This window comes from Psychrobacter sp. 219-2-C, from assembly GCF_049560815.1.
In the GTDB taxonomy this organism is placed as follows: Bacteria; Pseudomonadota; Gammaproteobacteria; order Pseudomonadales; family Moraxellaceae; genus Psychrobacter; species Psychrobacter faecalis.
In genome coordinates this window covers 2133559-2594931 of the sequence record NZ_CP186933.1, presented here as the reverse complement: position 1 = coordinate 2594931, position 461373 = coordinate 2133559, and the positions used below count along the sequence as shown (strand labels likewise).

At 43.8% G+C, this 461373-nt stretch carries 375 protein-coding genes, 14 tRNA genes, 6 rRNA genes, 3 pseudogenes and 1 riboswitch (2 of these 399 cut by a window edge); of the genes and pseudogenes, 191 read left to right on the top strand and 207 right to left on the bottom strand.

What is annotated here, in order from left to right; translation table 11 throughout:
• The 17 genes from ACPEGP_RS10720 to ACPEGP_RS10640 form a co-directional block, all read right to left on the bottom strand.
• On the bottom strand, nt 1-389 hold the beginning of the coding sequence (locus ACPEGP_RS10720; protein ID WP_423813400.1) for a PilX N-terminal domain-containing pilus assembly protein. The gene continues 418 nt to the left of window position 1, outside the view; 389 of the gene's 807 nt are visible here — the first part of the coding sequence; its start codon is at nt 387-389; the stop codon falls past the left edge of the window.
• Between the two features lie 74 nt (nt 390-463).
• Complete coding sequence (locus ACPEGP_RS10715; RefSeq protein ID WP_423813399.1) at nt 464-1462, bottom strand: prepilin-type N-terminal cleavage/methylation domain-containing protein; 999 nt, start codon at nt 1460-1462, stop codon at nt 464-466.
• Entirely contained in the window at nt 1462-2028 is a 567-nt protein-coding gene (gene pilV / locus ACPEGP_RS10710; protein WP_423813398.1) for a type IV pilus modification protein PilV, read from the bottom strand. Before pilV ends, ACPEGP_RS10715 begins: the two co-directional genes overlap by 1 nt.
• Nucleotides 2028-2552, bottom strand: a complete 525-nt coding sequence (locus tag ACPEGP_RS10705) for a pilus assembly FimT family protein (RefSeq protein WP_423813397.1) — start codon at nt 2550-2552, stop codon at nt 2028-2030. Before ACPEGP_RS10705 ends, pilV begins: the two co-directional genes overlap by 1 nt.
• 483 nt (nt 2553-3035) lie before the next feature.
• Nucleotides 3036-3839, bottom strand: coding sequence for a ComF family protein (locus ACPEGP_RS10700; RefSeq protein ID WP_423813396.1), 804 nt, complete (start codon nt 3837-3839; stop codon nt 3036-3038).
• A 27-nt stretch (nt 3840-3866) separates the two neighbouring features.
• Nucleotides 3867-5303 (bottom strand): phospholipase A, encoded by a 1437-nt coding sequence (locus ACPEGP_RS10695; RefSeq protein WP_423813395.1) that lies wholly within the window; start codon nt 5301-5303, stop codon nt 3867-3869.
• Nucleotides 5304-5697: 394 nt separating this feature from the next.
• Nucleotides 5698-7857, bottom strand: coding sequence for a protein-disulfide reductase DsbD domain-containing protein (locus tag ACPEGP_RS10690; RefSeq protein WP_423813394.1), 2160 nt, complete (start codon nt 7855-7857; stop codon nt 5698-5700).
• A 77-nt stretch (nt 7858-7934) separates the two neighbouring features.
• Nucleotides 7935-8495: a protein-disulfide reductase DsbD domain-containing protein gene (locus ACPEGP_RS10685; RefSeq protein ID WP_068406351.1), complete on the bottom strand. Its 561-nt coding sequence runs from the start codon at nt 8493-8495 to the stop codon at nt 7935-7937.
• Between the two features lie 275 nt (nt 8496-8770).
• The gene (gene gspG, locus ACPEGP_RS10680; protein WP_423814278.1) at nt 8771-9220 is read right to left on the bottom strand and encodes a type II secretion system major pseudopilin GspG; all 450 of its coding nucleotides are present in this window, start codon (nt 9218-9220) and stop codon (nt 8771-8773) included.
• A gap of 494 nt (nt 9221-9714) precedes the next feature.
• On the bottom strand, nt 9715-10917 hold the full coding sequence (gspF, locus tag ACPEGP_RS10675; protein ID WP_423813393.1) for a type II secretion system inner membrane protein GspF: 1203 nt from the start codon (nt 10915-10917) through the stop codon (nt 9715-9717).
• 79 nt (nt 10918-10996) lie between these two features.
• Nucleotides 10997-12052: a hypothetical protein gene (locus ACPEGP_RS10670; RefSeq protein ID WP_423813392.1), complete on the bottom strand. Its 1056-nt coding sequence runs from the start codon at nt 12050-12052 to the stop codon at nt 10997-10999.
• Between the two features lie 355 nt (nt 12053-12407).
• On the bottom strand, nt 12408-13343 hold the full coding sequence (locus ACPEGP_RS10665; protein WP_201590230.1) for an AraC family transcriptional regulator: 936 nt from the start codon (nt 13341-13343) through the stop codon (nt 12408-12410).
• Between the two features lie 466 nt (nt 13344-13809).
• Nucleotides 13810-13885, bottom strand: a tRNA-His gene (locus ACPEGP_RS10660).
• Nucleotides 13886-13924: 39 nt separating this feature from the next.
• Nucleotides 13925-14001, bottom strand: a tRNA-Arg gene (locus ACPEGP_RS10655).
• A 109-nt stretch (nt 14002-14110) separates the two neighbouring features.
• A tRNA-Pro gene (locus tag ACPEGP_RS10650) sits at nt 14111-14187 on the bottom strand.
• A gap of 242 nt (nt 14188-14429) precedes the next feature.
• Nucleotides 14430-16034, bottom strand: a complete 1605-nt coding sequence (locus ACPEGP_RS10645; RefSeq protein ID WP_423813391.1) for an McrC family protein — start codon at nt 16032-16034, stop codon at nt 14430-14432.
• Nucleotides 16035-16052: 18 nt separating this feature from the next.
• Nucleotides 16053-17495, bottom strand: coding sequence for an McrB family protein (locus ACPEGP_RS10640; protein ID WP_423813390.1), 1443 nt, complete (start codon nt 17493-17495; stop codon nt 16053-16055).
• 337 nt (nt 17496-17832) lie between these two features.
• Between ACPEGP_RS10640 and ACPEGP_RS10635 the strand changes: the two genes are divergently transcribed.
• A complete protein-coding gene (locus ACPEGP_RS10635; RefSeq protein ID WP_423813389.1) occupies nt 17833-18588 on the top strand; it encodes a DUF4442 domain-containing protein in 756 nt (251 codons plus the stop codon).
• A 74-nt stretch (nt 18589-18662) separates the two neighbouring features.
• Nucleotides 18663-19157 carry a RidA family protein gene (locus ACPEGP_RS10630; protein WP_286795998.1) on the top strand — a complete coding sequence of 165 codons (495 nt, stop codon included), beginning with the start codon at nt 18663-18665 and terminating at the stop codon, nt 19155-19157.
• Nucleotides 19158-19280: 123 nt separating this feature from the next.
• Here ACPEGP_RS10630 and gspE read toward each other — a convergent pair whose 3' ends face one another.
• The gene (gene gspE / locus ACPEGP_RS10625; RefSeq protein ID WP_423813388.1) at nt 19281-20837 is read right to left on the bottom strand and encodes a type II secretion system ATPase GspE; all 1557 of its coding nucleotides are present in this window, start codon (nt 20835-20837) and stop codon (nt 19281-19283) included.
• Between the two features lie 384 nt (nt 20838-21221).
• Here gspE and ACPEGP_RS10620 point away from each other — a divergent pair, with 384 nt between their 5' ends.
• Together ACPEGP_RS10620 and ACPEGP_RS10615 are read left to right on the top strand one after the other, a co-directional pair.
• Entirely contained in the window at nt 21222-22061 is an 840-nt protein-coding gene (locus ACPEGP_RS10620; RefSeq protein WP_144297981.1) for a thiazole synthase, read from the top strand.
• Nucleotides 22062-22320: 259 nt separating this feature from the next.
• Nucleotides 22321-23760 (top strand): WS/DGAT/MGAT family O-acyltransferase, encoded by a 1440-nt coding sequence (locus ACPEGP_RS10615; RefSeq protein WP_423813387.1) that lies wholly within the window; start codon nt 22321-22323, stop codon nt 23758-23760.
• Nucleotides 23761-23810: 50 nt separating this feature from the next.
• Here the strand turns inward: ACPEGP_RS10615 and ACPEGP_RS10610 are convergent, their stop codons facing one another.
• Together ACPEGP_RS10610 and dxs are read right to left on the bottom strand one after the other, a co-directional pair.
• Nucleotides 23811-24638 carry an inositol monophosphatase family protein gene (locus ACPEGP_RS10610; RefSeq protein ID WP_423813386.1) on the bottom strand — a complete coding sequence of 276 codons (828 nt, stop codon included), beginning with the start codon at nt 24636-24638 and terminating at the stop codon, nt 23811-23813.
• Between the two features lie 264 nt (nt 24639-24902).
• Entirely contained in the window at nt 24903-26951 is a 2049-nt protein-coding gene (gene dxs / locus ACPEGP_RS10605; RefSeq protein WP_423813385.1) for a 1-deoxy-D-xylulose-5-phosphate synthase, read from the bottom strand.
• A gap of 541 nt (nt 26952-27492) precedes the next feature.
• Here dxs and ribA point away from each other — a divergent pair.
• From ribA to ACPEGP_RS10590, 3 genes are all read left to right on the top strand, one after another.
• Nucleotides 27493-28176, top strand: a complete 684-nt coding sequence (gene ribA / locus ACPEGP_RS10600) for a GTP cyclohydrolase II (RefSeq protein ID WP_068406328.1) — start codon at nt 27493-27495, stop codon at nt 28174-28176.
• An 18-nt stretch (nt 28177-28194) separates the two neighbouring features.
• Nucleotides 28195-29202 (top strand): oxygen-dependent coproporphyrinogen oxidase, encoded by a 1008-nt coding sequence (gene hemF, locus ACPEGP_RS10595; protein WP_423813384.1) that lies wholly within the window; start codon nt 28195-28197, stop codon nt 29200-29202.
• Nucleotides 29203-29693: 491 nt separating this feature from the next.
• Nucleotides 29694-30164, top strand: a complete 471-nt coding sequence (locus tag ACPEGP_RS10590) for a c-type cytochrome (RefSeq protein WP_193030056.1) — start codon at nt 29694-29696, stop codon at nt 30162-30164.
• 77 nt (nt 30165-30241) lie between these two features.
• Here the strand turns inward: ACPEGP_RS10590 and gloA are convergent, their stop codons facing one another.
• Together gloA and ACPEGP_RS10580 are read right to left on the bottom strand one after the other, a co-directional pair.
• Nucleotides 30242-30808, bottom strand: coding sequence for a lactoylglutathione lyase (gene gloA / locus ACPEGP_RS10585; RefSeq protein ID WP_423814277.1), 567 nt, complete (start codon nt 30806-30808; stop codon nt 30242-30244).
• A 116-nt stretch (nt 30809-30924) separates the two neighbouring features.
• Nucleotides 30925-31563, bottom strand: coding sequence for a carbonic anhydrase (locus ACPEGP_RS10580; protein WP_068406318.1), 639 nt, complete (start codon nt 31561-31563; stop codon nt 30925-30927).
• Nucleotides 31564-32013: 450 nt separating this feature from the next.
• Here ACPEGP_RS10580 and potA point away from each other — a divergent pair, with 450 nt between their 5' ends.
• The 4 genes from potA to ACPEGP_RS10560 all read left to right on the top strand — a co-directional run bounded on the left by potA (nt 32014) and on the right by ACPEGP_RS10560 (nt 36037).
• On the top strand, nt 32014-33288 hold the full coding sequence (potA, locus tag ACPEGP_RS10575) for a spermidine/putrescine ABC transporter ATP-binding protein PotA (protein WP_423813383.1): 1275 nt from the start codon (nt 32014-32016) through the stop codon (nt 33286-33288).
• A complete protein-coding gene (potB, locus tag ACPEGP_RS10570) occupies nt 33288-34196 on the top strand; it encodes a spermidine/putrescine ABC transporter permease PotB (protein ID WP_423813382.1) in 909 nt (302 codons plus the stop codon). The genes potA and potB overlap by 1 nt, the downstream gene beginning before the upstream one ends.
• Nucleotides 34196-35014: a spermidine/putrescine ABC transporter permease PotC gene (gene potC, locus ACPEGP_RS10565; RefSeq protein ID WP_423813381.1), complete on the top strand. Its 819-nt coding sequence runs from the start codon at nt 34196-34198 to the stop codon at nt 35012-35014. Before potB ends, potC begins: the two co-directional genes overlap by 1 nt.
• Before the next feature lie 132 nt (nt 35015-35146).
• The gene (locus tag ACPEGP_RS10560; protein WP_423813380.1) at nt 35147-36037 is read left to right on the top strand and encodes a LysR family transcriptional regulator; all 891 of its coding nucleotides are present in this window, start codon (nt 35147-35149) and stop codon (nt 36035-36037) included.
• Between the two features lie 83 nt (nt 36038-36120).
• On the opposite strand, the gene crcB is transcribed toward ACPEGP_RS10560, so the two are convergent.
• The 4 genes from crcB to ACPEGP_RS10540 all read right to left on the bottom strand — a co-directional run bounded on the left by crcB (nt 36121) and on the right by ACPEGP_RS10540 (nt 38790).
• Nucleotides 36121-36492 carry a fluoride efflux transporter CrcB gene (gene crcB / locus ACPEGP_RS10555; RefSeq protein ID WP_198328835.1) on the bottom strand — a complete coding sequence of 124 codons (372 nt, stop codon included), beginning with the start codon at nt 36490-36492 and terminating at the stop codon, nt 36121-36123.
• Nucleotides 36493-36557: 65 nt separating this feature from the next.
• Nucleotides 36558-37595: a tRNA (adenosine(37)-N6)-threonylcarbamoyltransferase complex transferase subunit TsaD gene (gene tsaD, locus ACPEGP_RS10550; RefSeq protein ID WP_423813379.1), complete on the bottom strand. Its 1038-nt coding sequence runs from the start codon at nt 37593-37595 to the stop codon at nt 36558-36560.
• 94 nt (nt 37596-37689) lie between these two features.
• Nucleotides 37690-38217: a c-type cytochrome gene (locus tag ACPEGP_RS10545; RefSeq protein WP_423813378.1), complete on the bottom strand. Its 528-nt coding sequence runs from the start codon at nt 38215-38217 to the stop codon at nt 37690-37692.
• Nucleotides 38218-38361: 144 nt separating this feature from the next.
• Nucleotides 38362-38790 carry a hypothetical protein gene (locus ACPEGP_RS10540; RefSeq protein WP_423813377.1) on the bottom strand — a complete coding sequence of 143 codons (429 nt, stop codon included), beginning with the start codon at nt 38788-38790 and terminating at the stop codon, nt 38362-38364.
• Nucleotides 38791-39300: 510 nt separating this feature from the next.
• Here ACPEGP_RS10540 and rpsU point away from each other — a divergent pair.
• Nucleotides 39301-39516 (top strand): 30S ribosomal protein S21, encoded by a 216-nt coding sequence (rpsU, locus tag ACPEGP_RS10535; RefSeq protein WP_010195908.1) that lies wholly within the window; start codon nt 39301-39303, stop codon nt 39514-39516.
• Between the two features lie 174 nt (nt 39517-39690).
• On the top strand, nt 39691-40140 hold the full coding sequence (locus tag ACPEGP_RS10530; RefSeq protein ID WP_423813376.1) for a GatB/YqeY domain-containing protein: 450 nt from the start codon (nt 39691-39693) through the stop codon (nt 40138-40140).
• A 195-nt stretch (nt 40141-40335) separates the two neighbouring features.
• On the opposite strand, the gene ACPEGP_RS10525 is transcribed toward ACPEGP_RS10530, so the two are convergent.
• Nucleotides 40336-41877 (bottom strand): M48 family metalloprotease, encoded by a 1542-nt coding sequence (locus ACPEGP_RS10525; protein ID WP_423813375.1) that lies wholly within the window; start codon nt 41875-41877, stop codon nt 40336-40338.
• A 432-nt stretch (nt 41878-42309) separates the two neighbouring features.
• Between ACPEGP_RS10525 and ACPEGP_RS10520 the strand changes: the two genes are divergently transcribed.
• From ACPEGP_RS10520 to thiS, 4 genes are all read left to right on the top strand, one after another.
• Complete coding sequence (locus ACPEGP_RS10520) at nt 42310-42792, top strand: sulfurtransferase TusA family protein (RefSeq protein WP_423813374.1); 483 nt, start codon at nt 42310-42312, stop codon at nt 42790-42792.
• A gap of 240 nt (nt 42793-43032) precedes the next feature.
• Nucleotides 43033-43896: an RNA polymerase sigma factor RpoH gene (gene rpoH, locus ACPEGP_RS10515; RefSeq protein WP_197488882.1), complete on the top strand. Its 864-nt coding sequence runs from the start codon at nt 43033-43035 to the stop codon at nt 43894-43896.
• A gap of 63 nt (nt 43897-43959) precedes the next feature.
• Complete coding sequence (locus ACPEGP_RS10510) at nt 43960-44331, top strand: DUF423 domain-containing protein (protein WP_068406292.1); 372 nt, start codon at nt 43960-43962, stop codon at nt 44329-44331.
• A 66-nt stretch (nt 44332-44397) separates the two neighbouring features.
• The gene (gene thiS / locus ACPEGP_RS10505; RefSeq protein WP_102077024.1) at nt 44398-44598 is read left to right on the top strand and encodes a sulfur carrier protein ThiS; all 201 of its coding nucleotides are present in this window, start codon (nt 44398-44400) and stop codon (nt 44596-44598) included.
• A 271-nt stretch (nt 44599-44869) separates the two neighbouring features.
• Here thiS and hpf read toward each other — a convergent pair whose 3' ends face one another.
• Together hpf and ACPEGP_RS10495 are read right to left on the bottom strand one after the other, a co-directional pair.
• Entirely contained in the window at nt 44870-45250 is a 381-nt protein-coding gene (gene hpf, locus ACPEGP_RS10500; RefSeq protein ID WP_068406286.1) for a ribosome hibernation-promoting factor, HPF/YfiA family, read from the bottom strand.
• 423 nt (nt 45251-45673) lie between these two features.
• Complete coding sequence (locus tag ACPEGP_RS10495) at nt 45674-47392, bottom strand: RNA polymerase factor sigma-54 (RefSeq protein ID WP_423813372.1); 1719 nt, start codon at nt 47390-47392, stop codon at nt 45674-45676.
• Nucleotides 47393-47690: 298 nt separating this feature from the next.
• On the opposite strand from ACPEGP_RS10495, the gene ACPEGP_RS10490 reads away from it, so the two are divergent.
• On the top strand, nt 47691-48578 hold the full coding sequence (locus ACPEGP_RS10490; RefSeq protein ID WP_306495415.1) for a carbon-nitrogen hydrolase family protein: 888 nt from the start codon (nt 47691-47693) through the stop codon (nt 48576-48578).
• A 34-nt stretch (nt 48579-48612) separates the two neighbouring features.
• On the opposite strand, the gene ACPEGP_RS10485 is transcribed toward ACPEGP_RS10490, so the two are convergent.
• The 4 genes from ACPEGP_RS10485 to lptM form a co-directional block, all read right to left on the bottom strand.
• The gene (locus tag ACPEGP_RS10485) at nt 48613-49653 is read right to left on the bottom strand and encodes a tyrosine recombinase XerC (RefSeq protein ID WP_286795958.1); all 1041 of its coding nucleotides are present in this window, start codon (nt 49651-49653) and stop codon (nt 48613-48615) included.
• Between the two features lie 6 nt (nt 49654-49659).
• Nucleotides 49660-50547 (bottom strand): diaminopimelate epimerase, encoded by an 888-nt coding sequence (dapF, locus tag ACPEGP_RS10480; RefSeq protein ID WP_306495414.1) that lies wholly within the window; start codon nt 50545-50547, stop codon nt 49660-49662.
• 377 nt (nt 50548-50924) lie between these two features.
• The gene (gene lysA / locus ACPEGP_RS10475; RefSeq protein ID WP_423813371.1) at nt 50925-52259 is read right to left on the bottom strand and encodes a diaminopimelate decarboxylase; all 1335 of its coding nucleotides are present in this window, start codon (nt 52257-52259) and stop codon (nt 50925-50927) included.
• 131 nt (nt 52260-52390) lie between these two features.
• Entirely contained in the window at nt 52391-52702 is a 312-nt protein-coding gene (gene lptM, locus ACPEGP_RS10470; protein ID WP_144297848.1) for an LPS translocon maturation chaperone LptM, read from the bottom strand.
• Nucleotides 52703-53237: 535 nt separating this feature from the next.
• Here lptM and ACPEGP_RS10465 point away from each other — a divergent pair.
• The 8 genes from ACPEGP_RS10465 to ACPEGP_RS10430 all read left to right on the top strand — a co-directional run bounded on the left by ACPEGP_RS10465 (nt 53238) and on the right by ACPEGP_RS10430 (nt 60985).
• On the top strand, nt 53238-54467 hold the full coding sequence (locus ACPEGP_RS10465) for an acetate/propionate family kinase (protein ID WP_144297849.1): 1230 nt from the start codon (nt 53238-53240) through the stop codon (nt 54465-54467).
• A gap of 110 nt (nt 54468-54577) precedes the next feature.
• Entirely contained in the window at nt 54578-56734 is a 2157-nt protein-coding gene (pta, locus tag ACPEGP_RS10460; RefSeq protein ID WP_423813370.1) for a phosphate acetyltransferase, read from the top strand.
• Between the two features lie 201 nt (nt 56735-56935).
• Complete coding sequence (locus ACPEGP_RS10455) at nt 56936-57829, top strand: nicotinate-nicotinamide nucleotide adenylyltransferase (RefSeq protein WP_423813369.1); 894 nt, start codon at nt 56936-56938, stop codon at nt 57827-57829.
• A 151-nt stretch (nt 57830-57980) separates the two neighbouring features.
• On the top strand, nt 57981-58394 hold the full coding sequence (gene rsfS / locus ACPEGP_RS10450; RefSeq protein WP_068406254.1) for a ribosome silencing factor: 414 nt from the start codon (nt 57981-57983) through the stop codon (nt 58392-58394).
• A gap of 199 nt (nt 58395-58593) precedes the next feature.
• Nucleotides 58594-59370 (top strand): MOSC domain-containing protein, encoded by a 777-nt coding sequence (locus ACPEGP_RS10445; RefSeq protein WP_423813368.1) that lies wholly within the window; start codon nt 58594-58596, stop codon nt 59368-59370.
• Nucleotides 59371-59463: 93 nt separating this feature from the next.
• Nucleotides 59464-60348: an N-acetylmuramoyl-L-alanine amidase gene (locus ACPEGP_RS10440; RefSeq protein ID WP_423813367.1), complete on the top strand. Its 885-nt coding sequence runs from the start codon at nt 59464-59466 to the stop codon at nt 60346-60348.
• Between the two features lie 29 nt (nt 60349-60377).
• Entirely contained in the window at nt 60378-60581 is a 204-nt protein-coding gene (locus tag ACPEGP_RS10435; RefSeq protein WP_191690133.1) for a hypothetical protein, read from the top strand.
• An 8-nt stretch (nt 60582-60589) separates the two neighbouring features.
• Nucleotides 60590-60985 (top strand): hypothetical protein, encoded by a 396-nt coding sequence (locus tag ACPEGP_RS10430; protein ID WP_286797523.1) that lies wholly within the window; start codon nt 60590-60592, stop codon nt 60983-60985.
• A gap of 311 nt (nt 60986-61296) precedes the next feature.
• Here the strand turns inward: ACPEGP_RS10430 and purL are convergent, their stop codons facing one another.
• Nucleotides 61297-65340, bottom strand: coding sequence for a phosphoribosylformylglycinamidine synthase (gene purL, locus ACPEGP_RS10425; RefSeq protein ID WP_423813366.1), 4044 nt, complete (start codon nt 65338-65340; stop codon nt 61297-61299).
• A gap of 418 nt (nt 65341-65758) precedes the next feature.
• On the opposite strand from purL, the gene ACPEGP_RS10420 reads away from it, so the two are divergent.
• Complete coding sequence (locus ACPEGP_RS10420; RefSeq protein WP_423813364.1) at nt 65759-66253, top strand: pyridoxamine 5'-phosphate oxidase family protein; 495 nt, start codon at nt 65759-65761, stop codon at nt 66251-66253.
• A gap of 342 nt (nt 66254-66595) precedes the next feature.
• Nucleotides 66596-67090 (top strand): pyridoxamine 5'-phosphate oxidase family protein, encoded by a 495-nt coding sequence (locus ACPEGP_RS10415; protein WP_144297860.1) that lies wholly within the window; start codon nt 66596-66598, stop codon nt 67088-67090.
• Between the two features lie 109 nt (nt 67091-67199).
• On the opposite strand, the gene pgsA is transcribed toward ACPEGP_RS10415, so the two are convergent.
• Complete coding sequence (gene pgsA / locus ACPEGP_RS10410; protein ID WP_144297861.1) at nt 67200-67886, bottom strand: CDP-diacylglycerol--glycerol-3-phosphate 3-phosphatidyltransferase; 687 nt, start codon at nt 67884-67886, stop codon at nt 67200-67202.
• Nucleotides 67887-68648: 762 nt separating this feature from the next.
• On the opposite strand from pgsA, the gene ACPEGP_RS10405 reads away from it, so the two are divergent.
• The 3 genes from ACPEGP_RS10405 to ACPEGP_RS10395 are packed head-to-tail and all read left to right on the top strand — an operon-like array spanning nt 68649 to nt 70153.
• On the top strand, nt 68649-69458 hold the full coding sequence (locus ACPEGP_RS10405) for a KilA-N domain-containing protein (protein WP_423813363.1): 810 nt from the start codon (nt 68649-68651) through the stop codon (nt 69456-69458).
• A 24-nt stretch (nt 69459-69482) separates the two neighbouring features.
• A complete protein-coding gene (locus ACPEGP_RS10400) occupies nt 69483-69776 on the top strand; it encodes an excalibur calcium-binding domain-containing protein (RefSeq protein WP_423813362.1) in 294 nt (97 codons plus the stop codon).
• Nucleotides 69761-70153: a hypothetical protein gene (locus ACPEGP_RS10395; protein WP_423813361.1), complete on the top strand. Its 393-nt coding sequence runs from the start codon at nt 69761-69763 to the stop codon at nt 70151-70153. Before ACPEGP_RS10400 ends, ACPEGP_RS10395 begins: the two co-directional genes overlap by 16 nt.
• Nucleotides 70154-71128: 975 nt before the next feature.
• Here ACPEGP_RS10395 and ACPEGP_RS10390 read toward each other — a convergent pair.
• The 13 genes from ACPEGP_RS10390 to acs form a co-directional block, all read right to left on the bottom strand.
• On the bottom strand, nt 71129-71422 hold the full coding sequence (locus tag ACPEGP_RS10390; protein WP_423813360.1) for a hypothetical protein: 294 nt from the start codon (nt 71420-71422) through the stop codon (nt 71129-71131).
• Complete coding sequence (locus tag ACPEGP_RS10385) at nt 71409-71885, bottom strand: hypothetical protein (protein ID WP_423813359.1); 477 nt, start codon at nt 71883-71885, stop codon at nt 71409-71411. Before ACPEGP_RS10385 ends, ACPEGP_RS10390 begins: the two co-directional genes overlap by 14 nt.
• 394 nt (nt 71886-72279) lie before the next feature.
• The gene (locus tag ACPEGP_RS10380) at nt 72280-74382 is read right to left on the bottom strand and encodes a DUF3987 domain-containing protein (RefSeq protein WP_423813358.1); all 2103 of its coding nucleotides are present in this window, start codon (nt 74380-74382) and stop codon (nt 72280-72282) included.
• Between the two features lie 108 nt (nt 74383-74490).
• The gene (locus tag ACPEGP_RS10375; RefSeq protein ID WP_423813357.1) at nt 74491-75078 is read right to left on the bottom strand and encodes a hypothetical protein; all 588 of its coding nucleotides are present in this window, start codon (nt 75076-75078) and stop codon (nt 74491-74493) included.
• Nucleotides 75071-75646, bottom strand: a complete 576-nt coding sequence (locus ACPEGP_RS10370) for a hypothetical protein (protein ID WP_423813356.1) — start codon at nt 75644-75646, stop codon at nt 75071-75073. The genes ACPEGP_RS10375 and ACPEGP_RS10370 overlap by 8 nt, the downstream gene beginning before the upstream one ends.
• Nucleotides 75639-75914, bottom strand: coding sequence for a hypothetical protein (locus tag ACPEGP_RS10365; RefSeq protein WP_423813355.1), 276 nt, complete (start codon nt 75912-75914; stop codon nt 75639-75641). The genes ACPEGP_RS10370 and ACPEGP_RS10365 overlap by 8 nt, the downstream gene beginning before the upstream one ends.
• Entirely contained in the window at nt 75901-76206 is a 306-nt protein-coding gene (locus tag ACPEGP_RS10360) for a helix-turn-helix domain-containing protein (RefSeq protein ID WP_423813354.1), read from the bottom strand. The genes ACPEGP_RS10365 and ACPEGP_RS10360 overlap by 14 nt, the downstream gene beginning before the upstream one ends.
• A gap of 466 nt (nt 76207-76672) precedes the next feature.
• Nucleotides 76673-77710 carry a hypothetical protein gene (locus tag ACPEGP_RS10355; protein ID WP_423813353.1) on the bottom strand — a complete coding sequence of 346 codons (1038 nt, stop codon included), beginning with the start codon at nt 77708-77710 and terminating at the stop codon, nt 76673-76675.
• A gap of 134 nt (nt 77711-77844) precedes the next feature.
• Nucleotides 77845-80028, bottom strand: coding sequence for a hypothetical protein (locus tag ACPEGP_RS10350; RefSeq protein WP_423813352.1), 2184 nt, complete (start codon nt 80026-80028; stop codon nt 77845-77847).
• Nucleotides 80029-80295: 267 nt separating this feature from the next.
• Nucleotides 80296-81537 (bottom strand): hypothetical protein, encoded by a 1242-nt coding sequence (locus tag ACPEGP_RS10345; RefSeq protein ID WP_423813351.1) that lies wholly within the window; start codon nt 81535-81537, stop codon nt 80296-80298.
• A 180-nt stretch (nt 81538-81717) separates the two neighbouring features.
• Nucleotides 81718-83055 carry a tyrosine-type recombinase/integrase gene (locus ACPEGP_RS10340; RefSeq protein WP_423813350.1) on the bottom strand — a complete coding sequence of 446 codons (1338 nt, stop codon included), beginning with the start codon at nt 83053-83055 and terminating at the stop codon, nt 81718-81720.
• 290 nt (nt 83056-83345) lie between these two features.
• On the bottom strand, nt 83346-84551 hold the full coding sequence (locus ACPEGP_RS10335; protein WP_423813349.1) for an NAD(P)/FAD-dependent oxidoreductase: 1206 nt from the start codon (nt 84549-84551) through the stop codon (nt 83346-83348).
• A 181-nt stretch (nt 84552-84732) separates the two neighbouring features.
• On the bottom strand, nt 84733-86694 hold the full coding sequence (gene acs, locus ACPEGP_RS10330) for an acetate--CoA ligase (protein WP_423813348.1): 1962 nt from the start codon (nt 86692-86694) through the stop codon (nt 84733-84735).
• 400 nt (nt 86695-87094) lie between these two features.
• On the opposite strand from acs, the gene ACPEGP_RS10325 reads away from it, so the two are divergent.
• The gene (locus ACPEGP_RS10325; RefSeq protein ID WP_423813347.1) at nt 87095-88396 is read left to right on the top strand and encodes an NAD(P)/FAD-dependent oxidoreductase; all 1302 of its coding nucleotides are present in this window, start codon (nt 87095-87097) and stop codon (nt 88394-88396) included.
• 241 nt (nt 88397-88637) lie between these two features.
• The gene (locus tag ACPEGP_RS10320) at nt 88638-89633 is read left to right on the top strand and encodes a pirin family protein (protein ID WP_423813346.1); all 996 of its coding nucleotides are present in this window, start codon (nt 88638-88640) and stop codon (nt 89631-89633) included.
• A gap of 114 nt (nt 89634-89747) precedes the next feature.
• On the opposite strand, the gene ACPEGP_RS10315 is transcribed toward ACPEGP_RS10320, so the two are convergent.
• Together ACPEGP_RS10315 and ACPEGP_RS10310 are read right to left on the bottom strand one after the other, a co-directional pair.
• Nucleotides 89748-90851 carry an alkene reductase gene (locus ACPEGP_RS10315; RefSeq protein ID WP_423813345.1) on the bottom strand — a complete coding sequence of 368 codons (1104 nt, stop codon included), beginning with the start codon at nt 90849-90851 and terminating at the stop codon, nt 89748-89750.
• A gap of 344 nt (nt 90852-91195) precedes the next feature.
• Nucleotides 91196-91741, bottom strand: coding sequence for a hypothetical protein (locus ACPEGP_RS10310; RefSeq protein ID WP_423813344.1), 546 nt, complete (start codon nt 91739-91741; stop codon nt 91196-91198).
• A gap of 5 nt (nt 91742-91746) precedes the next feature.
• On the opposite strand from ACPEGP_RS10310, the gene ACPEGP_RS10305 reads away from it, so the two are divergent.
• Complete coding sequence (locus tag ACPEGP_RS10305) at nt 91747-91959, top strand: hypothetical protein (protein ID WP_423813343.1); 213 nt, start codon at nt 91747-91749, stop codon at nt 91957-91959.
• Nucleotides 91960-92006: 47 nt separating this feature from the next.
• On the opposite strand, the gene ACPEGP_RS10300 is transcribed toward ACPEGP_RS10305, so the two are convergent.
• A complete protein-coding gene (locus ACPEGP_RS10300; protein WP_423813342.1) occupies nt 92007-92903 on the bottom strand; it encodes a DMT family transporter in 897 nt (298 codons plus the stop codon).
• Nucleotides 92904-92998: 95 nt separating this feature from the next.
• A complete protein-coding gene (locus ACPEGP_RS10295) occupies nt 92999-93169 on the bottom strand; it encodes a hypothetical protein (RefSeq protein WP_423813341.1) in 171 nt (56 codons plus the stop codon).
• Between the two features lie 241 nt (nt 93170-93410).
• On the opposite strand from ACPEGP_RS10295, the gene ACPEGP_RS10290 reads away from it, so the two are divergent.
• Nucleotides 93411-93959: a GMC oxidoreductase gene (locus ACPEGP_RS10290; RefSeq protein WP_423813340.1), complete on the top strand. Its 549-nt coding sequence runs from the start codon at nt 93411-93413 to the stop codon at nt 93957-93959.
• A 176-nt stretch (nt 93960-94135) separates the two neighbouring features.
• Here ACPEGP_RS10290 and ACPEGP_RS10285 read toward each other — a convergent pair whose 3' ends face one another.
• Nucleotides 94136-94765, bottom strand: a complete 630-nt coding sequence (locus tag ACPEGP_RS10285) for a hypothetical protein (RefSeq protein WP_423813339.1) — start codon at nt 94763-94765, stop codon at nt 94136-94138.
• Nucleotides 94762-95751 carry an ImmA/IrrE family metallo-endopeptidase gene (locus ACPEGP_RS10280; RefSeq protein ID WP_423813338.1) on the bottom strand — a complete coding sequence of 330 codons (990 nt, stop codon included), beginning with the start codon at nt 95749-95751 and terminating at the stop codon, nt 94762-94764. Before ACPEGP_RS10280 ends, ACPEGP_RS10285 begins: the two co-directional genes overlap by 4 nt.
• 453 nt (nt 95752-96204) lie before the next feature.
• On the opposite strand from ACPEGP_RS10280, the gene ACPEGP_RS10275 reads away from it, so the two are divergent.
• Both ACPEGP_RS10275 and ACPEGP_RS10270 read left to right on the top strand, forming a co-directional pair.
• Entirely contained in the window at nt 96205-97224 is a 1020-nt protein-coding gene (locus tag ACPEGP_RS10275) for a lipoate--protein ligase (RefSeq protein WP_423813337.1), read from the top strand.
• A gap of 220 nt (nt 97225-97444) precedes the next feature.
• On the top strand, nt 97445-97765 hold the full coding sequence (locus tag ACPEGP_RS10270; protein ID WP_423813336.1) for a PAAR domain-containing protein: 321 nt from the start codon (nt 97445-97447) through the stop codon (nt 97763-97765).
• A 149-nt stretch (nt 97766-97914) separates the two neighbouring features.
• On the opposite strand, the gene ACPEGP_RS10265 is transcribed toward ACPEGP_RS10270, so the two are convergent.
• On the bottom strand, nt 97915-100050 hold the full coding sequence (locus tag ACPEGP_RS10265) for an FAD-dependent oxidoreductase (protein WP_423813335.1): 2136 nt from the start codon (nt 100048-100050) through the stop codon (nt 97915-97917).
• A gap of 365 nt (nt 100051-100415) precedes the next feature.
• Here ACPEGP_RS10265 and ACPEGP_RS10260 point away from each other — a divergent pair, with 365 nt between their 5' ends.
• Nucleotides 100416-102080 (top strand): AMP-binding protein, encoded by a 1665-nt coding sequence (locus tag ACPEGP_RS10260; RefSeq protein WP_423813334.1) that lies wholly within the window; start codon nt 100416-100418, stop codon nt 102078-102080.
• A gap of 258 nt (nt 102081-102338) precedes the next feature.
• Here the strand turns inward: ACPEGP_RS10260 and ACPEGP_RS10255 are convergent, their stop codons facing one another.
• From ACPEGP_RS10255 to hemA, 4 genes are all read right to left on the bottom strand, one after another.
• On the bottom strand, nt 102339-102758 hold the full coding sequence (locus ACPEGP_RS10255; protein ID WP_144296760.1) for a DUF6691 family protein: 420 nt from the start codon (nt 102756-102758) through the stop codon (nt 102339-102341).
• 62 nt (nt 102759-102820) lie between these two features.
• Nucleotides 102821-103258, bottom strand: coding sequence for a YeeE/YedE family protein (locus ACPEGP_RS10250; protein WP_423813333.1), 438 nt, complete (start codon nt 103256-103258; stop codon nt 102821-102823).
• Nucleotides 103259-103404: 146 nt separating this feature from the next.
• Nucleotides 103405-104547, bottom strand: a complete 1143-nt coding sequence (locus ACPEGP_RS10245; RefSeq protein WP_423813332.1) for an aminotransferase class V-fold PLP-dependent enzyme — start codon at nt 104545-104547, stop codon at nt 103405-103407.
• A gap of 588 nt (nt 104548-105135) precedes the next feature.
• On the bottom strand, nt 105136-106518 hold the full coding sequence (gene hemA, locus ACPEGP_RS10240; protein ID WP_423813331.1) for a glutamyl-tRNA reductase: 1383 nt from the start codon (nt 106516-106518) through the stop codon (nt 105136-105138).
• A gap of 579 nt (nt 106519-107097) precedes the next feature.
• Between hemA and ACPEGP_RS10235 the strand changes: the two genes are divergently transcribed.
• The 10 genes from ACPEGP_RS10235 to panD all read left to right on the top strand — a co-directional run bounded on the left by ACPEGP_RS10235 (nt 107098) and on the right by panD (nt 115423).
• Complete coding sequence (locus tag ACPEGP_RS10235) at nt 107098-109020, top strand: tetratricopeptide repeat protein (RefSeq protein ID WP_423813330.1); 1923 nt, start codon at nt 107098-107100, stop codon at nt 109018-109020.
• Nucleotides 109021-109247: 227 nt separating this feature from the next.
• The gene (gene lolB, locus ACPEGP_RS10230) at nt 109248-109883 is read left to right on the top strand and encodes a lipoprotein insertase outer membrane protein LolB (RefSeq protein WP_191690186.1); all 636 of its coding nucleotides are present in this window, start codon (nt 109248-109250) and stop codon (nt 109881-109883) included.
• Between the two features lie 61 nt (nt 109884-109944).
• A complete protein-coding gene (gene ispE, locus ACPEGP_RS10225; protein ID WP_423813329.1) occupies nt 109945-110910 on the top strand; it encodes a 4-(cytidine 5'-diphospho)-2-C-methyl-D-erythritol kinase in 966 nt (321 codons plus the stop codon).
• Between the two features lie 40 nt (nt 110911-110950).
• On the top strand, nt 110951-111478 hold the full coding sequence (locus ACPEGP_RS10220) for a hypothetical protein (protein WP_423813328.1): 528 nt from the start codon (nt 110951-110953) through the stop codon (nt 111476-111478).
• 187 nt (nt 111479-111665) lie between these two features.
• Nucleotides 111666-111741, top strand: a tRNA-Gln gene (locus ACPEGP_RS10215).
• 242 nt (nt 111742-111983) lie between these two features.
• Nucleotides 111984-112059: transfer RNA gene (locus ACPEGP_RS10210), tRNA-Gln, on the top strand.
• A gap of 110 nt (nt 112060-112169) precedes the next feature.
• Entirely contained in the window at nt 112170-113117 is a 948-nt protein-coding gene (locus ACPEGP_RS10205; protein ID WP_068404706.1) for a ribose-phosphate pyrophosphokinase, read from the top strand.
• 299 nt (nt 113118-113416) lie between these two features.
• Complete coding sequence (locus tag ACPEGP_RS10200) at nt 113417-114100, top strand: 50S ribosomal protein L25/general stress protein Ctc (protein ID WP_068404709.1); 684 nt, start codon at nt 113417-113419, stop codon at nt 114098-114100.
• A gap of 207 nt (nt 114101-114307) precedes the next feature.
• Nucleotides 114308-114889, top strand: a complete 582-nt coding sequence (pth, locus tag ACPEGP_RS10195; RefSeq protein ID WP_068404711.1) for an aminoacyl-tRNA hydrolase — start codon at nt 114308-114310, stop codon at nt 114887-114889.
• Nucleotides 114890-115042: 153 nt separating this feature from the next.
• Complete coding sequence (panD, locus tag ACPEGP_RS10190) at nt 115043-115423, top strand: aspartate 1-decarboxylase (RefSeq protein WP_045443274.1); 381 nt, start codon at nt 115043-115045, stop codon at nt 115421-115423.
• Nucleotides 115424-115496: 73 nt separating this feature from the next.
• Here panD and ACPEGP_RS10185 read toward each other — a convergent pair whose 3' ends face one another.
• The 3 genes from ACPEGP_RS10185 to ACPEGP_RS10175 form a co-directional block, all read right to left on the bottom strand.
• Complete coding sequence (locus ACPEGP_RS10185; RefSeq protein ID WP_068405779.1) at nt 115497-116150, bottom strand: RDD family protein; 654 nt, start codon at nt 116148-116150, stop codon at nt 115497-115499.
• A 248-nt stretch (nt 116151-116398) separates the two neighbouring features.
• A tRNA-Arg gene (locus tag ACPEGP_RS10180) sits at nt 116399-116475 on the bottom strand.
• 184 nt (nt 116476-116659) lie between these two features.
• Nucleotides 116660-116749, bottom strand: a tRNA-Ser gene (locus tag ACPEGP_RS10175).
• A gap of 466 nt (nt 116750-117215) precedes the next feature.
• On the opposite strand from ACPEGP_RS10175, the gene ACPEGP_RS10170 reads away from it, so the two are divergent.
• Nucleotides 117216-118010 (top strand): hydroxymethylpyrimidine/phosphomethylpyrimidine kinase, encoded by a 795-nt coding sequence (locus ACPEGP_RS10170; protein ID WP_423813327.1) that lies wholly within the window; start codon nt 117216-117218, stop codon nt 118008-118010.
• 103 nt (nt 118011-118113) lie between these two features.
• Here the strand turns inward: ACPEGP_RS10170 and ACPEGP_RS10165 are convergent, their stop codons facing one another.
• From ACPEGP_RS10165 to ppx, 5 genes are all read right to left on the bottom strand, one after another.
• Nucleotides 118114-118683, bottom strand: coding sequence for a YggT family protein (locus ACPEGP_RS10165; protein WP_200663119.1), 570 nt, complete (start codon nt 118681-118683; stop codon nt 118114-118116).
• A 172-nt stretch (nt 118684-118855) separates the two neighbouring features.
• A complete protein-coding gene (proC, locus tag ACPEGP_RS10160; RefSeq protein WP_423813326.1) occupies nt 118856-119689 on the bottom strand; it encodes a pyrroline-5-carboxylate reductase in 834 nt (277 codons plus the stop codon).
• 167 nt (nt 119690-119856) lie between these two features.
• On the bottom strand, nt 119857-121422 hold the full coding sequence (gene tilS, locus ACPEGP_RS10155) for a tRNA lysidine(34) synthetase TilS (RefSeq protein ID WP_423813325.1): 1566 nt from the start codon (nt 121420-121422) through the stop codon (nt 119857-119859).
• A 175-nt stretch (nt 121423-121597) separates the two neighbouring features.
• Nucleotides 121598-122401, bottom strand: coding sequence for an acetyl-CoA carboxylase carboxyltransferase subunit alpha (locus ACPEGP_RS10150; RefSeq protein ID WP_068405795.1), 804 nt, complete (start codon nt 122399-122401; stop codon nt 121598-121600).
• A 281-nt stretch (nt 122402-122682) separates the two neighbouring features.
• Nucleotides 122683-124224, bottom strand: a complete 1542-nt coding sequence (gene ppx, locus ACPEGP_RS10145; RefSeq protein ID WP_423813324.1) for an exopolyphosphatase — start codon at nt 124222-124224, stop codon at nt 122683-122685.
• A gap of 434 nt (nt 124225-124658) precedes the next feature.
• Between ppx and ACPEGP_RS10140 the strand changes: the two genes are divergently transcribed.
• A complete protein-coding gene (locus ACPEGP_RS10140; protein WP_423813323.1) occupies nt 124659-125084 on the top strand; it encodes an Mpo1-like protein in 426 nt (141 codons plus the stop codon).
• 99 nt (nt 125085-125183) lie between these two features.
• Here ACPEGP_RS10140 and ACPEGP_RS10135 read toward each other — a convergent pair whose 3' ends face one another.
• The 3 genes from ACPEGP_RS10135 to ACPEGP_RS10125 all read right to left on the bottom strand — a co-directional run bounded on the left by ACPEGP_RS10135 (nt 125184) and on the right by ACPEGP_RS10125 (nt 128912).
• Nucleotides 125184-126914, bottom strand: a complete 1731-nt coding sequence (locus ACPEGP_RS10135) for an AMP-binding protein (protein WP_068405801.1) — start codon at nt 126912-126914, stop codon at nt 125184-125186.
• Nucleotides 126915-127180: 266 nt separating this feature from the next.
• A complete protein-coding gene (gene hemL / locus ACPEGP_RS10130) occupies nt 127181-128482 on the bottom strand; it encodes a glutamate-1-semialdehyde 2,1-aminomutase (protein ID WP_423813322.1) in 1302 nt (433 codons plus the stop codon).
• 76 nt (nt 128483-128558) lie between these two features.
• Nucleotides 128559-128912 carry a zinc ribbon domain-containing protein YjdM gene (locus ACPEGP_RS10125; protein WP_068405853.1) on the bottom strand — a complete coding sequence of 118 codons (354 nt, stop codon included), beginning with the start codon at nt 128910-128912 and terminating at the stop codon, nt 128559-128561.
• A 346-nt stretch (nt 128913-129258) separates the two neighbouring features.
• Here ACPEGP_RS10125 and ACPEGP_RS10120 point away from each other — a divergent pair, with 346 nt between their 5' ends.
• Entirely contained in the window at nt 129259-130011 is a 753-nt protein-coding gene (locus tag ACPEGP_RS10120) for a YgfZ/GcvT domain-containing protein (protein ID WP_423813321.1), read from the top strand.
• A 69-nt stretch (nt 130012-130080) separates the two neighbouring features.
• Nucleotides 130081-131406 carry a D-amino acid dehydrogenase gene (locus ACPEGP_RS10115; RefSeq protein ID WP_423813320.1) on the top strand — a complete coding sequence of 442 codons (1326 nt, stop codon included), beginning with the start codon at nt 130081-130083 and terminating at the stop codon, nt 131404-131406.
• A 70-nt stretch (nt 131407-131476) separates the two neighbouring features.
• On the opposite strand, the gene ACPEGP_RS10110 is transcribed toward ACPEGP_RS10115, so the two are convergent.
• On the bottom strand, nt 131477-133687 hold the full coding sequence (locus tag ACPEGP_RS10110) for a molybdopterin oxidoreductase family protein (RefSeq protein ID WP_423813319.1): 2211 nt from the start codon (nt 133685-133687) through the stop codon (nt 131477-131479).
• 116 nt (nt 133688-133803) lie between these two features.
• Nucleotides 133804-134493, bottom strand: coding sequence for a TetR/AcrR family transcriptional regulator (locus ACPEGP_RS10105; protein ID WP_313973292.1), 690 nt, complete (start codon nt 134491-134493; stop codon nt 133804-133806).
• Between the two features lie 491 nt (nt 134494-134984).
• Here ACPEGP_RS10105 and ACPEGP_RS10100 point away from each other — a divergent pair, with 491 nt between their 5' ends.
• From ACPEGP_RS10100 to ACPEGP_RS10085, 4 genes are all read left to right on the top strand, one after another.
• The gene (locus ACPEGP_RS10100) at nt 134985-135188 is read left to right on the top strand and encodes a CsbD family protein (RefSeq protein WP_068405819.1); all 204 of its coding nucleotides are present in this window, start codon (nt 134985-134987) and stop codon (nt 135186-135188) included.
• Nucleotides 135189-136173: 985 nt separating this feature from the next.
• Nucleotides 136174-136851, top strand: coding sequence for a PepSY domain-containing protein (locus ACPEGP_RS10095; protein ID WP_423813318.1), 678 nt, complete (start codon nt 136174-136176; stop codon nt 136849-136851).
• Nucleotides 136852-136996: 145 nt separating this feature from the next.
• Nucleotides 136997-137335 carry a hypothetical protein gene (locus tag ACPEGP_RS10090; RefSeq protein ID WP_191692287.1) on the top strand — a complete coding sequence of 113 codons (339 nt, stop codon included), beginning with the start codon at nt 136997-136999 and terminating at the stop codon, nt 137333-137335.
• A 313-nt stretch (nt 137336-137648) separates the two neighbouring features.
• Nucleotides 137649-138020: a hypothetical protein gene (locus tag ACPEGP_RS10085; protein WP_193030503.1), complete on the top strand. Its 372-nt coding sequence runs from the start codon at nt 137649-137651 to the stop codon at nt 138018-138020.
• A 26-nt stretch (nt 138021-138046) separates the two neighbouring features.
• Here ACPEGP_RS10085 and ACPEGP_RS10080 read toward each other — a convergent pair whose 3' ends face one another.
• Nucleotides 138047-138358 (bottom strand): NGG1p interacting factor NIF3, encoded by a 312-nt coding sequence (locus ACPEGP_RS10080; RefSeq protein WP_423813317.1) that lies wholly within the window; start codon nt 138356-138358, stop codon nt 138047-138049.
• A 50-nt stretch (nt 138359-138408) separates the two neighbouring features.
• Nucleotides 138409-139056, bottom strand: coding sequence for a DNA-3-methyladenine glycosylase (locus ACPEGP_RS10075; protein ID WP_423813316.1), 648 nt, complete (start codon nt 139054-139056; stop codon nt 138409-138411).
• 220 nt (nt 139057-139276) lie between these two features.
• On the opposite strand from ACPEGP_RS10075, the gene ACPEGP_RS10070 reads away from it, so the two are divergent.
• A complete protein-coding gene (locus ACPEGP_RS10070) occupies nt 139277-139876 on the top strand; it encodes a hypothetical protein (protein ID WP_305935625.1) in 600 nt (199 codons plus the stop codon).
• Nucleotides 139877-139973: 97 nt separating this feature from the next.
• On the opposite strand, the gene purC is transcribed toward ACPEGP_RS10070, so the two are convergent.
• From purC to ACPEGP_RS10050, 4 genes are all read right to left on the bottom strand, one after another.
• Nucleotides 139974-140687, bottom strand: coding sequence for a phosphoribosylaminoimidazolesuccinocarboxamide synthase (gene purC / locus ACPEGP_RS10065; RefSeq protein ID WP_423813315.1), 714 nt, complete (start codon nt 140685-140687; stop codon nt 139974-139976).
• A 129-nt stretch (nt 140688-140816) separates the two neighbouring features.
• Nucleotides 140817-141137 (bottom strand): hypothetical protein, encoded by a 321-nt coding sequence (locus tag ACPEGP_RS10060; RefSeq protein WP_423813314.1) that lies wholly within the window; start codon nt 141135-141137, stop codon nt 140817-140819.
• A gap of 146 nt (nt 141138-141283) precedes the next feature.
• Nucleotides 141284-142189 carry a 4-hydroxy-tetrahydrodipicolinate synthase gene (gene dapA, locus ACPEGP_RS10055; RefSeq protein ID WP_068405840.1) on the bottom strand — a complete coding sequence of 302 codons (906 nt, stop codon included), beginning with the start codon at nt 142187-142189 and terminating at the stop codon, nt 141284-141286.
• A 511-nt stretch (nt 142190-142700) separates the two neighbouring features.
• Nucleotides 142701-144155 carry a Do family serine endopeptidase gene (locus tag ACPEGP_RS10050; protein ID WP_198327971.1) on the bottom strand — a complete coding sequence of 485 codons (1455 nt, stop codon included), beginning with the start codon at nt 144153-144155 and terminating at the stop codon, nt 142701-142703.
• An 809-nt stretch (nt 144156-144964) separates the two neighbouring features.
• Between ACPEGP_RS10050 and ACPEGP_RS10045 the strand changes: the two genes are divergently transcribed.
• Entirely contained in the window at nt 144965-147256 is a 2292-nt protein-coding gene (locus ACPEGP_RS10045; protein WP_423813313.1) for a cation:proton antiporter, read from the top strand.
• Between the two features lie 100 nt (nt 147257-147356).
• Here ACPEGP_RS10045 and tmk read toward each other — a convergent pair whose 3' ends face one another.
• Together tmk and mltG are read right to left on the bottom strand one after the other, a co-directional pair.
• Nucleotides 147357-148088: a dTMP kinase gene (tmk, locus tag ACPEGP_RS10040; RefSeq protein ID WP_423813312.1), complete on the bottom strand. Its 732-nt coding sequence runs from the start codon at nt 148086-148088 to the stop codon at nt 147357-147359.
• A 106-nt stretch (nt 148089-148194) separates the two neighbouring features.
• Nucleotides 148195-149481 carry an endolytic transglycosylase MltG gene (gene mltG, locus ACPEGP_RS10035; RefSeq protein WP_423813311.1) on the bottom strand — a complete coding sequence of 429 codons (1287 nt, stop codon included), beginning with the start codon at nt 149479-149481 and terminating at the stop codon, nt 148195-148197.
• Between the two features lie 169 nt (nt 149482-149650).
• Here mltG and ACPEGP_RS10030 point away from each other — a divergent pair, with 169 nt between their 5' ends.
• The gene (locus ACPEGP_RS10030) at nt 149651-150415 is read left to right on the top strand and encodes a DpnI domain-containing protein (protein WP_423813310.1); all 765 of its coding nucleotides are present in this window, start codon (nt 149651-149653) and stop codon (nt 150413-150415) included.
• 122 nt (nt 150416-150537) lie between these two features.
• Complete coding sequence (locus ACPEGP_RS10025) at nt 150538-150729, top strand: DpnD/PcfM family protein (protein ID WP_342343313.1); 192 nt, start codon at nt 150538-150540, stop codon at nt 150727-150729.
• A gap of 6 nt (nt 150730-150735) precedes the next feature.
• Here the strand turns inward: ACPEGP_RS10025 and ACPEGP_RS10020 are convergent, their stop codons facing one another.
• Entirely contained in the window at nt 150736-151689 is a 954-nt protein-coding gene (locus tag ACPEGP_RS10020) for an aminotransferase class IV (RefSeq protein WP_423813309.1), read from the bottom strand.
• Between the two features lie 15 nt (nt 151690-151704).
• Nucleotides 151705-152394 carry a hypothetical protein gene (locus ACPEGP_RS10015; protein WP_323807200.1) on the bottom strand — a complete coding sequence of 230 codons (690 nt, stop codon included), beginning with the start codon at nt 152392-152394 and terminating at the stop codon, nt 151705-151707.
• 512 nt (nt 152395-152906) lie between these two features.
• On the opposite strand from ACPEGP_RS10015, the gene aroE reads away from it, so the two are divergent.
• Nucleotides 152907-153758: a shikimate dehydrogenase gene (gene aroE / locus ACPEGP_RS10010; protein WP_423813308.1), complete on the top strand. Its 852-nt coding sequence runs from the start codon at nt 152907-152909 to the stop codon at nt 153756-153758.
• An 81-nt stretch (nt 153759-153839) separates the two neighbouring features.
• On the opposite strand, the gene ACPEGP_RS10005 is transcribed toward aroE, so the two are convergent.
• Complete coding sequence (locus tag ACPEGP_RS10005) at nt 153840-154991, bottom strand: FUSC family protein (protein WP_423813307.1); 1152 nt, start codon at nt 154989-154991, stop codon at nt 153840-153842.
• Between the two features lie 469 nt (nt 154992-155460).
• Between ACPEGP_RS10005 and ACPEGP_RS10000 the strand changes: the two genes are divergently transcribed.
• Both ACPEGP_RS10000 and ACPEGP_RS09995 read left to right on the top strand, forming a co-directional pair.
• Nucleotides 155461-157281, top strand: coding sequence for an acyl-CoA dehydrogenase C-terminal domain-containing protein (locus ACPEGP_RS10000; protein ID WP_191692273.1), 1821 nt, complete (start codon nt 155461-155463; stop codon nt 157279-157281).
• Between the two features lie 163 nt (nt 157282-157444).
• Nucleotides 157445-157924 (top strand): hypothetical protein, encoded by a 480-nt coding sequence (locus ACPEGP_RS09995; protein ID WP_423813306.1) that lies wholly within the window; start codon nt 157445-157447, stop codon nt 157922-157924.
• Between the two features lie 50 nt (nt 157925-157974).
• Here the strand turns inward: ACPEGP_RS09995 and ACPEGP_RS09990 are convergent, their stop codons facing one another.
• Nucleotides 157975-158346, bottom strand: coding sequence for a 5-carboxymethyl-2-hydroxymuconate Delta-isomerase (locus ACPEGP_RS09990; protein ID WP_068407738.1), 372 nt, complete (start codon nt 158344-158346; stop codon nt 157975-157977).
• A 111-nt stretch (nt 158347-158457) separates the two neighbouring features.
• On the bottom strand, nt 158458-158946 hold the full coding sequence (ybaK, locus tag ACPEGP_RS09985; RefSeq protein WP_423813305.1) for a Cys-tRNA(Pro) deacylase: 489 nt from the start codon (nt 158944-158946) through the stop codon (nt 158458-158460).
• Nucleotides 158947-159239: 293 nt separating this feature from the next.
• On the opposite strand from ybaK, the gene plsB reads away from it, so the two are divergent.
• Complete coding sequence (gene plsB / locus ACPEGP_RS09980) at nt 159240-162059, top strand: glycerol-3-phosphate 1-O-acyltransferase PlsB (RefSeq protein WP_423813304.1); 2820 nt, start codon at nt 159240-159242, stop codon at nt 162057-162059.
• Between the two features lie 101 nt (nt 162060-162160).
• On the opposite strand, the gene ettA is transcribed toward plsB, so the two are convergent.
• Nucleotides 162161-163822: an energy-dependent translational throttle protein EttA gene (gene ettA, locus ACPEGP_RS09975; RefSeq protein ID WP_191692290.1), complete on the bottom strand. Its 1662-nt coding sequence runs from the start codon at nt 163820-163822 to the stop codon at nt 162161-162163.
• A 494-nt stretch (nt 163823-164316) separates the two neighbouring features.
• Here ettA and ACPEGP_RS09970 point away from each other — a divergent pair, with 494 nt between their 5' ends.
• Together ACPEGP_RS09970 and ACPEGP_RS09965 are read left to right on the top strand one after the other, a co-directional pair.
• Entirely contained in the window at nt 164317-164607 is a 291-nt protein-coding gene (locus tag ACPEGP_RS09970) for a GNAT family N-acetyltransferase (protein ID WP_423813303.1), read from the top strand.
• A gap of 295 nt (nt 164608-164902) precedes the next feature.
• Nucleotides 164903-165196 (top strand): 4a-hydroxytetrahydrobiopterin dehydratase, encoded by a 294-nt coding sequence (locus ACPEGP_RS09965; RefSeq protein WP_068407727.1) that lies wholly within the window; start codon nt 164903-164905, stop codon nt 165194-165196.
• A 131-nt stretch (nt 165197-165327) separates the two neighbouring features.
• On the opposite strand, the gene ACPEGP_RS09960 is transcribed toward ACPEGP_RS09965, so the two are convergent.
• Nucleotides 165328-165483 carry a DUF1328 domain-containing protein gene (locus ACPEGP_RS09960; protein ID WP_068407724.1) on the bottom strand — a complete coding sequence of 52 codons (156 nt, stop codon included), beginning with the start codon at nt 165481-165483 and terminating at the stop codon, nt 165328-165330.
• 446 nt (nt 165484-165929) lie between these two features.
• Here ACPEGP_RS09960 and ACPEGP_RS09955 point away from each other — a divergent pair, with 446 nt between their 5' ends.
• The 3 genes from ACPEGP_RS09955 (at nt 165930) to ACPEGP_RS09945 (ending at nt 169389) form a co-directional block, all read left to right on the top strand.
• On the top strand, nt 165930-167243 hold the full coding sequence (locus ACPEGP_RS09955) for a saccharopine dehydrogenase family protein (RefSeq protein ID WP_423813302.1): 1314 nt from the start codon (nt 165930-165932) through the stop codon (nt 167241-167243).
• Nucleotides 167244-167616: 373 nt separating this feature from the next.
• Entirely contained in the window at nt 167617-168462 is an 846-nt protein-coding gene (locus ACPEGP_RS09950) for a hypothetical protein (protein WP_423813301.1), read from the top strand.
• Between the two features lie 444 nt (nt 168463-168906).
• The gene (locus tag ACPEGP_RS09945; protein WP_423813300.1) at nt 168907-169389 is read left to right on the top strand and encodes a hypothetical protein; all 483 of its coding nucleotides are present in this window, start codon (nt 168907-168909) and stop codon (nt 169387-169389) included.
• 103 nt (nt 169390-169492) lie between these two features.
• On the opposite strand, the gene ACPEGP_RS09940 is transcribed toward ACPEGP_RS09945, so the two are convergent.
• A complete protein-coding gene (locus ACPEGP_RS09940; protein WP_423813299.1) occupies nt 169493-172057 on the bottom strand; it encodes a helix-hairpin-helix domain-containing protein in 2565 nt (854 codons plus the stop codon).
• 425 nt (nt 172058-172482) lie between these two features.
• Here ACPEGP_RS09940 and ompR point away from each other — a divergent pair, with 425 nt between their 5' ends.
• Complete coding sequence (ompR, locus tag ACPEGP_RS09935) at nt 172483-173241, top strand: two-component system response regulator OmpR (protein ID WP_068407795.1); 759 nt, start codon at nt 172483-172485, stop codon at nt 173239-173241.
• 113 nt (nt 173242-173354) lie between these two features.
• Here the strand turns inward: ompR and ACPEGP_RS09930 are convergent, their stop codons facing one another.
• From ACPEGP_RS09930 to ubiG, 4 genes are all read right to left on the bottom strand, one after another.
• A complete protein-coding gene (locus ACPEGP_RS09930) occupies nt 173355-173621 on the bottom strand; it encodes a DksA/TraR family C4-type zinc finger protein (RefSeq protein WP_102077773.1) in 267 nt (88 codons plus the stop codon).
• A 162-nt stretch (nt 173622-173783) separates the two neighbouring features.
• Nucleotides 173784-174620: a YciK family oxidoreductase gene (locus ACPEGP_RS09925; RefSeq protein WP_227671168.1), complete on the bottom strand. Its 837-nt coding sequence runs from the start codon at nt 174618-174620 to the stop codon at nt 173784-173786.
• 93 nt (nt 174621-174713) lie between these two features.
• On the bottom strand, nt 174714-175424 hold the full coding sequence (locus ACPEGP_RS09920) for an HAD family hydrolase (protein WP_423813298.1): 711 nt from the start codon (nt 175422-175424) through the stop codon (nt 174714-174716).
• 73 nt (nt 175425-175497) lie between these two features.
• Entirely contained in the window at nt 175498-176358 is an 861-nt protein-coding gene (ubiG, locus tag ACPEGP_RS09915) for a bifunctional 2-polyprenyl-6-hydroxyphenol methylase/3-demethylubiquinol 3-O-methyltransferase UbiG (protein ID WP_201590052.1), read from the bottom strand.
• Between the two features lie 454 nt (nt 176359-176812).
• Between ubiG and ACPEGP_RS09910 the strand changes: the two genes are divergently transcribed.
• A complete protein-coding gene (locus tag ACPEGP_RS09910; protein WP_068407799.1) occupies nt 176813-177433 on the top strand; it encodes a thiol:disulfide interchange protein DsbA/DsbL in 621 nt (206 codons plus the stop codon).
• Between the two features lie 118 nt (nt 177434-177551).
• On the opposite strand, the gene yjgA is transcribed toward ACPEGP_RS09910, so the two are convergent.
• The 8 genes from yjgA to mazG form a co-directional block, all read right to left on the bottom strand.
• Nucleotides 177552-178064, bottom strand: a complete 513-nt coding sequence (gene yjgA, locus ACPEGP_RS09905; protein WP_068407800.1) for a ribosome biogenesis factor YjgA — start codon at nt 178062-178064, stop codon at nt 177552-177554.
• A 118-nt stretch (nt 178065-178182) separates the two neighbouring features.
• Entirely contained in the window at nt 178183-179142 is a 960-nt protein-coding gene (gene rapZ / locus ACPEGP_RS09900) for an RNase adapter RapZ (protein WP_423813297.1), read from the bottom strand.
• Between the two features lie 41 nt (nt 179143-179183).
• On the bottom strand, nt 179184-180086 hold the full coding sequence (gene panC, locus ACPEGP_RS09895; protein WP_423813296.1) for a pantoate--beta-alanine ligase: 903 nt from the start codon (nt 180084-180086) through the stop codon (nt 179184-179186).
• Between the two features lie 96 nt (nt 180087-180182).
• On the bottom strand, nt 180183-180983 hold the full coding sequence (panB, locus tag ACPEGP_RS09890; RefSeq protein WP_423813295.1) for a 3-methyl-2-oxobutanoate hydroxymethyltransferase: 801 nt from the start codon (nt 180981-180983) through the stop codon (nt 180183-180185).
• A 111-nt stretch (nt 180984-181094) separates the two neighbouring features.
• A complete protein-coding gene (gene folK, locus ACPEGP_RS09885) occupies nt 181095-181643 on the bottom strand; it encodes a 2-amino-4-hydroxy-6-hydroxymethyldihydropteridine diphosphokinase (RefSeq protein WP_289048326.1) in 549 nt (182 codons plus the stop codon).
• Between the two features lie 42 nt (nt 181644-181685).
• On the bottom strand, nt 181686-183995 hold the full coding sequence (gene pcnB / locus ACPEGP_RS09880) for a polynucleotide adenylyltransferase PcnB (RefSeq protein ID WP_423813294.1): 2310 nt from the start codon (nt 183993-183995) through the stop codon (nt 181686-181688).
• Nucleotides 183996-184159: 164 nt separating this feature from the next.
• Nucleotides 184160-184561 carry a ComEA family DNA-binding protein gene (locus tag ACPEGP_RS09875; RefSeq protein WP_423813293.1) on the bottom strand — a complete coding sequence of 134 codons (402 nt, stop codon included), beginning with the start codon at nt 184559-184561 and terminating at the stop codon, nt 184160-184162.
• Nucleotides 184548-185438, bottom strand: coding sequence for a nucleoside triphosphate pyrophosphohydrolase (gene mazG, locus ACPEGP_RS09870; RefSeq protein ID WP_423813292.1), 891 nt, complete (start codon nt 185436-185438; stop codon nt 184548-184550). Before mazG ends, ACPEGP_RS09875 begins: the two co-directional genes overlap by 14 nt.
• A gap of 177 nt (nt 185439-185615) precedes the next feature.
• Between mazG and ACPEGP_RS09865 the strand changes: the two genes are divergently transcribed.
• Nucleotides 185616-187097, top strand: a complete 1482-nt coding sequence (locus ACPEGP_RS09865; RefSeq protein ID WP_423813291.1) for a phosphomannomutase CpsG — start codon at nt 185616-185618, stop codon at nt 187095-187097.
• Nucleotides 187098-187246: 149 nt separating this feature from the next.
• On the opposite strand, the gene ACPEGP_RS09860 is transcribed toward ACPEGP_RS09865, so the two are convergent.
• From ACPEGP_RS09860 to sdhC, 13 genes are all read right to left on the bottom strand, one after another.
• Nucleotides 187247-188635 carry a UDP-glucose/GDP-mannose dehydrogenase family protein gene (locus ACPEGP_RS09860; protein ID WP_423813290.1) on the bottom strand — a complete coding sequence of 463 codons (1389 nt, stop codon included), beginning with the start codon at nt 188633-188635 and terminating at the stop codon, nt 187247-187249.
• A gap of 101 nt (nt 188636-188736) precedes the next feature.
• On the bottom strand, nt 188737-190401 hold the full coding sequence (gene pgi / locus ACPEGP_RS09855; protein ID WP_423813289.1) for a glucose-6-phosphate isomerase: 1665 nt from the start codon (nt 190399-190401) through the stop codon (nt 188737-188739).
• A 3-nt stretch (nt 190402-190404) separates the two neighbouring features.
• A complete protein-coding gene (locus tag ACPEGP_RS09850; protein WP_201590024.1) occupies nt 190405-191286 on the bottom strand; it encodes a UTP--glucose-1-phosphate uridylyltransferase in 882 nt (293 codons plus the stop codon).
• Nucleotides 191287-191338: 52 nt separating this feature from the next.
• The gene (gene galE, locus ACPEGP_RS09845; protein WP_423813288.1) at nt 191339-192385 is read right to left on the bottom strand and encodes a UDP-glucose 4-epimerase GalE; all 1047 of its coding nucleotides are present in this window, start codon (nt 192383-192385) and stop codon (nt 191339-191341) included.
• Nucleotides 192386-192506: 121 nt separating this feature from the next.
• Complete coding sequence (gene sucD, locus ACPEGP_RS09840; RefSeq protein WP_068407825.1) at nt 192507-193382, bottom strand: succinate--CoA ligase subunit alpha; 876 nt, start codon at nt 193380-193382, stop codon at nt 192507-192509.
• A gap of 178 nt (nt 193383-193560) precedes the next feature.
• The gene (sucC, locus tag ACPEGP_RS09835; RefSeq protein ID WP_068407827.1) at nt 193561-194727 is read right to left on the bottom strand and encodes an ADP-forming succinate--CoA ligase subunit beta; all 1167 of its coding nucleotides are present in this window, start codon (nt 194725-194727) and stop codon (nt 193561-193563) included.
• Between the two features lie 179 nt (nt 194728-194906).
• Nucleotides 194907-196358, bottom strand: coding sequence for a dihydrolipoyl dehydrogenase (gene lpdA / locus ACPEGP_RS09830; protein WP_201590020.1), 1452 nt, complete (start codon nt 196356-196358; stop codon nt 194907-194909).
• A 219-nt stretch (nt 196359-196577) separates the two neighbouring features.
• Nucleotides 196578-197840, bottom strand: a complete 1263-nt coding sequence (gene odhB, locus ACPEGP_RS09825; protein ID WP_144296828.1) for a 2-oxoglutarate dehydrogenase complex dihydrolipoyllysine-residue succinyltransferase — start codon at nt 197838-197840, stop codon at nt 196578-196580.
• A 155-nt stretch (nt 197841-197995) separates the two neighbouring features.
• A complete protein-coding gene (locus tag ACPEGP_RS09820) occupies nt 197996-200878 on the bottom strand; it encodes a 2-oxoglutarate dehydrogenase E1 component (protein WP_238059969.1) in 2883 nt (960 codons plus the stop codon).
• A gap of 910 nt (nt 200879-201788) precedes the next feature.
• Nucleotides 201789-202499, bottom strand: a complete 711-nt coding sequence (locus ACPEGP_RS09815) for a succinate dehydrogenase iron-sulfur subunit (protein ID WP_289048337.1) — start codon at nt 202497-202499, stop codon at nt 201789-201791.
• A 196-nt stretch (nt 202500-202695) separates the two neighbouring features.
• Nucleotides 202696-204546, bottom strand: coding sequence for a succinate dehydrogenase flavoprotein subunit (gene sdhA, locus ACPEGP_RS09810; protein ID WP_286796445.1), 1851 nt, complete (start codon nt 204544-204546; stop codon nt 202696-202698).
• 458 nt (nt 204547-205004) lie between these two features.
• Nucleotides 205005-205409: a succinate dehydrogenase, hydrophobic membrane anchor protein gene (sdhD, locus tag ACPEGP_RS09805; protein ID WP_102077800.1), complete on the bottom strand. Its 405-nt coding sequence runs from the start codon at nt 205407-205409 to the stop codon at nt 205005-205007.
• Between the two features lie 2 nt (nt 205410-205411).
• A complete protein-coding gene (gene sdhC, locus ACPEGP_RS09800) occupies nt 205412-205798 on the bottom strand; it encodes a succinate dehydrogenase, cytochrome b556 subunit (RefSeq protein WP_082894375.1) in 387 nt (128 codons plus the stop codon).
• Nucleotides 205799-206952: 1154 nt separating this feature from the next.
• On the opposite strand from sdhC, the gene gltA reads away from it, so the two are divergent.
• On the top strand, nt 206953-208233 hold the full coding sequence (gene gltA / locus ACPEGP_RS09795; RefSeq protein ID WP_191691304.1) for a citrate synthase: 1281 nt from the start codon (nt 206953-206955) through the stop codon (nt 208231-208233).
• Nucleotides 208234-208321: 88 nt separating this feature from the next.
• Here gltA and ACPEGP_RS09790 read toward each other — a convergent pair whose 3' ends face one another.
• Entirely contained in the window at nt 208322-209254 is a 933-nt protein-coding gene (locus ACPEGP_RS09790; RefSeq protein ID WP_423813287.1) for a hypothetical protein, read from the bottom strand.
• A 279-nt stretch (nt 209255-209533) separates the two neighbouring features.
• Nucleotides 209534-210046 carry a type IV secretion protein Rhs gene (locus tag ACPEGP_RS09785; RefSeq protein ID WP_423814276.1) on the bottom strand — a complete coding sequence of 171 codons (513 nt, stop codon included), beginning with the start codon at nt 210044-210046 and terminating at the stop codon, nt 209534-209536.
• Between the two features lie 229 nt (nt 210047-210275).
• Between ACPEGP_RS09785 and ACPEGP_RS09780 the strand changes: the two genes are divergently transcribed.
• Together ACPEGP_RS09780 and ribBA are read left to right on the top strand one after the other, a co-directional pair.
• Nucleotides 210276-211565 (top strand): replication-associated recombination protein A, encoded by a 1290-nt coding sequence (locus ACPEGP_RS09780; RefSeq protein ID WP_423813286.1) that lies wholly within the window; start codon nt 210276-210278, stop codon nt 211563-211565.
• A 303-nt stretch (nt 211566-211868) separates the two neighbouring features.
• Nucleotides 211869-212981, top strand: a complete 1113-nt coding sequence (gene ribBA, locus ACPEGP_RS09775) for a bifunctional 3,4-dihydroxy-2-butanone-4-phosphate synthase/GTP cyclohydrolase II (RefSeq protein ID WP_200663061.1) — start codon at nt 211869-211871, stop codon at nt 212979-212981.
• A gap of 138 nt (nt 212982-213119) precedes the next feature.
• Here ribBA and ACPEGP_RS09770 read toward each other — a convergent pair whose 3' ends face one another.
• From ACPEGP_RS09770 to ACPEGP_RS09745, 6 genes are all read right to left on the bottom strand, one after another.
• On the bottom strand, nt 213120-213611 hold the full coding sequence (locus ACPEGP_RS09770; protein ID WP_423813285.1) for an acyl-CoA thioesterase: 492 nt from the start codon (nt 213609-213611) through the stop codon (nt 213120-213122).
• A 44-nt stretch (nt 213612-213655) separates the two neighbouring features.
• Nucleotides 213656-214600, bottom strand: coding sequence for a hypothetical protein (locus ACPEGP_RS09765; protein WP_423813284.1), 945 nt, complete (start codon nt 214598-214600; stop codon nt 213656-213658).
• 71 nt (nt 214601-214671) lie between these two features.
• Complete coding sequence (locus ACPEGP_RS09760) at nt 214672-215640, bottom strand: uroporphyrinogen-III synthase (RefSeq protein WP_423813283.1); 969 nt, start codon at nt 215638-215640, stop codon at nt 214672-214674.
• Nucleotides 215641-215761: 121 nt separating this feature from the next.
• Entirely contained in the window at nt 215762-216799 is a 1038-nt protein-coding gene (hemC, locus tag ACPEGP_RS09755) for a hydroxymethylbilane synthase (protein WP_423813282.1), read from the bottom strand.
• Nucleotides 216800-217084: 285 nt separating this feature from the next.
• Nucleotides 217085-217822, bottom strand: a complete 738-nt coding sequence (locus tag ACPEGP_RS09750; RefSeq protein ID WP_068407854.1) for a LytR/AlgR family response regulator transcription factor — start codon at nt 217820-217822, stop codon at nt 217085-217087.
• A 293-nt stretch (nt 217823-218115) separates the two neighbouring features.
• A complete protein-coding gene (locus tag ACPEGP_RS09745) occupies nt 218116-219162 on the bottom strand; it encodes a histidine kinase (RefSeq protein WP_423813281.1) in 1047 nt (348 codons plus the stop codon).
• Nucleotides 219163-219380: 218 nt separating this feature from the next.
• On the opposite strand from ACPEGP_RS09745, the gene argH reads away from it, so the two are divergent.
• From argH to thiC, 3 genes are all read left to right on the top strand, one after another.
• Nucleotides 219381-220754, top strand: a complete 1374-nt coding sequence (gene argH, locus ACPEGP_RS09740) for an argininosuccinate lyase (protein WP_423814275.1) — start codon at nt 219381-219383, stop codon at nt 220752-220754.
• Nucleotides 220755-221098: 344 nt separating this feature from the next.
• On the top strand, nt 221099-221389 hold the full coding sequence (locus ACPEGP_RS09735; RefSeq protein WP_423813280.1) for an oxidative damage protection protein: 291 nt from the start codon (nt 221099-221101) through the stop codon (nt 221387-221389).
• A gap of 168 nt (nt 221390-221557) precedes the next feature.
• Nucleotides 221558-221682: riboswitch (TPP riboswitch) on the top strand.
• A 261-nt stretch (nt 221683-221943) separates the two neighbouring features.
• Nucleotides 221944-223917 (top strand): phosphomethylpyrimidine synthase ThiC, encoded by a 1974-nt coding sequence (gene thiC / locus ACPEGP_RS09730; protein ID WP_423813279.1) that lies wholly within the window; start codon nt 221944-221946, stop codon nt 223915-223917.
• 86 nt (nt 223918-224003) lie between these two features.
• Here the strand turns inward: thiC and ACPEGP_RS09725 are convergent, their stop codons facing one another.
• The gene (locus ACPEGP_RS09725; RefSeq protein ID WP_200663054.1) at nt 224004-224894 is read right to left on the bottom strand and encodes a fructose bisphosphate aldolase; all 891 of its coding nucleotides are present in this window, start codon (nt 224892-224894) and stop codon (nt 224004-224006) included.
• A 160-nt stretch (nt 224895-225054) separates the two neighbouring features.
• Nucleotides 225055-225903, bottom strand: coding sequence for an EamA/RhaT family transporter (locus ACPEGP_RS09720; protein ID WP_191691286.1), 849 nt, complete (start codon nt 225901-225903; stop codon nt 225055-225057).
• A 328-nt stretch (nt 225904-226231) separates the two neighbouring features.
• Here ACPEGP_RS09720 and ACPEGP_RS09715 point away from each other — a divergent pair, with 328 nt between their 5' ends.
• The 3 genes from ACPEGP_RS09715 (at nt 226232) to ACPEGP_RS09705 (ending at nt 229806) form a co-directional block, all read left to right on the top strand.
• A complete protein-coding gene (locus tag ACPEGP_RS09715) occupies nt 226232-228181 on the top strand; it encodes an ABC transporter ATP-binding protein (protein WP_423813278.1) in 1950 nt (649 codons plus the stop codon).
• Between the two features lie 64 nt (nt 228182-228245).
• Complete coding sequence (locus ACPEGP_RS09710) at nt 228246-229148, top strand: alpha/beta fold hydrolase (protein ID WP_423813277.1); 903 nt, start codon at nt 228246-228248, stop codon at nt 229146-229148.
• A gap of 40 nt (nt 229149-229188) precedes the next feature.
• A complete protein-coding gene (locus ACPEGP_RS09705; protein WP_423813276.1) occupies nt 229189-229806 on the top strand; it encodes an alpha-ketoglutarate-dependent dioxygenase AlkB family protein in 618 nt (205 codons plus the stop codon).
• Nucleotides 229807-229837: 31 nt separating this feature from the next.
• Here the strand turns inward: ACPEGP_RS09705 and ACPEGP_RS09700 are convergent, their stop codons facing one another.
• The 3 genes from ACPEGP_RS09700 to ACPEGP_RS09690 all read right to left on the bottom strand — a co-directional run bounded on the left by ACPEGP_RS09700 (nt 229838) and on the right by ACPEGP_RS09690 (nt 232987).
• Nucleotides 229838-230833 carry an NADP-dependent oxidoreductase gene (locus ACPEGP_RS09700; protein ID WP_423813275.1) on the bottom strand — a complete coding sequence of 332 codons (996 nt, stop codon included), beginning with the start codon at nt 230831-230833 and terminating at the stop codon, nt 229838-229840.
• Between the two features lie 80 nt (nt 230834-230913).
• The gene (locus tag ACPEGP_RS09695; RefSeq protein WP_144296847.1) at nt 230914-231672 is read right to left on the bottom strand and encodes an endonuclease/exonuclease/phosphatase family protein; all 759 of its coding nucleotides are present in this window, start codon (nt 231670-231672) and stop codon (nt 230914-230916) included.
• 202 nt (nt 231673-231874) lie between these two features.
• Complete coding sequence (locus tag ACPEGP_RS09690) at nt 231875-232987, bottom strand: hypothetical protein (RefSeq protein WP_423813274.1); 1113 nt, start codon at nt 232985-232987, stop codon at nt 231875-231877.
• Nucleotides 232988-233450: 463 nt separating this feature from the next.
• On the opposite strand from ACPEGP_RS09690, the gene ACPEGP_RS09685 reads away from it, so the two are divergent.
• The 4 genes from ACPEGP_RS09685 (at nt 233451) to ACPEGP_RS09670 (ending at nt 237150) form a co-directional block, all read left to right on the top strand.
• Nucleotides 233451-235640 (top strand): M3 family metallopeptidase, encoded by a 2190-nt coding sequence (locus ACPEGP_RS09685; RefSeq protein ID WP_423813273.1) that lies wholly within the window; start codon nt 233451-233453, stop codon nt 235638-235640.
• Nucleotides 235641-235898, top strand: a complete 258-nt coding sequence (locus ACPEGP_RS09680) for a YheV family putative metal-binding protein (protein ID WP_423813272.1) — start codon at nt 235641-235643, stop codon at nt 235896-235898. It begins immediately after the preceding gene.
• 121 nt (nt 235899-236019) lie between these two features.
• The gene (locus ACPEGP_RS09675; RefSeq protein ID WP_423813271.1) at nt 236020-236541 is read left to right on the top strand and encodes a hypothetical protein; all 522 of its coding nucleotides are present in this window, start codon (nt 236020-236022) and stop codon (nt 236539-236541) included.
• A 30-nt stretch (nt 236542-236571) separates the two neighbouring features.
• Complete coding sequence (locus ACPEGP_RS09670; protein WP_286796466.1) at nt 236572-237150, top strand: hypothetical protein; 579 nt, start codon at nt 236572-236574, stop codon at nt 237148-237150.
• A gap of 110 nt (nt 237151-237260) precedes the next feature.
• Here the strand turns inward: ACPEGP_RS09670 and pnp are convergent, their stop codons facing one another.
• The 14 genes from pnp to tpiA form a co-directional block, all read right to left on the bottom strand.
• Nucleotides 237261-239363 carry a polyribonucleotide nucleotidyltransferase gene (pnp, locus tag ACPEGP_RS09665; protein ID WP_200663042.1) on the bottom strand — a complete coding sequence of 701 codons (2103 nt, stop codon included), beginning with the start codon at nt 239361-239363 and terminating at the stop codon, nt 237261-237263.
• Between the two features lie 637 nt (nt 239364-240000).
• A complete protein-coding gene (gene rpsO / locus ACPEGP_RS09660) occupies nt 240001-240267 on the bottom strand; it encodes a 30S ribosomal protein S15 (protein ID WP_068407892.1) in 267 nt (88 codons plus the stop codon).
• 299 nt (nt 240268-240566) lie between these two features.
• The gene (locus tag ACPEGP_RS09655; protein WP_423813270.1) at nt 240567-240746 is read right to left on the bottom strand and encodes a hypothetical protein; all 180 of its coding nucleotides are present in this window, start codon (nt 240744-240746) and stop codon (nt 240567-240569) included.
• Nucleotides 240747-240823: 77 nt separating this feature from the next.
• Entirely contained in the window at nt 240824-240985 is a 162-nt protein-coding gene (locus ACPEGP_RS09650; protein ID WP_191691264.1) for a hypothetical protein, read from the bottom strand.
• 129 nt (nt 240986-241114) lie between these two features.
• Nucleotides 241115-241639, bottom strand: coding sequence for a type 1 glutamine amidotransferase domain-containing protein (locus tag ACPEGP_RS09645; protein WP_423813269.1), 525 nt, complete (start codon nt 241637-241639; stop codon nt 241115-241117).
• 369 nt (nt 241640-242008) lie between these two features.
• On the bottom strand, nt 242009-243070 hold the full coding sequence (truB, locus tag ACPEGP_RS09640) for a tRNA pseudouridine(55) synthase TruB (RefSeq protein ID WP_423813268.1): 1062 nt from the start codon (nt 243068-243070) through the stop codon (nt 242009-242011).
• Between the two features lie 8 nt (nt 243071-243078).
• Nucleotides 243079-243483 (bottom strand): ribosome-binding factor A, encoded by a 405-nt coding sequence (locus ACPEGP_RS09635; RefSeq protein WP_068407899.1) that lies wholly within the window; start codon nt 243481-243483, stop codon nt 243079-243081.
• Between the two features lie 179 nt (nt 243484-243662).
• On the bottom strand, nt 243663-246389 hold the full coding sequence (gene infB, locus ACPEGP_RS09630; protein ID WP_191691258.1) for a translation initiation factor IF-2: 2727 nt from the start codon (nt 246387-246389) through the stop codon (nt 243663-243665).
• A 164-nt stretch (nt 246390-246553) separates the two neighbouring features.
• Complete coding sequence (gene nusA, locus ACPEGP_RS09625; protein WP_068407903.1) at nt 246554-248038, bottom strand: transcription termination factor NusA; 1485 nt, start codon at nt 248036-248038, stop codon at nt 246554-246556.
• A gap of 129 nt (nt 248039-248167) precedes the next feature.
• On the bottom strand, nt 248168-248668 hold the full coding sequence (gene rimP, locus ACPEGP_RS09620; RefSeq protein WP_068407904.1) for a ribosome maturation factor RimP: 501 nt from the start codon (nt 248666-248668) through the stop codon (nt 248168-248170).
• A 534-nt stretch (nt 248669-249202) separates the two neighbouring features.
• Nucleotides 249203-249279: transfer RNA gene (locus tag ACPEGP_RS09615), tRNA-Met, on the bottom strand.
• Nucleotides 249280-249431: 152 nt separating this feature from the next.
• Nucleotides 249432-249516, bottom strand: a tRNA-Leu gene (locus ACPEGP_RS09610).
• A 197-nt stretch (nt 249517-249713) separates the two neighbouring features.
• Nucleotides 249714-250022 (bottom strand): preprotein translocase subunit SecG, encoded by a 309-nt coding sequence (secG, locus tag ACPEGP_RS09605; protein WP_025652589.1) that lies wholly within the window; start codon nt 250020-250022, stop codon nt 249714-249716.
• Nucleotides 250023-250288: 266 nt separating this feature from the next.
• The gene (gene tpiA / locus ACPEGP_RS09600) at nt 250289-251089 is read right to left on the bottom strand and encodes a triose-phosphate isomerase (RefSeq protein WP_191691256.1); all 801 of its coding nucleotides are present in this window, start codon (nt 251087-251089) and stop codon (nt 250289-250291) included.
• A 396-nt stretch (nt 251090-251485) separates the two neighbouring features.
• On the opposite strand from tpiA, the gene pilB reads away from it, so the two are divergent.
• The 4 genes from pilB to coaE all read left to right on the top strand — a co-directional run bounded on the left by pilB (nt 251486) and on the right by coaE (nt 256359).
• The gene (pilB, locus tag ACPEGP_RS09595) at nt 251486-253195 is read left to right on the top strand and encodes a type IV-A pilus assembly ATPase PilB (RefSeq protein ID WP_423813267.1); all 1710 of its coding nucleotides are present in this window, start codon (nt 251486-251488) and stop codon (nt 253193-253195) included.
• A gap of 209 nt (nt 253196-253404) precedes the next feature.
• Complete coding sequence (locus ACPEGP_RS09590) at nt 253405-254628, top strand: type II secretion system F family protein (protein ID WP_288726670.1); 1224 nt, start codon at nt 253405-253407, stop codon at nt 254626-254628.
• Between the two features lie 25 nt (nt 254629-254653).
• Nucleotides 254654-255553, top strand: coding sequence for a prepilin peptidase (locus ACPEGP_RS09585; protein WP_200663033.1), 900 nt, complete (start codon nt 254654-254656; stop codon nt 255551-255553).
• Between the two features lie 116 nt (nt 255554-255669).
• Nucleotides 255670-256359, top strand: a complete 690-nt coding sequence (gene coaE / locus ACPEGP_RS09580; RefSeq protein ID WP_423813266.1) for a dephospho-CoA kinase — start codon at nt 255670-255672, stop codon at nt 256357-256359.
• Here the strand turns inward: coaE and rlmB are convergent.
• A complete protein-coding gene (gene rlmB / locus ACPEGP_RS09575; RefSeq protein ID WP_200663031.1) occupies nt 256322-257092 on the bottom strand; it encodes a 23S rRNA (guanosine(2251)-2'-O)-methyltransferase RlmB in 771 nt (256 codons plus the stop codon). The genes coaE and rlmB overlap by 38 nt on opposite strands.
• A 378-nt stretch (nt 257093-257470) precedes the next feature.
• Nucleotides 257471-257806, bottom strand: coding sequence for a pyrimidine/purine nucleoside phosphorylase (locus tag ACPEGP_RS09570; RefSeq protein WP_068407914.1), 336 nt, complete (start codon nt 257804-257806; stop codon nt 257471-257473).
• Nucleotides 257807-258351: 545 nt separating this feature from the next.
• Here ACPEGP_RS09570 and recN point away from each other — a divergent pair.
• From recN to ACPEGP_RS09525, 9 genes are all read left to right on the top strand, one after another.
• Nucleotides 258352-260031, top strand: coding sequence for a DNA repair protein RecN (recN, locus tag ACPEGP_RS09565; RefSeq protein WP_423813265.1), 1680 nt, complete (start codon nt 258352-258354; stop codon nt 260029-260031).
• A gap of 169 nt (nt 260032-260200) precedes the next feature.
• Nucleotides 260201-260764 (top strand): YqgE/AlgH family protein, encoded by a 564-nt coding sequence (locus ACPEGP_RS09560; protein WP_423813264.1) that lies wholly within the window; start codon nt 260201-260203, stop codon nt 260762-260764.
• Between the two features lie 72 nt (nt 260765-260836).
• Nucleotides 260837-261391 (top strand): Holliday junction resolvase RuvX, encoded by a 555-nt coding sequence (ruvX, locus tag ACPEGP_RS09555; RefSeq protein ID WP_423813263.1) that lies wholly within the window; start codon nt 260837-260839, stop codon nt 261389-261391.
• A gap of 72 nt (nt 261392-261463) precedes the next feature.
• The gene (locus ACPEGP_RS09550; protein WP_423813262.1) at nt 261464-261943 is read left to right on the top strand and encodes a hypothetical protein; all 480 of its coding nucleotides are present in this window, start codon (nt 261464-261466) and stop codon (nt 261941-261943) included.
• A gap of 76 nt (nt 261944-262019) precedes the next feature.
• Complete coding sequence (tusA, locus tag ACPEGP_RS09545) at nt 262020-262346, top strand: sulfurtransferase TusA (protein ID WP_423813261.1); 327 nt, start codon at nt 262020-262022, stop codon at nt 262344-262346.
• 86 nt (nt 262347-262432) lie between these two features.
• On the top strand, nt 262433-263665 hold the full coding sequence (locus ACPEGP_RS09540) for a methyltransferase (RefSeq protein WP_423813260.1): 1233 nt from the start codon (nt 262433-262435) through the stop codon (nt 263663-263665).
• A gap of 38 nt (nt 263666-263703) precedes the next feature.
• Complete coding sequence (gene xerD, locus ACPEGP_RS09535) at nt 263704-264642, top strand: site-specific tyrosine recombinase XerD (RefSeq protein WP_423813259.1); 939 nt, start codon at nt 263704-263706, stop codon at nt 264640-264642.
• A 44-nt stretch (nt 264643-264686) separates the two neighbouring features.
• Nucleotides 264687-265025 carry a DUF3817 domain-containing protein gene (locus ACPEGP_RS09530; protein ID WP_191691761.1) on the top strand — a complete coding sequence of 113 codons (339 nt, stop codon included), beginning with the start codon at nt 264687-264689 and terminating at the stop codon, nt 265023-265025.
• A 181-nt stretch (nt 265026-265206) separates the two neighbouring features.
• Nucleotides 265207-265827: a class I SAM-dependent methyltransferase gene (locus ACPEGP_RS09525; RefSeq protein ID WP_423813258.1), complete on the top strand. Its 621-nt coding sequence runs from the start codon at nt 265207-265209 to the stop codon at nt 265825-265827.
• A gap of 115 nt (nt 265828-265942) precedes the next feature.
• Here ACPEGP_RS09525 and lptG read toward each other — a convergent pair whose 3' ends face one another.
• Together lptG and ACPEGP_RS09515 are read right to left on the bottom strand one after the other, a co-directional pair.
• Complete coding sequence (gene lptG / locus ACPEGP_RS09520) at nt 265943-267184, bottom strand: LPS export ABC transporter permease LptG (RefSeq protein ID WP_423813257.1); 1242 nt, start codon at nt 267182-267184, stop codon at nt 265943-265945.
• Nucleotides 267184-268473: an LPS export ABC transporter permease LptF gene (locus tag ACPEGP_RS09515; RefSeq protein ID WP_144297313.1), complete on the bottom strand. Its 1290-nt coding sequence runs from the start codon at nt 268471-268473 to the stop codon at nt 267184-267186. The genes lptG and ACPEGP_RS09515 overlap by 1 nt, the downstream gene beginning before the upstream one ends.
• 611 nt (nt 268474-269084) lie before the next feature.
• Here ACPEGP_RS09515 and ACPEGP_RS09510 point away from each other — a divergent pair.
• The 3 genes from ACPEGP_RS09510 to sstT all read left to right on the top strand — a co-directional run bounded on the left by ACPEGP_RS09510 (nt 269085) and on the right by sstT (nt 272688).
• Nucleotides 269085-270737: a leucyl aminopeptidase gene (locus tag ACPEGP_RS09510; protein ID WP_423813256.1), complete on the top strand. Its 1653-nt coding sequence runs from the start codon at nt 269085-269087 to the stop codon at nt 270735-270737.
• A 64-nt stretch (nt 270738-270801) separates the two neighbouring features.
• A complete protein-coding gene (locus ACPEGP_RS09505; protein WP_423813255.1) occupies nt 270802-271290 on the top strand; it encodes a DNA polymerase III subunit chi in 489 nt (162 codons plus the stop codon).
• Between the two features lie 195 nt (nt 271291-271485).
• Nucleotides 271486-272688 carry a serine/threonine transporter SstT gene (gene sstT, locus ACPEGP_RS09500; RefSeq protein WP_068407337.1) on the top strand — a complete coding sequence of 401 codons (1203 nt, stop codon included), beginning with the start codon at nt 271486-271488 and terminating at the stop codon, nt 272686-272688.
• Between the two features lie 123 nt (nt 272689-272811).
• On the opposite strand, the gene ACPEGP_RS09495 is transcribed toward sstT, so the two are convergent.
• Complete coding sequence (locus tag ACPEGP_RS09495; RefSeq protein WP_068407333.1) at nt 272812-273135, bottom strand: chaperone modulator CbpM; 324 nt, start codon at nt 273133-273135, stop codon at nt 272812-272814.
• Between the two features lie 143 nt (nt 273136-273278).
• Nucleotides 273279-274295, bottom strand: a complete 1017-nt coding sequence (locus tag ACPEGP_RS09490; RefSeq protein ID WP_423813254.1) for a DnaJ C-terminal domain-containing protein — start codon at nt 274293-274295, stop codon at nt 273279-273281.
• Between the two features lie 461 nt (nt 274296-274756).
• Between ACPEGP_RS09490 and ACPEGP_RS09485 the strand changes: the two genes are divergently transcribed.
• Nucleotides 274757-275119: a septal ring lytic transglycosylase RlpA family protein gene (locus ACPEGP_RS09485; protein WP_102076714.1), complete on the top strand. Its 363-nt coding sequence runs from the start codon at nt 274757-274759 to the stop codon at nt 275117-275119.
• 140 nt (nt 275120-275259) lie between these two features.
• Here ACPEGP_RS09485 and ACPEGP_RS09480 read toward each other — a convergent pair whose 3' ends face one another.
• Entirely contained in the window at nt 275260-277326 is a 2067-nt protein-coding gene (locus tag ACPEGP_RS09480) for an ATP-binding cassette domain-containing protein (RefSeq protein ID WP_423813253.1), read from the bottom strand.
• A gap of 573 nt (nt 277327-277899) precedes the next feature.
• Between ACPEGP_RS09480 and erpA the strand changes: the two genes are divergently transcribed.
• The 9 genes from erpA (at nt 277900) to ACPEGP_RS09435 (ending at nt 286926) form a co-directional block, all read left to right on the top strand.
• Nucleotides 277900-278280 (top strand): iron-sulfur cluster insertion protein ErpA, encoded by a 381-nt coding sequence (gene erpA, locus ACPEGP_RS09475; protein WP_068407319.1) that lies wholly within the window; start codon nt 277900-277902, stop codon nt 278278-278280.
• A gap of 354 nt (nt 278281-278634) precedes the next feature.
• Nucleotides 278635-278991 (top strand): roadblock/LC7 domain-containing protein, encoded by a 357-nt coding sequence (locus ACPEGP_RS09470; RefSeq protein WP_201542431.1) that lies wholly within the window; start codon nt 278635-278637, stop codon nt 278989-278991.
• 295 nt (nt 278992-279286) lie between these two features.
• The gene (gshA, locus tag ACPEGP_RS09465; RefSeq protein WP_423813252.1) at nt 279287-280861 is read left to right on the top strand and encodes a glutamate--cysteine ligase; all 1575 of its coding nucleotides are present in this window, start codon (nt 279287-279289) and stop codon (nt 280859-280861) included.
• Between the two features lie 85 nt (nt 280862-280946).
• Complete coding sequence (locus ACPEGP_RS09460) at nt 280947-281459, top strand: disulfide bond formation protein B (RefSeq protein WP_423813251.1); 513 nt, start codon at nt 280947-280949, stop codon at nt 281457-281459.
• Between the two features lie 422 nt (nt 281460-281881).
• On the top strand, nt 281882-282514 hold the full coding sequence (locus ACPEGP_RS09455; protein WP_191691779.1) for a copper resistance protein NlpE N-terminal domain-containing protein: 633 nt from the start codon (nt 281882-281884) through the stop codon (nt 282512-282514).
• A gap of 178 nt (nt 282515-282692) precedes the next feature.
• A complete protein-coding gene (mpl, locus tag ACPEGP_RS09450) occupies nt 282693-284183 on the top strand; it encodes a UDP-N-acetylmuramate:L-alanyl-gamma-D-glutamyl-meso-diaminopimelate ligase (protein ID WP_423813250.1) in 1491 nt (496 codons plus the stop codon).
• A 379-nt stretch (nt 284184-284562) separates the two neighbouring features.
• The gene (locus tag ACPEGP_RS09445; protein ID WP_068408390.1) at nt 284563-284817 is read left to right on the top strand and encodes a GlsB/YeaQ/YmgE family stress response membrane protein; all 255 of its coding nucleotides are present in this window, start codon (nt 284563-284565) and stop codon (nt 284815-284817) included.
• Between the two features lie 219 nt (nt 284818-285036).
• Nucleotides 285037-285591 carry a peptide deformylase gene (gene def / locus ACPEGP_RS09440; protein WP_144297325.1) on the top strand — a complete coding sequence of 185 codons (555 nt, stop codon included), beginning with the start codon at nt 285037-285039 and terminating at the stop codon, nt 285589-285591.
• A gap of 159 nt (nt 285592-285750) precedes the next feature.
• Complete coding sequence (locus ACPEGP_RS09435; protein WP_286796540.1) at nt 285751-286926, top strand: type III PLP-dependent enzyme; 1176 nt, start codon at nt 285751-285753, stop codon at nt 286924-286926.
• Between the two features lie 100 nt (nt 286927-287026).
• On the opposite strand, the gene ACPEGP_RS09430 is transcribed toward ACPEGP_RS09435, so the two are convergent.
• The 3 genes from ACPEGP_RS09430 to dnaJ all read right to left on the bottom strand — a co-directional run bounded on the left by ACPEGP_RS09430 (nt 287027) and on the right by dnaJ (nt 290144).
• Nucleotides 287027-287938 carry a hypothetical protein gene (locus ACPEGP_RS09430; RefSeq protein ID WP_423813249.1) on the bottom strand — a complete coding sequence of 304 codons (912 nt, stop codon included), beginning with the start codon at nt 287936-287938 and terminating at the stop codon, nt 287027-287029.
• Between the two features lie 82 nt (nt 287939-288020).
• The gene (gene dapB, locus ACPEGP_RS09425; RefSeq protein WP_144297327.1) at nt 288021-288851 is read right to left on the bottom strand and encodes a 4-hydroxy-tetrahydrodipicolinate reductase; all 831 of its coding nucleotides are present in this window, start codon (nt 288849-288851) and stop codon (nt 288021-288023) included.
• 165 nt (nt 288852-289016) lie between these two features.
• Nucleotides 289017-290144, bottom strand: coding sequence for a molecular chaperone DnaJ (gene dnaJ / locus ACPEGP_RS09420; protein WP_423813248.1), 1128 nt, complete (start codon nt 290142-290144; stop codon nt 289017-289019).
• A 421-nt stretch (nt 290145-290565) separates the two neighbouring features.
• Here dnaJ and ACPEGP_RS09415 point away from each other — a divergent pair, with 421 nt between their 5' ends.
• Entirely contained in the window at nt 290566-291219 is a 654-nt protein-coding gene (locus ACPEGP_RS09415) for a DUF2939 domain-containing protein (RefSeq protein WP_423813247.1), read from the top strand.
• Between the two features lie 166 nt (nt 291220-291385).
• Here the strand turns inward: ACPEGP_RS09415 and ACPEGP_RS09410 are convergent, their stop codons facing one another.
• Together ACPEGP_RS09410 and ACPEGP_RS09405 are read right to left on the bottom strand one after the other, a co-directional pair.
• A complete protein-coding gene (locus ACPEGP_RS09410) occupies nt 291386-292477 on the bottom strand; it encodes a disulfide isomerase DsbC N-terminal domain-containing protein (protein WP_423813246.1) in 1092 nt (363 codons plus the stop codon).
• Nucleotides 292478-292784: 307 nt separating this feature from the next.
• A complete protein-coding gene (locus tag ACPEGP_RS09405; RefSeq protein ID WP_191691789.1) occupies nt 292785-293489 on the bottom strand; it encodes a pseudouridine synthase in 705 nt (234 codons plus the stop codon).
• Between the two features lie 197 nt (nt 293490-293686).
• On the opposite strand from ACPEGP_RS09405, the gene ACPEGP_RS09400 reads away from it, so the two are divergent.
• The 4 genes from ACPEGP_RS09400 (at nt 293687) to ACPEGP_RS09385 (ending at nt 297528) form a co-directional block, all read left to right on the top strand.
• Nucleotides 293687-294283 carry a YigZ family protein gene (locus tag ACPEGP_RS09400; protein WP_423813245.1) on the top strand — a complete coding sequence of 199 codons (597 nt, stop codon included), beginning with the start codon at nt 293687-293689 and terminating at the stop codon, nt 294281-294283.
• Between the two features lie 199 nt (nt 294284-294482).
• Nucleotides 294483-295544 carry a YheT family hydrolase gene (locus ACPEGP_RS09395; protein ID WP_423813244.1) on the top strand — a complete coding sequence of 354 codons (1062 nt, stop codon included), beginning with the start codon at nt 294483-294485 and terminating at the stop codon, nt 295542-295544.
• A 68-nt stretch (nt 295545-295612) separates the two neighbouring features.
• Complete coding sequence (locus tag ACPEGP_RS09390; RefSeq protein WP_423813243.1) at nt 295613-296155, top strand: acyl-CoA thioesterase; 543 nt, start codon at nt 295613-295615, stop codon at nt 296153-296155.
• Between the two features lie 329 nt (nt 296156-296484).
• Nucleotides 296485-297528: an NAD(P)H-dependent flavin oxidoreductase gene (locus ACPEGP_RS09385; protein WP_423813242.1), complete on the top strand. Its 1044-nt coding sequence runs from the start codon at nt 296485-296487 to the stop codon at nt 297526-297528.
• A 99-nt stretch (nt 297529-297627) separates the two neighbouring features.
• On the opposite strand, the gene ACPEGP_RS09380 is transcribed toward ACPEGP_RS09385, so the two are convergent.
• Nucleotides 297628-298581, bottom strand: a complete 954-nt coding sequence (locus ACPEGP_RS09380; RefSeq protein ID WP_423813241.1) for an alpha/beta hydrolase — start codon at nt 298579-298581, stop codon at nt 297628-297630.
• Between the two features lie 266 nt (nt 298582-298847).
• Here ACPEGP_RS09380 and ACPEGP_RS09375 point away from each other — a divergent pair, with 266 nt between their 5' ends.
• Nucleotides 298848-300428 (top strand): MATE family efflux transporter, encoded by a 1581-nt coding sequence (locus ACPEGP_RS09375; RefSeq protein WP_423813240.1) that lies wholly within the window; start codon nt 298848-298850, stop codon nt 300426-300428.
• Nucleotides 300429-300497: 69 nt separating this feature from the next.
• Here ACPEGP_RS09375 and ACPEGP_RS09370 read toward each other — a convergent pair whose 3' ends face one another.
• Nucleotides 300498-301205 (bottom strand): aspartate/glutamate racemase family protein, encoded by a 708-nt coding sequence (locus ACPEGP_RS09370; RefSeq protein WP_423813239.1) that lies wholly within the window; start codon nt 301203-301205, stop codon nt 300498-300500.
• 282 nt (nt 301206-301487) lie between these two features.
• Between ACPEGP_RS09370 and ACPEGP_RS09365 the strand changes: the two genes are divergently transcribed.
• From ACPEGP_RS09365 to ACPEGP_RS09335, 7 genes are all read left to right on the top strand, one after another.
• Nucleotides 301488-301742 (top strand): DUF2798 domain-containing protein, encoded by a 255-nt coding sequence (locus ACPEGP_RS09365; protein WP_149490298.1) that lies wholly within the window; start codon nt 301488-301490, stop codon nt 301740-301742.
• Between the two features lie 114 nt (nt 301743-301856).
• Entirely contained in the window at nt 301857-302969 is a 1113-nt protein-coding gene (locus tag ACPEGP_RS09360) for a DUF2157 domain-containing protein (RefSeq protein ID WP_423813238.1), read from the top strand.
• Nucleotides 302959-304149: a DUF4401 domain-containing protein gene (locus tag ACPEGP_RS09355; protein WP_423813237.1), complete on the top strand. Its 1191-nt coding sequence runs from the start codon at nt 302959-302961 to the stop codon at nt 304147-304149. Before ACPEGP_RS09360 ends, ACPEGP_RS09355 begins: the two co-directional genes overlap by 11 nt.
• The gene (locus ACPEGP_RS09350; RefSeq protein ID WP_423813236.1) at nt 304146-304772 is read left to right on the top strand and encodes a GDYXXLXY domain-containing protein; all 627 of its coding nucleotides are present in this window, start codon (nt 304146-304148) and stop codon (nt 304770-304772) included. Before ACPEGP_RS09355 ends, ACPEGP_RS09350 begins: the two co-directional genes overlap by 4 nt.
• 158 nt (nt 304773-304930) lie before the next feature.
• Nucleotides 304931-305908: a zinc-binding dehydrogenase gene (locus tag ACPEGP_RS09345; protein ID WP_423813235.1), complete on the top strand. Its 978-nt coding sequence runs from the start codon at nt 304931-304933 to the stop codon at nt 305906-305908.
• A gap of 266 nt (nt 305909-306174) precedes the next feature.
• Nucleotides 306175-307155 carry a zinc-binding dehydrogenase gene (locus ACPEGP_RS09340; protein ID WP_423813234.1) on the top strand — a complete coding sequence of 327 codons (981 nt, stop codon included), beginning with the start codon at nt 306175-306177 and terminating at the stop codon, nt 307153-307155.
• Nucleotides 307156-307208: 53 nt separating this feature from the next.
• The gene (locus ACPEGP_RS09335; protein WP_423813233.1) at nt 307209-308213 is read left to right on the top strand and encodes a YhdH/YhfP family quinone oxidoreductase; all 1005 of its coding nucleotides are present in this window, start codon (nt 307209-307211) and stop codon (nt 308211-308213) included.
• Nucleotides 308214-308293: 80 nt separating this feature from the next.
• Here the strand turns inward: ACPEGP_RS09335 and ACPEGP_RS09330 are convergent, their stop codons facing one another.
• Together ACPEGP_RS09330 and guaA are read right to left on the bottom strand one after the other, a co-directional pair.
• Complete coding sequence (locus ACPEGP_RS09330) at nt 308294-309508, bottom strand: MrcB family domain-containing protein (protein ID WP_423813232.1); 1215 nt, start codon at nt 309506-309508, stop codon at nt 308294-308296.
• Nucleotides 309509-309645: 137 nt separating this feature from the next.
• Nucleotides 309646-311256: a glutamine-hydrolyzing GMP synthase gene (gene guaA, locus ACPEGP_RS09325; RefSeq protein ID WP_423813231.1), complete on the bottom strand. Its 1611-nt coding sequence runs from the start codon at nt 311254-311256 to the stop codon at nt 309646-309648.
• A gap of 402 nt (nt 311257-311658) precedes the next feature.
• On the opposite strand from guaA, the gene ACPEGP_RS09320 reads away from it, so the two are divergent.
• From ACPEGP_RS09320 to ACPEGP_RS09310, 3 genes are all read left to right on the top strand, one after another.
• Nucleotides 311659-313401, top strand: coding sequence for an FAD-binding oxidoreductase (locus ACPEGP_RS09320; RefSeq protein WP_423813230.1), 1743 nt, complete (start codon nt 311659-311661; stop codon nt 313399-313401).
• A 24-nt stretch (nt 313402-313425) separates the two neighbouring features.
• Nucleotides 313426-315108: a glycerol-3-phosphate dehydrogenase/oxidase gene (locus tag ACPEGP_RS09315; protein ID WP_423813229.1), complete on the top strand. Its 1683-nt coding sequence runs from the start codon at nt 313426-313428 to the stop codon at nt 315106-315108.
• A 165-nt stretch (nt 315109-315273) separates the two neighbouring features.
• Entirely contained in the window at nt 315274-316842 is a 1569-nt protein-coding gene (locus ACPEGP_RS09310) for an FGGY-family carbohydrate kinase (RefSeq protein ID WP_423813228.1), read from the top strand.
• A 78-nt stretch (nt 316843-316920) separates the two neighbouring features.
• Here ACPEGP_RS09310 and ACPEGP_RS09305 read toward each other — a convergent pair whose 3' ends face one another.
• The gene (locus tag ACPEGP_RS09305; protein WP_423813227.1) at nt 316921-318084 is read right to left on the bottom strand and encodes a MalY/PatB family protein; all 1164 of its coding nucleotides are present in this window, start codon (nt 318082-318084) and stop codon (nt 316921-316923) included.
• A 33-nt stretch (nt 318085-318117) separates the two neighbouring features.
• Nucleotides 318118-318924, bottom strand: a complete 807-nt coding sequence (locus ACPEGP_RS09300; RefSeq protein WP_423813226.1) for a crotonase/enoyl-CoA hydratase family protein — start codon at nt 318922-318924, stop codon at nt 318118-318120.
• A gap of 241 nt (nt 318925-319165) precedes the next feature.
• Here ACPEGP_RS09300 and rlmF point away from each other — a divergent pair, with 241 nt between their 5' ends.
• On the top strand, nt 319166-320218 hold the full coding sequence (gene rlmF, locus ACPEGP_RS09295) for a 23S rRNA (adenine(1618)-N(6))-methyltransferase RlmF (protein ID WP_423813225.1): 1053 nt from the start codon (nt 319166-319168) through the stop codon (nt 320216-320218).
• A gap of 115 nt (nt 320219-320333) precedes the next feature.
• Here the strand turns inward: rlmF and ACPEGP_RS09290 are convergent, their stop codons facing one another.
• The 6 genes from ACPEGP_RS09290 to dnaA all read right to left on the bottom strand — a co-directional run bounded on the left by ACPEGP_RS09290 (nt 320334) and on the right by dnaA (nt 329968).
• Nucleotides 320334-320942, bottom strand: coding sequence for a manganese efflux pump MntP family protein (locus ACPEGP_RS09290; protein ID WP_423813224.1), 609 nt, complete (start codon nt 320940-320942; stop codon nt 320334-320336).
• Between the two features lie 59 nt (nt 320943-321001).
• Complete coding sequence (locus ACPEGP_RS09285; RefSeq protein ID WP_423813223.1) at nt 321002-322483, bottom strand: DUF6880 family protein; 1482 nt, start codon at nt 322481-322483, stop codon at nt 321002-321004.
• 140 nt (nt 322484-322623) lie between these two features.
• Complete coding sequence (gene gyrB, locus ACPEGP_RS09280) at nt 322624-325158, bottom strand: DNA topoisomerase (ATP-hydrolyzing) subunit B (RefSeq protein ID WP_225211616.1); 2535 nt, start codon at nt 325156-325158, stop codon at nt 322624-322626.
• Between the two features lie 658 nt (nt 325159-325816).
• Nucleotides 325817-327076, bottom strand: a complete 1260-nt coding sequence (gene recF, locus ACPEGP_RS09275; RefSeq protein WP_423813222.1) for a DNA replication/repair protein RecF — start codon at nt 327074-327076, stop codon at nt 325817-325819.
• A gap of 80 nt (nt 327077-327156) precedes the next feature.
• Complete coding sequence (gene dnaN / locus ACPEGP_RS09270; RefSeq protein WP_423813221.1) at nt 327157-328332, bottom strand: DNA polymerase III subunit beta; 1176 nt, start codon at nt 328330-328332, stop codon at nt 327157-327159.
• Nucleotides 328333-328522: 190 nt separating this feature from the next.
• Nucleotides 328523-329968 carry a chromosomal replication initiator protein DnaA gene (gene dnaA / locus ACPEGP_RS09265; RefSeq protein WP_191690856.1) on the bottom strand — a complete coding sequence of 482 codons (1446 nt, stop codon included), beginning with the start codon at nt 329966-329968 and terminating at the stop codon, nt 328523-328525.
• Nucleotides 329969-330615: 647 nt separating this feature from the next.
• Here dnaA and rpmH point away from each other — a divergent pair.
• The 8 genes from rpmH to ACPEGP_RS09225 all read left to right on the top strand — a co-directional run bounded on the left by rpmH (nt 330616) and on the right by ACPEGP_RS09225 (nt 338269).
• Nucleotides 330616-330750, top strand: coding sequence for a 50S ribosomal protein L34 (gene rpmH, locus ACPEGP_RS09260; RefSeq protein ID WP_007394757.1), 135 nt, complete (start codon nt 330616-330618; stop codon nt 330748-330750).
• 205 nt (nt 330751-330955) lie between these two features.
• On the top strand, nt 330956-331327 hold the full coding sequence (rnpA, locus tag ACPEGP_RS09255; protein ID WP_423813220.1) for a ribonuclease P protein component: 372 nt from the start codon (nt 330956-330958) through the stop codon (nt 331325-331327).
• A gap of 1 nt (nt 331328) precedes the next feature.
• Nucleotides 331329-331703 (top strand): membrane protein insertion efficiency factor YidD, encoded by a 375-nt coding sequence (gene yidD / locus ACPEGP_RS09250; RefSeq protein WP_423813219.1) that lies wholly within the window; start codon nt 331329-331331, stop codon nt 331701-331703.
• A 215-nt stretch (nt 331704-331918) separates the two neighbouring features.
• Complete coding sequence (gene yidC / locus ACPEGP_RS09245) at nt 331919-333601, top strand: membrane protein insertase YidC (protein ID WP_423813218.1); 1683 nt, start codon at nt 331919-331921, stop codon at nt 333599-333601.
• A 350-nt stretch (nt 333602-333951) separates the two neighbouring features.
• Entirely contained in the window at nt 333952-335397 is a 1446-nt protein-coding gene (gene mnmE, locus ACPEGP_RS09240; protein WP_423814274.1) for a tRNA uridine-5-carboxymethylaminomethyl(34) synthesis GTPase MnmE, read from the top strand.
• Nucleotides 335398-335505: 108 nt separating this feature from the next.
• Nucleotides 335506-335964 carry a transcriptional regulator NrdR gene (gene nrdR / locus ACPEGP_RS09235; protein WP_068405041.1) on the top strand — a complete coding sequence of 153 codons (459 nt, stop codon included), beginning with the start codon at nt 335506-335508 and terminating at the stop codon, nt 335962-335964.
• Nucleotides 335965-336073: 109 nt separating this feature from the next.
• Nucleotides 336074-337129 (top strand): bifunctional diaminohydroxyphosphoribosylaminopyrimidine deaminase/5-amino-6-(5-phosphoribosylamino)uracil reductase RibD, encoded by a 1056-nt coding sequence (ribD, locus tag ACPEGP_RS09230; protein WP_423813217.1) that lies wholly within the window; start codon nt 336074-336076, stop codon nt 337127-337129.
• 465 nt (nt 337130-337594) lie between these two features.
• On the top strand, nt 337595-338269 hold the full coding sequence (locus tag ACPEGP_RS09225) for a riboflavin synthase (RefSeq protein ID WP_200663709.1): 675 nt from the start codon (nt 337595-337597) through the stop codon (nt 338267-338269).
• 57 nt (nt 338270-338326) lie between these two features.
• Here the strand turns inward: ACPEGP_RS09225 and ACPEGP_RS09220 are convergent, their stop codons facing one another.
• Complete coding sequence (locus tag ACPEGP_RS09220) at nt 338327-341260, bottom strand: response regulator (RefSeq protein ID WP_423813216.1); 2934 nt, start codon at nt 341258-341260, stop codon at nt 338327-338329.
• A 183-nt stretch (nt 341261-341443) separates the two neighbouring features.
• On the opposite strand from ACPEGP_RS09220, the gene fmt reads away from it, so the two are divergent.
• The 9 genes from fmt to ACPEGP_RS09175 all read left to right on the top strand — a co-directional run bounded on the left by fmt (nt 341444) and on the right by ACPEGP_RS09175 (nt 352915).
• Nucleotides 341444-342550 carry a methionyl-tRNA formyltransferase gene (gene fmt / locus ACPEGP_RS09215; protein WP_423813215.1) on the top strand — a complete coding sequence of 369 codons (1107 nt, stop codon included), beginning with the start codon at nt 341444-341446 and terminating at the stop codon, nt 342548-342550.
• An 84-nt stretch (nt 342551-342634) separates the two neighbouring features.
• Complete coding sequence (locus ACPEGP_RS09210) at nt 342635-344221, top strand: transcription antitermination factor NusB (RefSeq protein ID WP_423813214.1); 1587 nt, start codon at nt 342635-342637, stop codon at nt 344219-344221.
• A gap of 58 nt (nt 344222-344279) precedes the next feature.
• Complete coding sequence (thrC, locus tag ACPEGP_RS09205; protein ID WP_201589814.1) at nt 344280-345701, top strand: threonine synthase; 1422 nt, start codon at nt 344280-344282, stop codon at nt 345699-345701.
• Between the two features lie 348 nt (nt 345702-346049).
• Nucleotides 346050-347147: a LysM peptidoglycan-binding domain-containing protein gene (locus tag ACPEGP_RS09200; RefSeq protein WP_423813213.1), complete on the top strand. Its 1098-nt coding sequence runs from the start codon at nt 346050-346052 to the stop codon at nt 347145-347147.
• A 79-nt stretch (nt 347148-347226) separates the two neighbouring features.
• Complete coding sequence (gene dprA / locus ACPEGP_RS09195) at nt 347227-348477, top strand: DNA-processing protein DprA (RefSeq protein WP_423813212.1); 1251 nt, start codon at nt 347227-347229, stop codon at nt 348475-348477.
• 131 nt (nt 348478-348608) lie between these two features.
• Nucleotides 348609-349268, top strand: coding sequence for an L-threonylcarbamoyladenylate synthase (locus ACPEGP_RS09190; RefSeq protein WP_423813211.1), 660 nt, complete (start codon nt 348609-348611; stop codon nt 349266-349268).
• Between the two features lie 159 nt (nt 349269-349427).
• The gene (locus ACPEGP_RS09185) at nt 349428-350390 is read left to right on the top strand and encodes a TIGR01777 family oxidoreductase (protein ID WP_201589807.1); all 963 of its coding nucleotides are present in this window, start codon (nt 349428-349430) and stop codon (nt 350388-350390) included.
• Between the two features lie 195 nt (nt 350391-350585).
• Complete coding sequence (locus ACPEGP_RS09180) at nt 350586-351659, top strand: metallophosphoesterase (protein WP_423813210.1); 1074 nt, start codon at nt 350586-350588, stop codon at nt 351657-351659.
• A 119-nt stretch (nt 351660-351778) separates the two neighbouring features.
• Nucleotides 351779-352915, top strand: a complete 1137-nt coding sequence (locus ACPEGP_RS09175; RefSeq protein WP_423813209.1) for a metallophosphoesterase — start codon at nt 351779-351781, stop codon at nt 352913-352915.
• 107 nt (nt 352916-353022) lie between these two features.
• Here the strand turns inward: ACPEGP_RS09175 and ACPEGP_RS09170 are convergent, their stop codons facing one another.
• The gene (locus tag ACPEGP_RS09170; RefSeq protein WP_423813208.1) at nt 353023-354510 is read right to left on the bottom strand and encodes an alpha/beta hydrolase; all 1488 of its coding nucleotides are present in this window, start codon (nt 354508-354510) and stop codon (nt 353023-353025) included.
• 476 nt (nt 354511-354986) lie between these two features.
• Here ACPEGP_RS09170 and grpE point away from each other — a divergent pair, with 476 nt between their 5' ends.
• From grpE to ACPEGP_RS09140, 6 genes are all read left to right on the top strand, one after another.
• The gene (grpE, locus tag ACPEGP_RS09165; RefSeq protein ID WP_191690819.1) at nt 354987-355601 is read left to right on the top strand and encodes a nucleotide exchange factor GrpE; all 615 of its coding nucleotides are present in this window, start codon (nt 354987-354989) and stop codon (nt 355599-355601) included.
• Between the two features lie 243 nt (nt 355602-355844).
• Nucleotides 355845-357788, top strand: a complete 1944-nt coding sequence (dnaK, locus tag ACPEGP_RS09160; RefSeq protein ID WP_423813207.1) for a molecular chaperone DnaK — start codon at nt 355845-355847, stop codon at nt 357786-357788.
• Between the two features lie 329 nt (nt 357789-358117).
• Entirely contained in the window at nt 358118-358672 is a 555-nt protein-coding gene (locus ACPEGP_RS09155) for a porin family protein (RefSeq protein WP_423813206.1), read from the top strand.
• Between the two features lie 168 nt (nt 358673-358840).
• Complete coding sequence (locus ACPEGP_RS09150) at nt 358841-359329, top strand: NfeD family protein (RefSeq protein WP_227514939.1); 489 nt, start codon at nt 358841-358843, stop codon at nt 359327-359329.
• Between the two features lie 21 nt (nt 359330-359350).
• Nucleotides 359351-360211 (top strand): SPFH domain-containing protein, encoded by an 861-nt coding sequence (locus ACPEGP_RS09145; protein WP_423813205.1) that lies wholly within the window; start codon nt 359351-359353, stop codon nt 360209-360211.
• A 157-nt stretch (nt 360212-360368) separates the two neighbouring features.
• Complete coding sequence (locus ACPEGP_RS09140) at nt 360369-361745, top strand: esterase-like activity of phytase family protein (protein ID WP_423813204.1); 1377 nt, start codon at nt 360369-360371, stop codon at nt 361743-361745.
• Between the two features lie 97 nt (nt 361746-361842).
• On the opposite strand, the gene hemN is transcribed toward ACPEGP_RS09140, so the two are convergent.
• A complete protein-coding gene (gene hemN, locus ACPEGP_RS09135; RefSeq protein ID WP_423813203.1) occupies nt 361843-363387 on the bottom strand; it encodes an oxygen-independent coproporphyrinogen III oxidase in 1545 nt (514 codons plus the stop codon).
• Nucleotides 363388-363576: 189 nt separating this feature from the next.
• The gene (locus ACPEGP_RS09130; RefSeq protein WP_423813202.1) at nt 363577-366075 is read right to left on the bottom strand and encodes a penicillin acylase family protein; all 2499 of its coding nucleotides are present in this window, start codon (nt 366073-366075) and stop codon (nt 363577-363579) included.
• Nucleotides 366076-366453: 378 nt separating this feature from the next.
• Here ACPEGP_RS09130 and ACPEGP_RS09125 point away from each other — a divergent pair, with 378 nt between their 5' ends.
• Nucleotides 366454-368016, top strand: a complete 1563-nt coding sequence (locus ACPEGP_RS09125) for a YifB family Mg chelatase-like AAA ATPase (RefSeq protein ID WP_423813201.1) — start codon at nt 366454-366456, stop codon at nt 368014-368016.
• 8 nt (nt 368017-368024) lie between these two features.
• On the opposite strand, the gene ilvD is transcribed toward ACPEGP_RS09125, so the two are convergent.
• Entirely contained in the window at nt 368025-369707 is a 1683-nt protein-coding gene (gene ilvD / locus ACPEGP_RS09120; RefSeq protein WP_423813200.1) for a dihydroxy-acid dehydratase, read from the bottom strand.
• A 231-nt stretch (nt 369708-369938) separates the two neighbouring features.
• Here ilvD and ACPEGP_RS09115 point away from each other — a divergent pair, with 231 nt between their 5' ends.
• Nucleotides 369939-371096: an NnrS family protein gene (locus ACPEGP_RS09115; protein ID WP_423813199.1), complete on the top strand. Its 1158-nt coding sequence runs from the start codon at nt 369939-369941 to the stop codon at nt 371094-371096.
• Between the two features lie 109 nt (nt 371097-371205).
• On the opposite strand, the gene ACPEGP_RS09110 is transcribed toward ACPEGP_RS09115, so the two are convergent.
• The 4 genes from ACPEGP_RS09110 to ACPEGP_RS09095 all read right to left on the bottom strand — a co-directional run bounded on the left by ACPEGP_RS09110 (nt 371206) and on the right by ACPEGP_RS09095 (nt 373334).
• Nucleotides 371206-371925 (bottom strand): phosphoglycolate phosphatase, encoded by a 720-nt coding sequence (locus ACPEGP_RS09110; RefSeq protein WP_423814273.1) that lies wholly within the window; start codon nt 371923-371925, stop codon nt 371206-371208.
• Between the two features lie 92 nt (nt 371926-372017).
• Complete coding sequence (locus ACPEGP_RS09105) at nt 372018-372518, bottom strand: DUF4385 domain-containing protein (protein WP_286797266.1); 501 nt, start codon at nt 372516-372518, stop codon at nt 372018-372020.
• 195 nt (nt 372519-372713) lie between these two features.
• Nucleotides 372714-372789: transfer RNA gene (locus ACPEGP_RS09100), tRNA-Phe, on the bottom strand.
• A 122-nt stretch (nt 372790-372911) separates the two neighbouring features.
• Nucleotides 372912-373334: a hypothetical protein gene (locus ACPEGP_RS09095; RefSeq protein WP_102076993.1), complete on the bottom strand. Its 423-nt coding sequence runs from the start codon at nt 373332-373334 to the stop codon at nt 372912-372914.
• A 346-nt stretch (nt 373335-373680) separates the two neighbouring features.
• On the opposite strand from ACPEGP_RS09095, the gene hisB reads away from it, so the two are divergent.
• The 4 genes from hisB to ACPEGP_RS09075 all read left to right on the top strand — a co-directional run bounded on the left by hisB (nt 373681) and on the right by ACPEGP_RS09075 (nt 376701).
• Nucleotides 373681-374328: an imidazoleglycerol-phosphate dehydratase HisB gene (gene hisB, locus ACPEGP_RS09090; RefSeq protein WP_068404355.1), complete on the top strand. Its 648-nt coding sequence runs from the start codon at nt 373681-373683 to the stop codon at nt 374326-374328.
• Nucleotides 374329-374973: an imidazole glycerol phosphate synthase subunit HisH gene (gene hisH / locus ACPEGP_RS09085; protein WP_191690796.1), complete on the top strand. Its 645-nt coding sequence runs from the start codon at nt 374329-374331 to the stop codon at nt 374971-374973.
• Between the two features lie 138 nt (nt 374974-375111).
• Nucleotides 375112-375504 carry a hypothetical protein gene (locus ACPEGP_RS09080; RefSeq protein ID WP_288727643.1) on the top strand — a complete coding sequence of 131 codons (393 nt, stop codon included), beginning with the start codon at nt 375112-375114 and terminating at the stop codon, nt 375502-375504.
• Nucleotides 375505-375738: 234 nt separating this feature from the next.
• Nucleotides 375739-376701, top strand: coding sequence for a DJ-1/PfpI family protein (locus tag ACPEGP_RS09075; RefSeq protein WP_423813198.1), 963 nt, complete (start codon nt 375739-375741; stop codon nt 376699-376701).
• A 92-nt stretch (nt 376702-376793) separates the two neighbouring features.
• Here the strand turns inward: ACPEGP_RS09075 and ACPEGP_RS09070 are convergent, their stop codons facing one another.
• Both ACPEGP_RS09070 and ACPEGP_RS09065 read right to left on the bottom strand, forming a co-directional pair.
• Entirely contained in the window at nt 376794-378125 is a 1332-nt protein-coding gene (locus tag ACPEGP_RS09070; protein WP_423813197.1) for a valine--pyruvate transaminase, read from the bottom strand.
• 320 nt (nt 378126-378445) lie between these two features.
• Nucleotides 378446-379148, bottom strand: a protein-coding gene (locus ACPEGP_RS09065; protein ID WP_423813196.1) for an IS1 family transposase whose coding sequence is annotated in 2 segments (ribosomal slippage) — nt 378446-379084 and nt 379086-379148 — 702 coding nt in all. Because the reading frame shifts where the segments join, the coding sequence is not laid out codon by codon here.
• A 64-nt stretch (nt 379149-379212) separates the two neighbouring features.
• On the opposite strand from ACPEGP_RS09065, the pseudogene ACPEGP_RS09060 reads away from it, so the two are divergent.
• Nucleotides 379213-379502: pseudogene (locus ACPEGP_RS09060) on the top strand (IS3 family transposase); the annotation flags it as partial.
• An 89-nt stretch (nt 379503-379591) separates the two neighbouring features.
• Here ACPEGP_RS09060 and ACPEGP_RS09055 read toward each other — a convergent pair.
• From ACPEGP_RS09055 to ACPEGP_RS09035, 5 genes are all read right to left on the bottom strand, one after another.
• Nucleotides 379592-380035 (bottom strand): MgtC/SapB family protein, encoded by a 444-nt coding sequence (locus tag ACPEGP_RS09055; protein ID WP_423813195.1) that lies wholly within the window; start codon nt 380033-380035, stop codon nt 379592-379594.
• Between the two features lie 56 nt (nt 380036-380091).
• A complete protein-coding gene (locus ACPEGP_RS09050; protein WP_423813194.1) occupies nt 380092-381015 on the bottom strand; it encodes a DUF808 domain-containing protein in 924 nt (307 codons plus the stop codon).
• A 59-nt stretch (nt 381016-381074) separates the two neighbouring features.
• On the bottom strand, nt 381075-381599 hold the full coding sequence (locus tag ACPEGP_RS09045; RefSeq protein ID WP_011512374.1) for a TIGR00645 family protein: 525 nt from the start codon (nt 381597-381599) through the stop codon (nt 381075-381077).
• Nucleotides 381600-381762: 163 nt separating this feature from the next.
• Nucleotides 381763-382830 (bottom strand): DUF475 domain-containing protein, encoded by a 1068-nt coding sequence (locus tag ACPEGP_RS09040; protein ID WP_423813193.1) that lies wholly within the window; start codon nt 382828-382830, stop codon nt 381763-381765.
• 452 nt (nt 382831-383282) lie between these two features.
• Entirely contained in the window at nt 383283-385055 is a 1773-nt protein-coding gene (locus ACPEGP_RS09035) for a potassium/proton antiporter (protein ID WP_423813192.1), read from the bottom strand.
• Nucleotides 385056-385227: 172 nt separating this feature from the next.
• Between ACPEGP_RS09035 and ACPEGP_RS09030 the strand changes: the two genes are divergently transcribed.
• Complete coding sequence (locus tag ACPEGP_RS09030; RefSeq protein ID WP_423813191.1) at nt 385228-385587, top strand: hypothetical protein; 360 nt, start codon at nt 385228-385230, stop codon at nt 385585-385587.
• A gap of 391 nt (nt 385588-385978) precedes the next feature.
• On the opposite strand, the gene ACPEGP_RS09025 is transcribed toward ACPEGP_RS09030, so the two are convergent.
• Both ACPEGP_RS09025 and ACPEGP_RS09020 read right to left on the bottom strand, forming a co-directional pair.
• Nucleotides 385979-386281, bottom strand: a complete 303-nt coding sequence (locus ACPEGP_RS09025) for a helix-turn-helix domain-containing protein (protein WP_423813190.1) — start codon at nt 386279-386281, stop codon at nt 385979-385981.
• A 1-nt stretch (nt 386282) separates the two neighbouring features.
• Nucleotides 386283-386630 (bottom strand): annotated as a pseudogene (locus tag ACPEGP_RS09020) (type II toxin-antitoxin system RelE/ParE family toxin).
• Between the two features lie 341 nt (nt 386631-386971).
• Between ACPEGP_RS09020 and ACPEGP_RS09015 the strand changes: the two are divergent.
• From ACPEGP_RS09015 to ACPEGP_RS09005, 3 genes and pseudogenes are all read left to right on the top strand, one after another.
• A complete protein-coding gene (locus ACPEGP_RS09015; protein WP_191690774.1) occupies nt 386972-387175 on the top strand; it encodes a hypothetical protein in 204 nt (67 codons plus the stop codon).
• 550 nt (nt 387176-387725) lie between these two features.
• Nucleotides 387726-388154, top strand: a complete 429-nt coding sequence (locus ACPEGP_RS09010; protein WP_423813189.1) for a PaaI family thioesterase — start codon at nt 387726-387728, stop codon at nt 388152-388154.
• Nucleotides 388155-388505: 351 nt separating this feature from the next.
• Nucleotides 388506-389787: pseudogene (locus ACPEGP_RS09005) on the top strand (IS256 family transposase).
• A 60-nt stretch (nt 389788-389847) separates the two neighbouring features.
• On the opposite strand, the gene ACPEGP_RS09000 reads toward ACPEGP_RS09005, so the two are convergent.
• From ACPEGP_RS09000 to ACPEGP_RS08935, 14 genes are all read right to left on the bottom strand, one after another.
• On the bottom strand, nt 389848-393582 hold the full coding sequence (locus ACPEGP_RS09000) for a hypothetical protein (RefSeq protein ID WP_423813188.1): 3735 nt from the start codon (nt 393580-393582) through the stop codon (nt 389848-389850).
• A gap of 97 nt (nt 393583-393679) precedes the next feature.
• Nucleotides 393680-396301 carry an ABC transporter permease gene (locus ACPEGP_RS08995; protein WP_423813187.1) on the bottom strand — a complete coding sequence of 874 codons (2622 nt, stop codon included), beginning with the start codon at nt 396299-396301 and terminating at the stop codon, nt 393680-393682.
• On the bottom strand, nt 396279-396977 hold the full coding sequence (locus tag ACPEGP_RS08990; RefSeq protein WP_423813186.1) for an ABC transporter ATP-binding protein: 699 nt from the start codon (nt 396975-396977) through the stop codon (nt 396279-396281). Before ACPEGP_RS08990 ends, ACPEGP_RS08995 begins: the two co-directional genes overlap by 23 nt.
• A complete protein-coding gene (locus tag ACPEGP_RS08985) occupies nt 396974-397804 on the bottom strand; it encodes an arylesterase (protein ID WP_423813185.1) in 831 nt (276 codons plus the stop codon). The genes ACPEGP_RS08990 and ACPEGP_RS08985 overlap by 4 nt, the downstream gene beginning before the upstream one ends.
• Before the next feature lie 111 nt (nt 397805-397915).
• Complete coding sequence (locus ACPEGP_RS08980; protein WP_423813184.1) at nt 397916-399193, bottom strand: CynX/NimT family MFS transporter; 1278 nt, start codon at nt 399191-399193, stop codon at nt 397916-397918.
• Between the two features lie 374 nt (nt 399194-399567).
• A complete protein-coding gene (gene nqrM / locus ACPEGP_RS08975) occupies nt 399568-399813 on the bottom strand; it encodes a (Na+)-NQR maturation NqrM (RefSeq protein WP_068404374.1) in 246 nt (81 codons plus the stop codon).
• A 121-nt stretch (nt 399814-399934) separates the two neighbouring features.
• Entirely contained in the window at nt 399935-401065 is a 1131-nt protein-coding gene (locus ACPEGP_RS08970) for an FAD:protein FMN transferase (protein ID WP_423813183.1), read from the bottom strand.
• A 179-nt stretch (nt 401066-401244) separates the two neighbouring features.
• The gene (locus tag ACPEGP_RS08965) at nt 401245-402045 is read right to left on the bottom strand and encodes an SDR family NAD(P)-dependent oxidoreductase (protein ID WP_423813182.1); all 801 of its coding nucleotides are present in this window, start codon (nt 402043-402045) and stop codon (nt 401245-401247) included.
• Nucleotides 402046-402185: 140 nt separating this feature from the next.
• Entirely contained in the window at nt 402186-403421 is a 1236-nt protein-coding gene (gene nqrF / locus ACPEGP_RS08960) for an NADH:ubiquinone reductase (Na(+)-transporting) subunit F (RefSeq protein ID WP_144297945.1), read from the bottom strand.
• 120 nt (nt 403422-403541) lie between these two features.
• On the bottom strand, nt 403542-404150 hold the full coding sequence (gene nqrE / locus ACPEGP_RS08955; RefSeq protein ID WP_068404382.1) for an NADH:ubiquinone reductase (Na(+)-transporting) subunit E: 609 nt from the start codon (nt 404148-404150) through the stop codon (nt 403542-403544).
• Nucleotides 404150-404821 (bottom strand): NADH:ubiquinone reductase (Na(+)-transporting) subunit D, encoded by a 672-nt coding sequence (locus ACPEGP_RS08950; protein ID WP_068404384.1) that lies wholly within the window; start codon nt 404819-404821, stop codon nt 404150-404152. The genes nqrE and ACPEGP_RS08950 overlap by 1 nt, the downstream gene beginning before the upstream one ends.
• A gap of 1 nt (nt 404822) precedes the next feature.
• Nucleotides 404823-405755: a Na(+)-translocating NADH-quinone reductase subunit C gene (locus tag ACPEGP_RS08945; protein WP_423813181.1), complete on the bottom strand. Its 933-nt coding sequence runs from the start codon at nt 405753-405755 to the stop codon at nt 404823-404825.
• On the bottom strand, nt 405736-406971 hold the full coding sequence (locus ACPEGP_RS08940) for an NADH:ubiquinone reductase (Na(+)-transporting) subunit B (RefSeq protein WP_191692430.1): 1236 nt from the start codon (nt 406969-406971) through the stop codon (nt 405736-405738). The genes ACPEGP_RS08945 and ACPEGP_RS08940 overlap by 20 nt, the downstream gene beginning before the upstream one ends.
• A gap of 5 nt (nt 406972-406976) precedes the next feature.
• The gene (locus tag ACPEGP_RS08935; RefSeq protein WP_201589706.1) at nt 406977-408329 is read right to left on the bottom strand and encodes a Na(+)-translocating NADH-quinone reductase subunit A; all 1353 of its coding nucleotides are present in this window, start codon (nt 408327-408329) and stop codon (nt 406977-406979) included.
• Nucleotides 408330-409293: 964 nt separating this feature from the next.
• On the opposite strand from ACPEGP_RS08935, the gene hisA reads away from it, so the two are divergent.
• From hisA to ACPEGP_RS08920, 3 genes are all read left to right on the top strand, one after another.
• Entirely contained in the window at nt 409294-410034 is a 741-nt protein-coding gene (gene hisA / locus ACPEGP_RS08930) for a 1-(5-phosphoribosyl)-5-[(5-phosphoribosylamino)methylideneamino]imidazole-4-carboxamide isomerase (RefSeq protein ID WP_068408306.1), read from the top strand.
• Between the two features lie 202 nt (nt 410035-410236).
• Nucleotides 410237-411874 (top strand): mechanosensitive ion channel domain-containing protein, encoded by a 1638-nt coding sequence (locus tag ACPEGP_RS08925; protein ID WP_193030553.1) that lies wholly within the window; start codon nt 410237-410239, stop codon nt 411872-411874.
• A 119-nt stretch (nt 411875-411993) separates the two neighbouring features.
• Nucleotides 411994-412278: a hypothetical protein gene (locus tag ACPEGP_RS08920; protein WP_193030555.1), complete on the top strand. Its 285-nt coding sequence runs from the start codon at nt 411994-411996 to the stop codon at nt 412276-412278.
• Nucleotides 412279-412432: 154 nt separating this feature from the next.
• On the opposite strand, the gene rnr is transcribed toward ACPEGP_RS08920, so the two are convergent.
• The 4 genes from rnr to thrS all read right to left on the bottom strand — a co-directional run bounded on the left by rnr (nt 412433) and on the right by thrS (nt 419073).
• Complete coding sequence (gene rnr / locus ACPEGP_RS08915) at nt 412433-414742, bottom strand: ribonuclease R (protein WP_193030557.1); 2310 nt, start codon at nt 414740-414742, stop codon at nt 412433-412435.
• Nucleotides 414743-414890: 148 nt separating this feature from the next.
• Complete coding sequence (locus ACPEGP_RS08910; protein ID WP_191692434.1) at nt 414891-416135, bottom strand: toxic anion resistance protein; 1245 nt, start codon at nt 416133-416135, stop codon at nt 414891-414893.
• Between the two features lie 476 nt (nt 416136-416611).
• The gene (gene infC / locus ACPEGP_RS08905) at nt 416612-417115 is read right to left on the bottom strand and encodes a translation initiation factor IF-3 (RefSeq protein ID WP_144297936.1); all 504 of its coding nucleotides are present in this window, start codon (nt 417113-417115) and stop codon (nt 416612-416614) included.
• Between the two features lie 23 nt (nt 417116-417138).
• On the bottom strand, nt 417139-419073 hold the full coding sequence (gene thrS / locus ACPEGP_RS08900; protein ID WP_191692435.1) for a threonine--tRNA ligase: 1935 nt from the start codon (nt 419071-419073) through the stop codon (nt 417139-417141).
• A 1060-nt stretch (nt 419074-420133) separates the two neighbouring features.
• Between thrS and ACPEGP_RS08895 the strand changes: the two genes are divergently transcribed.
• The 11 genes from ACPEGP_RS08895 (at nt 420134) to ACPEGP_RS08845 (ending at nt 433072) form a co-directional block, all read left to right on the top strand.
• Nucleotides 420134-421672, top strand: a 16S ribosomal RNA gene (locus ACPEGP_RS08895).
• Between the two features lie 76 nt (nt 421673-421748).
• A tRNA-Ile gene (locus tag ACPEGP_RS08890) sits at nt 421749-421825 on the top strand.
• Nucleotides 421826-421834: 9 nt separating this feature from the next.
• Nucleotides 421835-421910: transfer RNA gene (locus ACPEGP_RS08885), tRNA-Ala, on the top strand.
• A gap of 354 nt (nt 421911-422264) precedes the next feature.
• A 23S ribosomal RNA gene (locus ACPEGP_RS08880) occupies nt 422265-425126 on the top strand.
• A gap of 118 nt (nt 425127-425244) precedes the next feature.
• Nucleotides 425245-425359 (top strand): 5S ribosomal RNA (gene rrf, locus ACPEGP_RS08875).
• Nucleotides 425360-426267: 908 nt separating this feature from the next.
• Nucleotides 426268-427806 (top strand): 16S ribosomal RNA (locus ACPEGP_RS08870).
• Nucleotides 427807-427882: 76 nt separating this feature from the next.
• Nucleotides 427883-427959 (top strand) — tRNA-Ile (locus ACPEGP_RS08865).
• 9 nt (nt 427960-427968) lie between these two features.
• A tRNA-Ala gene (locus ACPEGP_RS08860) sits at nt 427969-428044 on the top strand.
• A gap of 354 nt (nt 428045-428398) precedes the next feature.
• A 23S ribosomal RNA gene (locus ACPEGP_RS08855) occupies nt 428399-431260 on the top strand.
• A gap of 118 nt (nt 431261-431378) precedes the next feature.
• Nucleotides 431379-431493: ribosomal RNA gene (gene rrf / locus ACPEGP_RS08850) — 5S ribosomal RNA — on the top strand.
• The 16S, 23S and 5S rRNA genes sit together here with 4 tRNA genes alongside, the layout of an rRNA operon.
• Before the next feature lie 199 nt (nt 431494-431692).
• Nucleotides 431693-433072 carry an ATP-binding protein gene (locus ACPEGP_RS08845; RefSeq protein ID WP_423813180.1) on the top strand — a complete coding sequence of 460 codons (1380 nt, stop codon included), beginning with the start codon at nt 431693-431695 and terminating at the stop codon, nt 433070-433072.
• Between the two features lie 269 nt (nt 433073-433341).
• Here the strand turns inward: ACPEGP_RS08845 and ACPEGP_RS08840 are convergent, their stop codons facing one another.
• A complete protein-coding gene (locus ACPEGP_RS08840; protein ID WP_423813179.1) occupies nt 433342-434235 on the bottom strand; it encodes a pirin family protein in 894 nt (297 codons plus the stop codon).
• Between the two features lie 144 nt (nt 434236-434379).
• Entirely contained in the window at nt 434380-434640 is a 261-nt protein-coding gene (locus ACPEGP_RS08835) for a DUF1289 domain-containing protein (RefSeq protein ID WP_286795854.1), read from the bottom strand.
• Between the two features lie 197 nt (nt 434641-434837).
• Here ACPEGP_RS08835 and ACPEGP_RS08830 point away from each other — a divergent pair, with 197 nt between their 5' ends.
• From ACPEGP_RS08830 to ACPEGP_RS08820, 3 genes are all read left to right on the top strand, one after another.
• On the top strand, nt 434838-435503 hold the full coding sequence (locus ACPEGP_RS08830; RefSeq protein ID WP_423813178.1) for a YqiA/YcfP family alpha/beta fold hydrolase: 666 nt from the start codon (nt 434838-434840) through the stop codon (nt 435501-435503).
• Nucleotides 435504-435613: 110 nt separating this feature from the next.
• Nucleotides 435614-437497 carry a DNA topoisomerase IV subunit B gene (gene parE, locus ACPEGP_RS08825; RefSeq protein ID WP_191692318.1) on the top strand — a complete coding sequence of 628 codons (1884 nt, stop codon included), beginning with the start codon at nt 435614-435616 and terminating at the stop codon, nt 437495-437497.
• Between the two features lie 155 nt (nt 437498-437652).
• On the top strand, nt 437653-438348 hold the full coding sequence (locus tag ACPEGP_RS08820) for a lysophospholipid acyltransferase family protein (protein ID WP_423813177.1): 696 nt from the start codon (nt 437653-437655) through the stop codon (nt 438346-438348).
• Between the two features lie 121 nt (nt 438349-438469).
• On the opposite strand, the gene ACPEGP_RS08815 is transcribed toward ACPEGP_RS08820, so the two are convergent.
• Nucleotides 438470-439252: an SDR family NAD(P)-dependent oxidoreductase gene (locus ACPEGP_RS08815; RefSeq protein ID WP_191692316.1), complete on the bottom strand. Its 783-nt coding sequence runs from the start codon at nt 439250-439252 to the stop codon at nt 438470-438472.
• A 246-nt stretch (nt 439253-439498) separates the two neighbouring features.
• On the opposite strand from ACPEGP_RS08815, the gene ACPEGP_RS08810 reads away from it, so the two are divergent.
• Nucleotides 439499-440794: a hypothetical protein gene (locus ACPEGP_RS08810; RefSeq protein WP_423813176.1), complete on the top strand. Its 1296-nt coding sequence runs from the start codon at nt 439499-439501 to the stop codon at nt 440792-440794.
• A gap of 257 nt (nt 440795-441051) precedes the next feature.
• Here ACPEGP_RS08810 and ACPEGP_RS08805 read toward each other — a convergent pair whose 3' ends face one another.
• Nucleotides 441052-442833, bottom strand: coding sequence for a mechanosensitive ion channel (locus tag ACPEGP_RS08805; RefSeq protein WP_191692314.1), 1782 nt, complete (start codon nt 442831-442833; stop codon nt 441052-441054).
• Between the two features lie 417 nt (nt 442834-443250).
• Here ACPEGP_RS08805 and ACPEGP_RS08800 point away from each other — a divergent pair, with 417 nt between their 5' ends.
• Nucleotides 443251-443982 (top strand): FKBP-type peptidyl-prolyl cis-trans isomerase, encoded by a 732-nt coding sequence (locus ACPEGP_RS08800; protein ID WP_068406129.1) that lies wholly within the window; start codon nt 443251-443253, stop codon nt 443980-443982.
• A 139-nt stretch (nt 443983-444121) separates the two neighbouring features.
• On the opposite strand, the gene argA is transcribed toward ACPEGP_RS08800, so the two are convergent.
• Nucleotides 444122-445444, bottom strand: coding sequence for an amino-acid N-acetyltransferase (argA, locus tag ACPEGP_RS08795; RefSeq protein ID WP_200662685.1), 1323 nt, complete (start codon nt 445442-445444; stop codon nt 444122-444124).
• Between the two features lie 329 nt (nt 445445-445773).
• Here argA and ACPEGP_RS08790 point away from each other — a divergent pair, with 329 nt between their 5' ends.
• Nucleotides 445774-446361 (top strand): hypothetical protein, encoded by a 588-nt coding sequence (locus tag ACPEGP_RS08790; protein ID WP_144298015.1) that lies wholly within the window; start codon nt 445774-445776, stop codon nt 446359-446361.
• A gap of 142 nt (nt 446362-446503) precedes the next feature.
• Here ACPEGP_RS08790 and ACPEGP_RS08785 read toward each other — a convergent pair whose 3' ends face one another.
• Nucleotides 446504-447553 (bottom strand): patatin-like phospholipase family protein, encoded by a 1050-nt coding sequence (locus tag ACPEGP_RS08785; protein ID WP_423813175.1) that lies wholly within the window; start codon nt 447551-447553, stop codon nt 446504-446506.
• Between the two features lie 218 nt (nt 447554-447771).
• Here ACPEGP_RS08785 and recG point away from each other — a divergent pair, with 218 nt between their 5' ends.
• The 9 genes from recG to ACPEGP_RS08740 all read left to right on the top strand — a co-directional run bounded on the left by recG (nt 447772) and on the right by ACPEGP_RS08740 (nt 461160).
• The gene (gene recG, locus ACPEGP_RS08780; RefSeq protein ID WP_423813174.1) at nt 447772-450087 is read left to right on the top strand and encodes an ATP-dependent DNA helicase RecG; all 2316 of its coding nucleotides are present in this window, start codon (nt 447772-447774) and stop codon (nt 450085-450087) included.
• Nucleotides 450088-450538: 451 nt separating this feature from the next.
• Entirely contained in the window at nt 450539-451633 is a 1095-nt protein-coding gene (locus tag ACPEGP_RS08775) for an OmpW/AlkL family protein (RefSeq protein WP_068406115.1), read from the top strand.
• A 361-nt stretch (nt 451634-451994) separates the two neighbouring features.
• Entirely contained in the window at nt 451995-453302 is a 1308-nt protein-coding gene (locus tag ACPEGP_RS08770) for an efflux RND transporter periplasmic adaptor subunit (RefSeq protein ID WP_068406112.1), read from the top strand.
• A complete protein-coding gene (locus ACPEGP_RS08765) occupies nt 453299-456397 on the top strand; it encodes an efflux RND transporter permease subunit (protein WP_423813173.1) in 3099 nt (1032 codons plus the stop codon). Before ACPEGP_RS08770 ends, ACPEGP_RS08765 begins: the two co-directional genes overlap by 4 nt.
• A 516-nt stretch (nt 456398-456913) precedes the next feature.
• Nucleotides 456914-457936, top strand: a complete 1023-nt coding sequence (locus ACPEGP_RS08760) for a DUF1852 domain-containing protein (protein WP_423813172.1) — start codon at nt 456914-456916, stop codon at nt 457934-457936.
• An 83-nt stretch (nt 457937-458019) separates the two neighbouring features.
• Nucleotides 458020-459084 carry a methionine synthase gene (locus ACPEGP_RS08755; protein WP_423813171.1) on the top strand — a complete coding sequence of 355 codons (1065 nt, stop codon included), beginning with the start codon at nt 458020-458022 and terminating at the stop codon, nt 459082-459084.
• 103 nt (nt 459085-459187) lie between these two features.
• Complete coding sequence (locus tag ACPEGP_RS08750) at nt 459188-459679, top strand: flavin reductase (protein ID WP_068406101.1); 492 nt, start codon at nt 459188-459190, stop codon at nt 459677-459679.
• A gap of 61 nt (nt 459680-459740) precedes the next feature.
• Nucleotides 459741-460583 carry a sulfite exporter TauE/SafE family protein gene (locus tag ACPEGP_RS08745; protein ID WP_423813170.1) on the top strand — a complete coding sequence of 281 codons (843 nt, stop codon included), beginning with the start codon at nt 459741-459743 and terminating at the stop codon, nt 460581-460583.
• 94 nt (nt 460584-460677) lie between these two features.
• A complete protein-coding gene (locus ACPEGP_RS08740; RefSeq protein ID WP_423813169.1) occupies nt 460678-461160 on the top strand; it encodes a hypothetical protein in 483 nt (160 codons plus the stop codon).
• Nucleotides 461161-461342: 182 nt separating this feature from the next.
• Here the strand turns inward: ACPEGP_RS08740 and glmS are convergent, their stop codons facing one another.
• Nucleotides 461343-461373: the 3' end of a glutamine--fructose-6-phosphate transaminase (isomerizing) gene (glmS, locus tag ACPEGP_RS08735; RefSeq protein ID WP_191690643.1), read on the bottom strand. It continues 1814 nt past the right edge of the window; only the last 31 of its 1845 coding nucleotides appear in the window; its start codon lies beyond the right edge, outside the window; it ends in the stop codon at nt 461343-461345.

Genomic DNA, 461373 nt, shown 5'->3' with positions numbered 1-461373 from the left:
ATACCGTTATTAAGGCTATCTACATACCCACCAGCAGGCGCTCTAACGGTTGCACTATTGGTTAAATATCTTTGGGTGCGTGGATTGAAACAATAGATAAACTCATTCACTTTATTCTCTTCGAATAATATAAAATGACCAAGAGCGCCTGTTGCGCTTGTGACATCTTTATATCCTTCCGATGCTGGACTACCATTTACCATCGTTTCTAGTTTTTGATTGGCGCTATCTGCCGATTGCAACAACACCGTATTGATCTGATCGCTAGTCGCAACTTTCAGATCTGTCGTACTTTGCCTGACTGCGATAGCGCCTGCCAACATAATAAGCACTAAAAACAATAAGACTACTATCAGCGTCGCCCCTTGTTCGGTACTCCGATATGCCAAGCCAATATTGATAGGTCTTTGTGTCGAACTTGATAAATCCGGATGTCGAATCACTTCTAGTCTCCTTCAATAAGCTATAGGCTAGTGTTAATATTTACGACACGAGCGTTACGTAACAATGTAGTGGTCTCATACGTGCTACGGACTTTCTTTTTACTACTGCTATCTGTTTTCAATTTATTATCTGTAGGCGACTGACCTAACAAGGCAAATTCTGACTGCTCAGCACTTCCTATGATAGGCGTGCTACCATGAACAATTAAGCCAATCTTAACAGAGGTAATGACTGGCTTATCAGTCGTTATCGCTAAGTAAGCACTACTCGGGAGATAGATAAGCTGTCCTGCATTAGGGCCAGTGGTGTATTGGGCACCTAATAGTACTTTAAACTGATCAACATTGACGATAAACTCTTGCCCTGCTTGTCCAAAGTTTTTTGAATCTGTTGTTGGCGTGAAAGTAGCTATTCCACCAGCGTTATTGACGCGTCCAGCGTCACATGCCAATACTAAGTCCTTAATAGCGGTAGTGCTGGTATTACTTGTTGCCAGACGTACAAAATAACGCTCGATAACGATATCATTAACAGCAGCAGTGGCACCTTCACAATCTGTCATTGGAGCGCCTGTTATATTGGTATATTGAATTGTCAGCTGATCACTATTGGTATTGGTATTGGATATGCCTGTCCACCCGTTCGTACCGACAGCTGTATCACCTGCTCGTCTGGTCAGATATCCCGTATTAGGATAAGGTGTCGGGGTGTTCGGGACGCCAATGTTCAGACCTGTTAAAACAATACCGCCATTTCGAGTAGTGCTATCAATTCTGGTGGTTGGATTACCAAGATTCGCTAGACGAATACTTTTTTCTAGTTGTTGTAAGCCAAATACACTGGCATCCTGTAATTCACTACCGCTGGCTTGAATACTGCTTGTCTTCACGTTGATCAGATACACTTGAATAACGGCTGCAGAGACGATTAAACCAAGCACTAAAGAAATCATCAGCTCTATTAACGTAAAGCCTGCTTGATGACCATTCATATACTTGCTTTGATAATTATATGACATCAGTAAGCCTCCATAATAAAGCACTCAGCACCATTCTTATAACTACCATTTGCTTTGGCACAGGCTTTAGCTTCAGTATCACTTAATTCAACGGTAGTGTCTCCCCAACTTGCTACAAAACATTGAAGCTCTTGCTTGCCAGAGGTACCAGGACAACCGCCGGGCACCATACCAATATTAATATCGTTAGCGCTTGCATATGACTTTAATAATAATGCATCACGTGTTGCTAACTGATCAATAGTGCAACTAGTCGCTGCTGTAGGAGCGGTATTAGTACTTGTTATACAACTATTTTTAGTTATGGCTTTGCTCTCGACACTGATACTGTCTGAAGAGCCGTTTAACGCTGTTTTAAAAGCCGCAATTCCGCTAGGATTCGTACGCATCGTCTCTGCGCCGCCTCGCATAATAGCTAAAGAACGAGTACGCATCAGACTTTCGTCTGTTGCTTTGATCGCTGACATTTGCATGGCGCTAAACCCTAACACAGCGACAGCTAGTAATAGCAGTGCCACCATTACTTCTATTAGTCCTACGCCTGCCTGTGTAGATTCAATCTTCATTAGCAGCTCCCAGCATTTACAATGTTCACATTAGCAATGTTAGTAAGACTTACCTGCTTGGGTGTTTCATTAGTAGAGCCACTATCACAGATGGTATATAACACAGTAGCGTTATTGGCTATTTTCTTATTGGGTTGAAAAACAATACTGGTTACTGTAGATGGGGTAATCGTTTGGGTAACTGTACTTCTAGCATTAAGGTTATAGGTAGATATATCAGTATCAGAAGCAGGTGGAGTATTAACAGCTTTCAGAGAAATTGTTTTAGGTGTAGTAGTAGCGTCATATATCACTTTTACGTTTTGACGACGAAGTATACTTTCCACTTTTGCTTCTTTTAGCGCATTCGCAATAGTAGAAGTCGTTGACCTTACGCGCTGATTGGCAAGCTGAGTATTGATGCTAGGCGCAGCGATACCAACAATAATAGCAAGCACGGCAATCGTTACCATCAGCTCAATCAGGGTAAACCCTGAGCTGCTCATTCGTAATTTTTGTGCTACTTTATTTGCAGATGCGTTCAAATCGAATCCCTATCTCTCTCTGGAACTGTCTTTAATTGATATTAAGCTTAAAGTACAGTAAATATCTCGTTTTATGAAACCTATGCTCATACTGATTGTTTTTTAGGTATATTCACTAATAGATATGCAATTCTTGTTCCATAAAGGCTATACAATAAAAACGTCGACATTTAACGTATTCATTAAGTATATGTTTCTTAAATTCTGACTTATTTTTATAAAAATATTATTGAACTATAAACATTACGCCAATCTCAACTTATCGTAGGATTTTAATTTTTATGGAATTTAAAATTCTAATTGTTTTAACTGAAATTTTAGAAACTAAGTAAACCAATACCTTAGAAAAATAAGTTTAGAGTGGGGTAAACATTCAAAATATGTAGGTAAAATTGTGCCAATAATATAACGTTAAGACAACACATTAGCAACATAATAGTTATTATAAATTGATATAGGGAGTTTTTCTAATAAAAGCAAACTTTATAGCTCACTACCATGCGCCAACGCATAGGCAGATAATTGATAGGGATTAGAGTTTTGAGAATTAACGCCTGCTAGACTAGAAGATTGATCATATAAGGTACGACCTAATGCTTGTAAGCTAGCACCTGTGGTTGCGACGTCATCAAACAATAGCAAGCGCTTAACGGGCGGCGTTTCGATTAAAGCAAAGGCATTGTCTAAATTGCCTAAACGCTCAGCCCGCGTTAGTCCTTGCTGACTCACAGTATTGTCGATACGCTCTACGCCGTGCCAAAGTGGTATATGCCAATGCTTAGACAGCTGCGCGGCCAAAATACTGACAGGATCAAAGCCACGTTTAACAAGGCGCTGCTCTGTCGTTGGCATCTCGACAATGACGCTATTATCATAATGACAGCCGTGTGGTCTGGGCAACTGGCGCAATACATGTAGTAATAGTGGCAGCTTGGTCATGTCTTCGTGATGTTTAAAGGCGCGGATAGCTTGACGTATCGGATAGTCGTAATAGGTCGCTGCTTGAATGGATAGTGTTTTGCCTACGGCAATATCAACGTCAAAGGATTTAGGCAACCATGCGATACTGTGATGGCAACGGATACAAAGCAATCCGCTGTGAAAACGGTCGTCAAATCGTTGGCGCAGTTTAGTAAAAAAGGAGTGATCATTAGGCGGACTTGCTGAGGAATGGTTTTGTGGCAGTCGGGATTGCGGTGTACTACGATAAATACGGCATAACTGACAGCGTACGTCTCCATACTCTGCCAGCCATAGTCCGCTTTGATAAGGCGCTAAACGGCGCATCTATCGATACCTATCGGCGCGTTTATCCTAAAAACCTTTCCAGTCATTTAGCACGATACCAAAACCAATCGAAGTATTTTCATGGTTATAATCAATAATAGATTCGCCATAACCTTGGAATAATTGAATATAGCCGTTAACGTTTTTGGATAATGGATAGACATAGTCGATTTGGGCAGCACCCTTGTTGGTACTCGGATTATAACGCAAAGTACCGCTTAGGCTTTGCTGCTCTGGCAAGTCATATAAGAACTTGATATCGCCATAGCCCATATAATCTTCGATATCTGGATTGTCCTCACTGCTAGAGCTCTCGTTATTGACGCGCGCCCATAGACGCGGTATGACCGACAATTTGCCCCACTCTGCCCCTGCCATCAGATAAGCACGGTTCCACGAGCGCGATAAGGGATCATCTTGCCCATTAGAGTGGTGAATCGCACCCGCTCCTAACATGCGCAGACGGCCACCAAAAGGCAGATCAGCTGTGACAGGCTGGGTCAAAAATATCTCCGGCTGATAATCGGTAGCACGAAATGGTCGTGAGTTGTCTTCGTTATAAACCTGCCAGTGCGACTCTTGGGTATAACCAAACCATAAATCGGCACTGGTATCAAACAAATCTTCCATCACTTTGGTCTTTAATGACAGCTGAAATTTTAGCTCTGTATTACGGGTGTCGTTAGAGGTAAATTCTTCTTTATCTTGCGACGGCGTACTTGGGTTTAAATTGGGATCAAAGGTATAAAATAACGGTAGCAAATAAGTTGGTCGGTGTGGTCTGACTGTCCAGGTGCCGCGCTCGCTGTTTTTATCCAAATCATAAGCCAAACTTAACGGCGTGTATTTTTCGATATCAGCTTGGGTGACGCCGACGTTTTCTAATACTTCCGCCTCCCTTTGCGTCAATCCAACCGTATCCAAACTTTCGCCATTACCAACTTCGTTATTTGCCGCATTACCTTTTGCAGAAATGGTGGTATTTTCCTCTACTAGGACAACTTGCGGATTACCAGCAAGGGTACTTTGTAGGGTTTTTGCCAAATCAACGGGTTGTTTAGTCGTGGTGTAGCTCGGCGTTTTACCTTGCTCAGCGACTTTATCAAAACAGGCCAAACGCGCACCACTGGTTTGTACTTGCGTACACTCATAAAACAGTCTCGCTTGTTCGGCGACAAACTCCTTACTAATCACCTTATCGCTTTGAGCCGCCGCATTTGGATTGACCACGCGCTTATTGACAACTTTTGCCGCCTCATCATTATCATACTCAAATGCGATACTCTCTACCGGTAGCTCTTCATAGCTTTGAGCACCATTGGCTGCGTTGGCTTGTAAGGTAAAACAAGCAAGCGCTGTCCCAACCGCCATGGCTAAATAGCATTTGGGCCGCTGACTGTTATTATTTTTGCCCGCTATGTTAAGCGCTAAAGAGGGACGCTGCGGCGTAATAGGAGAAAACATAAGTGTCCTTTATCTAACTGGCATGAGCGCCAGCAGAGTCTATGAGATAATTAATATAACCATTAGCATGATTGCTAAAATAGAATAAGAACTAAAGAAAATCAATAAATATGGACGTGCAAGGTAGCCATTACTCGTAGTAATGCGCCTTTCGCAATGTTGCTTTATTGTAATGAAAATAAGGGCACTATACTAGCGTTATTGCGAGTAAATACTGATGTAAATAATAAGGTAAGTAGTTAAATAAATAGTAATAAATAACGTTAAACCAAGGATTAAGCGTCTATATTAAAAAAGCTATTTAGTAAGATTGAAAAAGCCAACGTCCTATTATCAAAGGACGTTGGCTTTTTAATGGGTAGAAATGATGTGGAATTTATCTACATTTAAACGATTAATTTAGCGCGGTTAAGGTTTGCTCAAACGCTGCGCGCCCGATTTCACCCACTTGCTGATTGACCAACTGCCCGTCTTGATAATACAGCAATGCTGGCGGACCAAATAGTTTATAACGCGCTAAGATTGCTTTTGAATCAGCCGTAGTCTCCGTGATATCAAGTCTGACCAATTGCCAATCTTGCATTTGCGCAGGACGATTATGAAATAAGTTTTTATCCATAATCCGGCATTCAATACACCATTCGGCGGTGATATCGACCAGAACTTTAGGATTGGCGGCGACAATGGCATCTAACTCAGCAAGCGTAGTAACAGTTTTATCTGTTGCATTACTCATGGCTGGTTGACCAGCAGTCGTCTGCATCACCGGCGCGGCGCTTAATGACGCGAGCGGCTGCAAGCTGTCGTCATTGCCCAATGCGGCGCCGACGATTAAACAAGTCGCCCAAATACCAGCGATTAAGCCTAGCGCTTGGGTCAGCATCCGACCTTTGCCTAGCCAGCTCCACGCCCACATCGCCACGACCATAAACCACAGCGCCCACACTATCAGCATCACAGGCGAGATAAAGACGCGTTCAATTAATAACAATGCCACGGCAAAAAGCAACAAAGCAAAGCCCTGCTTGACCCAATTCATCCACTCGCCTGCTTTTGGCATGATTTTACCTTGGGTCGCGCCAATTAAGATAAGCGGCGCCGATAAACCAAAACCGAGCATAAATAAAGCGGCAAAGCCAAGGAGCGGACTTCCAATCGTTGATACGGCAAGCAGCGCCCCAAATAAGGGTGCCGAAACGCATGGCGATACCACGAGCGCCGATAAGAATCCCGCAATTAAACTGCCACCCGTACTACCAAGTTTGCTATCCCCCGCTTGGCTTAGACCCTGCATTTTACTACTGATGAATCTTGGCAGACGAATGCTAAATACGCCCAACATATAAAGGGCTAATAAGACAAAAACGATGGCAAACCCAATTAAAATAATCGGATTTTGTAGCCAACCGATAATGCCTAACGATTCGCCAAATACCGCAATGACCGCGCCTAAAATACCATAAGCGATGGCAACACCAATAGCGTAGCTGGTCGTTAAAATAACACCGCGTTTTACCGTTGGATTGTCTTCACGCGCGACGATATTGGCAACAATCGGTAGCATCGGTAACACGCATGGCGTCAATGCCAAGCCCAACCCTGCCAAGAACAATAACACCAATGCCAACCACGGATGCGAAGCTAAGCCAAAAGGGTCACTATTAATGGCGTTATCAACGACAACGGTATTGTTTGTTGCAGTTGTAGCGCTATCGTTTGCTGGCATATTACTTGTGACATTGTCGCCTACAACTTCTTCATCGGCACCAGAGATGGTATTGCTAGTACCAAGCTCTGCATCTAATGCTTCATCATCTAACAAAGCGTAATCAATCACCTCGTCATCTGGCGTAGTTTGCTCTGTAGCAAGACGATCAGTATCAGTCGCCTCTGTAGATGCTTGCGCAGTTTCTGCATTGCTGTTATTGCTCGCAGAAACTGTAGCAGTGCTACTTGAACTATTGGCTGCCGATTGTGACGCAGCAGCAATTTTGACCGTGGTTTTTATTTTCTCCGGTGGATAACAAAGTCCTGCTTTGGCACAGCCTTGCCAACCTATCGTTACAGCGGCATTATTTATCGCCTTGCCATTACTACTCAATATAGTGCTAGCAACCATATTGGCTTGGTCAAATACCAGTACTTTTCCAAAGGTCGGATCATCAATGGAGACAGGCTTTTGGCTAAAGGTAAAAGGCGCGGCGGTCACGCCAGCAGGCAGCGTTAGCTTAATTTGGTCTTTATAAACATAGTGCTCAGGCGTAATGTCAAAGTTAATCGCTAAGCGCGTGCCATTATTGACAGGTTTACTACTGCTACTGACCTGAAACGCTTCATCAACAGGTAAAAATTTCGGTTGGGTCGCGCTTTTATCACTGCTAAATAAATCGCCCAATCCTGCCGCTTGCGATGCCACTGGCACGGCCATCAGCCCAGTCGCTGCTAGCCCTGCCAATAATGAACCAGCGCTTAAAGCGAACGCCAACAAATAAGATTTTTTTGACGGTTTATTTTGCGTTAATGACAGAGACTTTTCTGCGCTCTTAAGGGACATGAAGGGCTACCTATTATTACCAAAATTCGAATTGACCAATTCACTGTCTGTATGGACTTTTCTATTTACATCATTATTTATTTACGAGCTGTGCCAATATTGACCGTGGTTTTAATTTTCTCGGGCGGATAGCATAAACCCGCTTTAGCACAGCCCTGCCAGCCGATGACAACGGGTACATTTTTGGCGCCTTTACCATTATTGGTACTCAGGGTGGTGGTAGCAATTATATTTTTTTGCGTAAAAACAGGCACTTTCCCAAAGGTAGGATCATTAATAGAAATTGGCGACTGGCTAAAGCGAAATGGCGTCGCACTGATGCCCTTTGGAAAGCTTAGCATCAGCTTGTCTTTATAAACGTAATGGCCGGGCGTGATATCAAAGGTAATCGATAACTGCGTGCCTTTAGACGTCGCTTTGGTAATACTATCTACTTTAAAAGCTTTATCGACTGGCAAGAACTTCGATTGTGCTGCATTGTTATTGCCAAACAATTCACCAAGCCCTGCTGCCTGCGCGCTCATTGAAATTGTTGATAAACCTGTCATCAACGAAGTGCTTATAAGCGCCATTGCCAATAGATGAGGTTTTTTAGCAAGGCGTTTATTGATAACTGGGGTGGCTGTTTTGATAAACATAAATAACTACCTTTGATAGCGGGTTTTAAAGGTTACTTTTAACAACTGTTTGTAATGACTTTTAATTAAAAAGGCTAAACGTATATGGTGGCCGTCTGTTTAGCATGGTACTTACTAACATAGTACTTATTTTATGCTTTCATAAAAAATATCAACCAATAAAGCCTTATTGGTTGATATATAGAAATTTTAACGCCGCTTTAATCAGTAAAGTGTTAGAAAATGCTATGTTGCTCAGCGCTAATCACTTTAATCTAATCACCTTAAGGCGCAGCTTATAACTGGGCATAAATATCGGCGTCCTGCCCTTCGCCGCCTTGCTGCCCATCACCCCCTAATGAAAATAAATCATAAGGACGACCTTCGCTACCTGGCGCGACATATTGCAACTCGTTTTCCCAACCATCGGTCGGATAGCCACCTTTGATATAACCGCCATCGGGATAGTTTTTGGCGTCAGCAGGCGGTGTGGTTAGGGCTTCTAAACCTTGCGCCGTCGTCGGATAACGTGAATTATCAACTTTGTACATATCAAGGGCATTGGATACCGTTGCCAGCGCCGTTTCTGTGGTTTTGACGCGCGCTTTATCACTTTGTCCGACCACTTTTGGTACGACTAGACCTGCGAGAATGGCCAAAATTACAATCACCACCATAATCTCAATAAGGGTAAATCCAGACTGGCTATGACGCAATAACGGACGGACTTTAAGCGCAGCAGGCATATCTTTATTCATATTTTCCGCCTGAAACGTATCGTTATTTATAGCGTTTTTTGGCATGGTATCTACTTGCATCGTGTCAATTATAGTCATCGCTTTGGTCATCGCTTTTGGTATCAGGTGATATAAATAATGAATGTGCTGTTCAGAGCGTTTTAATGGGTTGGCTTTAGATTAATGAACCCTAAACCGCTTATCACTATAAACCATGCTTTTATTTTTATCCAGCGCTGCTATAGATTGTTATGAATATCGACTTTTATGGATACGAGCCATGAGAGAGTGGATGACCGTTAACTTTATAAAAATTTTATAAGTAAAGCTTTTGACGAGCGCTTACTATAGCGTGATGATTAATTGCGCTATAGTAAAAACGTGCCGCGGTCAACAATCTACAACAGTAAGCAAGGCTTAAGAAAGTTAGTGGAAGCTTTAGCAAGATAAAGGTAATGGATTTTGAGCCTATTGCAGATAAATTAACAAAGCTTAAGCGTTTACTAACCTGCCAAATCATTCATATTCACTATCGGCAGCATCACTGCCATGACAATAATCATGACCACCACGCCCATCAATACCAACATGAGCGGCTCAAGTAACGACAGCAAGGTGCTGATAAAGTTGGTCGCTTCCGCTTCTTGCATATTGGCGGCGCGGCTAAGCATGTTTTCAAGCTCGCCTGAGTTCTCCCCACTTTTAATCATTTGCACCATCATCGGCGGAAAGTAGCTGGACTTGTCTAATTGACTCGATAAACTTGAACCTTCAGTGACTCTATCGGCTGCGGTGATAATGGTTTTTTGAATATGTAAATTGGTCGTCACCGCCGCGCCTATATGCAGCGCTTCAATCAGCGGCACACCTGAGCGCACCAATATCGCAAGCGTACTGGCAAAACGCGCCGCATTAAGCCCTTTTGATAAGCGCGCCAGTATTGGTAGTCTAAGTACCATACTGTCTATCGCTAATTTGCCTGCTTGGGTTTGCGCAAAGCGATAAAACAAAAACGCCGCGCCTGCCAATACCAGAAGCATCAACCACCACCACTGGGTAATGATATTCGATAAGCTCAGGACGATTTGGGTAATCAGCGGTAGCGCTTGCTCCGATTGCTCAAAGACTTTGACTATTTTGGGCACCACAAAGCTCATCAGCCCCATAATCACCCCGACTGCCATTACCATCAGCACAATCGGATAAACCATCGCCCCTTGGATTTTCTTTTGTAGCGCAAAACGGTTTTCGGTGTAATCTGCCAATTGATTAAGGATTAAATCTAAGTGACCTGACTTTTCCCCTGCCGCAATGGTGGCAATATAAAGCGGCGGAAAACTGGCGGCTTGTTGCAGGGCGCGTGCGAGGCTTAAACCTTCTAGCACATGCGAGCGCACGGCCAGCATTAATGATTTAATATGGGTTTTTGGTGATTGTTTGGCGACGGCAGCCAGCGTTTCCTCTAAAGGAATACCGGCGGCAAGTAAGACCGATAATTGACGAGTCAGTAGGGCTAGTTCATAGGCGGATGGTTTTTTATAGCGGTTTTTACTTTGGCTTTGTCGGTCATTGACGGCGGTGACTTCGACGGGCGTCCACTGTTTATCACGCAGCTGCTGGCGCACTTGCCGCGCAGAATCGCCTTCAAGTAAGCCTTTTTGGACACTGCCATGGTCATCTAACGCTTTATAATGATAAGCGGGCATAGCAGCAAATATCCTAAGGTGAGCAATTTAACATGCTGATAAACAGAAGTTTTACAATAGATTTTAAAGAGTAAAAGTCTTAAAAAAGCGGCGTAGAATCACTGCTATCTGGCATTAAACCTTGTAACAGTAAAACATCTAGATGCTGTTGTTGCAATTTTTTATCAAAATCATTGACTTCAGCAATCAGCATGCGCTCGATACGCTTGTCACTGGCGAAGACGCTAAGGCGCGCGCAAATAACGGCCAATTGATAAATACGTTTTTTGCAATAACCATCCAAGCCTTGTAGCAGTCTTACCATATGTGGCGTCTCTAAACTAGCGTATTCATAGTCGCTCACGACCTGCGGAGCAAGTGCGGTAACCCCATAGCTGATAGACAGATGAGCACAAAAATAGCAGCTAAATAAGTAACCAACCACATGACCAATATAATAAGCGCGGTCATAGGTAAAACTGCTGACCCCAAAATGACCAAGCACATAACTGTTTAAGCTGCCTTGATCTACGATAGGTTTATCGTGTTTGAGCTTACCAACGGTAGGAAAACGCAGTGGATTATGACCATCTTGCGTCGTCAGCTGCCAACCAGCGGGCTGCTGCGCCGGCATATGACGGACGATATCTTCGATAATATCATCGACCACGTGCAACTGTTGCCATAAACGCTCCAGCCCGTCGGTATCCATCAGACCACGTTTATCAAGCTGCTGCGCCAGTAAATATTGCTGATATTCTGCAAACTGGGTTTTTAGCGTTTGCACCAGATACGTAGGACGGGTGGTGGCAGACGCCATATATAGCTGACGTGTACGCTCATGCTGACGACGATAAAGCGCTAACCGCTGCGCGGCGATATTGGTTTCGCTGTTATTCGACTCACTGCTGCTAGTAAAATCTAAGCTTACTTGCTCAGCACCTGATTCAGCATCTGGCAAGGTAAATAACGCGAGCAGCGCCGCTTTATCAAGCGCAGGCGTAATATTGCTTTTTTGTTTGTTTTTTGCCGTACGCGGTTTATTTTTTGCCTTACTTTTCACGTCTTTTTTATCTGCGTCGGCTGTCGGCGTAGCGGACGCAGTAGTACGCTGGCTATTTGAAGTCACGGTCGGCTTAGCGGTCGGTTCAGTCATAAAATACCATTAGCTGCAAAAATAAACTTTGCCCAAGTTATCCTAAATGAATAGTCTATCAGCGTTTAAAACCAACTACTTACCGATAGCGGCCAGCAGACAGTGCCATAAAATGCGCTAAAATCTCGCTATAAAGCTTGGGCAAAACATGACTCTATAGTACCTTAACCTAAGTGCATTGTCAGCTGTCCATCGCCGAAATACTCGGTATCGAAATCAGTGATAAAGGTGATGGTAAGCAATAGTTATGCTAAAAAGCGGGAGTTTTAATTAATAATGAGCATCGAGCAAAAAAGCGCTAAAGCCGATAAATAGCCTGAGCGCTTTTAAAAAAGTTATAGCAATTAACAGCTAATTAAGAGAGCGTTTGTTGTTGATACTGCTGCCGATAAGCTTTAGGTGAGATGCCGTAAACACGCTTAAACGCTTGGCTAAAGGTTGAATCTGAGGCATAACCGACCAAACCGCTAATACGGCTGATACTGTTTTGCTGCAAACGCAAATAACGCGCGGCCAAGCGCAAGCGATAATCCATCAAATAGGTCAACGGCGGTATACCAACGACCTCTTTAAAGCGCTGAGCAAAGCTTGAGCGCGACATGCCTGCTACCTCAGCAAGCTTATTAATCGTCCAATTTTCGCTTGGCATCTCATGCATCGCAACCAGCGCTTTGGTCAAAAACGGATCTTTCATGGCTTTTAGCCAATTTTCAGTGGCTTCAGGCAGACTCTCAATATATACCCGCAAGCATTCAATCATCATAATACTTGCCCAATGATTGATCACCGCGGTTTTACCCATGCGCTCGTGCTCAGCCTCTAGCGTCAGTAGCCTAATCTCGACATCAATCACCTCAAAGCGGCCATCATCTTCATCATTAACTTCTGGCAGAATCGATGGCAGTACGGACAATAAAGGCCGAATCATCGCCTTATCATACTTACACTCGATTAATATCAATGACGCTTCAGAATCTCCGTCACCCTTCAAATCCAGCGTATGCTCTTTACAGCTCATCAATAACTCATCTAACGGCTGCGCCTCATCACTATGATAGTTTAGCGCGTAACTCACATGCTGATGCGCGCTTGGAATCATAATCATGTCACCCGCGCGCGTTTCTCGTGGGCCATTGCCGACGTCGATACAAAAACCACCCGACATCACCAAATAAAATAAAATCGTATCTTGCCTAGTGAGTGAATAAGACCAATTGCCCGTCACATTCAATCGATAATACTTGGTTTCGAATAAATGTACATTTTGTAGCAACACGCTTAGTGCGTCCATCCATCACTTCCTCAATCATTGGTAATTAATATAGCAAAATTTAAAAAATAGAAACAAAGCATTGATGACTGCAAAATTTTTTAAAAAATGCGGCAAAAACTCTAATGTTTATTTAATAAGCGGTTTATTTTAGATAAAGTCAAAGTAAAGAAATAACTAAAAATATCAAGTAAATAATTTAATGTGATAGCTTAATTGAACAAGGCTTAACAAATGATAGAACATTCGCGAGCCTATCTATCATAAGAAAAACAGCGAAAAAAGGCTAGCAGATGCTTAGATAATTAAATGCCTAGGAAGTTTATAACTAATAAGAATTAAAACAGCAGAATAGTTTGCTTAGCGTCATAATTTAGAGAGCATGCATAAATATTAAACAAACAGGCACAAAAAAATGCCCGTAAAGGCAAGCAGTGTTATTTTGATATTTTTGAATTTAATGAGGAAGGAGATGCAGAATAAAATATGGGGCGACTGATGGGACTCGAACCCACGACAACCGAGATCACAACCCGGGGCTCTACCAACTGAGCTACAACCGCCATAACTATTGCCTGATAAGGCAAGATTGACAGGCTAAATGGTGCGCCTGGCAGGATTCGAACCTGCGGCCACCTCCTTAGAAGGGAGATGCTCTATCCAGCTGAGCTACAGGCGCTCTTAGAGGACTTTTATATATTTTGATTGGTTTATCATATCAGAAATATCTAACATAAAAAACTATATCATCATACATAAAAAAAAGCCTGTAAGGCTCTTTAAATAGATGGTCGGAGTGATAGGATTCGAACCTACGACCCTCTGGTCCCAAACCAGATGCGCTACCAAACTGCGCCACACTCCGAAATTCTCTATTATCTCGATAATTTGTTACTTAACTTGTTGTTGGTAATACCGCTAACTTGTTAATGTTCCTCGCTATCGAGGTGCACATATTAAGGGGTAAAGCCGATTGTGTCAACACCTATTTTTGATTATTTTAAAGAATCGTTAAATTCTTTCAAAAATGCGCCATTTTTATAACAATGGCGGCGTCGCAACGTTGGTTTTTTACTGACCTTAATACTACATTGCCAACAGCGCTTATTATACTACATTCAAATCTGGAAGCAAGTCACCGTTTACTTTTCCGGTCAGCACATTAAAGGGTATCAGCCATAATTTGGCATGATTGGACGGCTTTTTGTAGCTTTTATCATTGTCTGCGTCATTATAAGCTTGTTGCTGGAGCAGGATTGGTTGTCTGCTATCGTCCTGTACCGGATAAACCAGCCAGCCCTGCTCGGCGTGATAAGCCTGCGCGTAACTGCTCAACTGATAGGCGTCGCCCGCACTAATCGCCCCTGCATGCGGTAAATGCTTCCATTTAATATCAATCACATGGCTATAATTGCCTGATTGGGGTGAGCAAGCAGAGGTATGCGGTTCTGATTTTACGTCATCCTCACCCAGCGCTTTAATGTTAGGTCCAGTCTGCAAATGAGCACTTTTATAAATCAATAAATCAGGACGAATGGACAAACACGCCTGCCCTTTTACATCATGTAGCCACACTCGCTGTGCTTGAAACAAAGGCTTATAAGCCAAATCAATTTGCTGAAACTGGGCCGCTATGCGCAGGCTTGTCCATTGCTCGAACGCTTGATTCATATCAATCAATAAGCATAGGCGTAGTTGTGCGGCGTTTTGCTTGGCTGATGTTTGCGGCTTAACGCCATTGCCAGTTTGGACAGCAGATTGTCGCAATAACCAATAAGCCAAGTCTAATAAATGCTGCGCCGCTTGTAATTGCTGTCGAGATAAAGGCTGTAGCGCCAATTGCCGCTTTGCTTGCTGATAAAAAGACTCAAGCCGCTGCAACTCATAACGACTTAACCCTGCTACTTGTCGCCACTGCTGTAATGCGGATAGCGTCATTGATGGCGGAGATAACGGAGTAAGTAAGTTGAGCGCGCTTTTAATCAAGCGATTACACGGCATCTCTTGGCTCAGCACACTGCTTTCACAGACAAACTTATGCGGCTGCATGCTGTTATGGCGCAACTGTTCTTTAATCAGCAAGCGACCTTGTAGCGCTGCTTGGTTATGGATTTGCACCTGATAGTGCTTCGTCGGTTGATAATGCACCAAACGCTGTAAAAACTGCGCAAGCAGCCAGTCGAATAATGGCATTGCTTTAGTCGGTAGCGCTGCTAGCTGAGAGCTAACTTGGCCAAAGTTTTTTGTATTAGGAAGCTTATTTTTATTATGACTGCTGGTTAAATCTGCCAGCATATTCTGCACCCATTGCCGCGTTTGATTGATGTCATTGGATTTAGCTAAACCGTATGGCTGTTGCTGATTATGTTTGCTAGACGTTTTTGCTATTAACTTAGGCAATATCTCAAGTGACATCCCACTTGGCAATAAAATAATACCAATATAATGGCCGACTTTTAGCTGCCATTGTCCTTGCTGACGTTTAATGCTAAAAACGGCAAACTCTTGCGCCATTAGCCAATGAAAATCCGCTACGTGCACAAAATCATGGGCTGTTAAACGTTGATGCTCAAACACCGTAATAATATTAGCACTAAGTGCAGCCGCACTGACGTTATTAGCAATACTCGCACTATTACTATTGCCACTATTAACGTTATGATTAATGTGGCTGCCTATCGCTTTGTCATCAGACTGTAATACTCTACTCATCACAAGCTAGCCACCTTGTTAATATAAACGCTGATAAACAAACGGCTTGGCAAACTTAGCCGTATTATTGATTAAATCGGCATTAATTTTATAACTGCCACTACTCATAGACTGGCCGAGCAATGAATGCTGGTCGGCAAACATGGGATTTGAATTATTAGGACTGGCTAAGTTATTGGCATTATCAATCAGCGCTTGGCTATCTTGTATAAACTGCGCATTTAGCGGCTGCTGCTCATCTTGAAAGATATATTGCAAAACAGTGACTTGTCCACCCGCTGCTTGCGCCAATTGCGGAATGATTTGCTCAATCAGTGCCGTTTGCAAGTGCTCAAGACTGTCTACTGACCATAAAAACGCATGACCTAATTGTGCCTCTGCCCCAAGGGTTTGCGTAATACGATGATTTAAACCGGTTAAGATTTTCGCCAAATCTATTGTTTCTTCTGACTTAAACGCTTCTGTATTATCAGCTTTTAAGTCTTGATTGAGATAAATAACAGGTAATAATTCCGACTGCGGCGGACAATCAATAAAGCGAAAACGCCGCCGTAATGCCATATCAAGCGGCGCTAATGAATGGTCTTGGGTGTTCATGGTGGCATAAATATCAACGTTGGCAGGGACGTTAAAGGTTCGCCCTGAATAGGCCAAATTAACCGTCATCGCATTTGCCATGCCAGCGCGTTTATCGGGTTCAATCAAACTTAATAGCTCGCCAAAGACCCGTGATACGTTAGCGCGATTAATTTCATCAATCAGCATCGCATAACGCTGCTCGGGATCATTAGCAGCGCGTTGGCACAATTTCAAAAATGCACCATCTTGCACGTCATAACTCATTTGAGATGAGCTATTTTTTGTATGATCGGATGACGCCATCACCGGACGGATACCTTCGACAAATTCCTCATAACCATAGGCTTGATGAAAGCTGACCATACTAAAGCGCTGCTGACGGAACTCTTTATTTTGGCTATTATTCTCGCGCTGCGCCTGCTGAAATTCCGTTAATTGCTGCGCTAAATCACTTAACAAATCTATACTTTCTGGCAGTAAATACCATGCACCGCTATTATCTTTATCAAAATAGGCTTGGCTGGCGCGGTTTTTATAACTCACCGTTTGTGAGCTCATAGACGTGTGCATTTGCAGCACAGACCAAGCGGTATTGCTTAAGTTTTTCTCGCGCGCATTTTGCGCCGCTTTATTGACAAAAAACTCATGATTGACAATTTCTGGTACCTTGACCAAGTCCTGTTTTTTCGACTTAAAATCCAAAAATATTAAGCAAACCACGTCACGCCAGCTTAACGGCTGCAAAAGTTGTCTCAATAATTCTTTGTCATTTATCTTTGGTAAGTAGTCAGTATATTGCTGGGCGATTTGGAGCAAGCGATAGGTTTTACCTGTACCAGCAACGCCTGTATAGATGATATTGGTTGGTTTGGAAGGAGACATATTTGGCATGACCTTATCTAGCATGGCATTGTCGAACATGAGAAAAAAACGGCAAAATAGTTGAAATGTGCTAAAACCTGACGATCATAACGTGGCTCGCTAAAATTAAACGAGCTAACAAAAATGGCATTATTTCTCATACCTAAGATACCGTTACGTTAGTCATATTTTATACGCGCGGCAGTTCATGTTAATAATGGTAGCGATACGGCACTTAATGTACCATAACTAAAATAGTTGCTAAGATAAAAGAATTCGCTAACTTATCAATCATCTCAATGTTTTTTATCGCACTAGTAAAACACTGTAAATCCCACTTTAAATTGAGGAATGTTGTATGTCAGGATTATTAAAAAAACTCCCTAGCAAACTGAGTAGCAAACTACCAGCCAAAGTTTCTGACAACACCAAAGTGCTAGACGAAAAACCAAATAGCACGCTAAAACCCATCAGCAACCAATTTACCAAACTGCTGTCTGTCACCAAGTTTCTGCCTGCGGCCGCGCGCGCCAGCATTTTATCAAAAGCCTTTGGTAAAGTTGTGCCGTACGTGGGCACAACAGGTATTTATTATGAAAACGTCGATCCCAATCAAGTGGTGGTCAGTTTAAATAATACCAAAGCGGTACAAAATCATATCGGCTCGGTTCATGCGGTTGCTATCACCTTACTTGCGGAAACCGCAACAGGGTTTATTTTGGGTTTAAACCTACCGTCTGACCGCGTATTATTGATTAAATCTTACTCGGTGAATTTTTATCGTCCGATTAAAAAAGGTCAAATTGCCGCGGTGGCATCATTATCTGACGAGCAGCGCTTAGATATCTTAAATACGCCAAAGGGTGAAATGGTCATACCGTGCGTGATTCATGACCGTGAGTCAGATAGTGAACGCGACCCTATCGTCGTTGAGATGACGTGGGCTTGGATACCCAAATCTGAGCTAGAAGCTCGCCGTCAAGGTAAAGCCGCTAAAGCGCTAGAAAACAAGCAAAATGACAATGAAAAAACCAAAGATGAGCAATCTAAGTCTGAGCAAGACGAGAGTGAAGCAAGCAGCAAACACTCAACACAGGAACTCGAGAGCAATTAATTTCAATTTGTTAAAGAAGCAAACAGCTACCAAAAAATGGATTTAGAAAACATTACAATAACAAGGAGACAAGTATGTCTAGATATATCAATAAACTGACGACTCATTTATCTAAAGTAGTGCTGATTAGCGCCTGTTCATTAGGCTTAAGTTTTGCGGTTACGGCCAATGCCGCGCCAACAACTAATAATGCAACCGTCACCAAATCTAGCCCAGTATTTCTCGGTGATGGCGGCAATTATCCATTTTCAGAAGCGGTACGGGTCGGCGATACGTTATATATGTCAGGACAGATTGGTTTTAAAGACGGTAAATTGGTCAAAGGCGGCGTCAAAGCCGAAGCCAAACAAGCACTCGATAATATCAATGAAACCTTGTTAAAGTACGGCTACCAAAAGTCCGACATCGTCAAATGTATGGCGATGCTGACCGATATGGATGACTTTGATGACTTTAATAAAGTCTATAAAGCAGAATTGGCTAAGCCTTATCCTGTACGCTCAGCCTTTGGCGTTTCAGAGCTTGCAGCGGGCGCAAGCGTTGAAGTTGAATGTATCGCCGCGAAATAGCAGTACTATTAAGAATAAGCCAAACTAACTTTTTGATTAGCGGTTATTGAGCCAATTGCGCTGACTTTTGACTCAATAACCGCTTTGCTTGATACAATCGTTTTTCTTTATACCATCGTTTTTTTAAACAAGAATAGCGTCATCAGTTAGGGCGCTTTCTTTAGTTACTCGCAGCACCTCTTCTAACGTCGTCCGACCCTCTATCACTTTGCGTAGCCCATCAGCACGTATCGATGGCGTTTGCTGACGGGCGTATTCTTCTAGCTCGTACTCGGCAGTATTACTATGAATCATCCGGCGCAAGGTATCGTCAATCGGCACCACTTCATAAATTGCCGTCCGCCCTTTAAAGCCTGAATTATTACATTTATCACAGCCCACTGGTTTCGGCAAATTAATAATATTCTCTGTTAATTTTTCAGTAGCCGTATTTGTAGCATTTGCCGCAATACCAATTTCAGTAAATAATTTGGCCTGTTCATTATCGGCAGCCTGCCAGCCATGACAATGTGTGCATAACGTCCGTACCAAACGCTGAGCGACGACACCAATCAGCGATGACGATAATAAAAATGGCTCTACGCCCATGTCCTGCAAACGCGTGACCGCACCGATGGCGGTATTGGTATGCAGTGTCGATAATACCAAATGTCCTGTTAAAGACGCTTGCACGGCGATTTCGGCGGTTTCTAAATCGCGAATCTCACCTACCATCACCACGTCTGGATCTTGTCGCAACATGGCACGCAGGCTCTTAGCAAAGGTCATATCGACTTTATTATTCACCTGCGTTTGCCCAATACCATCGAGCTGAAATTCAATCGGATCTTCGGCGGTCAAAATATTGCGGGTTTGGTCATTTAAATCGGTCAATGCCGAATATAGCGTGGTGGTTTTACCTGAACCCGTCGGTCCAGTCACCAAGATAATGCCATGTGGACGATGGATTAAGCGCTTAAGCTCGCTATAGTCATTATCAGATAGACCAAGATACGTCATATTGAGACGACCCGCTTGCTTGTCTAATAAACGCATGACCACGCGCTCACCAAAGCTTGACGGCAGCGTCGATACCCGTACATCGACCTCACGGCCTGCCAGTCTTAAACTGATGCGACCGTCTTGTGGTACACGCTTTTCGGCGATATCCAGTTTGGCCATCACCTTGATACGCGAGACCAGTAACGGCGCCAATTGGCGTTTTGGCGTGATAATTTCTTTTAGCTCTCCATCGACACGAAAGCGTACCACTAGCCGTTTCTCAAAAGTTTCAATATGAATATCTGAGGCATTTAAACGTATCGCTTCAGACAACAGCGCATTAATCAGACGAATAATCGGCGCATCGTCTTGTTGATCCATCAAATCTTCTGTTTCAGGAACGCTATCGGCCAGGCTATCGAGGTCAGGATGGTCTTCAAGCCCAGCGGCAATATGCTGCGACTCGCCCGTATTACCGGCATAGGCGGCATTCATACGTTTTTCGAAATCTTCAATGCTGATATTTTCATAATTTGGTACACCGCGTACGCCTTGCTGCTGTAAAAAACGCACCGCCTCATTAATGGCGGACAATGGCGTAGTTTTGGTCAACACCAAGGTCGGCGGCAACTCCGGATCAATAGCAAGAATGGCCAAAATTTGATGGCGTTTTGCAAAACTGTACGGCAGCTGCAGCATAAAGACGACCTAGTGAGTGGTTAATTTAAAAAAGAACTTAAAAAACAGCTTATAAAATAACTTTGAAAACAGTCTTGAAAACACAATCTAATACATGCCAAAAAACACTACAATCGTTAAACTGGGTAAAGATTGTCAGTAAGCGCGTATGAGTTTGTTATAATAACATTTTGTTTTAGGCAAGTAGCAAGGCTTTGCTTGGATTTATGACTTTGCTTTTAAAGCAGTTATATTATTAGCATTTAACATCGCAAGCCTTTGGCCACATAACGCCTATTTACGTTTTGCCTCTACTACTATTTAATAAAAACTCTCATTAAACACAGTAACAAACTTAATAACCTCGTTAGTCACTTTTGTCAGCCCGCTATTAGGATTATCCTTATGTCACAAGCCGCAAATACTCCTGCCAATGTTCAATCATTTTCACAAAATGCCTTATCGAATGATACCTTTACGGTTGGTAGTCGTACATTCTCTTCTCGATTGTTGGTCGGTACTGGTAAATATAAAGACATGGCTGAGACGGGTGCGGCGATTGGCGCGTCAGAAGCTGAGATTGTCACCGTTGCTATTCGCCGTACCAATATTGGTCAAAATAGCAATGAGCCAAATTTATTAGATGTGATTTCACCGGATAAATATACCATCTTACCCAATACCGCAGGCTGTTTTGATGCCGAAACCGCGATTCGGACGTGTAAGCTTGCTCGCGAGCTATTAGGCGGGCATAATCTGGTGAAGCTAGAAGTATTAGGCGATGAAAAAACCCTTTATCCAAACGTGATGGAGACTCTAAAAGCCGCCAAGGTGCTAATCGATGATGGTTTTGAAGTCATGGTTTATACCTCTGACGACCCCATCGTCGCTCAAGAATTAGAGAGCATGGGCTGTGTGGCGATCATGCCGCTTGGTAGCTTGATTGGTTCTGGTCTTGGTTTGCTTAATCGCCATACCTTAAGCCTTATTATTGAAAATGCCAATGTACCCGTATTGGTTGATGCTGGCGTCGGTACCGCTTCTGATGCCGCGATTGCGATGGAGCTTGGTTGTGATGGCGTGCTGATGAACTCAGCGATTGCCAATGCACAAAATCCCGTGTTGATGGCGCAGGCCATGAAACATGCTATATGGGCAGGGCGTCAGGCGTTCTTAGCAGGTCGTATGCCGATGCGCAAAATGGCCGCTGCCAGTTCGCCGCAGACCGGCTACTTCTTTCAGTAGTTTTTAGCTTAGATTTTTCAAGTTGAATCCTGCAGGGCAAATTTTCTAGCTTAAACCTTTAAAAGCACGGCTTAACACATAATGAAATAATAAAAATCCCGTGCGCCATGCTTTTTATATTAAGATATTTTTGTGACTACTTTTAGGTTTTTAATCGTTTTTGCTATATTTTTTAGTTTTACTATGCTTTACCTTTGCCTAACTGAATACTTATATAATTTATTGCCGTTTTTTATTCATCGTCATAAAAGGATTTATTATGCGACTTCTCACAGCAGTCGACCAGTTGTTCTTACTTCTTGAGTCGCGTAAACAACCCATGCATGTTGGGGGTCTATTTTTATTCGAATTGCCCGAAAATGCGGACGGCAGTTTTGTTTGTCAATTGGTCAAACAAATGCAGCACTCTGAGGTGCCGCCGACCTTTCCTTTTAACCAAGTGCTTGAGCATTTGATATTTTGGAAAAAAGACAAACACTTTGATGTTGAGCATCACTTGCACCATGTAGCGCTACCACAGCCCGCGCGTGTACGCGAGCTTTTGATGTACGTATCAAGAGAGCATGGTCGCCTGTTAGATCGGGCAATGCCGCTATGGGAATGTCATGTTATTGAAGGAATTGAGCCAGAAAGCGAAGGCGCGCCTGAACGTTTTGCCTTATATTTTAAAATCCATCATTCGCTCGTTGATGGCATCGCTGCCATGCGCTTGGTCAAAAAATCCTTATCACAATCACCAACCGAACCGGTGACGCTACCGATTTGGTCATTAATGGCGCGCCACCGTAACCAAGTCGATGCGATTTTGCCGCAAGAGCGTTCGGCGCGGCGCATTATCAAAGAGCAAATATCGACCATTAAACCGGTATTTACAGAATTGCTCGATAACTTAAAGAATTTCGGCGATGACAGTTATGTCAGTACCTTTGCCGCGCCAATGAGCGTACTTAACAAGCGCATTTCAGCCTCACGGCGCATCGCTGCACAGTCCTATGAGATACAGCGCTTTAATGATATCGCTGAGCGTTTAAATATCAGTAAAAACGATGTGGTGCTTGCCGTTTGTGCTGGCGCTATTCGCCGTTATCTCCTGTCGATAGATGCGCTACCAAGCAAGCCTTTGATTGCTTTTGTACCCATGTCATTACGTACCGATAATAGCGTGGCGGGCAACCAGTTGTCATTTGTTCTTGCCAATTTGGGCACGCATTTAGACGATCCACTCAGCCGCATCGAGCTGATTCATCGCAGTATGAATAACGGCAAACGCCGATTCCGCCGTATGAATCAAGCGCAGGTTATCAATTACAGTGTGATTTCTTATGCGTGGGAAGGTATCAATTTGGCAACTGGGCTGTTTCCGAAAAAACAGGCCTTTAACCTGATTATCTCCAACGTCCCTGGGTCAGAAAAGCCGCTATATTGGAACGGCGCGCGTCTGCAATCTTTGTATCCGGCATCGATTGTATTCAATGGACAAGCGATGAATATCACTCTCGCCAGCTATTTGGATAAGATTGAATTTGGCATTACCGCTTGCAGTAAAGCTTTACCGCATGTACAAGATATGCTCGTCCTCATAGAAGAAGAGTTGCAACTATTAGAGCGCACCAGCAAAGAGCTTGAATTTCAAGGCATTACGGTGACAGATAAAAGTAGGGACAAAGAAAATGGTAAAACAAAAAAGCTGGCGCCATAATGGAACCAGCTTTTTCAATATCAATTTTCTAAATCTTTAATAAGTTAAAACTACAAAATATCGCCCCACATTGGGACAACCACTTGCATTAACGGTTTTAGTAATTTGACGTTACAAGCAAAGATAGAGCCTGAGGTCATTGAGTTGTGCGCGCCTGTATGGTCAACGACCACACCGCGTGCTTCGGTGACGATAAGCTCACCGGCGGCGATATCCCACGGCTTGATAGACATCTCAAAATAACCGTCAAATCGACCAGCGGCGACATAGCACAAATCAAGGGCGGCTGAGCCTAAACGACGAATTTGACCACCCGCTTCAGAGATTTTTTGTAAGCTTTCAAAATGCTGCTTGGCATAAGAGATGACTTCACCATTACGTTTACGCTCAAGCGGATGACCAGTGGTAAATAAGCCGCCGTCGATGGTTTTACGCTCGCTCACTTGCATACGGCGATTGTTCAAGCGTGCGCCTTTACCACGGCTAGCCGAGAACATCTCATCACGTACAGGGTCATAGATGACGCCGTGCTGGGTCACGCCTTTATGTTGCACCGCGATAGAAACACAAAACTGCGGTACGCCATGGACGAAGTTTTTAGTACCATCTAGCGGATCAATAATCCAGCACCAGTCCGCATCTTCGCCGCGACCTTCTTGCATACCAAACTCTTCACCCAAAAACGAGTGATTTGGATAGCTGGCTTTTAGGGTCTCAATCGTCAGCTCTTCACTGAAACGATCAATGCGCGTGACCAAACCATCAAGCCCTTTTGACTCGATATCTAGCTCGATTTTGTGGCGGTTTTGATGCGCATATAAAATCTCTTTACCGACTTTTTCAGCAGCACGCGCTGCGATAACGACCATGGGTTCCATAAATAACCTATTTGCTTGATGAATGAATACTACTTAAAAGATAGGACTGATAAAATGTACGAAAAATAAAAGCCGCTTAAAATCAAATCGGATTAATAACTCATGAAAACCATCGCCGCCTAGCGAACCAAATAAATGATTGCCAGCAGTAGTGCCGCCCAAGTTGTCAAATAATTCACACCTACGGCAAGTAGGCGAGGTTTAAACAAAAATGCTTTATTTTTCAATCCGCTATTTTAGCAATTTTTTTTGAGCGATAGGGTTTTATTTTAGCAATTGCTGCAGCTGGCTGACGACCCCTGCAACATCCAGACCACAATCAGCCATTTGCTCTGCTGGTGAACCATGAGCAATAAAGCGATCAGGAATACCGATATTACAGATTACTGGACGGCTATTTTTAAACGCTATTGATTCGTTTAACAAATATTCATTTACTGCACTGCCCGCGCCGCCCATAATCGTATGCTCTTCTAAAGTGGCGATATGGGTGATGCCTTGCTTGATTAAGCTGTCAAGCAAGTGCGTATCTAAAGGTTTTACCCAGCGCATATTCACCACATGTACTTGGCAGTTTGAGTTTATATTATCGTTAATCAGGCTCTCTGCTGCTTGCTGAGCCGTCGCCACCATGGTACCAAAGGCTAATAAGGCCAACTTATTAGGTGCGTTATCTTGACCTAAAACCGACTCTACCACCGCTTTACCAATAGGATAGACTTGCGCAGGCTGGGTAATCGTCGCGCCAACGCCAACTCCGCGCGGATAGCGCACAGCCGTACAGCCTTGATATTCATAGCAAGTATTGAGCAAGTGATAACATTCGTTTTCATCTTTTGGCGCGGCAATCAGCATATTCGGTACGCAGCGTAAAAAGGCAAAATCAAACACACCGGCATGGGTAGCACCATCTTCACCAACTAGACCAGCGCGATCAATAGCAAACATCACATCAAGATTTTGTAGCGCCACATCATGAATCAGCTGATCGTAGCCACGCTGCAAAAAGGTTGAATAAATGGCGACGATTGGTTTGACGCCTTGGGTCGCCATGCCGCCTGCTAATGTTACCGCGTGTTGTTCAGCAATCGCTACATCAAAAAAGCGCTTAGGAAATTGACGGGCAAACTCAATCATGCCCGAGCCTTCTTCCATGGCTGGGGTAATAGCAAGCAATTTCTCGTCAGTAGCAGCTTTATCACATAAGAACTGGCCAAAGACCTGCGAGTATTTTAATAGCGGTGTACTCGCTGTTAGGCTATCTTTTAATACTTTCTTCTCGCTATCTTCAGCGGGCAATCTACTAATGGCATGATAGCCAACTGGATCTAATTCAGCGGGCGCAAACCCTTTACCTTTGGTGGTATAGATATGCACCAACACTGGGCCTTTTAATTGCTTGGCAAGCGATAGTACGCGCAGTAGCTCAGGGATATTGTGGCCATCAAACGGACCGAAATAAGTAAAACCAATGGCTTTAAATAGATTGTCTTCTAATTGCGGCACATCGCGCAGCTCGTTATGACGTTTACGGCGGTCGTAGGCTTGCATGTCAGGACGCTGGCATAATATCGGCTCGCCAGCATCAGAGATATCAACCTGATAGCCTGACTCCCACAATGTCGCTAAATGCCGTGAAAAACCACCAATCGAGCAAGATATCGACATGTCGTTGTCGTTTAAAATGACTAGCAAATCCGCATCTTGTTGGACGGCGTCATTCATCGCTTCAAACGCCATGCCGCCGGTCATTGCGCCATCACCTATAATACAGGCAACCGTTTGCGCGCGGCCTTGATAGCGTAGCGCCAGGCTCATGCCAAGACCCGCCGAAATAGACGTCGATGAATGCCCAACGCCAAAAGTGTCGTAAACCGACTCGGCGCGTTCTGGAAAAGCGGTCAAACCATCTTTTGCGCGAATAGTACCAAGCTTATCTCGGCGACCCGTCAACACTTTATGGGCATAGGCCTGATGACCGACGTCCCAAACAATCTGATCTTGGGGCGCATCTAACAGATAATGCAGGGCAATGGTCAACTCAATGACGCCTAAATTGGCCCCAAAATGACCGCCACTTTGACCGGCTGAATAGAGCAAAAAAAGCCGTAGCTCATCCGCCAAGGTAATGAGCTGACTTTCGCTAAACGCTTTTAAATCAATCGGGGCGTCTACTGTATCAAGTAGCGGCGTATGCGGACGCTCACGTGGAATGACTGCATAAGTTTTTTGCAGGTGCGATAGCGGTGCAGCAGAATCAATGGCTGACGCAGATGATGACTTAGACTGTGGGGAATGAGGTGACTGCTGCATAAAACGTACGATACCTACCAATCTGCTAACAAGATGCTACCTTAGATACGGGCTATCACTAGCCAGCATCTAAGTGGCGTTAATAATAGTGCGGACATTATAAATCAACAAATGTCATCGACTATAAGTTTATTAATACAGGGCTTAAAATAGCTGTGAATAACGATTCAAAATAAAACAAACTTTCAAAATTTAGAACTTTCAATTTTATAGACATTTTAAAATGAGACTATGTCCTCATATAAAATATTATAGCGCCTGCTAATTTTGCTTTCATATTGAGCGCATATCGGGCGACAGTGACGACATAGTAATGCAAGGGCTAAGACTTGTCACTGTATCCGTCAAAATAGTATGGCATAATAGCATTTATTTTTAATTGTCGCTTTAATCATCGTGCGCCGTCTGTGAACTTTGTGTGTATTTCTACCAAACAGCTTTCGTATGCTATTTTAGTTAGCAGCGCTTATGTCACACCTTTATTATTATAAAACTTTAACCGACCGCTAGCGTCACGATGATCGGCTTATGCAGGACATTAATGTCATATCAATTTATCACCAATGCCAAACTACCGACTCGTCACGGCGAGTTTGATATTCATATCTTTGAAAATGCAGACGGTCAAGAGCATGTGATGCTTACTGTCGGTTTACCTGTGGCCAATCAAACTGAGGTTTTAAATCAGCAGGACACGGCATCAATCGAAGACAGTCAGACGTCAAAAGAAGCGCTCATTCCGCTCATTCGCATTCATTCGGAATGCTTGACGGGTGATGCCTTTAGCTCATTAAAATGTGACTGCGGTCCCCAGCTTAATACCGCGATGCAGGCGATACAAGAAACCGGCTGCGGGGCAATATTATACTTACGTCAAGAAGGACGCGGCATTGGCTTGACCAATAAAATCCGTGCTTATGCCTTGCAAGATCAAGGGCATGATACGTTAGATGCCAATCTTATGTTGGGTTTACCGGCTGATGCGCGCGTTTATGATATGTGCGGGCCGATGCTTGCTCATGTCGGCGTCGATAGCGTGCGCCTGATTACCAATAATCCCGATAAAGTGGCTTACTTAACCGAGCATGGTATTAATGTCGTCGAGCGCGTGCCGTTATTGGTTGGGGTGAACGATATGAATGCTGAGTATCTCGCGACCAAACGCGACCGCATGGGCCATCTGCTCGATAAAGATTTTAATACCGCCTTACACCTTAATAAATAGTAAATAATTAGATATTTTATGACCATACCAAATATAGATAATCATGACAATTTGCCAGAGACGAATTCTGCCGTGACGCCAACCCACAATGACATCACGCGCGTGCGTGAGTTTTTGGTGGATTTGCAAGCGCGTATCTGCCAAGCGTTAGAGTCGCAAGAACGTGACGGCAGCAGCAATGATCAGCCGGCAACCTTTGTACCTGACGATTGGGAACGTCCTGAGGGCGGCGGCGGCCGTTCTTGCGTGCTCGCAGGTGGCGAAGTCATCGAAAAAGCGGGCGTGATGTTTAGCCATATTCATGTGCATAACCTACCCGCTTCTGCAACTGCGCGCCATCCTGATATCGCTGGCCGTAAAGCGCAGGCGATGGGCGTTTCATTGGTCGTGCATCCTAAAAACCCCAATGTGCCAACCAGCCATGCCAACGTGCGTTTATTCGTTGCTGAAGCCGAGCGCGAAGAGCCGATTTGGTGGTTTGGTGGCGGTTTTGATTTAACGCCGTTTTATCCGGTGCTTGCTGACTGCGTACATTGGCATCAGGTTTGTCACGACCTGTGCGCGCCGTTTGGCGACAGCGTCTATCCTGACTTTAAACAATGGTGTGACGAATACTTCCATCTGCGCCATCGTAATGAGCAGCGCGGTATCGGCGGCCTATTTTATGACGACGTCAATACCGAGAGCCGTGGTTGGGATTTTGATACCTGCTTTAAATTTATGCAAGCGGTCGGTAATGGTTATCTTGAAGGTATATTGCCAATTTTTGAGCAGCGTAAAAACACCCCTTATACCGAAGCACAACGTGAATTCCAGCTCTATCGCCGCGGACGCTACGTCGAATACAACCTTGTTTATGACCGTGGCACCCTATTTGGACTACAAAGTAATGGACGCATTGAGTCAATCTTAGTCAGTATGCCGCCGCTTGCCAGCTGGCATTATCGCTTTGAACCTGCCCCCGGGACGCCCGAGTTTGAATTGACCGATTTTTATCTAAAACCGCGTGATTGGTTAACTTTATAGTCTTCATTGGCATAATAAGCCGCAGACAGCGTTTTGGTTCTTGGATAAACAGCCCTATTTGCTCTCTTTAAAATTTCAGAAAAACACTATCAAGGTCAGCGTTACTGCTGACCTTTGTTATTTACCATTTTTATTTGAGAGTAGCTAAACTGTTAAATAGGGCATTTTTACTTTTAGCTTATAAAACGCGCTTTGGCGCAAATTCATAGCTGATTAAAATACCATTACAAAATGACATTACAAAAAGGTACTTTATTATCCTACTTTATTTTAGCCTGTTGAGGTTTAATTAACAGCAGTATGGGTTTAAAGCGTTATAGATTTACAGCTTTTTAGGTTGAAAAGGCTATATGGTAAAAGACCAGAACTTAGCTGTCTTTAACATTTAGAACAACCACATAATATTCAATTCATAGTAGCAATATAACAGGTGGCGAGCATGCAAGTGCTTCGGCACCTTTTTATTAGCCACGTATAAAGGAGCAATACAGATGGCACAGGTTTCCAATAATAAATCATTCAAGTCTATCGTCGGCGTAACGTTGATGGCAGCCGCCTTAGGTCTAACGGCTTGTAGTACGCCAGTTGACCCTGACGTCAAAGCGCGTCAAGACACCATGAAAAGCTGGGGCGATGCGATGGGTATCATGGGTGATATGGCTGAAGCGCCAGATACGTTTGATGCCGAAGTCTTTAAAGAACAAGCGGCATTTTTAGCAAAAGACTCTGCCAATCCTTGGAGCCACTTTGAAAACCAAGAAGCCGCAGGTAATGCTACTGAAGCGGTTTGGAGCAATGTTGACGATTTTCGCGCTGAAGCTGATGACTTCCAAAAAGCCACTGCTAACTTAAATGCAGCGGCACAAAATGCAACCAGTGTCGATCAAGTTTTGCCTGCGCTTGGGCAAGTCGGTGACAGCTGCAAATCATGCCATACCGATTTTAAAGTGAAAAAAGACTAACGAGTATTCGCTTTCAAATATAAGAAAGCCGCTATTTTTAATATAGCGGCTTTTTTATTGGTTAAAGAGTAACTTATTTAACCCATTAAGTCGGCTTGGACGATTTCAATCCAGTAACCGTCAACGTCTTTGATAAAGGCGATATTTTTCATACTGCCGTCTTCTGGACGTTTTTTAAACTCGACGTTGTTTTGATCAAACCAAGCAACCGCTTCGTCAAGACTTGGCACACTAAAGCAGATATGACCAAAGCCTTGTGGTTCACCATTACCATCATGATAACTAAAGTCCGCTTGGGTTTCGGTACCGTAGTTATGAGTCAGCTCTAAAATACCGCGCTGACGGAAGGCGAAAATTTCTAAATCGTCACCCGCTGGCAGATTTTCCCGCTCGCTGTCAGTCAACTTGGCTAAAAAATATAAATCAAAACCCATCGCAGGGAATTTTTTTACCGCCAGTAACGTCATGCCCAAAATACCCGTATAAAAGGCCAATGATTTAGCTGGGTCTTTGACGCGTAGCATGGTGTGGTTAAAAGTATAACCTGCTGTCTGTGCTGAAATCGGCTGCACACCTTCTGCTTTTACGCTGCTCTCAGGCTGAGCAATACTGTCTTTATTAGCCTCTAAATCTGTTGAATCCATCATAATTTTTCCCATATATAAGTGTTTTTAATCTTCAGCTAGCAATCGCGTTAATAGTGGGTACCTTCACAATTCACTTGTAGTCACTATTCCGAGCGTTTAATGATAAATAGCTATTAAGTATCTAAAAAGCGTACTTTTCCAGTCTCTAAATTATACTCAGCGCCAACGACGAGTAGCTGGCCGCTACTGGTTAAGTCTTCTAGGGCGCGCGAACCATGCTTTAATTGGCTGACCGACATGCGTACATTGGCACGAATAGAGCGATCAACCAATTCATCCGCATCGACATCTTGTCCGTTGGCCGTTGCCAGCTCATGTAAGTTATAGACACTTGGGCGAATACGATCGACGATTGATTGTAAATTTGGCGAATAGTTTTGCTCAGGATTGATCAGCGCATCGACGCAAGCGGTCACCGCTCCGCAATGCGAATGCCCAAGCACTACCACCAGTTTGGTGCCAAATTTTTCTGCCGCAAATTCAATCGAACCGATTTGAGATGGCGCAACCACATTACCCGCCACGCGTATGACAAACAAATCGCCCAAACCTTGGTCAAACACAATCTCAACCGGGACGCGGGCGTCCGAGCAACCCAAAATAATCGCTAATGGGTCTTGGTCACTGATCAGCTCAGGACGTTTTTGCATGCAAGGGTCAGTGCTGGTCAGACTTTCTACGTAGCGTACATTACCTTCTTTGAGTAGTGCCAGTGCTTCTTGTCCGGTTTTTGGGCGGTTACTGTTAGGCATAAGGGGTCCTTGTTTATCAAAATGGTTTAAATTATAAATTGCGCTAGCATTCTATTTTTTACTTTAAATATAGCTTTCAGCTATGCTTATTTTTTAAGCTTAGCCGTTTGCTATTGCAAATATCCTTGTATGTGGCATACATAAAATTATTGTAGCGCAAGCAAGGCAAAAAAATGGTAAAAATTCTTTATTGTAAGATGGCAGCATTGCAAGCCAAAGCATTTCAAGACAAGAAATTTGCAGCCAAGCATTTAGCTCATTATTTTTTTAACAACCTAAACCAACCAATAACGAACTTGCACTGACTTATAACAAGGGTTTGTTATAATACTCAGCAACCAGATTGTATATATAGCCAACGCTTATCGCCAGACTTAACAACATGCAAATTGCTGCCAGTATCTACTATTTTAGTGCTGCTGCGCATTTGGTGTTTTAGGAATCAACCTTATGACCGAAACGAATGTAAACCTGCAAACCGCGCCTTTGTCGCCTAATAGTGACAAGGCGCTGCTGCAACTGACTGGTCTCCAAAAAATTTATGATCAAACCGAAGTGTTAAAGGATATTAACCTTGATATTGAACATGGCGAATTTATCACCTTGCTTGGGCCATCAGGCTGCGGTAAGACGACTTTGCTGCGCTTAATTGCGGGTTTTGAGCAGCCAAATGCAGGGGCGATTTATCTTGATGGCATACAAATGGCAGGCTTGCCAGCGGATAAGCGTCCGGTCAATACTGTGTTTCAGCAATATGCGTTATTTCCACATATGACGGTGGCGCAAAACGTCGCTTATGGGCTTAAACTCAAAAAAGTGCCAAAAGATGAGATACAAACGCGGGTACGTGAGATGCTGGCGATGGTACAACTTGAACACCTTGCCAATCGCCGACCGCAAGATTTATCTGGTGGTCAGCAGCAACGCGTGGCGATTGCGCGCGCGGTGATCAATCGTCCTAAGCTATTATTGCTCGACGAGCCCTTATCGGCGCTCGACCATAAATTGCGTTTGCAAATGCAATCTGAGCTTAAACGTCTACAACGTGAGCTTGGCATTACCTTTGTCTTTGTCACCCACGATCAAGAAGAAGCGCTGTCGATGTCGGATCGCATTGCGGTAATGAAAGACGGCAGATTTCAGCAAATTGGTACGCCCATCGAGATTTATGAAACCCCTGCCAATCTCTTTACCGCCAAATTTATCGGTGAAACCAACTTGTTTAAAGCGGAAGTTAAAGGCGTTTATCCTGAACAAGCCGATCGTGATGGGCGCGTGACCAATGGCCGTATTGAGGTCGAGGTCTGCGAAGCGCAAGCGCAGGAAGGCCCGATTACTTTACGTAATTTGCGCCGCCCCAACTTTGCCAATGACGTGCAAGTTGGAGATATCGTTAACTTACTATTGCGCCCTGAAGATTTACGCATCTATGACCCCAATGATAAAGAACATGGCGGCTTACTGGGGCGGGTGATTGAAAGTAATTATAAAGGCAGTACCTTAGACTCGATTATTGAGCTAACCAACGGCCATATTATTAAAGCCTCGGAATTCTTTGATGAAGATGACCCAAGTTTTGATTATAAGCTTAACGAAGGCGTTAAAGTATCGTGGGTCGATGGCTGGGAATGGGTGTTGCCAGAAGAAGATACGCTTGCTAGCGGCATTGATAACGGGATAAACAATAGCCCTAGTAAATTAGCTGCCCAAAAGGATATCAGCTAATGGCGCGTCCTAACGTAGGTAATAAAAAATCAAGTCATAAAAACTTGAGCAATAAAAGCCCTTTTCGTACCGCAACGCTATGGTTAATTTGGGGTTGGCTACTCATTTTTGCGCTATTGCCAAATATATTGGTGATTGCCGTCAGCTTTTTGACCCGTGATAGCACCGCTTTTATTAGTTTACCAGTCACTCTCGACAGCTACGTGCGCATGATTGACCCGCTTTATTTTGACGTCTTTGTGCATTCATTATGGATGGCGGGTATCACCACAGTCATTTGCTTATTACTTGGCTATCCCTTTGCTTGGTTTGTTTCTCGAGTGGATAAACGCTGGCAGCCACTATTGATGCTTATGCTGATATTGCCATTTTGGACCAACTCTTTAGTGCGCACCTATGCGCTAAAACTATTATTTGCCAGCAATGGTTTGATTAATAAATCCTTATTAACACTTGGTATTATCAATGCGCCCATTGATATTCTATATACCCAAGGCGCGGTTATTGCCGGTTTAACCTATTTGTTATTTCCCTTTATGGTGCTGCCACTGTATGCAGTATTCAGTGATTTGCGCGATGATATGCTGCTCGCCTCGCAAGATTTGGGTGCTTCAAAGCGCCAAACCTTTTGGCACGTGGTATTACCCTTAACCACACCGGGGATTATCTCCGGGGTGCTGTTGGTACTACTACCAGCGATGGGGATGTTTTATGTCGCCGATATCTTGGGCGGCTCACGTAACTTACTCGTTGGTAATATTATCAAAAACCAGTTTTTGGATGCGCGTGATTGGCCATTTGGTGCCGCCGCCAGTGTGCTATTAACGCTGGCGATGGCGGTATTATTACTCGCTTATCGTGCCAGTAGCCGCCGTATTGGCAAGACTGATTTTAACGAGGTGGCCTAATGTCTGATAGTTCACTGAATAGTACTCCAATTAAAAATAAACGCTCTATCAAATTAGGTCATATTGCCGCCAAAGGCTATCTCAGTCTGATTTATATTTTATTATACCTGCCCATCATTGTTTTGGTGGTGATGTCATTTAATAAATCGAAAATTGGTTATAACTGGGGCGGCTTTAGTTTAAAGTGGTACGAGTCGCTACTGAATAATCAGGCGATGCTTGATGCCTTTTGGCACTCTATTGTTTTAGGCTTGGTTGCGGCTACGGTTTCGACCGTTATCGGTACATTAACGGCGCTTGCGCTGCATCGCTATGACTTTCGCGGTAAAGGGCTACTCAATGGCCTATTATTTGTGCTGATGATGTCACCTGAAATTGTCCTAGCGATATCGCTATTGGCGCTGTTTTTATTAATCGGCCTGCAGCTCGGTTTTGTCTCGCTATTACTAGCGCATATTACGTTTTGCTTGCCGTTTGTCGTTATCACTGTCTTTGCGCGTTTAAGCAGTTTAGACGAGCGTTTGATGGAAGCGGCGCGAGATTTGGGTGCTAGCGAATCAATGATGGTGCGTACGGTCTTGATTCCAGTGATTTTCCCAGCGGTGATGGCAGGTTGGTTGCTTGCCTTTACCTTATCGCTTGATGATGTGGTGGTATCGACCTTTGTCACCGGCCCTAGCTATGAGATTTTGCCGCTACGTATTTATTCTATGGTACGCGTGGGACTTAAGCCTGAGGTCAATGCTATTGGGACCATTTTACTGGTTGCTTCGTTAATTTTGGTGGTTATCTCGCAATTACTCCTACGTCGGCGCTGATGTTAAATTTTACTTTCATAACAGCTTTAACATCATTAGATAAAAAGCTTTAACCGTTTTTTCAGCCTTTATTTTTAAGCCTTTATAAGTCGCAATTGCTTATTTCTTTAACGTCAGTGGTTAGGTCATTTTATGCTAGAGCTTCGTCATCTTAATACACTAACTGCGCTGCGAGCCCATGGCTCATTGGCCGCTGCTGCCGATGAGCTGCATGTCACCGCCTCTGCGGTCTCCCATCAGTTAAAAGAGCTAGAAAATTACTACGATATCAGTTTGGTCAACCGTCGCACGCGTCCGCTGACTTTTACGCCAGCGGGTAAAACGGTATTGGCACTGGCAGACAGTATCATGCCGCAGGTCACGCGCACCAAAGCAAACTTAAAACGCTTAGCCCATGGTCAAGCGGGCAGATTGCGCTTAGCGTCTGAATGTCATAGCTGCTTTGACTGGTTGATGCCGATACTTAATCATTATCGCCGCGAATGGTCGGATGTCGAATTGGATTTCGCCACCGGTTTTGAGCCTGAGCCGCATCATTTATTGATGGAAGGTGATATCGATTTATTGATTACCACCAGTAATTTACCAATAGAAGGTATCAGCTATCAGCCATTATTTGAGTATGAGAGCCGCTTAGTGCTGTCACCTACCCATGATTTGGCTGAGCAGACATTTATCCACGCCAAAGACTTGGTCGATGAAACTTTGATTGCCTATCCGGTGGAAGCTAAGCGCCTCGATATCATTGCTAATTTTATGACGCCAGCACAGGTCAGCTTTAAAAGCATGCGTACCACCGAGCTGACTGCGATGCTTATTCAGTTGGTTGCTAGTGAACGGGGGGTGGCGGCATTACCTGATTGGGTGGTCGCTGAATATGAGAAAAAAGGTTGGGTGGTTTCGCGGCCATTAGGCAGTGGCGTCTACTGTCAGCTCTATGCGGCAACGCGCACCTCGAGCCAAGAGATTGCCTATATGCAAGGGTTTGCGAGTTTATTAGAAGGGATTGTGAAACCGGTATAGCTAGTGCTTTTTTAAAAAGTCGTTTAAAAAAAGAGCCGTATTAAACATTAATACAGCTCTTTTTTATTGCTGAGTTTTTATTCTTACAAAACCAATTTAAACAAATAAAAGCCAATTGCCGTTGCTAATAACGTCAGCCCCACGTGTAACCCAATCAGTCCTAAACCCGCAAGCAGTTTGCCGTTATGGATAAAGGTAAATACTTCAGCACTAAAGGTACTAAAAGTCGTCAGTCCGCCCAAAAAACCAGTTATGACAAACAACCTGACATTAGGAGATAAGTCGCTACCCATACGCTCAAACCAAACTAATGCTAATCCTATTAAAAGTCCACCTAAGACATTGGCGCCAAGCGTACCGAGCGGTATCCAGCTATGCAGTGGATTAAAACGCGCTAACCAGCCGCGCAGGCAAGCACCAATGGCAGCACCTAGTCCAATTGCAAGCCACTGCATAAGCTATCCTTGAGTAAGATAAAGTTTAATAGGTTAAGTATAAGATAGTTCATAGCTTATAGCATTTATAGCGCAGGCAGCTCGGTCATCGGCCAACGCGGGACGCAGCTAACAGCCAAATCATCTGCCTGACCGGCTTGCAGGCGCTCGTAACCGGCATAAGCAATCATCGCCCCATTATCGGTACATAAGGCTGGCGGCGCATAATGAACGCTAGCATTGATTTTAGCAAGCTCGCGCTCTAATGTCTCACGCAAATGGCTATTGGCACTGACGCCGCCAGCTATCACCAAGCGGCTCATCTCGACTTGTTTCAGTGCCTTGACGCATTTTTTCACCAAGGTATCAACCACGGCATGTTGAAAGCTTGCCGCAATATCGGCGCGCACTTTTGGATCGCTGTCGGAGCCATCAGTGTCCTTGATAAGATTATGCACCGCCGTTTTCATACCGCTGAAGGAAAAATCTAAACCGCGATGTAGCATCGGGCGCGGTAAGTCATAGGCATTTTGTTTGCCATTTTCTGCCAATTTGGCAATATTTGGTCCACCAGGGTATGGCAGACCAAGCATTTTAGCCGCTTTATCAAAACATTCACCCGCCGCGTCATCGATAGACTCACCAAGGATTTCATATTGCCCGATACCATATGCGGCAATTAGCAAAGTATGACCACCAGAAACCAGTAAGGAGACAAATGGAAACGCTGGCGGATTCGCTCCCATCAAAGGCGCTAACAGGTGTCCTTCCATATGGTGAACGCCAATCGCTGGCACATCCAAGCCATAAGCCAAGCTACGTCCAAATAATGCGCCCGTCATCAGCGCCCCTATAAGTCCCGGCCCTTTGGTATAAGCAATCGCATCAATCTCATTTTTAGTGATATCGCACTGCTCTAGCAATTCGTTGAATAACGGTACCAGCTTACGAATATGGTCGCGGCTGGCAAGCTCAGGCACTACTCCGCCATAAAGTGCGTGCAGCTCTATCTGTGAATACAGCACTTGCCCAAGCAAGCCTTTATTATCGCTATCTATCTGCTCGCTATCAAAAATCGCCAGACCTGTTTCATCACAGGAGGTCTCTAAACCCAATACTTTCATCTATGTGCCTTTATATTTGCTTTGTAGCATTAATAAAAAACCGCCACTGTTAGCTTACAATGGCGGTCATTCTATCAAATTTCAATACGTAATATTAGCGAGCGGCAGCAACCATATAATCAACTGCGGCATGAACTTGTGCTTCAGTGACGTCTCCAACCGCTTGCGCAGGCATTTTATTAAAGCCTTTAGCAGAATGCATGTGTAACGTTTCTATGTCTTTGGCAAGGTGCGGTGCCCAAGCTTCTTTATCACCAAATTTCGGTGCGTCAAGCAAACCATTCTCATGGCAAACTTTACACTGCTTTTCGTACAGCTGAGCACCAGCATCGGCCGCCAACACTTCTGGTTCAGCAGCAGCTTCAGGTTCAGTCTCTACGACAGGTACTTCCGTAGGCTCTGTTTCAACCGCAGGCTCAGGGGTGACCACTTCGGTTTCTGTTACAGGCGCTTCAGGTTCTACAGCCACCGTTTCAGTTTCATTGGTAGTAGCTGGCTCTTCAGCTGCGGTATTGTCGCCGCCACTACAAGCGCTCAATGCCAAAAGTGCACTCAAGCTTAGGCTTGTGAGCGCCAATTTAGCAACGGATTTTTTCTTCATTGTATTTTGCTGCATAGTCATAGTTAATCCTTCATCTATAGTTTGTTAATATAAACTTAAATATCGTAGCTGGCATATTAATAGTCATTGCTGGCAATGATGAATCGCTATTATGAAATGAGCATGCGGCTTACTTACTTAATTACTCATAGCTACTAAATACTATTAGTTCGTTGCAGGCTCAGTCGTATCAGTAGTCGTAGCGGCCGCATCGGTATTTGTCGTCGTGGCACTATCAGTAGTAGCCGCTTCTGTATCAGTACTTGTAGTAGCCATATCTCCTGCCGCATCTGTCGCTGCGCCATCTTCTGCTACTGCAGTGTCAGTACCCGTAGCACCCTCTTCTGTCCCTTCTGCCGTGTCAGCAGCAGGCATCGGCGCTGTTTCTGGGAAGTCCATATCTTCTGCTTCAGGTGCGTTTGCACGTGCAAGTTCTGAAGCTTCATCGACTTTATCTTTTGCTAAGACTTCACCTGATTCAGTGCCCGCTTCTTCCTTATCACTGCTACAAGCACTTAGACTGACGCCTATCGTCAGAAACAATGTCGCCCACAATGCAGTACCAATCGTTGTTTTCTTCATGCCATTTTTCATTCAAAGATCCTCAAAATAATAGCTATAAAAGCCTTGTAACGTCTATCTCGGCATATTTTTAAGCGTCTAGTTTCAATAGCTAAATCTTGAAATTTAAAACAGCTTAAATATGAGCGACAGACTGAGTATAGGACAGGATAGGATAGGATACCATAGACTCCATATAAGCCGTTATTGCTAAACAGCTGTTTTGTCCACAATTTATTGATTATTTGTTAAAAGATTATTAAAAATATTAACACTCACGCCTTCGGTTAAATCTTATTATATTTGTACGGTGTAATTAAATTTTATTGTCTATTATTTGACCTCTATTTAAGCCCTTATCTTACATAAATACACTAAAGCCTTTGACTTTACTGCAGTTTTTGATTAAAATAAGCGCCCTTGTGCTAGTGCGCAAGACTATCCTAGTTTGAGCTGATGCCGATAATCTTGAGATATTACGGCTAAATACTAATACACAGCCAAACTAATGCCCTTATATCTCATCCTAATCAAGGAGATTTCATGCCTGCAGTTAAGGTTAAAGAAAACGAACCAGTTGACATCGCTATCCGTCGTTTCAAACGTGCTTGTGAAAAAGCCGGCGTTCTATCAGACGTACGTAAGCGTGAATTTTATGAAAAACCAACGCAAGTACGCAAGCGCAAAAAAGCCGCTGCTGTAAAGCGTTATAAGAAAAAATTACAACGCGAAACCATTCGTACCACTCGTATGTACTAATCACCAATACGATTAGCTACCTACCAGCGCTACACTAACGCCACTGTTATCGATGAATAACAGTGGCGTTTTTTATGCTACAATTTTTGTTATTGCTGCTGATAAATGCCCAGCAGATTTTTATTTAACACTTACCAAAAACTATTTTACCCATACTTATAAGGAATAATAACAATGAGCCAGCTTAAACAAACGTTATCAGATACCATCAAAACCTCGATGAAAGCGCGTGAGCTTGAGCGCGTCAAAGTACTGCGCAACGTCCAATCGGTGGTCAAGCAGATTGAGATTGATCGCCAAACCGAACTTGACGATTCGCAAGTATTAGAAGTGCTACAAAAGCAGCTCAAGCAGCGTCATGAGTCATTGTCTATCTTTACCGAAAACGGCCGCGATGATTTGGCCAGCAAAGAGCAGTTCGAGATTGATATCATCAATGAGTTTATGCCAAAACAAATGGATGATGCCGAGCTTGCCGCTTTGGTGAATGCTGAAATCAAAGAGCAAGGCGCCACCTCAATGCGCGATATGGGCAGCGTGATGGGCGTGTTAAAAAATAAAACCGCAGGCCGTGCTGATCCCGCATTAATCTCTAAATTGGTCAAAGACGCTTTGCAAGGTTAACCAAAGGTAAAAAGTTATCATTAGCTTAAAATGAAATCGATACGTGAGTAGCGACGTGCGACTGATATAAATTTTCCTTGCTTGCTGCTATCACAGAGGCTACAAAAAATTCATCTCAGTCGCACTGAGTCGGTTTTAAAGTCAGACTGCTATATATGCTTAATTCTTATAAAACCCAAGCTAGCAAACAACCGCCTAAGGCTTAAAGTCTTTGGCGGTTTTTACTGCCTTGATTTCGGCATTGATGTTGGCAAGTAACGGTCGGGCACTGCTCGCTTGCGCGGTTTTTTGCATTTGCTCGGTCAATTGCTTGGCTTGCGTTAAGGAAGTCAGCGCACGCTCATAGCGTCCACTCCACAGCTGGTCGTGACTGCGGTAACGTAGCGCATTGATGGTAGCGATTTTTGCCAGTTGCGGCGACTCGGTAGTTTTGGCGATTTTTTCATTGGCCAGTTGCAAGCTTTGCCACGCATAGCGGTCGCTTGGCTGCTGCTCGGTCAGGGGCTTAAGCAGTGCTTGCGCCTTGGCTGGCTGATTGCTATTGGTCAGCGCTTCCGCTAAATAAAGACGCAAGTCACGGCGTTCAGGATATAAGCGTTGCTGACTCTCAAGCAGTTCAGCCGCTTGTTGCCATTTGTTTTGTTCCGTGAGAATTTGACTTTGGGTAATGGACAATAACGGCTCGAGTATTTGCCGCTGCGTTGCAGGTAGCGCTGACAGCTCGGTATATATCTCATTGGCCTCGCCAAAACGCTGCTGCTCGCCATACCAATACATCAGCGCCAATTTTGCGCCAACGCTATTTTTAGCAGCGGTCGTCAACGCGGTTTCAGAGACATGCTCGCCGGTGCTTTGCGTGCGCCAATAGAGCAAATCAAACAACGCTTGATGGCGCTGCTGCTTGGATAAAGGCAGAGCATCATAACGCTGGGCGCGGCTTTGCGATTCGCTTAAACGCTCATTACTCAAAGGATGCGAGCGCACAAAACTGGGCAGGAATTGATTGGCGGTTTGGTTCAATTGGCTTTTTTGATTCATGGTTGCAAAAAAGCGCGGCATGGCGCGTGGATCGTAACCCGCTTGGTTCATGATTTGCATGCCCACACGGTCGGCATCACGCTCATTACTACGGCTAAAAGCCATGCTGCTATTCATGGTAGCGGTTTGGCTGCCCATCATGACTGCCGCCGCCGCATCGCCATCGACCGCTGAGGCTGCAATCGCTGCCAGCATGCCGCCTATTTGCATCAGCAAGGCTTTTTTGCGCTCATCCGCGCCGCTCTCATAATGGTGCTGGCTAATATGAGCCACCTCGTGAGCAACGACGCTGGCAAGCTCATCCATGCTGCTTGCCGCCAGTATCGTTCCAGTATTGAGCCCAATTACCCCGCCGGGCGCTGCAAAAGCATTGATACTAGGGTTATCAATGATAACCAAACCTAGCGGCGCTTGCTGGCGAGCTTGCGCATTAAGCCGCCACGTCATCTCTTTAATGGTTTCATAAATCCAAGGGTCATGCTCCATCTTAGCGCGGCCATTGATATTTCTTAATGACCATTCACCGAGCAGTTTATTTTGGTATTGCTCAGCAAAACTTAGCCCTGGCCCGCGCAAATTGGGTAAATCCAATTCGCCCGCGCCTGACGTCTGCCATGCGTCGTAAGCAAATGGCGCGGCTTGCGTGCCAGCACTATTGGCAGTAGTTGCCAGTGCCAGCAAGGTAGCCGATATACCCACCTTTAGTACAAAAACGCCTGTTAACGTTTTTAGCGTTCTTTTAAACAGCGATTTTTTAAGCAATGCTGGTCTATGAAAATAATACAAGTGCGTATCCTATCCGAGTAATCCTAACGTCTTTTTGACTATACGAGCTTGTTTAGTTAAGGTCAATTGCCGTCTGCATCTGGCTACCAATAACGCTGCCACGCGTCACGCTTGTGCAACATGCTTGTGTAAACTGAAGCGTTATAAAGCGAAGTATTAAATGTAAAGTTTATCCTATCGCCCGGTTGTTATTAGATATACTGATTGACCAATGATTATGATAACTATATTCAACTGCAATTGAGTAGTGGCAATTTGCTATAATAGTAGGTCGTGGTAAGCGCTTGTTATCCATGGACTACAAGTGATACTTTCTCAAACATTGATATTTTAAAGGTTTATTTTATGTCTACTGATAACCAATCTGTCATTGTACGAGACTCATATCCTATTTGTTTTGCCGAAACTGTGTCTGACGCGCAGCAACAATCGATAACGCATCTGCTCGATTTATTGCCAGCAGATACTCTTAACTTAGTAGAAAATTTTAACTCGACGGATAGCGCAGAGCAAAGACAGCCAATCATAATTAAAAATATGGTCGATGGCCGCGGTCTTGCCTGCCCTATGCCGCTATTAAAAACCAAAGTGGCGCTACGAGAAGTAGCGGTTGGTGAATCGCTATATGTCGTTGCCACGGACCCAAACTCACAAGCTGATATCAGAGCTTTTTGTCAGCAGAGCCAGCAAACAGGCACAGCAAATCCCTTATTATTGCTTATCAATCAAGCAACAGCGGCAAGTAGCGACAAAATGCTAGGAACAAAAACCAGTACTGCTGTTGATACAATATATCACTTCATCATTACCAAAACTGATAGCAACTAAGCGGCGCTATCCTTTACAATTATAACTATAAGATTTTTATCTGACTCATTGCTTATCTATTTAACCAAGGTCAAGAATATGGCTAATACTTCTAATAACGCTGCAAATACCCGTAAAAAAGACAGCGCAGCACCTGAAAAAAACGAAGCACGCGATGCGGCCTTGAAAGCCGCTGCGGCGCGTCCGCCTTACGATGCGAGCGCACTTGGCGACACCCGTACCCGTGACTTAGTGCCTGCTATGCCAACACATTTATCGGCGCCTGGCGTAAACTTGGGCGCTTATATTAATACCGTGCATCAAATTCCGATTTTGACACCGACTCAAGAGCAAGAACTTGCTCACCGCTATTATGATGAGGGCGATGTTGAAGCAGCGCGTCTGCTGGTTATGTCGCATTTACGCTTTGTGATTCATATTGCCCGTAGCTACTCAGGCTATGGTCTGCCGCAAGCCGATTTAATCCAAGAAGGCAACTTGGGCTTGATGAAAGCGGTTAAACGCTTTGATCCTAATAAAGGCGTGCGTTTGGTATCCTTTGCCGTGCATTGGATTAAGGCCGAGATTCATGAATTCGTCATTCGTAACTGGCGCATTGTTAAAGTTGCTACTACTAAAGCGCATCGTAAATTATTCTTTAACTTACGCAGCCTGAAAAAGACCAACAACCAGCTAACGCTCGAAGAAGCCGATGCCATTGCCAACGATTTAAATGTAACGCGCAAGCAAGTGCTTGAAATGGAGTCACGCTTGACCTCGTATGATGCGTCGTTTGAAGCGCAATCGAGCGATGATGACGATGGTCGCTACGCGCCGCAGCTGTTTTTAGAAGATGGTATCGACCCTGCAGAGATGGTTGAAGAGGATGACTGGGAAGAGAACAACTCATCGGCTCTACTAGCAGCGATGGATACGCTAGATGATCGTTCACGCGATATCGTTGAGCAGCGCTGGCTTTCTGAGCAAAAATCAACCTTACATGAACTAGCAGCGGTTTACTCTATCTCAGCAGAGCGCGTACGCCAAATCGAAAAAAACGCCATGGATAAAATCCGTGAAGCCATGACCATCGATAGCGTTATTTTGCCCGATGATATCCAATAAGCTTTAGTTTGTTAGTTAAAACTTACCTATGATAACAATCCTATTTATAACACGAGTTTTACCATGCTAAATTGGATAAGTATCGCCGCTATTAATATGGCTATCGCCGTCGCCTTGGGCGCGTTTGGCGCTCATGGGCTTAAAAATTCGGTCAGTATCCAGCAGCTTGAATGGTGGCAGACGGCAACTCTATATTGGTTTGTACACGGGCTTGGATTATTGCTCGTTGGTATTCTTATTCGCCTTAATTATACGACCCAAACCACAGCATGGCTGCTACAAATCGGCGCACTTATTTTTGCGGGCAGTTTATATGCCATGACGCTTGGGGCACCGCGCTGGCTTGGAGCGATTACCCCTATCGGCGGTATGCTGATGATTGCCGGTTGGCTATGGCTTGCTGTCTCGACATTTCGCTTAGGCCATACTGCTTAAGTTGAATAACAAAATGGGTCAATGGATGAGTAACAAAGGATTATTAGCTTTTAGGGAGCACATATTATGAGTAATATTAGTGTTAATGGTAAAAAATTGCAGACCACGCATCAAACCGTCCAAATGGTCGTCAATGAGCTTGGACTTAGTAAAGGCCGCTATGCGGTTGAAATCGATGGTGAACTTATTCCAAAAAGTGAGCTTGATAAAATGCGTATTGTTGAAGGTATGAATATAGAAGTGGTACAAGCAGTTGGTGGTGGTTAAGCGAATATTAGCCCGCTAATTTTTTCATGGATAAAAATTAAGCAATAAAAAAGACCTCTTACGTTGATACGTTGAGGTCTTTTTTATTTGTCGTGCTCTTAACAAATAAAGCAACTTTACGAGCTATCATTCCAATATGATTACTTAGTAAATACGCCAATTATAATAATTATCTTATAGGCTATATTTATCAAACAGTCATAATAATAAAGTCAGCTACTATGTAGATCGGTTGCTGTAGTGAATACTACTTAGAGCAGTGACGAACCCATTACATGACAGGTGCTGCATCATCAACTGTCAGCTCTTCGTAGCGTTCATCGCGCCCTGGACCTTGAGTTTTCTTACGATCCTGACGGGTTTTATATTTACGTACTTGTCTATCAAGCTTGTCTGCCATCTCATTAATGGCTTTATACATATCGTCTTCGCAGGCTTGGACGAACATTTCTTGACCTGCAACTCGCATAATCGCTTCGGCTTTATGGGTCTTTTTCCCACCTTCACTTGAGCCGCTATTATCTAGCGATAATTTTACCTGAATACTTTGAATCTGATCGAAATGACGTTCTACTTTTACAAGCTTTTCGCGAACGGCGTTGTCCATGGCTTCGGTAACACTGATATGGTGACCACTGATAGAAACATTCATATTATCGTCCTTTTATTATTGCTTATATTATTACGTACAATCAGCAGTGAGTTAGCTTTATAGCTTTTGTCATGCTGCCTTACCAATAATTCATCCAGTACCTTTCTTATCATAAAGTTTGGCTTGTCATTTTCTATTCGCTAACTGCTTTATTCTTCTACTCCTTTATTAAAATAAAAATACATTTTTATCATTTGTTAAATTAACTAAATCGGCCAAACCAATACTGGGTTTTCGTTGTTGGTATGACTCTAATTTGTCATGAAAACCAAAGAGTAGCAAGCCATCAAATTGTAAGTAAATGTAATAAAAAATGATGTTTCATAAATGTTTCTATATAATCAAAAAATTTTATTTTTTATTTACGTTTGAATTGGCTTAATTCTGGTGGTATGACATTTATAAGTCGTTGAATGACAACATTTAATATTTTCGTTTGCGCTGAGTGGATGATCCGATATTCATTGCTTCACGATATTTGGCTACCGTTCGTCTGGCGATATCGATGCCTTCTGCGAATAAAAAATCTTTTATACGGCTATCAGATAATGGCTTTTTCGGGTCTTCATCTGCGATAAGCTGTTTAATCATGGCGCTGATGGCGGTTGAGGAGATGTCTCCGTCACTACTGCTGACGTGAGATGAGAAAAAATGCTTAAGGGAAAACAACCCTTGGGGCGTCAAAATGGTTTTGCTCGTAGTGAGGCGCGAAACGGTGGATTCGTGCAAATCAACTTCTTCGGCAATGGCCTTTAAAATCAAAGGCTGCATGGCAGTTGCGCCATGTTGCAAAAACTCTTGCTGGTAGCGCACGATACTGGTTGCTACTTTCAAGAGGTTTTGATTGCGCTCTTCGATACTGCGAATAAATAAGCGCGCATCGGTGAGATTTTCGCGCAGATATTGATTGTCAGGGCTGTCATCGCCGCGTTTGACCAAATTGGCATATTCTTGATTGACCCGCAATTTAGGTAAAGTGTCAGGATTGAGGCGCACTTGCCAGCCATCTACTTGCGCAGTCGTGTCGTTTCCATTTTTGTTATCGGTGATGTTATTGCTATTGTGGCGGCGAATCGGCGTGACCAATACATCAGGAATATCGTAGCTTTCTGACGGCTGCATATAATCGGGCTGACTGCTTTGAAATAATAAACCGGGTGATGGGTTTAACGTACGTAACAGGTTAAGCGCGGGGGTAATCTGTTCAGGCGCGAGGCCGGTGAGTTCAGTCAAGGCTTTGATATTATTGCTGACCAAATGCTCACTGGCTGAGAGAAGCGCTTGGGCTTCTTTAAGATATTTTGTATTCGTATCAAGCTTGGACAATTGCAGCGCTAAGCACTCATTGAGGTTGCGTGCGCCAACGCCAAGCGGGTCGCACGATTGAATCATGCGCAGTACCGCCATGACCTCATCGTGCTCGACGCGCTCGTCCCATTGATAAAAGCTGGCGATGGTATCGAAACTTTGTAGCAACTCATCGATATCAAGGCGTATAAAACCCATCTCATCCATAGAATCCATGAGATATTCGGCGATAAGCGTATCTGTTTCGGAGAGATGTTTAAAATTTAGTTGCCAGCGCACATGATCTTGAATGGTGGCGCTGGTACTGCCCTGATAGCCATCAAAATCTTCATTGCTGCCATTAGCTAAATGAGTTGAAAGACTCCCTGAGCCTGTCGCAGCAGAGGCATAATTACCGCTGTCAAAACCGCTATAATCGTCGCCCTCTACGGTATAGTTGTCGATTGCTTCATCATCAAAACTGGCTTGCTGCAATTTATCTAAGCTATCGCCACTGTATTCATCACTTATATTGGCAGCACTGCTATTGTCTTCATAATCAAAACCATCATCTGAAGAATGGGTAGATTTAGCAAACGAATCAACGCTAGCATTTTGATTCCAACTATCTAATGTTAACGGCTCGCCATTATGACTGTCGTAACTATCACAATTAGCATAGTCATCTTCATCCTCTTCCACACGCTCTAGCAAAGGATTGCTATCAAGCTTCGCCTGTACCTCCTGCGCGAGCTCAAGACTAGAGAGCTGCAGCAATTTGATGGCTTGCTGCATTTGCGGGGTTAGCTTTTGCGAGGTATTTAGCGTGGTCGCCAATCCAAACGACATACTCATGGGTGACTTTTACCTTCCGATCGTGATGATGCTGACTAGGTTATGCTGGTTAAAGCCTGCGCTTATTAACGCTTATCATCATTAAAAAGCGCTTTGGCCTATCAGGTCATGACGATAGCATTTTTTGCTACAATGTTGCTATGATAATTTATATTCTGTTCAGGTAAGCTATTTTTTAGCTTTTGTTCACATTATAAAACTGCAATAGCTTTGCAGGGATGCTGAGCCTTTAAATATAACAGGATAAAAAATAAATAAGGGCAAAACCCTACAAAGCTTAAAAATTGAGAATAATATTATGAATGAGATTACTAAAAATGAACCGCTGACCGTTGCGGCTGTACAAATGAGCAGTCAGCAAGATATCGAAGCCAATTTAGCCGATATAAAAGCCGCCATTAGTGAGGCAAGTAAGCAAGGTGCGCAGCTAGTGGTTTTGCCAGAAAACTGCTGTAGCATGGGTCGACAGTTTGCTACTGCCGAGCGTTTTGATGAGTTATCCGACGCAATGGCCGAGTATGCACGTGCTTTTGGTATTTATCTATTAGCAGGCTCGCTGCCCTGCCCTTATCGCCCTGATGGCGTCATCGTGCCCGATGGTAGATTGCGCCAAGTCAGTCAGCTATTTGCACCCGATGGTACACGAGTAGCGCGCTACGATAAGATTCACCTATTTACCGCGACTGTCGCCGATAAACAAGGCAGCTATAATGAAGCGGCGACTTTTGAGCCCGGCACGCAAACGGTTGTGGTTCCGCTCGAAGCAAATGACACCGTTTATCAGCTTGGTATGATGGTCTGTTTTGATTTACGCTTCCCAGCCTTAGCGCAGCGATTACGGCAGGCGGGCGCAGAGGTGTTAAGTGCGCCATCGGCGTTTACTTATTTAACGGGACAGGCACATTGGTCGCTATTGCTACGCGCGCGGGCATTAGACAGTCAGTGTATGGTGATTGGTGCCGCACAAGGTGGTGAGCATCTTTATAAGAATGACGATAGTCGGCAAACATGGGGACATAGCACGATTACTGCTTATGACGGCACGATTATCAATAGCTATGAGGATAGTGACTTAAAAAACTCTGCTAATAAAAATTATGCCTTGGTATTAGCAAACTTAGATAAAGCAGGACAAGCGCAAGGACGGCAAAAGATGCCAATCTTTGACTGTCACCGTTTGGCATAAATGTAGGATTAAATGCTTAAGAAATAACCAGAACTTAAGTAACATCAACACCATTTTGCGTATGCGACGCACGCGGATGAGCGCGATCATAAACTTGGGTCAATTTAGCAAAATCAACATGAGTATAAATCTGCGTGGTACTAATGTCGCTATGACCGAGCATTTCTTGTACCGCGCGCAAATCGCCACTGCCAGATAGCATATGCGATGCAAAGCAGTGGCGCAATAAATGTGGATACATATTTTGCGCAATCCCAGCCCGCGTAGCCGCAACTTTGAGTCGCTGCTGCACCGCCCGCGTGGATAAACGTGTACCTAACTTTTCACTGATAAACAACGCATTGTCCATCTGCTCTACCCAAAGATTGCGGTGCGGTAGATAACGTTTAATCGCCTCGGCGGCTTTGATGCCTAAAGGTACTAAGCGCGTTTTGTTGCCCTTACCCGTCACGCGCACGCGCAAATCAGCCAAGTCTATATCGGCCATATCGAGCGCCACCAACTCGCCAACACGCAGACCGCTACTATAAAGCAGTTCGAACATTGCCTTATCACGCAACCACAAGCGCGCCTGCTCTGGCGTATCAGGGATTTCTTGGTCAAGCAATTGCGTCAATAAATCCACATCGGCGATAGACGGCAGCGGTCTAGGGCTGCGCTTAAGCTGATAGCCCGTAGTCGGGTTAATACGCGCTAAACCCTCTTCTATCAACCAGCCATAAAAATGACGGATAGCCGATAGCTCTTGCTGAACGCTCGCCAGTGCCAGCTTATCTTCATCTAGGCGTTGGCTGATATGCTGGGCTAACTGCCGCTTATCACAACGCGTCCATGTCAGACGTTTGCCGCGTAAAAACAGCGCCAATTGATTTAGACCTGCAAAATAAGCCACCAATGTGTGCTCGGAGTGATTGCGTACCGACAGCGTATTTAGCCAACGATGCACTGGCGCTAGCAGTTCACGTAGCGTACTATCTGCTTCGATGGTTGTTGCCAATTCTGCCGATAGCCATGTGTTTGATTTAGTGTTTGATGTAATGTTTGACTGAATATTCGAGCTAGGCGTTGTCGTCATTATCTATTAGCCTTCTGGAGTAGGCTTAATGCCTGCTTGCGCCATTAAGCCATCTGGGCTAAACACCCCTTCATAGACAAACGCCGTTGGCCCAGTCATCATCACAGAATAACCCGGCTGCCATTTGATAATCATGCTGCCGCCATAAAGCTGCGCGCGTATGTCTTCGCCTTCATCAAGCCAGCCTTCACGGATACCAACCGCCACCGCTGCACAAGCGCCCGTACCACAAGCTTGGGTTTCGCCAACGCCGCGCTCATAAACACGCAGACGGATATGACGCTGATTCATGACCTGCATGAAGCCGACATTGACGCGCTCTGGAAAGGCCGGATGTGATTCGATGGCTTTACCCAAAGTTTCGACATCAGCTTCAAGGACGTCATCAACCCTGATGACCGCATGCGGATTGCCCATATTGGCGACATACAGCTGCACCGGCGTACCATTGACGTTTAGATGATAGGCGTTTTGGATTTTGGTCGTCGCTCTTGGAGTAAAGGGAATCTCACTTGGCTCAAATTTCGGTTTACCCATATCAACCTCGACCCAGCCATAACGGTCGGTCGTTAAGGAGATGATCCCGCTTGCCGTCTCAACGCGCAGGCGCTGCTTAAATGACAGTTTACGCGCTTGCACAAAACGGGCAAAACAGCGCGCGCCATTACCGCATTGCTCAACCTCTGTGCCATCGGTATTAAAAATGCGATAACTAAAATCAACATCGGGGCGCATCGGCGGCTCAACAACGAGCAATTGATCAAAGCCTATACCTAAATGACGATCGCCCAGCAGCTGTACCAATTCCTTGGTCAATTCTAAGCGCTGGGTCACCAAATCGATGACCATAAAATCATTGCCCAGCCCATGCATTTTTGTAAATTCTATTAGCATATCCTTGTTATCCTATCCTATTTTTATGTATGCCTTATAGTAGCACGCTGTCAGATACAATCATAATTATCACCGCTATCGAGCTTCCTTTTATATAGCCAGCTTTAAATAATAAAAAAGCATTTATAGTGAGTGAAAAGTAATATAGAGTCATCACGCACTGCTGATATCAATTTTTCTTGCTTGCTGTGCCTACGCAGACAGAGGCTACAAAAAATTGATATCAGCAGTACCGTTGCGCTTTTAGAATATTTTGACTATATAGTAAGGCGAGACGACTATCACTGTCTTACTTCGACCATAAAAAAACCCACTGTCTTTATCACAATGGGTCATTTTTAACTAAAAAATTAGTAAGCACTAAACTGGCTAAAAAACTATTTATCCTGCCACAACACTTCATCAGCATATAAAGACTCAAGCGTTTCGCGTTTGCGAATCAGTTGATGCTTATCATCGGCTACCATCACTTCGCTAGCACGACCGCGCGAATTGTAATTGCTACTCATGGTAAAGCCGTACGCACCAGCACCGGTGATGGCTAAAATATCACCTGTTGCTAATGACAATAAGCGGTCTTTTGCTAAAAAGTCACCAGTTTCACAAATCGCGCCAACGATATCCCACGGCTGTGTACCATCGGTATCTAAACCGTCTTTGGGCAATGTCGCAGGAATCACTGCCATTTCAGCTTGGTATAAAGCAGGACGTATCAAATCATTCATTGCCGCATCGACAATAGCAAAGTTCTTGTGCTCGGTTGGTTTTAACACATCAACCTTGGTTAATAATACACCGGCATTGGCCACGATACTGCGACCTGGCTCGAAGAATACCGTTAAACCAAGCTCACCCAGTTTAGGCAGTAATGCTTGCGCAAACGTCTCGATAGACACTGGCGTCTCATCGATATAACGTACGCCAAGGCCGCCGCCCAAGTCGATATGACGCAGCTCAATGCCTTTAGCTCGCAAACTATGTATCAGCTCAATCACTTTATCGAGTGCCGCGACAAATGGCGCAACCTCTGTCAATTGCGAGCCGATATGGCAGTCGATACCGACGATATCAATATGCGACAACTGTGCCGCTTGTTCATAAACCGCAACGGCATTTTCATGGCTGATGCCAAATTTATTGTCTTTTAAACCGGTTGAGATATACGGATGGGTTTTGGCATCGACGTCTGGATTGACCCGCAATGAAATCGGCGCGGTTTTATCAAGCGCTTTTGCCACTTCATTAATCAGCGCCAATTCACTAATTGACTCAACGTTAAAGCAGCCAATACCTTGGTTAAGGGCATATTCGATTTCGCTATAGGTTTTGCCAACGCCTGAAAATACCACGCGCTCAGCTTTCCCGCCCGCTGCCAACACCCGCATCAACTCACCGCGTGAGACAATATCAAATCCTGCCCCTGCTTGCGCCAAGATGCCAAGTACAGCAAGGTTAGAGTTTGCTTTAACCGCATAGCAAATCTGATGCTTTAGGCTGGCAAAACTCGTCGTATAAGCCTGATAAACGTCTAAAACCGCTTGTTTTGAATAGACATAACACGGCGTACCATAGTGCTTGGCCACCTCATCAATACTTACCTGCTCCATATATAACGCGCCATCGCGATAATCGAGCGCAGGCAAATGGTCGGTTAAGGCTTCAGGATGCACATACAATCCTTGCTCAGTTTTGGTCGTGACTGACTGACTCATAAAGTTGTCTCTAATATAATCAATGTATTAAGGGATTAACGGATTAACGGATTAATGGGTTTAGCAGCTTGAATAGGCTAAGAATCGTTTGAATATTTGGCTTTTAATAAACCAATACTAATAGACAAGCATTAATAATCGTTAGGATCCGTACTCGGCGCCGGCAACTGAAAACCTTCGGCGTTTTGCGCGTTATTTGCATTGTCATTGAGCTTAGCAAAGGCGGCATCTTGCGGATGACTGGTGCTCTCAAGCACAGCCGTATTGTCTTTTACCGTTTGGCTACTCGATTCTGCTAAATACAAATCGCCTTTTTGTCCGCAACCTGCCAACGCAGTTGCCCCGATTACCAGCGTCGCTATGGTTACCTGATAAACAGCAGGTTTGACGTCAACGCTTAAATTAGCGCTGTTAAAATTTGAGGTACGGCGTATAGTAAACATAGAATGGCTAACCTTTCATCTTGCAATGGTTTGCAGGCGATAACAATCACTATCAGCGAAAATAAGGCTGCAGTAGAAAAATAGGACAATTTTTTAATCATAGCATTATTCGATAAAGTTGTGCGCCCCCTGCTGCTGATTGGCGCATAAATTTATAAGAATTAACGACTAACGCTAGGCAAAATGGGATTTTATAAACGCTATCAATAGCTACAGACAGAGAACCACAGACAAACTTACTTACAATTTTATAAAAACAGCTTTTATCCTATTATCTCTGGCAGCGGTTGATGGTATTCGGTGTACACTTGTATAAAACGGCATAATTAAAGCCTTATAGTTATCGTGGTATAAACCTCAAAATATGGTACATTATAGTGAACCCTTGCAGCAGCAATGATAAAAAACAGCGATAGGATTGTTGCGTATGGCAGCTGTTTGGCTTACGGCGACAAGAATATGGCTGGTTTTTTTATGTAATCGGTGACTATCGATGTCGAATCACCACCCAAAAAATAACTTCTAAGGATAGAGTATGAGCGCTGGCGTAACCACCAATTTTAATGATAAAGACTCTGAAACATCGAATCTAACCAACCCCACTTTAGTCCTTAATTGCGGCTCCTCTTCAATCAAATACGCCCTCATCAGCGAAGACAATGCTACGCGTATCACAGGTCTGGCAGAAAACTTAGGCCTCGACACTGCGCGCATCAAACACACAACGCTAAATGGTGAAAAGCTAGAAATCGCCATCGCTGGCGGTCGTCATGAACTGGCCTTGAAAAAAATCCTTGAGTTACTTGAGCAATATCACTTTATTGCTGTCGGCCACCGCGTGGTGCATGGCGGCCGCGAGTATTCAGAAGCGGTGCGTGTCGATCAGCATGTGTTAGAAGAAGTCAAACGCTTAAAAGTATTAGCACCGCTCCATAACCCTGCCAATGCGCTCGGTATCGAAGCAGTACAAGCAATTTATCCCGAGATTCCGCAAGTGGTGGTATTTGATACCGCCTTCCACCAAACCATGCCGCCAGTTGCCTTTCGCTATCCGCTACCAAAAGTCCTTTATGATGAATATAAAATCCGTCGTTACGGCTTTCATGGTACCTCGCACGCTTATGTATCAGAACGCGCCAGCGAAATCACCAGTGCTAAAGCGCCACATGGTTGGTTGACCGCGCATCTAGGTAATGGCTGCTCGGCAACGGCTGTCTACAATGGTGAAAGTCTCGATACCAGTATGGGTTTGACGCCGCTTGAAGGGCTGATGATGGGCACGCGCAGCGGCGATGTTGACCCAAGCTTGCATATTCATCTCAAGCGCCAGCTAGGCATGAGCTTAGAAGAAACCGATAAGATGCTCAATAACGAAAGTGGGCTGCTGGGTATTTCAGGCTTATCCAATGATTTACGTACTATCGAGCAAGCAGCAAATGAAGGTCATCAAGATGCTAAGCTTGCGATTGAGATGTTCTGCTACCGCGTCGCTAAGTACCTTGCCAGCTTAAGCTGTGCGCTACCTGACTTTACCGGCATTGTCTTTACCGGCGGGATTGGGGAAAACTCAGTGACCACACGGACGCGTATTTTAGAGATGATGCCGCATTTTGGTATCAAGGTAGATAGCACTAAAAACGCCAGCTTGGTCGGTGGCAAAGAAGGCAGTTTCCATGCCGACGATAGCAGCATTGAGCTGTGGGTGGTACCAACCGATGAAGAATGCCGCATTGCCCAAGAAACGCGCGAAGCCTTAGGTTTGTAAGCATCAGATTGCTAAACAAACCATTACTTGTGCCATAAGAAAACAGGGAGCGTTTGTATGGCACAAGGATAAAACGCGCTTAAAAAATAAAATAAATAGTAGGATACATTATGCAAACTTTTTTACTTGTGCCCATCAGTCGCGGTATCGGTGTGACGTCAGCGGCGTTAGGCTTGATTCGCGCCTTTGACTATAACGGTATCAAAGCTGGCTTTATGAAGCCGTTTTTACAAGACGATACCTTAGATAAGCAAAACAGTTTAGACAGCTCAAGCGCGCTGGCAATGCACGCTTTTGGTCTTAATCCACCCAAATCTATCAGCCGTCAGCGCCTTGAGCGTATGCTTGGCGACGACAATCTTGATGATTTGTTGGAAGAAGTAGTCGTCAATTATCATACCTTAGGCGACGACTACGATGTGGTGATTTGTGAAGGCTTAGTATCGACGACTGAGACCTCTTATGCGTCGCAAATCAACCGCGCCATTGCCCATGCCTTAGATGCTAAAATCATTTTTGTCAGCACCGCCGATACCAGTAAACCTGCCTATCTGGCTGACAAGCTTGACGTCCACGCTCGTGAATTTGGCGGTATCGCCAGTGAGCGCACGCTTGGTTGTATCTTAATGCGGATGCACGATTTACCAAACGCCCAAAGCACCCTCGAAAATCAGATGGTCGCCCCAGGCGAAGCCATCGTCAATTTAGACGAGGGCTTTATGCAAGAAGTGCAGCGCCTGTCACCGCACTTTAATACCGAAGAGTTTCGCTTAATCGGCGTGGTGCCCTTTAGTGATTCGCTCTCTGTACCGCGTACGTGGGATATCGCCGCTGAGCTCGACGCCACTTGGTTAAACGTCGGTGAGGCAAAATCGCGCCGTATCAACCGCATCAGTTTGACCGCGCGCTCGGTCGCTCGCGTTGATGAAGTCTTTAAACGTGGTACGCTTATCGTTGTGCCGGGTGACCGCGACGACTTACTGTTGGCCGCGGGACTTGCTTGTATCAACGGCATCCCTTTAGCAGGACTGGTATTAACGGGCGGTGTGGTACCAAGCGCAACCGTCGCTGAGCTTTGGCAATCGGCGCTCAAAACCGGCATCCCTATCATGAGTGTCGAAAGCGACAGTTATGAGACCGTACAAAGCCTGATGCATTTGAGCTCTGAGATTCCAAGCGATGATACCGAGCGCGCCGAAGAAGTGGCACGTTATGTCGCCGCGCATTTAGACCTCAACTGGATTAAAGAGTACTTTAGCCAAGAGTATGAGATGCGCCTGTCTCCTTCGGCATTTCGTCATCAAGTGGTCAAAAAAGCGCAAAATGCCAAAAAACGTATCGTGCTCCCAGAAGGCTCAGAGCCACGTACGGTCGAAGCGGCGTGCATTTGCCAAAGTCGCGGTATCGCCAACTGCGTGTTGATTGCCAAGCGTAGTGAGGTCGAGCAAGTAGCGAAAAATCGCGATTTGGTGTTGCCTGAGGGCCTTGAGATTATCGACCCCGATAGCCTCGATATGGATAAATATATCAATGCCGTGGTTGAGCGCCGTAAAGGTAAAACCAACGCCGAAGTCGCTGCTGAATACCTAAAAGACACGGTTTATTTGGGTACGACCATGCTCGAGATGGACGAGGTTGACGGTCTCGTTTCTGGGGCGATACACACAACCGCGAATACCGTGCGCCCTGCGTTTCAGCTGATTAAAACCGCGCCGCAGTATTCGCTGGTATCGTCAGTATTCTTTATGCTGCTACCTGAGCAAGTGGTGGTCTATGGTGACTGTGCCATTAATCCTGACCCGAACGCCGAAGAGCTCGCTGAAATCGCCATTCAATCGGCGCAGTCTGCCGCCGCCTTTGGTATCAATCCAAAAGTGGCGATGATTAGCTACTCAACGGGTTCATCTGGTACGGGCGCTGATGTTGAAAAGGTCATTCGTGCAACCGAAATCGTCCGTCAGCGTGCGCCGCACCTCGCCGTCGATGGCCCATTGCAATATGATGCCGCTTCGGTCATGAGCGTCGGTAAACAAAAAGCCCCTGACTCACCGGTTGCCGGACAAGCAAACGTCTTTATCTTCCCTGACCTAAATACCGGTAACACCACCTATAAAGCGGTACAACGTAGCGCCAATGTGGTCAGTGTCGGACCGATGTTGCAAGGCTTGAATAAGCCCGTTAATGACTTATCGCGTGGTGCGTTGGTCGATGATATTATTTATACCATCGCCCTGACCGCCATCCAAGCACATAGCGACGAGATTTAATAGCGGTACCGTTTATAATTTACAGTCATCTTTAATCGCTATACATTTAACCGACTATCATCATGATGGTCGGTTTTTTATGGACTATTTTTGTTAAATCTTTAGGGCTTTAAAACATACGACCCTACTGAGCGCTCTCCAATAATGCTATAGTTCACTTAACGACACTGTCCATTCATAGCGCTTTTTGCTCATTTATTTATGCCTTATTCTAAAGACTATCACCTAACAAAAAACGCCAAACCCGCCATTCGTGCCTATTTGGGCGGCTCATTTGATCCTGTGCATAATGGTCATTTGCAAATGGCGCTGTACGTTTATCAAAGTTTATTACCAATAGCTGAGCAACAACAGCACGAGCTACAGGTGTCATTATTGCCCAATGCGCGGTCGCCTTTTAAAGCAGACAGCACCGACCCTAAGCACCGTCTGGCCATGCTAAAGCTGGCTATAAAAAATACCCCGCTACAAATCAATGAGCTTGAGCTGTGGCAAACGCCGCCGGTCTATACCATTGATAGTGTAAAAACCTTACGCGCGCGCTACCCGCACGATGACCTGATATTTATCATGGGCATGGACAGCGCGCAGAGTTTGGATAAATGGAGAAATGGTCTGGCGCTGACCGATCATGTCAATTTATGGGTATTTAATCGGCTGAGTATTGGCGAAAATGACCCTATTATTAATAATAATGATGAAAATACTATTGCACAAGAAAAGCTTATTAATCAAGACTTAGTAACGTCAAACCTTACTGCACTGCAATCTCAGCTTCCCATAGCATTGCAACACTTCATCACTGACTCGGCTACTGACCTTGTCGCGCCAGCTTTAAAATCTTTAACAGCCAGCAGTAACTTGAAAAACGCCGCTCAAGGACGCATTTATATAGACCCGCGCCCTGTGGCAGCGATATCAAGCACCCAAGTACGTCAACAGCTGCGCAAGCAAGGTTCGCAAAACGCAACTTTACAGCCAATAAATGCTATCATTAACCCGACTGTACCCAATTCGTTCGCTAAATGGCTAAATCCTGCCGTTTATCAATATATTATCGACCATCAGCTATATTCTGCTGCTCAATTCCGTTAAAATCGCCTTATACGTTTAACTTTACCTATTTTATCCATGTTGCCGTAAAAATACCTGCCTATTTACCTATTTTTCAAGGGCGCGTGAGCACAAGCAATGTGATGATTTACTATTTTATTTTTAATATTTATGATTGAAGAGAAGACCATTTATGACCAATACCATGACTGAAGAACGCTTAAAAGAATGCTTAGCGGTAGTCGAAAACACGCTTGACGATATGAAAGCAAAAAATATCACTGTTTTAAACGTAGAAAATCTAACGGACGTGATGGAGCGCATCGTCATCGCTGACGGTACTTCAAAACGCCACGTCCGTGCGATGGCAGACAGCGTCGGCGCTGAAGTTAAGCAAGCGGGTTTTATGCCACTTGGCCGTGAAGGCGGTACCGATTCTGACTGGACGCTGATTGATTTGGGCTCTGTTGTCGTACATATGATGACGCCAGCTGCGCGTGAGTTCTATGACTTAGAAGGCCTATGGTCGTCACCTGATCAATTGGCTGAGCTGGTCGCTGTACCGCGTGAGAAGAAAACCGCAGGTCGCCGTAATAAAAATAAATAATCTTGTTTGTTAACAGCACTGTTTAAAAAAAGACCAGAGTCAACTCTGGTCTTTTTTTGTTTAAAATTTGGTACAGATAAAGGTTAAATCGCTAAAGCCATATAATCACAAGCCTGATTAGGCTAAGATAATAGCCATCTTTAACATCACTAATGAGTTAACCACTCGCCTAATAAATCCCTATCGATTAGGATAATCCATGAGCATAGAGCAAATAGCATCTTTTAGCCAAAAAAATAGTGCTGATTTCAATCAACCCTTACCGCTACATATTGCCAATCTAGTCTGCGTACGTGCTGGCAAAGCCATGCCGTTTGCGCGTGAGCAGATGAGCGCCATTGATAAAGCACCCATCAAGGAATCGGTTGCGGTCAATTTTATGGGTCTGAGCACTGATGAACAAGCCGATAGACGCCATCATGGCGGCCCGCTAAAAGCTGTACATCAGCTAGCGACGTCAACTTATGACAAGATAAATACAGAGTTTGGCTTAAAGGTACGCGTTGGCACACTGGGTGAAAACTTAACGACTGAGGCGGTCAATGGCCTGCCTGCAATGGATGAGTCGACGGTGTGTATCGGTGATGTTTTTCAGTATGGTCAAGATGAAATCATTAATGGGAATGGTGGCGATAGTGTTCAATTACGCATCGTGCAACCGCGCCGTCCCTGCTACAAAATCAATGACCAAATCGGACAGTTTAAACTGAACAAAGTGCCTAATATCGCCTCTTGGGTGACCAAGCAAGGTATCGCTGGCTGGTATTTTCAGGTTGTACGTGATGGTATGATTAACACTGATTTGCCGGTTTATCTCATCGAACGCCCCTATCCTTTTGCGACGCTTGAAAAGCTATGGCAACTGGCCAATTCAAAAGAGAAATTTGATGCTGAGGTTATCGAGCCGTGGCTGGCGATTGAATGTTTGGAAGACAGTTGGAAAACGGTTTTGGCGAAGAAAATCCGCAAGGATTAAAAAGCTTTAAAAATATCTCAATCTTATCTATCTACTATCAATATCAGATAAAGCTAAGCATCATCGCCCACCCTTATTCATACAGAGCATTTCATGGCAAAAAATATCTTTTTAGCATTCGCATGTGCCTTAACGCTGCCCCTCATTGGCTGCGTGACCACTCATAATGTCCAAATAGCGACCAGCGAGCCTTTCGTCATCGATAGCGAAACCTATCAAGCTACGGGCAAAAGCGAGCGTATCAAAACCATTATTTTGCATTATACGGTGAGTAATAATGCCCGCGCTATCAAGCTTTTGACTACTGGTGACGTCAGCGCTCACTATCTGATTTTGGATAATAACGATAATAAAATTTATAACTTAGTGCCCGAGGGCGAACGCGCGTGGCATGCTGGCACGGGCGGTTTTGCTGGTAGAACGATACTCAACGATACCTCTATCGGCATCGAGATTGTCAACCCAGGCATCAAACCTGAATATCGAGACGCCTTAAAAAGCGGTGCGCTCGACTATCATCCTTATGAGCACTATGTCGAATTTAATGAGGTTCAGATTCGAAAAGTAGCGCAGCTGGTACAAGACTTGGCGAAAATATATAATATCTCAGCAAAGAATATCATCGGTCATGCGGATATGGCACCGTCGCGTAAAATCGATCCTGGTGCTAAATTCCCTTGGGAGCGACTGCATAAGGAGTACGGCATTGGGGCTTGGTATGATGAGTTTGATAAGCAATTCTTTATGAATCAAGACGCGTTTGCCGCGGCAACGATACCTGAGATTAAGCAAGCGTTTCGCGATTATGGTTATCAAATCAATGACACAGACGCGTGGGATAAAGCCAGTCGCGATGTCGTGTATGCCTTTCAATTGCATTTCCGTCCGCAGCAGCCAACGGGCGAGCTGGATTTAGAAACTTATGCGATACTACGTGCACTCAATAAGAAGTATGCTGGTCGTGATGACTTTTATTAATGGATAAAAAAATAGTAGGAGACATAACCATGAGCAACTCACAATACAACGAGAAAAATGAGCAAGACGAGCTACAGAAATATCTGGAAGAAAAAGCAAGGCAGGAGCAAGAACAGGAAATAAAAAAAGAACAAGAACATGAGCAGCTGTCGGCTTATGAGGCTTGTGTGTTAAGAGAAAGCGCAAAGATTCATGAGTTGATTGCTGAGGCGCAGAAAGGGAAAGCTGATTAGGAAAAAATATGGATAAAGAAATCATCTTTTATGATCTTCGTATGCTAGTGAAAGCAGAAAATGGAGCTTACACTTTAAGTATTTCTGTTGAAAGTGGTTTCGCAGAATATAACGTGATCATAGATATAAATGCTCAAGACTTCAAAATAATCGAGAACGATAAATATAGAGTGGCATTGCTTCAAGCTGCGCTACATAGACCCTTTCAACTTCAAGAAACTACATTAGACAAGAGTGAACAACGATATTACTTAGATAAGATACTTCATGCGAATGAATCTGAGGTCAATACTTTTCTTACAAAGCTAGACCATGGACAAGCTAACGGTGCAATATCTAACATGGTGCGTAAATCAAGTGACAGAGATATAGAAAATCTTCGTAATGGCGACTGGTTTTATTGAAAAGCTCGTAGTGTGCACCTAGCGCACCGATTAAAATTAAAGTTCAGACTAATTTATCATAAAATGGTCATTCAGAGGCGCGTTTTAGCCCCGACTGCAGCGGTATCCTGCTGGTTTGGGCGAGTTGCGATGGGTAGGTTTTGGGTGGCGACGCGGAGCAAGCGACGACCCAAACCGTAGCCAGCGTCTCGTCCAAACTAGCAGATACAAGCGGAAGGCGGGATTAGCTCCCACATAAAACCAAATTCCAAACACAAAAAAGGTGAGCCTAAGCCCACCTTTTTTTATGTTTAAAATTAACTCAAACTATCTTAACGCAACCAAGCCCGCGCATTACGGAACATACGCATCCACGCGCCGTCTTCATCCCATGCTTCTGGTTTCCAGCTATGATTGTAGGCACGTAGCGTACGCTCAGGGTGCGGCATCATGATGGTGACGCGACCGTCGGTGCTACACAGACCAGTGACACCGCCGACCGAACCGTTTGGATTGAGCGGATAAGTCTCAGTTGGATAACCTTGGCTGTCGACAAAGCGCATGGCGAGCTGACCGTGTTTTTCCATACCGTCGATCTCGGTATTGTCCAGCGTGGCATAGCCTTCACCGTGCGCGACAGCGATTGGTAAAATACTGTCTTGCATACCTTTGAACAGGATAGACTTGGTACGCTCGACTTTGACGTTGACCGTACGCGCTTCAAATCGCGCCGACTTATTGGCGATAAAGCGTGGGAAGTTTTCCGCACCCGGTATGAGGTCTTTTAACTGCGCCATCATCTGACAGCCGTTACAGACACCGAGTGAGAAGGTATCAGGACGGGCAAAGAAGCGTACAAACTGCATGCGCAATTCGTCATGGAACAAGATAGAGTTCGCCCAGCCAGAGCCTGCGCCGAGGACGTCACCATAACTAAAGCCACCACAAGCGACCAGACCGTCGAAGTCGCGTAGGTTAATACGACCTTCAAGTAAATCGCTCATATGGACGTCGACCGCTTCAAAGCCTGCTTGGGTAAAGCCTGCGGCCATTTCGGTCTGACCGTTGACGCCTTGCTCACGCAGGATAGCGACTCTTGGCTTGCTTTCACGGCTAGCTAAATATGGCTCTTCAACTTTTTGATTGAGGTCAAAGTTTGGTGCAGCGATAAGCCCTTGATGGCTGGCATCGCTGATTAAGTCATACTCTTGCTGTACGCACGCTGGATTGTCACGGCGGCGGGCAATTTGATAGCTGACCTGACTCCATTCTTGTTGTAGCTCAGAACGGCTAAAGCGTAAGGTATCATCGCCCATATGTAGCGGCGTTTGAATAATGAGGCTGTCTTCCTCACAGCTTTGACCGACGAGGCTCAGCATATCGCTGATGTTAAATTCTTCTGCCAATTGCATAAGAGCAGCGACGTTTTCTGGTAAGACTTGAATGACCGCGCCCAGCTCTTCACTGAATAATTGACCGAGTAGGTTTTTATCGTCCAATGACAGCTTGATACCTTGACGACTGGTAAATTGCATCTCTGCAATCGTCGCTAGCAATCCACCATCGCCGATATCGTGATAAGCGCTAATGACGCCTTGGGCATTACCCGCTTGGATGAAGTTAAAGAAATCGATTAAATCGCTTGGCTTTTCAAGGTCAGGACATTCATTGCCCAATTGGCTTGCCGTTTGCGCAAGGATTGAACCGCCAAGGCGCAGTTTACCTTTTGACAAATCAATACGATAGAAGGCGCTATCACCATTGATTAGCTCAGGTGTTAAGGTTTTTGCCACATCAATAACAGGCGCAAAAGCCGTAATCACAAGACTCATTGGCGAAACGACTGATTTATCTGTGCTGCCGTCTTTGTTGATATCTGTCCAGTTGGCACGCATCGATAGCGAGTCTTTACCAACAGGAATCGCTATACCGAGTGCTGGGCATAGCTCTTCACCGATCGCATGCACAGCGTCAAAAAGCGCAGCGTCCTCAGTGTCATCGCCGCAGGCTGCCATCCAGTTCGCTGACATAGTGATGTCTGATAACTGGTTAATACGCGCGCCAGCAATATTGGTAATCGCCTCACCGACTGCTAAGCGCGCAGAAGCTTTTGGGCTAATAAGGGCAACAGGCGTACGTTCACCAACGCTCATCGCTTCACCGCTCATCGGCTGACCATCTAGCGCTAATAAACCAGACGCGGTAACGGCGCAATCGGCAACCGGCACTTGATAACGACCGACATATTGATCACGGACTACCATACCCGTGATAGAGCGGTCACCGATGCTAATCAAGAAAGACTTACTGGCAACGGTTGGATGACGTAGCACATCTTTGATAGATTCAGCTAAATTAAAGTCATTGAGCTCAAGCGGTGGCAATTCTTTCTCTTGACGGCTAAAGCTACGCTGCATCTGCGGCGTTCCACCGAGCAGTACTTGCATCGGCATATCGACTGGCTGCTCATCGAGCATCTCATCATCAACGATAAGCTGACGAACTTCCGTCGCTACGCCTAAGATAGCATACGGACAGCGCTCACGGGCACAGATGGCATCAAACTGATCTTTACTCTCTGGGCGAATCGCTAACACATAACGCTCTTGCGCTTCGTTCGACCAGATAGCCATCGGTGACATTCCCGCTTCCAGCGACGGGATTTTACGCAGGTTTAAATGGGCGCCCATATCATGGTCATCGACCAGCTCAGGCATAGCGTTTGACAGACCGCCTGCGCCGACGTCATGAATAGAGACGATGGGGTTACCGTCTTTACTAGCATTGCTGGTATTACTGGCATCAGCGTCATTTCCCGACGCTTCATTTCCAGCTAAGGCCCAGCAGCGATCGATCACTTCCTGACAGCGACGCTCCATCTCGGCGTTATCGCGCTGCACAGAAGCAAAGTCCAAGCCTTCATCTAGCTCGCCGCTATCGACAGACGATGCTGCGCCGCCGCCCAAACCGATTTGCATCGCAGGGCCGCCAAGAACGATCAAGAGATCACCTTGTTGAATGGCATTTTTTTCTATTAGGTTACGTTTGATGTTACCGTAACCACCTGCCAGCATGATGGGCTTATGATAGCCGCGCATTTGGCTGCCATCTTTTGCTGCTGAAGTGTCTAATTGGAAACTACGGAAATAACCACATAAGTTTGGACGACCAAACTCGTTCGAGAAATTGGCTGAGCCGAGTGGCGCTTCGGTCATAATCTCAAGGCTGGTGGCCATACGATCGGGCGTTCCATAGTCCTTTGTGCTTACTTGCCCCGACTGCTCCCATTTTTCCGCAAGCTCTGGAATATGCAGATGTGATACATGGAAACCCGTCAGACCGGCTTTTGGCTTACCGCCACGTCCCGTTGCGCCTTCATCACGAATCTCACCGCCCGCACCTGTCGCTGCACCCGCATAAGGCGCAATCGCCGTTGGATGGTTATGGGTTTCAACTTTCATTAAGATATCGATTTCTTCTTTATGAAAGCCATAAGGATGGGCAGAATTTGCATCCGTGGCATCTGTCGGCACTGGGTAGTAACGCAGCCCCTTAGCACCAGCCATCACCGCGGCGTTGTCTTTATAAGCCGACAAAATACCTTGTGGATTGGCTTTATAAGTATTCTTAATCATCTGAAATAGGGATTTTGGCTGTACTACACCATCGACTGTCCATTCAGCGTTGAAAATCTTATGACGGCAATGCTCTGAGTTGGCCTGTGCAAACATCATCAGCTCAACGTCAGTTGGATTACGCTTTAGCTCATTAACGTAGGCATTCATTAGATAGTCGATATCTTCGCTCGACAAGGCAAAACCAAATTCTTTATTGGCATTCTCTAGTGCTGATTGACCTTGACCGATGACGTCGATGCGATTAAGCGACGCTGGCTGTTCATCATCAAACAGCTTATTTACGTCATTTAAATCATAAACTAGGCTTTGGGTCATACGGTCAAACAATAATTGCTCAGCGGCTTTAGATAACTTGTTATTGGTCGCGCTCAATTCACCGTCTGCTTTTGCGTCAATCGTTAGGGTATAAACGATAACGCGCTCGACGCGTTTAATCTCAATATCACAGTTATTAAAGATATCGGTCGCTTTACTGGCCCACGGCGAAATCGTCCCAAAACGCGGACCGACGATCACTTGTATTTGATTGTCCTCTGGGGCGGCAAGTTGAATATCGGCATGCACCCCAAACAAATCCAGCGCTTTTTTCTGCTCATCACCTACGAGGTCGCGCGATAGCACATAAACCTGCTGAGTATGAATCTGGCTGACATTTAGCTCGGTTTTTTGCTGAAACTGACTGATGAGTTGCTGCGTCTGAAAATCGGTAAGAAACGGTTGTCCGGCGATGGTCATCATAAAGGCATAATCCGTAAGATCAAGGCATCTCTGCCATGCAAAGTAAATGGTCTGCGTATTATAACAAGAAGCCCTGTAATAAGCAGGTCAAAACCGAGATAAAAAGCTTTTCAAAACAGAAATATTGCTCAGCTGGCGTCACAATTTTTACCTAATTCTTGTAAACCTTACAAACACTCACATCGCATTACTGGCGACCTATATAAATAAGAGAGTGATAATCGCTATTCTAGTTGGCAGTTGCGATGAGTTAAGCGCCTTATAACAAGCTAATAAATATAAAGAGCTTTAAAACTATATCTATAACCTGCTCATAAAAATTATTATAAACGGCGCTGGCTTGTCTAAACTGAATGATTAATAAGCAACCTTAAGTTAAACAAAAACCACTTACTATAATGATAAAAGGACAAACCTAATGAGTAACCAAGAGCATATCGCGAAAATTCAAGAAGTCATTAAAGACGTAAAATTTGCCATGATGAGTACTACCAATAAAAAAGGTGACATTCATGCTTGGCCGATGACCACCAATAAAGCCGATGTCGCTGCCAAAGAAATTTGGTTTATCGGTGATAAAACCTCAGACGTCGTCAAAGACATTCAAAACGATGCCAGAATTGGATTAACATACGCTACTCAAGATGAAAAGAATTACGTTTCTATCAGTGGTAACGCTGAATTATCAACCGATAAAGACAAGTTAGATGAGCTATGGTCGCCTGTTTATAACGCCTTTTTTGCTGAAGGTAAAGAAGATGAAAACGTCCAATTGATTAAAGTGGTACCACATGGTGCCGAGTGCTGGATTAGCGGTAGCTCAGTGGTCAATATGTTTAAAATGGCAACTGCAGCGGTGCAAGAAGGTAAAACTGCTGAAGATTTAGGCGAGACTTTCTCCGTCTCTCTATAACCTCGCTTTCTGTAAGTTTTGCTGTCTTAATAATAAAAAAATAAAAAACAAGACATCTATTTGAACGCCAGTAAATTTTTATTTACTGGCGTTTTTTGTTTTTAATTTTGCCAATATGTTTATGACCTTGCTCGTTGTTTTTGGCACATTAAAGCTTACAAAGCGTCACAGCGTATTACAGAGCAGCTATATCGTTTTATTAAGCAACTTTATTATATTAATAACTGATTCCACACATAATGAGTCATCGGCTAAGAGTTATTAATCATTCATCAATTATCTGCCGATAGCTTTTGAACCTAAAACTCAAACTGTCTATTTCAATAGTAAAGGATAACTATTATGAGTAAACAAGCGCAAATGGACACCATCCAAGCGATGGTAAAAGACATTAAATACACCATGATGACCACGCGCAATGGCGAAGACCATTTGCACTCTTGCCCAATGAACACCACCGAAACCAGCATTGGCGCCAAAGAGATTTGGTTTATTGGACACACGCCATCTGAAACTGTCGATAACATTAAGCAAAATGCAGAAGTAAATTTGGCTTATACCTCGAAAGGTGACGATAAGTATTTGTCTATTTCTGGTACCGCTGAATTGGTCGAGGATGCAGAGAAACTCGATGAGCTATGGTCGGTTATGTATAACGCCTATTTTGTGCAAGGCAAAGAAGACCCAAGGGTACAGCTGATTAAAGTGGTGCCGCATGGGGCGGAATACTGGGCGAATGGTAATGCGATTACCAGCGCGGTGAAAATGACGGCGGCGGCAGTTACTGATACAGCGATTGAAAAAAGCTTAGGGGAAAATTTCTCTATCGAGCTTTGATGTTTTCATAATGAAGTAGAAGCAAAGTAATTAGAATAGAAAAACGCCAGTCGCTTAATGCAACTGGCGTTTTTTATACAGACTAAACTGACGGTTAAATCAAAAAGAGCTAACCGCTTTGTTTTAAATACGGCCAAGCCGCTCTTAAGTAAATCATCATCGACCATAAGGTTAAAATTACCGCCGCCACCATCAAGACATACCCTATCATTTCAAGCGATTGCCAATTTAACAATAACACAGTGATGGCGATCATCTGAAAAGTGGTTTTGAGTTTACCAACATAAGAAACGGCGACACTGGTGCGATTGCCAAGCTCCGCCATCCACTCGCGTAGCGCCGAGACGGCAATTTCACGCGAGATAATCACAATCGCGGCAATCGCCATAATGATATTGGGATGCCATTGCACCAAAATAATCAGTGCGGCTGCGACCATGAGCTTATCAGCGACTGGGTCTAAGAAGCGCCCAAAAGCAGAGACCACGTTAAGCTTACGAGCAAAATAACCATCGAGCCAATCGGTCACCGCGGCGATAATAAACACACCGGTCAACAGCAAATGACGCAGCAAACTGTCGCTAAATTCGCTCATACCTACCCGCGCGATGACATTGTCCGAAATCGCTGGCATGCCAATTCCCATGGCGGGTGGCCAATAAGCAATCGCCACAAACAGCGGAATCATTAAAATACGCGCAATCGTAAGATTGTTGGGTAGGTTAAAGATACTTCTGTCGTTTGGCGTTGGTAGCGGTTTTTGTTCTGGTGTGTGCAGCGGTGTACTCTCGGTCATGACAAACCCAGTTTATAGTCAGCGATAAGAATGTGGCTAGCTTAGCATTTTTCAGCCATGTCGTCATGCTTCTGTACAGGTCGGTTTTGGCTTTACTCAATTGCAAGTGTTTTTGAGCAAAAAATCCTTAGCAAAATGTTTGTTATGAATATTTTTAGCCAATAATCGGCGGACAATAAACCAAAACGTAATGACATGTAAGCAAGCTAGGTAAATCGGCTAATTTCAGTTATGATGACTGAGGAATAAATACAGTTGTACACTGGAAATTGTAAGCAGATGTGATAATTTCTTGAAATCATAGATTTTGTCATCATCTTTATATTAACAATAATAAATCTTGATCAATTTACTTGTGGCTCGTTAATCAGTAGTAGCTCGGTCGCATGATAAGTTTTCCTCAGCCCACGACACCTCCTTCGTGGGCTCTTTTTTTGCCCTTAAGATACTGATTTATATAGGTTTTATTTTTCTATATATTGAATTGACCACCAATTTGACCACCATCTGCTCAAAATTTTGCTAAGTTGGTCACTATAAATAATATCGTAATGCCTTCTTACTACCCTACCAAATTTCAAATCAACTCAAGTCTCACATTAAAGACTAGTTAGTAATTCCTACTACTATCTAGCGTTCTCTAATATGAACATAACCTCAGAAATAGAGTATTTCATATAGTTGCCCACAAGTGATTAATCAGTTAAAGTTGACTAATATTTAGCTACTTGCTAACAGCTGTTAACATATGAGGTGTGTAGTATGAGTCAGTACAATTTAGCTTTGATTTCTCGTGAGGTAGATGAACAAATAATCTATCAGCGTGCTGGTGATGGGTATGTCAATGCTACAGCTATGTGTAAAGCAGCGAGTAAAATGTTAGGCCATTATCTTGAGAACCAAGCGACAAAGGCTTATCTGAAAGAGGTTTCAGCCGATATCGGAATTCCGATATCGGAAATAGTACAGGTTATTAAAGGTGGTGATCCACAGCTACAAGGTACTTGGGTTCACCCTGACGTAGCTATTCATCTTGCCCAATGGTGCTCACCTAAATTTGCTGTCCAAGTTAATAAATTTATTAGGGAATGGATGCAAGGCGAAAATCCATTGCAAAAAGCTCTAAACCAATGGCAGTTTTATATTGATCGAGCATCCTTAGTAAATAATTCCGTACCGCAAAATTACTTTAGCGTATTTAAAGAAGCTGCTCCATTAATGGTGACACTTATACAAAGCGGTGTCTTAGTTGACGATAAGACAGTTCCGGATATTTCTATTGGTTCTCACTGGGCAACCTACTGGAAAAAGCAAGAACTAGCTCTTGATCACGGTGAGCCTACTAATTATCTGCATTTTTATCCAGAGAGTTATCCTCAATCTGTTTCAAATCCTCAGAGCGTCAAAGCTTATCCTTTGAGCGCTCTTTCAGATTTTAGAATATGGCTAGAAGGCATTTATTTACCTGAAAAATTTCCAAAATATATGCTCTCTAAACAAAAACAAGGTCACATAGAAGCTGGTACCGCAAACAAATTAATAGATGCTTTTTCACCCAAAAGAATTAACTAGTCAAACCAGAAAAGGACTTCACCCATGAAAAAGCTAATATTAGCCGCGGCACTATCTATCTTTGCCTTATCAAGCAATAGCGCTGTGACCACGATTGATAATCCATTTCAAAGCAATACCACCTTGAAACAGCCTGTCGAGGTCGATCATCCGTTATTTACTAAAGGTAAAGGCGGCGCTCAATGTAAGAATCTACCTAGCACTTGCGGACAGATGGTGAGCTGCGAGCAAGCCAAGCAAGCGCTTAAGTGTGGCAATACTAAGCTAGACCGTGACAAAGATGGCGTACCATGCGAGTCAATATGCCCAGGTGGCTAATTGGCGCTGCTGTATTGTCCTTAGCTGCCTGCACTCCTTCCCAAGATAGAAGTTACGCTAGTAAGTTCGTTTCTGGTAATACTGTGGTACATGAAATGTTTTGGGGAGCCGATCATAAGACGCCCTACCCTTTCACCACGTCAGGCGAGATATTGTGTGTCTATTACCCTGATTTTGGCATTGAAGTGTATTTTGAACCTGCGGGCTACAGTAAAGACTCGTCTATTGGTACGCCGCTTAATAAGGCCGCTGCTAAGGCTTTGAAGCGTGATGGTATGAAGCCGAATGTGCCATATAGTATTAAGAAAGGTGCTGACTTGAGTGAGGCTGTAGAGGTTGGGTTGAAGGCATGTGATGAGGGTGGTAGAGAGGCTTGAGAATAAAAACAGCAATCAAAGGGACCATGCATCTCACTTACAAAATGCAATCCTCGCTAACTTAGAGTTTTTAAATACAAACTTAATCCATCAAGGAATGAAGTTGGCAGAGAGAATGGATATTTTGAAAAAGCAGGCTGAACAGATGCAAAATGTACTCAGTAATAGCCCTACTATTAAAAGACTTGATAAGAAGTAGATCTCACAAACCTACGTATCGCTGACTTGATTAGATTTTAAATTTCAATATGCGCGTTGATGGCCTGTTTGAGGATTCGCGCTTTATCAAGCTCGCCATCATGGCGTGAGTGCTGCAGCCGGTTTCCTGAATTCTACGATACCCATTAGGGCGTTAAGTTGTTTACGCCCTAATACGCTCAATCCTGAGCCCATCTATCTTGTTGTTTGATAGGTCCTGTTATGGACTCAAGAAATTCAATTAGTGCTTAAATAGATGTGAGCAAATTTGCGTGCATCTACCATCTTTATGGACTGACAAAATTAGATAACCCCAAGTTTGAGGACATCTGCCCCACTGGGGATTGTGGTACGAAAACATCTCCTTTTATGAACACGCAAAATTGAATTATTTCCAATGACTCAAATCTCCATCTGATACCCACTGACCAACTTTGAGCGGTGCTACCCTTAACTTACGCACGGTGTGAAAGCTGAATAACACTCAAAATAGATAAGTCCAAGTTTGGACGCATCTGTTCCAAGCGTAAACCACATCTCTACCACTCACCTTGTTGAGCATGATTGCCGTTGGCGGTAATGCTCTGTCTTTTGCATTGATTCTTAAATTCCGTCACTGGCGGGAGTTAAATAGCGCCCAAAATAGATAAATCCAAATTTGGTTCTATCTACTTCTCTCTAAGATGTCCGAAAACCCCTCTCTACGGTGTCCGAAAAGTCTTGATTCATACGCAAAGTAGGATTCCCACAAACTGTGGGTATTGTCCAGTTCAGTTACTAATACTCGTTGCGGGCGTGCTCTATTCTTTTATCAAGTGCAGCCTTTTCCACTTTCTCAGTAATCGCTATGAGCTGCCTTAATTCATCATCATTTAACATTGAGTAGTCTAGTGTTTGCTGTGGCTCAACATCTCTGATTAGTGTTACGTCCTTGATTGGCTTATCGATACCTAGCAGCTTGGCTTGTCCAATAGTTGCCATAATCAAGGCGTTTGGGTTGTTGTCTTCAATTGCCATCTGCTTGGCTAACTGTAAATCTTGTATCAGGTCCTTTAAATCAGGTAGTCGCATAGTGTGCCCCTATAAGCTTTTGCTCTAGTTGTTGATACTCAAGTAAAATTCGATTAAACGTGCGCTGGTGCATTCCTTTAGGTCGTTCACCTATGCCATGAGCAACGCCTGATTGCCAACCTAAACGCTGTCTAATTGCATCAGCACGACTGAATAATCGGTCAATGGGCTGTTGTAGCTGTGAGCCGTAAGGAACGCTCAGGCAATGTCTGCAGACGTAAGTCCCTGCACAATATAAAACGCCCGTACGCTTTGAGCATGATGGACATAAAAACCAGTAACGATAATTGCCATAGTTGCACGAGGTCTTTGCTAGCTCAATGTTGTAGCTGTGATGCTTGCCTTTATGTTTATAGCTCACTGGTAGGCTGTCAGGCTGTGTTATGCGTAACTGTTCAAGATAGCTGCTAATGCTCAGTCTAGGATAGTCATTCAGACTTGAAGTAGTGGCAATGGCTGGCATGATTATCTCTATTCGTTATCTAAATCATTAAGTAACTTTATAACCTTGATTATATCATGGATTAATTTACACCTATAAAGCAATGTCTTAATTACTGCAGACATGAAAAAGGCAGATGTTAATATCTGCTAAAGCTACTTTGTATGCCACTAAAATCCGCTAAAGTTGCTAAAGTTCGTTCTAGCCCTTTGGTTATAGGGCGTTTGGCTTAGCTAGCTACCTGCTAAGGTGCTGCTAGAGTTGCTATAGTTCTGCTAAAGTTCGTTTGAATTACCCAAGTTTAGCGGTAGATTAGCAAGTTTAGCAATGCTTAGCAGATGACCCGCTAAAGTAAAGCCCTTAACTGGTAAGGGCTGTAGGTAAGTCTAGCAAGTTTAGCGGGTTTTTCAGGTCGTTAATCAATAATCAGTCTAGGATTAACATAAACTAAGCGCCTGCGCACATCACTTTCAAGCCTAATATGCCCCATACTTTCCAAGTCATCTAGTAAGAAGTTTAGTTTTTTGCCTCTTAGCGCATTGGGTGCGTTCTGCGTCACATAAGACTTATTCAATACCGCGGGTTTATAAGCTTTTGCCTTACTGACTAACCATATGCTGAGCTTCTCAAGGTCGCTTTGCTCACCGGTTGGCGTTGCATCTTGATAGCGTAAGCGTTCGGCCGTTGAGTATTCCACCAACATAAACGCTCGTTTAATATCGTCTGTGGTGATAGTTTGTCGCTTGTCAAAGAAGGCTATCAATGAGGCTATTCGACTTGCATTCTCTGCCATTCTTGAGGCGTACGCTTTGAGGTACTCCAATGTTTTACCCTTGGCCTGCCTATTCTCTATCACCTGCATGTGCTCATAAAACACTTGTTCTGTTTGTGCGTCATGCCAGCGCATCTTAAAGCGTTTGGGTGCTCCTTTGTCATCTGTAGGCGCGTTGCTAGCCACTGGGTCTAGTAGATCATTGCATCTGTCCCAATAGGCAATTAGGTCAGTATCTCTATACGGGCTTTGCTGTCGGCGGTTGATATCGTCCCACGTCCTATAACCTTGTAAGCTGTCAGGGCAAGCAATTAAAGCTCGAGCTAAGAACCCTTGCTGATTCATCATATCATCGGTTAATGCTGGTTCTAAAATGATACGTTGAGCCATCAACATCAACGTCATGCGTACGTTAAAAGCTTTTGTATGCGGGTTAGCATGCTGTGTTTTCATTGAACGCGTGCGATTCACTTCACCGCCGCTATAAAGGTCTGTAATAGCTGCAAGTGCGTTACCAGCTGTGTCACCTTTCATCGTGTGACCATTGAAGAATTGCGCCGCATCATCAGTTGACCAGGATGCGTCTGTGATTTCACTACTGACAAACTTATCCAGTATCGGCTCAATAGTTGCATCTTTGAATAGCCGCTCAGGGTTATATGGTGCTGGGGTGGTTGCTTGATACTCCTTTAGTTCTGGACCCTTAAGGCTGGCAAGCTGTAATTTATGTTCATTATGCCTGATTATGTATTCTTCATATCTCTTTTGTTCATGCTCTTTTATCTTATAGTGGGTTAAGTCCATAGCTTGCGTTTTACCGCTGCCGCTTTCGCCCTCAGTGATAATAATTAGGCTAGTTGGCATGTGCTTGTAACCAAACGGCGCATCAACATGAGCCTGTCCCATATGCGCCAATCCCCCTAAGAGACATTGACCAACCATAGCCTCGGGTACTTGTGTGTAGTGGGCAATCTTCTTAATAACCCTCTGTAGCAGTCCGCTCCAAGCCTCTATTGGATAAGGTGTTTGCTTGCTTGGGTCTGTGCTCAGTGATTCGGGTTCGGGCCATCCTACGCTCCTGAGCTCAACTATCTTTGTATCATCAAGGGTTAGTATGGCTTTATAACTTAAGTTGCCATAATCCAAGTGCTCTAACACTGTGCGCTCGCTGGTAATGATTGCTCTAACGTTTGCACCGATAAGCGGCTTGGTAACCTCGTCTTTAACGTCCGCTGTTGCCATGATAGTCACGCATGAATCTTGCGCAAAATGCTTAACCATATCATTGAATGACCATTCGTCACGGCTGGCTAGTATCGTCACATTCTCAGCCATCAATAGATAAGCAAGCTCTACTGCATCAGCTATGTTATTAACGGCTATCAGTTCGTGCGTGCTGTCCATCTTACCAATGATGAATGCGCCTGTTTCAAACGGGTCAGTAACGACATAATCCTTGGGTTTACCGTTTGGTGGAACGCATAATAAGCTTACCGGCTCATAGTCTTTATTATGCAAAACAAGCCCAGTCATGCCAGCTGTGGGCAAGATGTCACCTTGATTTACTGACAAATTAACTTTAATATCTAACAAGCTATTAGGCCTTAAAATATCGTATAACTTTTTTAATAAAACATCGCCTTGTAACGTCTGCTCCGTTGCCGGTTGATGGTCGCCTAAGACGCTAACTAAACCCGCCTTGCCGCGGGTTTTTTCATGGGTGGCTGTTTGGGGTGTGGTGGTCATCTTCTCCCCCTTGTTTTTGACTGGTTCGGCTTGCGCTGCTCTCTATACTTCTTGTAGTAGCTTTTGCGCTTGGCGTGCTTACGGCTTTGCTTTGGCGGGTAGCTCTTATTAGTAGGCACAAGCATCTACCTTACCAAAGCCAGTTTGGGCTAAGGGTTCGTTGATAGTGTCCAGTTGGCTATAAAGCAGATTAATCCAAGTATCGGCGGCATCTTGTGACAGACGCGCTAATGATATGGCTGCATGGGGTTCTATTTGACGGGTAGCGATAAGATGGAATAACTGCCCCATGTCATGCAAGGTAGTAGCGGCGGCATTAATATCACATGCAATATCGGATAGCATGATAGACGGCATTAAGATCACTTCGTCATCATCGGCGGCGGTGCAATCTATTATCTTGATTTGGTGTTTGCTGCCATACAGGGCGTTAATGGCTTGGCGGTTTGCTGGCGTGTCATGGAATAATGACGGCAAGGCATCATCAGGGCTGCTACGCCCATCAGTATCAAAGGAATATTCTATATTTGCATGACGGATAACAAGGCGGTTGCCGCGCTTGTCGCTGCTCGATTGCAGCTTATAGGTGTCATTGCTTACGGCTGCCCACAGAACGCTGTCACCTGCCTTGAATGTGGCTGGTGTGCTGTTAGTAGTGGTTTGAGTGTTTGAGGTCGTACGGATTGAATTAGGCATGATAGCCTCCTGAATGATTTGTGTGTGTGGGGTAATTCTTAAAAAAGGGTATAAACGGGACTACAACAACCGCATTCAGGCGGCGGAACTTATTTCCCCAAAGGGGTGTTTTATTAGGTTCACTCATCCCGTCATAACTTACGTCACTGTGTCCAGCGCCATAGGTATAACGATTACTACTGGTAATGATTTTATCTGCGCCCGTGGTAACTGTCTGGGTGTTAATCAGGTCAGTTTTAGACACAAAAATAGCCAAAGGTTGACGACTTGGCTTTGCCGCTGAATGTTTTGTTGTGGTGCTATGATAGCGTTTGTTATCACGACTTGTAAAGCACTGACTTTCACTATTATCAAAATCCGAAAAATGGGTAACCGCCCCTGTTACATCATTTTTTTTACATCTCAGCATAAGCTGATATTTAGTAATTTCCTCTGATTTAGCGCACATATTTGCAATGCTGCTATTAAAACTCGAATTCATGTCATATAGGCTCGAATTCATGTCATTTAGACTCGAATTTGCCCCGTGACGGGGTGTAAGCTTGTTTCTAGTGTAATTGCTACTCATGGCTTGTTGCCTCCGCTTGGTACGGTAATGCGTGTTCACAAAACATCTCGCTAACAATACCTGCCAGCTCGCTATTGGTCAGTAGTGCTGCTTTGACTGCCACAAGCACGCCTTGGCTAACATCGTCTTTTGTATTGATAGCATCTAGCGCGGTAGCTAGGTGGTCGGTATTAATATAAATATCTTGTACGCGGTCATTCATAAGACGTAAGTAAAGGCTATCCACAGTTACTAGGCGCGGCTCTAATACGTCATTAGACTGGTGCATGTGCTGCTCCTTTGATGTCGTTGTTATCGGTGTGCTCAATTTCTAATAAGGCTGCCTCATCGAGCCAGTAGAGGCTAAAGCGCTTGTCATTGTGCGTTACCATTTCGCTTTGAATTACCAGCCCTGACTTTCTAAGCTCATGTATGCGCTGGGCAAGGCAAGTAATGCGGTAAAGCCTGTACGCGTCCCAAGTGGTTATTGATGAGCCTGTCATCAGGTGCGCTCGTATAGTGTCGATTTGGGTCTTGGGTGCTTGCTCGTTATTAACGGGGGCAGTCGCTGAATTAGTCATCACCTATACCTCGTCACTGTTAGTGTTTTGGCTTTCAAGGAACGACAATATGTCAGCGTTTCTGAACAATAGAATGCCGTTGATGTTGATTGGTTTGGGAAACTTTTCAGCCTTCCACCATCTTCTCAGCGTTTGATGATGAACGCCTATTAGGTTGGCGGCTGACTTGATACGTGTTTGGCCGTTTGGGTGTAACTCTGCACTGGTTTGGGGATTATCTGATATATGTAGCATTTTGCTAACTCCTGTGTAATGCCGTTAATTGCCGTTATCAGCATTAGCAATCTTAGAAGTTGTAAGCCATGAAAGGTTCTACTGTAGATAGCAGGTTGTCTACTGTAGACAACCTTTTTATCGATACTAGATAGCTCTATGCATTTAGTTTTTTTGTTGTAGGCATTAAAAAAGCCCTACTAATTAAAGTAAGGCTGTTGCTTGAACGCTGGCAAGACTGTTGCGTATTCTCTCAGTCGACTACTATTATATCTTCCTTCTCAGGCACCAAATCATAACCATCTTCATTTTGCTCAATACTGATTTTTTCCGGCTTTTCAATTTTCACTACAGGAGGATTGCTCTTGCGTTGGCTATAATCAATTGCTGGATTAGTATTTAGGTTGGCTATGGCTTCTCTGGTAGCTTCTGAACGTGCATCATAGTCATCAAGCCTTGATTGCAGTTTGGTCATGCCAGCTGATGGCCCTGTATCATGCGTGTTTAAACCTATGCGATTACCAACACCATATAAGGGGTCTATTGATCCTGTGTCCTCAAGTCGTTCAGCCATAAGCTGTAAGTTAGCTCCAAAATCATTATGAGTAATCAATGCTTCCATAATCTCCGCATCATTCATGCCAGCTTCTCGCAGTCTTTCGATTTCCTGCTTTATTTCGTTCTCAGGTATTGGCTGTATTTTTACTAGCACAAGCCTTTTCTGTCTTTCATATTCATCATCTGTCAGTAATCCTAATGCTTTATCACAATCAATAATCTTTAGAGATATCCTGTCTCTTTCTTTTTGAGTTAGATTATTCCAAGGCGTTGACTTGTTACCCAGCTCTTCAGCTCGATCTGCAATGACGTAGCTTAAATCGAAAGACCCGCTATTGTTATTATCATAGTTTTTTTCCAACTCAATGAGACTTGGGATGCACAATGCCAATTCATCAACATCAGAACTAATATGAAATGTTCTATCCGATAAGTACTTCAGTTCAACTAAGTCATTTGCAGCACTATCTATAAGATTTGAATTAGACTCTAAAAAAATACGCTTAGCCTTATCAGACTTCTCCTGACTATAAAAGTTAACAGCGCTTCCAAAAATCACTACCAAAACAATCAATAATAATAAAATCCAAAAACCACTATAAATGTACCAAAGTGCAGGTACTTTAACTTTCAGGTATTTACCAAATCGCCAAAGCATTCTTGCCAAATAACCCAACAATGCTAAAGCAAGAATACCAGCAAGAATTCCGATACCTAGTAGTAGATATTCCATGTGTGGGCCTTTAAGAATTAGTAGTGCGAGATATTAAACTCAGCACTACCAGTACCATCAATATTATTTCATTACAGAAGCGTTACTATAATGTATGTCTAAGCACTATAACCAAAATAGTAAGGTTCAGCAATTTAGAATGCCGTTAAAGATTCGCTTTCTTTGTCGCTCACCTTTGTACCTGCTACACGTTCGGCAGTTTCACGCCCCTGTTTTGAGCCTGAAGATGACGCCAGCTTGGTAGCAATTTTCATGATGTTATCAAGTGCTACTTGCTGGCTTGGTGGTAGGTTGTCGGCTGCAAGCAATAGGTTCTTACCTGCCTTAGTAGTAAAGAGCGTTCGAGCCAATAACGACACGCTTGCACCCTTAAAGGCTAGTGGTACGCTGGCTAGAGCCGTCCCTATCATTGCAACATCGCCGAGCCTTACACCTGTAGGCGGGTTCTCTTTAAATTGACCGGCTCGCTCAACATGACGCATGAGCTTTATAAACCCGTCCATCTGTTTTTTATCGTCACCTTTAAAAAGACGGGTGTAGGGCTCTGCCAGTTCTTCAAACTTGCCAGCAAACTTGGCAGGACTAAAAGCTTCTTTGTTTTCGTTCCAAGCTTTAGTCATGGCATCATCTACCATTTGATAGCGCAAAGCCGCCCGTCCTTTGTCATCTAGGCTATTAGCAAAGTTCTGCGCCGCATCTCCCTTGCCGGCCTTAATAAACTTATCAAAGACTTCATCAGGTTTATTGCTTTGCATGGCTTTAGTTATGGCGCTATCCTTACTCTTCATAACGCCTGCATAAAACTTATCGGCTTTTTTATAGGCTGTTTTAATCGCTGTGCTGCCTGAATTAGTAGCAAAGTCTGCTATGTCATCGTCAACTGCTTTCTTAACGTCACCAAACACTCTAGCAGCGGCTTTATTTCCATTAATAGGGCTGCCATACTTATCAGCTAAATCGCCTAATTGTGAGCGTAACAAGCGCGTGTTCTTGAATGTCTTGGGTTTAGATGGGTTAGCAAGGTTGTCACTAATCTTGGTCAACTCACGTAACAAAACGCCGTCTGGCGCTAATGATGCGGCTTGTTTATCTAATGCATCAGCAAGAGCTGCTTGTGTCCTATTAGTTGGTACGGTGCCGTTACCTGCTTTGATAACTTCATCATCAACACGGTTATAAAGCTTGGTAGCTATAGCGCTTTGCCTCCACCCTTTAACTTCTGCGCTGGCTTGTAATATTTTGCCTGTATCATCACCTGCATCATTGATGATACCTAGCACACGGCTTGCGTTTCTATCGCCTTGCTGTGCTGCTCGTTGCATAGCGGGTATAGCTTTGTAATCTGTCTCATCCATCAAGTTCTTAAACTTCTTTGATACCCTGGTAGCGGCGGCCAACGACTTATCATGCTGTGTGGTTCTCAACTTGCTAATACCTACGACGGGCACACGCTCTAATTGCGTTTCGATATTCTTACCAATGCCACCGCCCTTAATATCACCCACAGTAGTTGGTATATCGTACTGCTTGCCTAGATCGTTAATAGCCTGTGCCTTTGGATTCAGATTGCCTCGTTTGGCGTTAATCACTCGGGTTGCGCCTCTGCCAACTGCACGTGATACAACTTCGCCACCTGCCTGACCTAGCGCACTACCTGCCGCGCTACCCAACACATTCATGCCGCGCTGGTCTGCATTATCCGCTTGTCTAGCACCGCCAACGACTGCGCCAACTAAACCTTGCTGTGCTGCGCGTATCGGTAGTGTTGAGCCACTAGTGAGCATATAAGCCGGTAATGTCGCTGCAATCTCTGTACCGCCTCGAATCCAGTCACCGCCGCCACGCCCTGCTTGTGATTGTAGTCCTGCTGTGGCTTTATTGGCTTGCTCGTATTCTTTGTTATATCGTCCAAGCGCATTGGTATCAAGTTTGGTGCCAAATACCTTATTTACGCCACTATTCACTTTATCAGCAACATACTTGTTACCCTGCACGATACCACCTGCGGCATCAGCCAAGCCCATACTGGCACTTGCTGCTTGTGATTTAACTATATCTGTGACAGATGGGTTTTTATTCGGCTTACCTGCTACGCGGCTATTTTTATCACGCCCAGCATTAATGCCAAAGAAACGCCCCGCATCTTCTAATGGTGTTTGTGAGCCGTCATCAACATAACTATCAACAAGGGCTTGCATGTTTTTACCAACTTGGTCTTTGCGTTTGAGCAATTTAATCATGATCTGTTGACCGCCCATGCCTTTTTTCTCATAAGCTTTAATCAGATTGACGACCAGTTCTTTTTTAATCGCTGCCATGGTGTAACCTCTCTAAGTATTGCTAGTTCTAAGTTATGACCTTAGACCGGCATTGGAGCAAGTGACTTAGTCACTTTAGCTATCTTATAGATTAAAGGATGGAGGCCTGATAAGGTTCTATAGTAGACAGCAACCTATCTACTGTAGATAACCTTTATTTTCTTATGCAATAGCAGGCTTTTAGACAATAAAAAACCCGCTCAATGGCGGGTCAGAATTAAGAATTCACTCTAAGTTTTATACAGCTATTACCACTAATGAAAAACACTAAATATTAGATTTTAAATCTTCAGTAGCTTTCAGTTTCTCAGGAGTAATTATCGGATTATTTGTAAGGCTTTTTACATTATTAATTCTTGTCAGCCATTTACCTACGGCTTGGTACTCAAGCGTTAAGCCGTCATTTTGCAATATGGTAGTAATACTAGCGTTCAATGATGGGTTATTTTGGCTATATGGTTCTGTATTATCCAATTTAGAAAGTTTAGCCATTGCATACATTATTCTATCTACAGTTCTATATGATTGGTGTGGTACGTCTTTCAGGTCATCGATTGCTTGTAACTGCAAGGTTTTTTCTAGCTGAGCTTTAACCTCTATCAGTTCAGACTGTATCTCATCTTTTTCGATGGTAATTTTATCGATAGTAGCTTGGTCATCCGCTGCTTTTTGGGTAAGTCTTACCAGTTCCTCGTTATTTACATCAAAGGATTGGCATTTATCATGCTTAACATCGATTAAAGGTTTTGCTGGTTGAATTCTAAGCCAGTCATTAAAGCCTTTAAGTACATAACCAATATCAAAAAGATACTTTTGCAAATCATCGGATGTAAAAAAACCTTCCTTGAAACTGACATCGTTATTTTTTATAGCTGCTTCCAGCATTAATTTATAGCTAATATAATCTTTGAATATCTCAGAGAAACGGAGATCGCTTTGGTACTTATCTATCATTTGGTCATCTATGCCGGCAAGTAAGCAGGCCGCAACTTTAATATCAAGTTTTTTTAGTCTAAAATAGTTTAGCTGGTATGCATTAGGATTATGGAAATTATCTACTGTATTTCGATAAATAAGATTAATTTCATTTTCATCATACTGTTTCACTTTATCATTAACTCTGCTCACTTCCAAAAAGTTAAGCTTTAAACCTAATTTCTTAATACAATCTATCGATTCCAATTCTTTACAAGAGTAATAAAAATATCCTTTCAAGGTATCTATTAACTTGTTAGAAACACTCTTACTAAGAATGATTTCTGAATGACACCTATCTAAAAAACAACTAGTATTAGTATCACAGCCATTTTCTTGACTACGTTCGACTTGAGTGACACGCCCATGTTTGTCTATAAGGTAAGATGAAACTTGCTTGTCGAAATTGTTAAGGACAAGGTATGAAGCTATATTGTCTATGTAATCATCCTTATTGTCTGCAATCAAATTAATCAAGCCGATTGCAGGAATATAATCCATCCTTTCAAATACGTATTCATCCAAAATACTCATTTCACACCCCTACACCCTTAGATTGAAATAAGAGCAAGGCGGTGACAGTTTAAGGGTGTAAATATCTGTCGTTCGGGAGCAACCCCTAGCCTTGCAAAGTGGTATAACAGCGATTGAGGCTGTCAAAAGTGGTTAAACAACATACAAAATAGAAGTTTTGTCAGTTATGGCAGTGCCACTCTAACCATGTTTAAGTTTTTCAGCGTTTTTAAAGTCAACGTGAGTGACGTTATCAATCTTGCCAGCTTTAATATCATCTAAATAGTTTGCCCAGTCGTTCATCATGCGTGTTCGTTCAGGTACGGCTTGCATACGGTTGTAAGCCTTACCGTACTTGTTAAGCATTTGGTGCCCTAGCTGTATCTCTGTTAGCAGCTCGTCATAGCCTAGTCGTTCCATCAGCATAGTTTTTGCGCTGGCACGAAAGCCGTGGGGAGTATGTACTTCTTTATAACCTCTACCCTCGTAATTGACGCCAATGCCGCCGCTGTTCATAGATGGGTCGTTCAATACCTTATTTACTAACTGTGGGTCTTGGTAGGGGCCTTTCTTACGTTTGGGATTGTGGAATACATAATCATGGCCACCCGTTAATGACTGCATCTGTTTTATGACTGCTATTGCTTGCGGTGCCAGTGGTACAACTAAGCTTTCCACCATGTCCTCACGCCTCTGTCCTTTCTGAGGCTTAAACGCCCATTGCTTAGCGTTTAGGTCGATGTCCGCCCATCTCATCGCGCATATGTCACCTACGCGCGCAAAGGTAAGCGTTAATAGCTTTAATATTGGCTTGTTATACACATGCTTATCACTTAGCTCGTCAATGTCTCTTAATAAGACAGCGAAGTCTTTAGGGTCTGTTAACGAAGCATGATGTTTGGTTCTAGTAGGCTTCAATGCTTTAGCGCCTGATAACTGCGTTACCGGGTTATATTCAATGAGCCCCTTTAAAACAGCATGCGCAAATATTCGCTGCGCCATGTGCTTAACACGATTCCCTTTATGCACATACTCTCTTTGTATGTCACGACATAAAGCTAAAACTTGCTGAGTAGTAATCTCACTAACCGGCAGCTTCCCAAAGGCATCTGTTAGCGGTCTAAGGTAATTGTGGACGTTTCTTAAAGTGCTAGTTGCTGGCTGGTGGTCAGGGTTGTCAGTCAATTCGCTTAGCCAATCAGCTGCAACCGCTTGAAATGTATTATTGATAGCCGCGGCTTGTTTGGTTCTTTCATTATCCCGCTGGGTAATTGGGTCCAACATATTAGCAAGCATACTCATATTATCGTTATGCATTCGTCTTGCCTGCTCAAGTGATAATGCAGGATATTGTCCTAGCGTCATTTCTTTACGCTTACTTGTCATAGGGTGCGTGTAACGGTGTTGGAATTCAATGCAACCACCCCTCATGCGCAGTCTTAAACCTTGATACCCACCAATGGTGTGATAGACACGCTTCTGCCCTTGCGCCTCTTTGATGGCTCTTTTAATCTGAGTATCAGTTGTTAATGCTGCCATGGCTGCACACTCCCATCACCTATTTGTCACGTTAAGAAACTGACCACCAATTTGACCACCATTTATGTAACTAATTGGTGGTCATCTGCGATAATAAAGGATAACACACGTTAGCATGAGAGTCATATAAATAAAGGGTCCAAGCTAACAAAGGTTAACATGAGATAACATGATAAAGACCCCCTTCGTGGGCTCTTTTTTGCCTATAAGTTAATGATCTATATAAATTCAAATTTATTATGATGTAATACGTCTAAGTTTAATTCCTTAAAGCCTTTATTATCTGTAAATTAAACTATCGCTGCCATCGTCTGCACTGCCATTTGATAGCAGCTTTCTATATTACCTTGCCCGCACCAATCGCCGCTGACAATCCATTGTTGCTTATCATCAACCAATACTCCTAACTGCTCTTTATGAGAAGCGGTTACGGTCGCGGCGTAACGCCAACGGTGACAATCAACTTGGCTTGGCGCGCTCTCTGTATTCCAGTTTAGTGCTTGCTTGGCGGTTGCTAGTAACTGCGCTTTTATGGTATTGATATCGTCATCGACGTGCTGCTCTGACCAGTCGTTGCGCGCATGAATGGTCATGCTGGGTAATAGCGCATGATGCTCAGGCTTATGATGTTCGATAAATATTCTATCAATGATAGAATCCTGTACATAAGCCACATCCCACGCCGTGTCCAAACAGCTTAGCGCCTCAGGTACTGGTTGGTTCTCATTCCAACCAAGCATTAAGGTATAGCACGCCTGCATTGTTGGCTCAGTGATTTTTGCGCATTCACTAAAACCGCTATCTGCCATCAGCTCGACGGCTTGACCATTTGGCGCCGTACAAATTACCCAATCAAAATGACCAAGACTGTTGCCATTTTCATCGAATAGCTCAGTTTTATTACTGGTTTTTTCACTGGTTTTGTCGTTAGTTTTATTATTGATGTTGCTATTTGGCGTTTGCTTATATTGAGATAATGGCGCGACGCGGGTGTTAAACTTAATGGTACTATGCTGCAATTCATCAGCCAATGCTCGTCCCCAACTGGTCATCTTTGGCGTGCTGATATAACGCGCTTGCGTACTCCCCCATTGCTCTTTGAGGTGAATATCGGGTTTCTGATTATTTGCCGACATTGGCGTTAAGCTCACTACTTGCGCGCACCATGGCTGTAGCAAACCTGTCTGCAACCACGGCTCAATAAATTGTTGAAAGCTTGAGGTTTTGGCGGTGAAAAACTGCGCTCCAAACGCCCATTGCCAGTTTTTATTAGTAAGGCTATCGCTGCGGTAACGTGTTGCTAGACGCCCGACGCTGCGTGATTTCTCAAAAATAGTGATTTCTGGTATTGAGGATTTGTCATTAATTTTCTGCTCATTCATTTGGCTAGAAGCGCGCTCTAATAAGGTGGCAGTAAATAGTCCCGTTAAGCCAGCACCGATAATGGCAATTTTTGGCGCTGGTATCGGCGTAGGCTGCAAAGAAGAGTTCAGCATAATGACGGTAAACCTTGTAAATATGGAGAATAACAAAAGTTATTGAAACTTTAAAGCGCGCTAATAGCAATAACCTCTACGTAAAAAAGCCATAATATTTACGATAGTATGGCTTTTAAAGAAGGGAAAAATTAGTTTAGTGCATATTCTTTTAGTATATCCAATTAACGAATCATACTCTTTACTCTCCGCGTTCCGCTTTGACCACGTCAATCAGCTCATTGATGACAGCGCTATCAGCAAGGGTCGATAAATCGCCCAGACCAACATATTGCCCTGCGGCAAGATTTCGCAGGATACGGCGCATGATTTTACCAGAGCGCGTCTTGGGTAAGACATCCACCATATAAATAGCATCCAAGTTGGCAATCGGGCCAATCTCCGCACGCACGTGGCGATTGAGCTCAGATTTTAAAGCATCCGTTGCGGTTTCGCCCGATTTTAGAATGATAAAGGCACAAACCCCCATCCCGCGAATGTCATGCGGCATACCGACAATCGCCGCCTCAGCCGTTGCTGGGTGTGCAACCACCGCGCTTTCAATCTCTGCTGTACCCAAGCGATGCCCGGCAACATTGAGCACATCATCCACGCGTCCGGTAATCCAGTAGTGACCGTCTTCGTCACGCTGCGCGCCATCACCAGTAAAATAATAGCCCGGATATTCTGTAAAATAGGTTTTTAAAAAGCGCTCGTGATCATTATAAATGGTACGCATCTGCCCCGGCCAGCCGCCACTAATCGCAAGATTACCTTCTGCCGCACCTTCTAAGACATGGCCATCAGCATCGACGACGACCGGCTCGATGCCATATAGCGGATTCATCGCCGCACCTGGTTTCATATCGACAGTACCCGGTATTGGCGCCAGCAAGATACCGCCGGTTTCCGTCTGCCACCACGTATCGACAATCGGACATTTACCACCGCCAACGACATTGTAATACCAATCCCACGCTTCTGGATTGATTGGCTCGCCAACGGAGCCAAGCAAGCGCAAACTTGAACGATCCGACTCTCGGACAAAGGTATCGCCCTCTTTCATCATCGCGCGGATGGCGGTCGGTGCTGTATATAAAACCGTGATTTGGTGTTTATCAATAATATGACCGATACGCGCCCAGGTTGGATATTCTGGCACGCCTTCGAACATGACCGTCGTCGTCCCATTAGCAAGCGGTGCATAAGTGGCATAAGTATGACCGGTCACCCAGCCGACATCGGCGGTACACCAGTAGACATCGTCTTCTTTGATATCAAACACATCTCGGAAGGTCGAAAGCGCATAAGTGATATAGCCGCCAGTGGTATGCAGCACGCCTTTTGGCTTGCCGGTAGAGCCTGAGGTATATAATAAAAACAGCGGATCCTCGGCATTCATAACTTCAGGCTCGCAATGCTTTGATTCGCCATCGACCAAACTGTGATACCACACATCGCGGCGACCGCTCATCGGCACAGAGTTACCCGTACGATGGACGACCACGACATTGGTCACGCTATCGGTGCCATCCATGTCTAACGCACGGTCAACATTGGCTTTGAGCGGCGTGCGTTTATTACCGCGAATACCTTCGTCGGCGGTAATGACCAATTTTGATTGGCTGTCGATAATGCGATTGCCCAAACTCTCGGCAGAAAAACCGCCAAATACCACCGAATGTACCGCCCCGATGCGCGTACACGCCAGCATGGCAACCATCGCTTCTGGTATCATTGGCATATATAAAGTGACGCGATCGCCTTTTTTGACCCCAAGTTTGCGCATGGCATTCCCGAGACGACACACCGCTTCGTGCAGCTCTTTAAATGAGATGATTTTGTGCAGCGATGGATGGTCACCTTCCCAAATAATGGCAGGCTTATAAGGGTGATTTTTGACATGGCGATCAAGGCAGTTGACTGAAATATTAAGCTCACCGTCTTCATACCATTTGATATGAAAATCTTCTAAGTCATAACTGACATCGCTGATTTTGGTGGGTTTTTTTATCCAATCAATCAGCTCGGCACGCTTGGCCCAAAAGGCATCGTTCGCCTCAGGTGACGCGATAGATTGTTGGTATTCTTTGGTGTATTGCTCAGCGCTAGTATTGGCAGCGGCGACAAACTCAGCCGCGATAGGAAATGATTTTTGAGTCATCGTAGTCATCCTTTTTTAATTATTCTGACTTGTAGCGGCTGTCGTTGCGACTATCATTAAACGGCTTGCGTTAAATATGAACGGCAAACGGTGGCCTATACAAGTGATAAGAGTCATCTTCCATAATGTCTGACACTTAAGTTAGTTTGACAAATAAGCCGCGTCGTTGCAAGACGTCGAGCGCAAAACACAACAATTTCGCTGCACAGCTGTATACTTAATCAGGGGTAGCGACTTTTATAAGTTGACTGGGCAAAATTATTTAATCCTTGTAACCTGTTATAAAACATGGACAATAGCTACCCTTTATGATTAAGACGCCGCACTCGGCTACTTTTTAGTTTTACAATTTTTTTATTTCTATTTTTTTAAAGCTTAGCGCTTTTTGGAACCTATCATCATGGAAAATCCGCGCAATGCAGCAGCACACAATTACTACGATGTCATCGTCATCGGCGCTGGGGCGTCGGGGTTATATTGTGCGCTGACTGCGGGTCGCCGTGGTCGCCGCGTCTTGGTGCTCGACCATGCCAATAAAGCCGGTAAAAAAATCCTGATGTCAGGTGGCGGGCGCTGCAACTTTACCAATTACTTCGTCGAGCCCGAGCACTTTATCGGTAGTAATGCCCATTTTTGTAAATCCGCGCTCAGCCGTTATCCGAGCTGGGAATTCATTGCTATGGTTGAGCAGCATAAAATTCCTTACCATGAGCGCGAGCACGGGCAGCTATTTTGTGATGATTCGGCGCAAGATATTTTAACCATGCTCCTTGATGAATGCGCTGCTGTGGGCGTGCAAGTCAAGCTCAATACCCACATCGAACAAGTAAAGACTGATGAGAATAATAAGAGATCTCGCTTTGAATTAATTACCAGTAAAATCCTGAGTAAAAAAGAAAAACAAGAGAGAAAAAATAACGGCAATCAAAGTAAGCTGCCGCAAATAAGCTATCGCTGTGAGTCGCTCGTGGTAGCGACGGGCGGCTTATCGATTCCAACGCTAGGCGCGAGCGGTTTTGGTTACGAGCTGGCGCAACAGTTCGGTCATACGTTAGTTGCAACTGATGCCAGCCTTGTGCCCTTTACCTTTACCGATAAAACGGGTGAGCTGATTCGCACGCTTGCCGGTATCAGTCTGCCTGTGATTGCCAGTAATGAGCGCATCTCCTTTAAGCTACCGCTGCTATTTACTCACCGCGGCCTGTCGGGACCAGCTATGCTGCAACTGTCTAACTATTGGCATGTTGGCGAAACCATTACTATCAATTTGCTACCCGAAATAGATATAACGGCGCTTTTGCTAACTCATAAGAAATCGCACCCGCGCCAGCTTATCCGCACGGTCTTGGCAGACAATACCAACAATGCTTTGCCGAAAAAACTGCTGGCAGCGCTACAAACGCATTTGTGGGACGATATCAAAGACACCGAACTTGCCAATATTAAAGATGAGCGCTTGATAGAGCTTGGCACGACGCTGAACGGCTGGCAGCTAAAACCGTCTGGCACTGAAGGCTATCGAACCGCTGAAGTCACACGCGGCGGCATCACAACCGATGAAGTCTCGTCAAAGACCATGCAAAGCAAATATCAAGATAGCCTATATTTTATCGGTGAAGTGCTCGATGTCACCGGCTGGCTTGGCGGCTATAACTTTCAATGGGCGTGGGCCAGTGGTTTTGTTTGCGGCGAAGTGGTTTGATGTTAAGACAGACCCTTAATTTAAACGATAAGCATTTAAACAGTAAGCATTCAAACGCTAGCCTTTCAAACGCCAGCGATGCAAATTTAAAAACACTAAATATTTGACTATTTTGAATTTAACCACCATATAAACCCTTATGGATTTAGAATTACTTAAGAGTAGGCATTTCATTCCTGTTAAAGAATGGCAGTGAAATAAATAAGTATTCTTTAATACAGTTAGGCTGACGAGGTATGCAATGCGCGCCATCAAACATATTCATAACGATAAAGCACCGCATTGGGTCGGTGATGGTTTTTATGTCAAAACTTTGTTTAATCATTTAGATAACGAAGCTGATTTTAATTATCAGCATACCGATCCGTTTTTATTATTGGACTATGGTCAGCCGACCACCTTTGCGCCAAATCCAAACCATGAGAATGAGCCGCACGGTATCGGGCAGCATCCGCATAAGGGTTTTGAGACGGTGACGATTGCCTACGCCGGCGAGATTAGCCATGCCGATTCGGCTGGCGGTTGTGGCATCATCAAAGAAGGCGATGTGCAATGGATGACCGCCGGGCGCGGCATTATGCACGAAGAATTCCACTCACCCGACTTTAGTCGCCGTGGTGGACTTTTTAGCATGGTGCAATTATGGGTCAATTTGCCAAGCGCCCATAAGCTGACTGAGCCCAAATATCAGACGCTAAAAGGCGCTGATTTGCCTATGGTTGATTTAACTGATTTTGAGAATGGACATGCTCTTGGTCAAGCGGCAATTATTGCTGGTGAATGGCAAGACACTAAAGGCGCAGCAAGTACCTTTACGCCAATCAATATGTGGGATATTGCCTTGCATAGCACTGGCTCAACGATGCTGCAAGTGCCAAACAATCATAACATCATGATATTGGTACAAGAAGGCACGCTACTGGTTAATGATAAGTCAGTAAGCGCAGGTAGTCTGATTCAGTTTACAGCGCCGACTGATACTGATATCGCTATTATTGATTCCGCCAATGAACAATCAGCAACGCAGATAAGCGATAGCATTAAGCTAACGTACCCCAAGCTAGCTGATGATAAGCTTTCTGGTGATAAGCCATCGTCAAGCATAGTTAAACTGCTACTATTAAGCGGTGAGCCTATCGGTGAGCCAGTGGTGGGCTATGGTCCGTTTGTCATGAATACCCAAGCGGAATTAAAACAAACGTTTCGTGATTATCAAACGGGTAATTTTGTTAAATAGCTAAACTTCATCTATTAAAAAAGCCACCTTACTATTGTTAGCAAGGTGGCTTTTTATTCATTATCACTTTATTTTAATCGATAAAGCCAATTTAAAATGGCTATCCGATAATATTTAAGCTTGTTTTAAAAAAGGATAATCGGTATATCCTTCTGTACCGCCGCCATAGAAGGTTTGCGGATATTGCTCATTGAGCGGCGCGCCTTCGCGAATACGCTCTGCTAAGTCAGGATTGGCAATATAATCACGACCAAAAGCCACCGCATCGATATAGCCCTCCTTAATATTCTGCTCCGCTTTTTCAGGAGTATAACCACCAGCAGCAATAATCATTTGCCCAAACGCATTACGAACGCGCTGACGGAATTCGGTGCTATAAGGCGTACCACCAGCCCAATCAGGCTCAGATAGATGCAGATACATCAGCCCGCGCTTATTGATTTGCTCAATAAGCCAAATATTTTCGTCTTCATGGTAGCCCGCTTCAACATTATTAAAAGTACCAAGCGGTGAGATGCGAATACCAACATGGTCAGCGTCCCATGCAGCGACACAAGCATCGATAACGTCAAGGGTCAAACGCGCACGGTTTTCGCGGCTACCGCCATATTCATCATCACGTTGGTTGGTTTGCTCAACCCAAAACTGATGCAACAGATAACCATGCGCGCCATGAATTTCTACGCCATCAAATCCTGCTTCTTTAGCGTTTTTAGTCGCAAGCCCAAAGTCAGCGATAACTTGCTTTACTTCCTCAAGCGTGGCTGGACGCGGGGTTGTAGATTCAACGCGTATCGCTTGATTATTACTGTCACGCAATGTCGTGCGCACGCCCACATGAACATCAGACGCCGAAATAGGCGCTTTGCCATCAGGTTGGACGCTTTCGTGTGAAACCAAACCGGTGTGCCATAGCTGGACGACAATCTTGCCGCCTTTGGCATGGACATTATCAACGATGGTTTTCCACGCCGTCGTCTGATCTTTGGTATGAATACCGGGCGCGCCAGCATAGCCTTTTGCCTGAAAAGACACTTGCGTCGCTTCGGTAATGACCAATCCTGCACCACTACGCTGTGTGTAATATTCACTGGCTAGTGCCGTAGGAACATCGCCCGGCTCGACCGCGCGTAAGCGGGTTAAGGGAGCCATAAAGATGCGATTTTTTAGAGTTTGGGTACCCATTTTTACGGGTTCGAATAAAGTATCGTGTGCCATGAGGAGCCTTGTTTGTTGTTATAAAATAGATTTATAAGAGTTATTGAGCTTTGATAAATAGCCATGCTAGTTGTTAAGACAGCCATTTATCAGCCGAGTTCTTTATAAGGGTAGATACCGCGATTCCAAGTAATACTTACAAACAAAAACACCTACGCAAGTGTATTTCCAACCTTTTAAACGCTATTATTTACGTGACCTTATAAGGGTGTTAAGCTAATAGAAACATTAATTTTTGCTAAAATTTAGTAATAAAAAAAGCACCTACTTTTAAGTTAGTGATTTTTTCTATTTTCTATCAGCACTAATATGAGTTATTTTTAACAAACAATCTCAGTCAATTTTTAAAAATGATAACCCAATTTCATGCCAAGTGCGTAGCCAGTTCCATCGTCAATATTGGCTACCCGACCATCAACCTTAGTATCGACTGGACCGCCTTCAAACCACATATATTGACCGCCCGCAGAGACACTAAGCTGCTCGGTCAGTTTGTATTGCGCGCTTAATCCCAAGCTTTTGATAGAGTCATAAGGCCCCAATAGACTGAGCGGTGCGCCAGTACCGTGGTCATAGCCGACACGTACTTCGCCTGAAGCTTTTGGATTAAACTGCTTACCCAATGCCACTTCAACCGCATAACCATCTTTTTTATAGGCGGCTAAAGGCTCTTGTGTAGATAATGTCGCTAAAGGCGGGGCAACATTAAAGTTACTCCAATCTACCCAGCGGGCATTAACCATTCCTAATAGCTGATACTTTTCACTCAGACCGGTTTGGAAATCGAAATTGACCGACTGCGGCATTTTCACTTCGGTCTTGCCCGCTAGCGGTAAGGCAACTTCATCAGTAGCTGGTCCCGGTGTTACCCCTTCCTGTGACAGTGGCACCGGCGGTGAAAAATATCGAGACGCTTACCTATCGCTTGCGCCAACCGACCACGCTGAAGTTTTATCATTATCAACCAGACAAAGCTTTAGCAGAAGAAAAAAGACTGGAAACGCTGATGCCATTTGCCAAAGCGTTTGACATCATTACCATTCCCATTCCCATTCCCATTCCCATTCCCATTCCCATTCAACTTATCATGGCAGAAGGTGCTAAATAAATGGCATTGATTAAAAGGCTATTTATCAATTAGAAAAAAGCAATATCTTAGGATTTAAGCATCTTTTTAAAAGACAGCTCTAACGACAGATAAGTACCAAACAATATCACCATTGAACCGATAATCGCTGGCGTGTCTAAAGCCTCACCAAGCAGTAGATAGCCTAAAATAATGGCAAAAATTGGAATCACTAAGGTAATGCTGGTCGCGCGCATCGGACCGATACTTTTAATGAGTTGATTCATAAAAATCAGCGCGATGGCGGTAGAAAAGACGCCGATACAAATCACTGACGTCCAAGCAGTGAGGCTAATGGTTTTGCCATAGGGAAACTCATACACCGCTATCGGCAGCATAATTATACTGGCAATGATGAGCGAGCCTGCGGTAATCGCCACTGGTGAGACATCGTATAAATAATTTCTGGTGATATTGGCGCCGACTGCATAACCAACACAGGCCAATAATGCATAGCCCATCGGTAATAATGAAGAATCAGAAGCAGCACTTTGGCTACCAAATAAGCTTTCACTCATTAAAATAATCACGCCCACTACGCCAATAATTAAGCCAAGTATCTGCTTTTTTGACAGCCTGTCTTTAAAAAAGGTGCTGGCGATAAAACCGCTCATCATTGGTACGGAGGCATTGAGCACTGCTAACACGCCAGCATTTACTGAGCGCGCCGAAAAAGCAAATAAGATAAAGGGGATAGCCGCAGAAAACATCCCGACTAGGGTCAAAACTTTCCAATTATCACGGATGCCCGCTCGGTTTTTTGGGCTGATTAAGACAAAAACCAGCATCACCAAACCGGCAAATACCACCCGCAAACTGGCAAATGCGAGCGAGCCAAATTCTGGCACGCCGATACGATAAAAAATAAACGACAGCGACCACATAAAGGACAATGTCATAAAAATAATGAGGTCGCGGTTGGACATGGGTGGATCCTATCAAGCGTTAGACTAAAAAAACCACGATGATAACTTTTTACACGCTTGAGAGCTGTTGTTTTTTTATACTTCTTATCAATTTTTTATAGCTTTACTTTATCCAAAATGAAATCGATATCTTTATCACCGCGCCCTGATAAATTGACCAAAATCGTCTCATCTGCTGACATATCTTTGGCGATTTTCATCGCATAGGCAATGGCGTGCGCCGACTCTAAAGCCGGAATGATACCTTCAAGGCGTGATAGCGCCATAAAGACTTGTAAACATTCTGCATCAGTCGCCGACTCATAGAATGAGCGACTCAGATTAGAAGTTCATGTCCTCAATACCACGGGCGGCATCGATAAAGTTGAGCATTACACTTGCGATAAGCTCTTCCTTAATGCTGGCAGTACGGGCACCTCAGAGCTATTATTAAAAAGCCAAGCTGAAGGTAAGCTTAATAAGCTAAACGAGCATATTGGACAGCATTGGGGACCCAACGGCAACATCATGACTGGGCGCAATTTCGTCCACGCCGCGGGCACCACCCAATCGACCATTCTGGTCAAAGGTATCAATATGTGGGACGGCGATAGAGGCGGCTCAAAGTATAAAATCTTTGCTGAACTCGCGCCATTACCGCTAGGGCTTGAGACATGGACGACGCTATATCTCGCCATCACTGATAATCCAGAACGCGGTAACTATTACTATGATAAGGCCACTAAAACCGTCAAACTTAACTGGAAACGCGAGCAAAATGAGTATTCGGTGAACGCTGCTAAAGAGCTGATCGAAAGACTCGCCAAAGTAAATGGTGGCTGTACTTCAAGCTTATTATTTACCAAAGGCTTCGGCGATAACTTCTGCTATCACCCGCTTGGCGGCTGTGTATTAGGCTTGGCGACTGATGAATTTGGACGCGTCAAAGGGCACGAAAATATCTACGTGCAAGATGGCGCATTAATCCCCGGTAGCGCTGGCGTCAATCCGTATGTGTTTATTACGGGGCTTGCTGAGCGTAATATGGCGGCTATTCTGAGGGAAGATTTTGGGTAGGGTGTTGGGAGATTTTGAAAGTTAGAAGTATGAAAAATGCTCTTGAAGGGCGTTTTTTTTGGTTGAAAGCTAACCTTGCTTTGTGCTTGCTTTCAAGATAATTTATATATTATCTACATAGCTCAATTCTTTTAGATGCAATCAATTGCTGAAAACAAACTTTATTTTTAATAGAATCAAGCTACGGATGTTTGTAGAAAGCTTACTGGAAGAAGAAGAGAAGAAAAATTTCCACAATAAGACTTTAAACAGTCGGTCGCATTCTCAATATTACGTTCTTGACCAAAAGCAAGTCTTAATACACCATCCTCAACACAACGATTTATTACCATTTGATTGACCTTTTCAAAGCCTAGATTTTCAATTAATAGCAAAAGGGCGGTTTCTAAACAATAGACGCGACCTTGTAAACTTTTAAAAATCCGATCAATTGGCTCTAAAGACTGATGATCAATAAGAGATTGTAAGCAACGTTTATCACCTGTGGCAAAAAGTAAATCTGGATTCTCATGAGCAGCTACCATTAATAAGCTTTCACCACCGTCCATATCTTTGAAGCCTTGGATTTCGCTTAGTAAATCAGGGTTAACTGGTGATATTCTTCCTACATTTTCGACAAACTGAGTAACAGTGTTCACGGCATCTTCGTTTGTAAGCTTCTTTCTAGCTTGTTTAGGCAATGCGTATCCAGCATTAGTAGCAATCAAAATATCCTTAGAACTCGCTTCTAATATTTCAAAAAACTGGTTTAATAAACTACATCCAGCTAACTTCAAAATTATGTCATTATCCGAAAGTACTATCATTCCGCACCAATAATCCTTCGTATAACTTCATCATCATTAATAATATTAAGATCTACATTATCAATAAAGAACTGTTGAGCAACTTCTTGATCTGTTTGTGTTATTTCTAGTTTCTTAACTAATAGTTGAAGCACTTGTTTTGCAAATGCGAAATTATTATTACTATACCCATAATTTAAAATAATATGTAAAGGATCAATATTATCTTCTTTAGCTTTGTTAAGTGTTGATTCTGCTAAAACCTTCGGTGAAATCTTTCCAGCAGTATATTTTTTATTCGCTTTACCCGTTAAAAGCTCCAAGGCAAACGCATTTGCTTGAATTTCAAGATCATCCTCTTCGTCTTTAACGATTTGTTTATCTATTATCATTCCATTTTCTTTGACATGTCCAAGAATGATATGTCCAAGTTCATGAGCCAAATGAAAGACTAAAACACCGTAGTGATCATTTTTAGTTAATACTATGACAGGGCGATCGTTTTGCAATAGAGCTAATCCGTCCATTTTTGGACTAGGAATTTTTTTGATAAAAATGACTGGAATACCAATACTCCAACAGTATTGTACTAATACTTTGAAGTCTACCCACTGGTTTCCCTCAGATAATAATTTTTCGCGAATACTTTCGGCAGATAAAGACGATAGATCAGCTAAGGGTTTTTCAAAAGTATTTAAAGTAATTTTTGCTGCCAACATAGCGATAGCAACCGCTGGCTTTAATCTATCTTTATCAAGATTCACACTATGTTTAAATTGATGATGTGGTAATCGGTATTGAGGATTTGAATTATCCGAAATACTAAGATTTAAAGTTTTGAAATCAATATGAAAAGTATTTGCAATCAACCAAAGCGATTCTTGAAAACCTACTTCAGTAGTTGCAATAGAGTCTTCCCACCAATCTGGTAGGTAAGTTTTGACAACACGTTCTTTAAGCCCTATTTTTGAGAGCTTTTTATATACGGGCTTCATTGAGTAAGTCATAATATACCTCCTTTTGAGGCTTAAATAGCATTACTATTATAGTATATATTACCCCACTCTCAACTTGTTTTTCTAAGGTATTGGTTTACTTAGTTTTTAAAATTTCAGTTAAAACAATTAGAATTTTAAATTCTATAAAAATCAAAAGCCTACGATAAGTTGAGATTGGCGTTATATATTATAAAGGTATATTCAAACACTTTACTTATAACCACAAAAATGAATTGATTATTATCAATATGGATCTATAACAAACAATTATTTTTCTTCAAAAGTCCAAATCCTTTGTTCCCAAAATCTAATCAAAATGTCCCGCTCTACCTCAATATTCAAATCCCAAAACCATCCTCCCATACCACACACCCATTGAATTCCAACCACGCATCGGCAACAATGACAGTATCTATTGATAACATTCAATCTAGAATAATTATTCAAGAAAAAGGATAAGTAATGAAACTGCGCATCTTAAAATCTGCCGTGACCAACCCTTGGTTTAACCTCGCGACCGAGGATTGGATATTTAATACCCTCAATCCCGACTCGCACACGCTATTTTTATGGCGCAATAGTGAGACCGTGGTCATTGGGCGCTCGCAAAACCCATGGGTAGAATGCAAAATCGATAAGATGGAAGCAGACCATGTATTTTTGGCGCGGCGGCAGAGTGGCGGTGGCGCGGTGTTTCATGATTTGGGCAATACCAACTTTACCTTTTTATCACCCAAAGTTGACTACGATCAAGAAGCGAACTTTACCATCATTATTAATGCACTAAAAAAGTTGGGCATAGACGCGGATTTATCTGGGCGTAACGACATGCAAGTCGGCGATAAAAAAATATCAGGTAGTGCCTTTAAACACGCGGCGGATCGTAGCTTTCATCACGGGACTTTATTAGTTAATGCCAACATGCAAAAGCTGGGCGATTATCTCAATCCGCATCCGCTTAAACTCAAAGCCAAAGGTATCAAGTCGGTGCGTGCGCGCGTCGCCAACCTAATTGAGTTTAACGAAAATATCAATCATGAGATTTTATCTGATGCGATTATCGAGGCGTTTTGTGAATATTATCGTGACACTGAGTATGGCGACACTACGCCAGTAGAAGAATTGGACGAAGCCAGTCTCGCTAAGCAACCTAACCTGAATAAATATTATCAACAAATGGCAGATTGGGATTGGCGTTTTGGTAAGACGCCTGAATTTAGCCATCATATCGAGACGCGATTTGATTGGGGCATTATTGATTTGCACCTTGATGTGAAACAAGCAGTGATACGCGATGTTGTCATTTTCTCTGATGCGCTAAACGTTGAGTTGATTGATTTGTTAAAAGAGACATTGACTGACATTAAATATAATAGACATGAAGTAAAAGCCACGCTTGCTGAATTAAGCAAAGCGCATCCTGATTTGGCAGCGCAAATTGATGATGTCTCTAATTGGTTAATTGGCGAGATGGAAGGTTAGATTTTTGCTTGTTATTTATAGTGAGTAAAGAGTTTCTATTTCTTATTACCGTCAGCATTTTAATCGCCTTTATACTTTGCATGGATTAAGCTTGCTGCCTAAATCACACCCTTAGATAAACTTAAGTTTGATATTTAACGCTCTAGCCATCTATAATGTCAGGCAAATAATAGACTCGAGTTAAGAGTTTACACTTTGGGCATTTAAGCAAGGTAGCACTATGGCAGCCTATATCACCGTCGGCGCAAAGACCTCTCACGGTGGGACGGTCATCTCCGGCTCACCGCGCACCACTCATAACGGCATCCCTGTTGCCCGTAAAGGCGATAAAGTCATCTGTAAAAAGTGTAAAAAGGTCACCACTATTCTTAGTGGTGATGCCTCCTTTATTGTCGATGGTGCGCCTATTGCTCGCGGCGGCGATGTGACAAGCTGCGGCGCTAAACTGATTGCTAATCAGCAGTCATTTGCGGAGTCAGGATTTAATGTGGGCAGTATTGCGCAGGCAGCGCCTTTGGTGTTTCCTAAGGCAATTTTATAAAATAGTTTATTCCCTACAGGTAATTCCTCCTAAGAATAATAAGTCTTTAAGATAGAATTCAATAGCTGAATTAGCAAAAAAGCTCATCATTACCTAACAAAAAAACGGCAGGAGATATTCTCCCTGCCGTTTTTTTAATCTGCCATTTTTTAAATACTCGCCGCAACCTCAGCACCATCACGAATTGCACGTTTAGCATCCAGCTCAGCCGCTAGCTTTGCACCGCCGATTAGATGGTATTGTGCATCTGGTGCATCACCGACATTTGGCATCAGCTCAACCACTGATTCTTGACCGGCACAGACCACGATGCTATCGACACGTAACAGCTGGCTTTGACCTTGATTGTTAGTAATCCAAATACCTTCGTTGGTAATTTTGTCGTACTGCGCACCTGATACTTGGATGACGCCATGCGACTTAACATGAGCACGATGCACCCAGCCCGAGGTTTTATTGAGCCCACTGCCCAAGCGACCTTTAGTACGCTGCATTAAGTACACTTGGCGTACAGGTTTGATGCCTTCAGGTTTAATCAAGCCGCCATCTGCCTGATAGTTAGTATCAGACGTCACGCCCCACTCTTCGCGCCAATCGCTGATTGACTGCGGTTTTGGACGATAGCTTGGGTCTTTTAGCAATTCAGGACCAAGCTCATCTAATGGCTGCCCATGATTGGCGGTTAGATATTCACTAACATCAAAGCCGATACCGCCCGCACCGATGACCGCGACGGTTTCACCAACGGATTTTTCACCAGAGAGCAATTCAGCATAGCTAATGACTTGTGGTAAATCTGCACCTTCTAACCTGCCTTTTAGGCTTCTAGGAACAACGCCAGTTGCGACGATGACATGATGGAACTTGGCCTTCTCGAGCATATCTTTATCGACTTTGGTATTAAGTTTAATCTCAACGCCTAAGTGCTCAAGCTCATTGATATAGTAGCGAATGGTTTCAAAGAACTCTTCTTTACCAGGTATGACTTTGGCATAATTAAACTGCCCGCCCAAGATATCTTTTGCTTCAAATAAAGTGACGTCATGACCACGCAAAGCTGCAACATGAGCGGCTGACATGCCCGCGACACCGCCACCGATGACCGCTACTTTTTTAGGCTTTTTGGTTTTCTTATAAACCAATTCTGTCTCATAGCAGGCTTGTGGGTTGACCAAACAGGTTGAGCGTTTATTTTCAAAAGTATGGTCAAGACAGGCTTGGTTACAGGCGATACAGGTATTGATACGATCGGCTTGACCTTCTTTAGCTTTGTTGACCCAATGCGGATCGGCTAAGAACGGACGCGCCATCTGAATCATATCCGCTTGCCCACTGGCAACGATTTCTTCCGCTGTTTCTGGCATATTGATACGGTTGGCTGCCATCATTGGAATATTAATATGCTTTTTAATTTCAGCAGTGAAATCAACAAACGCCGCGCGTGGTACGCTAGTGACAATGGTCGGTACGCGCGCTTCATGCCAGCCAATTCCAGTATTCATAATGGTCACGCCCGCTTCTTCTAGCGCTTTAGCAACAGTGATGACTTCATCCATAACGTTACCGTCTTTGACTAAATCGATCACTGACAAGCGGAATAGGATAATAAAATCTTCACCCGTTGCTTCGCGAACTGCTTTGACCACATCGACCGCAAACTTCATGCGATTTTGAATATCGCCGCCGTATTCGTCGGTACGTTTATTGACATGACGCGATAAAAACTGATTAAGCAAGTAGCCTTCAGAGCCCATAATTTCAACACCGTCATAACCGGCTTGTTTGGCAAGTTTGGCACAGCGCGCATAATCTTTAACGGTTTGCTCGATGTTTTTGATGCTCATTTTACGTGGTTTAAATGGCGAGATTGGCGATTTAATCGGGCTTGCTGACACCGCAAACGGATGATAACCATAGCGACCACTGTGCAAGATTTGCATGATGATTTTGCTGTCATATTTATGCGCCGCACGGGTGACGCGTTGATGATTGATGACGTCAGCGCGGGTGTTCATGGTGCCGCCAGCAGGGAGCAACCAGCCTTCGCGATTGGGCGATATGCCCCCGGTAATCATCATCGCCACGCCGCCTTTGGCACGTTCGGCAAAATACGCCGCCAGCTTGCCGTAATTATAAAAACGGTCTTCAAGCCCCGTATGCATCGAGCCCATCACCATGCGGTTTTTAAGTGTAGTAAAGCCCAAATCCAGCGGCTCAAATAAATGCGGGTAGTGTTCGTTGGTGCTGGCGGTCTCAATGGTATTGGCAGTGCGGCTGGCGGTCATATCATTTTCCTTATGAATGAATTAACAAACTACGTTCTGAAAACAGAAAAGTCACGGGATTTAGCGTTGCTGCTATCGTAACACACCGCTATTATCATCAGCTATGCGGACAAGCGACTGATGAGTGAGCACTATCTTGATACCAATCCTAGACAGTCAGATGTTTACCTCGACTTTATGGCTTTTATTAAGCAAACCTCATAAAACCCGCCCAATTTTTGGGGCGATTGGCTATAATAGCGTGAGCGTTGTCAATATTTAACGTGTTTTATAACGACCGTTTTTATGACAACGGCTTCTATAATAGCCGCTTCGCTAAATCCCTGCACCATCGAATACCCGCAATACGATAAAGGACTATCCCCATGACAGACTTTCACACCGGTCTTGGCAAAAACGCTGCCAATCACCAACCGCTGACCCCTATCGATTTTATTATCCGCAGCGCGCAGGTTTATCCTGACAAGACTGCAATTATCTACGACGACCTAGAGCACAATGAGCTCACGCAGACATGGCAACAGACTTATGATCGCTGTCGTCAATTGGCTGATGGTCTGCGTAAATTGGGTATCGATAAAAATGACACGGTGGCGGTGATGATGCCGAACACGCCAGCGATGGTCGAATGCGCCTTTGGCGTGCCAATGTCAGGCGGCGTGCTTTGTACCCTTAATACCCGACTTGATATCAATGCCCTAACCTTTTGCCTGCAACACTCAGAGGCCAAAGTATTGATTTTAGATAGCGAGTTTGCTGAGCACGCTGAGATTATTGATGAAGCTTTTCCCAACCTCAACGTGATTCATGCGACCGATAAAGCGCTTGATATCGAGCGTTTTGGCAGTATGAGTTATGAAGAGTTAATCGCCAGCTCAGACAATTTGGATAATTGGGAAAAACCGCTCGATGAATGGGATGCCATTGCGCTCAACTATACCTCTGGCACCACTGGTAAGCCCAAAGGCGTGGTTTACCATCATCGCGGTGCCACGCTCAATGCCGTGTCTAATATTTTAGATTGGGATATGCCCAAGCATCCCATGTATCTATGGACGCTGCCACTATTCCATTGTAATGGTTGGTGTTTCCCATGGACCATCGCTGAGCGCGCGGGCGTCAACGTCTGCTTACGTAAAATTGACGCTGATTTGATTTTGCAGCTGATTGCCAAGTATAAAGTCAGCCATTATTGCTCAGCGCCCGTGGTGCACAATATGATTGCCGGCGGTAAGCCTGAGTATAAAGAAGCCATTAACCATGAAGTCAAAGGCTGGGTCGCTGGTGCGCCGCCGTCTGAAACTATGCTCGCTGCTATGGAAGCCATGGGCTTTCATATCTCACATGTTTATGGCCTCACCGAAGTTTATGGTCCGGTCACTGTTTGTGCTGAGCAAGAAGAATGGGATGCGCTTGATGTCGCTGCTCGTGCGCAGAAAAAATCTCGTCAAGGAGTGACCTCGCATTTGATGACAGGCTTTGAGCTGTTTAAACAAGGGACCACTGAACCCGTTGCTGCTGATGGCGAAGAGATGGGCGAGCTGGCACTGCGCGGTAACATGGTGATGAAAGGCTATCTTAAAAGCCGAAAAGCCACTGAAGAAGCCTTTGCCGATGGTTGGTTCCGTACCGGTGATTTGGGCGTCAAATACCCTGACGGCTATATCAAAATCATGGATAGGCTTAAAGACATCATCATCTCAGGTGGCGAAAATATCTCTAGTATCGAAGTCGAAAACGTCTTATATAAAATGCCGGAAATCCAAAGCTGTGCGGTCGTTGCCGCGCCGCATGATAAATGGGGCGAAGTGCCCGTCGCCTTTATCGAAATTCATGCTGGTAGCACTTTGCAACGCGATCATGTCATGGAGCATTGCAAGCAATATTTGGCTGGATTTAAAGTGCCGAAATATATTATCTTTGCTGAAATTCCGAAAACCAGTACCGGTAAAGTACAGAAGTTTGAGCTACGCCAAGCCGCCAAATCATTGGCGCACGAAACGCCAAAAGTTACGGCTAGCGCTAAATAATAGCTTTTGAAAAACTTGCACTTTGAGCAATTTGCATAAAACAGGGTCAGTCTTATGATTAGGCTGACCCTTTTTTCTTGAACTAAGAACGTAAAACTTATTCTTGTAGACAGTCTGCTATAAAATAAACACAGAGCTACTGGTATTCATTTTGCGCAGCCTCTGTCTGCGTAGGCACAGCAAGCAAGGAAAATGAATACCAGTAGCGCGTTATCATACTTGTACTAATTTTATTTAGGACTGACTATAGCCAAACAACTAATTCAGCTTTGGTTCAAGCCATTGATAAACCAACATACCCATTATCATTGCTGGAATAAAGACATACGCTTGCCATTGTCCTGTCCCAAGTAGCACGATACCCGGTCCTGGGCAGATACCCACAAGTCCCCAACCGATACCAAACATCATCGCGCCGATTAGCAACTTTTTATCAATCACCGTCTTACTTGGCAATAAGATAAAAGTGCCCACCCAGCTGGTCTTTTGCCATTTGGCTAATTGCACACCGATTATCGCTACTATTAAACCGCCGCCCATCACCAGTGCCAAGGAGATATCCCACGCGCCAAAGACGTCCAAAAAGCCTTGTACTTTAGCAGGGTCAGTCATCCCTGATATCAGCAGTCCAAAACCGAATAATAATCCTGCTACTAATCCAATTATATTTTTCAGCATTTTTTCTCACACCTAATGTATTAATCCAAGCAGTTATAAATAACGTGCTGTCTATGCGATTTTTAAATCAAACCCAAAACATGGCGACCGATATAAACGGTTAAGATACCAAACAACATAAAGGTCACTGTCGCCGCCATCGAGCGTGGTGACAGTCGCGCATTACCGCAAATACTATGTCCGCTGGTACAGCCTGAACCGAAACGCGTGCCAAAACCAACGAGCAGCCCTGCCGCAATTAATAACGGTATAGAGGTGCTGATATCTAGCACTGGTAACGGCTTGACCAAACGATATAATAACGGCGAGACGATAAGACCGGCGATAAATAAAACCTGCCACATCTCGACGCGCTTGGGTTTTAAGAGGCTTGAGAAAATACCACTAATCCCCGCAATACGGCCAATACCTAACAGCAAAATGGCAGTCGCCACCCCTAGCATCAGTCCGCCTACTAAGGAGATTGGCGTAAATGCCTGCCAGTCTATTTGTATACTCATAATGTTTACCTAAGCCAATTTTATCAAACACAGTTTTAAATTCGTTTTATATAAATACATTATATAATAAAATATAATAAATAGGTAAAAAAATACTGAGATCCGTTTAACAGAACTCAGTATTGTTACCTAACTTATAGTAAAAATTATGCAGGCTGCTCTGCCAATACTTCATCAAGCGCTTTTTCAAAACGTTGTACCGCTCCGTCAACATCGGTCAATTTATCAAGACCAAATAGACCTAAACGGAAAGTTTTAAAGTTCTCAGGCTCGCCTACTTGTAGCGGGACACCAGCGGCGATTTGCATGCCAGCTTCAGCAAAGGCGCTACCTTTATGCATGTCATCACGGTCAGTATAAGCAACGACAACACCCGGTGCTTCAAAACCTTCTGCCGCCACGCTTTCAATGCCTTTGTCCGCCAATACTTTACGAATACGCTTACCAAGCTCCCACTGCGCCTCGCAAAGTTTATCAAAGCCGACTTCCTTAGCTTCATCAACGGCATCGCGGAACTGGCGTAAGCTATCGGTTGGCATGGTTGCATGATAAGCGTGACCGCCATTTTCATAGGCGCGCATGATATTTAACCACTGTTTTAAATCTAGGCTAAAGCTATCAGATTCAGTGCTCTCTACTTTTTGCACAGCCGCGTCGCTGAGCATCACCAGACCTGCGCCCGGTGTGCTGCTCCAGCCTTTTTGCGGCGCGCTAATCAGCACATCAATGCCCAAATCTTTCATATCAAGCCAGACGCAACCCGAGGCAATACAGTCAATGACCAATAGACCGCCAACGCTATGTACGGCCTCGGCCAATGCTTTGATATAGTCTTCTGACAAAATTATGCCTGATGAGGTTTCAACATGAGGGGCAAAAACGATGGCAGGTTTTGTTTCTTTGATTTTAGCAACCGCTTCATCGATAGCAACTGGAGAAAACGGCTTTGGCGTCTCACCCTCTTCACGATTGGCAGTCAATACTGTAGACGACTTGGCAATTTTGCCCTTGTCTAAAATTTGCGTCCAACGATAGCTAAACCAACCGTTACGGATAATCAGGCAGTCTGCATCATTGGCCAATTGACGCGCCACCGCTTCCATGCCGTAAGTACCAGAACCAGGTACAATCGCCACCGCATCAGCGTTATAGACTGACTTTAGGTTGCTAGACAAGTCATTCATTACTTGCTGAAAGACTTTTGACATGTGGTTTAAGGCGCGGTCAGTATAGACCACCGAGTATTCTAATAAGCCGTTTGGATCAATATCTTGACGTAATGCAGTCATAGGACGCTCCTAGTTTATAGTTAGGCAATATAGGTATTGGCAAATTCTAGTAATAACGAGCCGAATACTACGATAGATAGTATTTATCGGGCCCTCATATCGAGTAATCATCGAGAGTATGACGCAGGGTTGACGATATAGCGCTTTATCCTAGCGCTATTGCCGTTGACGAGTATGTCGTGTGCGCTTTATTTTTATTCTAAACAGTACTACAGACGATAGGCGCGCCATTATCAGACTGTGAATGACAGCCTATTGAAACATCAATACTGAAAATTAATGAAATGAGAAGATATTAAGAAGCAATTGATAGAATTAAGCTTTGAAAAAAAGCCAAAATCAATTAGTTAAAGGTTCATTATAAATAACCGCTGCCACATAACCAAAAATTATCGCCACTTAATACACTCATAACAACTTGATATTAGCACTGATAATGCAGGTTGACAACGCTCAGCTTGCATAAGTCGAAAGCTTAGCCAATTTATGATTTTTAAAGAGAAACCGTTTCAAAAGGAAGAGCTTTAAAAGAAACGGTTTTAAGAGAAATAGTAAGAAAAACAATTAGTGAATTAAAAGGAGTAATGATTACTGACGACGACCACGATGCGCGTCTTGTAATCCCGAGACCACAAAATCTAGCAATTCATTGTCACCTTCGCGTGCCGCTTTACGCATCAACTTCGAGGGCGCATGGGTCAGCGTCTGGGTTAAACGCCGCGATAGCTCAGTGATAATAGCTTCAGGGCTGGCGTTATCTTGTTGCAGCTTAGCAATGGATTCATGCAGCAGCTTATCGACTTGGTCATGGGTGCGCGCGCGATATTGTTGAATCTCTTTACCGACTTGGCGCACCTGAAAGCGCCGATCCATCTCAACCACCAACTGACTGACCAGCAGCTCAGCATCGACCGCTGCTTGCCGGCGCTGCTCAATATTACCAGCAATCACGTGTTGCAAGTCATCAACAGAATACAAATACACATCGTCGATACGGCTAATGGTAGAGTCGATATCGCGCGGCACCGCCAAGTCAATCATCAGCATCGGCTGATAACGCCGGCTTTTAAGCGCGCGCAAGGTCATGGTCTTATCAATCAATATATCCATACTGCCGCTACAACTACTGACGATATCAGCTTCTACCAATACTTGCGGCAACTCTTGCAGCGATTTCACTTCTACTATACGCTCGGGTCGACGCAATTCGGCGGCCAACACTTCGGCGCGCTCAGGATTGCGGTTACAAATAATGACCCGCCCGACCCCAAGCCCAGCGATATGCGTTGCCACCAAACGATTCATCTCGCCTGCCGCAACAACCAATAACGTGCGATTGGGCAAATCGTCAAATATCTGCGTCACCAATTTGGCTGCAGCATAGCTCAGCGATACCGCTTGAGCGCCGACTTTGGTTTCGTTACGCACGCGTTTGGCAGCAGCAAATACTTGGTCAACAATCCAGCCGAGCTGATTGCTGAGCGCTTTTTGGTCTTGCGCCAAATGCACAGAACGTTTGATTTGACCAAGTATCTGCGGCTCACCCAATATCATCGAGTCAAGACCAGCAGCGACTCGCAGCCAATGAGTCAGCGCATGGGTATCACGATGCACATACAAATAAGGGTCAATTTCAGCTAAAGGTAACTGTTTAAAATCCGCCAGCCACGCTTTAATTTTTAAGATATGGGCGCTGATTGCCGCGGCAGAAGGCTGCCCACTAATGGCATTACTACTCGAGACAGCAGTTTGCTGCGCTGCTAAAGCCGCGCCTGATTCTGGCGATGCTGGGACTTGCGGAATCAGCGCATAAATCTCAGTACGGTTGCACGTCGAGACAATCACGCTACCATCGGTGAAGCACTCTAGCTGCTGAAGGGCAATATTCACATCGTCACCGACAAGCGCCAAGCGCTCTCGCAGAGCGACTGGTGCGGTTTTGTGATTGACCCCAATGACCACTAATCTCATTATTGATAGACCATAAATATAACGTTTACCTGCCAGCCAAACGCTTTTAGAATGTGAAAAAACCTATTCAATCAGCAGTGCTAAAAAACAGTTTTTCACAGACAGCGCTTGCTAAACTGGCTGTGAAAAAACGTCTTTAATTAATACTTGCCAATATAAACGTCTAAAAAGCGCCTATTATATCATTATTGCTGGCTTTATTTAACAAGCAGCGTTGGGCGATGGTATTTGTCTGTATCTGGGCATGGCGACGATAAATCAACTGCTCCAAGGCTTTAAAATAAATGCCAGTGTTATTTGTCTAACTTAAAAACGCTGGTTTACTAGCAGATGTTTAAGCTATCAGAGTTTATTGAACGCTACTTAAAGTCATTTATCGTCATTAATTAATCGCCTAAATATTGTTAGTATTTGAGTAACATAGGCGCTATTGTTTATCGCTTTCATCTGCTCTTATAATGGTAATGACGAATACTTATTTAAAATAATGACAATAAAATCCTCCTGTTAGAATGCAAGTGGACTAATGGGGAAATATTGCTCGCTAGATTTTTTGGGTCATCCTTTAGACTGCAACCTATGTATAATGATCAATCTCGCCTCCGCGCCTTATTGCAAGCCACCATAGAGCGCCTATGCCAGCGTTATAAGCTAACCTTGTCGTTGGCCATTTGTCTATGCCTAGGATTACCCGCCCACGCCAAGTATGTCAGCCCGGCGTTGACCGCTCCCATATTAAACACTGATTTGGCCAATTCGCCTACAACTTCACCAGCCAAGAAAAGCGATATCATTGGTCATACTGCTCATGAAATACCTTCTCAACTACCGTCTACTGAGCAGTCTCAGCTAGCAGAAAACGATACTTCTGTAAGCAATCTAGTAGCATTTAGCCAAACCCAATCAGAGCTTGGTGAGCCAAGTTTATACGCGCTGTTGGATGCCGAGTTTGCCGCAGATCGCGATAATAATAAGCGCGCGCTAACTATTTATAAGCAGCAATCTTTTAAACAAGATGCAACTGCGGTATTTGAGCGCGCCCTAAGCTTGTCTTTACGTAATGAAAGCGTTGAGGATTCATTGCGCTTTGCCAAAACTTGGCAAGACCAAAACCCCGACCACGTGCCCGCTTGGTTCTATGTGGCGCATTTGGCCCTGCGCGCGCACGACTATGAACTGGCGGGCGCCACTCTAAATCGCATTTTAAGCTATGACCCGCGAGCCGATCTGAGCGAAATTCTGATTGGCATTTATCCCAATACTGATGAAGACAAACGCGAGTTACTTGCCGCTTTGCAACCTATCGATAGCGAGCAAAACGCTTCGCTTTCGGTATTAAAGGCTGGTTTACTGTATCAATTTGATGAGCCTGAGGTTGCTATTGTCCATATCGATCGTGCCCTTGCGCGCCAGCCAGATTATGTGCCTTTTATCACTTTAAAAGCCGACATCTTACGCAAGACCAAGCCATCAGCAGCCGTGCTTGATTATATTAACCAAGCGCGCCTACGGAACCCTGATAGCAAGAGCTTATACTTATATGAGATTCGTTATTTACTCGATTTGCGGCAAAGCGAGCAGGCTTGGCAGCTATTACTCGATGCACACGGGCGCTTTGCTGATGATGACGAAATCACTTTGCTCGCCGCGCTGGTGAGCTTGGACGTTGAAGAATACGCCAGCGCCGATCAGCTGCTGAATATCTTGGCTAAAAATCCGGCTTATCTTGACCAAGCCTATTACTACCTTGGCATCAGTGCCGAGCGCCAACAGCGCTTTGAGCAAGCAAAATACTATCTCAATGGCGTGATGCAAGAGGACTTGGTGTTAGAAGCGCGGCGAAAAGTGGTGTCGTTTGAGCTGCTAAATGACGACGTCGATGCAGCCATTGCTACTTTAGAGAAGCTGCGTAAAGACTTTAGCATCTTCGCGCCTGACAGCTTTGTCATGCAAGCGGATATCTTATGGCAGCAAAATGAATCCGAGGAAGCGCTACGGTTATTAACGCGCGCCAGCCGCAAATATCCTAATAATGAGATGCTGCTATTTGCCCGCGCCCAGCTGCTTGACGACAAAGACGATTATATCGTCAAACGTACCTTATTAAACCATTTGCAAACGCTCGACCCAACCAACCTTGCTTATCAGCTTAGCTATGCGCAGTTATTGCTCGCCAATGAACGCAGATCCAAGCAAGGTTTGGCGCTAGCAACGGCAATCATTCAAATCCGTTATGATGACCCGCGCTATGACAATGAGCTGCATTTGCAAGCGTTAAACGTACTCGCCGCCAATGCTTTAGCGAACGAAGATTATCAACAAGTCATCGATTATCTACAAACCCCGTACGACGTTTTTCCAACTCTGCGTTCTGGCACGCTACTGCTGCGCGCTTATCAAGGGCTAGGCGATAATGAAAAAGTTGAGGCGTTGCTTGCTGAGTTACAAGAGCGCTTTTCATTTGGGCAGCGCAACGTCAATGACCGTATACAGCTTTATTAAAGTGCTTTTTGCTCAAAGCTTACTAAATACTAATAATCAAATACGATTAAAAATAAAAACGTTTGCGCTAAAAACTACAAGCCAGTTATAAGAAATGAACAGCCATGCATCAGCGCGTAACAAATGATGCTTAAGCTAAGCGTTTATTGTTTTATTTAATCTTTTAAAAAATCTATTACTTTTAAAACTTGTTACTTTTAAAACTTGTCTATTTTTGAGGATATATCATGTCAGTATTAAAAAAAAACCAGCCGAATAAACTGGCGCTATTTAGCGCTTTAACCGCCGCGCTCGTTATGACATCTGGTTGCCAATCATTAAAAACCGCTAATGCTACCAACCAGCCTATCGGCACGGTACAAGGTCAGAAACCTGAACAACCTAAAAAGCTTGAGAACTTTAATATCACGGGCAAAATCGGCGTTACCACGCCGAGTAAGGACAATTCAGGAAACCAAGGCGGCAGTGCGTTTTATGCATGGGGACAACAAAATGACCGTTTTGCTATCGAATTGATTGGTGCGCTTGGCATTGGCAAAACCAATATCGAATATAATGGTCAGTCGGCGACTTTAGTCAGTGAAAAAACCGGTACTTTAACCGCTGCTGACCCTGAAACCTTGCTCAAAAAAGCCACAGGCTGGCAAGCGCCGATTTCACAAATGCCGTATTGGATATCGGGTCGCCCAGCGCCTTCAGACAGCGCGCCACAGCTTGATGACCAAAATCGTTTGATTAGTTCGGTCAATGGTGAATGGCAAGCGAACTTTAGTTATAAAGGCAACGACAAATTGCCAAATAAAATCAGTGCCGTACAGTCACAAGGCAATAAAGTAGTGATGACCATCGACCATCAAAAATAATGGCCTTATGTAGACAGTAGAAAACACTATCTTTACTTACAACTCATAAAGACATTTATTTATGACTGAACGCCCCACCGCAACATCAGTTATCACGCGCTTGTCACCGGCCAAGATTAATTTATTTTTGCATATCACTGGTAAGCGCGCTGATGGCTATCATAATCTGCAAACCGTCTTTCGCCTGCTTGACTGGGGCGATTATCTGCATTTTACGTTTGTAGACGATGCGGCACTTTCTATTATAGATAAAACCTTCGACGCTACTAAGCTTTGTCATCAGCTGCTAACGCTTGCTGGTGCCGACACCATAACCAGTAGTATCGATGACAATCTGATTTTTAAAGCCGCCCAAGCGTTACTAGCATTTGCTCTTCAAGCTGACAGACTACCTAAGCAGCTGCAATCAGTGCAAATCACCTTGGATAAGCACTTACCAATGGGTGCAGGCTTGGGCGGTGGCTCATCCAATGCGGCAACGACATTATTAGTTTTAAATGAGATCTGGCAGCTTAACATTACTAAAAATGAGCTGATAAAAATCGCTGCTACTATCGGCGCCGATGTGCCGATATTTATCTTTGGGCAAGATGCGATTGCCATGGGTATTGGCGAGGAGCTGACAGCGATTGATTTGCCCGAGCAGCAATATTTAGTCTTAACCCCAAACGCCCATGTGAACACGGCTAAGCTGTTCGCCCATCCAAAGCTACAACGAGATATCGCCCCGCTATCGATTGCAACCATTCAAAACCATTCCAATAACTACGTGCAACATTTAAACTCACCCTATCAAAATGTGTTTAGTCATGTCGTCACCAGTATCGCCCCTGCCGTCGATGCAGCGTTACGGTATTTGCAAGGGTTAGAATCACAGGCACTCAGCACAGCTCGTATGACCGGCTCTGGTAGCGCCGTGTTCTTGCCATTGGATGCGAGTATTATTGATGATAAAACGCTGTTGGCAAAGTGGGTTAACAATGCGCCTTGTGCGGCGTACGTAGTGGGGAATCTACAAGTTAAATAGAATTAATAATATGATTTTCTTCGCTTAAAGGTTATTTATCATGAAAGGCAATTCTTTTACGTTATCAATAAGTATTTTGGCCCTTTCAATAGCCATGACAGCCTGCACCAACAATTCTGATACTCAAAACGTCACGTTACCTGCGCCAAAAGTATCTATCGATAACATGGCCAGTGATAGCAGTATTAACGATTTTAAGAATAAGCCCTATGCCCATTTTTTTACTTATCCATATAAACATGGTGCGGAAATAGAACCAGCTATGGGCGGCATTTTGGTTATGAAAGACGGCTGTTTGCTTATCCAAAACGATGATAGGCTTAACGTTCCTGTGTTTCCTCATGGCATAACCACTTGGAATGAGGAGACCCAGACTCTGACCGCCAATGGCGTTGATATACCTTTGAATACTGAGCTATTTACTAACGGACCCTTAAGCGGCGGGAAATACGACCCTAGTTACGATTATAATTTCGAGCAACAAGCCAACCCTAAATGCTTGGAAAATAGGTATATCGTATTTTTGGGTTCACAGTTTATGGACGCTACAGATTTACCAAATAATTAGCCTATACAAGCTAAAACTGAGGCCAAACCCTACTCATAGCGTATAAATAAAATGAGTATAAATACCATATATAAATTTTCATTAACTCAACATCGGTTTTATTTTCGACCTATTTATAATAAAAGCCATAAAAAGGCGCAAATGACTTGCAAAATCTAAATATTTATTTATAATAGGTCGCCTCAATAGGGGTATAGCCAAGTTGGTAAGGCATCAGGTTTTGATCCTGACATCCGTTGGTTCGAGTCCAGCTACCCCTGCCATTTTTAAGTGTAAAGCGTTCGATATGTCGTCATTATAAGCCGTTTTTAAATAAACGCTTATTTTATTGACATTGACAACGTTATCCCAGTTTCGGTATAGTTCGCAATGAACACCGTTAGGGAAAAGTTATATTGTAGACAGTTTATCTGTTTATAATATAACAAACAGGTCGTGACGCTATTCTAAGCGTAATTTAGTATAAATTATACCTAGATATCGACGTACACAGCCTAGACATTACAGGGGTATAGCCAAGTTGGTAAGGCATCAGGTTTTGATCCTGACATCCGTTGGTTCGAGTCCAGCTACCCCTGCCATTTTTTACTGTAATAGTAGTCATCAATAGTTTTCCATACTCTTTTCTAAATTTGAGCAGTTTGATACTGCTTAGCGGTCGCTGCTTGAGTTAATCAATAGGACTTCTGTCATGCCTTATTTGGCGATTTTTACGGGTAATGCCCACCCAGAATTAGCAAAAACCGTAGCCGATCATCTCCATATACCTCTTGGTAAAGCTGACATCACGCGTTTTTCTGATGGCGAAATTGCCGTGGAAATCAAAGAACACGTTCGCGGTAAAGACGTGTTTATCATGCAGCCTACTTGTGCACCGACTAACGACAATTTGATGGAAATCATGATGATGGCCGATGCCTTGCGTCGTTCTAGTGCTGGCCGGATCACTGCTGTCATGCCATACTTCGGTTATGCCCGTCAAGACCGCCGTCCGCGTTCAGCACGTGTACCTATCTCGGCCAAAGTCGTCGCTGACATGCTAAACATCGTTAGTATTGACCGCGTTATGACTGTTGATTTGCACTCAGATCAGATTCAGGGCTTCTTTGATATCCCAGTTGATAACATCTATGGTACGCCTGTCTTATTGAACGATCTTAAAAAACAAGATTATGACAATATCATGGTGGTTTCACCTGACGTCGGCGGTGTGGTACGTGCGCGCGCGATGGCGAAGCAGTTGGGCGATACCGACATGGCGATTATTGATAAACGCCGTGCCCGTGCCAATGAATCACAAGTGATGCACATCATCGGTGATGTCCGTGACCGTGATTGCGTCATCGTTGATGACATGGTTGATACCGCAGGTACGTTATGCAAAGCCGCTGAAGCCTTAAAGCAAAATGGCGCGCGCCGCGTACTTGCTTATATTACTCACCCTGTCCTATCGGGTAATGCGCTAAAGAACATCAGCGAATCGGAATTGGATGAGATTGTGGTAACTGATACCATTCCATTGTCTGACGCGGCTAAAGCCTGTAGCAAAATCCGTCAAGTAAGTATCGCACCGATGCTGGCTGAAAGCTTACGCCGTATCAATAACGAAGAATCTATCAGCGCTATGTTTGATGCCTAGTTAATGCTTAAGATTTTCTTTCGCTAAAAAATATATTACTAAAAACGCTAAGTTTAATGACTTGGCGTTTTTTTATGTAAGACTGGCGTGCGCTATTTTAGCTAGGTCTTTATTATTGTTAAAGAATCACGTATAATGCGCGCCTGTATTCATCATTCGTTAACCCCTATTATTTTTGGGTATTTTATACTTAGCGACATGATTGATACTTTCTAAAGTATTGATTATCCGGTGATAGACTGGTCGCAAGTCTGTTATTGCTGGTAGATACTTCACATACTCTCTATAGGATTATATCCATGGCTATTGATCATTTTGCAATCAACGCAGTTGACCGCTCTGCTGAACAACAAGGTAAAGGTGCGAGCCGCCGCCTACGTAAGCAGAACCTAGTTCCTGCTATCATTTATGGTGGTGGTGAAGAACCAACTGCTATCTCTATCAAAATCAACGAGCTCGTAAAATCGCTTGAATATGAAGCGTTTTTCTCACAAATTTTGACCATCACTACCGATAAAGGTGATGAGCAACAAGTCGTTATCAAAGACTTGCAGCGCCATCCTGCTAAAGGTTTCCCAATGCATGCAGATTTTCAGCGCATTGTGAAAGGTCAAAAAATCAACATGCACGTGCCGCTACATTTTGCAGGCCGTGAAGAAGCGCCAGGTACGAAAGCGGGTGGTATCTTATCTACGCTAGTATCTGATGTTGAAATCGTTTGCCTACCATCACAATTACCTGAATACTTAGAAATCGACGTATCAGGCATGGAAATTGGTGATCTATTCCGTTTATCAGACATCAAATTGCCTGAAGGCGTAATTATCTTTGATCTTGACATGGAAGATGCGCACGACCGTACCGTTGTGAACATGCAGCCACCAACAGTTGAAGAAGTTGACGAAGACGCTGACGAAGTTGATGCAGCTGACGTACCTGCTACTGAGCAAGGTGCTGAGCCTGAAGACAAAGACGCTGAATAATAATCTTTATAACGCTTATATAGCAGCCTTATGGTTGCTCGGTTATAAAAGATTGGTTTAGTCAAAAAATAGCAGGTGATGAATGTCTCCTGCTGTTTTTGTAACTGAGGTTTGAAAAGAAGGTTTAAAAAGTAGGATAAGCACGATCAGTTCATCTTACTTTTCAAACCTTATCTCTTATTTATTAAATTTAAGCAGGGTGTTTTTATGGCCATAAAGCTTATTGTCGGTCTTGGTAATCCTGGTCAGCAGTATATGTTTACGCGTCATAATGCAGGGTTTTGGTTCGTCCATCATTTGGCGCAGCAGTTTAATATTGCCCTCGCCCCTGACAAAAAATTCCACGGGGTGACGGGACGCGGGCAAATTCATGGTCACGATGTGCGCCTGCTTATGCCTCTGACCTTTATGAATAAATCTGGTCAATCGGTGGTGCCGATGGTCAATTTTTATGGTATTAACAATAATGAGCTGCTGATTGCCCATGATGAGCTCGATATTCCCGCTGGCAGTATCAAGCTTAAAACCGACGGTGGACACGGTGGTCATAATGGTCTGCGTGATATCACCCCGCACATTGGCAACGACTTTCATCGCCTGCGTATCGGTATCGGTCATCCGGGTCACAAGTCTAAAGTCAGCGGTCACGTATTATCGAAAGCGGCGCCTGATGAGCAAATGGCTATCGATAGCGCGTTAAGTGCTGCTTTTGACGCCTTACCGTTATTATTAGATGGTGATATTGAAAAAGCACGCTCGCAGATTAATGGCTTTAAATTACCAGAATAATCTGCCGTTGATGGCAAACATTTAAGTCATTTAAATCGCCAAAGCGTAAATTTAGCCGTGACTTTTAGGCAAATAACTTTTATTCTACTTACCCTGTCCCCATTAAGCTTTTGATTTGGTTCATTTATATCAGTTACCCTAAGGAAGCAACCTATGCTACTTAATATGCTCAAGTGCAAATTACATCGCGCCCGTGTTACCCATGCTGAGCTGCATTATGAAGGCTCATGCGGTATCGATGGTGACCTACTAGACCTTGCTGGTCTGCGTGAAAACGAATCTATCGATATCTACAACGTCACCAATGGCAAACGCTTTCGCACCTACGCGATTCGCGCTGAAGCGGGCTCTGGCATCATCTCGTTAAATGGTGCTGCCGCGCATATGGCAGACCTAGGCGATATCGTCATCATCTGCGCTTATGCCCATTTTGATGAAGTAGAAGCCGCTACCTATCAGCCAAAACTGGTGTATTGCAACGAAGACAATACCGTGAAAGACACTGCCAATATCATTCCGGTACAAGTGGCTTAATTATCCATGACTGCTATTTAAGTGATCAATAAAAAAGCTGAATCTAATTAAGATTCAGCTTTTTTTATGCTATTTATTTATCCTGCTTACGGTTTCTAATCACCCGCCATAGCCCTTCATTTTCTGTTTTCGGCATTTTTAAAGTGATGGTATTTGAGAGCATGTCTTGTATTGCCAAACCGCGACGATTAAACAGACAAAAGGCATAGTTGAAAACAAAGCCCAAAAAAGCACTGGTCAATAAGATAGCGCGTGAACCACCGATGACACTACCGATGAGTCCAAATATCAGCGGCATCAGGCTCGCCGCCAAGATACGTTTGAACGACTGCCCCCACGTAAGCAGGTGACCATCATTATTGACCGTTTTTAAGCGCCACGTTTGCATACCTAGTGTTTGCCCACCGCGGCGCCAAAATAGCCCGTAGAAGCCCACCAGCGTCAGGATAAACGAAGGGGTCATAATAAAGTTTTGATACCATGTCGGTAGCGATCTGGCTTGCTGTGACTGCGTGCCCGTCTCCATCGTCAATAGCGTACCAATTACTGTCAGCACCGTACCAACCAAAAACAGTAGTGCCAAAATCAACATACCATCATAAAGGATGGCCGCCATACGCGTGCCTGGCTTGGCAATCACTGCCTCTTCGGCAACGGAGTCTTGATGCGCTGAGTTGTTGCGTGGCGATTTTGCTTTAGTAGCAGCTTTTGGTGATGATTTTGACATGATACCAGCCCATAACAAGCGAAAAATAGAGCGCTCATTGTACCGTAATTCAGGCGCTTAGCGTACCTTATGATAAGACAAGACTTTTGGTACAAGGGCAGGAGAATTTGAGTTTAGGAAAAAACATCAATACCAGATTGTACTGCTATAAAAATGACAGACATAAAAAAATCGCCAAATTGTCATAAGACAGGCGATTAATTTAGTTTAGCTTAATGGTTACATGAACAAATAAGCTAGTATGCAAATGGTGCGCTTGGAGAGATTCGAACTCCCGACCCCTTAGTTCGTAGCCAAGTGCTCTATCCAACTGAGCTACAAGCGCGTACTTTGCACATTATCTACTGAATTATTCAAAAACAATTGCAGTAAATTAGGTTGGTTATTATATAGATAATCTCGCTTGTGTCAACTTATTTTTTAATTAAATTCAAATTATTTTTGAATGTTAATCTAAAATATCATTAACGCTATTTTTGCGTCATTACTCTTTATAACAACTGAATAAATGGCGGTGAAGGAGGGATTCGAACCCTCGATACGCTTACACGTATGGTTCCTTAGCAGGGAACTGGTTTCAGCCACTCACCCACTTCACCGGACGATTTAAGACGCTTATCAAAATATTTTTATAAAAACTATTTCTCTAAACACAGTATCGATGCTAATGATACGTCTTATGCCGTGGGCGAGTATTATAACAAAGCCGAAACGAATTGCAAGCCTTGTCTACAGATTTAATGCCGCTTTTGTCATAATTATTAATTTAAATGGTTTTATCATTCTCTAGTCATAAGGAATATCTTATTTAGCGGTGAATATCCGAGTTTTTAGACTTTATTACTTATAATCAAAATATCCCAAAATCGCTACGGGATTGCTGATATCAATTTTTCGTGGCCTCTGTCTGCGCAGGCACAGCAAGCAAGAAAAATTGGTATCAGCAGATATATTGATATTACTTTTCACTGATTGTATTTACTAAAATCTGCTGGCTATGGCTTTTTGGTCAATGGATGGCTATAGTATTTATGATTGATTTTAGAATAAATAAAAGGAAGGGTTATGCGACCGGTAGTACTGTGTTTTTCAGGATTGGATCCGTCAGGTGGTGCTGGATTACAAGCGGATATCGAGGCAGTCGGTCAAGCAGGTGCCCATGCCGCTATCGCTTGTACGGCAATCACCATTCAAAACTCACAGCAGGTATTTGGTTTTGAGGCTTGTGCTGCTGATTTGGTAGCAGCACAGGCGACCACCGTGCTCGATGATTTGCCTGTGCGCGTGATTAAGTCAGGTATGCTTGGTACCACTGACAATATCGCCATGCTGACGCGCTTATTTGCCGAGCAGGTTATCGCTGCTGAGACGCCATTTGTCCTCGACCCGGTATTGGTTGCCAATAGCGGCGGCAGCTTGGGCGATGAGCAAACCTTGGTAACGGCGTTTAGAAAACTACTGCCCTATGCGACGTTAATCACCCCAAATACGCATGAGCTACGCGCTTTAAGCGACGAGCAAGATTTACATATCGGTGCGCAAAAACTATGCGCCCAAGGCTGTCATGCGGTATTGGTCAAAACTTCACACGACTTTGATAGCGGTGATATCGAGCAATATTTATATATCAAAGGCGAGATGGTGCATAAAAGCGTTTTACCGCGCCTAAAAGGTGAATTTCATGGTTCTGGCTGCTCGTTAGCGAGCTTTATCGCTGGACGCTTGGCGATAGGTGACGCGCTTATCGAGGCAGTAAAGGCGGCGGATCATTGGATTACTCAAACCCTGCGCGCTGCTGATGCGCCGCATCCTAATGATGCTAATGCCCAATTGATACCCAATCGTTTTGTAGAATTTTAGAACAATCTATAGATGGTAAATAAAGAAAGGCGCTCTATAAAATATAGAGCGCCTTTTGTATCTTTTATAGAATCGCTAGTTTTTTAAATTTTATTAAGCCAGCCTAACCCAACATCGGCATAAAGCTAGATGCTAAGCCACCGATAAAGATTTCCAGCAGATAAAAGGCAAAGAAAGCAATCATTGGCGATAAATCAATCATGCCCAAATTTGGCGTAATACGACGAAACGGCGCTAAAATTGGCTCAGCCAACATAATAATAATACCAATAATCGGATGCTGAGACTGGGTAAACACCACAATCCAGCTGACAATGATAGAACCGATGACCAGATAGCGGCACATGCGTAAAAAGTCTAATATCAAGCTGATAGTACCAGTAAAAAATAGCGGCACAGGCGCGATACCTTTATGGGTCAATGCCGCCTTACCAGAGATATCAATCAGACGAATTAAGAACATCAATACAATGGCAGCAATACTAATACGACCTTGGGCGACGGTTGGGAAAATACGCCCGAACACATCGACGATATGGGTGGCTTTATAAGCAGGGGCAACCATAGGATTGCTGGCATCCATTCCAGCAAACTGCAGCATAAAACGGATAAACACCAACATCATGGCGAAGGTAGTGACCAAATCAAAAATTTGCAATAACAGGTTGTTCATGAAGTGCTACTCAATGTGACATTATTAACGGGATTTAGGATGACGAATGTCATTATCAGGCATTTTTATGACTTTAAGTTTTTTATGACTTTAAGTTCTTATAATTATTAATAAGGCATCTCATCAACCGCGACATGCCCTATCAATAGCGTACTAGCTATTTAGTACTATTTTATTTACTCATCTCTTCGCTTAGCGCTTGGCTACGATCGGCGCAAGCTTGCATGGCTTCAACGATTTGACGGCTGATGTCATTGGCCTGCATGGACTCGATAGCTGCTTGGGTGGTACCATTTGGTGAAGTGACTTTACGGCGTAGCTCGCTTGGTGCATCTTCACTACCCAGCGCCATTTTTGCCGCGCCAAGCATGGTTTGCATCGCTAGCGCTGACGCTTGCTCTTTATCCAATCCTAACGCGACTCCGCCATCGACCATTGCTTCGATAAAGTAAAACATATAAGCGGGCGCTGAGCCTGATACGGCGGTGACCGCATGCATGTGCTCTTCATTATCGACCCACATGACCAGACCTGACGCTTCCATCACTGCGGTTGCCAATTGTTTTTGCTCAGCACAAATATCATCCGTACCGTAAAGACCGGTTGCGCCCATTTGAATCATCGCTGGCGTATTTGGCATCGCACGAACGATATTGCCATAGCCGCCGAGCATATTTGATAATAGCGCAGTCGATAATCCTGCTGCCACTGAAATCACCAGCTGCGTGTCTAAAACGTCAGCAAAACCACTGACCACCACTTTCATGACTTGCGGCTTGACTGCCAATACCACGATGTCAGCACCGATAACCGCCGATTTTGCATCGGCCGTTGGATCGACCGTATTCAATCCTTTAGCAGCCAATTGCTCGCGCGCTTCACTGCTCGGATCAGCAACGGTAATCAGACTCGGTTTGACGCCGCAGCTGATAAGTCCACTAATCAAAGCCTGCGCCATATTACCGCCACCGATAAAGCTGATTTTCTTATTATCTAATACTGACATACGTGTCTCCTATTCAAAAAATGCAAAGGCACTCAAACTAACATAATGATAGGTAAAATGACACTCAGTTTACCATACTGCTACTGGCGTCGTTTGATAAATTCAAATGCCCAGCAATTGGCTTACCGTTTAAATAATCACTATATTAGATGCTACATATTTACTATTTAACAGGTTTTATGCAGAGTTAAATGGCTGTTGATAAATGCGACAAGCTGTTTTACATCTACATTAATATTCGCCTGCTCAGCATTCAACGCCCAGCTTTCAAAAGGTGATAATAATAAAATAGGCAGTTCTATCGGGCAATCGTTCTCTAAAGGCTCATTTTTACTACTTTCTTTATTCATAAAAGTAACGCTAACTACTACCAAACTTTCACGCAGCCATGATGGAATAGCCAAGTTTTGATAGAGCTTTTTGCCCGCTTGCGGACGTGATGCCAGTGCGGTTTGTATACGCTGTTGTCTGCCTAATGGCGCAAAGGTTACCTTCACTTTATATTCATAGCTTTTTAATAGCTGAACTACTTCATTTGGCGCAATCTGAGTTTGCCAAATAAATTTTTCATCACTGCGTAAGGTAATTGAAATAGGCTTACTGTCAGCAGCAGTGAGACTGCATAAAACGTGCATCTGCTTAGTAAGCGGCAACTCTAACCACTTGAGCCAATCACTACTTAAACGATAAAGCTGCTGACGATAGCGGCGAACAGTATACGACTGCTTGCGACCTTGCCAAAATAGCGCCGTTTGATGGTCATTATCATCACGTTGGCTTAGACTTAAGACATCATCGACGAGCTGTTTAGCGGGCGGTAATGGCTCATCTTGAGTAAGCCAATGGTGCAATAACTGCCGCTGACGATAAATCGGTAGTTTTTGCAATTTATCTATATCTAGCACGCGCTGGGCAGGTGGCAGCTGTAATGAGGCAACCTCTGTGTGCTGCAAATCCTCGCTTGCTTGGGCATTGATTATTAATTGCGCATCACTTAATAACTGCGCACTACGGGCAATATTATCAATAACGTTGGAGTTATAGTTCGCCAATATCGGCATAATATCTCGACGTAGGCCGCTACGCACATTATCACCAGCATCGTTGGTTGGGTCATCGATATAAGGCAGCTTTAAACGCTGGGCATAGGCGCTGATAGTGGCGCGTTTGATAGTCAGCCACGGTCGCCATAATACTATGCGATGTGTGCCCTGCGTTTGAATGCGCCACGGCTGCATACCAGACAAACCATTCACCCCAGCGCCTTGAATCAGACGCATTAAAACCGTTTCCGCTTGGTCATCGGCATGATGAGCTAATAATAAAACGTCATCTTGATTAAGCTGCCTTCGCATCACATCATAGCGCGCTTGCCGTGCGGCTTGCTCATCTCGACCATTGAGCTGCGCCTGTAAAATTCGACAGGGTATATTTTGCGCCTTCGCCCAATTAGCAACGTGCTGTGCCCAAGCGCCACTAGCCGCTTGCAGATTATGATTCACATGCAGCAATTGTGGTAAAAATGGCAATTCCCCCTGCTGATAGAGCTGTACGCAAAGTGCTGCTAATGCCAACGAATCACGCCCCCCGCTACACGCCAGCCAAACTCGCCGACCATGTAGTTGCTCGCCATATTCAGCTAGAATTTTTAACAATGCCTCTGCTAGAACAGCATCGACAGGCAGTTCTGCGACTGGCTCAATGGCGTGTGGAAGTATTGCGCTACTGGTCATAATCGTTCTTATTTACTGGGTGGTTTTATTTACGTATCAATCAATTAAAACATAAATAAGTCGGCACAAAAAAACGCGCCATAAAATGACACGTTTTTATTTTAACATTAAGCGCAAAGCGATATCGTTAAAAGCTAAGTTTAAGTAACTTAGCAATACAAGTTCATATAAATGCTTAGCAAGGCAACATCACTTCTGAGTTAAAGGACTTCAATTTCTCATAACGCAGCTCGCAGCGCTCATCCGCATCCATATCTTTAAGCTCATCTAATTGCTCAACAATTAATGCTTTTAGCGCCGTCATGACTGGCTGCGGCTGAAGATGAGCACCCTCGCCTTCATCGATAACTGCGTCAATTAGGCCCATTTGATAAAGGTTAATGGCATTCAGTTTTAATGCTTCACTGGCATCTTGGGCTTTTTCCGCAGTTTTCCACAGAATAGACGCACAGCCTTCAGGAGAAATGACTGAATAAATACTGTTTTGGAGCATATTTACTTTGTCGCCAACGCCAATTGCCAATGCGCCACCTGAGCCGCCTTCACCAATAATAGTGACGATAACAGGTACTTTAAGGCTGGAGAATACGGCGATACTTTCAGCAATGGCTTGCGCTTGGCCGCGCTCTTCAGCACCGATTCCGGGGTAGGCACCTTGGGTATCGACAAAGGTCATCACCGGAATATTAAAGCGCTCAGCCATTTTGACCAAACGAATGACTTTGCGATAACCCTCGGGGTTTGCCATGCCAAAATTATGTGCGATACGCTCACGCGTGCTACGACCACGATGCTGACCAATTACCATTACAGGCTGACCATCTAGGCGCGCAAGACCACCAAGAATAGCCTTGTCATCTGCATAAGCACGGTCGCCATGCAACTCATCAAATTCGGTAAACAGCTGATTGACATAGTCCATAAATAATGGACGTTTGGCATGCCGTGCAAGCTGAACGCTATCCCAGACGGTACTCATAGACGCTTCCCTTTCATAATTCTATATAATGTGGTGATGGTTAATAATGGCTGTGTTAGTTAATACTGTTATTATCGACTCTCAAATAATGAAAGTACAGTTGTAAACTCAATAGAAGCTATAGTAGCACATCTTAAATCGCATGGCATTACTGACAACGCCGCTTTTGTTACGTTAATCCGTAGCACCATTATTATAATAGTAACGGCTTCGCATTAAGAATCAGTATTAAGAATCAGTATTAAGAGTCGGCATTAAGAAACAGTATGAGCAATCAGCGCTTATGCCTCAACCATACTTCCATCAACAACACTCAGCTTTACGCCCCATTTAGCAAACTGCTCAATCTCCGTATGCAAGTCTGACAATAAGAAAGTATAGTGCTCACTACTTTCACCAACGGTAATTTGCCAGCGGTTATTGTCAATCACTTTTAAACCCAGTTTTGGTAATTCATGCTCGCTACGGCTATGATGCGCAAGCACCGCCAAACGTAGCAGCAAACACAGATAAACCAGCGAATCGCCACCGATTATACAAGCCTGCTCTAACATATCCGCTTTGAGCTTACGGCGATGATTGAGCATCAGCTGCGCCATGCGTTTTTGATCGACCTGCGAAAACCCTGGAATATCAGAGTATTCAACCAAATAAGCACTGTGTTTATGATAGCCGCTATGCGCAATTGCTAAACCGATTTCATGTAATGACGCTGCTCGTCTAAGTAAATCACCATCTTCTGTACTAAGTCCGAGCTTTTCTTTGACTTGCTCAAATAAACTGCGGCTGGTTTTGACCACTTGTTTGGCTTGTTTTTTATCGCCAGAGTAGCGTTTAATCAGCGCAAGCACACTGCGGTCACGCACATCTTCGCTAGCAAAACGTCCAAGCATATCGTACATAACGCCTTCACGCAGCGCGCCATCTGAATACACCATGGTCTCAATGCCGAGCACTTTCATCACCGCTCGCAATACCGCAACGCCCGCTGGGAAAACCGCTTTACGGTGTTCTTTGACGCCTTCTAATTCAATGTCATCGACGTTGCCAATTTTAAGCAATAATTTTTCTAACTTTTTAACACCTTTATAGGTGATGCGTTCTTGTTCATCTGCCCAGCCTTTTGACACAAGGACGTTGCGCACCGCTTTAATCGTCCCACTTGAGCCAACCACACTACTCCAGCCGGTTTTTTGGTAACGGCCGTTAATCGCCAGCACTTCTTTGCGCGCCGCTGAGATGGCATTATTAAAGGCTTCTTTAGTAATTAAGCCGTCCGCAAAATACTTTTGGGTAAAGGCGACGCAGCCCATTTGTAAGCTTTCGGTCAATAACGGATCGAACTCTTGACCGATGATAAACTCTGTCGAACCGCCCCCAATATCGACGACCAACCGCTTATCGCTACTGGCATTGGTGTGCGAGACGCCCAAATAAATCAAACGTGCCTCTTCACGTCCAGCGATAATCTCAATCGGTTTGGGCAAAATTTTATTGGCCCGAGTAATAAAGTCATTGGCGTTTTTTGCTTGGCGTAGGGCGTTGGTCGCTACCACGCGAATACGCTCGGGCGGCACCGAATCCAAACGCGCCACAAAGCGGCTTAAGCATTCAAGACCGCGCTTTTCAGCCGCCGCACCCAAAATATTATTCTCATCGAGTCCGGCAGCGAGCTGCACCTTTTCAGACATAGACACCACTTTTCGCACTTCACCGTGGTCGAGACGCGCAATCGCCAGATGAAAACTGTTGGAGCCGATATCAATAGCGGCCATCATTTCATCTTCAGCAAGTGGTGGATTTTTTAGGTAGTCTTTGGGCATAAGCGAGATTGTTACCGTATTAGATAAAGTGGTATTTAAAAGCTTTCAAGCTTTTAAAATAAAAAATATGAGCAAGTTTTGCCATTAAAGCATTTATGCCAAACGCTGGCAAGTCAGCGGCTACCATCGCTAAACACAGCTTGCAAAAACATCCAAATATCTAAGAAAACTCAATTAAATACTGGCTAAACAATGATTAAATCAGAACCTTAAAGTCAGTCTCTAACGCTTGTTTTAATGCAATCGGTTTGCTACATTGAAAATGCGTTAGAATCTCATAATTAGCCGGTATATTGTAATAGATAACAAGCACTTACTTATATTATAAACATTGGTTATATAAGCTCATTACATAAAACAGCCCTCAATTTTGCGATTGAGCATTCATAACTCATTGATGATTTAAAATAACTAATTTGCAAGGAAGCAAAGTCATGAATCAAGCCACTACCCAAACCTCTCAAAACAAAGCTGCCCAAACTAAAAATGCCGATACTCATATTGATAAACAAAGTAATGGCAAGCTTACCAATGTAGCAGACCCAGCCAAGCATCAATTTTATGACTTTTATTTAAATGAACATCAAAACATGGCGTGCCGCCGTTTGCATTTCGCGGGTAGTAGTTTTGGACTTTTAGGATTGGTAAAGTCTGTCAAAAACCGCTCAGCCAAACCGCTGCTTAAAGGTATTGCCGCGGGATATGCTTGCGCGTGGGTCGGGCATTTTTTCTTTGAGAAAAACAAACCTGCTACTTTTAAATACCCATTACAAAGTTTTGCTGGTGATATTCGTATGTTCACCGACGTGCTCCGCGGTAATTTGAGCTTAAAAGACCGTAAGTTCGATAAAGCGCGTTAAATTTATTGATAATAAACAGAAAAAACAAAAACTGGGCCAGTTTAAGACGCTAGCCCAGTTTTTTATGTTGTTATCAAAAATCTATTATTTAGCAGCTATTTAGCGTAAAGACTTACGAAGTATTTTACCTACAGCGGTTTTTGGTAACTCATCGATAAAATCGTAAGCTTGCGGACGCTTATAACCGGTCAAACGCTCTTTGGCAAACGCCGCCAATTCCTCAGCCGTTAAGCTGGAATCTCTTTTAACCACAAACGCTTTTGGCACTTCGCCACTGTGCGCATCTTCAATGCCAACGACAGCCACCTCGAGCACTTTAGGATGTTCCGTCAGCGCCGCTTCCACTTCATTTGGATATACATTGAAACCCGAAACCAAAATCATATCCTTTTTACGATCAATCAATGTCAAAAAGCCATTTTCATCTAACATGCCGATGTCACCGGACTTAAAGTACCCATCATCGGTAAAGGTCTCTGTATTATCCAAACCCCAATAACCCTGCATCACTTGTGGCCCTTTAATCCCCACTTCGCCGGGCACGCCAACAGCACAGGCGGCTCCTTGCTCATCAATGATTTTGATATCCATCATGGCTAAAGGTAATCCGACGCTACCATTAAAGCTATCTATGCCCGGTGGATTAAAAGAGATAACCGGCGACGTTTCTGACATGCCATAACCTTCATTAATAATCATGCCTGTAGCGCGCTGCCATCGGTCAGATACCGCTTTGATAATCGCGGTGCCGCCACCGATAGATAATGCCAAGCGACTAAAATCAAGCTCGGTAAACTTTGGATGATGGAGCATGCCGTTAAATAACGTATTGACCGAAGGAATCACATGCGGCTGATGCTGTTCAATGCTATTTACTAAGCCATCGATATCGCGCGGATTGGTGATCAATATATCTTCCCAGCCGCCATAAATACCCAGTAAACCACAAACCGTGAAGGAGAAAATATGATAGAGCGGTAAAGGGTTAAGTATCTTGATTTGCTCGCTGCGACCTGCTTCGACAACGCTGCCAAACATTGCATAACATTGGCAAATATTAGCCATCAAATTATAATGAGTAAGCATCGCGCCTTTTGGCTTACCCGTTGTGCCGCCCGTATACTGGAGTAACGCCAAGTCTTCGCGCGTGATGGTCGGTGGCTGAAACTGATCTGCATGGTACGCTTGCATAATATGAGCAAAGCTCACATAACGTTCTTGATGAGATTTTGCAACTGTAAGCTCATTTTCACCGTCATTTTCGGTTGAACAATGAATACTGTTAAGGATAGCAATATCATTATCGATAAGCTCAGCACTCGGATTGATAGAACAATGTACGACTAAAGACAGTTGCGCTTTAACCTCATCATCCAATTTATCGAAAGCTGCCGACATACCATCGAGAATCACCAATCCACACGCTTGAGAGTCTGTCAGCTGATGGGCCAACTCATACTGGGTATACATCGGATTGACATTTACCAATACTACCCCTGCGCGCAGACAACCAAGCAGCACCACCGCATATTGCAATATATTTGGCAATTGCACCGCAACACGGTCGCCCTTTTGAATGTTTTGTGCTTGTAAAAAAGCAGCAAAGCGGCGACTTGCAACATCTAACTGAGCAAAATTTAAGGTGGCAGCGCCCATGCTAAAAGCAATAGCGCTACTGTGCTGATCAATTTTTGGTTGTAATAAATCAAGCAGGTTGTCCTTACCGTTTAACACATCCAAATTATTTTCCAAGCCATATTGCTCGTAAGCTCGCTGCCATAATGGCGGAACACGGCTACTTGGCGCATTATTTTCAAAGCTATTATCCATCAAATTGCATCCTTGCTAAAACGTGATTGGTGCTCTCAGAATAGCACAACTTAGTCGTTGTATTATAGGTTCTAGAACAAGGATACTTTTAGGTTATAGATTATTTTCAAGCCTAAAAAACTTCCACCATTTATTAAAAATTCGTTTTATTAATACGCAGGCACAAAAAAACCAGCACGATAATCCTGCTGGTTTTTATGTTGCAGATATAAATTCTAAAGAACATTAAACTTTAAATTTTAGACAAGTAATTTTAACCAAATGATTTACGCTTTTGCCATTTCTGCAAAAATCTCATCAGCGGCGTTAATAGACGCTTCAATGTCTGCATCACTATGCTTGATCGACATAAAGCCCGCTTCATAGGCAGATGGCGCAAGATAAATACCGCGCTCTAACATGCCATGAAAAAAGGTATTAAACACCTCCATATCGCACTCGGTGACGTCATCGAAGTTTTGCGGTACGTTTGCCGCCTTGTCTTTAACAAAGAACATCCCAAACATGCCGCCCAGTTTATTGGTGCGCAGATTGATACCATGCTTGTCCGCTGCCGCTTGGATACCATCAATAAGCTGGTCTACTTTCGCAGATAATTGATCATAAAAACCATCAACGGTTAAGTCTTCAAACATCGCGATACCGGCGCGCATAGCCAGCGGGTTACCTGATAACGTACCGGCTTGATAAACGCCGCCAAGTGGCGCGATACAAGACATCACTTCTTTTTTACCACCGAAAGCACCAACGGGTAAGCCAGCACCGATAATTTTACCAAAGCAGGTCAAATCAGGGTCAATGCCAAAATGCGCTTGCGCGCCGCCAAGTCCAACGCGAAAACCGGTCATCACTTCATCAAAAATCAATACCGCACCATTGGCGGTACATTCTGCACGCAAAGTATCATGGAATTCTTGGGTCGGAATGACCATATTCATGTTGCCGGCGATTGGTTCGACAATCACGCAAGCAATCTCACTACCCCATTTTGCAAAGCATTCTTTAATCGCTTGTGGGTCATTATAAGGAATGGTAATCGTATGCTTGGCAAAGTCCGCTGGCACGCCTTTTGAGGTCGGCTCGCCAATATCTAGCATGCCTGAGCCCGCTTTTACCAGTAAGCTGTCGGAATGACCATGGTAGCAGCCTTCAAATTTGACGATTTTGTCACGCTCAGTAAAGCCACGCGCCAAACGAATCGCGCTCATGGTCGCTTCTGTACCTGAGCTTGTCATGCGAATCATCTCAACACTTGGGACGATGTCGCAAATCTTATCGGCCACGGTGGTTTCAAATGGCGTTGGTGTACCAAAGCTCAAACCATCATCAGCGGCTTTTTTAACCGCATCAATGACTTTTGGATGCGCATGACCCAAAATCATCGGCCCCCAAGAGCCGACATAATCGATATAAGCATTGTCTTCGGTGTCATAGATTTTGCTGCCGCTAGCACGGTGCATAAAGATAGGCGTACCACCAACGCCAGCAAAGGCGCGAACCGGTGAGTTTACGCCGCCAGGAATATGTTTGCGGGCTTGTGCAAAGAGTTGTTCATTTTTAGTGCTCATAATTAGTCTCTACTTATTTTTTTGGTGTTATTTTATTAACGATAGCTTAATTAACAATCACTTAATTAACAAAAACTTAGGCTTTTTTAACCACTGACGATTTGAGCTTCATCGGTCCAAAACCATCGAGTTTACAGTCGATATCATGACCATCAGAGGCATCTGGCAACAGACGAATCCCTTTTGCTTTGGTGCCGACTTTGATAATGGTTGATGATCCTTTGACCTTTAAGTCTTTAATCACGGTGACGGTATCGCCATCTTGCAGCTCGTTACCGACCGCATCACGAATGACCGCATCTTGTGCTTCAGCCTGCGCCGCATCGGTTTCAGCCGCGGTCCACTCATGAGCACACATCGGACATACCAGTAACGCACCATCTTCGTACGTATATTCAGCATCGCATTTTGGGCAATTGGGTAAGCTCATAATTTCCTCGTCAGCCGTGATAAATTGGGTGTATTCTAACGCTAACATTGTACCGTAACTCGCCAGCTTTCACCAATCGCTCCGCTTGTAAACACAGAACTGTGACTAATTGATACATTCGCTTATCCCTTAACGCGGACGTTTTTTATCACGTGGTTTTTTGTGGTACTCTGCTGTAACCAAATTTGATTTGATAACCATTTGTCTTTAGGTACTAAAAAGATGGTAAAAACTTAAATAACGACTTTTTCGCATTATTTTAACAGTAAGTTTTATAACGACTTTAATCACTCAGTATTAACCCTAATATCTGAGGCTATAGCGACTCATAAATAGGACAATAATAATGACTCAATCAACATTGCCACAATTTGTTCAACTAACCATTCAAGGTGAAGATGCCGCAAAGTTCTTACAAGGGCAGCTGACCTCTGATGTCACTAAGCTTGGGCTTAGCTATCAAGCAACGGCGCTTAGCAATTTAAAAGGCCGTATCGATTTTGGCCTTTGGATTAAAAAACAAGACGAAAAGCATTTTGATGTAGTCATCAGTGCCGATTGCGCTGAGGCTTTGCAAGCGCATCTTAAAAAGTTTGGCGCCTTTTCAAAGTTTGATACCAGTACACCAACGCCCATTTATCCTTGCGTACTCGATGGAGTGCCAACCTTTAGTCATAAAGACGAGCATAATACTATCGATGACACTCAAGCGTGGATGCAGGCGAGTCTTGCAGCGGGTAATTATTGGATAGTCGCGGACACACGAGGCGAGTTTCAGCCGCAAGAGCTGCGCCTACATCAGCGCGGCGGTATGGACTACGATAAAGGCTGCTACCTCGGTCAAGAAGTCATTGCCCGTATTTACTTTAAAGCCGCGCCAAAAGCGTTTTTACATTATGTCAGCGGCACAGGCGAGGTGCCAGCCGCAGGTGATAAACTAGAGAAAATTCAGGTGGTCAATGCCACTGCTGATGATGATATTAATGCTAATGGCTTTAAGGCATTGGTTGTTGCCCGCCCAGAGCATTTAGCCGATAGTGAGCTTACGATATTAGATTTACCACCAGCACTACAAGCAGATGCCGCCCGTCAAAAATAACGTGAAACGTTTGGTAGTCCATTTGGTATTTTAAAAAGCATTTTTACTAAAAACGTAGCAGAGCAATTTATGACCCATATTGCGGTACTCGGAGCAGGTGTGGTGGGCGTGACCAGCGCTTGGTATCTTCGGCAAGCAGGCTACGATGTGACCGTCATTGAGCGCGAATCTGCTGCCGGTATGCAAACCTCATTTGCCAATGGTGGGCAGATATCCGTCTCGCACGCAACCCCTTGGGCAAATCCGAGCACACCAATGAAAGCGCTTAAATGGTTGTTTCGTGAAGATGCACCGCTGCTCTACCGCTTGCGAGCTGATAAAGCGCAGTTGAAATGGGCAATGCAGTTTTTACAAGAATGCCGCGCAGAACGAGCCGATGCCAATTTGGTACAGATGGTGCGTTTGGGCTTGTACTCACGCGAAGCATTGCAGCAGCTGCGTGCTGATATTGGTATTGATTACGAGCAGCAAACGCGCGGTATCATGCATTTTTATACCAACCAAGTTGAGTTTGATGCTGCCATCGCGCCAACCGAGCGTATGCAAGAGCTCGGCTGTGAGCGTTATGTGATAGATATTAATAATGCTATTAGCCTTGAGCCTGCGCTTTACCCTATCGCGCATAAGCTCAAAGGCGCGACTTATACCAGCCGTGATGAATCGGGTAATGCGCATGTATTTGCCCAGCGTTTGGCGCAGCGCTGCATCGATGCTGGCGTGAAATTTTTATACGATACCGACATTTTGACGTTAAATACTGACGCCCATTCTGCTCGCCCGCACGTGCATAGTATGACCATTCGTCCCAAGGGCAAAAACGCACAGACTTTTAGCGCTGACGATTATGTACTGGCACTTGGCAGCTATAGCGTATTGCTCATGAAACCGCTCAATATCCATCTGCCGATTTTCCCTGCCAAAGGTTATTCAGCCACTTATCAAGTCAATCCGCGTGCGCCACATTTAGCACCTTTCGTCAGCCTTATTGATGATGAGTTTAAATTAGTCACCTCGCGCCTTGGTGACAAATTACGCGTCGCAGGTACGGCGGAATTTAACGGCTATAATATGGATTTAAATAGCACGCGCTGTGCAGCCATTACCTGTCGCGTACAGCAGTTATTTCCCAAAGGTATCATTGCCAATTCTGTGCAATATTGGACAGGACTGCGCCCAATGACGCCATCAAATGTACCATTAATAGGACGCGCGCATCATGGTCAAGTCCGTCATGGTAGTGTCATTACAAACGCCAGCTTTGATAATTTATGGCTAAATACCGGTCATGGCACGCTTGGCTGGACGCATGCTTGTGGTTCGGCAAAGGCGATCAGTTTATTGATACAAGGCGAGACACCGCAAGTAGACTTTGATTTTATTGGTTTAGGAACTTAAAATTAAAAACGTAAAAAAGGCACTTTTTTAAGTGCCTTTTTAAATTAAAGACTTTTATTTTAGAGCTATTTTATGCAGCGCTTCCTGATTTAATATCAGCATTAACCTCAGTATCAACAGTTTCCAAATCAACCACCTCTAGCGCGATTGCTTCTAATTGTACAGGTACGCCATTGACTGCTGCATTACCACTTAGCTGATCGATTAAGGTATCGTCCGTCAAGTCATTAACACTGACACCAGCATGCGCTTGCGCAATCTTTTGCTGCACGCCTTTACGACCATGACCCCAACCATGAGGAATACTGACTACGCCAGGCATTAGCTCATCGGTGACTTCTGCTACGATCGTCACACTACCAACGCGCGAGGTCACTTTTACTTCCTGTCCATCCTTAATACCATATTCTTTCGCTGTTTCAGGATGCAGCATCAGCGTACAGCGTGGCTTGCCTTTGACCAAGCGATAGCTATTATGCAGCCATGAATTGTTACTGCGTACATGACGACGACCGATAAGTAAAATCTGTTTGTCATCATAATCCTGCATCATCGTTTGCACGCGCGCTAAATCGGCTTGATAAAAATCGATATTAAGATGAATTTGCTTATCTTTATGCTTTATTGCCTGCGGTAGCATTCTTTTGAGCGTGCCTAAATCCAGTCCATGCGGTTTTTTCTTGAGTTTATTTAGATTCATGCCAGCATAAGGTCCACGTCTCAAGCCTTGATCAAGCAAAAATTTTGGTCCTAAAGTCTTAACCAATCGACGCTCAATTTTGGTCGTAAGCGGCGCTTTTTTATCGAGGCGTTTTGCCAGCTCTAAGTAGATTTGCCAATCATGTTTGTCACTTTTTTTCTTAGCAAACAACGCTGGAGAGTATTTAGCGACATTATGTACAGCAAAATTATTAAAGGTAACGTCATAATGGTCACGCTCTAGCGGCGAGACGGGTGGCAAGATAATATTGGCATGCCGGCTGGTTTCTGTGACAAAGTAATCAATTGCGACCATAAAGTCCAAATTGGCAAAGGCTTTATCTAACTTTTCACCATTTGGCGTACTGAGGACAGGGTTGCCTGCAACGGTCATAAAGCCTTTTAATTGACCCTCGCCTGTTACCAGCATCTCGTCACCCATCGCTACGACAGGATAATCACCATTGAAATCAGGCAAATTACTCACGCGGCTATGACGTTTGCCTAAATAACCTGGGCCGGAGTTATTGACCACATCAAGCGCAGGATTGGGGAACATGAGGCCGCCTACTTCATCCAAACGTCCGGTGACGATATTAATCACCATAATCAAATACTGGCTTAATAAGCCAAATTCCTGCACCGATACGCCCATGCGCCCATAGCAGACGGCGCTTTCGGCTTCGCAAAACTCTTTAACCAGTCGTTTAATCTCATTTGCAGCAATGCCGGTAATATCAGCAACTAACTCTGCGCTATAGTCTTTGGCAAAATCTGCCAAGCGCGCAATCTCTGGCGCAAGCGCCGCCGCTCTATTATTAGTCTGTGCTTTATCGGCGTAACCTTGGGCATAGATTTCATTGAGCATAGCAAGCAAAAATAAAACATCGGTTGCTGGACGTATAAAATGATGCTCGCTTGCAATGTCAGCAGTTTCGGTACGGCGTGGATCAATCACTACTACTTTGCCATTGCGGGCTTTGATGTCTTTGAGCTTTTGGCGCATATTTGGCGCGGTCATAATACTGCCGTTAGATGCCAGCGGATTGCCACCAATGATGAGCATATATTGGGTGCGATTGACGTCAGGCACGGGGATACGCAGCATATGCCCAAACAGGTGCATGCTGACGATATGGTGCGGTAATTGATCGACCGAGGTTGCAGAAAAACGACTGCGGGTCTTGATACTGCTTAATAGATGCTTAATGGTCAGCATGCCGCCCAAATTATGCACGTTGGGATTGCCTAAATAAACACCAAAAGCATTTTGGCCATGTTTCTTTTGTACTGACTGAATACCCGCAGCTACTTTATCAAGCGCCTCATCCCAGCTGACTGTTTTCCAACCGTTAGCCGTCCTCTCAATTGGATGACGCAAGCGATCTTGGTCTTCATGTAAATCTTGTAAGGCAGTTGCTTTTGGGCAAATATAACCTTTAGAAAATGGGTCATTTTTATCGCCTTTAATCGATAATACTTTTGCTCCATCGTGCTTTACTTCAATACCGCACATCGCTTCGCACAGATTGCAGGTTCTAAAATGTGTTTGCTCATTCGTCTTGGTTTGTTTACTGCTCATGGTCACGCTCCCTGTGATCGTTACTATCGCTTTCGCTAACTAAATTCCGTTTTATGATATGAATAGATTCGTTAGTTTTAAAAATTTTGCGAGCTCAGCATTCATTAATTTGCTCACTAGCTACTTATTACTTGCTCATTATTGATAAAAAATCCACCAAAAAGCCCATCAAAGTTTTTGCACAACATCGCAATTGCTTGCTGCTGTGAATAACGTCCTTGATGACAGCCTAATATCAACTCATGAACTTGCGCGCTCGCACTATCAACGCAGAGATAAACTTCAAACGTCTCAAAAAAACACTCGGCTGACTGTAATTCTTGGATGAATATCTTTGTCCATTCCTCGCGTATGTCGGTAAACAAACTTCCCAAACCTTTATCTTCTACTCGCAAATCAAAGCGCAGACTGTCTTCGAGTAACCGTTGGAATAACCTAATATTTTGAAAGGCAGCTGTAAAAATTAGCGTCAAGCAATGCTGACAGCGCTGATTGAACGCCGCCCTAGACAGCGTTGGATAATCACCAAGCATATCTGCCCACGCCTTACGCATCAGTGATAAATAATTGTCTTTTAATTGCCTACTCAACTCACTTTGTAGCGTTTCTACGCTGTCAAAGTGATTATAAAAACTTGGCTGAGCGATTCCCGCCCCTTTAGCGATTTTGTTCATACTCATGCCGCAAGCGCCTTCCAAGCTATAAAGCTGCAACGCACTTTTTAATAAGGCACGACGGGTTTTGGCTTTTGCCAGCTCACGCTTCGTATCTAATCTTGTCGCGTTTACGGTATTAAGTGGACTCACTGTTATTCTGTCCTAATTGTCTAAGGCTTATGATTTCAGCTATAAGCTTATAGTTATTTAAATAACAAGTCTATAATCAGGGGCGTAAAAGATTAGATTTTCCATTAATAGTTTTAGAAGTAGGATTGATAAAGACATAAAAAAGGACAAAGCACTATATAGGTAGAGATTTGGCTGCTGGTTTTCTTTACGTATCGCTCTGACAAAGTGCCCTGTCTATTACACAACTATGCCCTCCATAACATAGCAAGAGCAATGACCATAATTAAGCAACACTACAAACATTGCTCATACAGACATGGCGGTCTAACATTTATATATTAGTATCACAAGTTGGCCACGGGCTAGCTGTAAAGTACTTAAAACAGTACGAGATAAACAAGAACAATCATAAATAATAACTTGCTCCTAAAGCACTTTACGGTTTATAGCATTAGAATTTTTAAACTATTTACCGTAAAGATTTGATAACTAAAATAAGGATTATAATAATGAACGAACATACGCTAAAAGGTGATTGGAAACAGATGAAGGGTACGGTCAAGCAGAAGTGGGCTGACCTAACTGATGATGATTTACTACATATCGAAGGTAGCCGTGATAAGCTCGTGGGTAAAGTCCAAGAGCGTTATGGTCACAGTAAAGATGACGCTGAGCGCGAAGTAGATGCATGGCGCGTTGAAAACAAATACTAATTTGTCTTATAAGAATTTTCTTACATATAGATTTTTATAAGCTGTTTATTGAGAAAGGTCACATTGATTTAATGTGGCCTTTTTTATCGTCTATGCTTTTTTATTGTCTATAAGTAACTACTCATCATATTGGCTTATAGATTTTAACGATAAAAATATGAGGTCGTTATCATTTGGGATAACGGGTATGATAAAAGTTTTCTAAGGAATACACGTTCTGAGAAAATCTGAATGGAGAATTCTTAACACCCAGACACGATAAAACCGCATAGCAATTAATTGTTATGCGGTTTTATTGTTAACCATCCTTGTTACCCATCACCACTCTAATCGCTGCATCCTTGCAAGATATTGAGTATATTGTGATAGCCGGGCATCCTGCCCATTTGTTCTGACTATTACTGGCATTAGATGCCTGCAGCACGGGTCATGTGTCCTTATTCCAATTGCCTTTATCATCCTGATGCTAGCGATTGAACTATTATCCTTAATACGGTTAACTCAATCCTTGAGTCACATTCCCTTATGCCGTGTGTGTATAGTGTCAAATTATGCATCACGTGTTAAGTCGCGTAAGCGTCATTGCATGTAAGCATATGCTTACGTCGATTTTAAGATAGCCAATATCTCAATCTAAGTTATTGATAAATTTGAAATAATCTTTACGTATATCTTTAATTGTTTCGTACTCCCTATATTAGTCATTAAAAGTGTTAGCGATATTGAACAAATTTAGAAACGCCCTAGTCACCTAAAGTGTCAAATGTTTACGCAACTATTTGCAAAATTTACAACTTATTAACATCAAAGACATGGAAAGATGATTTTTAAGTCTTACTATGTGTATGTAAGAAAATATTTCAATATTAAGAAACAAATATTGGCTTTGCAGGCTTATAAGCTACCAATCACCTATTGTTAAAAGTATCCCTGTTAAATAATCGTTCCTTATTCAGATCATCGGTACTCCAAAGGAGATTTTATTGTGAAAACTCTATCCGCTTTCTCATTTAAGACCGCAATATCTGCTGGTTTAGCGCTGACTTTGTTAGGAACGGTGGCTGGTTGTGCCGTTGTTGATCCAGGTTATGGAAATTACCCAATATATGGTGGTAACAGCAATTACGGCAATGCTGACTATAAACGCGTTAGCCAGACTCTAAGCAATAATCTACGCCGTCAAGGCTATCAAGTCATGGACATCCGCTCTGATAACTATCGTGGCAACCATGCTATTACTGCCATCGCTAGAAAGAACAATCAAACCTACGAGCTTAAATATAGCTATCCAGACTTAAGACTCATCAGCTCAAACAAAAGAGGTTCCTCTAATGTTTGGCAAGATGATAGAAACGATAAAGACCGTTACGACAAAGATGATTATAAAAAAGACAAGTATAAAAATCATGGCAAATATAAAAACAATAAGCGCTATAAAGACGATGATATCGAAAACAGTATCAAACGAGATTCTCGTTACCCAGCGATTAAGCAGCGGGCTGTCAATAAAGTAAAGTCAATGGGCTATAGCGTTAAAGATGTAGAACTCGATGAAAAGAACGGCCGCGGTGTGTTCGAGATTGAAGCCAAACGCGGCTCACAAGAATATGAGATTTTTCTTGACTATCCAAACTTGAATGTGATTAAGATTAAAAAAGACTAATCTTTAAACAGTCCATTTTTATACGTTAGCTTTTCTTATGCAACGTTATTGTGGTAGTGCAACATTAAGATCAGTAATTAAATACGAGTAATCGCCACATTACTGATAAGTAATACGAATTAATAAGATAATAGGAATATTTATTATGAAGATATTAAGCTTCTCAACTTTAAAAACCGCTTTTTCTGCTGGTATTGTGCTTGCTTTATTGGGCACTACCTTTGGTTGTACCGTCACGCCAAGACATGATGGTCAAAGAGTTTATTACCCAAACGGTCCGTATCAGGGTAACGGCAAGTATAACAATAATGGTCGTTATAATAATGGCGGCCATAAAGTCAATCATGCTCACCACGATAGCAAAAAAGGCAAACATAAGAATAAAAACGGTCATCACAAAAATAAAAACGGTAAGCATAAAAAAGATAATAGCCGCTACAACAATAATGGTCGCTATAATAATAACCATTATCGCTACAAGTAACTTAACCTCTCAACAATTTATAGAAATAGCGCATAGCGCCTAATGGCTAGGCGTTTGGGTTTTTGGGTCTGTGCTCTCGTTATTTGACGACGTTTGACAAAATTTAGCTATTTTAGATGAGTACGATTCAATTAAGAACACGCCTTGTACGTACAGATAAGATTTTGGCATCGTTGATGACTTGATGCCCTTGGTCAAATAAGCCAGCCCTTGGTTTAGTTGACCATTTTTTTATTGTGTCGTTTTTAGCATAGAACCTTGCTTATATAGACGAGTTACCAATACCTTTAATAGCATAGCATGAGAGAATATTATGAAAAAATATACGTTATTAAAAACCACGGCGGCGAGCAGTATGATTGCCGCGTTACTGTCCATAACGACTGGCTGCGTCACCGCGCCCGGCTACAATGCTTATGGTGACCTTTATGAAGACATTTACAAAGATACTAAAATCTATAAGAAACACAAGAAAACCATCAAGTCTATTGATAAAGAGCTTTATCAGCCTGCTATCGAGCAGCGCGCGGCCAATCAGGTTAGCAATATGGGTTATCGGGTCAAAGACGTCAGATATAAAAAAGGCGACAGTAAAATAAAAGTAAAGGCTCGCCGCGGCAGTAAAGACTATAAAATTGAGCTTGATTATCCAAGCTACAAGGTGATTAAAATCAAAGAAGACTGATAATTTCTGATAATAAATTTAAGATCTTAAAAGTCCAATACCTCAATCACATCATAAGCAGGCGTTTCATAAGGATGCGTCTGCTTTAATGCTTCAATCACAGGCTTAATATAGGCGTCGGCTACCACCATCTCCACGCGCCACTCTATAACGGTTTCAAGTGTATCCTGCGTGCCAATATGCGGCTGACTGCCTGCTAACGGCATAAACTGCCCTGTTCCTTTAACTTGCCAACAGCACTGCTCATAATCACCAATTTTTCCAGCACCAGCCGTAAATAAGGCAGTCTTTACTTGCTCTAGCGCTTCATTGGGAATAAAAACTGTCAATTTATACATCGCTTACCCCTTTCATGCTCTTTAGAAAATCACTAACAACTCTAGATTGGCTATTTTTTGGACAGTGAAGGATGGTCGGTCCAAACATAGCGCAGTAACCAATCTTTTGCCGCGCCCGCATAATCAATGCCAATACGTGGTCGCAGCGATACTGGCGGCTGACAGCCGTCGTCTTCGACCCAAAGCCCTGACGCAGGCATGATAGGCGCACCATATAACTCGCGGTCAATTTGCAGCCGTTTGGTTAGCTTGCCAGGACCTGCAAATTGCTTGGGATCGGTTAGCTGTTTATCTGCGCTCAGTAATTGCTCGTCGATTAAGCGCGCGCTATCGTCTGTCAAAAACCCTGCGCGTATTAATACCGCTTCTGGCGACTCTGCCGTTCCGCTGACCAAATTGAGCATATGATGGATACCATAAGTCAGATAGACATAGAACACCCCACCCTCGCTATACATAATTTCGGTACGCGGCGTGCGCGTGCCAGCATGGGCATGACAAGCGGCATCACCTTCGCCAATATAGGCTTCGGTCTCTGAGATGCGCATCCGTAGGGTTTTTTTCTTACCATCACTATCGATTAGCTGTCGGCATAAAATCTTGCCAATTAAATCTGCCGCTACCACGCAGGTCGGGCGGACAAACCAGCTAGGTTCTAAAACGGAGGGTTGTATATAAGGTAATTTGTACAATGACATCAAAGATAACCTTTTTTATAGCGGCGTTTATATTGACGATATAAATTTAGCATAAAAACCACTCAAAGCGGCTAAGCGTTAGACCTTATTACCTATTACAACTGTTGCTATACAGACAGTTAACTCATTCTAATAGTAAGCTTAAAACTCGCCAATCAATTTTAAAGTTAAAAAACTAAAAACATCCAACACTAAAAAATACAATCAAAAGGATATAACAATGACTAACTCTAATACTAACAATGATAAGCAGCACAACAACGATAGCAATAAAAATGCTAGCGAAAAAGATACGAATAAAAACGCAGTGATGAAAGATAACAACACTAATAATGGCAATAATGCTTCCAAAGGCAACGCTACTAACGATTCAAAGGACAACGCCTCAAAAGATAGTCAGTCTAAGACAGACGATAACAGTAAGAACGACAAGCAAAATAGTCAGTCACAAAGTAAAAACAGCAAAGACGATAAGTCATCTAATCAAGACAATACTAATGACAAAAAAGATGATAAAACGTCGGACAAGAACGATAGTAAAGATAGCGATAATGATAAATCGTCTGATAAAAACAATAGCGGTGCCAAAAAAGACGATCAATCAGACGCTAAAAACGACAGTAAAAATGGTGACGATTCTGATAAGAAGGATAAAGATAGTAAAGATGATGACTCTAAATCTAGCGAAGATAAAGAATCTTCTTTAAAGGACACCGCTACCACTAAAGCTAAAGAAGTCGTTGGCACATTAGCGGACAAAGCTGCCGATGCGATGGAAATGGCTGCTAAAAAAATTAAAGAAGCGCGTAAAGACAAATAACATAGCATTCTTTAACATAACCGTTTTTAAAATGCTTATCCCCATAAAAAAACTGAGCGCATGGCTCAGTTTTTTATTTTTTAAATATTTTATATTTCTAGTTTAACGGCACACCGATACGTTTTGCTACTTCTTCATAGCCTTCAATCACATCACCCAATGATTGACGGAAACGGTCTTTATCGAGCTTTTTCTTGGTCGCTTTATCCCAGATACGGCAGCCATCAGGCGAGAACTCATCACCTAGAACGATACGATCATGGAATACGCCAAATTCAAGTTTAAAATCTACCAGTATTAAATCGCCAGCATCAAACAGCTCTTTTAGCACTTCGTTTACTTGGTGACTGAGCTCTTTCATTTTCGCCAATTGAGCTTCAGTTGCCCAATCAAGCGAGATAGAGATGGACTCATTGACCATCGGATCGCCAAGCGCATCGTCTTTATAAAACAGCTCATAGGTAGGCGGCGTCAAAGCTTGACCTTCCTCTAAACCTAGGCGACGTACCAAACTGCCCGCGGCAAAATTACGCACCACGCATTCAACCGGAATCATGTCTAAACGCTTGACCAACACTTCATCGTCTGACAACTGCTTTTCAAAATGGGTTTCGATACCAGCGTCAGCCAGTTTTTGCATAATAAAGGCGTTAAAGCGGTTATTCACCACGCCTTTACGAGCCAGCTGTTCGATACGCTTACCATCGAGTGCGGAGGTATCGTCGCGGAAGTGTAAAATCAGCAGATCATGGTCTTCTGTTTCATAAACAGACTTGGCTTTGCCTTTATAGAGCAGTTGTTGCTTTTGCATGAGGGAGTTCCTGTTCGTTCAAGCTTATGTGGTAAAAACGCGCAGTGACCGCCAAGCGCTTTGTATTAAGGTATAAAATGCTTAACCATAATAAAAGACCAGCGGTATAGATAAGGATGAAAAAGGGGTTTATTCTGCTGCTTGGGTCACGGCAACCGTACGCTCAGGTCTTGGCAGCTGATATTGTTTACCTGACTCATTTTCTAGTTTCAAGGTATTAGCACCGGCATTAGGCGTTGGGTATAACGGCACAAATGGCGCTGTTTCTTGCGCCGCTGGCAATTCTAATGGTGCCAGTTTTTTGCTTTGCTGATACTCAAGGCTACCATTATCGCGCTTACCAAACAGACCTTTTGTCGCTTGGCAGCCGCTCAACACTAACGTACTACCCAAAACCACGGTCATTAGCATCGGGAATATTTTTGCAGGGTTTGATGATACTGTCATCATATTATCTCTCTGAGTTAGCAGTTATTGCTTATTTGGTGCGTATGTAGGCAAAGCGTTTATAGTTTTACTATGTCTAAAACTTTTTACTTAATAGTCAAAATCTATAGAGCAACTATAAGCGGTATGTTTATTAAATTTATAAAAACCTAAAGTAAATTTGCACGGATTAGAGCTTCATCAATGGTCGCATGGTGCTTTTCAGCCAACCATACCAACGGCAAACGAATACCGGTATCTATCATGCCCATTTTATGCAGCGCATATTTAACAGGAATAGGGCTTGATTCGATAAATAAGTCACGGTGTAAGTGCTTGACCACGTCATGAACCTTATGAGCAGCATCAAAATCTCCACGCAGGCCAGCGCTAAAAGTCTCACTCATAGCTTTTGGTGCCACGTTAGCCGTCACCGAAATATTGCCTTTACCGCCAAACTGCATCAGCTCAAGAGCTGTACTATCGTCACCAGATAACACCACCATTCTGTCGCCAACGGATCTGATCAGTTGCTCACCGCGGACAGCCGAACCTGTGGCGTCTTTAATAGCAACGATATTGTCGATATCAGCGAGGCGTTCAACGGTTTCTTGGGCGATATCTACAACGGTACGTCCCGGTACGTTATAAAGCATTTGCGGGATTTTTACCGCTTCAGCGATGGCCTTATAATGCTGAAACAAGCCTTCTTGTGGCGGCTTATTATAATAAGGGGCGACCAATAACGCACAATCAGCACCTGCTTCGGCGGCATCTTGGGTTAGTTTAATGGCTTCCATCGTATTGTTTGCACCAGTACCTGCAATGACAGGCACACGACCTTTGACATGCTGGACAAAGTAACGAATCACATCGCTGTGCTCTTGCATTGATAAAGTAGCCGATTCGCCAGTGGTGCCAACAGCAACCAAGCAATGCGTACCTTGCTCAATCTGCCAATCTATGAGGTCTGCCAGACGTTTATAATCGACCGTGCCGTCAGGATGCATGGGCGTTACCAAGGCTACCATTGAGCCTTGTAGTCGGGTTTTAATATCGTCGTATGCTGTGCTCATAACCGTGCCTGTATATCCTAGCTTTTATTAAAGCTATCACATGATAAGTCGTTTGCAAGTGTGCCTATCAGCTCTACGGAGCTGAACGTTTGATAAAATAACGTCAGGGCAAGACCTTGCGTGATGTTTATACTGTGTATTTATTATGCTAACGTGATTGACGCTATTTAGCTGCCGCCACTTGATTGACTGCAAGCCATAAAAACGCCTGCTAGTGTAGCATATTTTGCCTTCATCGCTATCAAACAATTCATGCTTAACACTTCTATAAAGCGAAAAATTAGCAATCTATTATAATGCTAAGCGCGACTCTATTTAGCCTAAAAAATAAGCCTGAAAACTAAATAGTTAGTGTAGTGCAATTGCTTAGTGTAGCGTAACTAGTTAGCAGCGATAAAACCTTTTTAGGTATTTTAACGAATCGTCAACATAGCAATGGTCGGACGATATGTATTACTGTCAATAAAGACAGCCGATTCATAACGCTGCTAATCACGCACGCTATCCTTTGCTATTCAATGCGCAAACCAATGATACCTGGGATGCCCTGACGCACTATCTCAATCGTCACCACGCCTTTTTCGGGCAATGATGCCACGGCGCTAGAAAAATCATTGACCGTTTTAATCGGTTTTTGGTGCAAATTGGTGATAACGTCGCCTGCCAGTATGCCCGAGCGTGCCGCGAGTCCCGTCGGCTCAATAGCGGTGACCAACACGCCGGTCTTATTATCAGCAGCCAGCTCTATTTGCTCCTCCGGCGTTAAATTGCGCAGCGCCAGTCCCAAGCTGATGCCGTTGGCTTGCTGTGCGCCGGTTTGCGATTGCATAGCATTGGAAGCATTACTAAGCTTACCCGTTATGATAGCTTGTTTACCGTCGCGCTGAATCTGAACGCGAAAAATATCGTCAGGGCGCGCCCGATTAATCAGGTTTAATAAATCGGAGGCTTCCATAATTAAGACATCATTGTATTTTAAAATAATATCGCCTGGTTTTAGCCCCGCTTTTTGCGCCGGTGAGTCTGGTGAAACGCGCGTCAATAATGCCCCTTGCGGACGCGCTAAGTTATAAGCTTCGGCTAAATTCCGGTCGATATCCTGCGGAAAAATACCTAAGTAAGCGCGCGCAACTTCACCGTTATCTTTTAACTGTTCATAAATATCCATCGCCGCATCAATCGGGATAGAGAATGACAGACCCATATAGCCGCCCGTGCCACTAAAAATACGCGAGTTGATACCAATCACTTCACCGCGCTGATTAAATAGTGGGCCGCCAGAGTTACCCGGGTTTAATGCCACATCAGTTTGGATAAAGGGTACACTGGTTTCACGGGAAAAATTACGCGACTTGGCGCTGACAATACCCGCTGATGCCGAATAATCAAAACCAAAGGGTGAGCCAATCGCCAATACCGGCTCCCCTACTTTTAGCGCGTTAGAATCGCCGATTGGCAAGGCGGGGAATTGACGCCCCGTCACCTTGAGCACCGCCACGTCTGAGCGCTCATCACTGCCAACCAATTTGGCATCAAGCTCGCTTCTGTCATTGAGCGTCACAGTAATTTTGTCCGCACCTGCCACCACATGATGATTGGTCAGCATATAACCATCACGGGTGACAAAAAATGCAGTGCCATAGGCATGTTCAATCGCGGGCGTCGCTGCTTGGTCAGGAATATGCAAACGATCGCCAAAGAACTTACGCAATAGCTCAGCGGTTTGGGCTTTAGCAAGCTCCGCCTCGCTGACAGTTTTGGTGACGTTTACCCGCGCGACCGCTGGCGTGACTTGCTGTACCAAACCTGAAAAATCTGCGGTGGTAACGGCCGCTTGGGCAGTTGGCACGGTCGCGATGTTGATACCTGCCGCCATAGTAGTGGCTACCGCTATAGCCAACGCGCTCTGCTGTAACCAACGGCTCAAATTGGCTGTATTCGACGTTTTAGACATATTTTTAGGCATGTTACCCTCCATATAATGGGTCTTTATAATTGTTATAAACGGTTTGAATAGGACCGTTATGAATAATAATTTAGGCGTTTTATTTATATATTATGCTGATAATAGCTCAGTTTACTCATTCGCTAACCTCTAAAGTTAACATTTAAAAATTGATTTTTATATTGGTCTTTGCATTGCTGGCTAAGAGATTTTACCGCTTGCTTTTGTTATCTGCGTTCAGCATAAACTTTGGGAAATGCAAACTTGCAAAGAAGAATGCTTGTTAGTTTACCGTCCATTTTCGACTTATGGTATAAAACTTTATCTTTTCTATCATAAAGATAGCCTTATTGCTAACATGCCAGCACTACTCCCTTTAATAAGCGTTATTAGCTGAGAATCAAGTGGCGCAAAGATTGCTCTAGAATACGTCAAATAAAACCATGTTATGATAACAAGCCAAATAATTTATATGGCAAACAAAAGTTAATTTTTGTAGGTCGTTATTTTAGCAAATTGGCGATCATCAGCTTATTTTTCATCTTTTGCTTTTTAGATTCTGCTTAGGGGATCTAAAAAGCTTTTGTCTTTACGGCGATATCGTACTGATAGCCAACCTCACTTGTGCTTTGATTACTTGTACTTTGATTACTTGTGCTTTGTTTATAGTGTGGTTGATGCTTTTATTAACAAGCGCTAGATTTAGCGCTCAGCGGTGACAGATATTGCAACACTATATTTAGACGACTTTTGCTGCAGCTTACGCTAGCAGCGCTGGTAGTGCGCCTGAATAGATATAAAATATGACAAGATTATAAAAGGATTAATTTATGGATACCGCCCTATTGTTATCCGGCGTGGTTGGGCTTGGTATTGCCGCCCAATGGTTGGCTTGGTATTTAAAGCAACCGTCCATTTTGTTTTTATTACTGATTGGTATTATTGTTGGCCCGATATTGGGTGCTTTTGACCCAGACTTGGTGCTCGGCGAGCTGATGTTCCCGTTTATCTCATTGGGGGTGGCGATTATTTTATTTGAAGGCTCGCTGACTTTAGAGTTCGATGAGATTAAGCAGCACGGCTCTGTGGTACAGATGCTGGTGTCAGTCGGTGTCCTTATTACCATTGTCATTGTGGCGCTATCGACTTACCTGTTGTTTGATGTCGACCCTTTGATTGCTTTGCTATTTGGTGCGCTGGTTTGTGTGACTGGCCCTACGGTCATTATGCCGTTACTGCGCAGCGTGCGTCCGAATAAAACCATTTCTAACATTTTGAAATGGGAAGGTATCATCATTGACCCTATCGGCGCGATTGCAGTGGTTTTGGTCTATGAATATATCATTTCAGGCGGCGAAGCCAGTAGTATCTTACTGTTTGCCAAAATTGTAGTATTGGCAGTGGCCATGGGCTTAGCGGGCGCGTGGTTATTGGCGTTTTTAATGCGCCGCCATATGATTCCTGAGTTTTTACGTAATGTCTTTACCTTAGCTTTTGTACTGCTCCTGTTTTCTATCTCCAACCATTTAGAGCACGAGTCCGGCTTATTAACGGTCACCGTCCTTGGCGTGGCGCTGGCTAACTGGCCAAAATTCCCGCGGGAGACGATTTTAGAGTTTAATGAATCGCTGACCATTTTATTGGTATCGGTATTATTTATCATTCTTGCGGCTCGCGTTGAGCTTGCAAGCTTGCTTAGCGTTGGTTTTGCAGGCTTGGTGTTGCTCGCGATTGTGATGTTTGTCGCGCGTCCGTTATCGGTATGGGCTTCGTCTATCGGCTCCAATCTAAAAACCAATGAAAAGCTAATGATTAGCTGGATTGGGCCGCGCGGTATCGTTGCCGCTGCAATCTCATCACTTTTTGCCATTCGCTTGCAAGAGTATGATATTCAAGGCGTTGAGCTGCTCGTACCTTTGGTTTTCCTCGTCATTATCGGCACAGTAATGATTCAAGGTTTGGGCGCCAAAATGGTTGGTAATTTCTTGGGCGTCCGTGAGCCTGAAACCAACGGTATCTTAGTCGTTGGCTCCAACCCTATCGCTTTATTGGTAGCGACGTCTTTAAAAGACCAAGGTTTTGATGTCATCGTCGCGCACAATAACTATACCAATATCGCTAAAGCTCGTATGAGTGGTCTGCGTACTTACTTTGGTAATCCTATCTCTGACCATGCCGACCATCACTTAGACCTTATCGGTATTGGGCGGCTGTTTGCCATGAGTACCGATAGAGAAATGAATACCTTGTCTGAGATTCATTACCGTCATGAGTTTGGCGAGCGTAAAATCTATCGCCTTAAATTCAGTGATGAAAAGGTCAAAAGCGAGCGCGATGACAAGCAAGGCAACTTCCATTCGCAGTGGTTGTTTGGTAAAGATGTGACTTATGCCAAGCTTGCCAGTATGCTGTCGAAAAAAGCGCGTATCAAAATCACTAACATCACCGACAGCTATAGCTTTGAGCAATACAAAGCCGATAATAAGCAATTTGTGCCGCTTTATACCGTCGATAAAGAAGGTAAACTGCACGTGATTACCGATAATTTCGATGGGGTGGTGCCGCGTGATCGTAAGCTGATTTCATTGGTCGTCGATGATGAAGTGCAACCAAAAGCGGTCGATGTAACGGCAAAACAAGAGCAGGCACGCGCGGCGGCAGATGCCAGCTTTGAATCCAGCTCGAAAGCGCCTGAAAAGCGTAAAGAAATAGAGCTTACCGATGATAGTAATGATACCACTACGTCAGAGACTGCATTAACCACTGCTAAAGAAGTCAATGTAGCAGAAGTCTCCGAGTCAGAAAAGGTACAAGACAAACAGGCCGATAGCGTTACTGTTACGCCTAATAAAATTCAGGTATCAAGCACGACGGTTAAGAAAGATAACGTGCAAACAACAGAGTCTGATGCTACTGCTCCTAATGGTTCTACCAATGCTATAAATAAAGGTGTCATGTCGGATAATTCGACCGCAACTTCGAAAACCAAAACTTCTAGCAGTACCAATGGTAATGGCAGCGCACCAAAAACCAAAAAAGGCACGCTTGACCCCAATCGTTTGCCGGACTCTAGCGGTGATAGCCTTGATAACGTTGACAGCATGGATATAGATAAAGACTAGAGTTATCTTTTAATATTTTCCATAAACGGTAAAAGCCCCAACTGCTGAGTTAGGGCTTTTTTTGGATAATATAAAGTAGAAATGACAACGTTAAAAAACCTTAGCTTAGCGCAAATTTTTCCTGCACCGCTTGCCAAATACGCTCGCTAACTTCTTCAGCGCTACCTTGAGCATCAATACGCTGGATACGCTCAGGCTGCTCGCTGGCAAGGACGCTAAAACCTTGATGAACTCGAGTAAAAAACTCCGTCGCTTGCTGCTCAAAACGGTCAGCAGCGCTACGTTTATTGGCGCGCGCCATGCCTTCTAATACTGGCAAATCTAGCCACAAGGTCAGCCCTGGTAACTGTTCAACAAATTGCTCAATCAGCATAGCAATTTTAGCGCGTACCGTACTATCGCCATGCGCGCGTCCAAAACCTTGATAGGCAACGGTCGAATCGGTGAAGCGGTCACATATTACCCACGTTCCGCGTTGCAGTGCAGGTAAAATCACTTGCTGTAGATGGTCGCAGCGCGCCGCAAACATCAGTAGCAGCTCGGTATCATCGTTAATTTTGGTGTCAGGGTCTAACAAAATAGCACGCAGCTGCTCGGCAAACGGACTGCCACCCGGCTCCCGGGTACGCAGATAGTCAATGCCTTTTGCTTGTAGCTGATTGCAAAGCTGCTCAATAGCGGTGGTCTTACCAACGCCTTCGGTCCCTTCAAAGCTGATAAAGCGCCCTTGATTGGACGCTGTACTAAAAGATGCGGTATTAGTAGAATGCTTAGGCGAGTTTATTTGCGCTGATTTTTCTTGCGCTGATTTATCTGGTAGGGATGCTGACATGATATGACCTTATGTCATTGATGAGCGTTATGGCGTTATATAGATAGCTATATGACGCCATAACGCTCAGTACACGATAGGTTTTTAGAAAAGATAAAGGATTAAATTATGGCGGCGGTGTTTGTGCTTTTTTCTGACGCATGACGCTGAGATATTCTTTGACCGCTTGGTTATGCTCATTTAAGCTATTGGTAAATTTGTGCCCGCCGTTACCGGTCGCCACAAAATATAACGCTTCGCTATCGGCAGGATGCAAAGTCGCTTCAATCGAGGCCGCAGATGGCAGCGCGATTGGCGTTGGCGGCAAACCATCGATTTGATAGGTGTTATAAGCGGTCTTTTCATCGATGTCTTTACGGCGAATATTGCCTTGATAACGGTTGCCCATCCCATAAATAATGGTCGGATCGGTTTGCAAGCGCATATTTTTATTCAAACGATTGCTAAATACCGCCGAGACCAAAGGACGCTCTTCTGCCACGCTGGTTTCTTTTTCGATAATCGAAGCCATTACCAGTGCTTCATACGGACTATCATAAGGCAGATCAGGGTCGCGATTTTCCCACGCTTTGGTCAATGCTTGCTGCTGACGCTTATACAAATCAGTCAATACCTGCTTATCCGTGCTGCCTTCGCCATAATAATACGTATCAGGCGCAAACCAGCCTTCAAGATTGTGATTGACGATGGGGTCATTACTATTGACTACCGCCTCTGGCAAAATGCCAACCAAATCCAGCTCCTGCGCGATGCTGGCATTCGTGCTATCCGCCGTCAGTACTTCTTTTTTGATGCCTTTATTATCTCGTAGCGCCTGATATAAATCTTTTGAGGTTTTGCCTTCGATAATCTGTACCTTGACCATCGCCGCTTTTACCCCTTGTCCCAATACTTCTAAGGCTTCAGCAAAGGTAGGGTTTTCTGGTAATTGATAAATACCAGCGTGCAATGGGCCATCGATTTGCGTTTTCATATAAAGCTTGGCAATCGTGGCAGAAAACAGCGGTATTTGCTGCTGCCACTGCGGCAATAGCCCATAATACGTCTGACCCGACTCAATCGTCACCATCTGCTGCGGCTGCTCAATACGGCCAAACAGCGTCTGATACACCATCACCAAAAAGAACGCTGCAATCAGCCCAAGCACCAATAACACCTGATAACCACGCTGCATAAAAAACGAGGGATTATCAGCTTTATAGTGGCGCGGTTTAGTGCCACCGCTAATGAGTGAGATATCCGTCGCCGGTACTTCCTCTGCGCTAACGTCGTCAATGATAGGTTTTTTGTCTGGCGCTGTCGTCTCAACAGGCTGCTCCAGCGCGCTGTCATGTTCATTTTTTGGCGACTCATCAGGGCGTTTAGGGGGTATTTCAGGTGTTGGCTTGCTCATGGCAACTCGCGAGGCAGAAGTTTGCTAGAATTTAGCACTGAACTGGACGATTTTCAATGGTATTTGCTTAGCTTATCGATTAACTTGGTGGTTAGAGTAAATTATATGGCTTAATACTCATATTGCTTATTTATCACTTTGAATTTTTCCTTTAATAAGAAAATCGGCTATGAGCCTTAATTTCAATCAAAGTCTTGCCAAAAACTATACATCTGAATCGCAAAAAATTCGTGTGCTTAGTGAAGATTGGGTTGCTAAGCAAAGTTATTGCCCCAGTTGCAATGCCGAACCCTTAGTTGAATTTGCCAATAACCAACCCGTCGCCGATTTTTATTGCGGACATTGCAGCGAGGAATATGAGCTGAAAAGTAAAAAGGCAAAACTGAGCCACCTTATTAATGATGGTGCTTATGCCACTATGATTGAGCGTATCAATAGCGAGGATAATCCTAGCTTTTTCTTTTTGACCTACTCGCCAGAATATAGGGTGAATAACTTTTTAATCATCCCCAAACAGTTTTTTAAACCGGACATGATTATTAAACGCAAGCCATTATCTGTATCTGCCAAACGCGCTGGCTGGGTCGGCTGCAATATTGATTTGCGTAAAGTACCTGAATCAGGGAAAGTGTTTTTGGTCAAAGACCAGCAAGTCATACCACGCGACAATGTTACCGAGCAATTTCAAAAAACCTTATTTTTGCGTCAGCAATCACAGCAGACCCGTGGTTGGACATTGGATGTTTGGCAGTGCATCGATAGCCTAGATACTAACTTCTTTCTCAATCAAGTTTATGCATTTTCTGACTTATTAAAACTTAAACACCCTGACAACAACCACATTAAAGATAAAATCCGTCAGCAACTACAAGTGTTACGTTATAGAGGCATTATTGAATTTATCGGTCGTGGGCATTATCACAAATTATATTAAGCGCTTTTATTATCTTTTAGCTTTTACATATTTAACAAAAGACGATCACTTCTTTTAGTCACTTTTGCTAACCTAGCGGATATAAATCCTAAAGAAATTTTGACAAGCAAGTATTGAGAGTAGTGATAATAAAAAGTGATAAGACAGTAGAGAAAATCTTTCAGATAGAGATTGTCGAGACGTTAAGTAACATCATAGAGATTAGCGCAGAGAACGAGCAAGAAGCACTATTAAAAGCGCAAGATATGTATAAAAAAGAGGAAGTTATTTTGTACGCAGATGATTGTATTGATACCAAATTTAATATTCTTTAAATACAGTTAAATCGCTTCAAAACTCACCACTTCACCCGACAATAACCTCAGACTACTCATGGGCATAATACCGCGCAGCGCATTACAAAAGAATAGCTGGCTTAAATGGGGTAAATCCTCATCTTGTAACGACCTGATGATAACGGGGTTATTGCTAGTCGATAATGTATCGATAATCACTTGCCGCATCACGCCAGCAACGCCCGATTGCGCCATCGACGGCGTATACCATTGACCTTGGGTTAAATAGTTGCTGTTGCTGTTGTTTTGAGAGTGTGGACGATTGGACGATTTTGCGACTGGCTCTTCTACTAATTGATAAAACACATTACTCATCGTGCCCTCAACCCAATGCCCGCTTATATCGCGTAGCAGACCTTCGGCGATGCTTGGCTTGATAGTGTCTGCCAATGTCTTAGCTTTGATAGCTTGCAGCTCGCCACTTGCCAGCACATTATCGAGGCGATTTAAGCTTTTAAGTCCAGCAAGCGTTGGCGGCAAACAAGCAATTTGAGAGGATAAGCAAATGGCGCTCGCGGTAGGTTGTAGCGGGATAAATTGCCCATCAGCGAGTGGCAGCGATCGTGCGATAGTAATGGCCATTGGTGAGGATTTAAGCCAAATCTCGCACGCACTGCCGCCACCAATATTTGGTGTATAACCATAACCACGGACTTCTTGCTCGGCGCGCGTGATTATAAGTTTTAGCATACCTTGCTGTAATTGCTTGGCATGTATTTTTAACATGGCTAATAGCAACTGGCTGTCCAACTGTAGCTGCAAGGCTGTCGCATGCGAGACAAGGCGCTGCTGATGATAGTCCAACCACAGTATCTGCCCATCGATGACGCCCATAGTGGTAAAAAAACCATCACCGTATGCCAGCCCGCGATTGTCTAACGACAACGTGGTTTGTGTAGCATTTGATGGTTGCAAACATATCCAGCTATTGGGCGACATTCAGGCCAGCCCCGCTTATTTATCAGCAGTTTGAGCAGCAGATTTATTAATCACTAGCATACAGCTATAAAACTCGCATTTTGCCAGCTCTACTTTTTGACCGCCGATGGTTTTATTTTTGGCGATTTGACCGCCGAGCATATCAGCGACCAGCTTGCCGCCTTCATCGCCCATTAATTGACGCGCCAGCTGATAAGCTTTTTTGGCATGGTTTTGACTGATTTCTTTTTCTTTATCAGAGTCGGTTGGATTGGCAAAATACCAGCCAAGCTCGAGGTATTTTTCAGAATCAATCAGGTCCAAATACGGCGCATCATCCTGCATAAAGCGATATTTGGACGCCGGATTACTGGCATAGTCCAAGCTATTTTCGTCGGTGCTGACCACTTTACCAAAGGCTGATTGTATCTTTTTAAGCTCATCGATACTTAAGGAGGTTACTTTGGCAGTGCCCCACGAGGCGATATCGTATTTTACTGGCGTCCCTTGCGCAGCTGTTGCGCCATCAAGATCAGCGTTGGCATTGGGGTTTTCTGCCTTGGAGGTCTCAGCGGCGGTCTGCTCGCTATTATCAGCGCCTGCTTCTTTGGCCGCAGTATCACTCTCTGTATTGCTATTACAGGCGCTCAAAGACACGCCAACTGCCATTATCGTACTGACCATCAAGGTCTGTAGGCTTTTATTCCACATGGGCAATGTACTCACACTTTTAAAGGGATCCAAAAACGGTATTAACGAGCGGGGTTTGCTGCCGCTGATAACGAAAAATGTCTGTTAAACTTTTATAGTTATATAACTTATTGGTTATAGGCTTTGGTAGCAGTCAAATTGTTAAATATTGCCTTTTAATCATCGTAACACAAGGCCGACTGAAATCTTCATGCTCCCTAGTTTACCCAACTGCTTAACACTTGACTAGCTTTTACCTTACACTTACCGCTCCGGCAGAGTACAGATTTGTTAAAGACCTCACGAGATAAAGGCATGATTTATTTGGCTAATGAGCAGCTCCGTTTTTAGCCCTTTTATTGACTTAGCATAATTGGCTTAGCTTAGTTGGTTTAGTATAGGTTTGTGAAAGTTAACGTTATCCCCTATGATAAGTAGGATTTATTAAATGACATTGCATAAGATAATTAAACGGCCACTTTTTTATTGATAACTTCTCACCTGTTGATTTTGCCTATATTTCACCCTTTACAAGCAGCGGACCCTTTATGACCCAGCATTTTATCGTTATAGGCAATCCGATTGCCCACAGCAAATCCCCTGAAATCCATACGCAGTTCGCTGTGCAGACAGGCTTAGAGATTAGCTATCAGCGCCAGTATTGCCCTGATGATGTAGCCAGCTTTACTGCGGTGATTGAGGCATTTTTTCAGGGCGGCGGCGTTGGTGCTAATGTGACTGTGCCCTTTAAGCAAGTAGCTTATCAGTGCTGCGCGGCGCGTGGCGGCTTGTCTGAACACGCTAAGGTTGCAGGCGCTGTTAATACTTTGTTGATCAATAAAACGTTGTTAAAAAATGGCACGCCGATAGCTGAGGCGATATATGGTGATAATACCGACGGCCAAGGTCTGGTCAATCATATAACAAGTTTAGATTGGCCGCTAAAGGGCGCGCGCGTGGCGATTATCGGCGCAGGCGGCGCGGCGCGCGGGGTGATATTGCCATTGATTGAAGCGGGTATCAGCGAGTTTACCCTTGCCAATCGTACATTAAATAAAGCGATAAATTTGGTTACTGAGCTAAGCGCTGCAAGTGAGACGATTGCAAGGCAGCAGATTAAAACCTGTAGCACTGAAACGCTAAGCGGTGAGTTTGATATCATTATCAATGCTACCTCGATTGGCTTATCGGGCGATACGCTGCCGCTTAGCGACCAATTAAACACTCATTATGCTTACGATATGATGTACGGACGTGAGCTGCCATTTTTACAGCATTTTGCCAAGCGCGGCGCACAAACGTCAGACGGTTATGGCATGCTTATTGGGCAGGCGGCGTTAAGTTTTGAGCGTTGGACAGAACATAAAGTCGATGTTGCGCAAGTCATCGACAGTTTATAAGTACATTGAATGAACAGCTTAAACCGCGACTAAAAAAGCCATATGAATAGAAATCATACAGCTTTTTATCTGCTAAAAAATTTAGCTAAAACGCGCCAGCAGCCAATTCTCCATCCGGCGCAGCGGCACGCGTAAATCGGTCGAATGCATCACCACCCCGCCGCTTAGCCCCACCACGCAGCCAATCATGGTATCAAACAAACGCGCTAAAATGACCTCTTGATAAGCTTGCTCAGTAAACGGCAACCCACTACCGTATTCGGCGATGAATATCGTCAGCGGTGTGATAAATATCACTGCCAAGCCATAATGGCGGTCGACCAAGGTTTCAATACACAGCATTAAGCTTAATATCGCCAGCGCCACGCCCCATATCGGCAAACCCCACGCCAGCATCCATCCCGCCAGCCCAACGCCAACCAGGGTGCCAAGCAAACGATGAATTTGCTTAATCCACATGGTACGCAAATGAATACCTTGGATAATCAAAAAACAGCTGACCGCTGCCCAATAGGGATTTGATAAATTTAAGCTCAGCGCGATGACTAAAGATAGACTGACAAAACCGGCGACAATCAGACTCTCTGTTATGGTATCGGGCTCATAGCTATAGGTCGGCGTCGGTGTCGCTGGGCGCGTCGCCAATAAAAACAGCGAATACAGCAGCGCCATCACCAAAGCAAAACCACTACCGAGCATCACCAACCCCGTGGCCGGCATGACGTCTTCTAAAGGCAGCGGGATAAATAGCGCAATCGCCCCCGCCATCATCACAAACAAACCTGCGGGCGGCGGCTGGCGATAATAGCGCCCAAAAATTACAATACCAAACGCCATCAAGGTAAATATCGGCAATTTTAATGGCGGAATTTGCTGCGCTATCAGGCCCAGCGCAAAACACAGCGACATCGCAAACCCCCATGCCATCACCGTCACCAAACGAAACGGCAGCTTACCTGCTAACGGTGTATTTAAAATAACCATCGCCCCTAACGACGCTTTGATACCAGACGGCAGAGCATCAAAGTACGCCCCGACAAATACCGGAAAACTAATGGTAATTGCAGCGATAATCGGCATGTGCCACGGTCGTTTGCTACGGTTGACGGTTAATAAATGGTTAAGCTCACCATCGATGAGTTTTTTTAACCGCCCAACTACTGCCATTAGCCAAAATACTGGCGTCTTTTTCTGCTCTGTTTGGTATGCTAAATTGCGCTTTGGTGCGCTCATAAATTGTGTTCCTTTATTCTGTTTGGGCACGCAACTCATACACTTAACGGTTGTTTTGCGTCTATCCCGCTGTCTATACTAAAACTTACGCTGCAACCTGTACTAAAACTATGGTTGTTTATAAAACTGGACGTATTGATGCCTGTTTATAAATAAATAACCATTTATATTTATAACTTAAATTTTTACGTTTTTTAATATATTATGAATATTAGTTATCGGTTGTATATTTGTGGCTATAGAAGATTTATACTGACCTCAATGCTACGACAGCTGTTTTTTATCAAGGATGCCTTAACGGTTATCAAAATGGACAAGCTGTTCTTAATAAACTTAGATGACGACCTGTGATACTGTCTGCCTTTATCCCAGATAATTAAACTCCCGTTTACATGAACCATAGCTCAATTAATGAGCCGACAGTCTATGCTAACGAACTATGCTAATGAAATAATCAAAGAGAGCGACTATGTTAACTTACAAAGCACCTTTGCGTGATATCAAGTTTTTGATAAATGATGTTTTTGACTATCAAACGCATTATAAAAGCCTAGACAATGGCGAAAACGCCGATCCTGAAACCGTCGATATGATTTTGCAAGGCTTTGCTGACTTTGCTGAAAATGTCTTAGCGCCTTTGTACCAGCCAGCGGATGAAGAAGGCTGTCATTTTGAAAATGGTGTGGTCACTACGCCTAAAGGTTTTAAAGAAGCTTATGACCAGTTCGTCGAAGGCGGCTGGCAAGGTATTTCGTACCCTGAAGAGTACGGCGGTATGAACTTACCGATGTCAATCAACCTTATTAAGTCTGAAATGATGGGTACGGCTAACTGGCCTTGGGCGATGTATCCTGGCCTATCAACTGGTTGTATCAACACCTTACTACAGTACGGTACCGACGAGCAAAAAGCGATTTATTTACCTAAATTGGTTGAAGGTACGTGGTCGGGCACCATGTGTTTGACTGAGCCGCAGTGTGGTACTGACTTGGGTCAGGTTAAATCAAAAGCCATCCCGCAAGATGACGGTACTTATAAAATCAGCGGTACCAAGATTTTTATCTCAAGTGGCGAGCATGACTTAACCGACAATATCGTCCATATCGTTTTAGCTCGTCTACCAAATGCGCCAGAAGGCACACGCGGTATCTCATTGTTCATCGTACCAAAATTCTTGCCAAATGCTGAAGGTGAATCTGGCGAGCGTAATGGCGTGGTTTGTGGCTCTATCGAGCACAAAATGGGTATCAGCTCATCGTCAACTTGTGTTTTAAACTTCGATGACGCAGTTGGTTACTTAATTGGTGAGCCAAATAAAGGCTTGAAAGCGATGTTCACCTTTATGAACACTGCTCGTATCGGTACTGGTATTCAAGGTTTGGCGCACACTGAATTGTCTTTCCAAAACGCCCTACCATACGCTAAAGACCGTCGCTCTATGCGTACGCTATCAGGCACGAAAGACCCTGAAAAAGTGGCTGATGCGATTATTCATCATGCCGACGTACGCCGTATGCTATTGACCCAAAAAGCCTTTGCTGAAGGCGGTCGCTCAATGATTTATCACTCAGCGCGCTATGCCGACAAAATGTCTCAAGGCGTTGCAAACGGTGATGACGCCGAGTTTGAAAAATGGGATGACAAATTGGGCTTTTATACGCCTATCCTAAAGGGCTTTTTAACTGAGCTTGGTATTGAAGCGGCCAAACACGGTCAGCAAATCTACGGTGGTCACGGCTATATCAAAGAATGGGGCATGGAGCTTATCGCTCGTGATGCCCGTATTGCGACGATGTACGAAGGTACCACTGGCGTACAGGCGCTTGACTTACTCGGTCGTAAAGTTATCTTGCAGTCTAAAGGTAAAATTATCCGTGATTACACCTCAAGCATTATGAAATGGTGCGGCGAGTATGCGCTTGATAAAGACATGCGTAAATTCGTTTGGGCACTGACCAAACTATGTGCTGAGTGGAACACTTTGACCGTACGCTTGATGCTGATGGCGCGTAAAGACCGTGAAATCATCTCTGCGGCATCAGATGACTTTTTGATGTACTCAGGCTATGTGATGATGGGTTATCACTGGGCGCGCATGGCGGCGGTCGCTTATGACAAGCTTGAAAAAGGCGGCACTGAGTCACCAGAATTCTACAAAGCTAAGATTCAAACTGCAGAGTTTTACTTTGATAAAATCTTACCGCGTACCTCAGGCCATGCTGAAAGTATGGTTGCTCCAAGCGAGAGCATGACGGCAATGGCAATCGATAACTTTGCTTTCCTAGACTAAGATTGCTTCACAATTGAGCAAATAATTAACAAGAAAAGCGCCTGTTCATTAGGCGCTTTTTTATGCTTAATATAAAGTCAGAGAAGATACTAGAACCATAGTTATCAAGTAATAGACATGCAAATAATAGACAGCTGATAAAATATAATTTAATAAGGAAGTAATGATGTTGTCGATTAATAACAGAACCGCTTTATCAAGTACACGAGCGCTAAAAACGCTATTATTGAGTGCCGTATTAATCAGCGTTGGCGCAAATAGTGCGCTGGCTAAAACCAGCGACACTCCCATTCATTTTGCCAAAGGTGCTATTAGTAGCGTGGTTACGGGTAAATTAAATCCTAAAGAAGAGGAGCGCTGGTATCGTTTTAATGCCGCCGCTGCGCAATATGCCATCATTAATATTGCGCCGCTTACTGGCACGTCTGAGACCGCCAATGTCGGCGTCCTGCATATGCCAAATGGTAAATATGATGGCACCAAAGGCGGGATTATTTATCAAGGCTGCTTACCCGCAACTGGCGAATATCGCTTACGTATGGCCCGCAATTTAATGGCGACTCACGGTGAAACCGCTGGTTATAAAGCTGAGGTCATGGTACTGCCTAAGTTTGCCAGTAAGTCGCTATGTGCAGATAAATAGCCGGTCTGTCATTTTTATAAATCACTCTTATAAACAATTGAGCCTAACGTTTAGCTCAGCATTTTTTTATGATAAATCGCGCTGAGCTCTTCGACCTCAACACAGATTTGGATGTCGGCGCGTCCTGATTGCTGTGCATTCAAGCTTTCTTCTATAGCAGCCGTCAATAATCCAGCGAGTTGATGGCGTATGACTTCGTCACGGCCGCTCATAATTTTTAGATGCGCATAAACAAAGCCGTTGCGCTGCTCGTCATCTTCCACGCCAACCAAAAACGTCTCAATCGGTACGATACGGGCTTTTATATCAGCAGGTTTACCAAAGTGTCCACTGTCCCATAGTGCTTGATTTAATGCTTTTAGAAATGATTCTTCATGAGTAATCGTGACGTTTGGCGTCACTTGAATGGTTAAATGCGGCATGGGTAACATCCTTATTTAAAAATAGCAATTCTACTAATAAGCAGCGCAAACACTATTGAGAGCAAATGACAAAGGCGCAGAATAAACGGCGTGTAAAATTCTTCTTGAATACTAATCATCGATGATATCTACAAAGCGCGCGTTAAGCGTGGTCGCTAATTGCTCAGGTGGCAACTCAATCTCTAGACCTCGGCGACCGCCACTCACATAGATAGTCGCTTGCTGTTGCGCGGCGGCATGGATAAGCGTCGGTAGGCGCTTTTTTTGCCCCAATGGGCTAACGCCACCGAGCACATAACCCGTCGACCGTTCGACCAATTTAGGCTCAGCCATTTGTACTTTTTTACAAGCCAGCATTTTATTGCTCGATAAAGCCTTCGCCATTTTTTTAAAATTTAGCGTTTGATCGACCGGCAAAATCGCTACGGCCAGCGCACCTGCGTCGGTTGTCACCACCAAGGTTTTAAACACCCGCTCGGCAGTAATGCCCAGTTTTTCTACTGCTTCTAGTCCGAAAGAGGCGGCGGTGCTGTCGTGAGTATATTCATGCAACTTATAATCAAGGCTTTGCTGTTTGGCAAGTTTGATAGCAGGGGTCATAATATTTTGGCTTAGAATATTGAAGTTAAAAGATAAAATTCCACATAGATTTGAATGTAAATATTTTGCTTTAGTCCCTTACAGTATTGCGCGAAATCGCAGATTTTTCTACCTCTGACTTTAAATAATTTCGCCTTTTAACGGTTGGCTCGTTAAGTATTCTCGGGCATTTAAACCAGTATTCTATGCCGTTATGCTGTTAATATTGGCAGTATATACAGACACTATATATCGCTTTGATGGCTTTTATGGCATCATAAGCTCACCACATTTGACTAATTTTGATACTGATTATGATACCGAAGTTCTTAAAAAAACGGATTTTTAAAGCGCCCGTCGCAACTGACCATACAGCCTCGACCCCAGAATTCGAGGCTGAGATGTTGCCGGTTGCGTCAACCCTTTATGCCAATGCGCCGATTAACCAGCTTTATCGCAAACTATCGGGACAGCTGCTTGATGTCGCTGTGAAGCCAAAGCTTTTGGGTGAGTTGCCAGAATTCGACGATGACGACAATATCCTCAGGTTTTATGTGCTGCAAGATTATTCGCGCTCCAACAGTATTTTGATTGACCTACAAACACAAGAGCACAATCTGCCACCCGCCTTGGTCGGTGTGCAAGATATTACTCATGATATTAAAGAAAATGCCGCCATTATCTTTTTACATCATCCACATGCCAAAGACAGCCAGTTATCACCTCGCCTATCGCGTCTGGTTGCCGCGGTCTTACAACATCCAGAATTACAAGTGCGCTTGGTACCAGTGTCAATTCTATGGGGACGCGCGCCAGAAAAAGAAGACTCGTTATTTAAACTGTTGACCGCCGATAACTGGGAAGATCCTAGCATCACCAAGCAGTTATTTAATATCGGGGTGATGGGGCGTGATACCTTTGTCCAGTTCCATCCGCCACAAGATTTACGCACCCTTATTCATGACAGCTTAAAAGGCGATGGCGAAGGATTTTCTGTCTTTGATTCAATAGCGACCGAGTCCACCAACAAAGCCGCCCAAAACGCTACGCCAGTTTCTAACGCTGAAATAGCAAATGGTACTGATATAGTAAATGATGCTGATCTGGTAAATGATATAGCGCCTAGCTTTGCCATGGTTGCGTCAGCCGATGGCAATCGCGAGCTGGTGCGCTCATTACAACAGCAGCTTAATATTTATTTGGATAAACAGCGCGCCAGCATGCTCGGCCCCGACTTGTCGGACAGACGTAACTTGGTCGACAAATTGGTTTATTCGCCTGCTATCAAACATGCAATAGAAGCAGAAGCGGCAGCGTCAGGCACCAGTGTGCGGGAAGCGCGGATGTTAGCCAAAGGCTACGCCAATGAAATGGTCAATGATTACTCACACTCTATCGTGCGCGGCTTTTATAAGTTCCTGACGTGGTTGTGGACGCAGCTTTATGATGGCGTAGAAGTGCATCACTTTGAGCGGGTACGTGAGCTGGCCGCTGATTATGAGCTTGTTTATGTGCCTTGTCACCGCAGTCATGTCGACTACTTGCTGCTGTCCTACGTCATTTATATGCGCGGCTTAAGCATTCCTTATGTTGCCGCAGGTGATAATTTGGATGTACCAGTATTAGGGCCATTATTGCGCGGCGCGGTTGCCTTTTACATTCGTCGTAGCTTCCGTGGCAACGCGCTATATACTGCGGTACTGCGTGAATATATGCACACGCTGATTACCCGTAACACCCCGATTGAGTACTTTATCGAAGGCGGACGCTCGCGTTCAGGACGACTGCTGCCACCGAAAATGGGTATGCTAGCGATGACGGTACATAGCCAGTTACGCCGAACCAATAAACCTGTGGTGTTTATACCGACCTATATCGGTTACGAGCGTATCATGGAGGGTGGCACTTATGTGGGCGAGCTAAAAGGCAAGCCAAAAGAGTCAGAATCGCTAATAGGTCTCCTCAAAGTTGGCCGTAAGATTGAGCGTATCTTTGGTAATGTACATTTAAGCTTTGGCACGCCGCTGCATCTTAGCGACTTTATGCAAAAATTCGATGTGCCGGCCAACAGCTTACCTGCCGATCGCACCGACACGCCACTCGATGATAAAACCAGCGCCATGGTGGATAATATCGGCGTCAAAGTCATGCAGCATATCAATAAGGCCGCGGTCATTACTCCAGTGTCGTTATTGTCATTGGTCTTATTATCGGCACCAAAGGCGGCGCTTGATGAAGATATTTGCCGTGAGCAAATCGCCCTTTATCAAGGTCTGGCTCAGCACTTGCCTTACTCTGATGATACGATTATCACCGATATGACGCCGCAGCAAATCATCGATTATGGTATTAAGCTAAAACTTATCGAGCGCATACCGCATATCTTGGGTGATATTATTCAAGTTGCTGGCAAACAGGCGGCGCTACTAAGCTATTTCCGCAATAATATCCTGCATGTCTTTATTTTATTGTCTTTCTTATCCGCTCTAGTAGCACGTAACGGCCGCATTGAGCGCAGCCGTCTCAATAGTATCGCCGAGCAGTTATATCCATTTTTACAAAGCGAGCTGTTCCTCTATTATTCAGCGCATGGTCTTCAAGAGACGCTGAATAAAAAAGTCGATAGCCTACTTGCAAGTGGCCTGATTGTAGAATTAAGCGATGGTATGTTGAGCGTCCCTGAGACCAATAGCAAATGCTATCAGCAGCTACAAGTACTGGCGACGCCAGTTGAACAAAGCCTTGAGCGTTACTTTATGACCCTTGCGCTACTCGCTCAGCAAGGCTCAGGCAATCTGACCGAAAACGAAGTTGTTGACCTCTGTCATTTGCTTGGTCAGCGTTTATCAGTACTGTATGCTGACGACATTCCTGACTTCTTTGACCGTGCGCTATTTACCAGCTTTATCGGTGCCTTGATTCGTCTTGATTATCTGCAAAAAGATGAAGAAACTGGCATCTTAATTTTCGATCAGCGTATCGATAATATTGCCCATCATGCAAAATATGTCCTGAGTCCTGATATGATGCAAATCTTGCAGCAAGTGGCGAGCCTCAATGAAGAAGAAATTGCCCACGCCATTACTGAAATTAGCAATAAAAAGCAGCGTAAGTTTGGCCGTAAGCGTTCATAAAGCAACGTAAAAGCTGAACATAAAAAAGACCTCTAATAGATTAGAGGTCTTTTTTTATATCTAAAATTATTGTCCAAAAATACTTATTATAAATAACTATCCTAGGTAGAAATCTTTTTATACTTCATACGTTTAGGACTGGCGTCATCACCCATGGTCTTTTTGCGATAAGTTTCAAACTCAGAATAGTTACCATCGAACCAAATTGGGCCTTCTTCTTCGAATGCCAAAATATGGGTCGCGATACGGTCAAGGAACCAGCGATCATGCGACACCACCATCACCGTACCTGGGAATACTTGAATAGCATCCTCTAGCGCACGTAAGGTTTCGATATCCAAATCGTTTGATGGTTCATCAAGGAGCAAGACGTTAGCGCCCTGTTTTAGTGTCTTAGCAAGTTGTAAACGGTTACGCTCACCACCTGATAATTGTCCGACGTGCTTTTGTTGGTCTGAACCTTTAAAATTAAAGCGGCCGATATAAGCGCGGCTTGGGGTTTCATAGTCGCCTACTTTGATGATATCGAGGCCGTCAGAGACTTCTTCCCAAACAGTCTTTTTGTCATCTAAGTTATCACGTACCTGTCCGACGTAAGCGACTTTGACACTTTCACCCAAATCGACTGAGCCGGTATCTGGCGTATCACGCTCGGTAATCATGTTAAATAGCGTGGTTTTACCCGCACCGTTTGGACCGATAATGCCAACGATAGCGCCCGCTGGGACGTTAAAGCTTAAGTTTTCATAAAGCAGACGATCACCAAACGATTTAGAGATATCGTTGACTTCGATGACTTTATTACCCAAACGAGGACCCGGTGGAATATAAATCTCAGAGGTCTCATTACGCTGCTGGAACTCTTTTGAGTTCAATTCCTCAAAACGCTGCACGCGTGATTTAGACTTGGCTTGCTGACCTTTTTGGTTTTTACGAATCCACTCAAGCTCTTTTTTCAGCGCTTTCGCAAACGATTCTTCTTGTTTATTTTGCTGCTCTAAACGGGTGTTCTTTTGCTCGAGCCACTCCGTATAGTTGCCTTCGTACGGATAGCCATGGCCACGGTCAAGCTCCAAAATCCACTGAGCAACGTTATCCAAGAAATAACGGTCATGGGTAATGGCGACGATGGTACCGCTATAGTTCTGCAAGAATTGCTCAAGCCAAGCAACCGATTCAGCGTCCAAATGGTTGGTCGGTTCGTCAAGTAACAGCATATCAGGACGTGACAACAGCAGACGACATAGTGCCACACGGCGTTTTTCACCACCTGATAGTTTGCTAACGTCCGCATCCCATGGCGGTAAACGTAGCGCATCAGCAGCTTTTTCTAGCTGGGTATTTAAATTATGCGCATCCCATGCTTGAATGATGTCTTCCATTTTGCCTTGTTCTTCGGCAAGCTTATCAAAGTCGGCATCAGGTTCAGCATATTCTGCATAAATGGCATCGAGGCGTGACAGCGCATCTAAAGCTTCACGCATACCATCTTCGACGTTGCCGCGGACATCTTTACTGTCATCAAGCTGTGGTTCCTGCGGTAGATAACCAACCTTCGTACCTGCTTGCGCGCGCGCTTCGCCGCTAAAGTCTTTATCCACGCCCGCCATGATACGTAGCAAAGTTGATTTACCTGAACCGTTAATACCTAAAACACCGATTTTGGCGCCAGGAAAAAACGACAGATTGATGTTTTTTAAAATCTCGCGCTTAGGTGGAACAAGTTTTGACACGTTGTTCATCGTGTAGATATATTGAGCCATTAACACTCCGATAGACTGCATAGACGAGACGTGCAAACCAGACTTAGCAATCATGCCAAACGGGATGCGCCTCAAAAATCAGGGTTATAAATTGTCTACCATTATCGCATTGTGGCGCAACCCCTGCAAGCTAACGGACTGTTTTACCTGTCTTTATATGCCTTTTAACTTTTTTTGCAGACTTTTTATGGCGAGTTTCCTATTTTATCCGCCTTCTCTGCCAAAAACTTTATACAAAATCCTCCCTTACAAACTCTTGTCGCAATGTTTGAGCTAAAGCAAGGCTATTAACATTCGTCCTATCTAGCCTTACGGGAAATGACTAGAAAAATCATTTAAAAAAGCTCACAATAAGTGCAATAAAAGGTTAAAACCGTGCAGATTATGCATATGATAGCTATTTAATAACTAATGCTTAAATAATCAACACTTAAGAATAGCCAGTTTAACAACCGCTAGGAATAATTATAAATATCAATAATTGGAGAATTTTTATGAGTAATAACGACAAACAGAATCTACATATCGTACACAATGAGCAAGCCAAGCGTTTTGAAACGTCAATCGACGGTCATACTGGTTATATCAGCTATCAAGAGCGCGGCGATCAACTGGTATACGACCATACCATCGTGCCACAAGAATTGGGTGGTCGCGGTATTGGGTCTGCATTGGTTAAGCATGCTTTAAAATACGCGCAGGATAATAATAAAAAAGTGGTGCCACAGTGCTCGTTTGTCGCCTCATATATTGATAAACACCCTGAATATAAAGGGTTGCTTTAAGCTTAACAAAACAAGCCAATGATAGATAAAGCTTTATAGTAGTAACTATATCGTAGTAATTATGCTATAAAAGCTTTATCTTGGTTTAAGCGCTAAAACGTACGACTACCCTCCTATTTATCTGACGATAATTATTATATTTTTGCTTGCAATGATGTAATAAAGACAATCAGAATTAGGTGGGTTTTTTGTCCTATGTGCTTTTTGTCCTGACATTGGGCAAGAGAAGATATGTAAAGTGAAATAGAAACCCGCAAACCGCTAACCCTCCCTAGTAATAATAAAGGATATCACCATGAGTAGTTTATCTAACCAACAAATCGACTTACAATTGGAAGACTTGGCTGGCTGGCGGCGCGACGGCAATAGTATCGTTAAAAGCTATCACTTCAGCGATTTTATTGAAGCGATGAGCTTTATGAATCAAGCCGCTTTTTATGCCGAAGCGCTCGAACATCACCCTGAATGGAGCAATACTTATAACGTTGTTGATGTCCGCCTGACCACGCACGATACGGGTGGTATCACAAGCCTAGATATTCGCCTTGCAAAACGTATGGAACATATTATCCAGCCTAAAACTTTCTAGAACCACATAAGACGTTTGGCACTAAGAGTAATTAAAATAGTCAAATTTTAGCCATAAAAAAAGTCCTCAATCGAGGACTTTTTCTTATTACCAATATGGAAAATTACGACCTAAGCAGTCACTGTTCTCTATTACATACGGCGACTAACAAATGCGACAATGAATAGAATCACAGCAATAGCTAGTAGGATATAAGCAAAGTTTGCCGATAAACCAGCGACACCGCCAAAGCCTAGGAAACTTGCAATCAACGCGATTACCGCAAAAATAATGGCCCAACGAAACATAATATTCTCCTCAAATTATGGTTAGAAATTAGCTATACAGCTAGCAGTTTTGGTTGCTAATAAACTATTTATCAATCAACCGTTTTAGCACTGCACTCTTTTCTTCCTGAAAATCTTCTTTTTGTTTTGATACAACTTATTACTGCGTACGAATATAGATTAGCAATGATTTTCTCTAAAGAACGTTCATTTTGGTAATAATGTCGATAGGTTATGTAAACTTTGTAGCAAATCTTACCATTCTTAAGTTTTTTACTTGGCTTTTCAAGACTTATGTGTAGAGATAGTGAATAGTTACTTAAATTCGCTTATTTTTATGACAAAATCTGCTATAAACCTAAATCTGCTACTTTCTGCAGATTCCATATCTAATGTCAGTTGCATAATGAACAAAAACAGCTATTTAGCAATTTCACAATAATCGCTATTTAATAAGGAAAATAACTATGAATATGGAAACCTCAAACGATACAGCGGCATCAAAACAAACATCAACAAATCAAGAGCCTGCAAACCCTAGTGAGAAGCGTCCTTACGCGGTAGTTTTGTACGGTGCGACCAGTTTTGTAGGTCAGATTACAGCGCATTATCTAACAGAATTTTTATCAAATGCTAAAAATAAAAATGGCGAGAATGTCACGTGGGCGATAGCCGGTCGCGATGAAGAAAAGCTCAATGAGCTACAGTCTAAGCTTGCCAGCAAAGTCGATATTATCATTGCCGATAGTAACGATGCTGCTAGCCTCGATAAGATGACCAAGCAAGCCCAAGTTATTATTTCAACCGTTGGCCCTTACCTAAAATATGGCGAACCTTTGATTAAATCTTGCGCCAATCATGGTACCGATTATGTCGATCTGACTGGCGAAGCGATATTTATCAAAGATATGATGGATAAATATCAGGACGCCGCCAAGCAAAGCGGCGCGCGTATCGTCAATTCATGCGGCTTTGACTCTATTCCGTCGGATTTGGGCGTATATTTTACCCAGCAGCAAGCACAAGAAAAATTGGGTAGCACTTGCGATGTGATTCATATGCGCGTCAAAGCGGCAAAAGGTGGTCTATCTGGCGGCACAATTGCGTCGATGGCGACGATTTTTGAAGAAGTTGGTCAAGATAAATCACGCCGTAAGCAAGTAGCAAACCCTTATTTGCTCAACGATGACAAAGATGCACCAAACGTGCGTCAAGATAATGTCAGCAAGCCAGAATACGATGAAGAGCACAAACGCTGGCTGGCACCCTTTGTTATGGCCAGCATCAATACCCGTATTGTGCATCGTAGTAACCAACTGCTTGGCTATGAATACGGTCGCGACTTTAAGTATGACGAAGCCATGTGGATGAAGGACGGTGTAAAAGGTAAATTATCAAGCTACGCGATGAGCGCAGGCTTAATGGGTTTTGCCACCGCCATGATGATTAAACCAAGCCGCGAGCTGTTATCTAAACATGTGCTACCTAAATCTGGCTCAGGTCCTTCTAAAGAAGAGCAAGAAAACGGCTACTTTGATATTCGCTTGTTTGGTGAAACCGCCAACAACGACGCCATTAATACTAAAGTAACTGGAGATAAAGACCCAGGTTACGGCAGCACCTCGCGTATGTTGGCGCAAGCAGCTTTATGTCTCGCGCAAGATATTAGTAAAGACGATGTCGGTGGTGGTTTTTGGACGCCTGCTTCGGCGATGGGTGACCGCTTGATTGAACGTTTACAAGAACATTCTGGTCTCAGCTTTGAAGTAGTAGAAGATTAATAACAACCATAGTTAAGATTAAAACAAGATTTAGTTAATTTAGTACGACTTTAACTAAGCTAGTAACGACCGTTTCTTGGCAATAAGAGGCGGTTTTTTATTACCTATATTATTTAACTCCTTGCTCATTACATTTTAGACAAATGTTAACGAACGATAAAAGCGTATTTTTTTGGTAAACGATGTTGCCCCTTTGCCTTTTTTCAATACATTAAGCTACACATTTCCAGACTAATGTCACAGCCATATTGCTACAACTCACGTAGGATTAAACAGGTTATGGCACGGATTTTGTAGACCAAGCCTAAGTTCAATGAGCCCAAAGAAACATATTAACAATAACTACATTAATAACAACTAAGAGGGAATGACTATGAAATTAAATCTATTAACAGCCGCAGTTTTGACATCCGGTGTCGCCATGTTTGCCAGTACCGCCAACGCCGGTATGACGACTGATAACCATGGTAACGTTGGTTATGACAGCTACGATGAATGTGTCATGGCGGTCAAAGATGGTTCGGCGAAATTTTATACGCCTTATACTTACCAAAAACCAAAGATGCAGGCAGGCGAAGCATCGATTAAAAAGATGCGTTTGTCTGAGGTTATGATTCCTCAAGCCGTGGTCAATAGTAATAATTTACAAGCCAGTGATTATTCAGCCGGTGCTTGTGATTTGGGCGTTGGACAGTCAAATGGTCGCTATGGTGTCTCAGGTCCTTTAGTAGGCAAATACGTGCCTATCGCTGCTGATATGCTCGTCAACGTTTATATGGACAAAGCCGGTAATCCGGTACGACTCAGCATGCAGCAGTGCGACAATCACTTTGGTGCTAAATTCCCTACCCCTGTTGTCAGCGACCCTAAAGAAACTGAAGCGCCAGCGCCAGAACCTCAAGTTGCGATCACTGAAGAGCGCAGTATGGAGCCAGTCGTTGTCGAAACTACCCGCGTTATCCGCCCTGCTAAGTACCGTGTAAAAGAAGTCATCATTGCGCCGGAAGACCAAATTAAACGCGTTAATACCGCAAGTGGTACAGCAATTGCGGTAGAAGATGGAGCTAATCGCGCCGTCATCGTTGGTGAAGAAGCAGATAGCAGCGTCCTTGAAGATACAGAAATCAGTCAAACTTTCCCTGTGATTCGCGTGCCGGACAATAATACCCAGCAACGCGTGGTCAATCCAACAACCGGTAAATATGTGATTGTTGAATAGAATGTTGATAATTGAGTATTAACCATACGGTTTCTAAAAGTAGAAAGGAAAGCAAAAAAGACATTTTGCTTTCCTTTTGTCGAGCCTGACAATAACGCTACAATAGTTGCACAAACTCACTTACAAACACCGCTCTGTGAGAGTTTTAATCGATGTGCTACTGAACCCATGCTTATTTAGTTGCTATTCTCCTATTAGATTTTTATCACTGACCCAGTTCAGCTTATAAAACTCTCTAACCAAATCAATCATGATAATCGTTCAATGGTTATCATGATTTTATTTTGTCTATAGGTTTAATGTTAGACATATTAAATATATAAATGCGAAATACTAAATAAATTGGTATAGCAATTTTGTTTTATACAACAATACTCAATATAAGCGTCAAGTTTAAAACCCCTTAAACTGACATTATAAGATTGTAAATTAAGGAATGGATTAATGAAAAAAAGTACTCTATCTTTATCGTTACTTATGGGCGCAGCGCTCACTATCCCAAGTTTGGCTATGGCAGCCCCTACTGATAGCGAAGCAGTAGAAGATGCAGCCACTGCAACCACCCTCGAAGCTGAAGGCACTCCTACAAATGAAGCCGCAACCGATCAATCTAATCCATTTCAATTAAGCGAAACTCAAACGATCAAAAGAGCACAGGTTAATAATCTTGCTAGCCAACAGCCAATGACTACTGAGCTACAATCTGAGCAAGCGACAATTCAAAATACCATGCAAGAAGACATGCAGGCGCAACAAGCCGCAATGCAAAATCCAGAAGCTGCAATGCAGCAACAAGCCATACAAGATGATGAAGCAGCGATGCAACAACAAGATTTGCAGCAAGCTATGCTAGATGAGGAAGCAGCTCTACAAGAAGAAGCATCATTAGAGACTGAAGAAGATGACGAGCCAACGCAAGCGCTATAAAACATAAATAGCAAAACCAATTTTAAAGAGAATCCTCCAATATATTCTCAATAAAAAAGGCAGCCATCTGGCTGCCTTTTTTGGTTAATCATTATGATAAATATTATTTTTTAGTTTTAGTAACGCCAGCTTCCTGCAACAGCGCGCCAAGCGTACCTATTTTATTAGGTGCTTCTTTATTAGGTGCTGCTGCTTTCTCCGCTCTAGGTGCTTTACGACGGTTGTTGGCATTATCTTTATCTTGACGATTGCCACGTGGTTTTGACGAACGCTTATCAGCCACTGGACGGCTATTACTTGGACGGTTGCTATTCGAATGATTGCTACGTGGACGGCTAGTCTTATCGTCATTGCCCTTACCTTCTGCAACTGACTTCGCAGCTGGGCGTACGGGTTTTTCAGACTCAGGCTTCATACTAAAGCCGATACGGCCACGTTTTTCGTCGATAGAAATCACACGTACCGAGACGATATCACCGGGCTTAACGCGGTTCATCGGGTCAGCGACGAAATCATTGGCCATCTGTGAGATATGCACAAGACCATCTTGGTGGACGCCGACATCAACGAAGCAACCAAAAGCTGTCACGTTGGTAACAACACCTTCAAGCTGCATGCCCTCGCTTAAGTCTTTAATACTATTGACGTCTTCACGGAAGTTAGCCGTTTTAAACTCAGGGCGCGGATCACGTGCAGGCTTGGCAAGCTCTTCGATGATGGCTTTGACACTGATATTATCATCATTGGCAGCCAGCGCAGTGGTATCGATGCTGTTTAACACGCCATCGTTACCGATAACTTCTGGTAATGCTTTACCGGATTGCTCAAGTAAGCTGTCAACCAACGCATAGCTTTCTGGATGCACGCCTGTCGCATCAAGAGGATTGCTACCGCCGTGGACGCGTAAGAAACCTGCCGCTTGCTCAAAGGTTTTTACCCCTAAGCGTGGTACGTTTTTCAATGCTTCACGGTTATCAAAGGCGCCGTGCTCTTTACGATAGGTGACGATTTGCTGGGCGACATTTTTATTCAAACCCGCAATATGCGCTAAGATAGCAGGACTTGCGGTATTTACATCAACACCAACGGCGTTTACGCTGTCTTGGGTAACTTTATCTAGGCTATCTGCCAACTGGGTTTGGTTGACATCATGCTGATATTGACCAACGCCAATCGCTTTTGGGTCAACTTTAACCAATTCTGATAGCGGGTCTTGCAAGCGACGGGCAATAGAAACCGCACCGCGTACCGATACATCTAAATTGGCAAGCTCGTCACTAGCAAGCTCACTTGCCGAATAAACAGAAGCGCCTGATTCATTAACGATTACGGCTTTGGCTTTTAACTCAGCGTTGGCCGCCAAAATCTCTTTAATCATCGCGTCTGTTTCGCGGCTCGCCGTACCGTTGCCGATAGCGACCAAATCAACGCCATAAGTGCTTAATAATTCATCGATGACTTTTTTGGCTTCATCCATCTTATTATCGGGGGCAAACGGATAAACGGTGGCGACGACAGGCTTTTCTTCGCCATCTAGCATGACATGGCCTTGGGTATCAACAATCGCCATTTTAACGCCATGGCGGATACCCGGATCAACGCCTAGAATCACCTTACGGCCAGCAGGCGCTGCCATAAGTAAATGCTGTAAATTATTGGCAAATACATCAATGGCATCGGCTTCAGCGGTCAGACGTTTTTCTGTCAATAAACGATGCTCAATATGCGGACGCCATTTTTCTTTCCATAAACTGGTCGCGGCTTCTGTTAAAAACTCTTGACGTTCTGCTGGCGCTTTGGCATCAACCTCAAAGTGCTTGATGATTTTTTCGATAAATGGCGCGTCTTCGCCTTCGATTTTAAGACCTAAAACGTTTTCTTGGCGACCGCGAAGCATCGCTAATAGACGATGATTTGGCAGACGCGCCAAGCTTTCACTATGTTCAAAGTAATCTTTGAACTTCTCACCAACTTCGCGTTTTTCTTCACTGGCGACGCTCGATACTATACTCGCCGTTTTCGCAAAGCCACTGCGTAGATTATCGAGTAAGTCTAACGCTTGCGTCCATTCATCAACGATGATGGCTTGTACGCCTGCCAATTGCTTGTCGATATCGCTAAAATCAACTTCAATCTCATTACCACTATCATCGGTAATGCTAGATTGGACTTGATAGTCGGCAAGCGCCTCTGTCGGTGTAATCTCTTGTGTTAACAGCGCTTGTGCAGCCACATCAAGACCAGCGGCGCGTGCTTTGGCCGCTGGTGAGCGGCGACGCGGACGGTATGGCAAGTAGATGTCTTCAAGCTCAAGTTTCGACGTCGCATTATCAATACGCGTCTGCAGCTCGTCAGTCAAATTACCCTGCGTGCTTAGCAGCTCGGTAATTTTAAGGCGACGGGTTGCCATATCACGCTCATAATTGAGCGACTTCTCTAAAGCTCGCAGCTGCGCATCGTCAAGATTCTGCGTCTTTTCTTTACGGTAACGGGCAATAAAGGGAACGGTCGCGCCTTCATCGTAAAGTTTGACAAACGCATTGACTTGAGCAGTCTTAATGCCAAGCGCGCGAGCAAGCTTGTCGTGAATATTCGCGTGTGTGGTTGCATCCAAAACCTGTGCATTTGTCGAGGTTTGAGATGGCGTTAAGGTATCAGTGCTACTCATAGACGTATCAATCGTTGAGAAATGTAGTTTTGCATTATAGCAAAAGCTGCATGAATAAAAATCCTTTTTATCTTTTCGTTATTTATCACCTGTTTTCTGGCAAAAATCGTCTGATATTGTCCGTTCTTGCGCCCTGTTAAACAAACGCATACAGCATTTAGCATTATCATTGATGCAATTATTACAGCAATCTTATACACTAAAGTCTTAATCGTACAAATATTGCAGTTTACTACTGTACTGAACACTAGTTTGTTATATTTATTGATTTTTAGCAATCGATGGAATGATTCCTAGCTAGTAGCACTAATATTATTACCTTTATGGACGCTTTTTTGAATTCTATTTTTATTAACAAAGATATTAACCCTTGTATTTTTAATCACAATTTCTACCAATAATAATTTTTATAAGAGGATGACTGTATGACAGATAACAACAGCCCTGACACCTTAAACCAGCGTATTTTGGTCGTTGATGACGATGCCCGCTTGCGCTCTTTATTGCAGCGTTTTCTAGAAGACGATGGTTTTGTCGTTCGTACGGCGCATGATGGCAATCAGATGGACAAATTGATGCAACGTGAGCTGTTCTCATTGGTGGTATTGGATTTGATGCTACCAGGCGAAGACGGTATCAGTATTTGTAAGCGTTTGCGTGAAGATAATGGCGATATACCGATCATCATGCTGACCGCTAAAGGTGGCGATGCCGATCGTATCGCTGGCCTTGAAGCCGGCGCTGATGACTATTTGCCAAAGCCATTTAACCCAAAAGAGCTACTCGCTCGTATCAAGGCGGTGCTGCGTCGTCAAAATCGTGAGTTGCCGGGTGCGCCAAGTCATCAGCTAGAAGTGGTTGAATTTGGACCATGGACGCTTGATTTATCGACCCGTACCCTGAAACGTGATGGCAATGTGGTTACTTTAACAACCGGTGAATTTTCAGTATTAAAAGCTTTGGTACAGCATCCACGTGAGCCATTAACGCGTGATAAGCTGATGAATCTTGCCCGTGGTCGTGAATGGGGTGCAATGGAGCGTTCTATTGACGTGCAGGTATCACGTTTGCGCCGTTTGATTGAGGACAATCCTTCACAAGCGCGTTATATCCAAACTGTTTGGGGCGTCGGCTATGTATTCGTACCCGATGAAGCAGAAGTTGAAGCCGCTAAGAGCGAATAGGTCTAACTTTTAGTATTGAAAATATTAAATGCCATAAAAAGCCCTGCACATTGATTGCAGGGCTTTTTATTGTTCTAACTATTGGTTTAACGTTAAATATTTAGCGCATAAATCTAACGTAATTGACTGTCTTTACTACCGCGGCGATTAAAGAGCTCAGTTGCCTTTGCTTCTTTTTCAAGCTCAGACTGACAGCTAACGCAGTGCTGCACACCTGGTACCGCTATGCGCCGCGCTTCTGGAATGGGGTTACCACACTCATCACAAAACTCAGCACTTTCACCGGTCGGCAGTGCACGCCGTGCGCGCTCTAACGCATCGTTAACGGTCGCATCCATTTGTTCATGCTCTGCCCCATCTCTTGACCAGCCACCTGCCATAATCGTATCCTGTTTTTTATTAATGCTATTTAGGCTTTAATTGATAAAAGTCTTTAATAACAAATAGATGGGGTTATAGAGCTCTTATTTCAATCAATAAACGCTTTTATAAACACCATTAATAGCGATAAAAATAGTAAGCAATAAGATAGCAAATGATGATTAGTCTTTTGGTTGCAGCTCAACCACTTGACCGCGCACACCGATGCTTTCATCACTCATCAAAAACACATAACCGCCCATAATATCTTCTGGTGTCTTTAGGCTCATCGGATTTTCACCCGGAAAAGCATGAGCACGCATATTGGTACGGGTGCCGCCGGGGTTGATGCAATTGAAGCGTAAATTGGTGGTATTTTGCGTCTCTTGGGTAAATATATCACTCATGCCTTCTACCGCTTGCTTGGACAGTGCATAGGCACCCCAAAACGCGCGCGGATGGGTGCCAACGCTACTAGAAGTAAAGACGATAGAACCATGGGCGGCATCTTTAAGCAGCGGCAGTAGCGCTTGGGTGAGCATAAAGGTAGAGGTAAAGTTGACCTTCATCACTTGAGCAAACATATCGACATCGTACATCTCAAGCGGTGTCAAAGCACCTAGCATGCCAGCGTTGTGCAATACCCCATCGAGCTGTCCAACTTCTTTTGCTATCAAATTCTCTAGCGTTTGCATCTCAGCATAAGTCGCGCCTTCAAGATTCATTGGTAGCATGGCAGGTTGCTTGCCGCCAAAGCTTTCGATTTCATCATAAACGTATTCAAGTTTGCTACTGGTACGCCCTAACAATAACACCGTCGCACCATAACGGGCATAGGTCAAGGCGGCAACACGGCCGATACCATCACCAGCACCCGTGACCAAAATTGTTTTACCATCTAAGCAGTTATCAGGCGGTATAAAATTACGAATAGCGTCGTGCGATACAGATGGTACAGAATTTTGCGCAGCTGCTTGATTGGCTTGCTGCGGCGTGGGCGGATTAGTATTGTCACTCATGGCATTACTCACTGCTTATTATTTGATGATTTGATAGTAGGTTGCTTATTAGCTATCTTGATGAATGGCTTATTTGCTTTATAAGTAGTTATTTTATAAATAGTCAAACTTACCTGAAGCAAGTAAAAGCTTACTCAACTCTTTAGGGGTGTCGGTAATGTAGTCAGCGCCCCATTTCTTTAAGTTTTTTTGGTCTTCAGGCGGAATATAACCATAAGCGGCTAAAATGGTTGTCATACCAGCGGCGTTGCCCGCTTCAATATCGCGTATATGGTCGCCAATATAAAGTACGCTTTCAGCAGCGCCGCGCGGAATGGCGAGTTTTTCTAAGGCCACATACATCGGCTCTGGATCTGGCTTAGAGCGTGATACATCATCAGGACAGACTAGTACCGAGCAGCGCTCATCTAACTGCATTGTTTCTAGCAAAAGCTCTGCTAAATAGCGCGGCTTATTGGTGACAATTCCCCACGGCACGCCTTTATCCTCTAAGGTGCGCAGTACTTCTTCAAGCTCGCTAAAGACACAACTATCGACGCATATATCGGCTTCATAATCGTCTAAAAACTGCTGACGAAACTCAAGTAACTCTTCTTCACTAACCTCAATTTGGCCGTTATGACGCAACATCAAACGCACCATCGACGAAGCGCCTGCGGAAACTTGCTCACGAATCTCAGCTTCAGGTGGCGCTTGCCAATCATTCTCGCCGCTCATTTTACCAATAATTCGGACGAAATCGGCGGCAGTGTCGATTAACGTCCCATCAAGGTCGAACAAGACAGCTTTTACAAATTGACTCATAACAGGCGCTCTTAATATTAATTTAAAACATGGATTTAAAAAGTGGTTAAAAAGGAATACTCATAAAAAAAATTTACAACAGTGGTTTTTGTACCGCCATCATATAATTGACATCGACGTTTTGCGCCAACCAGTAGCGTTTGGTCAACGGATTATAATGCAGCCCAATGATATCTTGACGGCTGAAACCCGCATTTAGCGCCATTTTATCCAATTCCGCTGGGGTAATAAATTTGGCGTAATCATGGGTACCGCGATCAAGCAGACGCAATACATACTCAGCGCCAACGATGGCAAATAAGTAGGACTTAGGGTTGCGGTTAATGGTCGAGAGCACGCAAACGCCGCCTGGCGCTAGTAGCTTAAAACACGCCTCAACGATGGCAGTTGGGTCTGGTACATGCTCGAGCATCTCCATACAAGTCACCACATCGAACTGGCCGGCATGGGTTTCAGCCAATTGTTCAATCGGAATGTGCTGATAACGCAAGGTATTATCTAAATTGCTTTGCTCAGCATGCAAGGCCGCCGCTTTGAGATTTTCTGTGCCAAGGTCAATACCAGTAACATCAGCGCCGCGTCGCGCCATTGATTCTGACAAGATACCGCCGCCGCAACCGACATCAAGAACTTTTTTACCCGCCAAGCCCAATTCTGCGATTTTACTGCTATCAGCACTCATAAAGCCGTGCTTGACGTTGTCTTCTATCCAATTAAGGCGTAGCGGATTGATTTCGTGTAAGGTGGCAAAGGCGCCGGTTTTATTCCACCACTCGCTCGCCAAATTGTTGAATTTTTCTACTTCGCTGGCATCGACATTAATCGCCGTATTTTGATTGAATTCGTTAGCAGCATTATTACTATTGCTCATATTGTCAGTAGGATTGTTTTGTTGATGATTCACAGGCTGCGCAGAAGGTAAAACTTGGCTCATAGGATTTTTCCTTTATTGGCATTATAGTTATTATCGGGAAGTATGATGCTACGCTCAATATTAGCATGAGAGCAGCAACTTTGTCGTGAGTACATCGTCACCGTTTGTGAAACGCGCAAATTATAGTCTTATGAGTCAGTTATTCTTATATTGAAAAAATTTGGCTTAACGACTTTGGATTGACGATCGGGCTGAAATTCAAGGTATAAAATAAGCGCAAAACCATAAGTAAGATACCTTAAATAATAGCTCACAGCTTTACAACCGTTAGTTAAGAATCGGGTTCACAACTATGGGCATTTTACGCTATTATAGGCAGTAGTCTATAAAAGGGTGATTTAGGCGACGCATTGCCGCTTAAACTTGTGAGACCTCTATACAAATGCGCTAAATGACTGCTGAATCGAACCTTCTGAAACAATTATTCTGAATCTCGACACCTCAAGGAAAAAGTATGAAACGTATCATCGCATTGACTGGTTTGGCTTGTGCTATTGGGTTTGCCAATATGGGCGCACAAGCCGCCAATTATGTCGCAGGAAAAGACTACCGCGTGCTAGATAATCCAGAAAAAATCAGCGGTGATGCTATCATTGTGCGTGAATTCTTTTGGTATGGCTGCCCGCATTGTAACGTCCTCAATCCACATATGGAAAAATGGGCAAAAACCAAAGACAAAGACGTGGCATTTTTCAAAACCCCAGCCGCGCTAAACCCTGTTTGGGAAGCCAGCGCCCGTGGTTTCTACGCCGCGCAATTACTAGGCTATGAAGACAAAACCCATGATGCGTTATTTGATGCGGTGCATAAAGACGGCAAACAGTTATTTGACCAAGCGTCACTGAGCAAATGGTACGCATCTAAAGGGGTGAATGAAAAGAAATTCAATAGTCTTTATAACTCATTTGCCGTTGGCACAAAAATTGGTCGCTCACAGGCAGGTGCTAAGCGTTATCAGCTTTCAGGCGTACCAGCAGTAGTCGTCCATGGTAAGTATGTGGTGACTGGTGAAAGCGCCACTGTTCCTAAAGTGGTTGATTATCTCGTTGATAAAGTACGTGCCGAGAAAAAATAATTTAAGATGTGTAAATTATTAAGAAAATGAACGTTTATAAAAATGCAAAAAGCCAATCTTTAACGATTGGCTTTTTTATAGGTCATGGTTTATAAATTAATATAAGCATTATTATTAATTAGCTTTTCAGCTGCGACAATATCGCCACTTCACGAATATAACTGGCCAAATCTTCTTTAGACTCCGCCATCAATTCATCGTCTTGTGTATGTTTGGCATATTCAATCCATAGCAGCAACTGATACAAACTATTACGCTCAGAGGCTTTGTATTGTTTTACAAACTGCTTTAGCGTGCCTTCATCATTGATGTTTAAGCGCTCAATCCAGCTTTCGATTTTAGAAATCTGCTCTTTTGGAAAAAAAGCATCGAACAAGGCTTTAACCAATTCATGGCGGTTTTCTTCACTGATGAGTTTACCGACCCGTTTGGTTTGACGATTGCGCGCATTGGCACTGGTAATATCAGCAAGCGCCATCAGCTCTGCCATAAAGTAATCACTTGCTGGCAGGTTTTTGAGCTGCTTCTTCGATAAGCTGGCAAGCGGTATCGACAATGCTTGTAAGCGCTCATGAGCTTTTTTGAGCTCTGTGCGCGAGACGCGCATATCCTGTTCTGACCAGTCAATCATAAAAGCTTTCCATTTTTCGAGATAGTAAATAATAGAGTTTATTGCGTCTTGCTGATTATATTGCTTGAGCATTCATCGTAGCTAATAACCATTAATAATTAGCATTACTAGCCTAGCTTTACCAACGATGTTTTTCGCGGTGCTTAGCGGTAATACTCAAACCTTCGGGCAAGCTCACGGTCAATTTATCTTGCAAATGCTTGGTAATAAATACCGAACGATGCTTGCCACCAGTGCAACCAATGGCAACCGTCACCGTATGGCGATTATTATGTAAAAAATCTGGCAACCAGCGCGTCAGAAATGTAGCGATATCGTCAGTCATCTCTGCCACCTCTGGATAATCAGCAAAAAATTCAGCAACTTCCGCATCCAGACCTGTCGCGGCGCGCAGCTTTGGGTTCCAATGCGGATTGGGCAAAATGCGCACATCAAAGACAAAGTCGGCATCGATTGGGCTGCCATACTTAAAGCCAAACGATAACAGATTAATGGCGATTTGATTGTCAGCCCCAACATAATCGCGCAGGCGCTCTTTTAGCTGATGAATATTAAGCATACTGGTATCAATTTTAAGATCCGCACGCCTAAATATCGGCTGCAAAAGCTGGTTTTCTTTTTCAATCGCCGCTGGTAAATTATCAGTGGTATTTTCTATACCTTTGCTATCTTGCACCATCAAAGGATGAATGCGGCGAGTGGCATTAAAGCGCGCCACCAAGATATCCTCTTGCGCTGTCACATAAATGACGGTGAGCGCCTCTTCGCCATACGTCTGCTTTAACGTATCATGTATTTCAGAAAAATTGGACAAATCGGCGCGAGGGGTGCGAATATCGACCCCAAGGGCGACGCGTTTGATGCCGCTATCACAAACCAGCTTTTGTGCCGCCTCAGGAACCAATGACAAAGGCATATTATCAATACAATAATAACCAAAGTCCTCTAGGATATTGAGTACAGAGGTCTTGCCCGAGCCTGAGCGCCCTGACACCACCAAGATACTTAAACCATCTTTATGTGATGGTGTCTGCTCGTTATCTGATTTGGCGTGCTCATTATCCTTAGTTGTACTCATGATCCGTCATCCTTATACATTGCATCTAGCCACTCCCGCGCTCATGACGGCAGTGTTACCGTCACTAGCTGATTGTCTAACAAGCGTGCACGGCCCAACCATGCGGCAACCAAAATCACCAAATCTTGCTGATTTCCAGCGAAAGTTGTCGATTTTCCATCTATCTCAAAAGCATCAAGCTGCGCCGTTTTGACTTCTAAATAATCAATGATAAAACCTGCGGCAGTGATACGCGCGCTAGCCGCTGCTAATAAATGCTCAAGCCCTCGTTCGATATATGCGCCATTCATTAGCTGGTCGGCTAAGCGCTGTAATTCTTGATGAAGCATGGGAGCGATATTGCGCTCTGAATCAGTTAAATACTGATTGCGTGAAGACAAGGCTAAACCATCAGCCGCTCGTACGATAGGTGCGCCAATGATTTTAATCGGATAACTTAAATCACGCACCAACTGCTGAATAATGGCCAACTGCTGATAGTCTTTTTGCCCAAATACGGCCACTTCCGGCTGGACGATATTAAAGAGCTTTGAGACGACAATGCCAACGCCATCAAAATGACTTGGACGCGATTGGCCACATAACTGGCTGGTGATTGCGCCTGCTCGAACCGACGTTGGCGGTGGTAATACCGGATACATCTCATCAATACTGGGCGCAAATACGTAATCGGCATTAACAGTAGTAAGTTTGGCAACGTCCTCATCTAACGTCCGAGGATAGCTATCAAAGTCTTCACCGACGCCAAATTGGGTAGGATTGACGAAAATACTCACCACCACAATATCGGCATGTTGTTTGGCAAGTTTAACCAACTCAAGATGACCGTCATGCAGATTGCCCATCGTTGGCACTAACGCAATATGCTGCTTGCCCTCTTGCTGACCACGATAAGGGTTTAGAGCGTTACGCAGTGCTGAGATGTGATGATGAATAATTGGCATGGTTACTATGTTTTATCCTGACAGCTTGTTCTACTGATAATGGTCAAATCATTAAATCAAATACGGCTTACTTTAATACGATTTACTTTAATACGGCTAGCTAAATTGGTGCTGCTCAGTGGGAAAACTGCCGTCACGTACCGACTGCTGATACAGCGCAAAAGCCCCTTCAATACTACCCGTGCTATTACGCTCGTCGGTTAAAAAGTCATGGACAAAGCGTGGCACGCGGCCGTGCACCATACCAAGCATGTCATGCATGACCAGAACTTGACCATCAGTAGCAGCACCAGCGCCAATCCCAATAACCGGCACAGCTACGTCTTCTGTAACTGCTTTAGCAAGCTCAGCAGGTACACACTCTAATACCAAAAGCGCTGCACCCGCTTCGACGACCGCTTTAGCATCAGCAAGCAGTTTTTCTGCTGCTGCATCACCGCGACCTTGTATTTTATAACCACCAAAGACATTGACAGACTGCGGCGTCAGTCCTAAATGCACACAAGTCGGCGTACCTGCTTGCGCCAAGGTTTTGACCAAATCGCAAAGCTCACTACCGCCTTCAATCTTAATCACGTGCGCGCCCGCCTGCATCAGCTTGCGGCTATTGGCCACCGCATCTGGGAGCGTCACATAACTCATAAACGGCAAATCCGCTAAAATCAACGCATGCTTATTACTACGGGCGATATTGGTTGTATGATAAGCCATATCATCAACGCTGACAGGCAAGGTTGAATCATGACCCTGTACTACCATGCCCAAACTATCACCAATCAAAATCGTATCGATTTGCGCGTTGTCCATCATACGCGCAAACATGGCGTCATAGCAGGTCAGACAGGTGAATTTAACACCGTCTTTTTTAAATTTATTTAAAGTAGATAAGGTTGTCATATGACCCTCAATGCGGTTAACTATTTATAGCCTTTGATATTTTAATAAAATGCACAGCCACTATCGTAGCATCCAACTTATTCATAATTCTACAGAGGCACTAAAGAGGCATTAATTCAGTTTTAATAGCTTTAGTCCCGTCCAATCGTCACTGGACGGATAATCCGTTATTGGTTTGTTTAAAATGATTAACTCTGGCGCCAACTCTCGCAGCGGCAGTAGGACGAAATTGCGCTCATGTAAGCCTGCGTGCGGTATGGTTAATTGCGGCTCTGAGATTTTGATATCCCCATACAATAAAATATCGACATCGAGGCTGCGCTCACCCCAGCGGCGCAAACGGGCGCGTTTGGCTTGTTGTTCTAGCGCTTGGCAAAATGCAAGCAGCTCAAACGCAGTTAAGGTAGTCTCAAAACCTACCACCGCATTGACAAAGTCAGGCTGATCTTGCGGTCCCATCGGCGCCGAAGCGTAGAAAGAAGACACTCGTACCGCTCGTATTTGCTTATTTTCTTGCATAGCTACGATGGCTTGCTGTAAATGCTCTACCGGCGAACCTAGCTCGTTTTCTAGATTGCTGCCTAAACCAACATAACAGGTAACCCAACTTATATCGTTACTACTTTTATTGGCATTGCTAGTTTCAAGGTGGCTGTTCATAGTTTTCACTGTGCTTTAGTGCTTTAAAATCGGCTTGTAAGCCTAACCGTTGCTAACGCTTGGCTGACGGCGGCGGCGTTTTGATGGAACCGGCCCTTTTTGCTCATTCATCTTGCTAGCGGCTGTTCGATTCTGAGCTTGAGTAGTCTGTTTCTTAATATTCTGTTTGGTTGCAGCAGCTTTTTTAGCAACAGACGGTGTATCCTCAGCAAAATATGACGCAGCTTTAGGCGCTTTTTTCTCATACTTGGCCGTATTTACTACTCGCTCTTTATCGCTAGCTGGTTTTGCCGTTACGTTAAGCAAGTTATCAGCGTTATTTTTACTGTCAGTATTACTATTATCCGCTATCGCAGTAGGTTGACGACGGCGACGTTTATATGGTATCGGCTCGTTATTTATGCTGACAAGCGCTGGCGTTTGGGCGACAGTACGCTTAGTATGGACATTAGTAGCAGCATTAGTATTGGCCGTTGTAGATAAAGCTGACTGGTCAAAATCGGCTTTGCTAGCAGTAGGCTTGGTATCGACTGGTTTTGCTTTTGCATCCTGCTGCGCTTGCTTATCAGCGTTAACAAAGTTATCAGATTGGCGTGCAACCCTTAATTTCTTAGATGACGTATTTTCAGCTTTTGGGCTTTGCTGCACAGGCGCTTGCTTTGATTTAGCATTAGATTTTGGCTGATCGTCCGTTGGCAACTGCTTACGTAATGGCGGAACCACTTTTTCATGCTCGATGACAAATAACGGTGCAGGCTTGGCATCGTGGCGCTTATTTGCCGATTGGTTGCCAATATTCGCCAGTGATAACTGCTGCAATTGCGCCAGCTCATTATTATCTTGTGCTGCTTGCTGCTTATCATAGCCCTTATGATGACTATTATTGCTGACACTATGATTACTATTGTTATTAGCCTGCTGAGTAGATTGGCTCGCGGCGCGGCGGCGGCGTGACGGCACGTTTGAAGCATCATCAGCTTGCTTGCTATGGCCGTTACCGCCTACATTATTTTGTTGATTGTTTTCTATGTGATTTACCTTATCATGGTTTGATGTGTTTAAAGCTTGCGGCTTTTGACGATTACGCCCGCGACCACGCTGCCCTTGTTTATAGGCTCCACGACGGATATTCTCATCAAAATCATCAATCGCTTGATCTTGCTGCTGTTCGGTCAGGGTTTGATAGGTTTGCCACCACTCGCCCATGCCATTGGTCGACTCTGAAAGCGGATGTTCGGCATCACCGCACTGCTCACGCAATAGCAAGAAATCAAAACCGGCGCGGAAACGAGGATGCTCAGACAACTGGATAATTTGTTTGCTGCGCGGCGCCGCCAATTTTGGCTGTAATATCCAAATATCACGGATAAATTGTTCGGCAAATTTTGGAATGGCGGTCTTGATACGCTGACGGTCGATGACTTTGCCCGCTGCATGCAGTTGCGCGTCAGCAAAAGGCATATTGCGTTTTTTGGCTTTTTCCAATTGATGAAGATAGTTTTCCCACAATAACGCGGCATAAAAGAAGGCAGGATTGATACTTTTACCAGCGGCGATACGTTTGTCGGTATTGATAGCGACTTGTTTGACCAAGGCACTTGGCTCAGCAGGCGGATAAATTACTAAACTGTCAATCGCGCCCGACTCAAACAATAACGGCAGTAGCGGCACTAAATAGCCACCGGTAAACATTTTTTGCGTTTCATCATAAAGACGATGCGGAGAAATTTGCTCCAGCAGCGCCCAATTGTCATCATGAAACTGGGCGGCGAGTTCGCTATCAAAATCAAAACCAAGCTTGGCTTTAAAACGCAGGGCACGCAGCAACCTGACCGGATCTTCTTCGATACGCGTCGGTGCATGACCTAAGAGACGAATAACTTTATTGTCGATATCTTCAAGCGCGCCGCAAAAATCATGTACCACGCCTTTGAGCGGTTGATAATAAAGGGCATTGATAGAAAAGTCACGACGAGCAAAGTCTTGTTTGATATCGCCCCAGACATTGTCGCGCAAAATCATCCCATCTTGATTGGTATTGGCATTATTGAGCGGTGGACCACGAAAGGTCGCCACTTCGATAAGTTCGCGCCCAGAGTAGACATGCGCCAATTGAAAGCGGCGTCCAATAATACGGCAACGCTTGCCAAAGACATCTTTAATCTCATGAGGTTTGGCATCAGTGACCGCGTCAAAGTCTTTTGGACGCAGGCCTAGCAAGGTATCGCGCACGCCGCCACCGACGATATAAGCATCAAACCCAGCTCGGGTTAGGGTGGCTATCACTTCGGTAATGGAATTGGGTAATTCAGATTTATTCAGTTCTAACTGCTTGGCGGCACGCTCGGCCATGCATCTACTCCTCGCCTTTATTCTTAACCACCCCGACGAACACAGCGTCTATCAGGCGGATGTACCCACTAGTTTAACAAATTTTGACCATGGTGGGTGTGTTATGACATTTACTTACATGCTATTTTGTCAATATGGGGGTTAAATAATACAAAATAAAGCGCTTAATCTTGTAAGCTTAAACGCTGGCGATTTTTCTCAACCGTTTTTGCGCCGATGCCTTTGACTTTCGTTAATTCATCAACCGTTTTAAAGCCGCCAAACATCTCGCGATATAAAATAATCGCCTGTGCTTTACTGCTGCCAATACCGTTTAATGCCACCAGCTCGGCTTCTGTGGCGCGATTGATATTAATTCTAGTCTGCGTGCGCGCTTGGCTTTGTGCTGTTTCTTGCGTCAATAGATAATGATAAGCGCTTTTAGCATTATCAAAACATGGCGCGGCAAGGGCAGGATTAAACGATATAGTAATAACAGAAAACACACCTACTAAAAAAACGGCGGCATTTTTAAATAAATTAGCATGCTGCCATTTAATAAACCGGCTTTTATTAGTCGCGTTCATGCTGTTTCGCCGCTTCCCATAACGCATCCATCTCATTGATATCGCTATCTTCTAAACGCTTGCCAGTAGCCGCTAATTGCTCTTCGATATAACCAAAGCGCGACTTAAATTTATGCACACAGGTTAATGTTGCAGTTTCAGCGTCGAGGTTGAGTTTACGCGCGACATTGACCAGTGCAAACATGCAATCGCCAAGCTCTTTTTCAATGTCTCTGATGTTGGCTTTGCTTATGTTATATTTAGCAGCGGTTTTCGATTTATCGGTCAGCTCGCTTTTTAACTCAGTAATTTCTTCATCAAGCTTATCAAAAGCGCCGCTGACCCCTTCCCAATCAAACCCCAATTTTGATGCTTGTTTTTGCACTTCCTGCGCTTGCATCAGCGCACTACCTGCCTTGGTATTATCCAAACGACGTTTCGGCTTGCCACGTGCGGCGCGAGCTTGGTCTTCCTCTGCTTTAATCTCATCCCAGCGACCTTTTACTGCAGCGTCGTCTTCTAGCGTTTCGGCTTCAAATACATGCGGATGGCGGCGAATCAGCTTTTCTTGCAACGTGGTAATCACATCGCTAATATCAAAGCGCCCTTGTTCTGCGTACATCTGACAATGAAACACCACTTGCAAAAGCACATCGCCAAGCTCGCCCTTGATATCTTCGTCATCATCGCTTTGAACCGCTTCGCCGAGCTCATAGGCTTCTTCAATCGCATACGGAATGAGACTATGATTGCTTTGCTTTTTATCCCACGGACAATCTGCGCGCAGCCGTGCCATTAACTTTAATAAATCGTCTAACTCGCCAGTTGCTACTGGCACGCCCTGTACAGGGCTGGGCGGCGTAATAGAAGTTAACGTTTGGTTGTCTAAGTCACTCATAAAATACTCTTATATTTTTTATCATAGAAACGGATAAGTATAAAAATGCTCACATAAAGCACCACTACGGCTTTATGACTCATTTGGTAGTTAGTGTATCATTGAACGCTTATTGACTTATAATCCTGTTATCACTCCCTCATTTTTTACTGCGCACGCACAAGGAAGCTTATTATTATGTCCACTTCTGCGACTACTGGCTATCAGCCAGCAACAGAATTTCACCCTATTAGCATTCAGTCATTTAAAGCGTACGATATCCGCGGCGAGCTTGGTGTCAACCTTGACGAAGACATCGCCTACCGTATCGGCCGTGCCTTTGCCCAAATTTTATTCGAGCGTTTTAGCACTGCAGATGTCGCCGTTGAACTAAAAGACTTAAAGCCAGCTATCGTCATCGGTAGCGATATCCGCCACTCCAGTGAGCAGTTAAAACAAGCAACCATCAAAGGTATGCTCGATGCGGGTGTCGATGTGATTGATTTGGGTATGACAGGCACAGAAGAGGTCTATTTTGCGACCAGTTATTATCAGGCGTTGGGCGGTATCGAAGTAACAGCTAGCCACAATCCGATTAATTATAATGGCTTAAAATTGGTAAAGGAATACTCAAAACCGATTAGCGCCGATGATGGCTTGGCAGAGATTCAAGCGTTGGCAGAATCGGGGCAATTTGGTACGGATAATCAACAAGGTACATTACAATTACTAACGGATAAAAGCGCTTATATCAATCATGTCATGACTTTTATTGATGTTGATAAATTAAAACCGCTAAAACTGGTTATCAACTCCGGTAACGGTAGCGCAGGTCCCGTCGTTGATTTATTAATCGACAAGTTAGCACAAGCTGGCGCGCCAATTGAAGTGCTTAAATTGCACCATACGCCTGATGGCAGCTTTCCAAATGGCATTCCCAATCCAATGATTGAGGCCAACCGAACCGCCACTCAGCAAGCGGTGCTAGAAAATAAAGCCGACCTTGGCATTGCCTTTGATGGCGATTTTGACCGCTGCTTTTTATTTGATGAATACGGCGAATTTATCGATGGTAGCTATGTCGTTGGCATGCTCGCGCAGGCGTTTTTAAACAAGTATGCAGGCGAGTCAATCGTCTATGATCCACGTGTGATATATAACACCGAAGCCGTCATTGATGAGCATAACGGTAAGGCGGTTATTAGCAAGTCTGGGCACTCATTTATCAAACAAGTGATGCGTGATTCTGGTGCAGTGTATGGCGGCGAAATGTCCGCTCACCATTATTTTCGCGATTTTTTCTACTGCGATAGCGGCATGATTCCGTGGCTTTTGACCATTGAGTTATTATCAATTACCGGTAAAACCTTGTCAGAATTGGTCAGCGGTTATATTGCAGCCTATCCAAGCTCAGGCGAGCTGAATTTTCATTTGACCACTCATGATGCGCCAGCCATTATTAGCGCCATCGAAGAGAAGTTCAGCGCCGACAAGCCAACCAAATCGATGCTCGATGGTTTGAGTTTAAACTTTGGCGAATGGCGTTTTAACTTACGCGCTTCTAATACTGAACCATTAATTCGCTTAAACATCGAAAGTCGCGGTGATAAGGATTTACTACAGACTAAGACGCAAGAAATTCAGCAATGGCTTGCTAGTAAAGGGGCGGTGCCTGCTTAACTTAAGTAATCATAATGCTAAGTAAAGACGTTCTGAACTTATGAGAACAAAAAAGCGCCAGTTAATTTTTATATTAACCGGCGCTTTTATTTAGATTCAGTTCATTAGCTGCTTGTCTGCTACGCTTATTTTACCCTTGTTAGAAAGCGTTATTTGGCGCGGCCAATCCCTATATAGTCACCGACCAAATCATCAACCTGCGTTCGCGACAGCGCATTGCGCGCATCGAATATTGGCAGCGCCTGCTCATTAAGCCTAGCGACATCTAGTCTGTTTTCTGGCAACCAGCTGATGATAAAAATGGCCTGTGCTTCATTAAGCTTTTGGTACGGACTGGCGATCAGTTCCAGTAGCGACTGCTGTCCATAGAGCTCAGCAAGCTCGGTTTGGGCTTTATCACTATACACCAGCGTGCGTATATTATAAGACCAGAGTAGCGCTAACAACGGATGAATCGCCGACTCTGCTGTCCGTCCCGAGCCCGCTTTATAACTGCCGCCCCAAATCATCACGGTTTTATGGTCGATAAATCCATCGAAATACTGCCAAAACTTGCGAAATATCAGCTCTTTTTGGTCTTCGTTGATATCAATAACTGCCTGTAGTAACGGCATAGCTAGGCTTTTTTCTGTACTGGACTGCTGCAGCTTAATCAATTCAGTCGGTAGTGTATTACCACCAAAGCCCCAGCCTGCTTGCAAGTAGCTACTGCCTACGCGCTCATCAAGTCCCATAATATGACTGACTTGCTGAATATCAATTTGTTGACTATCCGCCAAGCGCGACATCTCATTCATAAAGCTCACCCTTGTGGCAAGCATCGCCATGATACTACTACGGGCAAACTCTATGGTGGCAATATCTGCTTGATGAAAAGCGCGCGCCTGCTGTATTAAAGGCTGTAGCATCGTTAAATGATGGCGGCTATTTGGTGTTTTTTCACCCAGCAACAACAATGATGGATTTAGCATTGAGCTGTACGCATCGCCATCCTTTAAGAATACAAATGGCACATAATAAACCCAAGCGCGCTGCAACTGCTTGGACAATGCATCAACCGCGCCCAGCTGTTTAATGCCACTCATGATAAGCGGTAAGGTTTGCTGATGACTGTGATTAAAGGCCGTAATCCAGCTGTCTGCTTGCCATACTGGGCGGATACTGTCTAAAAATAACCAATATAGCGCAACTTGTTTTCTCTCATTATTATTATCCGACGTTTCATAGTGCTCTAGCAGCTTACTCGCAGTAGTGGGCAAAGCATAGCTGACAATTTGTTGCTGCTGCACGTACATCTGCCATAACGCTTGCACATGATGCTCAAAACCATATTGTTGTAATTGCTGCGTCAATACCTCTTTATCAGTATAAAGATGCACCGTATGACCGAGACTTGCCAGTACCACAGCACTGGTAATCGCCTCGATACTATGACCAACGAGGACGCAAACGCTGGTGTTTTTAGCAGCTTGGTTAAATGAATGTGATGCGGATTGGTCGTTATCTGTCTTGTGTTTATTTATAGCGGCAGCGCTCATAAGATTACCTTTTATATTGCAAAGTTAGCAGCGTGGATAAGTGGATAAGCCAGTCGCATGATGCTACTAGCTACTAGCTACTAGCTACTAGCCTTAAGCCATTAAGACAACAGCTTAATATGCTGCAATAGCTGATTGGTAGAGGTATCAAATTGCGCATCGCCGCCTTGCTGCATGGCGGTATGTACCGACTCTGCCATTTTCTTGCCCATCTCAACGCCCCATTGATCAAACGGATTGATATCCCAAATGCTGGCCATGACATAAACCTTGTGCTCATAAAGCGCTATCAACTCCCCCAAACTATGCGGGGTCAGCTCATCGATAAGGAGCGTCGTTGACGGCTGATTGCCGCGGTAATATTTGTATTTATCGGTATCAGAAGCCGCTTCAATATCCTTATCAACAATAGCAGCATTACCAAAAGCCAAGACCCGACTCTGCGCCAAACAGTTTGCCAAAGACAATTCATGCTGCTGCTGTAGCGATTCATTTGTCGCATCATCACTATAACGGCGCACGCACGCAATAAAGTCACAAGAGACCTGCTGCGTCCCTTGATGCAGAAGCTGATAAAAAGCATGCTGCGCATTGGAGCCAATCTCGCCCCACAAAATTGGACACGTATCATAATCGAGACGCGCGCCATGCTGCGTCACCGATTTGCCATTACTTTCCATCTCAAGCTGGGTCAAATAGCTTGGCAAATACTCCAAACGTCCATCATAAGGCAGCACGGTATGCGCATTGACTTGTAAAAAGGTACTGTTCCAAACAGCGAGCAAACCTAATAATACTGGCAAATTCTCAGAAAAGTCTGCTTGGGCAAAATGCTTATCCATATTATGTGCGCCGGCTAGCAGCTCTTTAAAACCATTCATGCTAATACGAATAGCAATAGCAAGTCCAATCGCCGACCACAATGAAAAACGGCCGCCAACCCATTCCCACAGCTGCAATTGATGCTCAGGGTGAATGCCCCATGCAGTCATTTTTTCACAGTTGGCCGATACGCCGATAAAATGACGGCGCAAGACGCTTTCTTCCGTGCCAGCACGTAGCTTTGCCGTAGCGAGTAACCATGACAGTGCTGTCTTGGCATTGGATAGCGTATCAACGGTGCCAAAAGATTTGGAGGAGATGATAAATAAAGTGGTTTCAGGATTTAGGTGCTTGAGCAAATTATCAAGCTGTGTGCCATCCATGTTAGAGACAAAATGCACCTCAATAGCAGTATCTGCCCATTCATCAAGCGCGGTGGTCGCCATCAGTGGGCCTAAATCTGAGCCGCCAACGCCAATATTAACCACATCAGTGATTGCTTTACCAGAGAACCCGCGCCACGTGCCGTTGCGTACCCGCTCTGACAATCTTTCTACCTGCGCCAAACTCTCATGTACATCAGCAGCGACATTTTGCGTGCCAACTTGCAGCTGTTCTGTAGCTGGCAAGCGTAGAGCGGTATGCAGCGCTGCTCGCTCTTCACTGGTATTAACCATCGCCCCTTGTAATAAGGCATCGATACGGCCTGACAACTCGCAACTATTCGCCAAATTTAATAAATTTTCTAGCACCGCATCACTAATACACTGCTTGCTATAATCCATATATAGCGCGCCCGCTTGCGTGCTAAAGCGAGACGTCCGCTCATTATCCTGCGCGAACAATGGAGCAAGCGCCCACGGCTGCTCCGCTAACTTGGCTAAATGCTGCCAATACTTAGAGTGGCGGGCACTTTTATAGCCCTTATTATTTATCTCATCCATTAGCTATTTATCATCCCTTAACTGCTGCTCGGCAAAATAGATAAAAGCTTGCATATACGAGCGCATATCGCCCGCATCATAACTATCACCGCGCATGGTCGTTACATTAACGCCATATTTGCTAATCAATGCATCAATGGCATCAGTCAGTTGAATCTCGCCGCCAACCGACGCTCTAGTATTGGCCAGATAATCAAATATATGATTGCTAAATACATAACGACCGACAACGGCCAATTTTGAAGGAGCATCCGCTAAGTTGGGCTTTTCGACAAAACCGGCAACTTTAAAGCTTGCGTTTTTATCAGCTTGCTCGATTTCATGCGCTTGATTAAATGCTTCGTCTAATTGGGCAATACCGTATTTATGCACATCTTCATCTGCTACGTTATTGACCAATATTTGCGAATGCGTGTCTTTGGCAAAGGCTTCAATCATAAACGCCAAATTATCAGTCGTTATATCGGTGGTAAATGGATCGAGCACCACATCCGGCAGTAGTACCGCAAAGTCATGCTCGCCGATGATTGGACGCGCCGCCAATACCGCGTGTCCCAACCCTAGCGGTTTGCCTTGACGTATCATAGACACCGTTACATCCTCGGGTAACCAGTTTAAGCTATCAGCTAACGCGCCTTTACCTTTAGCACGCAATTGATTATCCAATTCAGCATTGATATCAAAGTAGTTTTCGATGGCGCTTTTTTGTGCATGACCGACCAAAACGATATGTTTGATACCAGCAGCAATGGCTTCTTCAACGACATAATGAATAGCGGGACGATTGCCAAGTGGTAGCAGCTCTTTTGGCACTGATTTCGATAACGGCAGCATACGTGTACCAAAACCTGCGACAGGAATAACAGCGTGAGTAATTTTTTTCATAATTTTTAGACTGTATTTAAAAGTGTGAAATAAGAAACATGCTTAATCAATGCTAAGCGCTATGATAGCCATTCGGGTTTTTACTCTGCCAACGCCACGTATCTTCACACATCTCAGTGATAGATAGTGTCGCCTCCCAACCTAGCAAATCTTTGGCTTTATCGGCGCTGGCATAGCAGCTGGCAATATCTCCTGCGCGCCGAGCAGAAAACTGGTAAGGAATATTTTGGCCTGATACTTCAGAAAAAGCCGTGACCAATTCTAAAACAGACGTTCCTTTACCTGTTCCTAGATTAATGGGTAAAAAACCTATTGAGCTGTATTTATCTCGACCTACTTGTTTCTGTAAGTAGTTAAGCGCTGCTACATGACCTTGGGCAAGATCAGTGACATGGATAAAATCGCGTACCCCCGTCCCATCGACAGTAGAATAGTCATTACCAAAAATACTAAGTTTTCCAAGCTTGCCAACGGCGACTTGCGAAATATAAGGCATTAAATTATTAGGAATATCATTTGGATCTTCGCCAATTTGCCCAGATGGGTGCGCACCTACGGGATTGAAGTACCTAAGTGGAATAAGATTCCAGCCATCATCGGTTGCCGCCAAGTCCTCTAAAACATGCTCGACCATCAGTTTGCTCTGACCATAAGGATTGGTGCAAGAACGCTTTGATTCCTCATTGATGGGCAAGGATTCAGGATCTCCATAGACGGTCGCAGAAGATGAAAAAACCAAATTCTTAACATCGGCTTCTTTCATAACTTCCAATAAAGCAATGGTGCCACTGACATTATTATTATAATACAGCAATGGCTTGGCCACCGATTCTCCAACGGCTTTTAGTCCCGCAAAATGAATCACACCAAAGAACTGATGCTCGGCAAAGACCTGTTTGAGTAGATCAATATCACGAATATCGCCTTCAACAAACTCGATGGGTTGATCAATAAGCTTGGATACGCGCTCAATGGCCTCGCGGCTACTATTAGACAAATTGTCGTAGACCACAATATCATAGCCTGCTTCATGTAAAGCTATACAAGTGTGTGAGCCGATATATCCAGCACCACCGGTTACCAATATCTTGTTTTTCATAATTGCTACATTTTAATCAAAGGAAAGTTATTTTTAGAATAAAAAAAGACACCCCATTGTAGGAGTGCCTTTGTTTTTTTTCAACGATGTTTTGGTATTAGACTAGCTATTAATACCTAAATTACCAACCGGTAACTTCTTTTAACTTATCACCGATTTTTGATGGATCACGGGTATAAGCAATACCAGCGTCTTCAAAGGCTTTAAATTTCTCTTCAGCAGTACCTTGACCACCGGAGATAATCGCGCCAGCATGGCCCATACGCTTACCAGCAGGTGCAGTCACACCAGCAATATAACCAACAACTGGCTTGGTTACGTGCTCTTTGATATAAGCCGCCGCTTCTTCTTCAGCTGTACCACCAATCTCACCGATTAATACGATGGCTTCGGTTTGTGGATCGTCTTGGAACAGTTTTAGCGCATCGATTTGGTTCATACCTGGGATAGGGTCGCCGCCGATACCGATACAAGTAGACTGACCAAAGCCAAGCTTAGTGGTTTGGGCAACCGCTTCATAAGTCAACGTACCAGAGCGTGAAATGATACCCACTTTACCTGGCAAATGGATATGGCCTGGCATGATACCGATTTTGCACTGACCTGGAGTGATAACGCCTGGGCAGTTTGGACCAACCATACGTACATCGCCTGCTTCTTCGATATAACGCTTGGCTTTTAGCATATCGATAGTCGGGACGCCTTCAGTGATCACGACGATCAATTTTACGCCCGCATCGACTGCTTCAACGATAGAATCTAATACAAATGGAGCTGGTACGTAGATAACTGAAGCGTCAGCTTGGGTCGCTTCCATGGCTTCTGCCATGGTGTTAAAGACTGGCAAACCTAGGTGCGTTTGACCGCCTTTACCTGGGGTTACGCCGCCAACTACTTTAGTGCCGTACTCAATTGCTTGTTCAGAGTGGAATGTACCGTTCTTACCAGTAAAACCTTGTACCAATACTTTGGTATCTTTATCAATTAATACACTCATTATTTTTTCCTTATTCGGTTGTCTTGCAATAGCAGTTTTCTCGCTCACTTATCGTTAAATGTTAACGATTTATGCTTTTGCTAAAAACTGCCATCACGCTGTGACTATAATGCTTAAGCGTCTGGTTAAGCGAGTTATGAATAAAACAGCGCTTAACCGCACGACTTATATTAAAGACTTATGCTTTAACCGCATCGACAATTTTTTGCGCCGCATCTGCTAGGCCTTGAGCTGAAATGATTTTCACATCAGATTGCTCTAGTAGCTCAGCACCTTTTTCAGCGTTATTACCTTCTAGACGGACAACGACAGGCACTTTTACGTTCACTTCTTTAACTGCTTCGATAATCGCTTCGGCAATCATGTCACAACGTACGATACCGCCGAAGATGTTGATTAGAACGCCTTCAACACTGCTGTCTTCTAGAATGATTTTGAACGCTTCAACAACGCGATCTTTGGTTGCACCGCCGCCAACGTCCAAGAAGTTAGCAGGTTTGCCGCCGTACAATTTGATGATGTCCATGGTCGCCATCGCAAGACCAGCACCGTTTACCATACAACCGATGTTACCTTCTAGGGCAACATAGTTTAGGTCAAATTCAGCGGCTTTAAGCTCGCGCTCGTTTTCTTGCGTTTTATCTTGTAGTGCTGCAATTTTAGGCAGGCGATATAAAGCGTTTGAATCGATACCGATTTTGCCATCAACACAAACGATTTCGCCATTTTCGCGAACCGCTAATGGATTGATTTCTAATAATGCAAAATCATTGTCAACGAATGCTTGATAAGCGCCGCTCATCAATTTTACAAACTGGTTGATTTGCTTGCCTTCAAGACCCAGTTTAAATGCCACTTCACGTGCTTGGTAAGGCATTAGACCAACTAATGGATCAACGCTTACTTTAAAGATTTTTTCTGGAGTTTCGCTTGCGACTTCTTCGATATCAACGCCGCCTTCGGTTGATGCCATAAAAGTTACGCGACGCGTAGAACGGTCTACAACTGCACCAAGATATAGCTCAGTTTGTACTGGGTACATATCTTCTGCAACCAATACGAAGTTAACTGGTTGGCCTTCTGCGTCAGTCTGGAATGTAACCAGATTGGTACCGATAAGCTCTTCAGCAACTTGCTTTGCTTCTTCGCGAGTTTTAACGAGCTTCACACCGCCCGCTTTACCACGGCCACCAGCATGAACCTGCGCTTTAATAACCGCAATATCAGTAGGCGTCTTATCAAAAGCAGCAGCAGCTTCGTCGCCATTATGGGCGATGATGCCTTCTTGAATGGGCAAACCGTAGCTTTTTAATAGCTCTTTTGCTTGATACTCATGTAAATTCATTGATTGTATCCTTTATTTTTTACAATTAATAAAAAGTGAAAACAAGTGCAAGGCAGAATAACGCTGCCACACTTATGATGGCGGTGACCGTTATCATAATAGTGATAGCGGTCGCACCATCCGGTTAAACTTGATATTGACTCAAATGCTTTTCATTTTAAGCAAGTTAATCTCAAAAACTATTTACGTTTTTTACGCTGTATGGCATGAATCGCACGGCCATCTGCTGATAAAGCGGCTTCATGAACCGCTTCAGAAATGGTTGGATGCGCAAATGTCATCAACTGCAAATCTTCGATACTAGACACAAATTCCATCGCAATCATACCTTGATGGACAATATCGCCCGCACCAGCAGAAATGGCATGCATACCTAACAAACGATCTGTTTTAGCATCAGCAACAACTTTGATAGAGCCTTGTGCTTCACTTTGTGCAAGCGCACGACCGTTAGCTGCTAGGTTAAATGAACCAGTTTTGACTTCATAACCCGCTTCAGTCGCTTCTTGTTCGGTCAAACCAACCCATGCAATTTCTGGATGGGTATAAATGACGTTGATAATGGTGTCATAGTTAACTTGTGCTTTTTCACCATGAATGCGCTCAACCGCCATCATGCCTTCTTCCATCGCTTTATGCGCAAGCATAGGGCCACGAACCAAGTCACCGATTGCATAAACGCCGTCAAGGTTGGTTTTACACTGGTCATCGACATCGATAAGGCCGCGCTCAGTCAACGTGATACCACTGTCTGCGCCCAATAGTTTTTCAGAGTAGGCACGGCGACCAACACAAACAATCAGTTTATCAAAGCTTTCATCCGAGGCTTCACCTTTTGCTTCGCTGGTCACGACAACTTGATCGCCTTTCACTTCAGCATTGGTTACTTTGGTATCAACGCGGATATCAAGACCTTGCTTTTTCAGCATTTTACCCGCTTCTTTAGCAATGTCTTTGTCAGCCGCTGCTAGGAAGCTTGGTAGCGCTTCATAGACAACCACTTCTGCGCCCAAGCGGCGCCATACTGAACCTAGCTCAAGACCAATGACGCCTGCGCCAATGACGCCTAAACGCTTTGGTACTTCGGTGAAATCAAGCGCGCCAGTAGAATCAACAATACGGTCGCCGTCAGTTTTTGCCACAGGAATATCGATAGGCACCGAACCTGCTGCAAGAATGACGTTTTTGGCGGTAATAGTCGTTTCACTGTCGTCTTCTAGAGCGGTAAATTTAACTTTTTTATCCGCACCTTTCCCGTCTTCTAATGTGCCCCAGCCTTGTAGCCAGTCAACGCCATTGCCTTTTAGCAATGCCGCCACGCCGCCAGTCAATTGCTTAACGATAGCTTCTTTACGGCCAATCATTTGCTCGATATCGATAGCAACGTCACCGGTGCTGATACCATGTTCAGCAAGGTCATGCTTGGTCGCTTCATAACGATGTGATGAATCAAGTAAGGCTTTTGATGGGATACAACCGACGTTTAAGCAAGTACCACCCAGTGCTGGCTCACCTTTATACACGCGTTTTTCGATACAAGCCACGCTCATACCCAATTGACCTGCACGAATAGCGGCTTCGTAACCACCAGGACCGCCGCCGATGACGACTAAATCATAATTGTCTTTCATAGTACGTTCCTATTTTTAATTTGGTTCTAATTTATTTCTAAATTTTTTCTAATTTTATGAGGATTAAATGATTGGTTAGCCTATTGATGAATAAATGACACTTTCATTCTGTCGTTAATACACCACAAAAAAAGTCGTATTTATTTGACAATAAACCACAAACACCTCGTCCAAAGTGAAAAAGCTTGTATCAGTGGTTACCGATACAAGCTTAAAAGCTTACAGGTCTAGGAGTAGCATGGTTGGATCTTCGACCAACTCTTTGATAGTAACTAAGAACTGTACCGCTTCTTTGCCGTCAATCATACGGTGATCATATGATAGTGCTAGGTACATCATTGGTAAAATTTCAACTTTACCGTCGACTGCCATTGGGCGATCGTTGATAGCGTGCATACCTAAGATAGCAGTTTGTGGTGGATTCAAGATAGGCGTTGACATGAGTGAACCAAAGACGCCGCCGTTTGAAATGGTGAACGTACCGCCAGTCATGTCATCAAGACCAAGTTTACCTTGTTGTGCTTTACCACCAAACTCACGAATCTTAGCTTCAACATCAGACATGCTCATGCGGTCGGTATCACGCAATACAGGAACGACCAAACCACGATCTGAAGATACGGCAACACCGATATCATAGTAGCCGTGATAAACGATGTCATCGCCGTCTAGAGAAGCGTTAACCGCTGGGAAGCGTTTTAGTGCTTCAGTCGCCGCTTTAATAAACAATGACATAAAGCCTAGACGTACGCCATGACGCTTTTCAAATTGCTCTTTATACTTAGCACGCATATCCATCAACGGTTTCATGTTGACTTCGTTAAACGTGGTTAGCATCGCTGTTTCTTGTGAGGCAGCCAGTAGACGGTTAGCAACTGTCTTACGTAAACGCGTCATTGGTACGCGTTTTTCAGTACGCTCACCGGTTGATTCAGCAACTGGACGACCGCTATCAGATTTGATAGAGCTATCAGCTTTTAGCGTTGGGTTTGCCATGTCGGTTTTGGTTACACGACCACCGCGGCCACTACCTTCGACGTTTTTAGGATCAACGCCAGATTCTTTCGCCGCTTTTCGTACCGCAGGGCTTTGGTCTTTATGATCCGCTTCGTCTTTTTTATCTGTGGCTTGGACTGGCTCACCGCCATCGGTAGCTTGTTTCGGCTGTACTGGCGCTGCTGGTTGGTCTGGGTCAACTGCAGGCTCATCCGCGCTATCGCTGCTACCACCAGCAGAACTACCGCTAGCACCAGCTTCAAACTCGGCGATTAGCTCGTCTGACAAAACTGTATCGTCAACTTGCTTAACGATTTTGGTAACCACACCGTTATCAGGTGCAACCACTTCTAATACTACTTTATCAGTTTCGATTTCAGCCAATAAGTCGTCGCGGCTAACTTCTTGACCTTCAGTGACATGCCATTCCACGAGGGTGCCATCGGCAACCGATTCTGGAAAAACGGGGGCTTTAATTTCAGCCATCGATATACTCCTTAGATATTGATATTACTCTTTATTATTAAGTCGTGATAGGCAGTCAATACCATTCTCAATCGTCTTACTTTAATGGTAATAGCGGTACGGACTGTTATCGCCTGATTCGTGTATCTTATATAATCTGTTGCTTAAGCCAACTACTATTTAGATAGCTCATCCACACTGATACCAAGACCACCAGCAATAAGCGCTTGCTGCTGCTGAACATGTAGTTTTGGAGATCCTGTCGCTGGCGCCGCACTAGCAGGACGCGCAACTGGCTCCATGACTTTTGCCTTGGTTGGATGCGGCACAACAATGCGGAACATATGCGGCGCTAAATAGTACCAAGCACCTTGGTTAAGTGGCTCTTCTTGCGTCCAAACAATCTCAGCTAAGTTACTATATTTTTCAATCTCAGCAATCAAACGCTCTTCTGGTAATGGGTATAGCTGCTCGATACGCACAATCGCTACGTGATCTAAACCTAGCGCACGGCGTTGTTCTAATAAGTCATAGTAAACTTTACCACCGCACAGCACCATACGCGTTACGTTGTCCGGATTTTGCTGATCGATCTCTGGCAATACTGTCTCAAACTTGCCGTTCGCCAGCTCTTCAAGAGTTGAAGTTGCTAATTTGTGACGTAGTAAACTCTTCGGTGACATGACGATTAATGGCTTACGAATCGGACGTACCGCTTGACGACGTAGGGCATGATAGATTTGCGCTGGTGTCGTTGGCGTAATTACTTGCATGTTGTCTTCAGCACATAACTGCAAGAAACGTTCAAGACGAGCAGATGAATGCTCAGGGCCTTGACCTTCAAAGCCATGTGGTAATAACATGGTTAAACCACAAACGCGCTGCCACTTAGTCTCACCACTTGAGATAAATTGGTCAATCACCACTTGTGCACCGTTCACGAAGTCACCAAACTGTGCTTCCCAAACGATTAGCGCATTCGGCACGGTCGTTGCGTAACCATATTCGAAGGCTAGTACCGCTTCTTCTGATAACAGTGAGTTGTAAGTAGCAAAGCGTGCTTGCGTCTCACTGATATGTGAAAGGGGCACATACATGCTGCCGTCATTGACGTTATAGATTTCACTGTGACGATGCGAGAACGTACCACGGCCAACGTCTTCACCAGTAATACGTACCAAGACATTGTCATGGTCAACCAATGATGCATAGGCTAGAGTTTCAGCGGCGCCCCAGTTAAGTGGCTCTTCGCCTGTTTGCATGGCTAGACGCTGTTCGACCATTTTTTGTACTTGGCGTTGTAGCTTGTAACCTTCTGGCATTTCTGCCATACGGCGACCATAGCCTTTTAGCACTTCGATATCGACGCTGGTATCCCAATCGTCAACCAAATCATGGCCTAAGTAAGGCTTCCAATCAACGAAGAGCTCTTCGTTAGGCTGACTCACTAGAGAGCTGGCAACGTATTCACCGCGGTCCAACGACTCACGATATTCATCTTCGTACTGCTGAGCTTCACTCTCGCTTAACACGCCGGCTTTGATCAGTTGCTGTGCGTAGATAGTGCGAGTGGTTGGTAATTTTTTAATCACTGCGTACATTAATGGCTGAGTCGCTGATGGCTCATCGGCTTCGTTATGACCGTTACGGCGATAGCAGAATAAGTCAATGATAATGTCTTTATCAAACTCATGACGGTAATCTAATGCCAATTGTGCCGCGAAAACTACTGATTCAGGATCGTCACCGTTTACGTGCAAGATAGGTGCGTGCACCATTTTGGCAACATCAGTACAATACTCAGTTGAGCGCGCATCTTCTTGACGGCTGGTGGTAAAACCAACTTGGTTATTAATAACAATATGTACTGTACCGCCCGTGGTATAAGCGCGGGTTTGTGACATTTGGAAAGTTTCTTGCACCACACCTTGGCCTGCAAATGCCGCATCGCCATGAATAACAATCGGTAGTACAGAGTTGCCTGTTTTATTATCTTGTAGGGGTTGGTCATTACGGCGAACTTGACGCGCGCGTACCGAACCTTGCAATACTGGTGCGACAATCTCAAGATGCGATGGGTTAAACGCCAATGCCAAATGCGCCTCACCGCCCGGTGTCATCACGTTCGATGAAAAACCATTGTGATATTTAACGTCACCTGAGCCTTTTTCTGGCTGCACTTTACCATCGAACTCATCAAATAAATCGGCAGGGTTTTTACCCAAGATATTAACCAACAAGTTTAAACGACCACGGTGAGCCATACCAATCACCATCTCTTTAGTGCCATAACCGCCAGCACGTTGGATGATTTCATTGATAGCAGGAATAAAACTCTCACCACCTTCTAGACCAAAACGCTTAACACCCGTATATTTACGAGCCAAATATTTTTCTAAGCCTTCGGCAGCGGTTAAACGCTCAAGGATTGAGAGACGTTTTTCTTTATCAAACTCGATATAACCTAGATTGGTTTCTAGGTATTTTTCCATCCAGCGCTTTTCGGTGCTGGTGGTCACGTGCATATACTCCGTACCGATATAACGGCAGTAGACGCGCTCCATGATCTCGATGATTTCACGTAGCGTCGCTTCATCTTTACCAATATTTAAATCATTGGTTGGGAATACGGTATCAAGGTCGGCTTCAGAAAGATTGTGATAAGCAAGGGTTAAATCTTCCACTTCTGCACGTGGATGCAAATCTAATGGGTCAAGCTTAGCGCGGCGATGACCACGGCGGCGATAGGCTGAAATCAGCTGCTGCACGCCCATTTGTTTTGGGTCAGCACAGTTTGAATCGCCAGCTTGTGAGCCAGAGGTGTCAGTATTTACTTTGTTCGCCGTTTGATTGCGCGCAAGCAACAAGAACTGATCTTTAATAGCATTGTGCTTGGCATCATTTGGCGTCTTGTATTGTTCAAAATACGCCTGCCAATCGTTATCAACACTACTAGGATCATCTAGATATTGCTCATAGAGCGCTTCGATATATTGAGCATTGTCGGCAGCCAGTTCAGTATGATCTAGGCTCGCAGTTTCTTTAGTTATACTATTCATAATAATCGTCTATTTGATAGATAAATGAATGGAATCGTGCTTATTATTGTGTTGTTCGTTATAGGTTAGCGACATCAATCGTCGCTTTTTACCGTTAAAACTTGTCTTAACATTATCTTTTTATTAACCATATCTATAAGTTACCGCTTCTGGTCAATTAAAAACATCCTACCCAAGCTATCTCGTTATAAAAAAGATAATTGCAATACCACGTTTACTATTAAAATTATTTGTGAACGGTCGGTTTTCTTTAGTGGCTCGTTTGACAACATTAATTTATATATAATGCTTGCAACTATAACTAAATTATTAATAGCATGGTTTTACTCAAAAAATTTTGTCTTCAGTTAGCCTTTTAATTGGCTATTTTCGCTGAAGTGGCTTGCTATGGTAGAAAAATATAGGCGATATTACGCCAAAGATATAGTGCTGTATAGGGTAACATGCCTGCCTACCACGCCATAGTTTGTTTGTTCAATACTAGGTATTTACGAAATGAATATCAACTATCATTCCTCGCAACTAGTTAACTTTTATTTGAACAAATTTAGCTAAATTTATAGCCTGCTTTTTGCATTTCTATAGATTTTGAGCGATATAAACATTTATGGTTAATCACTACCATTAAATGAATCTGCGTGAAAATATACGGTTATAATCAATTATATAGACATGCGCACGATATAGCATGCCCTCTTACATACAAGCAACGTATTGTTAATACAGCCTTACTTTCATTGACTGACGCACCACTGCCCATCAACAATAGCTTTTAAAATATCAGTTTTGTGATGCTAGCTTTATAACTGACAGTTTAATACTGATAACCTTGAATAAAAAACACCACCTAATGAGAGGTGGTGTTTTTTTAACAGCGCTATTATAAAGCTAATTACCAATAAATGGTAGACTAACCTGCTTGATCTATCAGTAAATTGCGCAGATGACCGATGGCTTTGGTTGGATTTAGGCCTTTTGGACATACTGACACGCAATTCATGATACCGCGACAACGGAATAAGCTGAATGGGTCTTCTAAACGCGCTAGACGAGCACGAATATCAGTATCGCGGCTGTCAGAAACGAAACGGTTGGCATTCAATAGTGCTGCTGGACCTAAGAACTTATCAGGGTTCCACCAGAATGATGGGCAGCTGGTTGAACAGCACGCACATAAAATACACTCATACAAACCGTTCAATTTTTCACGCTGTTCAGGTGACTGCAAACGCTCGGTTGCTGGCGCTGGCTGGTCATTGATTAAGAACGGATGAACTTTTTCGTATTGCTCATAAAATTGGTTCATGTCGACGACCAAATCACGAACCACTGGCAAACCTGGTAACGGACGAACCGTTACTTTTTCAGGCAAGGTGTTCATGTTAATCAGACAGGCTAGACCATTTTTACCATTTATATTCATGCCATCTGAACCGCAAATGCCTTCACGGCACGAGCGACGGAAAGTAAGGGTTTCGTCTTCTTTTTTCAGGCGTAATAACACGTCAAGCAACATACGATCTGAATCTAACAACTCAATCGTATAAGTTTGCATGCGCGGCGCTGCGTCCACATCAGGATCGTAGCGATAGATTTCGATGGTGCGAGTACCTCGGCTCATAATGCTAAACTCCACACATTGGTGATGCAGGCTAACAAGCGTACAGTCTAAAGACTGCTATTTATCAGCGCTAGTATGACTATTTCATAGCACTGATAAAAGCTTATCGCTGGCGCTCACCTTTTATTAAATAAGGGATAAAACGTTAATTCTATGTATATACAAAACTGTAAGCTCAAAACTACAAGGGCTAGAATTAATAAACGCGAACTTTTGGCTCGACATAATCGACCGTCAATGGCACTTTACGTACAGGCTTATAGATAATACGATTGCCTTCAGAATACCATAGGGTATGCTTCATCCAATCATTATCGTTACGGCCGTTTGGTGCATAATCATCATCTTCTGGGCGATCGTAGTCAGACACACTGTGCGCGCCGCGGCTTTCATGACGGTTAGCGGCCGATATCATCGTCGCTTTTGCCACTTCATACAAGTTTGCTACTTCAAACGCTTCGATACGCGCGGTATTAAATACTTGTGATTTATCAGCCAAATGGATTTGGTCGATTTTATCAGCAAGCGCTAGAATTTGCTTAACACCTTCATCCATCATCGCCTGCGTACGGAATACACTGGCATGCTTTTGCATAATGGCGCGAATCTCGTCAGCCACGTCTTGCGCATTGTAGCCTGAAGTTGATTGTTGCAATTTGTCCAAACGACGCACAGTGAAATCAAGCACGTGTGGATCAAGCGGCTTGTAGTTATGGTCAGCATGATGGAATTCATCAACGATATGCTTACCAGCAGCGCGACCAAAGACCAATAAATCAAGTAGCGAGTTGGTACCTAAACGGTTGGCACCATGCACACTAACGCACGCACACTCACCGATTGCATAAAGACCTTTAACGACGTTGCCTTTGGCATATAGACCGTCTTCATCGGTACCCGCTTCTAGATCCGGTACAATCACTTGACCATGAATCGTGGTTGGAATACCACCCATCATATAGTGAATGGTTGGGATAACTGGAATTGGCTCTTTAGTGATATCGACGTTGGCGAAGTTTTTACCAATCTCGAATACTGATGGCAGACGCTTCATGATGGTTTCAACACCCAAATGGGTCATATCCATCACGATATGGTCAGCGTTTGGACCACAGCCGCGACCTTCTTTGATTTCTTGGTCCATTGAGCGTGATACCAAGTCACGTGGTGCCAAGTCTTTCACGGTGGGCGCATAACGCTCCATAAACGCTTCGCCATCTTTATTACGTAAGATAGCGCCTTCACCGCGGCAACCTTCGGTCAATAGTACGCCAGCACCATGAACGCCCGTTGGGTGGAACTGCCAGAATTCCATATCTTGCAATGGAATACCTGCACGAACCGCCATGCCAATACCGTCACCCGTATTGATATAAGCATTGGTAGAAGCCGCAAAGATACGACCAGCACCGCCTGTCGCTAATACAGTGATTGGTGATTGGAATACCGCAACCGTACCGGTTTCTTGCTCAAGCGCGATAACGCCATTGATGTTACCGGCCTCATCTTTGATCAAATCAAGCGCGATCCACTCGATAAAGAACTCTGTACCTTGCTGCAAGTTTTTCTGATAAAGCGTATGCAATAGCGCGTGACCCGTACGGTCAGCAGCAGCACAAGCACGTTGTACAGCTTTTTCGCCATAGTTTGAGGTATGACCGCCAAATGGACGCTGATAAATGGTGCCATCTTCGTTACGGTCAAAAGGCATACCCATGTGTTCAAGCTCATATACTACTTTCGGCGCTTCACGGCACATGTACTCAATGGCGTCTTGGTCACCTAACCAATCTGACCCTTTCACGGTATCATAAAAGTGAAAGTGCCAGTTGTCATTACTCATGTTACCCAAACTTGCGCCGATACCGCCCTGCGCTGCAACCGTGTGCGAACGGGTTGGGAATACTTTGGTCAAGACTGCAACCTTCATGCCCGCTTCGGCCAAATGCAATGAAGCACGCATACCTGAGCCGCCGCCACCAACGATGACCGCGTCATAGTTCAGGGTTTTAATATTGCTAATGGTATTATCTTGTCTAGTTGCCATTACGGTTTTCCTAATGCCTGTTAATGCTTAGAAGTAAATAAAAAGGCTGATGTCTATGCTGGTTTCTGTCTTATCATGCGGCAACGTCGGCTAATATTTGCGCTCACGCTACTGACAATAATTTCAACCATCAAAATCTGCTATCAATACCTTTTGACCACTTAAATTGCATATCTATCGTTATATTGGGCTTATCTGTTTATTTAACTATCGGTCTAACTGTCATGCAACTGCTTAATAATGCACTGGTATCAGTGATAAGTTAAATTGAGAAATACCCAACGCTATGATTGGCTCTGTCTATTTTGGCTACTAACGGATTTTTTCGTCTAAACGCTTTTAAATCAGTAAGGCTATAAAGGCGGTTAGATTCATCCGTTATTATTCATCGATATATGGCTGCTAATACTACGCTTATAAATAGCCGATGAATAAATATTTACCGGTATGATAAAAAGTTAAACAGCAACAACACCGAAGCCGTTACCCCAAAAAATCATAATGCCCCAAAATAGGAAGACTAAAATAGCGATAATCATCAATGTTTGTAAAAATAAACGCAGTTTAGGCGCGCTTTCACCCATTTTGCCAGAGGTAATATAGTCGGTAAATACCGTCCACATACCGACCCACGCGTGACCAGCCAATGCCAAAATAGCCAACAAGCTGAACAGACGCATCGGTAAACTGGTCATAAAATCAGACCATTCAATGAAGGTTACATTGCCATGGGTTAAGAAAAAGCCCAGCAACACCACACTGTAGACGGCTAGAATGACTGCACTGATACGCTGGACCATCCAATCACGGGTACCTGAGCTTGTTAGACCGGTGGCGCTTTTGATTCCTGAATCATTTTTTATCATTAGAACATCACCCATACAAATGACGCGACAATTAAAATCGCTGCAATCACTAAGCTGACAACAGACGCCATACGCGCCGATTGTAGCTCTTCATTTTGACCATTATCAGCAAATAAATGCTTCACGCCCATCACGAAGTGATAAGCAATGGCGGCGACGAAAATCCACGCTAAAAAGCGAATAAAGACATTGTCAAACACGGTTTCAAAACTCTCAGGCGATGCCAAAGAATTCTGTAATAACCACAGCATGACTGGGATAAGTAGAAATAAAACAATGCCAGAGATACGATGCAAGATAGAAGCAATTGCAATCGGTGAGCGGTTAACGCTAATTACTTGGCTTAAGGGCAGATTAATAGGTCGGTTGCTTTTCACAGCGGGCATCCTTTTTGCGGTTATACTCCTGTATCAGCTATCAACGCATTATATGAATACTATTTATCAATACTATTCTACAAGCGGCAAGCAACACATGAGATGAATAAAGTAAGGAAGGGCTAGCTGACGTCGTTTCATTTGCGCTAAATATGCAAGGTCGATAAGTCTTATTTATCTGACGTTCAGATAAAATCTATAAATAAAATCTATGCCCATAGCGACTGTTTATTTAGTTGCTATTTGGGTAGTTTCCATTTATAAAGTGGTTATAGACTTCCCTATCGCTCACTGAAGTGACAATCCCTTTTTATGACAAATCATTCACACCCTTTATGCAAAATAAAGAAGTTACATGGAGTTCATAATGTGGGATAAATCGATTAACTATTCTATTTTTACGACGTTGCATCAACAAAAAAGATAACGCCATAATATCGTCTGTAGAGTATCATCTTTTATTAAGGCAAACTTCACTGTTGACTATTTAAAAATAGAACAGTTAACAAGAATATTTAAACGATAAGTCGGGTCTTGGTCTATTAACCGAACAGTCAATCATCAAAAAGTCTCAGTAAAGCTGGGCTTTACCAATAGTTTTATCAGAGCAACCTATCCATTTGCGCAAAGCTAGTGCCAGTTAAATCCCTCCAATTATAAAATGACTGCGTCATAATTACAAATTTATCCCCTAAATAGTGGTTATCGGTGATTATTTAACAAAAAGCTAGCTATTGGTAAGACGAATTTATTAGTATTGGTGTGTCAGAATCACCTTTTGACCCCAAACAATCTGTCGGCTACTCATACTCTGTCTATCGCATGGTCCATTGAGGCAAATAGTAAAAGTGTTTATTTTACGATAAGGTGTTAATTTTTATAATGTTAATGAGAATCATTACTTTAGAAGTAAACAGCAGACATGCGGTTAATTTACCAAATAGACATATTTTGATACAAAGTTTACAGTCGTTTAGTACGACTAATGCACACCTATTACAGACATTACTGCTAAAAGTCTTTTCAAAACCTCAGTAATTACTGCTAATATAGCCTGCATATTAAATGGGTTAGAATTTTTTGACCGTTTAACAAGTGAAGACGCGAGGGTATGCGTCGATATAATTTTATTCCAACAAGTTAAAAACAATGGAGAGCAGTTTATGGCTGACAACAATGCCAAATTAAGCGTAAATGGTAAAGAATACGAATTTCCTATTATTGAAGGTACTTTAGGGCGTCCAGTTATCGATATTGCTGCTCTACAAGATTCAGGCTTTTGGTCTTATGACCCAGGTTTTAAAGTAACCGCTCCTGTTGAATCTAAGATTACTTACATTGATGGCGGTAAAGGTGAGTTATTACACCGTGGCTACCCTATCGACCAGTTAGCAAACAATGCTGAATACTTAGAAGTGGCGTATGCACTGATTCATGGTGATCTACCAAATGCTGAGCAAAAAGCAGATTTCTATGAAAAGGTTCGTAAACATACGGGTGTTCATGACCAATTACGTAAATTCTTTGAAGGTTTCCGCCGTGACGCGCATCCAATGGCGATTATGGTTGGTGTCGTTGGTGCTTTATCCGCGTTTTATCATGACAACTTAGACGTCAGCAACGAAGCACACCGTGAAATCACCGCTATCCGTCTAATCGCTAAAATGCCAACGCTTGCAGCAATGAGTTATAAATACTCGCAAGGCGAACCGTTCATGTATCCACGTAATGATTTCAATTACGCAGAAAACTTCTTATACATGATGTTTGCAACCCCTGCTGATGTTGACTACGAAACCAATGACGTGATTACTCGCGCGATGGACAAAATCTTTACTTTGCATGCTGACCACGAGCAAAACGCTTCAACCTCTACGGTACGTCTAGCAGGCTCTACTGGTGCTAACCCTTATGCGTGTATCGCTGCCGGTATCGCTGCCCTTTGGGGTCCATCACATGGCGGCGCTAACGAAGCTGTCCTTGAGATGCTAGATGAGATTGGTTCGGTAGAAAACGTTCCTGAATTTATGGAAAAAGTGAAAAGCCGTGAAGTAAAACTGATGGGCTTTGGTCACCGTGTTTACAAAAACTTTGACCCACGCGCACAAGTCATGAAAGAGACTTGCGATGAAGTATTGGGTGCATTGGGTATCAATGATCCTAAGCTTGAGCTTGCTATGGCACTTGAGAAAATCGCTTTAGAAGACCCGTACTTCGTTGAGCGTAACCTGTATCCAAACGTTGATTTCTACTCGGGCATTATCTTAAAAGCCATCGGTATCCCAACGTCGATGTTTACCGTCATCTTCTCACTGGCGCGTACTTCTGGCTGGATCAGCCATTGGTTAGAAATGCACAGCGCTCCGTTCAAAATCGGTCGCCCACGTCAGTTATATACTGGTGAAACGCATCGCGACTTCATTAAAGTTGAAGACCGCAAATAGTAAGCTGTTATTGGCAGCATAAAAAATCCCGCGACTGAGCGGGATTTTTTTATGGTCTAAATTTAATAACATCATGACTACTTATGCTTTATTGAAATTCTTTTAAGGTCTGCTCATATTTTGCAATTTGCTCATCATAACCTTGGATGGTTTCATTAAATTTTGCCATCAGTCTCTCAAACTCTTGCTGTTGGTCGATTTTCATTTGCTGCATATCCATGACCTGTTGGGCTTCTATTTGCTCCCAAACCTGATGCTGGATAATCAAACGCGCCAGCGCCGGACTTTTTGCACTTAGTCGACCAGCGATTTCTGCATGTTCAAATAACTGCGGCGTCAAGGTGGCAATGTTAATCAAGGTATCAACCTCTTCTGCACTAAGCGGCGTAGTCACAGGTTGATAAAGCGCCTCTATCGCTTGCTGATAGCTTTCTATAATCTGCTCATCTGTCAACATCACAGGTTTGCGCGGCTCAAGACTGATACGTTTTAGCACCGTTAAATCGCGCTCGCCAACCTCGGTACTGGTATTAATATTCGCGTCCGTAGTAGCATTAGCGTCAACTTCAGAGTCATTGCTAACGTCTGACTCACTATTGCTATTGTCCGTATCAGCGGCTGAATTCGTAGCAGTTGATTTTGCTATTTGCTCAGAATCGTTAGTATTTGCAGCTGGATTAGGGGTATTAGACGGCTTAGCATTGTCTACTGACGCAGCAGAGGTATTATCTGGCAACAAATCATTGCCACTGTCTGAGGCATCTGCCGCTTGTAGCGATTCATATTCAGCTTGTAGACGCTGCTGTAAACTTTTCGCTTGCACAAGATACAAGGGTTGAAATTGCTCTATGCGCGCAGCAGCGGAGTCACTTTTACGCATCGGCTGACTGTCCTCTACGCTGTTTTTTTCTTTGGGTTGACTATTATCAGCTACTGGTGCTTCTGCTTGCTGCTGACAGCCGCTTAGCAATAAAATTCCAGTCATGGCGGCCGCTAGCAAGGAGCGCGTACGCGGCGGCATAATTGCTTCATTTAGCAACCTTGTATTTATATAGGTATGATGAGTCTCACCATCAGGCTTTACGAGCAAATTTTTAAACATCCGAGTTCTCATCCTTATTAAAAGCAGTGCGCTTATATGCTGGGGCTACTAGCTACTTTATTTTGTCTGTATGTTTAGCAGCTTGTTATTATAAAAAGGTTCAGTCATCATATAAATATCATAGGATAAAAGAAAGACTAAACTTTAAATGTCTCATGAGTTTTATGTTCGTCGCGGGTTCTATTATGGTCATGGCTTTTATCGATTTTTTGTCGCTAAAAATGGAATACAACTTTCAAAACCCTGACAATCGCGACCTTGCTGCCGACTGATAAAATAATCTTGTACCATGCGTGCTTGCTGCTCAATACCATAGTTGAAAAAAGGTTTGCCAGCGGCAAGTACATAATCATAGCGGCGATCAATCATAGCACCGCGCACGACTTTAAGACCTTGCTGCAATTGCCACACATGGGTCAATTCATGAATAAGCCAGCTTTGCTTACCCAATGATGATTGGCTAAAATCTGTGACCCAGTCGGCTGGGTGGAAATAAATATTACCATTAGGACTGACAGCGTAGTTTTTTAGTACCCAGCATGCGGTTTTTAGCTGAACTTGCTCAAGCCGGATACTATCACCAAACACCGAACGAGCCAGTGCTATCTCTCCAGCCGCCAGCTGACGCGAACGCTGCTTGGTAGCATTAAGAGGCCTAGCACGAAGAGACTCAGCGCGTTTAAATAAACGCTTGAAAGCAGATAGCGACAGCATAAATGTCTTACCTCGTATTGGTTGCTCGTTTTATATTTGATAATTTGTCATAACATGATTGGTCATCACTGATAAACCATTAATAAGGTCGAAATTGCTTAAAACAAAGCCTTTAAGACATAAGCTGTACACTTAGCTGACTTTTATTAACGTAAATCTGCGTTAGCCTAGCTATAGTCACAACAATACAAAAAAAACAGTCGTTTAATTGATAATAGAGATTTTTATGCCGCCCAATTTTCATGCCGATACGCCCCTTGCTCAGCGCATGCGCCCAAAAACGCTCGACGCTATTATTGGACAAGAGCACCTGTTAGCAGCAGGCGCACCGTTACGGCGCTTGGTTGAGCAAGGGCACCTGCCATCGATTATTTTGCATGGCGAAGCAGGCATTGGGAAGACCACCATCGCGATGCTATTGGCTGATGCGGTTGGCCGACCTTTTCATGCGTTATCGGCATTAAATACGGGCGTGAAGCAATTACGTGAAGTGCTAGAAACAAAAGACTCGTTAAGTTTTGAATCGCCGGTGGTATTTATCGATGAGATTCACCGCTTTAACAAAGCGCAGCAAGATGCGTTACTTGGGGCGGTAGAGTCAGGTGATATTACGTTAATTGGGGCGACGACTGAAAACCCGTCGTTTAGTGTGAATAACGCCCTGCTATCGCGCTGCCAAGTGTATCGTCTAGAGCCGCTCACACCTGAGCAAATCAGCGCCGTATTGCAGCGCGCGCTATTAGAAGACAATATCCTTAAAAACCTGACAGTTGATTTGCAGGCGCAAGAGACGATTAGCCAATTGGCACACGGTGATGCCAGAAAAGCGCTCAATCTATTAGAGCTTGCCATTCAAACGGCAGATAGCAAACAATCGCCATTAATTATCAATGATGAATTGGTCGCTCGGGTCGCTCAGACGGCACTGGTACGCTACGATAAAGATGGCGAGCAGCATTACGATATTATCTCGGCCATGATAAAATCTGTACGCGGCTCCGACCCAGATGCGGCGCTATATTGGATGGCGCGAATGCTGGTTGGCGGTGAGCCTGCTGATTTTATCGCACGGCGCTTGGTGATTTTAGCCAGCGAAGATATTGGTAATGCCAATCCAAATGCCCTACTCCTTGCCGATGCTGCACTGCGTAGCGTACAGTCTATCGGCATGCCAGAAGCGCGCATTATCTTGGGGCAAGTGGTGGTTTATCTGGCGACCAGCGCCAAAAGTAACAGCACTTATAAAGCCATCAATGCGGCAATGGCCTTGGCAGAAAAAGACGCCTCGCCTGTACCGCTACATTTGCGTAATGGCGTGACCAAATTGATGCGCAATCAGGGCTATGGTGAAGGTTATGTATATCCGCACAATTATCCCAATCATTATTATCCGCAAAGCTATCTGCCGAACAATTTAGTCGGCACCAGTTTTTATGAATTTGCGGACAATCAGCGCGAGCAGCACAGCAAGCAGTTTATGGACTGGCTAAAAAGCCAAGCGGCCAGTAACGAATAACAGCATATTTGCTTGCATCATTGATAATACTTATCGCTATTTTTAAGCGATTAATAGACATATTGGTAAGATGACGCAGCACAGCAGGGTGAAAAGCGTTAAAATGGCCTCATAATGATATATACAAGTCGATAGAGCGCAGCAATTTTATCGCATGATGCTGTTATTTTTAGGGCTATTCTATTATTAAGCCACGCCATGCTTTATCACAGCGCTTGATGCCCTCTGCTGCTACAATAGACAAATAATAATTTAACCTTCTCATCAAACCCATCTATACATAATAAAATATTGAGACTTCCTATGAGTTTAAATACGATTCCTGAGATTATCGAAGACATTCGTGCTGGCAAAATGGTCATCTTGATGGATGACGAAGATCGCGAAAACGAAGGTGATATCATTATGGCCGCGACCCACGTACGCCCTGATGATATCAACTTTATGATTACCCACGCGCGTGGTTTGGTTTGCTTAACCTTATCAGAAGCGCGCTGCCAACAGCTGGCATTGCCGCTAATGTCAGACCGCAACGAGGCAAAATTTAGCACCAACTTCACCGTTTCTATTGAAGCGGCTGAAGGCGTGACCACAGGTATTTCTGCCGCTGACCGCGCTCGTACCATTCAAGCAGCAGTGTCTTCTTCAGCAAAACCAGAAGATATCGTCCAGCCTGGGCATATTTTCCCGATTATGGCACAAAATGGCGGTGTCCTGCACCGTGCCGGTCATACCGAAGCAGGTTGTGATTTGGCTCGCCTAGCAGGGTTAGAGCCAGCAGCCGTTATCGTTGAAATCATCAAAGACGATGGCACAATGGCGCGCCGTGATGACCTTGAGATATTTGCCAAAGAGCATGGTCTTAAAATAGGGACGATTGCCGATTTGATTAACTACCGGATTGCCAATGAGCAAACGGTCGAAGAGGTTGAGTCCCATCCGTTTGAGACCGAATACGGTACCTTTACCTTGCATCGCTTCCGCGAGTTTGGTGCAGACGAAACTCATTTAGCCTTGGTAAAAGGTGATGTCAGCGAAGGTATCAGTACCGTTCGTGTACATGGCTTCCATCCTTTACGTGACTTGTTTGCGGCGAAAAACGACACCACTGGTCGTAGCGGCTGGAGCGTACGCTCAGCCTTAGAAGAAATAAACAATTCAGAGCGCGGCGTGTTGGTTTGGATCGGCAATCATCAGCCGATTGACTTGGGAGAGGCGCTGGATAAAGCGGCTGAAAATCAGTCCATGTCCACCATCGCTCAGCAGCCTTATCGTAGTATCGGAGTTGGCGCGCAGATTTTGCGTCATTTGGGCGTGCGTGATATGCGCTTACTGTCGTCACCGATGAAGTTTTACGCGCTGTCAGGTTTTGATTTGAACGTAGTAGACTTTGTTCATGCGCCTAAGCAAAAATAAAGCCTAGAAATTAAAAAATACAGCAACATAAAAAAGGCACGCTAATATTATTTAGCGTGCCTTTTTATTTTTAACGGTAACATTTTAGTGATATTGATACTTAATAATTTGGCCGACTTTTCAAAGTTTTTAAATTTTTTAAAATTCGGGCGTATGGTTAAATTTTGCCTCTAGTGCCAATAAACGCTCACGCTCCTCATTGCTCCACGGCAATTTATCTTTACCATCACTGTCTAAACGGACGATAACGGCATCAGCGGTCGCGACAATCGCTTCTTGAGCGCAGCTATAATAGCTATATTCCATGACAATACTGGTATTACCCAAACGCTGGCAACGCACGCCTAATAATAACGTATCGGGATAAGTCACCGGGCGTAAATACTGACAGCTTGATTGCGCCAATACCGTCACCATACTGCCATCAAACATACCGAGCGCTTGCAGGTAACCAATCCGTGCTGACTCCGCATAACGATAATAGACCACGTTATTTAGATGATTAAAGGCATCCATCTCGCCCCAATGGATCGGCTGCTGATGAATGATTGGATAATGCGCTAGCTCGCTAGGACGGTTGTCATCTACGCTATTATTATTTACGTTTGGGTGTTGTTCAAAAGCACTCATCACTGCATTTCTCTTATTTTTTTATAGAATTTCAAAAACGACAATTAACGCTTAGGCTTATCTAAAATTTGCGTGGTCAATAATGACGTTGGCTGCGGCGCCGTGGCAATCAGGCGATCTAACCAGTCGACAACTTCTGCGATATTATGAGGGGCAGATTTGGTTTGACTACTATTTTGCTTAGAAGCTGCGTTGTTTGTTGTTTGAGCGTTTTTATTATCGGTAACGGATTTTGACGCAGACGTATCTACTAGAGTTTGTAGCTGTTTACGTGCTTGCCGCAGATAGCCAATCAGCTGATCTTTTTCACGCATATTGCTTGCTTGACTGGCAAGGTTTAAAGTCATAATCACTTCATGAATGATAAGCTCTTTGCGGGTGACACCGACATCGTTAGCGCTAGTATTAGACGCGTCAGTTGCACGAGCAGGACGCTCATAACTATGCAAAAACGCTTGGATATTTTGAATGGCTAAGTTTTGTAGCTGCCAAGGACTCGGCTGCGAGCTTCTTGCTTGCAAGCGTTCAATGTCTTTCATCAAACTTTGCTTGATTACCACGGTAAGCGCAGGCGCAATCTCATTACTGCTTTGAGACAGTTGCCAATGCAGACCGCGCAACAACTCAATCGCCGCACTCTCGTTATTATCCGCCAACAATCTATCGGCCGCCTGTATCTGAATGCGCAATAAATCAAGCTGGTTTTGCGCTTGGCTACTAGCGGCAACGCGCGGCTCTGGCAGCGTCTGCTGACTCATCGCAAAGATGCGATCGTCCATCTCATTTAGGCGGCTGACGACTTGCTCATTACTTTGCAAGCGCTCATTTATACTGCGCTCAAAGCGCTGTTGACTAATAAACAACCACAGCAGAGCAGCAATAAGCAATAATATGACCAGCCATTGTAAACGCACCAAAAACATATTCGCTTGCCGGCGCTGCTGAATAGCAGAAGGCTCCTTAGCTAACGAGTCAGAATTCATGGACATAAGGCAGCACCGTTGGTGAATAATTTTTTAAGCAAATATAAAATAAATGGCTTGAGAAAAGGAAGTGTTTTTTAACTGCAACCAACTAGCGGTGTATGGATTGCCGCAACAATGGTTTCAGGCGCCAAATCTTCCACGCGCCAATAACTTAAATCCTGACTAGCAACCATATTGGCTAAGCGCTCACCTAGTACGACATAAGCAAAATCGTTGAGCAGCAATGGCGCATGGTTTGGCTTTTCTGCAGTTGTTCTTTTTTCTAAATCCTGCGCTGACACCTCTGTAACAATCGCTTGCCAATGCTCAAACGCTGTGCCACTACTGACAATCACGATAGGTTTTGGCTGCTCAGACTGTTGGCTAAGATACTGGGCGTACCATTCTTTATACTGCGCCATAGCATCATTGGGCATTTTGCGCTCATACCAAGCGATGCTATCGATATGGACACCGCGCGCCTGTAAGGTATTGACCAATAAACGCCGCCCGCCAAGCCCGCGCCATACCAACAGCTTATCACCAGCCTGCAGGCTGTCAATTTCTGGCATCGCTAACATACCTTCATTATTAGCAATCAGAGGCTGCAATACTTGATAATTCGTCGCATCAAGTTTGGCCTCATTTAATACCGCTGCAGTCGCCTCTCCTACCGCTATCAGATGGCTTGGCGCTTTTAAACCTTTAAAGCTAGTGTCCTTTTGCGCGCTATTATTTACCTCAGCCAATTGAGCTTGGCGTTCATGCTCAAGCGCCTGCCAAACGGCTAAGCCAGAAGCTGCTGCTGTCGGACTTACAATAACAAGCGCCTGATAATCACCGGCAAACCATTGGCGCATCAATGCTATGTCTTGCTCGGTCGTTGGCCGCGCCTCTAAGGACAACATCGGTATATCAACCACTGAAAATCCTGCCGCCTGCAAATGATTGGTCAGCGGCGCCGCACGTTCAACTGGACGCGTATTGATGACCACTTGCCGCAACGATGCTGGCTTATCAATGGTTTGGTTTGAAGCAGTAGACTCAGAGGATGACCAAGACATAAACATACCGTGACAGAAGTTAAAAAGTGAGCTTACGCATACAGTCATTGCAGCGACTTTATGCGTAAATGGCTAGCGACATTTTATTGTTATGCCACTTAAAGGTGATTTATTTTAAGCTTTATTTAGACTGATAAATCGCTGATAAAATATCACCCGCACCAATGGCTAGTAGCATCTCAGCCACATCAATACCTAACTGATTGGCTTGCGCTTCTTGTTCGACTTGATTGCCAGTTAAGGTCAAGCGTTTATCAGCTTTGAGTAGCTCGCTACCGTCTTCTTGACCGACGCGGCCGCGTAGCCATAATACATTACCATTGTCGTTATTACCGTTTTGGCCATTGTTTTTGCTACTGCTATCGTCGTCTGCATCAGCCATTTGTAACACAGCATAAGCGGCAATCGGCACTTGGCAACCGCCTTGTAAATGACGGTTTAACGCACGCTCAGCGATAAGACGGATACGAGCTTTGTCATCGTTTAACGGTGCCAGCAGTTTTAACACTTCGTCATCACCTTCGCGACATTCAATCGCAAGTGCTCCTTGACCAACAGCTGGCAAGCAAACATCTATATCCAACTCACTACGAATGCGCTCGTCATGCTCGATACGCTGTAAACCACTGGTTGCTAAGATAATAGCATCATACTCGCCGGCATCGAGCTTACCTAAACGCGTACCAACGTTGCCGCGCAGGGTCTTGATTTGTAAATCGGGACGATAGGCTTTGATTTGACATTGACGACGCAAGCTTGCGGTACCAACCACTGCTCCCTGTGGTAACTCATCGATATTATGATAAGTATTCGATACAAAGGCATCGGTTGGCGAAGCGCGTTTACAATAAACACCAAGCGTCAAGCCTTCTGGCAATTCCATCGGCACGTCTTTTAAAGAATGTACCGCGATATCTGCCTGTTTATCATATAACGCCTGCTCAAGCTCTTTAACAAACAAACCCTTACCACCAATTTTTGCCAACGGCGTATCCAAAATCTTATCGCCTTTGGTGACAATTTTTAGCAGGTTAATGGTCAGCTCAGGATACAGCGTCAGTAGGCGGTCACGAATGTGCTCCGCTTGCCATAATGCCAATGGACTTTGGCGGGTGGCGATATTTAAGGTAGTCAAAGCAGGTTGCTGCATGGTGCTCATAAAAGGCCTCAATAGATTCGATATAAAATCGCGTTGCTGAATAACAGTTACTTAACGACAATCTCTCGACAACGGTCGCTCAACAACGAAGGATTCAGTATCTTTACAATAACGCGAATGTAGCATTCAATATAAACGTTAAATGTCTTTAAACTGAATGCTACAAAAAAATACCCCTATTTAAGCATAAATAAGGGTTTGATGATATGGCAGGATTATTTCAACAGATTACTGCGCTTGCCGCTTAGTGCATTCTAGGATGGTTTACCTGTAGACAGTTTGTCGCTACATATTCTGAATTTTTTCACGTAATGCTGGTAGATGACGGCGACTGACTGCTAAAGTTTCATCAATACCTTTAAAGTGCAGCTGAAACTGTCCGGCATCGAGTGTTTCTAAAAAATCTAGATATTTAATATTGATAATGGCGTTGCGATGGACGCGAAACAATTTGCCTTCAAATTCTTGCTCAAGCTCTTTTAACGTATCATCAATAAGTACAATGCCGTCTTTGTGGCGTACTTTGACGTACTTTTGATCGGCGGTAAAATAATAGATGTCTTTGAGCTCAATCAGCTCTACACCGCGGTGGGTACGCGCCACGATATGTTCGCGCACTGGGCGCGCAGTTGGATTCTCAAGTTTGCGAATCTCGTTTAATTGCGCCGCATTGAGATTGGTGGCTTTTTTTAACGCCTCTAGTAATTCATCTTTATTGGCAGGTTTTAACAAATAACCGATGGCGTTGGCTTTGAGCGCCGCGATGGCATAATGGTCATACGCCGTGACAAAAATAATGGCGGGTGGATGGTTTAACGTTGCAAGCTCTTGCGCGCACTCCACGCCATCCATCTCTGGCATGCGAATGTCGAGCAATATAATGTCTGGTTGCTCAGATTTTACGGCGATAATGGCCTCTATGCCCGTTTTTGCTTGGGCAACCACCTCATGACCTGACTCTTTGACTATTCTAACCAAACGCTCGCGAGCTAAGGGCTCATCATCACAAACAACAATCCGCATCCAAACTCCTTTATAAGTGCCTACTTATCAATCTTTTAAAGTATTAATAACCTATCAATCTTTAACACTCATCCCTTAGTAAGAATGCAGCTCCCTACTTAAGTTATAAACCAACTGCCGCACTTGTGCAAGCCACGAATCTAACTTTGACGTTTAAATGCTTTAGCCCTGCATAACAGCTTAGACGGTGCAATAAATATGCCACGATAAATGCTTTGCAATAAATGACTGACGCTTACAATTTAGAGAAAAGATTTTTAGGGAAAACGTTTTAAAAAGGAAGAAAGAAAGGATTATAAACTGACATCTTGCAACGGATAGCTAATATTAGTAAGAATTTGTTTATTCGTTATACTGCTTTGGATGTCGGCACTTTGACCAAAATAGGCGCGCAGACGTTGCGCCTGAATCATAAAATCCATATGTTGGCGTAAGTCATGGTTAATCAACAAGGTTTTTTTCGGCAGCTGCACGCTAATGGTAATGTCGACCCGATGCTGCAACCAAGTGACTTTTATATTAATATAAATGGTTTCGGTGGTCATCCTAATGACGTTCACTAGCATTTTTTCAATCACGCTTTGTAAGGTTAACGCCGTAATCACCATGTCATACATAACGTCTTCTTTTGGCAATTGCCAGTTTATTACCAACTTATCTGTCAAGCGGATGGATTCAATAGCCAAGTAATGCTCACACAGGGCAATCTCTTCTTCAAAGCTGATCTCACGCGCGCCATTAAAACTGGCACGAAAGAGCGCTGAGACGTGCTGTAATAAAATAGCGGCGCGCTGCGGCTCAGACTCAATTAGCGACATCAAAGTATTGATGGTATTAAAAAAGAAATGCGGTGCTAGGCGAGCTTTTAACACATCATTTTGGGCGCTCAATTTTTGCTCAAATGAGTGCTTTAGCGCATTTAGCTCACGATAACGCCTTAAAAAAAACAACAAGGCGGCAACGGTAAATCCGGCGGCTATCACCGTATTAAACACAATGATTGAGATAAAGTCCGCCAAGTTATAGCTAAACCAGCCAGCGTTTATCATAATGAGCAAGGCCAACGCGACGGTCACCGCCGTGGCAGTGGTCAAAATTAGTAAAACATACATACTGACGGTCGTTACGCGTAAGCCTTTAAAAACTGGACGTAAATAATCGATGAGATAAAAAGAAGGAATCAAGGCCAAGCTGGTTTGAATGAATCTTGCCATAAACTTGATAATAAACTGCATCTCATTAACCACGCTATGCCGATCGACGATTGCCACAAATAGCGACCAAAAAAAGATTGCCAGCAGCCATTGCCAAGGCTTCATCATCTCCATGAGCTTGGGCATAAAAAACTCTAAGCGCTCCGCTAGTAAGGCAACCTCATCATTTGCTATACTTGAGTTCTTATTCTCTTGACTTGTCTTGTACCGATATGAACGCCAACTCTTCAAATAGTATTAATCCTAATTCAAATAAAAATTCATCTACTCCTGATTCTAGCATAGATGCTTCTATAACCAACACTCCTGCGCCGCAAAGCGCTACAAGTGGTCAAGGTCAGCAGATGTGGGGCGGGCGCTTTAGTGAAGCGACTGATAGCTTCGTTGCCGCCTTTACCGCATCCGTCGGCTTTGACCAACGCTTTGCTCGTCATGATATCCAAGGCTCAATCGCCCATGCGACCATGCTGAAAGAATGTGGCATTTTAAGTGCGGATGAGGTTGCGACCATTATCGATGGTTTACAGCAAGTGCTGCGCGAGATTGAAGCCGGTGAGTTTAACTGGTCAATTGCGCTTGAAGACGTACACATGAACGTCGAATCGCGCTTGACGGATATCGTCGGTGCGGTTGGCAAAAAACTGCATACTGGCCGTAGCCGTAACGATCAGGTTGCCACCGATATTCGTCTATGGTTGCGTGAAGAAACCGATAATATCATCGCGCTACTGGTACGTTTGCAAAGCGGTTTATTAGATTTAGCCGAACAGCATACCGACACCATCATGCCGGGCTTTACCCATCTGCAAACCGCGCAGCCCGTGAGCTTTGGTCATCATGTGATGGCATGGTTTGAGATGCTCTACCGCGATACCGAGCGTCTGGTCGATGCCCGTCGCCGTATCAATCAGATGCCGCTTGGTAGCGCTGCCCTTGCTGGCACGACCTTCCCGATTGATCGTACCATCACTGCTAAATTGTTAGGTTTTGAAGGTATTTGCCAAAACTCACTTGATGCCGTATCAGACCGTGATTTTGCCATTGAGTTTACCTCGGCGGCTTCTATCTTGATGATGCATATGTCGCGTATGAGCGAAGAGATTATCCTATGGATGTCAGCGCAGTTTAACTTTGTGCAAATCCCTGATCGCTTTTGTACTGGCTCATCTATCATGCCGCAAAAGAAAAACCCTGACGTGCCAGAGTTGGTTCGCGGTAAAGCAGCACGGGTTTTTGGTCAATTGATGACATTATTAAGCCTGATGAAAAGCCAGCCACTTGCCTATAATAAAGACAACCAAGAAGACAAAGAGCCGCTATTTGATTGCGTCGATACCTTGACCGGTTCGCTACTCGCCTTTGCTGATATGCTACCGAATATTACTCCGAATAAGGAAAACATGCGCGCCGCCACCATGAAAGGCTATGCAACGGCGACCGATTTGGCTGATTATTTGGTTCGCCGCGGTGTTGCTTTCCGTGATGCCCATGAAGTGGTCGGCAATGCCGTTGCTTTGGGTATTCGCGAGGGTGTTGATTTGAGCGATTTGTCATTGGCGCAGTTGCAGCAGTTTAGCGCTGCTATTGGCGATGATGTTTTTGACTATCTAACGCTAGAAGGCTCATTGGCCGCTCGTGACCATTTAGGCGGTACCGCGCCAAATCAAGTCAAACAAGCAGTGGTTAATGGACGTGCGCGCCTAAAAGCGTTTGCTTAAAAGCCTTTTTAAAGCTGAAGCTAGCAATAAAATTGTGCTTTAAAACCAGCGCTTTTCTCTAACACCCGCCATTGCGCGGGTGTTTTTTGTCATGCCTAATTTTGCCAGCACTAGATATAGTCAAGGAATTTTAAAATCGCTACAAGGCGATCTACCGCAGATAGTACACTGAGTACATCTAGGGCGAGCAACACCGTAGCGGTTTAAAAGTACTCCGACTATAGATTTGATGTTACCTTCTCTACACCTGATACGCTTTGCTAAATCGTGCAAGCGCGTTATGATAGATGAATACCAATATTCGACACAATAAGTTAATACCCCTAATTAGTAAGGATTGCCTGATGACTGAGACTTTTAATCCACAAGCCAATACCGTTTTTTGCCGCAAATATAAGCAAGAATTGCCAAAAATGCCGCATCCGCCATTTCCTAATAAAAAAGGACAAGAGCTACAAGAAACCGTTTCTGACAAAGCTTGGAAAGAATGGCTTGAGCAGCAAACCATGCTGATTAACGAAAACCATCTCAGCATGATGGACCCTGAAGCCAAAAAGTTCTTAACTGAGCAACGCGAGAAGTTTTTGGACAATGAAGACTATGAGCGCGCGCAAGGTTGGACACCAGAAACATAATACGCACGATGATTTTATTAATTAAAAAGAATGTCATTAATTGAAAAACTGTCATTGATTAAAAGACAGTGATTACATTAATAACAGCAAGATTGCCTCTCTACTAACAAATAGCAAATGACTAGGCATCATCCCTATAGTTTGTTAGTATGAGACTGATTTACAACACTGACAGACTCGGGGTGCGGTGTATGACAAGCTTAGTTTATAAGCTATTTCATACATTCGCTGAGAGATCACCCGCCGAACCTGATGCGGTTAGTACCGACGCAGGGAAGTCTTAAGACTATGTTTTATATACAAAGGGCGCGCAGAAATGCCTTTTTATTATTGTTCATACTTTATATGCTAGCGTTTTTACGCGGCCATGAAGCAAGCAATAAAAAGCGGCGCCTACCAATCATTTAACATGGCATTAGATTAATTTTCAATGAAAGTTGAATTTAATAATAGTGCACGTGTTTGATTATTGAATTTGTCTATCTTGCATCGTCTTGCCCCGCAGCTACTGGCGGTGTTGCTTTTATTCAAAAACCAACACGCTAGGACAGCATATGAACCTCACACAAAATACTTCAACTCCTATTGCCAAAACTTCTGACAAAAAAGCCGACGCCCTAAAAACGCCTGCCCATCGTACCGCCAATGATGCTCGCTTTGAAGAAGACGCCCGCGACTTACACCGTATCTTACCCGCTTCTAAAAAAGTCTATATCGGGGGCTCACGGCCCGATATCCAAGTACCGATGCGCGAGATTACCCTTGACCCTACACCCATCCAAGGGGTAAGCGAGTCCGAATGGGAACAAAACCCACCATTTTATGTTTATGACACTTCTGGTGTTTACACCGACCCCAATGCCGACATTGATTTGACCCGTGGTTTGCCCAAATTGCGTGAAGGCTGGATAGCTGAGCGCGGTGATACCGAGCAATTAAGTGGCTTATCTAGCTCATACGGACAAGCGCGCGCCCGTGATATCAGTACCGCTAATTTAAGATTTGCGCATATCGATAAACCACGTCGTGCCTTAGCAGGAAAGAACGTCACGCAAATGCACTACGCACGTCGCGGTATTATCACGCCTGAAATGGAGTATATCGCCATTCGTGAGACGCAAAAGCAGCACGAACTGACCGATATGCGCCAACACGATGGCGAAAGCTTTGGTGCCAATACGCCAAAAATTATCACCCCTGAGTTTGTCCGTGATGAAGTTGCCGCAGGCCGCGCCATTATCCCCAATAATATTAATCACCCTGAATCTGAGCCAATGATTATCGGGCGTAATTTTTTAGTGAAAATTAACGCCAATATCGGTAACTCAGCGCTCGGCTCATCTATCGATGAAGAAGTATCAAAAATGACCTGGGCAACGCGCTGGGGCGCCGATACTATTATGGATTTATCGACAGGCAACCATATCCATGAAACTCGTGAATGGTTGATTCGTAACTCGCCAGTGCCAATTGGTACCGTGCCTATTTATCAAGCCTTAGAGAAAGTCGATGGCGTTGCCGAAGATTTAACGTGGGAGATATTCCGCGATACCTTGATTGAGCAAGCCGAACAAGGCGTTGATTACTTTACCATTCACGCCGGCGTATTATTACGTTATGTACCGCTAACCGCCAATCGCTTGACGGGCATCGTCTCGCGTGGCGGATCTATCATGGCACAGTGGTGCCTTGCCCATCATCAAGAAAGCTTTTTATATACGCATTTTGAAGATATCTGCGAGATTATGAAGCAGTATGATGTGGCATTTAGCTTAGGCGATGGCTTACGTCCGGGCTGTTTGCAAGATGCCAATGACGAAGCACAATTTGGTGAGCTGCGTACCCTTGGTGAGTTGACGCAAGTCGCATGGAAACACGATGTGCAGGTGATGATTGAAGGCCCTGGACACGTGGCGATGAACCGCATTAAAGAAAATATGGACTTGCAGCTTGAGCTATGTAGCGACGCGCCTTTTTATACTTTAGGGCCATTAACCACTGATATTGCGCCTGGTTATGACCATATCACCAGTGCCATTGGGGCGGCAATGATTGGCTGGTTTGGCACAGCGATGCTCTGTTATGTGACGCCAAAGGAGCATCTCGGTTTGCCCAATAAAAAAGACGTCAAGGACGGCATCATCACTTATAAAATCGCCGCTCATGCTGCCGACCTTGCTAAAGGCCATCCGGGTGCACAGGCACGTGACAATGCTTTGTCCAAAGCGCGTTTTGAGTTCCGCTGGGATGATCAGTTTAATCTGGCGCTCGACCCTGATACCGCCCGTGAATATCATGACGAAACACTGCCAAAAGACGCCCACAAGTCTGCGCACTTTTGCTCGATGTGCGGACCGAAGTTTTGCTCGATGAAAATCACTCAAAACGTACGTGAGTATGCTAAAGGTTTAGATGCAAAAGAAAATCTAAGCGCAGGCGTCATGAGTGCAACTGAGATTGCTCAAGGTATGGCAAAGATGACCGAAAAATATCATGCCGAGGGTCGCCAGTTGTATAAAGAGGTTTAAGCGATTAACGTTAATGCTTAATTCACAAAAAAGCGCTACTCATAAGTAGCGCTTTTTATTGCAAACTGTTTTATCTTTATAGTAGATTAAATCTTTGATGCTTCGTAAATCTCTTTAATAGAAGTATTAATCGTATCAGCAAACTCTGCGTCGTCTTGTTGCTTACTTAAGCCTTCGGTAAAAGCACGCGAGAAGCTCGCTATCATACCGGGATTTTGCTTCAATTTTTCACAGGCGTCATGACGACTATAACCACCAGATAGCGCCACTACTTTTAGCACTTTTGGATGATCAATCAGCTCTTGATAAAATCCGTTTTCTTCAGGCAAAGTCAGTTTTAGCATCACTTGATGATCATCGTCTAAAAATTCAAGATTGTGCAAAATACTGGTTTTAAGGATGATTTCACAGTCATGTTTTTTGCTACTGTTGATATCCACTTCTGGCTCAACGATTGGCATAAAACCTTTAGAAAGAATTTGTTTTGCGACATCAAACTGCTGCTGGACGACAAGCTCGATACCATCGACACTTGGCTCATAAATGACTGAGCGCATTTTGGTGCCAAATACCGGATAATTTTTTGCTTTATCCAGCAACAAGTCTAGATTTGGCATCGGACGCATCACCTGTACGCCGTTCATGTGTTCAGCCAAACCCTTATCTACCTTTAAAAACGGTACGATATTTTTATCTTCCCATAGGTAATTGGCGGTCGGTTTGCCATTAACCTCGCGCTCCATGGTATCTTCAAATAAAATCGCGCCGAGCACACGCTCATTATCAAAGGCATCACAAGTCATGATACGCGCGCGCATCTCATGCACCAAATCAAACATCGCCTCGTCATTGTCATAAGCATCGCCGCTGACGCCATAGTTCTCTAATGCTTTTGGCGTGCTGCCACCACTTTGGTCAAGCGCGGCGATAAATCCTGAGCCATTTTTTATATGCTGTAGTTGTTTTTCGTATTCCATTGAATGGGTATCCTATCCTAATTAATAAGGGTCAAACGTTATTATAATAAGTCAATCAGCCCTCAACCGTGTGAGCCTGACTGTCAATTACCTTATCATAGGACATGCCACCTGCCTATTGTTGATAAGTTAAAATTTTGCCTATTTCACAGTGGCGAGATTAAAGCAAAAACAATACCGCTACACAGCCAATCGCCAATAATAAACCGACGATATTGATATGATTAAGGCGCTCTTTAAATACGCCTACTCCAATTAAAGTTGCTACTGCAATCACGCCGACGTTCATGCCTGTAAAGACGATACTTGGCGACTCAGACAATACTTGATGGGCGCGTATATAAGCATATATATTGCCCATATTGAGCGCGCCAAGTAATAATCCTGCGCTAAGGGCATTGCTCTGCCAGCGCACGCGAGTGCTAAGCAGGTAAACGAGCAGCAGCAAACCTGCCAGCCCAAAGGTCACAAATAAGGTTAAAGGAAACGCCGCGCCTTGTTTGGCAACTTGTTTGAATAAAATATCAATCACGCCATAGCCTAGCCAAACGCCAAACAACCAGAGTGGCGTCTGCTTTGCTTGGCTATTTATAAGCCCATGCTGCGGACGATAAACCAAAGCACCAAGCGCCAAAAACCCTAACAACAGACCAAATATGCGCGTACCCGTCAGTACTTCACCAAATAATAGAAATGCAGCAACGATAGGAATGATAAGCGATAAACGCTGAGCAGCATCGGTTGCTACCATCCCGACCGATTCAATCGCCCGCCCAAGGATAATAAACACTGCTGGCAACAAGATACCAAGCGCAATAATGATGCCCCAGGCATTGCCAAGTGCGCCGATACTACTAACATCTGGTTTTAATAACAGCCAAGTTAATAGAAATGCCACGGGATATCCCGCCACGATGGTTTGGCGAATATCGATATTTTTTTGGCGTAATATTTTTAAAAGTACGGAAACAGCGACGCTACAGAGCACCGCTATCGTTAAATACATCATCAACTTTATCCTTGTTAAGTCGCAACTTTGCGCGTTTATTATTTTTATATGAGTAAAAAATACTTATTCATTAGCTGATTTCTCGTTTAGTAAAACGTATAAATAAAGGAAAGCAATAAACTAAAAGAAATAATGGAATGTAACAAAATATTTCATCTGCAGCAATCTAATTATTGTGCGCTTGATTGTTCAGCTTACAATTAGCATGCAAGCATGAGGACGAATTTTGTTAAAATAACCAGCAATCCTAATAACAAAAGTAACGATTCACGATAGCGCTTAACGGCGTTTATCTTGGCGTACTGCTATGAATGCTCCCTGACTGCCTATGAATGCTCTATTTCGCTTTTTTGAAACTCGTCTGCCCGCCTTTCCTGAGACGCCTATGCCGCTGCCCTCGCCGCGTGAAGGTATGCTCAAATTTATGTGGGCATGTACCAAAGGGCTACGCGGTTGGTTATTGCTATTTATGATTTTGTCCGCTGGCATCGGTATCTACGAGGCCATGCTATTTGCGTGGATTGGCAATATCGTCGATTGGCTTGGCGTTTATACGCCGCAAAATCTGTGGGCAGAAAAAGGCGATATGCTGCTTTTGATACTGGCCGTGATGATTTTAAGTCCGCTTTGGATTGCCCTATCGTCATTTATTCATTTCCAAACCTTGCAAGGCGTCTTCCCGATGCAGATGCGCTGGCGTTTTCATCAGCGTATGCTTGGGCAATCGATGCAGTTTTATCAAGACGAGTTCTCAGGTCGCGTCTCTGCTAAAGTGATGCAAACGGCGTTGGCGGTGCGCGATACCGTGATGACGGTCACTGACATGTTTATGTACGTCGCCGTTTACTTTATTACTTCTGGCATTATTTTATTTAATTTAGACAGCTTATTATTGATTCCATTTATTGTGTGGTTTGTCTTGGTGTGGCTGGCGATGTGGTACTTTATTCCTAAGCTAAAGCAAACGGCGATTGTACAAGCCGATGCTCGCGCATTAATGACGGGCCGCATCACTGATGCGTATGCCAATATCATGACGGTCAAACTGTTTAGCCACTCGCGCCGCGAGCTCGATTATGCCAAAAACGCCATGGGACAGTTTTTAGGTACGGTCCATGCGCAAATGCGCTGGGTCAGCTACCTTGAGGTATCAACCCACCTAATCAGTGTGATTTTGGTCAGTAGTACGGCCGGTATCGGAATTTATTTATGGCAACAAAGTGCTGTTGGTGTTGGGGCAATTGCCGCTGCCACGGCGATGGCGCTGCGATTAAATGGCCTGACGCGCTGGATTATGTGGCAAACTGCTAGCCTGTTTGAGAGTATCGGGACAGTACAAGACGGGATGCGCACCTTATCTGCGCCGCAAACCATCGTCGATAAGCCGAACGCTTCTATCCTTAAAGTCAGCGATGGTCGTATCGTTTTTGATCATGTCGATTTTAGTTATGAAGGCGAAGACGATGCCACAGGTTTAAACAAGCATAAATCAGGCAAGCCTTTAGATAACATGAATGAAGATGCTGCTATTCCTGCTGCGGATTCTGCAGCGGGAACTTCATACGCCAAGCTATTAGATAACTTTTACTTAGATATCAAACCGGGTGAGAAAATCGGTCTGGTTGGGCGTTCAGGCGCTGGTAAATCAACTTTGGTTAATCTACTCCTGCGCTTCTTTGATGTTGATAAAGGGAAAATCTATATCGACGGGCAAGCGATTGACGAAGTTACCCAAGAATCGCTGCGTCAGCAAATCGGTATGGTCACCCAAGATACCTCGTTATTGCACCGTACTGTGCGCGAAAATATCGCTTACGGTCGTCCTGACGCAACCGATGAGGAAATCATTACAGCTGCTAAGCAAGCGCAAGCGTGGGACTTTATCAAAGATTTATACGATGATAAAGGCAATACCGGTCTTGATACCCAAGTCGGCGAGCGCGGCGTTAAGCTCTCGGGCGGTCAACGTCAGCGCATCGCTATCTCACGCGTGATGCTAAAAAATGCGCCAATTTTGTTACTGGACGAGGCGACCAGTGCACTTGATTCTGAGATTGAATTTGCCATTACCGAAAGCCTAAACGATATCATGACCGGCAAAACTGTGATTGCAATTGCTCATCGATTATCGACCATTGCCGCGCTAGATAGATTGGTGGTCATGGATAAAGGCCGTATCATCGAGCAAGGCAGTCATGATGAACTACTGGCGTTAAATGGCGTTTATGCGCGCTTATGGCAGCGTCAAAGTGGCGGCTTCTTAGGTGAAGACAGCTAATTGAAAACTAACAATAAAATGTAAGATAACGGTTAAAAAACCGCCACAAGGAAGTGTGATTTTTATGGAAACTTTTACCAAACGTATTAATATCAGTGGCAAGCAAGCGCGCTATTATGATTTAGAGCAGTTGAACCAAGCTGTAAATCACGCAGACAAACCAAACCACCATAAACGCCCGCCTGCTCATTTTTATGGTGGTAACAGCTTTACTGTTGGTACTTATGCGCCATTGTTAAATGAGCTCGCAACAGAGTTTGATTTATCGGCATTAGCGCTACGTGGCTATTGGTATGACAAACCGCAAGCGCCGCGTCTGACCCGCGAGCAAGATGCCGATATACTGATTGAGTTTTTGGACAAAACCCAAAACGCGCCTATCGTTGGTATTGGACATTCACAAGGCGCAACAGCAACCGCCATAGCAGCAGCGAAACGCCCCGATTTATTCTCGCAGTTATATCTTATCGAGCCTGTCACCTTTACTAAAAAACAAGCAACGCTTTATAACTTACTACCACGTAAAATACTGCTAAGCCGTGAACCTTTTAAAAGCACCCTAACCAAGCAAGTTACATGGGCAAGTATCGAGGATTATTATGCGCATCTGCGCGCGCAACGGGCTTATAAACGTATCAGTGATGAGCACTTAAAAGTATTTGCTGAGCAAAGTTTGATGGCCAATAATAATGGCAGCTATAGCTTGATGTTTGCCCCCGAGCAAGAGCTTGCCAATTATTTTGGTGCGCCTCATATCGATGCGGCATTAAAAAAACTGCACTGCCCTTACACCTTAATCACCGGCAAACCGACTTTGTTTATCAATGATAAAGTACGCAAACAATGGCAAGGATTTGTTCCCGCAGATAGCATTATCTCTTTGCCAGATTACGGTCATCTTTTGCCAATGGAAGCACCTGAATTGTGCGCGCAAATTATTAATGAACATTATGAGAGCAATAAATAGGCCGAGCGATGTGGAATGTAGGATATACGGAATATGAGCGATGAGCGACCTTTTTGCCCCTGCACCGACCGATAATTTCTTGCCTTATGATGGCAAGGTAAATGATTTAGGAATCGTGATTGACTATCCAAGTGCCCTATATTATGCCTTGTTGACGACGCTGCCTTGGCAATCTGATATCGTCACTTTATTTGGTAAGACCCACGTCACCACTCGGCAAATAGTATGGATGGGCGACAGCGCTGCCAGTTATCAATATTCTGGGCACAGGCGGCAAGCCATTGCATGGACAGACTCGGTGTTTCATGTGAAACATCATATCGAGCGGCAACTATTAAAAATCGGAGTTAATGCCAACTTTAATTCTTGTTTGCTAAATTACTATCCGTCTGGCGACGATGGTATGGGGTATCATGCCGATGATGAGAGGGAGCTTGGCGCGCAGCCGATTATCGCCTCTTTGTCACTCGGAGCGACGCGCAAGTTTGTCTTGAAGCATAAAAAAACTCAAGATAAAGTCGAGCTTTATCTTGAGTCCGGTCAGCTTATCGTCATGCATGGTGAGACGCAAAAATATTGGAAGCATACTGTCACTAAGACAAAAACAGTTTTAGAGGGACGTATTAGCTTAACCTTTAGGCAAATGATATTAGGTTAAGCGGGTTTGGCTTAATTTAAGCAACTCTGCCTTAGCTTGCTTTGAGCACAATCTTGCCAAAGGTATCGCCTTTTTCTAGCTCGCGATGGGCAGTAACTACTTCAGACAATGGATAGGTTTGCTGAATTTGTAAAATTAGCGTGCCATCAGCGATATCTTGTAAAACCTTTGCCATATCTTCGCCATTTGGCTTTACCGCGTAGCCGTCGACGCTCAAGTTTTTATTACTACCGGCAGCTTTTAGTTTATCAACCCAAATGGTCGGTAGCACTTTAACGCGACCAACAGATTTGAGTGTGCTCAAAGCGCGCACGCCTGCATTGTCACCGACCAAGTCCATCAGTACATCGGCTTGTAAGTCAGGAAAATCTTGGTCTTTGGTATAATCTATCCAACCTGCCAGCTTGCTTTTATCTATCAAATCATCAAGTTTGGCATATTTTTCTGGTGAGCAAATAAGCGTGACTTTGACATTATCTGACGCTACCTTTTTCAGCAAAAACTGAATCGCTAAATGTCCAACGCCGCCCGCTGGCGCGTTTATTACCACGTGTTCACCGTCTTTAATGTCGGCAAATTCTACAAACTGTAGCGCCGTTTGCCCGATACAAGGCAATGCTCCTGCTTGCTCTAATGTCACCGCCTGTGGTACTTTTGCCAGTAAATCAGCATCGACCGCCACGTATTCAGCGTAGCAGCTGCCATCAAAACTAAGGGCCGCGACGTCATCTCCAATGGTAAATTTATCGCTATTACTTTTGACCACCGTCCCTGCAACATCAAAGCCTAAAATAGCGGGCTCGTCTTTATCAAAGTTATTTTTTTGAATCGCATCGGCGCCCCAGCCTTTACCTTGACGGGTTTTATAATCGACGGGGTTGATACCAGCGTAAGCGACTTGTATTAATACTTGGTTGTCCTTTAATTCAGGAATAGCCACGCCGTCTTGATATGTCATGACTTCAGGTTCGCCAAACTCGCCTATCTGTATGGCGTGCTGCGTCGTTGGTAGGTGTTTATCAGACATGATTTTTCATCCTTGTATTATTCTAATTTCTCTTTTTCGGCTAGTTTCTTACTTGTTATCCATTAACTGATAACAGCAATTCATAACAATGCTAACTCTGCACTTAGCGGCAAATGATCCGATAGTGTTGACCAAGGCTTACCGGTATGCACCCAGGCGTCTTTTACCCTTAGATTGCGCACATAGATGCGGTCTAGACTGAGCACAGGCAGTTTTGCTGGAAAAGTCGGTAGCAATTTGCCATGACAATGCTTAAAAGCTTCGGTCATCCCTAAGCTTGAAGCGAGCCTGTCACAAGACATTTTTTTCCAATCATTAAAATCACCTGCCAAAATCAGCGGCTGTTCGGCAGCAATCTCATTACGCACATAATTGGAGATGGCTTCGTACTGCTTGATACGGTCGCGCTCAAAGAGGTTTAAATGGGCGCATAACACCACCACTGGCATCTCCCACCCTAGCGGCTGCACTTCACAGTGCAAGACACCGCGCTGCTCAAGTTTATTCACCGTAATATTGACGTTATGTTTTGGGTCTAGGGGAAAGCGACTCAACACCGCATTGCCATGATGACCGTTTTCATACTCTGAGTTTTTGCCATAGCTGTTTTGCAGTTGCAGATATTCACCAAACCATTCGTGCTGTGATTGGTCGGGGTATTCGTTATATTGCATATTGCGCTTGAGGTTTTGCCCCTGCACTTCTTGCAGGCAAAGAATGTCTGAGCCGATGATATCAAGCGCTTGGGCGATACCCTGTATCTTCACTTGGCGATTCATCGGCGACATGCCTTTATGAATGTTGTAGCTGGTTAAAACAAAAGAGGTGGTATTAGTCATAAATTTATCAGTTATAAACTCAATATGGATAGCGTAAGGGTGAACAGCGTTTTATTAAAAACTTATCAAATGACACCGGTCATCAGATAAACATGAACCTAGGTTATTATAAAAAAGAGCATTGATTCATATCGAACCAATGCTCCCATATTATACCTAAGTCGTAACGATGGCTAACTCATTAACGAATAGCAGCTATCAATTAATAGCGCGTTACCAGAGCAATTGGCTGATCTTCACCCATCAGCTCCTGCGGCATGAATACGGCTTTGCCACCGTTATGAATGACGTGTTCGATGATTTCACCAACCGCATCATCAGTCACGCCTTGGGCAGTCGCATCATCAGCCATGCTTAAAGTCTGCGCCTCTTCATCGATCATAGCCGGTTGCATGTAACCGCGACGAACATATAAAGTCTCGCCAACCCCTTGGAAGGCGCTGCGGTACACTTCTTGTAAATCCGTTTGCAGCATATTGGCACCGCGCGCTTTGTCAATTTCACCCATAGCGGCTTGATGTAATGACGAGCGATAATTTTCGACCGCTTCTTGTACGCTATCAACGATATGCTGCGCGCTGCCTTCTTCCAGATTGGTGGCATTTGAAACGGTAGCAATAATATTATCTGGACGATCACAAACATCTTTATAATAACCGATATTTTTGGTATCCCCAACGATGACTAAAGGCATTTTATGCTCGCCCCATAGCTCTTGGACGCTCTTATCTACTTGGTTAAAGAACTCTTTTAGATAGCTACTCTCGTTATTTGCTGAGCGATCAGAGCCTGCATCACCCGTTGTATATAAACCATTATTTTCTACAGGAAACGGAATGTTTTCCATATTGTTTTGTGCATCAGTATCTTGATCAAACTCTTTGACCACACGGTCGTTAGACGCTTCAATCAAGCGCGCCTTATCACGGGTTAATACTACCGTATAATAATGCACGGCGCTGGCCATATCACGCACCAAATCACGCGTTGCAAATCTATCAGAGATGATCACGCGCTCTTTGGTATCAATAGGCATACGGACGATTTGAGCATCGTCAGTGCTAGCAAATATGGCTAAGGTATCTAAGTTATAGTTGTGATTTAGGTCACTGGTTTTATTTTTGATATTTTCTAAAATAGAGGTGGCGGTACTTTTGTCGTACTCGTTATTTAGGCGCTCTTCGACGACTTTTAATTGGTTTTTTAGGGCGATAGGATCTTTTTGATTGTCAGGATGCTCACGGTGGGTTTTGACAAAAATACTGACCGCTGGATTGGCTTTGGTCTCACGTAGACTTTTAAGAGTTGCTTTCATAAATACTGCTCCTTATTTTATTATCATTGGTTGGTATTGCAAAGTTCGTCATAGAATTTGAAAATTATTTTTAATAACTGCCTTGTGTTTAATTTATTATATTAAGTCCTTGTATTACTAAGATGCTAACAACTTGTCCTCACTCCCTGTAGGGTTAATTTGCAAGTAAATGATGACGCTTTGTAAGTGAAACTTAGCTAACTATCGGTCATATCGATAATTAGCGCCGGGTTATTATCCAATTGGACATTTCTAAAAATCCCATTTGTAAAATGAACACTCTAAAACCAATTATAACGCTGGCTTGTATTTCAACCGCGACATACCCATCTTTTAGATAACCTTTACTTTAAATTACGTCTTAAACTACGTTTTAAATAACGTTCATAGCACTTTATCTAAATCAGAATAATTTATTCATTACTAACAGACCTTGACTAACAGACATTGGATACCTTTCTTTATGAACTCTATTGCTCCAGATTTACACCTTGTTGATTTTTCCAGTACCACACCTGATGCCTTACAAAGCCAGGTCATCAGTGCTATCGATGCTGCCAACCGTTTTTTAGATGAGATGTCGGCAGATAGCAATCTTAGCACTGAGCAGGCATTGGCAGAGGTGATGAGCTTTGACCATATAAACCTGGCGTTAGATCGTAGTTGGGGCATTTTGTCGCATCTTAATAGCGTGATGAGTAGCGATGAGATTCGTCATGTCCATCATGAATTGTTGCCCAAGCTGTCTGCTTATGGCACGCGTGTTGGTCAGCATCAGCCGCTATTTAGTCGCTATCAGACGATCGTCAATGATCAGGCTTTCTTTGCCGAACTAGACCCAGCGCGGGCGCGAGCGATTGAGCTTGCGCTGCGTAGCTTTGAGCTATCAGGCGTTGCGCTACCCAAAGCTGAACAAGAAACCTTTGCTGCTATTCAAAGTGAATTGTCGACTTTATCAGCGACGTTCTCAGACCATATCTTGGATGCTACTCAGGCGTATGCCTTACCGCTTGAGCAAGGCCAATTAGCAGGGTTAACTGAGAGTGGTTTGGCGCTATTAGCGGACGCAGGTGAACAGTATAAAGCGCGTGAGCTTGCCAGCGGTACGCTTACCCAAGGACAAATTGATGCGTTGCCGACGCCTTATTATGTGGCAAGCTTAAATATTCCTGTTTATCTTGCCGTCATGACCCATGCCGATGATCGCAATCTACGCGAGACGCTGTACCATGCTTATGTGACCCGCGCCTCTGAGTTTGATGCGCATACCAATGCCAAAGGTGAAGCGCTCAATAATGCCGATATCATGGGCCAAATTCTGCAATTACGCGCGCAAAAGGCCAAGTTATTAGGCTTTGATAACTATGCAGAAGTGTCACTGTCGACCAAAATGGCAGATAGCGTTGTAGAGGTTGAAACCTTTTTACGCGATTTAGCCGCGCAAGCAACCCCAGCCGCTAAGCAAGACTTAGCGCAGTTGCAAAAGTATGCGCAGGCTTATGGTATTAATGACTTGCAGCCATGGGACAGCGCTTATATTGCCGAAAAAGTAAAACAGAGCGTGTTTAGTTTATCGCAAGAGGAGATACGTCCTTATTTCCCACTACCGAAAGTGATTAGCGGATTATTTACGATCGTTGAGCGCTTATACGGTATCAAGGTACAAGAGCACAGTGAGTCTGTGTCGCGCTGGCACGATGACGTACATTTTTATCAATTATTTGACGCCGATGATCACTTGCTTGGTGGCTTTTACTTTGACTTATTTGCTCGTAGCGGCAAACGCGGCGGCGCGTGGATGAGCGGTTTTCAATCACGTTATACCTATGCGGAGCAAGACCATCAGCAGCTACCGGTTTGCTTTATGGTCGGCAACTTCACTCCTGCCCTCGATGGCAAACCAAGCCTATTGACTCACGATGAAGTACTGACCTTGTTCCACGAATTCGGTCACGGTTTGCACCATTTACTCACCCAAGTCACCGTTAGTGATGTCGCTGGTGTCAATGGCGTTGAGTGGGACGCGGTCGAATTGCCCAGTCAATTTATGGAAAACTGGGCGTGGGATGCCGAAGGGATTGCTTTAATAAGTAGCCATGTTGAAAGCGGCGAACCCTTGCCAAAAGACAAACTTGCCGCCCTACTAGCGGTCAAAAACTTCCAAAGCGGCATGCAAACCTTACGTCAAATCGAGTTTGCGCTTTTTGATTTATTGATTCATGCGCACACACCAGCCCTTGATTATGAAGGTATCTTGGCGACGCTAAACGCCGTGCGCGATGATATTGCGATTATGCAGACACCGGATTATAACCGTTTTGCTAATGGCTTTAGCCATATCTTTGCTGGGGGTTATGCCGCCGGTTATTACTCATATAAATGGGCGGAGCTTTTATCTGCCGATGCGTTTAGTAAGTTTGAAGAAGAAGGTATTTTTAACCCAACCACAGGAAAAGCCTTCCGCGAGACTATTTTATCAGTCGGTGGTAGTTTCCCTGCTAAGACCAATTTTGAGAACTTCCGAGGTCGCAGCGCCAGTATCGATGCTTTACTACGGCATAGTGGTTTTGACAATACTAAAAATGATATTGCTAAAAATGATGCTGCTGCCAATGCTAAAAGCAATGTTCAAACGACGCGCGAGGTCATCTGAATGCGCTATCAATCATCAACGCCAAAGCGCCGGTTTTTAGCAGGCGTTCGCTGCCCTAAATGTCAGGCGATGGATGCAGTGATGCAAGTAAATATCGTCATACCCGAACCTGATGAATACATCGAATGTACGCAGTGCGGACATACAGAGCACCGCCCCGATCCTGATACTATCAGTGCTAAAAACCATTTAGAGGACCAGATCGCGCGTGATGCGATGTCGACTGGTACCAGTGGGACAGTCAAATTCAAGCCATAAGCAATAAAAGCTGTATCGTCAAGTCCTAATGACACTTAGCCTATCTACCAATAGATAGGCTTTTTATTTTGAGTTTGCTATAGTATGCCTACTTATATTTTTGACATAAATCGACCATTGTATGAATAAAAAACAAACACCGCCTTTATCAGTTAAACCATTAAAAAAACAACCAGTGAAACAACGCAATAAATGGTGGCCAATTGTCATACTAGCTGTTTTCTTAATTGGCTACTTGGTTTGGAAAAACAATTCGCTAGACACTGAAAAGGCGCCGATCGAAAGCACAACACCTACTGCCGAGTCTATTGAGCAAAATAACGCTGCGCAAGCAGATACCACCTCATTAGATGATGGTGAACTAACTTTGGATAGCGATAGCTCGATAAGTACAAACAGCCAAATCCCTGATCCCAACGCTATTCTAAATGCGCCCTTGCCGGAAAATGATAGTTTAGCAAAAGAAGAAATAGATCGCTTAGAAGATGAGCGTCAGCGCTTAGCAGAACAAGAGAAGCTGGCAGCGGAACAGTTGGCAATGAATAAGCAGCTGACAGAGATGAAAGAAAAGCAAATCGCCCTCCTGGAGGAGCAAATTGCCCAATTAGAAGCTGCTGAAAGCGCGAAAAACAGAGTAGAATAATATTCATTTCACAAAGGGGCAGATAGATAAATGGCAAGTCTACAACTTACTCACGCCCCTATTTTAAATAGTAGCGCCCAATTGCTGGTATTGCCAGTGAATAACGCCGGTATTCTGTTAGACCCTATCCTTACGCGCAGCAAAAACCTGTACCCGGACAATTACCAACGCTACTTTCGTGCCTGCCGCGAGGGTAGCCTAATGGTTGGTAGCTGTTTGATGCATAAACGCGCACGTGAGCAAGCTGGGCTTGGCGTCAGTAGCAACGGTAGCCAACCAAGTTATATTGCCAACCTCGTGATATCGGATCATCCCTATCATTCACCGAGGGTAAGTTGGCTAAGCGCAGCTCTAGTCGATTTACAACAGCAACTTATCCCGCTTATCCGTTATCAAGGTATACGTAGGATTGCCTTGCTAGCGCGCCCGCTTATTGCTCATTATTCGCAAAAAAATTCTGCTCAAAATAATATTGCTGATAACGCTGAAATGACAACGTCTATTGCTTTAGACTGGCATAGCGATATCTTGCCGCTCATCAACCAGCATTTGCAAGATTTACCAAAGCTGCGTATCGATATCCACCTTCCTAAAGATATCAGCATATAAATCATTTTCTCCCTATCCTCACCTTTTTGAAGACATAAAAAAACCGCCTTGTTTGCTAATATCAGCAACCAAAGCGGTTTTTTTTATCTAACTAATTCAAAAAACGCGAATTAGCTTTGCTCGATACCTTTCATGGTCAGCTTAATACGACCACGGTTATCAACGTCTTGTACTAATACGCTGACGGTTTGACCTTCTTTTAGGTAGTCAGACACGTTTTCTACGCGCTCATCGGCGATTTGCGAGATATGTACGAGGCCATCGGTGTTTGGCAAGACGTTAACGAAAGCACCGAAGTCAACGATACGCGCAACCGTACCTTGATAAGTTTTACCAACTTCCACTTCTGCGGTGATGGCTTCAATTTTACCAATAGCCGCTTTGGTTGCTGCTTTATTTTCACCAAAGATACGAATGGTACCAGCATCATCGATATCGATAACCGCGCCAGTTTCTTCGGTTAGCTGACGAATCGTTGCGCCACCTTTACCAATCACATCACGGATTTTTTCTGGGTTGATTTCAATGACCGCATAGTTAGGGGCATGAGCGTTGATTTCTGTACGGCTTGCAGGCAGTACTTTATTCATTGCTTCTAGGATATGAATACGACCAGCGTGGGCTTGCTTAAGCGCTTGCTCCATAATATCTGGGGTAATACCTTCGATTTTAATATCCATCTGTAGCGCGGTAATACCGTCTTTCGAGCCTGCTACTTTAAAGTCCATATCGCCAAGATGATCTTCATCACCTAGGATGTCAGACAATACAGCAAAGCGCTCGCCTTCTTTAACCAGACCCATCGCGATACCCGCAACTGGTGCTTTTAGCGGTACGCCAGCGTCCATCAATGCCAAGCTTGCGCCGCAAACCGAAGCCATTGAAGAGGAACCATTTGATTCGGTGATTTCAGATACTACACGAATCACATATGGGAAGCGTTCGCTATCTGGCAACATCGCTTCAACACCGCGGCGCGCTAGGCGACCATGACCAATTTCACGGCGTTTTGGCACACCTTCACGGCCGGTTTCACCAACTGAGAAATGTGGGAAGTTGTAATGCAACATGAAATGGTCACGAATCGTACCAGCCAATGAATCAATCATGTTTACATCACGGGTGTTACCAAGCGTGGTGGTTACCAATGCTTGTGTTTCACCGCGGGTAAATAGTGCTGAACCATGGGTATATGGTAATACGCCTACTTGTACATCTAGCGCACGAACGGTTTCAAGATCACGGCCATCGATACGCGGCTTACCTGACAAGATATTGTCACGAACGGTGCGGTATTTTAACTCTTCATAAATTTCTTTTAATTCAGATACCGTATCGTTATACGTTTCTGCTTCGGCGTCACCTGCCAATGCTTCGATGATCGCTTGTTTGATTTCGTCAAGTTTGCTGTAGCGCTCTTGCTTATTGGTAATAGTATAAGCATCAGCCACTTGCTCACCAAACTGCTCTTTCATGCTGGTTTCTAACGCTTGATCGCGAACAGGCGCGGTATATTGCTGCTTAGCGGTACCAACCTCTTCTGCCAATGACGCGATATTATCAATGACGATTTGCTGCTGCTGATGACCGTATAAAACCGCACCTAGCATTTGGTCTTCAGACAATTCTTTCGCTTCTGATTCAACCATCAATACTGCAGATTTGGTACCCGCAACCACCAAGTCAAGGTCGCTGTCTTTAAGCTGCTCAAGCGTTGGGTTAAGGACATATTCGCCATTGATAAAGCCAACACGCGCTGCTGCTACCGGACCATTAAATGGCGCATCAGAAATAGCCAGCGCTGCTGAAGCACCGATGAGTGCCGCGATATCTGCTGACTGAGTTTTATCAGACGAGACAACCGTTGCCGTAATTTGAATTTCGTTCACATAGCCTTCAGGGAATAGCGGACGAATCGGACGGTCAATCAGACGCGACGTTAAGGTTTCATTTTCGCTGGCACGGCCTTCACGTTTACCATATGCACCTGGAATTTTACCAGCCGCATACATTTTTTCTTGATAGTTGACGGTCAATGGAAAGAAGTTTTGACCTTCTTTAGCATCCGACTTTACTACTGCCGCTACTAGGACAGTCACGCCGCCCATGTGAACCAAAATAGAGTTTGCTTGACGCGCGATACGGCCCGTTTCAATAACGACCTGCTGGTCGCCGTACTGGAATTCACGCTTAATGGTATTAAACATTGTCATATAATTTTCCTAATATTGACTGACGAAAGGGATATCAGCATTATAAAAAGCTGATATCTGTCATTAAAAATTCTTGGTAACTGGTTACTCGTGATTGGCTACTAATTGACGTTAACATAATTGGAAACTGGGTCGATTAGAGCAATTTTGTTACCTATTTATTTGATACCTTTATTTAAATAACGATTTCACGTTATTTGCTGACTAAAATCTGCTTTGCTAGCCACTGTTTGATAAATAATACTCATCACGATAAACCTTATAAATATTTAATCGAGCGCGAATACTACTCTCAAACTCATAAGGCATTATTTTACAGTGATTTATAGCCATTGACCAATGAAATGCCAAACTGTCTGTTTGCGCATTACCGTCATAAGCATTTCAGTATAAAAAAGTTGGTTAAAATAGGAGTTTGTCACATTAAACGTATGCCGCTAAGGCATAATTTCTCAACAGTCAAACTCATATAAATACGCATAAAAAAACGGCGTGAAACTATTCCACACCGTCTTTAGAGAAAATCTATTTTATCGAGCTTAGCAAGCAAATACCAAGTGGCTTAGCAAAAAATTTAAAATGCTGCCATATTAGCGCATAATCTTTTTTGGTTGCCATCGGTACTATTATTACCAAATTAACGACGTAGACCTAATTGGCTAATAAGGGTGGTATAACGACCAAGGTCTTTACCTTTTAAGTAGTCAAGCAGTTTACGGCGCGTGTTAACCATACGGATAAGACCACGACGGCTATGATGGTCCGCTTTGTGCTCTTTAAAATGGTTCTGTAAATCGTTGATACGAGCACTCAATAGCGCTACTTGAACTTCTGGAGAACCCGTGTCGTTTTCGCCACGTTGGTATTGAGCAATGATTTGTTCACGATCAGAATTGGTTAGCATAAATCTCTCCGGCAATGCTAAATGTATTAAGATACTTTCAATTTAAAGCATCTAGACACAATAGAATAAAAAATAAAAAGTTTAACCGTCATTCAGGACAACCCTGCATTACTAGAGTTGACCTAGTGTACGACAAACTTATCAATTAGAACGTTTAGTTAAGAATAAAGCGAAAATTAAACGTGACAGCGATTATAACAAAAAACTGCTGAACTAGCAGCAGTTTTTATAGTAGTTTTACAATTTCTGCAGAGAAAAATTGATTAAGGCCTAAATTTGTAAGACTAACGTTTCATCAACTATTTATCATTCTTAACGTCGTCCTGCGTAGCATTACCGCCAAGCTCATTATTTTCAAGAGAAGCCGTCGTTGCTTCCGCTAAACTATCTGGAATATTATCTTCTTTAGGATTGATATCTTCAGCTTGTTGTTTAATTTTTTTCTCTTGCGCGTCCATGTTGTCTTTTGAGTCGGTCATAAATACTCCTAGTTATCATTATTTTTCTACCAATTAATTTATCAATCATTAGTAAATTTAATAAAGTATAAGATTAACTATTTTTCTTCTTTAGCATTTTTTAAATTATCAGCAATACGGTCTGCAGCCGCTTCAGTATCTTCTGTATGATTGTCTTCTGTTTGACCTTTTAGGGCAGCAGTTGCTGATTCTGAACGTTGTTGCTCAAGCTTGGTATCATTCGGATTAGGATTTGACATAATAATTTCCTTTTTTGTAGTTATGATTTTAAAGTTATGGTAATTTCGTAAAATCAATATAAATAAATCGTTAATAATTAGTAGCGGCTTCTTTTAGGTTAATCTGTAAAATGTAATTGGCTTATTAATCTAAGATAACGCTTTATCAATAGCAGCCACAAAATCGTTAATGTCATCTGGATTACGTGAGGTGATTAGATTGCCGTCCACTTGCACGCTTTTATCTACAAAATTTGCGCCAGCATTCTCTAAGTCTGTCTGTAACGAGTGATAAGCTGTCAAAGTTTTGCCTTTAGCAATACCTGTATTAATCAATACCCAAGGCGCGTGGCAAATGACCGCCAATGGTTTACCTGCATTGTTAATAGCATTAATGATACTGTGCGCTTCTTCGTTACCGCGTATGGTATCGGCATTCACCGTGCCACCTGGCAAAACCAGTGCCTCATAATCAGCAACGTTAGCGTCTTTAGCAAATATATCTGCAGTAAAGGTATCACCCTTATTGACGTCCTGCTGCATCGCTTGGACTTCTTTGTCTTTATTGGTCGTAATGAGGACTGTTTTATAACCTTTATCTTTTAATTGGTTATTAACTTCTTCATATTCGGCTTGTTCGAAGTTATTATGTAATAAGAAAGCAATAGTTTTCATAGTAATCCTTATACTTTAGATTTCAATTTTAGGTATGAGTATTTTTAAAATATATCTTTTATTACTAACCTCAGATACTTTTTATATTAGTTAATGTCTTTTTATTTTTTATATTAGTTAATGTCTTTTTATTTTTATATATACTGCTTTTTTTATAATTCTAATATTTAATAAAATTCCAATTTATTATTTTTATTTTCTTATATTTTTTATATCCTTGTCTCGCTTTCCGTAGCTGACTTAACTAAGGTACAAAAAAAGCAGGTTTCACTATAGGTGAAACCTGCAATAAAATGTGATGATATGTGATTAGTGTAAACTCTTAGTAAGCTTTACCTAGTTTCAGTTAAGCTGCTTTGAAAAGGTATATCATAACTGAATCAACTTTTTAGGCTGTAAGCGCCCGTTTAGACTTACCGACCCTAAACCAATGAACTGCCCTTGCTCATCTATAAGACGAATATCTACGGGCATTTCATGAGGTAATAAGGTTTCACTATCTTCTTTGTCACCGTCATTTTCATAATACTGTTGTTCGATAGCCGTTGTAATATAGCTTCGTATATCGTCCGTCAGCTGCTCGGTGACATTTAGGCGCTGTCCCATATGAACACGGGCGCACTGCTCTGTGGTTAAGGTAAGCTCCGTATCAAGGGTGATACAAGCATCAACGGGTAATAGGTGGGTTAGGCGACTCTCAAGCGACAACGCTTCTAGATTGGCCAAACCAATCGCATTATCAATCTTAAAACTACCAACCTTTAGGCGCCGTAAAGCGGTGAGATGCCCTAGCGTGCCAAGGGTTTTAGCGATATCTTCTGCCAATACTCGTACGTATGTACCTTTCGAGCAAGTCACTGTCAACTGAATTTGTTGCGCATCGATTGCGGTTAAATCAATGGCTTTAATGACAATATCTCTTGCGGGCCGCTCAATCTCAATACCTGCTCGCGCATATTCATACAATTTTTTGCCGTCTTTCTTTAGCGCCGAATACATCGGAGGAATTTGCTGCTGTGGCCCTAAAAATTGCTGAGCAATGTTTTCTAATATGGCATGATCAAACTGTGGAATAAGTGCTTCAGCAACAATCTGCCCGTCGGCATCACCCGTATCGGTTTGACTACCCAAAAGAATGGTTGCTTGATAGGTTTTATCGGCATCGAGTTGATAGTGACTAAACTTGGTAGCCTCACCTAAGCAAATGGGCAATAAACCCGTTGCCATCGGATCGAGTGTGCCTGTATGACCAGCTTTTTTACTGTCATGGTTGGGTGATTTAAACAAATACTTCACCTTTGACACTACTTGTTGCGAGGTCATACCTTGCGGCTTATCCACTAATATTACGCCCGAGACTTTGATTTTCTCAGGCGTTTTAAGCGTTTTTGCAGCGGCTGGCGTAGAGGTGTTAGTAGAGGCGGTCGACATAATAGCTATTACTCGTTAATTTCTTGCTCATCAGACTCGTTTTGCTCAGTTTTGGTCACGGCCTTATTGATAAGATCCATCATATAGTTGCCACGCGCCGTCACTTCATCATAATGAAAGCGTAAACGCGGTGTGGTACGCGTTTTTAGACTGTGGCTTAATTCGGTACGCAAAAAACCCGCCGCTTTATTGAGGACCTTGATGCTGTCTTCATGGCTAGATTTGGTCATCGCATCGTTAAGCTCAGGCTCCATGATGGTGACATAAATATCAGCATAACCCAAGTCTGGGCTAACTTTAACGCTAGAAATAGTGACAAAGCCCGTCAAACGCGGGTCATTGACTTCGTCACGAATAAGGACCGCAAGCTCACGCTGAATCTGATCAGCTAAGCGTTGTAAACGTTGATTCATGTTATTACCTTATTGGTCATACAGCTTATTTTTATTAAAAAACTCTCATTAAAAACGCATGAACGTTATATCTAATGACATTAAACATAAAACACAATGTCCTTGCTAAAAAAGGCCTAGCAGGGTGTACCTGTTAGGCCTAAGTACAGCTGAATATTAAGAATTGTCAAACGACTGCTTTAGATAGTACGAGCGAATTCTTGGATTTCAAAGACTTCGATTTTATCACCCGCTTCGACGTCGTAACCACGAACCGCTAGACCACACTCCATACCGGTACGTACTTCATTAACGTCTTCTTTATAGCGACGTAATGATTGCAATTGACCCGTAAAGATAACTTGGTCATCACGCAAGACGCGGATAGGTTTGTTGCGATAAATCGTTCCTTCAACCACCATACAACCGGCAGCAGCACCAAACTTACTAGAACGGAATACTTCGCGAACCTCAGCAACACCCAAGATTTTCTCACGATGTTCTGGTGCTAGCATACCACTCATTGCCGCTTTGACATCATCAATCAAACCATAGATAACGCTGTAGTAGCGAATATCCATTTTAGCAGCGTCCGCTTTACGGCGTGCGGTTGCGTCTGCACGGACGTTAAAGCCTAATAATACCGCTTCGCTCGATTCAGCCAATGTCACATCAGATTCAGAGATTGGACCAACGCCTGAGCTAATCACTCGAACTTTAACTTCATCCGTCGATAACTCATTTAGAGCCGCAAGTAACGCTTCAAGCGAACCACGCACGTCAGTTTTTAAGACGATATTTAAGAATGACACATCGCCTTGTTCCATCTGATCAAACATGCTCTCTAAGCGCATCGCATTTTGACGTTCAAGCTGGCGCTCGCGCTCACGGTTGGTTCTGAAATCTGCCACTTCACGGGCTTTTTTCTCATCGGTTAAGACTAAGAACTCGCTACCAGCAGCAGGTGTTTCAGGTAAACCTAATATCTCTACAGGGATAGACGGACCAGCAGATTTGATGCGTTGACCATTTTCATCGGTCATGGCACGAACCTTACCGTAATGCTCACCTGCTAATACCAAGTCGCCCTGTTTTAAGGTACCTTTTTTAACTAGGACACTGACAACTGGACCGCGACCTTTTTCAAGTCTTGATTCTATAACGACACCTTGAGCAGCACCATCTAACGGTGCTTCTAGCTCCATTAGCTCAGCTTGTAGACTGATAAGCTCTAATAGCTCATCAATACCGTCACCCGTTTTGGCTGAGATACGTGCCATTGGGGTATCGCCGCCCCATTCTTCTGATACCACTTCTTTAGCAGTGAGCTCATTAAGTACGCGATCAGGATCAGCGCTTGGCTTATCCATTTTGTTGATAGCAACGATAATAGGCGTACCAGCAGCGCGCGCATGATCAATCGCTTCTTCAGTTTGCGGCATCATACCATCATCGGCAGCAACGACGATGACAACGATATCTGTCGCTTGAGCACCGCGTGAACGCATAGCACTAAAGGCGGCGTGACCTGGGGTATCAAGGAAGGTGATAACACCGCGATCGGTTTTCACATGGTAAGCACCGATATGCTGAGTAATACCGCCCGCTTCACCGGTAGCAACTTTCGTTGTGCGGATTTTATCGAGCAATGAGGTTTTACCGTGATCAACGTGACCCATGATAGTTACAACTGGTGGACGCGTTTGCACGTTACTGCTACGCTCATCTACCGCATCTTGCAGATCGTCTTCGACCTTAGTATCACTAACCGGTACTGGGTTATGACCCATCTCTTCAACAATCAGACTAGCTGTTGCTTGATCAATAGTGTCGGACTCGCGTGCGATTTCACCCATTTTCATGAGCAATTTGGTCACTTCGCGAGCTTTAACCGCCATACGCTGTGCCAAATCAGAAACCGTAATGTGTTCACTGATCTCAACATCGTAAACGATTTTATCGACTGGTTTTTCAAACTTATGCTGTGAGGCTTGCGTTGAGCGTAAACCGTTTTTACGGTTTTTGATTTCACGCTCGTCTTGATTCTTACGGCGACCACGACCGCGAGCACTGGTGCTACTGGTGCCGCGTTTGATTTCGCGACGTTCTTTTTCAAACGATTCTTCTAGCGCATCACCGACCAAACCTTCGGCTAACGGCTCATCTTTACGCACTTCAGTAGCCGGCTGATCGGTATATTTACCAGCCATTTTACGCATTTGCTCAAGCGTGCGCTTTTGCGCTTCTTCGGCTTGCGCGCGGCGAGTTTCTGCTTCGATTTCACGCAGGCGGGCTTCTTCTTTTTCACGAGCTTCGCGAGCTTTACGCTCAGCTGCGGTCTCAACTTTTGGTTTTGTGGCGGCAACTTTTTTCTTCGGCTGCTCTTTCGGTTTAACTTCTACCGCCGCTTTACCGCCTTTTTTCACCACTACTGAGGTTGAGATATCGTCATTCTTATCGTCTGACTTCTTGCTCGAACCTAAGCTTGCACGCATCGCTGCCAACGTAGCCGCTTGACGTTCTTCCGCCTTTTTCTTAGTAGCGGCACGCTCTTCTGCTTCTTTAGTTGCCCGCTCTTGTGCTTCAATCATGGCTTGTTCGCGCGCTGCCAATTCTTCCGCCATCTTTTCTGGATCAGGCTTCTCGAATACTTTCTTTTTGCGCACTTCTACATTAACGCTCTTAGATTTACCTGAAGAGCCGGTCACGCGTGCGGTGCTGGTCGTTTTAGATTTCAGGCTAATACGTCGCTTTTCTTGCTGGCCATGACTTTGCTTTAAATACGTCACCAACTTCTCTTGCTCAAGCTCGGTGACTAGGTCATCCTCTGCGCGAGCAGGCAGTCCAGCATCTACCAGTTGCTGTTGTACAGCACTTGCGGTTTTGCCTACCATATCTGCCAGTTCTTTGACGGTCTTATCTGCCATTTATTATCACCTACTGTCTATTATTTGCTATATGTTCAATTCAGTTGTTGGCTACAAATGATTGGGTTAAGGCTAGTATTTATAACGCATTTGATTGGATTACGTCATACCAGCCCTTATTATCGATAGCATATCACTAAAAGACAGCGATATGCAGTTACCGCTTATTCATTGAACCAAGATTCCCGAGCTTTCATGATGAGTTTTCCTGCGGTTTCAGAGTCTAAACCTTCGATATCTTCTAGATCGAAGACGGCTTGTTCTGCCAAGTCATCCACGGTAATGATGTCTTTTTGTGCCATTTTATAAGCCCAACTGACCGTCATTCCTTCAAGATCTTGTAGCTCTTGACTTGGCTCTTTCATGTTCTGTTGTTTGACCAATTCATCGGCGATAACCACTTCTTTGGCACGCTCTTGAATCATGTCAATCGCTTCGTCGTCTAACCCTTCGATATCATAGAAAGTTTCGACTGGTACATAAGCGACTTCTTCAATACTGGTAAAACCAATATCAACCAGCGCTTGGGCAAGATCTTTATCGACCTCTAAGCGCTCATAAAATAATTCGATAAAGGCCTTACTTTCGTTTTCTTGACGTTGCTGATACTCTTCCTCTAACATCATATTGAGCTTATAGCCGGTTAATTCAGAGGCTAAACGCACGTTTTGACCTTGTGAGCCAATCGCCCGCGCCAATTGATCATTGGTGCTAAAGATAATATCCGCCGTTTGCGTGTCTTCATCTAAGATGATACTGCTGACGTCCGCTGGCTCTAGCGCACTGATGATAAATTGGGCTGGATCATCTGACCAAACCACCACATCGATACGCTCGCCATCAAGCTCTTGCTGTACCGCTTGGATACGCGTACCACGCATACCAATACAAGCACCAACTGGATCAATACGATGATCGTTGGTTTTAACCGCTATTTTAGCACGCGTGCCCGGCAAGCGCGCGACATTACGAATTTCAATAATTTGTTCAGCAATTTCAGGCACTTCTTTTTGCATCAATGCTGAGAGCATTTCAGGGTGCGTGCGTGATAGTAACAATTGAGCGCCGCGGTTTTCGCGGTTAACATGGTACAAAATGGCATTGATACGAGATTTTGGGCGCAATTGTTCACGAGGTAGCATCTGATCACGTGACAAATAGCCTTCAGCGTTGTCACCTAAATCAATGATATAACCATCGCGCGTTTGTTTTTTAACTTCGCCATACATCATCTCGCCAATACGTGGCTCAAATGCGTCGGCTACTAAATTGCGCTCTGCTTCACGGATTTTTTGAATAATAACTTGCTTGGCTTGCGTAGCTGCAATACGACCAAATTCAATCGATTCGATCTGCTCTTCTTTGATATCACCAATTGACCATTCGTCTTGGTCAAGATCGGTAATCGCCAGCTGACACGCAGGCATCTCATGGTCTTCATCTGCAACCACTGTCCAATAACGATAAGTATCATAATCGCCCGTCGCACGGTCAATAGCAACCCGTACCGCTACTTCTGGCTGATCGGTATAGACTTTTTTCTTCGTGGATACCACCAAAGCATCTTCGATTGCTTCAAAGATGTCTTCAGGATTTAAGCCCTTTTCATTACTGACAGTTTCTACTACCGTTAAGATTTCACGACTCATGCTATACCTGTCCTATCGTTTTATAATTGACTTAAACTTTATCGTTAATGTGTTGACGTTATATTTTCACCGTAAGCCAAAGGCTGTTTGGAGAGTAAAATATTCATTTATCAAGCTACTGTTTTTAAACTAAGCATCTTCATAAATCAAGTTGGCTTTGTCAATATTGCTTAATGCAATCTCAAACTGCTCACCATCAGTGGCGGTTAGCTTTAAAGAAGTATCATCAATACTGTCTAAAGTACCAGTTGCTTTGCGGCGTTTTTTATCCCCTTCACCAATCGCTTGAATCAAGCGTAAGCTGACGGTTTGACCGACATAATCACGCATTTGCTCATCTGAGAAAAAGGCACGATCAAAACCTGGCGACGATACTTCTAAAATATATTCGCCAGCAATCGGGTCATGAACCTCAAGAATACCGCTCACTTGATGATTTACCGCGGCGCAGTCCTCGATAGTCACTTGCTTATCTTGGGCTTGGTCTTCTGGCAATGCCTCAATATAAATGCGTAACAACGAGCGACGACCTTGTGGCGCAAATTCAATACCCCACAGCGCCACATCACAAGCCGCTACCGCAGGCGCAATAATATTGGTCAGTTCTGTAACTTTTGTCGAAAGCTTCATAATCTATTTATCTTTTCTTATCCACGTAACTATCGTACTAAGCAAACTGTATTTTATATCGTAAAGCTTGTATTGATAGCACTTTGTTGTTTATCGATAACAATATTTATTGTTAATAATTAACTTTTATAAAAACTGGCTGCCGTCAAATTAAGACAATTCGCGCCTTAACTTATAAACCTACATTGTTCTTAACGCTTAAACGCGTCACTATATAAATAAGATGTTTTATAACTCGTGCTTTTATATAAGGATGAGCCTAGAAAACATCAAGCTCAACCAGACAATGCTTTTATTATGTATAAAGCAGAACTATCGGTAAAGGTATGAGAAGTAAAGGATAGTACGCTTAACAAGCATCGCGGCGAATGACGATGGATAACGAATAGCATCGTACTCTATAGAAATAGAGCTTAGCATAAGTAGGACAGATATCGCGATAACACCGACCATCAGATACAAAAAAACCCACAAACATAATGGTGGGCTAATCGTTACTGACAAATTTAGTGTACAAAACATCAGTATAAAAAGTGGTAGCGGGGGCTGGATTTGAACCAACGACCTTCGGGTTATGAGCCCGACGAGCTACCAGACTGCTCCACCCCGCATCAATCTAGAACGCATATTATAGAGAGGTTTTATAGGGCTGTCAATACTTATTTTAGATAATAATCAAATTAAGCATTGATGACGATGAACCCTGCTTTCTATAATGTTTGAGTACAATAACGTTTAAGTAAAACATCATACCGATAAAGCTTGGTGCGATTGGGGGGACTTGAACCCCCACAGCTTGCGCCACCACCCCCTCAAGATGGCGTGTCTACCAATTCCACCACAATCGCATTTTTCTTACTACTCTGCTTTTGAGCTTTAACCTTTTATAACCGATGCATAAGGAAGGCAACGAAAGTTAAAGACGGCTAAAAACAGAGAAGCATTGTAAATCTAACGTCTTAAAATAGCAAGTACTGCCTGCATTAAAAGATAACGGTTAAAATTATCTGTCAAAAAATTAAGACAGACTTTAACGTAAATATAGTTACTGAGGATTTTGTGTCAGCGGGCGTGGCGTTTGCGGCGCTGATACTGGCGCATCTAAACGAAACTGGTCTTCTGCTTGTTTACGTGCATGTACGGCAAGCGTCATACTGGTGATAAAAAATATCACCGTTAATACTGCAGTGGCACGCGTCAAAAAGTTTGCAGTGCCGGCAGCGCCAAATACGGTACCCGATGAACCCGCTCCAAAAGAAGCTCCGGCGTCTGCCCCTTTACCATGCTGTATCAAAATCAAGCCAATCATGGCAATTGCCACGATAATGTGCAGGGCTAATATAAACGTAAACATGGTGGCCTCTTTTGCCGCGTAATGACGACTGATAACGTAAAATAAATCGTAGGATTAAATAATGTAAATAACTGGCGTTTAACGATTGACATCTAATATGGCCAATAACGCCAAACCAGTTGTGTAAATAAAGCAATTATCTAAATAAGGCGCATTGTACACGATTGCAAGGGCACTGTTAAAGCCACTTTTGCCAACTGCGAAAGACATTTTTTGAGCAAAGTCATTGTTCAATATGGATTAAATTGTAATTTTACTGAATACGACTACGCTTTATTGCCGCCAAAAGCCTTAGCAATCGCTAAAAAACTTTCTGCTTTTAGCGATGCGCCGCCAACCAATGCCCCATCAATCATGCTATCAGCAGCAAAACTGTCGGCATTGTCAGCATTGACGCTACCACCATATAAAACCGTTATGTTGTCTAATTCGCCATTGAAGCTCGCAAGGGTTTGCTTAATATGTTGATGCGTCGTACTTACTTCAGCGACGGTTGGTACTTTGCCCGTGCCAATTGCCCAAACTGGCTCATAAGCGATGATTAAACGCTCTGACAAGTCTGTAGCAAGTTCAGGATTTTGCGCAAGTAAATCTTTAATCACCGCTAATTGCGCATCAATGACTGCCAGCGTTTCTTTGGCATCGTACTGCGCTTGGGTTTCGCCAATGCAAAATATGACGCCTAAGTTTTGCGCGAGGGCGTGAGTCATTTTTTGCAATAAGCAATCATGAGATTCTTGATGGTACTGGCGGCGTTCAGAGTGACCTAATATCGTCCATGTTGCGCCAGTATCAGCAACTTGCTGCGCTGAACAATCACCAGTATAAGCGCCAGTACTGGGACTATAGGCGCTTATATCTTGAGCGGCGCTCAGTATTGAACTACCTTTTAGACGCTCACTGACAGCGGTTAAATGAATCAAACTCGGGGCGACCATCAATTGACAGTTATCGATATCCGCCTGCTCTTTTGTGCTAACAGCCGTTAATAAGTCATCTAGTAGCGCCTTGACGTCATGGCTCGTTGCTGGATTCTGCTTCCAATTCCCAATTACCCAAGCTTGCATACCCATTTACCTTATCTTATGTATTGCTGCCAATATGGCTCATATGCGCGCAAGTATAACAAATATTTCCCAAGTGCTATAGTGCGTTGCTATAGTATGAGGTGCTTAGCATTGGAACCGATTTTGCATAAAATTATTTTAAATAAGTATTTGCCACATTGACGTTTTTTGCAGATTAGTCATCTTATACGCTATATAAAATCTTTTAACTCTAAAAAATTCCTATATCATTCTATTTATAAAAAATAAAACCAAGGCAATCAATCAGTTGTTTTTAGAATAAATGTTACTAATCAATGTAACGATTATAAATAAACTACTGTTGTTATATATAGTAGATGCTTTGGTTTTGGTAAAAAATACAGCCCATTTGGTATCACGCATAGAGAGGTCTTAATGTCTATCACAGCCAGTAAGTACGGTGGTTTAGCGCAGCAGTTGATTAGCGAAGGTATCGTCAGCGAAGCACATATGAAAACCGCGCAAACAGAGTCGCAACAGCAGCAAATCGGATTGGTGCCTTATTTGGTTGACAATAAGTTGGCTAATGCTTATCAGGTCGCTCAGATGCTATCACAAGCGTTTGGTGATCCTTTGTTTGATCTTGATGCCCTAAGCTCAGACGTCATTCCAAAAGACTTGGTTGATGAAAAAATCGTACGTAAGTTTAACGCGTTACCACTGTTTAAACGCGGGCAACGCTTATTTGTGGCATTAAGCGATCCCACCCGTATCGATGCCATTGATGCTATTGCTTTTAACTCGCGCCTGTCTATCGAGACTGTTGTTGTTGAAGAAGATAAGCTCAAAAGGCGTATTGAGAATCTATACGCTGATACCATGCAAAGTTTTGATAGCTTTTCTGACAGCGATTTAAATATTGGCTTTAATGAAAGCGAAGAAGATGAAGGCGAAACCAAACTCAGCGACGGCGTTGATGAAGCGCCAGTTGTAAAATTTGTCAATAAAATGTTGGTTGACGCCATTCGTATGGGTGCCTCAGACTTACATTTTGAGCCTTATGAGAAAACCTATCGCGTACGCTTTCGTGTCGATGGCGTCATGCAAAAAATGGCCAGTCCGCCGGTACAGCTTGCGGGTAAAATTGCCGCGCGTCTAAAAGTCATGTCACAGATGGACATCTCTGAGCGCCGTATACCGCAAGATGGCCGTATCAAGCTTAAAATCTCGAAAGATAAAGCCATTGATTTCCGGGTAAACTCCCTACCTACCTTGTTTGGCGAAAAGCTGGTTTTGCGTATTTTGGATCCGTCCTCAGCCATGCTTGGTATTGAAGCTTTAGGCTATGAGCCCGACCAAAAAGAGATGTTTTTAGAAGCCTTACATAAACCGCAAGGCATGCTGCTGATTACAGGTCCTACTGGTTCTGGTAAAACCGTCTCGCTCTATACGGGTATCAATATTTTAAATACTGGCGAGACCAATATCTCAACGGCAGAAGACCCTGTCGAGATTAACCTTGAAGGTATCAATCAGGTCAACGTTAACCCCAAAGTCGGTTTAACCTTTGCCAATGCGCTTAAATCATTCTTACGTCAAGATCCTGATATCGTCATGGTTGGTGAGATTCGTGACCTTGAAACTGCCGAGATTGCTATCAAAGCAGCGCAAACTGGACATATGGTGCTGTCTACCCTGCATACCAACTCTGCCCCTGAAACCTTAACGCGTTTGCGCAATATGGGTGTTGCCTCATTTAATATTGCCACCTCAGTCAACTTAGTTATCGCTCAGCGACTAGCTCGGCGCTTATGCAAAAATTGTAAAAAACCCATCAATCTTCCGCGCCAAAGTCTACTTGAGCTTGGTTTTACCGATGCTGATTTAGACAATCCAGATAACCTCATTTATGAACCTATTGGCTGTAATGAATGTCGTGAAGGCTACAAAGGCCGTGTCGGTATTTATGAAGTCATGAAAGTCAGTCCCGATATTTCACGCATTATTATGGAAGATGGTAACGCCATAGATATCAAAGATGCTGCCCTTAAAAACGGCTTTAGAGATTTACGGCGCTCGGGTATTTTAAAGGTACTGCAAGGGGTAACCAGTATTCAGGAAATGATGCGCGTGACTTCTGAATAGCAACCGTTGCAAAATTAAAATTCTAATTCGTGATTTTAAACCTTTATACTTATAAACTAGCAATGTTATCTAACAGATGTACTTAAATATAAAACATATATATACTGGCTTTTCTTATAGAAATGAAGTATGCCGAAATGAGGTATTAAATTTGACATACTTTTATCGGTTTATAACGTCTTTATTAGATGAATTTTGAGGGTATCAACATGGCAAAAGCTAAAACCGACATGCTATTAGACTTTGTCTATGATGGAGTAAACCGGCGCGGACAAAAAGTAAAAGGCGAAACCACCAGTCGTAGCTTGGAGTTGGCGAAAGCCACTTTGCGCAAACAAGGTATCACTGTCAAAGGTATCAAGAAAAAACCCAAGCCTTTATACACTTTTAAAAAGTCTATTAAACCGATTGATATTGCTATTTTTGCCCGGCAGTTGGCCACTATGATGAAAGCTGGCGTGCCGTTAACCCAATCCTTTGAGATTGTTGCTGACTCTCTTGATAACCCGAGCATGAAAGATTTGGTCTTACAAATAAAAGCCGATATCGAAGCGGGCGGCACTTTTGCTTCGGCACTGCGTAAACATCCGCGCTATTTCGATGATCTGTTTTGTTCTCTTGTAGACTCTGGCGAGCAGTCCGGTTCGTTAGAGACCATGCTAGAGCGCGTTGCAACCTATAAAGAAAAAAGTGAGCTGTTAAAAGCCAAAATTAAAAAGGCAATGAAATATCCTATTGCCGTGATTGTCGTTGCTATTATCGTCACTATTATCCTACTGGTTAAAGTTGTTCCTGTATTTGCCGATTTATTTGGTTCATTTGGTGCCGAACTACCGGCGTTTACTCAGATGGTAGTAGGGATGTCAGAATGGATGCAATCTTGGTGGTTTATTTTAATTGTACTGATTGGTGGCGCCGTCATTAGCTTTTCAGAAGCTAAAAAACGCTCTAAGAAGTTCCGTGACTTCTTAGATCGGGCGGTATTAAAAGCACCGATATTTGGCAACATCGCTTATCAAGCGGTTATCGCTCGCTTTGCGCGTACATTATCGACCACCTTTGCTGCTGGTGTACCCCTCATTGATGCTTTAGATTCTACCGCTGGCGCTGCAAATAACGTGGTCTTTTATAACGCCATTCAGCAAATAAAAAACGATGTTTCAACCGGTCAGCAATTGCAATTTTCGATACGCTCAACAAACTTATTCCCAAGTATGGCGATTCAAATGGTTGGTATCGGGGAAGAATCAGGTAGCTTAGAAGAGATGCTCGATAAAGTTGCGGTCTATTACGAAAACGAAGTCGATAATGCTGTTGATGGTTTGACCAGCTTAATGGAGCCATTAATTATGGCGGTGCTCGGTGTGTTGGTTGGCGGCTTAGTGATTGCCATGTATTTACCAATCTTCCAAATGGGCTCAGTGGTAGGCTAACAGCCACTGCAAGGAAAACGATTTCATGCAATTTATTCAGTTATTACAAGAAAATATGACTCTTGCCTTAGTCGTATTTGGTCTACTTGGTCTTTGTGTTGGCAGCTTTTTAAATGTGGTGATTCATCGGACACCGCTCATGATGGTAGCGGCGTGGCGGCAAGAATGTAGCCAGTTTATGGCTGAGCAAGCAGACATGCCGCCTGAACATACGCAACCACTGGCAAACATCGTCGCTGCTGACCCTTCTATTACATTAAGCACACCGGCTTCACGCTGTCCGCACTGCGCTCATAAAATAAAGTGGTATGAAAACATCCCTTTAATAAGCTGGCTTATATTACGTGGTCGCTGCTCAGACTGTAAAGCTGCTATCGGACTGCGTTATCCTATTGTAGAGCTGGTGACTGCGCTGCTATCTATGCTGGTCATTTATCAGTTTGGCGTCAGCGCCGCTGGATTATCAGCATTAATTTTAGTCTGGACGCTGGTTGCTTTAACGGGTATTGATTTTGATACTCAGCTATTGCCAGATCGCCTAACCTTTCCATTGGCGGGCTTAGGATTGGCGGTAAATTCGCAAGGTTGGTTTGTCTCACCTACGCAGTCAATCTGGGGACTTTTACTTGGTTTTTTATCTTTGTGGGTGGTGGTAAAAATCTTTTATCTCATTACGAAAAAACACGGCATGGGACAAGGCGATTTTAAATTACTGGCAGTATTGGGTGCTTGGCTTGGGCCTACGATGTTGCCGTTAATTATCTTACTGTCGTCACTGCTTGGTTCTATCGTTGGGATTATTTTGATGAAAAAACAAGGGGAAAGCCGCCCTTTTGCCTTTGGTCCTTATATCGCGATTGCCGGTATCATTGCATTATTATACGGCCCAGATATCGTCAATTGGTATCTAGGAATGTACGCTTAAACCCCTATACTGACGCAAGTAGACGCGCAATTTCTCAAAAATGCGCTTTAACCTGCTAGAATAGGCTATTGGTATATTGTAGCCTCCCTCTTCTATCGGTTAAATAAGTCATTACTATGTCAAATTATGCCTCATCTTCATCTTATTCCTATCAGCCACAGTCGCCCCAAACCAAAAGCAAGACGTTAGTTGTCGGCTTGACCGGCGGTATCGGCAGCGGCAAGTCGGCGGCAAGCGATTGGTTCGCGCAGCAAGGGATTGATATTATTGATGCAGATGTGATTGCTCATCAAGTGGTCGCTAAAGGCAGCGACACTTTACGCAAAATCAAAAGAAAATTTGGTGATTGGGTATTAAACGATGATGGGGAAATGGATCGCGCCGCCGTGCGTACTCATGTCTTTACCCACCCTGAAGCCTTAATTGAGCTTGAAGCCATCACCCATCCAGCGATACGCGAAGCGGCAAAATTGCAACTAGCAGCCAGTACGTCACCATATGTTGTGCTCTCAGCACCTTTGCTCATTGAAGGTGCAGAAGCAGGGCTTGCCAACTTATGCCAGCGTATTTTGGTAATGGATGCCACCGAAGAAACTCAGCTTGCGCGTGCCAGCCAGCGCGATGAGCAAAGCGTACAAAAGATAAAAGCCATCATGATTAATCAGCTCAGCCGCGAAGAGCGTAATCGTCATGCAGATGATGTGGTGCTTAACGAAAGCGATCTTGCGGCGTTATATTTACAGCTTGAGCCATTACATCAAAACTATCTTACGCTTGCCCAGCAGCTAAAGTTCGCTGCCGATTAATCTCATAGAGCGCCATACCGGTCGCCACACTCACATTTAAGCTTTGCAAGTTACCATGCTCGTTGCCTGACATCGGAATATAAACCAGCTCATCGCAGCTCTCCATTGTCAGGCGGCGCATGCCCTCGCCCTCAGAGCCCATAATAATCGCAGTTTTACCCGTCATATCAGCGGCATGTATTGGCTTTGCTTCTGCATTTAATGCGGTTCCAAATACAAAGACGCCAGCGTTTTTAATCTTGCTTAACGTACGAGCCAAATTGGTCACACTAACGATAGGCATCATCTCGGCAGCCCCTACCGATACTTTCGCAACGGTTGGCGTCAGGCTTGCCGCATGGTGTTTGGGGCAAATAACGGCATCAACGCCCATGGCCACTGCAGTACGTAAGCAGGCGCCAAAGTTATGCGCGTCGGTAATTTGGTCGAGAACCAATAATAAGCACTGCTCACGCTTAGCAATGGTATCCAATAAACCTTCGTCAGCGAACCCTAACGGACGCGCATTAAGCACCACGCCTTGATGTTGCGGGCTGCCGCACAGCTGAGTAAGCTTATCTTTTTGTGTCGGTTGAATACTAATACCATTATCACGTGCTTGCGCCATGATCGCTTGCACATGGCTGTCGCTCTCACGTCCTTGTTGGACAAATAAGCTGAGCCCATCAAGCGGGCGGTATTCGAGTAAGGCTTCAATCGCGTGAATGCCATAAAAATAGCTGGGTTTTGCCATAGGGAATCTACAATATAAAAGTGGTATCGCGTACGGCGATAAAAAATAGGAAATACAGTTAGTCCTAAATAAAATCAGTACAAATATGATAACGCGCTACTGGTATTCATTACTGGTATTCATTTTCCTCGCTTGCTATGCCTACGCAGACAGAGGCTGCGCAAAATGAATGCCAGTAACTCTATGTTCATTTTGTAGCGGACCGCCTATATAACGATAATTGTAGCAATTAACGCGTGGCGAAACGAAAAATTATTAAAATAATTGCCAAAAAAAAGAAATAAACCTTGGCGTAAGATTTATTTCTTCTAAATTGTTTATTTAAAGGTGTGGCAAGTTGTCTTGTAACACCTGTAATCGTATGATTTTTTAGCCAGCTTAACCTTCTAAATGACAGATATACTGCACGATTTCTTCTGTACGCAAATTAAAACCACTATTGCCTTCGACTACGAATGACTGTCCTGCGCGGTAGTAGCTAAATTCTTCCTCACCGTTTATTTTGACCTCACACTCACCGCTGATGATTTCGATGCGCTCCGAAGTATTGGTGCTAAAGTGATAGTGCTCAACCAAATTGTCGCAAGGCAAAATAACCCCGAGCGTTTTATGGCGACCGTCCTCAAACATAATGGTATGGCTTGAGCAACGACCATCGTAGGATATCGTGGCTTGAGCATTGACTGTTACATTGGTAAATTGCGCCGCTGTCATAGTGGCTTCCTTATCAAATAATTATTGCCAAACTAAAAGACCAAATTGAAAAACTAAATAGCAGAATAACTCATCGCTTAACTGACAGTTCTATTACAACTTTTTGACGATTCACTCTATATTTAGCTCGATATAACTGTTAACCAAATAAAGACTCGCATAGAGAATACACTATGAAAAGTAATGATGAAACGCTTACTTTGTCTAGCATGAACTCACCTCTCGTCTTTTACTAGAAACATCATAGATAGCAGATGGTATGAAAATCTGGTGGTAAGAGTTTATCATTATGTGAGATTATGCTACCACATTATATCTATAAAGTTTGTTACAGCCACTAGGAAAGTTGTGCTTATTGTTAAATGAATACCTAGCTTTGCTTACCTTTAAAATTTGTATTTCCTACCTTTTGCCACCATAATATTTGCCAATTGTCTTTATCTTATTAGCACCATTTACCAAAGCTGTTTTTCTTTATTTATCCTATTGTAGACCTAAAAATCAGCCTAATTGCTGATATTTATTGTCTGCCATGAGAGGCGTTGATGCTCGTATCATTAACTTTACAGCAGTTTGCATTGATTGCTCAGCATGAGCTGAGCATGGCTGAAGGCTTCAATGTCATCACCGGTGAGACAGGTGCTGGCAAGTCATTATTACTAGATGCTCTGTCTTTGTGCGTAGGCGAGCGCGCTGATAGTGCCATGGTCAGGCACGGCGCGGCGTATGCTGATATCTATGCGCAGTTTGATGTAGAAAATAATGACGTCGTGGCAGAATGGTTTGCCAAAAATGAGCGCTCTTTAGAAGAACCTGAAGTCTTGATTCGCCGTCAGCTTAGTAATACAGGGCGCTCTAAAGCCTGGTTAAATGGCACGCCGGTCAGCTTAGCGGAATTAAAAAGCTTGGGCGCTTTATTGGTAAACATTCATAGTCAACATGCTCAGCAAGCCTTACTAAAGCCACAATTTGTGGTGCAATGGCTTGACGAGATGGCACAAATCACGCCACTTGCTGTACAAACGGCCAGCAGCTATCAAGCTTATCAGCAGCTCAAACGCCGCGCTGATGATATCGCCAGCCGCGAAGCTCAGCGTCAAGATCGCATTCAATTGTTGCAAAGCCAGCTTGCTGACATTGCGCCGCTACTCGCAGTTGATTATGCAGAAGTTGAAGCGGAGCACGAAGAGCTGTCTAATATCGAAGCGTTGATGACGGAGGCCAGTCACGGTTTACACCTGCTCGATAATGACACCGATGAGCCCGATGTCATGACCTTGCTCGGGCAAGCGATTAAGCTTTGCGACAATCAAATGAGCGTCAGTCAAACCTTTGAGCAGGCGTCCGAACAGTTGCATTTGGCGCAGCAGCAAATCACTGAGGTCACAGGCTTGCTATCGGATTATGCTGAACAGCAATTACCCGACCCTGAACGCTTGCAAACACTCGATAGCTTAATCAGTCTTGGGCACCGCTTGTCGCGTAAGCATGGCCTGCCCGCAAGCGATTTGATTGATGAAGCAAAGCAGTGGCAAGCGCAATTAGAACAATTAGAAAACGAGCCAAGTAGCGATGCGATGGCAGCGCAAATCGAGCAAGCATGGCAAGAGTATTTGTCACTTGCCACTGAGCTTAATAAACAGCGCTCAAAAGCGGCGCCAAAAGTCAGCAAACAGCTCATTGCGCAATTACAACCGCTTGCCCTGCCAAATGCGCGCTGCGAATTTGTCTTTACCAAAAAGACCGACCCTAGCCAGTATAATGGTCAAGGCTGCTATGATATCGATTTGTTGTTTAGCGCCAACGTCGGTATGCCCATGCAGCCGCTACATAAAATTGCCTCAGGTGGTGAGCTATCGCGGATGGCACTGGTGATGCAAGTATTGCAAGCGACCAATGCTAATAATAATGCTGCCAAGCCAATGCTCGTCTTTGATGAAGTCGATGTTGGTATCAGTGGCGGTACGGCGCAAGTGGTTGGTGAGCTGTTACGCGCGCTTGGGCAGACGCAGCAGTTATTGGCCATTACCCACCAAGCGCAAGTTGCGGCGCAAGCGCATCAGCATATCTTGGTACAAAAACATCATGATGAGCAAACCGAAAGCGAGCTATTAATCTTAACCGATAGCGCGCAAGTCGATGAGCTGGCCCGTATGTCTGGCGGGGTGACCATCACGGATGTCACCCGTGACCATGCGCGTAGCTTATTAAGCGATGTTAAATAATGATTATTGATTGATGGTTATGAAATGGTTGGCAGCTAAATGATTAATAGCAAATTACTCACAAATAATCGCTAAACATTTGCTTTAGTTGATTTTTTACGCCTAAACGCCATATAGTGGTCTATCCTCTTAATAATTTCACCTTTAATATTAGGTTGCGTTTGTTTCTATGTCTAAAGCCAATTTGACCCATCATTTCTTAATCGCGGCGCCCGAGCTGTCAGACCCACGGTTTGAGCAGGCGCTGATTTATATCTGTCGCCATGATAAACATGGGGCGCTTGGTCTGATGGTCAATCGTCCGATAGAGCAAGCGCGCGTCGGCAAACTGCTAGAAGACTTAGGTATCGAAGTGACCGATCCGCAAGTAATGGAAGATATGGCGCTAGAAGGGGGTCCTATGTATCCAGAAGTCGGTTTTGTCTTGCACACCGGTCAACCAGAATGGGCGTCTTCTTTTGCTATCTCAGAAAACGTCTGTATTACTACCAGCCAAGATATCCTAAAACGCATCGCTGCTGGTCAAGGTGTTGGGCATTATCAGCTGTGCTTAGGTCATACCAGCTGGGGAAAAAAGCAGCTCGACCAAGAGCTTGCGAGTGGCGACTGGCTCGTTTGCCCGGCTGATTTAAACTTATTGTTTGATACGCCATTTGCAGAACGCTGGCAAATCGCTGCCGATAAGATTGGCGTTAATTTTGACTATTTGAGCAGCGATATTGGTCATGCCTAGCGTTATATATTAAGTGCTATATACTGAGCAGCATTTGCTTCATGAAGACAGAAATAGGAAATACCCCAAATTATGGTCAATAGTATTCTTGCAGATAGCGCGGGCACTATAACTACTGATAGCACAGACGTTATAAATGCTGATAGCGCTACAGAGCCAACGATTAAGCCGCACCTTATTTTGGCACTCGATTATGGCGTTAAAAAGATGGGCATGGCGCTAGGCAACTCTATTACCGAGACGGCGCGCGCCTTTGATATTTTGGCGATGAATAATGGTCAGCCGGATTGGAACAACCTGCTTGGTATTATCAAGGTGTGGGGCGTGGCAAAAGTGGTGGTCGGATTACCATTAAACATGGATGGGAGCAGCTCAATGCTGTCCAAGCGGGCGCATAAATTTGCTCGTCGGTTGGCGCACAGAATTATGGAGCAGCATCTACCAGTGGTGGTGAGTCTCTGCGATGAGCGCCTGACCTCGGTAGCAGCACGGGAAATTGCGTGGGAAAACGGCTGGATTCAAAACGAGCGCGATCCGATTGATGATATCTCCGCTTGTATCCTAATGTCGACGTATTTTGCTGATCCGAGTAGCAGTATCGCTATCGACGCCATTAAAGCGGATTAATAGTAGGGTAAAGCCATGACTAACCTCCCCCTCTTTTTTTATATCGTCTAAACGAATAAATGACTGATTAATATGACCACTGTCTCAGACCAATCTTTGCAAAACAAGTCGCAACGTGGCTTTGCACCGCTCGCGATTGCACGTATCAAAGGCGCTCAGCGAGCAAACCAGATAGCGGTTTATCTTATTTATGCTGCTATCCTCGCCTTTATGGTCTTTGGCACCATTGCTAGTATCAAAGCCTTTCATGACAATCAGCTGCTTTATCAATTGTTCTATAACCTGCCCTACGCTTTGGTGGCGCTCACGATTCCTATTACTATTTATGATGCGCTGGTGATTTATCGTTATCGCTTAAATCAGCCGTCAATGATTGCCATGAGTATTGGTGTATCGACGGTTATATTACTTGGCGGGCTATTATTTGCTGATACTGCTTGGTTAGGTTTGGCATGTTGGCTTGGGGTGGCGTTTTTATTTAAGGTGAGCTTTAAGCGCTTTTTTAACTTTTTAGACGCTGAAGAAACGTCTGAAAATGTTAAAAAAACATAAAACTTCCTGATAAAAATGCCATCACTAATAAAGAACTGAAAACATTCACCATATTTTATTGATTTAAAAAACGACTATGACAACTTCAACATCTGATAGTACCATTCAACATCATTTAGATACCCAAGGGCTGATTTGCCCTGAGCCGTTGATGATGCTACATCGAACCATACGTAATGCCGAAGCTGGCGCAGTGATTGAAATACTCGCCACTGACCCTGCGACCACTCGCGATATTCCTAATTTTTGCCGTCATTTGGGGCACGAGCTTGTAAAGCAAGAAACGCTTGCTGAAAATGTGCCTTTAAATGTTGATCCGGATGAAATCACAATTGCGGACGATGATGATGCGCCTATTAACGCCACCCTTTATCGGTATTTGGTCAAGAAAAAGAATGCTTAAAGCACTCATAGCATCAGCGCACTAATAGCATCCAGATATCTTTGCTTTGTACGAAATATATCATTCACAAATTAAAGGTAGATAGCATGTTAGCACCCCAAAAGCAGTATGTGCAGTGGCTCGAAAACAAAGACGGCAGCGAGACGTTACATCACGCACTTTGGGTGTCGGAAAGCAATCATGCGCCACCTGCGCGTATTGTATTGGTCGATGATAAAACGACCGCCGATGAGGCTTATCGCTTGGCTTGCGAAGGCACTTCACTACTGTGGCACGGTGACTTTCATAATGCACGGCAATTGCTACAAGCGCTCAATCGACGCATCGAGCGTACCAATGAGCGCTCTGAGCTACGTAAAATGAAAAAAGCAGCAAATCAATCTGCGAAATCCAATAAAAATGTAGATAAATCTTCAGAGTTATCCAAAGACATTCCTAACTTATTTCATCAGCAGCGCCAATTGCAAGCCCAGCGTGCGCGCATATTAAGCCGTCTGCTACTCGAGCTTGATGCCAATTATGTCAGCCAATTACGCCGCGCCCCTGATATGAGTGCAGCTTGCATAGCTGCTTTTGGTCAGTTGGATAATGAACTAAATGAGTCGTATGTGCTGTCGTTTCGTGACCTACAAGGAGCGCTTGGTGCAGCGCAGTGGCGCGAAAAAGGCGTTCCGATTGATGGTTTAGATTTATCAATATTCCCGCATTATGGTGTCTTTGCCCCAACCCGCCATGAATATGTACAGCTATTACTCGATGCGCCACTGCCAGATACTTGTGATGTTGCTTATGATATCGGTACGGGCACTGGCTTGCTGGCAATTATCTTGGCGCAGCGCGGTGTTCCACAAATAATAGCCACGGATTTGAATCCACGAGCTTTAACCTGCGCCAGCGAAAATTTTACGCGATTAGAATTAGCTAATGTACAGTTGCAACAAGCCGACCTTTATCCAACTGATGCACCACTCGCCAATCTGATTGTCTGTAATCCGCCTTGGTTGCCTGCTAAGCCCAGCTCGCCGTTAGAGTATGCCGTTTATGATGCCAATAGCAAAATGCTGCGTGGTTTTTTGCAGGGGGCGAAAGCTCATTTAGCTGAGCATGGAGAAGTCTGGTTGATTCTGTCGGATTTGGCTGAGCACCTGCAACTGCGCACTCGTGAGGAATTATTAAGCTGGTTTTTTGATAGTGGTCTGAAAGTAAAATACCGCCTTGATACCAAACCTAAGCATGGTCGCAGTCAGGATGAGTCTGATCCGCTATATGCGGCGAGGAGTAGCGAGGTTACTTCTTTATGGTGCTTAGAGCCTGCCTAATCTTTAATAATTGATAATTAATCATTGAGAATTAAATTATGAGCCGCGACCGCGCCGTCCAACAGCGCCAACCTAAAGCACTCGCCGTCGATGACGAGCCAACTTATATCACCGAGTTTCGGCAAGCAATGCTTGCCCGCGGGCTTGCAACGCGGACGCGTAATGCTTATGTGCGCGACTTGCGCTCTTGCGAGTTGACCAATCCTATCGCGCTGACAAAATGGCAGCCTGAAGACGTGCTGCACTGTTTATCAACCCTTACCATCGACGGCAAAACGCCGCGCACGCAAGCCCGTATGCTGTCAAGCTTGCGCCAGTTCTACCTTTGGATGATTGCCAGTAATCTGCGCGAAGACAATCCTTGCGAGCGTATCAAAAGCCCCAAATTAGGTCGTCCACTGCCAAAGGATTTGAGCGAGGCCGATGTCGACAATCTCCTCGCCGCGCCTGACACTAGCACCGCACTTGGGCTACGTGATAAAGCTATGTTAGAGGTGCTCTATGCTTGCGGTCTGCGCGTTAGCGAGTTGATTAACCTGTCATTAGAACAAGTCAATCTAAACGCTGGTTGGCTACAAATTACCGGTAAAGGTAATAAAACCCGCTTAGTGCCACTCGGCGAATATGCTGCGGACGCACTGGAAGATTATCTAACGCACGCTCGTGGCGATTTGATTGCGCATTTAAAATCGGGTAATTGCCAAGCAGTATTTTTGACCGCGCAAGGCGGCTATATGACACGGCAGAACTTTTGGTATCTATTAAAAAAATACGCCAAAGTTGCCAGCATTGATAAAGAATTATCACCACATACCTTACGTCACGCCTTTGCCACTCATTTGCTCAATCACGGCGCAGACTTGCGTAGCGTGCAGTTATTACTGGGGCACAGTGATTTATCAACGACACAGATTTATACCCATGTGGCGACGGCGAGATTACAAAAGCTGCATGCCGAGCATCATCCGCGCGGTTAAAATTGAAATTGACTATTTACTGATGATTGTAAAAGGAATATAACGTGTTGCAAGCTCAGCCATCTACTCTGCCTACCCTAACAAAAGGGCAAAATTCTGCCCTCAAAAACCTGACCATCATGGGTTACTTGGAAGGCACGTCTTTTTTATTATTGCTTGGTATCGCCATGCCTCTAAAATATATGATGGGCATTCCTGAAGCCGTAAAATATGTCGGTATGGCGCATGGGGTACTGTTTATCGCCTATATCTTGGTACTGCTGATTGCAACGAGCAAAATAAAAATGCCGCTATGGGCAATGCCTGCAGGTGTGCTTGGCTCGTTCTTACCGTTTGGTCCGTTTATATTTGATCACTTGTTGAAGAAGCGGTTGGGGAAGTAGGATGCGCCTTGAGCATCCATGTTAGATATTGTCTTGATTAAGGTGCGATAGGCGCACCCTACTTCTTTTCTTCAACCCTTGCTACAATTCTATCAATCCCTAGCTGCAAACCTGCCCTTTTCTCGTTACAATACCTGCCATAGCTTATTAACCTTTTACCTATCTACTATCCGAGAATCCCATGAGCCACCCATTAAACCATAAGCCTCCTGCTGACCTATTAAAAAGCGCCGAACACTGGCGTGAAGACATTCATTTTCGCCAAGATGTGCTGGGCAAGCCGTTTGATTTTGCGACCACGTGGGGTATTTTTTCACCGCAAAAGCTCGATGATGGTAGCTTGATGCTGCTTGATTACGTGGATTTTCAAGCGGACGATGATTCGATCGATTTGGGCTGTGGTTATGGCGTGCTTGGGATGACGGCGGCGCGTGAATGCCCGAATGGTCAGCATACCTTAATTGATAAGGATTTTATGGCGGTAGAATATGCGCGCTTGAATTGCGAGAAAAACGGTCTAAAGAATGTCGATGTACATTTATCAAATGGCTTTAACCATGTGGCAAAAGACAAAGACTTTAGCCTTGTGATGTCGAACTTGCCCGCTAAAGTCGGCAAAGAGCAGCACTATCTATATTTCCTCGATGCTTATGCACGTATGCGTCAAGGTGGGCGTTTTTATGTGGTGACCATTAATGGCCTACGCCAATTTATGAAGCGCTCGTTTACCGAAGTATTTGGCAATAGCGAAAAGATCAAACAAGGTAAAACCTATACCATTACCATGGCGACCAAAGACTAAGCTTAAGCAACTTAAAAACTGAGCCATAAAAAATCCCGCTAACACATCATCGTATTAGCGGGATTTTTTAGAACTATATTTTTAGAACTATATTTTTAGAATTACATTTTTAAGGTTACATTTGCCGCTTAAGTAAATATCCACCCAAAACCGCACTGGCGATAATTGGCAATAGCACCATTAATAATGGCGAAAAACCAGTCGCCAATGAGACAAAGCCAACCAAATCTTGTACATAACTAAATAGCAAGCCGAATAGTAATGCCACGACGATACGTAAACCCAAGCTATGCGTACGTAGTGAGCCAAAGACGAACGAGCAAGCAACAATCACTAGCGATAAAATCGATAACGGTGACAGTAGCTTTTGCCAAAATGCCAACTCATGACTTAACGAGCGCGTGCCTTGTTGGCGCATAAATTGGCGATGCTCGTATAACTGGGTCAATGATAAATCTTCGGCCTTACGAGTGAGTAAATACACCGACTCGGGGGCAAAGGGTAAACTCAAGGTGTCTGACGGTGCGATAGCTTGGCTACTCTCAAAGCCCTGACCAATCATCAGCTTGGTCATATTATTCAGCTGCCACTCGTAACGGTATTGCTCGCTCGGCTTGCTGCTATTAGTATCTATCGCTTCGCGGCCAATATATTTGCCGCCCTCAGCATGAATAGCAGTTTGCAGATTGCCATTATTATCCAAATGCCAACGTTTAACTTCGCCGATATTGCCTTGCACATCGGCATAATCAATATACAAAATATCGCTGCCATCTGGCTTGGCACTGCCGTCTTTTGTACTCTCAAAGCGTGGCTGTACCGTCCAATAACCACGTACCGAGGTGACAAGCGAGCTATTATCTTCATCGTTAATCTCTTGCGCCAATTGATTGGAATGCGGCAGGACAAACTGATTAATCACCAATGCCAATAGCACAAAAATCAAGGCAGGCTGCAACACCCAGCCGACGATACGATAAACACTGACGCCAGCGGCGCGCATAACGACCAGCTCGCTTTTATTGGCCAATAAACCCAAACCGACCACCGCGCCAAGTAACGCGCCCGTTGGGATAAATTGCTCTAAAAAGTACGGCGAGCGATAAAAGATATATTTAATCGCCTCGCCCATCGTATAGTTATCATCTAACGAATCCAGCTCAGACAAATAAGAAAATACCAGCTGCAATGCCCACAAGCCTATAACCGCGCCGATGATGGCAAGCAAAGCGTTTAGTTTAACGTAACGGCTCAGCACTTTTAGATTGGTTGGTTTAGGCGCAAGTTTTAGCTTAGGGCTGGGCGAATTTGGCTTTGATGAATTAGACGATGATGTTTTAGAGAATAAAGCACTCATTAGGATTGTCCTCCTTGTGAGCCATTGCTTTTATGGTCAATATTGCCTTGATGCTCGCTAACGGTTAACAGCTCATCTGGTTTGCGAAAGCGCAAACGATGTTGGACGCGGCTGCCCCAATTCATATAAAGCGCTAATGCCATAAACCCTAAAACCAGCCATGCATACGCCCAAACGCTAACACTGCCTTTGCTTACTGCGTTTTTGAGTGAAATAATGCCAAGCGCACAGCTGACAAATAACAAAATCGACGGAAACAAGCGCAACCAGCGACCTTGACGCGGACGGACTTGCGCCAGTGGTACGGCGAGCATCGGTGCAATAATCATCAACCAAGGCAAAGCCAGACGATAGCCAAGCTCCCCTTGCGCCGCTCGAAGTGCGTTTTCACTATTTACTGCTGTACTGCCCGTTGCGGCTTGCCATAATGGGCCTATCGCTTGGGTTTCGATATTGGCTTCGGTGATGACCTCTTTGGAGGATTCGGTCAAGGTGATACGGTAGCGATCAAAGCCCACTTGGTTGTATTTTAGACTGCCTGCGCCGACTTCATAACGGCGACCTTGGAACAAATCTAGTTGAGTAACGCCGCTACTGCCGGTATCTACTTGCTGAGCGCGTTTGGCAAGGGTAATGGTATCTTTACTGATAGCATTGTTGCTTGTAAGCGCGTTTGGCAGCTCTGGGATATTTAATTGCTCAGCGGTTTCTGGGTCGATATTATTATTTACATCAGCGGCCGCGTTTTTCGCCGTACTGCCTTTGGCTTTAGGCTCAGATTGAATCAATATCACATCTTGCAATTGTTTTTTATCATCGCTCAAGCTGCCGACATATAAATGATAATTGCCACTACTGATAAACTGATTGGGACGTATCAAATCAAAAGCACTGGTCAACGCTTGCTGTTGCCACACGCTCTCCGATGAGCGTACGCCCCACGGTTTTCCAACAATAGATAAGGCCGCCTCTCCAACAAATAATGCCAATATCAGCGGCGTCATCAACCGTCCAAGCTTACCACGCGACACGCCGCTGGCATTAATCACCGCCATCTCTTGGTCGACGTATAAGCGCCCGAATACTAGCATGAGTGCGATAAAAAATGCCAATGGCAGGATAAGCTCTAAGAAGTAGGGTAAATTATAACCAATGATGGTAAATAATAAACTGATGTCTAAATTGCCTTCTGCGGCAATACCGAAATAACGGATTAAGCGGCCGCCGAGCATCATCACCACTAAAAACCCCAACACCAAAGCGGTCGTTGAGGCAACTTGTTGAGTCATATAGCGGCGTAATATCACAATAGGCACTCTTTAGAAAAAGGTTGGTATGCGCACAATTTAGCGCAGTTTGACTGGCGCTATGTTATAAACAGTAGCGATAAAGATAACCGCTAATCCTAGCATATTTTGCTCAAAAATGGCTGTGAAATGTGTTGGAAAACATTGCATGCATCTTGCTATAAGCCTTGATTATTTGGTTCATAATAGCTAAAACCGACAAAGCCTACAGCGTATATTGTTTATAAGAATACCTTAATCTATGGATGAATCTGTTAACTATTTACGCCGTATGTTTGCTTTATACTATTCAGCAAAGTTTGTTTGTCCTTGGTATCCTTTGCCGCGCTTTTTTAGGTTTTGTTGCTAAACTACTGTTTCTGCCAAATTTAAATGGTACAAATACTTTAAACAGCACAAATAAATAGGTAGTCGATTCAAAAAATATAGAATTGCTATATGGATAGCGACGCCGCGCTCGCTGCGCACTCGCCTCGCAATATGCTACACTATTGTGCTAGCTGCATAAGCAACGGCATTTAAAAAGTATTATTTTAAAAAGCACGAATACATTAATAAAACACGCATTTCATAACTCTAATAAGGATAACTATATGAATATTAAATTAACGCAAACCCTGCCAAAAACCCACACACAAAAAATACTTAAAAAAGAAGCCAAAAGTAAAGACGCTGCCTGTCTTGTGGTGCTCATCGATGATAAGAAAAACATCTTAGCTGAAGCGCAATTGAGCGATTATCAAAGCCGTATTGCGCAATTGATGGAAGTATCACATTTTAATGGTAAAGCCTGCGAAACCGTCGCTGATTATGCGCTCGCTGGCGATAAAAAAACGGCGAAAGAAAATCCAGTACAGCTATTACTCGTTGGTGTGGGTAATCTTGATAAGCTTGGTCACAGCGTATTGCAAAAAATCGCCAATACCATTTATCAAAGCACGCAAAAACGTGTTGACTCTATCACCGTTGCTTTAGGTGATGCTTTAGAAGAAAATCATTTCAGCCAGTTTGCCCTTAATTTATTGGCAGCAAGCTACCGTTTTGATAAATACAAATCTGAACAAAGCACGCCTGTTTTAACCGACATCTATTTATTGGCTGACGAGTCATTAGAAGCTGCGTTAACATTTGCCGAAGCGGTATTCGCTGGTCAAAGCTTGACCCGTGATGTCGCCAATGAGCCGGGCAATATCTGTTTCCCTGCTTACATGGCCGAACAAGCCGAAGCGCTTGCTAAAGCTTATCCTGACTTATTAAAAGTCACCGTCTTGGGTGAAGATGAGATGTCAGCGCTGGGTATGAACTGCTTCTTAGCGGTTGCCCAAGGTTCAGCCAAAGAAGGCAAATTGGTATTGTTAGAGTACCGCGGTAAATCTAACTTTAGCGCTAAAGTCGGCGCTAGCAAAATCGCCAATAGTGGTGCAAAAGTAACAGGCGGTCTAAAAGCCTTGGCGGATAAATTACCGACCAAAGCTGCTAGTAAAAAATCTGACAAAAACAGCGATGTAAAAACTGTCAATGATGATGCGCCTATCGTCTTAGTCGGTAAGGGCGTGACCTTTGATTCAGGCGGTATCTCAATCAAACCCGGTGCGGCGATGGATGAGATGAAATTTGATATGGGCGGTTCAGCGTCAGTACTCGGTACGATTAAAGCTTTATGTGAAGCGCGTCTCCCGATCAACGTCGTTGGTGCGCTTGCTTGTGCAGAAAACATGCCATCAGGTGATGCCACGCGCCCAGGCGATATTGTCAAAGCCATGAATGGCAAATCGGTTGAAATCTTAAATACCGATGCCGAAGGTCGTTTGGTGTTGGCCGATACGTTATGCTACGTCCAGCGCTATCAGCCAAAAGCCATCATCGATGTGGCAACGTTGACCGGCGCTTGTGTAGTTGCCTTAGGTCACGTGCGCTCAGCGGTATTTAGTAATGACGAAGACGTGTTATTTGAATTAGAAAACGCCAGCCATTTATCGGGCGATTTAATCTGGCATATGCCGTTAGATGATGAGTATCAAACACAGCTTGACTCGCCTATCGCTGATATGCAAAACATCGGTGGTAAAGGTGGCGGGGCTATCACAGCCGCTTGTTTCTTATCGCGCTTCGTTGAAGAAGGTCAAGCATGGGCGCATTTGGATATCGCTGGTACGGCATGGAATTCTGGTCAAGACAAAGCAGCAACTGGTCGCCCTGTTCCGCTATTTATGCAATACCTTAAAAACAGCGCAAACAATGCCTAATCTTTTATTAATAATCCATTGATGCAAGACCACTTAATTTAAAACCATTTATGAACATAAATTTATGAACATCAGTTTTTATATTTTAAGTGAAAGTAAAGCCCAAGATATCTTGGGCTTTATTTGTCAATTGACCCAAACAGCGCTGAATAAAAGCGCTCAGTCGCTGTTGATTCTCATAGATAAAGATGATGAATTGCTATCGACACTTGATGAGGCACTATGGTCATATGATGCCGCAAGCTTTATACCGCATCAGCGACTTTTGCACGCTACTATTTCTGAGCCTAAAGATGCTAGTAAACCTGTGCAAGATAATAGTGAGCCATTAGCCCCTGTTTTACTTAGCAGTTATATGCCAGCGGATTTTAAAGGCATTGTCTTAAATACCACCATCCATCCTGTCAATCGTTTTATGGCAGCGACCAATAATGCCCAGCCTACTCGGGTGCTTGAGCTGATAAAACCTGACCCTGAGAGTACGCAAGAAGGTCGGCATAAATACAAAGCCTATCAACAATTGGGCTACGAGCTGACCCATTTTAAGGTTTAGCTATAAAATCCCTTTATTTCTCGTCCTAAAAAACACTTCTATTTTTTCACATTGCGCACTTTTACTTCACCTTATGTGTTTAGGTAGGCATGGGTTAAAGGTAGGCGTTTATCTTAAAAAAATGCTACCATCCTTCGATTACTTTTCCGTTCTATTATAAATTTTATATTTATTGACAAAGTCGAGGGTGTATAGATGCGTTCATTGATTGCGATGTACCAGCGTATAGGGCTGGTGCCGCTTATTATTATCGGTTTAATATTAGGCGTTTTGATTGGCTGGCTGGCACCAAATATCGGTGTTGCGCTGGGCCTATTAGGGACGCTATTTGTCGGCGCGCTAAAAGCAGTCGCGCCGATATTGGTCTTTATTTTGGTCATGGCAGCGATTAGCCAACATCGCAGTGGCAATGAGGTGTATGTCAAACCGGTGCTGATTATGTATATGTTTGGCACTTTTTTGGCAGCACTGACCGCCGTTGGCGCAAGCTTCTTATTCCCAACCGAGCTGATATTGGTCAATGCCAACATTGAGCAAGTACCCCCTGCTAACCTGCAAGAAGTACTCACCAACTTGCTGATGAATTTGGTTGCCAACCCTGTGCAGGCCATCGCTGATGCCAATTATATTGGTATTTTAGCGTGGGCAATCATCATTGGTTTTGCCCTACGTCAAGCCAGCGATACCGCGCGAGCCGTGGTCAGTGATTTTTCTGATGCCATCTCGCAAGTGGTCAAATGGGTCATTGCGCTAGCGCCATTTGGTATTTTAGGCTTGGTTGCCAATACCGTCGCTGAGACAGGCTTTGCCGCCCTAGCAGGTTATGCGCGCATCTTGATGGTACTGGTCGGTTGTATGTTGTTTATTGCGCTAGTGGTCAACCCTATTATCGTCTTAGTTAAGACGGGTAAAAACCCTTTCCCACTGGTGTTTACTTGCCTGCGTGAATCAGGGATTACCGCGTTTTTTACCCGTTCATCAGCCGCTAACATTCCGGTTAATATGAACCTTGCACGTAAATTGGGTCTACACGAAGACACTTATTCAGTCACCATTCCGCTAGGTGCAACCATCAATATGGCGGGCGCGGCGATTACCATTAACGTCTTAACGCTAGCAGCAGCGCATACCCTTGGTATCGAAGTAAGCTTTGCCTCAGCGCTACTACTAAGTTTGGTCGCAACGATTAGTGCTTGCGGCGCTTCTGGTGTGGCTGGTGGTTCGCTACTTTTAATTCCATTAGCTGCGAGCTTATTTAGTATTCCAAACGACATCGCCATGCAAGTGGTGGCAATTGGCTTTATCATCGGGGTGGTACAAGATTCCGCTGAAACTGCCTTAAACTCATCAACAGACGTCTTATTTACCGCTGCCGCTGATCCAAAATATGCGCGTTAGTTGTTATTTGTTAGTTATTGACGTTGGTTTTAATGAAAAACCGTCATTTTTAAAGCGGTATTTTTAATAGTATAAAGGGTCTCATTTAGAGACCCTTTTTTATGGGTAATGATAAGACATTGGCTATTTTAAATGCTCGACGTCTACTTCAATCACCGGCATCTGCATATCAAGCTGGCGCTTAAATTGGCGCAGCTGCTCAACCTCATCTAGTAACTCCAGTATCAAACCAATCGCCGGCACGCTGGCTTCAAAGTCACGGCTGAGGCGCGAGGCACGGCGTACGGTTGTCAACTGATAGCCAGTAAACTGCTGACGCTCTGGTACATCATATTCGATAATATTTTCTTCAAGCAATTCGATGACCCATTGGCGCTCTTGCCCACAGGCAGATACGAGCTCATCTAGGCTCAAGATAATGTCGGTAAATTCAGGCGAGTGTTTCATAATGATTATCCTCGTTTGCGCTTTATTTTATCGTATGGTCGTTATCTCTATTACAGGGCGATTATTCATGATTCATCACAGTTAAAAACTGATAGCACCAATCGTTAATAATAGCTGTTAATATCAGACGTTAATACCCGTCGTTAACGGCTGATATTGGTATCAGCAAACGCTTCTTTAAGCTGCTCATAAGCTTTTATAGCCGCCTCGCTGCTGATATCAGGATTGACGATATTTAAGGTCAAATATAGATTGCCCGCTTGCTTCGCAGGAATACCTTTACCTTTTAGGCGTAAATTGCTACCTGATTTGCTGTTTTTAGGAATCGTCACCCCAAGCGAGCCGGCGGGAGTATTAACGGTAATTTTTTCACCGAGCGCTGCTTCCCAAGGCGCAATATTAACGGTTTGATAAACATCGACGCCTTCAATACGGATATTATCAGCGTGACTGATTTTAACCTTTAAAAATAAATCGCCGTTTTTACCACCGCCGATACCAGCTGCCCCTTGTCCTGCTAAGCGGATTTGCTTGCCATCGGTGATGCCTTTAGGAATTTTGATTTTAAGGGTTTTATTTTCATAATCGACATTACCATTCGCCTGACGCACGGGCACATTTAACTTGATGCTATAGTCATCACCGCTATAGACCGAGGCCAAATCCACGGTAATCTCTGCATGTTGGTCTTGACCTTGACTGTCTTGCGCGCCAAAACCGCCGCCAAACTGCTCAAAGCCGCTGCTTTGTGAGCGGCCACCAGTTTGTCCACGCGCACCGCGACCAAAGGCTGAAAAGATATCATCGAAGCGAAAACCGCCATTGCCATAAGCTTGACCTTCGCCAAACTGATCTTTGATGTCTTCCCAGCGAAAACCGCCTTGACCACCAGCCGATTGGCCACCAAAACCGCCAAAGCCACCAGCGCCACCTGCACCAGCAAAAGGATTGTCTAGCATGGCATCGTATTCTGCGCGCTTGTCTTTATCCCTGAGGGTTTCATAAGCATTGTTGATTTCCGCGATTTTATTATCAGCGTCTGGATCATCACTGACGTCAGGGTGATATTGGCGTACCAGCTTACGATATTTCTTTTTAATTTCAGCATCGCTGGCATCTTTTTTGACGCCCAAAATGTCATAGTAATTTTTCTCTGCCATGTTATTTTTCCTCAATATAAAAGCCTTTGAATAAGACTGCTATGCCAATGTAAACGAAACGATGGACCGGTTTGTATGAGAGCGATATAACGCATATAACGTATGATCGTTATCATTGTTATTGTCATCTACATATCATAATAACAATAATAAACCGCCAACAATACCAACCCAAACTGTTAGACAAATAAATAGTTACCTTAAGTATAAAGGCTATATTTATAAGTAATAATGGAGATATTGTTAACAAAATTAAAGAGTGGTTAAGAGGATTGAGCAGTGGAGAATCATAGATTTGCAGGCATAACAGCGCCCTTTTGACCTTAGTAGTTCTTTTACATACCTGTAAGGGTATAACAAGCTCTTTCTTGTAAAATGCCTTTATTATTTGTACTCGCAGGGAGTATGGATAACATAGGCAAGAGTATCTGTCTATCTCATCAACAAGAAATAGGTATTAAATGTCTTATTTAATCAAGTCTTTAGTCATCACTTTATCGCTGCTGTTAAGTACGACCGTTTTTGCCGGCAACACCAGTTATTACGGTAGTAAGTTCCACGGTAAACGTACCGCAAGTGGCAGTATCTTCAACATGAACTCCCTCACCGCCGCGCATAAGACGCTGCCGTTTGGTACGAAGGTACAAGTGACCAACAAAAAGACAAAGCAGAGCGTGATCGTAAAAATTACCGATAGAGGACCTTATATTAAAGGTCGTATTTTGGATTTATCGAAAGCCGCTGCTGGTCAAATAAACTGTGAACTTTGCACAACTACTATGAAAATACTGTCTTATGGAGATGGTAAATACCGGATGGAATAATGGCATAAAAAAGGGAGAGCTTAGGCTCTCCCTTTTTTTATATCGACGAGTTTTTATAGTCACTATATTTATAGTCCCTATATATAGTCACTATGTCAGGCGCTTAAACAATCACGCGGTCACCTTGCCGTGACAACTTTTTATTGAAAACGCGCTTCCATCTCCTCTAAATTTGTCATCGCTAGCAACAACTTTTCTTCATTATCGCTATGTTGCTGCTGGAGCGCGGTTTGCTCATCTAACAATATCAATAAATCAGCCTTGCGACTTTCTTCGTACAGCTCAGTATCGGCAAGCTTGGTTTCTAAACTGGCCAATTTTTCATCGATTTTAGCCAAAGCCTTTTCTGTATTTTCAATCTCACGGCGTATCGGTGCGGTGAGCTTACGCTGCTCGGCGGCCAATTTGCGCTGCTCTTCTTTGCTAATCAAAGGCTGGGCGGCTTTATTATTTGCAGGTGCAGTCGACGCTTTACTATTTATTTGATCTAATTGGCTGACTGATGGTTTGGTCATTTGACTGTTTGCCAAGCCTACGTCTGTTTCACGTGAAACAGATCTCTTATTGTCTTTTTTGTTCTTTTTCTTACCGGTATTTTTGTCCGAGGCATTTTCTTGTTTGCGTTTTTCTGCTAGCCATTTACCGTAGTCGCTGATGTCGCCATCGAACTCGTCGATTTGGCCGTCATGCACTAAAAACAGCTCGTCGCAGACGTTGGCAATCAGCTCGCGATCATGCGATACCAACACCACTGCCCCTTTAAACCCTTGCAGGGCGATGGTCAAAGCCTGACGCATTTGTAAGTCTAAATGGTTGGTTGGCTCATCGAGAACCAGCACGTTTGGACGCTGCCAAACGATTAATGCCAAAGTCAAACGCGCGCGCTCGCCACCAGAGAATAGCTCACTTGCGGTATCGATACGGTCGCCGCGAAAGTCAAAACTACCAAGGAACGAGCGCAACTCGGCATCAGAGGTTTTACCTGCTAGGCGGCGCAGCATTTGCATCGGCGTCGCTGCGGCGTCTAAAGTATCCATTTGGTGCTGATTAAAATAGCCAAGCTTTAAGGTGTCAGAGACGCGATAGCTGCCTGATAAAATACCAATTTCACCGACCAAGGCTTTAATCAAGGTCGATTTACCCGCGCCATTCATCCCCAATAAACCAAGGCGAGTTTCGGGCGTCACTTGGACGTTGGCATTATGCAAAAGCGGCGTCTCGCTATAGCCGATATCAGCATTGCTCATTTCTATCAGCGGCGAGCTCATATTGGCCGGCTCATAAAAGCGGAACGAGAACGGATTGTCCGCCATCATCGGCGACAGCTCTGCCATGCGCTCAAGCTGCTTAATACGGCTTTGTGCCTGTTTGGCTTTACTGGCCTTGGCACGGAAACGACGAATAAAATCATCCAAATGCGCTTTGGTCGCTTGTTGCTTCTCAAACGCTTGTTGCTGCTGCGCCATACGCTCGTGACGGGTACGGATAAACTGCTGATAATTACCCGTATAAAGGGTGATTTTTTGTTGTTCGACGTGCAAAATATGCCCAACGGTGGCGTCCAAAAACGCTTGGTCGTGCGAGATAACAATCACCAAACCGGTATAAGCATTAATCCAGGTCTCAAGCCAAAGAATAGCGTCCAAATCCAAATGGTTGGTTGGCTCATCAAGGAGCATTAAATCGGCGCGGCTCATCAAGGTCTTAGCAAGGTTTAAACGCATACGCCAGCCACCCGAGAACCCTTCAACGGGCAATTCATGCTGACTGGTCTTAAAACCAAGACCTGCCATGATTTGGGCCGCTTTGGTCGGCGTCCGATAGCCGTCAATTTCATCAAACTGCTGATGCAATACGCCAATCTGATCGTCACTGACACTGCTTAAATCATTTAACGCCGCATTAATCTCATACCACTGCTCATCACCACTTAGCACATAATCTATCGCCGTCTGCGTGCTCGCCCCGACTTCCTGCGCCATGTGCGCCACCTGCCAGCTATCAGGAATGCTGACTTCGCCTCTATCAAGCGTCACTTCGGTATCGCCGGTGCCCATTTGCGTCAATAATAAGGCAAACAAGGTGGATTTACCGGTGCCGTTATTGCCCGTCAAGCCAACTTTGTGGCCCGGATGGAGCTGAAAGCTTGCCCCTGCAAACAACTCACGACCATCACGGCGAACGCCAACGTCTTTAAATTCGATCATATAATTTCTTCATCTCAACAATAATATAAAACTTAAGGCAATAAAAACATACGTCTGGCATGTTTACAGGCGGCTATTATTTCAAACGCTTGGCGCATAGGCAAACGATTAAATAACTATTTTAAATTCAACCCTTTATACGGCTAAAAACCACTTGCGATCATAATGGCATGCGAACGATTAAAAGTTTTGGCATTTAAAACTGCTATTTGACATGTAAAACTACTATATAGTTGCAAACCCTGCTGTCACCCTTGACAAATCAATCAGCACCCCAATTATGTTATACTAGTAAAATACTATTGACATCATGCAGTTAGGTGTTCGAAATTGAGCCTTTAAAGTTAAGTAGCGGCCGTATTGCTATTCACCAAATTGCCATGCCACAATAATGTTTCAATACTAAGTTACATTGCTAAAATGTTACATTGCTAAATGCCTTAACAAATATAAAAAATTTTACCGTAGCCTAGGCGTTATCAGCCGCTACTTATCAGTCGCCCTATCCAGTATAAATAGACGACCTCGCAGAAATAAAAAACAAATCATTTGATTTTAGCAACTGAGGTAGATATGAACGAATCAGCCAATCAATTTAATCCAAGCACAAGCCAACCAGTCGACCCAACCGCCTTAAACTTGACCGACAGCGCGGCAAAAAAAGTACGTCGCCTACGTGAAGAGGAAGGTGACAGCAATCTGATGCTGCGTGTCTATGTGACGGGCGGCGGCTGTTCAGGTTTCTCTTATGGCTTTAACTTTGCCAATGAGCTCAATGAAGATGATGCCAATTTTGATAATGACGATGTAACCTTAGTCGTCGATTCGCTAAGCTATCAGTATCTGCAAGGCTCAACTGTGGACTATACCGAGGGCTTAGAAGGCGCACGCTTTATTGTCACCAACCCAAACGCCACCACGACCTGTGGCTGTGGCTCATCGTTCTCACTTTAAGCAAGTCGAGTTAATGACTTTATCTTAAAAGCAATACAGTACTTTTGGATAAAATTGAGTATACAATCGTAAACTAAAAAAGTCGTTTTTGACCGATAATCTGGTAAAAGGTGGCTTTAATCGGTTTACGATTGTTTTTTTATGGGGATGTGCTTAAATACCGCCTTCTTTTGAGTAGCTAGTCTAATCAATCTGTTGTATCAGTGAGCGCTTAACCTGTTTGTAAAGCTTATGCTTGCGAGCCTTTTATTAAAAGATTGTTGTTAGAAGATTTTTGATTAAAGGATTTTGCTCATAAAGAATAATCACTAAAAAAAATCCTACTCCTACCCCAAATTATGAAGGCATACCCTCATGGCGAAGTTATCACTTGACGCATTAAATGACATCGACGGCTTTATCGCCGCCGCCCTAGTAGACAGCGAATCTGGTCTTGCAATGGCCACGCTTGGCTCTGGCATCGACCTTGAGCTAGCAGCGGCTGGCAACACCGAAGTACTACGCTCTAAGCGCAAAGTAGCAGCAGCGCTAAATTTAGATGAGAACATCGAAGACATTCTTATCACTTTGAGCAAGCAGTATCATTTGCTACGTCCATTAGTACGTAATGACAGCTTATTTTTATACCTTGTACTTGACCGTCAAAAATCAAACCTTGCAATGGCACGTCATATTCTAAAAGGTTTTGAGACTGAACTAGAATTTTCGTAAACCTGTTTATATTAAGTAATGAGTTATCTAAAGCATCTACCTGATAAGTAGATGTTTTTTTGTTTTCTAGGTATTTACTTTAAGCCATTAGATTTGGTTAATAACTGCGCGGAGCCGCCATCTTTACAAGTCAAATAACCGTTATTTGAGCGCCAGTGAAGCTTACTGTATTTGTAATTGTACGTGGTTTTTGGGGCGGCTTTGGGCTAAACTGACGTGATTCTATAACCCATTTTTTCGGTTGCACAGCGATTGCGTGGCGACCGACCATAACTAATAACAACAGATGACTATTATGAGTAATTTTGCGAGCAGCTTTGTCGATTTTAAAATTCCAAACTGGTTTGATAGCAAGCATTTAAGCGGCATGCTGCGCGGTATTGAAAAAGAAGGGCTGCGGGTTAAACCTGATGGCTACTTGGCACAAACCCCACATCCAGCCAAGCTTGGCTCCAAGCTCACGCATCCATTTATCACCACCGATTACTCTGAAAGTCTGCTCGAACTTATTACTGACCCAAAGACTTCTCCAAAAGAAACACTAACCATGCTGCGCCAATTGCATTTATTGGTTTATCAAGGTATGCCTGAAGGCGAGCTGATGTGGCCATTGTCAATGCCGTGTATGCTGTCATCAAAAGATGAAGATATTCCGCTAGCAGACTATGGCAGCTCTAATACGGGTAAGCTAAAAACCCTCTATCGTAGTGGACTTGGTATCCGTTATGGTCGCCGTATGCAGACGATTGCTGGTTTACATTATAACCTGTCATTTGGCGATGATTTATTTGCCGCGTGGCAAGCGCAAACGCCAAGCGCGCAAGATTTGACCCTAACCGAATTTAAAAATGACAAGTATCTGGGATTGATTCGTAACTTTAAACGTCTGACCAGTTTGGTGCTGTATTTATTAGGGGCAAGCCCTAGCGTTTGTCCGTGCTTTGTGTCAGGTATCGAGCATGACCTTGAGCTGCTCAATGACTCAACCTACTATAGACCGACGGCGACCAGCCTACGTATGGGCAAGCTTGGCTATACCAACAGCGTGCAAGAACATCTCGATATTCGTTATAATAATTTGCCCGAGTATATCAAAGGACTGCGCCGTGCGATTCAGACCCCGCATGCAAGCTTTGAGAAACTTGGCTTAGATGATGACGACGGTAATCCGATACAAATCAATGACCATATTCTACAAATAGAAAATGAATACTATAGTCCGATTCGCCCCAAACAAATCGCGATGAGTGGCGAGAGCCCAACCGAAGCGCTTGAGCGCCGCGGTATCGCTTACGTTGAGTTTCGTGCTATTGACCTTGACCCTTATAGTGATATTGGCATTCGTTTATCTAGCGCCTGCTTTTTAGAAGTGATGGCATTATACTGCCTGCTCAGTGATTCGCCAGAGCTCATGCCAGCAGAAGAAGAAGCGTTGGCGGTTAATGTCGAGCGCGTGGTCAACGAAGGTCGCCGCGAAAACTTGCAAATCATTAATAATGGTGATGAGCAAACCCTTGAAAGCTGGATGCTTATGCACTTAAGCCGTATGCAGCCATTGGCAGAGCTGCTTGACGCGCATTATGGGGGTAATGAATATCGGACAGCGGTTGCCTTGATGCAAGGTAAAGCGGGACATTCTGAATCAACCATTTCAGCACAAGTGAACTCGGATAGTAAACGTTTAGGTAGCTTATGGCAGCTTGGCTTTACTTTGGCGCAGCAGCATCGTGAGTCGATATTACAGCAGACGTTGAGCCCAAACACCCAAGCCAAATATGAAGTACTGGCGGAAAAATCTATCTTGCAGCAGGCAGAGCTTGAAGCCGCCGAAACCGAAGATTTTATGGAATTTTTACAACAGTACCGCTAATGGTTTATTAATTTGACGTTTTAACAGTCTACTTTTTGTTAGTTTTATCCTATATCAATGAGCACTTTATAAGAGTATTCGCCCCATGCGACAGCTGACCACTTACCGTAATCTGCAAGTGTTTTTAGTAATCATGGCCGTGATCGGCATGAGCTTTGCGCTATTTTTCTTACAGCGTTATATGGGGTTTTCGCCTTGTCCGCTATGTATCTTTCAGCGCATCGGTCTGATGATTATGGGCGGCTTTGCTTTGATTGCCGCTATATTTGACCCAAAATCAAAAATCGTCCGCTTACTATTGTGGCTTGGCAGTTTGGCAGGTATTGGCTGGGCAGCAGTAGTTGCCGGTCGGCACGTATGGCTACAGCATTTGCCCGCCGACCAAGTGCCCTCATGTGGACCCGGCTTAGATTATTGGCTTGACACCCTACCGATGCAGCAAGTATTAAAAGAAGTATTTGCCGGCTCTGGTGAATGCGCGTCTATTGAGTGGACATTTATGGGTTTGAGTATCCCTGAGCAATCTTTGATTTTATTTAGCGTTTTGATATTGGTACATTTGCTGATTTTTTGGCGTATCGTGCGTCCTGCCCGCTAACCTGCTTCTACTACCCTTATGAGTGGCCAATAACCGTCCTGCACCAATGCATGGACGGTTATTTTTTTGGCTCATATTTCAGGCGTTTTTAGCACGGTTAAAGCCATAGCGTTTAATTAACGACACGCTCTAGTCACTTTTACACTTTGATATATCCAAGGTGTTTATTTACCCTATTGGAATAACGGTAGTCTTAATTGCGCTTTAAACGTATATAGCTGATGTTTCCAAAGCCAAATGGCGAAGTGTGTTATCAAAACCATGAGGTCTATCACATAATTTAACGAAGTGAGGGTCGCAAGCGCTGCCTGTTGGCGCTAAGATTGTCCCTCACAATTTCTTTAACTTTTACCAAGACTTTAATTAGTTATCCTACTGACAAGGCTTAAACCCACTATTAAAAAATGTTTTTTGGTAACGCTATGATTACTATCTTACCCTATTCCTCCGCTGCAATTACCGCTATGAGACGCTGTACGCGCCCCTTGCTAGCGCTGCCGCTCTGTTTGCTACTCACGAGCTGTGATAGCGCCTCATCTTCTACGACTGCCAATAACACAACAACGCAAGGTGCTCAGACTACTAATACGGTGGCACTTGCTGACTTGCAGGATATTGATGTTCAAAACAATCTGACCGACGCTGCAGTGAATGAGACAAATAATGCAGAAGGCCAATCACTGATAGCAGCGGCAAACTCAAGTGATAACAGTCGCCGCGCGCCGATGATTTCGGCCGCCAGTAGCGACAGCAGCTTACAAGCCACCTTGATGGGCGATTATGGCGGTGTGGTACCGTGCGCTTCTTGCGATAATATCGAGATTACCTTAAATTTGTTCGCTGATGGCTCTGTGCTAAAAACTAGTGTTTTTAATAATGCGGCGCCGACCGTTCCGCCTTTGTTAGAATCAGGGGTTTATCGCCAAGATGATGATAAAATCACCATCGTTTATGAGAGAAAAAACATCGAAACCTATAAAATCAGTGACAACCATTTGATTATGATGGACACTGATGCCAATCTTAACGATGACTACACCCTTTCTCGTAAATAAATAACTGCCTACCTCAGCCAAATTGAGAGTCCACACAACGCCTACCGACTAGGCGTTTTTTATTGGTCATCTTATGGTGTTTACTTTACAATGAGGCTTTGATTATTGAGCTACCTACCGAACTGTTGGCTGACATTCAAGCTCAATCCCCTCCTTTTTAAGCGTGTACGGAACGTCTATGCATATTCATATTCTTGGTATTTGCGGTACTTTTATGGGCTCGCTGGCGTTACTGGCGCGCAGCCTTGGGCATACAGTCACAGGCTCAGACGCCAATGTCTATCCGCCAATGTCCACCCAACTTGAAAATGCGGGCGTGACCATTGCCGAAGGTTATTTAGTCGAGCATTTGCAGCCAGCGCCTGATTTGGTGGTGGTTGGTAATGCCATGAAGCGTGGCATGGATGTTATCGAATATATGCTCGATAGCGGTCTGCGCTACACCTCAGGGCCGCAGTTCTTATCTGAGCAAGTGCTACAATCGCGCCATGTCATCGCTGTGGCTGGTACGCATGGTAAAACCACCACGACCACCATGCTGGCATGGATATTACATTATGCGGGTATTGATACAGGATTTTTGATTGGCGGCGTACCATTGGTTAATACGAGCGACGAGCGTTTGCAACAAGTCTTCGCCCATAGCAGCTATTTGGGTGCTAAAAAAGTCGCTGATGGCAGTGGAGAAAAAACCGGCTACTTCGTTATTGAAGCCGATGAATACGATTCAGCGTTTTTTGATAAACGCTCAAAGTTCGTCCATTATCGCCCGCGTACCGCTATTTTAAACAATCTTGAATTTGACCATGCCGATATTTTCGCTGACCTAAACGCCATCCAAACCCAGTTTCACCATATGGTGCGCATGATTCCAAGTAGCGGCAAAATCATCATGCCAGCGGCGACCATTAGCTTAGAAGAGACTTTAGCAAAGGGTGTTTGGACGCCTGTTTGGCGGACAGCGGTTATTGATAAACAGTCAGTTGATCATAAAAAAGACGAGCAGAATTTACAGCACACTAACGACTGGCAAGCCGAACTTATCAGCGCTGATGGCGGTCAATTTAGCGTCAGCTTTGTAGGGAACGATGAGCATACAGCGATCGTCGATTGGTCGATGAGCGGTATTCATAACGTCAATAATGCGCTAGTTGCGGTTGCCGCCGCTTATAATGTCGGTGTCGATATTAAAACCGCCTGCGCAGCATTATCCGCTTTCGCTGGTATCAAACGTCGTATGGAGCTGATTGGCGATGTCAACGACATCTTGGTATTTGATGATTTCGCCCATCATCCGACCGCTATTACGACTACCTTAGATGGCGCTAAAAAGAAACTGGCAGACAGACGGATTTGGGCGATTATCGAGCCGCGCAGCAACACCATGAAAATGGGCATTCACCAAGACAGCTTGGCTGAATCCGCCGCCCTCGCCGACCATACTTTATGGTATGAACCAACCGGACTTGAATGGGGCCTAAAAGACGTCGTTGATAATGCCAAAGCTAACAAGCCCAATATCGCAAGCCAGCAAGTATTGTCTAGTACCGAGGCGATTATTAGGTATATTATTAATAACGCTCAAGCGGGCGATGCGATTGTCATTATGTCGAATGGCGGCTTTGAAGGGATTCACCAGCGTCTATTGACCGCGCTGCGCAATAAATAAATCTCCACTTATATAGCAAGCGTATTAAAGACTGATTGTTTCTAAAAGCATAGTTCGTTAAACGAGCTATGCTTTTTTTATGGTTACTTGCCGTTCTATAGATGACTTTTCTAACGTTTATAAGTCCATATAATTATTTGAATGATTTACACATGATAGTAATCAACGCTTTGTCACGTTAGCGACTTTACTACCGTTTTAACCTGCCGTTTACCTATTTCATCTGCTTGATAGCAAATATGGCTTTTTTCTCACATAGCCCGTACACAGATAACATTTCGTCGTTACTTTTTATAGTGGCTAATGATTACAATGAATTCATCAAATAAGTAACAGATTATAAATAACCATATAAATTAAAAACATTAGGAGAATAACAATGAGCTTTATTTGGATGATTATCGTAGGTTTGGTCGCAGGTTTATTGGCACGCGCTATTAAACCGGGCAACGACCCGATGGGTTGGATTATGACCATCGTATTGGGTATCGTTGGTGCGATGCTTGGTGGTTTTGTTGCAGGCTTAATCGGTATCAATGCTGATGGCGGCTTTACTGGACTTATCTTCTCAGTAATCGGTGCGATTATCTTACTGTTTATCTATGAGATGATTATGAATAAACGCCGCGTATAATAAGCGCAAGCCATTACTCGTATTAAATTAGAGCATATAAAAAAGGTCTTACCCAGCGTAAGACCTTTTTTAATGACTGCATTTTCTATCTGAATTATGAGTTATAAGTTTTGCTTATGTTATTACCTAAGAAAAACTGGCTATTGATATGCATTACTTTTGCCCCCATTTATCTTATAATATCAGTCCTATTTTATCTTTATCATTGAGGTGAGCCTTATGGCGTTACTCCCTATTTTAAGTTACCCCGACCCGCGCTTACGCACGATTGCTAAGCCTGTCAAGGAAGTTACGGCTGAAATCAAAACCTTAATCGCCGATATGATTGAGACGATGTATGATGCCCAAGGTATTGGTTTGGCGGCAAGCCAAGTCGACCGTCATATTCAGCTTATCGTCATGGATTTATCGGAAGATAAAAACAGCCCAAGGGTATTTATCAACCCGAAAGTCACGCCATTGGTAGAAGAAAAGCAGCCGTACGAAGAGGGCTGTTTGTCGGTGCCTGAAGTCTATGATAAGGTTGAACGTCCAACCAAAGTACGTATCGAGGCCTTGGATGAAAATGGCAATAAAATTGATGAAGAAGTCGAAGGCTTACTTGCCGTCTGTATCCAACATGAAATGGATCATTTAAATGGCGTCATCTTCGTCGATTATTTATCGCGTCTTAAACAAACGCGGGCGCGTGATAAAGTGCGTAAAGTCCTTAAAATACGCGAAAAACAGGGCGAGCAAATCGCGGATAAACAGCCACAAACGACCAACTCTTAATACATTTATATTTTAAGCCACGTTTGTTGTCCTATCATTATCGTTAAAAATAATGGCTTTATGATGATAAGATTGGCTTTTATATCCTAACGTTTTAATTCTCTGCTATTTTTATTCTCCGACATTCACTGTCTTCATTAAAGGTTTCCCACCATGACCATGATCAAAATTGACCAATATTTTGACCCTGCCGGCTGGCAGAAATTTACCAAAGCTGCCGAAGGTCGCGAAACCCCGTTTTTGGTGGTCGACTTAAGCCGCATTAAAACGAAATATGCGGAAATGGTTGGTTTTTTTCCAAAGGCGAAGATTCATTATGCTATGAAAGCAAGTCCTGCGGTTGAAGTCATTAACTTATTGGCTGAGCTTGGGTCAAACTTTGACTGTGCGTCTATCTATGAGCTGGATCGGGTGCTTGATTGCGGCATTGAGCCATCGCGTATCTCTTATGGCAACACCATTAAAAAAGCGCAGCATGTCAAATATGCCTTTGAAAAAGGTATTGATTTGTATGCAACCGATTCTGAAGCGGATTTAAAAAATATCGCTAAGCACGCGCCTGGTTCAAAAGTATTTGTGCGTATCTTAGTACAAGGCTCTGAAACCGCTGAATGGCCGCTATCACGTAAATTTGGTTGCCATCCAAATATGGCAATTGACCTGTTGATTCAAGCGCGCGAATTGGGCTTGGTGCCGTATGGTATCTCGTTCCACGTCGGTAGCCAGCAAAAAGACGTGGCTGCTTGGGATGATGCGCTCGCCAAGGTCAAATATATGTTCGACTGGATGAAAAATGAGGAAGGTATTAAGCTGCAAATGATTAATTTGGGCGGCGGCTTTCCGGCGAACTATATCAGCGAAGTCAATCCGGTCAAAGTCTATGCAGAAGAGATTACCAGTTATTTGACTGATGACTACAATGAAGATGAGATGCCAGAGATTATCCTTGAGCCTGGTCGTTCATTGGTTGGCGGCTCGGGTGTCTTGGTCAGCGATGTGGTGCTGATTTCGCGTAAATCAGATACGGATTTGACGCGCTGGGTATATACCGATGTGGGCTTATTCCAAGGCTTAATCGAGACTCTAGGCGAAGCAATCAAGTATCCTGTCTATACGCCTAAAATGGAAACCTCAACCAGCGAAGGCACGGTTGTATTGGCAGGGCCAACGTGTGACTCAACCGACATCATGTATGAAGAAGCGGGTTACCAGTTGCCAGAAGAGCTAGAGATTGGCGATAAAATCTTTTGGTTAACCACGGGTGCTTATACCAACTCGTATTCGTCGGTCGAGTTTAATGGTTTTCCGCCATTAGAGGTGGTTTATATTGATTAATTTTTAACCAATTAATATCAATAACAGTAACAAAGCGCGGTACTGCTTATCACAGTGCCGCGCTTTGTTATTTTTGCTTCGCGACAACATTAATAATCAGCTACTGTACCAATAATGAAATAGGTACGCTATTACTGCTATTTAACGTCCTATTACTGGCATAACCTGAGCTTTGGCTTTGATTGTTTTGTGAGATTTGTCCAATATTGACCCACTGCCCACGTGGGACGACAATGGTGCTATTCAATATTTGCCCTTGCACGCTATTATTATAGCCATAGCGATTATAAGAAGGATTAGCGCGCACGAGCTGTTCTTCTACTTGGGATAATGTTACTTCGACCTGCCCGTTCGGTAGTAGCCTTGGCATCACCGTAATCCCTTGCGTCGTCGGCAATAATACTTGCTGCTGAATAATAATTTGCCCCGCTAGACGTTTATAGGTCGGATAGCTATTGGCAATATAGCTTTGGTTTAATGAGTAAAGCATGCCGGTGCTGATGCTTGCTGCACTGCCAGACAAGGTTTGTACTTGATATAAATTATTACTTTGTTGTTGGCTATTACTTTGGTTGATTACGCCAGTACCTTGAATACCGTGATTACTAATAACAACCCGACCTTGCTGGATATTACCTTGGGATTGCCGACTATTACCGACACGCACAGCAACGGTCAACGCCTGCGGTTGACCGTCAATCTGACTAAGTAACTGCTGTACTTTTTGATAATTAGCAGCCGTGGTATGTAATACGAGCTTATCTTGATAAGTCGACACCGTACCGCCATCGCGACTGCTACTTAACTCTTGACGCACCGCTGGTAATAAGCTCTCGCCACCATAGGTATGAATCACATAAGTTTGATAAGCGGCCGCTTGTACGACGATTGGCAATACCGTTAAACTTAAGGTAAATGCTATCGGACACGTATAACTTATGATTTTGGTAGCTTTTATCATAGCCAGCGTACGACTAAAATAGGCTATTAGATGTTCGCTAAACTTATTCATGTCTGACTCCTAGCAGTCATTCTGCTTTATCAATAAATAACCGCTACCAAACCATCAATGAGAAACCTTAATATTTTAGGCTTTAGTCATTTAACCCTAAAACATCCTGCATGTTATATTGTCCAACTTCTTGCTTAATCACCCAAGTTGCCGCACGCACCGCACCAGCGGCAAAGGTCATGCGCGCTCGGGCACGATGGGTAATTTCAACCACTTCACCGTCAGCGATAAACATTACGGTATGATCACCGATGATTTCACCGCCGCGTATCGCATGAATGCCAATACTGCCAGCTTCGCGCTCGCCCGTTTGCCCTTCGCGGCCATAAATGGCAACGTCTTTTAAGTTCTGTCCGCGCGCTTCTGCAACCGCCTCTGCCATCATATAAGCCGTGCCCGATGGTGCGTCGATTTTGTGTTTATGATGGGCTTCGATAACTTCTACATCGGCATCATTGCCAAAGGCTTTTGCGGCCATAGCGAGCAGCTTTAAGGACAAATTAACGCCCGTTGAATAATTACCCGCATAGACGATAGCGATTTGCTTACTGGCTTCTTTTAATACTTGCTCTTGTTGCTCATTAAAACCTGTGGTGCCAATCACCATCGCAACTTTATTCGCAGCGCAGATTTGCATATTTTGTTCGGTAGCATCAGGCAAGCTAAAATCAATCAGCACATCAATGTCATTAATAACGGCTTTTAAATCATCGACAATCTGTACCTCTAGGCGACCAATCGCTGCAACTTCGCCAGCATCGGCGCCGACAAGGCTTGAGCCTTGACGCTCAATCGCGGCATTTAGCGTGGTTTGTGGGTTGTCCTGTACGGCTTCAATTAACATACGTCCCATACGTCCGCCAGCACCGATGACACCAACGTTAATAGTTTGCTCTTCTGTTTGTTGACTCATATCTTGTCCTAAATGTTTTATTTTCAATAGATTGGTTATTAAATTTATGAGGATAAGTTTAGCAAATATAATGGTTAAATGGTTTTTTATAGCATCACCAAAAAGGCCTATTGTTTCACGTGAAACAATAGGCCTTATAATGACTTAAACAGTAGGGCTTAGCTATCAATCAAACAAATCACCAATCTTTTTAAAGAATGACTTTTTATGGGGTGACTGCTGATGCTTGCTGTCACCATCAAGCGTATCTTGGAATTGACGTAACAAGTCTTTTTGCTCGCGCGTTAGATTCACTGGCGTCTCGATGACCACACGACAAATCAAATCGCCTTTCATCGTCGTACGTACTGGCGTCACGCCTTTACCGCGCACACGCAGCAATTTGCCACTTTGCGTCCCTTCAGCGACCTTGATTTTGACTTTACCATCTAAGGTTGGGATTTCTACTTCTTTACCGAGTGCCGCATCAGTAATGCTCACTGGCACGTCCATATAGAGGTCAGCGCCTTGACGGTTAAAGACGTCGTGCGGTTTCACACGTACTTCAACGTATAAGTCACCGTTTTGTACGCCAGCGCCGCCCGCTTCACCTTCACCTGCTAGGCGAACACGGTCACCATCGTCAACGCCCGCTGGGATAGAAACCTCAAGCGTGCGCGATTTATCTTTTACGCCGCTGCCATGACAGTCAGAGCAAGGGTTTTTAATCTGTTTACCAGAGCCGCCACACTGCGGACACGTCTGCTGCACGGCAAAAAAGCCTTGCTGCATACGCACTTGGCCTTGACCATGACACATCTGACAAGTGACCACGTCAGAAGCGTCTTTTGCGCCTTTACCATCGCAAGTAACGCACGGCGCAGGCGCGGTAAAGCTGATTTCTTTTTTACAGCCGCGCACCGCTTCTTCTAAGGTCAGCTCAATGACATAACGTAAGTCTGAACCGCGGCGTGAACGGCTACCGCCGCCGCGTGATTGACCAAAAATGTCGCCAAAGTTGCCAAAAATATCGCCAAAAATATCTTGGAAATTGCCACCGCCGCCAAAACCGCCACCGCCCATGCCGTTTTCAAACGCCGCGTGCCCCATGCGATCATAAGCTGAGCGCTTGTCTTCATCGCTCAATACTTCATACGCCATCGACGCTTCTTTAAACTTGTCTTCAGCATCAGGATCATCAGAATTGCGGTCAGGATGGTATTTCATGGCCAGCTTGCGGTAGGCTCGCTTAATTTCCTTGCTGTCAGCGGTCTTACTGACACCTAATACTTCATAAAAATCGCGCTTACTCATGGGCTCTCCTATCGTCTTTACAGTCCACCGATCGGCCGATTCATCAACCCAAGTCAATCTTCTCCTTTGCACTGCACGCACCTACTTACAGGTTTCACATGAAACGTGGTGAATAGGTAGCAAAAAGAGGATAACTTATGAATCTTACGAGCAAATACGGCGGGATGCTGCTTAGCCAAATCAATTATCAAAAGTTTGCGCTATTTATGGAGATGATGGAGGGATTTATCAAGCACTGAGGCGTCCAAATTATAAATTATGAGGCTGTAGATGCCCTAAAAAAGGATTTATTAAGAATTGCACAAAGGTTTCCATACCTTTATAAGGCGTAGGCGTGCTAATATTTAGCGCGATATTGATATATATATAAATACTGTTTTTAATTTTTTAACCATTAGGTTTGCGCTAAGGTCGTATTTTTATGAAAAAGCTGATTGTTTTGTTGATTGTCATTGCCGTCACTATCTATGGCGGTTCGCCTTATTACAGCGCTTATCAGCTTAAAAATGCCTACGATGCCAAAGATGGTGCAACGATCGCAGCGGCGATTGATTATGAGCAGGTGCGACCCAGTATTCAAAATCAGCTGACCAGTCAGTTTGCAGTGACCATGACCAAATATCCATTGGTCGCCGAACTTGGCGGCGCGCCATTAACCGAAGCGGCCAACGGCTTTATTATCCAAGCGGTCGATGGCGCTATTACCGCGCAAAATATTGAAAAACTGATTAACACCCAAGGTCAAGCCAATACCGCGACCAAGGAGCTTGCCGCAGCATGGGCGATAGCCAGTAATCAAGTTGATTTAAAAAACCTGATTCAAAATCTAATCATTCAGCGCGGTGACGTCAATGCCGTAGTCAAAAACCAGATGCAGCAAATCATGCAAAAACAAGCGGCCGAGCTTGAGCAACAAGCGGCGCAAGGTACGGATAGTGACAAGCCAAAACTGGCTTATTGCGGGATTAACTGCTTTACCATTAGCGGTCAGGTGAAAGGTTATCCGCTGACTATTGAGATGCAGCGCGATGGTTTGATAAATTGGAAAATCGTTGATATTGTTTTACCGCAATAGCTGTTACTACAATAGCTGTCACTGAGATAGACTGATAAAATCGATCATTAAGCACCATTAAAAACTGCCCTATGGACATCGCTCATAGGGCAGTTTTTAATGGTTACTTTCTATGTTATAGACTTTTTAATAATCAGAGCTCTTAATAAACAGACTTCTTAATCATTTATTCTACACCCAAGAACTCTAAAAACTCTAAAAACTCTGGGGTCTCAAAGCTGGCTTGATAAAGGACACCGTCTTCGCGGTAAATAGCCGGCGTTGCCATGACCGCAAGGCCTGCTGATTTTTCACGGTTAGGCGTTACATAATCGGCTTCACAACTGGCTGGTGCCGGCGTCATTTTACCTTGTAGCATTGCTTTATCAAAAGCTGTGCGGCGGCTGTCCTCACTCCCCTGACACCAAATAGCGCGCATTTGCTCAGGCGATTTTTCATAGATTGGATAACCGATGGTTTTTACCGTCACGCCTTTAGCATTGAGCATGGGTAGCTGCTGATGGAGACGGCGACAATAAGGACAATTGACGTCATTAGCGACATAAATAACCGCTTTCTCAGGGCTGGTGGCAGGATAAGTAATCAGTTGGCTGTGGTCTAAAGTTGCAAATACCGCTTGGTTTTTAAGGCGCTCAAAGTTGCTATCAAGCCCGATAAACTGACCGTTTTCAATCACTGATATCTCACCATCGGTGATATATTGCCCATCGTCTGATAGTAGAAATGGCACACCTTCTAAAGTCGCACCCCAAATGACTCCCGGCACGGCGGTATAAAAGAACGGCGTTTTGGCACTCATGTTTTTAAGCGCGCCCATATTTGCTAATAGGTCAGATTTTAGGCTGGCACTGACGGGCTTGCCCACTTGCAAGCTGCTGCTACGCGCTGGTGTTTCTGTGACGACGCGTTTGCTTGGATTCTTTTGTAGCTCGCCTTGGATGACATACTTGCCCTCTTTGGTGATATGCAGCGGCGGCTGGCCTACCAAATTCACTTGATACATATTGGGTAATTTAGAGGGCATAATAGAAGTGATTTGCGTTTTGATACCAGCTTGGCTCAGCAGTTGGCGTAATTGACTATCGACAGCTTTGCTCACACTGCTAGTCGCTTGCGTACTTTGTATACTCGCACTATTCTGCGGCGCTTGGTTGACATTATTTTTGATAGTGTCAGTGGCGCTTTGCTGCGCACAAGCAGTAGTGGTCAATAATATGACACTGATTAAGCTGGCGGATTTTAACAGAGAGAATTTCACAGAAGACTGTCCTATTGATTTTTAATAGCAATACTTTAAAAATGCTCATTATTAATAAAGCTGACTATATTATGTAAAAATATAGATTAAAAAAGATAGGCAGACTTTAGCACAAGGGCAGTTTTTGCAAAGGTATTAGGGCTTAATTTTGCAAAATTGCTACTTAGTTTTAAGAGATAGGCAACACAGACAGCAGGCCGAGGGTATAACGGTAAACAGTGGACATTAAAAAAACAGCGCACTTTTTCATGGCTGCTTTTTTTGCAGAAAATTTTTATGACTGTTTAAGATGCAGCAAAAGCCAAACTTAGAATTTAGCGACTTCTTCTGGCGTTAAGAAACGACTGTCGCCTTTATCCAAACCGTCTAAGGTGATATGACCAATACTGGCGCGATGCAGCTCGGTGACCCGATTACCAAAATAGCCCATCATACGTTTTACTTGATGATATTTACCCTGCTCCAAGGTCAAGCGTGCATGGGTTTCATCAATAAACTCAAGGGTAGCAGGCTTAGTTTCTTCATGATCGCCTTCTAAGAGGATACCTTCAGCCACTTCTTTAACGGCATTGGCTTGCGCGTCGCTGTCCATTGGGCTTGCTAATGTGAGCTCGTATATTTTGGCATGCTCATGTTTAGGGCTGGTCACGCGGTGCAACCAACTGCCATCGTCACTGATAAGTAGGGCGCCCGTGGTATCGACATCGAGGCGTCCTGCAATACGCAAGCTGCCAAGCTCAGGTACAGCAATTAGCTCGGTGACGATAGGATATTCTTTGGCTTTTAAAGAGCATTCAAAACCTTCAGGTTTATGAAGCAAGATATAGCGATTGCCAGTCGCAACCGACAATGGCTCGCCCGCCCACAGTACTTCATCGTTGACAATATCGACATGCAGCCCCGGATCTTTGACCACCGCATCATTTACCGTCACTTCACCGGCGTGCAAAATCCGCTTTGATTCTTTGCGCGACAGCTCAGTGGCTTTACTTATAAATTTATCTAGACGCATACGCTTGACTACCATTCGTTTTATACTACCAACTTCGTATTAAAAGCCAACCATACAAGCACGGCTCTCGCGCTTGTCCGCTGTCTTAAACAGTGAGAAGTGGTACTATAATAAAAAATTAAATGAACACTGCGCCCAATACGGCAGGCAGTGAAAGTTAAGTAAGTTTACCATATCCAACTTAGACCTGATGAAATATGAGTTATCAAACGCTAAAACATGCGGTCAGCGCGCGCTTAGACATTAAAAAGTCTGAGTTTATTGCCTACGCCTATCCTGTGACCTCGCGCGAGCAAGCAATGTTTCACGTGGAACAGTTACGCGTGCAATATGCCGATGCGCGCCATCACTGCTGGGCATACATCATTGGTGACCCCAATAACACCACCAGTGCAGGTTTTGACGACGATGGCGAACCAAATGGTACCGCAGGACGACCGATATTAAACGTCTTACAGCATAAATCTATCGGCAACGTCATTATTATCGTGGTGCGTTATTTTGGCGGTATCAAACTCGGTGCAGGCGGTCTAACTCGCGCTTATGCAGGTTCTGCGCAGGCGGCCGTCGATGAAATGGTACTGCTCCCGTACGTGCCGATGGCGCAAGTACAAATAATCGCTGAGTTTGCCACCGAAGCACAGTGCCGCTACGTGGTTGAGGACTTGGGCGGCCATATTGATGATGTGACTTATAGTAAACAAGTGACCTTGACCGTGACGCTTGCTGAAGCAGATATCGATCACTTAAAAGAGCGGCTGGCGATGGATGGGCGTGTCTTAGAGTCGCCATAATTGATAAGTATGTATGTAGAGCCATTTTTCTTAGTTCTTCTTAGTGGTAGTTCTAGATGAATTGCTTTGAGTGACCATACGTTCACTGAGCGTTCACTGAAAAGCATTGGTTTTGGCAACTGCCGTCGGTATGATAAGGCATTGATTGTTAAAGACGATTTTAACGATCATTCATATAACCATTAAATAAGAAACCTTTATGCCAACATCGACACCACATAAAACCTTTACCCCTGCCCCATTTAAACCGCCATTTTGGTTAAGCAATCCACATCTACAAAGCATTTTACCCAAATTTTTTGCCCCTAAAACGCCGACTTATCGCCGTGTGGTCGAAAAAGACTCCTTGGATGAAAGTGATATTGCTTATGACTTTTATGATGCGCATCCTATAGACGCCGATGTTATAAACTCAGCAGGTAATGGCGAGCTTGAGCAAACTCCATTAATCGTATTGTTTCATGGTATGGAAGGCAGTAGCGACAGTCATTATGCGCGCGCGTTGGCCTATCAGATGCATGCGCAAGGATGGCACTTTGTCGTCGCTCACTTTCGTAGCTGCGGCGGTATTCCGGCGAGCGGTCGCGTCTTTTATAACGCCGGTGACACCGGCGAGCTGCATCATATGCTTGAGAACTTGCGCAAAAACTTTGCCCATATCTATGCGGTAGGTGTGTCCTTAGGCGGCAATGCACTGGCAAAATATATGGGCGAATATGGCGACAAAGCGCTCTGTGACGGTGCGGCGGTGATTTCAGCGCCTGTCGATATGTCGTCGGCGGCGCTTAGTATGCACAGCTTTTTGAGTCACCGTATTTATACGCCGTATCTGCTGAATCCCATTATCAAAAAAGCCTTGGCGAATGACATCACCAAAGATGAGATTGACTCTATCAAAGCCGTCAATCGTATCAGTGACTTTGATGATATCTTTACCGCTCCGCGTCATGGCTACCGCTCTAATAACCATTATTATCACGCTTCATCGGCGCTGCCTTATTTGATAAAAGTAACCAAACCTTTATTATTAATCAGCGCTAAAGACGACCCTTTCCTTGGGTTTACTGCCACGCCAAACGACGTCTCCGATACTGTCACACTTTTAGAAACTGAGCATGGCGGGCACGTGGGCTTTATTCGTTATAACGTCGATAAAGACAAATCGACGCATCTTTATAAACAATCAAGATTTGATATCAACTGGTTGCCCGAAACGGTCAGCGCTTATTTTAAGTCTATTGGCGTGCCGTTTAACCATTGATAATGACATTTGCCACTCTGCCAAACTTTACTTTTTTTACTTAACCTCCACCTCTTTGAGATTGCGCCATGTATCCATTTATTCGTTATACCAGCACCATCGCTCGCGCCGCGCTACAAGTAAAAAAGGGCAATACCTTAACGTTTAAAGATACCAGCGAGATTAACTTTCGCTGTCGTCTGACCGATATTGATAATTTCTTGGAGATGAATAATGGCCGCGTCCTGACCCTTTTTGATATGGGACGTACCGATTTTGCGGTACGGAGCGGCCTTGGTACACAGCTCTTAAAGCAGCGTTGGGGTTTGGTGGTCGCTGGCAGTACCATCCAATATCGCAAACGCATTCGCGCCTTCGATAAAGTCACCATGAAAACTCGTATCGTCGGCTTCGATGAGCGCTGGATATATATCGAGCAGTCGATGTGGGTCAAAGGCAAGCCTTGCTCCTCTGCCCTACTGCGCACGGGCGTCACCGAGGGCGGCAAAGTGATCGAAACCTCGCGTGTCTTAGGGGTGCTAAATCAAGCAGATTGGAAGCTACGGCCGAGCGGCTATGTGGCAGAATGGATTATCAGTGATGGCGACCGTCCGTGGCCGCCAGTGGGTTAGGATACGATTGTTCGATAAGCGCCTTACGGTCATCAGTGGTGATGACGTGGTTGGGTTATTGATGAATGCCAAAGGGTTTTTGCAGTAGAATTAATCAGTAAGTAAGTTTAAAGAAATAGGTCAGTTTTTTCGGTCATCGCCTTGATGATTTAAAAAGCTGACCTTTTTTTATCAATTAGTGAGTACTAATCTTAAAAAACATTGGTTTCATAATAAAAATCCACTACTTTTATTGCATAACTAAATACACATTATCTAACACGCGTATCCCTCAGCTTTGTTAAAGTAAGTCATGCAAATTTTCTCATAACATAACAAGGACGCCCGTCATGACCTTACTAAATACCTTTGATTTAACCTACCCTATCGTACAAGCACCGATGGCAGGAGCAACCACGCCTGAGCTGGCAGCGACAGTAAGTAATTTTGGTGGACTGGGGTCATTGGGAGGCGGAACGACGGCGCCAACGGTTTTAAATGAGCACATTAATATCCTTAGATCGCTCACCGACCGCCCTTTTATGATCAATCTAATGGTGTTATCTGAGCATGATTCTACTACTTTGGATAGCAAAATCCCTACTTGGTTAAACGAGTATTATAAAAAAAACAACATAGACATGGCGTTACCTGAACGTCCCGCATTTAATTTTTCTGAGCAGCTACAAGTGCTGTATGACAATCCAGTGCCTGTCGCTAGCTTCACCTTTGGTATTATCAGCGCCGAGCAGGTGCAGGGCTTAAAGGATTTGGGCACACGCGTCATCGGTACTGCCAATCATCCGTTGGAAGCGAAAGCATGGGCAGATATTGGTGTCGATGCGGTCTGTATTCAGGGCTCAGAAGCTGGCGGTCATCGCGGTGGTTGGTTGCCACAAAGCGCAAACGATCCATTGGGTTTACTGACGCTGATTAGTCAAACGCGTGCTTGCACCGATATTCCTTTGATTGCAGCGGGCGGTATTATGACGGGGCAAGCGATTAAAGCGGTGCAAACGGCTGGTGCTGAGCTGGCGCAAATAGGCACGGCTTTTTTGACCACCGATACATGCGGTATTAATGATACGTATAAACAAGCGATGCTTGATGCCAGTCTGGGTAAGCGCAGTAGCGAGACGCGATTAACGCGACTGTTTTCAGGTAAGCAAGCACGCGGATTGTTAAATAACTATTTGCGCGATTTTGGTCAATTTGAGAGCGCGCATGAGTTACCGCCCTACCCACAATTAAATGCCATGACCAAAAACTTGCGTGCTCATGCAAAAAGTAACCTCAATGCTGAACATCAGTCTTTATGGGCAGGACAAGGGGTCGCGTTGGTCAGACAAGAAAGTACGCTTGAATTGCTAGAGCGACTTGTCAAAAATTTATAGCTTAAACGACTTCATTAAAATCTTATAGACAATAAAAGAAACATCAGAGCATCTGGTGTTTCTTTTATTGTCTATAAGATAAATACTTTCAACCAATCCCTAACGCTGTGCGTCTACTATACTTCTAAACGCTTTATAATCGTCTGCCGTTTGTTCCACCGCCTCAATCATCGGTACATGACCAATCTCTGGCATCATAATCACCTGCGCTTGCGGGATGATTTTTTTTATGAGATTGACCGTTTCAGGTTTGATGATCTGATCTTTATCACCCCAAACGACGAGCGTCGGAATGTTATATTGGGCGATGATTTTGGCGCGCTCTTCGACATTATCGGTGACGATTTGCTCGAGGATTTTGGCGTCCAGCTCTTTATTTTTGATACGCTCTTGGGCAAACACCGCTTTGACCGATTTTGGCAAATATGGCGGCTTATACATGACAAAATCATACATTTTATAAAAATCTTCATTGCTATTAATCAACAGCGGATTGTTCTCTAACGTCGCGCCTTCTAACGATTTAGGAATACCAGCTGACCAAAAACCTGCGCTATCGACGAGCCATAAGCTTTTGACGTCTTTAGGGTATTTTGCTGCGTAAGCTACGCTGATAGCGCCGCCCATCGAGTTGCCGCCGACATGAATATTGGACGCTAAGCCTTTGGCTTGCAGCAACTCATGTAAGCGCGTCGCTTGCGCCTCCGAGCGATAATCAGCGCTCATCGGTTTGCTCGACTCACCAAAACCAAGCAAATCAGGAATGATCAAATGGTAACCTTCTAACTGACGCGCGATACGGGTAAAGTTGTCTTTATTACCGCCAAAGCCATGAATGAGTAATAACGGCTCGCCAGCCACGTTGCCGTTTTCGGCATAGACCATCTTATCGCCAGAGGCCAATGTCAGCGCTTTGATTTCTAAATCAGACTTATTACGCTCATATTGGATAATCTTTTGGGTGGTATTGACCGCTAATTGATTGGGCGCGGTGGTACAACCGACTATAGAAAGACTAAAAAGCGCGGCAAGAGCTAGGCGTTTTAAGTGCATCGAAACATCCTTGTTATAGTTATTAGAGAAAAAAGTTAAAGGCGGTTAAATCGTAATCTTAGCATAAGAGTATTAATAACTAGCTTACTGGGTCAACAACTTATCACTATTTATCATTGATTAATTTTAATACTACTATCACCTATCAATACATTATATAAAAAAACGTTACCAGTCTAACCAAGATGCTATAGGCAAGGTCATCTATAATGAGGGTTTTTATGTCATAAAATACAGCCAATTTGGATGGCGCACAAGGATAAACATTGAGTAAAACAACTGCCTCTACTGCCAAAAGCCATGACCTCACCCAAGGGTCGATTGCCAAAACCATGCTGCTATTTGCCTTGCCAACCCTTGGCTCATCAGCCTTGCAGTCGTTGAACGGCTCGATTAATGCCGTCTGGGTAGGGCGGTTTTTAGGGGAAGAAGCGCTGGCGGCGACGGCAAACGGCAACATCTTGATGTTTATCCTCATCTCCTTCGTTTTCGGTTTTGGTATGGCGGCGACTATTTTGATTGGTCAAGCCATGGGACGCCGTAACGATACGATGGTGAAAAGAACCATGGGCACGGCGCTGGGTAGTATTATTCCAATCAGTATATTGGTGTCGGCAATTGGCTGGACATTTGCTCCACTGCTTCTTAACCTGCTCGGTACGCCAGCAAGTGCGGTAGAGCTTGCGCTGACCTATCTGCGGATGATTTTTGTAGCGATGCCTGTCACTTTAACTTTTACGCTGATCATGATGGCACTACGCGGAACGGGCGATTCTACTACGCCGCTTTGGTTTATCATTATTTCGGTGATTATCGACCTGATTTTGACGCCGGTGCTGATTTTGGGTATCGGCCCCTTTCCTGAATGGGGTATCTTTGGCTCGGCTTTTGCAACTGCTGTCGCCAATGCTCTAGCGCTGATTGGTATGATTGTCACTATGTATTTGCGTGGTTCTGTGCTGACACTTAAGTTACCCGAGCTGCGTTTTTTACGCGCAGACCGAGATATCCTAAAGTCGATGTTTTCAAAGGGTCTGCCGATGGGGCTGCAGATGATTGTTATCTCATCAGCGGCGCTCACAATGCTGTCGCTGATTAACCGCGAGGGCGTACAGACAACGGCCGCTTATAGCGCAACGCAGCAGCTTTGGACCTATGTGCAGATGCCAGCGATGGCGCTCAGTGCAGCGGCCAGTGCCATGGTCGCACAAAATATCGGTGCCAATCAATGGAACCGTGTTGCTGGCATTACGCGTTGGGGGCTTATCTTTAATGTGATATTGACGGGCGCTATGATTGGGGTATTAAGCATTTTTGATGAGACTATTTTGGAGCTATTCCTTGGTAGTGACAGCGCCGCCGTGCCGATTGGGCGCCATATTCAGTTGATGGCGACATGGGGCTTTATCTTTTTTGGCATTGCGCAAGTTTTCTTTGGCACCATGCGTGCCAACGGTTATGTGGTTTGGCCGCTTATCGTCATGGTGATTTCGATGTATCCTGTGCGCCTTGGCTTTGCGTTCGGGCTTTATCCACTCCTTGGAGCCGATGCGCTTTGGCTATCGTTTCCAGCTGGCATGGTAGCAACGGCGTTGATGGGCGCAGGATTATATCTATACGGCGGCTGGCGCAAAGGTAAAAACATGCCCGCCGAAGAAGCGGCACAAAGATCGGAGGAGTTTCGCGCCCAAACTGGCACCAGTGCCTCGTTTCGTGATATTTTACCGACTACTGTGTGGAAGCTCTCGCCTTTACGCCGTATTACAAGGCTGCGTCGTCGACTACAAAAACGCCTGCAAAAACACCGTATGAGAAGAAAACATAAACGTTCCTCGCGCGGTTTATAGGTAGTCAATGCAATGGGTTTAAGTTCAACCGTTTTAAAATTAACTATTTTAAAATCACTAACCTTAAAACTAAGAACTTAATAAAAAATCCACTGCTGCTGCTGCATGAATTGCAGTGGTATCAAATACGGGAATGGGGCTGTCTGCTTGCTGAATCAGCAGTCCAATTTCGGTACAACCCAAAATGACGCCTTCTGCGCCTTTATCCGCTAAGTCTTCAATCACTTGCTGATAATACTGGCGCGAGCTATCAAGTAGCCGACCTTGACACAGCTCCTCATAAATAATGCGATGTACCTCTTCCCGTGCGCCTGTCTCTGGTATCAACACTTGCAAACCCGCATCTATCAAACGCTGCTTATAAAAATTCTCTGTCATGGTGAACTGTGTACCAAGTAGCGCAATCTTAGTCAAACCTTGCGCTTGAATAGCTTTAGCTGTGGCATCTGCAATATGAATAATCGGCAGATTGGTCGCGGCTTGGACGTCATCGATGACTTTATGCATGGTGTTAGTGGCAATTAATAAGCCTTGCGCGCCAGCCGCTTGCAGACGTTTGCCACTATTGGCTAATATCGCGCCCATCTCATCCCACGCGCCTTGTGCTTGCAGCTCGCCAATCGGCGCAAAATCGACGCTATGAATCAGTAAATCCGCTGAATGCAGGTTACCCAGCTCAGCCTTAATACCTTCATTTATTAGGCGATAATAGCTTTCGGTACTCTCCCAACTCATCCCGCCGATGATACCTAATGTTCGCTGTTTTTTAGCTGCCATTTCATTGTCCCCTTTATTTTTTAATCTTATTTAGCGTAGCAAAACCAAACCTCTTTAGTCTGCTATTTTTCGAATATTATTCTTTTTAGAAACAGCAGAGTCGTCGTTAAGATATAACAAATCTTATTATTCATAATAACCATTTTACCTCGCCCCCATCACGCGATATCATAGTCGCTGACAAGCACTAGCAATGCGGCATTTCATCCTTTCTCATCGCAACACATCACGTTTACAATACTATTTAAGCGTGGCTCTCATCATGCAGGACAACAGAACGTTATGGCAAAATTCCCGACCGTCAGAATACGCACGCGGCGCAAATACTATCGGCTGATTTTCACCTTTTTAATGGCGCTGATGATGTCGACGATTATCTCGACGGCGTTGCTACTGATTAACGTAGGATTTGTCGAAGGTTTCTTTACTACGTTGTTTCATTCATGGAAGTATGCCTTTATGGTTGCTTGGCCGAGCGCTTATATCTGTGCCTATTTAATCCAAGAGCACCTGCTAAGCCGTATTGAATTTTATTAACGCCTTTATAAAGTTTATAAGTTATAAAATTTAGCAAGTTATAAACTTTAGTACACTATGCCAGTATAAAAACAGCTAAGATAAGCGACAAACTGTTGTTAATCAGAGGCGACTATGAGCCAAGCACGGCGTACTATCGAGCAGTTACTACATCAAGGTCTTCTTCCTCTTAAAAATACCGAGGCGGCAGCAACGCACCTAGAAGTCTATCCGAGTAAACGCACGTGGCTCGACTTTTTTAATAAGGCGCTGCTGATTATTGGCGCGGTGGCGCTGGTATTATCCCTTGTATTCTTTATCGCCTATAACTGGCAAAATATTGGCAAGATGGGTAAATTTGCGTTGGTTGAAGGGGCGCTGGTGATTACCATCGCGCTTTACGTAGCACTGTCTTTTAGGCAACTTAGACAACGATTTCAGCTGATTCGGCAGTTACTATTGCTCATTGCTAGCATTATCACCGGTAGCTTATTGGCGCTATTTGGGCAAATGTATCAAACGGGCGCTGATACCTGGCAGCTGTTTTTTGGCTGGGCAATACTGATTACGCCTTGGGTAGTTATCGCCCGTTTCCCTGCGTTATGGCTGCTGTGGTTAGGCTTAATCAATGCATTTTTGCTACTCTATTTAGATGTCGCAAATCTACAATTTATTAAATATAGCCTGCAAAACATCTCTCAAGTAGCCATCCTTGCGCTATTTAATTTTATTGCCTTTTATAGTTGGCTGATTGGTTTCGATAATAAAACTTCTTCTATTCCCTATCTGTTTCATCGCATTAACGTTAAAAAATCCACTGCTCAAATAAACAGCGCTCAAACCAATTCCAGCTTGCATTGGAGCACTTATGTCGTCGGTTTCTTAAGCACGTTTTTTATGACGTATCTGGCGATTGTCACGGTCTTTGATAATGGCAATATCTGGGCAACGCTTATTGCTACCCTCTTATGGTTGGGTTGGTGCGGCTTTATGCTTTGGCAGTTTTATCAGCGCCGTCTTGATTTGCTTATGCTGACTTATTTGTCATTTTCTATCATTACTGTGGTGATGTTTTGGGTCGGTAAATGGCTATTGGAGGGTTTTGAGGCGGGTGGGTTTTTGATATTAGCCTTGCTACTTATTGGCATGAGCTCGTCGGCAGTTATGTGGCTACGTAAAATTGCCCGTATCAAGAACGATGACACTGCTCCTCATACTGTAATCAAGGGGAACAGCGATGAACAATGAGATGAATAATAATATCAACCATAACGAACAAAATCATGACTTTTTGCTATTGCAACAGCAGGGACTCATCGATGCGCAAAACGTCAACCATGAGCTTTTAAGTAGTGCTCAATCTGAAGCGCGCAGCCCGTGGTTTATCAGCTTATTTTTTGGTATGAGTGGTATTTTAGCCAGTCTATTTTTTATAGGGTTTTTGGCCTTATTATTAGATAACACCGGTTTGCTGGATAGTACGCTAGCGGTATTTATTATTGGCGGCATATTAAGCGTTATTGGCGGGTTTCTATTTTATAACGCCCGTATACGCCATAGCCCTTTTTGGAATAGCTTAGCCTTTGCGATTACGCTAGCAGGTCAAGGTTATATTGCCTATGCTTTACTGGCGAGTGAGATTGCAGAGCCACTCAATATAATGCTATTGCTCCTTGTGCAACTGTTGATGACTGTTGCTATACCCAATTTTATCTATCGTTTATTGAGCGCAACCTTAGCCTTAAGCTGCCTATTTTACTTATTAAATTATTATCACTTATCCGAAATCAGCTTAGGATTATTGGCATTAATCACTAGCGTGACTCATTTACAGCGTTATACACTCGCTGCTTTTATCCCGACCAAATGGCGAATGAATGCGTTAGAAATCATGAGTGCTATGGGCTATGCGAGCGCCTATGTTTTGCTCAGTGTTTCCGTCTATTTTATCGCTGCTGAATATGGCAATAGCTTTGCCAACTTTAATAGCCTTGATAGTTACGGTGAAGCCTTTAGCTATAACTACTATCTGGCCCAAGGGCTATTAACGCTTGCCAGCCTTTATGCCGCTTATCTCATTTTAAAGCGCTATCAGGTCAAATTGCGATCAACAGCAGGACTGCTCATTAGCGCTGCGATTGTACTACTTGGGATAATGTCTATTTATGTCTCAGGCTTATTGGCCACCAGTTTGATTATTATCATTGCTACTGCTAATAGCCAACGCGTGCTGTTAGGACTGGGCGTTATCGCCTCGGTCGGTTATATCTTTTGGTATTACTATCAGCTCGATACGTCTTTATTGGTCAAGTCTGCCTCTATGCTGGTCATCGGTATCGCACTACTTCTGCTGCGCTGGCTGCTTATCAAAGGCTATTTTGCGCAGATAAAATCAAGCGCTAACGATCATCAGGAGCGGCTGTCATGAATGATAAAATTTTGACCAAGCGCTTGCTTAAAGCCACATCAAAGACCCATTGGCTACAAAAACCGGCAGTCACGATTATTATTGCCCTTCTTGGATTGGCGCTCGTATTGGTGGTGATGACGAGGAATATTATTAAATATGAAGCCCATCTTACGACTGGCGATACGGTTTTATTAGCGCTTGCACCCGTTGATCCACGCGGCTTTATGCAGGGCGACTATATGACGCTTAGCTATGCGCTAGAGCGTGACGTATTTGCCGCCTTAAATAAAGACCCCGGTAGCTATCCTATTAACGAACAAGGCTATGTCATTGTCGCTTTAGACCAACATAATGTCGGACAGTTTAAGCGCTTAGCGGCTAATCAGCCTAGAAATCTAGCCTCTAATGAGATGGCGCTTCACTACCGTATCCGTAACGGCGTAATGCAGCTTGCGACCAATGCTTTTTTCTTCCAAGAAGGTGATGGCGAAGCATTTGAGGCAGCAGAATATGGGCTATTTCGGATTAATGATAAAGGGGAGCCGCTACTGACCAATTTAGTAGATGACGATTTTAAGGTTATTAGTCCAGAGCAGGCACATGCAGAACAAATAACCACAGAACAAACTGCTAATGATTAATGAAACCAACTAAATGCTGCTCACTTAACGCTGACTACTTTGCTTTACCAAAGTAATATTGCGACAAGCAAGCTGGGTTTGCTACTGTTGATGGCTACAAATTTATTCGCTTGTCAAAAACATTTGAAAAAACGTAACAATTAAAAAAAGGATTTATTATGCGTAGTGCAACCTATGACCATTTTGGCAAACCAACTGAAGTATTGAGCCTCGGCGACCGTCCTATCCCCGAGCCAAAAGCCAATGAAGTGCGCGTCAAAACCATTCTCGCCTCCATCCATAACCATGACCTGCTTACCATTCGCGGTCAGTATGGCTTTAAACCTGAAATGCCGGCTATCGGTGGTAGCGAAGCGTTAGGTATTATTGATGCCGTTGGTAGTGAAGTTAAAGACTTAAAAGTCGGGCAACGCGTGGCGGCTGCCAGTGTACAAGCAACGTGGGCAGAGTATTTTGTCGCCGCCGCCGACATGGTATTTCCTATCCCTGATAGTTTAGAAGATGAAATGGCCGCGCAGCTGATTGCCATGCCACTCAGTGCGTTGATGCTACTAGAGTTCTTAGAAGTAGAAAGCGGTCAATGGGTTATTCATAATGCGGCCAATGGTGCCGTTGGTAAATCACTTGCCATGCTAGCGGCGGCGCGCGGCGTCAAAACCATTAATCTGGTAAGAAGTGACGATGCCATAAAAGAGTTAGATACTCTCGGTATCAAAAACAATATCAACACCTCAGATGATGACTGGAAAGAGCAAGTCAAAGCGATCGTCGGTAATGATAAAATCAGTGCGGCGGTGGATTCGGTCGGCGGTGAAAATAGTGGCGATTTGTTATCGTTACTCGGTCATGGTGGCACCTTCGCCGCCTTTGGGGCGATGTCGGGCAGACCTATGGTCATCAATCCGACCCATATGATTTTCAAGCAAGCGGTGATGAAAGGCTTTTGGGGCAGTAAGCTCAGTCAAGAGATGAGTGTGGAGAATAAGCAGCGCCTAGTGAATGAGCTGATCGATAGAGCGGTAGACGGACAATTAAAACTGCCTGTAGAAGCGGTATTTGATTTGGCCGACATCGTAAAAGCGGTCGATGGCAAATTGCAGTCAGGCAAAAAAGGTAAGGTACTGCTAAAACCTTGAATTATTATTCATTTATTATTTAGCTAACCTTCGTTTTATTAACAATGGCAGCGTTCTTTATTAAGAGTGCTGCCATTTTTTATGGCGACTTTTTCTAACCTATCTCTTATAGCCTACCGCGCAATATCTTGATAAATAGCAACAACGTTCCTTTACCAAAGTCAGGTTGCAGCTCGCAAGACCCGCTTGTTAAGGTTGATGGGCAATTATCTATTGACGTCGCTTAAAAATTAAAACATTGAATTAAAATAATAAAGGAAATCATCATGCGTAGCGCAACTTATAACGAATTTGGCAAACCTTCAGAAGTACTGAGTATCAACGAAAGTCCTACCCCAGAACCCAAAAATAGCGAAGTCCGTATCAAAACCATCCTGTCCTCTATTCACAATCACGACATCGTGACCATAAAAGGCGAATACGGTCATAAACCTGTTTTGCCTGCCACTGGTGGCTCTGAGGCGGTTGGTACGATTGATGCGTTAGGTAAAGACGTCAAAGATTTTGAACAAGGCCAGCGTGTCGTCGTGTCTGGCGTATCAGGCACTTGGGCGGAATATTTTGTTGCTCCGGCAAAAAGCCTTATCCCTATTCCAGACGCCATCGATGATGAAATGGCCGCCCAGTTAATTGCCATGCCGATGAGTGCGTTGCTGTTGATTGAATTTTTAAATATTAAGCCCGGTCAATGGCTTATCCAAAACGCCGCCAATGGGGCGGTCGGTGAATCGATGGCGATGCTGGCGCCTAAGCGTCATATCAATACGATCAACTTGGTGCGCAGTAAAGAGTCAGAACAAGAGCTTATCGAGCTTGGTATCACTGAAAATAACGTCGTGACCGATGATGATGACTGGAAAGAGCAAGTACAAAAAATCGTCGGTGACGCCAAAATAAGCGGCGCGGTCGATGCGGTCGGCGGCAAATCAGGCGGCGAGCTGCTGTCCCTACTCGGTAAGCATGGCGCAATGGCGTCATTGGGGTCGGTGTCTGGCGAACCACTGATGCTAAACCCAAGCAATCTGATTTTCAATTTGACTAAAGTTAAAGGCTTTTGGGCAAGCGATTTGATGCAAGAAATCAGCGCCGATGATAAACAGCGGTTAATTAAAGAGCTGATTGAGCGTGCCTCAGGCGGTATCTTAAAACTCCCTACTGGCGGCATCTATGATTTAGACGATATTCAAAAAGCGGTTTCAGAAGACGTCCAATCGGAGAAAAAAGGTAAGATATTGATTAAGCCTTAAGCTGCTTGTGCAAAGAGCATTTACTATAAAAACAATAAGAAAGGATTAATACCATGTCAAATAACAAAACCTTTAAAGCCTTAGTGGTTCACGAGACTAGAAACGGTGAATTTAAAAAAAGTATTGAGCAGCGCAGTGCCAGCGACTTGCCTGACAATGATTTATTAATCGAAGTCCATTATTCATCATTAAATTTCAAAGACGCGATGTCAGCATCCGGCAATAAAAGAATCACCAAACACTACCCGCACACTCCGGGTATTGATGCCGCAGGCGTGGTGGTAAGCGATAAGTCTGGCACGTTTTCTGAAGGCCAAGAAGTCGTGGTCTTTGGCTATGATTTGGGCATGGATACCGATGGCGGCCTCGCTCAGATGATATCTATCCCTGCCGATTGGGCGGTCAAATGTCCGTCTTCTTTAACGCTAAAAGAAGCGATGATATATGGTACGGGCGGCTTAACCGCCGCATTAAGTGTGCAAAAGCTTGAGAAAATGGGCGCTAAACCTGAAGACGGTCCAGTTGCGGTCACGGGTGCAACGGGCGGTGTCGGTAGTATCAGCATCGCGATATTAAGTCAGCTTGGCTATGAGGTCATCGCCTTTTCTGGCAAGCCGGAGCAAAGTGACTATCTAAAAGAGCTTGGTGCAAGCGAAGTCCGTCATCGCGATAGCATCAATGAGATCGGCGATAAACCTGTCGGTCGCGAGCTATGGGCAAATGCTATTGACACCATCGGCGGCGACTATCTGGCAAACCTACTAAAGCAAACCAAAGCGGGCGGCGCAGTGACCTCTTGCGGCTTGGCGGGCGGCGCTGAATTTACGATGACGGTATTGCCGTTTATCACTCGCGCGGTGTCCCTACTCGGTATCGATTCGGTCTATATTCCCCTAGCTGATAAAAAAGCCATTTGGCAGCGCGTCAGTACTGATATGAAGTTGCCTAATTTAGAGAATTATTGCGAAGAGATTACGCTTGAGCAAACACCTGAGTACTTAGATCGCTTTATGGCTAGTCAGACGGTTGGGCGTTATGTGGTGAATGTGCGGGGTTAGGTTTTTGGGTTAGAAATAAGGTTTTTAGATAATGGCAGTGCTCTTTTTTGGAGTGCTGCCATTACTCTTTTATAATTGGACTATTTAGAACATAACAGTCCTTCTACTATATAGTTTTGCGGCTTAAGGCTTAAAATATTAGTTAAGTCACCGTGAAGAATATAGAGTTTAGCTTGATTTTCTTGTATGTCAAAATCATACACTCTGTATAGATAATAATTACTAGCTTCCTTTTTTGAAAACTCGAGCTCGTTATCTGTAAGATAAAATGGAGTATCACTATTGAATTTAGTTGTTTTAACTTCAATGTACTTTTCATTACCATCTAAATCAAATGATAATATGTCGTATCCAGCTCCGTCACCTTCTTCATCTGAAACATGTTTAACTTTTTTCATTAAGTTAGATTTGCCCGCTCTTTCTAAAAAGTCCTTCTCATATTTTAGGACAATTAACTCACCCGCATAACCTAGTTTTTTCTGACTTTTAGCCTGTTTTATAAAATCAATCTTTTTAGGGGTAAAGCTTCTTGATTTTTGCTCTTTTGCTGCAAAAGACATAGGAACTGAATTCAAATTAAGCTTGGATTCATTATAATTTTCAATAGAACTCTCAATTCCGTATGAATCGTCTTCTGTTTTGCCCACATCCAATAAACCCATATTAGAATTTACTATTAGATAATCATTAGTTTTCTCAACAGAACCTTGCTTCAACTTTCCTTTAATCTCTCTATAAACTCCTATTAAGTTCTGTAGATCCCACCCTAACTCTTCACTACTTGGCATATCTTCAACGGAATAAAACTTGCCACATATATGACCAAGTTCATAGCCTTCCACAAGACTATTCATCTTACCTTCATTTTTTAAATTTATTTTCTCATATGAGAAATCATTTAGAGTTGATGAAAGTTCATTTTTCCATACATCTGATACTTGGGTTATCTTTTCTCTGCCTAACTTAGTTTTATATCTATTTTTAAAATAAGTCCAACCCTGATTTAGGGATAGATAGACTCCGCTCATATCTGCACGAAATAAATAAACTATATAATAACCTTCTGTAGCCGACTGAGTAATTGATTTATCAAAAACTGCAATCCATGGCACATCTGCCCACTGTCCTTGCCCTACTGATGCTTTTACTTTATATTTCTCACTATCTATAGATATAGTATTTGCTAAAATATCTGCAGATTGCTGTCTCACATATACTGCAAGCTCATGATCTGTAAGATTACTTAACTTAGCAAGTTTATAATTCTCTAAAATATTCAATAATAATTTTTGCATTCTAATATCCTTAATGTGTATCCGATAAAATTATAATAGATTTTATTTGAATAATAGTTTCTATATCATTTAGACGTCATAAAAAAACACCCAACCAAGTTGAGTGTTTTTTATCTACCTAATCAAACCTTAAACCTCTATTCCCACTCAATCGTCGCAGGTGGCTTGCTCGACACATCATAAGTCACGCGTGAAACTTCAGCGATTTCATTCATGATGCGGTTCGATACCGTTTCAATCAAATCATACGGCAGATGCGCAAAGCGAGCCGTCATAAAGTCTACGGTCTCAACGGCACGTAGCGCGATCACCCACGCATAGCGGCGACCATCACCGACCACACCGACAGATTTGATTGGTTGGAATACCGCAAATGCTTGCGCCGTCTTGTCATACCAGCCTGAACGCTCAAGCTCTTGCATAAAGATGGCATCTGCCAAACGCAAGATATCCGCGTATTCTTTTTTGACTTCGCCAAGAATACGCACGCCTAAGCCTGGACCTGGGAATGGATGACGATAGATCATTTTCTCTGGTAGGCCAAGGGTGATACCAAGTTTACGCACTTCATCTTTAAACAAATCGCGTAATGGCTCGACCAACTCAAACGCTAAATCATCTGGCAGACCGCCAACGTTATGATGGCTCTTAATAACGTGCGCTTTGCCTTGATGCGATTTTGCTGATTCGATGACATCAGGGTAAATCGTCCCTTGCGCTAAAAACTCAATGACTTTGCCATCGCTTTGCGCGCTGATTTCACGGGCGCTATTGGCGAACACATCGATAAAGGTTTTGCCGATGATTTTACGTTTGGCTTCGGGATCAGACTCGCCTGCTAAGGCGTTTAAGAATAAATCTTCGGCATCGACACGGATGACTTTGACACCCATGTTTTCAGCGAACACTTGCATCACCTGATCGCCTTCGTGCAAACGCAAGAGACCATTATCAACGAACACACAGGTCAGCTGATCGCCAATGGCTTTATGCAATAGCGCGGCAACCACTGAGCTATCGACACCGCCGGATAAACCGAGCAATACTTGTTTGTCACCGATTTGCTCTTTGAGCTGTGCCACGCGCATATCGATAATATTATCAGGCGTCCAATCGCCGGCGCAGTCGCAAATCTGATGGACAAAACGACCCAATAACGCTTGACCTTGTAAAGTATGCGTCACTTCAGGATGGAACTGTAGACCATAGTACTGTTTGTCGTCATTGGCCATAATGGCGATCGGACAGCTCGGCGTACTGGCGATAATATCAAAGCCTTGCGGCGCTTCGATCACTTTGTCGCCATGACTCATCCAAACGTTTAGCGTGGTCGCGTTGTCTTCACTGACCTGGTCTTCGATACCTTCGGTTAATTTTGAATGACCATCGACATTGATGGTCGCGGCACCAAATTCATGGATATCACTGGCATGAACCTGCCCGCCGAAACGATCCGCCATCGCCTGCATACCATAACAAATGCCCAATACTGGCACACCAAGCTCAAACACGGCGTCATTAATACGCGGGCTATCTTCTGCGTGTACGCTTTCAGGACCGCCCGATAAGATAACGCCCTTTGCGCCAAAGTCCGTGATACGCTGGGTATCAATATCATAAGGGAACATCTCACAAAAAACGCCAGAGTCGCGTACACGGCGAGCAATCAGTTGGCTATATTGCGAGCCAAAATCAAGAATAAGAATACGATCTTCTTTGATAGTAGGGATAGCAGCGGCAGTGGTCATAAATCGATGTCCATCAAGAAAAAATTAGTGCCCTATTTTAACAAGTTTGCGCCTATTAATGGCTATTAGATGGTGAATTATTGACGATTTTTGCGAGATATTACGCCTTGATAAGAATAATACGCCAGCGCGAACCCCAATAATGCCGCTACTAAATAAAAGTCATAAATTTTTATTATACAAAAGCCGAGTCTATATGAAATATTTGTTTATATTGTGCTATGCTCAAACGATAAATATGTTTGCTTTAGGATTGGTGATTGGCATAAGCGCTTAATATCGTATGATTTTTACGATAACCCTGAGCCTAATCATTCATCTATGCTGAGTAGAAAAACTGAATCAGCTTTAACCGAATTCTTTAGTATAAAACTGTGATAACGAATCGACAGGTATGTCCCTATGAGCAAAATCAAATCTCTTATTCGTAAAACCACCAACTTTCCTGCTACCAAAAACACTGATAATAATTTAGAACCTATCCAAAAAAATAATACGGCTACTAATTCGACTGCCAATACGCCTATTGAGCAGACGCGCTGGAACGGTTGGGGCAATGTCAGTATCAATAAAACTGTCTCGCCGCATGGTGCAAAATTAATAAAATCACATATCGGTAAAACCAAAAAACTCTCCTCTGTGAGCTTACAACAGGTACTCAAAACCGTACCAAAATCACGCCTGCCTGCTGCGCTCACCGACCTTGATATCGTCTCAACTGATAAAGAAGTGAGGCTCAGACATGCGCGCGGTCAAAGCTTCCCTGATTGGATAGCGATGCATGGCGGCGACTTTGAAGTATTTCCTGATGGAGTCGCTTTTCCTGAATCGACCGCTGATGTCGAGACTTTATTAACGCTCGCCAATGAGCATGACTTAATTGTCATTCCTTTTGGTGGCGGCACCTCCGTGGTCGGTCATATCAACCCACAAAAGGGTTCACGTCCAGTCCTTACCATCGCCATGAGCAAGATGGATCAGCTGCTTGACTTAGATTTTAAGAGCCAAATCGCAACCTTTGGCGCGGGCACACAAGGGCCAGCTGTCGAAGCGCAATTGGACGCGCACGGTTACCGCCTAGGACATTATCCGCAGTCTTGGGAGCTATCAACGCTTGGTGGTTGGATTGCCGCGCGCTCTAGCGGTCAGCAGTCATTGGGCTACGGACGCATCGAGCAGCTATTTGCCGGTGGTACATTAGTCACTCCGCAAGGTGTGCTCAATATCGCCGATATTCCAGCGTCATCAGCAGGACCTGATTTGCGTGAGATGATGATGGGCACTGAGGGTCGTGCTGGTATTTTTACGACAGTCAAAATGCGTGTACAACCGCAGCCTGAGGAAGAACTGTTTAAAGTGGCTTTCCTGCCTAATTGGGAAGCAGGTAAAGAAGTGCTTAGACAAGCGGTGCAAAAAAATGTTCGCTTATCTATGTTACGTCTCAGTAATGCCGTCGAAACTGATGCGCATCTGCATTTAGGCACGTCACCGAGCCAATTTTTAGCCATTAGCACCTATCTAAAAGCCCGTGGACTAAGCTCAGATAAGGTTATGCTCACTTACGGCGTATCAGGCGATAAAGCGCAGAATAAATTGGCGCTGACACAGTTTAATAAGCTGTTAAAGCAGCACGGTAGTGTCACTGGTAAAATCACCGATATCATGGGTAGCGTGTGGGCGCATGGACGTTTTAAATTCCCTTACTTGCGTGGCACTTTATGGGACAAAGGCATCATGGTCGATACCTTTGAGACCGCGACCAACTGGAACAACATCGACGAGCAGATGCGGCAGATGCAAGAAGCGGTGCAAAACGTCTTGGCAGATGAAAATGAGGCGGTTATGGCCTTTACTCATATCTCACACGTCTATAAGCAAGGTGCAAGCCTTTATACCACCTACTTTTTCCGCGCGGCAAAAGACCATGCGACTACCTTACAGCGCTGGAAAAAAATTAAACAGGCCGCGAGTACTAGTTTAGCTAATGGTAAAGCGACCATCTCGCATCAACACGGCGTTGGCCGTGATCATGCGCCGTACCTTGCCGCTGAAAAAGGTAGGCTTGGCATGCAAGTAACCCATGATATGCTCAAAAGCTTAGACCCTGAACAGCGTATGAACCCAGGTGTATTGCTTGAGAAGTAATAAACCAATTAAGAAGAGTGAGATATGACTCAAACCAAGCAACGCCAACAAGCATTAGCGCCTTTATCTTGTGGCTCGTCTCAAGCAGAACCTTGGGACATGCTTATCATCGGTGGCGGCATTACTGGCGCTGGGATTGCGCGCGAAGCGGCACGGCGCGGTTTAGCAGTATTATTAATTGAGCAAAAAGACTTTGCTTGGGGCACGTCCAGCCGCTCTAGTAAAATGGTACATGGCGGGCTACGCTACATTGCCTCGGGTGATTACAAAACCACCTTGCTTAGCGTGCGCGAGCGTGAGCGTATGCTCAGTGAAGCAAGCGGGCTTGTGAATGAAATGCACTACGTTATGCCGCATTATAAAGGCAAGTTTCCACCGCCATGGATATTCAATACCTTGCTACGAGTCTACGATAGGCTCGCAGGCAAGCGCTACTTTACTTACTTTAAAAGAGAAGCTTTTTTAAGTTTAAATCCGCATATCAAGCAAGACAAGTTTTTGGGAGCCAGTCAATTTAGCGATGCGGTGACCGACGACTCGCGACTAGTGATGCGCGTGCTTGCTGAGGCAATTAACGACGGTGCGCAGGCGATTAACTACCTAAAAGCAGAATCGTTGATTACCAATGAACAAGGCTTGGTGGTAGGCGCAAAACTCAAAGACACTTCTTCTGAGGACAATGCTCAAAACAATATTCAAAGCAATGTTCAAAGTTACGATGTTTACGCCAAAGTGGTGGTCAGCGCGACTGGCGCTTGGGCGGATACCTTAAGGATGCAAGCCAGTAAGCAAACCGAACAAAGCTTCCATAAGCAAATCCGTCCGTCACGCGGCAGTCATTTGGTCGTGAGCAAAGAGCGTTTGCCGATCGAGCAAGCCTATACCTTTTTGCATCCTGTCGATAAAAGAGCGGTATTTGTCTTTCTGTGGGAAAATCGTACGGTACTTGGCACCACTGATTTGGATCATCCACCTTTGGACGATAGCGAGGTCGGCATCACGAATGAAGAGGTCGATTATCTATTAACGGCGACTAACGAACTGTTTAATGATGTCAAGCTTAACCGAAAAGATGTCATCAGTACGTGGGCAGGTGTGCGTCCGCTGATATCAGAAGGCGGCGATGGCAAACGCGTCAGCCCCAGTAAAGAAAAGCGCGACCACAGCGTGTGGCTCGACAATAACCTCGTCACCGTTAGCGGCGGCAAGCTAACAACCTTTCGCCTTATTGCTTTAGATGTCCTTGAAAAGTGTCAAGAAGTGCTCACCCTTGATAAGTCTGTCATTCAAAAGCAAACCTTAAATGATGATCACGTTTTTAGCAATACCGCGCCAACCAATCCTAAATTTTTTACTTTACCAAAAGCTCTACAACAACGCTTACAAGGGTTTTACGGTCGCCAGCTTGATACTTTACTTGAGCTTGCGCATGAAGATGATTTGGCTTATGTCACCGACAGCAATACCATTTGGGCAGAGATCCGTTTTGCCGCGCGCCATGAGCAAGTCATGCATTTAGATGATTTATTACTGCGGCGTACGCGCTTGGGTTTAATCCTACCGAATGGGGCAATGACGCCGTTAATTAGCGCTAGACTGAAGCAGATATGTCAGCAAGAGCTCGGCTGGAATGAGCAAAAATGGCAGCAAGAAGCCCAGCGCTATCAAAATTTATGGCAACGCTATTATCATTTGCCTGCGGCTTAGCGCTTTTCTATTATATTAATAGCCATTGCTACTGGTATAACTTTTTCTTGCTCGCTGTGCCTACGCAGACAGAGGCTGCGGAAAATTTACATCAGTAGCAAGCGATAATCATAGTGTGTTTTTATTTTGCGCTACCTATCTATTTTTACATAGTTAAGGACGACTATGACCACTACTTTTGATGCACCTATTTACTTCTTAGCCATCGATAATGGCACCCAAAGCGTCAGAGCACTTATCTTTGACCAATTTGGCACTGAGATTGCCAAAGCCCGCGTGCCTATCGAGCCGTATTTTTCAACTGAGCCCAATTTTGCTGAGCAGCACGCTGACTATTATTGGCAAAAGCTAAGCGAAGCTTGTCAGCAATTGTGGCAAAGCTGCGATATTAAACCTGAGCAAATCGCGGGCGTTAGTCTCGCCACCCAGCGCTATACCATGATATGTCTGGATAAAGATATGCAGCCACTGCGCCCAACTATTGTATGGATGGATTTACGCCGCGGCGAAACCAACGATATTGGTTTTTTAAGCCCACTAACCAAAATTATTGGCATGGGCGAATTGGTACAAGAGGCACAGCAAAAAGCCCGCTGTAATTGGCTTGCATACCATGAGCCAGAGATGTGGGCAAAGACCGCCCATTACGTCAATCTATCTGCGTATCTTACTTATCAGCTGACAGGCGAATTAGCCGATTCCAACGGCCATGCCCTAGGCTATCTGCCTTACGATTATAAAGCGCAAACATGGCTAAAACCTAAAGATTTTAAATGGCGCTTCTTTAGCTGTCGACCTGAGCAAATGCCTAAGATTGTCGCGCCAGGTCAGCCACTTGGCCGTATCAGCCCCAAAGCGGCTAAAGCCACAGGGATTTTAGAAGGCACGCCGATGATTGCTGCCGCTAGCGATAAAGCGTGCGAAGCGTTGGGGTCGGCAGGTCTCGCTGCTGACACTGCCTGTTTAAGCTTTGGTACTACTGCGACTATCAATACCACGTCGAGCCATTACGTCGAAATCCTTAAACACATGCCCGCCTACACCGCAGCCGCGCCAAACTACTACAATCATGAGTACATGATTTATCGCGGCTTTTGGATGGTCAGCTGGTTTAAAGAACAATTTGCCCACTATGAAGAGCAGCTAGCAAAGACGCAAGGCATCGATACCGAAAAGCTCCTCGATCAAGCAGTTAAAGATATTCCAGCCGGTTGTATGGGGCTGATGATGCAGCCGTATTGGTCACCTGGCGTCCGTCATCCGGGACTTGAGGGCAAAGGTGCGCTCATTGGTTTTGGTGATGTGCATACGCGGGCGCACGTTTACCGCGCTATCTTGGAAGGACTGGCTTATGAGCTTAAGCTTGGCTTTGATACCATTGAAAAGCGCACAGGCAAAACTATCAAGCACCTGCGTGTCTCAGGCGGCGGCTCTCAAAGTGACTCAGCGATGCAGCTTACTGCCGATATCTTTGGTATGCCCGCTTATCGACCGCACACTTACGAAGCGTCAGGCTTAGGTGCTGCCATCAACTGCGCAGTCGGACTCGGCGTCTATCCTGACCATGCAGCCGCAACTGAGGCAATGACTCATTTGGGCGATGAGTTCATCCCTATTGAGGCCAACATCCAACTCTACAAACGCCTTTATAATGAGGTTTATCTAAAAATGTATGAGCGCTTAAAACCTTTATATCAAAGCATACAAGATATTACTGGTTATCCTGCCAGATAATATAAAACGTCTGCGCAGCCTAGCCTTAATATTGATTAGGCATTTTGACTTTCGTAACTGGTTAACCGTCCTTATTGTTTAAGGAGTCCTATTTAAAGCGCTATGAACCCGATTTAAACCCTCTATCAATAGCGATTTAGGACACGCCACATTCAGGCGCATTTTAAGGTGCCCTTCATTGCCATATTTAATCCCTGCATTGAGCTCAACTTTGGCGGCTCGCAGCTTGTCATAAAGCGCCTGATCATCATCACCGTAAGCCGAACAATCGAGCCAAATCAAATACGACGCTTCTGGGCGCATCACCTTGATATCAGGCAGATGCCCTGCTAAAAACTCTAGCGTGATTTCAATATTGTTTTCGATATAAGCCAGCGCCTGCTCTAGCCACCCTCCACCATTTTCATAAGCGCTACGCATTACTTCATAAGCAAATAAATTGAGCTCATATTCATCATTTAACTGCTGCTGCTGACTTATTTTTTTGATTAATGAATTATCTTTAGCAAAGATCATCGAGCCTTTGATACCCGCCACGTTAAAGGTTTTGGTCATGGAGGTCAGGCTGACCACTTTGTGCTCGTAACCTGCTGCTTCTGCTAACTTTAAGAAAGGCGTAAACGTATGACCAGTCAAGGTTAAATCTTGATGAATCTCATCACTGACGATGGCGACATTGTGCTTTTTACACAGCGCCAGTAGTGCTTTAAGCTCATCAGCAGTCCAGACGCGCCCGCCCGGATTGTGCGGATTGCACAACAAATATAACTTTACCTTATGCTCGATAATTTTAGCTTCGATATCGACTAAATTCAGATGATACTTACCATCGACCTCCTTCAATAGCGATGTCACAAGTGTGCGACCGTTTTGCTCAACCTTGGTCATAAAAGGCGTATAAATAGGGTCATTAACCAGTACCGCATCGCCTGCTCCGGTAAAGACGTTCATCATCAGTGCGAGGCTTGGCACAACGCCCGGCGAAAACAAGATATTCTGCTTATCGAGTAGCAAGCCATAACGACTGCTATGCCACTGAATAATTGACTCATACAAAGCCGCAGTCGGTCTGGTATAGCCCAATATGCCATGCTGCGCGACTTGCTCAATCGCCTTTAAGATAGGCTGGGCAGTCTTAAAGTCCATATCCGCAACCCATAACGGAATCGTGTCATCGTTATAGTGCCATTTAACTGAACCGGTATTACGTCTATCAATTATCTCATCGAAGTTGTATTGCACCACTATTCTCCTAAGGGGAAAATCTTTGAATAACTAACGTCCCTGAAACTCAGCTTCCCTTCTCTCAACCATCGCCATCGCTCCCTCTTTCGCATCTTCTGAATAAAATAAATGCGGCAGATAGCCATGGATATTTGCTAGCGCCGCTTTTGCACCGTTACGACTGGCATCTTGTGCTGAGGACAGCAATCCTTGTACGCCAAGCGGAGCCGCTTTACATATCTCTTGAGCAATAGTCATTGCTCGTTCGTATTCTGTGCCACTTGCCACTACTTCGCTGACTAGATTTAACCTATCTGCTGTTTGCGCGTCAAAGGCTTTACCAGTGAGCAAATACGGCATGGCTTTTTGCCAACCTGCTGCCTGTATGAAACGTACCGTTGCGCCGCCAAACGGCATGATACCGCGCTGGACTTCCATTTGTGCAAAGTTGCAGTTATCACTTGCGATAACCACGTCACTATTTAGCATTAATTCAATCCCCGCGGTAAAGCAGGTTCCTTGTACCGCGACGACCACAGGTTTGCTGCGTAATTTGCCACCGATTCCCCACGGGTCAATCTCGTTATCATTAAACTCAAACGCGCCTTTATCCCACTTATCTTGCAACTCCATTAGATCAAGTCCGGCGGTAAAGTGCTCACCATGGGCAAATATGAGCGCACAGCGTAAGTTCTCGTCGTTTTCATAACGCGTCAGTGCTTCGGATAATTGCTTAATCATATGGCTATCAAAGGCGTTGCGTTTATCGGCGCGATTGAGCCCGATTAGGCAGATATAGCCGTCGGTTTCATAGGTGATGCGGTTATCGGTACTGGATTTATTACTTTCCGTTGTCATATTTTTATCCTTTTAAATGCATTTTTGTCATCTGCTGCGCTTATAAAATAGCCGCTTTATGCTCATTTGGCTTAGTTTCAATATAGACACCCCCATGCGATAACGCAAGGACAGATATACGCGCACAGGCAGATTGCTATTTTATTCGCCATAGGTAAATGAGTAGCCATGGATAAACCGATAGACGGGCGTGAAATCTGCTAAACTGGGTGATTATATTCAAACATTGTAGTCCGAAACTATGACCAGTAAGCCCAGCACCAATATATCAAACGCCCGTAGAGCAAATGCTAATACTCATCGCAACCGCTCACCTGAGACTGCCAAAAAGCTCGGCAAGCTACATCCGCGCAATCCGCATCAAGGGCGCTATGACTTTGCGCTATTGACCCGTGCCCTGCCGGAATTGGCTAAGCACACCATCACTAACCCGAAAGGTGAGCCGACGATTAACTTCTCTGATAGTGAGGCGGTACGCGTCCTCAATCAGGCGTTACTCGCGCATTATTATGGCGTGAAGTTTTGGGATATTCCAGAAGGCTATCTCTGCCCACCGATACCGGGTCGCGCCGATTACATCCATTATATTGCTGATTTACTGGCGCAAACCACGCACGTTAATGCTGACAATACACCGCCGACGGGTAAAGAAATTCACGCCCTTGATATTGGTACCGGCGCCAGTGCGATTTATCCAATTATCGGTAGCCAAAGCTATGGTTGGCGCTTTACCGCGAGCGATATTGACCCTATTTCGGTCAATACCGCCGCGCTGATTTGCGAAGCCAATCCAAAGCTAAAAAGTGCCGTTAAAGTGAAACTACAGCCTGAGCCTAAGTTTATTTTTAAAAACATCATCGGTCGTCAAGATTACTTCGATGTGGTCGTTTGCAACCCACCGTTTCATGCGTCATTAGAAGAAGCAATGCAAGCCAATACCCGCAAGCAGCACAACCTGCAACGCCATCGTGGTAAGAATGAAAACGAGCAAATCAGCCGCCATTCAACCAAGGCTGGAAATGCTGCGCAAAATCTCAACTTTGGTGGTCAGCATAAAGAGTTGTGGAGTGAGGGCGGCGAAATTGCCTTTTTGACCAAAATGATAAAAGAAAGTCAAGATTTTGCCGAGCACGTTGGCTGGTTTACCAGCTTGGTGTCAAAGTCAGAGAACGTGAAACCATTACAACTGTTATTAAAACAGCTTGATGTTGCGCAAATGCGCATCATCGAGATGAGCCAAGGTCAAAAGAACACCCGTGTTCTAGCGTGGCGCTTTAATATTGACGAAGCGTAATTAATAAAAAATGACTATCTAAAAAATATTTATTCAAAGTTTCACGTGAAACAAGAAAAACCGCTTTAATCATTAAGGCGGTTTTTTTATAGAGTAAGAGCTTAAGGTTAATAAACTAGCTAAAAAACATTACTTTTAAGCCAATGAGTATAAGTACTAGCCCACCAAGCGCTTCCGCCTTATCTTCAAGATACGTCCCTGATTTCTTACCCAAATAAACACCAAAAACGCTAAAAATAGCCGTGATAATAGCGATAATGAAAGACGCTAACCACGCATTAAGCGCCAACAAATTAAGCGTAAAACCAGCTGCCATCGCATCAATACTGGTGGCAATAGCAAGGGTAAACATGGTGCGATGATTGATATTTTTCTTTAGGTTGTCATTTACAGAAACTGTCTCACTATTTATATGCAGGGCTTTATCTACAACCTCTTCTCCATCTCCTAAAAACACTTCATACAGCATTTTGCTACCAAGACCGATAAGAATAAAGCCACCAATCCAAGGTGCAGCAGCAGCCAACCAGCCTAATAAAGCTGCGCCCAATAAATAACCAATCAGTGGCATCACGCCCTGCGCAATACCAAAATACAAACCCGCATAAATCGCCAAACGCAGCACATAATGACGATGCTGTTTTTGTGATTTTGCCCCTAGCCCAATCGCAACAGCAAACGCATCCATCGCAAGAGCAATGGCAAGTAATATAACTTCAATCATTTTATTATTCGCTTATTTCTGCTTATTGTCATAAGTTTCACGTGAAACACTATATCAATCTAATCGTTTACCTTTTCCCAAAAACTACGCTTTTTACCATGCTTGTCTTTAAGGGTAATGACATATTCTTTATGGGTCGCAAGTTCACTGTAAGGCTTAGACGATTTACTAATAACCGTATCAAGTTTGGTTAGACGATCGAAGTAGCGAGCGGCGTGACCATAAGCTTTGCTGCGAGAGCTGTCTAGAATATCGTTAAGTAAAGTGCGGTAAATAATAACTTGAAGTAAATCTGTCTTAGTTGGCAAATCTTTTAACATGCTTGTGAGATCTGTGTAATGCACATCAGCAAACTGGGAATGACGGGCAACTGCAACCTCATTAGCAAGCTCAATCTCTCCTATTTCTAGCAGTAGCGATGTGGCCATAAATACATTTTCTTGTTGTTCTGCCAGCTCATAAGCTCTTTTTCGCCACTTAGATTGCTGAGCAGGACTGGCCACAGCCATGATAGCTTTTAACCGCGAAGGGGTTGATTGTAGCTCAAACGCCTCGCCTAGCACCTCCATGAGCGCGTCGGTATCTTTTTGCATGTGATATATGTGACTCAGCCAATCCAAACGTCTGATCTTATCTAACAGACCATCGCTTTGCCACTCTTCATTTAAGTAGTGTAATGCCTTATCAAAAGCTCTTTGATTTAGCAGAAATGTTAGCAACTCTTCTAATCTTCGAGGATGAACCGGTCTAGTCTCTTGCATCTCAAAGAATATGGTTTCAAAAAAACCCACATCACCTAGCGCTCTTGTTAGGTTTTTTATGGCGATCTCAATTACCATTTTTTCATAGTTAATTGAAAAAGCATCATCACTTAAAGGGCTGTTTTGCCTTTCATTGAGCGTATCTTTAATTGCTTTTTTTGTTTGGATATTCTCACGCTCTTGTTGATAATCACCGATCAATCCACGTATCTCAGTCTCAGATAACAGTTGATCAATATTTTCTAATAAACTATCTTTGGTACCATAATCATTATCGTCAGCCAGCACTTTTACTTTCTTTATCCAAGCTTGACTGAGTATATCGCGCTCATCAACAGGTATGTCTCGCTTTTCTTGCTCATAGCAAGTGCTAGCCACTGCTAGCCAAAATGACGTCAAACTCCTATAAATATCACCGATATAACCGTTGGAATCATCAGCACGTTCTAGGCTAGCATTAGTAGACTCTATAAATAACTCAAGTAACGTCAAGCACTCTCGTGGTTGCGCAGGGTAAAGGCTCATTATATCGCTGGCTAAGTGCTGAAGCTCAGTAGCAAATTCACTAGATTCCCAGTAATCTACAAACTTCCTTCGTCTTCTAAGTCCTTTTAGTGTAGTGGTTAACTTTTTTATAAGTTTAGGTTTATCTGATTGTAATAGCAGACGCTCAATTTTTTTATCGAGCATTTTATCTATACCATACACCTCAGAGACAAAATCAATTAAGGTCTTTTTTGATAGTTGTGACAAATACTTCTTTTGTTCTGCGTTTAGCATAGTATTCCCTTCACTACTTTATTGATAATATTTCACATGAAAAAAGCCACCTTGCGAGCAAGATGACTTTATACCAATAAACAATTATATTCAAACTTCAAAACTATAACTTCAAGGTCTATAAACTAAAAGCTTAAAAGCTAAATATCCAAATTAGACACGGTCAGCGCATTCTCTTCAATGAAAATACGACGTGGCTCGACATGGTCACCCATTAGGCAGGTAAACATATGGTCAGCGGCAATCGCATCTTCAATTGTCACGCGTAACATACGGCGGTTTTCAGGATCCATGGTGGTATCCCAAAGCTGATCAGCGTTCATCTCGCCCAGCCCTTTATAACGCTGAATCGCCAAACCACGACGCGCCTCAAGCATCATTTGTTGCCAGAGATAATCAAAATCGCGTACTGGGATATCTTTGGTCGTACCTGCGCTTGCTTCACGGCGGATAAAGGCATCTTCTGCAAGCAAGGTATTCCATTCAGCGGATAAGCGCAGCAGCTTGGTATACTCACCTGAATTGATAAAGCTGGCATCTAACAAATAATGATGCGCCAATTGATGCACATAAACAGTGATACGCGGTAACCATTGAGCTTTGGCAGATAAAGAATCACTGTCATCAGCAGATGTTTCACTTTCATCAAGTTCTACCACTGCGGTCATACCCAATAAATCAGCAGCGGCAGCATCCATATTTTTTGGTTGCGGCGCATGGATATTGACCAGTTCAATCTCAGGATTTAAATCACTACCAAAGTGCTCAAGCTGTGTTTGTAATGACGCTTTCCACGCTTCCATTACTGACTTATCATAAGTCATATCGGTGCTAAGCTTCGGCGTATGCGTCAATGCATCCAATAATACTGCAGGATAACGAATCTGCAAACGCGCTTTGATAAGCTGGGTTTGGTTATAGTCATTGAGCAAGGTCTCAAGCGCTTGACCAGTAATAGCCGGCGCATCAGCACTGATATGCAACTTAGTATTATCGATTGTCGAGGATAATAAATACGCTTTTAAGGCTTCATCGTCTTTTAAATACAGCTCTTGACGACCTTTTTTTACTTTATAAAGTGGTGGCTGGGCGATATAAATATAACCGCGCTCAATCAATTCTGGCGTTTGACGGAAGAAAAAGGTCAACAGCAGCGTACGAATATGCGAACCATCGACGTCCGCATCGGTCATGATGATGATTTTATGATAGCGTACTTTGTCCGGATTATATTCATCCGGGCCAATGCCGCAACCAAGCGCGGTAATCAAGTTACCGACTTCAGCAGATGACAGCATTTTGTCAAAACGAGCACGCTCAACGTTAAGAATCTTACCTTTTAGGGGCAAAATTGCTTGGGTCTTACGGCTACGACCTTGCTTAGCTGAACCACCAGCAGAATCCCCTTCCACAATATAAAGCTCTGACAATGCCGGATCTTTTTCTTGACAATCTGCCAATTTACCCGGTAAACCTGCGATATCTAGCGTGGTTTTACGGCGAGTCATCTCGCGGGCTTTACGCGCCGCATCACGCGCACGCGCCGCATCGATAATCTTATTGGCAATTGCTTTACCGGCACTTGGGTTTTCAAGCAAATAGTCGTTAAACTTATCATGCATGGCCGATTCAACGGCAGATTTCACTTCGCTCGACACCAGCTTATCTTTGGTCTGACTGGAAAACTTAGGATCAGGTACTTTTACCGAGACAATCGCTGTCAAACCTTCACGCGCATCATCACCCGTGGCGACGATTTTCTCTTTTTTGAATAAGTTTTCGCGATCCATATAGCTGTTAAGACCGCGCGTCAAAGCTGAGCGGAAGCCAGATAAATGCGTCCCACCATCACGCTGTGGGATATTATTGGTAAAACACAATACTTTTTCGTTATAGGTGTCCGTCCACTGTAGCGCCACTTCGACACTGATGCCATCGTCTTGCTCGCTGGTGAAATGAAAGACTTCATTGATACCGTCTTTGCCCGCATTGATGTAGCTGACAAATTCTGACAAGCCGCCCTTGTGCTCAAACTCATGACGTTTATCGATGCGCTCATCGGTTAGGACAATGCGCACACCAGAGTTTAAGAATGATAGCTCACGTAAGCGTTTGGCTAAAATATCGTACTCAAAAATGGTACCAGTAAAGACATCGTTACTTGGATAAAAACGGATTTGCGTACCAGTTTTATTGGTCGCCTCCATCTGCTGAATATCGGCATCAGGAACGCCATCGGTATAGGTTTGATGATAATGATAGCCTTCGCGCCAAATATTCATCTCAAGCTTTTTAGACAAGGCGTTTACAACTGAAACACCGACGCCGTGTAGGCCGCCCGATACTTTATAGCTGTTGTCATCAAATTTACCGCCAGCATGCAGTACGGTCATAATAACCTGTGCTGCCGATACGCCCTCTTCTGGATGGATATCCACAGGGACGCCGCGACCGTTATCCATGACACTGACCGACTCGTCTTCATGGATAATGATATCAATTTGGTCGCAATGACCAGCCAGCGCCTCATCGATAGAGTTATCCACCACCTCAAAGACCATATGATGCAAGCCGGTACCATCATCGGTATCACCAATATACATACCCGGACGTACGCGCACCGCTTCTAGTCCGCGCAATACACGAATATCTTTGGAGCTATAATCAGAGGGCATTCCTTCAGGGGCTGCAGCAGGCGCAGTAATCTCTACAGCGCTGTCGCTCATCAATTGTTCGTGGTCGGTAGGTAATGAATCACTCATGTGTATTCCTTAATCTAGCCATTATCAGCTATATGTCATCTGCTCACCACAATGGCAACGCTCGACGACGTTATCTTAAATTTAACGTTTCATGGTCAAAATATGTAGTTATAGAGTTAGCAAAAGTTTCATCAGAAGTCGCCTAAAAGAAGATAAAACAGTAATAAAAAAGTGGACTTAAATACAGCCAATTTCTCAAAGACTGTTTTTAATATACGCTGTCATTTCTTTTACGTTTCATTAAAACAGCTTAGAAATAAGCATATATCTATCAAGCACTTAGAAGCTGAATATTATCAAAAAACCCTTAAACAATACTGATAAAAATTTATAAGATAACTTGCTGAGAACAGGGCAAAAATAAAGCTCTATTTTAACATTTTTCTGGCGCTAAGTCACTGTTTACTGACAGTTTTCTCGGTATCAAGCAAGTATTTTAGCAAGATCACTTTTCTACTACACCCACAAGCATAACAATGAAATTTTTCGGAAGATATGAAGTGTGGTTGATAAAAATGAAGCCCAAACTTAGCTGATATTCACCATCAAAACCAGTTTATAAAAGCGTTTTTTATAAACGTATTAGGCTTCCTTGTTTCACGTGAAACACGTTAGGTTCTGACCAATACTCATGCACCAACGGTAAGATATCTTCGGTTAAGCTGGTCATAAATACCTGACATGGCAGCTGCGCCAATGTCGACAACAGAATCCCTATCGCCCTAGCATCAAGTTCAGCGGTAATATCGTCTAGTAGCACTATTGGCGTAGCTCGCGCTTTATTATGGTCATTTGGCAAAATAACACTGCTATTGTCTTGCTCTATGGTATAGGTAGAAGTGTTTTCATTAAGCAATAACGGCAATTGCGATAAGCGTAGAGCGGTAATTAACAGTTTTTTCTCGCCGCGGGAGAGAACGTTAGCAGCCTGTTCTTTTATAGTCGGTAGTTTGGCCGCGGTGTCTGCTTTTTCTATGGTTTTTGATACTGCTCTCGCACTGCTGTCTGCTTCGTTGTTAGCATGCTCTGATAAATCACTAGAGCGCCAATGTACATGAATATCGGCGCGGTGATTACCTATCCGCGTATAACCTAGCTGCAAATCCTGCTCCAAACGCTCGTTAAGCTGGATATCTAGCGGGATATTGGTGTCGTAGCCAGCGTTATAGCTTAAACTTAGTTGCTCAGCGTAGGTAGGCAATAACTGCGTGATACTCTTCGCAAAGTAAGGCTGCCAATCGCTAAAGACTCGCTCACGATAATGATGAATAAGAGCCGCATGACTAGCAAGCCCTTTGTCCCATGATTTTAACTCAGTAAGCTGCACTGGCGTTAAGTAACGGCTCTTTTTTAGCAAACTATTGCGCTGTTTTAGTAAACGCTGATAAGCGACCCATTGCGGATGGAAACCCTGTTTCATGTGAAACACTAGCCAATCTAATAGCTGCCGGCGACTGGCACTGCCCTGCTCTAACATATCCATCGACGACGGATCTATCAGTAATGTGGGTAGTTGCTCGGTTAAGATACTTTGGTTATAAACCGTGGTTTGATTCAGCCGTAGAACCGTCGTCGCATCTGTTTGCTTTTGAATAGCTAAGGTATTGCTATCATTGAGCTTAGCGTGCACCGTTGCCGCATTTTGATGGTGCTGAATATAGCGTTTAGGCTGATGATGGCGGAAGCTTTTACCTCTTGAAAGCAAGAATATCGCTTCAAGTAACGAGGTTTTGCCACTGCCATTTGCACCGATAATAACGTTGCAAGCAGCAGTATTTAAACTGATCTGGGTTAGATTACGCAGGTGTGAAATTTGTAGACGTTCAATCATAAGGGTGACAGCCGCCTATATTACGCCCACTATTTAGTAAGCAAAAGTTTATTACTGTTATTTTTCATAAGGTCACCAAGTTATATACGCATAGGCATAATAACATACTGATGAAAGTCATCATTGAGCTGATTGACCAATACCGAGGCATTGGATTGGCTCATATGCATTTGCAAATCACCTTGAATCACGCCCAAAACGTCTTGTAGATACGCCGCATTAAATGACAACTCCATCGGCTCGCCTTGGTACTTTGCTTGTATCATCTCGACTGCCTCGTCTTGCTCAGCATTATTAGCGCGTACTTCTACCATACCATCGCTGGCAAAATTAAACACCACACCGCGAGATTTCTCATTACTTAAAATTGCCACACGGCGCAGCACATCAGTCATTTTTTCTTGGTTAAATAGTGCCAATTTATCGGTATTGCTTGGCATGACGCGGCGATAATCAGGGAATTTACCATCGATAAGACGCGCGGTAAAGGTCACCATTAAATCATCACTCACCTGCCCTGTACTATCGACACCACCAAAGGGTAAGCTTACTTGCAAGAATTCACGGCCAAAGCTCAGTGTCACTGCATTGTCTTTATCACCAAGCATTTTTCCCAGCTCAGAAGCCAAACGCTCAAGCTCAATCACCGCTTTACGCGGCAAAATCGCTTGCATATTTAAGTCGCTACTGACATCAATAACACTACGCGCTAACGCCAATCTGTGTCCATCGGTCGCAACTGTAGTTAACTGCTGCTGTGAAACATCAAATAGCATACCGGTCAAATAGTAGCGTACATCTTGGATGGCCATTGCAAACTGAGTTTTATGAATCAAATCGGTCAAACGACTGCGACTGATGGTCAAAGGTGTGATATTTTCAGGATTACCAAGACTTGGATAGTCCTCGCTAGGCAATGTACCTAAAGTAAAACGACTTTTACCACTGGTCAGCAGGCAACGCTCATTTTCTTGAGTGGTCAGATTGACCTGCGCTTGCGACGGCAATGATTTACAGATGTCTCTGAGCTTTGTGGCAGGTAATGTGGTGGTACCTGCTTCGATACAGGCACCAGCAGGCAATTTTAATGTCGATGTCAGCTCTACTTCTAAGTCAGAAGCAGTTAAAATAAGCGCCCCCTCAGACAATTGCAGCTTAATATTGCCCAAGATAACCATGTTGTGGCGCTTATCGGCGGCCTTGGCAATCAAGTTAATGGCTTTTAGTAACGACTCTCGATTAATCGATAATTGCATGCTTAGTTACTCTTGTTTATTAGTTGCTCTTATTAAAAGAATTTTTATACGTTTTTAAATCATAGGGTTTTAAAATAATGGCTTAATAATACCTTGTCTACTGATGATAATCCATACAGCGTCTGTCCGCTAATCATTAAAATATTATAAATCATATCGACTCGTGACAACATTATGACGCCATAAGCTTCTAACCCGCTTGCAACATCAAGGCAAGCGTTTTGTAATCCTTATCAAACGCGGGGTCAGCGGCGCGTAGCTCATTGACCTTATCACAAGCATGCATCACTGTCGTGTGGTCGCGTCCACCAAATGACTGACCAATCTCAGGAAAGCTATCACTGGTTAATTCGCGTGATAACGCCATCGCTATTTGTCGTGGTCTAGCAATGCTGCGCGTACGTTTACGACCCATGATATCTTTTACGCTTACATCGTAGTATTCGGCGACCACTTTACGAATATTATCCATATTTACCGCTTGCACACGCATCGCAACGATATCTTTTAGGGCGTATTGCACCATCTCAAGTGTAATGGGCGCTCCCGTCAAGTTGGCATTGGCAAACACTTGGTTTAATGCACCTTCTAATCGCCTGACATTAGAAACCACGTTTTGAGCGATGAATAGGGCACACTCTTTAGGCAGGCTCATGCCGTACGATGCCGCCTTTCTTTGTAAAATTTGTACTCGAGTGTCAATCTCAGGTGGATCTACTGCAACCGTCAAACCCCAAGAAAAGCGCGACCTGAAACGCTCGTCAAACTCCGTCATTTGTGATGGATGACGATCTGATGCCAGAATCAGTTGCTTATCACCGCTGGTAAAATCTGCAAATAAGGTTAAAAACTCATTACTACTTTTTGTTTTACCCGCTAATACATGAATATCATCTACAATTAATAAATCTACTTTTTTTATTTTCTTTTTAAAATCTTCTATTTTATTATTTCTTAATGAATAAACTAATTGATTAATAAATTTTTCGGAAGTGAAATAGTAGAAAGTTAGATTATTTTTTAAATAGCGATGCGCTACAGAATGCATTAAATGCGTTTTTCCCAAACCAGAAGGTCCGTATATAAATAAAGGATTGTGACGATTTTTTGATTGGCGTTTTCCAAGCTCGTAACAGGCCTTATAAGCTAAGTTATTAGACTTACCAGTGACAAAGGTTTCAAAGGTGAAGTCAGGATTCAGATAGCTTAATGATTTGGCATCGGCAGACTCAATCAGTTCTGCATGACGCATATTGGCATCGATATCCGCTCTAGCAATATCATTATGCGTACTTTGAAAATTATAATCAGTAGGGGGAGGGGAGGGCTGGTCTTCTTCAAACAATGAGCCTGACTGGGCCAGATTACTATCAACCATCTCACGGCCAGCATTATCAACACGTACAATAACGGCTTCAATACTACCTTGGCTATGTTTAGCAACCAACTGCTCGATGTCGTGTAAATGATTCTTTTTGATATAGGTTACAAAGTAATCATTAGGAGCAAGAATAATCAAGCTATTGGCTTCTTGATGTGCAGATAACGGTCTCAACCACATCGTAAAGACATTATCTTTAACATGATAACGTAAGTCGTTTAGGCATTTATCCCAAATAGTTGCTGTATCAATCATGAAAAATACTAACCCCATAGTCCAAGGTGATCGGTCAAAAGAACGTCATTTTTATAGTGTAAATTTATCAGCTTTAAGCCCCAGAAAGCCTCTTTTCTTAACAAAGATATCTTATGATCACATAACTTAAAATCATACATCTAGTAGGGCGCCAATCTAACACAAACAGCCTGTGGATAATACCTCGTTTTTTGTGGATAAGACTGTGGATAGTTTTGTGGATAAGTATATATCATGAGTTATCCATATTCCACCCACAGGTTATCCACAACCTTACCCATAGTCTATCCTATTGATAAAAAAGTAAAAAAACAAGTTAACCACAGATAATACGACCCCCAATAACAACAATACTTATATATATTAATAGTTAATTATTATAGAGTTCGATACAAACTGTGGATAAGTTTTAAAAATTGATTATCAAAATAGCTTTTCTAAAAGATAATTTGGGTCTACTGATATGAGTTTATTTAACTAAATCTCTTAGCTGTAAATATCTCATTACCGATAAATATAAGAAAACTTACTCTGTTGTAAAATCATCTGTATGAAAACGGAGCAAATTAGTTCGTTGACCAAAATACTATGCAGTGGTATAATCCTCCGCTATTACGAATTTAGTCCATTATTTTGATAGGTGAGTTATGAAACGTACATTCCAACCAAGCGTGATCAAGCGTAAACGTACTCACGGTTTCCGTGCACGTATGGCAACCAAAAAAGGCCGCCAAGTCTTAGCTCGTCGCCGCGCTAAAGGACGTCATCGCCTTACTGTATAATTAATCAGTAGATTGCGATAAGCATGGCCGATAGTGCTTGTTGTGTTTCTATTATTTTATAGATTGCGATCGTCAAGCATCACAACTGTCACTCAGCCATATATTAAAAGCGCCCACATAGGCGCTTTTTTTGTCTCTATACTTTGTTATTCTTTCTACGCTATTATCTCTGCTAGTGTTACTAGCTCTTATATTAGGTTGTATTATGTCCAATACCGTTTCAGCGCCCCCTAATGCTCGATTTACCAAAGCACAGCGTCTACTCACGCCTTCGTCCTTTCGCGAGGTATTTGACGCGCCTGAGCGTAAGCTGCATCAGAGTCATTTAATGGCGTTTGTACGTAGCAATCATTGTGAACAGCCTCGAGTCGGTATGGCCATTACCAAACGTAAAGTACCGACGGCTGTCACACGAAATTTAATCAAACGCCATGTTCGTGAACAATTTCGTATAAAGGCAAGTCACTTAGAAAACAAAGATATTGTATTTATTGTCAAAAAGTCTATAAAGCAATTAAATAATAAAGAAATAATAAATGAAATTAATAATATCTTTAAAAAAATAGAAAAAAAATAAAATGAATTTTTTATTAAAAGTAGTAAATAATTTTTTATATAAGTTGTTTTATTATTTTATTGTTTTTTATCAAAAAGTAATCAGTCCTATTTTACCTGCGCGCTGTCGTTATTATCCAACTTGCTCAAATTACAGTAAACAAGCTTTAGCATTGCATGGCGTTTGGTCAGGTAGTTGGCTATTATTAAAACGTATTAGTAGCTGTCATCCGTTAGGCGGACATGGCATTGATTTTGTGCCACTACCTTTGTCTTCTTATCATTATCAATATATATCGCCTACGACACCAGTTCATGGTAAAGCGCAAAGCTGGTATGTTTATAAAGATACTAAGAGCTATGTGGCTCGCCTCAATCATCTAATGAAGTCGATATAAACTTTATTATCGACTGAGAAGTTGTGGATATCTTTTAAGTTACCCACAAGTTATCCACACGCTTGTATCATTTAGAGCGGTTTTTTAGTAAAATGATGAACATTTTATGTGATTGACTGCTGGTATGACTGCTAGGAAAGGGGTTTGATACTGTGTGGTGGTCATGACACATGCCTGATTTTTCATTCCCTAATTTTTTAATCTAGGAAAGGTTTATGCAAAAGATATTTCGGGTGATGATCATCATTGCGATGCTAATCACCGCTTATCTGCTGATTTTAGCATGGCGAGATGATTATGCCGATGCACCAGCTGTAGACGCGGTACCAGAAACGTCAACATCGGTAGGGGCTGATATTCCTGCTACCACTGGCGCAGCAGGTGATATTCCAGCACAAACGCTACCAGTTGATGCGGGCGCTGTTGCGGCGGCACCTGCGACCAATACGGGTCTCATTACGGTCACAACCGATCGCTATGACATTAAAATCAATCCAGAAGGCGGGGATATCGTTTATGCGGCATTAAAGCAATATGATGCCACGCTCAATAGCGAAAAACCTTTTGTGTTGTTAGAAAATAATAGCGGTCGCGTTTACGTGGCACAATCTGGTCTTATCGGTCCAAACGGTATTGATACCGCCGAAGGTCGCGCCAAATATAGCCACGCTGCCAATAATTATGTGATGGAGAAAGGTCAGCAAACCTTATCAGTACCGCTTACCTATCAAAAAGATGGTGTAACAGTTACTAAGACCTTTACTTTTACCCAAGATAAATATCCGATTGATATCAGCTATCAAATCCAAAATGCTTCTGCCAAAGCTTGGCAAGGTCAGATGTTTGCGCAGTTAAAGCGTGACGATAGTAAAGACCCTGGTATGTCTGATAAAGGCGCGCTAAGCATGGCGACGTATTTGGGCGGCGCTTGGGGCACACCTGAAGATCCTTATAATAAATTAAAATTCGGTAAATTTAACGATGGTGAGTTGACCACGACCAGTGATGAAGGTTGGGTTGGCATCGTTCAGCATTACTTTGTTTCTGCTTGGACGCCTGAAAACTTTACGGGTAAGTTCTTTAGCCGTGAAACGGGTAATGATTACTTTATTGGTTTTAACAGCCAGCCTGTTAATGTGGCACCGAACAAGCAAATTACCTTAAATGCAACTCTCTATGCTGGTCCAAAAGTACAGTCTGAGCTAAAAGAAGTGGCAGTAGGTCTGAATCAAACCGTCGATTATGGCTTGCTCTGGCCAATATCAAAAATATTATTTGCGATTTTGGATGGTATTCATAAAGTCATCGGTAACTGGGGCTGGTCAATTATTCTGTTGACGCTGCTGGTTAAAATCGCCCTGATGTGGGTTTCTAATAAAAGCTACTACTCAATGGCGAAGATGCGTGCTATCGCCCCAAGACTGGCTGCATTAAAAGAAGAGCACGGCGACGATCGTATGAAAATGTCGCAAGAAATGATGGCAATTTATAAAGAAGAGAAAGTCAATCCGATGGCGGGTTGTTTACCTATTCTGATGCAAATGCCTATTTTCTTAGCACTGTACTGGGTATTGGTTGAAAGTGTTGAGCTGCGTCATGCGCCTTGGATACTGTGGATTCAAGATTTATCAGCGATGGATCCATGGTTCATTTTACCGCTCTTAATGGGTGCGTCGATGTTTATCCAGCAGCAACTAAATCCGCAGCCCGCTGATCCAATGCAAGCTAAAGTGATGAAGTTTTTACCGATTATTTTCACCGCATTCATGCTGTTCTTCCCAGCAGGTTTGGTACTATATTGGACGGTGAACAACTTATTTAGTATGACCCAGCAGTACATCATCAACCGTAAAGTTGAAGAAGAACAGAAACGTCGTACCGTGAAAGTTCTGGATTAAATAAAGTTCAAGTCTAAAATACCATCGCTACGGCGGTGGTTTTTTTATGTGTTAAGCTTTATTGTTTCTATCCAATATAGTGAGTGAAAAGTAAAATCGATACATCACGCACTGCTGATATCAATTTTTTTTGCTTGCTGTGCCTACGCAGACAGAGGCTACAAAAAATTAATATCAGCAATACCGTAGCGTTTTTAGGATATTTTGACTATAGCTACCGACTAAGATAGCTATATAAGCATACTTTAGGATTTTAATAATCTACTCGTTGAAGTTTGCTTTGTCAGTGCCTGCTAAGCCGTCTATAATGGGGTTTTTGCTTATTGAGAGTGATTGTGGATTCTTTAGAGATGGCACTAGCCGCCGATAATTTAGATGAGTCACCTAAAAATTCTAATGTATCTAGCCTGCCGACCATTGCGGCGATTGCTACACCGCTTGGGCGTGGTGGCGTCGGCGTTATTCGTCTGTCAGGCGCGCGTGCTTACGATATCGCTTGTCAGCTTACTGGTAAGTCGACTTTCACGCCGCGTATGGCCAGTTTTTGCCGTTTCTATCAGGCTGATGGCACGATTATTGATGAAGGTTTGGTGCTGTACTTTAAAGGCCCGCACTCGTTTACTGGCGAAGATGTAATTGAGCTGCAAGGTCATGGTGGCATGATTTTGCAAAATCAGCTGTTAGCGCGAGTGTTTGAGTTGGGCGCAAAACAAGCGGGCGCAGGGGAGTTTTCTTACCGTGCTTTTGATAATGATAAATTGGATTTGGTACAAGCAGAAGCCATTGCTGATGCGATTGATGCCACCAGCGCCGCTGCTGCCAGTAGTGCAATTCGCTCGCTTAGCGGTGAGTTTTCCCAAAAAATTAATCAGTTACTTGAGCAATTGATTCATCTGCGCTTGCACGTCGAAGCGGCGATTGATTTCCCTGATGAAGAAGACGTTGATTTCTTATCTGATGGGGTTATTCAAGATAAGCTTGAACAAACACAATCCAAAATACAGCAAGTGCTAGCGACCGCCAAGCAAGGTCAGCTATTACGTGACGGTATTCATGTGGTGCTTGCTGGCAGACCAAATGCGGGTAAATCAAGCTTGCTGAATCGTTTGGCAGGGCAAGAGCGTGCTATCGTGACCGATGTCGCTGGGACAACGCGCGATACCTTACAAGAGACCGTCGTGCTTAACGGCTTAACCTTGCATCTAACCGATACCGCAGGTCTGCGCGAGACTGAAGATACGGTCGAGCGTATCGGTATTGAGCGTGCGCGTACGGCAATTACGCAGGCTGATATGCTTCTGATGGTCTATGATGTGACTCGTGACCTTGCAAGTGACAGCACACCATTACAGCTGGCTGAGCAGCTATTTGGCGAGTTACCAGAAGCCAAGCGCTTACTAATTATTGCCAATAAAAGCGATTTATTGAACGATAACAGCAGTGAAGAAAGAGTCGCTACTTCACAAGCAGAAATAAAAAATCGTGGCTATGAGCAGGTGAATGTTTCATGTGAAACAGGTGCAGGAATTGATGATTTGGTCGAAACCTTATGTGCTAAAGTAGGCTTTCATCCGCCAGAAAATAGCTTGATCGCCCGTACACGACATATTGATGCGCTAAGACGTACCGCTGATTCCTTAGCAGAGGCACATGAGCAGCTGACAGTGTTTAAAGCAGGTGAGTTGGTGGCAGAAAGCCTACGCCAAGCGCAGCAAAGTTTGGGAGAAATTACGGGTGAATTTAGCGCTGACGATTTATTAGGAAAAATTTTTGGTAGCTTTTGTATTGGCAAATAACGAGTAAAAGTCTGCTTCTTTATCTGCATAGTAAAATTATCATTTTTTAGAAAATTTAGTTTTATCAATAATTATATTCGCCCTCACTATCAACCTAAGGAAAAGCGTATGCATTGCCCATATTGTAATGCGTCAGATACCAAAGTTATCGACTCACGGCTAGCAGCTGATGGCGCGCAAGTACGCCGCCGCCGTTCATGTAATAGCTGTCAAGAACGCTTTACGACCTTTGAAGTGGTAGAAGTGGTAATGCCGCGTATTATCAAATCAAGTGGCAAAATCGAACCTTACGATAATGACAAATTGCGCCGCTCGATTTTATTACCGCTACAAAAACGTCCGATTACCATCGATGAGCAAGAAGCGATGATTAGTCGTATCGAGAAGCGCGTACGCCAAATGGGCGAGCGCGAGGTGAGCAGTAAGGTCTTGGGTGAGATTATTATGAGTGAGCTTAAAACGCTCGATGATGTCGCTTATGTGCGTTTTGCCAGTGTTTATCGTGATTTTCAAGATATCGACGCCTTTCATCAAGAAATTGCCAATATCCGTCCTAATGAAAAATAAGCATCACTCATGCTAAGTATTTAGCCTGCTTTCAAGTTTATATTGCTTACTCACTCTACTCTATAAAATCTTTAATAATAATTATCAGTTGTTGATTAAGTCCACCTTTATGTCAAACTCAAAACACTCTCAAGACGCCAAAGATCGCTATTTTATGATGCTTGCCATTGAGCAGGCCAAGCGTGGTTTGTATACGACGCGTCCCAATCCCGCTGTCGGCTGTGTGATTGTGCAAGCGGATAAAGTGGTTGGCCAAGGCTTTCATCCAAAAGCAGGGCAGCCGCATGCTGAGGTTTTCGCCTTAAAAGATGCTGGCATGCAAGCGATGGGCGCGACCGCTTATGTGACATTAGAGCCTTGTAGTCATACCGGACGTACACCGCCTTGTGCCCTAGGTCTTATTGAGGCTGGCATAAAACGTGTTGTCATTGCCGGTCTCGATCCCAATCCACAAGTGGCTGGGCGCGGAGTAAAACTGTTAGAACAAGCAGGCATTGCTGTTACCGTCGGCGTGCTAACAGCGCAAGCAGAAGCTTTAAATAAGGGCTTTTTAAAGGCGATGCGTAGCCAAATGCCTTATGTTAGGCTTAAAATTGCTACCAGTCTTGATGGCCGTACGGCGATGGCATCCGGTGAGTCAAAGTGGATCACGGGTACAGCAGCGCGCGAAGATGTACAGAAACTGCGTGCGCAAAGTGGCGCTATTATCACAGGCAGTGAAACGGTCATCATTGATAATCCGCAATTAAATGTACGCTCTAGTCAGCTAGGTATTAATACTGAACAAGTGCCATCGCCTAAAATAGTGATACTGGATAGACGAGGGCGATTAGAACACGATTTACAGTCTGACTATCAGCTATGCCGTCGCTCAGATACATTATATTGGCGGGAAGAGAGTTTAATCGAGTTATTAAAGAACTTAGTGAGTGACCATCACTGTTATGACGTCTTAGTAGAGGCGGGCGCAAGCGTTGCAGGAAGCTTTTTACAACAGCAACTGGTGGATGAGCTCATTGTTTATCAAGCACCTTGCTTATTAGGCACACAAGCACGGCCTATGGTCGCTATCAATCCATTAGCGTTAGCGCAGCAGCTACGTTTTGATATCCATAGTCATGAGCAGCTTGGTACTGATCTTAAGCTTACCTTATTACCTGTATAGTCGGCGTTATAAAAGCCTTGTCTTTCAATATTTTACCCACAAGATTAAACTTACATACAATGTATGTGGATAAGTGGAATAGTTTTATAAAGGTTTCACATGAAACTGTGTATAACTTTGTTTCACATGAAACTTACTAGTAATTGTTAATAATGTTTTAAAGTTATAATTTATTTAAAATCAGTTACTTACGTATATAGCTCAAGTGTAGTGAATAATTATTAAAAAGCAGACTTATTGTGGATAACTCTTTAAAAACCAAGTTTCTCATACTACTACTCCTTATGTCAGCGCTAGTTATCCACAGTTTATCCGCTGAGTCTTTTTATTCTCGCTAATTTTATAGTAAGCGCTATAAATAGCTTAAAGACTAATAGCGATTATCGTTATTGATTTTGAATGAAATAATAGGTTTAAATAATATATGCTGCCTTTAACGGCCATAAAAAATACCAAGAGGTTAATATGTTTACTGGAATTATAGAAAGCGTTGGCAAAGTAAAGTCCATGCAGCCAACGGGCGGTGATATCCGCTTGACCATAGAATCTGCTGGCTTAGATTTTAGCGATGTGAAACTAGGCGACTCGATTGCTTCAAATGGCATTTGCTTAACGGTGGTGGAGTTTGGTAGTAATTATTACTCTGTCGACGTTTCACGTGAAACTATTGCTCGTACAGCGCTGGCAGATTTAAAGCCCGGTTATGCGGTGAACTTAGAAAAAGCCATGCTACCAACTACCCGTTTTGGTGGGCATATCGTTGCCGGTCACGTTGATGGGGTAGGCGTGGTTAGTAAATTGCAAAAAGATGCGCGCTCACTTTATATTGAAATTGAGATACCGCACGAGTTGGCACATTATACGGCTACCAAAGGCTCTATTACCCTTGATGGTATCAGTCTCACTACCAACTTAGTCCGCGATAATATCGTTTCGCTCAATATCATTCCGCATACCGCGCAAGTCACCAATATTGCCCAACATTGGCTGGTAGGTAGTAAAGTCAATGTTGAGGTCGATATTGTAGCGCGCTATTTAGAGCGTTTACTAAGCAAATCGCAAGCGGATAATGCACATGTTAGCAGCCCGCAAAGTACGATTACTGAGGCGTTTTTAGCTGAGAATGGTTTTATGAAATAAGGGTTAAATAGCCAAAATCATCACCAAGCTGTTATAAAAGACAGATCTTGCAAACGCTTATTGGTTTTTAATCAGCGTTTGCAAAACAGTTTTTAGCTTATTTTTATTAATAGGCTTGGCCAAAAACTCATCCATGCCCACTTGTAAACAGGCAATTTTATCTTCTTCGCTGTTATTTGCGGTTAGCGCAACGATTGGAATATCATCGCCTTGTGCGCGAATCGCTTGGGTCGCTTGCAGTCCATCCATCACGGGCATCCGGCAGTCCATCAAAATAAGCGCAATTTCCTGACGCTGCGCTTGCAATTTGTCTAACGCCTGCTGACCATCCTCTGCCACGATACTGCGATAACCGATTTTTTCTAATATTTTACAAGCTATTTTTTGATTGGTTGGGCTGTCTTCTACTACTAAAATCAGTGGCGCTAACGTTTCATGAGCGGCGTCATCTGCGCCTAACGGGCTACTGCTTTGCTGATTGTTTTCTTGGCTAGTTGTTTGCGGTAACAGTGTTTGTCTAACGGGTAGGGTTAATCGCAGTAATTCAGAGAGTAATAATGCCACATCGAGTGGTTTGTTTAAAAAACCGTCACATTGATCCAATAACATAGAGGAAATACGGCGCTCAGCTTTCATACTGACCAATATTTTTGGCAGCGCAGTATTAGACAGTAAGTTATTTAGAGCCTGCTGTTTATCGATATCTATACGTGCTTTATCTTCTGATTTCTCCAATTTATTTTCAGCGTCTATATTTTTATCATCAATGTTTATTTGATGTGATAACGCGAGCGTGATGTCTTCATAATATTCGTAATCTAAGAGCAAAATAGGTGCAAGTTTTTGCGCATCTTGCGCCAGTTTATTATTTATTTGCTCAAGCGCCACTCTATCTATAGAAGTGGAAATAGTGGCTGGGATAGATAAATAAGCGCACAAATCGCGTAAATGCTTGGCTCGCAGCGGTTGTTTAATGACGGCAATAAGATGAATATAAGTCAATTGAGGATTAAAGTGGTAAATAGGCTGATAGGCTGGTCGTCTACAAGGCAAATACAGCTTAAAAGTACTGCCTTTATTAAGCGTGCTTTTCATCTCAATAAAACCGCCTAATAGTTTAGCGAAGCTATTAACGTCGTTTAATCCGAGCCCTTTTATGGCGCTGTTTTTGTGCGCGTAGTTAATAGGGTGGTTTTTGATGTCAACACTGTTTTGGCTGTTGCTTTCATTAAAATACGTCAGCAGTTGGTGCTGCTTTGCGATATCGATGCCTGTGCCGCTGTCTTTTATACTAAACCGAATCCAGTCGTGCGATGGATGAATGGTAGTGTTTGATTTATCTAGATTGCCGTGATTCGTATCATGGCTGTTATTAGAAATGTGCTCTTTATCTACCTCGCCTATACTGGTACTTTTGATATCAGCTATGTCCGCATTGGTCACCGCATCGATGGTAAGTGACACATAGCCAGAATTGGTAAATTTAATCGCATTATCTAATAAATTACGTAGGATTTGCCGCAAGCGCCTATAATCGGTATCGATACAGCGCGGGCTGTCAGGTGCAAAAAAATACAAGAGCTCAAGTCCTTGCTGCCTTAAGCTTTCTACCATCGATTGACTGACTTGTTGACCAAGCTTATAAATATCCACCGCTTCAATAGATAGACGGGATGTACGAACCTCTATCTCTCCTATATCTAACATATCGTTTAGCATCGTCAGCATAGAATGGCTGGTTTGAGTCAAAGTCGTAACGATTTGATGTTGCTTAGCGCTCAGATTATCGGGATTGATAGGTTCTAACGTGTCAATCATGGCTTCTAACGGCAGGCGTAAATTATGCCCCATCGTTGATTTAAGTGCTTCAAACTCATCAAGCTGACGTTGTAGTTGACGGTTTTGCTGCTCCAAATGCGCGGTCTGTTCGACAAGTTCGTGAATATTATTTAGGAGGACGGTAAAACCATGCACCTGCCCGTGTTCGCCAAACCAAGGCGTGATATGCAACTGATAAGCTTTTTTATTGTGCAAACCGTAAACCAATAGCGTGCGCGTGACTCGCAAATCCGCCAGCTTTTGTAGCAGGGCTTGGGTTGATTCGTCTTTAGCAAAGAAAAAATCGATCAGTTGATAGTTGCTATCGCTGTGAAAGGTGGTGTCAAATACTTGCTCAAAGCGTTGATTAAAAAAGCTGATTTGGCCATGTCTCATAATCATCAGCATCGGCAGCGGCGCATGATCGACCAATCGCTCTAACCGATGCTTTAGCGTGGTAATGCGGCGATGATTATTATGCAACTGATAACTGATACGGCTAAGTGCGTGACCCAAACGCAAAAATTCAGCCGTGGTTTTCTTTTCGATAAACGGCGGCGCGATATAACCATCTTTGGCATGGCTACTTAACTCATCGGTATAAATGAGCAGTTGTTCCCAGTTGGCACGCCGTTTTAGGGTATAGAGTAAGGCCATAGCAAATAGTAAGATGGCTGTCATCAATGGCAACCAATAGCGATACGACATCCAATTGATATCAAGCGCTTCATGCCGCAGTATCAGGTACACCTTGTGACCACTTTCAAGTTCAATGGTGCCGACCAAATTACGATTATTTAGCTCGTAGGCACTATGATGATTGCTAGCAGAGGGCAAAGAAGTGATAACGTTGGGGAAAGTGATGCCAGTAAACTCTCGTTCATCAGGGCGGGTACGTCGGTGTATATAGGTTTGCCCAGAAGGCATCATAAAAATCAGCTGATAGCTCATATCCTTTAAAAAAGGCTTTTGTAATATCTTTTTAATTGCTAAGTTTGTAGGGTTTGAGAGCTGGGTTATCTCGTGCTGTAAATTATAAAAGCTTTGGATACTGTGCTGCTCATTATGCTGCCTCATCTCATAAAACATGGTGCCGTAATACACTGCCAACATCGCTAATAATGTCAGTGTATAAAAAATCAGCAGTCGTTGTAGAGACTTAAATTGTTGCATAAAAGCAGGACCCTAAATCGGCGGTAAGTCGGTATGTCTTAATATGAAGTCAAAACTACGCTTAATCACCATTATAAAGATAAAACGCCTGATTAATAGCGCTTGATTGCTGCTATTACAATCATGGCACAACACCACAAACTCACCTATAATAGACAAATTAACCATAAATAATGCCTGACTATGACCACACTTGCTGCACAATCTGATATATCTATTGACGCCAATCAAGCTGAGCAAAGCGCCGTAACCGAAATACCAACAGTCGCTAAGCCGCTAAGAGTGATATTTGCCGGTACACCTGAGTTTGCTGCTGTCAGCCTTGAAGCGCTTATCAAGCAGCAAGAAGCGCTGAATATAGATATCGTTGCGGTCTATACCCAGCCTGATCGCAAAGCAGGGCGCGGGCAAAAGTTATCAGCATCTGCCGTCAAGCAAGTGGCATTGGCAAATGACATCGCGGTTGAGCAGCCTGCTACCTTTAAAAAATCCAGCACCGAAGGCATGGCAGCACGGCAGACGCTGCGTAGCTATCAGCCTGACGTCATGATTGTCGCCGCTTATGGCCTCATATTACCGATTGGCGTCTTGACCACGCCGTCTTATGGTTGTCTTAATATTCATGCTTCATTACTGCCGCGTTGGCGCGGTGCCGCCCCGATTCATCGGGCATTACTAGCGGGTGATAGCGAAACTGGTATTACCATTATGCAAATGGATAAAGGCCTGGATACGGGTGATATGCTTTACAAGGTCAGCGCACCTATCGAAGCTGATGATACGGCCGCCAGCTTGCATGATAAGATGGCAGCACTTGGCGCGGCGGCTATTACTACCGTATTAAAAGACTTGGCGCATTACCAAGCACAAGCGGTTGCTCAAGATAATAGCAAAGCCAATTATGCGGAAAAATTGGTCAAAACCGAAGGCGAAATCGACTGGACGCAGTCTGCTACACAGATTGAACGTCAGATTCGTGGGTTGACTCCTTGGCCTGGTGCCTACACCTTTTTAGCAGGGCAGCGCGTCAAAATTTTGGCCAGTCTGCCGGTAAATCCATCACAGCAAACCGTTAAGCCTGCGGGCACTGTTATCAGTGTTGGGCGAAAAGCCATACTGGTCGCTTGCGGCAAAGACACTACTAGCGAACCGCAAAGTAATGAATACTCAGCGACGACTTTGGCGATTACCAGCTTACAATTTGCAGGTGGTAAGCCAGTGACTGCTGAGCAAATTTGCCATGGTAATCAATTAAACGATGGCGATCAGTTTATGGCAGAAGTAAAGTAACTTACTTACGCTTAATGTATTTAATAACAAGCAATCTAACTTTTATCAGACGCTCTCGATCAGACGTCAAGGAAATTCAATTTAATGAGACAAACCAGCACTGCACCAAGAAATAATAAGCTCAAACCATCAAGCAACCTTATTATGAATGGTAGCGTCCGTGTCCGGGTGATTCGCACTTTAGTGGCCATTCAAAATGGTCAATCACTTGCCAGTGTTCTTGACCCTTTATTAAACAGTCTACATGACGGCGATAAAGGCTTTGCCCATGCCTTACTACTGACGACACTGCGCCAGTGGTATGCGCTGGCGCGTTTGCTCGATACTTTAGCAGACAATCCTATCGATGAGGTCGAAGTTCGTACGACTATTCAAGTGGGCTTAGCGCAATTGCTGTATTTAGAAGTGGCGGACCATGCAGCGATTCATGAAACGGTTGAAGCGGCAAAAGAGATTGATTTTGCCCATGCAACAGGTTTGATTAACGCTATCTTGCGTAAAGTCGCTAAGAATCCTAGCAAATTTCGTAAAAAATGTGATAAAAAGCACAGTCTACCGAACTGGCTTGCTTATCAGCTTAAGCAGGACTGGGGCGAGCAGTATGACGAGCTGATGCAAGGTTTGCGCCATGCAGCACCGATGTTTTTACGCGTAAACTCAGCGATTAGCTCAGTAGAGGATTATCAGAAAATACTTGGTGCGGTAGAGATTGAGGCTGATGTGGTTGAGCTAACAACTGGTTTTAAGGTAGCGAACTCGTCAGAGTCTGCCGCTGCTACAACGCTATCAACCAAAGGTCTCCGGCTGCATCAAAGCACAGCCGTGAACGCTTTGCCGCATTTCGCTGAAGGGGCGCTCAGCGTACAAGATATGCACGCTCAGCTTGCAGCACCGATTATTAATAAAGCGTTAATGGCTAAAATAAGCGCTGATAAATCTAATGCAGACATTGATTCAGAAGCCAATAATAATGAGCTGCATATCTTAGATGCTTGTGCGGCACCTGGTGGTAAATTGGCTCACTGGTTAGAGCTCATAAGCGCTAATGACGAATCATCGTTGTTTCACGTGAAACAAGATGATGCAGAAGCGACACCAGTAATTACTGATATCAAGGTAACGGCTATCGATAATGAAGCGCCGCGTATTGAGCGTATTCGTGAGAACTTACAGCGCTTAAGTTTAAGTCAGCACGATTTGCAGCAAGCAGAGAAAAGTGTCGCACTGAATATTGTCTGTGCTGATGCCACCAGATGGCAGCATGGGAAAAATAAAAAAGCGGCTACCAATGAGCCGTTATTTGATGCAATATTACTCGATTCTCCTTGTACCGCGACAGGCGTGATTCGCCGTCATCCTGATATCAGTATTTTGCGTACCGAAGAAGACGTTGAGCAAACCGCATTATTACAAGCGGATATTTTGCATAACTTGTGGCCACAATTGAAAGCGGGTGGTTATCTATTGTATGTGACCTGCTCTATCTTAAAGCAAGAAAACGTCGAGCAAATGCAGGATTTTATCAGTCATCATAATGATGCGGTAGCGATTGAGTTTACCGAATATTGCAGTTGGGGCATCGCGCAAGCAATCGGTCGTCAGTGCTTGCCCATTGATAGCGAGAGTGGTGATGGGTTTTATTATGCGTTGCTTCATAAGACAATGGCATAAAACTGCTGAATAAACCGTTTTAAATATTGAATAACCTCATTATAGACAGGACAATCTAATGAAATATATCAGTACCCGTGGTCAGACAGCGCCGATGGATTTTAGTGATGTGCTATTGATGGGTCTTGCGCCAGATGGCGGTTTAATGCTGCCTGAGCACTATCCAAACATTGATAGCAGGACCCTTGATGAGTGGCGCACGCTCAGCTATCCACAGCTTGCCATGGCGATTATGCAGCGCTTTGCCACTGATATTCCTGCCGCTGATTTGCAAGATATCATCGAGCGTACTTATACCTCCGAGGTATTTGGTTCTGATGAGATTGTTCCTGTCCGTAAGCTTGAAGATAATTTATATATTTTAGGACTATCAAACGGTCCAACATTGGCATTTAAAGACGTTGCCATGCAGTTCTTGGGCAATGCCTTTGAATACGTACTGAAAAGAAAAGACGCGCGTATTACCATCATTGGTGCAACCAGCGGTGACACCGGCAGTGCAGCAGAATATGCCCTACGTGGTAAAGAAAATATCGAAGTCTTTATGCTGTCACCGCACGGCAAAATGAGCGAATTCCAGCGTGCGCAAATGTATAGTCTGACCGATGATAATATCCATAATATCGCCATCGACGGTATGTTTGATGATTGCCAAGATATTGTCAAAGCGCTGCAACAAGATGCCGAATTTAAAGCGGCTTATAACCTCGGTACAGTCAACTCTATCAACTGGGGTCGTATCCTTGCGCAAATCGTTTATTACTTTAAAGCCTATTTTGCCGTTACGACGAGCAACGATGAAAAAGTCAGCTTTAGCGTCCCATCAGGTAACTTTGGTAATATTTGCGCCGGTCATATTGCCCGCGAAATGGGACTGCCAGTTGACCGTTTAATCGTCGCGACCAATGAAAACGATGTACTAAACGACTTCTTTAATCAAGGTGCTTATCAGCCGCGTCCGACCGATAAAACTTACGTAACGTCCAGCCCGTCAATGGATATCTCTAAAGCCTCTAACTTTGAGCGCTTTGTCTATCTACTACTCGACAAAGACAGCGCCCGTGTCAGCGAGTTATTTGAAGGGGTGAAATCCGGTCAAGGTTTTGATTTGTCTGACTTGATGGAGGCGGTCAATACGCGTTATGGCTTTGCTGCGGGCAAATCGACCCATAGCGACCGCTTGCAAACCATTAAAGCGCTTTATGAGCAGCATGGTGAGCTAGTCGATCCACACACAGCCGACGGTATTAAAGTTGCTAAAGAATTACAGCGCGAAGGTGAAGTGATAGTTTGTGCCGAAACAGCATTACCAGTTAAGTTTGCCGATACAATTGTCGAAGCTATTGGTCACATAGAGATTACTCGCCCTGCTCATACCGAAGGCTTAGAGGACTTACCGCAGCATGTGGTGGTGCTAGATAACAAAGCTGAGCTGGTCGCTGAGCAAATCCGTCAGCACGTGACGCCAAATCTTGCCTAGGCAGCTTATTTATATAAAGTATTCATTGAAATTAATATCCAATTAAAGGTTACGCTATTGTAATAAAGTGTTTATGATTGTGTTATGGTAGATATAATTGTAATATTAGAAACAGCGTCGGCGAGTCATCATTATGCTCGGCGCTTTTTTAGCAATCAAACCCGTCAATCATATCAGTCGACAACACTGAACAGCTGCTCTAGAGGCTTTATGATGGTGATACTTAAGCCTTTTATACTTTTATTTTCTAATCGTTACTTAATGACTAGAATGGAATTTTGAACCTAAGTAATAGACTTAAGTAGACCAGATTCGACGCTAATAGCGCTACATATTGTGGATATAACAATGAAGATGAGCTTAAAGAAGATAGCAAAAGCACTATTACTGACGACATTTAGTGGTGCAATGCTGCTGACCACTGCCCACGCTAATAATCCACCGCCTACTATTAAGGCTGATGCGCCCAATCGCTATATCGTCAAAAAAGGCGATACCTTATGGGATATCTCAGGGCGTTATCTCGATAGTCCTTGGCGCTGGAAAGAGATTTGGGCGACCAATAAGCAAATCAAAAACCCCAACCTTATTTATCCTAACGACGTTCTTATTCTATGCGTGATTCAAGGTAAAACCTTGGTCGGGGTCGATACCGGCGAAGGTTGCGCAGGAGTTGAAAAACAATTGACTGGTAATGTGGTTGCCAGCTCAGTCACGGTGACCTCTACTGCTAATAGTATTCCCCCTATTCCGTGGTCTGCTATTCAGCATTGGCTCGACAAGACCATCATTGTTAATCCAGCAGATTTTAATACCACCCCATACATTTTAGCCTCAAAAAAAGGCAATTTAATTACAGCTAGTGGCGATAAAGTCTATGCCAAAGGCGTACCACTTATCGTTGGCCAACGTTACGGTATTTACCGTGAAGGCGAAAAGTATGTCGAGCCTAAAACACAAAAAATTATTGGTTTAGAAGTCACGCAAGTCGCTACTGGTCTGGTGACGTCTACCGAAACCAATGGCGTGACCAGCTTGCAGCTTATCGACAGCTATGGCAAAGAAGTCCGTGAAGGCGACCGCGTTTTTGTGGAGCTAAATAATTCAATACCGCCAGTATTTTATCCAACGCCAGCAACCGTTAATCGCGGCGGTATGATCGTCCGCGTGATGGATTCTATTAGCTCAGCGGCTAAGGGCAGCGTCGTTGCGATCAATTTGGGCAGCGCACACGGTGCCAAACCTGGTGATGTATTGACCGTTTTTCAAAAAGGCGCGGTCATACGCGATATCAAGGATAATGACACGCCAGTCCGTTTACCAAGCGAGCCTACTGGTATGGTAATGGTGTTTAATACCTTTGATAATATTAGCTATGCGTATGTGCTTGATTCTGAGCTACCGCTCAATGTCGGTGATCAGCTGTTACCACCGCCGTATTTATAATAAGTTCGATATCTCTAATAAGTATAATGCTTATTCTTTGAGCTAAAAGTTTAACTTAAACTAAATGAGCTAGATGATTATGACCGCAGTCACTTCTCTTTTATCCGCCGAGCAGCGTGCCGTTTTGGCGCTGTGGACTGAAGTGAATGCGTCATTATCAGCATACCATAAACTCATCTCTAACTTTGGCACGGCAGGGCTTGCTTGGAATGCTAAAGTAGAGGCATGGCGTCAATTGGGCATTCATAGTACCCATCTTAAGCGTCATGAGCAGCCAGAACAAACGCTCACTACTATCGATAAAATCCAGCAAGCATTGTTAGACGGAAAATACGGTCTTTTATTTGCTGACCAGCCTGACTATCCAGCGCAGCTGCTAGAAATATACGACCCACCACCATTGTTATTTTACCGCGGTGATAAAGCGCGTTTGCAGCAAGCGCAAATCGCCATCGTTGGTAGTCGCAAACCCACCGCCCACGCGCAAAAAATCACCTTTGATATGGCGCAATACTTAGCGCAAGCTGGTTATATTATCACTAGCGGTCTTGCGCTGGGTGTCGATAAGCGCGCCCATTTAGGTGCTTTAGCTCAGTCTGATGCCGAATATCAAGGCCGTACGGTTGGCGTGATGGGGACGGGGATTGATGTCAATTACCCCAATCATCATGATAAATTATTTAGTCAGATTATTGATCAAGGCGGCTGTATCGTCAGTGAGTTACTACCGCATACGCAGCCACACAAGCACACTTTCCCGCGCCGCAATCGTCTAGTTGCAGGACTTAGCCTCGCGACCATTGTCACTGAAGCGACCATTCAAAGCGGCTCACTGATTACTGCGCGCCTAACCTCCGAGCAAGGTAAACAAGTTTTCGCCATTCCAAGCCATATTGATAATAGCAATGCCGAAGGCTGCCATCATTTAATACGTGAAGGTGCAACGTTGATTTATCATCCGCAGCACGTCCTTGAAGATATTAATAATCAGTTGGACTATAGAGCGCATACCTATCAGCCGTCATCTAATGCAGAGTCTAGTATTGAGCGGGCAACTCTTAGCCAAAGTACCAATTCTCTAAATACAGAGAAGCTCTCTAGCAAAAGTATTAACCAATCGCCACAATCTAATCTTAAACCTTCTTCCCATACTAGTGTTATTCCTGAGCATTTAGCGCTCATTTATGAGCAACTTGATTGGCATGGGCAGGATTTAGATGCGTTGTTAAATACTACTGATATGTCGGCCGCGCAATTGATTGGGCAACTTATGGAGCTGGAGTTATTAGGGGTCATTAGTGTACAAGGTGGGCGTTATCTACGGGTCTAAAGTCATAATTTTTCTAAAGCCCTTGTCACTTAAAAGGCTTTATGTTTATCGTTTTTAAATCATGATTTTCTAGTATTTTTTATCCTGTGTTATTATAAGCGCTTCATTTCTAACTTTTCAATATTCATAATATGAGCCAATCTGCGCCATTTATCACTGACTCTGTCATTCAAGCAGCTATATGGCTGCAACAAGGTCAGCTGCTTGCATATCCGACCGAAAGCGTTTGGGGTATCGGCTGTGACCCCTTCAATCAACAAGCGGTAAAGCAGCTTTTGGCTATCAAACAACGACCGTTAGAGAAGGGCATGATTGTGGTCACTGATAGTGTCAGTCGACTGACAGCGCTATTAAGTAATCTAAATGATGAGCAACGCCAGTTAGTATTAGATAGCTGGTGTAGCGACTCTAATTCTGATGCTGATTCTGTTTTTGATTGTGATGTCGATAGCCAACAGGCGCATACGTGGTTATTACCGTTATCAGAAAACTTACCCGTTTCTATCCCTGCGTGGATTACCGGTGCCCATCATAGTGTGGCGGTGCGGGTGATTGACCATCCTTTGGTGCAGCAGCTGTGCCGTCAAGTGGTGTCCGTCCATAATCCCTATGGCTTTGTCGTTTCGACCAGCTGCAACCCGTCCGGTCAGCCGCCTGCTTTAACGCTCTCACAAGCACAGGCTTATTTTTCTGATAGCAATGAGCAAGTTGGCTATCTAAAGGGCGAGACGCTTGGTTATCAGCTCCCTAGCCAAATCAGCAATGCTCGAACGGGTCAAGTGATTCGTTAGTAACCATTTAAAAGCTAATATTTTTTATATTAGTAGTTCAGTCCTCTATTTATACCCAATCTTACTTTACGCCTTATACCTACAATTCATCTCTTGTTTTTGTAGATGGTTTTTTGTCACACTGAGAAAAAGGCAAGACAACTATAAGGATAAAAAGCGATGGATATTCTAATCAGTGGCGGCTCGGGATTTTTAGGTAGCGCGTTTAGTGAAGCAATCATTAAGCGCTATCAAAAAGATGATAAAAAAGTGCAGATTACGTGGCTGACGCGCGATAGTAAGCAGGCGCATCCTAATGATATTAAAATGATGACCTATGATGAGCTGGTGAAGTCAGATAAAAGCTTTGATGTTATTTTGAATCTAGCAGGCGCAGGGATTGCTGATAAACGTTGGAGTGACGCGCGTAAAGAGCAGTTGCTTGCCAGCCGTATCAAACCTACTGAGGCGATACTGGATTTTATTGCGCGTAGTAGTAGCAAACCTAAGCTATTGGTTAGCGGTTCAGCGATTGGCTGGTATGGTCCTCAAGGTGATAAGTCTTTGACAGAAAGCAGTGGTTTTAACGCTGATTTTTCGCATAAACTCTGTGACGACTGGGAACAGTTGGCGCTAAAGGCTACCGATCACGGTGTCCCTGTGGCTATCGTACGCACTGGCGTGGTTATCCATCCTAAGGGCGGTATGGTCAGTAAATTATTAACGCCGTTTAAAATGGGTGTCGGTGGTCAATTGGGTGACGGTAAGCAAATTATGAGCTGGATCAGTCGTACCGATTGGGTAAGAGCGGTGATATTTATCATTGAGCAACATCTTAGTAGTCAGAGACAGCAAGTGAATAGTATTGATAATACTCTAACAACAGCAAACGCTACGCCAGCGCTGGTTTATAACTTGACCGAGCCCAATCCTGTGACCAATCATACTTTTACTAAAACGCTTGGCGCATGGCTACATCGTCCGACATTTTTTACTTTACCAGCATTTTTATTAAAGCTGATGTTTGGTGAGATGTCGACCTTGTTGATTGATGGGCAAAAGGTGCTGCCACAAGCGCTACTGGACGCAGGTTTTGAATTTGAACACACAGCTTTAGAGCATGCACTGGAGCAGCAAGGGTGAGTTTTTAGAGGTATGTTTCATGTGAAACAATGGATTTAAAACAACGTTTTTGAAGCATTGATTTAAAAATAACGTTAAATTACTAAGTGCTTTATATTTCTAGTTCTATAAAGTTTCAATAAACCATCATGCTGTCTACAACAGGTAAGAATATTGGCGTACTATAAGCCCGTCTTTGTCTGATTCAATTTTATCATGTGGCCTTTTATCATTCTTACCCAGCTGCTCGCCCTGATGAGTAGCGTGATATTTTACTGGTTCTTTCAACCAAAACAGCGCTTAGCTAAAGCCGGTTTGTTTTTAAGTATTTTTATTATCAACAATGTTTTTCTGCTCTACGGCTTGAGTGAATTTTGGCGCGAGCGCTTTCATGTCTATCTGGTTGTCGGCATTTTACAAGGCTTTATGTTTTATGCCGCATTAATAACTGCGGTTATTGCCTTGGTCTATGTTTATATTCTTAAACAAAAACTCCGGCCAAAACTTATACGTGCCGTTGCAGCGATAACTTATATTGGCATTGTGGGCTTGGCGGTATTTAATGCCTACTCACCAGTCGTCCATCGTCTAAACGTCACGACAGATAAGCCACTTAAGCGGCCGCTGCAAATTGCTTTGGTGTCTGATACGCATTTGGGTAGATGGTTTGGCAATCGGCAGATTGATAAGCTGGTCAAGCTGATTGATGCCCAGAATCCTGATGTCGTGGTCATCGCAGGCGACGTTATGAATGATTCGACCGACGCTTATGACGATACCAATATGCATGCGCATTTATCAAAACTAACAGCGCCGCTCGGTGTCTATGCCACTTTAGGCAATCACGATTATTCTGGTAACGAAGTGGCAATTGCCAAGGCCGTTGAACGCGCAGGGATACAGGTAATTGACAATAAAAGCATTTGGTTAGACGATTCAGTGTTGCTGATAGGGCGTTCAGATGAGACAGATCCCGCACGTCCGGCTGCGATAGAGTTGCTTAGTGAAGTGAGGGCGGATAAACCAGTAATATTTTTAGAGCACAGCCCTGCTGACCTGGAACAAATAAAGGGTTTGCCAATCGATTTGCACCTGTCTGGGCATACACATGGCGGGCAGATATTTCCTTTAACGATATTACTAAAGTGGTTTACGCCGCTGGTTTATGGGGCAAAGTACAGTGAGGGCACGCAGTTTTTGGTGACTTCTGGCTATGGTATTGGCGCAGTACCCTTTAGGCTTGGCACGCGCTCTGAGATATGGATGATTACCTTGCAGTCAGCGCATTAGTAGTTATCCCAGCGGTCACAAGTATTGAGAAAGCAGTCGCTATAATCTGCTAATTTATAAATATCGCCGCCACAACCCAGCAAACGCTTTAACAAAATATTATCTCGCTAGGAATTTTCATGCGTTACGCGTTCATTATCACTATTATTGTCCTGCTGCAGCTGTTTAGTTTTGGCGCAGCGTGCAGTCTAGAATGGTGGCTACAGCCTTGGAGCACGCCTTTATTAATACAAAACACTTGGATTGCTGTCTTTGCGGCTACCAATGCTCTTTTGCTACTTAGCGTCACAAAATCATTTGCCAATAGCTATCGCTGGATAAGTGCTTGGATGATGGTGATGCACTTTATACTACTAACGGCGCTATTGAGCAGTCTAGTATATGGTGGTTTTTGGCTTTTACATGCTTTGGGTATTCCTACTTTTTATGATACAGGCGTAATTAGTATTGGCTTACGCATTTTTGCCCTAGTTTTCTTTATAGGCCTATTTAGCTATACGCTGTATAACGCTTACGTGCCGGCGGTGCGCGAGCTGTCTGTCAAGATTAATAAGCCGCTAAATTACTCGCTGCGTATTGCAGTAGCCAGTGATTTGCATTTGGGCCGTTTATTTGGCAATAAATCTATCGAACGGCTCAATGACATTGTGCAGAGCTATCAAGCAGACATATTGTTGATGCCAGGCGATATTATGGATGACAATACCAAGGCGTTTGCGGCCTATAATATGGCAGAAGATTTGGCAAAGCTGGTAAGTAGTCTGCGCTACGGTGTCTATGCGACGTTAGGTAATCACGATTTGTACGGTCACGAGCAGCCAATTAGTGAAGCTTTACAAGCTGCTGGCGTGCAGTTGCTCAACGATGAAGCGATTTGTCTGTCGCATCAAGGTCAGCCGGTTTGGCTCGTTGGACGTTTTGATAATCATAAACGGCAGAGGGTAGCGACGACCGAATTGCTCGAACAAGTGAATACTACTGAGCCAGTGATTTTGTTAGACCACCGACCGAGCGATATTATGGCGCATAGCCATTTGCCGATTGATTTACAGGTTTCAGGACATACCCATAACGGGCAAATATTTCCAGCTAACTTTATTGTAAAGGCGATTAATCGCTTGGGCTACGGCTACGAAAAAATCGCTAAAGGTCACTTTGTGGTATCGTCAGGTTATGGATTTTGGGGCATACCTTTTCGTTTAGGCTCACGTTCTGAAGTTTGGCTCATTACTTTAAGCGGTCAGCCCAATTCATAAAAACTATCTTTATCATATTAATGCCCTTGACGATTTAGTTGTCATAAGTCCTTAATTGCCCATTAAACGCCAACCTCACTTTTTAGTGATAACAGCCGTTTTATTTATTAGGCTGCTAATAAATTTTGTGTACTGATAACGTCACGTACAAAACCAGCAAAGCCATGGATAATATGATTGGTTTCCTGCTCAAGTCCTTGGTGCACGCTCATAAAATGAATAAAGCCATGCGGCGCACCATAGACCGTATAAGTTTGGACAGCTCTACCATAATCCTCTAACTGCTTGGCATATGCAAACGCCTCATCACGTAAAACGTCCAATTCTGCTGCAACGACATAGGTCGGGCAAATGTGGCGATTGTCACCGAGCATAGGCGACGTCAAGATATGTTGACGTGGCAGCGGACTATTTTCTAAACAAGCCGCATCAAAAACCGCCACATCGGCGTGATCGAGCAATAACCCTTCGCCATATAACTCCCAACTTGGATAATCATTTTCGATATCTGTCACAGGATATAAAGGCATTTGTGCCAGTGGCTGCGGCAGGCGCTGTAATATCTCAAACGTTTTTTGCCCATCAACGCCTAAATCTTGCCATGACTTTGCAGACGGCGTGATGACTTGTTGGGCAATCATGGTTGATAAGCCGCCGCCTGCACTATCTCCTGCCAAAACAATACGCGATGCTAATGCCCCGAATTTATAGCAATTATCAGCTAACCAAGCATAAGCGGCAATACAATCTCTTAACCCCGTAGGCGCAGGATGTTCAGGCGCTAGGCGATAATCTACACTAACCACTGGCCATCCTGTTCGCTCACAGACGGCATGACAAAACTCGTGATGGGTGTTGATGTCGCCAATACAAAAGCCACCGCCATGGAAAAATAGCATAACGGTTTCATCAGGATTGATTTTGGTTTTCTTTTTAAAACTAAAGCCTGCTGCGTTTACTTGCTTTTGATAACAACGAATCAGCATATCACCATCATCCGCGTTGGCAATCGTCTTATCTTCCCAATTGACGCTAGGCTCATTTTTCTTGGTAAAAGGTTTTATCGTGTCAAATAACGAAGAGCTTGCCTGTTGCCAAACTCTAGGCGTTTGCATAGCAACAGCATCAGTAGCAAAGCGTTTCCGCAGCTCGCCCATCTCTGAGAGCTGTAAAGGGGTTTTAAGCTTACTATTCACCGCCAGAATCAAGCGCAGGTGCACATCAACATGTTCATATTGCTTAGCCGTTGGTCCATCTAGATAACCAACCAAGCTGTCTAATACTGTTTCTGGCAAGAGACCGATACTTTTCATTGCATAGTGCAGCAAATGGGGCTGATAAGTCGTCAGCAAATTGTGATGCAGTACTTTATCTCTAATGGATAGGGGCTCGCTATCAATGCAGGATTGCCTATCGTCAGTGCTTATTTGCAAAGTATTTATCTGTAATGGCTCTTTTTCAACATTCTCTAAGGAGTTATTTGATGAGTTAACAGATGAATGCTGACGTTTTTCTTGAGCTAAAGACGTAAGGTTTAGTGTCCTTACTGCTTTATTAAGTAAGGTGTTAACTGATAATGTCGCTGAATAAGGCATAACACCTCCCATAAATGATAAGTTATATTTGTAGTTATCATAAGATAGGCAAAAACAAAGTTGAGTATTCTTTAGTAATAGTGTGCAGGCTAATAGTAATTTATCTGGCGTAAATGACCCTTTTTTGTAGGTTTTGTTAGTGAAATGAATTACTTATTGACGACAATAGTAAAGAGAGTAAGGTTGTTTTAAAGGGGCAAACATCTTAAATATAACCATACCGTTATCATGGATCAAGACGGTATTTATAACCAGCGATAAAAATTCTGCAGAGTAGGCTTGAAATTTACTCGCCTCACCTTTATTAATCAGCTATCAGAAGGTAGTTAAAAGTTATTGCTAACCATAGGTGATTTATAAAATCACGGTTTGGCTAATGGTCGATTATTTCATTATCTGGCCAATTTATGGTGTTGTTTTCTAATCCATCATTATTCAGTTAATAACCTTATTCATAATTATATAAAGGAGCCATCATGAGCGAGCAGAATAATAACCACGAAAATATTGATCAAAATGTCTCACACGACAATGTTTCGCACGACAATGTCGAGCACGATGATAGTATCTTAAAAGAAACGCTAGAAGAGTTTAATCCCCAGCAAAATTCAGGGGAAGAAAGCACTATCGAAAACGATATCGATTTAGATACGTTTAAAGCGCGTATCGCCGAGTTAGAAGGCGAGGTCAAGCAAGCGAAAGAAGGTACAGCGCGTGCCAATGCTGAAGCTTACAATGCACAAAAACGTATGGAGCAAGAAGCCGATAAGAGCAAGAAGTTCGCCTTGCAAAAATTTGCCAAAGAGCTATTAGAAGTGGTCGATAATTTAGAGCGCGCTATCGAAAATGCTCAAGCAGATGACCCTGTCACCGAAGGTGTCAGATTGACGCATAAAGCATTATTAGATGTGTTAAACAAAAACGGCGTAGAAGTGGTTGAGCCACAAGGCGAGAAATTCAACGCTGATTTGCATGAAGCGGTTGGCATTGACCCAGAAGCCGAAGCTGATACTGTGGGTACGGTACTGCAAAAGGGCTATAGTCTGAACGGTCGTTTGCTGCGCCCAGCAATGGTTCGCGTCGGACAGTAGATTTTGAAAAACTAATAATCTAAAGGTTAGTATTTTACATAATAAGTCTTTAACCAAGTTAAACCTTACTATTAATAAGGGTTTACACAAAAAATCACATAAAAGACATTTTTTGCCGATTAAATGACTTGAAATAATACAGCCTCAAACCTATATAGAACAACAAGTGACCGTCTGGTATCTGCTAGGTTCGGTCTGATGAGATAAATAGCTTATTTAAAAATAAATTAGGAGCAATTAATTATGGGTAAAGTAATTGGTATTGACTTGGGTACAACGAACTCATGTGTCGCAGTGATGGAAGGTGATAAAGTTAAAATCATTGAAAATGCTGAAGGTACACGTACCACGCCATCGATTGTCGCTTATAAAGATGACGAAATCCTTGTTGGTCAGTCAGCTAAGCGTCAAGCGGTCACCAACCCGAACAACACTTTATTTGCCATTAAACGTCTGATTGGTCGTCGTTTTGATGACAAAGTGGTACAAAAAGACATCGGTATGGTGCCTTATAAAATCGCTAAAGCCGATAACGGTGATGCGTGGGTTGAAATTAACGGTAAAAAATTAGCGCCACCACAGGTTTCTGCTGAAATCTTGAAAAAAATGAAAAAAACAGCAGAAGACTATCTTGGTGAAAGCGTTACCGAAGCTGTTGTAACAGTGCCTGCGTACTTTAATGACTCGCAGCGTCAAGCAACCAAAGATGCCGGTAAAATCGCCGGTCTTGATGTAAAACGTATTATTAACGAGCCAACCGCTGCCGCACTTGCTTACGGTATGGATAAAAAGCAAGGCGATAGCACCGTTGCCGTTTATGACTTGGGTGGTGGTACTTTTGACGTGTCAATCATCGAAATCGCTGACGTTGATGGCGAGCAGCAGTTTGAAGTACTAGCGACCAATGGTGATACATTCCTTGGTGGTGAGGACTTTGACTCAGCGTTGATCGATTATTTGGTTGATGAGTTCAAAAAAGACCAAGACGTCAACCTAAAAGGTGATTCTCTTGCGATGCAGCGTCTAAAAGAAGCCGCTGAAAAAGCAAAAATTGAGCTATCAAGTGCCCAAAGTACTGAAGTCAACCTACCATATATTACTGCCGATAGCAGTGGTCCTAAGCATTTGGTTGTCACTATCAGCCGCTCAAAGCTTGAGAGCTTAACGGAAGAGTTGGTACAACGCACGATGGGTCCTTGTAAAACTGCCCTTGAAGATGCGGGTCTAAAAGTTGGCGATGTTGATGATGTCATCTTAGTTGGTGGTCAGACTCGTATGCCATTAGTGCAGCAAAAAGTACAAGAATTCTTCGGTCAAGAGCCACGTAAAGATGTGAACCCTGACGAAGCGGTTGCCGCTGGTGCTGCAATTCAAGGAGCGGTATTGTCTGGTGACAAAACTGACGTCCTATTGCTTGACGTGACCCCATTGACCCTAGGTATTGAAACCATGGGTGGGGTAATGACGCCAATCATTGAGAAAAACACCATGATTCCGACTAAGAAATCACAGGTGTTCTCAACGGCTGAAGACAACCAGCCAGCCGTAACGATTCAGGTGTATCAAGGTGAGCGTAAAATCGCCAACCAAAACAAACAACTTGGTCGTTTTGACTTGACGGATATTCCACCAGCGCCACGTGGTTTGCCGCAAATCGAAGTTACCTTTGACATTAACGCTGACGGTATCATGAACATCTCAGCGAAAGACAAAGGTACTGGTAAAGCGCAAAGCATTCAGATTAAAGCGGACTCTGGGTTGTCGGATGAAGAAGTCGAACAAATGGTGCGTGATGCGGAAGCGAACGCTGCTGAAGATGAGAAATTTGCTAACCTTGCGCAGGTACGTAACGAAGCAGATGGTCGTATTCATGCGGTACAAAAAGCGCTAAAAGAAGCTGGCGATAAAGTCACTGAAGATGAAAAATCAACAGTAGAAACTGCTATCTCTGAGCTTGAAGCGGCTGCTAAAGAAGATGATCATGATGACATCAAAGCCAAACTTGAAGCGCTAGACAATGCTTTCTTACCAGTTAGCCAAAAGATTTATGCTGATGCTGGGGCTGGCGCAGAAGGTATGGATCCAAGCCAGTTCCAACAAGGCGCTGATAATGCTGGTAACAATAACCAAGCGGATGACGATGTCGTTGATGCTGAGTTTACTGAAGTTGACGAAGATAAAAAATAAGCTTAATTAAAGTTTAAATCGACGTTGATTTCATAATAAAAGGCGTATCTTTCGGGATGCGCCTTTTTAATATTGACTCTCAGTCTTGTTAATGAGTAGGAAGTATTACCCAAAATAGGTGGTTGTAACAAAAGATTTCATATCTAGCCCTTTGTAACCCAAGTGCCGACAAACACTTGCAAAAGTTAACTTTCTTACCATTAAACACTGACAGAGTTTCTGACATGGTTTGTTACTATGTATACATCGTTAGCAAACAAGGCGATATGGCTAAAAAGCCCACATAAATAAATAACTTGTTTGTCCAAATTGATTTTAAGGAGCTACACATGAAAACTCTACAAAAAACTTTACTAGCCCTAGCTGCAGGTTCTTTACTAAGCGTAGGTGCACAAGCAGCCGTAGCATATGGTAATGGTTATACTGGTCAGCCATACGTTGGTGTAAAAGTCGGTCAGTTTGACGTAGATGTAGATGGTGCTGATGATCCAACTGCTTATGGCGTATACGGTGGTTACAACTTTGATCCTAACTTTGGTATCGAAGCTGAATATGTAGGTTCAGATGATGCTGATTATCGTGGCGGCGATATCGATGCCAAAACTTACGGCGCTTATGGTACTTACCGTTATGCATTCCCAAATACTGGACTATATGCTAAAGGTAAACTAGGTGTTGCAAAAACTAAAGTAGAAGGTGACTTCACTCGTAACATCGGTGGTACTGAGATAAGAACTGAAACTTACTCAGATAGTGATACTAGTCTAGCTGGAGGTGTTGGTCTTGGTTACTCAGTAAACCCTAACTTCAGTGTTGAAGCTGAATATGATAAATTAGGCAGCGATGCTGATCTCATGACTGTCGGTGCTCACCTTAAATTCTAATTAATTGAACATTAAGTTCTATATTAATAAAAGAATTGGATGATAAGCAAAATAAAAAACGATCACTTTGGTGGTCGTTTTTTTATGCGTATAACTTTTAAGGCGCTGTTTGAGAACAAAATGTGCTACATTGAAAGCTAGAATGATAAAGATAGGGAATGAGCAATTATGGAGATGCTTTGGATGCTTGAACCGTGGCACTGGCTGGTATTAGGCTTTGTATTGCTAATCATTGAGATGTTTGTACCGACGTTTGCCAGCCTGTGGTTTGGCGGAGCGGCTATCATCGTGGCTGCTCTTGCGTGGTTGCTACCCATTTCTGTATCGATGCAAATCATTATTTGGTTGGTACTTTCGGCTATCTTTTTATTGGCTTGGTTTAAATTTATCAAACCATTATCTGTCGATCGCACCAAAGCAGGTTTGGGCGGTAGTGTCATCATCGGTGAAACTGGTATGATTATCGTCGCGCCGCAGTTAGAGCGCGCAGGCGTTGTACGCTTTAGTGTACCTATTGTCGGGGCTGCTGAATGGATGTGCCGTACGAGCGGTGAGCAAGTCGCCGTCGGGGATCGCGTGATAGTGACGGATATCGTAGGTAATGAGCTGATTGTCAGTAGTATGCAAGCGCAAGCAGTTATTAATAAAAATAGTTAGGCATAATAATAGAGGTGCAACATGGAAAGTTTTAGTATTGTCATGATCGTTTTGATTGCATTGGTCGTGTTTACGGTGTTTAAAGGCGTGCGCATTGTTCCTCAAGGGTATAAATGGGTGGTGCAGAGACTCGGTAAATATAGCCAAACCCTAGAGCCGGGATTAAATTTAATCATTCCTTATGTCGACGACGTGGCTTATAAAGTCACGACCAAAGATATCGTCCTTGATATTCCTTCGCAAGAAGTCATTACCCGAGACAACGTAGTCATTATCGCCAATGCCGTTGCTTATATTAATATCGTGCGCCCCGATAAAGCGGTTTATGGTATCGAAGATTATGAATACGGTATTCGAAATTTGGTACAGACGTCTTTGCGTTCAATTATTGGTGAGATGGATTTAGATAGCGCCTTGTCAAGCCGTGATGAAATCAAAACCAAGCTCAAGTATGCCATCTCAGAGGATATTGCCGATTGGGGTATTACCTTAAAGACGGTAGAAATCCAAGATATCAATCCCTCGCAAACCATGCAAGCCTCGATGGAAGAGCAGGCGGCGGCAGAGCGTTTACGCCGTGCTACCGTCACCCGTGCTGACGGGCAAAAGCAAGCGGCTATCTTAGAGGCAGATGGTCGCCTAGAAGCGTCACGCCGAGATGCTGAAGCGCAAGTGGTATTGGCGAAAGGCTCAGAAGAATCTATTCGTCTGATTACTGCTGCAATGGGCGACGAAGAAATGCCGATTGTCTATTTGCTTGGCGAGCAATATATCAAATCGATTCGTCAGTTAGCCGAATCTGATAACGCAAAAATGGTGGTATTGCCTGCTGACATTCTAAGTACCCTAAAAGGCATGGTAGGTGATAAGCTTAAGGTTTAACTAAGTATGCTTTAGGCGTATTTAAATTTGTTAGAAAAATAGTCAGTGAGCGTTTTACGTACTGACTATTTTTTTTAACTTTTAATTGATAGCTAATCAACTTTTTAACATGCATTACTCTATTTTTAATAACAATAATAATTCAAGGAAAATAATAATGGCTAACGAAGATATCAATAATAAAATGACGGCTATAAATGAATTTGTGCAAGGTAGCCCGTTGCCTTATAGCGTGCTTGATGCGTCGCATATCAATGCCGCTTATCCTGAGCAGAAATTAAAGATTCGAGGCGGCGGCTACGGCTCAGATGCAGCGGCGCATCCAACCAATGCCAATCAATTTTATGCCCTGACCGACCGTGGGCCTAATGCCGATTTTGACGGAATTGCTGGTAAAGGTAAGCAGTTTCTTGTACCAAATTATACGCCGTCTATTGGGTTGTTTGAATTGCAAGCTGACAGCAAAATTATCAAAGTAAAAGAAATAATTCTAAAAGATAAAAATGGCAATCCTATCTCGGGACTACCAAACCCCAAGGCTTTTGGCGGTACCAACGAAGTACCTTATGATGTCCATGGTCAGCCGATGACAGTCAATCCACAATTGCCTTTTGATGCGGTAAGTAATCCGATCAAAACTGATATCAATGGTTTAGACCCTGAAGGGCTCGCAGCGCTGCAAGATGGCAGCTTTTGGGTCAGTGATGAGTACGGTCCGCACCTTGTGCATTACGATGCCAATGGCGTAGAGATTGAGCGTATCAATGCGTTTGCCAATGATGAGCGTAATAATGTGATGGTTGAAGGTAAGCCGATTTTGTTACCGACGGAATTTACCAAACGCCGTGCCAATCGTGGCATGGAAGCGTTAACCATTACGCCTGACCAAACGACGCTTGTCGGTATCATGGAGTCCTCTATGGACAATCCTGATAAGTCAGGGCGACTATCTAGTTTGGTACGTATGGTAACGATTAACTTAGTTTCAGGACAAATAGCGCAGTATTTATATCGATTGGATAATGCAGCGCATGTGACCTCTGGCATTGTGGCGCTTAATGACCATGAGTTTTATCTCATTGAGCATGATCGCAAATTCCCGCTCCAAGATAAGTCGGCACAAAAACTCATTTATAAAATTGATATCGCGCATGCAACAGATATTGAAACTATTTTAAATGATGGAAGCGTTAGGCAATATGAGACTGTTGGTTTGATCATCAATGGACAAACACTTGAGCAGTTGATTGCCGCTGACGAAGAAAACTGGCAGACCCTTGAAAACACAAATATCACGCCTGTTAAAAAGACCTTGGTCGTCGATGTGCTGGCGAGTTTAGAGTACCCGCATGATAAGCTTGAAGGCTTATGGCTACGTCAAGATGGGTCGCTGGGATTGTTAAATGATGATGATTTTGCGATGACAGATACCGATATAATCAATCCAAAAAGCAGCGTCGAGCAAAAGTATCTCGATAAACAAAAAACCATTGAAGATGCCAATCGCCTATATATTGTTATGCCGACTGAATAGAGTAGATTGGTTTTTTTATCAATACTTATCGTATTACAGCCAATAAAAAGACCTCGCATTAGCGAAGTCTTTTTTATTAATAACGTATAAAAAAGTTTTAAATTACTTTAGAGAAGCGATTTTTATGTTTTTTATCTAAATACTCATCGAACACCATGGCGACATTACGCCCTAATAGACGACCTTTTGGCAGGACGCGAATACCAGCGGCATCCATGTCAATCAAGCGATCCTCTTGCATCGCGCCCAATTGCTGAATTTCATCGATAAAATAAGTAATGGCATCGATACCGAATTTCTGATTAACGTCTCTAAAATCGATATAATCATGACAGAGTAAATTCATAATCACGTATTCACGCAGACGATCTTTAATCGAGGTTTTAATCACATTGACCGCTGGCATGATCGCTGGATTATCACGCGCCGCATCGATATTTTCTTTATATACCTGCAAATCCGTATGGTTTTGCAAAATATAGCTGCTATTGGCGTTAGAGATTTGGCTGATTGACGACACGCCAAAGCCTAATAAATCGCAATCGCCCATGATGGTATAACCTTGAAAATTACGATGTAACTTGCCTTCGCGCTGGGCGATAGCAAGCTCATCGTCAGGTTTGGCAAAATGGTCGATACCGATATATTGATAACCGGCCTCGCTCAAGGTATTGATAGTGTTACCAAGCATCGTAAGCTTGGCAGCTGGCGTCGGTAAATCTTCCTCTTTAATTTGGCGTTGCGATTTAAAGCGCTCAGGCAAATGGGCGTAATTGAATACCGATAAACGATCGGGTGACATCTCGATAACACGGCGTACGGTCTTGTCTAGAGTCGTTGGCGTTTGATGCGGTAAGCCGTAAATCAAATCGACGTTGGTAGAATGGAAGCCCAATCTACGCGCTTCAGCAAGCACATTCTCAATCAGTTCAGCAGAGTTGATACGGTTGACGGCGATTTGTACTTTTTCGTCTAAGTCTTGTACGCCTAGACTGACGCGGTTAAAACCAAGGTTACGCAGTACCGTTAGTGTCTCGTCGCCAAGCTCACGCGGATCGATTTCAATAGAGTAATCGCCTTGATCTTCTGGCAAAAATTCAAACTGGGTCTGCAAAAACTCCCAAAGTTTTATCAACTCATTATCTTGTAGAAAGGTTGGCGTACCGCCACCGAAATGCAGCTGCTTGACCAGTGGATTTTTACGATCGGCTGGCGTTTTTAATAGGCTACGTTTGTGCTTGATTTCCGCCATTAAATATTCTAAATAATCGCCAGCGTCGCTGTTCTTTTTGGTGATAATTTTATTACAAGCACAGTAATAGCAAAGGTGACGACAAAACGGAATATGGAAATACAGCGATAAGGGCGCATCGGCTTCGCGCTCTTGCAGAATCTTAGTCTCCAGCGCCTCAGGCATCGGTGAGAATTCTAACGCGGTCGGGTAGGAGGTATAACGCGGCCCAGATCGATTGTATTTATTGATAATCTCTTCATCGAATGCCGGCAGCTGCTTACTGGTAATGCTGCCACGAGTACTGGCATAGGGATTGGGCATCTCAACCACAGGACGTGCAGTAGTAGGCTGCTCGTCGGCATGAGCGAAAGATTTTTGGTCGCTATTGATATCGGCTGGTTCTGACATGCGAGATTCCTCGGTTTAACTGTATAAATCGCCACTTAAGTAATAAGTAGTATAACAAATCAATAGTCATAGTGGCATGGACGTTAAGTTTCCGTATATACCCATAAAGTTGTATTGCTATCTGCAATAAAAAAAGACTTCAGGATTGCTCTAAAGTCTTTTTTATTATAATCAATAATTTAGCTAGAACTATTCTCTCAATTTAATCATTTCACCAACCGCTTGTTCGGATATTTCGCTCTTACTAAATGGCAGACGAATCCACTCTTTATCTGAATAACGGCGCGTCTGATCACGATGATAAGGGCGCGTCGTATCTCCTGCTTGTGAGTAGGCAAGTAACGCTTCTACGACAGGACCTTTACTATCAAAGGTTACTGACTGCATATAGGTTGGGCCATTATTAATAATATAATTACCAGCCTCATTAACTCCTGCACCTCGGGCAACGTTAAAGATACCTTCGCTACCATAACCACCATGCATAGGAATGTGCTGGTTGTTCTTGCCTGCATCTAGCACATATTGCAGCTCACCTAAGCTTGCATCAAGTGCAATGCCTTTATTTTGGAAGTAGGCAATCGCATCGCCTAAAGCTTGGCGAGTCTGGGCAGTGATTTTTAGCTCGCGCGGTGTATTGATGGGGTCGGCTTCGTTAAAAGGGACTTTAAATGAATCATTTGTATATTCACTAAAACCTGCCTTGTTCCAAAACTCTCTAAACACATGCGCTCCTCGGCTGTCGATGTTGTTGCGACGGTCCCAATTATTCAAGATGCTACAGGCTTGTTTGGCTTCGATAGTTGCGCCACCTGTCAGAGGTAGCATAGGGTTGGCATTACAATCGGCTAAGACATCATCGAGAACCAACTCGGCGGCATAACTGCGGTTGCCATAGACGACGTCTTGCATATTGTCTAAGGTAAAGGTAGTACCACCCAAGTTATCTGAGTTATCCAAACGGTCTAATACTTGCTGAAATGCCATGCGTGTACGTAAAGAAAGTGGCACGCCCTCTGGGCTAGTCGCACTAGGGAATGGCGTTAAACGGCGACGTAGCAGCGGTGAAAACCCTGTTAACGGCTCCTCTAAATTACTCAACCAATAAGTATCGTTTGAGTTAAGCACATAATCGTCACGAATCAAGAAAGGCAGGTTTGAGCGCCCAAAGATGCCCGCTTGCGGCGAATCGGCATCATTACCCCATTCGCAATCAGCCTTACTACCATCTAATGCTGGTAGACCAAAACTGACGATGGCTTGTAAATAAGGCTTGCCAGCCGTACAGCTATTTAATTTATCTGCGGTGACATGCGGCACGGTAGAGATATCAGCATACAGTGCTTTACCGTAGCGGTCGGTGGCAATGGTATTGACAAATCCTAGCCCAACCTGATCTTGCATTTTATCGACCAAATCCTCGACGCTGGTGGCTTGATTCATACTGCGCCATTGGTTCAGTGAGCGAGCGTTTTCAGCGGCAGCATCACGGATGCTAAAGGCGATATTGTTCGCGCCCCAAGCTGGTAGTAAACCATTGACTTGATCGACAGCTATCATAGGACCAAAATGTGACGAATAAACCGATCTGACCAGCGTCTTATTGTCTGGCAGTTGGATAGTGACGTCATCCTTTTTAATATCGCGCTGCTCAACGACGCCTGCACTATTGGTATAGTTGTACTTCATTGGGTTGCCGTCTACTAGGCTGAGCTGATAAAGGGTAAAGCGCTTAGCAGTCGATACCGTATGGCTCCAAGCGACGTCTTTATTAAAGCCAATGTTGGGGAAAGGTTGGCCTTGCTGTCCTGCTCCCATGACGTCAAGCTTGCCTGGCAGTGTTAAATGAAATTCATAAAAGCGCTGTAAACCATCCCAAGGCTCATGAGGATTGCCATAAAGGATACCACTTTTGGTGCCTGTAACTTCGCTACCAAAGGCATAGGCGTTACTGCCGCCATCCGTTACATTGATGGTTGTCATATCAAAATCAAAGCCTGAGGACAAATCCGCGGCCGACTCTGGCGATAAGTCGTTCTCTGGCTCTATAGAAAGCGTACGCCTTCGAGAGCTACCCATGATGCCTTTTTCGACGGTAGGCGCCGCAGTGGCAATAGGCGTGACAAAGTTTGATAGACCACCGCGTAGATTGGCCTTGCCATAAAGCGCTAGCAAATCATCAGTCGTGATTTCACGAACCCATTCAGCGCCGGCACAGTCAGGATCGATATTGTCGACACCTTTATCACGCAAATAGCGGCTATAACCGGCGGCATAACCAGCTACTGCATCTAAAACCTCGGGCTCTTGCGCGTCCAAAAACTGTTTACGCTTAGCGTCTGAATTATACCAGGTATAAAAGACATCACTATCGATATCCCCCTTATCGCCTAGATAGCGCATACTCTCACCCTTAGCGATTACAATTTCGCGCGCCAGTGAGCAGATATTGTCTTCGGCAAAAGCATAGCCGACGCCATAACCGAGACCTTTATAGTTTTTAGCAGTGATGTGCGGTATGCCAAACTCAGTGCGCTGGATATCCGCCGCATAAGTACTATCGCTAGTATCGTCGTCTATATTGCCGTTAAAATTGTCGTTATCCGAACAGCCAAACAGCCCCAGAGAGACTGCCATCGTCAATAGCGTGAGTGTGTGTACACGCCGATTAAGCACATTAATGCTCATAAGCTTACCCATCCATGGTTAATTACGATTTTATAAAGCGCTAACGAAAATTACCGCCAAGCTTTATGTGTCAATAAAATCCTTTTATTGCCATGCTTTTATCTGTCTTATTTTCTATTTTTTTGAATGAAATAATGAATAAGAAAAATTAAAAACATTTATCAATCATATAACACTTTTAAATATCTATGCTAGCGAATAAATCGCAGAATTTAGGCGCTGATATTTTGCTTAGAAGTAGTCAGAAATGAGTTTTATCTATTGAAAAATAGGCTAGAAATAATAAGGTTTAAACGGATTGATAAAAATAGAACACGACATTTGCGCGCTGATTGATAATGCTCTATTATCGATTAATCTTTATAGTAGGAAACGCTGATGTCGTTCGCCCAAGTCTATACGCGTTCAGTCGTCGGACTGCACGCGCCGCAGGTCATTATCGAGGTGCATTTATCACAAGGCTTGCCAGCGCTGACCATTGTCGGCTTGCCTGCCGCTGCTGTGCGCGAAAGTAAAGACAGGGTGCGCTCGGCGATTTTGAATTCGGGCTTTCAATTCCCTAATCGGCGTTTGACGATTAATCTAGCACCGGCAGACTTGCCAAAAGATGGCGCAAGATTGGATTTGCCAATAGCCATCGGGATTTTGGCCGCCAGTGGACAGCTTGAGCCAGAAATACTGTCAGGATTTGAGTTTATCGGCGAGCTTGCACTCAATGGCGAGTTGCGGCAAGTGAGTGGTAGCTTGGCGGTTGCTCGAGCGATGAAAGCAGAGTCGTTAGTGGTAAATTCTACCAAACCTTCTACAAAATCTGATGAACAAGAATCGCGCCAGTTACGGCAATTAATAGTACCGATTGATAATGGCGCGGAAGCCAGCCGTGTCGACGGGGTGACGATATTAGCGGCGCAAAACTTAAAGGCAGTCTGTAATCATTTGCAGTCGCTCACAGATTCTAGCCTGATAGATGAGCGCTTAGAAGTCGTGCAAGCAAACGCTGCGCAGAGTAAGGTTGCTTACAAAGTAGATTTGGCAGATGTCAAAGGTCAACATCATGCTAGGCGGGCGTTAGAAATCGCCGCCGCTGGTGGTCATTCGATACTGTTTACCGGACCGCCGGGTTCGGGCAAGACGTTGATGGCATCACGGCTACCAACTATCTTGCCAGACTTGAGTGATGAAGATGCATTAGAGGTTGCTAGCACCTATTCAGTGGCAGATAGCGACTATGATTATGGTACGCGGCCATTTCGCCAAGTCCATCACACCATATCTGCAGTGGCGTTGGTTGGTGGTGGTTCTCGTCCCAAACCTGGCGAGATCACCCTTGCTAACAAGGGAATTTTATTTTTAGACGAGTTACCAGAGTTCGACCGTACGGTTTTAGAAGTATTGCGTCAGCCGTTAGAGGCCAAGCAAATCACCATTAGTCGTGCCAACTCGCAGCTTACTTTCCCCGCAAACTTTCAACTGGTAGCAGCGATGAACCCGTGTCCGTGCGGCTATGATGGTGATGGCTCAGGCCGATGTCGCTGTCGACCTGAGCAGATTAAGCGCTATCAAGATAAATTATCTGGGCCGTTACTTGACCGAATTGACTTGCATATTACCGTGCCAGCGCTACCGATCGCTGATTTACAAAATGCGCAGGCTGGCGAAACCTCTGAGCAAGTGCGAACGCGAGTCGCTGCCGCCCATCAGCAACAATTAGAACGGCAAAAAAAGGTTAATAATGAGCTGAGTCCCAGCGAGATTGATAAGTATATTCATTTAGGCGCGGGCGAGCAGCAATTATTACAGCTTGCTCAGCAGCGTCTAAATCTATCTGCTCGCGGTTATCATCGGGTATTACGTGTCGCGCGCACCATTGCTGATTTGGCAGATAGCGAAGGCATCACCAGCGCCCATGTCTCTGAGGCGCTAAGTTACCGAAGTAAGTGATTTAGCAATTAAAATTTATCAGTAATGGCACCTTCTGAGGCACTGCCAACGGTTTTAGCGTATTTGGCCAGTACACCGCGCTTTATATTTGGCTCTGGGGCTTTCCATACACTTAAACGCTTTTGAATATCTGCTTCGCTGATGTTTAAATTGATTTCATTATTATCGGCATCAATGGTGATGGTGTCGCCGTTTTCAATAATGGCAATCGGGCCGCCAACCATGGCTTCAGGGGTGATGTGCCCGACGACAAAGCCATGACTGCCACCAGAGAAACGACCATCAGTAATCAACGCAACATCATTGCCCAATCCGCGACCCATAATGGCAGAGGTCGGTGACAGCATTTCACGCATTCCGGGGCCGCCTTTAGGACCTTCGTAACGAATCACCACCACGTCACCTGCCACAACGGTACCATCTAAAATGGCGCTCATGGCATTTTCTTCTGAGTCAAACACCCGAGCGGTACCCGTAAACTGAGTGCCTTCTTGACCACTGATTTTTGCCACCGCACCGGTTGGTGCAATGTTGCCGCGTAATATACGCAAATGGCTGTCAGCTTTAATGGGATTGTCGAACGGACGGATAATATCTTGGCCTTCTGGGTAATCTTTTACGTTAGCTAGATTTTGAGCGATGGTTTTACCGTTAACGGTTAAGCAGTCGCCGTGTAGTAACCCTTTTGCCAATAAGCGTTTCATTAATGGGGCGATGCCACCAATCTCGATGAGCTCTGACATGAGGTAACGGCCTGATGGGCGTAAGTCGGCCAACACAGGAACGCGCTTTCCTATTTCGGTAAAGTCATCAATATTTAGCTCGACACCGATGGCATCGGCCATGGCAAGCAGGTGCAAAACCGCGTTGGTTGAGCCGCCTAATACAATCACCATAGTAATGGCGTTTTCAAAGGCTTTGCGCGTCATGATGTCGCTGGGCTTAATGTCGTTATCAAGGAGCCATTGGATCGCTTCACCGGCTTTTCGGCAATCTTCCCGTTTTTCCGGAGAAATCGCTTCCTGCGCGGAGCTACCGGGTAAGCTCATGCCAAGCGCTTCAATCGCTGATGCCATGGTGTTGGCGGTATACATGCCACCGCAAGAACCGGGGCCAGGGATAGCCGTTCTTTCAACTTCTAATACTTCCTCTGCTGTCATATCGCCACGGGCATTGGCACCGACGGCTTCGAAGACAGAAACGATGTCGGTGTGGTTTTTACCCGGCTGAATGGTACCGCCATAAATAAACAGCGAAGGGCGGTTTAAGCGCGCCATGGCCATAATACAACCCGGCATATTTTTATCGCAGCCACCAATAGCGATGATAGCATCGTGGCCTTGGCAGGCTGATACAGTTTCAATAGAGTCGGCAATCACTTCACGCGATACCAAGGAGTACTTCATACCTTGGTAACCGTTCGCGATACCGTCAGAGATGGTGATGGTATTAAAGATAATTGGTTTGGCATAAGCCAAATAAACGCCTTTGGCCACTTCATCCGCCAGGCCATTAATATGAATATTACAAGGCGTCACTTGGCTCCAAGTCGAGGCAATACCCACTTGTGGGCGCTTAAAATCCTCATCGGTAAAACCAACCGCCCGCAACATAGAACGAGCAGGAGCTTTTTGGATGCCATCGACCAAAATAGCGGAGTATTTTCTGTTGCTGTCATCTTTTTTAATCATTCTTTGTCTCCAATAGCGTACCGTTTATTGGTTTATTTAAGCTTAAGTACCGCTTAATCATACGCTAAACCAGTTATAAAAACCTAGTACTGCAAGACTTACACTGGATTATTCGCCCATAACTCTCGACACTTTATTATATTTAACCGACACTTTACTATACTTAATCCCAAGCATACCTTTAATACTCTCTTAGACTCCCTGACGTTTTATAAAAGGATTCTTCCATTAATGAAAGCCAAACTGCCTTTTGCTCATACTTATTGGTTTCCGCTTGCCGCGCTGTATTCCGCGTTAATCCTACCATTATCAGTGGGTGGTCAGCTCGGCTGGTTTACTGTCCCTGCAGGCTTGCAGTACGCCTGGGGTCACGGTCATGAAATGATTTTTGGTTTTGCTTTACTGGTGATTGCAGGCTACCTTGCTGGCCCGCAACCAAAAGCTTATATCTTTACTGTGATTGGGTTATGGCTAGTGGCCAGGCTGAGCTTTTGGTTTGCGCCGATTAGTATGATTACAGCGATAATTAATATCGCTTTTGTTGCGACGTTAGTATGGAAGCTTGCGCCTATTTTTTTGCGAACGGCTAGAAAATGGCGAAACAAATCGGCAGGCTTTGTGCTGGTAGGCTTAGGTATTGCGGCGCTTGGTTTTCACTCAGTTATGCAAAGCGATCAGTCAGATGGCTTGAGTCTGAAATTCTTATTAGAAGCGGTGTTGTTATTAAGCGTATTGATGTTTTATATGGGAGGTCGAATAATAGCGCCAGCGTTAGCAGGGCATTTTCAGAGTCAAAATCGATTTTTAAAAGACCGTGTGCAGCCTAGGTTTGAAGGCAGTATTTTAATTTTACTATTTTTAGTATTGGTATTAAATCTACTGCCTTTTGCTTGGGTAAAATTCACTATAACAGCACTTTTACTTAGTAGTGCGCTGCTCTGTGTGGTTCGAGTGCTGCGCTGGCGACCGTGGTGGAGCTATGGGCGTGCCGATTTATTGGCCATGCTATTAGGATACAGCTGGATTATCGTGGGCTGGTTAGGTATTGCTTTGAGCTTAATAACAGCCAATTTTCCGATTACCAAAGCGTTGCACGCCATTACTATAGCGGCACTGGGAACGCTCACCTTCACAGTGATGTCGCGAACTCGATCACACCGAGTATTGCGTGACACGAACGCCAAGCCTTTTGTCTTTATCTTGGCGTTATTGATAACCGCTGCGGCATTATTGAGGCTTAATCCTACTTGGCTAGGGTATTCTCAAAGTATTTTTTTAGCGGCCTGCTGCTGGAGCTTTGCTTTTATCGGATTGTTTATTTGGTTAATGTGGCTCAACAAAATAGAGAAAAAAGTGAAACGGCAACGACAATTAATGCAGGATAAGTAGGCGCTTAGATAAAGCGTTAATTATCATATTAGTCTGTTTATTAATGCCGATGGTGCGGGTTAGGTTATAGCGTCACTTTTAGAACGATATTGAATCCCTATCAAAAACTTTATACGCCCAATAGTTTTAATAATTCAGCAAAATTATCAAACGCAAAGTTTGGCTTACTATCACGAATATCGACACCATAGTTATAACCATATGAGAGCCCAATGGTATCCACACCCGCATTTTTTCCCGCTAAAATATCATTGATCGAATCACCAATCATAAAAGCGTCAATAGGCGCAAACCCAAGCGACTCGCAAACGTGTAATAACGGCGCGGGATCAGGTTTTTTAGTCGGTAAGCTATCGCCGCCAATCACTTCGCTAAATAGCGGCGTCCAGCCCATATGTTCTAGTATTTTAGGGACAAAACGAATCGGCTTATTGGTCACCAGTGCCAAGGTATAGCCTGCGTTTTTAAGCTGATGCAAACCTGCGCTCACATCAGGATAAGCCGTGGTTTTTTGACAATCAAGGGCGCCATAAGCGGCAAAAAAGATACGAAGCGCTTCCTCTACCGCCTCGTTGTCTAGGCTGTCATCAACAATCACCTGACCTAATAGCGCCCGCTCAACCAATACACGCGCGCCATTACCAACCCAGCCTTTAATGGTATCAAGCGGGAAGGGAGATCGACCTAGTTGCTCAAGCATCAGATTGGTCGCATCCGCCAAATCAGGTACGCTGTCAATCAGCGTGCCATCAAAATCAAAAATGAGAAGCGGTTTTTGTTGTGAAGTAAGTTGCGGTGTAATGGGCGCTGGGGCAAGGTTATTGGACATCATAAAAGCTCTTATTATTAATTTAGGATAAAGCGTAGCACAATCAAGCGCCTGAGGTCATTGTGATTCATGGTTATCATTTTTATAACCGATTATTTAACGTCTTTATAGCGTGCGCGATGTTCGGATTTCATTCTAAGATAGTCTGCGTTTTCGCGGCATTTATCCCAAGTTTGCTTAAAAATACGCGCTGACTCTGCTTTGATAGGGTCTTCAACCTGCCGTGGTAGCTCTTCACGGCCATGGGCGCCGCTTTGACCCTTTTTATCGTCAGGGACGGGTCCTTTGTATTTCTTGCCACCTTTGTGGTTGGCGTAGCGGCGGGCGCGGGTATAGCCCATTTGAATAAATTTACGTGCCATATCGGCACCGACGAAGTCATCGGCAGCGAGATAATCTAAGAACATTTGATAAATGGTTTCGCTGCTTTCCTTTGCCATATCAGGGGTTGCAAAGCGCCAATGCGGCAATATTTCCGACTTATAAGGTTCGACCAATAGCACGCCTTGCTCACCGCGACCGACGCGATATAGCTCAGGGTGCGCGCGCAAGTCTAGGTTTTTATAATCCAAATCATAATCAAACTCTCTCATAGTTTTACCCTTTTACTTTGCATTAATCGTTTTAGTATAGAGAGAGTTTATCCTTTAAAAACAGCCTAAAAGTGTTATGAATTAGTGCGACTATCAGTTGTAGTAGATAGCTATCCTTATAATTTTTATTAAATTTTAACCATAAAAAAAGCCCCAAACAGTAATGTTTGGGGCTTTTTGGAATGCTTAAACGAATGGTGGCTCGAGGCAGGTTCGAACTGCCGACACACGGATTTTCAATCCGTTGCTCTACCGACTGAGCTATCGAGCCGTCTTCGTTGAGGCGCTATTAAACTAAATATAGGCGTTACTGTCAAGTGGTTTTTGCATAATAAGTGAGAAAAGCCCATAAATAATCGAATATAAGTCAAAACTAAGCTTTTAACCTCGTATTTAATCCTTAACGCGCAGGAGCTCATACTCGCTCATAATACGATGAATATCAGCGTCAACAGGGACAAACTGGCGTACGCCTTTTTTCACTTCAGCATCATAAACCAGTTTGATAAACTTTGCATCGATAGCGCGACCACGATTTTGGCTGTGTACCGTAAGATATTGAAGACGTTTGGCATCGGTTTGTCCGTCATCAAAGCAAGCAACCGCGGCGATAGGCTTATCATTAAACATGCCGACATACAAAGTCTGACCACGCTTAAAACCTTGCTCAACGAGGTTTAATACCTCTGCGCCACTTGGCTGATTGTCATCGCTGTCATATAAGGCATGCAGACGCTCTGATAACTCGTTCTCGCGGGCAGGGTTTTTAATTAGGGGCGCATCTAAGCTATTGATGGCGATCGCTTCTAAAGGCATAATCGGTTCCTATAAGTGTTTACCGCGTCGTAACATCGAATGTAGCGTTGAGGGATCAGCGCGGGTGATGATTGATAATACTGAACGCACTATTTTAGCAGAATAGGGCGATTTTGTGCGTGGATTACTGCTTGGTCGTGGCAGTAAATGCTAGGGTTTGCTATGATGAAGATAGACAATGGTTTATACGCCAAAAACCCAATATTCTACCTTTTTAAATAAGCTTTTTAGTAAACATTGACCTCACTTTCAGCTTAACTTTTATATTTCTTAGACGCTAGTAAGAATGCTTTGGGCGCTTTTTCGCCCTATTTTATTGACCGCTTTTCATTTATAGAGAGTAGCCATGACAGCCAATTCTACCGAACAAAATCAAAATTCTGCTCAAAATCTTTTCGGTCATGCCGCACGTACGGCGACCGTTACGCGTAATACTGCTGAAACGCAAGTCACTTGTACGGTAAACCTTGATGGTACCGGTCAAGGCACTGTCGATACTGGCGTACCATTTCTAGACCATATGATTGACCAAATCAAGCGTCATGGTCTGTTTGACTTAGATATCAAATGTACTGGCGATACCTTTATCGATGATCACCACAGTGTTGAAGATACGGGTATCACGCTTGGACAAGCGTTCAATAAAGCATTGGGCGATAAAAAAGGCATTCGTCGTTACGGGCATTTTTATGCGCCACTCGATGAGTCACTGACGCGCGCGGTGGTTGATTTGTCTGGTCGTCCCGGTTTGCATATGGACATTCCGTTTACCCGCTCGCATGTTGGTAACTTCGATGTCGATTTGTTTAGCGAATTTTTCTACGGCTTCGTCAATCATTCATGGATGACGGTGCACTTGGACAACCTCAAAGGTAAAAACAGCCATCACCAAATCGAGTCAACCTTTAAAGCGTTTGCTCGTGCGCTACGTATGGCTTGCGAATATGATGAGCGTGCGCTGAATACCTTGCCATCGACCAAAGAGGCTTTTTAGATGAGTCGAACCACAAAGATTGCATTATTAGATTATGGCATGGGTAATTTGCACTCGGCCAGCAAGGCGTTAGCAGCGGTCGGGGCAGAGGTTTCTATTACCAATGACCCAAAAGTGGTCGCGGCGGCTGATAAGATTTTCTTCCCCGGTGTCGGTGCGATGCGCGATTGTATCGCTGGCATGCATGAGGCAGGGATTGATGAGGTCATACGTCAAGCAGTATTCAATAAGCCTGTTATGGCCATCTGTGTGGGCATGCAGGCGTTGTTTGAGCAGTCCGCTGAGAATGGTGGTACAACATGCTTGGGCATCCTAGATGGCAGCGTAGAAGCGTTTGACCCTACTTGGAAAGATGAGCAGGGGGTTACCATTAAGGTGCCGCACATGGGCTGGAATACCATCAGCGGCATGGATTTTGCTCATCCGCTGTGGAATGGCATCGAAGACAATGCGCATTTTTACTTTGTACATAGCTATTACTGCGCGCCTAGCGACGATGCACAAGTGGCGGCCGTTTGTGATTACGGTCAGCCGTTTTGTGCCAGTATTTTGCAAGATAATTTATTTGCGACCCAGTTCCATCCAGAAAAAAGCCACACCGCGGGTCTGCAGCTATTAAAAAATTTTGTCGATTGGGATATTTAACAACTATACTTTAAATATTTCTTCAATAAGAAGGTAGATTAGCAAATGCTTAATCTACCTTTTTTATTCTCAATGTATAATTGGCTGTTTTTCATTTATACTCAGTTACTTTTTACCTCTTTTACGCGGAATAAAATCGTGGACTTTTATCTCTTTAAAAACGGTGTCGTCGATGCTACTGGCTTAGACAAAGACGCCTTACATATTTATGTGGGCATTGGCGTCTACCTATTAAGTTTACTTTTGCTGCGTCCAATTTTTAAAAAATACAGCGCCAGAGCTTTTGCCGCTTTGATTTTGGTGACTGCCATTGCTCTACTGGGTGAGTATTTGGACAATCGCCAGACGCTTACCGAATTGGGTGTGGCAGGGTTAAAAGCGGCAGAAATCAAAGCCAGTATCCATGATGTCGTGAATACCTGTCTGCTGTCTTACATAATCTACGGCTTGACCGTATGGACAAAGACGTTTCAATCAATCAATACCGTCAAGCCTATGATTAAACGGCAGAAAAAAATGGACTATCGCTAAGTCCGTTTTTTATTGTTTATAAGCTCATTGCTTTGCGCTTTTTACTCTGTTACTTTTTTAAAGCGCCAAATTTAAGCAACTCACCATTTACAAAGCTTACGAAAGTCAAAAAACTCTGGTCTATTTAATGTGTTATGAGTTTGCTACCTTACAATCAGAAAGGTAGCGACAGGCAATTATTCTATCTTTTCTAATTATCAATCTAATATAAGCAATAATAAAATAGGAAAAGTTATGAATATCTCAGACCTTAATATCAGTGAAATAGTAGACAAAGCCAAAGACACCTTAGGTTTAGAGCCGCAAGAAGCCGAAGATGGTGCTTATACCCCTTCTAAAGCTTCGCTTAAATTGGCAGCGCCTAACAAAACCAACTACGATCATAGCGAGTACGAAGCGCCATATCGGGGCAACAAAAAAATCCTGATGGTCTGCACCGAGCGGCAGTACATGACCATGGCAAATGATAAGAAGTTTAAGACTGGCAATCATCCGGTTGAGATGATGGTGCCGTTGCTGCATTTTAAAAAAGCAGGGTTTACGGTAGATGTTTTTACCCCAACCGGGGAGGCTGTAAAAGTCGAGCAGTGGGCAATGCCAGAGGACGATGACGACGTCAAAAAAATCTACGCTGAATATGAATCTAAGCTTAACAGTCCAAAAAGTATCGCCGATTTTGTCAAAAATGATATGGAAAATAGCGAGGATTACGCAGCAATCTTTATCCCCGGTGGGCATGGGGCAATGCTGGGCTTGCCTGAAGATTATAACCTTGGCGAGTTGCTACGTTGGGGTTATGACAAGGATTTATTTACCTTAGCGATTTGTCATGGACCAGCGGCTTTATTGGCAGCCAATTTAGCAAGTCCTGATCGCTCTGATAAGCCTGATAGCGCTGACAATACTAATAGCGCCGATAAAGATGATAACGCCAATCGCGACTTTATCTTTAAAGGTTATGAGATGGTAGCGTTCCCGACAGCTATGGACAAGCAAATGCCAAAAATTGGTTATTTACCCGGTACGATGCCGTGGTATTTTGCTGATAAGCTTAAGGCGTTGGGCGTTACCATTGATAATAAATTGGCGACAGGACATACCCATCAAGACAGAAAGCTGATCTCAGGCGATGGACCCTTGGCGGCCAATGATTTTGGTAAAATGAGTGCTGAAGCTTTGTTAAAAGCGCTGCGCTAAACCGTTTGGATTCGGTGATAGCACAAAAAAAACGGACTATTAATAAGTCCGTTTTTTTGTTTTTATGATTCAATATTTTTTTAATAAAAGATTTAGTCTTTCTGACTGTTAGCCTTATCATAAAGCTCACGCACCACTTCACCAATCACTGCAATACCATCGGTCAAAGTTTGCTCATCGGCTGCAATACTCATACGAATACACTCATGGGCATGTTTATAATCGCTGACATCGACACCGGGGAAGAAATACTCACTCGGTACGATAATCGTGCCTTTGTCTTTGAGAATTTCATACAGCTCAGTGGTGTTAATCGGCAAGTCTTTAAACCATAACCATAAAAATATCGCGCCCTCCGGCTTATGAATCATTAGCGGATAATCACCCAGCGCTTCTTTTAACAGCTTGACCGCCAATGTCGCTTGCTGTTGATAAAAGGGTTTAATCTCATTATCCGCCAACTGCTTGATACGGTCATCGTTCACTAATGGTGTCGCAATCGCTGCCCCAAAACGTGTCGGTGCCAGATTGACCACTGCATTCATCGCGCTGACCGCTTCGATGACTTTCGTATCGGCAACGATAATGCCGGTACGCATACCGGGCAAGCCAATTTTAGACAGGCTAAAGCACAAAATCGTATTATTATCCCAGTTCAAATGCGCGTTAGAGTAGATGATATTCGGGAAGGGCATGCCGTAGGCGTTATCGATAATCAGCGGTATCTCATAACGTTTGGCAAGCTCGGATAAATGCGCCATTTCCTCATCGGTCAACACATTGCCCGTTGGATTGGTCGGACGCGAACAACAAATCGCACCAATACGACCTTCCTTCAATGCTGACAAGTTTTCTAACGCGTCAAAATCTACCCGATATTTAAAGAAACCTTCCTCGCCATCATGCGTCACTTCATCGATATGCGGTAATACCGCGGCGAAATGCTGACCTTCGACATGCACATCGCTATAGCCAATATACTCAGGGGTTAATGGTAGCAAAATAGATTTATCTACCAATTTGCTCTGTTCGTCAACGAACGCACCACCAAATAAATTAAACAAGTAGAAAAAAGCATTCTGTGAGCCATTGGTCAAAGCGATGTTTTCTGCGCTCAAACTCCAATCATAATGACGATTAAAGAAGCTAACTAAGGCATCGATAAAGGCAGCATCCCCTTGTGGATTGGAGTAATTTGCCATACTAATAATCGCGCTACTATTCGCCTCACCGGTATCGTTGTCAACGCCAAGCGCTTTATAAGTCTCTAAAAATAGCTCATTAACCGCATCAATCTTAGCAGGATTACCACCACCCAACATATTGATAGGCTGATCGCTTTTTAGCGCATCGCCCAAGTCATCCATGAGTTGTGAGATGCCAGTTGGCTGGGTAAATTTTTGACCGAACTTTGAGAATTTCATAAGGCTACCATGCTGTTTTTGAGGATTTTATAAGGTAAGATTTAATCGATAAAGTGGGGCTAGTATAGCAAAGGGTTGCGATAAAATAAGCAAAGTGCATGGTTGATACTGACTTATATGTCTATATAGGTTGTGAAGCAAAAAAACGCCTTCTAGGTGAGTAGAAAGCATTTAGGTTAAGTTGAGTACGTACGGCAACAGGTGACGTATTAGATATACATATTCTTGCTTGCCAGCACCAACATGTTCATAATAAAAAATATGAAGTTATTTTTAAAACACTTAGAAAAGTTGGTGGTGTTCTAAAAAGTATGCTGACATCAGACATAGCCATAATTGATATAAAAGAATACCAAATCAAACACTTTTAAGTGATTATCAAACTTCTTTGAGAAGCAGCAGGTCTTTCGAACGGCTCGTCGCAATCGGTGTCTAAGGCGACAGTTATTACCTTCTATGCCTACCGTATGCTGCTTGCCGATTTGTTTCTTGTCAGGCTTGAATGCGGTTATAAAGCTATCCCAGTTATCCATGCTAATAGAGCCATAGCTGACTTTCAGTTGTTTAAGACGGGCTCTTAGCTTCTTAGCTGTTTTCAGGTCACGTTTGCCCCAGACATAAGCGACAATCTCATTGGTAGCGCGGTCATAAGCATAAATAAGCCAAACTTTACGCTTCTTGCGATACACGTAAGTCCAAAACTCATCAACCTCTAAGCGTTCATAATAGCGCTTCTTAGGCGCAATCTTATAAACAGATGAGCCTATGGTGCTAAGCACTTTACCAATGCTAACTGAGGCTATAATAGCAATGTCTCTAATGCCACAGCCTCTCACTGTCATTAGCCGTATTTTATCTTCTATTCTAGAGTGACAGCCGTTATAAGTTAGGGCATGATCGCCAATAAACTGGCGTTTGCAGTCCTTACATTGATAATTCTGCTTGCCATAGCTTTTTTTTGCCATTTTTCTTTAGACTATTACTGTGACAGTCGGGGCAATCGATCTGTATTTGTGTCTTCATAACCTCAAATATATCATCTTGCCTCGGCTGTCACTCTCCTTTATTAACTCAGCATACTTTCTGATACACCACCGAATCTCTTAAAACAAATATATTGCAGGATGCCATGTCAAAAAAGTGGTAGGGTCCTGAGGCGCAGAGCCTTAGTTTGTTACTATATTAAAGAGCATGACATCAGTATCTGCAGAGCTTATTTGATCTTTAACATCAGTGTCACCTGTTATTATCACAAGTCTGTGGCTACTGACGAGAATAAGCAGATAGCGGACTTGCTAATAGATCTGACTCAGCAGAATAAGAATTGGGGCTTTGGATTGTGCTTTTTTAAGCCTGCGTAACGTGCTGGGACTGCCATAATAGTAAATAAAAAACATGAAATAAGTCCATTTATCGTTTCTAGCTATTTGATCCGTTTAAAGTATACAAACCGTGACGAATAATAATTATTCAAGATTATCTTTCACTTTGAAAGGTTCCGAGAATTGTAGGATTAAGAAATTGACCACCGACAATATGATCGCAATCTCATAACGCCCATAAGCAACAGAGATGCCAATAGCAGCAGTATTCCATAGACTCGCAGCTGTCGCAGTGCCTCTTACCGTATTATCGCCTTTAAAAATCGCCCCGCCACCAATGAAACCCATACCTGTAATAATGGCGTACATGATTCTCGCTTCGGGTTCTGCTGCACCTCCATGATAGATATCGACAGCCACTAGCATGAAAGCACAGGATGCAATACTGACTAATGGGAAAGTTCTGAGTCCTGCACCCTTATCTTTCATCTCACGATTAAGCGCAATCGGTAGGGAAAGCACGAAAGCAATTGCTAATTGAATTAGGTGATACACCATTAATTTTAAGTTTAAATCAAATTCAAACATGGTTTATTGCACTCTTTAAAAGAAGGTTAAATGAACAAGGGTGATTATCGTTATTTTTAATGCGTCGAAGATGACTTATTACTGCGTAATTTACCAATCATGGTGACAATAGCCACGACAATAACACCGACGGCTAAGCCTACTAACGCATTTAATAGCATCGTTGTTATACTTTCAAATATGCCAGTTAGATGCGCTAAGTCTTCCACTTCATGATGCAAAAAACTGATCCCGTGCACTAAGATACCGCCGCCCACTAGAAACATTGCTAATGTCCCAGCAATGGATAAAAACTTCATCAGCTTTGGTGCCGCAGACAATAAAATCCCACCTATTTTCTGCTTTGCACCGTTCGTCTGTTTCATTAGGTAAAGACCTAAATCATCCATTTTAACGATACCCGCTACTAAGCCATAAACGCCTACTGTAATGCCAATAGCAATAATAGACAGCATCACGCTCTTCTCTAAAAGCGTCGCTCCAACTGCTGAGCCGAGTGCAATTACGATAATTTCAGCCGATAGAATAAAGTCGGTGCGCACCGCACCTTTGATTTTGTCCTTTTCAAAAGCAACCAGATCAACCGTCTCATCAGCATTGGCACGTAGACGGGCTATTTGTTCTTCATCGTGAGGTAAGATATGTGGCCAGAACTTATGAATGATTTTTTCAGCACCTTCATAAGCCAAATAGACACCTCCACACATGAGTAAGAAGGTAACTAAAGGGGGATAAATGGCACTAATCAGCAACGCTAATGGCACTAATATAAGCTTGTTAACGAATGAGCCTTTGGCGACGGCCCAAACTACTGGCAGCTCACGGTCGGCTTTAACGCCTGAAACTTGCTCAGCATTAAGGGCCAAATCATCACCCAATACTCCTGCCGTTTTTTTAACGGCAACCTTGGTCATGATTGACACATCGTCTAATATGACACTGATGTCATCAAGTAAGGTTAATAAACTGGCTCCTGCCATGTGTGCTCCTTTTCGTCTATTTATATAAATTAATTGATAGGTTTTTTATTAAAATCTTTCTAATGTTTTTTGGTATCACCGACAATCTTATCCATCAAAGCAAATAACAGGCCTGACAGTACAAACGTCATATGGATAATCACTTTCCACATCAATCTATCAGCATCACCTTCGCTCATCTCTTTAGGTATATCCATAAATGATTTAAGAAGATCAATCGCAGAAATGGCAACGATGGCACCAATCACTTTGAGTTTCAGCCCAGAGAAATTAATTTTCCCCATCCATTCAGGGCGGTCCTCATGATCTCCGGTATCAATTTTTGAGACAAAAATCTCATAACCACTAAATATGATGATAAGCAATAAACTTGCGACTAATGACATGTCGATAAGCGCCAACGTACCAACGATGACATCGGCTTCAGATGCACTGAACACATGAGTCGTCATATGCCACAGCTCTTGAAAAAACTTAATAAATAACAAAATGATACCGAGCACCAATCCTAAATAGAACGGGGCTAGCAGCCAACGACTATTAAATATGGTTTTTTCTAATCTTTGTTCAGCTTTCTTCAGCATTTGTGTCTCTTATTGTTGGAAGTATAAATGTTTAAATATAATGTCTATTATTAGGTAATAAAAAGCAATGCATATTAGAAAAAAGGTTATACCAATTGTTTGGTATAACCTGTTATTAACGATATTCTAAGATAATGATTTTTTGCTTTACATTGTTTACACTCTAAGCAGTGAGTTTTGCCTGTTGTTTACGGTGTTTCAGTGAAGCCAGCAGGGCCCAACCAATGAAGGCAATACCAATCAAACCTGTGATAAGCTCTGGCACATGGAATTTCACCGACAATAGCATAATAATGGCTAGAGCACCGATGGCATAATGCGCGCCATGCTCAAGATAGACAAACTCATCAAGCGTGCCTTTATCGACTAAGAAAATAGTCATCGAACGCACGAACATCGCACCGATTGCTAGACCGAGCATAATCACGATAACGTCATTGGTAATCGCAAAGGCGCCAATCACACCATCGAAACTGAATGACGCATCAAGGACTTCTAGATATAAAAAGCCGATGATTCCGCCTTTCATAATCGCACTGGTCGCTGCTGCACCTGAGCCAGCTTCAGCGTTTTCTAAGTCTTCTTCAAGGTCGCCTTCTAGCATACCCGAGACCACTTGTACGCCAAGGTATATTAAGATACCCCAAACGCCTGCAATCAATACCGCGGCGGATTGCTCAGGGTCAGCAAATGATACGGCAATCATCAACACGATAAGCGCGACAAACACGCTCATGGCATCTACTTTGCCAAGCTTTGCCAAACGGCTCTCTAACCAATCAAACCAGTGCACTTCTTTATCATCAAAGATAAAGTTTAAGAAGACGAGCAATAAGAAGATACCACCGAATGCGGAGATTTCAGCATGGTGCGCCATTAAACGGGCAGAGTATTCTTCTGGTTGATACAAAGCCAGTTTGATGACTTCTACCATAGCAAGCTCAGCAGTTACTGCGACAATGACAATAGGGAATACCAAGCGCATACCAAATACAGCAATCAAAATACCAACGGTTAAAAATATCTTTTTCCAAAATTCATCCCAGCCTTTCAGAACTGAGGCATTAACCACCGCATTATCGAATGATAATGAGATTTCCATGACGGCCAAAATAGCGGTAATAGATAAGGTTGCGATCAAACCGCCCATCCCGCCATGTGAATATCCCCACCATGCCGCGATCGCTAATGCAATGGCGGTAAAGATAAAGTCTAAATAAAAATGTCTCATGACACATCCTGTCTGGTTGCGTAACGCTAAGTGTATCTACTAAAAGTATGAGGCATAAAAAAAGTGGCTATCGTGAGCCACTTTCCTATGTGATTTTTAATAGAATATAAAGTATTTTTGAAAAATCTTCTATGTAGAATTGTCACTGTATTTTTTATGCTTTGGCGATTAAAAACACCTTATATTTTAATAATAATTCTAAGCATAAGATACTGATCAAATAGAATTATGCTGCGTAGTTTAGCTTCTGTATTAGCATTACTTAGAAAAATGCGAATTCCACTCACAAATAAAATTTTGCTATTTTGGGTATACCCTAGCGATACCAGTAAAACAAACCATAATTTGAGCTAATGAGTTACCTAGAATGGACAATGTTAGCAGGACTATTAATTGTCTTAAATGGTTGCCTTTTGGCTACTAGTCCATGTTATGTCTAATAATGATAGATACTATGCCACTGCTGGCTTTTCTAGTTGTTTTAGTCCAATCGTTTTCAGTCTTCCTTGGCCGTCAACTTCTTTAATGACTAATAACCACTCCTTATTAATCACAACCGTATCGCCTGCTACGGGTGCCATCTTTAAGCTATCCTTAATATATTCAGCAACCGTTTGTTCCCACATATTATTCGTGTTCAGGGTATCTTCTAGAGATTCGGATTTCATCCTATCGGTAAAGAAAGGCACATCTTTAAGTTTGACACTCGGCGATAGCATCCAATCGCCATAAAAATCATCGATGGCTCTGCGGTCTAACGTAGTGTCATTAAAAACAGTCGCAATCTGATCGGCATAATCGCCACTCATGGCATACCATACGCTATCGCCAAATTTGAGTTTAGTCTGTTCATTAATTGCCAAGATTTGCTGACCACGCACCAAGGCAAAAACATGGATTCCTTCAGGGCTGATACGCGTAGATATATCCTTCGGATGACGACCAATTGCAAACGCACCTAACTTTACTTCAAATTCATACAACGTAATACTTGCTCTATCTGACACCCACACTTCATGCTCTTCTTTTGGGCCCTTATTGTTAGGAATACGCACCTTAAACAGATTGGCCATAAAAGGAATGGTCGTCCCTTGTAACACCAACGATAAGACCACCACCCCAAAAGCGATATCAAACAGCATAAAGGCATTGTCTACCCCTGCAATCACTGGCAACATGGCAAGGGTAATGGGCACTGCACCACGTAAGCCGACCCAAGAGATAAAGCCGATCTCTCTATTTTTAAATTTAAACGGTAAAACACTGGTATAGACTGCAATAGGACGAGCCACTAAAATCATAAAGGCAGCAATGGCCACTGAATAAGGCCAAACTTCAAGAACGTTCGATGGCGTGACCAATAGGCCCAATACCACAAATAACACCGCTTGCGACAACCACGCAAAGCTGTCCATCACGCGCATGACATGCTCAGTTGAGCGTACCTTATGGTTGCCAATCATAATACCAGCGATAAAGACCGCGAGAAACCCACTACCGCCCAGTAAGTTAGTGGCAGAAAACACTGCTAAACCCGCCGACATTATTAAAATGGCATACATACCTTCTGCCAAATGTATCTTAGGTAATAATCGAGATAGGAAATAACCAAAGAACAAGCCCATTCCTAAACCAAAACTAAGCTGTTGTAATAGTAGGCCTAAGAAGCCTAGCGCTGTCTGTCCGGCAGGATCAACATTTAGAGCAATCAATCCAGTGACTAACAGAATCGCTAAAGGGTCGTTGGCGCCCGACTCTAATTCAAGCGTGGCTTGGACACGATCATTTAATTTAACACCGCCATTACGCAACAGTGAAAATACCGCTGCCGCATCGGTTGAACCCACGATTGCTGCCAGTAATAAGCCAAAGCGCCAATCGACATCCAGCAGCCATGTGACGAATACACCCAGTATCATGACTGTCGCAAGTACGCCCCAAGTAGCCAGTGTGATGGCTGGTTTTAAGCCAACTCGGAATGATTTAACAGAGGTGCGCAACCCGCCATCTAACAAAATACAGGCTAAGGCTGCTTGTCCGACAAAATTGGCTATCGCATATTGAGAAAATTCAATACCCAAGATACCTTCTTCACCAGCGAGCATCCCGACGACTAAAAACAATAGCAAAAGTGGAACACCCAAACGCGCCGATAACGTACTTGCCATGATACTGGCGAAAATTAATACTGCTCCTACGAGATACACGATATTTAAGGTATCCATGTTTCATTAAGCCCTATTTTATAATACTAAGCTGTTTTAACCAGAACGGGAGTAACATTTACCCATTGCTTTCAACGGTTAATTATTGTTTTAACATACTCCTTAAGAATAACTGAGGTATGCTTGTATTTTGGTAAATATCTTATTATATTTTCGCTAAATGAGTCATATTATGAAAAAAGAGACACTGACAGGACTGTCTATTATTACATTTGCAGCATTTTATATTTGGATTCAAAATGGCAGTAACCCATCTGATAAAAAAAGAAACACTGAACTCGAACAAGCTCAAAAAACAACAAAGATTGCATTGCTAACGAAGTGCCAGAAAGCAGTACAGCCCATGCTTAAAGGCTTTAAGTCTATGGACATTAAACGAAAAAACACAGACTACAGACGATTAAATAATGGTAACTTTGAAGTCATAACACATTACTACGCTGAAGATAGTTTGGATGCGGCTCCGCTCATTATCGTCGACTGCTTATTCGATAAAGATGGCAGTTTATTAGAAACAGCGCAGGTTAAATAACTTCCAGTATAGCTATGGAGCTGTAGTAGATAAGACTTTAAGTAACACACCTTTTTCTCAAACTTTTAAGCTGCTCATGCTGCTGGCCATTTGCTCAGCCAGTTTTTTAATGTCAGATTGAGTAGTCATTGCTTATTCTCCTGTTATTGAATTATAAGCAGTTGCACAATTTTTAGGAAAAGCTTTTCAATCTGGAATTAAATTACTGGTTCAGTTGGGGTATACCCGAGCGGAACCGGCTAACTCACCCTTCAAACCCATTGATAGACCATTTAAAATGAACTAAAGCAGTAAAACCAATTCAAGCGTACTATTATTAGCATATTTTTAATAAAAAAAAGCCAACCATAAGAGGGTGGCTTATTAGCGCTTGAATCACTTGAATTTATTATTACACATTAAAGCCAATGTGCTTCCCTGTTGGCAGCTCAACGTCGATACGAAGCTTACCACCCATAGCCTCAACATATTTTTTCATGGTCGATATTTTAAGATCATTGCCGCGATTTTCTATAGCAGACAATGAAGGCTGTTTAATACCCATGGTTTGAGCCAGTTCTTTTTGAGAGATCTCTAACTCTTCACGGATACGAAACAGCTGGTTTTCTAAAAGCAGTTGCTCTGCCAGTTGTTTAATACGCGCTTGGCTATACAAAGAGCGCTCAGCTAACATTTCTTGTAATGTCTTAGTCATATCATGAATCTCCTAAAGTTCTGAGGTGACATTCATACTGTTGGTCTGCAGTGTCTAGCATTTCTTTATAAAAACGCTTTTTATTACCCTTATCACCAATACAAAGCACAATAGCTTGCCGCTTTGGGTCAAAGGCAAAAAAGGCTCTGAGTGGCTTGCCTCTGTGCTGAACACGTAACTATTTCATGTTGGTAAACTTTGAATCATACACCGTATCTACTAAAGGGCGACCTAAGCTTGGGCCTTGTTGTTCTAAAACCATCAAAGCTGCCAGTACTTTTTCTTACGTTGATTCATCTTGCTGATCAAAGCATTGGTTGAACAGCTCTGTTGTGATGACAGTCCACATATAAAAACCAATATATAGATTACAGTCTATATAATATAACTAATCGAGATAGTCTGCAATTAGAACGAGCAGCTTTAGCGCGTCTTATTACTGGCTTACGACATTATGATCAGCTCTTAACAACCTATTCTTAGTTGTGATAGTATTTTCTATCGTATAACGATACTGGTTTTTAGTTATTTTCGGACAACTTAGAACCTGATATTCAAACCAAGATAGCAATACGCAAATGATGTTAAAATACAATCAGAGAAGTCTATAGACCACTAAAACACTTGGGAAACGACTAAGAGTTCAACGCCCTTACAACGCACTAATCACGATTTAAGGGAAAAATAACTTTGTATAAATCAGAGCAAGCAAGACAAGTAATTTATCATCAAGACCCTACTGTTAACACTGACTGGTTAGACGCGGTTACGATTGATACCGACAGCAAGAAAACAACCAAAGCAGAGAACGAGCAGCTGACAAAAGGATTTGTTAGGGAATTGATAGCAGGTAAAGTCATTGGCATTGAGTCGCTCGATGATTTAAATTTTTGATGGTCTGCTAAAAATCAGCACACCTTCATCATAATGACGAACCCTAAAAAGACATCAGTTAGGCGGAATAAAAACTGATTGTTGGTGCGGGTGTTGATATTGAGAAAAATACATAATAAGAAAGCCCGTAAAAACTGGACGTACAACCGACAGTTTGTGTTCTAGGATAGAAGTTAAGCTAGAGCATGTTTAAAAAAATCTAGCGGCAACCATCGCAGACAACATAAAAATTTAACCAGCAGTTTCAATTGCTCGTATGAGAAATCTATTATTATCCAATCCTGCGCCCTTAGTTTTTATAGTTAATCAGTCAATATACACACTAATCTTTCTCAAATGCTAGCTAATTGTCTTTTTTCAATTCTTACAGTGGGACTGAACCAGTGAAAGGACCTGATAAGCTATCATTAGCCTATACCTCTCAGCAAATCGTCAAGGACTTTAAAACTAGTGCTCTGAACTAAAACGGTTCTATAACTTTTTATCGTAGTAAGGTGGAAAGTTAGGATAGGATAGAGGTACCAATAACAGTTAGATTAAAGGAAGCCCTATGTCAGCAACCAAGGAAGAGATAGCTGAGTTCATGAAGTCTGAGTTCCCTCAAGCAAAGTACAAGATTGAGGCAGTAAATAGCAGTGGGTCAATTTTATCCCATGATATCAGTTTAGATGATTTGAGACCTGGAGGTACTGTATCGGGACCTGTAATGATGGGAATTGCTGATGTGGCTCTTTATGTGGCTATCTTAGGTAGAATTGGCATAGTACCATTAGCAGTAACCACGAGTCTAACTATCAACTTTTTACGTAAACCAACTGCAAAATCACTCATTATTGCTGAGTGCAAACTGCTAAAAGTTGGAAGAAGTCTAGTCGTAGGTGAGGTTTCTTTATACTCAGATGGATCTGACGAATTAGTTGCCCATGTTGTGGGAACCTACTCAGTACCACCAACCAAGAACAAGTATGAAAATATGTAAAAGATATCAAATTAAAGCCCTTTGCTCAAATCCTAGTGAAATAGATCAGGCGTCTTTACTGGTATAGTTCTCTAGTGAGGACTAGAATCTTTGGCTGTGGGCTAAGAAATAGTCCCAGTGTACTTACCATACAAATTTTATTTGTGATCGGTGCGCTACACAGACTGTAATACTCAGCATGAGTATTACAGTCTGTGTATGTGATAGCGTAGGTCAGCATTATAATATTAAGCTTATATAACTATAAAATAGATACTTCTAGCCAATACGCAGGGGTTTTCCCTCTAGAAGCTTGGAGAGTTTCCTAAAAACTGTGTAACTGCTTATAATCCACTAACCGGAGAATAAGCAATGACTAACCAATCTGACATCAAGAAACTGGCCGAGCAAATGGCTGGTAGCATGAAAAGCTTCGATGACATCAAAGACTTTCAAAAGCAGCTCATGCAATCCTTTATTGATACTGCCCTTGAAGCTGAGATGGAAGAGCATCTTGGCTACCCCAAGCATGAAAAAGCAGACAAGCCTAACAAGCGCAATGGGCACACTAAAAAGACAGTCCGCAGTGACACAGGCGATCTTGAGATCTCCACCCCAAGAGACCGTGATGGTGACTTTGAACCTGCCTTAGTGCGTAAGCATCAAACCCGTATTAGTGGCCTTGATGATAAAATCATATTTCACTACAGGCATAGCCTTACGTCTTGCGCTTCGGGCAAGTGTCTCCCAGACACTTGCTGATCCTCGCTCATACGCCAAGGGTCAAACCACCACCGAGATCGTAGAGAGCATTAAAGAGCTCTACGACGTTGATATATCAAGCTCTCTTGTCTCAAGAGTCACCGATAACATATTAGAGGACATCACAGCTTGGCAGAACCGGCCGCTGAGCAGTGTTTATCCTATTGTCTATCTAGACTGCATTGTCGTCAAAGTACGTCAAGATAAGCAGATTATCAACAAGGCAATCTATCTGGCGCTAGGCGTGGGACTCGACGGCAGAAAAGAGCTGCTTGGCATGTGGCTGTCAGAGAATGAAGGCGCTAAGTTCTGGCTAGGTGTTCTCACTGAACTACAAAACCGCGGGGTACAAGATATCCTCATTGCCTGTGTTGACGGTCTAAAGGGCTTCCCTGATGCCATTAACACCGTCTATCCAAAGGCACAGATTCAGCTGTGTATCGTACACATGGTGCGCTATTCAATGAAGTTTGTGCCGTGGACGGATAAAAAGGCCGTAGCGGCTGATTTAAAGGCCATCTACGGCGCTGATACGCTTGAGATAGCAGAGGCCAATCTTGAGCATTTCGACGAGGTGTGGGGTGATAAGTACCCGCACGTGGTTAAGTCTTGGCGTAATAACTGGGAGGGCTTAACGGTGTTCTTTGAGTATCCGAAAGATATCAGAAAAGCCATCTATACCACCAACGCTATAGAGTCTTTAAACAGCGTGATTCGGACAGCGGTGAATAAGCGTAAGGTGTTCCCGTCTGATCAAGCTGCATTTAAAGTGGTGTACTTAGCAACCCAGCAGGCGTCGTCAAGGTGGTCGATGCCGATTCGTAACTGGACGTCTGCTCTGAATCGTTTTATGATTATGTTTGATGACCGTATCAGTAAGCATTTAATCTAAATGGCAGTTACACAGAATCTGGGATGGGCTCGTAGAAGAAGTACAACGTATTGAAATTATCTAATAATCAAAACCTTCGTCTTTTTTTTCTTTTTTAGCCTCTTCTAATTCTTGAGCTTTGATAGCCTCTAACCATTCAGTGCGTTTAATTTCTAAATACGGGATATAGTTTTCTAAGTTACTATTAGTCAAATATTCTTTGAGTGAATCGAAGATATCAAGTTGATCTCGCATGCCACTAGAGTAACTACCTGTATAACTATATATTTCATAGACATTATGGGCTAACACTGCATCTATAACAGATTCAGGGCTGTTACTCTTATTAATGAAATAAACCATTAAGTTATTCCAATGGAATTTTCTAACTCCCATTTGATCTTCAATTCTTAATAAATTAGCTTGTTTAATCCAGAAATCTATCCTTACTTGCTCATCTTCACTTATCCAGTCAGTTACTGCGCTTTCTTCAGCGTAAAAAAGCAAATCTGAGCGACCCCACGATATAGAATTAAATATTAGATATCCATTCTCTACAAACCTTTTAATAAACAGCTTAGTATCAGTCTCTAATAAAGCTTTTAAAGCTACAAAGGTATTAGTTTCGTGAGCTAATGATAAATATTTTTCTGAGTCAAATAGATCAATAAATACGTCAAAAGATTTTTCTATACTTTTGCTGTTAGAGAGTAAAAGCTTAAGCATACTCTTTAATTCAAAGGTTTTGTGAGTATTGTAGATTGAAGGTAGACGTTCTAAAAAAGGTGAAATATAATTATCATTCAGATTGACCATGTAGGTTGATTCAAATTGAAAGGTTTGCTCAATAGCAGTTTCACAGCCATTCTGAATTAACGAATCAAAAACCTTTTCAAATTGCTCTAATGATATTTTTTTATTTTGCTTCTTTACAGAAATCCAAGCATAGTCATAAAAATCAACATCTAATTTTAAGTCTAACAATTCACACAGAAAGTCAAAGTCGTCATCTGTTTGGCTCAACTCGAAGGTCAACCAAGGTACGACTTGCTTAAACTCATCTGATTCTACTAGCTCTAAGATAGTTGACTTATAGTCGCTAAAGCAGTTGTTTTTCAATTCCTTTAACAAGCCTAGTAATAAGTAAGGACGCCTACTTATTGATAAGTCCGTAAATCCCTGTAAAACTTCATTTAAATTGCTGTTTTCTGCTATTTTTGGATAGATTACTGTGCCAGTATGCTCAAGACTTGGGTTGTCACTACTCAATAATAGTGCAATATAGGAGTATAAATCAGTACTGTTCATTAATTCTTTAGAAATATATTGAATAAATTCATTATAACTATCAAAGTTAGGAACTTTAAGGCTCAAGATTTTATCAGCTTGTCTTTGATATCTTGCTAAATCAAAACCACCTATCAGTATATAATGCTGAATTAACTGTTTTAATTCACCTAACTTAGGTTGAAGCGTAATAATTAAACTTTGCAAGTTTTGAAGAGTTTGAGGGTGTTTCTTCTGTAATTCTTCATAATCATATGCAATAAGCTCATTCAAGGCAATTGAGGCTTTAATAAACGGTTTCCTACTATGGAAATCTAGTATATATCTATCCATAAACCCACCTTGATAACAACTTCGAATGAGTGGTTTTAGCTGACCGGTAAAAATCTCTTTAGCTTCTTCATACCCCAAAATATCAAGTTGATTCAAAAGGTTTAACAAAAATTCAGTCCAATTCCAAATTTCACCATTGGTCTTGGGCTGATAACCGTAACCATATTTCTTTAGACCGTTATCCGAATTGGAGTATAAAATGCCACCCGAATTAAAATCCAATGCTGATTTTAATATGTTTAATAGGATCTCAAAATCTTTATTATCGAATAGCTGTTGTAATAGTGGTTTTTTCAAATCTAATGTAGCTGAGCTTTCAGACATATAAAGACTAAACATTGAGTCTAAAGTGCTTTGAATAGATGAGTTTTTTGGTTTATTTTTTGCTATAGCCAATATCAAATTAAAAGACTGGCTAAAGTTTTCATGGCTATAAGATAGGAGTTTAAGAAGGTATTCAATTTTAGAGATGTGAGGGTTTGTAGCAGTTAAAAAGAGATTATCTCGAGTATGACGTTCTTCTATTAACTCTAAGATAGCTCTAGGTTCAATATGGGATAGTAGTCGCAAGTAATTAATTTCTTCTTCAGAGATAGATCCATCGAGAAGCTTTTTACCTATGACTCCTTCTTTATCTAGTATTTTTTGAACAAAATTGCATACTACTTCATTGTCATGTAAGTAACTCAAACGTTTAATGAGTGACCGCTGTAATCGTGCTGGCATTTTAGTAAATATGTCATATAAATCTTCCTCATCAATCCATTGTAGTGCTTGTTTAGAAAGATGGTTTGCTAAGACATGAGGTAGTATGGCTCTAAAATTACCACGTTGTTGAACAACATCTTTTGCCTTTAATTGCTCAATGACTTGTTTTGCAGTTCTAGGTGATACTTCAGCGATATCAGATAGTATTTGTAGTTCTGAATCTGACTCTGATAAATCCTTAATATTAAATGAAAAAACCAGTGAGAAAGCTTGAGCAATCTTGTAGTTCTCTTCATTGATCTGGCCATTTTGATAAAACAAACGCTCAAATAATTGTTTATCATTTAATATAGCAATATTATCTACATTATTCACAGTCGACGCGATAGCAAGAGCTAGTCGATAATTACCACCTGTTAACTGCGCAATATCATGTGGGATAGGACTGTTGATTTCAGGGTAATGGCGTTCTATTACCTTTTGAACAAGAGTAGTGCTATTTGGCTCAAGTTTAAAAACTGACGTTTTTTCGGGTAAGTCATCAGAAATATCATATTCGATAGTCAGTAGAGAAATCTGACTATCGTCATTAGTGATAGATTTAGTTAATATTTCATGTTGGTCACGCCCACAGTTATCAACGATAACGATAAATTTCTTATTTTTCTGTTTAAGACCTTCTATAAAGTGTAGTGGAAGAGGGTATGGTGATTCACCATAATCACAATACCAAACCTCTCTAACGTCTAGTGGATTCTTACCTATACGGTCGTCAAATAGTGCTTGAGCTAATCTAGTTTTACCGACACCAGATAAGCCTGCAAGCCGAACAGAGTTTTTAGGCTGTTTTAACTCGTTACGTATAGCGTTTATGCCGTTGATTACGTGACTTGCATCTTCTCTTTTCTGATTAGGTAGTACTACCTTAATATCGTTATCAGTAAGATAGAGAGAGTCTACATTGGCTTGGGTGCTAGACCAATCCTTAAATCTATCCCAACCTTGATAATCATCATTCGTAAAAAAGTATCTGGCCAAGTCATTATTTTCTACACAGACAAATTCAGATTCAAAAAAGGAATGCTCATTCCAAATAACTTCAATACCTAATTCAGAGGCGCGATCTTCAATAGCTATAAGAGCTATAGATTTACCATCTTGACCATTACCTTGTCCCCATAACTTATTTGTATAAATCACTAGATGGGTTAGCTCGGGGTAATTTTCCTTAACTGTATCTAAGGTTTTAATTAACTCATCTTTTTTTGATGATAGAGATACATCATAGAATTTAGATTGAAACCCTATTACTGTGTCTTCTAATTCAAGTGGTTGTTTTTCAATACCTGATTGATTCTTGTATCCAAACCAGCCCTTATTCAAATTATGCTCTCGACAAAATAATAGGTAAGTAAACCATTCAAAAGTATCTTGAGGGTTAGCACTGAACTTTGCTTTAAATACATTCCAATCTGGTTGGATTATCATTTTGAGCCTTTAAGGAGTCGAGTAATAAAACGACAATAGATGTTAGTAAATACATGATATTAGGGCTAACTCTGGTAATAGCAGGATTAGCTGTAAATTAAATCATCGCCCGAACCCGCGCCATAATCCCGCGTCCAATCACCAACCTCACATAAATAATGGCAATGGCAAACAGCAATACGACTAATGCCACACCGCCCATACCCAAACTTGTCCACGGCACACTAAAGCGCAGATTAAACCATTGGGTAATAGCAGCCCATGCACCGATATTAGCGATAATGACTGCAAATAAGGCGGCACTAATGCCAAGTATGCCAAGCTCTAAGATATTGAGCATATATAAATCGCGCTTTTGCATTCCAAGCAGCCTAAATGAGGCGCTATCCTTCATTCGGTCTTGTGAGGTGGACAGTAGCGAGCTAATCAAAACCATGATACCCGTCAGTAATGCCAGTAAGGTGAAGACGTAAACCAAACGGCTCATTTGCACGACCAACTCTTGGACTTGCTCGGCGATTGCCGTGCCGTCGATGGTCGTTACCGCAGGAAACTCACGTACTAACTGACCTTGGAGTTTTGGAATATCCTCTGCTGCGACGTGGGCGGTGGCAAATTGGATTTGCGGCGCAGCTGCTAACACTTCAGGCTCAAATAAAAAGTAAAAATAAGGACTGGGTCCTTTCTCATAGCGCGAGCGGATACTGGTGATTTGCCCGACAATCTCAATTCCTTGGATATTAAAGCGCACCTGATCACCCATGCCAACATTTAGCAAGCTGGCAGCAGTATCCAAAATCGATAATGGCGCAACGGTTTGTGCTGGGTCGTTAGCAGTAGTTTTAATAGGGGCATAAAGTTTATCGTTTTTTACAGCATCAGTGATGAATTCAGTGTCCATCACCGTATCAGCATAGCTTAAATTAAAGACGCGCGTCGGGTCATCGAAGCCGTCAGTAGGTTCGATATCTTGAACAGGAACATCATTAGCCGTGACGACACGCGCACGAATGACAGGATAATAGCTCACAGGCGCAGCAATGATATTATTAATCGCATCATGCTGGTCGCTTTGAATATCGAGTAAAAATAAATTGGGCGCATCTTCAGGATAGGCATTAATAAACTGGGCATTGATACTATGATTGAGCGTGGTAATCAAAGTTAAAACCGCCACTGACAGCGATAAAGTGACAAAAAATAATGCTGACTGATTGCCTTTACGGGCAAGGTTATGGATAGCAATACGCTGCATCCAGCTGATATTAGAATGCTTGGCAAACTTAGTCAGCAGCCATAACCAACCGCGAGCCAATAGCCAAAATATCGCTACGAAGGCAGTTAAGCCTATTAACAGCTGCGCACCTAGTAACAGAGAATTGACTTCATAAGCGAAAAACACATAGAGACCAACTAGCATCAATCCATACCAAAGTAACGGCAGACTCCGATACCAAGGCAGATTTTGCGAGTTTGTGCTTGCACCTTGATTAAGCAAAGTCGCAGGCTTGGTGCTACTTAACGTGCTTAAACCACGCTGAGCGATAAGCAAGGTCAGCACTAGCGCGATAATAATGGTTTTAATGGCGCTAATTGGGTTAATAGCTAAACCAACATCCGCTGGCAAGATAGCAATCAGATACGGCTGGCCGACTTTAAGTAAGCCAAAACTCACGATAACCGCGGCCACACAGGCGATGATAGTAGTAACAATCAATAGCTGATAGTAGCTGCGTTTTAAGGATTTAAGCGGCTCACCTAATGCCAAGCGAATGGCATTACTAGACTGCTGCTTGGTCACAAAAGCGGTAATGACACCGTACATCGCAACGGCTGATAATAACAATACGGCAATGACGAGTAGCTTTAAAAACATTAAAACGTTGTCAGAGATACGCGAGACAGAGGTATCTGCTGACTTGGCATCAGAGAGCTCAATATCAGGATAATTATTGAGTATTTGCGTCAGCTTATCTCGCTGCACGGCCATTAATTCAGGCGCGCCGGCCAACTCAATACGATAGTTAATACGGCTACGCTGTCCTAATAAATTGGTCGCCGCGAGCGCATCCTGATGCATCAAAACCCGCCCACCAAAACCAAAGGCAGTCAGTGGACGGTCAGGCTCTTTGGTCAGCACGTCGCTAATAATAAACTCAGCATCACCAATAGTGATTTGGTCACCGACACTGGCGTTTAAGCTGTTTAGTACTTCAGGCGCGACGACGACATTAGCAGCGCTTAATTGCTGCCATAATGGTTGCCCCGAAGCAAGCTCGGCTTCTCCATATAATGGATAAGCTGGCGAAACCGCTTTAACGCTGGCAAGTAAAGTTTGCTCATCGGTCACCACCATCGCACTAAACTGATAGTCATAAACGATTTGCGTATCAGCGACCGTCTCTACTTGTGCTAATATCTCGCTTGGCCAATCTTGCTTACTGTTTAAAATCAAATCGCCGCCAACGAGCGCGCGCTGATTATCATTGATATAAGTATCAACCGATTGCTGGATAGAATCTAAAGTCAGGTAAGTGGCAAGCGAAAGAACTAGCGTGATTAAGAATAAGACGGGGTATATCCAGCGCTGCCACCAGCTACGACTTAAGGCTTGCGAGCCCAAGTTTTTTGAAATTAATAGACGATTAAATAGTTGGCTTATGATGCCACGCGAATCATTCGACTCATTATCCATGTTATCCATTGATTTTTGATCCATCTATCATACCGTCATGCATGGTAATGACACGATCTGCCATCTCCGCTAGTGCGGCATCGTGGGTGACGACCACCAATGCCGAGCCAACTTGCTGGCGTAAATCTAATAACAGCTGCATCACTTGCTTGGCATTTTGTTCATCTAAGTTACCGGTTGGTTCATCGGCAAAGACGATTTTTGGCTGCGTTACCAACGCACGGGCAACTGCTGTTCGTTGCTGTTCTCCACCTGATAATTGGTTAGGTAAGCTATCACGCCGATGCCCTAAATCAACCGCTGCAATCAATTCATTGACGCGTGCTTTATTCGGACGGCGGGCTATATCAAGCGGAAAGGCAATATTTTCAGCAACAGTTAATGTCGGTAATAGATGAAACGATTGAAAGACAAATCCCATCTCACGTTGGCGAATGACCGCCAGCGTATCTTCATTAAGGCTGCTTAAGGTTTGTCCCGCTAACTCAACCGAGCCACTATCAGGATAATCTAACGCTGCCAGTAATCCGAGCAAAGTCGATTTGCCCGAGCCGGATTTACCCATGATGACCACAAACTCGCCCGCATCGACATGGATATCGACGTCTTTAATGATGGATAATGATTGCTCACCGACTTGAACGGTTTTATTCAGCTTGGAGGCAGTAAGTAGCGCTTTGTTATTGGCTGTAGCGGTCATTGGCTAGTCTCAGTAGGCATGCTAGGTTTTGTTACCGTATCGGTATGGGCTGCTTCTAGCTTTTCGATTTCAGGTTGCAGAATTGGCAAAATATTGTCGTTGACGATAATAGTATAGCCCTCGCGGGTTGGATGAATGGCATCGGCTTGGTTTAATTCTGCATCACCGCCCACACCGTCTAAAAAGAATGGAATCAGCGTCACATTCATATCTTTCGCCACCCTTGGGTATATCGCAGCAAACGACTCTACATAGTCAGCGCCAAGATTGTCATAAATCTGCATACCACCCAAAATGACTTCGCTACCGCCATCTTGAAGGCGTTTAATAGCGGTACGAATATTGGCTTCGACCGTTGCCACATCGATACCACGGATGGCATCATTGGCACCGATGGTCAAAATGGTAATATCAGGTTTGGTTTGCAATACCCAGTCCAGTCGATTGACCAATCCAGTACTGGTTTCACCGCTTAATCCTGAATTGATTACTTTAACATCCTTGTAGCCCATTTCTTTTAAGCGAGCTTCTAGCTGCGCAGGATAATTGGCATCATTGTCAACGCCAAGCCCTTCAGTTAACGAATCACCCAATGCCAAGATGGTTAAAGGTGCTTGCTGCTCAGCTGAATTCGTTGACTCATTAGATTGCGTAGATTCTGGTGTTTGAGGTTCAGCCATTGCCGTATTGACGGCTGGGTTGTTATTTTGAGTATTGTCAGCGGTATTGGCGTCAGGCTGCTGTTGACAACCGCTAATAGCGATTGCGAGGCTCAAGGCGGCGACCGTAAGCAAACGCTGCGGTAGGCGAGAGGGTATGTTTATCATGATTCTGCTGTCCTAAATACAATAAAGTCAGTCTAGCAGAATCAGGTAAGCTGCAATATGGTACAAAAGTTAATTGATTGACGCCGAAGGTTAATTGATTGAAGATAAAAATTAAATCTTTTTACCATCAACCATTAGCGGGCGGCTAACCAGCCAAGCAAACCCCACGTTGATAATCATCAATACCAGCATAATGAATAACGGTAAATCCCAGTTGTTCGTTGCTTCGTGCAACCAACCGGTGCCAAGTGGACCAAAAAACGCAATCAGATAACCAATGGCTTGCGCCATGCCGGACAGCTCGCTTGCTTGATTGGCGGTATAAGTACGCATCGAAAACAGCATCATACTTAAAGTGAAAATCGCCGAGCAGCCCATGCCCATTAGTCCTGACCATAGCCAAGCATAATCGGCAGACAGATAAGTGAGACCCAAGACGCCGAGCACGTTTAGTGACGCAGCAAAGATGGCCAGCGCTTGTATAGGACGGCCGCGGTTGACGAGCCACGTTAAGCTTAAAATAGCGACCGGTGCCATAAATTGAAAGACGGAAGCCATTTGCCCCGCGCTCACCGCTGACAACCCTTTACTTAGCCATATCGACGGTAAGAAACTGGCAACGGTATAAAAAAGCAAGGACTGTAAGCCCATAAATACCGCAATTTGCCAAGCAAACGGCGTGCGCCACATCGAAATGTGCGATGGCGCTTTCTCGCCTGCCGCAAGCGGTTTGATGGGCTGATGATTTGATGAACCCAAACGCAGCCGTAGCACTACCCAAATGATTAAGGCAAACAAGCCTAAAATCGACCAGCCACCCAGCGCCCATTGCCAGCCAAATTGCTCAGATAACGGCAAAACCACGCCTGCGACAATCCCTGCCGAGACGGTCATGGTAAGACTAAATAAACCAGTAATCAGTGGAATATGGTTCGGTGTGCGCTGCTTAATAACCGGAGCAGCAAGGGTATTGGCAAAACCAATTGCCAATGTCAGTAATAAGGTGCCGCTTAAAAAGCCTATCCAAGTCGGAATGACGCTACGAATAACCATACCTGCGGTTAATAACGCAATCATCGCAATCAAGGTATTTTCAAGCCCAAAACGCTTCCCAATCGTAGGCGAAATAAAAGCCCCAAGCGCAAAGGTCAGCATCGGCACCGCACCAAGCCAACCAATTTGGGTTTCGGAGATATCAAGCGCCCCTTGTACCACCGGTGCAATAGAACCCAGCGCCACAATTGGCGCGCGCATATTGGACGCCAATAAAACCATAGCACATAGCACGAGCCAAAAAATAAAGCGCGATGAGGGCAGCTTTAGGTTTGCTGGCGCATCTGGTTGAGACTGGGACGGTATATCAGATTGCAAATTAGGAGAGGTAGACATAGCAGCACGACTATTAAAATAAAAAAAGGACACGTCATTTATAAGCACTGACGCAGCAGCACTTATAAATAACCCCAAAGCCCGTCGATAAGACGGCGCTCAAGACCACATATTAGAATATAGAGTATAAAAACACTTGCAGAAAGCAAGTCATATGAACTTGCTACCCCATTTATCAGGGTAAACTTAGTATATGAATCGTGAAGTTTTGGCTTTGCTGATAGCGCTTATGATAAAAAGACTTTTATATAAACGCTAAAGCAAAAATAGCGTCAGTCACTGTTAACTTGCAAGGTTAATTGCACAGGACTTGACGCTATTATAAGAATAGAGGGCGGCTAAATACTACCAACGTATGGTAACAAATAGCAGGTTTATACCGACTTGCCTAATTGCGCAGCCTTTAGCGCGGTTTCTTGCTGCTGGTCAACCAGCGATTCGCATTTATTGGGGTCGTTACCACAAAATGAGCAAAACTCATCACCCATCAATTTTGCTACGCCGCCGCACGAGCCTCTAAGCGGCTTTTTTTTGACCATATAACCGATGCCCATAAAGATAAAAAACAGCATAAAGACGGTAAAGGTAACAGCAAGCATGGGAAGCAATTGGTTAAGCATAGAGATAACCTCTCGTTTAAAATATGGAGCAGCCATCTAAGCAATGACTTACTTATAGTATAGCAAAAATTTGCCTCGCCCGTTTGTGCTTAGCAGGTTATTACAGTCTAGATGTTTGATATTAAGACTTTTTATCGGCGCGCAAGGTTTTCATCGCCGGCGTTTCGACCACTTGCCAATCATCAACGCTATCGGTCGCCGTGTCTGCTGCAACACCTTTTGCCAAAATCACAAATAAAGCTGCGATATTGTGCTCTTTCGCCGTAGCCAGCGCTTTTTCATAAGGCATGGCGGTCAAGGCCGTTGCCCACGCATCCGCCAGCGCCACCGTTTCTGCAGCGACCGTTACTGATGGCGCGCCACCTACGATTGGCTCACCTGTGGTTGGGTCAATGGTATGGCTATAGTGCTTACCATCGAAAACGACGGAATTGCGATAGTTGCCAGAAGTAGCAAGCGCCATGCTAGCGCCATTATTAATCGGTTGGCGAATCACTGCCATCGCTTGCCGAGTACTTACCGTACTGCCCTCAATGGGTGCATCAATAGCAATTTGCCACGGCTGCTGCTGCGCGCTGACGCCCGAGGTCGCCACTTCGCCGCCAATCTCAACCATATAGTTGCGAATTTGATAAGTGTTCTTAAGCACATCAGCAATGACGTCGACGCCATAACCTTTAGCCACCGCCGAAAAATCAAGGCCAACGCCGTCTTTGGTTTTATAAATGTTGTCATCTTTTTGAATGACACTGTCAAAATCGACTAAGGCTTTCGCTTGCGCAATCTCAAGCGCGCTTGGCGGACTTTGTAAGCGCTCAACCGTCATGGTACTGCCAAAGCCCCAAGTTTCTATCAAAGGCATTACCGTTGGGTCAAAAGCGCCGCCCGATAGCTCATAAACTTGCCTTGAGGCTTGCAACACATGGCTAAAATCGGCGTCGATAGCAATCGGCGTATCTTTGCCTAATTGGTTAAATTTAGAAATAGTAGAGTCGGCTTGATAGGTCGACATGCTGTCGTTTATATCTTGCAAGCGCTTATCGATTGCTGCTTGTATGGCAGCTTCATCAGCGCCTTTGGGTAATTGATAACTGATGTGGTAGCTGGTGCCCATGGTCTCGCCGCTAAGATTGTCGTAATCAGGCTTTTGCTGGCAGGCGCTAAGCATGAGTACAGAGCTGATAGCAATGATGGTTAAAGAGGCGGGTTTTAGGGGTTTGTTAGGAGTAAGAAAGGTGGTTAAATTTGTCATATAAGTCATCATAGCTTGATAAAGCAAAGGGGTGAATGGGGCGATAGTTTGCAAGTAATGAACTAAGCAAGCTAAGCGTCGCCTATTTTACACCCCTTGTTACCGATAAGGCGAATTTACGACTAACGTACGACTTGAATAACTACGACTCGAGAAGATACGATTGAACCTGCCTGTTTTTATTTAACCTGTGACTCACGAATAAGCTTATACAGCTTTGGCGGCGATAAACGATTGACTTTAGTGGCAAGTTTTTCTTTATTGCCAGCAATGATGATATATTCTTCACCCTTAGTTAGGGCTTTGACGACTTGCTTGGCAAAGGCGGTCGCAGTAAGACCTTTATTGGTGGCGTCATCCATCGTCCCTTGCGCACTACCATCACCGGTTAAAGCATTGATAGAAATATTGGTTTGAATAAACCCTGGAAATATAGTCGCCACCTCGATACCTTCGTCGTGCAATTCTGCACGCAAGCTGTTTGCCCACATATGAATTGCGGCTTTGGCAGCACCATACGCGCCGCGATATTGGGTACCAAGCAAACCTGCCACACTCGATACCATAACCACTTTGCCGCCGCCTTGCGCAAGCATATCGGGTAATACCAGTCTGGTCAGCCGCGTTTGCGCGAAATAATCTATCTCCATCAGCTTACGCTCAACTTCCTCGGTCGTTTCCATAATAAGCGCGCGTTGACTGATACCTGCATTATTAATCAACCAATCCACTTTTTCAGTTTTAGCCTTGATTGTTTCATAGGCTTCTTTTGCTTGCGCGGCATCGGCGATATCAAAGGGAACGACGATATGCTTTTTGCTGTTTTTGCAGCGATTTTTGACTGTCTCTAATTTAGCTTTATCACGGCCACTTAAAATAATGCTGGCACCACGTTTGGCAAAGGCAATTGATAATGCTTCGCCGATACCGCTAGACGCGCCGGTAATCCAAATGGTCAAATCTTTCGCTTTGGTTTTCATAAGAATCCTTTCTGATTGAAAATGGTTTATTTAGCGCATAAAAAAAGAGCCTCCATTGAGACTCTTAATTTATCATATATTTTTAGCTTAACGATACTTGTTGAATAAATAGGTGTTATCAACCGATTTAAATAACTCGCTTAACCACCAAAATCATCAAGCATGATGTTTTCATCTTCCACGCCCAAGCTGTGTAGCATGTCGATTACTGCCGCGTTCATCATCGGTGGCCCGCACATGTAGTATTCACAGTCTTCTGGGTTTGGATGGTCTTTAAGATAGTTTTCAAGCAGCACGTTATGGATAAAGCCGGTTGGACCTTCCCAATTGTCTTCAGGGAGAGGGTCAGACAAGGCCACATGCCACTCAAAGTTATCAAACTCTTCTTCTAGCTGATCATAATCTTCAACGTAGAACATCTCACGAATCGAGCGCGCGCCATACCAAAAGCTAATCTTACGCTTGGTATCTAAGCGTTTAAGCTGATCGAAAATGTGCGAGCGCATCGGTGCCATACCCGCACCACCACCGACGAAAATCATTTCAGCTTCGGTGTCTTTGGCAAAAAACTCACCATAAGGACCAGAAACCGTCACTTTATCGCCAGGGACGAGGCTAAATACCCAAGAGGACATTTTGCCCGGTGGTATACCGTCAGGGCCGCGAGGCGGTGGACTGGCGATACGGATATTAAACTTAATAATGCCTTTCTCGTCTGGATAGTTGGCCATTGAGTAAGCACGAATAACTGGCTCATCAACTTTTGACACATATTTGAAAATGTCGAACTTTTCCCAATCTTCGCGGTATTCTTCGTCAATCACAAAGTCTTTATAATGCACTTCATGCGGCGGCGCTTCTAACTGTACATAACCACCCGCACGGAAATTGACTTCCTCGCCTTCTGGAATTTTAAGCACCAATTCTTTAATAAAGGTGGCAACGTTATCGTTCGAGACAACTTCACATTCCCATTTCTGTACATCAAAAAACTCAGGGTCAATCTCAATTTTCATGTCTTGCTTTACCGCAACCTGACAGGCAAGACGCATGTGGTTACGGATTTCGCCTTGGGTAAAATACCCAGTTTCGGTGGGCAGGATAGAGCCGCCCCCTTCGATAACGCGGCAACGACACTGCGCACAGGTACCACCGCCACCACAGGCCGAAGATAAGAAAATACCTTCGCTTGCCAATGTTTGTAGCAGTTTTCCGCCCGCGGGTGTCACGACGTCATTATCGGGATTATCATTGATATGGATAGTAACATCGCCTGAACTGACCAATCTTGAGCGCGCCGCCAAAATAATGGCAACAAGACCCATGATGATCACGGTAAACATAGCAACGCCACCAATCGCCGTAGCGTAATCCATGGTAGGTATCCTTAATCTATGGAGTAGGGGAGCGAAAAAACGTCTTTGCGTTTTTTGAACCCCTACCGAATAAATGAATTAAATAGGTCAAAGTGCTAAATAGGGTTTAAGCTTAGCGGTTTAAATTGACATACCGCCGAAAGACATAAAGCCAAGTGACATCAGACCAACCGTGATAAAGGTAATACCAAGACCACGCAGCGGCGCTGGAATGTCTGAGTATTTTAGCTTTTCACGGATACCCGCCAAGGCGGTAATCGCCAATGCCCAACCAAAACCTGCGCCGACGCCGTATACCATCGATTCGCCAAAGTTATAATCACGCTCAACCATAAACAGTACGCCACCTAAAATGGCGCAGTTAACGGTAATCAGTGGCAAAAACACCCCAAGGGCGTTATACAGACTCGGGACGAACTTATCCAAGAACATCTCTAAAATCTGTACCACAGCGGCGATCAAACCAATATAACTGAGTAGGCCCAAAAAGCTTAAGTCGATATCAGGGAAACCTGCCCATGCCAGCGCACCATTTTTTAAGATGAACTGAAACAAAAGGTTATTTAGCGGTACGGTAATCGCCATCACGACGACCACAGCGACTCCAAGACCAATCGCGGTGGAGACCTTTTTTGATACCGCCAAAAAGGTACACATGCCTAAGAAGTAGGCCAGCGCCATATTCTCGATAAAGACCGAGGTTATAAATAAACTGACATAGTGTCCCATTAGTGACCGCCTCCTTGTGCCATGCCTTTAGATTGCGGCTTCATTACAAATTCAGCTTCTTCGACCTGTTCAGGTTTCCAAGTACGGATAATCACAATGAACAGAGCGATAATAAAGAACGCTGACGGTGGCAATAGTAATAGACCATTTGGTACGTACCAACCACCATCGTTAGCAGTTTGCAAAATGGTAATACCGAACCAACTGCCTGCGCCCAAAATCTCACGCACGCTCGCGACAAATAGCAGTACCGCCGAGTAACCAAGACCGTTACCAATACCGTCTAAAAAGCTTGGTACTGGTGGATTGCTCATGGCAAATGCTTCGGCACGGCCCATCACGATACAGTTGGTGATAATCAAACCAACGAATACCGACAAACCTTTACTGACGTCATAAGCGACCGCTTTTAAAATCTGGTCAACCACAATAACCAATGACGCAATAATCGTCATCTGCACAATAATACGAATGCTTGATGGGATTTGCTTACGGATAATAGAGATAAAAAAGCTTGAGAATGCCGTGACCAAGGTCAACGCCACACTCATTACCAGCGCATTCGCCACACTGGTAGTAACCGCCAACGCCGAACAAATACCTAAGATTTGCAGGGCAATCGGGTTATTATCAAAAATAGGCGAGGTTAAAATCGTTTTTGTATCAGCCATGTTATGCCTCCTTACCGTGTGCTGCTGGCACTACTGCGACCAGTTCGGTTGCGGGATGCGTCTGCTGTTGATGTAAGTTCTGACCCAGTTTTTTATACGGACTTTGACTGGCTTTGACTTCTGTATCCGCCACTGTTTTGCCGTTTTGTTCACGCAGCTGGTCTAAGTAAGGCTTATAGCCTTGCTCACCGAGCCAAAACTGAATCATGTTACTGACGCCGCGACCGGTTAAGGTTGCACCACTGATGCCATCTACCCAGTTGTCTTTTGGATTACCGGCTTTAGTCACACCTGTTGCAACTGCGCCGTTTTCATCATAAGAGTGAATGCCGCTCCACATGGCGCGCCACTCAGGCTCCTCGATACGAGCACCTAGACCTGGGGTTTCTTTATGCTCATAGAAACTGATTCCTTTGATGGTATTCATATCACTTTCAAGCGTTAAGAAACCATAAATCGTACCCCATAGACCATAGCCTTGAATCGGCAGCACCACCATTTCAGGCTGTCCAGCGTCATCACTTTTGACATAGACTTTGGCGTATTTAGGAACACGGCCGATACCAGCAGGGTCATTACCGCCCAAATCTTCGCTTAGCGCCTGATTTTTGGTCGCTTGACTGGCATCGTACGCATTGCGATCAGGAATGCCAGCGGCTTTTAGCGCGTCGTCATCGAGGTAATTGCCTTTATTAAGGTCAACGATTTTTACCTCAAAGTCTTTAAAACGCTCGGCCACATCTTCATTGGTATCAGACGCTGGGTCAAACATACCAGCGGCGACTAAGATATTTTTGTTACGGTCTAAGCGCGCGTTTTCAACTTGTGCTGGTTTCAAACCCACAGCCGCCGCTGAGACCAATACAGAGCACACCAAGCATAGCGTCAACGCCACGCTGATGGTTTTTGCATTATTACTTTTGGGCTTGGACATAACGAACCCTCCGTGCTGTTTGGCGCTTGATATTGGCTTGCGTCACAAAGTAATCAAATAATGGCGCAAATAAGTTGGCGAATAAAATGGCAAGCATGATGCCTTCTGGGAAGGCTGGGTTGACGACGCGAATGAGTACGGTCATAAAACCAATCAAAATACCATAAGCCCAGCGGCCTTTATTGGTGTGAGCAGCTGATACAGGGTCGGTTGCCATAAATACTGCACCAAAGGCAAAACCGCCGATGACTAAGTGCCAATAAAACGGCAGGCTCATCATCATATTGTCTTCAGAACCGACCATATTAAAGACTAGCGATGTGGCAATTAGCCCCACCACACAACCTGCCATGATGCGCCATGAGGCAATGCGGGTCCAAAGTAGAACCACTGCACCTAGCAAAATAGCCAGCGTCGATACTTCACCGATACTGCCTTGCATATTACCTAAGAAAGCATCCGTCCATGTGATGGCATTGCCATAAACATCAACGAAGTCTGCTGGGACGACGCCAAGCGCGGCAAGTCCAAGTGGCGTGGCTCCTGAGAAACCATCAACCGCCGTCCATACTGAGTCGCCTGACATATAAGCAGGGTAAGCAAAGTATAAGAACGCACGACCTGATAGGGCAGGGTTCAGGAAGTTTTTACCCGTACCGCCAAAGACTTCTTTTGCCACGACCACACCAAAGATAATACCTAAGGCAACTTGCCATAAAGGAATATCTGGTGGGAGACACAGCGCAAATAGCACAGAAGTCACAAAGAAACCTTCGTTAACTTCATGCCCGCGCACGACAGCAAAGATAATCTCACAGAGAATACCAACCGCAAAGGTGACGATATAAATCGGTAAGAACTGCATGGCTCCGTAGACAAAGCTTGCCCAGATACTGTCTGGATTGTAGCCCGCCATACTGGTGATAACGGTACGCCAGCCTTCAGGCTGTAAGCCAAGCTGCGCAATCGCTGTTAATGCTTGATGACCGATATTGTACATACCCCAAAACATCGCAGGGAAGGTACATAACCAAACGGTAATCATAATACGCTTAAGGTCGATACCGTCGCGTACGTGTGAGGATGCGTATGTCGTTGAGCCTGGTTGACGTAAAAACGTATCAAACATCTCAAAGATGGCGTAGTACTTTTCGTGTTTGCCACCCTTGGTGAAAGACGGCTCCATACGATCGAACATATTGTGTAAAAATTTCATCGTGGTTAGCCCTCCAGCTCAATGCGCGTTAAGTTGTCACGCAAAATATCGCCGAATTCATATTTGCCAGGAGATACAAAGGTGCATAATGCCAAATCTTCTTCGTCCAATTCAAGTACACCCAAATCGACAGCGCTAACGATGTCTTCGACAATCAAAGCGCGCAGTAGCTGCGTTGGCAGATAGTCTTGCGGCATGACTTCTTCATAGACACCAATTGGCACCATCGCCCGCGGCGAGCCATTGCTCGAAGTGGTAAAGCTATATTTTTTACCACCAAAAAACTGCGAGATATAGATGGGCAATTTAGAGAAGCGATTGGCACCAGCGGTAAAGAAGTGAAACGCTGGACGTTCACGACCTTCGGTTAGCGCGCTGATTTGATTATGAAAGCGACCAAGATAATTGGTATTGCCAAACACTTTACGTCCCGATAAAACAGAACCTGAGATGATACGATTTTCACCCGCTGCAAGCTGACCTTTGGTCAATGCTGAGATATCTGCACCGCGCTCGGTGACCACCAAGTGCGGGTTTTTAACCGCAGGGCCAGCAAGACTAAGCATACGGCGCGTATATAAACGACCAGTAGTAAACAGCTTACCAATGGCAATTACGTCTTGATAACCAATCGTCCACACGGTCACGCCGCGCATAATTGGATGCAAAAAGTGAATGTGCGTGCCAGCCAGACCAGCAGGGTGTTTGCCAGCAAAGCTATGATACTCAGTGACATTATTAGCGGCCGTTTTGGCAACTGGCGTCAACTGGGCATCGCCGTGATGGCAGACAAAGGTCTTGGGGCTGAGGGTTGATAATACAGCAAGTCCGTCATTGAACGCTTGAAGCTGCTCATTAATCAGCAACATCGGGTCAAGCGCTAATGGATTGGTATCCATAGCGGTGACAAAGATAGCGTGCGGACGGGCACCAATATCGGGGGAGCGGCTATAAGGACGCGTACGAAATGCGGTCCATTCGCCAGAGGCAAGCAGTTGGGTTTCAACGACTTCAGAATCTAGGTCAGCAAGTTGCTGGGAGTCGTAGCGCTGAAATTCTACTTCTTCACCGTTTGGGTCGACCGCAATCACAAGACTTTCAAAAACACGACGCTCACCGCGATTAACGGCGACGACCTTACCAGCAGCAGGGGCAGTGTAGATAACGCCGACCCGTTTTTTGTCTTCAAAAACGGGCTGACCTTTAGCTACGATGTCGCCTTCTTTGACATTCATCGTGGGCTTCATGCCCACATAATCATAGCCAACGAGTGCTACATAGGCGGGTCTGTGCTCAGATATCTCGCGGGAGGGTTCACCAGTGATGGGTAAATCCAAACCTTTCTTGATGGTAATCATAAGCGAAAACTTAGTCCATAGTCTAAAACGATACCAGACGTCCTGTTTGGTATATCGGCAGCATGGATAACAGCGTCATCAATAAAGTGCTTTATCACTCCCAAAAAAGGGCGTAAAAAAGTGCTCTAGACATAACACATCATCATAACTACAAGTAAGAGTATTAACGCTGACCTTAGACTCCTTAACAACACGTTAATGTCTTATTCGAATGACCAAAGTGACGACTGGCTACCAAGGTGTATCGTAAAACTTACAAATCTAACCGCGTCCTCAACGAGGATGACAGTAGATAAAATACAGTTTTACCATACGATTTATTAAAATCTTAAAATTTGTCGTATCAGGAATCATAGGGTTATTAAAATTTACGCAGCGCTATTCATTCGAGTGAATATAAATGAGGCATCAATGATTTGTTCATACTTTATGAAAGCTGTCTTTGTGAAAGCTATCTAAGTGCTGGTTAATGACCTATGATTACAGGGTAAACTCAATGTCTTGATAAGCTCAGCATTAATTTAGTGCTAATGCGGTGCTCATATTTACCTTATGCTGATTGCAATCGTCAATAGGTAGCAGACGATTAGGTTTTATCATACAAATACAAATTTACCTAGGATTATACGCTAAACTGACCTAAAATTGCCAGTTGGTAAATGAATTTACCTAATGTTACGAGTGATTCCTTCAGCTAAAACTTATGGTTATGGTTGTGATTACGGTGATGGGTTCTTTATCATTTTTTAACCAAACTTTAATTCGTATTCTCATTTACCACTGCCATTTTTAATATTTAATCAATTTTCCCTAATAGCTGCTTTTAATTTGCTATGCTAAATAAATTTTACGTAGTCGCCCTTTGATGGGCTTGGATACTTTTTTTACTTTTGAATTTTTCTTATTCATATTGTTATTATTCAACTATTTTTAATCGCTGATATCGTTTTATAAGGAATGCTGTATGTGTGCTGTCCCTGTCATTATCCCCGCTATCGATTTAAAAGATGGTAAATGTGTGCGTTTAAAACAAGGTCGTATGGAAGACGATACGGTATTTTCTGATGATCCAGTCGCTATGGCGGCGCGTTGGGTCAATGAGGGCGCGCGTCGCTTACATTTGGTCGATTTAAATGGCGCTTTTGATGGCATCCCAGTACACAAACAAGTGGTCAACGACATTGCCAAAGCTTTCCCCAAGCTGCCGATTCAATTGGGCGGCGGTGTGCGCAATATGAAAACCATCGAGCAGTATATTAGCGCAGGTTTGACCTACATTATTATTGGTACCAAAGCCGTGGAAGATCCTGACTTTGTGACCGAAGCCTGCCGCGAGTTTGCTGGACACATTATTGTCGGTATCGATGCCAAAGATGGCATGGTTGCCACGCACGGTTGGGCAAACGTGACCGATACCAAAGCTACCGAGCTTGCCAAGCGTTTTGCTGATGTTGGCGTATCGTCAATCGTTTATACCGATATCGCTCGTGATGGCATGATGCAAGGCGTTAATGTCGAGCAGACCGTCAATTTGGCACGTGAAGGTGGCTTGCCAGTGATTGCCTCAGGCGGCGTCACCGATATGAAAGACATTGAATTGCTAAAACCTTATGGTGACTGTATCGAAGGGATTATCACTGGCCGCGCGATTTACGAAGGCACCTTAGACTTGGGTGAGGCGCAGCTTTATCTAGATGGTAAATAGTTTTTAGTCGCCATGTCCAGAGAGCGTTATTGGAAATGTGATATAAAGCTAGAATAATAAAGGGATACTTATGGCAGCGTATGTTGACCAGCCTCAATTACGTAGGCTACACAGGTTAAGCCAGCGCCAGTCGCGTATAACGATAAACGTCTACGCTCAGCTGTTATTGCTATTAAGTATCTTTTTAAGTGTTCTTTTAAGCATGCCAACTTATGCGGCTACAGACAGCAGCACAAGTGAGAGTATTATACTCAATAATGAGGCTACTGAAGATAGTACAGCTGACAGTGGGACCAGCGCTCAGACGCCTAACGCCCCAGCTATAAACGCCCCACCTGCCAATGAGCCAAATAATAGTCTAAATAGTGCCATCACTATTACCCCTGCTACGCCAAGTACTTCTGACACTGCGCCCGCGCCAGTTGAAAAACCGCCAGTTATCAGCGGTGAAAGTACTAATAATGCCCAAATCGAAACCACGCCAACGCCGTTAAAAGACAATGATATCCAGCAACGTATCAGTGGCATTTTTTCAGAAATTGACGGCTTGCAAGCAGTAAGTGTCAGCGTCAACCAAGGGGTTGTAACCTTAACCGGTGAGACGCCTAACGAGAAAAAAGCCCAGCAAGCGATTAATCTGACCAATCGCTTAACCGACGTGGTGACGGTAGAAGATAGAATCAATCGCACCCTTGATGTGCAGGATAATGTCTCGACTGTTTATCAGAGTCTCAAAGCGCAAACCAAAAACCTAGTCAAAGCGTTGCCGCTACTACTCGTAGGGATTGTTTTATTTGCCTTAGTGACGTGGTTTGGCAGTTGGTTATCCAATCGACAAAAAATGTGGCAACGTCTTACGCCAAATCCCTTTGTCGCAGAGTTACTTGCCCAAACCGTTAAAGTCATTTTTATCATTTTCGGTCTTATCTTAGCGTTAAGTTTGATTGGTGCTGAGACTATCTTGGGCACGCTGCTTGGTGGGGCAGGTGTTATTGGTATCGCCGTTGGTTTTGCCGTCAAAGACACCATTGAGAACTATATTGCCTCGCTCATGCTCAGTATCCGCCAACCGTTTCGCGCCCGCGATCATATTTTGATTAACAATCAAGAAGGCATCGTGGTGCGCCTAACCTCACGCGCCACGATTTTAATGACCTTAGACGGCAATCAGTTACGTATTCCTAACGCTGAAGTCTTTAAAGCAACAATTTTAAATTACACCAAAAACCCCGAGCGCCGTTTTACCTTTGAGCTCGGGGTTGATGCCAACGACGATCCGCTTGCTGCGATCAAGGTAGGTATCGATGCCATCTGTCAGTTGGGATTTGCCTTAGATAAGCCAAAAGTCACGGCGGTTATCAAAGAAGTCGGCGAATCAAACATCGTTTTACAGTTCCAAGTATGGGTCAATCAATTGGAGGCAGATTTCTCCAAAGCCCGCAGTATCGCCATTCGCGAAACCAAGCATGCCTTAGAAGATGAAGGTTTTACTTTACCCGAGCCCATTTATCAGTTGCGCTTTAACCATAAGCTAGAAAAAGCCTTTGAGCATTTCCAAAGCAGTCAAACGAACGATAAATCACCAGCGGAAACGACGGTAACGCCGCACATTTCTGCAACTGATAAAGCGTCTGATGTATCTTCTGCTACTGGTACTAGCATTGAAGATAAAGATAAGAAACAAGCAAAGGCGCGGGCCAAGCATATCTTACAAGGTCGCAATGCCGACGAAGTACTCGATGCGCGTCCTGACCAGAAACTAATGGAAAAAGTTGAGCAAGAAATTGCCGAAAATTCAGATGAAACCGACCTATTAAGTAACAACAGTCCGCAAGAATAGCCCAAAAGAGTGGCGTTGAAGATTATCTATTAAAAAATGATTACTAACTATAAAAGTCGGCATAAAAAATGCAACGAAACGTCTATCTACCTTTTATCGACATAGACGAGATATTTTTTATGCAAATCAAACATCTGATTATTTTTGCTTTGGCTGGTATCGTTATTCTCGCAGGGTTTAATATGATCAGCGGCAGCCAACGTGAAAAAAATAGAGAAGCGTTAGCCGCTAGTAGTGTCGCAGAACAAACTGACATTAACGTAGCTGAGAGTAATACTTCAGATATCGCAAGTCAGCCGTTAGGGCAGCAGCCAAAAGCTATCCTTGATAAAGCAAGCACGCAGATAGAACAAGCGGAGCAGGTCAGTCAACAACGCCGCGAGCAAATCGCTAATACGCAATAGGAGCTTTAAACCTTAGAGTTATTATTGTTTAGAATTTTAAGGCTGAAATAAGTGGCGTCTTAATAACAGCATCTAATTAATCGCCCTTTAATGAATACAAAAAAAAGACTAACGATAATGTTAGTCTTTTTTTAATCTTAACATTTAGGCAACGTTAGCTTTTTTTGCTGGTGCCTTTACCACGGCTGCTGCTTCTTTTAGAAGGGGGTTTATTCGCCGAAGTTTTGTTAGCAGAGCTCTTACCAGCCGAATTGTTCTTTGGCTGATCGCGTTTGGTTTGATTCATTTGGCTTGCTTGTAGCTTAGCTTTAAGATCAAAGTCGATTTGTAGCAGGTCCATATTAACGCCCGCTACTTTTACGCGAACCAAATCGCCAAGCCCAAATACCGTGCCTCTGTCTTTACCGATAAGCTGTTGTTGCTGCTCATCATAGACAAAGAAGTCGTCGCCAACGTTGGAGATGTGCACGAGACCATCGATATATAAGTCGGTCAAGGTCACAAATAAACCGAAGCTCGTCACAGTCGTCACCACGCCATCGAACTCTTCGCCGACATGATCTTTCATATAATGACATTTGAGCCAAGATTCCACATAACGCGATGCTTTTTCGGCGCGGCGCTCGGTATCTGAGGTTTGCGTGCCAGCATCTTCAAGCGAGAAATCCATTACTGGCTGCTGGCTATTAGTCACTTTCGCTTTAATCGCGCGATGCAGCATTAAATCAGGATAGCGGCGAATCGGCGAGGTAAAGTGGCTGTATTCATCATAAGCCAAACCAAAGTGACCGATGTTGTCAGGCGCATAGTTCGCTTGCATCATCGAGCGTAGCAGCATGCTGTGGATGCTAATCGCGTCAGGGCGGTCTTTGGTAGCTTCGATGATACGCTGATAATCTGCTTGCGTTGGGCTTTCCTCAGGGAAGCTTAAGCCAAAGTTTTTGGCATATTCATGAATGCGCATTGACTTTTCGCTATCAGGCTTATCGTGGTTACGATATAAGACAGGCAACTCATGTTTTAGGGCAAAGTTTGCTGCACAGGTATTGGCAAGCAGCATACATTCTTCGATAAGCTTTTGCGCATCGCCGCGCGTACGCGGTAAAATCGCTTCGATGCCACCTTTTTCATTAAACTTAATATACGTTTCGACTGTTTCAAACTCCATGGCATGGCGTTCTTCACGTTTTTTTAGCAGCAGCTCATACAATTGATGTAAGGTATCGACCGATTTTTTAACATCTTTATTAGCCGTTAATGATTCAGGAACGCTTTTATCTTTTGGATTGGCAAGGTAAGCATTCACTTGGTTATAAGTCAGGCGCGCTTGTGAGTGCATCACACCCGGATAAAACTCGTAGCCTGTGACTTTACCAGCACGCGATATCTTGATATCGGCAACCATACAGAGACGGTCAAGGTTGGGGTTCAAAGAGCATAGGCCGTTAGACAATACTTCTGGCAGCATCGGAATCACGCGATGCGGAAAATACACTGACGTGCCGCGCTCGTAAGCATCTTTATCAAGTGGTGAGTTTGGCGTGACGTAATAGCTTACATCAGCAATCGCTACTAAAACACGATAGTTACCGCCTGAGCGTTTTTCGGCAAACACTGCATCATCAAAGTCGCGCGCGTCTTCACCGTCAATAGTAATAAGAGGTAAATCGCGCAAGTCTGTACGACCTTTCAAGTCTTTTTCGGTCGGCTCTTGATAGCTATTGGCCTGCTGTAATGCCGCTTCGCTAAAGTCTGACGGGATATCATAGTTGAGTAGAGTCGTCTCAATAATCAATTCACGGTCATTATCATCAGATAAGACTTGAGTGATTTTACCAGTGGCAAACTCGTGTTGGTTTGGCCAATCGATAATATCGACTTTGACTGGCGCACCTTGTTTGGCATCTAACGCTTGCACGTTTTCTTCAGTGACGGTAATCGGCTGATGGTTATTTGGGCTACCAAGCTCAACGCAATAACCTTCTTCATCATGCGCCAATGTACCAATAAAATTGTTTTGGCGACGCTCAACGATATCGACAATACGCCCTTCGGTACGACCGCGATTATCCGTAGAGGTGCCAACCGCTTGTACGGTATCGCCATTAAATACCCAGCGCATCTGCTTTTCATGCAAAAACAAATCAGGCATATCGCTCAATATCACAAAGCCAAAGCCTTTAGGGTGAGCTGACACGGTGCCAGTGACGATATCGTGTTCGGTTACAGTACGATAGCGATAAGGACGCCCGTCGCGGTTTACTTGCCCATCGCGCGCCATTGCCTTTAGACGATTGCCTAAAGCATCAAATTGGTCAGGGTCATCAATATTAAAGGCTTTTGCCAATTGTTGATGCGTGACTTCACCGTATTCATTAATCGTACTGAGTATCAGTTCGCGACTAGGAATAGGGTTAACGTATTTTTGTGCCTCACTCGAGGCGTTTGGATCATTCCAACTCATAAATTACCGTATCTATTTTTTAAAATTATTAATAAGTGCTATCTTAACACGAACAACGCCGTAATATCTTAGGTCAATTGTCTTATGTGTATCAGATAGCAAGTAGCTGCTAGCTTGTATCGCTAACAGCCTTCGACATGCGAGCCAATCAAATATCAATATCGACCGTATTTGATTGATTGGTTATCTTTTTAGTATTTAATTCTTTCGATACTTCAAGGACAGTCGTTTGATTCGACTTATCGAGATATTTCTGCGCTTTATCAACCTCGGCTGTCAGAGTATTGACCGTTTGCTTCATATTTTCTAACGCCTCGATTTTATAGTTACTAATCATATCCATCGTTTCATAAACGTTATTGAAGGCGTTTTGGAGTTTATCAAGCTCAATCGTGCTACTGGTTGCCTGCTCGTGAATTTCAAGTGACTGACGTTTGAGCATCGCAGAGGTCGATTCAATCAAGCTGCTAGTGGTTTTATTGAGTGCGGTGATTTGATCGAGTACCAGTTTTTGATTGGTCATTGCTTGAGCAACCACCACTGCCGTACGTAGCGCCGAGATAGTCGTCGTCGTCGCGCGATCCACACCTTTAATCAGCTCTAGGTTGTTTTTACGAATGGTATCAAGAGCCAAGTAACCTTGTACGTTTACCGCCAATTGCGTTAAAAAGTCAGTATTTTTTTGCCGTACATAGAACAACATCTCTTCTTTAATAATACGTGCCTTTTCGGGGTCAGTAGCTTCAACGGCATAAACCTTTTGCTCAAGCTGCTCATCGATTTTTTTACCCACATAAATGTATTGGCGAATCGATTGCATCAGCTCCCACATGTTAACTTTTTCTTGCTCAATCATAGCATTGTCTTTGAGCAGTTCGTCTTTACCGTTATAGAGGCTGGTCACCACGGCGTTAATATGTGATTGCGCTGACTCGTATTGACGGAAATAATCTTGGACTTTGTTACCAAATGGAATCAGACCGAAGAGCTTACGCGAGCTGGTCAGCTCTTTTTTGCTCGGATCCAAATCTTCAACAATTCCGCGCAGCTCGGTCAATGACTTGGCGATAGGTGAGTTATCAAACAAGCTATCATTAAGACTTTTTGCTGGTAAATCGAGCATACGGTTTGACACTTGAGCCGATTCGCGAATTTCTTTATTACCCAAATTATGGATAGATTGCACGTTTTGCTGAAACTCAGCGCTGTGTACTGAGTTGTTAATCACGTGATCGACAAAGGCATCGACTTTAGCATCAAGTTCAGGAATGTGGCTTTCATCCAGCTTAACCATTTGATCCGCTTCGCTTTTTTGAATCTCTTTCACCGGTTCAGGCGCGGTTAAAGTGATGCTTGGCGTTGAGGCGTTTTCGGGTGGGGTCAATTCTTGCATAAAATTTCCTATAATATCTAAAAAATGGGATTCTTTACCGACGACGTTATTTATCAATGACACTATTTATTAACTATTAATTGACATTAACTATTAATTGTTAATGAATAACAGTTTTTGCTAAGCGCTTTTATAGTCGTGGTTTCAATTGTTTTTATTACCCAATAATTTTTATTCGAATGAGATATGTGTGATGAGATAACCTTTAGATTAACTGGTAATGAAAAGGTTGAGAAGATGGGTTTTGTAAACTGAGGTTGATAAAGCGTTTATAGAGGAATTTGGCTTATAGTACTCAGGTTTTTTAATGCATGTATCTACAGATAAATATGAAAAAACCATCAATATCCCGGAGTATATTGATGGTTAAGAGTATAACTATCTATAATAACGAGCTGTCTGTGTTAGTTAATTGATTATATTAACTAACCATCACATCGATTTACAGCCACTACTCGCTATAATCCACAGGTGGATTATTTTTTCTTAGTAGGCCCAAGCAGCATACCCATTTGACGGCCTTCCATCTTAGGATACTGTTCGACGTTTGAGATATCAGCGGTATCTTCAATGATACGATCAAGTTGTTTACGTCCAATCTCTTGGTGCGCCATTTCGCGACCACGGAAACGGATACTGATTTTAACTTTATCTTGGTTTTCCAAGAAGCTGACGATTTTTTTCAGCTTAACTTGATAATCCGCCTCTTCAGTACTAGGACGTAGCTTCATCTCTTTTAGCTGGGTCTGTTTTTGATTCTTCTTCGCTTCTTTCGCTTTCTGCTTTTGATCATAGAGGAAATGTTTATAATCCATGATTTTGCATACTGGCGGCTTGGCTTCAGGAACCAATTCGACCAAATCTAGATTTTCATCACGCGCCGCTTTCATCGCGGTTTCGATATCGACCACGCCCATTTGTTCGCCATCTTCTTTAACCAAACGGACTTCTTTAGCATTGATATCTTCGTTGATGTTCAAACGGTTTGACTGTTTAATAGGTATTACTCCTCATCTGTTTTTGGGGTCTGTCGGCCTTTTTTGCTGACAGCAGTCTGTACTAAGCTAATAAATTCTGCAACACTCATGACGCCGAGGTTTTCACCTTCACGAGTTCGGACGTTGACACTGCCCGTTTCGACCTCTTTATCCCCTAATACTAGCATATAGGGAACGCGTTCTAATGTTTTCTCTCGTATCTTAAATCCAATCTTTTCGTTACGCAAGTCACTCGTCGCTCGCAAACCTGCATTTTTTAGCTCACGGACCACATTTTCACAAGCATCGGCTTGTTTATCAGTGATATTCATCACCGCCACCTGTTGCGGCGCAAGCCACACTGGCATCCAACCGGCGTAGTTTTCGATCAAGATACCGATAAAACGCTCAAACGAGCCTAAGATTGCACGGTGTAGCATGATTGGGGTTTCACGCTCGTTTTGCTCATTGACGAATTCGGCATCAAGGCGCTCAGGCATATTTGGATCAACCTGTATCGTACCGCACTGCCAGACACGACCCAATGAATCCTTTAGACTAAACTCAATCTTTGGACCATAAAATGCGCCTTCACCCGGTAGATATTCCCAATCAAGACCTGAGCTATCTAGGGCATCTGCCAAGGCTTTTTCGGCAAAATCCCAAGATTCATCGCTACCAACGCGTTTTTCAGGACGGGTTGAGAGCTTCATAATGATATTATCAAAACCAAAGTCTTCATACACCGCAAGGGTAAGCTTAATAAAATCCGCGACTTCTTGCTGAATTTGCGCTTGCGTACAGAAAATATGCGCATCATCTTGCGTGAAACCACGTACACGCATCAAACCATGCAATGAACCAGATGGTTCGTTACGATGGCACGAGCCAAACTCCGCCATACGTAGCGGCAGCTCACGGTAAGACTTTAAGCCTTGGTTAAATACTTGCACGTGACATGGGCAGTTCATTGGTTTTACGGCATAATCACGGTTTTCGCTCGAAGTGGTAAACATATTGGTGGCATAGTTGCCCCAATGGCCTGAACGTTCCCACAAGCTGCGATCGACGATTTGCGGCGTTTTGATTTCCTCATAACCATGGTCATGCTGCACTTTACGCATATATTGCTCAAGTACTTGATAAATCGTCCAACCATTGGCATGCCAAAACACCATGCCCGGCGCTTGCTCTTGCATATGAAACAGATTTAACGCTTTACCAATCTTACGATGGTCACGTTTTTCTGCCTCTTCAATACGTTGGATATAGGCTTTTAAATCTTTTTTATCTGCCCACGCCGTACCATAGATACGTTGTAGCTGTTCGTTCTTAGCATCACCGCGCCAATAAGCGCCTGACATTTTGGTCAGTTTAAATACTTTTAAGAAGCGCGTATTTGGCACGTGTGGACCACGGCACATATCGACATATTCTTGATGATGATACAGACCAAAGGCTTCTTCGCCAGGCATGTCATTGATCAATTTCAGCTTATAATCTTCGCCGCGCTCTTCAAAAATCTTGATGACTTCATCGCGAGGGGTCATTTTTTTGATGACATCATAATCTTGCTTAATCAGCTCCATCATGCGTTTTTCAATTTTTTCCATGTGCTCAGGGGTAAATGGCGTCTCACTATAGATGTCATAATAAAAGCCATCTTCGATAACAGGACCGATGACCATTTTTACGTCAGGATAAAGCTGTTTTACCGCATGACCTAACAAGTGGGCACATGAGTGGCGAATGATATCGACGCCATCAGCGTCTTTTGGCGTCACGATTTCAACTTTTGCATCGGCAACGATAGGGTCGTGTGCATCTACTAAATGACCATCAACGCGTCCCGCGACCGTCGCCTTCGCCAAGCCCGCTCCAATACTTTGCGCCACTTCCATGACCGTTGTATTGCCTTCAAAGTTTTTTACGCTACCATCAGGTAAAGTAATCGCTACCATAATCTATTCACCTTTTTGGGTCCGTTGGCAGTGATGATTGCAACCATCAATCATATAACCGTAAGATCACGTCAATTATATCTAACCACTATGATATGTTGGATATGTTGTAAGAAATGAGCATTAACTACAAGCACTGAGCTAAAATTTATCTTATATATTATGCTAATTAAGTAGCTATCTAATAACTGATCATCAAATCGCTATAATATAGAATAAGTTGCTTGTTCATAAGAGTAAGTAGGAGTGCCATGCAGTAATGTCATAGAAGCCGTTATTATAGCAAACGCTGTCTATTAACACTAGACAGCCGCGACGAAGTCAGCTTCCCTATATAGGTACGCTTAATGTCAATATCAATAGTGACGAATATATCTATAGATACATCTGCTATAACAAAAAAATCTAGGGTTTATAAATGTCCAATTGAGCTTACTAATAAGCTTCGTAGCAAATAATAATTAAACATTAAGGCATGTCTAGAGAATAATCTTCTTTGGTTTAATATCTGATTTTTACTAAGCTATTGAAAAATATGGTTTGTTTACCGTCTTCTAAAATAAATTAAGAAATCTATCGAAAATCGGTTGACACCCAGTTCAAACCGTCTATAATACGCACCTCATTAGGGAGAACCGGAGTTACTTATATGTGGATTTACATATAACAAACCTGGCTAACCCATTGAAACAAATTATAAAAAAGCTTGACAAACCAAATCATTATGATATGATAGTCGGCTCGCTAGATAGGATAAGTTCTTAGCTTAAACTGACTAGCAAAGAGAAAAACCCTATATATCAGTTACTGGACGACAGTAACTTGACACTATTTAAAAGCATAACTAAAGAACAACTTGTGTGGATTTTTGCTGATTCAGAATGCTAAAAAATAAAGTTGGTTTTACTCTCTTTTCGGGAGTCATTCTAACTATAAAAATTATCATTTAAGACAGCAAGAAAACTCAAAGTTAATTCATTATATGAAACATACGAGAGCGTAATTGCCAGATTAAATGAGCCAAGTTTCGAAGTCTCTTTAAAGGACTTCATGCAAGATTAAACTGAAGAGTTTGATCATGGCTCAGATTGAACGCTGGCGGCAGGCTTAACACATGCAAGTCGAGCGGTAACAGGAGAAGCTTGCTTCTCGCTGACGAGCGGCGGACGGGTGAGTAATACTTAGGAATCTACCTAGTAGTGGGGGATAGCTCGGGGAAACTCGAATTAATACCGCATACGACCTACGGGAGAAAGGGGGCAACTTGTTGCTCTCGCTATTAGATGAGCCTAAGTCGGATTAGCTAGATGGTGGGGTAAAAGCCTACCATGGCGACGATCTGTAGCTGGTCTGAGAGGATGATCAGCCACACCGGGACTGAGACACGGCCCGGACTCCTACGGGAGGCAGCAGTGGGGAATATTGGACAATGGGGGCAACCCTGATCCAGCCATGCCGCGTGTGTGAAGAAGGCCTTTTGGTTGTAAAGCACTTTAAGCAGTGAAGAAGACTCCATGGTTAATACCCATGGACGATGACATTAGCTGCAGAATAAGCACCGGCTAACTCTGTGCCAGCAGCCGCGGTAATACAGAGGGTGCAAGCGTTAATCGGAATTACTGGGCGTAAAGCGAGCGTAGGTGGCTTGATAAGTCAGATGTGAAAGCCCCGGGCTTAACCTGGGAACGGCATCTGATACTGTTAGGCTAGAGTAGGTGAGAGGAAGGTAGAATTCCAGGTGTAGCGGTGAAATGCGTAGAGATCTGGAGGAATACCGATGGCGAAGGCAGCCTTCTGGCATCATACTGACACTGAGGTTCGAAAGCGTGGGTAGCAAACAGGATTAGATACCCTGGTAGTCCACGCCGTAAACGATGTCTACTAGTCGTTGGGTCCCTTGAGGACTTAGTGACGCAGCTAACGCAATAAGTAGACCGCCTGGGGAGTACGGCCGCAAGGTTAAAACTCAAATGAATTGACGGGGGCCCGCACAAGCGGTGGAGCATGTGGTTTAATTCGATGCAACGCGAAGAACCTTACCTGGTCTTGACATATCTAGAATCCTGCAGAGATGCGGGAGTGCCTTCGGGAATTAGAATACAGGTGCTGCATGGCTGTCGTCAGCTCGTGTCGTGAGATGTTGGGTTAAGTCCCGCAACGAGCGCAACCCTTGTCCTTAGTTACCAGCGGTTTGGCCGGGAACTCTAAGGATACTGCCAGTGACAAACTGGAGGAAGGCGGGGACGACGTCAAGTCATCATGGCCCTTACGACCAGGGCTACACACGTGCTACAATGGTAGGTACAGAGGGCAGCTACACAGCGATGTGATGCGAATCTCAAAAAGCCTATCGTAGTCCAGATTGGAGTCTGCAACTCGACTCCATGAAGTAGGAATCGCTAGTAATCGCGGATCAGAATGCCGCGGTGAATACGTTCCCGGGCCTTGTACACACCGCCCGTCACACCATGGGAGTTGATTGCACCAGAAGTGGTTAGCCTAACCTTTTAGGAAGGCGATCACCACGGTGTGGTTGATGACTGGGGTGAAGTCGTAACAAGGTAGCCGTAGGGGAACCTGCGGCTGGATCACCTCCTTATAGACAGCATTCGGTCAGCAAGAATTCACAACAAGTTGTTCTTTAGTTTAAGCTTACGTTTATACAAGCGTAATTTGGGTCTGTAGCTCAGCTGGTTAGAGCACCGTGTTGATAACGCGGGGGTCAGTGGTTCAAGTCCACTTAGACCCACCATTTATATATGGGGCCATAGCTCAGTTGGTAGAGCGCCTGCCTTGCACGCAGGAGGTCAACGGTTCGACTCCGTTTGGCTCCACCACTATAAACGCAGTAAGCTTTGAATGCTAATAAATGAATAGGTATCAAACAGAAACAAGTGATTCCAATATAGCGATATATTATCTGATTACTTCTTTCTGTTTTATACGGAAACTTACTACTCGACGAGAGAGTAAGAACTATTTAAAAACATAGATATGAGTCTGGGTTAGAGTGGCGTGTTCACGCGACACTCTAACCTTAAGAAATCCTCTTTTAACGACATTGTTTGTTATCCCAAAGAGGATTTCTTAAAAAAGTAAAGAGAACTGAATCAAGCGTAAACATAGGTGATATCGTTATCATAATTAGATTGTATGACACTTAGAAGTCGAAAGACTACTTGGGGTTGTATGGTCAAGTAATGAAGCGCACATGGTGGATGCCTTGGCAGTCAGAGGCGATGAAAGACGTGACAGCCTGCGATAAGCTTCGGGGAGGCGGCAATATCCTGTGATCCGGAGATTTCTGAATGGGGAAACCCACCTAGCATAAGCTAGGTATCTTATATTTATATAAGAGGCGAACGAGGGGAAGTGAAACATCTCAGTACCCTTAGGAATAGACATCAATTGAGATTCCCCTAGTAGCGGCGAGCGAACGGGGAGAAGCCGATTAGTACTAATGTAGAAGAACAGCGTGGGAAAGCTGACCGTAGTAGGTGATAGTCCTGTATTCGAAACATTAGCATTAACATATTAAGTAGAGCGGGGCACGAGAAATCCTGTTTGAAGATGGGGGGACCATCCTCCAAGGCTAAATACTCCTGACTGACCGATAGTGAACCAGTACCGTGAGGGAAAGGCGAAAAGAACCCCTGTGAGGGGAGTGAAATAGAACCTGAAACCGTGTGCGTACAAGCAGTGGGAGCCTTAATTTATTAGGGTGACCGCGTACCTTTTGTATAATGGGTCAGCGACTTATATTCTGTAGCAAGGTTAACCGTTTAGGGGAGCCGTAGGGAAACCGAGTCTTAATAGGGCGATTAGTTGCAGGGTATAGACCCGAAACCGAGTGATCTATCCATGAGCAGGTTGAAAGTGCCGTAACAGGCACCGGAGGACCGAACCCACTGTCGTTGAAAAGCCAGGGGATGACTTGTGGATAGGGGTGAAAGGCTAATCAAACTCGGTGATAGCTGGTTCTCCCCGAAAGCTATTTAGGTAGCGCCTCGGACGAACACCATTGGGGGTAGAGCACTGTTTCGGCTAGGGGGTCATACCGACTTACCAAACCGATGCAAACTCCGAATACCGATGAGTGATATCCGGGAGACACACAGTGGGTGCTAACGTCCATTGTGGAGAGGGAAACAACCCAGACCGCCAGCTAAGGCCCCAAATTCCTAGTTAAGTGGGAAACGAGGTGGGAAGGCATAGACAGCTAGGAGGTTGGCTTAGAAGCAGCCATCCTTTAAAGAAAGCGTAATAGCTCACTAGTCGAGTCGGCCCGCGCGGAAGATGTAACGGGGCTCAAACTAGGAGCCGAAGCTGCGGATTTGAATTTGTTTTCAAGTGGTAGGGGAGCGTTGTGTAAGCCTGTGAAGGTGTGTTGTAAAGCATGCTGGAGGTATCACAAGAGCGAATGCTGACGTGAGTAACGATAATGCGAGTGAAAAGCTCGCACGCCGGAAGATCAAGGGTTCCAGTCCAACGTTAATCGGGGCTGGGTGAGTCGACCCCTAAGGCGAGGCCGAAAGGCGTAGTCGATGGGAAATCGGTTAATATTCCGATACTTGTTTATAATGCGATGGAGGGACGGAGTAGGTTATGTCAGCCTGGCGTTGGTTGTCCAGGTGAAAGGATGTAGGCTTACAGTTTAGGCAAATCCGGACTGTAATACGGCTGAGATCTGATAGCAAGCGGTACTTGTACCGCGAAGTGGCAAATACCATGCTTCCAGGAAAAGCTTCTAAGCAATAGTTATAAACGAATCGTACCCTAAACCGACACAGGTGATCAGGTAGAGAATACCAAGGCGCTTGAGAGAACTCTGCTGAAGGAACTAGGCAAAATGGTACCGTAACTTCGGGAGAAGGTACGCTGCCGATGGTGATAGGACTTGCTCCTTGAGCTGTTGGCAGTCGCAGATACCAGGCTGCTGCAACTGTTTATTAAAAACACAGCACTCTGCAAACACGAAAGTGGACGTATAGGGTGTGATGTCTGCCCGGTGCTGGAAGGTTAATTGATGGGGTTAGCGTATGCGAAGCTCTTGATCGAAGCCCCAGTAAACGGCGGCCGTAACTATAACGGTCCTAAGGTAGCGAAATTCCTTGTCGGGTAAGTTCCGACCTGCACGAATGACATAATGATGGCAGCGCTGTCTCCAGCAGAGACTCAGTGAAATCGAAATCGCAGTGAAGATGCTGTGTACCCGCGGCTAGACGGAAAGACCCCGTGAACCTTTACTACAGCTTTACATTGAACTTTGACCTGACTTGTGCAGGATAGGTGGGAGGCTTTGAAGCCGAGACGCTAGTCTTGGTGGAGCCATCCTTGAAATACCACCCTGGTCATGTCGGGGTTCTAACTCAGGTATAACAATACCGAGGACAATGTATGGTGGGTAGTTTGACTGGGGCGGTCTCCTCCTAAAGAGTAACGGAGGAGTACGAAGGTGCGCTCAGAACGGTCGGAAATCGTTCATAGAGTATAAAGGCAAAAGCGCGCTTAACTGCGAGACCCACAAGTCGAGCAGGTACGAAAGTAGGTCTTAGTGATCCGGTGGTTCTGTATGGAAGGGCCATCGCTCAACGGATAAAAGGTACTCTGGGGATAACAGGCTGATACCGCCCAAGAGTTCATATCGACGGCGGTGTTTGGCACCTCGATGTCGGCTCATCTCATCCTAGGGCTGAAGCAGGTCCTAAGGGTATGGCTGTTCGCCATTTAAAGAGGTACGCGAGCTGGGTTTAGAACGTCGTGAGACAGTTCGGTCCCTATCTACCGTGGGCGTTGGAAATTTGAGAGGATCTGCTCCTAGTACGAGAGGACCAGAGTGGACGAACCACTGGTGTTCGGGTTGTCATGCCAATGGCATTGCCCGGTAGCTACGTTCGGATGGGATAACCGCTGAAAGCATCTAAGCGGGAAGCCCACCTCAAGATTAGATTTCCCTAAAGAGCCGTTCAAGACTAGGACGTTGATAGGCAGGGTGTGGAAGCACAGCGATGTGTGTAGCTAACCTGTACTAATTGCTCGTTTGGCTTGACCATACAACACCCAAGTGGTTTGTATCAAGTCTAATTATTTCGATATCACCTTAATCCTTGATTCAGTTGGATTAAGATGACACTAGTCATTAAACACACAGACTCATATCTAACCCCCTTTGCTGACGACAATAGCATGATGGCACCACCTGATCCCTTCCCGAACTCAGAAGTGAAACATCATCGCGCCAATGGTAGTGTGGCCCCGGCCATGTGAGAGTAGGTCATCGTCAGCTCTCTATTCCTAAAGCCCCCTAACTTAATTGTTAGGGGGCTTTTTTTTGGCTGCTTTAAGCTAAATAATTATTAATCCAATGACTGGACGTTTTTTCTTTCATAAGGCTCAATATTAGCTATTATTCGTGTATATATATCCGGCTTAAAAATATTATATCCTAATGAAGTAATAGCTTGATGACGTTTTTCTAAAAAACTAATGCTCTATTCAACTTATTTAAAGTGATGTATTTCAATAAGTTGTAATATATATAAAATAAAAATTGATATTAGCTTGACCCCCTACTAAAAGCGCGTATAATGCCACCCAGTCGAAAGGGAAGGGCGTTTAGAAAGTGTTTTGGCACTGAATTAACATCCATTAGCGAGAAAGAACACATCAAACTACTACTAAGTAGGCTGGTAAAAATTTCAAACTAAATAAAAATAACTTCTTGACTAATTAAAATAAGCGTCTATAATACGCACCTCATTAGGGAGAACCGGAGTTACTTATATGTGGATTTACATATAACAAACCTGGCTAACCCATTGAAACAAATTATAAAAAAGCTTGACAAACCAAATCATTATGATATGATAGTCGGCTCGCTAGATAGGATAAGTTCTTAGCTTAAACTGACTAGCAAAGAGAAAAACCCTATATATCAGTTACTGGACGACAGTAACTTGACACTATTTAAAAGCATAACTAAAGAACAACTTGTGTGGATTTTTGCTGATTCAGAATGCTAAAAAATAAAGTTGGTTTTACTCTCTTTTCGGGAGTCATTCTAACTATAAAAATTATCATTTAAGACAGCAAGAAAACTCAAAGTTAATTCATTATATGAAACATACGAGAGCGTAATTGCCAGATTAAATGAGCCAAGTTTCGAAGTCTCTTTAAAGGACTTCATGCAAGATTAAACTGAAGAGTTTGATCATGGCTCAGATTGAACGCTGGCGGCAGGCTTAACACATGCAAGTCGAGCGGTAACAGGAGAAGCTTGCTTCTCGCTGACGAGCGGCGGACGGGTGAGTAATACTTAGGAATCTACCTAGTAGTGGGGGATAGCTCGGGGAAACTCGAATTAATACCGCATACGACCTACGGGAGAAAGGGGGCAACTTGTTGCTCTCGCTATTAGATGAGCCTAAGTCGGATTAGCTAGATGGTGGGGTAAAAGCCTACCATGGCGACGATCTGTAGCTGGTCTGAGAGGATGATCAGCCACACCGGGACTGAGACACGGCCCGGACTCCTACGGGAGGCAGCAGTGGGGAATATTGGACAATGGGGGCAACCCTGATCCAGCCATGCCGCGTGTGTGAAGAAGGCCTTTTGGTTGTAAAGCACTTTAAGCAGTGAAGAAGACTCCATGGTTAATACCCATGGACGATGACATTAGCTGCAGAATAAGCACCGGCTAACTCTGTGCCAGCAGCCGCGGTAATACAGAGGGTGCAAGCGTTAATCGGAATTACTGGGCGTAAAGCGAGCGTAGGTGGCTTGATAAGTCAGATGTGAAAGCCCCGGGCTTAACCTGGGAACGGCATCTGATACTGTTAGGCTAGAGTAGGTGAGAGGAAGGTAGAATTCCAGGTGTAGCGGTGAAATGCGTAGAGATCTGGAGGAATACCGATGGCGAAGGCAGCCTTCTGGCATCATACTGACACTGAGGTTCGAAAGCGTGGGTAGCAAACAGGATTAGATACCCTGGTAGTCCACGCCGTAAACGATGTCTACTAGTCGTTGGGTCCCTTGAGGACTTAGTGACGCAGCTAACGCAATAAGTAGACCGCCTGGGGAGTACGGCCGCAAGGTTAAAACTCAAATGAATTGACGGGGGCCCGCACAAGCGGTGGAGCATGTGGTTTAATTCGATGCAACGCGAAGAACCTTACCTGGTCTTGACATATCTAGAATCCTGCAGAGATGCGGGAGTGCCTTCGGGAATTAGAATACAGGTGCTGCATGGCTGTCGTCAGCTCGTGTCGTGAGATGTTGGGTTAAGTCCCGCAACGAGCGCAACCCTTGTCCTTAGTTACCAGCGGTTTGGCCGGGAACTCTAAGGATACTGCCAGTGACAAACTGGAGGAAGGCGGGGACGACGTCAAGTCATCATGGCCCTTACGACCAGGGCTACACACGTGCTACAATGGTAGGTACAGAGGGCAGCTACACAGCGATGTGATGCGAATCTCAAAAAGCCTATCGTAGTCCAGATTGGAGTCTGCAACTCGACTCCATGAAGTAGGAATCGCTAGTAATCGCGGATCAGAATGCCGCGGTGAATACGTTCCCGGGCCTTGTACACACCGCCCGTCACACCATGGGAGTTGATTGCACCAGAAGTGGTTAGCCTAACCTTTTAGGAAGGCGATCACCACGGTGTGGTTGATGACTGGGGTGAAGTCGTAACAAGGTAGCCGTAGGGGAACCTGCGGCTGGATCACCTCCTTATAGACAGCATTCGGTCAGCAAGAATTCACAACAAGTTGTTCTTTAGTTTAAGCTTACGTTTATACAAGCGTAATTTGGGTCTGTAGCTCAGCTGGTTAGAGCACCGTGTTGATAACGCGGGGGTCAGTGGTTCAAGTCCACTTAGACCCACCATTTATATATGGGGCCATAGCTCAGTTGGTAGAGCGCCTGCCTTGCACGCAGGAGGTCAACGGTTCGACTCCGTTTGGCTCCACCACTATAAACGCAGTAAGCTTTGAATGCTAATAAATGAATAGGTATCAAACAGAAACAAGTGATTCCAATATAGCGATATATTATCTGATTACTTCTTTCTGTTTTATACGGAAACTTACTACTCGACGAGAGAGTAAGAACTATTTAAAAACATAGATATGAGTCTGGGTTAGAGTGGCGTGTTCACGCGACACTCTAACCTTAAGAAATCCTCTTTTAACGACATTGTTTGTTATCCCAAAGAGGATTTCTTAAAAAAGTAAAGAGAACTGAATCAAGCGTAAACATAGGTGATATCGTTATCATAATTAGATTGTATGACACTTAGAAGTCGAAAGACTACTTGGGGTTGTATGGTCAAGTAATGAAGCGCACATGGTGGATGCCTTGGCAGTCAGAGGCGATGAAAGACGTGACAGCCTGCGATAAGCTTCGGGGAGGCGGCAATATCCTGTGATCCGGAGATTTCTGAATGGGGAAACCCACCTAGCATAAGCTAGGTATCTTATATTTATATAAGAGGCGAACGAGGGGAAGTGAAACATCTCAGTACCCTTAGGAATAGACATCAATTGAGATTCCCCTAGTAGCGGCGAGCGAACGGGGAGAAGCCGATTAGTACTAATGTAGAAGAACAGCGTGGGAAAGCTGACCGTAGTAGGTGATAGTCCTGTATTCGAAACATTAGCATTAACATATTAAGTAGAGCGGGGCACGAGAAATCCTGTTTGAAGATGGGGGGACCATCCTCCAAGGCTAAATACTCCTGACTGACCGATAGTGAACCAGTACCGTGAGGGAAAGGCGAAAAGAACCCCTGTGAGGGGAGTGAAATAGAACCTGAAACCGTGTGCGTACAAGCAGTGGGAGCCTTAATTTATTAGGGTGACCGCGTACCTTTTGTATAATGGGTCAGCGACTTATATTCTGTAGCAAGGTTAACCGTTTAGGGGAGCCGTAGGGAAACCGAGTCTTAATAGGGCGATTAGTTGCAGGGTATAGACCCGAAACCGAGTGATCTATCCATGAGCAGGTTGAAAGTGCCGTAACAGGCACCGGAGGACCGAACCCACTGTCGTTGAAAAGCCAGGGGATGACTTGTGGATAGGGGTGAAAGGCTAATCAAACTCGGTGATAGCTGGTTCTCCCCGAAAGCTATTTAGGTAGCGCCTCGGACGAACACCATTGGGGGTAGAGCACTGTTTCGGCTAGGGGGTCATACCGACTTACCAAACCGATGCAAACTCCGAATACCGATGAGTGATATCCGGGAGACACACAGTGGGTGCTAACGTCCATTGTGGAGAGGGAAACAACCCAGACCGCCAGCTAAGGCCCCAAATTCCTAGTTAAGTGGGAAACGAGGTGGGAAGGCATAGACAGCTAGGAGGTTGGCTTAGAAGCAGCCATCCTTTAAAGAAAGCGTAATAGCTCACTAGTCGAGTCGGCCCGCGCGGAAGATGTAACGGGGCTCAAACTAGGAGCCGAAGCTGCGGATTTGAATTTGTTTTCAAGTGGTAGGGGAGCGTTGTGTAAGCCTGTGAAGGTGTGTTGTAAAGCATGCTGGAGGTATCACAAGAGCGAATGCTGACGTGAGTAACGATAATGCGAGTGAAAAGCTCGCACGCCGGAAGATCAAGGGTTCCAGTCCAACGTTAATCGGGGCTGGGTGAGTCGACCCCTAAGGCGAGGCCGAAAGGCGTAGTCGATGGGAAATCGGTTAATATTCCGATACTTGTTTATAATGCGATGGAGGGACGGAGTAGGTTATGTCAGCCTGGCGTTGGTTGTCCAGGTGAAAGGATGTAGGCTTACAGTTTAGGCAAATCCGGACTGTAATACGGCTGAGATCTGATAGCAAGCGGTACTTGTACCGCGAAGTGGCAAATACCATGCTTCCAGGAAAAGCTTCTAAGCAATAGTTATAAACGAATCGTACCCTAAACCGACACAGGTGATCAGGTAGAGAATACCAAGGCGCTTGAGAGAACTCTGCTGAAGGAACTAGGCAAAATGGTACCGTAACTTCGGGAGAAGGTACGCTGCCGATGGTGATAGGACTTGCTCCTTGAGCTGTTGGCAGTCGCAGATACCAGGCTGCTGCAACTGTTTATTAAAAACACAGCACTCTGCAAACACGAAAGTGGACGTATAGGGTGTGATGTCTGCCCGGTGCTGGAAGGTTAATTGATGGGGTTAGCGTATGCGAAGCTCTTGATCGAAGCCCCAGTAAACGGCGGCCGTAACTATAACGGTCCTAAGGTAGCGAAATTCCTTGTCGGGTAAGTTCCGACCTGCACGAATGACATAATGATGGCAGCGCTGTCTCCAGCAGAGACTCAGTGAAATCGAAATCGCAGTGAAGATGCTGTGTACCCGCGGCTAGACGGAAAGACCCCGTGAACCTTTACTACAGCTTTACATTGAACTTTGACCTGACTTGTGCAGGATAGGTGGGAGGCTTTGAAGCCGAGACGCTAGTCTTGGTGGAGCCATCCTTGAAATACCACCCTGGTCATGTCGGGGTTCTAACTCAGGTATAACAATACCGAGGACAATGTATGGTGGGTAGTTTGACTGGGGCGGTCTCCTCCTAAAGAGTAACGGAGGAGTACGAAGGTGCGCTCAGAACGGTCGGAAATCGTTCATAGAGTATAAAGGCAAAAGCGCGCTTAACTGCGAGACCCACAAGTCGAGCAGGTACGAAAGTAGGTCTTAGTGATCCGGTGGTTCTGTATGGAAGGGCCATCGCTCAACGGATAAAAGGTACTCTGGGGATAACAGGCTGATACCGCCCAAGAGTTCATATCGACGGCGGTGTTTGGCACCTCGATGTCGGCTCATCTCATCCTAGGGCTGAAGCAGGTCCTAAGGGTATGGCTGTTCGCCATTTAAAGAGGTACGCGAGCTGGGTTTAGAACGTCGTGAGACAGTTCGGTCCCTATCTACCGTGGGCGTTGGAAATTTGAGAGGATCTGCTCCTAGTACGAGAGGACCAGAGTGGACGAACCACTGGTGTTCGGGTTGTCATGCCAATGGCATTGCCCGGTAGCTACGTTCGGATGGGATAACCGCTGAAAGCATCTAAGCGGGAAGCCCACCTCAAGATTAGATTTCCCTAAAGAGCCGTTCAAGACTAGGACGTTGATAGGCAGGGTGTGGAAGCACAGCGATGTGTGTAGCTAACCTGTACTAATTGCTCGTTTGGCTTGACCATACAACACCCAAGTGGTTTGTATCAAGTCTAATTATTTCGATATCACCTTAATCCTTGATTCAGTTGGATTAAGATGACACTAGTCATTAAACACACAGACTCATATCTAACCCCCTTTGCTGACGACAATAGCATGATGGCACCACCTGATCCCTTCCCGAACTCAGAAGTGAAACATCATCGCGCCAATGGTAGTGTGGCCCCGGCCATGTGAGAGTAGGTCATCGTCAGCTCTCTATTCCTAAAGCCCCCTAACTTAATTGTTAGGGGGCTTTTTTTTTGGGTAGATTTTTGAGAAGTTGATAGTAATGCTTTTTGAGTTAGAATTTATTAGGTGTCAAACATGCATATTAATGTTAAATTTGTTATGTATTTAAATACTTTGGAAATTATTTATTAGAGTAAACTTATAGATATTAAGGAAGACTTTAAATGTATCCCGTTTATGAAATTAGTAGAGAACAAGCTATAAAAATTATTAATATTGAAGAAAACTTTCTTAATGATGTTAAAGCTAAAGAAATAAAGCCAGCTAAGTTATCCGAAACTGTATCAGCATTTGCTAACGCAGGTGGTGGAGATATTTACATTGGAATCTCTGAAAAAGGTAGTTCTAAGATACGTTCTTGGATGGGTTTTAATGATGTTGAAGAAGCTAATGATATAACTCAAGTATTATTCAAATCACATCCATTTGGTAATCATCTAATATTTGAGTTCTTAGAAAATCGTGATTATCCTGGTTATGTGCTTCATATAACTGTGAAGAAGGTCAAAGAAATTGTAAAATCTTCGAAAAATGAAATCTTTGTCAGAATTAATGCGGGTAAATCTAAATTAAGTTCTAACCAAGAGATAGCAAGGCTAGAACTAGATAAAGGGATTACAACTTTTGAAGACGAATGGGTAAATATTAATCCAGAAAGAATAGAGAATAGTATTTCAATACTCAACTTTTTGATTAATGTTGTTCCTAATGCTGAACCTCTAACTTACCTAAATAATCAAGAACTTGTAAAAGAAGAGCAGTGTAAGGTTTCAGGTGTATTATTATTCTGTGATGAACCTGCAATTTATCTGCCTAAAAGATGTAGTATAAAAATAATGCGTTATCGGACAAAGGATGAAGATATTGGTAGAGAGTTTCTTGATGGTGTGCCTATAACTATTGAAGGCGATTTATACAATGTGATTTATCGAGCAGTTGAACAATCTATAAAAATAATAGAGGGTATTCAAAAACTTGGTACCAAAGGAATGGAAAATATTCTATATCCGAGAGAAACTTTACACGAAATAATCACTAATGCAGTATTGCATAGAGATTATAGTATTGCTGCAGACTCACAGATAAGGATTTTTGATAATAGGATTGAAGTGGAGAGTCCGGGTAAATTACCGGGGCATGTTACTAAAGAGAATATACTGGATACTCAAAGTGCAAGAAACCCCACTGTAGTTCGGCTTATCAACAAATTTCCAAACCCACCAAATCAGGATGTCGGCGAAGGATTGAATACAGCATTCAGTGCTATGGAAGCTTTAAGATTAAAACCACCTATTATAATGGAAAAAGAAAATTCTGTTCTTGTTCTGATACCTCATGAACCTCTTGCTTCAGCAGAGGAATTAGTCATAGAATATCTTAAAGAAAATGACGAAATTACAAATCGTATAGCTAGAGATATAACAGGAATTAAAAGTGAAAATACAATGAAAAATGTATTCTTACGCTTAAAAAACCGAGATGTAATTGAACCCATACCAGGTAGAAAAGGTGCAGCTTCTGCATGGCAAATGAAAAACAATTAGTATATCACTTTCAATTACCAGTTAAATTGATAATATTATTATATCCAGCTGTAATGAAGTCGTAATTGATATGTCCAATGATAATTATAAAGAAGCCAAAATATTTTTTATCTCTTTTTTATGTACAGGTAACAGCATTTGAGATAAATGGATAAGCCATAGTTTGATTAAGATTAAATCAGCGCTTTGTTCTCACAAAAAAAGCCCATATTAGCGAACTAATACGGGCTTTAACACTCAATAAAGTAGTTAACAAACTACGCTAACCACTAAGCCCCTTCACCAAACTTACCACTTTGGAAATCAGTGACCGCTTGCATAATTTCTTGCTGACTGTTCATAACAAAGGGACCGTATTGCACAATCGGCTCGCGTAGTGGGCGACCAGTGATTAAAATCACTTTGGTATCCTCACTACTATCGGCTGTAATGGTAACGCCGTCAGTATCAGCATTATTTTCAAGAATAGCCATGGTTTTAGTTGGTACCGTTTCGCCTGCAATTTCTATGGTACCGCGATAGACAAAAGCAAAAGCATTATGGTCAGCCGGAATCGCCTGACTAAAACTCGTTCCTGCTGGTAGATGGATATCCAAATAAGTCGGCTCAGTGATATCGCGTGTGACCGCGCCTTCAATACCATACGATTGACCCGCAATTACCGTGACGTCTACGCCATCTTCCGTGCTATATTTTGGCAAATCGTCACTTTGGAAATCTTTATACCAAGGGTCATTCATTTTGTCTTTGGCAGGTAGGTTAAGCCAAAGCTGGAAACCTTCCATTGCGCCGTTTTCTTGTTCAGGCAATTCTGAATGAATCACACCGCTCGCCGCCGTCATCCATTGGACGCCGCCATTTTGTAATAGCCCTTCGTTACCGGCGCTGTCGCGGTGGCGCATACGGCCAGTAATCATATAGGTAATGGTTTCAAAACCACGATGCGGATGATTGGGGAAACCGGCAACATAGTCTTCTGGATTATGGCTTTTAAAGTTGTCTAACATCAAATACGGGTCAAGACGCTCTTGTAGCTGCTGGGTCAGTACCCGTGTCAGCTTAACCCCAGCACCGTCTTGGGTATCGACGCCAGCGTAAAGGTGTTCAATTTGGCGCGAGTTTTTCACAGTGTCTTTTGTATCAGGCGTGACAGTATGATTCATTATATTATCCTTAAAAACCATTTGGTTTATAAATATTCATTTATTTGTATATAGTGATAATAAAATAAATTTCAATAGGATACTATGTAGTTTTTTTACATTACTACCTTGTAATATTAAGTATATATTAACCTTTCATTTTTGTTAAAATAATCTTCCTGTCTCTATTGACTCATCAAAATCAAAGCCCAATTGCTCGCCTTTACGCTGTCGTAGCTGCTCGATACGTTGCCTACGCCCTGCTATAAGCCTTAGTACTTCGCGGCGCTGTTCGGTCGTCATCTCATGCCATAGCTGGCGCTCAGGACGGCTACGCAGGCAGCCAAAGCAGTAGCCCTTTTTATTGCTTTGGCAAACACCAATGCATGGATTGGCAATCTCGAACAGTTCAAACTGCTGATTCATGGCGGCTCCATCGCTATTACGTTATTCCTTTAACTTGCCCGATTGCTTGTCTCGTCTCACCGTAAATACTATTATGGCGCAAATAGCGAATAATACTGTGCCATTTTATCGTTACTGTTTTTGTGGCGTCAGTGCTATGCTAAGTTTTGCACCGCCATATACAGCAATCATAACAAAACCAATCAGTGAGATTCTACGTGAATATTATTTATATCCATGGCTTAGACAGTGATGCCAACTCTACGAAAGGCAAATTATTGGAGGATTATTGCCAAAAGTATCATCCCGATATCAAGGTATTACGACCTGATTTGAACAAGACTCCTGAGCAAGTTTTTAAGCAAATACTCTCGTTAATTGAACGTTTAGACGGTCAAAATAAAACAGCACAAGATAAGCTAAATAAATCTTCTCATACCGTACTGGTCGGTAGCTCATTAGGCGGTTATTTTTCTACGGTGGTTAGCAATCATACCGGTTGCCCAGCGCTATTACTAAACCCCAGCATCCAGCCGCATATTACTTTGCAGCGGTTTGCCAAAGATTTTGCGCTAAAAAACAATGTTAAAGACGAGGATTTGGGTAAGCAGGTTATTCATGCGACAGCGGGCGGTTGGGATATTACTCAAACAGATTTGCAATGGTTTGCAGCGCACCAACTATCAACCGTTAATTATCCTAATAAAATTGCTGTTCTCATTAAGGAAGGAGATGAGCTGCTCAATCCTGAATTATCTAAACAGTTTTATCAAACACAAGGAGCAAGCGTAACGATGCAAACGGGCGGCGATCATCGATTTAGTGATTTTATTAAGCAATTACCTACGGTGATTGAGATACTGCAGAGTCTCACACGGATTTAACTAAACGACATTATCTGACGTAAGCAAATGAGTATTGACCTTAAGGCTACTGTTTTTCGTTATAATGGGTTAATAGAATTAATCGCACATGAATAATTAAGGATGCATTTGTGAGTCAATATAATGCGCAATCGTTAGAAGTTTTAGAAGGGCTGGAGCCTGTCCGCCGTCGCCCTGGAATGTACACCGACACCACCCGCCCCAATCATTTAGCCCAAGAGGTCATTGATAACTCAGTCGATGAAGCGTTGGCGGGTTATGCGAAAACCATCAAGGTGCAGCTGCATAGTGACGGCTCGCTATCGGTCGAAGATGATGGCCGTGGTATGCCAACCGATATCCATCCTGAATTTGGCCAATCAGGGATTGAGCTGATTTTGACCCGTTTGCATGCGGGTGGTAAGTTTTCGACCTCCAATTATGAGGTATCGGGTGGTCTGCATGGTGTGGGTATCTCTGTCGTTAACGCACTTTCAACGCGAGTTGAAGTAACGGTTTGGCGCGATAGTACGCAGTTCGAGATGGCCTTTGAGAATGGCGCAGCGGTGACCTCTTTAACCGAAACAGTAAGCCCCAATAAACGTAAGCGTGGCACTAGAGTTAAGTTTTGGGCCGATGGTAGTTTTTTTGATACGCCAAAGTTTAATGTTAAGCAGCTGAAACACAATCTAAAAGCCAAAGCGGTATTAGCCGCTGGTCTGACAATTGAGTTTGTCGATGATATCAATAATGAAAAAGTGGTTTGGCAATTTACCGATGGGGTGGTTGAGTATCTAAACGAGCAGCTAGATGGTTTAGAAACCTTACCAGCAGCACCATTTTATTATAATCATGAAGCAAAAGCTGGTGAGCGTGCTGCTATCACCTTTGCTTTGTCTTGGTTGCCGGATGGTGGCACGCCGATTCAAGAAAGCTATGTCAATCTTATACCAACCGCGCAGGGCGGTACGCATGTTAATGGCTTACGTACTGGTATTTTAGAGGCTCTACGTGAGTTCTGTGATATCCATAATCTACTGCCTCGTAATGTTAAATTAACAGCCGAAGATGTCTGGGACGGCGTCAATTATATCTTGTCGCTCAAGTTTTCTGAGCCGCAGTTTTCTGGTCAAACCAAAGAGCGGCTTTCTAGTCGTGAAGCGGCAGGCGCGGTACAAACACTAGCAAAAGATGCTTTTAGTTTGTGGCTCAATCAACATGCCGAGATGGGCACACAGATTGCAGAATTGGCGATTAATAAAGCCGGTCGCCGCCTAAAATCAGCCAAAAAAGTGGCGCGTAAAAAAATCACTCAAGGGCCAGCACTACCTGGTAAATTAGCGGACTGCCGCGGTGATTTACGGGATGGCGCAGAGCTGTTTTTGGTCGAAGGGGACTCGGCAGGCGGTAGTGCCAAGCAAGCGCGCGACCGTCATTATCAAGCGATATTGCCATTGCGCGGTAAGATTTTAAATACGTGGGAAGTGTCGTCAGATACGGTATTATCAAGCCAAGAGATTCATGATATTGCCATTGCCATTGGGGTTGATCCAGCGTCGGATGATTTATCTGAGCTGCGCTATGACAAGATATGTATTTTGGCTGATGCTGACTCTGATGGTCTCCATATTGCCACGCTTATTTGTGCCCTGTTTGTTAAGCATTTTCCCGCTTTAGTTGATGCAGGTCATTTATTTGTCGCGATGCCGCCGCTGTACCGCGTTGATGTCGGTAAAGAAGTACATTATGCGTTAGACGAATCTGAGCTTGAGCACATATTGGCCAATGTACCGGGCAATAAAAAAGCCCAAATTACGCGCTTTAAAGGTTTGGGTGAAATGAGTGCCGAACAGCTGCGCGAGACCACCATGAACCGCGATACCCGCCGATTGGTACAGCTAGATATGGACGATATGATATTGACCAATAGTGTCATGGATATGCTACTCGCTAAAAAACGCGCGTCTGATCGTAAGTCATGGCTTGAGCATAAAGGTAATTTAGCAGTTATCTGATATCAGCAGTGCGCGATCTAACGATATTACTTTTCGCTCACTATATATAAGTAGATAAAAAAGTGAGCTGGTAGGTGATAAAAGCCTATAAAATTCAATGTAGTAGCAGACGCTTAATGGTATTATAGAGGTATCTTTTACTATATGGTGCCGTCATGACATCAAAATTTTTTAAGCGTTCTAAAGCGGCTGCTTCTAATCCTACGCGCTCAAAAGTACTACCAAGTTTGAGCAAAAAGCAGTTAGGTGATTTAGTACCAAAACGTGGTAATAAGTTTGCGCCAAAGATTGGCTCAGCATTATTAAAAGCAGCAGGTTGGCGTACCGTTGGCGAGATTCCAAATATCCCGCAGGCGGTGGTTTTGGCGCTGCCGCATACCTCCAACGTCGATGGTATTTATGCGATACCAAGCTTATTTGCTCTAGATTTAAAAATTAGCATCATGGGTAAGCATACGCTGTTTAAAGTGCCGGTGTTTGCACAGCTGTTAAAGTGGATTGGCGTCATTCCTATTGACCGTGGTAATAAAGGTTCGGTGCTGCAGGCGAGTATTGATAAATTTAAAACTGGCAAACCGCTATTTTTAGGCTTAGCGCCAGAAGGTACACGCCAATATACCAAAGACTGGAAGACTGGCTTTTATTATTTGGCATTAGGTGCCGGCGTGCCGATTTTACCCGTAGCGATGGACTATAAAACCAAAGAAATACGCTTTATGTCGCTCGTCTATCCGACAGGAGATATCGACGTCGATTTGCCAAAAATATATGCGCAGTATCGCGGCGTTGTACCGCGTTATCCTGAGCGATTATCGCAGCCGCTACAGGATATCAATCATTTAGCTGAGTAACGCTTTTGTGATTTTTAATAACGATTGCAACCAAAAGCCTCTGATAGCCCAACTATCAGAGGCTTTTTTAATGTTAAACATTTAAGTTTGCTATTAAGTGGTTCTAGTCGGTGATTGGCTACTAAAAATGCGGCTGCCCATTAGAAGCACTGACTCCGCCATCAACGGGCAAATTAACACCGGTAATCATCGCGGCGTCGTCACTGGCTAAAAAAGTAATGGTAGCGGCAATATCTTCTGGTTTCGCCATCCGCTTAAGTGGGCAGCGGTCTAAGAATTTATCAGTTTTGCTGTCGTTATCTTGAATAGCGGTAGTCATCTCGGTTGCTGTCACGCTTGGATTGACAGCGTTGACGCGCACGCCATCAGCGCCGTGGTCTAGCGCGAGCGTACGCGTTAGGTTGCTGATACCGGCTTTGGCCGCATTATAAGCCGCCATATTCCAGTCGCCACCGACGCCAGACAGCGACGAGACATTGATAATATTGCCTTTACTCGCAATCAAGTGCGGCATGGCAGCCTGACAGACATAAAAAGTGCCATTTAAATTGACATCAATCGCCAATTTCCAATCTTCAGAAGACAGCTCAGTGATTTTCCCTTGCATGGCTTTGCCGGCATTGTTTACTAAGACATCAATTTTGCCAAATTTATCGACGACTCTTTTCATCATTTCTTGTACTTGAGCCTCTACGCTGATATCACAGACGACGGTCAAAAAATTATCAGTATGAATCCAAGTACGATCTTGTGGGAACGCTTTTGCCGTTTCCTCTAGGGTGGCAGCGGTGCGTCCAACTAACACCACATTGGCGCCTTCTTGAGCAAAACGAATGGCGGTTGCGCGGCCGATACCAGAGCCTGCGCCTGTGACGATGACGGTTTTTTCTTTAAAGCGTTTCATGATGTTCAGTCCTTGTTATCATACGAGTGTTATTATATAAATGAAAATATTAAGCAAGCCCATAAGTGCTGTGGCAATTTATAGCCCAGTAAACGCGGTGCAAAGCTGCTAGCTTTTATGTCATCATAACAACTCACTGCGATGAATGCGACTAGGTATAATGGCGTTTATGTTGTTCAATTTATCGCTAAAAGTTATGACAAGGTATAAATTGCTATATTTATTTAATAAGAAAAGGTTGCGGCTGTGTCCAATTTGACTACGGTGATATCTGATGAAGGTTATCTTGGCGATGAGTTAGCCTGTTACCTGCAATCTGAAGTATTAGAGATTGAACTGCTTACTATTCAAGCGCTTGTTACTAGTTATAACGGCCAATATAAGGCGCAAAAATATGACTATCAATTGCCCCTAGGTCAGTTGCAGCTATTAAATCTAAGCATTTATTTACCTGAAGATATTGTCGCAGGACATATTGAAAACGTACGTAAAACGGCTATTGAATCGATTTCGGCATGGCGCAACGACTATTTAACTAGGTACAAAGATAAGATAGAAGCGACGACCTATGCTGCGGTTTTTGATATTCAATTTAGAAACATTTATCAGAACACAAGTAAACGTGTAAAAAATAACCTTATTAGCAATGCGTTTATAGACAGTTTAAGTTCAGAAATACATGCAAGCGAACTGCCATTGCAGCTGTTTGGCTGGCATGATTGGCAATTGATATTAAGGGCATTACATACGCCATGCGAGCTATGGCGATTTTTACAATATCGTTTAGGGCAGTGGCAACATACTGATAATAGCCGTATAGATAGTCTTAAGTCTGAAGAGGCGATGATTGCTGATTTCCTAAATAACCCTGCCGTATTTGCGCAAGCTATCGCTATAGACAACGCGCTGATTAAATATAAGATGCAAGATAAGCCAAATTCCGCCTTGATTGCGATGGCACTAGCGCAAAAAAGTCAGAGTACCACCAGCCAAATGTATCAGCAGCGTATGGCGCAAGCGGCTGTGTTATGGTCGCAAATGATTAGCCAAATGTTAAAGCGGTATAGCGATAATGGGCAAAAAAAGAATAAGCAAGATTTCTCGGCAATAAATCTTGCATATTGGCAGCAGCAAATACTCGATGAGTCTTTGTTTTCACGGCATGAGCTGATTGGTACCTTGTATAAACATCCCAAACAACAACAGCAATTACGAGAACAAGGCTATGTCGTCCATCATCATTCTTATGAGTCTTTAGGTCGGCATTATATGCTGATATTTTATGGGCAAGATGTCAAAGGGCAACATAGTAAACAAACCATACAGCCAAACCTTGCGAAAATCGCTTTGGATGTGGCCACGCGCTTACCGATAGCGGAGCTGCATCACGTGATTGTACTCGGTATAGATTTCATTGATGAGGCGAATGAGACCTTTATCGATATTGATTTATGGATACAGCCAGTTGCTGCCATGAGCCAACGCGAGCGCCAGCTGACCAAACAAATACAGCAGCTGCAACAGCAAAATCTAAACCGATAGTGGGAGCAGAACCAAACATAAAATGCGCTTTGTTCTAGCTATAGTTAAAATATCCTAAAAACGCTACGGTATTGCTGATATAAATTTTTTGTAGCCTCTGTCTGCGCAGGCACAGCAAGCAAGAAAAATTAATATCAGCAGTGAATGATGTATCGATATTGCTTTTCACTCACTATACCTCGTTAGAAATATTTATAAACGCGTATAAAAAAAGACAGCCTAGGCTGTCTTTTTTGTCCTTAAAATATAATCACTGCTTATTTATTATTGGTATCGTCGTATAAACCGCTACCAGGCAGGATGTTATTGTTAGCAATATCATCATCAGTGATACTACCATCATTAACGTTGTTGTTTACACCTGCATTGTTTACACTAGGATTGTTTACGTTAGTATTGGCAGTATTGTTGATGTCAGAAGTATTGATCGTGTCTGTATTCACTCGTGTTGTATCAACGATATCGGTATGAATATCAGGAGTTGACGTAGTCGCAGGCTTAGCCGTTGGCGTATTCTCACGCACTGACGCGGCAACTTTATCTTGCGTCGATGAGTTTGGCGTCAGAGCAGATTTCGCTTTTTCTTCGTCACGTTCTCTGTCCATCTTATCTTGCATTTTACGTAGGAAGCGAGCAGCTGCTTCTTGACCGCCAAGACCAAATGATAGGGCAAATGCAACCGCAACCGCACCTAAAGTTAGACCGAATGCTAAGTTAACGATAGAATCAGCGATACCCATCGCTTTTAAACCCATCGCCAGTACTAGGCCCATGATTAAGACACGTACGATGTTTGCTAAGAACTGTGAACCTTGTTCAGAGCGCTCAACGACACCAGCGATGATATTGGCAAGCCAAAAACCAATGAACAGAATGATTGCGCCCAAAATAATATTGGCACCAAAAGCAATAAACATAGCGATGATGGCTGAGATAGGCTCGAAACCTAATAGATCAGCGGCGGCAATCGCAGCAAATAGCATGGCAAAGAAGATAATAGCATAACTAACCAAGTCAGAAATCTTCTTATCACCCATGGTTTCTTGCAGACCAACTTTCGCAGGTAATTGGTTGATTTGAGTGTTTTCGATCAAACCTTTGATGATGTTAGCGACCATACGTACCACATAGAAGGTCACGATTAAAATCGCTGCTGCCATAAAGATATTTGGCAATGCTTCCATGATTTTGTTCAGCATGTTGGTTGCAGGGCGCGCAATTACATCGATTTTTAGCGCATTTAAAGCGGCAATAATCGTTGGGATGATAACCACTAAAAACGCTAATGAACCTGCAATATTAGGCAAGCTGTTTTGTTCACTTAGACCTGCTTTTGATGCAAGCTTCTGTACATCGAAAGTAGAAACTAAGTTGGTGACAATGCCGCGTACGACTTTGGCGATGATATAACCCACCACGAAGACCACACCAGCAATAAGAATATTAGGAATAAAGCTAAAGATTTTATCAACCATATTGGTCAATGGCGCAAATAAACCATCAAGCTCTAACTGACCAAGTACCATGGTCAATACAACCAAAAGGATGAACCAGTAAACCATATCAGCAATGGTGCTGCTCATTGGTTTTACGCCTGCCTTGGCACTTAAACGCTCATCCATTGATGTTTTCGCTAATGCTGCGTTAATGGCAGTACGCGCAACGGTCGCAATGACCCAACCAATCACACCAACAGCAATCGCGGCGATAAGGTTTGGAATAAAGGTCAAGACTTGATTGACCATATTAGCGAATGGCGCTGAGATAGAATTTAGATTCAGCTGACTTAGCGCGCCTGAAATCGCAATGATGAAAATAAACCAAAAGACGATTTTTGAGATAATGCCTTCTAAATCGTAGCTTTTACCGGTTGAAGAATTCATGCGTTGGTTAAGATTTACTTTTGACAACACACCACGTACAAGGGCAGCGATACCCAGTGCCACAAGCCAACCAATGATAAAAATTAAAATAGCGCCGATGATGGAACCAATAGGGCCACCCAGATAACCGTTGAACGATGTATACATTGGATTCATCCTGTCCTCCTTTAATGATCATGCATTCCTTATCAAATAACCTCTGCTCTACAATATAAGCCTGATTATTGGTAACGAACCCATACCTAATTATTAATATTTTTAATTGATATTATTCAAGAAGTGTTTTTTTATAAGACCCGAGCCAACATTCTGTGCAGATTGTTAACAAAATCTACGTTCTGTTACTTCTTACCTTAACCAATTTAGCTTAGCTGATGTAATGAGGTATTTAAAGACAGAAAGCTTAACGGCTTACTATAGTTGTGTGATAAGTTGTTAATTTGGCGGCGGATATTAACATAGACTGTACATTTGACCGATAATTTCAAGGGAATCGTAGCTCCTAAAACTAAGATTTGCTATGATAGAACAATGTGACATCTCGCCACTATCCTTACAATTTGAGAGTATTCTATGAAAAAAATTACTACCTTAAGCATTAGTGCCCTTGCTAGTGCGATGTTATTAGTTACCGGCTGTAACGCTAGTAATGGCAATAAAGAAAGCGCCAGCAAAAGCGTTTCAGTGACTGAAAAAAGCCCAGCCAATGAAAAAGTAGGTTACAGCTTGGGTTATATGATGGCAGAAGGTAATAAAGAAGCGGTCGGCGATCTGAACCTTGATACCTTTGAAAAAGGCTTCCGCGACGGCTACGAAGGTAAAGATTCAGCATTGACGCAAGAGCAAATGCAAGAAGTGTTGATGACTTATCAAAAAGAACAAGAAGAAAAGTTCGTTAAAGAGATGGAAGGCAAAGCTGAAGATAACAAAACCAAAGGTGCGGCATTCTTAGCAGAAAATGGTAAAAAAGAAGGCGTAAAAACCACCGCTTCTGGCTTACAGTATAAAGTATTGACCGCTGGTACTGGCAAATCACCAAAAGCGACTGACGTGGTCGAAGTCAACTACGAAGGTAAATTGCTTGACGGTACGGTATTTGACAGCTCTTATGAGCGCGGTGAGCCGATTGAATTCCCACTTAACCAAGTCATCGCTGGCTGGACAGAAGGTCTACAGTTGATGAAAGAGGGTGGCAAATACGAATTTTATATTCCATCTGATATCGCTTATGGCGAAGCAGGTAATGCTGGTATCGAGCCTAACAGCACGCTTATCTTTACCGTTGAGCTATTAAAAGTAAAATAAGGCGTTATTAGTTTTTTAACCGCTTTAGTTTAAAGCGGTTAAAAACAATAAAAAGCCCTCTTAGTGTATGAGGGCTTTTTGCTGTACGCTAATTCGGCCAGTCGATGATTAATCGCTAATTACTTATAGTGTTTTTAAATTAAAGTGTTTTTTGGAAGACTTTAGAATTGCGACCGTTATTATATTTTTCACGGCGCGCCTCTGGTAGAGCAGCAGCATCAACTTCCGCAAAACCTTGCTCGACAAACCAATGTGCAGTACGAGTGGTCAGGACGAACAACTTATGCAAACCATGGCTACGCGCTTGTTGCTCCAAAAACGCCAGCAGGTCAGCACCGCGGTTGCCACTACGATATTCAGGATGAACCGCCACACAAGCGACTTCCGCTGAATCTGCATCCAGTGGATAAAGCGCGGCACAACCCAAAATCATACCATCACGCTCAATGACGCTATAGTGGTCAATTTCTTGTTCTAAGCGCTCGCGCGAGCGGCTGACTAAGATACCTTGTTGTTCTAGCGGGGTTAGTAGCTCAAGCAGTCCAACCACATCGTCAATATCAGCACGGCGAATCTCTTCATACGGGTCATGGCTAATCAAGGTGCCAGAACCATCACGGGTAAATAGCTCTTCGAGTAACGCGCCATCTTTGGCATAAGAGATGATATGGGTGCGATGTACGCCTTGACGGCAAGCATTGCTAGCACAGCTTAAGAAGTAATTAATCTCGCAATTTAAATCACGATCGCGTAAAAAGCGGTCGACTTCATTTGGAATCATCTCACGCAACAAGCGGTCGTCATGATTGATGCCGGCTTCTTCGCCTAAGAATATCAGCTTATCAGCACCGAGCGCCACAGCCGCACTAAGCGCTACATCTTCCGCCAATAAGTTGAAAACTTCACCCGTTGCTGAATAACCCATCGAGCCTAAAATCACAATATGGTCATGTAACAGGTTATTTTTAATGGCTTCGACATCGATTGAGCGCACCTCACCAGTCATCTGATAATCAACGCCGTCACGTATTCCATAAGGACGGGCGGTGACAAAGTTGCCCGAAACCGCGTCAATACGCGAGCCGTACATGGGTGAGTTTGCTAAGCCCATCGACAGTTGGGCTTCGATTTGTAAACGAATTGCACCAACCGCTTGTAAGATAGCCGGCATAGCAACACGCGGGGTCACGCGAATATCTTTATGTAAGGGAGAAGTAATCTGCGCATCTTTGAGGTTTTTTTCGATTTGCGGTCGCGCGCCGTGTACCAGTACCAGTTTGATACCCAAGCTATGCAATAAAGCAAAGTCATGAATCAAGGTACTGAAATTGGGATGATTGACCGCCTCACCGCCAAACATAATCACGAAAGTCTTACCGCGATGGGTGTTAATGTAAGGGGCAGAGTTGCGGAACCAGTGTACGTATTCAGGATTAATTTGTGGCATGGCGCTAGTAGTCATAATGGGTGCAATAGTTGTTAGAATAAGAAAAAGAGCGTGACAGCAAAAGCGTGTCGCTAATGAATTACCATAGCAAAAAACACCGTTATGAGCTATCTTTTATTTTAGCCACTTTAATGAATCTTGGTAGCAAATAGATGATATACACAACCTCAACACGGGATTGGTGTACCGCCAAACGCTTTTTGTTATGCTAAGCGCTATTGCTTTAGCACCAGCTTACGCAGATAATTGATAAAAATAACCATGTTGTTGACCGACGCTTTATTAACAAATTGTTTTACCGCTATACTGTTTTACCGATACATTAACTAGGGATAATGAATGTCATGAAGAAAAGTAACCATTTTGCAAACCCATTCAGTGCGTGGAGCGGCCACCGCTTATTTCATGTTGTCGCTGGTACGCTCGTTGGCGTGATGGCAGTGACGCAGGCTTCAGCAATGTTGCCAACGCCAGAGCAAGCCGTTGATAATTCAGTGGCAATCCAGTCGAATGCCAACCCAGTCAGCACTTCAACGGCGCAAGCGGTCAATAGTAAAATCACCGCCTCATTGATTAGTGTTGATGCAAATGGTCAGGAAGTACTGGTTCCAGTCAATGCCAATACGCGCCTGCAGTCAGGGAATGTCTTAGAATATCAAGGCTACTTTACCAATACCAATGCTGATCGCGTACGTAAAATGACCGTCACTATGAGTATTCCTGAGCAAGTAGAATTGCTACGTGCCGTTTCTCCTGACTTCCCTTATGGTAGTGCTGACGGCAACACCTTTGCCCGTATGCCATTACGCGGTAAGGTTGATAATCAATTGCAAGAAATTCCGTTAAAATACTATAAAGCGGTACGTTGGGATTTAGAAGGCGTTGGTTTGAATGATACCGTCGTGGTTAAATATCGTGCACGCGTTAAATAAGTCTGCTTTTTGATATTTATCTAATGCCTGCCGAATCGAAAAGCACCACAGTCTAAGGTCTAGGCTGTGGTGCTTTTTTATAAACAACTTACTAACTCAGATTTGGTAAAATGGCTTTTACCAGCTGAAGGTGCTTTTGAAATTAAAGCGTGGCATATTTACTTGGCAGCTTTTCTACAAGACCTTTTTCTTGCTGGGCTTTGTCTTTCATAAGTTGCTTAATGGCGGCAATCTGCGGGGTGGTGGCTTGCATACCAGCTGTCATTAGCGCGCGTCGTTGGCTGGTATCTAGCGAGCTAATATGACCGATATCGGGGATAATAATAATATCAGCGCGCTCACGTTCACGGCGCATTGCTGTCGAACGCTTGGTGCTTGCTTGGCTAACACTCGTAACATTGGTTGCGTTAGAAAAATTGGTGACGATATTGCTTTCAAGAAAACCCCAAAAACTACTTAATGAATTGATAGTCGGTATCTTATTATTAGCAGGACTATTAGCATTCGCCGCTGTCACATCAACGGCGATGATAATATCGGCCCCTAAATCACGGGCGGTGTCGACTGGTACTAAGCTGATCACGCCACCATCGACATATTTTTTACCAATCTTTTCAGGAATGCGCGGCGCGATAAAAATATTGGGTACGCTGCAAGATGCTTGCACCGCAAGTCCCGCATCGCCACTGCTAAAAATGGCCTTTTTTAGCGTGTGTTTTTCGGCAGCGACGGCGGCAAAAGATATTGGAAAATTTTCTATAGCGCGTCCGCCAACTTTTGCATTAATAAAGTTTTTAAGCTTAATGCCTTCGATAAAGCCTTGATTGGATAAGGTGAAGTCTGTCAATTCGCTATCAGAAGTATTTAACGCCAATTGTTCAAGCTGTTTGGCGTTATAACCACTGGCATATAAGCTGCCAATCAGACTGCCAATACTGGTACCGACCACTAGCGTTGGCGTGATACCGTTTTCTTCTAAGGCTTTAATCACGCCAATATGGGCAAAGCCCTTGGCACCGCCGCCGCCTAAGACTAAGGCGACCTTTGGCTGGTTTTCTATAGGTGCGCCGGTTTCAATAACTGGCGGTAAACTTTGGCAAGCACTAATAAACACGCCCAATATGCCAAGCATACTAAATCGCAGCAAGAATGATAAATGACGATAGCTATTATAATGAGTAGATAAAAACATATGCGAAAATCACCATAGAGCAATAAAGAGGTATACGATAAGCCATTCATCAGTCGCTTACTGAGAAATCAGCTAGACGCCATATCGTTAAATAGCTTAGCATAGGCAAGTCGCTTGTCAGTTATAATCATCATGATTAAATATTTTATAGAGGTTGATGATTATAGCTTTTATAAGACCAAATATACGTTAAATCATAACCATCATTAGGATTATTGATGCCCACATCGGTTAGCCGCACTCCTACCTTGAACTCAGCAGACGCTATAAGGCCTGAGATGCCCGTTTCCGCGCTTGATATGCCGGTGACGGCACTGGCGGGCGTGGGGCCAAAAGTGGCGGAGCAATTGTCCCAGTTAGGTATTAAGCGCATTTTTGATTTGCTGCTGCATCTACCGCGTGATTATGAAGATCGTAGCCGATTGGTATCGATAGCCGATGTGGCGCATGGACAAGCTGCCTTGATTACAGGACGGGTGGTGCATGTCGATACCAAGCGCAGTGGCATGACGGTGGTGGTCGATGATGATACTGGCACGATATCGCTGCGTTTCTTTAAGGTCTATCGCGGCCTTGCGCAAATGATGAGTATTGGCACGCAGCTACAATTATTTGGCGAAGTAAAGGTCAGTCGTTACGGTAAGCAGATACATCATCCTGAATACCAAGTGATCAGTAGCAATGAAGCCATCGTCAATACAGGGTTACAGCCGATTTATCCGAGTGTTAAAGGCTTACATCAAAATAAGCTGCGTACGCTAATTAAGCTTGCGCTGCAAACGGTGCGCACCCAAGGTCTACCGATGACCTTGTTTACGCCTGCTGACTTTGCTGTGGTCGCTGATTTACCGTTAGCACCTTTTGAGCCTGCTAAATTGGCAATGGCAGAAGATGATTTTCCAGACGATATATTCTCAACCCTTGCGCGTCGTGTGCCTGACAATTCAATAAGCAATATTGGCAACACAACTGCAGTTAATGACATGGCTAATCAAAACGTTTATAACCTAACGATATTTGAAGCCTTGGTATTGCTGCATACGCCGCCGACTTATACCGATGCAGGACGACAATATCAGCTGCTTACGCAACTAAGCGCCCGCACTCATGCTGCCTGTCAGCGTTTAATCATTGAAGAATTAACCGCGCATCAACTGAGCCTATTATACCGCCGTCAGCAATTGCAACAGCATAAAGCGCCCAAGTGTACGATGAATAGCCCGCTTGCCGATCAGTTATTTGCCGCATTGCCGTTTGATTTAACCGGTGCGCAGCAACGCGTCATGAAAGACATCACGGCTGATATGGCGACTTCTATTCCGATGCTCCGACTGGTACAAGGCGATGTGGGCGCAGGCAAAACCTTGGTCGCTGCAGGCGCGGCGGGCTATGCACTCGATAGTGGCTGGCAGGTTGCGGTCATGGCACCAACAGAAATCTTAGCAGAGCAGCATTTGGTCAATTTTAAAAACTGGTTTGAGCCATTGGGTATCGGCGTTGGCTGGCTGGCTGGTAAGCAAACCGCCAAGCAGCGCCGCGAAGCGTTAGAAGCGGTAGCAGAAAATACGGTGCAAGTGGTGGTTGGTACGCATGCCTTATTTCAAGAGCAGGTACAGTTTGCTAAACTAGGCTTAGTCATCATCGATGAACAGCACCGCTTTGGCGTTGAGCAGCGTATGGCCCTGACCAATAAGGGCGTGGCCAATAGCACCCCGCATCAGCTCATTATGACGGCAACCCCGATTCCGCGTACGCTGGCGATGAGCGTTTATGGTGATATGGATACATCTATCATTGATGAGCTGCCTCCGGGGCGTACGCCAATTACCACGGTGACGATTGACCGTAACCGCCGCGACGAAGTCATTGAGCGTATTGCGGTCAATTGTGAAGCAGGCAGACAGGCGTATTGGGTTTGCTCATTGGTAGAAGAATCAAGCGTGCTCGATGCGCAGGCAGCAGAAGCGACTTATGAGGACTTAAATGAGCGCTTAGATATTCGCATTGGCTTGGTACATGGCAAAATGAAGTCTGCTGACAAACAAGCCATCATGCAAGAGTTTAAAGCGGGTAACTTAGATTTATTGATTGCCACAACGGTCATCGAAGTGGGCGTTGATGTACCTAATGCGTCGTTAATGGTCATCGAAAACGCCGAACGTTTGGGTTTATCGCAACTACATCAGTTGCGCGGGCGGGTTGGGCGTGGTTCGACCAAAAGCTTCTGCGTACTGTTATATCAAAAGCCGTTATCAGAGACGGGTACGGAGCGCTTAAATGTGCTGCGTGACAGCACCGACGGTTTTGTGATTGCGCAAAAAGACTTGGAGCTACGCGGCCCCGGTGAGCTGTTAGGCAAACGTCAAACCGGTAACGTCGGTTATTATTTGGCCGACCTTATCCGCGATGAGCAACTATTTGCCATTGCGCAGCGCCTAGCGAAACATCTTATCTCTGACCCAACACGTAAAGCGGACGTCAGCCAACTTATCCATCGCTGGATGCCAGAAGCCAGTCGCTATACCAATGCTTAATAATTAACGCTTGCTTAGTAACTGAGCCAATTCTCTGTCATCAACTCTCCTAAAAAAGCCATTATTTTTTTAAAGATAATGGCTTTTTCTTATGGGTTTTATAAGCTATTTATTAGCGCAAATAAACACTCTATTTTTATTTTCATCAACTAATATTGACTCAGCTGTTCTCTAAACTTTCTTGATATGACGATTGAGGTATGGCAGTTTACGGCAGTGAAGCATAACTATGTGCTTTATCTATTTACTAGAATATTCTGCTGTAGATGTATTTTTTGGTGAAAATAAACCTCTAAAAACAGCATATTTCTAGTCGTTTTACCGATTCTAACAGGACGTTAGGATAGGAGTTTGATTGGCTTAATTTTGCCAGCTTTGTCTGATTTGCTTCGTCATTACTGTGCCATTCATGCTTTTAATTAACGGCCTGAATTTTTTACAAGGATGTATCATGAACAAGACGTTAACCCTCGCTTGCGCTATCGCCGCACCATTATTATTCAGCCAATCCGCTGTTGCCGAGTTTGATTATTTCAAAACCGATGGTAGTTTCAAACGCTTTTCTGTTTCGGCTGGTTGGTTGCACGCTTCTCCGCAAGGCAAAGCCAATCCAATGCAAACTACGACCGCTGCCAAAGATGGTACGGTTGCCGATAATGGCAGTGTAAAAGTAAAAACGGTGCGAGAGGTATTGGTGAAAGATCAAGACCGTTTCGGCTTCATAGATGGCACATTAAAGGGTTTAGGAGCGGAAACGGATTTGTCCGACGTTACAATATTAGGTGACGTTTCTGGTACGACCAAAATTAATGGCTTAGAGAGTTGGACCAGTGCTGGTACTGGACTTGAGGCCGATGATGTCGATACGTTTGGTCTGTTATTTAACTATTATATGAATGATCATTGGTCGATTGAGGTCAAAGCCGGTATACCGCCCAAAGTTGATATTTTAGGGCAAGGGCAAGTATATGCACCGCTCTCGGGCAAAGTCAGTCCTAGCGGTATTGCAGGCGGATTATTGGGCGATTTTGATATTTCCAAAAATATTCCCATTACTGATTTAACTCAAGGCGGCGGGGTATCTTCAAGCGCTCGCGCGTGGCTGCCAGCAGCTGGGGTGCAATATCAATTTGGCAAATCTGGGGTCAATAAATTTCGCCCCTATGTCGGCGCAGGGGTGATGTATGCTTATTTTAATGATATCGAGCTCAATGACGGTATTCGTAACGATTTAGAAATGGCTGGTCATCAAATCCAAAATATTAAGGATGGGAAAGCGGGCGCTGCATTAGAAAATGTAAAATCGACTCAGGGCATGAGCGTCGACGTTGAAGCAGACAGCGCCTTTGCACCTATCGTGACAATTGGCGCGACTTATGATTTTAATGACAAATGGTTTGGCGTTGGTTCTGTATCCTATGCAAAACTCGATAGTGATACGACCATCACCGTTCAAAACGATAGTGGTGAAGAGTTGATTCGAGCGAAAACCAACCTTGATATCGATCCGTATATTACCTATCTTGGCGTTGGCTATCGTTTTTAATAAACGAGTTAAGAAACATTAAGTTAGTAGCATCTTGATAAATATAGCGCACATTCTTAGGGATGTGCGTTGTGCTTTTTAAAAGTTAAAAAAGAAGTTTGATTTAGACAAATTTATCAAGCAGTCGTTTTACTTAGTTATCATTTTTATCCGCTTCGCTTTGCCAGTTTTACGCCCATCCTACTATTAATAGAAGCAGACTTACGAAGCTAAAACACGATATATAAAAATAAGATGATGACTTAATATATGCTATCCTCAATAAATTTATAGACTATTGTAATCACAAATAGCCCCTTTTTTAGCTATAATTTTCTAACTTTATACCCTTTCTAATTGCCTGTATTGACAGAGAGTTATCATGAGCGATGTTGAAGACAAACAGCGACCAGTTGAGTCTGAGCTACCACCTTACCGCCAAGCGGATGCACGTGCGCCCAAATCATCATCGAAATATCCTTGGTGGTTATTGCCAGTATTAGCCGTAGTCCTTGTGATTGGGGTTTTGGTCGGTAAGTATTGGGGCGGCGATAAAGATGCGAGTGTTGATTCACCAGCGGCTAACAAGGCACAAAGCGCAAACGCTGACCTAAAGGAGAGCAGCAATCAGCAGGCAGTGCTTTCGGTCGAAACGGTGATGCCAAGCCAAGACAGTATTGGTAATACCTTAAGCGCTGACGGCACCATCAGTGCCAAAGATGTCGCCAATGTCAGCCCTAAAGTAAATGGTGTGGCTATCGAGCAGGTGTTGGTTGAAGAAGGCGATCGCGTTAAAGCGGGGCAAGTCCTGGCGATATTTGATACCGATGCCATGCAGCAGCAAGTCTTGCAGGCGGAGGCCGATGTTGCCGAAGCCGAAGCAACGCTTGCCAATGCAACTGCCGATGCCGCTCGTGTCCTGCCATTGATTGAGATTGATGCCATCAGTAGGCAAGAAGCGGATCGCTATCGTACCTCAAAACTACAGGCAGAGGCGGCATTGCAAGCCTCTAAAGCCCGTCTTAGTACCCAGCGCTTGAGCGTGAAAAATGCCAATGTGGTCGCACCGGTAAGCGGTGTCATCAGTGAAAAAATGGCGGAAGTCGGTATGGTTGCTGGTGGTGAGCCTTTATTTACTATTATTAAAGGCGGTATTTTAGAGTGGCGTGCTGATATCGATCCTAAACTTCTTGGTGAAGTCAGTGTTGGCACGCCAGTGCGCGTCAGCTTGCCAGCCGGCGATTCGGTTATGGGTAAGGTTAATCGTATTGCGCCAACGGCTGATGATAATCGCCAAATCACCATTTATGCTAGCCTTGCTGCAAACTCAAAAGTACGCGCGGGCATGTACCAAACGGGCGAGTTTTTATTGGGTAGTACCAGCGCGCAAACGGTGCCCAATAGCGCTATCGTCAGCAATGACGGTTATGATTACGTGATGCTAGTGACCAATATTAAGAGCCAAGACGGTCAAAACATTGGCCGTATCAAGCAACAACGCGTGAGTTTGGGTGAGCGCTTTGGTGATAGTGTAGCGCTGGCAGAGCCACTACCAGCAGACAGCCGACTGGTAAAGCAGGGCGGTAGCTTTTTAAACGACGGCGACTTGGTACGTGTGGTTGATGGCCTAAATACCGCCAATGATACATCAGTCAGCCAAACTGGCACAGCCACGCAGGCGCGCTCATGAGTTTAAATGTCTCCGCTTACTCGATTAGAAATCCTTTAGTTGCCATCTTGCTGTTTGTGCTGCTGACCTTGGGCGGCATCTACGGTTTTATGCAAATGAAGGTGCAGCAATTCCCCGATATTGACCTGCCAGCGGTGGTGGTGACGGTGACCTTGCCGGGAGCTGCACCATCGCAGCTCGAAAACGACATTGCCAAAAAGATAGAAAATAAGCTCACCAGTATTGAGGGTGTTAAGCATATTCGTACCACCTTACAAACGGGTGCCGCGACCATGGTCACCGAGTTTGTCCTAGAAAAAGACATACAAGAAGCAGTCGACGATGTACGTTCGGCGGTCGGTGAAGTACGTGGCGATTTGCCAGCTGCGGCTAATGATCCCATCATTACCAAAGTCTCAACGGCCGGGTTTCCCGTCGTCACTTACTCGGTTGCCTCTGACAATATGAATGTCGAGGACTTATCTTGGTTCGTCGATGATACGGTCACCAAGCGTTTATCGGATATTCCAGGGGTCAGTACCGTTAGCCGCATCGGTGGTTTGCAACGTGAAATCACCGTTGCCGCCGACCCAATTGCGTTGAGCGGTTTGAAATATCCTATCGCGCAGTTATCAGAACAAATCACTGGTATTCAACAAGACAGCTCAGGCGGTGAAGCGGAAGTAGGTAAAACCACCCAAACTATTCGGGTACTTGGTGCGGTTGAACGTGCCAGTGATTTGAACAATTTACAAGTCGCGGTGCCGACAGGTGGTACGCAAGCGCTTGGACGTATGGCGCAAATTACCGATGGCGCTGCTGACCCAAGCTCGATTGCTAAGCTTGATGGGCAAACAGTGGTGGCATTTAATATCACCCGTTCGCGCGGTGCCAGTGAGGTTGAAGTGATGGAGCTGGTTGACGCCGAGCTTGCCAAGCTGTCAGCCGATGTCGGCAATATCGATATTGAAAAAGTCTATGATCGTGCTACGCCAATCGCTGAGGATTATCAAGCGTCGTTACGCATGCTAATAGAAGGCGGTTTACTTGCAGTCGTCGTGGTGTTTTTATTTTTACGCAATATCCGCGCGACTTTTGTGGCGGCCGTGGCGTTGCCGTTGTCGGTTATTCCTACTTTTCTAGGAATGTATTTATTTGGCTTTAGCTTAAATATTATCTCGTTATTAGCACTGTCATTGGTCATCGGCGTCTTAGTCGATGATGCGATTGTAGAAGTTGAAAATATTATCCGCCATTTGCGCATGGGCAAGACGCCTTATGAAGCGGCAATGGAAGCAGCTGATGAGATTGGTTTAGCCGTTGTCGCGACCACATTTACCTTAATTGCAGTGTTTTTACCGACAGCTTTTATGGGCGGGATTGTCGGGCAGTTTTTCCGGCAATTTGGTTGGACTGCCGCCTTATCGATATTTGCGTCGTTAATGGTCGCGCGCCTAATCACTCCGATGATGGCTGCTTATATATTGCGACCAGAAAAAAAGCATGTCGAAAAACAAAGCGCGCTCATGGATTGGTATCTAAAAGTGGTCTCTTGGACGCTGCATCATCGCTGGATTACCATGGGTGCGACGCTAATATTATTTGTAGCATCACTTGCTTTGGTGAAATTACTACCAACCTCATTTATCCCTGATAATGATATTGACCAAACGCGGGTTGAGATTGAGCTAACCCCAGATGTAGCGCTAGAAGATACCGAACGTGTGGCGGCGATGGCTAGTGAGCGTATATTGGCCATGCCTGAAGTGAGCCATATTTTTACCTCGGTAGGCGAAGCGCAAGCGGCAATGGAGGCCAGCTCAGGCGGCAAAGCTGAAAATATCGCGGGCTTAGATATCGTACTTGCTCCGCGCGCAGAGCGTGCCTCTAAGCAAGAGATTGAACGGCAGATAAGCAGCATGCTCTCAGAAGTACCCGGCGCACGCTTTACGGTTGGTTTATCGAGTGGCGGTGAGACCGGTTATAATTTTTCTTTGACCAGTACCGATCCGCAACTGCTCGAACAAACCGCACAGCAAATAATGGCAGAGATTCGGTCATTACCAAGCGCGGGCGCTGTCACCAGTGACCGCAGTCTACCGCGTCAAGAGCTAACGGTAACTCCAGACAGACTAGCAATGGCCGATAAAGGCGTGACCACGCAAGATATCGCCACCACCTTACGTGTGGCGACTGTTGGTGACTATGAGCAGCGGTTATCTAAGCTCAATCTCGATACACGCCAGATTCCTATCGTGGTGCGCCTGCCAGATATCGCTAAGCAAAACGTCAGTCAATTAGAAGGCTTATATGTGCCAAGTGCCTTACCGCCGGGACAAGGTGTACGAGTAGGTGAGGTGGCATCGTTAAACTTTGGTACCGGACCTGCGCAAATCAGCCGCCTCGATCGTGAGCGGGCGATTAATATCACCGTGCAGCCTGCTAATGGTGAGCTTGGCGACTTGGTGCAAGCGGTAAAAGCCATACCCAGTATGAAGCAGCTGCCGGCCTCTATTACTATTATCGATCAAGGACAAGCCGAAAACATGGCTGAGCTATTTAGCGGCTTTGTGATTGCGATGTCGGTCGGTGTGGTTTGTATCTTAGGTGTGCTGATTTTATTATTTGGGCGGATATTGCAGCCATTTACCATTTTGATGGCTCTGCCGCTGTCTATCGGTGGCGCTTTTGTCGGCTTGGTGATTACCAAAAGTAGTCTGTCGATGCCATCGATGATTGGTTTTATCATGCTGATGGGCATCGCCACCAAAAACTCTATCTTATTAGTCGATTACGCCTTGATTGCTCAGCGCCGAGGTTTGGCGCGTTTTGATGCCATTATCGATTCTTGTCGTAAGCGTGCGCGGCCGATTATCATGACCACCATTGCGATGGGCGCTGGCATGTTGCCATTGGTCTTTGGTTGGGGCGATGCCGATCCTACCTTCCGTCGTCCGATGGCTGCCGCGGTACTGGGTGGTTTGGTCACCTCAACCCTATTAAGCCTCGTAGTCATTCCCGTGGTTTATACCTTGATGGACGACTTATCAGGATGGTTTGGCAAATGGTTGATACCGCATGGTAAAGAGAAGGAAAGCGTCGTTATTGAAAAATAATTTGTGTTGGTAAAGCTGCTAGATCAACCACACGGAAAGTAGTTGATCTAGGGTTTTGCACCCTGTTAATCATAAGGACTAGGATTACGATCGACTTTTAGAATATTGCCTAAACTTAAGGCATAGCCCAAATTAAAGCCATGCTGACTACAACATATCTAAAAACCTAACCGCAAGCATGGCTGTTAATATAAAAATTAGAGCGCTCACGCATAATGCCTGCCAGAGATATTTTTTGTCATCCATAATTAACTACCTTACATTCTTTTATATGAATATAACACGTTAATTATTTTCTAATGCAAAAAAATCACTCAAAATATCATTATTCATAAAACCTTCTGCCACGCTCCTAGTTACCAAGTCCTATTCCATAACCTTGTCTTATCAACGTGAATTTAACTCATCTTAAATTTAAATAGTATCATTTTTATTCATGATTGCGTTCGGGTATGATTTATCTCATACACAAATTTGGTTTTATCTCACACAATGAGAATAGGGTGGCAGATTATCATGAGTAAACAATTTACATATTCCATCTCGAGCATTCGTTTTGATGAAAACTATCATCCGGCAGATAGCACACGTCTGACCACGAACTTTGCCAATTTGGCGCGCGGTGATCAGCGTGAAGAAAATCTACGTAAAACACTAAGAATGATCAATAATCGTTTTAACGCTTTGGCGCATTGGGATAATCCAACCGCCGACCGTTATTCGGTTGAAGTTGATATTATTTCAGCAGATTTAGATATTGAAGGTAATGGCGATACTTTTCCGGTCATCGAAACGCTAAAAACCACGATCGTCGACCATAAAGACAATACCCGTATCGACGGTATGATTGGTAATAGTTTTTCCTCTTATGTACGCGATTATGACTTTAGCGTTGTCCTATTAGAGCATTTCGATAAAAACCCGTCATCGCCACCGCCGGCAGATTTTGGTGACTTACATGGCAAACTGTTTCAGTATTTATTAAATTCAGAAACCTATCAAGCTGAGTTTAATAAACAGCCAGTGATTTGCCTAAGTGTATCGACCAGTAAAACCTATCATCGTACGATTAACCAGCATCCGGTGTTAGGGGTTGAATACCGACAAGACGAATATTCTTTAACTGACGATTATTTTCATAAAATGGGCTTAACCGTGCGCTATTTTATGCCTGCTGGTAGTGTTGCGCCTTTAGCGTTTTATTTTGCCGGTGACTTGCTGACTGATTACACTGACCTTGAGCTCATCAGTGCGATTGCAACTATGGAAACCTTCCAAAAGATTTACCGTCCTGAAATCTATAATGCCAACTCGACGGCGGGACAGGTATATCAGCCCAGTTTAAAATATCAAGATTATTCACTGACGCAAATCGTCTATGACCGCGAAGAGCGTAGCCAAATGGCAGTGAAGCAAGGTAAGTTTACGGAAGAACAATTTATCAAGCCTTACCAAGCTATTCTTGAAGAGTGGGCGGCAAGCTATGATGTGAATGAGAATGTGGCAGACGCATGTGCGGATAAAGAATACGCCGCCTAACTATTTTCAACCTAGATACGTTCAATTTAAATACTATCAATCTAGCTGGAATGAGAATACCAATAAATAAGAAGATAAATGTTATGACACTGCTATTACCAACACAAAAGTTATTACCGACACAAAGATTACTACCGACATCAACCGCTGGCAGCTTGCCAAAACCTTCTTGGCTGGCTGAACCGGAAAAAATTTGGTCACCTTGGGCTTTAGAGGGTGAGCAATTGCTCGAAGCCAAACAAGATGCGTTACGGGTTTCATTGCAAGAACAACTGCATGCCGAGATTGATATTGTCAGTGATGGCGAGCAGACACGTCAGCATTTTGTGACTACCTTTATTGAACATCTTGATGGTGTCGATTTCGAAAAGCGTGAAACGGTTAAAATTCGCAATCGTTATGAGGCAAGTGTTCCGTCAGTTGTGGGTAGCGTAAGTCGCCAAAAAGCTGTGTTTGTTGACGATGCTAAATTTTTACGCTCGCAAACCGATCAACCTATCAAATGGGCGTTGCCCGGTCCAATGACGATGATTGATACCTTATATGATGGTCATTATAAAAGCCGTGAAAAACTGGCTTGGGAATTTGCCAAAATTTTAAATCAAGAAGCGAAAGATTTAGAAGCGGCTGGTGTGGACATCATTCAATTCGATGAACCAGCGTTTAACGTGTTTTTTGATGATGTTAACGACTGGGGTATTGCCACTTTAGAGCGTGCTATTGAAGGTCTAAAATGTGAAACGGCGGTGCATATTTGCTACGGCTACGGTATCAAAGCCAATACCGATTGGAAAAAAACTTTAGGGACAGAGTGGCGTCAATATGAGCAAGCTTTTCCAAAATTGCAGCAGTCAAATATCGATATTGTCTCGCTGGAGTGTCAAAACTCGCATGTACCGATGGATTTGATTGAACTGATTCGCGGTAAAAAGGTAATGGTCGGCGCCATTGATGTGGCAACCAATAATATCGAAACACCGGAAGAAGTAGCAGATACGTTACGTAAAGCGCTGCAGTTTGTCGATGCAGATAAGCTTTATCCTTCGACCAACTGCGGCATGGCACCGTTATCTCGTCAAGTGGCACGTGGTAAATTGCAAGCCTTGAGCGCAGGTGCAGCTATTGTACGTAAAGAGCTTAGCGTTTAGCATTTCTTAACAAAGCTTACCTTGTTTAAACCCATGAGTGACCTCAGTTATCAATGTACTTAAAGATTAAAGTACTTAAAGATTAAAATTTAGGAGTTAAGTCATGATTGAAGCAACTGATTTTAGAGATGCCATGTCTCTATTACCGACAGCGGTCAATGTGATCACCACAAAAGGTGACTCTGGCTGTCATGGGTTTACCGCCTCGGCGGTCTGTAGCGTGACCGATACACCGCCAACCTTGCTTGTCTGTATGAATCAGAGCTCGCGCTCACACGAACATTTTCTTGAAAACAAAACGTTAAGTGTCAATGTCTTAGGTACGCAGCACGAACCCATATCTAATGCCTTTGCCTCCAAACTATGCTCAGAAGAGCGTTTTTGTCACGGTGCTTGGACGACATTAACCACAGGTGCCCCTGTTTTAGAGGATGCGCTAGTCAGTTTTGATTGTGAAATTGATGACATTCAACAAGTCGGCACACACAGTATTTTTATGTGCCGCGTGGTCGCCATCAAACAAGGTGTGAGCGATGAAAGTTTGGTGTATTTCAATCGCTCGTACCATCAAGTGGGTCAAACAGAAATCGTTTAACCTACTTTTAAAGCCCTTGTTATTTAACTAAAACTATAGCTAACTGAGAAGTAACTATCCTGTGGAAATACTCATTTTTTTAATAATAGGCGCGCTAGCAGGATTTGCTGCCGGGCTTTTTGGTGTGGGCGGTGGCACGATTATTGTGCCTTTATTGTTTGTCGTTTTTACCCAAATGGATTACAGCCCTGACAGCATTATGCATTTAGCATTAGGGACGTCATTGGCGACTATTATTGTCACCTCTATCAGCTCGCTTATGGCACACAATAAAAAAGGCGCTGTGATGTGGCCGGTGTTTAAAAATCTGGCACCAGGTTTAGCGCTAGGTTGTTTCTTAGGCGCGGGAATCGCAGGGCAGATATCTGGATTGTATCTTCAGCTGATTGTTGGGGTTTTTTTACTGTGGGTTGCTTATAAGATGTTTTTTGCCGGTAAAAAACCTGTTGCTAATCATTCTAGTGGCGCTAATGATGTCAGTAGCGCCAACTACGCCAATCCAGTACTACCCTCAAAACCTAAGCAATTAGCAGCAGGCGGGGTTATTGGTGTCGCTTCTGCTATCTTTGGTATTGGCGGTGGCAGCTTAACCGTGCCTTATCTCACGCGTTATAATGTGGTGATGCAAAAAGCGGTTGGGACTTCAGCGGCGTGCGGGTTGCCGATTGCTATAGCCGGTGCATTAGGGTTTATGTTTTTTGGCATGCAGCAGCAAGTCGATGTGCCTAATACCATTGGCTTTGTACATATTTATGCCTTTTTAGGCATTAGTATTATGAGCTTTTTTACCGCAAAATTAGGCGCAAAAGTCGCTCATATACTATCGCCAGAACTATTAAAAAAATGCTTTGCGATATTATTAACGGTGGTGGGGTTTTATTTTCTATATAAAGGGCTGGTTTAATTATTCATGTTTGTATAATGGGGCGTATTCTCTTTAGAATGAAGATGCGCCCTAATCATATTATTTTGGCTAATTAGGTTCAACAAAGATAATTATGTTTAATAAACTTAAAGCATTGATTCTACTTTCAGCTTTTCTTACAGTAATCGCCTGTTCGGATGATAATTCGGTTTTAGCTCATGATGAAAAAGTTACCACAGCTAGCAATCACGAACGTGATACGCAGGAGATGTATCGTAAGATCGATACATTAAAAAGAGAGCTGCCAAGCGTAATTGATGAAGTCACTACGTTAGAAAAGATTGATTTTGATGGAACAACGGTTACTTTCGGTTATCGGCTAAAGATATCTGATTATAATGCTTCTGAAAGAAAAGAGCTTGAAACGGAAATGCGTAATGAACATACTAAGTTAGCCTGTGCAGAAGCAGAAGTTATGCAAGGGATAAATAAGGGATTTGATTATCAGTATAGTTATTACGATTTAGATGATAGTAAGGTGGCTAGTTTTGAGGTCACAAAAGACATTTGCGACAACTTAAATAAGGCTGACTCTGAAATTGAAATAGGGACATAATCAATTCTGGGTTACTTTGCTGCTGAATATAATATATATACTGAGATATATCCAAATTATTGAAATTTTTTATGTCCATTATAAAAAAATGCTTTGCTATCTATATGGTACTAGACAGCAAAGCACTTAGTGTTATACAATATTACGATAAATAAAAAAAATTTTAAAATCAAATACTTAGACTATTCAACTGTTACGCTTTTGGCCAAATTT

Bases quoted from the DNA above. Each gene is read 5' to 3' on its own strand.
- ACPEGP_RS10715 (WP_423813399.1), bottom strand. From the start codon at position 1,462: ATGTCATATAATTATCAAAGCAAGTATATGAATGGTCATCAAGCAGGC.
- pilV (WP_423813398.1), bottom strand. From the start codon at position 2,028: ATGAAGATTGAATCTACACAGGCAGGCGTAGGACTAATAGAAGTAATG.
- ACPEGP_RS10700 (WP_423813396.1), bottom strand. From the start codon at position 3,839: ATGCGCCGTTTAGCGCCTTATCAAAGCGGACTATGGCTGGCAGAGTAT.
- ACPEGP_RS10695 (WP_423813395.1), bottom strand. From the start codon at position 5,303: ATGTTTTCTCCTATTACGCCGCAGCGTCCCTCTTTAGCGCTTAACATA.
- ACPEGP_RS10690 (WP_423813394.1), bottom strand. From the start codon at position 7,857: ATGTCCCTTAAGAGCGCAGAAAAGTCTCTGTCATTAACGCAAAATAAA.
- ACPEGP_RS10685 (WP_068406351.1), bottom strand. From the start codon at position 8,495: ATGTTTATCAAAACAGCCACCCCAGTTATCAATAAACGCCTTGCTAAA.
- gspG (WP_423814278.1), bottom strand. From the start codon at position 9,220: ATGCCTGCTGCGCTTAAAGTCCGTCCGTTATTGCGTCATAGCCAGTCT.
- gspF (WP_423813393.1), bottom strand. From the start codon at position 10,917: ATGCCCGCTTATCATTATAAAGCGTTAGATGACCATGGCAGTGTCCAA.
- ACPEGP_RS10670 (WP_423813392.1), bottom strand. From the start codon at position 12,052: ATGACTGAACCGACCGCTAAGCCGACCGTGACTTCAAATAGCCAGCGT.
- ACPEGP_RS10665 (WP_201590230.1), bottom strand. From the start codon at position 13,343: ATGGACGCACTAAGCGTGTTGCTACAAAATGTACATTTATTCGAAACC.
- ACPEGP_RS10645 (WP_423813391.1), bottom strand. From the start codon at position 16,034: ATGAGTAGAGTATTACAGTCTGATGACAAAGCGATAGGCAGCCACATT.
- ACPEGP_RS10640 (WP_423813390.1), bottom strand. From the start codon at position 17,495: ATGTCTCCTTCCAAACCAACCAATATCATCTATACAGGCGTTGCTGGT.
- ACPEGP_RS10635 (WP_423813389.1), top strand. From the start codon at position 17,833: ATGTCAGGATTATTAAAAAAACTCCCTAGCAAACTGAGTAGCAAACTA.
- ACPEGP_RS10630 (WP_286795998.1), top strand. From the start codon at position 18,663: ATGTCTAGATATATCAATAAACTGACGACTCATTTATCTAAAGTAGTG.
- gspE (WP_423813388.1), bottom strand. From the start codon at position 20,837: ATGCTGCAGCTGCCGTACAGTTTTGCAAAACGCCATCAAATTTTGGCC.
- ACPEGP_RS10620 (WP_144297981.1), top strand. From the start codon at position 21,222: ATGTCACAAGCCGCAAATACTCCTGCCAATGTTCAATCATTTTCACAA.
- ACPEGP_RS10615 (WP_423813387.1), top strand. From the start codon at position 22,321: ATGCGACTTCTCACAGCAGTCGACCAGTTGTTCTTACTTCTTGAGTCG.
- ACPEGP_RS10610 (WP_423813386.1), bottom strand. From the start codon at position 24,638: ATGGAACCCATGGTCGTTATCGCAGCGCGTGCTGCTGAAAAAGTCGGT.
- dxs (WP_423813385.1), bottom strand. From the start codon at position 26,951: ATGCAGCAGTCACCTCATTCCCCACAGTCTAAGTCATCATCTGCGTCA.
- ribA (WP_068406328.1), top strand. From the start codon at position 27,493: ATGTCATATCAATTTATCACCAATGCCAAACTACCGACTCGTCACGGC.
- hemF (WP_423813384.1), top strand. From the start codon at position 28,195: ATGACCATACCAAATATAGATAATCATGACAATTTGCCAGAGACGAAT.
- ACPEGP_RS10590 (WP_193030056.1), top strand. From the start codon at position 29,694: ATGGCACAGGTTTCCAATAATAAATCATTCAAGTCTATCGTCGGCGTA.
- gloA (WP_423814277.1), bottom strand. From the start codon at position 30,808: ATGGATTCAACAGATTTAGAGGCTAATAAAGACAGTATTGCTCAGCCT.
- ACPEGP_RS10580 (WP_068406318.1), bottom strand. From the start codon at position 31,563: ATGCCTAACAGTAACCGCCCAAAAACCGGACAAGAAGCACTGGCACTA.
- potA (WP_423813383.1), top strand. From the start codon at position 32,014: ATGACCGAAACGAATGTAAACCTGCAAACCGCGCCTTTGTCGCCTAAT.
- potB (WP_423813382.1), top strand. From the start codon at position 33,288: ATGGCGCGTCCTAACGTAGGTAATAAAAAATCAAGTCATAAAAACTTG.
- potC (WP_423813381.1), top strand. From the start codon at position 34,196: ATGTCTGATAGTTCACTGAATAGTACTCCAATTAAAAATAAACGCTCT.
- ACPEGP_RS10560 (WP_423813380.1), top strand. From the start codon at position 35,147: ATGCTAGAGCTTCGTCATCTTAATACACTAACTGCGCTGCGAGCCCAT.
- crcB (WP_198328835.1), bottom strand. From the start codon at position 36,492: ATGCAGTGGCTTGCAATTGGACTAGGTGCTGCCATTGGTGCTTGCCTG.
- tsaD (WP_423813379.1), bottom strand. From the start codon at position 37,595: ATGAAAGTATTGGGTTTAGAGACCTCCTGTGATGAAACAGGTCTGGCG.
- ACPEGP_RS10545 (WP_423813378.1), bottom strand. From the start codon at position 38,217: ATGACTATGCAGCAAAATACAATGAAGAAAAAATCCGTTGCTAAATTG.
- ACPEGP_RS10540 (WP_423813377.1), bottom strand. From the start codon at position 38,790: ATGAAAAATGGCATGAAGAAAACAACGATTGGTACTGCATTGTGGGCG.
- rpsU (WP_010195908.1), top strand. From the start codon at position 39,301: ATGCCTGCAGTTAAGGTTAAAGAAAACGAACCAGTTGACATCGCTATC.
- ACPEGP_RS10530 (WP_423813376.1), top strand. From the start codon at position 39,691: ATGAGCCAGCTTAAACAAACGTTATCAGATACCATCAAAACCTCGATG.
- ACPEGP_RS10520 (WP_423813374.1), top strand. From the start codon at position 42,310: ATGTCTACTGATAACCAATCTGTCATTGTACGAGACTCATATCCTATT.
- rpoH (WP_197488882.1), top strand. From the start codon at position 43,033: ATGCCAACACATTTATCGGCGCCTGGCGTAAACTTGGGCGCTTATATT.
- ACPEGP_RS10510 (WP_068406292.1), top strand. From the start codon at position 43,960: ATGCTAAATTGGATAAGTATCGCCGCTATTAATATGGCTATCGCCGTC.
- thiS (WP_102077024.1), top strand. From the start codon at position 44,398: ATGAGTAATATTAGTGTTAATGGTAAAAAATTGCAGACCACGCATCAA.
- hpf (WP_068406286.1), bottom strand. From the start codon at position 45,250: ATGAATGTTTCTATCAGTGGTCACCATATCAGTGTTACCGAAGCCATG.
- ACPEGP_RS10495 (WP_423813372.1), bottom strand. From the start codon at position 47,392: ATGAGTATGTCGTTTGGATTGGCGACCACGCTAAATACCTCGCAAAAG.
- ACPEGP_RS10490 (WP_306495415.1), top strand. From the start codon at position 47,691: ATGAATGAGATTACTAAAAATGAACCGCTGACCGTTGCGGCTGTACAA.
- ACPEGP_RS10485 (WP_286795958.1), bottom strand. From the start codon at position 49,653: ATGACGACAACGCCTAGCTCGAATATTCAGTCAAACATTACATCAAAC.
- dapF (WP_306495414.1), bottom strand. From the start codon at position 50,547: ATGCTAATAGAATTTACAAAAATGCATGGGCTGGGCAATGATTTTATG.
- lysA (WP_423813371.1), bottom strand. From the start codon at position 52,259: ATGAGTCAGTCAGTCACGACCAAAACTGAGCAAGGATTGTATGTGCAT.
- lptM (WP_144297848.1), bottom strand. From the start codon at position 52,702: ATGTTTACTATACGCCGTACCTCAAATTTTAACAGCGCTAATTTAAGC.
- ACPEGP_RS10465 (WP_144297849.1), top strand. From the start codon at position 53,238: ATGAGCGCTGGCGTAACCACCAATTTTAATGATAAAGACTCTGAAACA.
- pta (WP_423813370.1), top strand. From the start codon at position 54,578: ATGCAAACTTTTTTACTTGTGCCCATCAGTCGCGGTATCGGTGTGACG.
- ACPEGP_RS10455 (WP_423813369.1), top strand. From the start codon at position 56,936: ATGCCTTATTCTAAAGACTATCACCTAACAAAAAACGCCAAACCCGCC.
- rsfS (WP_068406254.1), top strand. From the start codon at position 57,981: ATGACCAATACCATGACTGAAGAACGCTTAAAAGAATGCTTAGCGGTA.
- ACPEGP_RS10445 (WP_423813368.1), top strand. From the start codon at position 58,594: ATGAGCATAGAGCAAATAGCATCTTTTAGCCAAAAAAATAGTGCTGAT.
- ACPEGP_RS10440 (WP_423813367.1), top strand. From the start codon at position 59,464: ATGGCAAAAAATATCTTTTTAGCATTCGCATGTGCCTTAACGCTGCCC.
- ACPEGP_RS10435 (WP_191690133.1), top strand. From the start codon at position 60,378: ATGAGCAACTCACAATACAACGAGAAAAATGAGCAAGACGAGCTACAG.
- ACPEGP_RS10430 (WP_286797523.1), top strand. From the start codon at position 60,590: ATGGATAAAGAAATCATCTTTTATGATCTTCGTATGCTAGTGAAAGCA.
- purL (WP_423813366.1), bottom strand. From the start codon at position 65,340: ATGATGACCATCGCCGGACAACCGTTTCTTACCGATTTTCAGACGCAG.
- ACPEGP_RS10420 (WP_423813364.1), top strand. From the start codon at position 65,759: ATGAGTAACCAAGAGCATATCGCGAAAATTCAAGAAGTCATTAAAGAC.
- ACPEGP_RS10415 (WP_144297860.1), top strand. From the start codon at position 66,596: ATGAGTAAACAAGCGCAAATGGACACCATCCAAGCGATGGTAAAAGAC.
- pgsA (WP_144297861.1), bottom strand. From the start codon at position 67,886: ATGACCGAGAGTACACCGCTGCACACACCAGAACAAAAACCGCTACCA.
- ACPEGP_RS10405 (WP_423813363.1), top strand. From the start codon at position 68,649: ATGAGTCAGTACAATTTAGCTTTGATTTCTCGTGAGGTAGATGAACAA.
- ACPEGP_RS10400 (WP_423813362.1), top strand. From the start codon at position 69,483: ATGAAAAAGCTAATATTAGCCGCGGCACTATCTATCTTTGCCTTATCA.
- ACPEGP_RS10395 (WP_423813361.1), top strand. From the start codon at position 69,761: ATGCCCAGGTGGCTAATTGGCGCTGCTGTATTGTCCTTAGCTGCCTGC.
- ACPEGP_RS10390 (WP_423813360.1), bottom strand. From the start codon at position 71,422: ATGCGACTACCTGATTTAAAGGACCTGATACAAGATTTACAGTTAGCC.
- ACPEGP_RS10385 (WP_423813359.1), bottom strand. From the start codon at position 71,885: ATGCCAGCCATTGCCACTACTTCAAGTCTGAATGACTATCCTAGACTG.
- ACPEGP_RS10380 (WP_423813358.1), bottom strand. From the start codon at position 74,382: ATGACCACCACACCCCAAACAGCCACCCATGAAAAAACCCGCGGCAAG.
- ACPEGP_RS10375 (WP_423813357.1), bottom strand. From the start codon at position 75,078: ATGCCTAATTCAATCCGTACGACCTCAAACACTCAAACCACTACTAAC.
- ACPEGP_RS10370 (WP_423813356.1), bottom strand. From the start codon at position 75,646: ATGAGTAGCAATTACACTAGAAACAAGCTTACACCCCGTCACGGGGCA.
- ACPEGP_RS10365 (WP_423813355.1), bottom strand. From the start codon at position 75,914: ATGCACCAGTCTAATGACGTATTAGAGCCGCGCCTAGTAACTGTGGAT.
- ACPEGP_RS10360 (WP_423813354.1), bottom strand. From the start codon at position 76,206: ATGACTAATTCAGCGACTGCCCCCGTTAATAACGAGCAAGCACCCAAG.
- ACPEGP_RS10355 (WP_423813353.1), bottom strand. From the start codon at position 77,710: ATGGAATATCTACTACTAGGTATCGGAATTCTTGCTGGTATTCTTGCT.
- ACPEGP_RS10350 (WP_423813352.1), bottom strand. From the start codon at position 80,028: ATGGCAGCGATTAAAAAAGAACTGGTCGTCAATCTGATTAAAGCTTAT.
- ACPEGP_RS10345 (WP_423813351.1), bottom strand. From the start codon at position 81,537: ATGAGTATTTTGGATGAATACGTATTTGAAAGGATGGATTATATTCCT.
- ACPEGP_RS10340 (WP_423813350.1), bottom strand. From the start codon at position 83,055: ATGGCAGCATTAACAACTGATACTCAGATTAAAAGAGCCATCAAAGAG.
- ACPEGP_RS10335 (WP_423813349.1), bottom strand. From the start codon at position 84,551: ATGCTGAACTCTTCTTTGCAGCCTACGCCGATACCAGCGCCAAAAATT.
- acs (WP_423813348.1), bottom strand. From the start codon at position 86,694: ATGACTCAAAAATCATTTCCTATCGCGGCTGAGTTTGTCGCCGCTGCC.
- ACPEGP_RS10325 (WP_423813347.1), top strand. From the start codon at position 87,095: ATGGAAAATCCGCGCAATGCAGCAGCACACAATTACTACGATGTCATC.
- ACPEGP_RS10320 (WP_423813346.1), top strand. From the start codon at position 88,638: ATGCGCGCCATCAAACATATTCATAACGATAAAGCACCGCATTGGGTC.
- ACPEGP_RS10315 (WP_423813345.1), bottom strand. From the start codon at position 90,851: ATGGCACACGATACTTTATTCGAACCCGTAAAAATGGGTACCCAAACT.
- ACPEGP_RS10300 (WP_423813342.1), bottom strand. From the start codon at position 92,903: ATGTCCAACCGCGACCTCATTATTTTTATGACATTGTCCTTTATGTGG.
- ACPEGP_RS10295 (WP_423813341.1), bottom strand. From the start codon at position 93,169: ATGGCGCTATCACGCCTTGAAGGTATCATTCCGGCTTTAGAGTCGGCG.
- ACPEGP_RS10290 (WP_423813340.1), top strand. From the start codon at position 93,411: ATGACTGGGCGCAATTTCGTCCACGCCGCGGGCACCACCCAATCGACC.
- ACPEGP_RS10285 (WP_423813339.1), bottom strand. From the start codon at position 94,765: ATGATAGTACTTTCGGATAATGACATAATTTTGAAGTTAGCTGGATGT.
- ACPEGP_RS10280 (WP_423813338.1), bottom strand. From the start codon at position 95,751: ATGACTTACTCAATGAAGCCCGTATATAAAAAGCTCTCAAAAATAGGG.
- ACPEGP_RS10275 (WP_423813337.1), top strand. From the start codon at position 96,205: ATGAAACTGCGCATCTTAAAATCTGCCGTGACCAACCCTTGGTTTAAC.
- ACPEGP_RS10270 (WP_423813336.1), top strand. From the start codon at position 97,445: ATGGCAGCCTATATCACCGTCGGCGCAAAGACCTCTCACGGTGGGACG.
- ACPEGP_RS10265 (WP_423813335.1), bottom strand. From the start codon at position 100,050: ATGACCGCCAGCCGCACTGCCAATACCATTGAGACCGCCAGCACCAAC.
- ACPEGP_RS10260 (WP_423813334.1), top strand. From the start codon at position 100,416: ATGACAGACTTTCACACCGGTCTTGGCAAAAACGCTGCCAATCACCAA.
- ACPEGP_RS10255 (WP_144296760.1), bottom strand. From the start codon at position 102,758: ATGCTGAAAAATATAATTGGATTAGTAGCAGGATTATTATTCGGTTTT.
- ACPEGP_RS10250 (WP_423813333.1), bottom strand. From the start codon at position 103,258: ATGAGTATACAAATAGACTGGCAGGCATTTACGCCAATCTCCTTAGTA.
- ACPEGP_RS10245 (WP_423813332.1), bottom strand. From the start codon at position 104,547: ATGACTGCATTACGTCAAGATATTGATCCAAACGGCTTATTAGAATAC.
- hemA (WP_423813331.1), bottom strand. From the start codon at position 106,518: ATGAGATTAGTGGTCATTGGGGTCAATCACAAAACCGCACCAGTCGCT.
- ACPEGP_RS10235 (WP_423813330.1), top strand. From the start codon at position 107,098: ATGTATAATGATCAATCTCGCCTCCGCGCCTTATTGCAAGCCACCATA.
- lolB (WP_191690186.1), top strand. From the start codon at position 109,248: ATGTCAGTATTAAAAAAAAACCAGCCGAATAAACTGGCGCTATTTAGC.
- ispE (WP_423813329.1), top strand. From the start codon at position 109,945: ATGACTGAACGCCCCACCGCAACATCAGTTATCACGCGCTTGTCACCG.
- ACPEGP_RS10220 (WP_423813328.1), top strand. From the start codon at position 110,951: ATGAAAGGCAATTCTTTTACGTTATCAATAAGTATTTTGGCCCTTTCA.
- ACPEGP_RS10205 (WP_068404706.1), top strand. From the start codon at position 112,170: ATGCCTTATTTGGCGATTTTTACGGGTAATGCCCACCCAGAATTAGCA.
- ACPEGP_RS10200 (WP_068404709.1), top strand. From the start codon at position 113,417: ATGGCTATTGATCATTTTGCAATCAACGCAGTTGACCGCTCTGCTGAA.
- pth (WP_068404711.1), top strand. From the start codon at position 114,308: ATGGCCATAAAGCTTATTGTCGGTCTTGGTAATCCTGGTCAGCAGTAT.
- panD (WP_045443274.1), top strand. From the start codon at position 115,043: ATGCTACTTAATATGCTCAAGTGCAAATTACATCGCGCCCGTGTTACC.
- ACPEGP_RS10185 (WP_068405779.1), bottom strand. From the start codon at position 116,150: ATGTCAAAATCATCACCAAAAGCTGCTACTAAAGCAAAATCGCCACGC.
- ACPEGP_RS10170 (WP_423813327.1), top strand. From the start codon at position 117,216: ATGCGACCGGTAGTACTGTGTTTTTCAGGATTGGATCCGTCAGGTGGT.
- ACPEGP_RS10165 (WP_200663119.1), bottom strand. From the start codon at position 118,683: ATGAACAACCTGTTATTGCAAATTTTTGATTTGGTCACTACCTTCGCC.
- proC (WP_423813326.1), bottom strand. From the start codon at position 119,689: ATGTCAGTATTAGATAATAAGAAAATCAGCTTTATCGGTGGCGGTAAT.
- tilS (WP_423813325.1), bottom strand. From the start codon at position 121,422: ATGACCAGTAGCGCAATACTTCCACACGCCATTGAGCCAGTCGCAGAA.
- ACPEGP_RS10150 (WP_068405795.1), bottom strand. From the start codon at position 122,401: ATGAGTACCGTCTGGGATAGCGTTCAGCTTGCACGGCATGCCAAACGT.
- ppx (WP_423813324.1), bottom strand. From the start codon at position 124,224: ATGCCCAAAGACTACCTAAAAAATCCACCACTTGCTGAAGATGAAATG.
- ACPEGP_RS10140 (WP_423813323.1), top strand. From the start codon at position 124,659: ATGAATCAAGCCACTACCCAAACCTCTCAAAACAAAGCTGCCCAAACT.
- ACPEGP_RS10135 (WP_068405801.1), bottom strand. From the start codon at position 126,914: ATGGATAATAGCTTTGAAAATAATGCGCCAAGTAGCCGTGTTCCGCCA.
- hemL (WP_423813322.1), bottom strand. From the start codon at position 128,482: ATGAGCACTAAAAATGAACAACTCTTTGCACAAGCCCGCAAACATATT.
- ACPEGP_RS10125 (WP_068405853.1), bottom strand. From the start codon at position 128,912: ATGAGCTTACCCAATTGCCCAAAATGCGATGCTGAATATACGTACGAA.
- ACPEGP_RS10120 (WP_423813321.1), top strand. From the start codon at position 129,259: ATGACTCAATCAACATTGCCACAATTTGTTCAACTAACCATTCAAGGT.
- ACPEGP_RS10115 (WP_423813320.1), top strand. From the start codon at position 130,081: ATGACCCATATTGCGGTACTCGGAGCAGGTGTGGTGGGCGTGACCAGC.
- ACPEGP_RS10110 (WP_423813319.1), bottom strand. From the start codon at position 133,687: ATGAGCAGTAAACAAACCAAGACGAATGAGCAAACACATTTTAGAACC.
- ACPEGP_RS10100 (WP_068405819.1), top strand. From the start codon at position 134,985: ATGAACGAACATACGCTAAAAGGTGATTGGAAACAGATGAAGGGTACG.
- ACPEGP_RS10090 (WP_191692287.1), top strand. From the start codon at position 136,997: ATGAAGATATTAAGCTTCTCAACTTTAAAAACCGCTTTTTCTGCTGGT.
- ACPEGP_RS10085 (WP_193030503.1), top strand. From the start codon at position 137,649: ATGAAAAAATATACGTTATTAAAAACCACGGCGGCGAGCAGTATGATT.
- ACPEGP_RS10080 (WP_423813317.1), bottom strand. From the start codon at position 138,358: ATGTATAAATTGACAGTTTTTATTCCCAATGAAGCGCTAGAGCAAGTA.
- ACPEGP_RS10075 (WP_423813316.1), bottom strand. From the start codon at position 139,056: ATGTCATTGTACAAATTACCTTATATACAACCCTCCGTTTTAGAACCT.
- ACPEGP_RS10070 (WP_305935625.1), top strand. From the start codon at position 139,277: ATGACTAACTCTAATACTAACAATGATAAGCAGCACAACAACGATAGC.
- purC (WP_423813315.1), bottom strand. From the start codon at position 140,687: ATGCAAAAGCAACAACTGCTCTATAAAGGCAAAGCCAAGTCTGTTTAT.
- ACPEGP_RS10060 (WP_423813314.1), bottom strand. From the start codon at position 141,137: ATGATGACAGTATCATCAAACCCTGCAAAAATATTCCCGATGCTAATG.
- dapA (WP_068405840.1), bottom strand. From the start codon at position 142,189: ATGAGCACAGCATACGACGATATTAAAACCCGACTACAAGGCTCAATG.
- ACPEGP_RS10050 (WP_198327971.1), bottom strand. From the start codon at position 144,155: ATGCCTAAAAATATGTCTAAAACGTCGAATACAGCCAATTTGAGCCGT.
- ACPEGP_RS10045 (WP_423813313.1), top strand. From the start codon at position 144,965: ATGGATACCGCCCTATTGTTATCCGGCGTGGTTGGGCTTGGTATTGCC.
- tmk (WP_423813312.1), bottom strand. From the start codon at position 148,088: ATGTCAGCATCCCTACCAGATAAATCAGCGCAAGAAAAATCAGCGCAA.
- mltG (WP_423813311.1), bottom strand. From the start codon at position 149,481: ATGAGCAAGCCAACACCTGAAATACCCCCTAAACGCCCTGATGAGTCG.
- ACPEGP_RS10030 (WP_423813310.1), top strand. From the start codon at position 149,651: ATGAGCCTTAATTTCAATCAAAGTCTTGCCAAAAACTATACATCTGAA.
- ACPEGP_RS10020 (WP_423813309.1), bottom strand. From the start codon at position 151,689: ATGTCGCCCAATAGCTGGATATGTTTGCAACCATCAAATGCTACACAA.
- aroE (WP_423813308.1), top strand. From the start codon at position 152,907: ATGACCCAGCATTTTATCGTTATAGGCAATCCGATTGCCCACAGCAAA.
- ACPEGP_RS10005 (WP_423813307.1), bottom strand. From the start codon at position 154,991: ATGAGCGCACCAAAGCGCAATTTAGCATACCAAACAGAGCAGAAAAAG.
- ACPEGP_RS10000 (WP_191692273.1), top strand. From the start codon at position 155,461: ATGTTAACTTACAAAGCACCTTTGCGTGATATCAAGTTTTTGATAAAT.
- ACPEGP_RS09995 (WP_423813306.1), top strand. From the start codon at position 157,445: ATGATGTTGTCGATTAATAACAGAACCGCTTTATCAAGTACACGAGCG.
- ACPEGP_RS09990 (WP_068407738.1), bottom strand. From the start codon at position 158,346: ATGCCGCATTTAACCATTCAAGTGACGCCAAACGTCACGATTACTCAT.
- ybaK (WP_423813305.1), bottom strand. From the start codon at position 158,946: ATGACCCCTGCTATCAAACTTGCCAAACAGCAAAGCCTTGATTATAAG.
- plsB (WP_423813304.1), top strand. From the start codon at position 159,240: ATGATACCGAAGTTCTTAAAAAAACGGATTTTTAAAGCGCCCGTCGCA.
- ettA (WP_191692290.1), bottom strand. From the start codon at position 163,822: ATGGCTCAATATATCTACACGATGAACAACGTGTCAAAACTTGTTCCA.
- ACPEGP_RS09970 (WP_423813303.1), top strand. From the start codon at position 164,317: ATGAGTAATAACGACAAACAGAATCTACATATCGTACACAATGAGCAA.
- ACPEGP_RS09965 (WP_068407727.1), top strand. From the start codon at position 164,903: ATGAGTAGTTTATCTAACCAACAAATCGACTTACAATTGGAAGACTTG.
- ACPEGP_RS09960 (WP_068407724.1), bottom strand. From the start codon at position 165,483: ATGTTTCGTTGGGCCATTATTTTTGCGGTAATCGCGTTGATTGCAAGT.
- ACPEGP_RS09955 (WP_423813302.1), top strand. From the start codon at position 165,930: ATGAATATGGAAACCTCAAACGATACAGCGGCATCAAAACAAACATCA.
- ACPEGP_RS09950 (WP_423813301.1), top strand. From the start codon at position 167,617: ATGAAATTAAATCTATTAACAGCCGCAGTTTTGACATCCGGTGTCGCC.
- ACPEGP_RS09945 (WP_423813300.1), top strand. From the start codon at position 168,907: ATGAAAAAAAGTACTCTATCTTTATCGTTACTTATGGGCGCAGCGCTC.
- ACPEGP_RS09940 (WP_423813299.1), bottom strand. From the start codon at position 172,057: ATGAGTAGCACTGATACCTTAACGCCATCTCAAACCTCGACAAATGCA.
- ompR (WP_068407795.1), top strand. From the start codon at position 172,483: ATGACAGATAACAACAGCCCTGACACCTTAAACCAGCGTATTTTGGTC.
- ACPEGP_RS09930 (WP_102077773.1), bottom strand. From the start codon at position 173,621: ATGGCAGGTGGCTGGTCAAGAGATGGGGCAGAGCATGAACAAATGGAT.
- ACPEGP_RS09925 (WP_227671168.1), bottom strand. From the start codon at position 174,620: ATGAGTGACAATACTAATCCGCCCACGCCGCAGCAAGCCAATCAAGCA.
- ACPEGP_RS09920 (WP_423813298.1), bottom strand. From the start codon at position 175,424: ATGAGTCAATTTGTAAAAGCTGTCTTGTTCGACCTTGATGGGACGTTA.
- ubiG (WP_201590052.1), bottom strand. From the start codon at position 176,358: ATGAGCCAAGTTTTACCTTCTGCGCAGCCTGTGAATCATCAACAAAAC.
- ACPEGP_RS09910 (WP_068407799.1), top strand. From the start codon at position 176,813: ATGAAACGTATCATCGCATTGACTGGTTTGGCTTGTGCTATTGGGTTT.
- yjgA (WP_068407800.1), bottom strand. From the start codon at position 178,064: ATGATTGACTGGTCAGAACAGGATATGCGCGTCTCGCGCACAGAGCTC.
- rapZ (WP_423813297.1), bottom strand. From the start codon at position 179,142: ATGAGTACAACTAAGGATAATGAGCACGCCAAATCAGATAACGAGCAG.
- panC (WP_423813296.1), bottom strand. From the start codon at position 180,086: ATGCCAATTATTCATCATCACATCTCAGCACTGCGTAACGCTCTAAAC.
- panB (WP_423813295.1), bottom strand. From the start codon at position 180,983: ATGACAACCTTATCTACTTTAAATAAATTTAAAAAAGACGGTGTTAAA.
- folK (WP_289048326.1), bottom strand. From the start codon at position 181,643: ATGAACAGCCACCTTGAAACTAGCAATGCCAATAAAAGTAGTAACGAT.
- pcnB (WP_423813294.1), bottom strand. From the start codon at position 183,995: ATGGCCGAGCGTGCCGCCAAGCAGTTAGAACTGAATAAATCTGAATTA.
- ACPEGP_RS09875 (WP_423813293.1), bottom strand. From the start codon at position 184,561: ATGAACGCGACTAATAAAAGCCGGTTTATTAAATGGCAGCATGCTAAT.
- mazG (WP_423813292.1), bottom strand. From the start codon at position 185,438: ATGAGTGACTTAGACAACCAAACGTTAACTTCTATTACGCCGCCCAGC.
- ACPEGP_RS09865 (WP_423813291.1), top strand. From the start codon at position 185,616: ATGTCCACTTCTGCGACTACTGGCTATCAGCCAGCAACAGAATTTCAC.
- ACPEGP_RS09860 (WP_423813290.1), bottom strand. From the start codon at position 188,635: ATGAGCGCTGCCGCTATAAATAAACACAAGACAGATAACGACCAATCC.
- pgi (WP_423813289.1), bottom strand. From the start codon at position 190,401: ATGGATGAGATAAATAATAAGGGCTATAAAAGTGCCCGCCACTCTAAG.
- ACPEGP_RS09850 (WP_201590024.1), bottom strand. From the start codon at position 191,286: ATGAAAAAAATTACTCACGCTGTTATTCCTGTCGCAGGTTTTGGTACA.
- galE (WP_423813288.1), bottom strand. From the start codon at position 192,385: ATGAAAAACAAGATATTGGTAACCGGTGGTGCTGGATATATCGGCTCA.
- sucD (WP_068407825.1), bottom strand. From the start codon at position 193,382: ATGAGTGTATTAATTGATAAAGATACCAAAGTATTGGTACAAGGTTTT.
- sucC (WP_068407827.1), bottom strand. From the start codon at position 194,727: ATGAATTTACATGAGTATCAAGCAAAAGAGCTATTAAAAAGCTACGGT.
- lpdA (WP_201590020.1), bottom strand. From the start codon at position 196,358: ATGAAAGACAATTATGATTTAGTCGTCATCGGCGGCGGTCCTGGTGGT.
- odhB (WP_144296828.1), bottom strand. From the start codon at position 197,840: ATGGCTGAAATTAAAGCCCCCGTTTTTCCAGAATCGGTTGCCGATGGC.
- ACPEGP_RS09820 (WP_238059969.1), bottom strand. From the start codon at position 200,878: ATGAATAGTATAACTAAAGAAACTGCGAGCCTAGATCATACTGAACTG.
- ACPEGP_RS09815 (WP_289048337.1), bottom strand. From the start codon at position 202,499: ATGAGCCGAGGTACTCGCACCATCGAAATCTATCGCTACGATCCTGAT.
- sdhA (WP_286796445.1), bottom strand. From the start codon at position 204,546: ATGGCAACTAGACAAGATAATACCATTAGCAATATTAAAACCCTGAAC.
- sdhC (WP_082894375.1), bottom strand. From the start codon at position 205,798: ATGCCCGCTGTGAAAAGCAACCGACCTATTAATCTGCCCTTAAGCCAA.
- gltA (WP_191691304.1), top strand. From the start codon at position 206,953: ATGGCTGACAACAATGCCAAATTAAGCGTAAATGGTAAAGAATACGAA.
- ACPEGP_RS09790 (WP_423813287.1), bottom strand. From the start codon at position 209,254: ATGCCGCCGCGTACGCGCTCCTTGCTAGCGGCCGCCATGACTGGAATT.
- ACPEGP_RS09780 (WP_423813286.1), top strand. From the start codon at position 210,276: ATGCCGCCCAATTTTCATGCCGATACGCCCCTTGCTCAGCGCATGCGC.
- ribBA (WP_200663061.1), top strand. From the start codon at position 211,869: ATGAGTTTAAATACGATTCCTGAGATTATCGAAGACATTCGTGCTGGC.
- ACPEGP_RS09770 (WP_423813285.1), bottom strand. From the start codon at position 213,611: ATGAGTGCTTTTGAACAACACCCAAACGTAAATAATAATAGCGTAGAT.
- ACPEGP_RS09765 (WP_423813284.1), bottom strand. From the start codon at position 214,600: ATGTCCATGAATTCTGACTCGTTAGCTAAGGAGCCTTCTGCTATTCAG.
- ACPEGP_RS09760 (WP_423813283.1), bottom strand. From the start codon at position 215,640: ATGTCTTGGTCATCCTCTGAGTCTACTGCTTCAAACCAAACCATTGAT.
- hemC (WP_423813282.1), bottom strand. From the start codon at position 216,799: ATGAGCACCATGCAGCAACCTGCTTTGACTACCTTAAATATCGCCACC.
- ACPEGP_RS09750 (WP_068407854.1), bottom strand. From the start codon at position 217,822: ATGCGGATTGTTGTTTGTGATGATGAGCCCTTAGCTCGCGAGCGTTTG.
- ACPEGP_RS09745 (WP_423813281.1), bottom strand. From the start codon at position 219,162: ATGCCCAAGCTCATGGAGATGATGAAGCCTTGGCAATGGCTGCTGGCA.
- argH (WP_423814275.1), top strand. From the start codon at position 219,381: ATGTGGGGCGGGCGCTTTAGTGAAGCGACTGATAGCTTCGTTGCCGCC.
- ACPEGP_RS09735 (WP_423813280.1), top strand. From the start codon at position 221,099: ATGACTGAGACTTTTAATCCACAAGCCAATACCGTTTTTTGCCGCAAA.
- thiC (WP_423813279.1), top strand. From the start codon at position 221,944: ATGAACCTCACACAAAATACTTCAACTCCTATTGCCAAAACTTCTGAC.
- ACPEGP_RS09725 (WP_200663054.1), bottom strand. From the start codon at position 224,894: ATGGAATACGAAAAACAACTACAGCATATAAAAAATGGCTCAGGATTT.
- ACPEGP_RS09720 (WP_191691286.1), bottom strand. From the start codon at position 225,903: ATGATGTATTTAACGATAGCGGTGCTCTGTAGCGTCGCTGTTTCCGTA.
- ACPEGP_RS09715 (WP_423813278.1), top strand. From the start codon at position 226,232: ATGAATGCTCTATTTCGCTTTTTTGAAACTCGTCTGCCCGCCTTTCCT.
- ACPEGP_RS09710 (WP_423813277.1), top strand. From the start codon at position 228,246: ATGGAAACTTTTACCAAACGTATTAATATCAGTGGCAAGCAAGCGCGC.
- ACPEGP_RS09705 (WP_423813276.1), top strand. From the start codon at position 229,189: ATGAGCGACCTTTTTGCCCCTGCACCGACCGATAATTTCTTGCCTTAT.
- ACPEGP_RS09700 (WP_423813275.1), bottom strand. From the start codon at position 230,833: ATGTCTGATAAACACCTACCAACGACGCAGCACGCCATACAGATAGGC.
- ACPEGP_RS09695 (WP_144296847.1), bottom strand. From the start codon at position 231,672: ATGACTAATACCACCTCTTTTGTTTTAACCAGCTACAACATTCATAAA.
- ACPEGP_RS09690 (WP_423813274.1), bottom strand. From the start codon at position 232,987: ATGAAAGCAACTCTTAAAAGTCTACGTGAGACCAAAGCCAATCCAGCG.
- ACPEGP_RS09685 (WP_423813273.1), top strand. From the start codon at position 233,451: ATGAACTCTATTGCTCCAGATTTACACCTTGTTGATTTTTCCAGTACC.
- ACPEGP_RS09680 (WP_423813272.1), top strand. From the start codon at position 235,641: ATGCGCTATCAATCATCAACGCCAAAGCGCCGGTTTTTAGCAGGCGTT.
- ACPEGP_RS09675 (WP_423813271.1), top strand. From the start codon at position 236,020: ATGAATAAAAAACAAACACCGCCTTTATCAGTTAAACCATTAAAAAAA.
- ACPEGP_RS09670 (WP_286796466.1), top strand. From the start codon at position 236,572: ATGGCAAGTCTACAACTTACTCACGCCCCTATTTTAAATAGTAGCGCC.
- pnp (WP_200663042.1), bottom strand. From the start codon at position 239,363: ATGACAATGTTTAATACCATTAAGCGTGAATTCCAGTACGGCGACCAG.
- rpsO (WP_068407892.1), bottom strand. From the start codon at position 240,267: ATGCTAACCAATTCTGATCGTGAACAAATCATTGCTCAATACCAACGT.
- ACPEGP_RS09655 (WP_423813270.1), bottom strand. From the start codon at position 240,746: ATGACCGACTCAAAAGACAACATGGACGCGCAAGAGAAAAAAATTAAA.
- ACPEGP_RS09650 (WP_191691264.1), bottom strand. From the start codon at position 240,985: ATGTCAAATCCTAATCCGAATGATACCAAGCTTGAGCAACAACGTTCA.
- ACPEGP_RS09645 (WP_423813269.1), bottom strand. From the start codon at position 241,639: ATGAAAACTATTGCTTTCTTATTACATAATAACTTCGAACAAGCCGAA.
- truB (WP_423813268.1), bottom strand. From the start codon at position 243,070: ATGTCGACCGCCTCTACTAACACCTCTACGCCAGCCGCTGCAAAAACG.
- ACPEGP_RS09635 (WP_068407899.1), bottom strand. From the start codon at position 243,483: ATGAATCAACGTTTACAACGCTTAGCTGATCAGATTCAGCGTGAGCTT.
- infB (WP_191691258.1), bottom strand. From the start codon at position 246,389: ATGGCAGATAAGACCGTCAAAGAACTGGCAGATATGGTAGGCAAAACC.
- nusA (WP_068407903.1), bottom strand. From the start codon at position 248,038: ATGAGTCGTGAAATCTTAACGGTAGTAGAAACTGTCAGTAATGAAAAG.
- rimP (WP_068407904.1), bottom strand. From the start codon at position 248,668: ATGAAGCTTTCGACAAAAGTTACAGAACTGACCAATATTATTGCGCCT.
- secG (WP_025652589.1), bottom strand. From the start codon at position 250,022: ATGTTTACGTTTATATTAGCCCTGCACATTATCGTGGCAATTGCCATG.
- tpiA (WP_191691256.1), bottom strand. From the start codon at position 251,089: ATGCAAGCTTGGGTAATTGGGAATTGGAAGCAGAATCCAGCAACGAGC.
- pilB (WP_423813267.1), top strand. From the start codon at position 251,486: ATGTCTATCACAGCCAGTAAGTACGGTGGTTTAGCGCAGCAGTTGATT.
- ACPEGP_RS09590 (WP_288726670.1), top strand. From the start codon at position 253,405: ATGGCAAAAGCTAAAACCGACATGCTATTAGACTTTGTCTATGATGGA.
- ACPEGP_RS09585 (WP_200663033.1), top strand. From the start codon at position 254,654: ATGCAATTTATTCAGTTATTACAAGAAAATATGACTCTTGCCTTAGTC.
- coaE (WP_423813266.1), top strand. From the start codon at position 255,670: ATGTCAAATTATGCCTCATCTTCATCTTATTCCTATCAGCCACAGTCG.
- rlmB (WP_200663031.1), bottom strand. From the start codon at position 257,092: ATGGCAAAACCCAGCTATTTTTATGGCATTCACGCGATTGAAGCCTTA.
- ACPEGP_RS09570 (WP_068407914.1), bottom strand. From the start codon at position 257,806: ATGACAGCGGCGCAATTTACCAATGTAACAGTCAATGCTCAAGCCACG.
- recN (WP_423813265.1), top strand. From the start codon at position 258,352: ATGCTCGTATCATTAACTTTACAGCAGTTTGCATTGATTGCTCAGCAT.
- ACPEGP_RS09560 (WP_423813264.1), top strand. From the start codon at position 260,201: ATGTCTAAAGCCAATTTGACCCATCATTTCTTAATCGCGGCGCCCGAG.
- ruvX (WP_423813263.1), top strand. From the start codon at position 260,837: ATGGTCAATAGTATTCTTGCAGATAGCGCGGGCACTATAACTACTGAT.
- ACPEGP_RS09550 (WP_423813262.1), top strand. From the start codon at position 261,464: ATGACCACTGTCTCAGACCAATCTTTGCAAAACAAGTCGCAACGTGGC.
- tusA (WP_423813261.1), top strand. From the start codon at position 262,020: ATGACAACTTCAACATCTGATAGTACCATTCAACATCATTTAGATACC.
- ACPEGP_RS09540 (WP_423813260.1), top strand. From the start codon at position 262,433: ATGTTAGCACCCCAAAAGCAGTATGTGCAGTGGCTCGAAAACAAAGAC.
- xerD (WP_423813259.1), top strand. From the start codon at position 263,704: ATGAGCCGCGACCGCGCCGTCCAACAGCGCCAACCTAAAGCACTCGCC.
- ACPEGP_RS09525 (WP_423813258.1), top strand. From the start codon at position 265,207: ATGAGCCACCCATTAAACCATAAGCCTCCTGCTGACCTATTAAAAAGC.
- lptG (WP_423813257.1), bottom strand. From the start codon at position 267,184: ATGAGTGCTTTATTCTCTAAAACATCATCGTCTAATTCATCAAAGCCA.
- ACPEGP_RS09515 (WP_144297313.1), bottom strand. From the start codon at position 268,473: ATGACTCAACAAGTTGCCTCAACGACCGCTTTGGTGTTGGGGTTTTTA.
- ACPEGP_RS09510 (WP_423813256.1), top strand. From the start codon at position 269,085: ATGAATATTAAATTAACGCAAACCCTGCCAAAAACCCACACACAAAAA.
- ACPEGP_RS09505 (WP_423813255.1), top strand. From the start codon at position 270,802: ATGAACATCAGTTTTTATATTTTAAGTGAAAGTAAAGCCCAAGATATC.
- sstT (WP_068407337.1), top strand. From the start codon at position 271,486: ATGCGTTCATTGATTGCGATGTACCAGCGTATAGGGCTGGTGCCGCTT.
- ACPEGP_RS09495 (WP_068407333.1), bottom strand. From the start codon at position 273,135: ATGAAACACTCGCCTGAATTTACCGACATTATCTTGAGCCTAGATGAG.
- ACPEGP_RS09490 (WP_423813254.1), bottom strand. From the start codon at position 274,295: ATGGCAGAGAAAAATTACTATGACATTTTGGGCGTCAAAAAAGATGCC.
- ACPEGP_RS09485 (WP_102076714.1), top strand. From the start codon at position 274,757: ATGTCTTATTTAATCAAGTCTTTAGTCATCACTTTATCGCTGCTGTTA.
- ACPEGP_RS09480 (WP_423813253.1), bottom strand. From the start codon at position 277,326: ATGATCGAATTTAAAGACGTTGGCGTTCGCCGTGATGGTCGTGAGTTG.
- erpA (WP_068407319.1), top strand. From the start codon at position 277,900: ATGAACGAATCAGCCAATCAATTTAATCCAAGCACAAGCCAACCAGTC.
- ACPEGP_RS09470 (WP_201542431.1), top strand. From the start codon at position 278,635: ATGGCGAAGTTATCACTTGACGCATTAAATGACATCGACGGCTTTATC.
- gshA (WP_423813252.1), top strand. From the start codon at position 279,287: ATGAGTAATTTTGCGAGCAGCTTTGTCGATTTTAAAATTCCAAACTGG.
- ACPEGP_RS09460 (WP_423813251.1), top strand. From the start codon at position 280,947: ATGCGACAGCTGACCACTTACCGTAATCTGCAAGTGTTTTTAGTAATC.
- ACPEGP_RS09455 (WP_191691779.1), top strand. From the start codon at position 281,882: ATGATTACTATCTTACCCTATTCCTCCGCTGCAATTACCGCTATGAGA.
- mpl (WP_423813250.1), top strand. From the start codon at position 282,693: ATGCATATTCATATTCTTGGTATTTGCGGTACTTTTATGGGCTCGCTG.
- ACPEGP_RS09445 (WP_068408390.1), top strand. From the start codon at position 284,563: ATGAGCTTTATTTGGATGATTATCGTAGGTTTGGTCGCAGGTTTATTG.
- def (WP_144297325.1), top strand. From the start codon at position 285,037: ATGGCGTTACTCCCTATTTTAAGTTACCCCGACCCGCGCTTACGCACG.
- ACPEGP_RS09435 (WP_286796540.1), top strand. From the start codon at position 285,751: ATGATCAAAATTGACCAATATTTTGACCCTGCCGGCTGGCAGAAATTT.
- ACPEGP_RS09430 (WP_423813249.1), bottom strand. From the start codon at position 287,938: ATGAATAAGTTTAGCGAACATCTAATAGCCTATTTTAGTCGTACGCTG.
- dapB (WP_144297327.1), bottom strand. From the start codon at position 288,851: ATGAGTCAACAAACAGAAGAGCAAACTATTAACGTTGGTGTCATCGGT.
- dnaJ (WP_423813248.1), bottom strand. From the start codon at position 290,144: ATGAGTAAGCGCGATTTTTATGAAGTATTAGGTGTCAGTAAGACCGCT.
- ACPEGP_RS09415 (WP_423813247.1), top strand. From the start codon at position 290,566: ATGAAAAAGCTGATTGTTTTGTTGATTGTCATTGCCGTCACTATCTAT.
- ACPEGP_RS09405 (WP_191691789.1), bottom strand. From the start codon at position 293,489: ATGCGTCTAGATAAATTTATAAGTAAAGCCACTGAGCTGTCGCGCAAA.
- ACPEGP_RS09400 (WP_423813245.1), top strand. From the start codon at position 293,687: ATGAGTTATCAAACGCTAAAACATGCGGTCAGCGCGCGCTTAGACATT.
- ACPEGP_RS09395 (WP_423813244.1), top strand. From the start codon at position 294,483: ATGCCAACATCGACACCACATAAAACCTTTACCCCTGCCCCATTTAAA.
- ACPEGP_RS09390 (WP_423813243.1), top strand. From the start codon at position 295,613: ATGTATCCATTTATTCGTTATACCAGCACCATCGCTCGCGCCGCGCTA.
- ACPEGP_RS09385 (WP_423813242.1), top strand. From the start codon at position 296,485: ATGACCTTACTAAATACCTTTGATTTAACCTACCCTATCGTACAAGCA.
- ACPEGP_RS09380 (WP_423813241.1), bottom strand. From the start codon at position 298,581: ATGCACTTAAAACGCCTAGCTCTTGCCGCGCTTTTTAGTCTTTCTATA.
- ACPEGP_RS09370 (WP_423813239.1), bottom strand. From the start codon at position 301,205: ATGGCAGCTAAAAAACAGCGAACATTAGGTATCATCGGCGGGATGAGT.
- ACPEGP_RS09365 (WP_149490298.1), top strand. From the start codon at position 301,488: ATGGCAAAATTCCCGACCGTCAGAATACGCACGCGGCGCAAATACTAT.
- ACPEGP_RS09360 (WP_423813238.1), top strand. From the start codon at position 301,857: ATGAGCCAAGCACGGCGTACTATCGAGCAGTTACTACATCAAGGTCTT.
- ACPEGP_RS09355 (WP_423813237.1), top strand. From the start codon at position 302,959: ATGAACAATGAGATGAATAATAATATCAACCATAACGAACAAAATCAT.
- ACPEGP_RS09350 (WP_423813236.1), top strand. From the start codon at position 304,146: ATGAATGATAAAATTTTGACCAAGCGCTTGCTTAAAGCCACATCAAAG.
- ACPEGP_RS09345 (WP_423813235.1), top strand. From the start codon at position 304,931: ATGCGTAGTGCAACCTATGACCATTTTGGCAAACCAACTGAAGTATTG.
- ACPEGP_RS09340 (WP_423813234.1), top strand. From the start codon at position 306,175: ATGCGTAGCGCAACTTATAACGAATTTGGCAAACCTTCAGAAGTACTG.
- ACPEGP_RS09335 (WP_423813233.1), top strand. From the start codon at position 307,209: ATGTCAAATAACAAAACCTTTAAAGCCTTAGTGGTTCACGAGACTAGA.
- ACPEGP_RS09330 (WP_423813232.1), bottom strand. From the start codon at position 309,508: ATGCAAAAATTATTATTGAATATTTTAGAGAATTATAAACTTGCTAAG.
- guaA (WP_423813231.1), bottom strand. From the start codon at position 311,256: ATGACCACTGCCGCTGCTATCCCTACTATCAAAGAAGATCGTATTCTT.
- ACPEGP_RS09320 (WP_423813230.1), top strand. From the start codon at position 311,659: ATGAGCAAAATCAAATCTCTTATTCGTAAAACCACCAACTTTCCTGCT.
- ACPEGP_RS09315 (WP_423813229.1), top strand. From the start codon at position 313,426: ATGACTCAAACCAAGCAACGCCAACAAGCATTAGCGCCTTTATCTTGT.
- ACPEGP_RS09310 (WP_423813228.1), top strand. From the start codon at position 315,274: ATGACCACTACTTTTGATGCACCTATTTACTTCTTAGCCATCGATAAT.
- ACPEGP_RS09300 (WP_423813226.1), bottom strand. From the start codon at position 318,924: ATGACAACGGAAAGTAATAAATCCAGTACCGATAACCGCATCACCTAT.
- rlmF (WP_423813225.1), top strand. From the start codon at position 319,166: ATGACCAGTAAGCCCAGCACCAATATATCAAACGCCCGTAGAGCAAAT.
- ACPEGP_RS09290 (WP_423813224.1), bottom strand. From the start codon at position 320,942: ATGATTGAAGTTATATTACTTGCCATTGCTCTTGCGATGGATGCGTTT.
- ACPEGP_RS09285 (WP_423813223.1), bottom strand. From the start codon at position 322,483: ATGCTAAACGCAGAACAAAAGAAGTATTTGTCACAACTATCAAAAAAG.
- gyrB (WP_225211616.1), bottom strand. From the start codon at position 325,158: ATGCCCTCTGATTATAGCTCCAAAGATATTCGTGTATTGCGCGGACTA.
- recF (WP_423813222.1), bottom strand. From the start codon at position 327,076: ATGATTGAACGTCTACAAATTTCACACCTGCGTAATCTAACCCAGATC.
- dnaN (WP_423813221.1), bottom strand. From the start codon at position 328,332: ATGCAATTATCGATTAATCGAGAGTCGTTACTAAAAGCCATTAACTTG.
- dnaA (WP_191690856.1), bottom strand. From the start codon at position 329,968: ATGATTGATACAGCAACTATTTGGGATAAATGCCTAAACGACTTACGT.
- rpmH (WP_007394757.1), top strand. From the start codon at position 330,616: ATGAAACGTACATTCCAACCAAGCGTGATCAAGCGTAAACGTACTCAC.
- rnpA (WP_423813220.1), top strand. From the start codon at position 330,956: ATGTCCAATACCGTTTCAGCGCCCCCTAATGCTCGATTTACCAAAGCA.
- yidD (WP_423813219.1), top strand. From the start codon at position 331,329: ATGAATTTTTTATTAAAAGTAGTAAATAATTTTTTATATAAGTTGTTT.
- yidC (WP_423813218.1), top strand. From the start codon at position 331,919: ATGCAAAAGATATTTCGGGTGATGATCATCATTGCGATGCTAATCACC.
- mnmE (WP_423814274.1), top strand. From the start codon at position 333,952: ATGGCACTAGCCGCCGATAATTTAGATGAGTCACCTAAAAATTCTAAT.
- nrdR (WP_068405041.1), top strand. From the start codon at position 335,506: ATGCATTGCCCATATTGTAATGCGTCAGATACCAAAGTTATCGACTCA.
- ribD (WP_423813217.1), top strand. From the start codon at position 336,074: ATGTCAAACTCAAAACACTCTCAAGACGCCAAAGATCGCTATTTTATG.
- ACPEGP_RS09225 (WP_200663709.1), top strand. From the start codon at position 337,595: ATGTTTACTGGAATTATAGAAAGCGTTGGCAAAGTAAAGTCCATGCAG.
- ACPEGP_RS09220 (WP_423813216.1), bottom strand. From the start codon at position 341,260: ATGCAACAATTTAAGTCTCTACAACGACTGCTGATTTTTTATACACTG.
- fmt (WP_423813215.1), top strand. From the start codon at position 341,444: ATGACCACACTTGCTGCACAATCTGATATATCTATTGACGCCAATCAA.
- ACPEGP_RS09210 (WP_423813214.1), top strand. From the start codon at position 342,635: ATGAGACAAACCAGCACTGCACCAAGAAATAATAAGCTCAAACCATCA.
- thrC (WP_201589814.1), top strand. From the start codon at position 344,280: ATGAAATATATCAGTACCCGTGGTCAGACAGCGCCGATGGATTTTAGT.
- ACPEGP_RS09200 (WP_423813213.1), top strand. From the start codon at position 346,050: ATGAAGATGAGCTTAAAGAAGATAGCAAAAGCACTATTACTGACGACA.
- dprA (WP_423813212.1), top strand. From the start codon at position 347,227: ATGACCGCAGTCACTTCTCTTTTATCCGCCGAGCAGCGTGCCGTTTTG.
- ACPEGP_RS09190 (WP_423813211.1), top strand. From the start codon at position 348,609: ATGAGCCAATCTGCGCCATTTATCACTGACTCTGTCATTCAAGCAGCT.
- ACPEGP_RS09185 (WP_201589807.1), top strand. From the start codon at position 349,428: ATGGATATTCTAATCAGTGGCGGCTCGGGATTTTTAGGTAGCGCGTTT.
- ACPEGP_RS09180 (WP_423813210.1), top strand. From the start codon at position 350,586: ATGTGGCCTTTTATCATTCTTACCCAGCTGCTCGCCCTGATGAGTAGC.
- ACPEGP_RS09175 (WP_423813209.1), top strand. From the start codon at position 351,779: ATGCGTTACGCGTTCATTATCACTATTATTGTCCTGCTGCAGCTGTTT.
- ACPEGP_RS09170 (WP_423813208.1), bottom strand. From the start codon at position 354,510: ATGCCTTATTCAGCGACATTATCAGTTAACACCTTACTTAATAAAGCA.
- grpE (WP_191690819.1), top strand. From the start codon at position 354,987: ATGAGCGAGCAGAATAATAACCACGAAAATATTGATCAAAATGTCTCA.
- dnaK (WP_423813207.1), top strand. From the start codon at position 355,845: ATGGGTAAAGTAATTGGTATTGACTTGGGTACAACGAACTCATGTGTC.
- ACPEGP_RS09155 (WP_423813206.1), top strand. From the start codon at position 358,118: ATGAAAACTCTACAAAAAACTTTACTAGCCCTAGCTGCAGGTTCTTTA.
- ACPEGP_RS09150 (WP_227514939.1), top strand. From the start codon at position 358,841: ATGGAGATGCTTTGGATGCTTGAACCGTGGCACTGGCTGGTATTAGGC.
- ACPEGP_RS09145 (WP_423813205.1), top strand. From the start codon at position 359,351: ATGGAAAGTTTTAGTATTGTCATGATCGTTTTGATTGCATTGGTCGTG.
- ACPEGP_RS09140 (WP_423813204.1), top strand. From the start codon at position 360,369: ATGGCTAACGAAGATATCAATAATAAAATGACGGCTATAAATGAATTT.
- hemN (WP_423813203.1), bottom strand. From the start codon at position 363,387: ATGTCAGAACCAGCCGATATCAATAGCGACCAAAAATCTTTCGCTCAT.
- ACPEGP_RS09130 (WP_423813202.1), bottom strand. From the start codon at position 366,075: ATGAGCATTAATGTGCTTAATCGGCGTGTACACACACTCACGCTATTG.
- ACPEGP_RS09125 (WP_423813201.1), top strand. From the start codon at position 366,454: ATGTCGTTCGCCCAAGTCTATACGCGTTCAGTCGTCGGACTGCACGCG.
- ilvD (WP_423813200.1), bottom strand. From the start codon at position 369,707: ATGATTAAAAAAGATGACAGCAACAGAAAATACTCCGCTATTTTGGTC.
- ACPEGP_RS09115 (WP_423813199.1), top strand. From the start codon at position 369,939: ATGAAAGCCAAACTGCCTTTTGCTCATACTTATTGGTTTCCGCTTGCC.
- ACPEGP_RS09110 (WP_423814273.1), bottom strand. From the start codon at position 371,925: ATGTCCAATAACCTTGCCCCAGCGCCCATTACACCGCAACTTACTTCA.
- ACPEGP_RS09105 (WP_286797266.1), bottom strand. From the start codon at position 372,518: ATGAGAGAGTTTGATTATGATTTGGATTATAAAAACCTAGACTTGCGC.
- ACPEGP_RS09095 (WP_102076993.1), bottom strand. From the start codon at position 373,334: ATGCCTTTAGAAGCGATCGCCATCAATAGCTTAGATGCGCCCCTAATT.
- hisB (WP_068404355.1), top strand. From the start codon at position 373,681: ATGACAGCCAATTCTACCGAACAAAATCAAAATTCTGCTCAAAATCTT.
- hisH (WP_191690796.1), top strand. From the start codon at position 374,329: ATGAGTCGAACCACAAAGATTGCATTATTAGATTATGGCATGGGTAAT.
- ACPEGP_RS09075 (WP_423813198.1), top strand. From the start codon at position 375,739: ATGAATATCTCAGACCTTAATATCAGTGAAATAGTAGACAAAGCCAAA.
- ACPEGP_RS09070 (WP_423813197.1), bottom strand. From the start codon at position 378,125: ATGAAATTCTCAAAGTTCGGTCAAAAATTTACCCAGCCAACTGGCATC.
- ACPEGP_RS09055 (WP_423813195.1), bottom strand. From the start codon at position 380,035: ATGTTTGAATTTGATTTAAACTTAAAATTAATGGTGTATCACCTAATT.
- ACPEGP_RS09050 (WP_423813194.1), bottom strand. From the start codon at position 381,015: ATGGCAGGAGCCAGTTTATTAACCTTACTTGATGACATCAGTGTCATA.
- ACPEGP_RS09045 (WP_011512374.1), bottom strand. From the start codon at position 381,599: ATGCTGAAGAAAGCTGAACAAAGATTAGAAAAAACCATATTTAATAGT.
- ACPEGP_RS09040 (WP_423813193.1), bottom strand. From the start codon at position 382,830: ATGAGACATTTTTATTTAGACTTTATCTTTACCGCCATTGCATTAGCG.
- ACPEGP_RS09035 (WP_423813192.1), bottom strand. From the start codon at position 385,055: ATGGATACCTTAAATATCGTGTATCTCGTAGGAGCAGTATTAATTTTC.
- ACPEGP_RS09030 (WP_423813191.1), top strand. From the start codon at position 385,228: ATGAAAAAAGAGACACTGACAGGACTGTCTATTATTACATTTGCAGCA.
- ACPEGP_RS09025 (WP_423813190.1), bottom strand. From the start codon at position 386,281: ATGACTAAGACATTACAAGAAATGTTAGCTGAGCGCTCTTTGTATAGC.
- ACPEGP_RS09010 (WP_423813189.1), top strand. From the start codon at position 387,726: ATGTCAGCAACCAAGGAAGAGATAGCTGAGTTCATGAAGTCTGAGTTC.
- ACPEGP_RS09000 (WP_423813188.1), bottom strand. From the start codon at position 393,582: ATGATAATCCAACCAGATTGGAATGTATTTAAAGCAAAGTTCAGTGCT.
- ACPEGP_RS08995 (WP_423813187.1), bottom strand. From the start codon at position 396,301: ATGGATCAAAAATCAATGGATAACATGGATAATGAGTCGAATGATTCG.
- ACPEGP_RS08990 (WP_423813186.1), bottom strand. From the start codon at position 396,977: ATGACCGCTACAGCCAATAACAAAGCGCTACTTACTGCCTCCAAGCTG.
- ACPEGP_RS08985 (WP_423813185.1), bottom strand. From the start codon at position 397,804: ATGATAAACATACCCTCTCGCCTACCGCAGCGTTTGCTTACGGTCGCC.
- ACPEGP_RS08980 (WP_423813184.1), bottom strand. From the start codon at position 399,193: ATGTCTACCTCTCCTAATTTGCAATCTGATATACCGTCCCAGTCTCAA.
- nqrM (WP_068404374.1), bottom strand. From the start codon at position 399,813: ATGCTTAACCAATTGCTTCCCATGCTTGCTGTTACCTTTACCGTCTTT.
- ACPEGP_RS08970 (WP_423813183.1), bottom strand. From the start codon at position 401,065: ATGACAAATTTAACCACCTTTCTTACTCCTAACAAACCCCTAAAACCC.
- ACPEGP_RS08965 (WP_423813182.1), bottom strand. From the start codon at position 402,045: ATGAAAACCAAAGCGAAAGATTTGACCATTTGGATTACCGGCGCGTCT.
- nqrF (WP_144297945.1), bottom strand. From the start codon at position 403,421: ATGGATTACGCTACGGCGATTGGTGGCGTTGCTATGTTTACCGTGATC.
- nqrE (WP_068404382.1), bottom strand. From the start codon at position 404,150: ATGGGACACTATGTCAGTTTATTTATAACCTCGGTCTTTATCGAGAAT.
- ACPEGP_RS08950 (WP_068404384.1), bottom strand. From the start codon at position 404,821: ATGGCTGATACAAAAACGATTTTAACCTCGCCTATTTTTGATAATAAC.
- ACPEGP_RS08945 (WP_423813181.1), bottom strand. From the start codon at position 405,755: ATGTCCAAGCCCAAAAGTAATAATGCAAAAACCATCAGCGTGGCGTTG.
- ACPEGP_RS08940 (WP_191692430.1), bottom strand. From the start codon at position 406,971: ATGAAATTTTTACACAATATGTTCGATCGTATGGAGCCGTCTTTCACC.
- ACPEGP_RS08935 (WP_201589706.1), bottom strand. From the start codon at position 408,329: ATGATTACCATCAAGAAAGGTTTGGATTTACCCATCACTGGTGAACCC.
- hisA (WP_068408306.1), top strand. From the start codon at position 409,294: ATGTGTGCTGTCCCTGTCATTATCCCCGCTATCGATTTAAAAGATGGT.
- ACPEGP_RS08925 (WP_193030553.1), top strand. From the start codon at position 410,237: ATGCCAACTTATGCGGCTACAGACAGCAGCACAAGTGAGAGTATTATA.
- ACPEGP_RS08920 (WP_193030555.1), top strand. From the start codon at position 411,994: ATGCAAATCAAACATCTGATTATTTTTGCTTTGGCTGGTATCGTTATT.
- rnr (WP_193030557.1), bottom strand. From the start codon at position 414,742: ATGAGTTGGAATGATCCAAACGCCTCGAGTGAGGCACAAAAATACGTT.
- ACPEGP_RS08910 (WP_191692434.1), bottom strand. From the start codon at position 416,135: ATGCAAGAATTGACCCCACCCGAAAACGCCTCAACGCCAAGCATCACT.
- thrS (WP_191692435.1), bottom strand. From the start codon at position 419,073: ATGGTAGCGATTACTTTACCTGATGGTAGCGTAAAAAACTTTGAAGGC.
- ACPEGP_RS08845 (WP_423813180.1), top strand. From the start codon at position 431,693: ATGTATCCCGTTTATGAAATTAGTAGAGAACAAGCTATAAAAATTATT.
- ACPEGP_RS08840 (WP_423813179.1), bottom strand. From the start codon at position 434,235: ATGAATCATACTGTCACGCCTGATACAAAAGACACTGTGAAAAACTCG.
- ACPEGP_RS08835 (WP_286795854.1), bottom strand. From the start codon at position 434,640: ATGAATCAGCAGTTTGAACTGTTCGAGATTGCCAATCCATGCATTGGT.
- ACPEGP_RS08820 (WP_423813177.1), top strand. From the start codon at position 437,653: ATGACATCAAAATTTTTTAAGCGTTCTAAAGCGGCTGCTTCTAATCCT.
- ACPEGP_RS08815 (WP_191692316.1), bottom strand. From the start codon at position 439,252: ATGAAACGCTTTAAAGAAAAAACCGTCATCGTCACAGGCGCAGGCTCT.
- ACPEGP_RS08805 (WP_191692314.1), bottom strand. From the start codon at position 442,833: ATGAATCCAATGTATACATCGTTCAACGGTTATCTGGGTGGCCCTATT.
- ACPEGP_RS08800 (WP_068406129.1), top strand. From the start codon at position 443,251: ATGAAAAAAATTACTACCTTAAGCATTAGTGCCCTTGCTAGTGCGATG.
- argA (WP_200662685.1), bottom strand. From the start codon at position 445,444: ATGACTACTAGCGCCATGCCACAAATTAATCCTGAATACGTACACTGG.
- ACPEGP_RS08790 (WP_144298015.1), top strand. From the start codon at position 445,774: ATGAAGAAAAGTAACCATTTTGCAAACCCATTCAGTGCGTGGAGCGGC.
- ACPEGP_RS08785 (WP_423813175.1), bottom strand. From the start codon at position 447,553: ATGTTTTTATCTACTCATTATAATAGCTATCGTCATTTATCATTCTTG.
- recG (WP_423813174.1), top strand. From the start codon at position 447,772: ATGCCCACATCGGTTAGCCGCACTCCTACCTTGAACTCAGCAGACGCT.
- ACPEGP_RS08775 (WP_068406115.1), top strand. From the start codon at position 450,539: ATGAACAAGACGTTAACCCTCGCTTGCGCTATCGCCGCACCATTATTA.
- ACPEGP_RS08770 (WP_068406112.1), top strand. From the start codon at position 451,995: ATGAGCGATGTTGAAGACAAACAGCGACCAGTTGAGTCTGAGCTACCA.
- ACPEGP_RS08765 (WP_423813173.1), top strand. From the start codon at position 453,299: ATGAGTTTAAATGTCTCCGCTTACTCGATTAGAAATCCTTTAGTTGCC.
- ACPEGP_RS08760 (WP_423813172.1), top strand. From the start codon at position 456,914: ATGAGTAAACAATTTACATATTCCATCTCGAGCATTCGTTTTGATGAA.
- ACPEGP_RS08755 (WP_423813171.1), top strand. From the start codon at position 458,020: ATGACACTGCTATTACCAACACAAAAGTTATTACCGACACAAAGATTA.
- ACPEGP_RS08750 (WP_068406101.1), top strand. From the start codon at position 459,188: ATGATTGAAGCAACTGATTTTAGAGATGCCATGTCTCTATTACCGACA.
- ACPEGP_RS08740 (WP_423813169.1), top strand. From the start codon at position 460,678: ATGTTTAATAAACTTAAAGCATTGATTCTACTTTCAGCTTTTCTTACA.